This is a genomic window from Shinella oryzae (assembly GCF_023038235.1).
GTDB lineage: Bacteria > Pseudomonadota > Alphaproteobacteria > Rhizobiales > Rhizobiaceae > Shinella > Shinella sumterensis.
This window is the reverse complement of the sequence record NZ_CP081987.1, coordinates 910,055-1,359,469: the sequence shown is the minus strand read 5'-3', so window position 1 is coordinate 1,359,469 and position 449,415 is coordinate 910,055. Positions and strand designations below refer to the sequence as shown.

Sequence of the window (449,415 nt, the reverse complement as noted above, 5' to 3'; positions counted from 1 at the left end):
CATGCGCACGCGCGACGATATCGTCCCGCTCCGCCGCGAAGTCCGGAAAGTCCAGATGGCAGTGGGTGTCGATCAGCATGACGACCTTACGCCTCGGGCGCCACATAGCGCGGGAAGACCGGTGCGGGCGCTTCCAGCGGCGTGCCGCTCACCAGACGGCCTGCGGTGCCCAGTGCGGCGAAATCCCGCTTGTCCGCGCCGGCGCCGACGAGATCCAGCAGCTTGCCGCCCGATTCCGGCATGAAGGGCTGAAGCAGGATCGCGATCTGCCGCACGACTTCCGCCGTCACGTAAAGCACGGTGCCCATGCGGACGGGATCGGTCTTCTTGAGCGCCCAGGGCGCTTCGCCCGCGAAATAACGGTCGGCCTCGGACACGACGGCGATGATCGCGGCGAGCGCCTTGTGGATCTGCTGCTTGCCCATTTCCTCGCGCGTGATCGCATGCAGCGCGTCGACGGAGGCCAGCATCGCACGGTCGGCATCCGTCAATTCACCGCATTCGGGTATCTTGCCGTCGCAGTTCTTGACGATCATCGACAGCGAACGGCTGGCCAGATTGCCGATGCCGTTGGCGAGATCCGAGTTGATGCGGGTCGCGATGCCCTCTTCGCTATAGCTTCCGTCCTGGCCAAAGGAGACTTCGCGCAGGAAGAAATAGCGGATCGGATCGAGGCCGAAATGGCTGACGAGGTTGACCGGATCCACGACGTTGCCCAGCGACTTCGACATCTTCTCACCCTTGTTGAGCAGGAAGCCATGCGCGAAGACGCGTTCCGGCAAGGGCAAGCCCGCCGACATCAGGAAGGCCGGCCAGTAGACGGCGTGGAAGCGGATGATATCCTTGCCGATGATGTGGATATTCGCCGGCCAGTACTTTGCGCGCGGTCCCTCGGGATCGGTCAGGTAGCCCGTCGCGGTGATGTAGTTGGTCAGCGCATCCACCCAGACATACATCACATGATCGGGATCGCCCGGAACCGGAATGCCCCAGTCGAAGGTCGTGCGCGAGACGGACAGGTCCTTGAGACCGGACTTGACGAAGGAGACGACCTCGTTGCGGCGCTCGGCCGGGCCGATGAAGTCAGGGTTGTCCTCATAGTGCTTGAGGAGCTTGTCCTGATAGGCCGAGAGCTTGAAGAAGTAGCTCTCCTCCTCAACCCATTCGACAGGTGTGCCTTGCGGGCCGTAGCGAACGCCGTCGTCGCGCTTCTCGGTCTCGCTCTCCTGGTAATAGGCTTCGTCGCGGACGGAATACCATCCGGCATAACCGCCCTTGTAGATGTCGCCATTGGCCTGCATCCGGCGCCAGATCTCGGCGCAGGCTTCGTAATGGCGCTGTTCGGTTGTGCGAATGAAATCATCGTTCGATGCATTAAGAAGAACGGCCATATCCTTGAATTCTTTCGAATTCCTGTCAGCCAATTCCCGCGGCGTGATGCCCTCCTTGCGCGCGGTCTGCTGCATCTTCTGGCCGTGCTCGTCCGTGCCCGTCAGAAAGAAGACATCGCGTCCGTCCAGCCGCTGGTAGCGCGCCATCGCATCCGTGGCGATCAACTCATAGGCATGGCCGATATGCGGCTTGCCGTTCGGATAGGAAATGGCGGTCGTGATGTAGAAGCGGGACGTGTCGGTCATGAAGGCTACGTTCTGTTTTCGGTTGTGCGTTGCCGCAAGGTATTAGACCATGCCGCCGCAGAGGGAAACAGCAAGTTTCCCATGAGTGCCTTCCCGAATTGTCACTGCGCTCCCCGCCCAAGACAATTCCGGCCAAGCGCTGGCAAGACCAAAAGAACATCACCGATCTTCGGCCTGGCCTTCAGAACGAGGAGGGTTTCAACACCACTCTCGGGTTCCTCGAACACCGTGAACCGACGATCGGCCCCGAAATTCATTTCCGACCGGCCATTTTCAAATGAACAGTCATCCAAGCCGCAGTCCAAAGAGATTTTCTGCATAAGACATGGATGATCGTCGTTTTGCCAAACTTCCAGGGACAGGCCGATATCGTGCTGCTTTTCATAAAGAATCCGACACGTCTGGCCGATCTTGCACGTTGCTGCGTTGGTGACCGGATCGTCGTCCTGCGGCAGAAAGGCTGCCTGCACGGAGAATGTCGTGCCGTCTCTGCTTTCTTCGGCGGCGGCGACGTCAATGGGAGCCAGTAAGAAAATCAGACCGTACAAAAGAATTGCCGGCATTAGACCCCCTGTCCGTTTCTGGCTCAGGCTTTCATTCGACTATGCCGGAACTGTGGCGTGAACATGCGACGCGCCTATAGCGCCGCCCGGATGTCGTCGAGCACGGTGATGATCGTCTGCTTGCGATCGAGGTTGTAGCCCTGCGCGATGGCGATGCGCTCGCCGAGTTGCGACGAGAGTTGCGCAAGGCGGTCGGCGCGGGCGATGTCGCCGGCGAGGGCTGCGGCGCGGGCGCTGTCCGTCACGAAATCCGCCGCGTGCTGGCAGAAGAAGGAGAAGACGGTGTCGCTGTCTTTCGCAGAGAGCACATCGGCGAGCTTGTGCACGTCGCGGCGTGGTGGTTCGGCCGCTCCGTCGACGATGGCGCGGAATGCTTCCACGATGTCGAAACCGCCGTAGTTCACCAATTTCAGCGCCTCCGAGACGCTGCCATGCGCGGCTTCGATCAGCGCCCCTGCCCGTTCGCCTGATGGTGCGACGCCGAGGCTGTCCAGGGCCGAGACGAGATCTGCATCAGACAATGGCGCAAGCGCCAACGGCATGCAGCGCGAGCGGATGGTCGGCAGCAGCTTGCCCGGCGCATGGGTCAGGACAAGGAAGAGCGCCCGCTTCGGCGGCTCCTCCAGGATCTTCAGGATGGCGTTGGCGGCGTTGCGGTTGAGATCATCCGCGGGATCGATGATGACGATGCGCCAGTTGCCCGTACCGGAGGTCTGCGCCAGGAATTTTCCGGCCTTGCGCACCTCGTCCACGGTAATCGCGGATTTCACCTTGCCGCTCTTCTCGTCCACCGGGCGGGTAAGGTGCAGCAGATTATGGGAGGAGCCGGCCGCCAGCTGACGGGTGATCGGCGAGGCGAGCGAGGGCGCGGCGAGGCTCTCCGGTGCAGCGGACGGATCGGGATGATGCAGCACGTGGTTGGCGAAGCGGAAGGCGAACGTCGCCTTGCCGATCCCCTCCGGCCCCTCCATCAGGATGGCGTGATGCCCCTTGCCCGAACGATAGGTGCGCGCAAGGAAATCCTCCGCCTCGACATGGCCGAAAAGCTTCGTCTGCTCGGCGGGATGTACCGCGCCATCCAGAATGCCCGGGCGCTCGTCGCTCACGAAACCTGCTCCGGATTCTGCCTGCGGGCGGCAGCGATGGGCAGCAACGGCTCGACGATGGCCAGGACGTCCGCCGCAATCGCCTCCTGCGTCCTTGTGGCATCGACGACCCGGCAGCGCAGCGGCTCGCGCTCGGCGATATCGAGAAAGGCTTCGCGCCGCTTCTCGTGCGTCTGCAGCTCTTCCTTTTCGAAACGGTCGGGCTGCTCGTTCGGCCCGGCGGCACGCTTGCGGGCACGCTCCAGCCCTACGGCAGCCGGCAGGTCGAAGATCACCGTACAATCCGGCACGACGCCATTGACCGCGACCCGCTCCAGCGCCTCGATGAAGGGCTGTTCGAGATTGCCGGTAATGCCCTGGTAGACGCGCGAGGAATCCATGAAGCGATCGCACAGCACGACGCTTCCCGCCGCAAGCGCCGGGCGGATGACCTGTTCGACATGATCGCTGCGTGCGGCGGCAAACAGGATCGCCTCCATGCGAATGCCGTACGGTTCCGCGGCGCCGGAAAGAAGGACGTGACGGACGGCCTCCGCCCCCTTCGAGCCGCCCGGTTCACGCGTCGTGAGCACCGTCATGCCGCGCGCGCGCAAGGCCTGGGCGAGAAGCTGGATCTGCGTCGACTTTCCGGCGCCCTCGCCGCCTTCGAACGTGACAAACAAACCGGGTGCGGCAGACAAATCCTGTTTCCGTTGCTGTGGCCGCAACGCGGCGTCTTCAGTCGAAATCCGGCATGGCCGAGATGAATCGGACCACTACTACCCCATGTTTCCGGCAGGCGAAACGCTTTTCGCCCCGCCCTGCCCGTTCATATCCAGAAGAAGAAGAGTTCGACCAACGCATCCAGCGCCCGCGAGCGCAGCGTGCCGACGTCCACTGTTCCCGCCGTCTTTACCGGGACCTCGCGCAGGAGCTGCTTCTCGTTGGATATGCGCAGCGTCCCGACGGCCTGTCCCTGCTGGACAGGCGCCCGCAGCGGCCAGGTGTAGACCACGCGGGCGACCAGGCGCTGCGAGTTGTCCTTCGGCAGGAAGACATCGACCTGCTCGCCGGCCACCAGCGGCACCTTGCCGCTTGCCCCGCCATAGACGCTCGCATCGGCAATCGTCTCACCTTCGCGGAAGAGCGTACGCCGCTCGAAGGACGACAGCGCCCATTCGATGATCCGGCGCGATTCCTCGATGCGGACCTTGTCGTTCTCCAGCCCGCTCATGGCGAGCAGCAGATGCTTGCCGTCGCGGTTGACCGAGGCGACGATGGAATAACCGCCCTCCTCGGAAAAGCCCGTGACGAAGCCGGTGACGCCGATATTGAGCGCCAGAAGCGGATTACGGTTGCGCTGCGCGATCTTGTTCCACGCGAATTCCGGCTCGACAAAATACCCCATCCGCTCGGGATAGGTCGTCTGGAGATGGCGGGCCAGAACCACCATCTCGCGCATCGTCACCTTGTTGTCGGGGTTTGGCAGGCCCGTGGCATTGGCAAAGACCGAGCGTTCCAGCCCGAGCGCCCTCGCCTCCTTCGTCATGCGTTCGGCGAAGGCGCTTTCCGAACCCGCCAGGCCCTCGGCCAGGATGATGCAGGCATCGTTGGCGAACTGCACGGCAATGCCGCGGATGAGGTCCTCGACCCGAATATTCGATTTCAGCGCGGCAAACATCGTGGAGGTGCGCGACGGCGCGCCGCCCGTGCGCCAGGCATATTCGCTGACGGGATACTGCGTCTCCAGCGTGGTTTCGCCGGCGGCCAGGGCCTTGAAGACCGTCGCCATGGTCATGAGCTTGGCGAGAGAGGCAGCGGGCACGGCCTCGTCTTCCGCCCGCGCGAAAAGCACCGTGCCCGTCTCGGCCTCGATGAGGTAGACCTGCTTGGCCTTCACGTCGAAACCGGCCTGCGGCGCCGTAGACTGGGCAGGCGCAAATCCCGGCAGCAAGACGAGGAAAGCGAGAAGAATGAGCAGACGATGATGCATGACGACTCCGGATGCCGTCACACTCCCATAGGCCCGCGCCAATCGCAAACGGCTTTGACGCCGTCGCGGGTCAGCCGGCGTTATCGGCGAGTGCGGACAGCGGCGTCAGTTTGCCGTCGATGGTGAGGATTGCGTCGAAGGCGCCCGAAGCGTCGCGCACGCGCTCGTCGGCATAGGCGGCCGCATAGCTCGGATCGGCGGAAAGCTGGGGCGTGAAATTCGGCCGCTCCATCGGCATCGGGCCGATATCGGGCAGCGAAACGAACTGCTCCATCACCTGGAACGGCGTGTTTTCCTGGGCCGCCGTGTTGGCGAGCGCCGTCATGGCACTGCCCGTCGGGGCAGAAAGTGTGCCGGAACCGTCGCTCGGCAGCGAACGACTGTCGGCAGACGCCACCATTACGCCCGTTGCGATCTGGCCGCCGGGATCGACGGCGGGAACGCGCGAGCCCTTGGTGACATAGGATGCCATGAGATAGGGCATGTCGTTGCCCTCGAGCGGCGCCTTGCCGACATATTGCACGCGGACCTTCGCCGTGCCGGTGCGCTTCATGTCGAGCAGGTCGGCCGTCTTGGAGGACACGTCGATCACGCGCCCCTCATGGAACGGGCCGCGATCGTTCACGCGCACGATGACGGACGTGCCGTTTTCCATGTTCGTGACGCGTGCGTAGCTGGGCAGCGGAAAGGTCGGATGGGCGGCCGACAGGTGGTACTTGTCGTAGACCTCGCCATTGGCCGTGCGGCGGCCATGGAACGCGGAACCGTACCAGGAGGCAAGCCCCGTCTTGTTGTAGCCGAGCTCTTCCTTGGGCTGGTACCACTTGCCGCGCACCTGGTAGGCCTTGCCGACCTGATAGCGGCCGCCGCCCTTGGGAACGGCCTGCCCCTCCTCCACGACGCGCGGGCTTGCCTTCACGCCATATTCGGATTCGGAGAAGAACTCCTTGCTGCGGGGTTTCTTCTTGGTCGGTGCCGACGTCGTCGCGCAGGCAGCAAGGCCAGCGCATACAAGCGGAATCGCGATGAACCTGAGGGCCGTGCCAAATCGGTTCACAGTGTTCTTGATGTCTTTATGTCCCACGCCGCTATTGTCCCCGACGGTGTGCCAGCCTAACCCTGCCCCTGCAAGTCGACCGTCAATGCCACTCAGTAAATAACAGTGCGTTAATCATGCCAGCAACGTGGCGAAATTGCGAGCGAACGCCAAACTCCGGTCCAGCTTCCGCGAATTATGGTTTATGCATGGTTAATATTGATGAAGGCGGCACGCGCGAACACGCTGCGAACCAGCACCGAAAGCGCCGGTAAAACCGCATCAAGGCGGTCGGGAAGAACAATGTTCTGAAGCCTTCGCCGGTGGTCGGAGTGGAGAGATTCGAACTCCCGACCCTCTGGTCCCAAACCAGATGCGCTACCAGACTGCGCTACACTCCGTCCGTCCCGGCGATGGGGAGATACACGCATCCGGTCTTTGCCGCAACAGCAAACGGTTGTTTTCGTGCGCTTGTGGATGAATTCCCCCGAGCTGCCGCGCCTTGGTGCTGCCGCGCCTCAGGGCTGCTTTGCCGTGCGCATGGATTCCACGAGTTCGTTCTGGATGCGGTTGCCCGTGCGGATGCCGAGGCGTTTGACCGTGCCGCCGTTGAGTTCCAGCACAAAGTCGATCGGGCCCTTGGAATCGATGATCGATTCGGAATGGGGCTCGGCGTTTTCCTTGATCGCGGTGATCTTGCCGTCCTTGGCGATGAACAGCATGTCGAGCGGAATATAGGTGTTCTTCATCCACATGAAGACCTGACGCGTCTCGCCGAAAGCAAAGAGCATACCGTGATCGGGCGCCATCTCGCGGCGGTGCATCAGCCCCTGCTCGCGCTGGCGCGGCGTTACGGCAAGCTCCACCGTGAAGGCGTGGCTGCGGCCGTCGCGCGTCACGATGGTCAGCGATTGGGTATCGAATGTCTCGGCGGCGGAAGCACCGAAAGACGTGAGGAAAAAGAACGCCGCGAAAAACCCGGCCAGACGTGCGAGGCCTGCCATTCGCGCGCCGACCGCCATCAATGCGGCCTGTTGCCCGCGACCGGGAGATCCGGATGGATTTCGGCCGCCATCAGGCCTTTTTCGCCATCGCCAAAGCGCACCAGCACGACCTGGCCCGGCCGCAGTTCCGTCAGGCCGAAGCGGCGCAGGGTCTCCATGTGAATGAAGATGTCCTCGGTGCCCTCGCCGCGCGTCAGGAAGCCGAAGCCCTTGGTCCGGTTGAACCATTTTACCAGCACGCGCTCGAGCCCGCTGGACGGCGTGACCTGCACGTGGGTGCGAACCGGCGGCATCTGCGAGGGATGGACGGCCGTGGACTGATCCATGGACAGGATGCGGAAAGCCTGGTGGCCACGCTCACGCTTCTGGACCAGCGCAACGACGCGCGTGCCTTCCAGAACCGTCTGATAGCCATCGCGGCGTAAACAGGTAACGTGCAGCAGGATGTCCTGCATGCCGTTGTCGGGCACGATGAAGCCGAACCCCTTGGCGACATCGAACCACTTGATGACCCCGGTGATCTCGATCAGATCAACGGCGTCATTGCTCTGGTCATCACGCGTCGTGATTTCCTTTGAAGACACCCTGTCTGCCATGATCTGCCAGCCCCTCGTTTACGCGTCACATGAGTTACGGTTAACTGATTCTTGAGAATAAGAATAACATTGTCCCGATGCGACTGCGCAAGCCCCCTTGAAACTTTTGCCGGCTGCATTGGTAGCCTTCAAGGCTTGCCTCAAGCTGACAAAACCATAACCTTCCGCTTGATTCCGGGTTCAGAGGATATTTTCATGCGTTATCTTCACACGATGGTTCGCGTCAAAGACATCGACCAGTCCCTTCACTTCTACTGCACGCTCTTCGGACTGGAGGAGGTTCGCCGGTACGAGAACGAGAAGGGCCGCTTCACGCTGATCTTTCTGGCCGCCCCTGGGGACGTCGAGGCGGCGCGCGCCAACGCCGCGCCCTGCCTCGAACTCACTTATAACTGGGATACCGAGGATTATGCCGGCGGGCGCAATTTCGGCCACCTCGCCTATGAGGTCGACGATATTTATGCCGTGTGCCAGAAGCTGATGGACAATGGCGTCGTCATCAATCGCCCGCCGCGCGACGGCCACATGGCGTTCGTGCGCTCGCCGGACGGCATTTCCATCGAGATCCTGCAGAAGGGCGAAAACCTTGCCCCGGCCGAACCCTGGGCCTCGATGCAGAACACCGGCAGCTGGTAATTCGCCCGCAACGCAAGCCCCGGGCAAACCCCGGGCTCTAGGGTGAACGCGACAAACCATCGTTTCGCCGTATTCGGCCAGGATTTCTTGCTTTCCCGGCCGTTCTTCAAGCGTAACGCGGCGATTCGGGCCTTTGTTCGGCCGGATTGCGCTCGTTTGCGCTCACGGCACCCAGCGCTCCGGCCTTTACACCATCGGCTCAAGCGCTAACATCGCGGCAATCGCAGCGTGGCCTCACGGCTTCATCGACTGCGGTTGCGACTGTTTGAAGAATTGGCCTTTCCGGCGGCAAGACCGGAGGCCCGAACGTCGAAAGCGGGGGAAAGCCTTTGCAGGACATGCAAGGAAAGTGGCCCGGCCTCAAGACGCTGCGGTATGGATTGCTGCTGGCCGTCTCGGTCGCCACACTCTCGGGCTGCGTTTCCGCAGTCTCTACAGATTTGCGCGCGGACAATGCAACCGCCCGGACCAAGGACGATGCCGTCGCCGCGAGCGGCGAGGAAACGACGACGCCCGTGTTCGCCGAAACGGCGTCTGCCGAGGCCTCCGCCGAAGCGGCTGCGACCGGCCAGCAGACGGAAAAGGCCGAGATGGCCGGCCTCGTCATGCAGCCCGCGTCGCTCGATGCCAACAAGGCCAGCATCTACTCCAACGGCGGCCAGGTGACGCCGACGGGCGCGGCCTATGCTGCCGAGAGGACCGGTACCAATCCGGCAACGACAAGCCTCTATTCCACAGGTGCTGCGCAGACGATCGGAGCGGATGGCCGCCTGCCGGTCGAGGACATGCCGCAGGTGGGCGCGTCCGTGCAGCCATCGGCTGATGGCGAGCAGGCGCTCATCCTGCCGGAGACGGGACCGATCCCGAAGACGGCGCGCACGGCGCTCGTCGCGGAAACGCAAAACGCCAATCCCGCGGAAATGGCGCTTGCCGCCCAGGACGGTGAGAACACCCTTGGCGCGACTGTCGGAAGCGTGCCGGAAACGCAGACCGGACAGCGCAAGCAGGTCACCCTCGCCTCGCTCTTCGCCAACAAGCGGGAAGCGGCGAAGGACGATTTCAACGGTGAGCGCTTCGCCACGCGAGAGCGGCGGGTGCTGAACCGCGACACCGCCGGCTCCACGCAGAAGGCATCGCTCGGAACCCTGCCCGGCGTTTCCACCGCCAATGCGATGTTCTCGACAAACCATTCGGAATCCGATGAGGTCGAGGACGACGCGCCGCAGTTCAAGGAAGTGGCCTCGCTTGCCGGCCTTGCGCGCCTCGCGCCGAACGGACTGTGGCTGCAGACCGAGAAGGTGAAGACGGGTTGCTTCAAGCCGGAGCTGCTGCAGGTTCTCAAGAACATCGAGCACCATTACGACAAACCCATCATCGTCACATCCGGCCTGCGCGACGTGAAGGTGAACCGGGCAAAACAATCGCTGCACACGCGTTGCGAGGCCGCAGATATCCAGATTGCCGGTGTGAGCAAATGGGAGCTCGCCGAATATCTACGCAGCATGCCCGGCCGCGGCGGCGTGGGCACCTATTGCCATACGGAATCGGTGCATATCGATATCGGACCGGAGCGCGACTGGAACTGGCGCTGCCGCCGCAAATAGCCGGACTTGAGCCGTAAATATCTGGGAAAATTCAATTTTCGAGACGCCGAGGCCGCCCTTGAGGCGGCCTTTCATTTTTTTGTCACAACGGCTTTTTCCCGCTTGCGGAACCGAAAACGCCCTTCTATAAGACGCCCACCGCACGCGCCCTTCGTCTATCGGTTAGGACGTCAGATTTTCATTCTGAAAAGAGGGGTTCGACTCCCCTAGGGCGTGCCACGGTCCCTCTCCCCCCAAGTCACCATCGTTATCGCACCATCATCCGAACCCGTTCGTTCGGCATTGAAAAAGTTGCGACTTACGGCATTTTTCGTCTTGCGCATCCGGCCGGTCCTGATTAGAAGACGCCCACCGCACGCGCCCTTCGTCTATCGGTTAGGACGTCAGATTTTCATTCTGAAAAGAGGGGTTCGACTCCCCTAGGGCGTGCCACGGTTCTCTTCCCTCAAATGCCTTTATTTGCCCACCACCTGTGCCAATGGGCACTCTGTTTTCGGGCAAGAAAAATAGAAAAATCCTGCATTTAGGGCTTGCACGAATCCGCTGCCCTGATTAGAAGACGCCCACCGCACGCGCCCTTCGTCTATCGGTTAGGACGTCAGATTTTCATTCTGAAAAGAGGGGTTCGACTCCCCTAGGGCGTGCCACGGTTCTCTCCCCTGTTCCGACAAAACATCCGCGCTCAGAATGCCTTTGCCGCATCGAGAATGCGAAACTGTATGCGCCTGTTGCCCTGCCAGCTGTCGGCCGAAAGCGTGCCGGCGAAATGCACCGCCTGACCGCGCTCCTTCATCAGGAAGAGGCCGAGATCGGTTTCGGCCGCGCGAAACGCCATGGCGTCGAGACGGCCACCGTCCGGCCCTTCCAGGCTGACGCGCAGGTGGTTGGCACCCACCGGCCGCACATCGCGCACACGGTGCGCCGGCAGGGCGAAGACCGGCTGCGGATGGCCGGAACCATAGGGGCCCGCCTGCTCCAGCTGGTCGGCAAGCGCAAGCGTCGCACCACTGGCGCTGAGCGCCCCGTCGATCTTCAACGTTTCCACCGCCACGAGGTCGCGCACGACACGCTCGGCGCGCTCCTCGAAGAAGCTGCGCAACCGACCGAGGTTGGCGCGTTCCACCGTGAGGCCGGCCGCCATGGCATGGCCGCCCCCCTTGACGAGAATGCCTTCGTCCACCGCGGCACGCACCATGCGGCCAAGATCGAACCCGCTGATCGAGCGGCCCGAGCCGGTGCCTTTGCCGGACGGGTCGAAGGCGATGGCAAAGGCCGGCCGCCGGAAGCGATCCTTGAGACGGGAGGCCAGCAGGCCGACGACGCCGGGATGCCAGCCCTCGCGGGCGGTGATGATCACGGACGCGTTCTCGCCTGTGCCGTATTCCGCCTGCGCCTCGGCTTCCGCCTCCGCCAGCATGGCCGCTTCCATCGCCTGCCGCTCGCGGTTGAGCTCGTCCAGTTGGAGGGCGATGCGCTCGGCCTCTCCGGGCTCTTCCATGGTGAGAAGCCGGCTGCCGAGCGCCGCGTCGCCGATACGCCCGCCGGCATTGATGCGCGGCCCGACGAGGAAGCCGAGATGATAGGGCGTCACGGGGCCGCCGATGCCTGCCTGCTTGAGCAACGCCGTCAATCCCGCATTGCCGAGATGACGGGCGGCGACGAGGCCTTTTACGACATAGGCGCGGTTCAGGCCCTTGAGCGGCACGACATCGCACACCGTCGACAGCGCGACGATATCGAGCATGGACAGGAGATCGATCGTGCCGGCGCGGGCATCGCCACGCGTGCGCAGGAGCCGTTGCAGGGCCACGAGCACGAGGAACACGACGCCGGCGGCCGACAGATGCCCCTGCCCCGACAGATCGTCCTCACGGTTCGGATTGACCACGGCCAGCGCGGGCGGCACCTCCACGCCGACCTGGTGGTGATCGATTACCACGACATCGACGCCGCGTTCGCGCGCTACGGCAAGCGATTCGTGGCTGGTGGAGCCGCAATCGACCGTGACGATCAGTTGCGCACCGCGCTCGATCAACTGGCCGATCGCCGCCGGATTGGGCCCATAGCCTTCGAAGATCCGGTCGGGAATGTAGATTTCGGCCTCGACGCCGAAATGTGCGAGGAAACGATAGAGCAGCGCGGATGACGATGCGCCGTCGACATCGTAATCGCCGAAGATCGCCACGCGCTCGCGGTTGGCGATAGCGCGCGCCAGCCGCTCGGTGGCCGCTTCGCAGTCCATCAGGCTGTAGGGTTCCGGCATCAGCCGGCGCAATGTCGGATCCAGAAATTCGAGCGCGTTTTCGAACGGTACGCCCCGCCCGGCAAGCACCCGGGAAATCAGGTCGGGCAGGCCGTGGGTCTGGCTCATCGCAAGCGCGCGGTTCTCTCCCGCCTGATCGAGCCGCGCCATCCAGCGCTGCCCGGTCGCGGAGCGCTCGACGCCGAGAAAGGCGCGGGGGACGGGATCGGCGTTTTCCAACATGCTCATCGCGACTCCGGTCGTTTTACCCCTGCATCCGAAGGCCGCCCCTTATCCTGCCCGCCGGCCGCCCTCCACGCGCGAGCGCGAAGAGGTCAAAACGAAGGGCCGATCCGCGCCGCGATACCGTCAGCGCGAATCATGCCGTCTTGGGGCGCTCGATGCGAATCACCTGCGGCTCGCCGACCAGGTATCCCTCGGCCTTGATGGACGCCACCGCCTTGCGGACGGAATCCTCCATCGTCGCATGGGTCACGAGGATGATGGTCTTCGGATCCGTCGATTCGGCCGTGGACTGGGCACGCTGTACGATGGATTCGAGCGAGATGCCGTTTTCGGCCATATGCTTGGCAATGCTGGCGAAGACGCCGGTGCGGTCCTCGACCGAGAGGCGGATGAAGTAGCCGCCGTGGTGTTTGCGGATTTGCGCGCGCTTGTAAGGCGCAAGTGCCGCAGCCGGACGGCCGAGCGCGGGAACGGTCTGCGCGCCGGGACGGCTCTTTGCGATGTCGGCGATATCGCCGAGCACCGCGGAGGCCGTGGCGTTGCCGCCGGCACCCGGACCGACCATCAGCAACTCGCCGAGGATGTCCGATTCGATCGCAACCGCGTTCGTCACGCCGTCCACCTGCGCGATCACGCTGTCGAGCGGCACCATGGTGGGATGCACGCGCTGCTCGACGCCCGTATCGGTCCTCTGCGCAACGCCCAGAAGCTTGATGCGATAGCCGAGATTGGCCGCCGCGCGGATGTCGTCGATGGAGATGTTGGTGATGCCCTCGAGATAGATATCGTCCGCCGCGATCTTCGTGCCGAAGGCGAGCGTCGTCAGGATCGACAGCTTGTGAGCGGTGTCGTTGCCCTCGATGTCGAAGGCCGGATCGGCCTCGGCATAGCCAAGGCGCTGGGCTTCCTTGAGGCATGCCTCGAAGGACAGCCCCTCCTTCTCCATCTTGGTGAGGATGTAGTTGCAGGTGCCGTTCATGATGCCGTAGACGCGCGAGATCGTGTTGCCCGTCAGCGATTCCCTGAGTGCCTTGATGACCGGAATGCCGCCTGCGACCGCTGCCTCATAGTTGAGAATGCAGCCGTTTTTCTCGGCGATGGCGGCAAGCTCGACGCCATGGGCGGCGAGCAACGCCTTGTTGGCGGTGACGACGTGCACACCGCGCGACAGCGCCGCCTTTACCGCTGCGAGTGCCGGATCGCCGGCCCCGCCCATCAGCTCGACGAAGACGTCGATCGTCGCATCGCGCGCCATGGCGGCCGGATCATCGAACCATTCGGCGGCGGACAGGTCGATGCCACGGTCGCGGCCCTTGGTGCGGGCCGTCACTGCAACGATCTCGATTGGCCGGCCGCACGTCGTGGTGAGCATGTCCCTGCGTTCGACGAGAATCTTCACGAGCGAGGCACCAACGGTCCCCAAGCCCGCAATGCCGATCTTCAGGGCATCAGCCATGGTCATGTCCTAACGTTTTGGAAGAGACCCTCCGCAGGCCGCGGAGGGTGGATTTCAGCGATGGGCGTTGAGCGAGATGACGTTGTGCATCGTCTCGTCGGCCGTCGACAGGAACTTCTTGATGTTGCGCGCCGCCTGGCGGATGCGGTGTTCGTTCTCGACGAGCGCGAGTCGCACATAATCGTCACCCATCTCGCCGAAGCCGACGCCCGGGGCGACCGCGACATCCGCCTTTTCGACGAGCAGCTTGGAGAATTCCAGCGAGCCGAGATGGCGGAACTTTTCCGGGATCTTCGCCCAGGCGAACATGGTGGCCGCCGGCGGCGGAACCTCGAAGCCGGCCTTGCCGAACGTGTCGACCATCACATCGCGACGACGCTTGTAGACGTTGCGCACTTCGGCGATGTCGGAGCCGTCGCCGTTCAGCGCATGCGTGGCCGCGACCTGGATCGGCGTGAAGGCGCCGTAATCGAGGTAGGACTTCACGCGCGTCAGCGCGGCGATCAGCCGCTCGTTGCCGACGGCAAAGCCCATGCGCCAGCCGGGCATGGAGAAGGTCTTGGACATGGAGGTGAACTCCACCGTCACGTCCATGGCACCGGGCACTTCCAGAACGGACGGCGGCGGCGCGTTGTCGTCGAAGTAGATTTCGGAATAGGCGAGGTCGGACAGCACGATGATGTCGTGTTTGCGCGCAAACGCGATGACATCCTTGTAGAAATCGAGCGTAGCCACATGCGCCGTCGGGTTCGACGGGTAGTTGATGATCAGCGCCAGCGGCTTCGGGATCGAGTGGCGCACGGCGCGCTCGAGCGGCGGGAAGAAGCTTTCGTCGGGCTCCACGGACATGGAGCGGATGACGCCGCCCGCCATCAGGAAACCGAAGGCGTGGATCGGATAGGTCGGGTTTGGGCAGAGAATCACGTCGCCGGGTGCGGTGATCGCCTGCGCCATATTGGCGAAGCCTTCCTTGGAGCCGAGCGTGGCGACGACCTGGGTCTCCGGGTTCAGCTTCACGCCGAAGCGGCGCGCGTAATAGGCGGCCTGCGCACGGCGAAGGCCCGGAATGCCCTTGGAGGACGAGTAGCGATGCGTGCGCGGGTCCTGGACGACTTCGCAGAGCTTGTCGACGATCGCCTTGGGGGTCGGCAGGTCGGGGTTGCCCATGCCAAGGTCGATGATGTCGGCGCCACCCGCTCGCGCGCTTGCCTTCAAACGGTTGACCTGTTCGAAAACATATGGCGGCAGACGCCGGACCTTGTGAAACTCTTCCATTTTCAACCCCGTTGGGCGCGGCGCCCTGTCCCGGCTTGGCCGGAGCAAACCCCGCGCGATTCGATCAACCGGCGCTACTGCACCGTCTGCGCGTCACAATCGGCGCGCAGACGGTGCAGTAGCATTTCAATTGCCGCATAATTTTGTCCTTGGATCGTGCCCGGTTCAAGGAATCATGCAGCGGCGAAAACGTTCGAAATGAACACGCTTCGCCCGCGCCGGCGGCCCCCAGGCCGCCTTTCGCTTTGCTGCCAAACGGAAAGAAACGCAAGCGTTAATTCGTGCCTTCGATCTCCGAAAGCGTTGCCTTGCCGTGGTTGTCGCGCAGCGCCTGCAATTCGGCGAGCTGGCGACGGTATTCCGCATCGGAAATCTGGCCGGCGCTGCGCCGTTTCGCGAGCGCCGCAAGGCTCTCGCCGTTGGCGGCCGCCTGCTCGTCGCTCATCTGCTGCGTCTCCGCGCTGACGATGGCGGTGATGTCCGGATAGACGTCCGCGCGGTTGGCACCGGCATTGACCGAGGGATCCCGCGGCGTCGAGCTGCAGGAACCGAAAGCCACCGGCAGGGCGGCCATGAGAAGGACGACGCTCAAGCGCCTGAATTCGAACGCCATATGGCTGTATGCTCCTGTCGAAACGACGGGTTCCGGATCGTGCCGCGAAAGGCTGTCTGGCCCTTGTAATCTGTTTCGCAGAGAATGTAAAAATGCAAACGAGACAATAAAATCGGGAGGAAAGCATGGCGCAGGACAGCAAAGCGGGTGAACGCGATGCCGCCGGCGAAAAGCCCGGTTTCCAGCCCTTCGATCCCGCAACGATCGAGCCCTATGTCGTGAAGGACCCCGAGGCGCTGACGGTCAATCTCGCCCGGATGGTCGAGCAGCTGGGAAAAGCCGCCTCCGCCTGGCTCGCCCCGCGCGAAAGCGGTGCGAAGGTCGATACCGTCTCCGAACCGATGGTCGACATGGTCAAGACCCTCTCGAAGGTTTCCGAATACTGGATGGCCGATCCGCGCCGCACGCTGGAGGCCCAGACCATGCTGCTGGGCAGCTATTTCAATATCTGGGCGCGCACGCTCGGCCGGATGGGCGGCGAGGATGCGGCCCCGGCAACTGATCCCCACGCCAAGGACAAGCGTTTTACGGACGAGGACTGGGTGAAGAACCCCTTCTTCGATTTCCTGCGGCAGGCCTATCTCGTGACGTCGGACTGGGCGGAGAAACTCGTGACCGATGCCCAGGGCCTGGACGAGCACACGCGCCACAAGGCGGCCTTCTATGTGAAGCAGATCGCAAGCGCCGTTTCGCCCTCCAACTTCGTTACCACCAATCCGGAGCTCTATCGCGAAACGGTCGCTGCGAACGGCGCGAACCTCGTGCGCGGCATGCAGATGCTGGCGGAGGACATCGCGGCCGGCCGCGGCGACCTGAAACTGCGCCAGACCGATACCAGCAAGTTCGCGATCGGCGAGAACATGGCGCTCACACCGGGCAAGGTCCTGGCACAAAGCGATGTCTGTCAGGTCATCCAATACGACGCATCGACGGAGGAGGTTCTGAAACGCCCTCTCCTCATCTGCCCGCCGTGGATCAACAAATTCTACATTCTCGACCTTAACCCCGCGAAATCCTTCATCAAATGGGCAGTCGACCAGGGCCATACGGTTTTCGTCATCTCGTGGGTGAACCCGGACGAGCGGCATGCCGGCAAGGATTGGGAAGCCTATGCCCGCGAGGGCATAGAATTCGCGCTCGACACGATCAAGCAGGCGACCGGCGAGGACGAGGTCAACGCGATCGGTTACTGCGTGGGCGGCACGCTGCTGGCGGCGACGCTGGCGCTGCATGCCAAGGAGGGCGACAAGCGCATCCGCAGCGCGACCTTGTTCACGACGCAGGTCGACTTCACCTATGCCGGCGACCTCAAGGTTTTCGCGGATGAGGAGCAGATCGACCTCATCGAGCGCGGCATGCAGGCCACGGGCTACCTCGACGGCTCCAAGATGGCGACGGCATTCAACATGCTGCGCGCCTCCGAACTGATCTGGCCCTATGTCGTGAACAACTATCTGAAGGGCCAGGATCCCATGCCCTTCGACCTCCTCTACTGGAATTCAGATTCCACGCGAATGCCTGCCGCCAACCATTCGTTTTATCTTCGTAATTGTTATCTCAACAATACGCTGAGCAAGGGCGAGATGGTGCTCGCAGGCAAGACGCTTTCCCTGAAGGATGTGAAAATCCCGATCTACAATCTCGCGACCAAGGAAGACCATATCGCGCCGGCCAAGTCGGTTTTCGTCGGCAGCCAGCTGTTTGGTGGCAAGGTCACCTATGTCATGGCCGGCTCCGGCCATATCGCCGGCGTCGTCAACCCGCCCGACAAGAACAAGTACCAGTACTGGACAGGCGGCCCGGCAAAGGGCGAATTCGAGGCGTGGATCGGCAAGGCGAAGGAAACCCCGGGGTCGTGGTGGCCGCACTGGCATGCCTGGATCAAGGCCGAGGACGACCGGATGGTTCCGGCCCGCAAGACCGGCGGCAGCATGAACTCCATCGAGGAAGCCCCCGGCTCCTATGTGCGCGTGCGCGCCTGATGAACTGATCCAGCGATGATCTTCGATCCGCCGCTTATCCCCGGCACCCTCGTGCAGCGCTACAAGCGCTTCCTGTTCGATGCGATCCTCGACGACGGGTCGGCGATTACCGGCTCCTGCCCGAACACCGGCTCGATGCGCGGCCTCACCGCACCGGGATCGCGCATCTGGATGTCGACGAGCGACAGTCCCACGCGAAAGCATCGTTACCGTTTGGAGCTTGTGGAGGCGGATGAAACCGTCGTGGGTATCAATACCGGCCTGCCGAACCGTCTGGCGGAAGAGGCTATCCGTGCCAGCCTCGTTTCCGATCTCGCGACCTATCCGCTGCTCGAACGCGAAAAGAAGTACGGCCGCAATTCGCGCGTCGATATCCTCCTGTCCGGCGATGCGCGGCCGTCCACCTATGTGGAGGTCAAGAATGTGCATTTTCGCCGCACCGCGGGCCTTGCCGAGTTCCCCGATACGGTGACGGCGCGGGGCGCAAAGCATCTCGAAGAGCTTGGCGACATGGTTGAAGCGGGCTTTCGCGCGATCATGCTCTATCTCGTTCAGCGCGAGGATTGCGACCTCTTCCGCATCTGCGCCGACCTCGATCCGTTCTATGCGGCCGGGTTCCGGCGGGCGCTCTCCCGCGGCGTGGAGGCCTATGCGGTCAAATGTGCCGTTACGTCGTCGCAAATCCGGCCTGTCGCATCGATCGCCATGGACGAACCCGGTGCCGCTGTTTTATGACGGTCGCTGGAGAATGAAGAAAGCTGGACCATGGTGACTTATATTGAAGCGTCGGCGGCGCCGTTGAAGAACACGGGCGTCATCCGCCTTTACGATGCGGAGGCCTTCGAGGGCATGCGCAAGGCCTGTCAACTGACGGCCCGCTGCCTGGATGAACTCTATCCGCTCGTGAAGCCCGGTGTCGCGACCGACGTGATCGACCGCTTCGTCTTCGAGTTCGGCATGGACAATGGCGCCCTGCCCGCCACGCTCAACTATCGCGGCTATACGAAATCGACCTGCACCTCGATCAACCATGTCGTCTGCCATGGCATCCCCAACGACAAGCCGCTGCGCGAGGGCGACGTCGTCAACATCGACGTCACCTACATTCTCGATGGCTGGCATGGCGATTCCAGCCGCATGTATCCCGTCGGCGAGATCAAGCGTGCCGCCGAGCGGCTGCTCGAAGTCACCCATGAATGCTTGATGCGCGGCATTGCCGCCGTCAGGCCCGGTGCGCGCACCGGCGCCATCGGCGAAGCCATCCAGGCCTATGCCGAGGCCGAGCGCTGCTCGGTGGTGCGAGATTTCTGCGGGCACGGCGTCGGCCGGCTGTTTCACGATGCGCCGAACATCCTCCATTACGGACGGGCGAACGAAGGTCCGGAACTTCGCGAGGGCATGATCTTCACCATCGAGCCGATGATCAACCTCGGCCGCCCGCATGTGAAGGTGCTTTCCGATGGTTGGACGGCCGTGACGCGTGATCGCTCGCTGTCGGCCCAGTACGAGCACACGGTCGGCGTCACCGCCGACGGATGTGAAATCTTCACGCTGTCGCCCGGCGGCCTCGACCGCCCCGGTTTGCCTACTTAAGGATCGCCATGAAGGGATCGCGCGGCCGTATCGACCAGCCCTCGTCCGCCGCCAAGGCGGACAACGCGCCGTCTGCCGGCGATCTTTTCCATGAAACCGACGAACGCGGATATTTTTCGGAGCGGCCGGCGCGGACCGCAGCTCCCATTGCCACGAGCGTACCCGAAGAGAAGCATTACCACGGGCACCGTGACCGCCTGCGTCTTCGTTTTCGTGAAAGCGGCGATACGGCGCTCGCCGACTATGAAATCCTCGAACTCCTCCTCTTTCGCCTCATTCCCCGCCGCGACACCAAGCCGGTCGCCAAAGCGCTGCTCAGCAAATTCGGCACGCTCGCCGGGGTCTTCGGTGCGACACCAGCCCTGCTCCAGGAAGTCAGCGGCATCGGAGAGACCGTCGCGCTCGATATCAAGCTGATCGCCGCCGTCGCCCAGCGCACGCTGAAGAGCGAGATCCGCGACAAGACGGTGCTCGCCTCCTGGTCCTCGGTCATCCAGTACTGTCATGCCGCCATGGCCCACGAGCCGCGCGAGCAGTTTCGCATCCTCTTTCTGGACAAGCGCAACACGCTGATCGCCGACGAGGTGCAGGGCCGCGGCACGGTGGATCACACGCCCGTCTATCCGCGCGAGGTGGTGCGCCGTGCGCTCGAGCTCTCCGCCACCGCCATCATCCTGGTCCACAATCATCCGTCGGGAGACCCTACCCCGTCGCGGGCAGACATCGACATGACGAAGACGATCGTGGAAACCGCCCGGCCGCTCGGCATCACGGTGCATGACCATATCATCATCGGCAAGGACGGACATGTCAGTCTCAAGGGTTTGAGACTTATGTGAATTCCGAAATCGGACGATCGATCTTTCATCCGATTGAAACGGTTTGCTGCCACATTCGGTTGACGAAATTGGACGGGCGAAGACAATTGCTGCGATGCAATATGATTCTTCCCGCACAGGACTGGGGCTATCTTACATGCAGGAATATGATCTCGTCGTCGTGGGCAGCGGCCCGGCCGGCCGCCGCGGCGCCATCCAGGCAGCCAAGCTCGGGCGCAAGGTTCTCGTCATCGAGCAGGGCAAACGCGTCGGCGGCGTGTCCGTCCACACCGGCACCATCCCCTCCAAGACCCTGCGCGAGACCGCGCTGAACCTCTCCGGCTGGCGCGAGCGCGGCTTTTACGGCCGGGCCTACCGCGTGAAGCAGGAGATCAGCGCGGACGACCTGCGCCGCCGTCTGCTCATCACGCTCGATCACGAGGTCGAGGTTCTGGAGCACCAGTTCGCCCGCAACCGCGTGCAGCACATTCGCGGCAAGGCGACGTTCCTGACACCAGATACGATGGAGATCGCCAAGGACGACGGCGAGACCATCCATGTCCAGGGCAAGAGCATCATGCTTGCCGTCGGCACGAAGCCCTATCGCCCGGAAAGCATCCCGTTCGACGGCGTGAGCGTGCTCGACAGCGACGAACTGCTCGACATCCAGGAACTGCCGCGCTCCATGGCCGTGATCGGCGCGGGCGTCATCGGCATCGAATACGCCACGATCTTTTCCGCGCTCGACACGCAGGTCACCGTCATCGACCCCAAGTCGACCATCCTCGATTTCATCGACAAGGAGATCATCGAGGAGTTCATCCACGACCTGCGCGACCGCAACATGAAGCTGATCCTCGGCCAGAAGGCCGACAAGGTGGAGAAGCTGCCCAACGGCAAGTGCGAGATCACGCTGGACAACGGCCGCCGTGTCACCTGCGACATGGTTCTCTATGCGGCGGGCCGCGTGGGCGCGACGGATAGTCTGAATCTCGCCGCCGCCGGCCTTACCGCCGATTCGCGCGGCCGCCTCAGCGTCAACCCGGAAACCTTCCAGACCGACGTGCCGCACATCTACGCCGCCGGCGACGTGGTCGGCTTTCCCGCACTTGCCTCGACGTCCATGGAACAGGGCCGCATCGCCGCGCGCGTTGCCGTCGGCGCCATTGCCAAGGAGCCGCCGAAATACTTCCCCTACGGCATCTATGCCGTGCCGGAAATCTCCACCTGCGGGCTGACCGAGGAAGAGGTGAAGGAACGCGGCATTCCCTATGAATGCGGCATGGCGCGCTTCCGCGAGACCTCGCGCGGGCATATCATGGGCCTGAATTCCGGCCTGTTAAAGATGATCTTCTCGCTGAAGACCCGCCGCCTGCTCGGCGTGCACATCGTCGGCGAAGGCGCGACCGAGTTGGTCCATATCGGCCAGGCCGTGCTGAACCTGAAGGGCACCGTGGAATATTTCGTCGAAAACACCTTCAACTACCCCACGCTCGCCGAAGCCTACAAGATCGCCGGTCTGGACGCCTGGAACCGCATGGGAGACCTCTCGCAGGCAGGCTGATGCATGCATGTCGAAAAGCCCGGCAAGCCACCTCGCAATTGCCCGGAGAGGCGACGAAGATTGGGTGTGGGCGAGGTTGTCAGCCCTCGTATTCGCGGCTATATCAACGCTTGCAAATTGTGTCTGAATGGCAACCGCACGGGCATCAAGGCGCGTGGAATCGTCTTCGGAAACGAACTCTTGTTCGACTTCGAAATGGTCTCCTTGCCCTGCCCGCGGTGAGCATTTCGGCGCAGTCTGTCGCTCCGGTCTCCCAATCAAACCGGATTATGCATTTCCTCATGCTCGCCGGCGGATCGTTGCGCCGCGATGCGCGAATTCTGGAGCCATGTCGATGACCGCCAAGATCTATCGTCCCGCCAAGACCGCGATGCAGTCGGGCAAGGCCAAGACCCATCTATGGGTTCTGGAGTTCGATGCGGAAAAGCCGCGGACGATCGATCCGATCATGGGCTATACCAGCTCGGGCGACATGTACCAGCAGGTCAAGCTGACCTTCGAGACCAGAGAAGCGGCGATCGCCTATGCCGAGCGCAACGGCATCGAATATCGCCTGATCGAGCCGAAGGAAGCGACCCGCAAGCGCGTCGCCTATCCCGACAATTTCCGCTTCAACCGCATGCAGCCCTGGACCCACTGAGGTCCCGACGGCCCCTTAGCTCAGCTGGATAGAGCATCTGCCTTCTAAGCAGAATGTCGCAGGTTCGAGCCCTGCAGGGGTCGCCATTCAGATCAACATAACTCAGCTTTACGGATTTCGTCCGCAAAGACGCCCCGCACGGCAGAGGCCGTGACGGGCTTCGCTTATGGCTGGATGACGCAGCGCCTAGCTGCACGAAGATACTCATCAATGGACAAATTGGAACTTCTCCGACGGCTGCGTATTTCCCGCACAGGGAGAACACACATGGATTACAGAACCTTCGACCCCAACACATCCGTGCCGGACGCGATCGTCGTCAAGCTTTACACGTCCGGCGACAAGATCAGGGGCTATGTCCGCAAGATCGCCGATCCCGCAGAAAACGACACGATTTTTCCCGGCGAGGAAATGGAGCCGGCCAAGGCATTCCAGCTGGCCGCATCCCACAGCGAGGGCGAAGCGCCGATCTATGTGGAGCTCGTGGAGGGCGTGGAATGGGATCCTTCTTGGGGTGAAATCCTGCGGTAGCGCGGAACCCGGTCAGGCCGACTCGTTCCATGTCTGGAACATTCGCGAGTCTGCGTCGTTCGGGCTGAATGAAAGACACCGAACGCAAAGCCAAGGCCGGAATGTACCGGTTTGTCGTCATCCTCTTCGGGATCGCCCTGCTTCTGGCCGGCTTCTACATCGTGTTCTGGACGCCAGGCGCCACGGAGCGACCACCGTTACCGAATGCGATCAATCAATCTGAATGAGGACGACATGGATAAAGATGAGACCCCTGTTGGCCTCGCGCCATCAGCGGATTCCCCGAGAGAGAAAAGGCGCAAGCTCCAGATCGGCCGGGGCGCCATCATGGTGATCTGCGGCGTCGGCATTGCAGCATTCGTGCTCTACACCTTCACGGTGCTCTACGGCATTTTCACCGCAGCAAACTGACTTCCATCTGCGGACATGGTGCCGGGATATTTCTTGCCTGACGCCACACCGCAGGCAGCCACCGCACGCGCCTCCCGTTGACGCGCCGGGCAAAGCTGCTACAAAGCCGCATCGCTTGGACGGGGCACGCTCCGATGCAAGGATGGGTGGCCGAGCGGTTTAAGGCACCGGTCTTGAAAACCGGCGTAGGTGAGAGCCTACCGTGGGTTCGAATCCCACCCCATCCGCCATTTGTCGAAGACATCGCTGTCGGCAAGCCCACGTTTCGCTGCTCGACGGGACGGTTTCTTGGCCACCCCTTGTTTTGGCCACAATGGCCTCTTATATCTCCGTTAACGGTATTGCTGATGAGCGCTGGAACGCTTCTGCCGCTCGTAATGCCGCCATCGCCTGGTGCTTTTGACCACGGATGTACTGGCACTGGCGAAACAGGCGATGATGAGGAAGGTCGGTGCGATTTCGCCCCGGCCTTTTTTATTGCCTGTATTTTGCCCAAGTAAAATATGTGAATGGCTTCGGATGCCTTGCCGCTTCCTGTGTTCGGCGGCCCGCGCGCCCACACTCCGCCATGATCTTCGCCATGAGATGCATCGCGACCGGGAACCAATGCGCCGGGCTCGCCATTATCGTGCCAGACAGAAGGAGTGCACAAATGAACAAGAAGCTTGGAACGGTTCTCGCCTTGACGCTCGCACAGGTCGTCGCCACCAGCGCCGGTGCAGCCGACATGGTTGGCCGTGACAACGCGCCAGTCTATGTCGACCGTGGCGCGCGTGACGGTGTGAAGATCGGCATGCTGACCTGCGATGTCGGCGGTGGTGTCGGTTACGTCATCGGCTCGGCCAAGAGCGTCGATTGTGTTTTCAAAGCCAGCAACGGCGAGGAGGACGTTTATTCCGGCGTGATCCGCAAGATGGGCGTCGACCTCGGCTTCACCACGCAGGGTCGCATCGTCTGGGCCGTCTTCGCGCCGACCGCCGGCTACCATCAGGGTTCGCTCGGTGGCCTGTATCAGGGTGCAACGGCCGAAGCGACCGTCGGCGTGGGTGTCGGCACCAATATCCTGGTCGGCGGCACGTCGGGTTCGATTCAGCTGCAGACGATCAGCGTCAGCGGTCAGCTTGGTCTGAACCTCGCCGCGACCGGCACGTCCGTCACCTTGCAGCCGCAGGGCTGATAAACCTTACGATTGAAACGGGCAATGCCGGTTGCCCGTTTCTTCCTTTGCACCATCTGCTAGGATGATGCCGAGAGGTTCTTCATGAAACGCTTTGCCCTTCCCCTCCTCTCTATCCTGGCTCTGGCCGGTTGCACGACCGGCGGCATGACGCTGGAACCGATTCCGGGGAGCATCACCTATCACGCACAGCCACGCACCAAGTTGACGAAAGCCCCCGTTGGCAGCACGTTCGAACATCAGTTTATCGACCGTCGCGGGCGCGAGGTGTACGAGACCTATCGCATCGAGCCGGACCGGTCGCTGTCGATCGTCCGACGTTATGTGCGCGTCGAGGTGTTCTGATGGACGGACAACGGGAGAATGCCATGCTGGAAAGCTCGGATATCGAACTCGAGGACGAGCGCCTGAAGCAGCTCGATATTCTCGCGGCAGAACGCAACCTGACGGCGCCCGAATTGATGGCGCATTACGAATCGGGCTCGTTCGGCTTCCATGAGGCTGTCCACACCACGTCGATCGTGCTCGACCTCGTCGACGAACAGTTGCTGCACCATCCCGCCATCGCCGGAAATCCGGAATGGTTCCGGATGGCGGCGCGAGCAAGCGAGGCATTGTTCAATCTCTACCAGTCGATGGGCGCCGCACAGCTTGCAAGCCGCAGCACGGACGAAGGCAAGCGGCCGGAAGAGCTCAACGCCAGCAACGACGACTGATCAAATTCCGCAAAAACGTTAAGCGGCCGGCGCTTCTGGCGACGACGCCGGCGCCCCCGTGTCCGTTCAATCATGTCACATCGCGCAGGGCCTGAACGACCCGCTCGCGCCCCAGGCGAATGACATTCTCCATGGCGCTTCGCGCGCCCTCCTCGTCCCGCTTGTGGATTTCCTCGACAATACGGATGTGATTGGCGGCGACATCGTTGATCTTGCTGCGATCCTCAGCGGGCGAGCTGAGCGTGAAGGCGCCGACGAGGCCGGCCTCGATGAGGCTGCCCAGCGTGCGCAGGAACGGATTGCCCGACGCTTCCAGAACGGACAGATGAAATTTCAGGTCCGCCATGGCCATCGAGCCGGCCGTGTGTTCCGGGTCGCCCATCGCGACGGCAAGCCGCATCATCTGGCTGATATCGGCCTCGGAGGCGTTGCGCGCCGCAAGGGCCGCCGCATGGGGCTCGAAACCGAGGCGCACCTCGGAGAGGTGAGTCAGGAACTCCTCGTTGATACCCACGGCGAAATGCCAGGTGAGGATATCGCCGTCGAAGAGGTTCCACTGGGTATTCGGCGTCACGCGGGTCCCAATTCGGGCGCGTGGAACGACAAGTCCCTTCGCCGCCAGCGTCTTCATCGCTTCACGCAAGACGGTTCGCGAAACCTTGAAGCGCGCCGCTAGGTCCACGTCGCCCGGCAGGGTGCTGCCAACGGGGTACTCGCCGGCGATAATCGCCCGCCCGAGTTCGTTGACGACCTGCGCATGGCTGGTGCGCGTATTCGCCCCCGATATGGCGGCTTCCAGCAAACCCTTTTGCAAATGTCCCCTCCTGCGCCCCGCACGCGTCGTCGGCTGCGAAACATCCCGCTGGTATAGAACGCGGCGGCGATTTCGCAAAGCCCGATCGCGCCCCGCCCGCGCCAACAAAAAACCCGGCGAGACGCCGGGTTTTCTGAAATGGATATGCGGTGCCGAGCCTTACTGACTCTTGGCAGCCTTCTGGGCGTCTTCCAGCTTCTTGCGGGCTTCCTCGGCCTTCTTCTGCATTTCCTCCTGCAGCAGGCGCTGACGCTCTTCGAGCTGGGACTGTTCGATCGGCTCGCCGTCGAATACGCCCGTGAAGCCTTCAAGCGAGATCTTGATCGGGTTCGGGGCGCGCTGGAAGTTGACCGAGGTCAGGACAAGCTCGCCGCCCTTCTTGAGGCTGGCCAGAACCTGATCCGTAAGCGGCACTTCGGCGACGCACTTGTCGGGCATGCAGATGGCGTAGTCGAGCTTCTGGGCCTTGCCGCCGTCGACCTGCATCTGAACGCCGACGGGGATCAGGCGTGCGCTCGGAACCGAGACCTGCATGATCTTGCGGTTGGCCTTGCCGGTAACGGTGATGAGGCCGATCGCCGTGATGAGCTGGCCGCTGTTGGCGGTCAGCAGGTTCTGCACGATGCAGACGTCATTGTCTTCCTGCTTGGTGCAGACCTTGAACCAGCCCTTCGGCGGAGCGGCCTGCTGCTGGGCCTGCGACGCGGACGGAGCGGCAGCCATCGCAACGGACGCGGCGAAGGCAGAAAAGACGGTCCGCTTGATGAGATTCGATGTGAAGATCATACGATTTCGGTCTCCTGAAAATCCGGTGCCGGAGCGACTGCGCTCCTCCCGCAAGCCCCTCTCGGGCATTCGGTCAGCCGTGCGCTCTCCTGTCGGCGAAATGAGGCATTTGCATGACCCGCTTCGGTGAACCCTGTTACATCGCGTCGCGCCGGATATCCAGTCTTTCCTTGCGAAAATCCCGTAAACCCGCCATTTCGCGCTGTCGCCATGCTGCTGCCGCGTGCGCAGGCAGTATAATAGGGAGAATCATCCTGACATCACGGGAGTCCTGCGTGCGCCTCATCCTCATTGCCCTTGCCGCCTGCACGATCGGCCTTTCCGCAACGCTCGTCGAGGCCGCGCCCGTGCATGCGATCGCAATGCATGGCGAACCTGCCCTGCCGGCGGATTACACGCACTTTCCTTACATCAATCCTGCCGTCAAGAAGGGCGGGCGCATTGCCTATGGCGTCGTCGGGACCTTCGACAATCTCAATCCTTTCATCCTGAAAAGCATGCGCACGACCGCGCGCGGCATGTGGGATCCGGAATTCGGCAACCTCGTCTATGAGCCGCTCATGCAGCGCTCCCGCGACGAGGCTTTCACCATGTATGGCCTGCTTGCCGAAACCGTCGTGATGGACGACGACCGGACCTTCATCCAGTTCAACCTCAACCCCAGGGCACGCTGGGCGGACGGCGAGAAGGTGACCGCCGAAGACGTCATCTTCAGCTTCGAACTGCTGCGCGACAAGGGCCGCACACCCTTCAACCGCAGGCTCGACGGTGTGGCGAAAATGGAGAAGGTCGGCGAAAACAGCGTGCGCTTCACCTTCAACGACAAGGCCGACCGCGAGACGCCGCTGCTGATCGCCGGCTATTCGCCGATCCTGCCGAAACATGCCATCGACGTCGAGACCTTCGACCGCACGTCGCTGTCGTTCCCGCTCGGCTCCGGGCCCTATAAAGTGAAGGCGATCCGGCCTGGCGAAAGGATCGTCTACGAGCGCAATCCGGATTATTGGGCCCGGGATCTTCCCTCGAAGGTCGGCTTCGACAATTACGACGAGATTTCCGTCGAGTACTTCCTGCAGGACAATTCGCTATTCGAGGCCTTCAAGAAGGGCGAAATCGACCTCTACCAGGAGGGAAGCCCGACGAAATGGGTGCGAAACTACGATTTTCCCGCCATCGCCTCCGGTGACATCGTAAAAGATGCGGTCAGCCCCAAAACGCCATCGGGCATGTTCGGCTTCGTCTTCAACACCCGCCGGCCCGTCTTCCAGAACAGGGAACTGCGCAAGGCCCTGACGCTGGTGTTCGATTTCGAATGGGTCAACCGCAGCCTTTTCGAGAATGCCTACAAGCGCACGCAGAGCTTCTGGCAGAACTCCGAGCTCAGCTCCATGGGCGTGCCGGCGGATGCCCGTGAACGGGCCGTGGCGGGCGCGGCGCTCGAGCGGATCGAACCGGATATCCTCGCCGGCACGCATCGCCTGCCCACCACGGATGGTTCGGGCCGGGACCGCAAGGTGCTGCGCCTGGCGATGGATTCGTTCATCAAGGCCGGCTACGCCATCAAGGGCGGCCAGATGGTCGACGCGAACGGCAAGCCGCTCGCCTTCGAAATCATGACGCAGAACGCCGATCAGGAAAAGCTCGCGCTCGCCTATCAGCGTTTTCTTGCGGCACTCGGGGTGAAGGTCGGCATCCGGACGGTGGATGATTCGCAGTACCAGAGCCGCAGCCAGACCTTCGACTACGACGTGATCATCAAGTCCTTCCCCTCCTCGCTTTCGCCCGGACGCGACCAGATCAGCTACTGGAGCTCGACGATGAGTGACTTTCCGGGAAGCTCGAACTTTGCCGGCGTTGCCGATCTGGATGTCGACCGTTTCATCGATGCGATGCTGAACGCGCGCTCCGCCGAGGATTTCCGTTCGGCCGTGCGCCTGCACGACAGGATGCTGCTTTCCGGCTACTATGTCGTGCCGCTCTACCATCTCGGCGAGCAGTGGGTGGCGCATTCCAAGCGTATCCAGCGCCCGGAAAAGACCCCGCTCTACGGCTTCCAGTTCCCCGCATGGTGGGACGCTCGCGCGCAATGAAGGGGTGATCCCAGAATTAGGGTTCCCTCACGGCAACCTGTTGAAAGAAGCGGCGCGTGAGCCTATCTCGGCGCATGACCGGATCGTTCCGGCGTCTCGAAAGGAAAACCGGATGGAAGCCATTACAATCGATGTCGTCTCGGATGTCGTCTGCCCGTGGTGCTATCTCGGCAAGAAGCGGCTCGACCAGGCAATCGAGAACGTCAGAGACGAACTCGGCGTTGCCGTGACCTTCCGCCCCTATCAGCTCAATCCCGACCTTCCGCCGGAAGGCACCGATCACAAGGCGCATCTTGCCGAGAAGCTCGGCGGCGCCGAGGCCGTCGAGCGGGCGCATGACACGCTGACGGAGCTTGGACGGCAGGACGGTATCGCCTTCGATTTCCCGGCGGTGAAGATCAGCCCCAACACGCTTGATGCGCACCGCCTTCTGCGCTGGGCGATGATCGAAGGGCCGCAGGTGCAGAACCGCGTGGCGATGGCCCTCTTCAAGGCCTATTTCGAGGAAGGCCGCGATGTCGGGGACCGCGCCGTGTTGCTCGATGTGGCCGAAGCCGCCGGCATGGACCGCGCGGTCGTGACGGCCTTGTTTTCCGCCGGTGCCGACGTCGATTCCGTCAAGGAGGAGATCGGCATGGCCCGCGACATGGGCGTCTCCGGCGTGCCCTGCTTCATCATCGACAACAAATACGCCGTAATGGGCGCGCAGTCCGTCGATGTGTTGACCAATGCCTTCCGCGAAATCGCGGCGATGAAGGCGCAGGAGCGTATCGGCAAGAACTGACGCGGCTTACGCCAGCGCGGCGACCACGGAGGGGCGGACTTTGATCCGCTCCCACCAGGCGACCAGGCTCGGGAATTCCGCCAGCATCGCCGCCCCTTCCGGCGCCTGTTGGAACAGGTCGAAGATCGGCGCAGCGTGGAAATCGGCAAGACAGGGCGTGTCGCCCGCCAGCCAGGGCAGGTCTCCGACGAGATCTGTTAGAGCGGTCAGGAAACGACGGGCTTTTTCCAGGCCGTCTACGATCCTTGCCTCGTCAGGGCGCTGGCCTTCGGGCGGCTCCACGCGCTGCACATAGACGTCCCAGACCATCGGGCGGTAGGCATAGTTGTCCAGCATGGCGATGATCTGGTTCATGCGCGCCCGTTCACGCGGTGCCTGCGGCTGAAGTGCGGGTCCGTCGAAGCTCTCGTCGATATAGCGGGTGATGGCGGTGGTCTCGTAGAGATCGAAACCGCCATGGGAAAAGGCGGGGATGCGGCCGAAGGGATGGCGGGCGATATAATCCGCCGGCAGGCCTTCCCGCGCGAAGACATCGACCGGCACGAGCTCATAGGAGACGCGCTTCTCGGCCAGCACGATGCGCACGATCCTGACATAGACGCTGTAGCCTGCGCCGTAGACGACGACGCTATTGTCGATATCGGACATCTGCCTTCCTCTCCCGTTTCATCCCGTTCGTCAGGCCGCACCCTGTTTTGCGAGGCCGGCCAGTTGCATCATGACCTGTGCGGCGCCCGTGAGGCGCCGTTCCGGCGTCGGATAATCGCGCGCCAGGAAGAGGCTCTGGTCCGGCCTGATCTTTGCGAGCGTGCCCTGCTTGGCGATATAGCCGACAAGTGCCGCCGGGTTGGGGAACTCCTTGTTGCGGAACTGGACGACGACGCCCTTGGGACCGGCATCCAGCTTTTCGACATTCGCCACACGGCACAGCGACTTGATGTAGACGATCTTCAAAAGGTGCTGGACCTCGATGGGCAGAGGACCGAAACGGTCGATCATTTCCGCACCGAAGGCATCGATATCGGCAAGCTCCGTGATCTCGCCGAGGCGACGATACAAGCCGAGGCGCAGATGCAGGTCCGGCACGTAATCGTCCGGGATCATGACGGGCGTGCCGACGGAGATCTGCGGTGACCAGCCGCTGTCGGCGACCTCTTCGTCGCCCTTGATCTCTGCGACCGCCTCTTCGAGCATCTGCTGGTACAGTTCGAAACCGACTTCCTTGATATGGCCGGACTGCTCCTCGCCGAGCAGGTTTCCGGCGCCACGGATATCGAGGTCGTGGCTGGCGAGCTGGAAGCCCGCCCCGAGCGTATCCAGCGATTGCAGCACCTTGAGGCGGCGTTCCGCCGTGCCCGTCAGCGTGCGGTTGACCGGCAGCGTGAGCAGAGCGAAAGCGCGCACCTTGGAGCGTCCGACGCGGCCGCGCAGCTGATAGAGCTGGGCAAGGCCGAACATGTCGGCGCGATGGATGATCATGGTGTTCGCCGTCGGCACGTCGAGGCCCGACTCGACGATGGTCGTCGAGAGCAGCACATCGTAGCGGCCTTCGTAGAAGGCGTTCATGATGTCTTCGAGCTCGGTGGCCGGCATCTGGCCGTGCGCAACGGCGACCTTCAGCTCCGGCACGTCCTGGCGGAGGAAATCATGGATTTCCGAAAGGTCGCTCAGGCGCGGGCAGACATAGAAGCTCTGGCCGCCGCGGTAATGCTCGCGCATCAGCGTCTCGCGGATCACGAGCGGGTCGAAGGGCGAGATGAAGGTGCGCACGGCCATGCGGTCGACCGGCGGCGTGGTGATGAGCGAAAGCTCGCGTACACCCGTCATGGCGAGCTGCAGGGTGCGCGGGATCGGCGTGGCGGAGAGCGTCAGCACATGCACGTCGCCCTTCAGCTCCTTCAGCCGTTCCTTGTGCTTCACGCCGAAATGCTGCTCCTCGTCGATGATCAGCAGGCCGAGATTGGCGAACTTGATCGACGAGCCGAGAAGCGCATGGGTGCCGACGACGATATCCGTCTTGCCCTCGGCCAGTTCCTTCTTCGTCAGCGCCAGTTCCTTGGAGCCGACCAGGCGGGAGGCTTGCTGGACGCGGATGGGCAGGCCGCGAAAGCGGTCGGAGAAGGTCTTGAAATGCTGGCGGGCGAGCAGCGTCGTCGGCACGACGACGGCGACCTGCACACCGTTCATGGCCGCGATGAAGGCCGCGCGCAGCGCCACCTCGGTCTTGCCGAAGCCGACGTCGCCGCAGACGAGGCGATCCATGGGACGGCCGGCGCCCAGATCGTCGCGAACGGCATCGATGGCGTTCGCCTGATCGTCGGTCTCGTCATAGGGGAAGCGTGCGGCGAACTCGTCATAGACACCTTCCGGCGTGCTCAGAACCGGCGCATGGCGCACGAGGCGCGCGGCGGCGATCTGGATGAGCCCGCCGGCCATGTCGAGCAGGCGCTTCTTGAGCTTGGCCTTGCGCGCCTGCCAGGCGACACCGCCAAGCTTGTCGAGCAGCGCATCGGTGCCCTCGCCGCCATAGCGCGACAGGAGATCGATGTTTTCGACGGGCAGGAAGAGTTTCGCGTCGTCGGCATAGACCAGTTCGAGACAGGCATGCGGCGCGCCGGCGGCCTCGATGGTGCGAAGACCCACGAACCGGCCGATGCCGTGCTCGGCATGCACGACGATCGAGCCTTCGTCGAGGCCGGCAACCTCGGTGAGGAAATCCGCGCCGCGCTTGCGCCGCTTGGCGCGCCGCACCATGCGGTCGCCCAGAATATCCTGCTCGCCGATAACGACGATGTCGCCCGCTTCGAAGCCGCTTTCGAGGCTCAGAACGGCCGACCCCGCCTCGCCCGGTTTCAGCTTGCGCAGATCGGAAAACTTTTCGACCGGAACGACATTGCCGAGGCCGTGTTCGGCAAGGACCTGCAACAGGCGGTCGAGCGAGCCTTCCGACCAGCCGGTGACCAGCACCTTGGCACCGGACGCGCGCCTGTCGGCGATGTGTTTGACAGCCTGGTCGAAGACGTTGACGCGACCGCCGTCGGCATCCTCGCTGCCGGCCGGCCTTGCCCAGCGCTGGCCGGGCCGGGCCTCGATGGTCACGACCTGACGCGCCTCGCCTTCATGCTCGTTGAAGGGCGACAGGCGAATGGCGGCGCGCTCGTTGAGTTCGCGGGCAAAGCGTTCGGCGTGGAGGTAGAGCTGGCCCGGCGGCACCGGCTTGTAGGGTGTCGCCTGCGCCACCTGCCCCTTGCCGGGCGTGGCGGAGGCAAGGCGCGCATCGTAGTAGTCGCGCACGAGGCGGGAACGCTCAACGGCAGCCTCACGTACGGTGTGGTCCGTGACGATACGGAAGCCGGCGAGATAGTCGAAGGTGGTTTCCAGCTCGCCGTAGAATAGCGGCAGCCAGTGCTCCATGCCGGCATAACGCCGGCCCTCGGAGACGGCCTGGTAGAGCGCATCATCGCGCGTGGCGGCACCGAAGGACGACAGATACTGCTTGCGGAAATGCGAAATCGTCTCCGGCGTCAGCGTCACTTCGCTCATGGGATTGAGGTCGAGCGAGCGGGCCTGCCCCGTCGTGCGCTGGCTCGCCGGATCGAAGGAGCGGATGCTTTCGAGCGTATCGCCGAAGAAATCGAGGCGCACAGGCTCCAGACTGCCGGGCACGAAAACGTCGAGGATGCCGCCGCGAACGGCGAATTCGCCCACCTCGCGCACGGTCGCGACACGGTCGAAACCGTTGCGCTCCAGCCGCGCGGCGATGTCGTCCATGCGGACCTGCTGACCGGGTTTGGCGGAGAAGGCGAGGCTTTCGATGATCGCGCGCGGCGCCGTCTTCTGCAACATGGCATTGACGGTGACGAGCACGATCGCCGCATGCGGCTTCTTCTGGTGGGCGATCAGCGCCGAAAGCGCCGAAAGGCGGCGGGCGGAGACATCCGCACTGGGCGAAACGCGGTCATAGGGCAGGCAGTCCCAGCCGGGCAACGTGAGAACCGGAATGTCCGGCGCCGCGAACCCCAGCATCTGCTCCAGATCGGAAATACGCTGGCCGTCCGATAGAACATAGGCGAGCGGTCCGGACTTGCGCGCCAGATCGGCCAGAATCAGCGGTTCGACGCCCGATGGCACCGCGCCGATGGTCAGCGGCCTGTCGGCGGCCGCGATGCGTTCGGGAGAAAAGCCGGGGATCATGCGCGGTCGTCTTTGAAGAGCGGGGAAAAATCGGGGCGGTAGGCGGCGATCCGCGGAAAGAGGCCGTCGCGGAAGGCGTCGGGCACGGGTCTTTCCCCCGTGACCCACTTGATGAGGTCGTTGTCCTCTTCGGCCATGATGCGCTCCAGCTCATCCAGCTCGGTCTCGGACAGCGTCGCGATCTCCGCGTCGGCGAAGGCGCCGAGCACCAGATCCATTTCGCGGATACCGCGATGCCAGCAGCGGAAGAGGATGCGCTTGCGGCGCGGGTCGATATCGGCACTCGAGCGCGTCGTTCCCGTCATGATCGTCCTCGCCTTTCTGACATCGCAAAGAATTTCGCGCTTCTATAGACCGGCAAAAGCCGCTTGTCAGCCTTGCCAAAGACACCATCTCCGGCGATTTTGGCGCCCCATGAGACCCGCCCTGCTCGATCCACTCTTCGCACCGCTCTCCACGCTTCCCGGCATCGGGCCGAAGCTGGGCGAACTCTTCGCGCGCCTGCTCGGGCAGGAAAGCATCGAGGACTGCCGGGTGGTCGACCTCGTCTTCCACTTCCCGCATTCCATCGTCGACCGGCGCAACCAGCCGGGCATCGCCAATGCGCAGCACGGCGTCATCGTCACGATCACCGGCCGCGTGGACCGCCACCAGCCGCCGCCACCGGGCAAATCCAACATGCCCTACCGCGTCTTCCTGCACGACGAGACCGGTGAATTGGCGCTCACCTTCTTCCGCGCCAAGGGGAACTGGCTGGAAAAATCGCTTCCCATCGATGAAACCGTCGTGGTCAGCGGCAAGGTCGACTGGTTCAACGGCCGCGCCTCCATGGTGCATCCGGACTATATGGCGCGGCTCAGCGAGGCCGACAGCGTGCCGTTGGTCGAGCCGGTGCACGGCCTCACCGCCGGTCTCACCTCCCGCGTGCTGCGCAAGGCGGTGGAGGCGGCGGTGGCGCGCGTGCCGCACCTGCCCGAATGGATCGATCCCGCGCTGGCGCAGCGACAGGATTTTCCCACGGCTTTCGATGCCATCCACCAGCTGCACGACCCGCGCGACGAAACCGACCTCGATCCGCAGGCGCCGGCCCGTCGCCGGCTTGCCTATGACGAATTCCTGGCCGGCCAGATTTCGCTCGCACTGGTGCGGCAGAAGTTGCGCAAGGTCGCGGGCCGGCCGGTCATCGCGACCGGCGCTCTCAGCCGCCCGGTCATCGACGCCCTGCCCTTCTCGCTGACCAACAGCCAGCAGGCGGCGATTGCTGAGGTGCTGAAGGACATGGCCGGCGAGCAGCGCATGCTGCGGCTCCTGCAGGGCGATGTCGGCGCCGGCAAGACGGCGGTGGCGCTGATGGCAATGCTAGCCGCCGTCGAATCCGGCGGCCAGGCCGTGCTGATGGCCCCGACCGAAATCCTGGCGCGGCAGCATTTTGCGACACTGTCCAAAATGGCGGCACCGGCGGGCCTCACCATAGACGTGCTGACGGGCCGCACCAAGGGCCGCGAGCGCGACGCCATCCTGGAGCGCATCGCCTCAGGCGAAACGCAGCTCGTTATCGGGACGCACGCCCTTTTCCAGGACAATGTCGCCTATAAGGACCTTGTCCTGGCCGTCGTGGACGAGCAGCATCGCTTCGGCGTGCACCAGCGCCTGCGCCTGACCGCCAAGGGCATCTCGCCGCATATGCTGGTCATGACGGCCACGCCGATCCCCAGAACCCTCGTCCTGGCGGCGTTCGGCGACATGGACGTGTCGAAGCTGACGGAAAAACCGGCCGGGCGAAAACCGATCCAGACCGTCGTCGTTGCGCAGGAGCGTGTCGGCGAAATCGTGGAGCGGCTTCGGGCCGCTCTTGCCGAAGGCAAGAAGGCCTACTGGATCTGCCCGCTCGTCGAGGAATCGGAAGAAAGCGACCTCATGTCCGTCGAGGAGCGGCATGCGACGCTCGCCAGCGTCTTCGGAGACGCGGCAGGCCTCGTGCATGGACGCATGAGCGGGCCGGAAAAAGACGCCGCCATGCTCGCCTTCAAGAGCGGCGAGACACGTCTACTGGTGGCGACGACCGTCGTGGAAGTCGGCGTCGACGTGCCCGATGCCTCCATCATGGTCATCGAGCACGCCGAACGCTTCGGCCTCGCCCAGCTCCATCAGTTGCGCGGGCGCGTGGGCCGCGGCGAGGAAGCCTCGAGCTGCATCCTGCTCTACAAGGGCCCGCTCAGCGAGAATGGCCGGGCGCGGCTTTCCATCCTGCGCGAAACGGAAGACGGTTTCCGCATCGCCGAGGAGGACCTGAAGCTGCGCGGCGAAGGCGAATTGCTGGGAACACGGCAGTCCGGCACGCCGGGCTTCATCGTCGCGAGCCTGGAAGCCCACGGCGACCTCCTGGAGATCGCCCGAAAGGACGCCGCCTATATCCTGGAGCGCGATCCGGAGCTGACAAGCGAGCGGGGCGAAGCGATCCGCACCCTGCTCTATCTCTACCGGCGCGACGAGGCGATCCGCTTCCTCAGGGCCGGCTGACCACAAAATCGTGATTTCGCCGATAAAGCGCGTAAGGGCATACTTCTCCCGCACAAGCGAAAAAGGAGAAATGCCATGAAGACAGTTCTCGCAGTCGCAGCAGTACTCGGGCTCTCTGCATCCGCCGCCTTTGCGGATTGCGCCGGGCATAACAAGACCACCGCCGCGGCGGATGTCGACACGACGATCACCACCGCCAGCGTCACCACGGAAAAGCAATCCCGGCTTCCGGTGGATGCCGATACGATCCGCGTCGAAGATCGTACGGACGCGACCACGGAATAGGCTTTTCGTAGGTCAGATCGTGTCCGGCTGGCGTCGTCCGGCCGGCGCGATCGTCACCTTGATGCCCACCGTTTATACCGCTGACCATCGCTGACGTCGGTTGGTGCCTGCCTCAGCCTTTCTTGCGATCCTTCGACTTCGTCTTGCTTTCCGGCTTCACGGCCGGAAGCAATGCGCCTTCCGGCGGCGTGACAAGGCCGACGGAGATGACGAGCTTCGCGGCGTCCTCCGCGCTCATGTCGAGCGGCACGATCTTCTCCCGTGGAATGTAAACCAGCCAGCCGGCCGTCGGGAACGGGGTCGGCGGCAGGAAGCAGGCCACCATGTCCTTGCCCATCGAGCGGAACTTGGTGGCGATCTCGCCGCGCGCATCCGTGGCCACGAAGACGATCGACCAGAGGCCTGCGCTCGGATATTCGATCATCGCCGCCTTGTTGAAGGAGGTGCCCTTATCCTTCAGGACCGTCTCGAAGATCTGCTTGAGGCTTTTGTGGACCGTGCGCACCAGCGGCGTGCGGTTGAACAGCCCGTCGCCGAACTCGACGATGGAGCGGCCGATGAGGTTCTTGCCGAGGAAGCCGATCAGCGTGATCAGCACCAGCGCGATCAGGAGACCGAAGCCGGGAATGGCGAACTGAAGGTAGCTCTCGGGATTGTAGCGCGCGGGAATATAGGGTTTGACCCAACTATCCGCCCAGTGAATGAATGTCCACGTCAGCCATATGGTGATGGCGATCGGCGCGCAGATGACCAGGCCGGTCAGGAAATTGTTGCGCAGCCGCGTGGGCAGCGACGGTCTCGGGAGGGGTTCGGTCATCGAATATCCAGCATGTGGCGAGCGCGGGAGGCCGCTCAGCCATAGAATGCCGAATGATAGGAAACCGTTCCGCCGCCGTAAACCTGTGAAAGCGCCGGACGCAGGAAATACTCGGGCGGCACGCCATAGAGCCGCGAGGCACGATGCGCCTCGAAGCCGACATCGGCGGGCCGCGCCGGCCTGACGGTCATTCCACCGTCACGGATTTGGCGAGGTTGCGCGGCTGGTCGACATCCGTGCCCATGAAGACGGCGGTGTGGTAGGCGAGCAGCTGGATGGGCAGCGAATAGATCATCGGTGCGATCACCTCGTCCACATCCGGCAGCACGATCGTCGCCATTGTCTCCAGCTTGGAGGCCGCGGCCCCCTTCGCATCGGTGATGAAGATGATGCGCCCGCCGCGGGCGGCCACTTCCTGCATGTTCGACACCGTCTTTTCGAAAAAGCGGTCATGCGGGGCGATGACGATGACGGGCATGTTTTCGTCGATCAGCGCGATCGGCCCATGCTTCAGCTCGCCCGCAGCATAACCTTCGGCATGGATATAGGAGATTTCCTTGAGCTTCAGCGCGCCTTCCATGGCGAGCGGATAACTGGTGCCGCGGCCGAGATAGAGCACGTCCTTGCACTTGGAGAGATCGCGCGCCAGCTGTTCGATGGACGGCTGGATGGTGTTGAGCACGCCGGCCATGACGCGCGGCATCTCGGCGAGGTGGCGCACGAGGGTCTTTTCGTCGGCCGCCGTCAGCGTTCCGCGCGCCTTGCCGGCACCGATGGCGAGTGCGGCGAGCACCGTCAGCTGGCAGGTGAAGGCCTTGGTCGAGGCGACGCCGATCTCCGGGCCGGCGAGGATCGGAAAAACGGCGTCCGATTCGCGGGCGATGCTCGATTCCCTCGTATTCACCACCGCGCCGATCTTCAGGCCATGCTCCTTGCAGTAACGCAGTGAGGCGAGCGTGTCGGCGGTCTCGCCGGACTGCGAGATGAAGAGCGCGGCGGATTCGGGGTTCAGCGGGATTTCACGATAGCGGAACTCCGAGGCGACGTCGATCTCGACCGGCAGGCGCGCGTAACGCTCGAACCAGTACTTGCCGACGAGGCCTGCCAGATACGCCGTGCCGCAGGCGGAAATGGCAAGGCTCGGCACCTTGGCGAAATCGATGCCGCCGGCCACCGGGCGAACCGCATGCTCCAGGAAATCGACGTAATGGCCGAGCGCGTGCGAGATGGCCTCCGGCTGCTCATGGATTTCCTTCTCCATGAAGTGGCGGTGGTTGCCCTTGTCGATGAGATAAGCGGCCGCCGAGGAAACCTGCTTCGGACGCTCGACGCGATTGCCGTCCATATCGAAGATGTGGGCGCCGTCCCGACCGAGGATCGCCCAGTCGCCATCGACGAGATAGCTGATCTCGTTGGTGAAGGGGGCAAGCGCGATGGCGTCGGACCCCAGGAACATCTCCCCATGGCCATGGCCGATCGCCAGCGGCGGGCCGCTTCGGGCCGCCATGATCGTGGACGGATCGTCCGCGAAGATCACGGCAAGGGCATAGGCGCCGGTCACCCGTCGCAGCATGGCATGCATGGCCTCACGGCGACCAAGGCCGTCGCGGCGATACTTCGCCAATAGCTGGGCGACCACTTCCGTATCCGTCTGCGTGGAGAAGGTCGCGCCGTCGGCGATCAGCTCGTCCTTGAGTTCCGAGAAGTTTTCGATGATGCCGTTATGGACGACCGCGACGCCGTCCACGAAATGCGGATGGGCATTGCCTTCGGTCGGCGCGCCATGCGTGGCCCAGCGCGTGTGCGCGATGCCGATCGTACCGGCCAGCGGCTCTTCGGCAAGGCGCTTCTCCAGGTTGAACAGCTTGCCCTCTGCGCGGCGACGGGCAAGCGCGCCATCGACGATGGTCGCAACGCCGGCGGAATCGTAACCTCGGTATTCAAGGCGCTTCAAGGCATCGACCAGCCGGCCCGCGACAGGCTGATTTCCGACGATACCGACAATTCCGCACATGGCCCCGCTCCGCGTTCTAGAGATGCTTCGATTGCGCTTGTCGTAGAGTTTTTTCGTCGCAGCGCAACAGACGCGCACTCACTTTCGATTGCAATCGTTAATGTGGGCGCGCCCACATGCGCATCAGCGGGCGTCCTTCTTCTTCGCGTCCTTGATCGCCTGGTTGCGCTCGCGGATCAGAACGGCCCTGCCTTCCTTGTTTTCCTGGCGCGCACGGCCGAAGGCGACGGCGTCGTCAGGCACGTCGGCGGTGATGACGCTGCCCGACGCGATATAGGCGCCGTTGCCGACCGTCACGGGCGCGACGAGCGACGTGTTGGAGCCGATGAAGGCACCCGAACCGATGCGCGTGATGTGCTTGTTGATGCCGTCATAGTTACAGGTGATCGTGCCGGCACCGACATTGGTGTGCGCCCCGATAAAGGCGTCACCGATATAGCTGAGGTGATTGACCTTGGCGCCCGCACCGACCTCGGCCTTCTTGATCTCGGTGAAATTGCCGACCTTGGAGCCGTCTCCCAGCTTCGCGCCGGGCCGTAGGCGTGCATAGGGGCCGATCTCGGCATCCGCGCCGACATGCGCGCCCTCGAGATGCGAGAAGGAGTGGATGACCGCGCCGCTCTCCACCGTTACGCCCGGGCCGAAGACGACGTTCGGTTCGATGGTGGCATCGCGGCCGATCTCGGTGTCATAGGAAAGGAAGACCGTTTCGGGCGCGACCATCGAGACGCCCTCGATCATCATGGCGTGGCGGCGGCGCTGCTGCCAAAGCCGCTCGATGACGGCAAGCTCGGCGCGCGTGTTGCAGCCAGTCAATTCTTCTTCGGGCGCCGCCACCGCGATGGCACGGCCACCGGACGCACGCGCGACTTCCACGATATCGGTCAGGTAGTACTCGCCCTTGGCGTTTTCATTGCCGATGCGGCCGATCAGGTCGAGCGCCTTGCGGCCGTTGATCGCCATCAGGCCGCCGTTGCAATAGGTGATGGCGCGTTCGGCTTCGCTGGCATCCTTGTGTTCGCGGATCGCCAGCAATTCGCCGTTTTCCACGATCAAGCGGCCATAGCCTGTCGGATCGGCGGTTTCGAAACCGATGACGACGACGTCGGCCCCGTCGGCCAGCCCTTCCCGGGCCGCAATCAGCGGCGCTTCGGTGATGAGCGGGGTATCGCCGAAGACGACGAGCAGGTCGTCATACCCGCGGGCGATCGCCTCGCGGGCGGCCAGCACGGCATGTGCCGTGCCGAGGCGCTCCGTCTGAATATGCACGGTGCTTTTAACCGCCGCGTTCTTCGCCGCGGCCTCGACCTTTTCCGCGTCGCGGCCCAGCACCAGCGCGATATCGGCAATCCCGGCCCGCGCGAGTGCGTCCACGACATGGGCGATCATCGGGCGGTTGGCGACCGGATGCAGCACCTTGGACTTCGAGGACTTCATCCTCGTGCTTTCGCCGGCGGCCAGGATGACGGCCAGGCAAGTGCGCTTCGTCCGGTCTGCGGTCATGGGAATCCCTCGTTCAGGCGTCTTCGATGGCGTTCCTTAGCAAAAAGCGGTGAGAAGACACAAAAGGATTTCGCACGATCAGCTGGTGCTGCGCAGGCGGCTTTCCGTCAGCAATCCGTTTTCATCCAGGATCGGATAGGCGACCGAAACGAGGTGCGCATTGACGCGCTTGAGGTCGCGCAGCATGTCGAGATGCAGCGAACTCGTCTGGAGGCTGTCGAGACGGCCGTCGCGCAGGCGCTCCAGATGGCGCTCGGAAGACTGCTTCTCCATGCGGCGCACATCGACCTTGACCTCGACGAGCTGGCGCGCCAGCGCGGAATCGCGCGTCACGAAGATGGTCTGGGCGATGCGCAGGTTCTCAATCGTCAGATTGAAGAGATTGGCCAGCTCCTTGTAGCCGTCCTCGGAGAACTTCAGGCCGTTGACCACCTTCTTGCGAACCTGGTCCTGCAAGCCCTTTTCGATGATATCGCCGACATGTTCGAGGTTGATCGCATAATCGATGATGACGATCGACCGCGCCGCGCATTCGCCGTCGACACCCTGACGACCGAGCCGGGAAAGGTATATCTTCACCTCCTGCTGAAGGCCGTCGACCTGCTGCTCCAGGTTGCCGATATCCTTGAGCGGCGCCAGATTATTATCGTTGAAGGCCCGCATGGTGCGGATCAGCATGGCCTCGATCAGGTCGCCGACACGCAGCACCTCGCGGGTCGCGCCCGACAGCGCGACGACCGGGCTGGAGAGCGCGGAATCCTCCAGATATTTCGGCCCGCTTTCCTCCGGCTTGTCATCGGGCACCAGCTTTTCCATCAGCCGCGAGAGCGGTCCGGACAGCGGCCAGAGCACCAGCGCCACCACGAGGTTGAAGGCAAGGTGCACATCGACCGGCAGCTTGGCGGCCGGCACGGGCAGCAGCGCAAGCAGATCCGCCACCTGACCGGCGAACGGCAGGACGACCAAGCAGCCCGCGCCGCGCACCAGCAGGTTCCCGAGCGTCACGCGCCGCGCGGAGGCGGCAGCCCGCAGCGTCGCGATGACCGGCGGCACGGCGCCGCCGAGATTGGCGCCCAGCACGAGGATCACCGTCAGGGCCGGCGACAGGATGCCCATTGCCGCCAGCGACAGGATGAGCACGACGACCGCAAGGCTGGAGGAGGAAATGATCGCGAGCACGGTGGAGAATGCAAGCGCCGCGGGCCATGCACCATCCAGCAGCGTCAGGAACGCCGCGAGCGCCGGCGACTGGCGCATCGGCTCCGTCGCCAGACTGAGAAGATGGAGCGACAGCAGCATGAGGCCGATACCGACCAGCGCCGATCCCAGGCCCTGCCGTGCCGTCGATCCCGTGGACTTGTAGAACACGACGCCGACGAGAATGATCAGCGGCGAGATCGACTCTATCCCGGTCGCGACCAGCCAGGCCGTGACGGCGGTGCCGACATTGGCGCCGAGCAGCACGATCTGGGCCATGCGCGCGCGGACCAGGTTCTTCTCGACAAAGGAGGCGATCATCAATGCCGTCGCCGTCGAGCTCTGCAGCGCGACGGTCGCCACGAAACCGGCGAAGAAGGAGCGGAAGGGCCCGCGCGTGCCGAGCGCCAGCCCAGAGCGCAGCTTGACGCCGAACGCCCGCGTCATGCCGTCCTTGACCAGTGCGAGGCCGAAGAGCAGCAGCGCGACGGCGCCAAAAAGGTTGATCATGACGATCGTGGATTCCACGTCTTCCGTCTCCTTGCAGCCCGAGGATTATGGGACTCGCCGGACTGATCACGCATCCGACCACGAATCTTTCGATTATGACAGCGCAATCCGGCTTGAATCCGCTAATAATTTCAGGAAATTTTATTTTGCCGGCGAAGAATATCGACAGTGTCGCGCCGATTTGCGCCATCGGTCGATTTTGCCCGGAATTGCAGAAGTCCGCGGACTTCATTTCCCGAGAACTTTCCGTTATGAGACGTTCTCCGGCCGCATGGCCGCCGAGATGAGGAAATATAGACGATGCTCGAAGCCCTGAGACGCGCCGCCCAGACTTGGGTGGCAAAAGCCCTGCTGATCGTTCTGGTCGGTTCCTTCGCGATATGGGGCGTTTCAAGCTCGATCGTCACAGGCGCGTCCAATGCCGTCGTCACCGTCGGCGACGTCAAGGTTTCGCCGACCGATTTCCGCCTCGCCTATGAGCGGCAGGTCGCCACGATGTCGCAGCGCTTCGGCATGCGGCTGAACGCCGAGCAGGCCCGCGCCTTCGGCGTCGAGAACCAGGTCTTCGCCGAGCTCGTTGCCGGCGCGGCCCTCGACCAGCTGTCGCGCGACATGAATCTCGGCCTGTCCGAAGGCCGCCTTGCGCAGCTGATCGCCGACGACCCGGCCTTCCGCGGCGTCAATGGCCAGTTCGACCGCACGGCCTTCTCCGCCATCCTGCGCAATGCGGGCCTGCGCGAAAACGACTATATCAACAACCGCAGCCAGGTCGCGATCCGCACGCAGGTCGTCGAGGCGGTCTCGGATGGCTACAAGGCGCCTGAAACGCTTCTCGAAGCGCTGCGCCAGTACCGCGGCGAGGCCCGCTCGATCGATTATCTCATCCTGACCAACGCCAATATCGATCCGGTCAAGGCGCCGGGCGACGACGTGCTGGCGCCATGGTTCGAAGAGAACAAGGCAAAATACCGCGCGCCTGAATACCGCAAATTCGTCTACGTCTCGCTCGAGCCGAAGGACATCGTGGACACGGCGGCCATTACCGATGAAGCGGTGAAGGCCGATTACGACAAGAACGTCGCCAAGTATCGCACCCCTGCGACGCGCACCATAGAACAGCTGAGCTTCGCCGACCGTGCAGCGGCCGACGCTGCCGCCGCCAAGCTGGCAGCCGGCACGACCTTCGACGCCCTCATCTCCGAAGAAGGCAAGACAGCCGCAGACGTGCTGCTCGGCGACTTCACGGAAGCGAACGTACCTGACCAGAAGCTTGCCGCGCCCGCCTTTGCGGTGACCGCCGATGGCGGCACGACGCCTGTCATCGACGGCACGTTCGGCCCGATCATCCTGCGCGTCACGAATATCCGCCCGGAAACCGTCAAGAGCTTCGACGAGGTCAAGGAAGACCTGCGCAACGAGCTTGCACTCAACGAGGCGGCCCAGGGCATCCTCGCCGTGCACGACCGCATCGAGGACAGCCGTGCCGATGGCATGACGCTGGCGGAAGCCGCTGCCAAGAACAACCTCAAGGCCGTAACGGTCGAGGCCGCCGATGCGCAGGGCAATGACGACAAGGGCGAAGAGATCACCGGCATTCCGGAAAAGGCGGCGCTGATCGGCGAGGTCTTCAAGACCGATGTCGGCATGGAGACGTCGCCGGTCAATATCGGCCGCGAAGGCTACGCCTGGTTCGAAGTGCTCGATATCGTGCCGGAGCGCGACCGCACGCTGGACGAGGTCCGCGACCGCGTCGTCGCCGACTGGACGGCAGAACAGCAGCGCCAGGCGCTTGGCAAGAAGGCCGAGGAACTGGCCGAGCGCGTGCGCAAGGGCGGCGATCTCGCCGCGATCGCGGCCGAACTCGGCATGGTCGTCGAGACGAAGGCGGGTCTGCATCGCGGCGCGCAGGATGCCGTCCTGAGCCCGCCGGCCGTTGCCGCTGCTTTCGGCGGCCCGGTCGGCCACGTCGCCAACACGCCCGGCGTCGACGGTGAAGGCCAGATCCTTCTGAAGGTGACCGAGGTCAATACCGACGCCACCACCGACGCGCTGTCCGATGACGCGCAGCAGATCGCGGCCGTTGCCCGGGTCAGCGGCGACGATATCCTCGACCAGATGGTCAGCGCGCTGCAGACCTCCTATGGCGTCTCTATCAATCGGACGCTCGCCGAACAGAGCATCACGCGCTGAGGGAGACGCAGCCGCATGTCCGACCTGAAACCCTATATCGCCAAGGTCGCCGCCGGCGCCTCCCTTGACCGGGAGGAAGCGCGCGGCGCGTTCGAGATCATCATGTCGGGCGCGGCCACGCCATCGCAGATCGGCGGTTTCCTCATGGCGCTGCGCGTGCGTGGCGAGACCGTGGACGAAATCTATGGCGCGGTCGGTTCGATGCGGGCGCGCATGCTGCCGGTGGACGTGCCGGCCGATGCGATCGACATCGTCGGCACGGGCGGCGATGGCGCCGGCACCTACAACATCTCGACGCTTGCGGCGATCATCGTGGCGGGCGCCGGCGTGCCTGTCGCCAAGCACGGCAACCGCGCGCTCAGCTCTAAGTCGGGCACGGCGGACGCCCTCTCCTGCCTCGGCGTAAAGCTCGATATCGGTCCGGCGGATATTGCGCGCTGCGTGCACGATGCCGGCCTCGGCTTCATGTTCGCCCAGCTGCATCATCCGGCGATGAAGCATGTCGGCCCCTCCCGCGTCGAACTGGGAACGCGCACGATCTTCAACTTGCTCGGCCCGCTTTCCAATCCCGGCGGCGTGAAGCGCCAGTTGCTCGGCGTCTTCTCTCCCCAGTGGCTGCTGCCGCTGGCCGAAGTCATGCGCGATCTCGGTTCGGAAAGCCTGTGGGTCGTGCACGGCGAAGGGCTGGATGAGATCACGACGACGGGCACCACCCAGGTCGCGGCCCTGGAAGGCGGCAAGATCCGTACGTTCGAACTGACGCCGGCCGATTTCGGGCTGCCGCAGGTGACGCTCGACGATCTGCGCGGCGGTGATGGCGCGCACAATGCCGCGGCCCTGCTCTCCGTGCTCGGCGGCGCGCACATGCCCTATCGTGACATATCGCTCGCCAATGCCGCGGCCTCGCTCGTCGTCGCCGGCAAGGCCGAGACCCTGGCGGATGGCATGACACTCGCCACCGAATCGCTCGAAAGTGGCCGCGCACGCGCCGCCCTGGAACGACTCGTCACGGTTTCCAACGAAGCCGCGACGGGTTAGGATTGCTCATGACCGATATCCTGAAGAAGATCGAAGCCTACAAGCTGGACGAAATTGCCGCCGCCAAGGCGCGTGTGGCACCGGCGGAGCTTCGCGCCCGCATCCACGACCAGGAACCGCCGCGCGGTTTCTTTGCCAGCCTGAAGGACAAGAAGGCACAAGGCCGGTTCGGCCTGATTGCGGAAATCAAGAAGGCCAGCCCTTCCAAGGGCCTCATCCGCCCGGATTTCGATCCGCCGGCGCTTGCCAGGGCCTATGAGGCCGGCGGTGCGGCCTGCCTTTCCGTGCTGACCGACGCGCCGAGTTTTCAGGGCGCGCCGGAATTTTTGACGGCCGCACGCAACGCCTGCGCACTGCCGGCACTGCGCAAGGACTTCATGTTCGACAGCTACCAGATGCTGGAAGCGCGCGCCTGGGGTGCCGACTGCATCCTGCTCATCATGGCCTCTCTCGACGACGACACGGCGAAGATGCTGGAAGACTCCGCCTTTTCGCTCGGCATGGATGTCCTGATCGAGGTGCATGACGAAGCGGAAATGGAGCGCGCGCTCAAGCTGAAATCCAAGCTTGTCGGCATCAACAACCGCAACCTGCGCACCTTCGCGGTCGATCTCGCCGTTTCTGAAAAGCTCGCCGGCATGGTGCCGGAGGACCGGCTGCTCGTGGGCGAGAGCGGCGTGTTTACCCATGCCGATTGCCAGCGCCTCGCCAAGGTCGGCATCTCCACCTTCCTCGTCGGCGAAAGCCTGATGCGCAAGGATGACGTGACGGCGGCGACGCGCGACCTGCTGACCGGCTCCGCCGACATGCTGGCGGCGGAATGATGGGCGACGACGCCCGCACGCTCACCCATATCGATGCCGCCGGCGAAGCCCATATGGTCGATGTCGGCGACAAGGCGGAAACGGTGCGGATAGCCGTGGCGGAAGGTTTCGTACGCATGCTGCCCGCCACGCTCGACCTCATTCTCAAGGGCGATGCGAAGAAGGGCGACGTCATCGGCACGGCGCGCCTCGCAGGCATCATGGCCGCCAAGCAGACGTCCAGCCTCATTCCGCTCTGCCACCCGCTGATGCTCAGCAAGGTTTCCGTGGAAATCCGCGAGGACCACGCCCTGCCCGGGCTGCGCATCGAGGCCATGGCCAAGCTCACCGGCCGCACCGGCGTGGAGATGGAGGCGCTGACCGCCGTCAGCGTCGCGTGCCTGACCATCTACGACATGGCAAAGGCGGTCGACCGCGAGATGGAAATCGGCGGCATTCGCCTCGTCGAAAAATCCGGCGGCCGTTCCGGCGACTACAAGCGCAGGGACGGCTGATGTCCCTTCTTCTCGTTGCCGACGCCCTCAACCGCCTGCTGTCCGCGGCCAAGCCGGTGAGGCGGACGGAAAGCGTCCCGCTCCACGACGCCGCTGGACGCGTGCTGGCCGACGATGTCGCCGCCCGCCTCACTCAGCCGCCTTTCGACAATTCGGCGATGGACGGTTATGCCGTCCGCCACGCCGACATCGCGGAGGTCGGATCGGTGCTCAGGGTCGCCGGCCTGTCCTCCGCCGGCCACGCTTTCGACGGCACGGCGGGCCCGGGGGAAGCGGTTCGTATCTTCACCGGTGCGCCGCTGCCGGCCTTCGCCGATACGGTCATCCTTCAGGAAGACACCGAGCTTCTGGAAGACGGCCGCATCCGCACGACGTTCCTCACGCCCAAGGGCCGCCATATCCGCCCGCGGGGGCAGGATTTCACCGACGGCGAGGTTGTGCTGAAGGCCGGCCAGGTGCTGGATGCCGGCCGGCTGACCGTTGCGGCGGCCATGAACCACCCGGACCTGCCCGTCTATTCGCGCCCGCGGGTCGCGATCCTTGCGACGGGCGACGAACTCGTGCCGCCGGGAGAGACGCCCGGTGCAAGCCAGATCATCGCCTCCAACAGCTTCGGCGTCGCGGCCATCGCGCGCGAAGCCGGCGCAGAGGTGATCGATCTGGGCATCGTGAGAGACGACAAGCAGACCATATTGGATGCCGTGCGCCGGGCGCTGGAAATGGACATCGACGTGTTGGTGACGCTCGGCGGCGCATCCGTCGGCGATTTCGATCTCGTTCAGCCCGTGCTCGGCGAGGCCGGCATGGCACTCGATTTCTGGCGCATCGCCATGCGTCCTGGCAAGCCGCTGATGGTCGGCCGCCTCGGCGATATCCAGGTGATCGGCCTGCCCGGCAATCCCGTCTCCAGCCTTGTCTGCTCCTATCTCTATCTGGAACCGCTGGTCCGCAAACTCGCGCGCCTGCCCGCGATGAACCGGGTGCGCCCGGCCGCCGCCGCCGTGCCGCTCAAGCAGAACGACCGCCGGCAGGATTACATTCGTGCGCGACTCGTGCGCGGCCCGGACGGCGGTCTCCTCGTCACGCCTTTCGACAAGCAGGATTCGTCGATGATGAAGATCTTCGCCGAATCCGAAGGGTTGCTGATCCGCCCGCCGCATGCACCGGCAGAGGAGCCCGGCGCGCTCTGCGACGTCCTCGTTCTCAGGGAACCGGCGGCCTGAATGGTATTATTGTGCGCGCAGGCCCTTGCGGAACACATGTGGAACGGATAGTGTCTGTTCTGGATTTGTTTCACGATTCTCGTTGGAGAGGCCATGCTGACGCGCAAACAACAGGAACTGCTCCTGTTCATTCACGAGCGTATGAAGGAATCCGGCATTCCTCCGTCCTTCGACGAGATGAAGGATGCCTTGGATCTCGCCTCGAAGTCGGGCATCCACCGCCTCATCACGGCGCTTGAAGAACGAGGCTTCATCCGCCGCCTGCCGAATCGGGCCCGCGCGCTCGAGGTGATCAAGCTTCCGGAGGCCTATTCGCCAAGCCTCCAGCCGCGCCGCGGATTTTCGCCGTCGGTCATCGAAGGCAGCCTCGGCAAGCAGCCCCCCGCCGTGACGCCATCCAAGCCCGTGGCGCCACAGCCGACCATGTCGTCGTCTGTTTCCGTTCCGGTCATGGGCCGTATCGCCGCCGGCGTTCCGATCTCCGCCATCCAGAACAACACGCACGAGATCACCGTCCCGGCCGAAATGATCGGCAACGGCGATCACTATGCGCTCGAGGTGAAGGGCGATTCGATGATCGAGGCCGGCATTCTCGATGGCGACACGGTCATCATCCGCAACGCCAGCACCGCCAATCCCGGTGAAATCATCGTTGCTCTCGTCGACGACGAAGAGGCGACGCTGAAGCGCTTCCGCCGCAAGGGCGCGTCCATCGCGCTTGAAGCCGCGAACCCGGCCTACGAGACCCGGATCTTCGGGCCCGACCGGGTCAAGATCCAGGGCAAGCTCGTGGGGCTTATCCGCCGGTATCATTGAGACGCATTGGACAAGCATTATAGCGCGTGGTGAGCGTCTTGTCAGTTCAGGACCGCAGCTCGGGTATGATGGAGCTTGGCGGCTAAGGTCTCCCCTCGCTTCGCCCGGTGCTCTGCCGTTAGCGATAGCGTGCGGTCAGGTGGCTTTTTCTACGATCGCTGCAAATCGGGAAGCTTGGCCGCTCGGCTGACTTCATGGCAATTGAAGAGGCGAGCGATCGACCTCCTTGGTCTCAGTCTCTGCCGGCGGCGTTGCGGCTGCCGTTTCGAAAGTGTCGCTGCGCCAGTCATAGGTGCGATGCCTTGACCAGGCGCGCGCCAAGGTTTCCACGGCCGGCATGTCGGTCGCGCCGGCGAGGCTTGCGGTGGGATCGTCGATCGGCGGCGTGATTTCCAAAGCGCCCGTTCGGCGCAGATGACGTGCGGTCACAAGCCTCGCACCCGAGCGGCAGCTGTCGAGCCGCAGGGCGAAGGGTACGACGACGAGATCAGCCGTGTCGCAGGCCGTGCCCAGAAAGGCCGTATCCTCAAGGGTGACGATCGTCCAGCTGCTCGGCGAAACGGCAGCGCAGAAGGCCTTCGCCTCGCAGACGAAGGTATGCGCCTGTCGCGCTGCCGCGATAGCCTCCGTCATCGCGTCCTTCGCCTTCGTCCTGTCCGCCTTGCGGCGCGGTCGTTTCCTGTCGGTCCCGGCAGCGGCTTTCTCCGTCGCCGTCTCCGCCAGCAGCAGGTCGGCGGTCTTTCGCAGTTCCGGCTTGGTCAGGTCGCCGAGCCGCATCGCGCGACGCCATTGGTCGTAGATGAAACCCGGCGGCTTGGCGCGGTTCGTGGCAACCGCATCGCCGCGCAGGATCGCAACCAGACGCCCGTCTTCGGAGATGAGCAGTTCCGGTTTCCCGCGCGTGGACGGCCAAAGGGCCACCAGCGCACCGGCGACAATGAAGACCGTCCCGGCATGCCGCAGCCGCGTGCGCAGGATACAGAGCAGCCCCCCGCCGACACCGATCAGCAGGAAGGCGGACATGGGAATTTTACCGGTGACGATATCCCCGCCCTTCCAGCTCGAAACCCACGACGCCAGCGCGATCATCCATTCGATGCCCTTGCCCATGATGGCAAAGGGAACGGCATCCAGCCCGAAGGGCATGAGCAGGACGGCGATGAGGCCAAAGGGCATGACGATCGCGCTGATCGCCGGCATGGCCAGCAGGTTGCCGGCAAGCCCGTAGGCCGGCACGCGGTGAAAGTGGCCGATGGAGTAGATCAGCGTCGACAGGCTTCCGATCGCCGACGACAGCAGAAGTCCGCCGAAGAAGCGCCCGGCCACGCCGCCGGTCAAGCGCAACGCGCCGCCTTTGCCCTCCTTGCGCACGGGCCGCTCGCGCCACGCCGCATAACCGGCGACGAGGCCGAGCGTTGCGGCGTAGGACATCTGGAAGCCGGGATTGGTGATGGCGGAAGGCGTGACGGCGAGGATGATGATGGCCGACAGCGCCACATTGCGCATACTGATGGCGGAGCGGCCGAAGAGCACGGCGATCAGCATCACGCAGATCATGATCCATGACCGGACGGCCGAGATCGCGCCGCCCGACACGAGAATGTAAAGCGTGACCATGAGGAGTGCACCGCCCGCCGCGATCTTGCGCGTGGGAAATCGTTCGGCAAAGCCCGGTATGAGCGCCATCAGCATGCGCGCGCCGACAAGGAACGTGCCGGCCGCGAGCACCATGTTGAGACCGGAAATGGCCAGGACATGGGCGAGCCCGGCCTGGCGGAGCGCCTCCACCGTCTCCTCGCTGATCGCCCGCTGTTCCGCCGTCACCAGAGCCGCGGCGATCGCGCCGGCATCGCCCCCGATGCGTCCTCGGATATGCTCGGTCAGGTTGTTTCGCCATATCGCGATCCGCTGCGATATGCGGTAGCTCCACCCGGTCGGAGCGGTCTCGATTGCGACCGGCGCACTGTAGAAATAACCGACCGCGCCCGTGCCGGCGAAATATGCGTCGAAGGCGAAGTCGTTGAGGCCGGCCAGGGCCGGGCCCGAGGGTGGCCCAAGACGCGCCCGGCCCGATATGCCGTGGCCGATGGCGATGGGGTCGTGACGGCTTCGCGCCAGAAGCGTAACAACCTGCGGCGCGCGTTTCAGAGCCGGCTCGCGCGTCTTCTCCAGCGCGATGCGATACCGGATCGCGTTGCCCGCACCGCTTTCGCGCGCCAGCACCCGCCCTTCGATCACGGTCGTCACGGGCGTGTCGAGAATGACGGTATCGAGCCGTGCACTTTCGAGCGCTGCGAGAAGCATGCCGATCGGAACGAGGAACGCGCCACCCGCCAGGATCGCGCCCAAATCCTCGCGATGTCGAAGCCGCCAGGCGGGCACCGCGGTGGCGATGGCCCCTAGCACCATGGCATAAATCGGTGGATCGGCCTCGGCGGCAAACCAGAGAGCCGCGCCTATTCCAAGGAAGACCGGAACGAACAGGAAGAAGTGCCCGTGGCCGCGCTCCTCGACCAGCGCCTCCGACAGGCTTTCTCGGACGGCGCGGCGCGGCCGGAGCCAGACCAAAGCCTGACTGTACCACGGCGCGGATGTCCCAGCCGGCGCAGGAGCATCGTCGAACGCAGCGGGCACCGCGCCATCGCCTGGCCGGACATCCCACTTATAGGCCTTCGCGGCCCGCTCCCGCTCTGCGATCTCCGTTCCGGCCATGCGCCCGGCCTCACTGTCCCCGCCGCATCATGCAATCGATCGGCGCAACATTCAATCGAAAGTAGATGAAGCCGATGGTAAGGCAGCCAGAAAGGATGCGCCCTCCGCAATTTTCCGACCACCCTCAATAGTTGCTTGCAACTTCGCTCAAAGGGTAGATATTGCGTTGCCGGAAAGCCTGTTACCGCAATGCACAATTTGCCTTTCGTATCGCTTGGCAGGACATCGCAAATGGGCTAGCAAAACGGGCATGTTCGTGGCGCCGGTACAACCGGATGCCGCCATTCGAAACAACGGAGGATCGTTATGACAGGAAAAGGCGCGGACGTATCGGTCGGTGGCAAGACAATCGAGCTGCCGACGCGATCCGGGACGATCGGCCCCGATGTGATCGACATCGGCACGCTCTACAAGAACACGGGTACCTTCACCTACGATCCCGGCTTCACCTCCACGGCCTCGTGCGAATCGAAGATCACCTATATCGACGGCGATGAGGGCGTGCTGCTGCACCGCGGCTACCCGATCGAGCAGCTGGCGGAACACGGCGACTTCCTGGAAGTCTGCTATCTCCTGCTGTACGGCGATCTGCCGACGAAGGCCCAGAAGGACGACTTCGACCATCGCGTCACGCACCACACGATGGTGCACGAGCAGATGAGCCGCTTCTTCACCGGCTTCCGCCGCGATGCCCACCCGATGGCCGTAATGTGCGGCTGCGTCGGCGCACTGTCGGCCTTCTACCACGACTCGACTGATATCACCGACCCGCACCAGCGCATGGTCGCCTCGTTGCGCATGATCGCCAAGATGCCGACGATTGCGGCGATGGCCTACAAGTACCATATCGGCCAGCCCTTCGTTTACCCGAAGAACGACCTCGACTACGCGTCGAATTTCCTGCGCATGTGTTTTGCGGTTCCCTGTGAGGAATATGTGGTCAATCCGGTGCTTTCGCGCGCCATGGATCGCATCTTCATCCTGCATGCCGACCACGAGCAGAACGCGTCGACCTCGACGGTTCGCCTCGCCGGCTCCTCGGGCGCCAACCCGTTCGCCTGCATCGCGGCCGGCATCGCCTGCCTGTGGGGCCCTGCCCATGGCGGCGCGAACGAAGCAGCCCTCAACATGCTGGCCGAGATCGGCTCGGTCGATCGCATTCCGGAATATGTCGCGCGCGCCAAGGACAAGAACGATCCGTTCCGCCTGATGGGCTTTGGCCACCGCGTCTACAAGAACTACGATCCGCGCGCGCGCATCATGCAGAAGACGACGCATGAGGTTCTCGGCGAACTCGGCATCAAGGACGATCCGATGCTGGAAGTCGCCATGGAGCTGGAGCGTATCGCCCTGACGGACGAGTACTTCATCGAAAAGAAGCTCTATCCGAACATCGACTTCTATTCGGGCATCACGCTGAAGGCGCTGGGTTTCCCCACCACGATGTTCACCGTTCTCTTCGCGCTTGCCCGCACCGTGGGCTGGATTGCCCAGTGGAACGAGATGATCGAGGATCCCGAACAGCGCATCGGCCGCCCGCGGCAGCTCTATATCGGTGAACCGAAGCGTGATTACACGCCGGTTTCCAAGCGCTGATCCAGCAAGGACGACATGAAAAAGCCCGGTCAGAACTGACCGGGCTTTTTTTCTGCAAGAAGGTCCAGAATGACGGCCGCACCGGTTTCTCCGGGCGGCCGGGCGGTCTGCATGCGCTCCAGAACGAGGTCGTAGCCCTCCAGCATCGCCCGGCGCTCGGTCGTGTCGGCAGCGAGCCGCTCGAAGCCGCGGGCGAGCGTGCCGGGACGCACTTGCTCATTGAGAAACTCGGGCACGACGCCGTAGTCGGCGATCATGTTCGGAATGGCCGCCGTCCAGATCTTGAGCCGGCCCACGAAGAAATTCGCCAGCCAGTCGAACCTATAGGTGGAAAGCACCGGCACACGCGCCAGCGCCAGTTCCAGGATGACGGTACCGGAGGCGGCGATGGCGGCGTCCGCCTCGACGAAGGCCTGCCATTTCTCCTCCGGAGTCACGGTGACGACAGGCCTGACCGGCCAATCGGCCGTCAGGCGGCGCACCAGCGCCTCCTGTCGCGGAACGGTGGGCAGGAGAAAACCGATACCGGGATTGCGCTCAGCCAGTATCCTGGCCGTTTCACCGAAAATGGGAAGAAGGCGGGTGATTTCGGTGCTGCGCGAACCGGGCAAAAGAAGGCACCGGCGTTCGCCCGGCGGCGTTTCGGGCCGCACAAGCCGTGCTGCGCGTATCCGGCCGATATCGGCATCGCTGACCAGGCGATGGCCCACATAGGTCGTAACGGGGCCGCCCAGCCGCTGCATGACGTCGGGTTCGAAGGGCAGCAGCGCCAGGACCCGGTCGACATAGCCGCGCATGCGTGGCGCGCGCTGTTCCTTCCACGCCCAAACGCTGGGGCAGACATAGTTGACGACGGGCAGATCGGGCCTTGCCTTGCGCACACGCTTTGCAACGCGGTGGGTGAAATCCGGGCTGTCGATGATCACGAACACATCCGGCTGTGCCGCGACGATGGCATCCGCTGTCTGGCGAATACGGCGCAGCAGCAGCGGGAGCCGCTTCAGCACCTGTGAAATCCCCATGATCGAGAGTTCGGAGAAATCGAACAGGGATTTCAGCCTCTGCCCCTCCAGCGCCGGGCCGCCGACGCCCATGATTTCGATATCGCCGGGATAGGCGGAGCGCAGGGCGGCAACGAGATCGCCGCCGAGCATGTCGCCCGAAACCTCACCCGCGACGATGGCTATTTTGAGGGGGCCCTTCGTCATGGCGTCTTTTCCCTTCTGTCCGGCACGATCCCCGTTACGAAGAGGCCGTGTGCATCCGCCTCGGCAATGATCGCGTCCCGTTCCAGCACCAGGGAGCGACCGGCTTCCACCGCAATACCGGCAAGGCCCGCGGCGCGGGCGCGCGACAGTGTCTCCACGCCGATGGCGGGAAGATCGGCGCGCATATCCTGTCCCGGCTTGCAGAGCTTGACCAGAACGCCCTTGCGGCGTTGCGAGATGCGTCCGGCGGCGCGCAATGCTGCGACGCGCTCCAGCATGCCATCCGTGCCCTCGGCGCCCTCGAGCGCCACCACCCGGCCGCCGACGGCGACAGCGCCCTGCCCCACATCCAGACGACCGAGCGCCTGCGCTGCGGCGGTGGCCGCGGCAATATCCGCCTCGGCATCACGATCCGGCACGACATGGCCAAGCGGCCCCTCGCAGCCGAGGAGATCAGGCACGATTTCATGCGCGCCGACGATGCGCACACCCTCGGCCTCGATCAGACGGATCACCATTCTCAGAACCGCGTCATCGCCACCTTTCAGCAGGGTACTCACCACCGAGGGAACAGCCAGCAGCATACGCAAGGGCGCATGGATATCGCGCCATTCCGGCCTGCGACGCACCCAGCCCGACAGCACCGCCCGTCCGATGCCGTGCCGGCGAAAGGCCGCGCCGATGCCGGCATAGTTTCCGATGGAAATGATCTCGTGATCGAAATCCGACCAGTCATCGCCGGACTCGTTGCGCAAGGCGAGAATGTACGGCACCTCACCACGCGCACGCGCCGCCTCGGCAACGTAGCGTGGAAGAAGACCGCCACCTGCGATGATGGCGAGCCGGTCACGGATATCGGGCCGGCTGTCCGTCATGGCGGTCAGCCCTTGCTGCCCCGATGCGGGGATGAGAGCGCGCGATCGCTCTCGGCGGCGATGAAGTCGAGGATCTGCATGACCGGCTCGCTGCCCGCGTAATCGTCGCGAATGGCGGCGGCATTGGCGCGGATCGAGCCCTCGCCCTCGAAAATCTGCTTGTAGGCGCGCCGGACCTCATGGATCGTCGCCTTCTCGATGCCGGCGCGCGACATGCCGACCACATTGAGGCCGCTCAGCAGGCCCGGATTGCCGTTGAGCATGCCGTAGGGAATGACGTCGTAGGACACGGCGGAAAGACCGCCGATGAACGCCTGCCGGCCGATGCGGGTGAACTGATGCACGGCCGAGCCGCCGCCCAGGATGACGCGGTCCTCGACGATCACGTGGCCGGCCAGCATGACATTGTTCGACATGACGATGTGGTCGCCAAGGATGCAGTCATGCGCGACGTGGGAATTGGCCAGGAACAGGTTGTTGTTGCCGATAACCGTCTTTCCGCCGCCGTCCGTGGTGCCCGTGTTGACGGTCACGCCTTCGCGAAACGTGCACTTCTCGCCGACGGTGAGCGTCGTTTCGGCGCCATCATGATGCAGGCTTTGCGGATCACCGCCGACGACGGAGTTCGGAAAGAAGCGGCAGCCGCAGCCGATGACCGTGCGTCCCGTGACAACCGCGTGCTGCAGCAGTTCCACATCATCGTGAAGAACGACCTTGGGCCCGACATAGCAGAAGGGACCGACGACAACGTTCTCTCCGACGACCGCCCCGTCCTCAACGACGGCGAGCGGATGGACCCTTGCACTGGCGGCAATCATTTTCAGGCATCTTCCTTTTTCACGATCATGGCGCCGATATCAGCTTCGGCGACGAGATGCCCATCAACTTTTGCATCGCAGTGAAACTTCCAGATATTGCCGCGCTGCTTCTGCTTCACGACATGGAATTCCACGCGGTCGCCCGGCACGACCGGCTTGCGGAAACGCGCATTGTCGATGGTCATGAAGTAGACGAGGTTCGAGCCGGATGCCGCCTTGCGCGCGCAGATGGCGCCGGCCGTCTGGGCCATGCCCTCGACCAGCAGCACGCCGGGCATGATGGGGTGATCGGGAAAATGCCCCATGAAATGGGGTTCGTTCACCGTGACGTTCTTGATGCCGATGGCGGAATTGTCGCCATCGATCTCGATGATCTTGTCCACCAGCAGGAACGGATAGCGATGGGGCAGCAGCGTCAGGATTTCACGCAGGTCGGCTACGCCCAGGGTGGCCTTCGTCGTCTCTTCAGTCATCCTTGCTGCCCTTCTTCTTGTCTCGCGCGCTGGAACGCAGCGCCATTTCCGCTACGTCACGAAGGAAATCACGCATCGGGCGTGCCGGAATGCCGCCGTATCGTTCACCCGGCGGGATGTCGCCGACAACGCCGCTCATGGCGGCGATCTGCACGCCATCGCCGATGGTGATGTGGCCGTTGATACCGGAGGCGCCGCCAATCATCACGCCGTCGCCGATGCGCGTGCTGCCGGCAATGCCGACGCCGCTGACGATGCCGCAATGGCGGCCGATGCGCACGTTATGGCCGACCTGCACCTGATTGTCGATCTTGGTGCCCTCGCCGATCACGGTATCGTCCATCGTGCCGCGGTCGATCGTCGTATTGGAGCCGATCTCCACATGGTCCTGGATGATCACGCGGCCGATCTGCACGATCTTGATCATGCCGGGCTTGAGACCGGGTGCATAACCGAAACCGTCCTGGCCGATGCGCGCGCCCGGATGGATGATGACCTCGTTTCCGACCAGGGCGCATTGCAGCGTCGCGCCCGCGGCTATGGTGCAATTGCGGCCGATGCGGACATCCGCACCGATGATGACGCCGGGGCCGATGCGGGTTCCCTCGCCGATCTCCGCGCCCTTGCCGACGACAGCCATGGGTTCGACCACAACGCCCGCTTCGAGGCGCGCGCCGGGATCGACGAAGGCCGCGGGAGAAATGCCGGTGGAATCGGACGTCGTCACGCCCGGACGCATGGCTGCGGGATGAAGCATGGCGCCCGCGATCGCAAAGGCGGTGTGGGGGCGCTTCGAGAGCAGGACGGCGATATGCGACGGGACGAGCGACGCCAGCGCGGCGTCGCACAGGATTGCCGTCGCCTCGCTCGTCTCAAGCTCAGCACGCATCTTTCGGGAAAGGATGTAGCAGAGGTCGCCCTCTTTCGCACGACTTACGGGCGAGACGTTACGTACGATGCGGTCGGCATGCGCCGCATCGGCAAGCTCCGCCCCAAGCGCTACCGCCAGGTCTCCCAGACGAATGCCTTCGTGGGGCGGAAAGAACCAGTTATGTTCCATCGCAAGACTCCAGAACGTCCAAATACTCGCGGTTCTGGACGCGCTGCATCAGAACTGGGTTGCGATACCGAACTTGAAGCGCTGGGTCTCGTCAAACTCTTCCTTCTTGATCGGAACAGCATAGTCGAAGCGCAGCGGGCCGAACGGCGACGCCCAGATGATCGAGGCACCGACGGACGCGCGCAGGCTCATATCCGTACCCCGAACCCGGTCGGAAGCGGCATAGGCGACCTTGTTGCCGTAAAGCGTACCGGCATCGATGAAGACGGCGCCACGGAAGCCGGAGTCGCGCGGGATGGCCGGCAGCGGGAACGACGCTTCAGCCGAAGCCGTGAAGAACGTCGTGCCACCGAGCGCATCGCCGGTCGATGTGGCGCGCGGGCCGATACCAGCCGACTCGAAGCCACGCAATTCGCCCGCCGAGAGGGTGAACTGATCATAGACACGAACCGTGTCACCCGTACCCCACATGTGACCGCCGCTGACGGACAGCGAGCCGATGACATCGGCATCTTCCAGCAGCGTGTGGAAGTAACGCGCCTTACCGGAGATCTTGTAATAATCGGAGTCGCCACCGAGGCCGGCGAATTCCTGCGTGATCTGCGCGAAGATACCTTCACGCGGCAGCGTGCGATCGTCGATCGTGTCGAAGGTCAGGCTGTGCGAGATCGACGAACGAACCCAGGGGCCATTGTTCACCGCATCCCAATACGGCGTCGACAGGCGGGGATCATTTGTCGCAAGCGACGACCTATAGTCGAGCTTCGTGTAGTTGTACCGGAACGTCGTCGACAGATCTTCGGTGATCGGCGCGGTGACACGCAGCGTGAAACCCTGCGAGTCGACGCGGTAGTAGTCTTCGCTCCGGTCTTCGTTCTTGAAGATGTCGAAGCCTGCCGCCAGACGATAACCGAGGAAATAGGGCTCGGTGAAGTTCAGGCTGTAGTTACGCGAGTCCTCACCGCCACCGGCGGCAACGCGGATATATTGACCGCGACCAAGGAAGTTCTTCTCTTCGATCGACGCTTCAAGCTTGAAGCCGCCGTCATTGCCCGTCTCGTAACCGGCGCCAATACCGAACGAGCCGGTCGACTGGTCCTGGACATCGACGACGAGAACGACGCGGTCGGCTTCGCTGCCCGGCGCGGTGGTGACCTCGACGGAAGAGAAGTAACCGAGTGCCTCAAGGCGACGCTTGGCGCGCGTAATGACTTCCTGGTTGAAGGCATCGCCTTCGCCGATATCGAACTCGCGACGGATGACATAGTCACGCGTGCGGGTGTTGCCGCGGATTTCGATGCGCTCGACATAGGCGCGCTCGCCCTGATCGACGAGATAGTCGACGGCGATCGTGCCATTGCCGAGGTCGCGGTTGCCGCGCGGCGTCACGCGGGCGAACGGATAACCGTTTGCCGCGACGCGCTGGGAAATCGCGGACATCGTGTCCTGCACATCCTTGGCACGGTAGGTCTTGCCGGCCTTCGTCTCGACGAGACCCTTCAGCTCCTCGGGATCGATACCCTCGACCGTCGATTCGACATTCACGTCGCCGAAGTTGTAGCGCTGGCCTTCGTCGACCGTGAAGGTGACGACATATTCGTTCGACGCCTCATCCAGAACGGCATCCGAAGAGATGACGCGGAAGTCGGCATAACCGTTGTTGAAGTAGAACTGGCGCAGCGCCTCTTCATCGGCGCGCAGCTTTTCCGGGCTGTAGACGTCCTTACGGGTCAGGAACGACAGGAAGTTCGACTTCTTGGTCAGGATGACGGAACGCAGGCGGCCGTTGCTGTAGGCCTGATTGCCGACGAAATTGATCTGCGAGATCTTCGTGCGGTCGCCTTCATCGACGACGAAGGCGAGGTTCACGCGACCATTGCCCAGCGGGTAGGTCTGCGTGGTCACCGTTGCATCGCTGCGGCCGATGGCGGCATAGGCGTCGCGAATGGCCTGCTTGTCGGCCTCGATCGTGGCTTCGCTGTAAGGACCCTGCGAGCGCGAGCGGAGAACCGCCTGCAGCTTGTCATCCTTGATCTTGCGGTTGCCGTTGATGACGACTTCGTTGAGCAACTGGCTTTCGTTCACCGTCACGACGAGCGTGCTGCCGGAAACGGCAACCTTGACGTCGGAGAAGTAGCCGGTCGCGTAAAGGCGACGAACGGACTCATCGATGTCGGCACTGGTGAAGTTCTCACCGGGCTTGATCGCCAGGTTGGCCTTGACCGTGTTCGCGCTGACGCGGTCGGCGCCATGCACCTGAATGTTGCGAATGACGGCCGCCTCTGCAACGGTTGCGGAGACAAGCGTGGCAACAGAGCCGCCCGTAACGACCATACTTGCCGACAAGGCTACGGCAGACACGGCGTTCAAAAAGTTCGAACCAGCTTTCATCTTCACAACTTACCTTCGTTTTACGTCCGGCAGGCATGCCCGATTCCGGACACGATGCCGTTTTAACCGCTTTTGCCATACAAGCAAGGCCACGCGTTAATTTCTGTTTACTTCGATTGCAACAGTGGCCTCAACGCCACTAATTGCTTTTCATCACGGTAAACAGAGCGTTAGCGCCCTCACCCGGACTGCGGCTCCCCTTAATAATATGGCCCCGACGATGCCGGCGGCCTTCAGCCAAGAAGCATGGATATGTCGTTCCAGGTCGCGAAAACCATCAGCATGAGCACCAGCGCCATGCCGATGCGAAATGCGACGTCCTGCGCCCCGGGCCCGACAGGCCTGCCCCGGACAGCCTCTACCGCATAGAACATCAGGTGGCCGCCATCAAGTACCGGAACCGGCATCAGATTCAAAAGTCCAATGGAAACAGAGAGAACCGCGGCGAGTTGCAGCAATGCGGCAACACCGAGCGTGGCCATCTGGCCGGATGCCTGCGCCACGCGGATCGGGCCGCCGAGCTGGTCCGCCTTCATGCGGCCGGTCACGAGGTTCGACAGATAGTCGAACGTACCCGTCACGATATGCCAGCTCTGGACAACACCCTGCCCCACGGCTTCAAGCGGTCCGTACTCCACGACGCGGAAATTGCCGGTCTCCTGATTGGTGACGATACCGATCAGGCCGAGTTCCACCTTGTTGCCGAACTGGTCGGTAATCTCCGTGCGCTTCGGCACCATCGGAAGATCGAGGTCCTCGCCGCCGCGGCGCACCGTCACGGTGATCGGCAGCTCGGGGCGTACGCTCACATAGCGGCGAACGTCGTCGAAGGTCGTGACGGCATGGCCATCGAGCGCCACCAGCAGGTCGCCGGGACGTACGCCCGCCTCCTGCGCGGCGCTGTCCGGCCGCACTTCCGCAACGATCGGATCCGCGATCTGGCGGCCGTAGATGGAAAACATCACCGCGAAGATCGCGATGGCGAGGATGAAATTGGCGATGGGGCCCGCGGCGACCGTCACGGCCCTTTTCCACAGGGCAGCACCGAGGAAGGTGCGCTTGCGCTCGCTTTCCGGCAGTGCCGCAACGGCGTCGTAGTCAGGCGTCGAGGCCGGATCGTCATCGCCGAGGAACTTGACATATCCGCCCAGCGGAATGGCGGAGAGTTTCCAACGCGTCCCGTGTTTGTCCGTGAAGCCCAGGAGTTCGGGGCCGAACCCCACGGAGAAGGCGGTCACGCCGATACCGGACCAGCGGCCCGCCAGATAATGGCCCATTTCGTGCACGAAGACGATGAGCGTCAGCACGATCAGGAAGGGAACGATATAGCCCGTCACGAAACCGAGCGAGCCTGCAAGCATTTCCATATATCCAGTCCCCAGTCTGTCGCGGTCACGGGCCGAAAAGGAACACGCCGGCGGGCGTGTTGACGGTGCCCTTCATGATCGCGTCGCCCAATGCAATGAGGAACGCGGCGAAGCAGGCAAAAACAAGGCCGTCGACGCGGTCCATGACCCCGCCATGCCCCGGAATGAGACGGCTGGAATCCTTCACGCCGAAACGGCGCTTGATGAAGGATTCGAAGAGGTCGCCGATCTGGCTGAAGATCGACAGGACCAGCGCGATCGCCGGCACCCACAAACCGTTCAGCGAGAAGAACGCCATGTGGACCAGCGTGCCGGCAACGACGGCCGAAACCGCACCGCCAATGGCGCCCGACCAGGTCTTGCCCGGCGAGATCGATGGCGCAAGCTTCGGGCCGCCGATGGCCCGGCCGATGAAATAGGCAAGGATATCGGTTGCCCAGACGACGGCGAAGATGAAGAGCATGGCGGCAAAACCATGCGCGGTGTCGCCGCGGATCGCCGCAAGCGAGATCACCGTCAGGCCCGAATAGACGATGCCGCCGGGCAGCCAGCGGCTGGACCTCGCGACCAGCGCATAAGCGATGCCGATGACGGTCGCGGCCAGAAGCGCCGGCAGGGCCAGCTCGTCGAAATCGAAAAGCACGAGCGCAGCCACAAGCGCGACGGCCAGCCAGCCAAAGGCGTTGCCGCGAAAATCCGAATCGGCAAGCCGGGTGATCGTCGACCACTCGTAGTAGATCAGGACGCCGATGCCGGCCGCGAGCACGCGAAAGGCAAAGCCACCGAACCAGGTCGCGGCAAGAACGGCGATCGCCAGCACGATGCCGGAAATGATGCGCAGGCGCAGTTCAGTCTGCATCAGGAACCCACTGCAAGCGTGGTGGCGGGCTGCAACCCGCCAAACCGCCTCTCCCGCATGGCATAGCGCGAGAGCGCGGCGACGAAGGTGTCGCGCGAAAAGTCCGGCCAGAACTCGGGTATGAACATCAGCTCCGCATAGGCGGCCTGCCAGAGCAGGAAATTGGACAGGCGTTCCTCACCGCTCGTGCGGATGACGAGATCGGGGTCCGGGATTCCCGCGGTATCGAGCGCCGCACCGATCCGTTCCGACGTGATGGCGGATGCCTCGAGGCGACCGGCCGCGACCTCGGCTGCGAGCTTCCTTGCCGCACGCGCGATCTCGTCGCGCGCGCCGTAGTTGAACGCGATGATGAGCGTTATGCCTGTGTTGGCGCGCGTGGTTTCCTCCGCTTCCAATAAAAGCGGGAGAATATCGCCGGACAGGTTCGTCTTGTCGCCGATGATGCGGATGCGCACGTTCTGCTTGTGGAGAACCGCAAGGTCACGCCGGATAAAGGCCTTCAGGAGGCCCATGAGGTCCGAGACCTCGCTTTCCGGACGGCTCCAGTTTTCCGACGAGAAGGCAAACAGGGTCAGATAGGAGACGCCGCACTCGGCGGCCGTCTTCACGGCCTCGCGCACGGCCTCGACACCCTTGCGGTGTCCCATGGCGCGCGGCAGGCCGCGTGCATTCGCCCAGCGGCCGTTGCCATCCATGATGATGGCGACGTGAGCCGGAACGGTACTGGGCGAAAGCTGGTTCATGGACAATCCGAAAAAGAAGAAAAGCAGGCGAGCCTTTGCTTTAAACCTGCATGATTTCCTTTTCCTTGTCCGCAAGCAAGCGATCGACGTCCAAAATCGTCTCGTCGGTCATCTTCTGCACCTTTTCAGACTGCGCACGGCTCATATCCTGGCCGATATCGCCATCCTTTTCGGCTTTCTTGAGGTCGTCCATGCCGTCGCGGCGCACGTGGCGGATCGCGACCTTGGCCTTCTCGGCGTAGTCATGCGCAACCTTGACGAGCGACTTGCGGCGCTCTTCGTTGAGTTCCGGCAGCGGAATACGCAGGTTCTGGCCGTCGATGATCGGATTGAGGCCGAGATTCGATTCGCGGATGCCGCGCTCGACCGCACCGACCATGCCCTTGTCCCAGACGGAAACGGACAGCATGCGCGGCTCGGGAACACTGATATTGGCGACCTGGTTCAGCGGAACGCGCGAACCGTAGGCTTCGACCTGGACCGGGTCGAGCACGTTGGCCGAGGCGCGGCCGGTGCGCAACGAGGCGATGTCGTTCTTGAACGCGTTGATCGCGCCATCCATGCGGCGCTTCAGTTCTTTGAGGTCGATACCTTCACTCATCGGAATACTCCCATTGTCGCAGAACGGCCGCACGCGATGAGCGCGCAACCGTTCCAGAATCAGTTGTCGGTTACGATGGTCCCGCGGCCGCCACCGGTCAATATTTCGGCAAATCCGCCCTTTTCGTGGATCGAGAACACGATGATCGGGATCGAATTCTCGCGCGCCAGCGCCACGGCAGCGACATCCATCACGGCCAGGCCCTTTTCCAGAACCTCGCTGTGCGTCAGGCTATCGAAGCGGGTCGCCGTCGGGTCCTTCTTCGGGTCGGCCGAGTAGATGCCGTCGACCTGGGTCCCCTTGAAGATCGCCTCAGCGCCCATTTCGGCGGCACGCAGTGCTGCGGCCGAGTCGGTCGTGAAGAACGGATTGCCCGTGCCGCCGGCGAAGATCACGACGCGGCCGAGCGAGAGGTGATAGAGCGTGGCGCGCTGCGAGAAGCTCTCGCAGATTTCCGGCATCGCGATGGCCGAGAGGACAACGGTATCGATGTCGAGCTTGCGCAGCGAGGTCGCGAGCGCCAGCGCATTGATGACGGTCGCCAGCATGCCCATGTGGTCGCCGGTGACGCGGTCGCCGCCCTTGGAGGCTACGGCGACGCCACGGAAGATATTGCCACCACCCACGACAACGCCGACTTCGACGCCCAGTGCACGCGCTTCGGCAATGTCGGAGGCGATGCGATCGGCAACGGCGACATCGATGCCGAAGCCCTGCGACCCCATCAGCGCCTCACCCGAGGCTTTCAGCAGAACACGTTTGTAGATTGGCGTGGCGGTCATCGTCGCTCCTGAATTCGTGTGCCTGCTCACCCGTTCGGCCGCCGGACGGGTACCGGGTCGGCTCCGCACGAGGCAGTCCTGGCCGCAGAGAAATTTCGGGGCAGGCATTTCGGCAAGCCGGATACACGAAGGGCGCCGCGTTGTCACGCGGCGCCCTCCTCTTTTCCAAACCGAGATTACTTTTCCCTTGAGGGAGAAGTGAAATCAGCCCTTTGCAGCGGCTGCGACTTCAGCGGCGAAGTCGGACTCTTCCTTTTCGACGCCTTCGCCGAGCAGGAGGCGGGCCATGCCGACGACTTCGATCGGCGCGCCGACGGTCTTTTCAGCTTCCTTGACGGCAGCGCCGACGGTCAGGTCGGGGTTCATGACGAAGGCCTGCGACAGCAGGGCGACTTCCTCGAAGAACTTGCGCATGCGGCCTTCGACCATCTTTTCGATGATGGCGTCCGGCTTGCCGGAAGCGCGCGACTGCTCGATGAAGACGTTGCGCTCGCGCTCGGCGACGGCTGCATCGACTTCCTCGGCGCGGATCGCCAGCGGCGCGGTCGCTGCGATGTGCATGGCAACCTGACGGCCGATAGCGTTCAGGGCTTCCTTGTCGCCGGTCGACTGGAGCGCGACGAGAACGCCGAGCTTGCCGAGACGGTCGGCGGCGGCGTTGTGGATATAGGTCGCGACAACACCGTCTTCGACCGACAGGGCGGCCGAACGGCGCAGGTTCATGTTCTCGCCGATGGTGGCGACGGCATCCTTGATTGTGTCGGTGACCGACTTGCCGGTTGCCGGGTAGGTCACGGCGCCAACGGCTTCGACGGTGCCATCGGTGGTGAGCGCAACGTCGGCGATGCCGCGAACCATGGCCTGGAAGGCATCGTTGCGGGCAACGAAGTCGGTTTCAGAGTTGACTTCGACGACAACGGCCTTGGTGCCGGAAGAAGCGACGCCGATGAGACCTTCGGCAGCCGTGCGGCCCGACTTCTTGTCGGCCTTGGCGATGCCCTTGGCGCGCAGCCAGTCGATTGCCGCTTCGATGTCGCCGTTGTTTTCAGCCAGCGCCTTCTTGCAGTCCATCATGCCTGCGCCGGACTTTTCGCGCAGTTCCTTCACCAGTGCAGCGGTGATTTCAGCCATTGTGAGCCTCTTGTCGGTTGTTGCGTGCCGCCGAAAAACCTCGGCGAACTCAAGGTTTTGGGAACGAATGTACCCGGAAATATGATAGGGTGATGAAGATCACCTCCGGCCCGTGCCTTGAATGCAACCGCTTGGATTGCCGGCAGCAGGGCCTTCAAACAAGCCGAGGCCAGGGATCGTCTCTCTGGCCTCGGTTGATCAGGAAGCTGGAGCGGATCGCTCCGGCCTTGCCTTACGCTTCGGCTTCGAGAGCCGGCTCGACCGGAACTTCGGCGGAGGCGCCGAGGTCACGGCCCGAGGCGCCCTGCTGGCGCGCGATGCCGTCGATGGCTGCGCGGGCGATCAGGTCGCAGTACAGAGCGATAGCGCGCGAGGCGTCGTCGTTACCGGGGATCGGGAAATCGATCGGATCCGGGTCGCAGTTGGAGTCGATGACGGCGACGACCGGGATGCCGAGACGCTTGGCTTCCTGGATCGCGATCGATTCCTTGTTGGTGTCGATGATGAACATCAGGTCCGGCGTGCCGCCCATGTCGCGGATACCGCCGAGAGCCTTTTCAAGCTTCTCGCGTTCGCGCTCGAGGTTCAGGCGTTCCTTCTTCGAGTAGCCCGAGCCTTCCGAGGCCAGGATCTCGTCGAGCTTGCGCAGGCGCTGGATCGAGTTGGAGATCGTCTTCCAGTTCGTCAGCATGCCGCCGAGCCAGCGGGCGTTGACGTAGTACTGGGCCGAGCGCTTGGCAGCGTCGGCAATGATGTCGGAAGCCTGACGCTTCGTGCCGACGAAGAGAACGCGGCCGCCGCCAGCGACGGTGTCGCTGACGACCTGAAGGGCGCGCGACAGCATCGGAACGGTCTGTGCCAGGTCGATGATGTGAACGTTGTTGCGGTCGCCGAAGATGTACGGCTTCATCTTCGGGTTCCAGCGGTGCGTCTGGTGGCCGAAGTGGATGCCGGCTTCGAGAAGCTGGCGCATAGAGAAATCGGGCAATGCCATGCCTAGTTATCCTTTTCCGGTTGAACCTCCGCGAGACGAACAGCCCTTCCTTCGGAAGCGCCACCGGGCGGAACAGTCCGGATTTCTCCCGGACGATCCCATGTCTCACGTGTGGAATGGCTGCCCCATAACCGCAGTTTCCCGGCAAATCAAGGGCAGCGGGGTAAAAAACACGCCGGGGAGCACTCTTTCATCCCGATCAGGCGGTACCGGCGACGGCCGGCACCGCCAAAGCGGCGGATCGCTTATTTGCAGTCCTGCTGCTTGAGCATCTCAAGCTTGGCGAGCTTTCCGCTCAGCACGAACTCGCCGTAGTCCATCGTCAGGTCGCGCGTGATGCCGTTTTCATAGAGCTTGAAGGACATGCGGTAGACCGGCACGGCGTCGCCGTCGCTGGTGTCGTTATAGTAGGCAACGGAGACCGGCCAGAACGCCTGCTTCGAGAAGGTGCCCGCCTTGTCCGCGTCGGGATCGCCCGCCTTGGGCTTCTCCTTCTTGCCGACGACGGCCGTCGTCATCAGCGTCTTGTCACCCGAATCGGAACCATCGAAGATCCGCGATTCGAAGAACCGTTCGCCCTTCTTGGCGTGATCGATCACCTCAAGCATGTGTTCGGTCGGAAAGCGGCTGGCGGCAAGTTCCACCTGCTTGGTATCCGGCGCGGTCAGGTCGACGCTGACTCCGGTCTTTTCCTCGCGTGCGGTGCCGCGCACTTCCTTGTCCAGCTTCTCATCGGTGAAGGAGCGGGTCAGGAAGCGGAAGCTGCCGGTCTTCAGGTCCTCGTAGGTCGTCGTCTGCTGGTCGGTTAGGCGCGTTTCCTCGCCCGTGTTGACCTGCGTGACGAAGCGGAAGCTCACCGTATAGCCGTCACAGGGGCTACCGTTGAATTCGTAGACCATGCGGCCATACATGCCCGCGATGCCGGAACGCTCGCTCGCATCCTTGAGCTGGAGGTCATAGACGGCGCGATGCGGCGCAAGCCCGCTCGCCGGGTTGGCGTAAGCGCCGGTTACGCCGCTGCCGGCGACACATGCCCCGGCTGCAAGCGCCGTGACAAAGGATGAACGAAACATCCGTTTCCTCCTGTTGAATCCAGCGGCGATGTTATATGAACTCTTCCGGCAAAAGCGAGGCAATATCCGTGCGATGACATATTCATTTGCAATGGTGCGATCTGCAATGCCCCTGACAGTCGAACCGCGCCGACCCTATCTGAGGGTGGTGAACACACTACGGAGACCGGAATGTCCGCTGAAATCGAAAACCGCGTCAAGGAACTGGGTTACGATATCCCGGTCGCCGCAGCCCCTGCAGCCAATTACGTGCCCTTCGTCATCAGCGGCAATGTCCTCCACATCTCCGGCCAGCTGCCGATGCGCGACGGCAAGATCGCGGTCACCGGCCATGTCGGCAAGGACGTCGACGTGGCGGGCGCACAGAAGGCCGCGGAACTCTGCGCGCTCGGCCTGCTCGCCCAGGCCAAGGCCGCACTCGGCGACCTCTCGCGCATCAAGCGCGTCATCAAGATCAACGGCTTCGTCGCCTCCACGCCCGATTTCGTCGAGCAGCACCTCGTCATCAACGGTGCTTCCAATTTCCTCGTCGGCGCGCTGGGCGATGCCGGCAAGCATGCGCGTGCGGCCGTCGGCATGGCCGCCCTGCCCCTTAACGCGGCGGTCGAGATCGATGCCATCATGGAAATCGCCTGATGTACAAATTCAACTGGCTGACCGAGCGCCCGATTGCGCATCGCGGCTACCACGATCTCAACCGTGCGGTATGGGAGAACACGCTCTCGGCCTTCTCCCGCGCGGCCGAGGCCGGCTTCTCTATCGAATGCGACCTGCAATATGCGGCCGATGCCATTCCGGTCGTCTTTCATGACGACGACCTGAGGCGCCTTTGCGGCATCGAGGGGGACGTACGCCAGCGCACGGCCGCCGAACTGGGTCTCCTGCCGATCGGCGGCACGGCGGACCGCATCCCGACGCTGAAACAGCTGCTCGATCTCGTGAAGGGCCGGGTGCCGTTGATCCTGGAGCTCAAGGGTCGCAACGGTGACGACGACGGTTTCGCGATGGCGGTTCTGGATGCCCTTGAGGGCTACGACGGGCCCGTGGCGCTGATGAGCTTCGATCACTGGCTCCTCAAGGACCTCAAGGCGATCGGTACCGACCATCCGGTCGGGCTGACGGCCGAGGGCGCGCGCCCGGAAAACTTCGCCGTGCATGAAGACGCCATGCAGTACGGGCTCGACTTCATTTCGTACTATTACGGCCACCTGCCCAACGCCTTCATCAGCCGCCAGCGCGACCTCGGCAAGCAGATCATCACCTGGACCGTTCGCGACGACGAGGCGCGCACGATCACGGCCCTCAATGCGGACCAGATGACCTTCGAGGGCTTCGATCCCCGCGAGCCCCTGACAGCATAGGATGACGGAAACCGTGCGCATCCGCGTCGAAACGACTTTCGCCGATATCGCGGCGGACGACTGGGGCCGCCTTTCCGGCGCCTCCCGGGCGGATGCGCAGACGCCCTACAATCCCTTCATCAGCCACGCCTTCCTGTCCTCGCTGGAAGAATCGTGTTGTGCAGTCGCCGAAACCGGATGGCTCGGCCAGCACCTGCTTCTGGAGGGCGACGACGGTGCCCTGCTTGGCGCCCTGCCCGCCTATCTGAAGAACCACAGCCAGGGCGAATATGTCTTCGATCATGGCTGGGCGGATGCCTTCGAGCGTGCCGGCGGGCGCTATTATCCCAAGCTGCAAGCCTCCGTCCCCTTCACGCCGGCCACGGGCCCGCGGCTGCTTTCCCGCGTCGGCCAACCGGTCGTCGCCACGCAGACGGCGCTTGCCGAGGGCCTCAAGGAGCTAGCGAAGCGGCATGACGTCTCATCGGCGCATGTCACCTTCGCGCCACAGGACGAAATGCCGGTCTTCGAGGCGGCCGGCTATCTCCACCGCACCGACCAGCAATTTCATTTCATCAATGAGGGCTACGGCTCGCACGACGATTTTCTGGAGACGCTGGCGTCTCGCAAGCGCAAGGCGCTGAAGAAGGAGCGCCGCGCCGCCCTCGAGCATGGCATCGAGATCGATTGGCTCACGGGCAAGGACCTGACCGAATCCATCTGGGACCAGTTCTTCGCCTTCTACATGGATACCGGCAGCCGCAAATGGGGCCGACCTTACCTCAACCGGGAATTCTACAGCCTGATCGGCGAACGCATGGCCGAGGACATCCTGCTGGTCATGGCCAGGCGCAACGGCCGTTATGTTGCCGGCGCGATCAATTTCATCGGCAGCGATACGCTTTTCGGCCGGCACTGGGGCTGCATCGAGGATCACCCGTTCCTGCATTTCGAGGTCTGCTACCATCAGGCGATCGACTTCGCGATCGCCAGGGGCCTCACGCGCGTCGAAGCCGGTGCACAGGGCGAGCACAAGCTGGCGCGCGGCTATCTGCCGGTCACGACCCATTCCGCGCACTACATCACCCATCCGGGGCTTCGCCGGGCCGTTGCCGACTATCTGGAGCGTGAACGACGCGACGTGGAGATGATGGGCGAGTATCTGGCCGAACACGGCCCCTTCCGCCGCGGCGGCGGCGACAACGAGATTGAGTGAGACCGGGAGACGGGCATGAGCTACGACACCAACAACATTTTCGCAAAGATCCTGCGCGGCGAAATCCCGTCGCACCGCGTCTATGAGGACGAGCAAATCGTCGCCTTCATGGACGTGATGCCGCAAGCGAACGGCCACACGCTCGTCATTCCCAAGGCGGCATCGCGCAATATCCTGGATGCCGATCCCGAAACGCTGTCGCGCCTCCTGCCCGTCGTGCAGAAGGTGGCGAAGGCGGCGAAGGAGGCTTTCCAGGCCGACGGCGTCACCGTCATGCAGTTCAACGAACCGGCTGCCGGCCAGACCGTCTACCACCTGCATTTCCACATCATCCCGCGTGTGGACGGTGCACCTCTCCGGCCACATTCCGGCGCGATGGAAGATCAGGGCGTGCTGGCGGCGAACGCCGAGAAGATTCGCAAGGCGCTGGCCGGCTGAGACTGTTCAGACGCCGGTAAGCGCAAGTCCCGCGGCCAGGAAGGCCATGGCCGCGGCAATGCCCAAGGGTTGGCGGAAACGTCCGCCGATGAAAAAGAACAGGGCTCCGAACAGGATCGACCCGAGCCGCAACCACAAGGGCGAGTTTTCCAGCACGCCGGTCGGGAAGAAGATGAGCTTGGCGATGACCGCGGCCACGAGCGCCGTGGCGACCGCCCTCACCCAGTTCAGCGTTTCCGAATTTTCGTCGATCCGCTTGCCGGCGATGACGCCGGCCCAGCGCCAGATGTCCGTTGCCAACCAGCCGGCAATGGCGATGTAGATATAGGGCCAGACACCGTCGAAGCTCATTGTCCGGCCTCCTTCTGCCGCAGCCGCTTCTCCGCCCACCATGCCAGCGTGCCGCCGATTATGCCGGCCAGCAGGATATCGTATTCCGGCGCGATGACGGCAAAGAGGTAGCCGAGAGCAAGGCCGATGCCGAGCGCCCAGTAGATCACGCGATGACGGGCCGAAATCCAGATCGAGGTCAGGAAGTAGACCGGCGTCAGGAAGAAGAGGCAGCCTGAGACGATGGGCGGAAAGTGCGAGACGGCGCCGTAGACCAGACCGACGAGAATGATGTTGGTGACCGTCAGCGTGATGCCGAACCCGGCAAAGAACGCCACGCGGCCGGAGCGCGGCACGTCACGCACCTTCTCCATGGCAAAGACCCAGGCGGTGATCGCGACGAAATGCGAGATGATGAGCAGCAGCCAGGTCGGCGTGCGGCGATCGCGGATTTCCGGAATGAGCGCCGCCACCATCGGCATCATGCGCACGGACGAAAGCGTCACGGCGATGAAGGCGGCGGCGACATGCGCGCCTGACAGCATGGAGCCGACGAGGATCACCTTGGCCGGCAGCGCCCAGACCATGCCTGTCATGAACATCACCTGATCTACCGGGATGTTCGCTTCGGCGGTGAAAGCGGCAAAGCCCACGAAAGACAGCATGAGAATGATGGCCGGCAGGCTGAAGAGCCCGCGCATGCCGATGAGGAACCAGTGCAATTGGGATGGATGGGCTGGCGCGGTAGTCATTCAGTTCTCTTGCGAGAGAGGACAGCGCCCCCTCATCCGGCCCTTCGGGCCACCTTCTCCCCGAGGGGAGAAGGAAAGTCAGGGAGGCGACCTCTCGTTTTCCCCTTCTCCCCTCGGGGAGAAGGTGCCGGCAGGCGGATGAGGGGGGGACGGCAAAAGGAAGCCGGGCAGTTTCCTGCCCGGCTCCGTATCATCAGTAAAGCCGTTATTTCTTGCGCGGCACCTTCGGAACGGCGCTGGAAGACTTGCGCGGCTCGTCCTTCGGCTCCGGTGCCTTGGCCTCGGCCGCCTTCTTCGACGACTTCGCCTTGGCAGGAGCTGCCTCGGCGGCAACCGTTTCCTTGGCCTTGCGCGGCTTCGCCTTCTTGGCGGCAGCCTCTTCCACTTCGGCCTTGGGCTTGATCGGCGCGGTCTCCGGCACGGCGTCGAGGATCAGGCCCTTCGAGCCGTCTTCCTTGGTGCCGACGGAGACGCGGACGACGCCGCCCTTCTTGAGCTTGCCGAAGAGGATCTCGTCGGCCAGCTTCTTCTTGATGTTTTCCTGGATGACGCGCGCCAGCGGGCGGGCCCCCATCTTCTCGTCGTAGCCCTTCTCGGCCAGCCAGGCGATGGCGTCCTGCTGGAGGTCGAAGGTGACGTTGCGCTCGGCCAGCTGGGTTTCCAGCTGCATGACGAACTTCTGCACGACCTGATGGATGACCGGCGTCGGCAGCGAGCCGAACGGGATGATCGCATCGAGACGATTGCGGAACTCTGGCGTGAACAGGCGGTTGATCGCCTCCATGTCCTCGCCTTCGCGCTTGGACGAACCGAAGCCGATGGCGGCCTTGGCCATGTCGGACGCGCCCGCATTGGTCGTCATGATCAGGATGACGTTGCGGAAGTCGATCTTCTTGCCGTTATGGTCGGTCAGCGAGCCGTGATCCATGACCTGCAACAGGATGTTGTAGAGGTCCGGATGCGCCTTCTCGATTTCATCGAGCAGCAGCACGCAATGCGGATGCTGGTCGACGCCATCGGTCAGCAGGCCGCCCTGGTCGAAGCCGACATAGCCGGGAGGTGCACCAAGCAGGCGCGAGACCGTGTGCCGCTCCATGTATTCCGACATGTCGAAGCGCAGCAGTTCGACGCCGAGCGAGCTGGCGAGCTGCTTGGCGACTTCCGTCTTGCCGACGCCCGTGGGGCCGGAGAACAGGTAGCTGCCGATCGGCTTGTTAGGCTCGCGCAGGCCCGCACGGGACAGCTTGATTGCCGAAGCCAGCGCCTCGATGGCGAGATCCTGGCCGTATACGACCGACCGCAGTTCCTTGTCCAGGTTGGCGAGCACCTGTTCGTCGTCCTTGGAAACCGTCTTCGGCGGAATGCGGGCCATGGTGGCGATCGTCGCTTCGATCTCCTTTTCGGTGATCAGCTTCCGACGCTTTCCGGCCGGCAGCAGCATCTGGGCCGCGCCGGTCTCGTCGATCACGTCGATCGCCTTGTCCGGCAGCTTGCGGTCGTTGATGTAGCGTGCCGACAGCTCGACGGCGGTCTTGATCGCCTCGTTCGAGTACCGCAGCTTGTGATACTCTTCGAAATAGGGCTTCAGGCCCTTCATGATCTCGATCGTGTCGTCGATGGTCGGCTCGTTCACGTCGATCTTCTGGAAGCGGCGCACGAGTGCCCGATCCTTCTCGAAGAACTGGCGGTATTCCTTGTAGGTCGTCGAGCCGATGCAGCGGATTGCGCCGGAAGACAGCGCCGGCTTCAGGAGGTTGGACGCGTCCATCGCGCCGCCGGAGGTGGCGCCGGCGCCGATGACGGTGTGGATCTCGTCGATGAACAGCACGGCGCCCGGATACTCCTCGAGTTCCTTGACGACCTGCTTCAGGCGTTCCTCGAAGTCACCGCGGTAGCGGGTGCCGGCGAGCAGCGTGCCCATGTCGAGCGAGAAGATCGTGGCATCCGCCAGCGCTTCCGGCACCTTGCCTTCGACGATGCGCTTGGCAAGGCCCTCGGCGATAGCCGTCTTGCCCACGCCCGGATCACCCACATAGAGCGGGTTGTTCTTAGAGCGACGGCACAGCACCTGGATGGTCCGGTTGACTTCGGCGTGACGGCCGATCAGCGGATCGATCTTGCCGCCCTTGGCCTTCTCGTTGAGATTGACGCAGTAGGCGGTGAGAGCATCCTGCTTTTTGGCAGGCTCTTCCTGTTCGTTGCCGCCGTTGCGCTGCTGCTTGGGCTCGCTTTCCGTCTCGTCCGCGCCGCGCACCGGCCGCTGCTCGGAAGCACCCGGCCGCTTGCCGATGCCGTGCGAGATGAAGTTGACGGCGTCGTAACGCGTCATCTCCTGCTCCTGCAGGAAGTAGGCGGCATGGCTTTCACGCTCGGCGAAGATCGCGACGAGCACGTTGGCGCCGGTCACTTCTTCACGGCCGGACGACTGGACATGGATGACCGCGCGCTGGATGACGCGCTGGAAGCCGGAGGTCGGCTTGGAGTCTTCCTCGTATCCGGTCACGAGGTTGGCGAGGTCGTGATCGACATAGTCGGTAACGGTCTTGCGCAGCGCGTCGAGGTTCACGTTGCACGCGCCCATGACGGCCGCCGCATCGGAATCGTCGATCAACGCCAGAAGCAGATGCTCCAGCGTTGCGTATTCGTGATGACGCTCGTTTGCAAAAGTCAGTGCCTGATGGAGCGCCTTTTCAAGGCTTGCAGAAAATGTTGGCACGTTGGTTCCTCATTTCTTTTCCATGACACATTGCAGCGGGTGCTGGTGCTGGCGGGAGAAATCCATCACCTGTGTCACTTTGGTTTCGGCAACCTCGTAGGTGAACACACCACATTCGCCCACGCCATGATTGTGCACATGGAGCATGATCCGCGTGGCCGCTTCCCGGTCCTTCTGGAAGAAACGTTCCAGAATGTGGATCACGAACTCCATGGGCGTGTAGTCGTCATTCAGAAGCAGGACGCGGTAAAGACTCGGCTTCTTGGTCTTCGGCTTCGTACGGGTAATGACGGACGTGCTGCGGCCGGGAGTATCGCCGCCGTCTTCGCCATCCTGCATTCGAACCCGTCTCACTTCCATTTCCTGTTCATTCCCTGACTGCGTAGTCCGTCTCGAGGTTGCCTCTCGACGTGTTATCTAATGTCTCGACACACGATTGTAAGACCCTCGCTTCGCACTGCAATCATAATCGCGGACCGTGCGAAGGAAATAGCGAAATTTGCCGCCGGCGCGTCAGCCTCGCGCAATCCCCGAAACGGAAACGACCGGCTGCGGTTGCCCGCGGCCGGTCGTTGAACGTCATGCGCGTATTACGGCGCGTCGGCCTCAGGCGGCGACTGCAGCCTTTGCCGCCGCGGTGGCCTTGGCAACCGGCGCTTCGTAAGGCTTGTAGGCGCCCTTGGCGAGATCGGCATAGAGTTCGCCGATCTTGGTGGCTTCGGCGACGAAGCTTTCATAGGAGGACTTCACGAAGGCGGACTGCAGCTCAACGGCGGTCTCGATGCTCTTGACGCCCGAAAGCTTCTCGAAATGGGCAAGGCCGTTTTCGAAGGACTTCTTGGAATAGTCTGCGGCTTCGGTGGCGATCGCCTGCCAGCCCTGCGCGACAGTCGTATAGCTCTTCACGAACGTATCCATGGCTTCCTTGTTCTTCTTGCTTGCCTCGTCAAAATTGAACATCGAAGTCTCCTTTGGTCCCTAGTGACTTGGCAGCAATATATATGCGATGCACAAAAAAGTCAATGTATATGCTGCAATGCAATATTCCGTAACCAAAGCAAGATGTTGGACGATACGTATGATTATTGGTGCTGACGAAAGGCAATTTGCCACAAAACAATAACAAAAGGCCAGGCGCCAAAGGCGGCCGGGCCTTGTTGCTGGAAATCCTTCAGATCAGAGATCGATGTCGAGGATCGCCATGGAGAAGTTGTAGGAGAGCTCGCCGTCTTCGTCGTCGCGGAAGATGACGCCGAGAAATTCGTCCGCGAGGTAGACTTCGGCGGATTCATCCTTGCGCGGGCGGGCCTTCACGACAATCTCCTTGTTGATATTGCGCTTGAAGTAGGCCTCGAGCTTTCTGATTTCTTCCGGCTTCACGATACGTCTCCGTCAACGATTTGATGTGCCGCGCTTCTCGCACCTGCTCCCGGGCGTGTAAACCCTTCAATGCCGGTGCGCGCCGACTTTTCCCGCGTTCAGGCTTTTGGCGCAGTGCCGCGGGCGAGGCCGTTTCGGCCCTGGCCGGCGCAGTCAGAGATCGTAGTCGAAGGCCGCAAGCAACTGGTCCATCGCACGCGACGGCTCGTTGCAACCCGCCTCGCCCACGACGCGCGCCGGCACACCCGCCACCGTCGATTTCGGCGGAACGGGCTTGAGCACGACGGAGCCCGCCGCGATGCGCGAGCAATGGCCGATATGGATATTACCGAGGATTTTCGCGCCGGCACCGATCATGACGCCGTCGCCGATCTTCGGATGGCGGTCGCCGCCTTCCTTGCCGGTGCCGCCGAGCGTGACATTGTGAAGGATCGAGACATTGTCACCTATGGACGCCGTCTCGCCCACGACCAGACCCGTCGCGTGGTCGAGGAAGATGCCCTTGCCGATGCGCGCAGCCGGATTGATATCCGTCTGGAAGACGCTGGAGGAGCGGCTTTGCAGGTAAAGCGCGAGGTCACGCCGGCCATTGTTGTAGAGCCAGTGGGCAACGCGGTGCGTCTGGATGGCGTGGAAGCCCTTGAAATAGAGCACGGCATCGAGGAACCGCAGGCATGCCGGATCCCGGTCATAGACGGCCTGGATATCGACGCGCAGGATGCCGCCCCATTCCGGCCAGTCTTCAAGCATCTCGTCGAAGATCTGGTGCAGCAGATTGGCCTGCAGGTCCGGATGGTCGAGACGCTCGCAGACCCGATGGATCACGCTTTCCTCAAGCGAGTGGTGGTTCAGCACCGTCGAATAGAGGAAGGCCGCCAGCAGCGGCTCGGCCTGGGCGGCAACACGCGCTTCCTCGCGCAGGCTGTCCCAGATCGGATCCATGGCCTTGAGCCGCTCGGCAGCCCGCAGTTCGTTCGTCGCGACCATCGCCGCACTCCTTGTCGTCATTCTCGTCCATATATAGAACAAACCAAGGGCAAGCGAAATGCCCCGGCCGTCATTGTCATGAACGCCGCCTCAACGTCCTTCGATCTCCGCATAGAAATCCAGCACAGCGCGCTTGAAAACCTTGTCTCCGACCGCGAGCATGTGATCGCGCCCGGGAATGTCGAGCGCGCGCGCATCCGGCATCAGCGCCGCCAGCGGCTGCGGCTCACCGGCAATGTCGTCCTTGGTGCCGACGCCAATCAAGGCCGGCATGTCGATGCGCGCCATGTCGGCTTCCGTCAGCAGATCGCGCGAGGTCATGATGCAGGCAGCAAGCGCCTGCCGATCGGACCCCGTTTGCTCGGCGAAAGTACGGAACATGCGCCCGCGTGCGTGGGTGACATCGTCGAGCGACGGCGCCAGCAGCGCATCCGCGATCGGGTCCCAGTCGCCCACACCGTCGACCATGCCGATGCCGAGCCCGCCGAAGACAACGGACCGCACCCGATGCGGATGGCCGAGCGCCATGAAGGCCGTGATGCGTGCACCCATCGAATAGCCGAAGACATGCGCTTCGGGGATCGCGAGATGATCGAGAAGGGCCGCAGCATCGCCGGCCATCAGCGGTGGGGTGTAAAGCGCGGGATCATGCGGCTTGGCACTGGCGCCGTGTCCGCGATTGTCGAGCGCGATGACGCGGTAGCCCGCATCCCCCAACGTCTTCAGCCAGCCGGGAAACACCCAGTTGACGTTGGCGCTGGAGGCGAAACCGTGGATCAGCAGAACGGGATCGCCGGAGGGATCGCCCTCATCGAAGAAAGCCAGTTCGAGGCCTTCGTGGGTGAAACGGGAAAAGGGCGGAGGATCAATGTTCATCGCGAGGCCGTCTTTCGTTTTCTCGCCCCGCTCTTACCGCCGTTTGCGCGCAGAGGAAACGCCCGGTGCGGAAATCTCGCACGCTCCCCAGGCGCGATCGGAGGAAAACCGCCTCAGGAAGACGATCATTGCCTCTCCGCGACGGTTTTGCATCTACACATTCCGTTGGAAGACGATTATGGTCCGGCCAACAAACAGACCTGCACGGAGCATGACATGGCTGGGCACAGCATTCCCCATTTCCAGAACGACGGCGGCCATAGCGCAATCGAGATCGGCGTGAAGGAATTCATGTGCGTCGGCGCATCGATCCCCTACGACCATCCGCACGTCTTCCTCGACATGGGCGACGACAACGAAAAGGTCTGTCCCTATTGCTCGACGCTCTACCGCTACAACGCGGCCCTGAAGGCCACGCAGACCAATCCGGTCGGCTGCACCTTCACCAACGTGGTGGCGGCGTGACGGCCGGAAGGCCGACACGATCATGTCCCCTGTAAAATCAGTCACGATCGTCGGCGCCGGCATTGCCGGCCTGACGGCAGCGCTTGCGCTCGCCCGCAAGGGTATCGCCGCGCACATCGTCGAACAGGCCTCGACGCTTGCGGAAGTCGGGGCCGGGCTGCAGCTTTCGCCCAATGCTTCCCGTGTCCTAGCCGAGCTCGGCCTTCTGCAGGACCTTGAAAGGCGCTGGAGCGAACCGGATCACATCCAGCTTTCCTCGGGAAACACGCTTGCGCCGCTCGCTTCGGTTCCGGTCGGCGCCGCCGCCCGCGCGCGGTGGGGGGCACCCTACGGCGTTCTCCATCGCGCCTCGCTGCAGGCCGTCCTTCTCGATGCGGTCAGCCGGGAGCCATCGTGCACGCTCGTCACGGGCCGCAGGGTCGAAACTGCCGAAGAGGCCGCAGCCGTTGCCAGCACCGATCTGGTGGTTGCGGCAGACGGCGTCTGGTCCAGGCTGCGCGGTTCCGTTCCGGGCGCCCTGCCCGCGCGATACTCCGGCAATGTCGCCTGGCGTTTTCTCGTGCCCTACGATTTTGCGCCGGTCCTGCTCAATCCCCGCACGGTCACGGCCTTTCTTGGACCGCAGGCCCATCTCGTCGCCTATCCGCTGGCCGAGACCCGTTCGTTCAACATCGTCGCCATCCACCAGCAGGCCGAGGCACCGCCGGAAGGTTGGTCACGGCGTGGAGACGCCGCCGCCAAAAAACGCCTCGCCAATGCTTTTTCCGGCTGGCATGCCGACATAAGAGAGTTGGTCGCAGGGGCAGACGATCCGCTGGTCTGGCCGCTCTTCGGCTGCCCGGATGGTGCCTGGACGGATGGGCGCAATATGGTACTGATCGGGGACGCCGCCCACGCCATGACACCTTTTGCGGCACAGGGCGCCGCCATGGCCATCGAGGATGCCGCGCTTCTGGCGAACCGGCTTTCAGGCGCAACGGACCTCGGCGCGGCATTGCGCCGCTTCGAGACCGAGCGCCGGGAACGGGTCGCGAAGGTCCGCAATCGCGGCGCTTTCAACCGCTTCGCCTATCACGCGCGCGGCCCCGTCGCACTTGCGCGCAATCTGGTGCTGTCGCTGCGGAAGCCGGAGACCCTGGCCGGCGATTTCGACTGGCTCTACGGCTACCGCACGCCGGACTGATCCGGCATGTTCCCCAACTTGCCGGAAAGCCCCGGCAAGCCGTGATCTCAAGCGCTTGCAGCCGTCAGACGGAGCGCGCCGCGGCCAGGCCGCGTTCGATATCGGCCTTGATATCCTTCACATCCTCGAGGCCGATCTGAAGGCGCAGCACCGGGCCCTCTTCCGGCGCCTTGGCGACACGCCGGTCGTTGAGGTTCACATGCACCGCGAGGCATTCGAAGCCACCCCAGGAATAGCCGAGCCCGAAAATACCGAGCGCATCTAGGAATGCGTGGGCCTTGGCCTTGTAACGATCGGGCGAACCACCGTTCAGCACGATCGAGAAGATGCCGCAGGAACCCTTGAAGTCCCGCTTCCAGAGGTCGTGTCCCGGGAAGCTCGGCAAGGCCGGGTGCAGGACCCGCGCGACATCGTCCACGCCCTCCAGCCAGCGCGCCAATTCCAGCGCGCTTTCCTGGTGACGCTCCAGCCGCACGCCCATGGTGCGCAGTCCGCGCAGCACTTGGTAGGAATCATCCGGCGAGGCGCAGGTGCCCAACGTGATCTGCGTATCGTGCAGTTGTCCCCAATGGGCGGCGTTGGCCGAGACCGTGCCGAACAAAATGTCGGAATGACCGGCCGGATACTTCGTGGCGGCATGGATGGACACGTCGACGCCGAAATCGAGCGGCTTGAAATAGAGCGGCGTCGCCCAGGTGTTGTCCATGGTGACGACCGCGCCATGCCTGTGCGCTACAGCGGCGATGGCCGGAATATCCTGCATTTCGAACGTGTTGGAGCCGGGTGCCTCGGTGTGCACGAGCCTGGTGTTGGGCCGGATCAGGCTCTCGATACCGGCGCCTATCAAGGGATCGTAATATTCCACGGTCACGCCCAGCCGCTTCAGCATGGTGTCGCAGAAATGGCGTGTCGGGTGATAGACGGAATCGACGATCAGCGCGTGGTCGCCCGCCGAAAGGTAGGCGAGGAACGGCACGGTCACGGCTGCCAGACCCGAAGGCACGAGAATCGTACCGGCCGAGCCTTCCAGTTCATCGATTGCGGCGCAGAGCGCATCCGTGGTCGGCGTGCCGCGCGTGCCGTAGGTGTATTTCTGCGCCCGGCTTTCCATGGTCGCAGCATTGGGAAAGAGAACCGTGGACGCATGCACGACGGGTGGATTGACGAAACCGTAATAGTCGGCGGGGTCGTTGCCTGCATGGGCAAGGCGGGTGTTCACGCCGGCGCCGGCGAGGATTTCGTCTCTGTTTTTCATGGATCAATCCGAACGATGCAATGTGTTACCTCCGGCGGACTTTTCGCCAGCATCAAGGTGAGGTCAACCCCGTGCGCAAGAAGAACGCGAAACCCCGAAAGCGCTACAAATTTCCAACAAGCGGTTTTTTTGTGCGGCTGACTGCACTTGCCCCCATTTTCCTGCCCAAATGCGCGCCAACTTTCCTTAAATTTGGAGAAGTGAATGGAAAATGGGCTGTGTCACTTGACCGTGCGAAATTTTGAGCATGAGATAAGCGACCTCGCGCCGGGAGGGTGGCGAGTTCCGCATAGGTGTCCTTTCGGACCGCGTGACCTGCGGATAAGACAAGACAACAGAAAAAGGTCGTAAAAAATGGCAAAAAAAATCGTGACGGCGCTCGTTGGTGCAGCCGTACTGGGGTTTGGCGCAACAGCATCTCAAGCCGACACACTGTCTGACGTAAAGGCAAAGGGCTTCGTCCAGTGCGGCGTCAACGGCTCGAACCTTGCCGGCTTCGGCGCACAGGATTCGCAGGGCAACTGGGCCGGCCTCGACGTGGATCTCTGCAAGGCCGTGGCCGCTGCCGTCTTCGGCGACGCCACCAAGGTCAAGTTCACGCCTCTTTCGGCCAAGGACCGTTTCCCCGCGCTGCAGTCGGGCGAAATCGATCTTCTGGCACGCAACACGACGTGGAGCATCAGCCGCGACACGCAGCTCGGCTTCGACTTCCGCGCCGTGAACTACTATGACGGCCAGGGCTTCATGGTGAAGAAGGAGCTCGGCGTTAAGTCCGCTCTGGAACTGTCGGGCGCGTCCGTCTGCGTCCAGTCGGGCACCACCACCGAACTGAACCTCGCCGACTACTTCCGCTCCAACAACATGGATTTCAAGCCGGTCGTTTTCGAAGCGCAGGATGAAGCCGACGCCGCCTACAATGCCGGCCGTTGCGACGCCTACACGACGGACGCCTCGGGCCTCTACTCGATCCGCCTGAAGATGGCCAACCCGGACGACCATATGGTTCTGCCGGAAATCATCTCCAAGGAGCCGCTCGGCCCGGCCGTTCGCCAGAACGATTCCAAGTGGCTCGATATCGTCAGCTGGGCACATTATGCGATGGTGGCTGCCGAAGAGTTCGGCATCACGCAGGCGAATGTCGAGGAAATGAAGACCTCCGCCAACCCTGACATCAAGCGCTTCCTCGGTGAAGAAGCCGATTCGACCATCGGTGCGGATCTTGGCGTGCCGAAGGACTGGGCCGTGCAGATCATCAAGGCCGTCGGCAACTATGGCGAATCCTTCGAACGCAATGTCGGCGAAGGTTCTCCGCTCAAGATCGCCCGTGGCCTGAACGCCCAGTGGACGAAGGGCGGCCTGCAATACGCCCCGCCGATCCGCTAAGTCGGACGACACCGCTTCGGGAGGGCAAGCCATTGCCCTCCCTTTTTAGAACAACGCCCGGAAAACAGGGCGACCACAATGTCAGGGGACTTGCATGGCTCTTGCGGACACCCGAACCGGGTCCAGCGAACCGCCGAAGGTTTCGCTTCTCTACAATCCTGCGCTGCGAAGCGTGCTCTATCAGGTCGTTACACTTGTCGTGATCGTCGGTGCGGTGTGGTACGCCTGGAACAATGTCGTCCAGAACCTCGCCCGCGCCAACATGTCGGCCGGTTTCGGCTTCCTGAACAGCCGCGCCGGTTTCGACATCGCGCAGACGCTGATCGCCTATTCGAGTGACTCGACCTATTTCCGTGCCCTGCAGGTCGGTCTGCTCAACACGCTGGTGGTCGCCGCCGCCGGTATCGTCACCGCGACGATCGTCGGCCTTCTCATCGGTGTGGGGCGCCTGTCGAACAACTGGCTGATTGCGCGGCTCTGCACGGTCTATGTGGAAATCTTCCGCAACATTCCGCCGCTTCTCGTCATCTTCTTCTGGTATCTCGGCGTTCTCGCCCTGTTGCCGTCGATCCGTACGATCTTCCAGCATCTCGAGGAAAACCCGGACGCGATCTTCTTCATCTCCAACCGCGGCATCTACATGCCCGCCCCGATCTTCGGTGAGGGATTCGGCATGGTGGTCGGGGCCTTTGTCCTTGGTATCGTCGCGGCAATCGCCTTCACGATCTGGGCCAATGCCCGCCAGCGGGCCACGGGCAAGCGTCCGCCGGTGCTGTGGGTCAATCTCGGCCTGATCGTGCTGTTCCCGATCCTCGTCTTCCTCATCATGGGAAGCCCGCTGTCGCTGGACTACGCCGTTCCGGGGTCGTTCAACATGCGCGGCGGCATGTCCATCGGGCCAGAATTCCTGGCGCTCTACCTCGCACTTTCCCTCTACACGGCGTCGTTCATCGCCGAAATCGTGCGGGCAGGCATCCGTGGCGTGTCGAAGGGCCAATCGGAGGCCGCTTTCGCACTCGGACTGCGGGGCGGACACACGACGCGCCTCGTCGTCCTGCCGCAGGCCTTGCGCATCATCATCCCGCCCCTCACCTCGCAATATCTCAACCTCATCAAGAACTCGTCGCTCGCCGTCGCGGTCGGTTACGCCGACCTCGTGGCTGTCGGCGGTACCATCCTCAACCAGTCGGGTAAGTCCATCGAGATCATCGCGATCTGGATGTTGGTCTACGTATCGATCAGCCTCGTCACGTCGCTGTTCATGAACTGGTTCAATGCCAAGATGGCCCTGGTGGAGCGCTGAGATGTCCCAAAGCATTACCTATGTCCGCGAGGGGTTCATCGAGGCGGAAAAGCCGCCGACCTCGGATTCCTCAGCGTTTGCCTGGATTCGCCACAACCTGTTCGCGTCCTGGAAGGACAGCCTTCTCACGGTGATCGCTCTTGCGGTGCTCGTCTACTACCTCCCGAAGGCCATCGACTGGCTGTTCCTATCGGCGGTCTGGACGGGCGCCGACAGAACGGCCTGCCTGACGACTGACCAGGGCGGCCAGCTTCCGGCCGGCTGGAGCGGCGCCTGCTGGGCCTATGTGAACGACCGCTTCGTGCAGTTCATGTTCGGCTCCTATCCGCGTAGCGAACTGTGGCGTCCGCTTCTCGTGGCCGGCATGTTCGTCGCGCTGCTCGTGCCCTTCCTCATTCCGAAGGTGCCGCGCAAGGGGCTGAACGCGATCCTGCTGCTCGTCGTGCTGCCCATCGTCGCCTATTTCCTGCTTCTGGGCGGCTCGTTCGGCCTGCGTTACGTCGAGACGTCGCTGTGGGGCGGGCTGATGGTGACGCTCATCATCTCCTTCGTCGGCATCGTCATGTCGCTGCCGATCGGCATTCTGCTCGCGCTCGGACGCCGGTCGTCCATGCCGATCCTGAAGACGGTCTGCATCGGCTTCATCGAGCTGATCCGCGGCGTGCCGTTGATCACCGTCCTGTTCATGGCCAGCGTGTTGCTTCCGCTGTTCCTGGAACCGGGCAACAACATCGACAAGTTCCTGCGTGCGCTCATCGGGGTTTCGATCTTCGCGTCCGCCTATATGGCGGAGGTTATTCGCGGCGGTCTTCAAGCCATTCCGAAAGGGCAATATGAAGCGGCCGATGCGCTTGGTCTAAACTACTTCCACAAGATGACCTTCATCGTGCTTCCGCAGGCCATCAAGCTCGTCATCCCGGGAATCGTGAACACCTTTATCGGCATGTTCAAGGATACCTCGCTCGTCACCATCATCTCGATGTACGATCTGCTCGGCATCGTGAAGGCGAGCTTCGGCGATTCGGGCTGGATTACCCCTGTCACGCCGCTCACGGGCCTGATCTTCGCCGGCTTCGTATTCTGGATCTTCTGCTTCGGCATGTCGCGCTACTCGGCTTTCGTTGAACGCCGGCTCGACAAGGGCCATAAGAGATAACTGAGAGGACATAATAATGGCCAACCAAGCCAATGCACAAAAGATGACTGTCTCGGCCACCGACGCCGCCGTCGAAATCATCAACATGAACAAGTGGTACGGCGACTTCCACGTGCTGCGCGACATCAATCTGAAGGTGATGAAGGGCGAGCGCATCGTCATCGCGGGACCGTCGGGTTCCGGCAAGTCGACGATGATCCGCTGCATCAACCGGCTGGAAGAGCACCAGAAGGGCCAGATCATCGTCGACGGCATCGAGCTGACGAACGACCTCAAGAAGATCGACGAAGTGCGTCGCGAAGTCGGCATGGTGTTCCAGCACTTCAACCTCTTCCCGCACCTGACCATCCTCGAGAACTGCACGCTTGCGCCGATCTGGGTGCGCAAGATGCCGAAGAAGGAGGCCGAGGAGATCGCGATGCACTACCTCAAGCGCGTCAAGATCCCCGAACAGGCCAACAAGTATCCCGGCCAGCTGTCGGGCGGCCAGCAGCAGCGCGTGGCGATCGCCCGCTCGCTCTGCATGAAGCCCAAGATCATGCTGTTCGACGAGCCGACCTCGGCGCTCGATCCGGAAATGGTCAAGGAAGTGCTCGACACCATGGTTTCGCTGGCTGAAGAAGGCATGACCATGCTGTGCGTGACGCACGAAATGGGTTTTGCCCGCCAGGTCGCCAACCGCGTGATCTTCATGGACCAGGGCCAGATCGTCGAGGAGAACGCACCCGCCGAGTTCTTCGACAATCCGCAGCACGAGCGCACCAAGCTGTTCCTCAGCCAGATCCTGCACTGAGCGGATCGGAATCCGGGTTTGGAAAAGGCGGGCGGAGTGCCCGCCTTTTTTCGTCCCGCTTGTTGGTCATGCCCTTCATTTCGTCCGAAGCCCCATCCGGAACTTGAGCGGACTTGCGCCGAAATGATTGCGGAAGGCGCGCGAGAAGGCCGAGAGACTGTCGAAGCCGCTGCGCAGCGCCACCTCCTGCATGGACAGCGGCGTATCGCGCACCAGACGCTGCGCCGCCGTCAGCCGCAAGCGCAGATAATATTTCCCGGGTGCCGCGCCGAGCCCGTCGACGAAGAGCGTCTCGAGCTTTCGCGTGGAGAAGCCGAGGCGGCGTGCCAGTGCTGCGATGGTCAGCGGCCGGTCGATCGTGCGCTCCATCAGGCGGATCGCGGCAGCAAGCTCCGGCCTGTGCTCGCCCAGGCGCCCCAATGAGACGAGCGGCTGCGCGTCCGTTGCGGCATGGGTCTCGTCGTAGACGAAGACGCTGGCCACATCGAGCGCCACCGCCGAGCCGAACTGCTCGCGCACCAGATGCAGCATCATGTCGAAGGTCGGCGAGGCACCGCCTGACGTCCATAGCGGGCCGTCCGTGACGAAGCGGTCGGCGCGTACGTTGAGCGCTGGAAAGGCTGCCGCGAAGTCCTCCAGCTCTTCCCAATGCGCCGTCGCGTCGCGCCCGTCCAGCAGGCCGGAGCGCGCCAGAAGCCAGCAGCCGGACTCGATGCCGGCCACGATCCCGAAACGCCGTGCCACCTTCTTGAGCCGCGCGACGAACGGTCGCCCGGCGTGGCGATCCTGGTTGAAGCCGGCGATCAGGAGCAAGGCATCGCCGCTCGTCACATCGGCGAACGCGCCATCGACACGAACCTCAACGCCGCAGGTCAGGAGCACCGGCTGCCCCTCCGGCGAGAGTATCGTCCAGCGGAAGACCGGTTCGGGCACCACGCGGTTGGCCGCGCGCATGGGATCGAGCACGGAGGCAAGCGACATGATCGATGATTCCGGCAGCAAAACAATCGTGACGTCGAGCGGGCCCGACCGCGGCATTTCTTTGGTCATGCGGAAATTGTCAAAAAACAGACGTATTATGTCAATCGGGAAAAGATAAATCCGGCATGATCCGTCTTACAGGTGATCCGGAGATGCAGCCGGGTCATGGCGACAGCCCCCTGTACCCCGAACCCTGATCCGCTTTTTATCGGAACGGGTTGGCGAGCCCGAGGGCGGACCAGCCCGTTTTTTTTGCGCTGTCCTCGGCACCGTTTCGCCCGTCAGGTTGCGACCGCCCGGAACCTACACCTGTCTTGCGCGTTGAAGCGACAACCAAGCAGGAAAGGTTCTATCATGCAGAAGCTCAAGTCCATCTTTGCCACGGGTGCGCTCTCCATCGCCGTCGCGCTGACGTCCTTCGTTCCGGCACAGGCCATTACGTTCCCGAACGTTCCGGTTCCGTCGGCGTCGTCCGTCGAGCAGGTGCAGTATCGCTATGAGCGTCGGGAACGCATGCATCGCCGCGACCGGGCGGAGCGGCGCTGGCACGGCCATCGCGGTTACCGTGACCGCCGTCCCGGCTATCGCCGCCACTCCGATGGCTGGTGGTACCCGCTGGCTGCCTTCGGCCTGGGTGCGGCCATCGGCGGTGCCGTGACCCGTGACCGCGACGTGAGCGGCTCGCATGTCAGCTGGTGCGCCAACCGTTACCGTTCGTACCGCGCCTACGACAACACGTTCCAGCCGAACAACGGTCCGCGCCGGAGCTGCGTCTCGCCCTATTCACGCTAAGCCGCTGACCTCTTCCCTACAAACAAAACGCCCGCGATGGATATCGCGGGCGTTTTGCATTGCTTAGGCATTGTGGAGGACCGAAACCCTCCGCCGGATACTTACTCGGCGTCGCCTTCAGCGGCCTTCTTCTTGGCCGGGGCTTTCTTCTTCGCAGCGGCTTCTTCGCCTTCCGCAGCGTCGGCCTTGGCAGCAGCCTTCTTCTTCGGCGCAGCCTTCTTGGCGTCCTTCTCGGAGCCTTCCTCGTCGTCAGCCATCAGCTCGTCCTTGGAGACGGTCTTGTCCGTCACCTTGATTTCGCCGAGCAGGTGATCGACGACCTTTTCTTCGAAGATCGGCGCGCGCAGCGAAGCGGCGGCACCCGGGGTCTTCTGGAAATATTCGAGGATCTGCTTTTCCTGGCCGGGGAACTGGCGCAGCTGCTGGTAGAGCGACTGCTGCATTTCCTCGTCGGAAACCTGGATGCCGGCCTTTTCGCCGATTTCCGAGAGAACGAGGCCGAGGCGGACGCGGCGTTCGGCCAGCTTGCGGTATTCTTCGCGTGCGGCTTCTTCCGTGGTGTCTTCGTCAGCGAAGGTCTTGCCGGACTGCTGGAGGTCCGTGTTGATCTGGCGCCAGATGTTTTCGAATTCGGCGTCGACCAGGCGCTCCGGCGTGTCGAACTTGTACAGCTCGTCGAGCTGGTCGAGGATCTGGCGCTTGACCTTCTGGCGCGTGACCGAGCCGTACTGGCTTTCGATCTGGCCGCGGACGATTTCGCGCAGCTTGTCGGCCGATTCGAGGCCGAGCTTCTTGGCGAGCTCGTCGTTGATCTCGATGTCGGCGGCGGCAGCGACGTCCTTGACCTTGATGTCGAAGGTGGCTTCCTTGCCGGCGAGGTTTGCGGCCGGGTAATCGGCCGGGAAGGTCACGGTGATGACCTTTTCGTCACCGGCCTTCAAGCCGACGAGCTGCTCTTCGAAGCCCGGAATGAAGCGGTTGGAACCGAGAACCAGTTCTGCGTCTTCGTCCTTGCCGCCATCGAAGGCTTCACCGTCAACCTTGCCGAGGTAATCAATGGTGACGCGGTCGCCATTGGCGGCCTTGCCCTTCTTGGTTTCGTAGGAGCGTGCGCTTTCGGCGATCTGCAGGATCTGGTCGTCGACTTCCTTGGCGTCGATTTCCACGACTTCGCGCGTGACGGCGATGCCAGAATTGTCCTTCAGCTCGATGGCCGGAATGACTTCATAGGCCAGCGTGAACTCGAAGTCGGCTTCACCGGCGAGAATCTTCTCGGCCTCGGCCTGGTCTTCGGTCATCGCGACTTCCGGCTGCGTGGCAGACTTTTCGCCGCGCTCGGAAAGAATTGCGGAGGGGCGGTCGCGAACGATCTCGTTGACCAGCTCGGCCATGACGGATTTGCCGTACATCTTCTTGAGATGTGCGAACGGCACCTTGCCCGGACGGAAGCCGTTGATGCGGACACGGCCCTTCACGTCCTCAAGACGCTCGTTCATCTGAGCTTCCATGTCCTTGGCCGGGATGACGACCTTGATTTCGCGCTTCAGCCCTTCAGCGAGCGTTTCGATAACCTGCATGTTCAAACCTTTATTTCGAGTTGGCGGTGTTCAAACCGGGCTGCCGGTTATGGCGAACACCCCGCCGGTCCATTTGCCGGCAGTGGCTTTACTGAATTCGGTGGCCTTTTGGCAAGCAAAATGGCGCGCTCTAACATTCCACACCCCGCGGAAACGTCCGGTTTCCGCGTTTGGTGGCTCTGGTGCGGGTAGAGAGACTTGAACTCCCACGCCTTGCGGCACCAGAACCTAAATCTGGCGTGTCTACCAATTTCACCATACCCGCGTCTCAGAAACCGCTGTCCACAGGCGGCCGGGCCGCTCCAGTGGCGCCTTCCGAGCGCGGCGTCTCTATATCATCCGTTTCCAAGGGATCAAAGGAAAAATGACAGGAAAACGACCGTTCTCCGGCGCTTCGGCTCAATAGAGCGGCTCGTCGTAGACCGGCTCCCCGCGCAGCAGCAGCCGCGCGATCTGCGGCGTGCCATCGCTCGACACCCGCGCCTCCACGTCCAGCTCCTGCGCATTGCGGGCATTTTCCAGCGCCCTGCCCTCGCCTTCCGGCACATAGTAGCGCTCGATACCGTATTGCACGAAGAGCTCATCGGGCATGCCGTCGGCGCCGTATGTGTTGAAAACGAAGGGCAACGTGCGCAGGATGACAGACCCCTCCTCCGGCGCCATCTCCGCAAAGCGCGCTTCCGTCGCCTTCCACAGCCCGTCGGCATCCGGTTTCAGGCGCACGGAAAGGCGGGTGCGCGTCCCGTCCGAGGGAATATCGCCCGTGACGATCGACGCCGGAATGGTGGAAATCTCGTAGATCAGTATGACGTAGTCGCCGCGCAGCAGGTCGCGCGGGTCGACCGGGTTGGTCTTCAGCCGGATATCCGCGCCGTTGCGCAGGATGGACGCCCGGCTTTCGACCATATAGCCGATCACGGCGGTCTGGAGCACGGCGACGACAAGTGCTGCAACGAGCGGCGACAGGCGGAAGGAACGCGTCCGGGTCATATCAGGCCTCCGCCTTGTCTTCGTTGGATGCAAGCCGGCGCTCCAATGCGATCACCGCCCAGGCGATGGCGGCGACGACAAGGCCGGAGACGAGGAAGAAACCCGAGGTGCCGATGATGGAGCCGATGGTTTCCGACGCGAGATAGAGCGTCTCCGCCGCGAAGGCCACGTATCCCAAATACCGGACCGCGCCGTTCTCCTTCCCCGAAAGCGCGATGCCGGTGATCGCCGCGCCGAGCGTGACGATGCCGACCGCCAGACGCTCGCCCACCGCATCGAACTCGACATGCAGGACCACGAGCCCGAGCATCAGCACGAGATAGGCATAGAAAGCGGGCGCTGAACCGGCGCTGCGGGCGGCGGCGTGCAACGGCGACTGCGGTAGCGCGGCGGCAAGATAGGCAACGGCGCCGAAGACGACGATGGCAATGGCCGTCGTTGCGGTGGAGTATTCGCTGTAGATAAAGGCGAGCCAGGCGACCAACAGCAGATAGCCGAGGTGGCGTGCACGCCCGGCGCCGGTGTAGCGCGCAAGCGCGATGACGACGACCGCCATCAGCGGCATCAGCCAGAGCAGCAGCATCTGATCGGCCGAGTAGGATTGTGTCCAGTCCGTACCCGAGACGACGAAGGCGAGAAAGCCGGCGACGACGGTGACGGCACCCGACCGGAACAGCACGGCCGCCGCCACCGTCCCGCCGAACCAGACGAGCGCCGCCTGAAGCGCGTCGCCCGAGAGATGGTACATCTGCCCCACAAGCGCGATGGCCCCGCCGAAGGACAGCGCTCCCAGAACGAGGAAAGCAGCCGCAAGACGCTCTGCGCCGCGTGCCAGAAGGGCACCGCCGCCGAAATAGGCCGCCCAGAGGACGCCGATAATGCCTGCAAGGCGCACGAGCCGCGGAATGGCTTCCCAATTGGCCGCGACAAGCAGGAGGACGGCTGCCGCAAACAGAAGTGCCGCGATGATCAGAAGCACGCGCCCCACGCTGAAGGAGTTGGGACGCGAATCGTACTCCTTGAGCAGCACGGTCGCTGTTTTCGTGTCGATCAGGCCCTGCGCCGTCCACGTTTTCAGGTCGCGTTCCAACCAACTCCTGTACATTGCCCCGCCGTCCCCTTCGACAATCCGCCTGCGGCCGTGATTCCGGCCCTGGCAACGGCGGCACTATAGGCTGCCCGAAAATGCCCGGTCACGGCAAAAGTGAAGGAAAACGCCAATGCGGCAGCAAAATCGCGGCGTTTCCGGCGGACATGCAATCAGGATTAACGAAACATAAAGAAAACCATGGGAGATTTGGCCGTAACGATCCGGTCCCGGCGGCATGCAGGCAGCGCATACCATCCATGACTATATTGCACTGCACAAAACCGAATGACCCGGCTATATTGCAAACATCGGATCGATGATGATCCAGCCGCAACGAGGCGCCGCTTTAAGGCGACAGGTTGCGGAAAGGCCAGATGATCGGGCCCGGCATGACGCCGAAAGATCAGGTTGCCGGAAACGGTGATCGATGGAATTCGGAGTGGCGCACTCCTCCTCCCAGCGCCCCTTCGATCGATTGGCAACACTCCTCCTCCCAGTTGCCAATCAATATCAATGACGCCCGCTGGATCTCCTCCCCCAGCGGGCGTTATTCTTTTTTGACCTCCCCGCGATTTCCAAGATCCATATCCCGTGGCCGTAGCGTCGCCCGCGCCTTTCTTCATGGCGCTACGCATCGCCCTCGCCATTCGGGCCGGCCCATTCCGGTTTTGCATGGCGAACGTTTACCAGTGTGGCGAGCCGGCCTTTTTTGGCCAGAATTTTGTCAAAATTTCCGCTTGACATGCAAGAAATGCATGGGTGCCGTGCCAATCGGGCGCTGTTCATTTTGCCGCTCGAGCGTATAGTCCGGCTCAACAGATCAGGGCGGCGCCAACGACGAGCGGCCGCTCAGTACGAAGCCCAAGAAAGGGGTATGAAAATGAACCTGGCACGCTCTTTCAACAACTGGCGCAAGTATCGTCAGACCGTCACCGAACTCGGCCGCATGTCGGACCGCGAGCTTCGTGACCTCGGCATCGGCCGCAGCGATATCCCTTATATCGCACGCAAGGCGACGATCTAAGCCGAACGGACCCACGGGTCGCAAAATGAACGCCCTTCGGTCTCCACCGAAGGGCGTTTTCGTTTGCCGGTCTTTTTGCGCCGCACAATGTCGCAGATTATAGACTGCGACATCTTGCAGATGGTGAGGTGACGCAGCTGAATCGCCGTATCTGCCTGATATAGCGCCCTTATCTGCCTTTTTTGCATGCAGCGGCGGCAGTTGCCTTATCCTTCATCGTCTTATTGCACAAATGCATAGCAGCTGCATTTTCTTTGCACTGCACATTAACGGGGATGTCGCGTATATGAGCGTCAACGCCGGGGGAAAGCCTCCGGGTAACCCTTCTAGGACACGACCATGAACCCGCTCCGCATCGCAAAGAACTGGATTTCCTACCGCCGCACCCTGAACGAACTCGGCAACCTGTCGAACCACACGCTCTCGGACATCGGCCTGACCCGTTACGACATCCGTGACATCGCTTCCCGTTCCTTCCGCTAATTCATAGCCGGTTTCCGCCGCTGCGGCCGGAAACGGCGACGCGCGAGGAACGCTTCAAACGGCACCATCTGGTGCCGTTTTTGATTCCGGGGGCATGTTGCGCCGCCTCCATGCTTTTCCTTGGAATTGCGGCGTGGCCCATGGTAACGAACCGGCCATGACCAAGACCTCTTCGCACACTCCCATCCATGTCATCGGTGGCGGCCTCGCCGGCTCGGAAGCCGCCTGGCAGATCGCCGAACGTGGCATTCCCGTCATCCTGCATGAAATGCGCGGCGTGCGCGGCACGGATGCGCACAAGACCGATGGCCTCGCCGAACTCGTCTGTTCGAACTCCTTCCGCTCGGACGACGCGACGAGCAATGCCGTCGGCGTGCTGCATGCGGAGATGCGGCTGGCCGGTTCGCTCATCATGCGCTCCGCGGATGCCAATCAGGTTCCGGCCGGCGGTGCGCTTGCGGTGGACCGCGACGGCTTTTCCGATGCCGTGACGGCCGCCATCGAGGGGCATCCGCTCATTACCGTCACGCGCGAGGAAGTGACGGGGCTTCCGCCCGAGGACTGGGACCAGGCCATCATCGCCACCGGTCCGCTGACCGCCCCATCGCTGGCGCAGGCCATCCAGGCGCGGACCGGCGCCGATTCGCTCGCCTTCTTCGACGCCATCGCGCCGATCGTGCACACGGCGAGCATCGATATGGATATCTGCTGGTATCAGTCGCGCTACGACAAGGTTGGCCCAGGCGGCACGGGCAAGGACTATATCAACTGCCCGGTGGACGAGGCGCAGTACAACGCCTTCATCGATGCGCTGATCGCCGGAGACACGACCGGCTTCAAGGAATGGGAAGGCACGCCCTATTTCGACGGCTGCCTGCCGATCGAGGTGATGGCGGAACGTGGCCGCGAGACGCTGCGCCACGGCCCGATGAAGCCGATGGGGCTGACCAATGCGCATAATCCCACGGTAAAGCCCTATGCGGTCGTGCAGCTGCGCCAGGACAATGCACTCGGCACGCTCTACAACATGGTCGGTTTCCAAACGAAGCTGAAATATGGCGCGCAAGCGGAAATCTTCCGGCTGATCCCGGGTCTCGAAAACGCCGAATTCGCGCGCCTCGGCGGGCTGCACCGCAATACCTATATCAACTCCCCCACCCTGCTCGACAGATCGCTGACGCTGAAGGGCCGTCCGGGGCTTCGCTTCGCCGGCCAAATCACCGGCTGCGAAGGTTACGTCGAAAGTGCCAGCATCGGCCTGCTGGCGGGACGCTTCGCGGCCGCCGAGCGCCAGGGCGCCACGCCTGTCCTGCCGCCGGAGACCACCGCCTTCGGCGCGCTGCTCAACCACATTACCGGCGGGCATATCGTGTCGGACGATGAGCCGGGCAAGCGCTCGTTCCAGCCGATGAACATCAATTTCGGCCTGTTCCCGCCGCTTGAGCCGGGCACCGTGACCAAGCCGGACGGGGTGAAGCGCTTCCGCGGCAAGGACAAGGCGCTCGCCAAGAAGCACGCAACGGCTGCGCGCGCGCTGGAAGATTGCGCACGCTGGCTGAAAGGCTGATCTTGCGCCTCAGATCGGCTGTTTCTGGGCGAGGTCGCCGGCAACGGCGGTCATGGGCCTGAAGCTGCCGAGCAGCCACAGCGAAACTTCCGCGGCCTGCTGCTCATTGCGGAATTCGAATGTGCCGCCCTCGAAGGCGGCATTGGCGAATGTCACGGAAAGCCGGCGGGGACCGGCACTTTCGACGCGCACCGTGCCCGGCTCGATGAGATGGCAGGTATAGTGCAGGCCGTGTGCGTTCATGCAACCGGCTTTGCCGTCATGCAGACGCAGAAACACGGTCTTGCCGTTTGCCGTGGTCACGACATCACGGATGGCCTCGTCGGGAAAGGCCCGGCCGAACTCCAGGATCGCCAGCCCCGAATCGTTCTCGGCTTTCTCACGCTCGTCCCGTTGAAACGCCTGGCGAAAAATCAGGCCCACCAGAAACAGGCACACGATCGTGATGGTCCAGAGCATGGCGTGAACTCCCCCGCGCCGATAACATTCGGCCTCCCTAACAAACGAGGCTTGCGCCAGTTTTGCGTGTCGCTCGTCAAACGGGGCCCGGGCCAAACGGTTCCGCCGGGCGGCTCAGAAAGGTCCGCGCCGCAGGGCCCGCCACATCCACCATTGCCGTCGCCATTGCGGCGGCTGCAGGACGCGTTCAAGCACGTCCGCACCGGCCTTTTCGGCAGCGTCGAGAATGTGCGGCACGAGCGCAACGGGCAAGAAGGCCGGACGGTTGCCCATCGAGACGCCATCCGCGGCACGCGCCTTGGCCAGATGATCCCGCCCCAGGCCCACAAAAGCCTCGATGGCGCGCCCGGCGGCGGCCTTGTCGTCTCCCCGCAGCAGTGCCTCCGGCGACAGGCCCGTCGCCGCGAGCAGGTCCGCAGGTAGATAGACCTGACCACGCCGGCGATGGATGGGCAGCATCAGAAGCACCCCGGCAACGGTCTGCGCGACGCCGGCATGCCCTGCCGCATCGGCCGACTTCGGCGCATTGACCGGATCGAGCACGAGGCTCGCAAGCTGGATAAGCGCCGAGGCCGTTTCGCCCGCATAGCCTTCGAACGCCGAACGGCTCTCCATCGGGTCGTTGTAGACGTCGAAGATGCGGGCCTCGATCATATCTGTCAGCACCGCGACCGGCAGATGATGATCCCGCATGCAAGCGAGAAGGCCCGCCGCCAGCGGATTGGCCAGCGCATCGCCATCCGCCTGCCCCTCCAGAAGATCCCGCCACCATTGCAGGCGGATTTCGCCCGGCAGTGCCTCGCGTACGACGTCTCGCACCCGGGCGAGCTCGGCATTGAAGGCATAGAGGGCGGCAAGCGCGCCACGCTTTTCCGCCGGCGTCAGAAGGCAGGCGAGATAGCGGTCGCGATCGGTGTCGCGAAGCACCGTCAGGCAATGCGCATAATGGGTATCGTTATCGCTCACGTCGAAAAACCGCCTCGTCCGTCACACGGCGATAAGCGCGGCGGCAACCGCACGGCTTTCCGCCAGCATGACGTTGAACGTGCGCACGGCCGCACCCGTGCTCATCGGATCGGAACTGATTCTGCGCTCCCGCAGGGCCGCCTTGATTTCCGGTGCAAGCGGGCGGATCTCCTTGCCGGTGCCGACAAGCAGGACCTCGATATCACCGGCCTCGTCGAGCACGCGCTGGAGGTCGTCCAGCGTCAGCGGGCTGCCATCCTGTTTGTCCCAGCCATGAATGCCCGAGGGCAGGCAAAGGATGGAGCCGCGGTGCGACATGTCGGCGAAACGGAAGCCGCCATTGCCGTATGCATCGATCGGCGCGCGTCCTGGGAAGTGCGCCTCCCGGATTTCAATTCCCTTAGCCATTGGCTCCCGTCGCTTCCGGGGCCGTCACCGCACCGCCCTTGCCGGGCCGATAGCGCTCCGGCCGCAGACGGAACAGGATGAGGATAGGCCCGGCAATGTAGATGGAGGATATGGTGCCGACCGCCACCCCGAAGAACAGCGTCAGCGCGAATGTACGAATCGCCTCGCCGCCGAAGAGGGCAAGCGCGGCAAGCGCGATCAGCGTCGTCGCGGAGGTCAGGACCGTGCGCGACAATGTGCGATTGATCGCGTCGTCGATCAGGATCGGCAGCGGCATCTGCTTGAAGTGCCGTAGATTCTCGCGGATGCGGTCGTAAACGACCATCGTATCGTTCAACGAGTAGCCGGCGACCGTCAGAAGCGCGGCAACAGCGCTGATGTTGAACTCGATATTGGCGATGGCGAGGAAGCCGAGCGTGAAGAATACGTCATGCGCCAGCGCGATGACGGCGCCGATGGCGAAATGCCATTCGAAGCGCACCCAGATATAGGCGATCAGCGCCAGAAGCCCGGCGACGAAGCCGAGGGAGGCCGTATCGATCAACTCTCCCGATATCGACGGGCCGACAACCTCGACGCGGCGGAAATCGTAGTCGTCCTCAAGTTCGCCCCGCGCGACGAGGACCGAGGTCTGCTCGGCGTTTTCGCCATCGCCTTGCGAGGTCAGCCTTACGATGGCGCGGCGCTCGTCCGCGCGTGTATCGACGGTCTGCACGGCGACGCCGGCATCGGCAAGGCGCGCGGATATGTCGAACGGATCGGCCTTGCCCGATTTCGCCTGGACCTCGACCGCCGCGCCGCCGGTGAAATCGATCCCGAGCCGCAGTTCGCCGAGCGCAAGCAGGCCGGCGATCACGAGCGACAGGGCGGCCGTCGCCAGGAAAACCGCATTGCGAACCGCCATGAAGCGCAGGTTCAGGCTATCGAAAAATCCGCTGCGCACGCCTTTGGGAAGGCGCGTGGCATGGCTGCGGCCGAGCCAGATGCGCACAAGGCGGTGTGTCAGCCCGAATGTGGTGAACAGCGTTGCCACCATGCCGACGCCGACCGCCAGCGCGAAGCCGCGCACAGGCGCCGCCGACAAGAGGAAGAGGACGGCGACAGCGATCAGCATCGTCACCGACGCATCCAGAACCGTCGTGCGGGCGCGACCGAAACCAACCGACACGGCCTGCGACAACGGGCGCCCGGCCTTCACCTCCTCGCGAATGCGTTCGAAGATCAGAACGCTCGCGTCGACGGCAAGGCCGACGGTCAGCACGATGCCGGCGATCATGGAGAGGGAGATCGGCATACCGATTAGCGCGAGCGCGGCGAATGTCAGCAGCACGTTGAAGAACAGCGCCAGCGATGCGATGACCCCCAGCACGCCGTAAAAGAACGTGATGAAGGCCACGACCGCCACGACGGCAACGACGAGCGCCAGGACGATGGAGCCGACAGACGTCGTGCCGAGTACCGGCTCGATCGACCGTTCCTCCAGAATGGTGAGCGCGGCGGGCAGCGGACCGCTGGCGACGATGCGGGCGAGGTTTGCCGCGCCTTCGGCATCGAAATCACCGGAAAGCCGGCCGACGCCATCGCTGATGGCGCCCTGGATCTGCGATGTCGAGATCACCTGTCCATCGAGCAGGATCGCGATCGTTCGGCCGGCATTGTCGCGCGTGAAAGCGGCGAGCTTGTCTGCGGCTTCCTTGCGCAGCACGAATTCGATGAAGGGTTCGCCATCCGCCGATGCCCGCGCCGATGCCACATCAGCGGCGGTAAAGAGGTCATCCTGGCGCACGAGATAACCCGTCGGCGGCTCGTCGGCGGAATAGAGCACTTCGGAACCGGCAGGTGCGCCGTTTTCGATGGCCGTATTGACCGGCACGCTGTCGTCGATCAGGCGTGCGGAAAGCTTGCCGACGGTCGCCAGCATATCCTTCACGCGCTGCGGGTCGGTCAGGCCGGGCATGGACACGACAATGCGGCCGCGGTCGCCGCGCCCGACGGTCAGCGCGGGAATATCCAGGCTCTCAACCCGCCGGCGCACGGCATCGACCGCGCCGAGCGATGCGGCCGCCACGGCTTCATCGACGGCGGCATCGGACAGCACGATGCTGAACTCGCCGTTTTCGCCGGTATTGAGCGTACCGAGCCCAAGGCCTTCGAGCGCCTGCCTTGCCTTATCGGCGTCACCAGTCGCCGATATCGTCACATCGACCTGATCGTCCGCGCCGTTGAGATTGCCGTAGGGAATCTGCGCTGCCCGCAAGGCGTTGCCGATCGTCTCGACGGCGCCACGCAGGCGCGCATCGACGATATCGTCACGGGAAACATCGAGAACGAGGCGGGATCCGCCGGTCAGGTCCAGGCCCGGTTTCAGCCGATGCGCGGAGATCCAGTCCGGAAGGCCGGCCGCCATGCGGGCCGGCATAAGGCTCGGCAACAGGACGAGAAGGCTGGCCAGGAACGCGGACCAGAGAAGGAATGTTTTCCAGCGGGCGGATTGCTGCATTGCGATCTCGACAAAAACGGCGCCAGCGCCGCTGAAAACCAGTCGGGCCGCAGGCCGAGGTTACCCTCGGCCGAACGGCAAGCCAAGTCATTCCTTGACGGGTTCGCCCTTGACGCGGACTTCGCTGACACCGCTGCGTACGACACGCACTTTGATGCCTTCTGCGATTTCGACTTCGAGCTCGCTGTCGTCTACGACCTTCGTCACCTTGCCGACGATGCCACCACCGGTGACGACCTGGTCGCCGCGGCGGATGTTCTTCAGAAGCTCTTCGCGACGCTTCATGGCTGCACGCTGCGGGCGGATGATGAGGAAATACATCACCACGAAGATCAGCAGGAACGGGAGGATAGACATCAGGATGTCTGCACCGCCTGCTGAACCGCCGGGTGCCGCCGTCTGGGCGAAGGCCTCGGTAATGAACATCAGCTACTCCTTGAAAACTTGGATTTATAAGGCCTGTAGACCCATTTCGGATGCCGGAATATAGGCAAGCACACATCCAATGCAACACACGAGACCGAGAAGCTCTCGTTTTTCAAGTGTTTTCCCCCTTTTCGCCCCCCTTCCCGCCATGCTACCCGCAAGGAGTATGAGGAGAGACACAGTGCAGGAAGATCACGTCAAGCTTCTGCTGGCCGAAATCGGCCGCATCAACGCAACGCTGGAGCGCCTTGCCGGCCCCGCGCCCGCCATCAACGACTGGAATGCGGCCGACGTCTTCGTCTGGTCGCCCGCGCGCCTGCAGGTGCAGCCGGTGAAGCGCCCCAACCGCATCGACATCGATCTTATCCGCGGCGTCGATCATGTTCGTGACATTCTCGTCGACAACACGGTGCGCTTCGCACGCGGCCTTCCGGCCAACAATGTGCTGCTGTGGGGCGCACGCGGCATGGGCAAGTCCTCGCTGGTCAAGTCCGTCCATGCGCTCGCGGCAAGGGAGACCGGCAGCGACCTGAAGCTCATCGAGGTGCACCGCGAAGACATCGCCAGCCTTCCCGCGCTGATGGACATCCTGAAGGGAGTGCCCTATCCGGTCATCATCTTCTGCGACGACCTGTCCTTCGACCACGACGACACGTCCTACAAGTCGCTGAAGGCGGCGCTGGACGGCGGCGTCGAGGGCCGGCCGGACAATGTCCTGCTTTACGCCACCTCCAACCGTCGCCACCTCCTGCCCCGCGACATGATGGAAAACGAGCAGTCCACGGCGATCAACCCGTCGGAAGCCGTCGAGGAGAAGGTCTCCCTTTCCGATCGCTTCGGGCTATGGCTCGGCTTCTACAAGTGCAGCCAGGCCGAATATCTCGAGATGATCGACGGCTATGCGAGCCACTACACGCTCGACATCCCGGTGGAACAGCTTCACGCAGAGGCACTGGAATGGGCAACCACGCGCGGCTCCCGCTCCGGGCGCGTGGCCTGGCAGTATGTCCAGGATCTTGCGGGGCGTCTCGGCAAGCCGCTCAACCGCTGAAACCACCTCAATGACGAAAGGGCGGTCCCGCAGGAACCGCCCTTCTCTTTATCAGTGATGTGTGCCCGCCTATTCCAGATAGGTCATCGGGTTGACCGGCGTCGCGTTCTTGCGCACCTCGAAGTGAACCTTGGGCCGGGTGGCGCTGCCGCTCATGCCCGAGGTCGCGACGGTCTGGCCGCGCTGGATCTTCTGGCCGCGCTGCACGTTGAGGTCGCCGGCATGGCCGTAGACGGTAACGGTGCCGTCGTCGTGGCGGACGAGAACCGCGTTTCCGAGTTCCTTCAGGCTGCTGCCGGCATAGATGACCACGCCATTCTCAGCCGCCTTGATGGGCGTGCCCTCGGGCACCGAAATATCGATACCGTCGTTGCGGCTGCCGTTGACGTTGGAGCCGTAGCCGGCAATGACCGCGCCGCGGACCGGCCAGCGATACTTGCCGATACCCGTCGATTCGGGCGCTTCGTCCGTCACGTCGGACTTCTGCGTCACCTCGGCGACCGAGACGGTCTTGACCGGCGCCTTATAGGACTCCGGCTTCTTCTCCGCCGTCTCGACCTTCTTTTCCTTGACCGGAACGGAGGCCGTCGTCGTCTTGTCCGTCGTCGTGTCCACGGCCGCGCCGCCAGCCGGGATCACCAGCTTCTGGCCGATGCGGATCGCGGCGGTATCGATGCCGTTCGCCTTCTTCAGGGCGTCGACCGACACGCCATTGCTGCGGGCGATCTTGGCAAGCGAATCGCCGGGCTTGACCTCGTAGCCGCCAGTGCCTTCGCCGGCATTGGCGAGGTTGGTGTTGGCCTGATCGGTTTCAGACTTCACCTTGTCGCGCTTCGACGTGCCGGGCAGGATCGCGACGTTCTGTTCCGTCTTGCGCTCGGGTGTCGGCAGCTTGTTGTCGACCTTCAGCGTGTGGTCCGTCGCAGCCTTGGCAGCGCTTGCCGTGGTGCTGAAGGTCGGGATGATGATCCGCTGGCCGGGCTCGGCATCGGTCGAACGCTTCAGTCCGTTTGCGGCGAGGATTTCCTTCTCCGGCACGCCATAACGGTTGGCGAGCGTCTTCACGCTTTCGCCCTGGCGCAGCATGACGACCGGGGCATTGTTCGTCGACCAGCCGGCCTTGGCCTTCTGCACGGTTCCGGTCGAGAGCGTATCCGTATTGTCGGCAACCGCTTTCGCCTGGCGCTGCTCACCGAAGGTCTCGCGCTCGGCCGGCCGGGCGCCGCCATCCGTCGGGTCGCTGAGCGAACCGCGCTGAACGGTCATCGGTGTCGTCGCCAGACGCGAACCCGAGCCGGTCGTCGTTGATGTGTTGATGGGATCGTAGGAAACGCCGCCCTGATCCGGGAAGGGCTGGCTGAGCGCCTGATCGCGGGTTCCCATCTGATTTGCCGACGAAAACTGCTGCTGCTCGTTTCCGACGGTTGCCCGCGGAACGATGCCATTGCTGCCGAACAGCGTGCGGCGCGGAACCGAACTGGTCGTCATGTTGTCCTGCCCGGAGCTGGAGAACAGACCGCCAAAACGGGAAACATCCGAACTGCACCCGGTCGCGACACTGGCCAGCAGGGCCGCAGCAATAAGGCGGGTCGCGGTCCTGCCAAAACTCGGCGATACACTCTTACGCATGAGACTACCCAATCGGTACGCTACTTGAAGTGAACCGATTAAAGCGCGTTAGAGTTACTGCCCGGTTAAGGCTGGCCTATTCGCCAAGGTTTTTTGATGAATTGATAACCATGCCGCAGGGTGGCAGGCACGGGCCGCATCAGAAGCCGGCCGCGTACATGCTGTCAGCGCGGGAAATACGCGCGCCGATATGGGCAACATTCTCGATGGCGCCCTGGCCCGGCTGCAGGATCGCGGAGATGGGCGTCGCGCGCCGCGCCGCGCCTTCGATGACCGCTTCGGGTTCGCTCATGTCGAGCGCACTTTCATTATAGGCGATGGCCCGCAGGGCGGACACGGCGACATCGCGCGTTCCCAGATAGCGGGCGCTGCGCTGGTCCTGCGCCGGCATGCTGTCAAAATATTCGATATAGGCGCGGTAATAGGCCTTGCGGTCGCCGGCATCGAGGAAATGGCCGTAGGCGCCGTATTCGCGGGCCTCCAGTGCGGCTGTATCCAGGTTGTTGCGCTCGGCATCCGTCAGGGCCGGCTGGCTGTGGACCGCCTCTTCCTTGGCGACGCTGAGGACGAGAAGCGCATCGACCGAAAGGCCGACATGGGATGAGGGATCGGTCGTGCCGCCCGCGAGATTCGCGGACGATGCGGTCTCGGTCGCATCCTCCGCGGCCTTTCCCGCCGCCTTGGTCGCGAGATAAGCGAGCCCCTCATGCGTCGAGCCGCTGGCTATCCTGTTTGAGACGTACATTTCCCTCTCCATCGGAATGGCCGGAAAGGTTGGAAAACCGGCATCCTGCGTGGAAACTGCTGCTTCGATACCGGCCTACGCGCCGAAGCTTGCGCGAAACTTGCGCGGGTTAACAAATGGTTAACGTTGCACTTTTCGGGACGGCCAGGAGGAAGACGCACAGAAACGCGCGCGACAATGCGAAAAAAACCGCCGAAACGACTCGGCCGATAATACTAGGCATGGAGGCAGGATAAAACGTTCGGGCGCTCAGAGCGCCTGCGCCATCATCGGAACGATGGGCAGATAGGGCACCGCAAAGAGATCCTCACGGTCGAAGCGGCTGCCGGTCTTGGTGAGCTTCAGCATGCGACATTCGGTTTCACTGACCATGGCGGGCGCGATGAGGACGCCGCCGGAGACGAGCTGTTCGGCAAAGAAGCGCGGCAGGGCGGGAAAGGCGGCGGTGACGAGGATGCGGTCGAAGGTGCCCTCGCCCGGCATGCCGTTGCTGCCATCGGCCTGGCGGACGATGACGTTGCGCGTGCCTGCCTTTTCGATGGCCTGCTGGGCGTTCGTGACCAGCGTCCGGTAGCGGTCGATGGTCAGCACGCGCTCGGTCAGGCGCCCCATCACAGCGGCGGTGAAGCCGCTGCCGGTGCCGACTTCCAGCACGCGCTGCCCTGCCTTGAGGTTCAGAATGTGCAGCAGGCGCACGGCGAGATCGATGCCTTCGGCGAAGGAGCCGCATTCGAGCGGCAGCAGGCGGCTCGAATAGGCATCGCCGGCAAACTGCGGGGGAACGAAGAGCGTGCGCGGCGTCTGCTCCACCGCCGTCAGGAGTTCGAGATTGTTGATGCCCTCGCCGCGCAGGCGCAGCGCCAGCGCAGCAAAACCTTCCTTCTCGATCACCCGTCCCGTGCTCAATCGGCATCCTCACTGATCAGGGCGCGCTTCACGCGGTCCAGTACCGTATAGTCCGTCAGGTCGAGCTTGAGCGGCGTGACGGAAATCTTGTGGTTCTTCACCGCATGGATATCGGTGCCCGCGCGGAAATCGCCCTTCCGCTCGCCGAAGCGCAGCCAGTAATAGGGAAAGCCGCGGCCATCGGCGCGCTCGTCGATGGTCAGCCCGAAATCGAGCTTGCCCTGGCTGGTGACTTCGACGCCCTGGAGTTCCTTCGGCGCGCAATTCGGGAAATTGAGGTTGAAGAACGTCCAGTCCGGCAACTCGACATCCATCAGCTGGCGAATGAGCTTGGGCGCAAAGGTCTCGGCAACCTCCCACGGCACGATACGGCCATTGGCATGGTTGTAGGCCTGGCTGAGCGCGATCGACTTGATGCCCTGAAGCGTACCCTCGATGGCGCCGGCGATGGTGCCGGAATAGGTGACGTCGTCAGCCATGTTCGCGCCGGCATTGACGCCCGACAGAACAAGATCCGGCTTTTCGTCGAGAACCTCGCGCACGCCCATGATGACGCAATCGGTCGGCGTGCCGCGCAGCGCAAAACGCTTCTCATCGATCTTCCGGAGCCGCAGCGGCTCGGAGAGCGTGAGAGAATGGGCAAGGCCGCTCTGGTCGGTCTCCGGCGCGACGACCCAGACGTCGTCCGTCAGCTCGCGCGCGATCCTTTCGAGAGCCGCCAGGCCCTCGGCGTGGATACCGTCGTCGTTCGTCAGGAGAATGCGCATGCCCCGTCCCGCCTCAGGCGGCCTTCTCAATCTTCGTCAGACCGCCCATATAGGGCAGCAGCGCCTCCGGCACAGTCACGGTGCCGTCCGCATTCAGGTAATTTTCCATGACGGCGATCAGCGCGCGGCCGACGGCCGTTCCCGAGCCGTTGAGCGTATGCACGAACTTCGTCGCCTTGTCGTCCTTGCCGCGGTAGCGCGCATTCATCCGCCGCCCCTGGAAATCGCCGCAGACCGAGCAGGACGAGATTTCGCGGAACGTGTCCTGGCCGGGCAGCCAGACTTCCAGATCGTAGGTTTTCCGGGCGCCAAAACCCATGTCGCCGGTGCAGAGCGTCATGACGCGGTAATGCAGGCCGAGGCGCTGGAGGATCGTTTCCGCGCAGGCCGTCATGCGCTCATGCTCATCCACGGCGCTTTCGGCATCCGTGATCGAGACGAGTTCGCACTTCATGAACTGGTGCTGGCGCAGCATGCCGCGCGTGTCACGCCCGGCCGAACCCGCCTCCGAGCGGAAGCACGGCGTCAGCGCCGTGAAGCGCAGGGGAAGCTTTTCCTGTTCAAGGATTTCCTCACGCACCAGGTTGGTCAGCGAGACCTCCGCCGTCGGGATCAGCCAGCGGCCATCGGTGGTGCGGAAAAGGTCTTCGGAGAACTTCGGCAGCTGGCCCGTGCCGAACATGGCGTCGTCGCGCACGAGGAGCGGCGCATGCACTTCCGTATAGCCGTGCTCTTGCGTGTGCACGTCGATCATGAACTGGCCGAGCGCGCGTTCCAGACGGGCAAGCTGCCCCTTCAGCACGGTGAAGCGCGAACCGGCGATCTTCGCCGCGGCCTCGAAATCCATGTAGCCGAGGGCTTCGCCGATCTCGTAATGCTCCAGCGCCTTGTGGTTCCAGGCGGGCCTGTTGCCCCAGCGGTGCTTCTCGACATTGCCCGCTTCGTCCGCCCCGACGGGCACGTCCTCGAAGGGAATGTTCGGCAGGCGCGCCAGGGCGTCGTTGAGTTCGGCCGTAACCTGCCGCTCTTCCTCCTCGGCGGCGGGAAGCCGGTCCTTGATAGCAGAGACTTCCGCCTTCAGCTTCTCGGCAAGGTCCGTGTTCTTGGCGGCCATGGCCGCACCGATTTCCTTGGAGGCGGCATTGCGGCGCGACTGCATGTCCTGCGCGGTCTGGATGACGCTGCGGCGCTTCTCGTCGAGGTCGATCAGCGCCTGCGCGAGCGGGCTTGCGCCGCGCTTGGCGAGAGCAGCGTCAAGGGCAGCCGGATTGTCGCGGATCCATTTTATATCAAGCATTGTCGTTCCAGGCTCTTCCGTGGATGAAGGCCCATCCACGCCCGGCAGCGACCCGCAGGCGAAGGCTTATTCAGCCTCGCCCTGCGTTGCAGCGACCTCGTTTTCCGCATCCTGCGCGTTCGAGGCGCTCGCCCGCTGCCGTTCGATGAGTCGGGCCGTATAGATGGAAATCTCGTAGAGAAGGATGGCCGGCAGTGCAAGGCCGATCTGGGACACCGGATCGGGCGGGGTCAGCACGGCCGCCACGACAAAGGCGATGACGATTGCGTATTTGCGCTTCTCCGCAAGCGTCTGCGACGTGATGAAGCCGGCGCGCACCAGAAGCGACGAGATGACGGGCAGCTGGAACACCAGACCGAAGGCGAAGATCAGCGACATGATGAGGCTGAGATATTCCGAAACCTTCGGCAGAAGCTGAATGGAAACCTGGCCCTCGCCGCCACCCTGCTCCATGGCGAGGAAGAACCACATGACCATGGGCGTGAAGAAGAAGTAGACGAGTGCCGCGCCGAGAAGAAACAGGATCGGGGACGCGATAAGGAACGGCAGGAAGGCGGCGCGCTCGTTCTTGTAGAGGCCGGGCGCCACGAACTTGTAGACCTGCTGGGCAATCACCGGAAAGGCGATGACAAGGGCGCTGAACATGGCGACCTTGATCTGCGTGAAGAAAAACTCCTGCGGCGCCGTGTAGATGAGTTCGACATTGCGATGCGTCAGGCCGGCCCATTCGACGGACCACTTGAACGGCAGCACCAGGATGTTGAAGAGCTGCTTGGCAAAGTAGAAGCACACCAGGAAGGCGATGAAGAACGCGCCGACAGCCCACATCAGGCGCTGGCGCAGTTCGATCAGGTGCTCGAGGAGCGGCTGGGGCTTGTCTTCGATATCGCCGCTCATGCCTCATCCTTCCGGGTCTTAGCAGTCTTGGCCTTTGCCGTGGATGTCTTGGCGGCGACCGTCTTCTTTGCACCAGAGGCTTTCGCGGCCGGCTTGGCCGCAACGGCCTTCGGCTCTGCCTTCACCTTGGCAGCCGGCTTGCGCGCAGCCGTCTCGGTGCTGGCCGTGGTGAGTTCGGCCTTCTTCGCCGCCGTCTTGCGCGTCGGCCCCTTCTTCAGGGGCTCGGCGGCGACCGGTTCAGCAGACGCGGGCTTGTTCGCTTCCGATGGCACGGCCGAAACGGCAGAAGCCGGCGTCGAGACGGATGAGGTCGACGCGTTGACGGATTTTTGAAGGTCGGACTTGATCTCGCCACCCACCTGGCGCAACGGATTGACCGCATCGCGGATGGTGTTCAGCGGGTTCAGCTTCTGGGCGTCGCCGATGGTCTTGCGGACATCGTCGAGATCGGCTTCGCGCAGCGCTTCGTCGAACTGCTGGCGGAAATCGCTCGCCATGCCGCGCATCTTTGTCACCATGCGGCCGAACGTCCTGAGCATCGGCGGCAGGTCCTTCGGGCCCACCACCAGGATCAGGACGATGGCGATGACGAGTATCTCGGTCCAGCCGACATCAAGCATTGGGTACTGTCCTCAGAAGCCGCGCACCACCGTCCGCAGCCGAATGCCGGTTACTTGACCTCGTCGGCCTTGTGGTCGACGGTCTTCGCCTGCTCGGCGTTGGCTTCCTCGTCCGTCATGCCCTTCTTGAAGTTCTTGATGCCCTTGGCGACATCGCCCATCAGTTCCGGAATTTTACCGCGGCCGAACAGCAGCAGCACCACCACCAGAACAATCAGCCAATGCCAGATGCTGAAAGAACCCATTCGCTTGACTCCCTTTTGAACCTTGATCCCGATGTAAGACGTTCAGCCGTCTTTTTCAAACACAAGTATGTCGCGCTGGTTAGCCGAAAGCGTGACATCGCGCAATCCGGCAGGCAGTTGATCGGCCCTCACCCGCGCTCGAACGGGACGGTCGGTTCCATCGACGGCAAGCTCCAAAAGCTCCACCACGCCGAGGAAACGCCGCGAAAGGATGCGTGCCGGCGTCTCGCCGCCGGTTTCCTGCACCCGAATGCCTGTCAAACGCACCGCTACATGAACTTTCTGGCCGTCGGTAAAATCTTTGCCATCGACATTGCCGAGCGGCGTTTCCACCACGCCGCCGCGAACGTGGCCCGGAAATTCGTTGATCTCTGAGAAGAACGCCGCGGCGAATATGTCTTTCGGCTTGAGATAGAGATCCTCGGCGGTACCGACCTGGACGAGCCTGCCGTCCTTCAGAAGCGCGATGCGGTCGCCCATGCGCATCGCTTCCTCGGCGTCGTGCGTGACGACGATCGCGCTGGCGCGGGATTTGCGCAGGATGGCGAGCGTATCGGCACGAATGGAATCCTTGAGCCGCGAGTCCAGGCCCGAGAACGGCTCGTCCATCAGGAGAACGCTCGGACGGGGTGCGAGGGCGCGCGCAAGCGCCACGCGCTGCTGCTCGCCGCCCGACAGCATATGCGGGAACTTTGCGGCGTAGTGCGACAGACCGACGCGGTCCAGCGCTACGTTCGCTTCCGCCTCCGCTTCGGCACGCGGCAGCGCCGTCAGGCCGAAGCGCACATTGTCGAGCACGGACATGTGCGGGAAGAGCGCGAAATCCTGGAACATCAGGCCGACGCCGCGTCGTTCCGGCGGCAGGAAGACATCCGGGCCCGCGATCTCGCGATCGTCGAGCAGGACGCGGCCGCGCGTCTGCGCCTCGATGCCGGCGGCGATGCGCAGCAAGGTGGTCTTGCCCGAGCCGGACGGCCCGAGCAGGCACAGGACCTCACCCGGTTCCGCCGTCAGCGAGAGGCCACGAATGGTGTCCTTGTTGTGATAGCTGTGATGAATGTCATCGAAGACGAGGCGCGACGCGAAGGTCACCGCCGAAGCCCGTCTCGCCTCGATGCCGTTGGAACCTGACGGGTCCGAAGCCATTGCCGAAGTCTTTCCCTGTCGCCGGCGCGGAGGTCGACGATGCAGTCTTGCATAAACCTTCGTCTATTCGTCCGCTTTTCCGCCCGGTGTCAAGAGTCCGAGTTCCTCAAGGTCGAGTTGTGTCAGCGGATCCTCGTCCTCCGCAAGCTCGTCCTCGCCAAGCGGCATGGGGATCTGGAAATTGGACGGAATACGGCCCGACAGCAGGCCCGTGCCCTTCAGTTCATCGAGGCCCGGCAGGTCGCGCAGCTCTTCCAGCCCGAAATGATCGAGAAAATCCCGCGTGGTGCCGAATGTCACGGGACGGCCCGGCGAGCGGCGGCGGCCGCGCAGGCGCACCCAGCCGGCCTCCATGAGCACGTCGAGTGTGCCCTTGGATGTCTGGACGCCGCGGATATCCTCGATCTCGGCGCGCGTCACCGGCTGGTGGTAGGCGATGATCGAAAGCACCTCGAGCGCGGCGCGCGAAACTTTGCGCACCTCCGTCTCGTCGGTGCGGATGACGAAGGACATATCGGGCGCCGTGCGGAACGCCCAGCTGTCCTCCATCTGCACGAGATTGACACCACGCCCCGCGTAGAACGCCTTCAGTTCGCGCATGACATGCAGGACGTCGACACCGCGGGGCAGCCGCTCGGCGATATAGGCGGAGGAAACGGGGCCCGCGGACGCGAACACCAGCGCCTCGGCGATGCGCGTGGCCTCATACAGCCGCCGTGGATCGACGACCGTCGCGTTCTCCGTGTCGGCATCCACGTCGTCAGCCACCCTCTTCGCCCTCGCTGCCTTCTCCGGCCTTCTGGCCCCGGCGCAGATAGATCGGCTGGAAGACGCCGTCCTGTCGCAGTTCCAGCCGCCCTTCCCTGACCAGTTCCAGCGTCGCGGCAAATGCGCTGGCAATCGCCGTGGTCCGCTCGGCGGGATCGCTCAGGTAGCGCAGCATGAAATGATCGAGCGCAGTCCAGTCATCGTCGAAATCGCCGACGAGGAGTTGCATGATCTCGCGCGCGTCGGCCAGCGACCAGACGCTGCGCTTTTCGATGGTGACCTGGGTGATCGCATGGCGCTGGCGCAGCGACGCGTAGGCGGTGAGCAGATCGTAGAGCGACGCCTCGAAGGCCGAGCGACGTTCCGTCGGGATATGCTCGGGCATGCCGCGCGCGAACACGTCTCGGCCGAGGCGGTTGCGGTTGACCAGCTTCGTCGCGGCATCGCGCATGGCCTCCAGCCGCTTGAGGCGGAAGGCAAGGCTCGCCGCCATCTCCTCGCCCGAAGGACCGTCATCCTTCGCCTGCCTGGGAATGAGGAGGCGCGACTTGAGATAGGCAAGCCACGCCGCCATGACGAGATAGTCGGCGGCAAGCTCGATGCGGATCTTGCGCGCCCGGTCGATGAAGACCAGATATTGCTCGGCCAGCGCCAGCACGGAGATACGCGTCAAATCGACCTTCTGCGTGCGGGCAAGATGCAGGAGCAGGTCGAGCGGCCCTTCGAAGCCGGCGAGATCCACGACGAGGCTTTCCTCGTGCAGGCCCCGCCCCGAGGCGTCGTCCTGCCACAGGTCATCCATCGGCGCATCCGCGCCGCGTCCTTTCCTCGGTGGCTTGCCGCCCGTTGCCTGCACGTCGCGCCTCTCGTGTTCGAACGCAGTTCCCGACGCACACCGCGATGCGGCAGATCAGGCCACCGCGATCATGGCGTTGAATTCCTCTCGCAGCGCCTGCTCGTCCGCACCGTCGGGCGCCTGGAAGCCTGCACGGACCGCCTTCGCCCGCCGCAGGCTCTCGCCGGAAAGGGGCGGAACGTTTTCGGTCACTGCCAGCATTTCGTCCATGATGCCATGGCAATGCAACACCATGTCGAGGCCCGCGGCGATGATTCCCCGTGTTCTTCCGGCAATATCGCCTCGCAGCGCATTCATCGAGACGTCATCGGACATCAGGAGCCCGTCGAAACCGATCCTCTCGCGGATGATTTCGCGCACGACCTTCGGCGACGTGGTGGCCGGATTGTCGGGGTCGATGGCCGTGAAGACGATATGCGCCGACATCGCCATCAACTCGTCGTTCATGCGCCGGAACGGCACGAAGTCGCATATGTCGAGTTCTTCCAGGCTCGCCTGCACGACGGGCAGGTCGTGGTGGGAATCGACCATCGTGCGGCCGTGGCCGGGCATGTGCTTCATGATCGGCAACATGCCTCCGGCCTTCAGGCCTTCCGCCGCGGCCTTGCCCATGGCGGACACGATTTCCGGTTCCTGGCCATAGGCGCGATTGCCGATGACATCGTGCACGCCGGGAACGGCGACGTCCAGCACCGGCAGGCAATCCACGTTGATGCCGAGGCGCAGCAGGTCGAAGGCGTGAAGGCGCGACATCAGCCAACTGGCGCGCAGGCCCTTTGCCTCGTCGGCACGATAGATCGCACCGAGCGCGGCAGCGTTCGGATATTGCTGGACATGCGGCGGCTTGATGCGCTGAACGCGCCCGCCTTCCTGGTCGATCAGCACGGGAATATCGGCATCGCCGCCGACGCAATCGCGCATTTCGGCAGTGAGATCGGCAACCTGCGCCGGCTCACCGATATTGCGGCCGAACAGGATGAACCCCCATGGCCGCTCATCGCGGAAGAAGGCTTTTTCGTCGGCGGTGAGGCTCAGGCCCTTGCAGCCCGAAATGAAGGATTTCGATTCGCTCATATCGGCAATCTTATTGGTTCGGGGAAGAAAGACGAGGCCCTGCTCTGCCGGCTATCCGCGATGCGCCTCGCGACGGAATCGAAAGGGCGCGGACAGGATCCGCGCCCTTCATGATGCTGACCGCTTGCCTCAGCGGGTCACGAGGCAGCTGCCGCCGGCGCCCTTGTAGCGATTGCAGAGGCTGTTGGCCTCCTCACGCGAGCCCGCCGGGATGCGGACACGGTAGAACGTGCCCTTGTTGGGGATCGCCACCTGCTTGATATCAACGCCGCGACCGCCGATGACGCTGCCGAATTTGGCAGACAGCGAATTGTAGGTCTTCTGCGCTTCTGCCTCTGATGGCAGCGAGGCGATCTGCACGACGTAGCTGCCGGGCGTCACGGCGGCGACCTGGGTGGTCTCGGCAGCCTGGCCCGTCGTTGCGGCAGCGGTCTGCTGGCCGCGGACATTGCCGTTTTCGGTGACGGTGCCGACGACGTTGACCGGCTGGTCCACCGGACGGCTTTCCGGCGTCGGCGTGTTGTTGCCGGTCGTCGTTGCGGTTTCCGCGCCGAAGGTCGTCGTCTTCACGGTGCGGACAGGCGCCGTGTCGTCGACCTGCGCATTCGCCACTTCGGCGAGCGCCGAACGCGGCTGCGTGTTGGTGGCGGCCTGTTCGGCACGCAGCGAGGCGTCGGGATCGACCTCGGCCTCGGCGGCGGCGGCTTCACCCGCCGTGCGGCCGGTGGTCGCCGTCGGCTTCGCGTCGAGCTGGGCGGTTTCCTGCGTGGCCGGCGTGTCCTCGCGGGCAACCAGCGTGCCGTCGGGCTTGACGATCATGGTGCGTACCTTGCGGGGCGACACGACCGGCTTGTTGGTGTCGGCGGTCGCCTTTTCCGGCTCGTCCACGCCCGGAAGCAGGCGGTTGTCATCGTCAGCGCCAGCCGTTTCCTGGCCGTCATCGGCATCGTCGAACGGCAGGGTCTCCGGGGTCAGCGTGCGCTGAACGACATCAATCGGCTCTTCCGACGAGGTGACGAGCTGCTCCTGCTGCGGCGTGCTGGCGCCGTCGCCTGCCACGCGATCGTAGACAGCCTTGTCCTGGTTGGGCACGGTCTTGCCGCCGCGCTCCTCGGGCACGACCTTGATCGGCTCCTTGTCGGCGAGGATGACGCGCGGCTCACCGGAACTTGCCGCTCCGCCGCCCGTGAACGACGACCATGCATAGACGCCACCGCCGCCAACAAGCAGCAGGGCGGCAACGGACGCCGCAATCAGCATGCCGCGGCGCGGGCGCGACTGTTCGTCATCATAGCCGTCGCCGGCATAAAGCGTGTTGGCCTGGCCGGGATCGACGGGGATGGCCATGCGCTCCGGCTGGTGCAGCGAGCGGCGGAAATCCTCTTCGAGCGCCCGTTCGAAATCATCGACATCGTTGATCTGCGCCGCCGGCTGGCCGACCGCGGCCGCTCCCGTAGCAGCGCCGCGCGACAGATCTTCCGCACGCGCCGGTGCAGCCGGCTCGGTGAAGAGCTGGGCCATCTCCGCATCTAGGTCGAAATCGAAATCGGGCTGGTAGGCCTGCGGCTTTTCCTTCTCGACAACGGGAAGCTGCGGCACGTCCAGTTCCGTGACCGGCGCCACGCCGACATCCGTGTCGGCAATCATGGTCGGGTCGAACGGCAGGGAACCGTCAGCGGTTTCCGCGATGACCGGCTGCGGCGCCGTGTAGGTCGACACGGGAACGGCGACAGCGGGCTCGCGGCGCACGGTGCGTTCCACTTCGACCGGGCGCACCACCTCTGCCGGGGCAACCTCCGCGCGGGCCACGGGCGTTGCGGCGACCGGCGCTTCGTCCAGCGAGAAATCGGACAGGTCCAGATCGATGTCCGAGAGGTCGAAATCCAAATTGTCGAAATCGACCTCCGGCTCGGCGGCCGGTATCGGGCTGGAAACCGGCTCGTGACGGGTCTCGGTGACAGCTGCCGGCGCGGTGAAGGCGGGCTCGGTAAATGTCGGCGTGGCGGACGTGACGGCCTTCTCGGCCACGGTCTCGCGGCGTCCCGTCGGGGTTGCACGCCCGAAGATGGCCGAAACGTTCGCAAAGGAATTGCGCTGCGCTGCGGCAGCGGCGGTCACCGTTGCAGCCGTCGCGGCAGCAGCTGTGGCGGCGGAAAAGGGCGAGCTCGCCTCCGGCACCGGATAAAGCTCGACTTCGGCCAGCAGCGAGTCGCGGTCGTAGCCCTGGCCCTTCTGGACGGACTGCACCTGATAATCCGGCTCCGCCTCATGGACGGGCTCCGCCTGCCAGGATTGCTGGGCTTCGGCGACAGCGCGTGCGTGGTCTTCGGCGGTCTCGACCGGCATGTCGGAAACGAAATGCGGTTCCTCACCGGCGTAGTAGGCGGTCTCGGCATGGAAGGGCTCGGCATGCTCGACACCCGAGTCAGCCGGTATCCAGGTGTCCGCAACGGGCTCGACGGCACTTTCGACCGCTGTCGCGGCGACCGGCAGCGGCTGGAGGAAGGCCGCCTCGGCACTCGCGTCGTACCCCTGATCGCCATCCGTGAAAGCATCGCCGAGCGACAGTTCCAGTTCACGCTCGAGATCCACGCCAAGATCGGAAATCGTGTCGCCTTCCACCGGCTGCAGGCCGAGGAATGTCGGCTCCGGCGCGGCATAGGTTTCGTGTTCCGCAACAGGCGAAATCTGCGGCGGCGCCTCGAAATGCGGCTCGAACCGGTCGGCGAACTGCAGGCCTGCATGGGCCTCCGCTTCGACCGAAACCGGCGGCACTTCCTGAACAGCGCCTTCGAGCTCATCGGCCAGCAGAAGGGCGGAGTCAGCGGGCTCATCGGCCTGGAAGACCGGAGCATCGACCGTTACCGGCGCCTCTTCGAACGATGGTTCCCAGTCGCCGGCCGCGTCGGCATGGACGTCGTGCGCGGAAAAATCCTCGACAGGGCTGGCGACGAACGCATCGACTTCCGGCTCGAAAACGGGCTCGGCATAAACAGGCGATTGATAGGCTTCTGCCGGCGCCTCGAAGGCGGGCTCGGCGAAAGAGGGTTCGGCGAAGGACGGCTCCTGATGGCGCGGGGCGCTCACGAAGGTGTCCCGCTCAGGGATCTCGTCGATGATCGCGGCGCGGTCCTCGACAACCGGTGCCGGCACGTCAAAGACGGGCTCGACATGGCGCTCGGCGACCGACTCCACCAGCGGCTGCGCCGAAACGCGGCTTGCGGGCGCATCGTATTGCTCGAAGGCGCGCATCAGCTCGTCCTCAAGCGCGAGAACCGCATTCTCGCGCCGGGACGCCGGCTGCGCGGTTTCCGAGAAGGATTGCGCCACGCCCTGCACCGGGCGCGGATCGAAGTTCACGAGACGGGTAAGCTCGCTCAGCGGATCATCATCCGCCAAGAGGCCCGCATCACCGGTTCCGCTTCGCGCGAAGTTCTTGTCAGCCATACTGCTTCCCACTCATAAGCCACAAAGACGCATTGCCAGCTTATTATGGGTAAATGGTGACGTTATCGCATTTCATCCGGTGCTGCGGTGCCTGTAATGGACAGGCCCGACTTGAGAACGGAAGCGACAGCGTGCACCAGCCCAAGTCTGGCGATGGTCAATTCTCTATTTTTATCGTTAACAAACCGTAATTCCGGTTGTTCTTTACCCTTGTTCCAGTGTCCGTGGAATGCGCTGGCAAGTTCATAGAGATAAAATGCAATGCGATGCGGCTCCTGCGCCGCTGCCGCACCTTCGATGACACGGGGATATTCTGCCAGTTTTGCCAGAAGCTGCAACTCGCTGGGATCCGCGATATTTCCGGCGATCGCGCCGGCAAGATCGAGCGCGCTTACATCGAGGTCCGGCAGGGCTTCGGCCGCCTGGCGGAACACCGACATGCAACGCGCATGGGCGTACTGCACATAGAAGACCGGATTGTCCTTGGACTGCTCCGTCACCTTCGCGAAATCGAAGTCGAGCGGCTCGCTGCTCTTGCGGTAGAGCATCATGAAGCGGACGGGATCGCGGCCGACCTCCTCGACGACATCGCGCAGGGTGACGAAATCGCCGGAGCGCTTGGACATCTTCACCGGCTCGCCATCGCGGAAGAGCTTGACGAGCTGGCACAGCAGGACGGTCAGCTTCGAGCTTCCATCGGAAACGGCCTTGGCGACCGCCTCCAGGCGCTTGACGTAACCGCCATGGTCGGCGCCGAGCACATAGATCATCTCGTCGAAGCCGCGATCGAACTTGTCCTTGAAGTAGGCGACGTCAGCGGCAAAGTAGGTATAGGAGCCGTCGGACTTGATCAGCGGGCGGTCGATATCGTCGCCCACCTCGGTCGAGCGGAACAGGGTCTGCTCGCGATCTTCCCAGTCTTCCGGAAGCTGGCCCTTCGGCGGCGGCAAGACCCCCTTGTAGACATAGCCCTTGAAGGTCAGGTCGTTGATCGCGGTGCGGATCGGCGCACCGTTTCCGGCATGCAGCGAACGCTCCGAGAAGAAGACGTCATGCACGACATTGAGGGCGGCAAGGTCCTCGCGGATCATCGCCATCATCATTTCGATGGCCTTTTCCTTGACGATCGGTAGCCACTGCGCCTCCGACATCGCCCGCAGCGACGTGCCGTGTTCGGCCACAAGCGCCTCCCCGACCGGAATCAGGTAGTCGCCGGGATAGAGGCCCGGCGGGATCTCGCCGATGGTCTCGCCGAGCGCCTGGCGATAGCGAAGGAAGGCCGACCGCGCCAGCACATCGATCTGCGACCCGGCATCGTTGATGTAGTATTCCTTGGTGACGTCGTAGCCGGCGAAGCCAAGAAGATTGGCAAGCGCATCGCCGACCACCGCACCGCGGCAATGGCCGACATGCATGGGCCCGGTCGGATTGGCCGACACATATTCCACATTGACCTTGCGGCCGGTGCCGACCGTGCTGCGGCCGTAATCGGTGCCAGCCGTGACGACGGCGGCCAGAAGCTTCTGCCAGTAAGCGACGGACAGGCGCACATTGATGAAGCCCGGCCCGGCCACGCCGACATCGGCGACTTCCGGATCGTTCTTCAGCTCGGCGACAATGAGATCGGCAAGCGCGCGGGGATTAAGGCCGAGCGGCTTGGCGAGAACCATCGCCGCATTCGTCGCAACATCGCCATGGCTCTGATCGCGCGGCGGCTCGACGGAGATACGGCCGAAATCGAGTTCGGCGCGCTTCTCACGGACGATTTGAAGTCCTTCGAGTACGTTTTTGATTCTGCTGTCGAAGTCTGTAAAAAGGTTCATCTCATCCATCCGCGCGCAGAGACCCGCATCGGGGGCTTTTCTGCGAAGAAATTCGGGGTGCCGGCTGACTATCGCAATTCAGGGGTATGGTCAAACAGCCGTCGATGGGTGTTGATCGCGTAATTGTCGGTCATGCCCGCCAGATAATCCGCGACGTGGCGAGCACGCGCCGATTCCGGCATGGTGGCGATGCGATCGACCCAGTAGTGCCCTTGCATGAGCTGCGGGTCATCCATGTAGGCGTGGTAGAGATCGGTCAGGATCGACGCGGCATTGGCGCGCACGCGCATGACTTCCGGGTGCCGGTAGATCCGCGAGAACAGGAGCTTCTTGATCTGCCGATCGGTCTGCCCCATACCCTCGGAAAAGGTCGCCATGCATCGGCGCGCCTTGCGCACATCGTCGGCGCTCTCGGGGCGAACGTCGAGCAGCGCGCGTTGCGCATAGCCGATCACGTCCTCCACCATCGCCGTGATCTGCCGGCGCATAATCTCATGGGTGAAGCGCGACGCCTCCAGACCGGGATAGCGGTCATGCACTTCCTTCATCAGCCCCGCGAGGAACGGCACGTCCTCCAGCATGTCGAAGGTCAGGAAGCCGGAGCGCAGACCGTCGTCGATGTCATGGGTGTTGTAGGCGATATCGTCGGCGATGGCGGCGACCTGCGCCTCCAGGCTCGCGAAACTGCCGATCTCCAGGTCATGCTGCGCGCAATATTCGAGAATGGGCCGCGGCACCTCCTTGCCATGGGTGCATTCCCCGTTGGGGCCGATCAGCGGACCGTTGTGCTTGACCAGGCCCTCCAGGCTTTCCCAAGTCAGGTTCAGCCCGTCGAACTCGGCATAACGCCGCTCGAGCTTGGTGACGATGCGCAGGGACTGGGCGTTGTGATCGAAGCCGCCGAACGGCTCCAGCACCTCCTGCAGCGCGTCCTCCCCGGTATGGCCGAAGGGGGTGTGGCCGAAATCGTGCACCAGCGCCACGCCTTCGGCGAGATCCTCGTCGAGCTTCAGCGCGCGCGCCAGGGCGCGGGCGATCTGCGCCACTTCGATCGTGTGCGTCAGCCGCGTACGGTAATGGTCCCCGTCGGCGGCGATGAACACCTGCGTCTTGTGCTTGAGGCGCCGGAAAGCCGTCGTGTGCACGATGCGGTCTCGGTCGCGCTGGAAATCCGATCGCGTGGGGCTTTCGCTTTCGGGAAACAGCCGTCCACGGCTTGTCCAGGGATCGGAAGCATAGATGGCGCGCTGTCCGGCGCCGAAACCCAGCGCATGTCTGTCGAGTGTCATTCGTCACCTGCATTCACGCCGCCCATTGACGCGGCCTCAATGCCTTCATACCTATAGTGTGCATAGCAGCAAGTCCGGCCGCAAGCTCCGTCTTAAAGATCAGCGTTTTCAATGATCTGGCGACGGTTCCGCCCGCAGCCGGGCCTCACGGCGCAGCCGCGCCGGCCAGTGCGAACAAGCGATTCTCTCCGGATCTTGACCCCGGCAGGAGGCAGACATGAACGACCAACCCGTAACCCTCTCCGATGCCGCCGCCCGGCGCATTGCGAGCATTCTCGGCTCCTCTCCCGAAAAGCAGGCGCTTCGCGTCTCCGTCGAAGGCGGCGGCTGTTCCGGCTTTTCCTACAAGTTCGATCTCGTCGAAGACCAGCAGGACGACGATCTCGTGCTGGAGAAGGACAATGCGCGCGTGCTGATCGATCAGCTTTCGCTCGTCTATATGGACGGCTCGGAGATCGACTTCGTCGACAACCTCCTCGGCCAGTCTTTCCAGATCAAGAACCCGAACGCCGTCGCCAATTGCGGCTGCGGCACCAGCTTCTCGATCTGACCTCACTTTGGAACCCGGCCGACCGAGGCTGGCCTGAAAAACACGCGAAACGGAAACCGCATGCCGATCAAGATTGCCACCTGGAACATCAACGGCGTGCGGGCCCGGATCGAAAACCTCGTCGCGTGGCTGAAAGAATCGAACCCCGACATCGTCGCGTTGCAGGAAATCAAGACGGTCGACGAGACCTTTCCCCGCCTTGAGATCGAAGCGCTCGGCTATCATGTGGAGACACACGGGCAGAAGGGTTTCAACGGCGTCGCGCTTCTGTCGAAGATCCGCCCCGACGAGGTGAACCGCGGCCTTCCCGGCGACGCGGCCGACGAACAGGCGCGCTTCATCGAAGGCGTCTTTTCCGTTGACGGCGGCGCGATCCGCGTCTGCTCGATCTACCTGCCGAACGGCAACCCCGCCGACGACCCGGTCAAATACCCTTACAAGCTTTCGTGGATGGAACGCCTCTTCGCCTTCGCGCAGGATCGCCTGGCGCTGGAGGAACCCCTGGTGCTTGCCGGCGACTACAATGTCATCCCCGAGCCGCACGACTGCTGGGACGTCAAGGTCTGGGAACGGGACGCGCTCTATCTGCCGCCGACCCGGCAGGCCTTCCGCCGTCTTGAAAATCTCGGCCTCACCGATGCTTTGCGCGCCTCATCGGATGCCGCACCGCTCTATACGTTCTGGGATTATCAGGGCGGGTGCTGGCCGAAGAACTACGGTATCCGCATCGACCATCTCATGCTGTCGGCCGAGGCATCGGACCGTCTGGTCTCGACGGGCGTCGAGAAGCATGTGCGCAATTGGGAAAAGCCCTCGGACCATGTGCCCGTCGTGGCCGTGCTCGACTACGCAGCGTGATGCGCGCCTGATCGCTTGCGGATCAGGCTATTCGTTGGGGTTGAAACGGATGCTCTGGGCGAGCGCGACGCCCTTTCGGCGGTCTTCCTCGGTGGCGACGGAGAAGGCTTCTTCCTGCGTCGCCTGAAGCCAGCCACAGTCCTTGGGCGGGCAATGGTCCAGCGCCGCCGTCATGAAGGCGAGTCCGCGCGCGGTATCCCCTTCCTGGAAGAGAATGTTACCGAACAGGCCCATGGCGCCGGCATGGCCCTTGTTGCGCGCGCGGTTCAGCCACTTCTTGGCCTGATGCACCGACACATTGCCACCCTCGCCGCGCAGCATCATGCGGCCAAGCTGGAACTGCGCTTCCGGGATGCCGAAGGTGGATGCGGCCTGGAAATAGAGCTGACGCGCCTGCGCCAGATCGATCCGGACAGGACTGTCCGGAATGCCGCGGCGATAATAGCTGGCAAGCGAAATCAGGGCGCTCGCGAAATAACCCGTGTCTTCAGAGCCCGGCTCGACGCCGGCGCGGGCGATCTCGCTATAGATCTTGAAGGCTTCCAGATCATTTTCCGGCACGCCGTCGCCGTCGGCATACATATTGGCGAGCGCCCAGCGCGAACCCGTATGCCCCTTTTCCGCGGCGTAGCGATAGGCCTCGACGGCATCGCCCTTGCGACCTTCCTTGTAGGAGAAGAAACCGAACTTGAAGAGATCGAAGGGCCCGCTTTCCTTGGTAATGCCCGCATCGGGATCGAATGCCAGAGCCGTCGACGCCATCCCGCAGGAGAGCGAAAGGCAAAGACCCATTACAAGTACTTTCATCGGCATCAACTCAGACCTGGGTATCACTTCAACTATTCCGCGGCCGGCCGGTCTTCGACGACGAAAGCGGGAGCGTACGGTTTTCGTACGCTTTTCCGACAATTCCGGCGGCAATGACATCGTTTGGCTCATCGTTTCCCTTGAGCGCGGTCGCCCGCATCTGCATGTCCCCATCGCTGCGCCCCGTTTGTGGCGGGAAATGGACATTTCGTCGCTTGCCAGAGGGTGTAGCAAACTCTGGAAAAAAATGTGTTGCGATTCTGTCACAGAATTTCCAGCAACGCTGTGATTTCCCCACCGCAAGCGCTCAACAGTAAGGAAACATTAACTATAACGCTTGTCGCAGATGATTTGAGCACCATTTAGGCGCGCCCGATGGACGCCGCGCGAAAGCGGCGGGATTGGCTGCGCGGGGGAAGGGAAAACAGAAGCCCGGAAACGAGAAAACCCGGCACTAGGCCGGGTTCTTGGTGCGGTCGAGAAGACTCGAACTTCCACGGGTTGCCCCACAGCGACCTCAACGCTGCGCGTCTACCAATTCCGCCACGACCGCATCGTGGTAGATGTCGTCTTGCGGCGACGGGGGTGCATGTAGCAAAAGGATTTGGGGTGCACAAGGCCGCGTGACAAGAAAAATGAGGGAAAGCGAAACAATTTCAACAGCCCCTTCGAGAAGCCCCGGAAACCCCTGAAATCCTTGCATGATCGCTCCTATATCTGGCACAAGGAACCCGAAAGGAAGGCCGTCATGCAGCGCCAGGACATCGAGACATCCCTTCTAGCGATTCCCGGCTCCCCGCCGGTGCGCTGGCGCGTCGCGCCGGGACTTGTCGCCTATGACGAGGCGGTCGAAACGATGGAGCGCGAGGCCGCGGCCATCGCCCGCGGCGAGGCCGACGAACTCGTCTGGCTGGTCGAGCATCCACCCCTCTACACCGCCGGCACGAGCGCGGTGCCGGATGACCTCGTGGCCCCCGATCGGTTTCCGGTGTTTTCGACGGGACGCGGCGGCGAGTACACTTATCACGGGCCGGGCCAGCGCGTCGTCTATGTCATGCTGGATCTCAAGCGCCGGCGACAGGATGTGCGCGCCTTCGTGGCGGCGCTCGAAGCCGTCGTCATCGATGCGCTCGATTCCATGAACGTCCGTGGCGAGCGGCGTGAGGATCGTGTCGGCGTCTGGGTGCGCCGACCCGAACGCCCGCCGCTGCCGGATGGCTCGCCGGCCGAGGACAAGATCGCCGCCATCGGCATTCGCCTGCGCCGCTGGGTGAGCTTTCATGGCTTCTCCCTCAATGTCGATCCGGATCTGGAGCATTTCAGCGGCATCGTCCCCTGCGGCATCCGCGGCTACGGCGTGACCAGCCTCGTCGATCTCGGCCTGCCGGTCATGATGAGCGACGTGGATGTCCGCATCCGCGACTCGTTCGAGCGCGTCTTCGGTGAAACCACTCCCGACATCGACTGTCAGGCCATAAGCGCGTCGCAGGCATAGACGATGGCGTAGCCGTGCAGGGAAAGAGCTGCGTAGAGGCCGAAGCCCGCGAGCAGCCGCTGCGGCGGCGTCATCGGTTCCAGCGCACGGCGGGGTTTCACGCCACCGGCACCGATCAGGCTCAACAGCGTGAAGACGGCAAGGCCGGCGATGAGAAGCATGAACGGCAGGCCGATACGCCAGCCGACGAAGACGATGGCGAGCGTCACGAGGAAGCTCGCCGAAAGCAGGCCGCTTCGACTGGGGAAGACCTGACGCAACACCTGCCCGCCATCGAAGCGATGCATGGGCAGCAGATTGAGCAGGTTGAACGCGCCGAGGATCAGCAGGAAGACCAGCACGGCCGCACTTGTCGCGTGCGAGCCTGCATCGTGCAGCGCGATCAGCGGCGGCACCAGGAAGGCGGACATGCCCGCGCCCATCAGCGCGCAGACCGCCACCTCGAATCGTGAATTGTAAGGCCGCCCGCCGACGGCGATGCCGCCGAGCAACGGAACGAAGATCATGCGCACGCGCTTGTGGCCGAAGGCCCGGTAGGCGGCCATGTGCCCGAATTCGTGCAGAACGATCACCACGGTCAGAAAAGACGACAGCAACAGCCCGCGGGCGTTGGGCCCGAAGAACGGCCAGAGCAGCAACGTGGACAGGACGGCGAGCGCCACCTGCGTCGCCGGCCGTTCCAGAACGCCCCTCACATCGCCCTGGCCTGTGGCCAGCCACTGGTCGAGCGCCTTCATTTCCCGGCGCAGCTGCACATAACGGAAAAGAAGAAAGGCGATGCCGCGATAACGATCCGTCTGTTCGACCGTCATCAGCGTGCCGCCCGGCACGGGACGCAGGAAACGCCGATCGATATAATCATGCCAGAAGGACGCATCGAGCGCGCTGTCTTCGATAACGCGCGTCTCGCAGGCGATGCCATCGCCGTCGCGCGCTTCGCGCACCGACACGGTGCGCGTGATCGGCTCGCCCCGCCGGTCGGGATAGCGAAAGGTCTGCCGGACACGATCTGCGGAAAGCGGTTCGCTCGACAGGATCGCGGGATGCCAGTCCGCTTCCCTCCCGAGCGGGCTGACCAGCCCGGCGAGACGCGACGGCGACGCCTTCACCACCCGGCTGAGCCGCAGGGTGCGGCGGCCGACCGGCGCGGCGATCAACAGCCAGATCAGGCCGAGATTGATTGCCAGCAGCAAGATCACCGAAACCGATGTCGACATGGCGTCCTCCCCGGCCTCATGACCGGAGATTTCAGGCTAGCGGCGATTTCCTAACAAATCTCAAGACTCAGGCGAATTCCATGATGACAGCATCCACGGCCAGGCTTTCGCCGGGCCGGGCACGGATCGGTCCGACGGTCAGGTCGCGCTCGGCGCGCAGCACGTTTTCCATCTTCATCGCCTCCACGACGGCCAGGGTCTCGCCCGCCTTGACCTCCTGCCCCTCCTGCACGGCGATCGACACCATGAGGCCCGGCATGGGGCAGAGCAGCATTTTCGAAGTATCCGGGGGCAGTTTGACCGGCATCAGCGCATCGAGTTCGGCAAGGCGCGGCGTGAAGACGCGGGTCAGCACGGAAAGACCCTGCCAGTCGATGCGCATGCCGTTTCGCAGCGGCCGCACCTGCGCCGTCACCGATTGGCCGTCGACCGCGCCGCGCCAGACGGCATCGCCCGGCCGCCAGTCGCTCTCGACCGCATCCGCCGTCGTAAGCGCGTGATAATCATCGCCGATCTTCACCACCCAGTCGGGTCGCAGACCTTGTGCCGGGCGCAGACGGTCAAGATGTTTCGCCCGGCGCGCGGCATCGGTCAGATGGGCCGACAGCGCGACACGGGCCAGCACCTGCGCCTCGTCGGCGCTCGGCGCCATCGGCATGAAGCCGTCGGGATACTCCTCGGCGATGAAGCCCGTCGAAAGCCGCCCCTCCCGCCAGCGCGGATGCCGCATCAGCGCGGCGAGGAAGGGAACATTATGCTCGATGCCATCGACGGTGAAACCGTCGAGCGCGTCGCTCATGGCGTCGATCGCCTCCAGGCGGCTCGGCGCCCAGGTGCAGAGCTTGGCGACCATCGGATCGTAGTACATCGAGATTTCGGCGCCCTCGTAGACGCCGGTATCGTTGCGCACGATCGTCGAACCGGTCTTCCCTTCCGCGGGCGGGCGATAGCGCGTGAGCCGGCCGATGGACGGCAGGAAGCTGCGGTACGGGTCCTCGGCATAGAGGCGGCTTTCAATGGCCCAACCGTCAAGGCGAATATCGTCCTGCGCCAGCGTCAGCTTCTCGCCGGCGGCGATGCGGATCATCTGCTCCACGAGGTCGATGCCCGTGACGAGTTCCGTCACCGGATGCTCGACCTGCAGGCGGGTGTTCATCTCGAGGAAATAGAAATTGCGGTCGCGGTCGACGATGAACTCCACCGTGCCCGCGCTCTGGTAATCGACGGCTTTGGCGAGCGCCACCGACTGCTCGCCCATGGCACGCCGCGTCGCCTCATCGAGAAACGGCGACGGCGCCTCCTCGACGACCTTCTGGTTTCGGCGCTGGATGGAGCATTCGCGCTCGCCGAGATAGAGCGTCGTGCCATGCGCATCCGCGAGTACCTGGATCTCGATATGGCGCGGGTCGACGATGTATTTCTCGATGAAGACGCGGTCGTCGCCGAAGGCGCTTTTCGCCTCCGAGCGGGCGCGGTCGAAGCCGTCGCGCGCCTCTTCCTCGTTCCAAGCGATGCGCATGCCCTTGCCGCCGCCGCCGGCGGACGCCTTGATCATCACGGGATAGCCGATCTCGCCGGCGATGCGCTCGGCATGGGCGGCATCCTCGATGACGCCGAGGAAGCCCGGCACCGTCGAGACCTTCGCGGCATTGGCGAATTTCTTTGATTCGATCTTGTCGCCCATGGCGCGGATCGCCTTTGACTTCGGGCCGATGAAGACGATGCCCTCCGCTTCCAGCGCCTCGCAGAAGCTGGCGCGCTCGGACAGGAAGCCGTAGCCGGGATGAACCGCCTCTGCGCCGGTCTCCTTGCAGGCGGCGATGATCTTGTCTGCGACCAGATAGCTTTCGGCCGCCGGCGCCGGGCCGATAGGAACGGCTTCGTCGGCCATTTCGACATGGAGCGCATCGCGATCCGCGTCGGAATAGACCGCCACGGTGGCGATGCCCATCCTGCGTGCCGTCCTTATCACGCGGCAGGCGATCTCGCCGCGGTTGGCAATCAGGATTTTCGTGAACATGCTTTCCTCCCGGCAGTCTTGTGCAGGATTTGTAGCCACAAAAGCGCCAGCCATTCAACGGCGGCGCGCGGGCACTTTAGTCGAAGGCGATGTCCGCCCTCACCTTCCGGCTCTTTTGTTCGCGCCAGATGATGAAAAGGCCGGAAGCGACGATGACCGCGATACCGAGCCATTTCGACGGCGTCGGGAAATCGCCGAAGATCGCGTAGCCGAGCACGGTGGCCGAGATGATCTCGAAATACTGGAAGGGCGCCAGCAGCGAGAGCGGCGCCATGCGGAAGGCGCGCACCACCAGCATATGCGCATAGCCCGACAGCGCCCCCAGGATGAGCAGCAGGATGAGCGTGAAAAGCGATGGCGGTAGCGACAGTTCGAAATCCGCAACGCCGGCATTGTTGCCGATCATCAGGGCCAGGCCCATGAACAGCGTTCCGCCGAAGCCGGCGATCGTCTGCATGGTGAGGGGAGAATCGGCATCGCCGATCGCCCGGTTCATGAAGAGATAGACGGAATACAGGAAGGCGCAGCCGACCGGCAGCAGCGCCGTCCAGCCGAACAGCACGAAACTGGGCTGGATGACGATGAGCGCGCCGCCAAAGCCGATGATGATGGCGAGCCAACGCCGCCAGCCGACCCTGTCACCGAGAAAGGCGGCCGACATGGCTGTCAGGATGAAGGGTTCGACGAAGTAGATCGCGAAGACATCCGCCAGCGGCATGTACTTGACGGCGGCGAAGAACAGCAGGCTTGCGGCACCGTGGATGGCCCCGCGCAGGAGGTTGAGCCATGGACGCTTCGGGCGCAGTGTCGCGGCGCCGGCCGCCGTGAAAATCAGCGGCACGGTGCAGACCAGCTGGAAGAAGAAGCGGTAGAACGTGACCTGCCCCGGCGACATGCCGGCGAAATTGGCCATGTATTTGGCGATGGCATCCATGCAGGGCAGAAGCAGCATGGCGACGGCCATGAGCGCCACGCCCTGCATGGTGTTTGCGCCGGACTGGCCGGCAGGGCCTGCGCCTGCATTCATGGTTTGTCTCCTCGTTACCTTCTCCTTAGACCTTTTCACTCAACTGGCAATGCCGGATTTCAGGCCCTGCAGAGGCGGCGCGAAGCGGCGCATTTGAGGTAGATACAAAGCCTTCTCTGCCTGTAAACTTGCCGGAAACACATTGGAGGCCGCGATGACCATTGCCGGCGAAAACAACACAATCCCTTTTCCTGCCATCCGCACCGACGGCGACACGCTGGGCGGCCGCATCTGGCGCGCGCGCGATGCCATCGGCCTTTCCCTGGAAGACCTCGCGGCCCGGCTCGGCCTGCCGCAGGACACGGTCGGCGGCTGGGAGAGCGATCGCGCCGAGCCGGACACCAAGGCGCTCTTCATGCTGGCAGGCGTCCTGTCGGTCTCGCCGTCCTGGCTGATCGCGGGCATCGGCGATGCACCGAGCGATCCCGCCGGCGACGAACACCTCCATCCGCTGCTTCGCCAGCTCCGCGAGGTGCACCAGATGCACGAGCGGACGGGCAAGGCGATCGCCGCGCTCGAAGCCGAGATCGCCAGGCTGATACAAAAAGATCAGGCCTGATTTCACCCCCAAGACTTGAGACGGCGGCCCGGCTCTGCAATGGTCTGGCCGCAAGAGAATCCGTATAGGGAGACGACTATGGACGTACGTGCCGCCGTTGCCGTTCAGGCAGGAAAACCGCTGGAAGTGATGACCGTGCAGCTCGAAGGCCCGCGCGCCGGCGAGGTGCTCATCGAGGTGAAGGCGACCGGCATCTGCCATACGGACGAGTTCACCCTGTCGGGTGCCGACCCGGAAGGCCTTTTCCCCGCCATTCTCGGCCATGAGGGCGCCGGTATCGTCGTCGATGTCGGCCCGGGCGTCACGTCGCTGAAGAAGGGCGACCATGTCATTCCGCTCTACACGCCGGAATGCCGCGAATGTTACTCCTGCCTGTCGCGCAAGACCAACCTCTGCACCGCCATCCGCGCCACGCAGGGCCAGGGCGTGATGCCCGACGGCACCTCGCGCTTCTCGATCGGCAAGGACAAGATTTTCCACTATATGGGCTGCTCGACCTTTGCGAACTACACGGTCCTGCCGGAGATCGCGCTCGCCAAGGTCAACCCGGACGCCCCGTTCGACAAGATCTGCTACATCGGCTGCGGCGTGACCACCGGCATCGGCGCCGTCATCAACACGGCCAAGGTGGAAGTGGGCTCGACGGCCATCGTCTTCGGCCTTGGCGGCATCGGCCTCAACGTGCTGCAGGGCCTGCGCCTTGCCGGCGCCGACATGATCATCGGCGTCGATATCAACAACGACCGCAAGGCCTGGGGTGAGAAGTTCGGCATGACGCATTTCGTCAATCCGAAAGAGGTGGGCGACGACATCGTGCCCTATCTCGTCAACATGACGAAGCGCAACGGCGACACGATCGGCGGCGCCGACTACACCTTCGACTGCACCGGCAACACGAAGGTCATGCGCCAGGCGCTGGAATCGGCCCATCGCGGCTGGGGCAAGTCGGTCATCATCGGCGTCGCCGGCGCGGGCCAGGAAATCTCGACGCGTCCGTTCCAGCTGGTCACCGGCCGCAACTGGATGGGCACGGCCTTCGGCGGCGCACGCGGCCGCACGGATGTTCCCAAGATCGTCGACTGGTACATGGAAGGTAAGATCCAGATCGATCCGATGATCACCCACACCATGCCGCTGGAAGACATCAACAAGGGCTTCGACCTCATGCATGAGGGCAAGTCCATCCGCAGCGTCGTCGTCTACTGATGACGGCAACCGCCTACAGCGTCGATGTGCGGAGAATGGAAGCGTTCTCCGCGCTGGAGCTTTATGCCTTGCTGAAGCTGCGGGTCGATGTCTTCGTGGTCGAGCAGGCCTGCGCTTATCCGGAGCTGGATGGGAAGGACGCAGACGCGCTGCATCTGCGCTTGCTGATCGACGGCGAGACTGCGGCCTATGCGCGATTGGTGAAGCCGGAGGACGATTTCCCGCGCATCGGCCGGGTCATCGTCGCGCCGGACCATCGCGGCAGCGGGCTCGGCAGCGTTCTGATGCGTGCGGCGATCGATGCCTGCGGGACGCATTTTCCTGGCCAGCCGATCGCGCTTTCGGCGCAGAGCCATCTCGAACCCTTCTACCGGTCCCTTGGCTTCGTGCCGACTTCGGCAGAATATGTCGAGGACAGCATTCCGCATGTCGATATGGTGCGGCCGGCCGAGGGCCATGAACGGGCGAGCTGAAAAGACGGATCGTATGAGCGAAAACCAGCCTACCATCTTTGTCGATGCGGATGCCTGCCCGGTAAAGCCGGAAGTGCTGAAGGTTGCCGAGCGGCATGGCCTGCCGGTGACCTTCGTCGCCAATTCGGGGCTGCGGCCGTCGCGTGACCCGATGATCCGCAACGTCATCGTCTCCGGGGCCTTCGACGCGGCCGACAACTGGATCGTCGACAACGTGCGCGAAGGCGATATCGTCATCACCGCCGACGTGCCGCTTGCCGGGCGCACCGTCGCGAAAGGCGCGCATGTGACCGGCCCGACCGGACGGCTGTTCGACCAGACGAATATCGGCATGGCGAGCGCGATGCGCGATCTCGGCGCGCATCTGCGCGAGACGGGTGAAAGCAAGGGCTACAATGCCGCCTTCTCGCCGCGCGACCGTTCCGCCTTCCTGGAAACCCTGGACCGGCTTTGCCGCCGGGCGAAGAATGCGAAGGTGGGATCATGACGAAGGTACCGGAGCACAGGATCTACGGCCGGCACGTGCCCTTCTATGCGGGTATCGGCGCCGCCATCGTCTGCGGCGTGCCGGCGATCTGGCTCAAGCCGGATTTCGCAGTCGAGATCGCCGCCGTCGTGTTCTTCTCCTGCTACCTGGTGATGACGGTCATTCGCCTGCCCTATCTGACCGCGGCCTATCTCGAGCATCATGCCACCGACGCCGACGAACCGGTCTGGATCATCTTCGCCGTCACCTTCGCCGCCGCCGCCATTTCGATCGGCTCGCTGTTCGTCGTGCTCAATCAGAAGGGTGCCACCGGCCTCGAGCTCACCCTCGCCTTCGCCTCGGTCGCGCTCGGCTGGTTTACCATCCACACCATGGCCGCATTGCATTACGCCCATGTCTATTGGCGGCCGTCCCAGGCGGAGACGGATCGCGGCCTCTCCTTTCCCGGCGATACGAAGCCGGGGGTGTTCGACTTCCTGTATTTTGCCGTCGTGATCGGCATGACGGCGCAGACATCCGACGTCGCGATCACCTCGACGGCGATGCGCAAGGTCAACCTGTTGCACGCCATCGCCTCCTTCTTCTTCAACACGGTGCTGGTCGCAGCCGCGGTGAACGCGGCCGTGTCGCTCGCCACCTGACATCCGGAGCTTCCATGAAAGTGCTATCCCAGAACACCGCCTTCGGCGGCATGCAGGGCGTGTTCGCCCACGATTCCGAGGCCTGCAAGACCGAGATGACCTTCGCCGTCTTCGTGCCGCCGCAGGCCATCAAGGAGCCGCGTCCGGTGCTGTGGTATCTCTCCGGCCTCACCTGCACCCATGCCAATGTCATGGAGAAGGGCGAATATCGCCGCATGGCGGCCGAGCTTGGCCTGATCGTCGTCTGCCCCGATACCAGCCCGCGCGGCAATGACGTGCCCGACGAAATCACCAACTGGCAAATGGGCAAGGGTGCCGGCTTCTATCTCGACGCCACGGAGGCGCCCTGGGCGGAAAACTACCAGATGTACAGCTATGTCACGGAAGAGCTGCCGAATTTCCTCAGCCAGCATTTCCGCATGGACATGGATCGCCAGGGCATTTTCGGCCACTCGATGGGCGGACACGGCGCCATGACCATCGCGCTCAAGCATCCAGACCGGTTCAAGAGCTGCTCCGCCTTCGCCCCCATCGTGGAGCCTTCGACGGCCGACTGGTCCGCACCCGCCTTCGAAAAGTATCTCGGCCCCGATAAGGCCGCCTGGCGCGAATACGATGCCTGCGCGCTGGTGGCCGATGGCGCACGCTTCCCCGAATTCCTCATCGATCAGGGCAAGGCGGATGGCTTTCTCGACAATGGCCTTCGCCCCTGGCTGTTCGAGGAGGCGATCAAGGATACGGACATCAAGCTCACGCTGCGCATGCACGAGCGCTACGACCACTCCTACTACTTCATCTCGACTTTCATGGACGACCATCTGAAGTGGCACGCCGAACGCCTCGGCTGACGCAACGGTTTCCATGGCGGGGGCGCATGGCTGACATGCCGTCCCCGCTCTTGCGATCGGCCTGCCAATGCGCGATATTCCCACCCGGTAGACGGCTACCGCCGGGCAATCCGGTCACGATCGCGGGGACGGCCTCGCTCCTTTCAAACGGAGTAGGCAAAATGCCCTGGATTCTCCTCACCCTTGCAGGTCTCTTCGAAATCGGCTGGGCCGTCGGGCTCAAATATACCGATGGTTTCACCAAGCTCGTGCCGACCGTTCTCACCGCCGGTTCCATGCTGGTCAGCATCGTGCTTCTCGGCCTTGCCGTGAAGACGCTGCCCATGGGCACGGCCTATGCGATCTGGACCGGCATCGGCACCGTCGGGACGGTCATTCTCGGCATCGTCCTGTTCGCCGAGCCGGCCACCGCCATGCGGATCGGCTGCATCGCCCTCATCGTCACCGGCATTCTCGGCCTGAAATTCGTCGCGTAGACGCCGTCAGCACGGCCGGGGGCGAAGCTCCCGGCACCGCTGTCGGACGTTCCCTTACAGCGGGATGTTGTCGTGCTTCTTCCAGGGATTTTCCAGATCCTTGTTGCGCAACAGGCGGAGCGCGCGGGCAATACGCTTGCGCGTCGAGTGCGGCATGATCACCTCGTCGATATAGCCGCGCTCGGCCGCCACGAAAGGTGAGAGAAACCGGTCCTCGTACATCTTCGTGTGCTCGGCGATCTTCTCGGGATCGGCGATATCCTTGCGGAAGATGATCTCCACCGCGCCCTTCGCTCCCATCACCGCGATCTGCGCCGTCGGCCAGGCATAATTGATGTCGCCGCGCAGGTGCTTCGAGGCCATAACGTCATAGGCGCCGCCATAGGCCTTGCGCGTGATGAGCGTCACCTTCGGCACCGTCGCCTCCGCAAAGGCGAAGAGCAGCTTGGCGCCGTGCTTGATGAGGCCGCCATATTCCTGCGCCGTGCCCGGCAGGAAGCCCGGAACATCCACGAAGGTCACGACGGGGATGTTGAAGCAGTCGCAGAAGCGCACGAAACGCGCGGCCTTGCGGCTGGCATCCGAATTGAGAACGCCCGCCAGCACCATCGGCTGGTTGGCGACGAAGCCGACCGTCGCGCCCTCGATGCGGCCGAAGCCGCAGACGATGTTGCGGGCAAAACTCTCCTGGATCTCGAAGAAGTCGCCCTCGTCGACGGTCTTGAGGATCAATTCCTTGATGTCATAGGGCTTGTTGGCATTGGCCGGCACAAGCGTGTCGAGCGAGGCGTCGATCTCCTCCACCGACTGGAAGCATTCGATCTCCGGCACGGGCGACGTGTTGGACTGGGGCAGGAAATCGACCAGGCGACGAACCTGCAGAAGCGCATCGACATCGTTGTCATAGGCGCCGTCGGCAATCGAGGATTTCGTGGTGTGCACGGAGGCGCCGCCCAGTTCCTCCGCCGTCACGGTCTCGTTCGTCACGGTCTTCACGACGTCAGGACCCGTCACGAACATGTAGGACGTGTCGCGCACCATGAAGATGAAATCGGTCATGGCAGGAGAATAGACGTCGCCGCCGGCGCACGGCCCCATGATGACGGAAATCTGCGGAATGACGCCGGACGCGAGCACGTTGCGCTGGAAGACCTCGGCATAACCGCCCAGCGCCGCCACACCCTCCTGGATACGCGCACCGCCGGCATCGTAAAGCCCGACGATCGGCGCCCGGTTCTTGAGCGCCATGTCCTGGACCTTCATGATCTTCTGGGCATGGGTCTCGGAAAGCGAACCGCCGAAGACCGTGAAATCCTTGGCGAAGACGAAGACGGTGCGGCCATTGACCGTGCCCCAGCCGGTGACGACGCCGTCGCCGGCGATCTTCGTCTTCTCCATGCCGAAATCGGTGGACCGGTGTTCGACAAACATGTCGAACTCCTCGAACGAGCCCTCGTCAAGGAAGACATCGATGCGCTCGCGCGCCGTCAGCTTGCCGCGCTTGTGCTGCGCATCGATGCGCGCCTGGCCGCCACCCATGCGGGCGCGCTCGCGCCGGACTTCGAGCTCGTGGAGAATTTCCTTCATGATCCCTCGGTTCCTCCCGTTCAGACAACGGCTTAGCATGGGGAAACGGGGGCTTGAAGAGGATTCGCCCTAGGTCGATGGTCTTAGGTCAGCGCGGAATGCCGGCGAGGACGGAGGCGGCGACATCCATCTCCTCGCGCCGCAATTCCCGGCGCCGGAAGGCTTCCTCGTCGGTGCCCCAATGCTCGATCTGCCAGTCCTCGTCCACATGGGCGAGAGACCAGGCCGTCTCGGCATCGATAACGCCTTCCGCGAGCGCCAGCGCCAGCAGCGCCGAGCCGGTCAGCGTCGTGACCGTGTGCAGGCAGGCCAGCGCGAGCGGATCGGTGTGGGCGGAAAGCGCTGCGGCAAAAGCATCGATCGCCGGTGCCGGCTGCTCCTGGTGCATCACCCCTTCGACGAGGATGAACCGGGCGCCCTTGGCATCGGCCGCCCAGCGCAGGATCGGATCCCAGCCGTCGCGCTGGCGGTTGACGAGGCCCTCGGGCGAATCGGCGCGGTAGCACAGCATGTCGGTGCCGGCGAACCGCACAATCTCGTCGGCCACCGCATCGAAATTGGCGGTGACGCCGTCGATGGCCGTGTTGACGAGGCGGGTGACCGGCATCTTCGCGGGATCGATCTCCTCGCCCTGCCCGTCCCACTCGTCGCGCAGGCGATCGGCAATCGCCTGGGACGGCACCGCCAGGATGTTCTTGCCCGGCGTGCGCACCGGCCGGCCGTCGAGGAGGATGCGGAATCCCTCCTCCGCCTGCTCGGTCGTCACGTCCTTATAGAACCGCTTCGGCAGTGGCCGCTTCATCTGGATTTGCGCGCGGCGCACCGGATCGGGATCGCTCATCGCGTCGGAAAGATCGCTTCGGATATCACGCATCGGAAATCTCCAGCCATTCGAGGAGGTCGGCCGGCGTGCGCAGGATGTGATCCGCGCCCGCATCGACCAGTTCGGGAACACTCGCATATCCCCAGGAAACGCCGATGGCCTTGGCGCCGGCCGCCTTGGCCATCTGCATGTCATAGACGGCGTCGCCGATCACGACGGTACGGTCCGCATCGATACCCGCCTCGCTGCAGCATTCCGTGACCATGGCCGGATGCGGCTTGGAAGGGCAGTCGTCGGCGGTGCGGGATACGAAGAACGTCTTGTCGAAGCCGTGCGAGGCGCGAATGAGATCGAGGCCGCGGCGGGACTTTCCGGTGACCGCACCGAGGATGAGCTCGTCTTCCCGCTCCAGCCGCGCCATCATCGGCGCGATGCCATCGAAAAGCGGCTCCTGGAAGCCCGGTTCGGCGCGCACGCCGGTAAAGATGGCCTTGTAATGCGCCGTCATTGCCAGCGCTTCGTCATCTACATGCGGCTTGCCCAGCATGCGGGCAATCGCGATGTCGAGGGTAAGCCCGATGATCGCCTTGGTCTCGGCCATATCGGGCCGGGCATAACCGAAATCGACGAAGGTGCGGGCCATGACCTCATGGATCAGCTTGACGCTGTCCACCAGCGTTCCGTCGCAATCGAAAAGAACGAGCCGCATCACTCTTCCTCATCCGCCGTATTCTGGTCGAAGCCGAAGAGGTTCCACGTCTGCACCATGTGCGGCGGCAGAGGCGCCGTCACACGCAGGCGCCCGCCATTGGGGTGGGGTATGTCGATGTGACGCGCATGCAGATGCAGCCGGTTCTGCACCCCGCCCGGGAAATTCCAGTTCACATCCGCATCGAAATACTTGGGATCGCCGAGGATGGGGTGGCCGATGTGCAGAGCGTGGACGCGCAGCTGGTGCGTGCGGCCGGTATAGGGCTCCATCTCCAGCCACGCGAAGTTCTGCCCCGCCTGCTCGACGACGCGGTAGAAGGAGACGGCGTGGTCTGCGCCATCCTCGCCATGCTTGGCGATGCGCATGCGATCGCCATCCGGCGTCTGCTCCTTGACGAGCCAGGTGGAAATCTTGTCCTCTCGCTTCTTCGGCACGCCCTTGACCAGCGACCAGTAGGTCTTCTTGGTGTCGCGCTCGCGAAAGGCGGCCGTGAGCTTCTGCGCGGCACCGCGCGTGCGGGCGATGACGAGAACGCCCGACGTGTCGCGGTCGAGGCGGTGCACGAGACGCGGCTTCTCGCCCTTCTGGCTCGTCCAGGCTTCCAGCATCTGGTCGATATGGCGCGTGACGCCCGAGCCGCCCTGTACGGCGATGCCGGCGGGCTTGTTGAGCACGAACACCTTGTCGTCCTCGTGCAGCAGCATGCGCGACAGGAGTTCGCCGTCCGGGGAATGCTTGAGGTCGCGCCCGGCAATCGGCCCGGACTTCACGGCCTTCGGATCGACATCCATGGGCGGAATGCGGATCATCTGTCCGGGCTGCACGCGCGTATCGCTTTTCGCGCGCCCGCCATCGATGCGCACCTGCCCGGAGCGCAGCAATTTCTGGAGCGGACCGAAGCCGAGCCCCGGATAGTGGACCTTGAACCATCGGTCGAGGCGCATGCCCGCCTCGTCGTTCTCCACCTGCTTGTGTTCGATGCCTGCCATGTCAGCCTTCTTTCGTTGCGCCGCTCATAGCGCAAGAACGAAGGAATTAGAAGGCGCGGAAGGTCAGTGTCGTCAGGGAACGCACGATGCCGGGAATGGACGCCACATGATCGTTGATGAACTTGCCGATATCCTCTTCGCTTTCGACATAGATCTTGAGCAGCAGATCGAACTCGCCGCTCGTCGAATAGAGCTCCGAGATGAGCTCGGTCGCGTAAAGCGCATCCGCCACTTCATAGGTCTTGCCCGGAGCGCATTGCAGTTGCACGAAAATCGGCTTCATTGGTCCTCCCCGCCATCGGCGGCATGCTTGAGCCGCGCGATCCCGGCGGCATTCCGCATTCCTTATGGCGGAATTGCCACCGCAAAGGCAAGACCACGGGAAGACGACGGCATCCGTTAAAATTCGATGAAAATACAACCATCACAATTCACCGCAGCGAAATTCTCGACTGATAGGGTCTGCCATCCGATCAACCGTTGAAATGCCATGACCCAGATCGTGACAGTCTCTCCGGCAACCGCCGCCTATGCCGCGCTCGGCGCGAAGACCACCACGCGGAGCCATACGCTCTTCGAGGAACGCATCCATCACTGGAGCGAAGATGCGAAGGTGCGCGGCGATGCGCGCGTGGTCGCCGTCCTCAACGTCATCCAGCCGCCTGCGCTTGCGCTCGCCCTCCTCACGGCGCCGCAACTACGCCCCCAGGTCACGGTCGCCGAAGCGCAGCGCCAATATGACGAGAACGGTCGGGAAATCCCGCCCGACGTCGACTAATCCCTCCCCGACAACAGCCGTCCCCAACACCTCGCCCCCGTTTCCGGGGGCTTTCTTTTTTGCGAGGAGCAAACAAGACATGTAAAAATTTGGGACCGCTTCCCACCGCTGTGTTTGATCTCGCTTAAAAACCGAACGTCTCTGCCCGCTTGCGTATAGCGAAAGACAATCATACACTACCTTAACGGGAAAGATGACTCGGGGGGAGATGTTATAAGGGGTAAGAAACAGAACTTAAAAGATGGGGGATGGACGTTCCAGTTCACAAAATTGGGCTGGCATTGGGAGCTTCGCGATCGGCATAATGATTTTATCGGTCGATCGATCGCCTCATTCATTACAGAGCGGGCGTGCCGTGAAAACGCTCTTGCTCACAGCAAAGCAAAAGCGCCAGTAATCACTGACGAGCAACACAGCGCGCCGTTCGACGAAAGCGAAGCTCGCGCAGACCTCAACGTGCTTCGAGAAAGGTTTGCCATGAAACAGCAAGCCTTCACAGCGGGTTTCGCGGAGGGAAGGGCATCGTCATTGGAGCCTCATGATGCCGGTCCCAGCGAAGCAGACACGTGGTACGTTTACATACTTGCGTCAGGTCCTGCTGATCGGCTGCTGTTGCAGGCGGACAGTACGCTGGCGCCGCATGTAAACAGGGCGAGAAACAGCTCTACCGGCAAGCACGCCAAGGTACTGGTGTGGTGCGAATGGCATGACAGTAAGGAAAGCGTCATGAACCGTCTTAAGGAGATGCGGAAATGGTCGCGCCAGAGGAAGATCGGTTTCATCGAGGCATCCAATCCCGGCTGGAACGACATCTCTGAAAGCCTGGCGAAGCGGTAGCCGGCCAGGTTGTCATTGCGGTGCGGGATTGCACGGGCTACATGCGAACGTCCCGTTACGGGAATCGCCTTTACGGCTACTCCCGTGATGCAGAAGGAACCGCTGATGCCCACAGCACCGCGCAAGGGAGCGATCGCCCTCGCCTACCGTGTTTTCGTCCTGCCGGGCGTCATTGCCTATCTTTTCGCCGTCAGCACCGTTGTGCTTGCTGCCGATCGCTTCTGGCTGGTGGACCTCGTCACCTTCGCCTGGCCCTACGTCGTCGCCGTCGGCGTGCTGCTGACCGTCGCGGCCTTCCTGACCCGCCGCATCAAGGCCATCACCATGGCGGCCATCGGCCTTACCGTCGCGCTCCTGCCGGCCGCCGACGTGCCGACGGCGCGCCCCTCGTCCGCGCAAGGCGGCATCAAGGTGATGACCGCGAATATCTTCGGTGACAACATCAAGGATCGTACCGCCTTCCTCGCCCTATTGAAACAGGAACGGCCTGACATCGTCGTGCTTGAGGAGACCAGTCCGGCTTGGGAACGGCTCCTCTCGTCATCCGACCTCTATCCCTATGAAAGCAGCACGGAGACGATGCTGCGGGACGCGCTCAAAGTCTATTCGACCCTGCCCATTCGCGCCGAAACGGAACTGAAGCGCGCAGTCACCGAGCCTCAGGCCTACAAGCAGCCGTTGCGGCTGGAGCTCGACCTCGCGGGAAAGCCGCTTTTCCTTTACGCCCTCCACCCCGAAACGCCACGGCGGCTCTGGCAGTGGCGCGATCGCAACGCTTATCTCTCGGCGGCCGCTGATGCCGTGAAAGGCGATCTCGAACGGGCGCCGGTGATCGTTGCCGGCGACTGGAATACGCCGACATGGTCGCCCTTCTTCCGCACCTTCCTCCAGCAATCGGGCCTCGCCTCGACGGCGGTCGGATGGCTGCAACCGGTCACGCGCTTCACCATGAAGCTCGAGGCGCTCGCCTATATCGGCTCCACAATCGACCATATTGCCGTTTCGCCTGACATCTTCCTGCGCGACCATCGTGTGGGCCCAGCCTTCGGCTCGAACCACCGTCCGGTCATCGTCGAACTGACCCTACCGCAAAGCTGAGACCTCGCCACGCCGGAAAAACACGCTATCTTGCATGTGTACCCGCAACGAGGAGACGACGATGACGACCAGGAAGGACAGCCCGAAAGCCTCGCTCGAACAGGAACGTGCCCGGCAGAAGGAAAAGAGCCCGAAGGCCGAGCAGGACGATTATCTGGAAGAAGCGCTGGAAGAGACCTTTCCGGCCAGCGACCCCATCGCGCCGGGCGATGTGAAGGATCACGCCAAGTGAGCGGAGCCGCAGCGTGACCGGCCGCTTTCTCTTCACCGGCCCTGATAACGCGCCGGTGACGCTGCTTCTGGCCCATGGCAGCGGCGCCCCGATGGACTCGCCGGCCATGAACGCCGCCGCAGAGGCGCTGGCGGCGCAAGGCCTGCGTGTCGCGCGGTTCGAATTCTCCTACATGGCGGCGCGGCGCACGGATGGCGGCCGCCGTCCGCCACCCAAGGCGGAGACGCTGAACCCGGAATTCCGTGCGGCCGTTTCCGCGCTCGGCGCAACGGGTCCGCTGGTCATCGGCGGCAAGTCGATGGGCGGGCGTGTCGCCAGCATGGTGGCGGACGACCTCCACGCCGCCGGAAGCGTCTCCGGCCTGCTCTGTCTCGGCTACCCGTTCCACCCGCCGGAGAAACCGACGCAACTGCGCACCGCCCACCTGATGACGCTGCAGACACCCGCGCTCATCTGCCAGGGCACGCGCGATCCCTTCGGCACGAAGGAAGAGGTGGCTACCTATGGCCTGCCCGAACGCATCCGCCTGCTCTGGCTCGAAGACGGCGATCACGACCTGAAGCCGCGCAAGTCCATTTCCGGCTTCTCCGCCGCCGACCATCTCGCGACGATGGCGAGCACGGTGAAGGCGTGGACGACAACGCTCTGACAGACCGTCAAGCAAAGCTGAGGGATCGATTCAACGGTTTGACGAATTGAATCCGCTTGTCCTTGCAAGATGTTGAAACACGATCCATTTTCGACAAAGGGAACATTAACCGGGCCGTGCCATCATGCCGCCGTATCACACGACGCCGGGCAAGCCATGACGCACAGCTTTCCTTACACGCACTACGACCTCGACATGCAGCGCTCCGGCACGGTCATCGAAATCACGCTGTCGTCCATCGCCAATGTGCGCCTGATGACCCACGGCAATTTCGATCTCTTCAAGAACGCGCGTCAGCACAAGTTCCTCGGCGGCGTGGCCAAGCAGTCGCCAATCCGGCTGAAGATCCCGCAGAGCGGCCACTGGCACGTCGTGGTGGATATGGAAGGACATCCGGGCAAAGCGCAATCCTCGATCAAGATCGTGCCGAAGGGTCCGGAGAAGCCGGCGCAGCGCTTCAACGCCGCGTAACGCTCCCTAGCTGCGCTCGCGGCGCAGCTTCGCCCACCATTCCAGCCGCTTGCGCAGCTCGCGCTCGAAACCGCGCTCCGGCGGATCATAGAAGGTTCTGCGGCCCATCTTCTCCGGGAAATAATCCTGGCCGGAAAACGCATCCGGCTGGTCATGATCGTAGAGGTAACCCTCGCTATAGCCCTCGCCCTTCATGAGCTTGGTCGGCGCGTTGAGGATGTGCTTGGGCGGCAGCAGCGAACCGTTCTCCTTCGCCGCGCGCGTGGCCGATTTGTACGCGGTATAGACGGCATTGGACTTCGGCGCGGTCGCAAGATAGACGCAGGCCTGCGCCAGCGCCAGTTCGCCCTCCGGCGAGCCCAGGAAGTCGTAGGCGTCCTTAGCGGCATTGCACACGACAAGCGCCTGCGGATCGGCAAGGCCGATATCCTCGACAGCCATGCGCACCATGCGTCTGCACAGGAACAGCGGATCCTCGCCCGCGTCCAGCATGCGGGTGAGATAATAGAGCGATGCATCGGGATCCGAGCCGCGCACGGCCTTGTGCAGCGCCGAGATGAGATTGTAGTGGCCGTCCTGTGACTTGTCATAGACGGGCGCGCGGCGCTGCACGATGCGAAAGAGGTCATCCTGTCCGAAGGTCTCGCCGGGGCGGGCTGCGCGCCAGACCTCCTCGGCCAACGTCAGCACGGCGCGGCCATCGCCGTCGGCCATGCGCAGGAGCGAGGCGCGCGCCTCATCGTCCAGCGGCAGCGGCTTCTCCTCCACCGTCTCCGCGCGTTTCAGCAGCTCCTCCAGGCTTTGCTCGTCATGGGGCTTGAAGGTCAGCACGCGTGCCCGCGACAGAAGCGCCGCATTCAGCTCGAAAGAGGGGTTTTCGGTCGTCGCGCCGACGAGCACGATGGTGCCGTCTTCCATGACCGGCAGGAAACTGTCCTGCTGGGCGCGGTTAAAGCGGTGGATCTCGTCGACGAAGAGCAATGTCTGGCGGCCGCCCATGCGGCGCGCCCGCGCCGCTTCGAAGACCTTCTTGAGATCCGCCACGCCGGAGAAGATCGCGGAGATCTGCTCGAAGGCGAGCCCCGTCTCGCCGGACAGCAGCCGCGCGACCGTCGTCTTGCCGGTGCCAGGTGGCCCCCAGAAGATCATCGAGCCGAGCGAGCCCGCCTCGATCATGCGCGAAAGCACACCGTCGGGTCCGGTCAGGTGTTCCTGGCCGGAGACTTCGCCCAGCGTGCGTGGACGCAGCCGGTCGGCCAGAGGCCGTTTTGCCGCCATATCCTCGGGTTCACGCGGAGCGAAGAGGTCGCTCATCGGAAGAACTGACGAATGCGCTGGCCGTCACGTTCGATCTCGACACGCCAGAAGGACGGGTTTTCGTTGACCATCGCTTCCAGCGTCTCCGTTGTCGTCACGGCTGCACCGTTCAGCTCAATCACGATATCGCGCGGCTGGAGGCCGATACGGGCGGCGGGCGAGCCGCGGTTGACCTGCGTGACGACGACGCCTGTCGTGGTCTGGTTCGTGGGCATGCGCAGCTCGTCGGCCACGCGCGGCGAGAGATTGGCCACCACCGCGCCCGAGAAGGGATTGCGGCCTTCGATCAGGCGTTCGTCGCGCGGGGTTGTTTCGGGTGCGCGGTCGAGGGCGAGCGTCAGTTCCTCCTGCTTGCCATTGGCGATGACGGTGATCTTCGCCGTGCCGCCGATACCGACCGTCGTCAGCCGGTAACCCAGGGCATCGGGATGCTCGACCGCAATGCCGTTGACGGCGGTGACGACCTGGCCGGGCTTCATGCCGGCCTTTTCCGCCGGGCTGCCCGCCTGCACGCGCGAAATCAGCGCGCCGCGCGCGCGGTCGAGGCCGAGCGCTTCGGCGACTTCCGATGTCACCGCATCGAAGGTCGCGCCGATGAACGGGCGGTCGAAGGTGGCATTGCCATGTTCGGCGCTTGCCACGAATGTCTTCACGAGATTGGCCGGAATGGCGAAGCCCACGCCGTTCGAGCCGCCGCCACGCGAAAAGATGGCGGTGTTGATGCCGATGAGTTCGCCGTTCATGTTGACGAGGCCGCCACCGGAATTGCCGGGATTGATGGCCGCATCCGTCTGGATGAAGAAGCCGAAGTCGCCGGAGCGCACCTGGTTGCGGGCAAGCGCCGACACGATGCCGCTCGTCACGGTCTGGCCGACGCCGAACGGGTTGCCGATGGCCAGCACCAGATCGCCCACCTGCACCGCGTCGCTATCGCCGAGCGGTAGGGTGGAGAATTTGACATCGCCCTTGATCTTCAGCACGGCGAGGTCGATCCGTTCGTCTTTCAGGACGACCGTGCTTTCGAACTCCCGGCCATCCGCCAGTGCGACCTTGATGTCGTTCGCGCCTTCGATAACGTGGTTGTTGGTCACCACGATGCCGTTGGCGCCGACGATGACGCCGGAGCCGAGTGAGGACTGCTTTTCACTGCGGTTGGGCATGCGCTGGCCGAAGAACTCCTCGAAGAAGGGGTCGCCCTCGAAGATGGAGCGGCGCTCGACCGACCGTTCGGCATAGACGTTGACGACCGCGTTCTCGACCTTCTTGACGAGCGGCGCGAAAGACAGCTGCATCTCCGTCCTCGACTGCGGGACGGTGCGCTCCTCTGCCGTGGCGGGCGTCACAAGCGCCAGCGCCACGAAAAGCGGGGCGGCAAACAGCATTCTGGCTTTCGACATGGGCGAGTCTCCTTCGTTTGCGCGTCACGTTCAGATAGGATTTCGCAGGAAAAAAGGCAAACCGCGCCTTTGATTTCGGTCACGGCCTCTCACAGGCTGCGCACGCAAATGTGGTTGCGGAAAAAATCACCGCCATTGAAACAACGCCATCCTCCTTTACGTAGAGATGAGGGAATACACCCCAACGGATCGAGCCCCATGCCAGTCTATCGCCCTCACCGCATCCCCGCCTCGGAGATCACGCCCGAGCGCTGTTTTCTCAACCGCCGCGCCTTCATCGCCACGGCAGCCGGCGGCATGCTGGCGGCAACCGCTGCGCCGGCACTCGCCTCGGCGCTGAAGGCGTCCGAGAGCCGCTACAAGGTCGACGAGAAGCTGACGCCCGAAAAGGACGTGACGACCTACAACAACTTCTATGAGTTCGGTCTCGGCAAGGGCGATCCGGCGGCGAATTCCGCAAATTTCAAGCCCACGCCCTGGACCGTGAAGGTCGATGGCCTCGTCGGCAAGCCCAGGGAGTTCGGGCTGGAGGAACTGCTGGCCATGCCGCTTGAGGATCGCGTCTACCGCATGCGCTGCGTCGAGGCCTGGTCGATGGTCATCCCCTGGGTGGGCTTTCCGCTCGCGGCGTTGCTCGACAAGGTGGAGCCGCTGGGCGACGCGAAATATGTCGCCTTCGAAACGGTGGTGCGGCCAGAGGAAATGCCGGGGCAGTCGGGCTATTTCCAGTCGCTGCCCTGGCCCTATGTGGAAGGCCTGCGGCTCGACGAGGCGCGCAATCCGCTGACGCTGCTGTCCGTCGGCGTCTACGGCAAGACGCTGCCCAACCAGAACGGCGCCCCCATCCGGCTCGTCGTTCCGTGGAAATATGGCTTCAAGGGCATCAAGTCGATCGTCAAGATCACGCTGACCGATAAGCAGCCGCCATCCACCTGGAATATTTCCGCACCGAACGAGTACGGCTTCTATGCCAACGTCAATCCCGAGGTGGATCATCCGCGCTGGAGCCAGGCGAGCGAAAACCGCATCGGCGAAGGCGGCTTCTTCGGCGCCAACCGCCGGCCGACGCTGCCGTTCAACGGCTATGCGGAAGAGGTGGCGGGCCTGTATTCCGGCATGGACCTGCGGGCGAACTTCTGATGCCCGCCCTTCCTGCACTGCCGCGCAAATACCACGCCGCCTCGATCTGGCTTCTCTACGCCGTCGGCCTTCTGCCTGCGGTGTGGGGTTTCTGGCTCGGTGCGACCGGCGGGCTCCCCGGCAACCCGGTGAAGGAGTTCGAGCACCTGCTCGGCCTCTGGGCGCTGCGCTTCCTGGTCGCGACACTTGCGATCACGCCGCTGCGTGACCTGTTCGGCATCAACTGGATCCGCTATCGCCGCGCCCTGGGCCTGCTGGCCTTCTGGTACGTGCTGATGCACTTCCTGACCTATATGGTGCTGGATCAGTATCTGAATTTCGCGGCGATCATCGACGATATCGTCCGGCGCCCGTTCATCACCATCGGCATGGCCGCATTCGTGATGCTCATTCCGCTGGCCTTGACGTCGAACAACTGGTCGATCCGCAGGCTCGGACCACGCTGGGTGAAGCTTCACAGGCTCGTCTATGTCATCGCCGCGGCCGGCGTCCTGCACTTTGCCATGTCGGTGAAGGTGGTTGGTCTGGAGCCCTGGACCTACATCACGCTCGTTGCGCTGCTCCTGCTATACCGGCTGCTGCGCCCGATCCTGCGCAACCGCAATCGCGGCAGACGGACTGGCGCTTCGCTCCCGGGACGCGAACGGTCAGCCTGACAAACCTTCCGTTTCTCAGTCGCGCACGACGAAGAGACGCGGGCCCGCTGCTGGCTGCGCGCCCTCGGCGGCGTTGCTGACGACCCGGTTGCGGCCGCTGCTCTTGGCCAGATAGAGCAGCCGGTCGGCACGGCTGATCGCATCGTGGATCGTATGGTCGCCCGCCGCCGTGACGGCGACACCGAAGCTTGCTGTGATCGCCCGGTCGATGCCGATGCCGCTCAAGTCCCGTTCCGCCAGCGCGATGCGGACGGTGTTGGCCAGCATATGCGCATCCGGCAGGCGGCAGTTCGGCAGGTAGGCGATGAACTCTTCTCCGCCGAAACGCGCGACGGCAAGGCCCGGCCAGGACACCGCCCGCAGGAGGCGCGCGACCTCGCGGATCGCCTCATCGCCAGGGGCATGCCCGAAGTGATCGTTGATCGCCTTGAACCAGTCGATATCGGCCACGATGATCGCAGCCTCGTTCTTTGCCGTCCGCCCGCCTTCGCCGATGAACTGCTCGAAACCGCGCCGGTTGAGCAGGCCGGTCAACGGGTCCTCCTCCGCATCCTTCCGGTGGCCGTCGAGGATACGCAGCGCGACGGAGGCGAGCGCCGTCAGCGCCAGAAGCAGCGCACCGACCGTGGAGGTGATCTGCATCACATAGGCATAGGGCGAGCCCACGAAATCGTCGATGGCAGGCGTCCCGGCCATATAAAAGAACACGAGCGTCCGGACGAGTGTTTCAAGAACCACGTAGACCGAGGCGGCAAACAGCGCCTTGTCCACGGGAGCACGCAACCGGAAGCGTATGGAGACCATGGCCGCGACCAGCAGAAGGCCGCAGGTGATGTCGCTCAGGAACAGTTCGTAGCGAAGGCTGCCGGCGCCAAGCACCGCCACGGCGATCGCGGCATAACCGAGCACGGCGATTGCACCGCGCAGCGTCAGGATCCGTGGTGCATTGAAATGGCAAATGAGCGCCTGGCTGTAGAGGAAGAAGGCGCAGACAAAAACCGCTTCCGCCACCAGGGCAACCACGGGCGCGGGCAAGACCGCAAGAAGCAGCGGCGCCAGGAAGCCAAGGGCGGCGCAGAGATAACCGCCACCCCAGAACAGCGCTGCGCGATTGCCGTAGCGGGCAACGACGAGGAACGCGACGCCAAACAGGCTGAGGACCACTGGCAGCAGAAAAGCGAAGTTGTCGTCCATCACCCGAACTCGATTGGATTTCATCTGCACCTTAACCAGCAGGACTGAAAACACTGCCTAGGGACATGGTTTACGAAATCCTACGAGCTCACAAAAATAGATGAAACGCAAAAAGCCGGACGCGCAAGCGTCCGGCTTTCGACCGTCCCGGAGGAACGATTCAGATCATGCGGCTTCGGCAGCTTCAGCTTCGGCAGCAACGCGGGCCTTGTCGGCTGCGCCCTTGGCATCGACGTCGCGCTCGACGAATTCGATGACGGCCAGCGGAGCGTTGTCGCCGTGGCGGTAGCCGGCCTTCATGATGCGCAGGTAGCCGCCGTTGCGGTTGGCGTAACGGGTGGCAATCGCGTCGAACAGCTTCGAAACGACGGCGACGTCACGGATCTGCGAGATCGCCTGACGGCGAGCGTGCAGGTCGCCGCGCTTGCCGAGGGTGACGAGCTTCTCGACGATCGGACGAATTTCCTTCGCCTTCGGCAGCGTGGTTACGATCTGCTCATGCTGGATGAGCGAAGCAGCCATGTTGGCGAACATCGCCTTGCGGTGGCTGGCGGTACGGTTGAGTTTGCGACCGGAATTCTGGTGGCGCATCTCGGTTCTCCTTCACATGCAGGCAGTTGCCTGCCGTTTGACGGGGCGCATGTCCGTCTCGCGTTCCGCGAAACCATGTCCATACGCGTTGATCTTGCTGAGGCCAGCCTTGCGCGCCCCCGAAGGGGCGCGTGCGGCCTCAGTACTGGTCTTCGTAGCGCTTGGCGAGATCTTCGATGTTCTCGGGCGGCCATGCCGGCACTTCCATGCCGAGGTGCAGGCCCATGGAAGCGAGAACTTCCTTGATCTCGTTGAGCGACTTGCGACCAAAATTCGGAGTGCGAAGCATCTCGGCTTCGGTCTTCTGAATGAGATCGCCGATATAGACGATGTTGTCGTTCTTCAGGCAGTTCGCCGAACGGACGGACAATTCCAGTTCGTCGACCTTCTTGAGAAGCGCCGGGTTGAACGCCAGTTCCGTGACCGATTCTTCCTCGGCTTCCTTCTGCGGCTCGTCGAAGTTGACGAAGACCGAGAGCTGGTCCTGAAGAATGCGAGCCGCGAACGCGATCGCATCCTCGCCCGTGACGGAACCGTCGGTTTCGATGGTCATCGTCAGCTTGTCGTAGTCGAGAACCTGGCCTTCGCGGGTGTTTTCCACCTTGTAGGACACTTTCTTGACCGGCGAGTAGAGGCTATCGACCGGTATGAGGCCGATCGGTGCGTCTTCGGAACGGTTGCGATCAGCCGGGACATAGCCCTTGCCGTTGTTGACCGTGAACTCCATGCGGATCTCCGCGCCCTCGTCGAGGGTGCAGATGACATGCTCGGGGTTCAGGATCTCGATGTCGCCGACCGTCTGGATGTCACCAGCCGTCACGACGCCCGGACCCTGCTTGCGCACGACCATACGCTTCGCGTCATCGCCATCCATCTTGATGGCGATTTCCTTGATGTTGAGCACGATGTCCGTCACATCTTCCCGGACGCCCGGGATGGAGGAGAACTCGTGCAGGACGCCGTCGATCTGCACGGCGGTAACAGCCGCACCGCGCAGCGACGACAGGAGCACGCGCCGCAGCGCGTTGCCGAGCGTCAGGCCGAAGCCACGCTCCAGCGGCTCGGCAACAAGGCTTGCCTTGGTGCGGCCGGAGGAGGTGAACTCCACCTTGTTCGGCTTGATCAGTTCCTGCCAGTTTTTCTGGATCATATGTTTTGCCTTCCGTTCGCCGCCACCATCCAATCGTGGCGACCGAGCCCTGAAGTTCCGGAAAAGCCGACCGGCTTTTCCGGCAGTTCGAATGCGATGATCAGACGCGACGCTTCTTGCGCGGGCGGCAACCGTTGTGCGGGATCGGGGTCACGTCGCGGATGGACGTGATCATGAAGCCGGCAGCCTGGAGGGCACGCAGAGCCGATTCACGACCCGAACCCGGACCGCAGACTTCGACTTCCAGCGACTTCATGCCGTGTTCCTGGGCCTTCTTGGCGCAGTCTTCGGCAGCGATCTGGGCAGCGAACGGGGTGGACTTGCGCGAGCCCTTGAAGCCCTTTGCGCCGGCCGACGACCAGGCAATGGCGTTGCCCTGTGCGTCCGTGATGGTGATCATCGTGTTGTTGAACGAAGAATTGACGTGAGCAACACCCGAGGTGATGTTCTTGCGTTCGCGACGGCGGACGCGTGCGGCTTCCTTGGCCATGGATAGTCCTTTCGTTGATCTCGACACCGCCGTAATGCCAGCGGCTCCACCGGGTCGGGGCAGCACCCCTTCCCTGAATAACAATTGCACGCGGCCTTCAGGCGATGCGTGCGGCGATATCGTCACTGCCGTAATACCAGCAGCTCCACCGACCAGGGCCCCGACTGAAGCAAGCCCCTGCTCGAAACTCAAAAGAGGCCGGCGCGAAGCGCCAGCCTCCCGTTCCCCGTTTCCGGGAAATTACTTCTTCTTGCCTGCGATGGCCTTGGCCGGGCCCTTGCGGGTGCGGGCATTGGTGTGCGTGCGCTGACCGCGAACCGGGAGGCTGCGGCGGTGGCGCAGGCCACGGTAGCAACCGAGGTCCATGAGACGCTTGATGTTCATCGAGGTTTCGCGACGCAGATCGCCTTCGACCTGGTAGTCGCGGTCGATCGCTTCACGGATCTGAAGGACTTCCGCGTCCGTCAGCTGGTGAACGCGACGATCAGCCGGGATACCGACCTTCTCGATGATTTCCTTCGCAAACTTCGGGCCGATCCCGTGAATGTAGGTCAGCGCGATGACTACGCGCTTTGCAGTCGGGATGTTGACGCCAGCGATACGTGCCACGCCTGTTCTCCTTGCTTCCAGTTGCCATCCGGCAAGTGGTCTTCTTCATTTGAAACGGCCTCGAAAGCCGCAACGCTCAATCGATGTTCGGTACGCACCAAAAGGACCGCACCCGGACTTCTCATCTGGAAATCCGCGCCGATCGCAATGGCATGTCGCGAGTTGGCGCTGTCTTAAGGGGAATCGGCCGAAAAAGTCAACTCCCCAGCCGTTCCTTTTTGCCTGATATCAGGCGCTCTCGAGGATTCCGTCGATCTCGGCGGTCACCTTGTCGACATTGGCCATGCCGTCGACGGTCTGAAGCTTGCCGGTCGAAGCATAATAGTTCGACAGCGGCGCGGTCTTCTCGCGGTATTCGGTCAGCCGGCGCTTGAACGATTCGGCATTGTCGTCGGAGCGGACGGTGCCACCGGCGGCGATCGTTTCGGCGACCCGGTTCTCCATGCGCTTGACCAGCGCATCCTCGTCGACCTTCAGCTCAATGACCGCGTCGAGCGCGATGCCCTTGTCGGCCAGGATCCGGTCAAGGGCTTCGGCCTGCGGAACCGTGCGCGGATAACCATCGAGGATGAACCCCTTGGCGCAATCCGGCTCGGCGACCCGCTCGGACACGATCTCGTTGACGATCGCGTCCGAAACCAGCTGGCCGGCATCCATGACGGCCTTGGCGCGCTTTCCGACATCCGTGCCGGCGGCAACGGCCGCGCGGAGCATGTCCCCCGTGGAAAGCTGCGGGATGCCGTACTTCTCGGTCAGCAGCTTGGCCTGCGTTCCCTTGCCGGCACCCGGCGGGCCCAGAAAAATCAGTCTCATCGTCCCCTCTTACCTCCACGCAGCTTCGACTTCTTGATCAGCCCTTCATACTGCTGGGCGATCAGATGACCCTGTATCTGTGCTACCGTATCCAAGGTCACGCTGACAACAATCAAAAGCGATGTACCACCAAGGTAGAAGGGCACACCTGTCTGAGCGATGAGAATTTCAGGAAGAATACAGACGAACATCAGGTAGGCAGCGCCGATCACCGTAATGCGGGTCAGCACGTAATCGATATATTCGGCGGTGCGCTCGCCGGGGCGAATGCCCGGGATGAAGCCGCCGTGCTTCTTCAGGTTATCGGCCGTGTCCTTCGGATTGAAGACGATGGCCGTGTAGAAGAAGGCGAAGAAGGCGATCATGGCGGCATAGAGCGCCATGTAGAGCGGACGGCCATGGCCGAGCGCGGCGATGATCGACGTCGCCCAGGACGGCAGCTCCGACGTGTTGGAGAAGCCCGCGAGCGTTGCCGGCAAGAGCAGCAGCGAGGACGCGAAGATGGCCGGGATAACGCCCGCGGTGTTCAGCTTCAGCGGCAGGTGCGACGTGTCGCCCTGGAACATGCGGTTGCCGACCTGTCGCTTCGGATACTGGATCAGCAGACGGCGCTGGGCGCGTTCGACGAAGACGATGAGCGCGATGACGCCAACGGCCATGACGACGACCGCGATGACGACACCGATCGACAGCGCGCCGGTGCGGCTGAGTTCGAGCGTACCGGCCAGTGCGCCGGGAAGTGCCGCCACGATGCCGGCGAAGATGATCAGCGAAATGCCGTTGCCGATGCCGCGCGAGGTGATCTGCTCACCCAGCCACATCAGGAACATGGTGCCACCGAGCAGCGAAATGACGGTGGAAATGCGGAAGAACCAGCCCGGATCGTTGACGAGCCCTGCCCCGCTTTCAAGGCCGACAGCGATGCCGTAGGCCTGCAGCGTGCCGAGCAGCACCGTACCGTAGCGGGTGTACTGGTTGATGATCTTGCGGCCCTGCTCGCCTTCCTTCTTCAGCTGTTCGAGCGAAGGAACGACCGATGTCATGAGCTGCACGATGATCGACGCGGAAATATACGGCATGATGCCGAGCGCGAAAATCGCCATGCGCTCGACGGCGCCGCCGGAGAACATGTTGAAGAGGCCGAGAATACCGCCCGACTGGCCGCGGAAGGCCTGCGCGAAGGCATCGGGATTGAGGCCCGGCAACGGAATATAGGTGCCGAGACGATAGACGAGCAGCGCGCCCAGCGTGAACCAGAGACGCTTCTTCAGGTCTTCCGCCTTGGCGAAAGTCGAGAAGTTCAGATTAGAGGCAAGTTGTTCCGCTGCCGAAGCCATGCATTTCTCCGCGTAGCCAATCCGGCGGCGGCGACGCCCGGCCAGGTCCGGAATGGCTTATCCGTTGGCATTCGCACCCTGCCCTGCCCGGGCAATGCGCCTATGCTGAAATTGGTCGTGCCCTTCTGCCGTTGCGGCAAATCGGGCGGATGGGAGCCTAAACCGGTTGAAACGCGAATTGTCAAGCAATCCCGGCCTCACCCTGGTTTTAATTCCGGATAACGATGCGGATTTGAGAATCCGTCTGCCGTTGTGAGGCTCACATATGGGAGCAAAATCGCCCGGTGTGAAGCACACCGGGCGATTATTTCGTGGAATTATTCGGCAGCTTCGGCTGCTGCCACCAGCAGCTTGATCGAGCCGCCGGCCTTTTCGATCTTCTCGATCGCCGGCTTGGAAGCACCAGCCACTTCGAAAGCGACCTTGGCCTTCAGTTCGCCGTCGGCGAGGATGCGAACGCCGTCCTTGATGCGGCGGATGATGCCGGCGGCCTTGAGGGCAGCAGCATCGACCGTTGCCTTGCCGTCGAGCTTGCCGGCGTCGATGGCCTTCTGAACGCGCTCCAGCGAAACGACGTTGAAGTCGGACGAGAAGATGTTCGTGAAGCCGCGCTTCGGCAGGCGACGATAGATGGGCATCTGACCGCCTTCGAAGCCGTTGATCGCAACGCCCGAACGTGCCTTCTGACCCTTGACACCGCGACCACCGGTCTTGCCCTTGCCGGAACCGATACCGCGGCCGAGCCGCTTGCGGTTCTTCGAAGAGCCTTCGTTGTCCTTGATTTCATTCAGTTTCATGATCTTGTCTCCCTCACTTCTCGTCGACGACGCGGACGAGGTGCTGGACGGCGCGGATCATGCCGCGGACAGACGGCGTGTCTTCCAGCGTACGGACCCGGTGCATCTTGTTCAGGCCCAGGCCGACCAGCGTCGCGCGCTGAATGGCCGGACGGCGGATGGGGCTGCCGATCTGCTCGACAGTCACCGTCTTCTTGGCGGTTTCTTTCTTAGCCATGGATCAGGGCTCCTTATTCTTCGGCAGCGACGCCGGCGGACTGGCGGCGAGCCTGCAGCGTGGCGTACTTGAGGCCGCGCTGTGCTGCGATGTCCTTCGGGTGCATCTGGCTCTTGAGAGCGTCGAACGTCGCACGGATCATGTTGTAGGGGTTCGACGAACCGGTCGACTTGGCGACGACGTCATGAACGCCGAGCGTTTCGAAGACGGCGCGCATCGGACCACCGGCGATGATACCGGTACCGGCCTTGGCCGAACGAAGCAGAACCTTGCCGGCGCCGTGGCGGCCGTGCACGTCGTGGTGCAGCGTGCGGCCCGAGCGCAGCGGAACGAAGATCAGGTCACGCTTGGCGGCTTCCGTGGCCTTCCGGATTGCTTCCGGAACTTCACGCGCCTTGCCGTGGCCGAAGCCGACGCGGCCCTTCTGGTCGCCGACGACGACGAGAGCCGCAAAACCGAAACGACGGCCGCCCTTGACGACCTTCGCGACGCGGTTGATCGCGACGAGCTTGTCGACAAACTCGCTGTCGCGCTCTTCGCGGTTCTGGCGGTCTTCGCGACCGCGCTTTTCCTGTGCCATTGTCCTTTTCCTTTTTCTTTTCCGGGTGCAATCGGCAGATTGACGAAAGTCGCCCCATTCTAAAGCAAATGGAAGCGACGGATACCCTGCTGAGACCGGCGGGGCGCCGAGGCGCCCGGCCGAATGATCAGAAGTTCAGACCACCTTCACGAGCGGCTTCGGCGAGAGCCTTGACGCGGCCGTGATAGAGGAAGGCGCCGCGATCGAAGACGACGTCCTTGACGCCGGCCTTGACAGCGCGCTCGGCAATGAGCTTGCCGACGGCAGCGGCAGCTGCCGTGTCAGCGCCCGTCTTCAGCGACGAACGCAGATCGGTGTCGAGCGTGGAGGCAGACGCAAGCGTCTTGCCGGCCACGTCGTCGATAACCTGTACGTAGATGTTCTTCGACGAGCGATGAACCGATAGGCGCGGACGGCCATTGGCCACCGCCTTGAGGGAACGGCGCACGCGGTTGGCGCGGCGCACGAGAGCTTCTTTGGTGCTAGCCATTTCGCGTGATCCTTACTTCTTCTTGCCTTCCTTGCGGACGATGCGCTCTTCCGCGTACTTGACGCCCTTGCCCTTGTAGGGCTCGGGGCCACGGTACTCGCGGATTTCCGCAGCGACCTGGCCGACCTGCTGCTTGTTGATGCCGGACACGATGATTTCGGTCGGCTTCGGAACAGCGATCGTGATGCCTTCCGGCGTCTGGTAGACGACGTCATGGCTGAAGCCGAGTGCCAGCTGCAGGTTCTTGCCCTGCAGCGACGCGCGGTAACCGACGCCGTTGATTTCGAGCTTGCGCTCGTAGCCGTCCTTGACGCCCTTGAAAATGTTCTCGACCATCGTGCGGGACATGCCCCACTTGGAACGAGCGTCCTTCGACTGGCTGGTCGGCTGGACGACAACGGCGTTGTCTTCGAGCTTCACCGAAACTTCGTCGTTTGCGACGAAGAACAGTTCGCCCTTCGGGCCCTTCGCGGTGACCTTCTGACCATCGACGGTCGCGGTAACACCAGCGGGAACCGGAACGGGCTTCTTACCGATACGAGACATTGTTTTATCCTGTCTGTTCGTTATGGAGATCCATGCCCGATCTTAGAAGATCGAGCAAAGAACCTCGCCACCAACGTTCTGTTCGCGTGCCTGGTGATCGGCCATCACGCCCTTCGGGGTCGAAAGGATGGTGATGCCGAGGCCGTTCGCGACCTGCGGAATGGACTTGACCGAGACATAGACCCGGCGGCCCGGCTTGGAGACGCGGTCGATCTTGCGGATCACGGACGCGCCTTCGTAGTACTTGAGTTCGATGCTCAGCTCGGACTTGCCGTTGCCGAATTCGACTTCGGAGTATCCGCGGATGTAGCCTTCAGCCTGAAGGACGTCCAGAACGCGTGCGCGCAGCTTGGAAGCCGGCGTGGAAACGCTGGACTTGCGGCGAGCAGCACCGTTGCGGATACGGGTGAGCATATCGCCCAGGGGATCAGTCATTGCCATGTACCCGTCTCCTTACCAGCTCGACTTGACGATGCCCGGCACCTTGCCGAGATTGCCCAGCTCGCGAAGCGCGATACGCGACATCTTGAGCTTACGATAGAATGCACGCGGGCGGCCGGTGACTTCGCAACGGTTGCGGATGCGGGTCTTGGAGCCATTGCGCGGCAGTTCGGCAAGCTTCAGGGTAGCCTTGAAGCGCTCTTCGATCGGAAGAGCCTGGTTCTGGATGATCGCCTTGAGGGCGGCGCGCTTTGCAGCCTGGTTTGCAACCAGTTTACGGCGGCGCTTGTTCTTCTCGACTGCGCTGGTTTTAGCCATAACAGTAATCCTTCTTTACGCTTGTCGTTACGGTCAGGCGCGGAACGGGAAGCTGAACTCTTTCAGAAGAGCGCGCGCTTCGTCGTCCGTCGGGGCCGTCGTGCAAACGATGATGTCCATGCCCCACATCTGATCAACCTTGTCGTAGTTGATCTCAGGGAACACAATGTGCTCCTTGATACCCATGGCGAAGTTGCCACGACCATCGAAGGACTTCGGGTTCAGACCACGGAAGTCGCGTACGCGGGGCAGCGCGATGTTCACGAGGCGATCCAGAAATTCGTACATGCGGGCGCCGCGAAGGGTAACCTTCGCACCGATCGGCATGCCTTCGCGCAGCTTGAAGCCGGCGATGGAGTTGCGGGCGCGCGTGATGACCGGCTTCTGGCCGGCGATCGCTGCGAGGTCAGCGGCGGCAACCGAAGGCTTCTTCGAGTCGCCCGTGGCTTCGCCAACGCCCATGTTGATCACGATCTTGTCGAGGCGCGGGATCTGCATCTCGTTGGCGTAGGAGAACTGCTCCATAAGCGCCTTGCGGATACGCTCGACATATTCCTTCTTGAGCCGCGGCTCATACTTGGTGTCAGCCATCGATCGACACTCCCGAACGCTTTGCAACACGAACCTTCTTGTCGCCTTCGACCTTGAAGCCAACGCGGGTCGGCTTGCCGTCCTTGGGGTCGGCGATGGCGATGTTCGACAGATGGATCGAAGCTTCCTTGGTGATGATGCCGGCTTCCTGGGTCTGGGTCTGGCGCTGGTGACGCTTCACCAGGTTGATACCCTTGACGACCGCGCGGTCTTCCTTCGGCAGCACCTGCACAACTTCACCGGTACGGCCCTTGTCCTTGCCGGTGAGTACGACGACCTTGTCGCCCTTGCGAATCTTTTGCATAGCCATCGCTCCTTAGAGTACTTCGGGAGCCAGCGAGATGATCTTCATGTGGTTCTTGGCGCGAAGCTCGCGCGGAACCGGTCCGAAGATACGGGTGCCGATAGGCTCTTTCTTGTTGTCGATCAGGACAGCGGCGTTGCTGTCGAAACGAATGACGCTGCCATCGGGGCGGCGGATGTCCTTGGCGGTGCGAACAACGACCGCCTTCATCACATCACCCTTCTTCACGCGGCCGCGCGGAATAGCTTCCTTGATCGAGACGACGATAACGTCGCCAACGGAAGCGTACTTGCGCTTGGAGCCGCCCAGCACCTTGATGCACATGACACGACGTGCGCCGGAATTATCCGCGACGTCGAGGTTAGTCTGCATCTGAATCATGTCAGGTCGCCTTCTTGTTTTACCAGACCGGTTGGGCCAATCCCGATCAAGGAAAGGCCCCCTGTTCCAGCATATGGAAATTCATGTCTTCGCGCGGGAAGATGTGTTGCCAGGGTGGTTTCCCTTCGGCGAACCGACGGACCTTCCGTGCGCTCAAAGCAAAAGACGCTCGTGATTCCGAGCGTCCTTGCGCTGCTTCATACAGGTTTTCGCGCCAGACGCAAGGGCCGGCGCGAAATCAGCTGTTTTTAAGCCTGGGCCGCGACGACGGTCCAGCGCTTGTCCTTCGAAATCGGGGCGCATTCCTGGATGGAAACGACGTCGCCGACCTTGTACTGGTTGGTTTCGTCATGCGCCTTGTACTTCTTCGACCGGCGAACGGTCTTCTGAAGCAGGGGATGGGCAAAACGGCGTTCGACGCGCACGACAACGGTCTTGTCGTTCTTGTCGCTGACAACAGTGCCCTGCAGAATGCGTTTCGGCATATTTTTTGGTCCTTAGGCCTTGGCTTCTGCCGCCTTCTGGCGGGCAATGGTCTTGACGCGTGCGATGTCCTTGCGGACTTCGTTGATGCGCGAGGTCTTCTCAAGCTGGCCGGTGGCCTTCTGGAAGCGCAGGTTGAACTGCTCCTTCTTCAGCTTGGCAAGCTCTTCGTTGAGCTGATCGGCGCTGAGCGCCTTGACGTCTGCGGCTTTCATGGCGCTCGCTCCTTACTCTGCAATGCGCTGTACGAAGCGCGTCTTGACCGAGAGCTTGGCCGAGCCGAGACGAAGCGCCTCGCGGGCGATCTCCTCGGAGACACCGTCGATCTCGAACATCATACGACCGGGCTTGACCTTGGCTGCCCAGTATTCGACCGAACCCTTACCCTTACCCATACGGACTTCCGTGGGCTTGGCGGTGACGGGAACGTCGGGGAACACGCGGATCCACACACGGCCGGCACGCTTCATGTAACGGGTGATCGCACGGCGGGCCGCTTCGATCTCGCGAGCGTTCACGCGGTTCGGTTCCTGAGCCTTCAGGCCGAACTCGCCGAAGGCGAGCTCGGAGCCGCCTTTGGCGACGCCCTTGATGCGGCCCTTGAACTGCTTGCGGTACTTGGTACGCTTTGGCTGCAACATTTTTTTACTTCTCCGATATTGGCTGCCAAACGCGACTGTTACGCGTTTTCACGACGACGGTCGCCGCGATCACCGCGTTCGCGGCTTGCGGGACCCTGGCTGTCACTTTCGCTCGCGCGACGCTCAGAGGCCATCGGATCGTGCTCAAGGATTTCGCCCTTGAAGATCCAGACCTTGATGCCGCAGATACCGAATGCGGTTTCGGCTTCAGCCGTACCGTAGTCGATGTCCGCACGCAGCGTGTGGAGCGGAACGCGGCCTTCGCGGTACCATTCGGTACGCGCGATTTCCGCACCGCCGAGACGACCGGCGCAGGTGATCTTGATGCCTTCGGCGCCAAGACGCATGGCCGACTGAACAGCGCGCTTCATCGCACGGCGGAAAGCCACGCGGCGTTCGAGCTGCTGGGCGATCGACTGTGCAACGAGGGTTGCGTCGACTTCCGGCTTGCGCACTTCAACGATGTTGAGGTGCGTTTCGGAGTTCGTCATCTCGGAAAGCTTCTTGCGGAGCTTTTCGATGTCTGCACCCTTCTTGCCGATGATCAGACCCGGGCGAGCCGAGTGGATCGTGACGCGGCACTTCTTGTGCGGACGCTCGATGACGACCTTGGCGATACCGGCCTGCTTCAGTTCATCCTGAACGAACTTGCGGATCTTCAGGTCTTCGTGAAGCAGCTGGCCGTATTCGGCGTTGTCGGCGAACCAGCGGCTGTCCCAGGTACGGTTGATGCCGAGGCGGAAGCCGATCGGATTAATCTTCTGGCCCATTATGCGGCCTCCCCTTTGGCTTCGACTTCACGGACGACGATCGTCAGATGCGAGAACGGCTTCTCGATCCGCGATGCGCGGCCGCGGCCACGAGCGTGGAAACGCTTCATGACGATCGACTTGCCGACATAGGCTTCGGCGACGACAAGGCTGTCGACGTCGAGATCGTGGTTGTTTTCTGCGTTTGCAATCGCGGATTCGAGCGTCTTCTTGACGGTCTCGGCGCTACGCTTGCGCGAGAATTCAAGTTCTGCAAGGGCGCGATCGACCTTCTTGCCGCGGATGAGCGCAGCAAGCAGGTTGAGCTTCTGGGGGCTGACGCGGATCGTGCGCGCAACGGCCTGCGCCTCATTATCCTTCAGCCGACGTTCGGCTTTAGCCTTACCCATCGTTACTTCCTCTTCGCCTTCTTGTCCGCGCCGTGACCGTAATAGGTCCGCGTCGGAGCGAATTCACCAAACTTGTGGCCGACCATGTCTTCATTGACGGCCACCGGGATGTGCTTGGAGCCGTTGTAGACACCGAAGGTCAATCCAACGAACTGCGGCAGAATCGTGGAGCGACGGCTCCAGATCTTGATAACTTCGCTGCGACCGCCTTCACGAACCTTCTCAGCCTTCTTGAGAAGATAGCCGTCAACAAACGGGCCTTTCCATACTGAACGAGCCATTTCTGACTAACCTCTCTTACTTCTTCTTCAAGTGGCGCGAGCGCATGATGAACTTGTCGGTCGACTTGTTCGAGCGGGTCCGCTTGCCCTTGGTGGGCTTGCCCCACGGGGAAACCGGGTGACGACCACCGGAGGTGCGGCCTTCACCACCACCATGCGGGTGGTCGACGGGGTTCATGACGACACCGCGGTTGTGCGGGGTCTTGCCACGCCAGCGCGTGCGGCCGGCCTTGCCGTCGTTGATGTTGCCGTGTTCCGGGTTGGACACCGCACCGATCGTTGCGAGGCAGGACGAGTGAACCAGGCGCTGTTCGCCGGAGTTCAGGCGAAGGATCGCCATGCCCTGGTCGCGGCCGACCAGCTGGACGAACGTACCGGCCGAACGCGCGATCTGACCGCCCTTGCCGGGCTTCATCTCGACGTTGTGGACGATCGAACCGACCGGCATGTACTGCAGCGGCATGGTGTTGCCGGGCTTGACGTCAACGGCCTTCTCGGACGCGATGACCTTGTCGCCGACTGCCAGGCGCTGCGGCGCCAGGATATAGGCCTGCTCGCCGTCGGCATAGTTCACCAGAGCGATGAACGCCGTACGGTTCGGGTCGTATTCCAGACGCTCGACCGTGCCTTCGACGTCGAACTTGCGACGCTTGAAGTCGACGAGGCGGTAGGTACGCTTGTGACCGCCGCCGATGAAGCGGGCGGTGATGCGACCTGCGTTGTTACGGCCACCGCTCTTGGAGAGACCCTCGGTCAGAGCCTTTACGGGCTTGCCCTTGTAAAGGCCCGACCGGTCGACGATGACCAGCTGGCGCTGGCTCGGAGTGGTCGGGTTGTAGCTTTTCAATGCCATTTTCTTGTTTCCTTTTTAGCCGACTGCTCGATTAGAGCCCGGTGGAGACGTCGATGGACTGACCGTCAGCAAGCGTGACGATCGCCTTCTTGACATCTCCCTGCCGGCCGGCGAAGCCGCGGAAACGCTTTACCTTGCCCTTGCGGACGAGCGTGTTCACAGCCGTGACCTTGACGCCGAAGAGAGCTTCCACGGCAGCCTTGATTTCAGGCTTGGAAGCGCGCTTGGCGACGTTGAAGACGATCTGGTTGTTCTCGGATACCAGCGTCGACTTTTCGGTGATCGAAGGAGATACGATCACATCGTAGTGGCGAAGATCCGTCATTTGAACCGCTCCTCGAGGGCTTCTACAGCAGCCTTGGAGAGCACGAGCTTGCCGCGGCGCAGGATATCGTAAACGTTGATGCCCTGGATCGGCAGTACATCCACGTTCGGGATGTTGCGTGCTGCGAGCTTGAAGTTGCCGTCAAGTTCAGCGCCGCCGATGAAGAGGACATTGGTGAGGCCGAGCGAAGCGAACGTTGCGGCCAGAGCCTTCGTCTTTGCTTCTGCGGCGACGAGGTCGTCGATGATGATGACGTCGTCAGCCTTGATCTTGGCCGAGAGAGCGTGACGCAGGCCGAGCGCGCGAACCTGCTTGGGCAGGTCGTGAGCGTGGCTGCGGGATACCGGGCCGTGAGCCTTGGCACCGCCGCGGAACTGCGGAGCGCGCGCCGAATGGTGACGAGCGCGGCCCGTACCCTTCTGCTTGTACATCTTGGCGCCGGTGCGCGAAACTTCGCCGCGGGTCAGCGACTGGTGCGTGCCCTGCTGCTTCTTCGCGAGCTGCCAGCGAACGACGCGCGCGATGATGTCTTCGCGCGGCTCGAGGCCGAAGATCGCGTCGGAAACGGAAACCTTGCCGGCGTCCTTCCCTGCGAGGGTCGTGACTTTGAGATCCATGATCAGGCTCCCTTACTTAGCTGCGGCGCGCACGGCGGCCGGACGCGGAGCGTCGGACGGGGTGCCGGACTTGACGGCGTCGCGAACAACGATCCAGGCACCCTTGGAGCCGGGGACCGCGCCCTTGACGAGGATGAGACCGCGCTCTTCGTCGGTGGAGACGACTTCGAGGTTCTGGGTGGTGACGCGCGTCTGGCCCATGTGACCAGCCATGCGCTTGCCCTTCCAGACCTTGCCCGGGTCCTGGTTGTTACCGGTCGAACCGTGCGAACGGTGCGAAACGGAAACGCCGTGCGTTGCACGAAGACCGCCGAAGTTGTGGCGCTTCATGGCGCCGGCAAAGCCCTTACCGATCGTTGTGCCGGTAACGTCGACCAGCTGGCCGGCGACGAAATGGCTGGCGGTCAGTTCCGCGCCGATTTCGATGAGGTTGTCTTCCGACACGCGGAACTCGACCAGCTTGGCCTTCGGCTCGACGCTTGCAGCGGCGAACTGACCGCGCAGCGCCTTTGCCGTGTTCTTCACCTTGGAAGAGCCGGCGCCGAGCTGAACGGCCGTGTAGCCGTTCTTGTCCTGCGTACGCTGAGCAACGACCTGGACGTTATCCAGTCGCAATACTGTTACGGGGATGTGCTCACCTGCGTCGTTATAGACGCGAGTCATCCCTACTTTCTGTGCAATCACACCTGAACGCATGGTTCAATCCTCTTAGAAGTCCTGGCGGGATCGTGACGTCCCGTCATGCCTCTTGGTTTAAGGATTCCACTCGGGCCTCAAGGCCGTCGGGTTTCCCGTTTTTAGAAGACGTCGGCTTTCGCCACGTACCTTCCTTGTTATTCGGCTTGCGCCAGGACTTAGAGCTTGATCTCTACGTCCACACCGGCCGCAAGGTCGAGCTTCATGAGAGCATCGACCGTCTGCGGCGTCGGATCTACGATGTCGAGCAGGCGCTTGTGGGTGCGCATCTCGAACTGTTCACGGCTCTTCTTGTCCACATGGGGCGAGCGGTTGACAGTGAACTTTTCAATACGGGTCGGGAGCGGAACGGGGCCGCGGACGCTTGCGCCGGTGCGCTTTGCCGTCGACACGATCTCGCGCGTGGAGGCATCAAGGATCCGGTGGTCAAACGCCTTGAGGCGGATGCGGATGTTCTGGCCGTTCATACGACTTTTCCTTAGTTCGTTATTCGCGCGATTCTCTTGGAGAATCCGCGTTTTTGATTCTGGCGGTTCCATAAAGGAACACGCACGAAAACACAATTGCCGAAAGGCCAGTCCGCTAAATTTTCAAAGACCGGAGGGGCAGGATGTCTCCTGCCCTTCCTATTTCAGCGGCCTTGGGGCCTTCAGTCTTACTCGACGATCGAAGCGACGATGCCGGCGCCGACGGTACGGCCGCCTTCGCGGATGGCGAAGCGCAGCTTTTCTTCCATCGCGATCGGAACGATCAGCTCGACGTCAACGGTGACGTTGTCGCCCGGCATGACCATTTCCGTGCCTTCCGGCAGCGACACGATGCCCGTCACGTCCGTCGTGCGGAAGTAGAACTGCGGACGGTAGTTCGTGAAGAACGGCGTATGACGGCCGCCTTCTTCCTTCGTCAGGATGTAGGCTTCGGCCTTGAACTTCTTGTGCGGCTTGACCGAACCCGGCTTGCACAGGATCTGGCCACGCTCAACGCCGTCACGGTTCACACCGCGCAGCAGCGCACCGATGTTGTCGCCGGCCTGGCCCTGGTCGAGCAGCTTGCGGAACATTTCAACGCCCGTGCAGGTCGTCTTCGTCGTCGGACGGATGCCGACGATTTCGATTTCCTCACCGACCTTGACGATGCCACGCTCGACGCGGCCGGTCACGACCGTACCACGGCCCGAGATCGAGAACACGTCTTCGATCGGCATCAGGAAGGGCTGGTCGATCGGACGCTCGGGCGTCGGGATGTAGTCGTCGACAGCGGCCATCAGGGCGCGGATCGCGTCTTCGCCGATTTCCTTGTTCGAATCTTCCAGAGCCGCCAGAGCCGAACCCTTGACGATCGGAATGTCGTCGCCCGGGAATTCGTAGGACGACAGAAGTTCGCGAACTTCCAGCTCGACGAGCTCGAGAAGCTCGGCGTCGTCGACCTGGTCGACCTTGTTGAGGAACACGACGATCGCGGGAACGCCGACCTGGCGGGCCAGCAGGATGTGCTCGCGCGTCTGCGGCATCGGGCCGTCGGCGGCCGAAACAACCAGGATCGCGCCGTCCATCTGGGCAGCACCGGTGATCATGTTCTTGACGTAGTCGGCGTGGCCGGGGCAGTCGACGTGCGCGTAGTGACGGTTCGCCGTCTCGTATTCGACGTGCGCCGTCGAGATGGTAATGCCGCGCGCCTTTTCTTCCGGAGCAGCGTCGATCTGGTCGTACGCCTTGAACTCGCCGAAGTACTTCGTGATCGCTGCCGTCGTCGACGTCTTGCCGTGGTCAACGTGCCCGATCGTGCCGATGTTTACGTGAGGCTTGTTGCGCTCAAACTTGCTCTTTGCCATTTCCGGCTCTCCGTTCGTGATCCCTGGACGGGAAATTCATACAAATTGGGTGGGGCGTACCCCGGTCACTTCTGACCGGAGTACTTTGCCTGGATTTCCTGTGCGACGTTCGAGGGAACCGGCGCATAGTGGTCGAAGACCATCGAGTACTGGGCGCGGCCCTGCGACATGGAGCGCAGGTTGTCCACGTACTTGAACATGTTGGCCAGCGGTACGTTGGCGGAGATCACGACGGCAACGCCGCGGCTCTCCTGGCCCTGGATCTGGCCACGACGGGAGTTCAGGTCGCCGATAACGTCGCCGACATAGTCTTCCGGCGTTACCACTTCGACCTTCATCATCGGCTCGAGCAGCTGGGCGCCAGCTTCACGGGATGCTTCACGGAAGCAGGCACGCGATGCGATTTCGAAGGCGAGGACCGAGGAGTCGACGTCGTGGAAGGCGCCGTCGATGAGCGTCGCCTTGACGCCGAGCATCGGGAAGCCTGCGAGCGGACCCGAGGACAGAACGCTTTCGATACCCTTCTGAACGCCCGGGATGTATTCCTTCGGAACAGCACCGCCGACGATCTTGGATTCGAAGAGGAAATCTTCGCCTTCCGGGTTCGGTTCGAAGACGAGCTTCACGCGGGCGAACTGGCCGGTACCACCGGTCTGCTTCTTGTGCGTGTAGTCCTTCTCGGTCTTGCGCGTGATCGTCTCACGGTAAGCAACCTGCGGAGCACCGACGTTGGCTTCGACCTTGAACTCGCGACGCATGCGGTCGACGATGATGTCGAGGTGAAGTTCACCCATGCCGGCGATGATCGTCTGGCCGGACTCTTCGTCGGTCTTGACGCGGAAGGACGGGTCTTCTGCGGCCAGGCGGTTGAGCGCGAGGCCCATCTTTTCCTGGTCGTTCTTCGTCTTCGGCTCGATGGCGATCTGGATAACCGGCTCCGGGAACTCCATGCGCTCGAGGATAACGGGCTTCAGGGGATCGCAAAGCGTATCGCCCGTCGTCGTATCCTTAAGGCCGGCGAGAGCAACGATGTCGCCTGCATAGGCTTCTTCGATGTCTTCACGGGAGTTGGAGTGCATCTGAAGCATACGACCGACGCGCTCGCGCTTGTCCTTGACCGTGTTCATGACCGACGTGCCCTTTTCGAGCTTGCCGGAATAGATGCGGGCGAAGGTCAGCGAACCGACGAAGGGGTCGTTCATGATCTTGAAGGCGAGCATGGAAAGCGGCTCGCTGTCATCGGCATGACGCTCGATTTCGGCTTCGGTCTTGACGTCGATGCCCTTGATGGCCGGGATGTCGACCGGCGACGGCAGGTAATCGACAACGGCGTCGAGAAGCGGCTGAACGCCCTTGTTCTTGAAAGCCGTACCGCAGAACATCGGGTGGAACTTCACGTCGATGGTGCCGCGGCGAACGAGTTCGCGGATCTTGTCGTTGTCCGGGTAGGTGCCTTCGAGGTAGGCTTCCATCGCGGCTTCGTCGATTTCGACGACGGTCTCGATGAGCTTCTCGCGGTACTCCTCGGCCTTTTCCTTCATGTCTTCAGGAATTTCGACGACGTCCCACTGGGCGCCGAGCGATTCATCGCGCCAGACGAGAGCGTTCATCTCGATCAGATCGATAACACCCTTGAATTCGCTTTCAGCGCCGATCGGAAGCTGCATGACGACGGCGGTCGCACCGAGACGCGACTTGATCATGGAAACCGAGCGGTAGAAGTCCGCGCCGGTCTTGTCCATCTTGTTGCAGAAGATCATGCGCGGAACGTTGTACTTCTCGGCCTGACGCCAGACGGTTTCCGTCTGCGGCTCAACGCCGGCATTGGCATCGAGAAGGGCAATCGCACCGTCGAGAACGCGCAGCGAGCGTTCGACTTCGATGGTGAAGTCAACGTGGCCGGGGGTGTCGATGATGTTGAAGCGGCGGGTCTTGCCGTCACGGCCCTTCCAGAAGGTCGTGGTGGCAGCGGACGTGATGGTGATGCCGCGTTCCTGCTCCTGCTCCATCCAGTCCATGGTGGCGGCGCCGTCATGGACTTCGCCGATCTTATGGGACTTGCCGGTGTAGTAGAGGATGCGTTCGGTCGTCGTCGTCTTGCCGGCGTCGATATGCGCCATGATACCGAAATTTCGGTAGTCTTCGATTTTATATTCGCGAGCCATTGGAGCTCCTTTCGAGACGTCTAGTTTCGGTTACCAGCGGTAGTGCGAGAAGGCACGGTTGGCGTCAGCCATCTTGTGCGTGTCTTCGCGCTTCTTGACGGCGCTGCCGCGGTTGTTCGAAGCGTCCATGAGTTCGCCGGAGAGGCGCTCGACCATGGTCGTTTCGTTACGCTTGCGGGCAGCAGCGATCAGCCAGCGGATGGCCAGAGCCTGACGACGCTCCGGACGAACATCGACCGGAACCTGGTAGGTCGCACCACCGACGCGGCGCGAACGCACTTCAACGTGCGGCGCAACGTTGTCGAGAGCCGAATGGAACACGCCCAGCGGGTCGGCCTTGGCCTTGCCCTGAACGACGTCGAAGGCGCCGTAAACGATCGTTTCGGCGACGGACTTCTTGCCGTCCAGCATGATGGCATTCATGAACTTGGTGACAACGAGATCGCCGAACTTCGGGTCCGGATTGATCTCGCGCTTTTCTGCTCTATGGCGACGGGACATACTTTTCGTCTTTCTTCAAAAGGTTCCGACCAGCGAAATGGCGCCGGTTACTGTATTATTTCGGACGCTTCGCGCCGTACTTGGAGCGGCGCTGCTTGCGGTTCTTGACGCCCTGGGTGTCGAGAACGCCGCGGATGATGTGGTAGCGCACACCCGGAAGGTCCTTTACGCGGCCGCCACGGATCATGACGACAGAGTGTTCCTGCAGGTTGTGGCCTTCGCCCGGGATGTAGCCGATGACTTCGAAGCCATTGGTCAGGCGGATCTTGGCGACCTTACGCAGAGCCGAGTTCGGCTTCTTCGGGGTCGTGGTATAAACGCGGGTGCAAACACCACGCTTCTGGGGGTTTTCCTGCAGGGCAGGAACCTTGTTGCGCTTTACCTGCGCCTGGCGCGGCTTGCGGATCAGCTGGTTTACGGTAGGCATAGACCCATCCCTTGTTCGTCTCATTTACCCTTGCGGGCGGATACATGGCCACACGCGTGTTCATGCGCAATAAAAGGCCGATCCACATGAGTGGATGACCCCAATAGGCAGAGGACGCGTTATAACCGCGTCATGCGTGCAGCATTCATGTTCTCAACGTGCGTCGAGCCCTGTTTGAGGCGAACTCCAGAACGAGTCGTTCCGAACCAGCCAGCCTCACATAGGCTCTGATGGCGTGCGGAATACTGACTTAAGGGCAAAAGGTCAAGGGGCGCGGCGAAAGAATCCCGGGCCGCGACGGCAGATATGCCTGAAATGCAGGGCTTTCGGCCTTGCCCCCTGCCCTGTACAGGCAGCGGGCCAGCCATCAATCCATCACGAATGAATATTAAGAAAGCATGAAAGCGGAATCAACCGGGAAGAGTCAGCACTCGCCGCCTGCATCCACTGATTCTCTCGACCGGCTGGCCGATGATTGCATTTTGCCATTGGGCCCGGCCGCCCTACCCTTTATAGAAAGTCCAGCACTTAATCCCGAAAGGAGCCCGCCATGGCGTCCAGCGCCGACAACGACAACAATACGCTCGACGAACCGATGGTCTTCATCATCATCGGCAAGGCCTATGAGCGGGAGGGCGACGATGGCCTCGACATCCACGTCATGCTGCGCGCGCCCGACGACGACAGCGCCGTGCGGGAGGCCCTCAACGCGCTTTCCGAGGAAGGCTTCATCGAGGCGGACCTCGACCAGATCGGCACCCTGACCGGCGAACCGGAAGAAGAGCCGCACGCCTCCGCCTACAAGGGCGCGCTGGAAGGCGAAGTGGCGATCATCCGCTTCGCCTGAGCGCCTGCCGCACTTTACCGTTCATAAGCCGCCCGGCCACCCGGGCGGCTTTTCTGTTTCTTCGAACCGCTTGTGCCCGGCAGAAACAAAAACGCCGGGCACGAGGCCCGGCGTCTTCATAGTCATAGGACCCAGCCTTACTCGGCTGCGGCACCTTCACCACCGGCGAGCTCCGTGAGCATCGGGGTGGCGACGCCGGCGCCCGTCGACTTGCGGCGCTCGTCGAGGATCATCTCGTCGCGAGCCGTCGCGATACGGCGGATCTGGGTCATGGTGCCACCCGTACCGGCCGGGATGAGGCGGCCGACGATGACGTTCTCCTTGAGGCCCTGCAGGCCGTCGGTCTTGCCGGCGATCGCAGCTTCCGTGAGAACCTTGGTGGTCTCCTGGAACGAAGCGGCCGAGATGAACGACGGGGTCTGCAGCGACGCCTTGGTGATGCCGAGAAGGACAGGTTCGCCGTATGCCGGCTTCTTGCCTTCCTCGATCAGCGCGTCGTTGACGTCTTCGAGCTCGATACGGTCGACATTGTCGCCGACGATGTAGGTCGAGTCGCCAGCATCCGTGATCTCGACCTTCTGCAGCATCTGGCGAACGATCACCTCGATGTGCTTGTCGTTGATCACGACGCCCTGCAGTCGGTAGACTTCCTGGATTTCGTTCACGAGGTAGGAAGCGAGTGCTTCCACGCCCTTGATCGCCAGGATGTCGTGCGGCGCCGGGTTGCCGTCGAGGATGTAGTCACCCTTTTCGATGAAGTCGCCGTCCTGAAGGTGGAAGGGCTTGCCCTTCGGAATCAGGTACTCGACCGGTTCGACACCGTCTTCCGCCGGCTCGATCATCACGCGACGCTTGTTCTTGTAGTCGCGGCCGAGACGAACCGTACCATCGATCTCCGCGATGATGGCGTGGTCCTTCGGACGACGGGCTTCGAACAGTTCGGCGACGCGCGGGAGACCACCGGTGATGTCCTTGGTCTTGGCGCTTTCCAGCGGCGAACGGGCAAGAACGTCACCCTGGGAGACCTTCTGGCCCGGCTCGACCGAGAGGATCGCGTCGACCGAGAGCATGAAGCGGGCTTCGCCACCGCGGGACAGCTTGGCAACCGCGCCATTCTTGTCCTTGATGACGATGGCCGGCTTCAGGTCCGAACCGCGCGGCGTCGAACGCCAGTCGATGACCGAACGCTTGGTGATGCCGGTGGACTCGTCCGTCGTTTCCAGAACCGAGATGCCGTCGACCACGTCTTCAAAGTGAACGGTACCCTCGACTTCCGTCATCATCGGACGGGTGTAGGGGTCCCACTCGGCGAGACGCTGGCCGCGCTTCACCTTGTCGCCATCGTCGACGAAGATCTTCGAACCGTAGGCGACGCGCTGCGAGGAACGCTCCACGCCACGCTCGTCCAGGATGGTGATCGCCATGTTGCGGCCCATCGCGACGAGTGCGCCTTCGGAGTTGCGCAGCATGTTGCGGTTCTTCATCTGCACCGTGCCTTCATACGATGCTTCCAGGAACGACTGGTCGACCACGGTCGCCGTGCCGCCCAGGTGGAAGGTACGCATGGTGAGCTGGGTGCCCGGCTCGCCGATCGACTGTGCCGCGATGACGCCAACGGCTTCGCCCATGTTGACGGGCGTGCCGCGTGCGAGGTCGCGACCGTAGCAGACGCCGCAGACGCCGGTCTGGATTTCGCAGGTCAGTGCCGAACGGATGCGGATCGACTGGATACCAGCCTTCTCGATCTCGACGACATCGGCCTCGAGGATCATCCTGCCGGCATCGACGATGCGCTCACCCGTGACCGGATGATCGATGTCGTCGAGTGCGGTACGGCCCAGAACGCGGGTGCCGATCGAAGCCACGACCTGGCCGGCATCGACGATCGCGGTCATGGTGAGGCCCTTGTCGGTGCCGCAATCCACGTGCGTGACGATGCAATCCTGCGCGACGTCGACGAGACGACGGGTCAGGTAACCGGAGTTCGCGGTCTTCAAGGCGGTGTCTGCAAGACCCTTGCGGGCGCCGTGCGTCGAGTTGAAGTACTCGTTCACGGTCAGGCCTTCCTTAAAGTTCGAGATGATCGGCGTTTCGATGATCTCGCCCGACGGTTTGGCCATGAGGCCACGCATGCCGCCCAGCTGGCGCATCTGGTTCGGAGAACCGCGGGCGCCCGAGTGGGACATCATGTAGATGGCGTTCATCGGCTTCTGACGACCGGTTTCCGGGTCGAACTCGACGGCCTTAATGCGGGCCATCATGTCTTCGGCAACCTTTTCGGTCGCCTTGCCCCAGGCATCAACGACCTTATTGTACTTCTCGCCCTGGGTGATCAGGCCGTCATTGTACTGCTGCTCGTATTCCTTGACCAAGGTTTCGGTGTCACCGACGATCTTCGCCTTGGTTTCCGGGATGATCATGTCGTCCTTACCGAACGAAATGCCGGCGCGGCAGGCATGGGCAAAGCCGAGCTGCATGATGCGGTCGCAGAAGATGACCGTGTCCTTCTGGCCGCAGTGACGGTAGACCGTGTCGATCATCTTGGAGATGTTCTTCTTGGTCATTTCCTGGTTGCAGATGTCGAACGGAATGTTGCCGTTCTTCGGCAGCAGTTCGCCGATGATCATGCGGCCGGGCGTCGTTTCATAGATCTTGGTGTACGGCTTGCCGTCGGCATCGACCGACTTGAAGCGTCCTTTGATCTTGGCGTGCAGCGTGACGACCTTGTTCTCCAGCGCATGGTGCAGTTCGCCCATGTCGGAGAAGGCCATGCCTTCGCCCGGCTCGTTCTGGTTCATGATCGCCAGATAGTAGAGGCCGAGAACCATGTCCTGCGAGGGAACGATGATCGGTGCGCCGTTCGCCGGATGCAGGATGTTGTTGGTCGACATCATGAGCACGCGCGCTTCCAGCTGGGCTTCCAGCGAGAGCGGAACGTGAACAGCCATCTGGTCACCGTCGAAGTCGGCATTGAAGGCCGTGCAGACGAGCGGGTGCAACTGGATCGCCTTGCCTTCAACCAGGATCGGTTCGAAGGCCTGGATGCCCAGGCGGTGCAGCGTCGGTGCGCGGTTCAGGAGAACCGGATGCTCGCGGATGACCTCGTCGAGGATATCCCAGACTTCCGGCTTTTCCTTCTCGACCAGCTTCTTGGCCTGCTTGACGGTCGAGGAGAAACCCTTCGCGTCGAGACGGGCGTAGATGAACGGCTTGAACAGTTCGAGCGCCATCTTCTTCGGCAGGCCGCACTGGTGCAGCTTGAGTTCCGGACCGGTCACGATGACCGAACGGCCGGAATAGTCGACGCGCTTGCCGAGCAGGTTCTGACGGAAGCGGCCCTGCTTGCCCTTGAGCATGTCGGACAGCGACTTTAGCGGACGCTTGTTGGCGCCGGTGATGACGCGGCCACGGCGGCCGTTGTCGAACAGGGCGTCAACCGATTCCTGAAGCATGCGCTTCTCGTTACGGATGATGATGCCCGGTGCGCGCAGCTCGATGAGGCGCTTCAAACGGTTGTTACGGTTGATGACGCGGCGATAGAGATCGTTGAGGTCCGACGTCGCGAAACGACCGCCGTCCAGCGGGACGAGCGGACGCAGGTCCGGCGGGATCACCGGAACAACCTTCATGATCATCCATTCCGGACGGTTGCCGGACTCCATGAAGTTCTCGACGATCTTCAGGCGCTTCATCAGCTTCTTCTGCTTCAGCTCCGACGTGGTGTCCGCCAGATCCGAGCGCAGGTCGCCTGCAATCTTCTCGAGGTTCATCGAGGCGAGCATCTCGTAGATGGCCTCGGCGCCGATCATCGCCGTGAACTGGTCTTCACCATATTCATCGACGGCGATCATGTACTCTTCTTCGGAAAGAAGCTGGTTTTCCTTGAGCGCGGTCAGGCCCGGCTCGGTCACGATGTAGTTCTCGAAATAGAGAACGCGCTCGACATCCTTCAGCGTCATGTCGAGGAGCGTCGCGATGCGCGACGGCAGCGACTTCAGGAACCAGATGTGGGCAACGGGCGCAGCGAGCTCGATATGGCCCATGCGCTCACGGCGAACGCGCGACAGCGTGACTTCCACGCCGCACTTTTCGCAGATGATGCCCTTGTACTTCATGCGCTTGTACTTGCCGCACAGGCACTCGTAGTCCTTGATCGGGCCAAAGATGCGCGCGCAGAACAGACCATCGCGTTCCGGCTTGAACGTGCGGTAGTTGATGGTTTCCGGCTTCTTGATCTCACCGTAAGACCAGGACAGGATCTTTTCCGGAGACGCGATCGAAATCCGGATGGAATCGAACGTCTGCGCAGGCACCTGCGGGTTGAAAAGGTTCATGACCTCTTGGTTCATGCCTATCTCCTTAGTGGGCCTTGGGCCCTCTGCTTAGCAAGCAATTGCGGCGATACCCGGGTGCCGCAACGCTGCCTTAAACGGATGAGCCGCCCCCTGCCGAACGGGCGGGAGGCGGAAACGGTGCGCGCCTCGTGGCGCGCACCCGATCAGATCACTCTGCCGCGTCGGGAAGCTGGCCGGCTTCCGCGTTCGGATCGACCTTGGAGTTCTCGAGTTCGACCGACAGACCGAGCGAGCGCATTTCCTTGACGAGAACGTTGAAGCTCTCGGGAATGCCCGCCTCGAACGTGTCGTCGCCGCGAACGATCGCTTCGTACACCTTGGTGCGGCCCGCGACGTCGTCCGACTTCACGGTCAGCATTTCCTGCAGCGTGTAGGCGGCGCCGTAAGCTTCGAGCGCCCAGACCTCCATTTCCCCGAAGCGCTGGCCGCCGAACTGCGCCTTGCCGCCCAGCGGCTGCTGGGTAACGAGCGAGTACGGACCGATCGAACGGGCGTGGATCTTGTCGTCCACGAGGTGGTTCAGCTTGATCATGTACATGTAGCCGACGGTGACCTTGCGGTCGAAGGCTTCACCCGTACGGCCGTCGTAGAGAACCGACTGACCGGAGGAGTTGAGGCCTGCACGCTCCAGCATGCTGGCGACGTCGGGTTCATGCGCACCGTCGAAGACCGGCGTTGCGATCGAGACACCCTTGCGGGACTGCTCGGCAAGCTTGACCAGGGCGTCGTCGTCGAAATGGGCGACTTCGTCCTTGGCTTCGCTCTCGTAGACTTCCGTCAGCTCGCGCTTCAGGTCCGAGATGTCCATCGTCTTGCGATACTCGTCGAGCAGGTCGCCGATCTTCTTGCCCATGCCGGCGCAAGCCCAGGCAAGGTGGGTTTCGAGGATCTGGCCGACGTTCATGCGCGAAGGCACGCCCAGCGGGTTCAAGCAGATGTCGACATGCGTGCCGTCTTCGAGGAACGGCATGTCCTCGATCGGCAGGATGCGCGAAACCACACCCTTGTTGCCGTGACGGCCGGCCATCTTGTCGCCCGGCTGGATCTTGCGCTTCACAGCGACGAAGACCTTGACCATCTTCATGACGCCCGGAGGCATTTCGTCGCCGCGCTGGACCTTCTCGACCTTGTCCATGAAGCGCTGTTCAAGGCGCGACTTGGATTCGTCGTACTGGCCACGAAGCGCTTCGATCTCGCCCTGGACCTTCTCGTCCTCGACGGCGAACATCCACCACTGCGAGCGGGGATATTCGGAGATGACGGCGTTCGACAGCTCGGTGCCCTTCTTGAAGGACTTCGGGCCGGCAACGGCGACGTGGCCGCGCAGCATGTCGATCAGACGGCCGTAGACGTTACGGTCGAGGATCGCCTGCTCGTCGTCACGGTCCTTGGCCAGACGCTCGATCTCTTCACGCTCGATCGCCATCGCGCGTTCGTCCTTCTCCACGCCGTGGCGGTTGAAGACGCGAACTTCGACGACGGTACCGAAGGTGCCGGGCGGCATGCGCATGGAGGTGTCGCGAACGTCGGAGGCCTTTTCACCGAAGATGGCGCGCAGGAGCTTTTCTTCCGGCGTCATCGGGCTTTCGCCCTTCGGGGTGATCTTGCCGACCAGGATGTCGCCTGGCTGAACCTCTGCACCGATATAGACGATACCGGCTTCGTCGAGGTTCTTCAGCGCTTCTTCCGAAACATTCGGAATGTCGCGCGTGATTTCTTCCGGGCCGAGCTTCGTATCGCGGGCCATGACTTCGAATTCCTCGATGTGGATCGAGGTGAACACGTCGTCGGAGACGATGCGTTCGGACATCAGGATCGAGTCTTCGTAGTTGTAGCCGTTCCACGGCATGAACGCGACGAGCGCGTTGCGGCCGAGTGCCAGGTCACCGAGGTCGGTCGACGGGCCGTCCGCGATGATGTCGCCCTTGTTGAGAACGTCGCCGACGGTGACCAGCGGGCGCTGGTTGACGCAGGTGTTCTGGTTGGAGCGCTGGAACTTCTGCAGACGATAGATATCGACGCCCGACTTCGACGGATCGAGGTCTTCGGTGGCGCGGATAACGATACGGGTCGCGTCGACCTGGTCGACGACACCGCCGCGGCGGGCCGCGATGGCAGCACCCGAGTCACGGGCCACGATCGGCTCCATGCCGGTGCCGACGAACGGCGCTTCCGCCCGCAGGAGCGGAACGGCCTGACGCTGCATGTTCGAACCCATGAGCGCGCGGTTGGCGTCGTCGTTCTCGAGGAACGGGATGAGCGCCGCCGCGACCGAAACGAGCTGCTTCGGCGAAACGTCCATTAGGTTGATCTGGTCGCGCGGGGCGAGCATGACTTCCCCGGCGTGACGGCAGACGACGAACTCTTCAGCGAAGGAGTTGTCGGCTTCCAGCACGGAGTTAGCCTGAGCAACGTGGTACTTGGCCTCTTCCATGGCGGAGAGGTAGACCACGTCCGTCGTCACCTTGCCGTCCACGATCTTGCGGTACGGGCTTTCGATGAAGCCGTACTTGTTGACGCGGGCGAAGGTGGCGAGCGAGTTGATCAGACCGATGTTCGGGCCTTCCGGCGTCTCGATCGGGCAGATACGGCCATAGTGGGTCGGGTGAACGTCGCGGACTTCGAAGCCGGCGCGCTCGCGGGTCAGACCACCCGGGCCAAGAGCCGAAAGACGGCGCTTGTGGGTGATTTCCGACAGCGGGTTCACCTGGTCCATGAACTGCGACAGCTGCGAGGAACCGAAGAACTCGCGAACGGCGGCAGCCGCCGGCTTCGCGTTGATCAGGTCCTGCGGCATGACCGTGTCGATCTCGATCGAGGACATGCGTTCCTTGATCGCACGCTCCATGCGCAGCAGGCCGAGACGGTACTGGTTCTCCATGAGTTCGCCGACCGAACGCACACGGCGGTTGCCGAGGTTATCGATGTCGTCGATCTCACCCTTGCCGTCGCGCAGTTCGACGAGCATCTTGACCACAGCCAGGATGTCTTCCTTGCGCAGCGTACGGACCGTGTCGGCCACGTCGAGGTCAAGGCGCATGTTCATCTTCACGCGGCCGACGGCGGAGAGATCGTAACGCTCCGCATCGAAGAACAGCGTGTTGAACATGGCTTCGGCCGAATCCATGGTCGGCGGCTCGCCCGGACGCATGACGCGGTAGATGTCGAACAGAGCGTCCTGACGGTTCTCGTTCTTGTCGGCTGCGAGCGTCGAGCGGATATAGGCACCGACATTGATATGGTCGATGTCGAGAACCGGGATCTCGTCGAAACCGGCCGACAGGATGACCGGCAGGGTCTTCTCGTCGATTTCGTCGCCGGCTTCGAGATAGATTTCACCCGTCTCGTAGTTGACGATGTCTTCGGCGAGGTAGTTGCCGTAGAGATCCTCGTCGGTCGCCTTGAGAGCCTTGAGGCCCTTTTCGGAGAGCTGGCGGAGCAGGCGCGGCGTGAGCTTCTTGCCGACTTCGACAACCACTTCGCCGGTATCGGCATCGATCATGTCCGCGACGGCCTTCTGGCCCTTCAGCACGTCGGGATTGAACGGAATGCGCCAGCCTTCGCCGTCGCGCTGGTAGAGCGACTTCGTGTAGAAGGTCGACAGGATATCTTCGCCGTCCATGCCCAGCGCCATGAGGAGCGAGGTGACGGGGATCTTGCGGCGGCGGTCGATGCGCGCATGCACGATGTCCTTGGCATCGAACTCAATGTCGAGCCAGGAACCGCGATACGGGATGACGCGGGCTGCGAAGAGCAGCTTGCCGGAAGAATGGCTCTTGCCCTTGTCGTGATCGAAGAACACGCCCGGCGAACGGTGCATCTGGGAGACGATGACGCGCTCGGTGCCGTTGACGATGAACGTGCCGTTGTCGGTCATGAGCGGCATGTCGCCCATGTAGACGTTCTGTTCCTTGATGTCCTTGATGGACTTCGCGCCGGTATCCTCGTCGATATCGAACACGATCAGGCGCAGCGTCACCTTGAGCGGCGCTGCATAGGTCAGATCACGCTGGCGGCATTCCTCGACGTCGAACTTCGGCTGTTCGAATTCGTAGGAGACGAATTCGAGCATGGAAGCGCCGGAGAAATCGGTGATCGGGAAGACCGACTTGAAAACCGACTGAAGGCCCTCGTCCGGACGACCGCCGGCGGGCTCTTCAACCATCAGAAACTGGTCGTAGGATGCCTTCTGAACCTCGATGAGGTTCGGCATTTCTGCGACTTCGGGGATTTTTCCAAAAAACTTGCGTACGCGCCTACGACCGTTAAACGAAAGGGTCTGAGCCATCGTCGCTCCTTCAAATTAAGCATCCGGGCCTGCAACGGACGGGGTTCGCTGGCCAGTCGATCCCGTCTATCATGGGTTGGTTCAAACTCGTCTCGCCTGCCGCGCACCGGGCCGGATTGCCCTGACTTGCGGGGAAAGACCATCCTCTTGAAGAACCCATTACCCAAAAGCCGTTTTTGCGGCTTTTGGGTAATCAGTCCGGAGGAATCATCAATGGGAGAGGGTCGAAACCCTCTCCCATCGCATTCCGGTATTACTTGACGTCGACCTTGGCGCCGGCGTCCTCAAGCTTCTTCTTGAGGTCAGCGGCTTCAGCCTTGGAGACGGCTTCCTTGACCGGCTTCGGAGCGCCTTCGACCAGGTCCTTGGCTTCCTTGAGGCCGAGGCCGGTGATGCCGCGGACTTCCTTGATGACGTTGATCTTGTTGGCGCCAGCGTCAACGAGGATAACGTCGAACTCGGTCTTTTCTTCTTCAGCAGCAGCCGGAGCAGCGCCACCGCCAGCAGCGGCAACAGCGACCGGAGCAGCTGCAGAAACGCCCCACTTCTCTTCGAGCAGCTTGGAAAGCTCAGCAGCTTCCAGAACAGTCAGAGCAGACAGGTCTTCAACGATCTTTGCGAGATCAGCCATTGTAGTAGTTCCTTATATTCGGTTCGAACTGGTTAGTTTGATTTACAGCGAAAAACCGCCTCAAGCGGCTTCGTCCTTCTTGGCGTAGGCTGCGAACACGCGGGCAAGCTGGCTTGCCGGTGCTGCAACGACCGTGGCGACGCGCGTTGCCGGGGCTGCAAGCAGGCCCAGGAGCTTTGCGCGGAGCTCGTCGAGCGAAGGCAGCGTCGCGAGCGACTTGACTGCTTCGGCGTCGAGTGTGGTCGCACCCATGGCGCCACCGAGAACAACGAGCTTGTCGTTGGTCTTGGCGAAATCCATGGCTACCTTGGGAGCAATCATCGGATCATTTGCGTAAGCAATGAGCGTCTGACCCTGGAAGAGATCAGACATCCCTTCCGACTCCGTACCCTGAAGGGCAATTTTGGCCAGGCGGTTCTTCGCGACCTTGACGGTGCCGCCGGCAGCACGCATCTTCGTACGAAGATCGTTCATCTGCGCGACGGTGATACCGGCGTAGCGGGCCACGACAACCGAACCGGAAGCCTTGAAGACTTCGTTCAGCTCCGTGACGAATTCGCGTTTTTCCGCTCTTTCCACTGTGCCTATCTCCAGTTGACAGGACCGTGAGTTCTCACGGGACCTGCCGGGTTTACCTTTGCCGCCAGAGGTCCACTTTGAAATGGACCCCGAGCGACGCTCGAGGATCCTGTCCCCCCGCGCTCGGCCCTTTCGGGCCGCGGCACAAGGTAAGGTAGGTTCGAACCGAATTCCGGCGTCATCCGACGCTGAGATGAAATCCAGGTCTCACCCCGTCTCATGCAGGCAAAGTGATTAAGGTTAAACCACCTGCAATCTCGGACAGGAGTTCCGGGGTTTGGCCCCGGAAATCCCCGGCCAGACAAGGCCGGGAATTCTGTTGGGTCCGGCCGGAGCCGGACCCTTGTCTATCAGGCGACGGTCGCCGGGTCGATCTTGACGCCCGGGCCCATGGTCGACGAGATGGCAACGCGCTTGACGTAGTTGCCCTTCGCGCCGGCCGGCTTCGCCTTGACGACGGCGTCGGCGAACGCCTTGATGTTTTCTTCCAGAGCCTTAGCGTCGAAGGAAGCCTTGCCGATGCCGGCGTGGATGATACCAGCCTTCTCGACGCGGAACTCGACAGCACCGCCCTTGGATGCCTTGACGGCGCCTGCAACGTCCATGGTGACGGTGCCGACCTTCGGGTTCGGCATCATGCCGCGGGGGCCGAGAACCTTACCGAGACGGCCGACAAGCGGCATCATGTCCGGGGTCGCGATGCAGCGATCGAAATCGATCTTGCCGCCCTGGACGATTTCGAGCAGGTCTTCGGCGCCGACGATGTCAGCACCGGCAGCCTTGGCTTCGTCAGCCTTGGCGCCACGGGCGAAGACGGCGACGCGAACGTCACGGCCCGTGCCGTTCGGCAGGTTGACCACGCCGCGGACCATCTGGTCTGCGTGACGCGGGTCGACGCCGAGGTTCATGGCGATTTCGACGGTTTCGTCGAACTTGGCGACGGCACGCTCCTTGACGAGAGCGATGGCATCCGAAAGGGCGACCAGCTTGGTGGGGTCGATGCCTTCACGGATCTTCTGGATACGCTTTGCAATCTTGGCCATGGTCTTAACCTACCACTTCCAGGCCCATGGCGCGGGCAGAGCCCTCGACCATTGCCATCGCGCCTTCGATGTCGGCGGCGTTGAGATCCTTCATCTTGGCTTCGGCGATCGACTTGATCTGAGCCTTGGTGAGCTTGCCGACCGTGGCGCCCTTGCCCGGGGTCTTCGAGCCGGACGTGATCTTGGCTTCCTTCTTGAGGAAGTAGGTCACCGGCGGCTGCTTCATCACGAACGTGAAGGACTTGTCCTGGTAATAGGTGATGACGACCGGGATCGGCATACCCTTTTCCATTTCCTGCGTCGCTGCGTTGAACGACTTGCAGAATTCCATGATGTTAATGCCACGCTGACCAAGCGCCGGGCCGATCGGCGGGGACGGGTTTGCCGATCCTGCCTTGACCTGAAGCTTGAGCTGGCCTGCAACTTTCTTAGCCATTTTCTCTGCCTTTCAGAATGCGGCCGGTTGCCCGGCCCTTGATGCCGATCCGGGGATCGGCGGCTGCGGTTGCGTGGTGCGGTTTTCAGCGCCCGGCTACAGGCCGCCTTCCCTTCCACGCGATTGGCGGAAACTTCCACCGCCGATCCTGCAAGCAGGACCGGATTTCAGATGGACGGCCCCGCGGTCGCAAAACCGGGAGCCACCGAAATCAGATTTTCTCGACCTGGGCGTATTCCAGCTCGACCGGGGTGGCGCGACCGAAGATCGACACCTCCACCTTGAGGCGCGAACGCTCCTCGTCGACATCCTGCACCGTGCCGTTGAACGACGCGAAGGGACCGTCGGAAACGCGGACCTGCTCGCCGATCTCGAACGAAACCGAGGGCTTCGGACGATCGACACCGTCCTGCACCTGCGACAGGATGCGCTCCGCCTCGCTGTCGGGAATCGGAACCGGCTTGTTGTCGGAACCGAGGAAACCCGTGACCTTCGGCGTGTTCTTGATGAGGTGATACGCCTCGTCCGTCAGGTTCGCCCGCACCAGCACGTAGCCGGGGAAGAACTTGCGTTCGGAATCGACCTTGCGGCCGCGACGCACCTCGACAACCTTTTCGGTCGGGACGAGGATCTTTTCAAAGAGATGGTCAAGACCCTTCTGGCGGGCCTTGTTCTCGATGTCCTCGGCGACCTTCTTCTCAAAGTTCGAATAGGCGTGGACGATGTACCAACGCGAAGCCATGTTCATCTCCAACCAATCAGACGCCAGCGTTCAGGACGAGCGCGATCAGCCAGGCCAGCAACTGGTCCGCAGCGAAGAAGAACACCGCGGCAAGGAAGACCATCACGAACACCATTGCGGTCGAGATCATCGTCTCGCGCCGCGAGGGCCAAGTCACTTTTGCCGTTTCGGAGCGTACCTGCTGCAGAAACGCAATCGGATTCGTTTTCGATGCCATTGAATATCCACGCCATTACGGCGCGTAAAGCTGAATTATCAGCCCCACGCACCGCGTGTCTGTTTTGCCCTACATAAAGCCCGATTCCCTTTTTCACAAGAGGTAACCGGACTTTTCACGAATTTAGACGGCTCTCGCCGCCGGTGCCATGTTCCGCCGTCGCTGCTGGTGGTCCGCGCCATCAGGCGAAAATGGCAGGGGCAGAGGGGCTCGAACCCCCGACCTGCGGTTTTGGAGACCGCCGCTCTACCAACTGAGCTATACCCCTTTACACCTGCCGCATCCGGGTGAAACACCGCTCGCCGGCAAGGCATGGCGTCTTTACGGCGCGCAGCCGGACTTGGCAAGGGCGAAGACGTGTTTTTTTCACAGCTTAGCAAGCCGACACCCCTTCCCCCGATGGATCACCAGTCCATGCGGAACCGCGCGCAGATGGCGCCGACCACGTCGGCATCCTGCCTTTGCACGGTCGCGGCGACGTTGAGACCGCGCATGACGTTCTGCTCGACGCGGAGCTCCGTCTTCACATGCGGCTGACCGGAGACGGCCGTCCCCGAAGCGATCAGGGACGTGCCCGTCATGACGGACTGAAGCTGCGCTTTCTGCGTCACGCGTACGGATCCCGTATGACCGTGCCGCATATCCGAATCGGCCCAGACGGAAGGGTTGATGAGAATGTCGACGGAGGGCGTGGCCATCCAGCGGTGCGAAACGCCCGCGCTTGCCGTCGCACGCCCCGTCGCAGGGTTATACCCGGCTGCCACGTTGCCCTCCGCACCCGATGCGCCCCTGCCCTGCATTTCCGCCCAGAGCCGCGCATTGTCGCGGGTGCGTCGGACGGTGCCCGTCGAGGAGGTCGTGACGGAGAAATCGACCCCGGCGCGCGCATCGCTGCCCGGCGGCGTCCTGGCGCCCATGCGGAGGCGATAGGCATTGCCGGAGATCTTGCTCGGCGACCAGATCAGGAGGGAGCCCTCCGCTCGGGCAACCCCAGCCGGAAGAATCACAAATGCCATCGAAAGGACGAGCGCTGCGCGCGCCGCACGAAAGAAAGGCGTCATGGGAAACGGGTCCGTCTCGTGTGAGCGTTGTTGCGCGCGGCAGGGCCTCATGCCCGCCACGCGCACGGGCGCCTTTTGCAAAACAGAGGACCGCGGTCCAAAGGCGCCGGGCCTTGGCGCATGCCAGGGCCGGTCGCACGAAGCGACGCCATGACCCTACACATCGACGTCGGATGCCTCCATCCCCAGAACTGGCGAGTTATCGGCAAGGTCTAAAATATCGGGCGAGAATAGCCTGAACGAAAAAGACCCCGCTGGCGACCAGCGGGGTCTTCTAGATCTATCGTGATCCGGAAGGATTACTCGACGATGGAGGCGACGATGCCGGCGCCGACGGTACGGCCGCCTTCGCGGATGGCGAAGCGCAGCTTTTCTTCCATCGCGATCGGAACGATCAGCTCGACGTCAACGGTGACGTTGTCGCCCGGCATGACCATTTCCGTGCCTTCCGGCAGCGAAACGATGCCCGTCACGTCCGTCGTGCGGAAGTAGAACTGCGGACGGTAGTTCGTGAAGAACGGCGTATGACGGCCGCCTTCTTCCTTCGTCAGGATGTAGGCTTCGGCCTTGAACTTCTTGTGCGGCTTGACCGAACCCGGCTTGCACAGGATCTGGCCACGCTCGACGCCGTCACGGTTCACACCGCGCAGCAGCGCACCGATGTTGTCGCCGGCCTGGCCCTGGTCGAGCAGCTTGCGGAACATTTCAACGCCCGTGCAGGTCGTCTTCGTCGTCGGACGGATGCCGACGATCTCGATTTCCTCACCGACCTTGACGATGCCACGCTCGACGCGGCCGGTCACGACCGTACCACGGCCCGAGATCGAGAACACGTCTTCGATCGGCATCAGGAAGGGCTGGTCGATCGGACGCTCGGGCGTCGGGATATAGTCGTCGACAGCGGCCATCAGGGCGCGGATCGCGTCTTCGCCGATTTCCTTGTTCGAATCTTCCAGAGCCGCCAGAGCCGAACCCTTGACGATCGGAATGTCGTCGCCCGGGAATTCGTAGGACGACAGAAGTTCGCGCACTTCCAGCTCGACGAGTTCGAGAAGCTCGGCGTCGTCAACCTGGTCGACCTTGTTGAGGAACACGACGATCGCGGGAACGCCGACCTGACGGGCCAGCAGGATGTGCTCGCGCGTCTGCGGCATCGGGCCGTCGGCTGCCGAAACAACCAGGATCGCGCCGTCCATCTGGGCAGCACCGGTGATCATGTTCTTGACGTAGTCGGCGTGGCCGGGGCAGTCGACGTGCGCGTAGTGACGGTTCGCCGTCTCGTATTCGACGTGCGCCGTCGAGATGGTAATGCCGCGCGCCTTTTCTTCCGGAGCAGCGTCGATCTGGTCGTACGCCTTGAACTCGCCGAAGTACTTCGTGATCGCTGCCGTCGTCGACGTCTTGCCGTGGTCAACGTGCCCGATCGTGCCGATGTTTACGTGAGGCTTGTTGCGCTCAAACTTGCTCTTTGCCATCTCTTATTTCCTACTGAACGAAAGTTGGGCTAACCGGCCCGTCCGGTTTGGCAGGCGTTTAAGGGTTTCACAACGAATGCGCAAGCCTTAAATGCACGGGAAAAGGGACCGGGAGGGGGCCGGGCTGTGCCGGATTTCCGAAATATCGTGATGAGGAATCGCTTTTTCAAGGCAGGGCTTTACAGCGGCTGCTTGATTCTTCGTTTCAACTCGACGATTGGAGCGGGTAGCGGGAATCGAACCCGCGTATTCAGCTTGGAAGGCTGCTGCTCTACCATTGAGCTATACCCGCGGGGGTCTTGATCCGTCTGACAGAATGGTGGAGGGAGTTGGATTTGAACCAACGTAGGCTGAGCCAACGGATTTACAGTCCGTCCCCTTTAACCACTCGGGCATCCCTCCATATTCTGTCGGGATCAAGCGACCGGTATCGATCTCGGCTGGCGCTTCGCAGCGGCGCCTTCGATCTGGCGGCGTATATGACGGGCACAGTTCATCCTGTCAACACGACGCCACGGAAAAAATTGCGAAAAATGCCAGCATCTCCGCTTCGTGCCGCAAGCCTGTGGACGGGCCTGTCGCCGCCGCCCGATTTTTCCCGCGCCCTTGCCGCAAAACCCCTGCACACTTTGCCGGGACATGCTTTATAAGGCCCCCATGAGCAAAGACGATACCGGCGGCAAGTCCGCAAAAGACACCCATTATGCCAAGCTGCGCCGGGCGCATCGCGACCAGCGGCGCGAGCGCGGCGAGATCCCGACACCGAAGGACGACCGCCGCCGCAAGCAGGCGGAAGGCTGGAAGGCGCCGGCCCTCGCGCCCGACCAGGTCTATCTCTACGGCCTGCACACGGTGCGCGCCGCCCTCGACAATCCCGAGCGGCAGATCATCAGGCTTTCGGTCAGCCAGAACGCGGCCCAGCGCCTGGAGCTGCCCGACATCTCGACCCTGCCCTACCCGGTCGAGACCGTCCTGCCGTCCGATCTCGACAAAGTGCTCGGTCCGGAAGCCATACATCAGGGCGTGATGCTGGAGACCCGCCCCCTGCCGGTGCGCCGGCTGGAGGCGCTGAAGGACAGCCCGCTGCTGCTCGTGCTCGACCAGGTGACCGATCCCCACAATGTCGGCGCCATCATGCGCTCGGCCGTTGCCTTCAACGCCGGCGCCGTCATCACCACGCAGCGCCATTCGCCTACCGAATCGGGCGTGCTCGCCAAAACCGCGTCCGGCGCGCTGGAGCTCATCCCCTATATCCAGATCACCAACCTCTCGGATGCGCTGGAAGAGCTGCACAGGCTCGGCTTCCTGACGATCGGCCTCGATTCGGAGGGACCGGCACCGCTCGAGGGCACGCTGTCGGGCCAGCGCGTCGCGCTCGTCATGGGTTCCGAGGGCAAGGGCCTGCGCCAGAAGACGCGCGCCACCTGCAAGGCGCTCGCCCGTCTCGACATGCCCGGCGCGATCAAGTCGCTCAATGTCTCGAACGCGGCGGCCATCGCCCTTTATGCCACGCACCGCCATCTGTTCGGCTGACGACACATCCCGGAATACAGAAAAGCCCGCCGGTTTTCACCGGCGGGCTTTTGCATGAAGGACGGCAGGATCAGCTTGCAGCCTTGAAGCCGCCGCGGGCGGAAATGCTGCGTTCGGCTTCCGAGATCGCCTCGATCTTCGAATCGGCACTGAGGTTCAGGCCTTCGGCACGAACGATTTCGATATCGGTCACACCAAGGAAACCGAAGACGGTGCGCAGGTAGCTTTCCTGGTGGTCCATGGCGGCGGCGGGGCCGGTGCTGTAATGGCCGCCACGGGTGGACACGATGATGACTTTCTTGCCGGTGGCGAGGCCTTCAGGGCCTTCGGCGGTGTAGCGGAACGTCTTGCCTGCAACGGCGATGCGGTCGATCCAGGCCTTCAGCTGGCTCGGCAGGGAGAAATTGTACATGGGCACGCCAAGCACGACCGTGTCGGCCGCAAGGAATTCATCGAGCACAACAGCACTTTCGGCAACATCGGCGGCAATCTGCGCGTCAACGTCGGCGGGATTGGCATTGGCAGCCATGAGATGCGCACCCGACAGGTGCGGCAGCGGGTTGGACACGAGGTCGCGATAGGTCACGGAGGCGGCGGGGTGTTCGGCCTTGATCTGCGCGACGACAGCGGCGGTCAGGCGAGGCGAAACGGAGTGCTCTCCGAGAATGCCGGAATCGATATGAAGGATGTTCATGGGTCAGCACCTTGGTTGAATTGGCTGCCAAACATATGTTCTGAAAACAATGCGATGATTAGACAGCAAAAATCCAATTGACTGTTTCCTCAAGGAAACAATAAATCCAGGATGATCCCGGAGACGCGTGCCATGCAGGACCTCAACGACCTCGCCCTCTACGCCGCCGTGGTGCGGCACAAGGGATTTACCGCCGCAGCCAATGCGCTGGGGGTCCCGAAATCGAAGATCAGCAAGCGCATCGCAGCACTTGAAGAGCAGCTGGGCGTGCGGCTGATCGAACGGTCCACGCGCAAGCTGAGCGTCACCGACATCGGAAAATCCTTCTACGACCGCTGCGAGGCGGTTCTGTCGGGCGTCGAGGCTGCGGAGGCGGTCGTGGCGGTCGCGAAGGCCGAGCCGGCGGGCACGGTGCGCATGTCCATGCCTCCGGGCTTCGCGCCGATGATCGCCGCGGTGCTTCCCGGCTTCATGAAGCGCTACCCGCTCGTGCGGCTGTCGATCATCACCACGGGGCGGCCGGTCGACCTGATCGAGGAGCGGATCGATATCGCGTTGCGCGTCCGCGATACCTATGACACCGACCAGTCGCTGGTCGTACGCCGCTTCGCCAGCACGCGGCGTCACCTGGCGGCAAGCCCCGCCTTTCTGGAACGCTACGGCCATATCGATTTCGATACGATCAGCCGCGTGCCTACCCTGTCCATGCAGGAGAACACGCCGCGCGCCATCTGGACCCTTCATAACGCCAGCGGGGATGTGCGCGACATCGCGCATTCACCGGTGCTGTCCTGTTCCGATTTTGCGGTGCTGGAACGGGCGACGCTGGAGGGAATCGGCCTCGGGCTGCTGCCGGACATAATTGCCGAACGCGGCTTCCGCGCTGGTGTCCTCACGCATGTCCTGCCGGACTGGTCGAGCGCGGAAGCGGCCGTCCATGCCGTCTTCACATCCCGGCACGGCATGCTCCCTGCGGTGCGTGCGCTCATCGACCACCTGGCGGAAAACCTGCCGCGATCGCTTGAGCGCTGCCAGGAAATTACCCCCGGTGAGCGCTCGCACGGCACATGGTCGATCTGAGCCGCCCGTTTTTGCTTTACAGCGGCGGAGAATATGCTAACTCCCTCCACGCAGTGCCCTTATAGCTCAGTTGGTAGAGCACCTGATTTGTAATCAGGGGGTCCCGGGTTCGAGTCCTGGTGGGGGCACCATTCTTCCCAAATCTTTGGATGCGCATGCGCGGGAGCCTGACGCCGGCTTACGTGGAACGCACCACGCCTGTTCGAATCAGGCGCTGAAGGCGCACGACCGGTGGCGCTTCGCTTATCGTTCGGTCGTGATCGTTTTCAGGTTGGTGACGACTTCCGCCTGTTCCTTGTCGCTCAGAACTTCCACATTCTCTTTCCAGAAGGCTGCGGCTTCGGCGGGTTCGTCGTCCCATTGGCGGGTCGAAACCAGGTTGTCGTCGAGCTTGGCCAGGCGCTTGCCGCCCAGTCTTTGGTATTCCTTCGCTATATCCGCTGCATGGGTCATGACGGCCTCCTTTGTTGAGGAAGGAAACGGCCTTGGCCTGCGGAGGTTCCTGACGCACGGCGATCGACAGCGAAGACGTGTTTATCGGCAGCCAGCCGTATCCATTCACTTCGGCCCCTGACGCCGCGAATACCGGCCTTTCGGCGCGATCTTGATTTTCGTTCTAAAATAGAACATATAGAGAACAAACGGAGATGCGATATGCAGAACGATACCCTTGATCGCGCGGTGGCCATCATCGAGGCATGCCGGTCGCTTCGGGAGCGACAGGTCCAGAACCGCATGGAACTCCAGCGCAAGGCCGCGGCCGCCGCAAAACCGCTCTATGTGCTCAAGCACAAGACGCAACTCGAACTGCCGCTGCAGTGAACACCCGCGTGCGGGGTACGTCGCCGGACGCGGGATGCCGACAGCGTGCATTGCCGAGGAAGGCCGACTGTCCTATAGGGCGTTCCACGGAGCGACGCGATCGGGCATCGCGACCTGCACTTGCCTGGAGGAACGGACGTGGCAGACAAGGAACCGGTTTCGAAGGTCACGGTCGAGAAGGACCGCAAGGGCCAATATTTCTTCGCCCTCACCTTTCGCGGCGTGACCTATCCCGTGACGGGTCCCTTCACCAATGCGTTGCAGGCGGCGGCCGCAGGGCAGTCTGCGCTCAAGAACCTGGAAGACCGCACGTCTGGCCGGAAGGTCTGACGCCCTGAGACCGCCCTGCCGCCGATCGGCAACCCACCCGGTCTGTCATATTTTTCAGATGCATATCGCGTAAAGGCGTGCAACAAAGACCGCCCGGCCTGTTGGTGCGGGCGACTTCCTGGAGGGCGCGCCGTTTTCGCCGATGACGGCAACGCCCTGTCGATAGCATGCTTGACGTCGGGCGAAGGGATTCGGCCGGCACGGTACCGAGAGGAGACGGACGGACACATGGCGCGCCAGTTCAACACCTTCTCCTTCGTTGCGTCGCAGGCAGCCGAAGCGCAGGAAGCGCGTGCGGAACTGATTGCCGCCTATGGCAATACCGATCCGGAAGAGGCCGACGTGATCGTCGCGCTCGGCGGTGACGGCTTCATGCTCCAGACGCTGCATACAACGATGAACACGGGCAAATGCGTCTACGGCATGAACCGCGGCTCCGTCGGCTTCCTGATGAACCGCTATGATGCAAAGGATCTCCCGGCCCGTGTCGAGCGGGCGGTGGAGAACGCGTTCCGTCCGCTGGAGATGGTTACGAGCGACGCCAGCGGCCTCGAGCGGCGGGCGCTGGCCATCAACGAAGTCTATCTGTTTCGCCAGTCCTACCAGGCGGCAAAGCTGCGCGTCAGCGTGGACGGCCGTGTGCGGCTGGAGGAGCTGATTTGCGACGGCCTGCTCCTGGCAACGCCCGCCGGCTCGACGGCCTACAATCTCTCCGCCCACGGGCCGATCCTGCCGCTGGAAGCGCCGCTGCTGGCGCTGACGCCGGTCAGCGCCTTCCGGCCGCGCCGCTGGCGCGGTGCACTGCTTCCCAACAAGGTGACGGTCGAGATCGAGGTACTGGAGGCCGAAAAGCGCCCGGTTAACGCAGTCGCCGACAATACCGAGGTCAAATCGGTAACATCGGTGCGCATCGCCGAATCGGTCGGGCTGGCGGCGCGAATCCTCTCCGATCCGGATCATTCCTGGTCCGACCGGATTCTCGCCGAACAGTTCGATTACTGATCGCACGACACTGCCGGGAAGGAGTTCGCCATGAATGCGCCGATCAAACGGTTCGCGCCAGCCGCCGCCATCGCCCTGCTCGCCCTTGCCTGCGCACCGGCCCAGGCCGCCGGCGACGCGCCGCCCGTTGCGGAAACCGTCACCTTCGTCGTCAGCACCGGCTTCTGGGAAGAGCCTGCGGAGGAGACGGGATCGGAGGCGCGGCGCGGTTACTACAAGCTGATCGCCGTGCGCCAGCCGGATGGAACGGCCGAAGTGCATCTCCAGCAGATCGAGGCCACCGCGGAAGGGCCGAAAATCGCCTCCTCCACCGCGCTGGAGGAGTTTTCCGCGATGAAGCCCTATGTGACGGATATCCGCCCGGAAAATTCGTCCGGCATCACTTCGCAGCCGGGTTTCTTCGCGACGGTCTACCTGAAGACCGATCCCAAGGCGACCGAACCCGAGAGCTGGACGGTGCTGATCGACGATCTCGGTGAGATCAAGGTGGAGCGCGCCACAAACTGAAACGGGCGCCGAAGCGCCCGTCTGCAATCCATCAACAGCCTATCAGGTATCAGTTCAGGTCATCGACCACGGCATCGCTGCCGCCGTTCACGCGGTGCGCGAGCGCGGCTTCCATGAACTCGTTGAGTTCGCCGTCGAGCACATCCGACGGTGCCGTGCTTTCGACGCCCGTCCTCAAGTCCTTCACCAGCTGGTAGGGCTGGAGGACGTAGGAGCGGATCTGGTGACCCCAGCCAATATCCGTCTTGGAAGCGGCCTCGGCATTGGCGGCGTCTTCGCGCTTCTTCAGCTCGGCTTCGTACAGGCGTGCACGCAGCATGTCCCACGCCTTGGCGCGGTTCTTGTGCTGCGAACGCTCCTGCTGGCAGGCCACCACGATGCCGGTCGGAATGTGCGTGATGCGCACGGCCGAGTCGGTCGTGTTGACGTGCTGGCCGCCGGCGCCGGACGAACGGTAGGTGTCGATCCGGCAGTCGCTTTCGTTGACCTCGATGTTAATCGAGTCGTCCACGACCGGATAGACCCAGATCGAGGAGAACGAGGTATGGCGGCGCGCATTGCTGTCATAGGGCGAGATGCGCACGAGGCGATGCACGCCCGATTCCGTCTTCAGCCAGCCATAGGCATTGTGGCCCTTGACGAGCAGCGTGGCGGACTTGATGCCGGCCTCTTCGCCGTCGTGGATTTCCAGAAGCTCCACCTTGTAGCCCGACCGTTCCGCCCAGCGCGTATACATGCGCAGGAGCATGTTCGCCCAGTCCTGGCTTTCCGTGCCACCGGCGCCCGAATGCACTTCGAGATAGGTGTCGTTGCTGTCGGCCTCACCCGAAAGCATGGCCTCGACCTGCTTGCGCGCGGCCTCGACCTTGACGGCTTTCAACGCCTCCTCGGCTTCGCTGACGATGGATGCATCGCCCTCTTCCTCGCCGAGTTCGATTAGCTCGATATTGTCACGAAGCTGCTGCTCGATGGCCTTCACGGCATTGATGCTTTCATCCAGCTGCTGGCGTTCGCGCATCAGCTTCTGGGCTTCCTGGGCATCGTTCCAGAGGTTGGGATCCTCTGCTTTATTGTTCAACCAGTCCAGTCGTCTTACCGCCTGATCCCAGTCAAAGATGCCTCCTCAGCAGGCTTATGGCCTGCTTGATTTCGTCGACGATATTCTCGATTTCCGCGCGCATGTCCGTTTCTTCAATGCTCGTGTTTCGGTGGCCCCGAAATAGAGAGGGCGGGCGCGGATGTAAACCCCCGCGCCCGCCCTCAAGGGATGCGATATGGATCAGAACAGGCCGCCGCTGCCGCCCGTCACCGCCTGGTTCGCCTGCGGCGAGCTCTTCAGGATTTCCTCCGGCGTCGCGTACTCATCGCCACCGATGACCGAGAAGACATCGGCCGGGCCCGTGCCGGGCTTGAAGGCTTCCATGATGGTATCAGGCTCGCCTTCATAGGCCTGCATGCCCGTCTTGCGGTTGACGGCGATGAACTGCATGCCCTCGGGAACGATGAACTTGGTGGGACGCGTGCCCTCAAGTGCCGCCTGCATGAACTCGTTGAAGATCGGCGACGACAGCGAGCCGCCAGTGGCGCCACGGCCCATCGGCGCCGGGCTGTCGAAACCGATATAGAGGCCGGCCACGAGATCCGGCGTATAGCCGACGAACCAGGCATCCTTCTCGTCGTTCGTGGTGCCGGTCTTGCCGGCGACCGGACGGTCGAGCTTGATCTTGCCGGCCGCGGTGCCGCGCGTGATGACGCCTTCCATCATCGAGGTGATCTGGTAGGCGGTCATGGGGTCGAGAACCTGCTCGCGATTGTCGACGAGTTCGGGTTCGGCCTGGTTTTCCCAGTCATTGGCATTGCAGTTCTCGCAGGTGCGCTCTTCATGCCGGAAGATCGTCTTGCCGTAACGGTCCTGAATACGGTCGATCAGCGACGGCTTGATCTGCTTGCCGCCATTCGCCAGCACCGCATAGGCCGAGACCATGCGCATGACGGTCGTCTCGCCGGAGCCGAGCGACATGGCCAGAACCGGCAGCATCTTGTCATAGATGCCGAAGCGCTCGGCATATTCGGCTACGAGGTTCATGCCCATGTCATTGGCAAGGCGCACGGTCATGAGGTTACGCGAGCGCTCGATGCCGAGACGCAGCGTCGACGGGCCGGCCGAGCCGCCGCCGTAGTTCTGGGGGCGCCACACCTGGCCGCCAGCAACCATTTCGAACGGTGCGTCCATAATCACCGACGCCGGCGTATAACCATTGTCGAGAGCGGCTGCGTAGACGAACGGCTTGAAGGACGAACCCGGCTGGCGCATTGCCTGCGTGGCGCGGTTGAATTCCGACTGGCCGTAGGAGAAGCCGCCGACCATGGCGAGCACGCGGCCCGTATGCGGGTCCATGGCAACGAGGCCGCCCTGAACCTTGGGCGGCTGGCGCAGGCGGTAGCTGCCGCTCTCCATTGGCTCGACATAGACGACATCGCCGACCTCAAGCACGCCCGCTGGCGATTTCGCCGTCTTGCGATCGCCCTTCGCAGAACGATACGCCCAGGTCATGCTCTTGGCGTCGATACGGCCGGTCACACGCTGCTCGACGACCTTGCCGGATGCGTCCTTGCTCGGCTGAAGCCCGATATCGGCGCCGCTATCATCCGCGGAAAGCACGACGGCGAGCTTCCATTCCGGCACATCGGAGAAACTATCGATCTTGGCGAGTTCCACACCCCAGTCGCCACCGATCTGGATGGTCTTGATCGGGCCGTGGAAACCGCGACGTTCGTCATAGCTGATCAGGCCATGCTGCAGCGCCTTGCGCGCGGCGACCTGGATACGCGGATCCAGCGACGTGCGGACCGAAAGGCCGCCTTCATACAGCGCGTTGTCGCCATAACGCTCGATGATCTGGCGACGCACTTCTTCGGAGAAGTAGTCGGAGGCAAAGAGATAGGTGCCGCGATGGCGCGGCGTCACGCCGAGCGGCTGCGTCTTGGCGTCTGCGCCGTCGCTCTGGGTGATATAGCCGTTCTCCACCATGCGGTCGATGACCCAGTTGCGGCGCTCGAGCGCGGCCTCGGTCCGGCGGAACGGATGGTAGTTCGACGGGCCCTTGGGCAGCGCGGCCAGATAGGCCGTCTCGGCGATCGTCAGCTCCGTGACCGACTTGTCGAAATAGGTGAGCGCCGCGCCGGCGATGCCGTAGGAATTCAGCCCGAAGAAGATCTCGTTGAGATAGAGTTCGAGAATGCGGTCCTTGGAATAGGCCTGCTCGATGCGGAAGGACAGGATCGCTTCCTTGACCTTGCGGTCTATCGTCTGGTCGGACGAGAGCAGGAAGTTCTTGGCGACCTGCTGGGTGATCGTCGACGCACCAACGGGGCGGCGGCCGGAGCCCATGTTCTGGAGGTTGACGACGATGGCGCGGAACAGGCCGGTCACGTCGACGCCGGGATGCTGGTAGAAATTCTTGTCTTCAGCCGACAGAAAGGCGGCCTTCACCCGGTCGGGAATGGCCTGGATGGGCAGGTAGAGGCGCCGTTCGCGGGCATATTCGGCCATCAGCGCGCCGTTGCCGGCATGGACACGCGTCGTCACCGGCGGCGCATAGCTGTTCAAGACCTCATAATCGGGAAGATCCTTGGTGACACTTCCGAGATAAAGGGCGACCGCGCCTGCCACGACGAGGAAGAAAACGGCGCCAATCCCGAAGAAATATCCAATCAGTCTGATCATGAGCCAGTTACCGATGCCTTATGTCTTTATAATTCGTCGCGCGGACCTGCCGACCGGTCTTCACCAGCGCGACGACATGCGTCACGCCGGCACTCTGAAGACGAGTCACGCCTCAATTTTCTCGAACCCGTCTAGCGATCGGAATGTGAGGAAAATAGGGCTTTACAGTATGCTTGCCCGCTTCGCCACCGCACATTGGCGACCGTTGTCACTTTTCCGGCACAGCGGCCAGACTAGCATATCGCGCATCGCCTTGCCGCTACTATCGCACGAAAGGCTTAACCGCCGTTGGAGGCAACGGTTGTGCGGTAATCCTTCACGGCCTCTGCAATGAGGCCGGCGACCTTCTTTTGCCATTCCGGATCGGTCAGAAGCTTCTCGTCGTCCTTGTTCGACATGAAGCCGAGTTCGAGCAGGATGGACGGCACGTCCGGCGCCGTCAGCACGCGAAAGCCGGCATGCCGGTGCGGATTGTTGATCAGCAGGACCTGGTCCTTGAACTTGCCGACCACGCTCTGCGCCAGATTGATGGAGAAGGCCTGGGTTTCGCGGCGCGTCAGGTCGAGCAGGATGTCTGCGACCTCGGCCGGTTCATCGACGAAGGCGATGCCGGCGATCTGGTCCGACAGGTTTTCACGCTCGGCCAGGCTTGCGGCAAGGCTGTCGGAGGCCTTGTCGGAGATCGTATAGACCGTCGCGCCGCGGATATCCTTCTGCCGCAGCGTATCGGCATGGATGGAGATGAGAAGGTTCGCGCCTTCACTGCGGGCAAGCTGCACGCGCTGCGAGAGCGAGAGGAATTCATCCTTGTCGCGCGTCAGGATGGCGCGCGTATCCGGCAGCGCGTTCAGCGCTTCGGCCAGCTGCTTGGCAAAGGCGAGCGTGACGTGCTTTTCCTCCATCTTGGTGACGCCGCCGCGCGCGCCGTTGTCGATGCCGCCATGGCCTGCGTCGACCGCAATGACGAAGGGACCGTCGGCCTTGCTGCCGGGCAGTTGGACCGGCAGGTCGTTGCCGGCCTGCGCGGACACTTCCTTCCAGCTCTGCTTTTCCATCTGCGCCTGGAAGACCGTCTCGGTGACGATGGCCGCGTCGATGACCAGGCGGTGGCTGGACGCCCCCTCCTCCTGCTGCACCTCGGCCAGCGCCACGCCGACCGGACGGGTCGCCGTCAGCACGATGCGGGAACGGCCGGCGGCCATCGCGCCGTAGCGGATGTCCGTGAAGATGCCGCGCGCCTCCAGTTCCTCCGCCTTGATGCCGAAATCCGTCTGCGGCAGGTCGATGAGGATACGGTAGGGATTGGCGACGTAGTGCACCTCGAAATCCGGCTTGCGGTCGAAATCGATGATCAGGCGGGTGCGCGCGTCATCACCGGCGATGCGGGCGGCGAAGGCGAGCAGCGGCGACGTGTCCGCAGACGCCGCGACAGCCGCTGCGGGCATGCAAAACAGCAGCGCGGCGAGAAACAGGCCCGGGACAAGCCGGGAAAATCTGTGGTTCAGGGAGCGTAGCATCACCACTGGCAGTCCGTTCAAACGCGTGAAAACCGCGCGATGCGGTGCAGGACGAGGCCTATAGATGCTATCATATGGTTAATCAAATCTTGCGATCCCGTGCACACGCTGCAAGCGCGCACACAGACCGGCAATTGGATCAAGATTATGACGCAAGGGCTTTTCCCTTGCCATTGTGACATATCCGCCATAAAAGCAAAATCAGGGAGAAAGAACAGACGGGATAGAATCGCTTAGAGCAGGCAGCCAATCCATCGGAACTTGGCGCCGAACCGGGCCTTCATCCGCCGTCGCAAACCTTTTTCCCGGCCGATTAGATCGCGTAAACCGGCGGTGGCCGGAACAGTCAAGGTGGTTATCCACCGCTCGCCCTTACCCAAGGGCATTTCATCGGACCGAACAGGTCTATGGCACTGGCATTCTCGTTGGACGTTGATGTTGTCACGGCGGATTCATTCAGAGGGTAACAGGCAACGGGACGCTCGCGTGCCGGCCTCCCTTCGTCCGCTTACCCCTCACCGGGGCCCGACGAGACCTTACTTATCCGGCGCATCCCTCTCCTCCCCCGGCTCGTTCCCCTCAGGGAAAAGCTCGCCGCCAGGATTGCGGCTGCGCCGAGGAGCACAATTTAAATGGCAGAGAAAATGCTTATCGACGCGTCTCACTCCGAGGAGACGCGGGTTGTCGTCGTGCGCGGGAACCGCATAGAAGAGTTCGACTTCGAATCCGAACACAAGAAACAGATCCGCGGCAATATCTACCTTGCCAAGGTGACGCGCGTGGAGCCCTCGCTCCAGGCCGCCTTCGTCGATTACGGCGGCAACCGCCACGGCTTCCTGGCCTTCGCCGAAATCCATCCCGACTACTACCAGATTCCGCTGGCCGACCGTCAGGCGCTGCTCAAGGCCGAGGCCGAGGATCATCGCCGCGATGACGATATCGAGCCGGTCGAGACCGCCCCGCACACATCCGGCAGCGGCGACAACGAATCGATCGCCGATACGATCGAGGCCGTGGAAGCCGAAGCTGTAGAAGCCGTCGAGGAAATCCAGGCCGAGCCTGCCGCCGAGCCGGAGGTCGTCGAAGCCTCCGCCGATCTCGCAGCGGAACCCGAAGCGCCCGCCGAAAAGCCGAAGAAGGCACGTCGCCCCCGCAAGGCCAAGGCGAAAGCCGAAGAAGCTCCGGCCTCCGAGGAAGCCGCTCCGTCCGAAGGCAGCGACGACGAGACGCCCGGCGGCGCCATGGCCATGGCGGTCGATACGGACGAGGTGTCCGAGCCCGCCGAGCGCAAGCGCGGCCGTCGTCATCGTGACGATGACGACGATGATGACGACCACAATGGCGAAGAGAAGGAAGTCATCGAATCCGTCGGCGCCGAAGACGCCATGGAAGAGGTTCCGGACCGCGTGAGCCGCAAGCCGCGCAAGCAGTACCGCATTCAGGAAGTCATCAAGCGCCGCCAGATCCTGCTCGTGCAGGTCGCCAAGGAAGAGCGTGGCAACAAGGGTGCTGCTCTCACCACTTACCTGTCGCTGGCAGGCCGCTACTCGGTCCTGATGCCGAACACGGCGCGCGGCGGCGGCATTTCCCGCAAGATCACCAACCTGCAGGACCGCAAGCGCCTGAAGGAAATCGCCCGCGACCTCGAGGTCCCGCAGGGCATGGGCGTCATCCTGCGCACGGCCGGTGCCAACCGCACCCGCGTCGAGGTCAAGCGCGACTTCGAATACCTGATGCGCCTGTGGGAAAACGTCCGCACGCTGACGCTCGCCTCCACGGCTCCCTGCCTCGTCTATGAGGAAGGCTCGCTGATCAAGCGCTCGATCCGCGACCTCTACAACAAGGACATCAGCGAGATCGTCGTTGCCGGCGAGGAAGGCTATCGCGAAGCGAAAGCCTTCATGAAGATGCTGATGCCGAGCCACGCGAAGGTCGTCCAGCCCTATCGCGATGTGCATCCGATCTTCTCGCGCTCGGGCATCGAAGCGCAGCTCGACCGCATGCTGCAGCCGCAGGTGACGCTGAAGTCCGGCGGCTACATCATCATCAACCAGACCGAGGCGCTCGTCTCGATCGACGTCAACTCGGGCCGCTCGACGCGCGAGCACTCCATCGAGGAGACCGCGCTCCAGACGAACCTGGAAGCGGCGGAAGAAGTGGCGCGCCAGCTGCGCCTGCGCGACCTTGCCGGCCTCGTCGTCATCGACTTCATCGACATGGAGGAGAAGCGCAACAACCGGGCCGTCGAGAAGCGTCTGAAGGACCATCTCAAGAACGACCGCGCGCGCATCCAGGTCGGCCGCATCTCGCATTTCGGCCTGCTCGAAATGTCGCGCCAGCGCATCCGCGCCTCGGTTCTCGAATCGACCATGCAGACGTGCCCGCACTGCAACGGCACGGGCCATATCCGCTCGCAATCGTCCGTGGCGCTGCATGTCCTGCGTGGCATCGAGGAATATCTCCTCAAGAACACCACGCACAACATCACGGTGCGCACGACGCCCGATATCGCGCTCTACCTGCTCAACCACAAGCGCGGCACGATCATCGACTATGAAGGCCGCTTCGGCGTGGCCATCCTCATCGATGCGGATGCCCATGTCGGCGCGCAGCATTTCGCGATCGACCGTGGCGAGCCCGTCGAGAACCCGGTCAAGATCGAGCAGATCCTGCATTTCGAACCGGAACCCGAAGACGATGACGTCGTGATCGAGGACGAGATCGACGAGGAAGAGGAAGAAGCGGCACGCCCGGCCGCAACCGCCGCGGCGAGCCAGTCCTCCGCATCCGATGAAAACGGCCGCAAGCGCAAGCGTCGCCGCCGTCGTCGCGGCCGTGGCCGTGAGAACGGCGACGGTGCCGATACCGCCTCCTTCGGCGGCGAACAGGCCGGCGACGAAGACGCACTGGATGACGACGACGCGGACGGTGACGCCGAAGGTCTTGAGGGCGCGGAAGCCACCAAGGCCGACCCGTCTTCCGAAGACGGTTCGGATCGCCGCAAGCGCCGCCGCCGCGGCAAGCGCGGTGGCCGTCGCAACCGTCCGGAAGACGGCAGCGTCGAGGCTTCGGCCGATGGTTCCGACGAGGATGGCGATGACAGCGAAGGCGAGGCCGAAAAGGTTGTAGCCGTCGAAGTCGACGTGACCGAAGTCGCCGCCCCCGTCGAGGAAACTCCGGCCGAGGTTGCAGCCGAGGACGCATCGGCCAAGCCCAAGCGGGCACGCCGCAGCCGCGCCAAGGCCAAGGAGGAGGCCGTGACCGACGAGGTTGCCCGCAGCGAGATCGAATCGCAGCCGGCCGCTGTCCCTGAAGAGGCGGAAGTACCTGCGGAGCCGGAAGTCGAAGAGGCCTCCGAAGACCTCGATGCGCCCGCCAAGCCGACCCGCGCCAACCGCGATATCACCAAGATCGCGTCGGAGCCCGTCGTGAAGTCGTCCACCGCCAAGGAGACACCTTCGGACAACGAGGCCGACAAGCCCAAGAAGGGTGGCTGGTGGCAGCGCCGCGGGTTCTTCTGAGAACCCCTGGACAATCTTGATTTCAGAAGGCCCGGTTTCGACCGGGCCTTTTTCGTTCTCGGGGGCTCGCGCCCGAATCGGGTGGTTGCCCGGCTAGTCGTTTGCGACACGGATGTCCTTGGACATAGCAAGGAGACATTCCATGACACGCCTTTCCGGCAAGGTCGCCATCATCACCGGGGCCAGTTCGGGCATCGGCCGCGCCGCCGCGTTGCTTTTCGCCCGTGAGGGCGCGAGCCTCGTTCTTTCTGCTCGCGGCCGTGAACGGCTCGAGGCCGTCGCGCAGGACATCCGCGCACACGGCGGCACGGCGATCGCCCTATCCGGCGATGTCGGCGAGGAGGCGCACCACGAGGCTCTCGTCGCAGCGGCGCAGGCAGAATTCGGCGGCCTCGATATCGCCTTCAACAATGCCGCCACCACCGGACCCGTCGGTGCGCTTCCCGCGCTTTCGCTCGCCGACTGGCAGGCCGTCGTCAACGTCAATCTCACCAGCGGTTTTCTTGCGGCGAAGCATCAGTTGCCGGCGATGGAGGTGCGCGGTGGCGGCTCCATCGTCTTCACCTCGACATTTGTCGGCTATACCGCGGGCTTTCCGGGGCTGGCGGCCTATGCCGCCTCGAAATCCGGCCTCGTCGGCCTCACCCAGGTTCTCGCTTCGGAATATGGCCAGAAAGGCATTCGCGTGAACGCGCTCCTGCCCGGCGCGACCGATACGCCGATGGGCCGCCACGTCGCCAATACGCCGGAGGCGTTGGAATTCGTCGCGGGGCTCAATGTCTTCAAACGCATCGCCGCGCCGGAGGAAATTGCCGAAGCCGCACTCTTCCTGTGCTCGGATGCGGCCAGCTTCATGACCGGCACGGCGATGCTGGTCGATGGCGGCGTATCGATCAACCGGGTCTGACAAAATGATTCAGGTGCTTGAGAAAATGAGTCCGCCTGTCGCGGCAAGTCCCTGAGACGGAATCGCTTTACGCCATCAGGCCAGCCAACGTGCGAGGCGGTCGACCGCCTCGTTCATCTCCTCGAAGGCGCCGGCATAGGAAAAGCGCATGGTGTGGTTGCCGTCGCGCGGGTCGAAGTCGATACCGGGCGTGGCGGCCACATCGGTTTCGGCCAGCATGCGGCGCGCGAAGGCCATGCTGTCATTGGTGAAACGGCTGACATCCACATAAGCATAGAACGCGCCGTCCATGGGCGACGCGATGGAGAAGCCGATCTCGGGCAGGCGCTTCACCAGGAAATCCCGGTTCACGCGGTAAGCGTCGCGATAGACATTCAGTTCGGCCTCGGCCCCAAGCGCCGCTTCCGCCGCAATCTGCGACAGTTCCGGCGCCGAGATGTAGAGGCTTTGCGCGATGCGCTCGACGGGGCGCACCAGCTTTTCCGGCAGCACCATCCAGCCGATGCGCCAGCCGGTCATGCAATAATATTTCGAGAACGAGTTGATGATGACCGCGTCCTCGCCGAACTGCAGCGCCGTCGCCTCTTCGCCGACGAAGGTCAGCCCGTGATAGATCTCGTCCGAGATGAAGGCGATGCCGTTGTCGCGGCAGTATGCGGACAGGGCGGCAAGATTGGCCCGGCCCGTCACGGTGCCCGTCGGGTTCGCCGGGCTCGCCAGGAGCACGCCATCAATACGTCCGTGCGCGGAAGCCGCGGCCTCCAACGCCTCCGGTGTCAGGGTGAAGCCGTTTTCCGCATTCACTTCGATTTCCACCGTCTCGATGCCGAGCGCGGCGAGGATGTTGCGATAGGCGGGATAGCCCGGGCGTGCGATCGCCACGCGATCGTCGGCGTCGAACAGCGCGAGGAAGGCGAGGTTGAAAACGGCGGAGGAGCCCGTCGTGATGGCGATGCGGGCGGGATCGACAGTCACGCCATGGTGACGCCGGTAGAAATCCGAAATGGCGGTCCGCAGCGACACAAGGCCGAGCGCGTCCGTGTAGCCGATACGGCCCACGTCCAGCGCACGGCGCGCGGCCTCGCGGGCGGCCTGCGGCGCGGGATGGACGGGCTGGCCGACCGCCATGGAAATGACGGGCCGGCCGGCGGCGCGCCGCCTGGTCGCTTCGGCAAGAACGTCCATGGCGTGGAAGGGTTCGACGGCGCCGCGCGCGGAGAGCTTCATGAGGTTGCCTTTCGCTTCCTGACTGCGGCTTTCCTGCCGCAAGATGCCGACATTCACAATCCCGCGAGGGCCGGAAATCCGCCGCTTTTTCCCTGTCGTTTGCGTCACCGCGCCCATAAGGTCGTTGAAAGTGGCCGCGCGCGCATTGACGCGCCGGTATGGCCAATGGCACTTCTGCTGCGCATCACGACGAGGACAGGACAGACATGACTTTCAAGACGAAGCTCGCGGCCACCGTAGCCCTTACACTGGCGGTCGCAGCACCCCTTCCGGCGCTTGCCCTCGACGACGCGCAGAAGAAGGAAATCGGCGAATTCATCAAGGAATACCTTGTCGAAAACCCCGAAGTCCTCCTCGAAGCACAGGAAGCCCTGCAGAAGAAGCAGGAAGAGCAGCAACAGGCCAAGGCCCAGTCCGCCATCACCGACAATACGAAGGCGATCTACAACTCGCCCTACGATATCGCGCTCGGCAATCCCAAGGGCGACGTCACGATCGTCGAGTTCTTCGACTACAATTGCGGCTACTGCAAGCGCGCCCTGTCCGACATGGAAGACATCCTCAAGGACGACAAGAACGTCCGCTTCGTCCTGAAGGAACTGCCGATCCTCGGCCCCGATTCGCTGGCTGCGCACAAAGTCAGCGCCGCCGTGCGCGATCTCGCGCCGGAAAAGTATGGCGAGTTCCACCGCACGCTACTGGGCGGCGAAGGCCGCGCGACGGAGGAAAGCGCCATTGCGCTCGCCGCCAGCCTGGGCATTTCCGAAGCCGACGTGCGCAAGACGATGACAGAGAAGCCGCATGACGACGCGGTGCGTCAGGCCTATTCGCTCGCCAACGATCTCGGCATTACCGGGACCCCCTCCTATGTCGTCGGCGAGGAAATGGTCTTCGGCGCCGTCGGGGCGGACGACCTGCGCGAAAAGATCGCCAATGTCCGCGCCTGCGGAAAGGCGAGTTGCTGACCGCCGCCATCTTCTCGCCATGCTGGCGGTGTTGGAGCCTAACCGCTTGTGGACACGTCCCTTCGACCGGGAAAGCCCGCGCCTTGGGGCTTTCCCTGCGCAAACCGCCGGTCTATAGGTAATCCTCCATCCAGCATGCGGAATTTCGAATGGCTTCAATAGTTTTCGTGCTCAACGGCCCCAACCTGAACGCACTCGGCAAACGCGAGCCCGGCATCTATGGTGGCCAGACGCTCGCCGATATCGAGGCGCTGTGCCGGGCCGAAGGCGAGAAGCTGGGCCTTGCCATCGATTTCCGCCAGTCCAACCATGAAGGCGACCTGGTCGACTGGATTCACGAGGCCGGCGATGTCGCCGCCGGCGTCGCGATCAATGCCGGCGCCTACACGCATACCTCGATCGCGCTTCACGACGCCATCCGCGCCGTGAAGACACCGGTGGTCGAACTGCACCTTTCCAACGTGCATGCCCGCGAGGACTTCCGCCACAAATCGATGATCGCACCCGCCGTAAAAGGCGTAATCTGCGGTTTCGGTGCGCAGAGCTACATCCTGGCGCTCCATGCGCTTTCATCCATCACGAAATAAGAAGAACCAGAGGCTCATTCCCATGGCTGACAAGAAAAACGGCATCGATCAGGCCCTGATCCGCGATCTCGCCAATATCCTCAACGAGACGGATCTGACCGAGATCGAAGTGGAGCAGGATGAACTGCGCATCCGCGTCTCGCGCGCCGGCACGCCGCAATATGTCCAGGCGCCGATGGCCGCTCCGGCGCCCGTTGCCGCTACCGCCGTCAGCGCAGCAGCCGTCGCGCCTGCCGCCGACGCGCGCAGCAACAAGAATGCGGTCACCGCGCCGATGGTCGGCACGGCCTATCTGTCGCCCGCCCCCGGCGCCCGCCCCTTCATCGAAGTCGGCGCGACGGTCAAGGAAGGCCAGACCATCCTCATCATCGAAGCGATGAAGACGATGAACCAGATTCCGGCGCCGCGTTCGGGCAAGGTCACCGAAATCCTCGTTCAGGATGCAAGCCCGGTCGAATATGGCGAACCGCTGATCGTTATCGAATAAGGCGGGTCCCATGATCTCCAAAGTCCTCATTGCCAACCGCGGCGAAATCGCCCTCCGGGTCCTTCGGGCCTGCAAGGAGCTCGGCATCGCCACGGTCGCCGTGCATTCCACGGCCGACGCCGACGCCATGCATGTGCGCCTCGCCGACGAGAGCGTGTGCATCGGCCCGCCCCCGTCGCGCGAAAGCTACCTCAACATCCACCAGATCGTCGCGGCCTGCGAGATCACCGGCGCAGACGCCGTGCATCCGGGCTACGGCTTCCTGTCGGAAAACGCCAAGTTCGCCGAAATCCTCGACGCGCACGGCATCACCTTCATCGGCCCGACGGCGGAACATATCCGCATCATGGGCGACAAGATCACCGCCAAGCAGACCGCGCAGGAACTCGGCATCCCCGTCGTTCCGGGTTCCGACGGCGAGGTGAAGCCGGAGAACGCGCTGGAAATAGCCCGCAAGATCGGCTTCCCGGTTCTCATCAAGGCGACCGCCGGCGGCGGTGGCCGCGGCATGAAGGTCGCCAAGACCGAGGCCGATCTGGAAGAGGCCGTCTCGACGGCGCGTTCGGAGGCGCTTGCCGCCTTCGGCAACGACGCCGTCTACATGGAAAAGTATCTCGGCAAGCCGCGCCATATCGAAATCCAGGTCGTCGGCGACGGCATGGGCAATGCGGTGCATCTGGGCGAACGCGACTGCTCGCTGCAGCGCCGTCACCAGAAGGTTTGGGAAGAGGCGAACTCGCCTGCCCTCAATGTCGAGCAGCGCATGAAGATCGGCCAGATCTGCGCCGACGCCATGAAGAAGCTGAAGTACCGCGGCGCCGGCACGGTCGAATTCCTCTACGAGAACGGCGAGTTCTATTTCATCGAAATGAACACGCGTCTCCAGGTGGAGCACCCGATCACCGAAGCGATCACCGGCATCGACCTCGTGCATGAGCAGATCCGTGTCGCGTCCGGCGCGGGCCTCTCCGTCACGCAGGAGGAGATCGTCTTCTCGGGCCATGCCATCGAATGCCGCATCAATGCCGAGGATCCGCGCACCTTCGTGCCCTCGCCCGGCACGATCACGCATTTCCATGCGCCGGGCGGTCTGGGCGTTCGCGTCGATTCCGGCGCCTATGCCGGCTACAAGATCCCGCCCTACTACGACAGCCTCATCGGCAAGCTGATCGTGCATGGACGCACGCGCGTCGAATGCATGATGCGCCTGCGCCGCGTGCTCGACGAGTTCGTCGTCGACGGCATCAAGACGACGCTGCCGCTGTTCCAGGACCTGGTCGCCAACCAAGACATCGCAAACGGCGACTACGACATCCACTGGCTGGAGAACTATCTGGCCAGCACGACCGACGCCTGAGAGGCGTTGGGCCATGGCAAGGCGTCGCGGCGGCAATCCGGAAATAACACCGGATCTTCTGCTGCGCGCCTACTCCATCGGACTCTTCCCGATGGCCGATTCCGCCGATGACCCGGAGCTCTTCTGGGTCGAGCCGGACATGCGGGGTGTCATCCCGCTCGACGGCTTCCACGTCTCGCGCAGCCTCGCCAAGGCAATCCGTCAAAAACCCTTCGAGATCCGATTCGACACGGCCTTCGACGCCGTTGTCGCGGCCTGCGCGCAGGCTGCGCCGGACCGGCCGTCCACCTGGATCAATGCGAAGATCAAGTCGCTCTACGGCACGCTGCACCGCATGGGCCACGCCCATTCGGTCGAGGCATGGGAAGGCGACCAGCTCGTCGGCGGCCTCTACGGCGTGTCGCTCGGCGCCGCCTTCTTCGGCGAGAGCATGTTCTCGCGCCGGACAAACGCCTCCAAGATCTGCCTCGTCCATCTGGTGGAGCGACTGAGGGCAAACGGCTTCCGCCTGCTCGACACGCAGTTCACCACCGATCATCTGAAGACGTTCGGGGCGATCGACGTGCCGAAGATCGACTACGAGGACATGCTGGCAAACGCACTCGCTTCGCCGCATCTGCCGTTTTGAAATGATGAATTGTGCTGTGAGACTTGGATCCTCGGGTCAAGCCCGATGATCGATAGCCGTAAACGCAGCCTTTACTGCGCCTTCGCCTCGGAATCGTCCGGCGGCGGGACGTCGGACTTCGCCTTGCATTCGGTGAGCCAGACGTCATAGACGGGGTGCTCGACGGCATTGAGGCCGGGGCTGTCGGCGAACATCCAGCCGGTGAAGATGCGGCGGATCTTGCGGTCGAGGGTGATTTCGTCGACTTCGACGAAAGAGGTGATCTTCTGCGCTTCGGTATCGTCGCGGCTGTAGCAGACCTTCGGGGTGACCTGGAGGGCGCCGAACTGGACGGTCTCGCCGATGTAGACATCGAAGCTGGTGATGCGGCCGGTGATCTTGTCGATGCCCGAGAAGACGGCGACCGGGTTCTCGATACGGGCGGCCTCGGCCGAGACAGGCACAAGGGCAAGCCCCACGGCCACTGTTGCCAGCATGGCCGAAAGGAACCGCCGTCCGGCGCCTGTCCGCGAAAACCCTGATGTCATGAAAGCCGTCTCCTGCGATCTGCGCCAGCGTTCGCCGGCCGCTTCGGGCTACCGGCGAAATGTGGCCAAATCGGTATCAGTTGCCCGGTGTCCAGGCGTCATAGTCGCCCGTGACGCGCGGACGCTCACCGGTCGCGGCAAGCGAGCCCGGCGGACGATAGGCTTCGGACGTGCCTGTCGGGTTGGCGCGATGCGGCTTCTGCCATTCGCGCGCCTTGTAATCCTCGTCAGCGGGCGAGACATCGGTGCGGTGATGCATCCAGCCGTGCCAGCCCGCCGGAATGGCGGAGGCGTCGGCATAGCCGTTATAGATGACCCAGCGACGGGTGCGACCTTCGGAATCCTTGCCGCCCTGATAGTAGACGTTGCCGAACTCGTCCTGCCCGACCTTCGTGCCGAAGCGCCAGGTGTGAAAGCGGGTGCCGATCGTCTGACCGTTCCACCAAGTGAAGATCTGCGTGAGAAGGCTCATGGCTGGCGTCCTTGGCAGGGCCATGCCGAACACGGCCCGAGACTGATATTTCCTCCGCTTATGGCGCGGCAGGGTGTGAATGTCCAGCGATTCCCGCGTCTTCGCCCACGGCTTTTCGCGTCTCCAAAGTCCGTGCTTTCGCCGCCCGCCGATGCTCGAAACACCGGAGAAAAAGGCGTTGGAACGCCGACGGCAATATTCAAGGGCGATCACGCGATTGCGATAAATTATTGAAATACTGTTCTTTTTTTCCGAACGCTGTGGTCACAGTTCTTGCACTAGTAACCATTTAATGAGGGCCCTAAATTCTACTCATCGAAGCGGCCAACACGGCGCTTCGGCAGACACACAGCAAATAAGGTGAATACCATGAAAAAGACCGCTCTCTTCGCCGCCGCCCTCGCTGTTCTCGCAGCCGGCTCGGCTTCTGCGGCATCCGTCAGCGGCATCGTTCATGACTACGATGCCCGCACCGGCGTCATCCGACTCCAGGACGGCAAGGCGATTGCCCTGCCCGTAAGCGTCCCGGTTCCGGCCAACCTGACGTCCGGCTCTGCCGTCAACATCCTGCTCAACGCAGACAACAACCAGCCGCGCGCCGTTCTGGCCCGCTGAATTTCTCACGTCCAAACACAAAGGTGATTAAAATGAACACTGTAGCTCTCTCCACCGCCGCCCTCGCCCTCCTCGTTGCCGGCTCGGCTTCCGCAGCATCGCTCAGCGGCACCGTGCAGGATTACGATGCCCGCACCGGCGTCATCCGCCTCCAGGACGGCAAGAGCGTCGCCCTGCCCGTGAGCGTTCCCGTCCCGGCAAACCTGACGTCCGGCGCTTCGGTCAACATCCTGCTCAACGCAGACAACAACCAGCCGCGCGCCGTTCTGGTCCGCTGAATTTATCAAAATCCAAACATAAAGGTGATTAAAATGAACACTGTAGCTCTCTCCACCGCCGCCCTCGCCCTCCTCGTTGCCGGCTCGGCTTCCGCAGCATCGCTGAGCGGCACCGTTCAGGATTACGATGCCCGCACCGGCATCATTCGCCTCCAGGACGGCAAGAGCGTCGCCCTGCCCGTGAGCGTCCCGGTTCCGGCAAACCTGACGTCCGGCGCCTCGGTCAACATCCTGCTCAACGCAGACAATAACGAGCCCCGCGCCGTTCTGGTCCGATAATATCGGCAAAGCCTGACATCATGCCGAAGCGGCCCGCCACCAGAAAGGACGGCGGGCCTTCATGTATCCGGCGCCTGGCGGTTCCCGCTAAGGCTTCGCTCTTTCCTTAGAAATCGAGCCGCTTTTCCAGAATCAGCATGGCAATCCCCGCCGCGAAGTCATCGACTGTTTCGCCGATGGTCTCGAACCCCAAGCGTTCAAAAAACGACACGGCCAGAGGGTTGTCCTTCTCGACGTGAAGCCGCATCGTCTCGGCATCGGGAAAGCAGGTTTCGAGTTCCGCGAACATGTCGCGGCCGATGCCCTGGCGCTGATGATCCGGCAGGACATAAAGCTGGTGAAGAACAGCCGTCTTCGGCCGGTCCTCCGCCGTGGCGGCGTAGCCCATGCCGGCGAAGGCCTTGCCATCATCGGCGACGACGAATTCGCCGTCCGTGCGCGCGAGCCGCTCCTTCAGCGCCGGCACGGAATGCCGGCGCGCATTGATCTCGCTCACCTTGTCGGCGCCGTAGAGCGCGTCATAGGTCGCGTGCCACGTCGCCGACAGCAGTTCGCTGACTTTTGCCAAGTCGCGTTCCGAAGCCGTGCGGACGAAGAACATGGTCGTTTCCTTGTTTTGAAGCCATTCCGGACGGAAAACCGCTTCATACTTTCCTGGAATTGCTTCAGTCCTCGATACCGAGCTTGGCCTTGACCAGGGCCTGAACGGCCTGCGGGTTGGCCTTGCCGCCTGTCGCCTTCATGACCTGGCCGACGAACCAGCCGGCAAGCGTCGGCTTGGCGAGAACCTTGGCGACCTGATCGGGGTTGGCGGCGATGATCTCGTCGACCGCCTTTTCGATGGCGCCTGTATCCGTCACCTGCTTCATGCCGCGCGCTTCGACGATCTCGGCGGGGCTGCCGCCCTCGTTCCAGACGATTTCGAAGAGGTCCTTGGCGATCTTGCCCGAGATCGTGCCATCCTTGATGAGATCGATGATGCCGCCGAGCTGATCGGGCGAAACGGGGGTCTCTTCAATGTCCTTGCCGGCCTTGTTCAAGGCGCCCAGGAGGTCGTTGATGACCCAGTTTGCGGCAATCTTGCCATCGCGACCGGCCGCCACGGCCTCGAAGTAATCGGCGATCGCCTTTTCGGAGACGAGAACCGAGGCGTCATAGACCGAAAGACCGAGATCCCTAACGAAGCGGATCTTCTTGTCGTCGGGCAATTCCGGCAGATCGGCCAGAAGCTTGCCGACGAATTCGTTGTCGAACTCCAGCGGCAGCAGGTCCGGATCGGGGAAGTAGCGGTAGTCGTGCGCGTCTTCCTTGGAGCGCATGGAGCGCGTCTCGCCCTTGCCGGGATCGAACAGGCGGGTCTCCTGGTCGATTGAGCCGCCATCCTCCAGAATGCCGATCTGGCGGCGGGCTTCGTATTCGATTGCCTGGCCGATGAAGCGGATGGAGTTGACGTTCTTGATTTCGCAGCGCGTGCCGAAGGGCTCGCCGGGCCGGCGCACGGAGACGTTGACGTCGGCGCGCATCGAGCCCTCGTCCATGTTGCCGTCACAGGTGCCGAGATAGCGCACGATGGAGCGCAGCTTGGTCATATAGGCCTTGGCCTCGTCCGACGAGCGCATGTCCGGCTTGGAGACGATCTCCATCAGGGCCACGCCCGAGCGGTTGAGATCGACATAGGACATGGTCGGATGCTGGTCGTGCATCGACTTGCCGGCGTCCTGCTCCAGATGCAGGCGTTCGATGCCGATCTCGATGTCCTCGAAATTGCCCTGGCGATCCGGGCCGAGCGAGATGACGATCTTGCCCTCGCCGACGATCGGATCCTTGAACTGCGAGATCTGGTAGCCCTGCGGCAGGTCGGGATAGAAGTAGTTCTTGCGGTCGAAGATCGAGCGGTGATTGATCTGCGCCTTGAGGCCGAGGCCGGTGCGCACGGCCTGCTTGACGCATTCCTCATTGATCACGGGCAGCATGCCGGGCATGGCCGCGTCGACGAGCGAGACATTGGCGTTCGGCGCCTTGCCGAATTCCGTGGAGGCGCCGGAGAAGAGCTTCGAATTCGAAAGAACCTGTGCGTGCACCTCCATGCCGATGATGACTTCCCAGTCGCCGGTGGCGCCGGGGATCAAGCGTTTCGGATCGGGAGTGCGGACGTCGACGAGGGTCATTTTAGGCTCTTGTTGTGGTGTCTTTGGTGTTGTCTCGGTAGAACATATGGGCAGGCGGCGCAAGGATTTCAGCGGATGCCGCAGGCCTTCATTAGCCAGCCGGCAAGGTTGTGCGGGTAAAAGCGCGCCATGGGCACGCCGGCAACACTTTTGATCATCTTCCTCCTCTTCAACGTCGTGACGTTCTGCGTCTACTGGTGGGACAAGGAAGCCGCGCGCGACGGCCATCGGCGTGTTTCCGAAACACGCCTGCTGCAACTCGCCTTCTTCGGCGGCAGCCTCGGCGCCTTCGCGGCGCAACGTTTGTTGCGGCACAAGACACGCAAGGAACCCTTTCGCACGCGGTTGATGGCGATCTTCGTCCTGCAGGCGGTGCTGGTCCCGATGGCCTTGATCTTTGGTCCTTTCCTGTAGCGAATGTAAAGGCTTGAACTGCTTGCCTAGACACACTCAGACTCTGCACCCTCAGAAAGCACAGGTAACTTCTGATTCCGGACACCGGGACCGAACCGCCCCCCCAAAACGCGAATGTAGGCCACAAATGGGACTCGACTATTCTGATGAAGCCGAAAGCGGTGACTATTGTGTCTACACCGACGGTTCGTACGACCCGATAGCAGAACGGGGTGGCTGGGGCTTCGTCGCATGCCATGCTGCCGGCCAGCTGGCCGCCAAACGCGGCGGCTTTGACGGTGGCGACAACAGCGCCGCAGAACTGACTGCCGTACTGGAAGCATTGCAATGGATCGCTGCGAACCTCCACGACCATTTCGTCACCCTGTTCTCGGATTCCATTTACGTCGTCCGGGGGTGTAACGAGTGGCGCTTCGCTTGGCGGTCAGGCGCTTGGCGCAAAAGGACCTCTGGCGGGCGTGGCCGGGCCCGGACTATCCCTTATGCCGAGATATGGCGGGAGATTGACCTTCACCTGCAAGCACTTCCCAAGGTGACTATCGAATGGTGCAAGGGACATGCAGGCAACGCCGGAAATCTACATGCGGATGCGTTGGCGTCAGTAGGCCGCCGCTCATGCCTTTGACGTCACAAACTCGCTCAGGACCATACTTCGCAATTTATCAAAACTTTATAGCTGGCCGTCTATTTCGTCATAATCTCATAGGGTTAAACCAATGCATGTTCTCAAGACATTCACATATCCCACTTTTATGGGGCTCTGCACGATTCTAGCCGCCTGCGCCGACGTTCTCCAGAACCAGACCATTTTCAATGGCGTTCTCATGGCGCTCCTTTTCGTCGCCGCCTTGGCAGCACTTCTCTCGGTGAAAGGCATCGCGGGTGCGGTTCTGGAGAGACCGGCAACAGAACAGTTGCTGAAGACGTTCGGCGTTGATCCATCGATCAAGACGTCGATGGCGCCCTTCGCCATTTCCTGCATTATCCTGGCGGGAATAATCTATGTCTTCTCCGCAGCATCCTCCAAAGCATCGGAAGAGGGCGGAGTTCTGGTCGTCGTGTTCCCGGATCTGAGACCTATCCAACTCTCCCTTGGGCGCATTGAGCAGAATGTCGGCATGCTGAAGCAGCAAACCGTCGCGATCAAACAGGACACCGGGCAACTCGTTGATACCGTGGTAAAATGGATTAGCCTGGACGTTTCTCTCGGCAGCAATCAGCGCATGACGAATGCAGGTGAAAAGCACTACTTCCCGCAAGGAATGTATGTGACCTTCACAAACGAAACCGGTCTTACCTTCGAAGATGTGACACTTTTGGTGACCGATGGAACCAGTGCCCTTATCTCCGAAAACGTGAAAATCTTCCCGCAGGACGGTTACAAGCACAACTCATACGATGATGGCAAAGCGTATGAGAAGATAAGTGTCTGCCTGTCTGCGAAGCGGCGCAACAGCGACGAATGGCTTCAGGAAAATCGCGTTTATCAGTCCAAGCAATTGCGATTGACTGATGAACCAATTTTCGAGCTAGTCGATGCATCTGGACAAAGGGTTCTAAAGCAGAAAACCACCTGCTCCATATGAACCAGGGATCGACTACACCTTTATCAGGGAGCGCCCTTCCGAATGCGCGAACGGCGTTCACGACGCCGTTTTCCCCGCAGGCGGGCGCTCCGAGCGGGCCGCTTGATCTTCAGAGCTAGGGCCTCAGGTCACAATTCCCAGTCTTCTGCATCACTGTTTTCACGACCGGACAATCCCTCTCCATCGCATGTGTTGACACACGGCACGATTCGTAACTATTGTTGTTACATGAAAAGAAACAGCCGTCTTTCTGCCGTGCTTCATGCACTCATGCATATGGCCGAACGCGAGGAGCCGATGACCTCGGATGATCTCGCGCGCTGCCTCGATACCAACGCCGTCGTTGTGCGCCGCACCATGGCCGGGCTTCGGGACGCCGGGATCGTGCAATCCGGCCGCGGCCATGGCGGCGGCTGGCACTTCGCCAGGCCGCTTGCCGAAATCTCGCTGCTCGACATCTACAATGCACTCGGCGAGCCGATCGTCTTCCAGATCGGCCCGGCGACGGAGATGCCGGGTTGCGTTGTCGAGCAATCCGTCAACCGGGTGATCGGCGACGCGCTGAAGGATGCGGAAGCCATCCTGATGGCGCGCTTTGCCGGCACGACGCTGGCCGATCTTGCCGCCGATTTCCGCGTGGCGGCGAAACGCTGCCGGACCGACACCGGCTAAAGGCAGCCACTTCCCTGGCATCCCTTCGAACGCCCGGTACATGCCGTGCGAAGGATGCCGCACGCTCACAGGAAAGGACGATCATGACCGAAGATGCCATCATCATCGGCGGGGGCTTTGCCGGCCTGTCCGCTGCCATGCAGCTCGCCCGCGCCCGTCGCCGCATCACCATTCTCGACACGGGGCTGCCGCGCAACCGGTTTGCGGCCCACTCGCACGGCTTCCTCGCCCAGGACGGCCGGCCGGGCGGCGACATCCTCGCCGATGCCCGCCGCCAGCTTGCGGCCTACGAGACCGTTACCTTCCGCGACGCGCCGGCCGAACGGCTGGAGGGCGAGAGAGACGCTTTCTCCGTCGTCACCGGCGATGGTGCACGCATCGACGCGCGGCGCGTGCTACTCGCCACCGGTTTCGAGGACCAGCTGCCGGATATTCCCGGCCTCTCCGAACGCTGGGGCAAGACGGTGCTGCATTGCCCCTACTGCCATGGCTACGAAGTGGGTGGAGGGGCGGTCGGCGTCCTGGCGCGCACATCCGACGCCGCGCGTTTTGCGGCCGTGGTCGCCGACTGGGGCGATGTCACGCTTTTCACCAATGCGGTGCCGGAGCCGGACGAGAAGGATCTGGCCGTGCTCGAGGCACGCAATGTGAAGCTGCGGCCCGGCCGCGTGACGGCCGTCACGGATGGGCCGGGCGGCATGCTCGCCGTCGAAACGGGCCCCGGCATTCCCACACTGGTCAAGGCGCTGTTCGTCAGTCCGGAAGCCCGCGTGCGCAGCGACATCCCGCGGAATCGCGGCCTCGAACGGAAGGAAACGCCCGTCGGCAGCATCCTCCAGACCGACGATACGGGGCAGACATCCCTGCCCGGCCTCTATGCCGCCGGTGACATCGCGCTTGGCGCGGGCAATATCGCGCTTGCCTCGGCCAACGGCGTGAAGACCGCCGTCTTCCTGCATCACTCGCTGATCTGGTCGTAACGTTGACGATGGAAGATGTCGGATTTATCTAAGGGACATCCGCAAATGGAGTCTTGATGTCCAACTCGTCTGAGTCCCGCTAGAGACCCTGTCCGCAGCTTTTGCGCACAGGGTCGGAAAAACGATGAACCCTGCCACCCGCCGGTGGCGGAACGTTTTTTCGCGTTCGTTCGAACGCCAGACGGATTCCCACGACAATGGACATTTCCCGCGCAGAACAGCGCATTCTCCACCTGCTCGCCCAGGGCGGTAGGATCGACATCGAAAAAGACGAGAACCGCAAGATCATCACCGTCGCCTGCATCACGCGCGACGGATGGCGGGCGAGTGGGCTCGACCTCGATCTTTTCCGCAAGCTGAAACGCCGGCGCTGCATCGCCTCTTCCGGCGGCAGGCCCTACCGCATCACGCAACGAGGGCTTGAGCTGGTGCGATCGCAACTCGACAACCAGTGACAGGACGGAGGCGTGACGAAGGCCGCGCCTCCTTCAGAACCCGCCCGGCCCGTAGCCGATCGGCAGATCGGCGACGAGCTGGCGGCGCAGCCCGATCGATTCGACATTACGATCGAGACGCGGCGAATAGTCGACGGAAAGCCAGTTCACCGAATAGCCATGCTTCTGGAAGAAGGCGACGGCGGCAATGTTGCGCGCGTGGGTCTGCAACCTGGACGCTTCGAACCCAGCGGCGACGATTTCCGCCTCCATAGCCGCCAGCAGCGCGGTCCCCAATCCCCGCTTCTGCTGGAGAGGATCGATCCAGAGGTCGCTGATCTCGTCGTCGAGCGCCTCGCGCGCCGCCCAGCCCGCGGGCGCGCCGTCGGTCTCGGCCACGCTGACATGCAGCCAGTGGCCGGACAGGAATTGCTCGAAGGCATTGCGGGCATGGTCGCGCCGGACCTGGAGATCGGCGACCCCGACCACAGCCTGCTCCCACGCCCTCGTCCCGATTTCGACGAGCGCTGCGACATCGCCTTCCCGGGCATTACGAACCATGACCATGCGCCAGACCTCTCCGGCACGATGAAAGCACGCTTGGCGTGAGTCGGCGAGAGACCCGCGCGGCTATCCAGAACGATGATACACCCGAAACGACACCGCCCGGCACATGGCCGGGCGATCCCTTACTTGTCGCGACGCTGGACGACGTCGTTCATCAGACCTGCTGAAGGCTACCTGCCGCTTACCACCACTTGGAAGGCGTGAAGCGGCCGGCGGCCTGCTCGATGACGTGGGCCGTCCGGAACAGGCTTTCCTCGTCGAAGGGCTTGCCGATGAGCTGGAGGCCGAGCGGCAGGCCTTTGTGGTCGAGGCCGGCGGGAACCGTGAGGCCCGGCAGGCCGGCCATGTTCACCGTCACCGTGAAGATGTCCTGAAGGTACATCTTGACCGGATCGGACGCGAGTTCCTCGTCGGCGATGCCGAAGGCCGACGACGGGGTCGCCGGCGTCAGGATGGCATCGACACCGGCATTGAAAACCAGTTCGAAGTCGCGCTTGATCAGCGTACGCACCTTCTGGGCCTGCAGGTAGTAGGCGTCGTAGTAACCAGCCGACAGCACGTAGGTGCCGATCATGATGCGGCGCTTCACTTCCGTGCCGAAGCCGGCGGCGCGCGTCTTCTCGTACATGTCGACGATGTCCTTGCCGTCGACGCGCAGGCCGTAGCGAACGCCGTCATAGCGCGCGAGGTTCGACGAGGCCTCGGCCGGCGCGACGATGTAATAGGCCGGCAGGGCATATTTCGTGTGCGGCAACGAGATGTCGACGATTTCGGCGCCAGCATCCTTCAGCCAGGCGATGCCCTGCTGCCAGAGCGCCTCGATCTCGTCCGGCATGCCATCGACGCGATATTCGCGCGGAATGCCGATGCGCATGCCCTTCAGCGACTGGCCGAGGGACGCTTCGTAGTCCGGCACCGGCCGGTCGACGGAGGTCGTGTCCTTGGCGTCGACGCTCGCCATCGACTTCAGCAGGATCGCGGCGTCGCGCACGTCGCGGGCGATCGGGCCGGCCTGGTCGAGCGACGAGGCGAAGGCGACGATGCCCCAGCGCGAGCAGCGGCCATAGGTGGGCTTGATGCCGACGGTGCCGGTGAAGGCCGCCGGCTGGCGGATGGAGCCGCCCGTATCCGTCGCGGTCGCACCGGCGCAGAGGAAGGCCGCAACGGCCGCGGCCGATCCGCCGGAAGAACCGCCCGGCACAAGATCGGCGTTGGAGCCATTTGCACGCCACGGGTTCTTCACGGCGCCGTAATAGGAGCTTTCGTTGGACGAGCCCATGGCGAACTCATCCATGTTGAGCTTGCCGAGCATGACGGCGCCATCGTTCCAGAGGTTCTGGGTGACGGTCGATTCGTATTGCGGCTTGAAGCCGTCGAGGATGTGGCTGCAGGCCTGCGTGTGCACGCCTTCGGTCGCAAACAGGTCCTTGATGCCAAGCGGGATGCCTTCGAGCGCACCGGCCTTGCCTTCGGCAATGCGGGCGTCGGAAGCCTTCGCCATCTCGCGCGCCTTTTCCGGCGTCACGGCGACATAGGCGTTGATCGCCGGATTGGCCGCCTCGATCGCGGAAAGATACGCGTCCGTCAGCTCGACCGCCTTGATCTCCCTGGCGGAGAGCTTTTCGCGGGCTTCGGCAATGGTCAGGCGGGTCAGGTCGGTCATGGGTGCGGTCACTTCAGGTCAGGCAGCACGAAGCTGCTTTTGATAGAATACGGAATAGGGTGAGTCCGGGTAGTCGAGCACGGGGCCGCAGCGGGTAAAACCCGCCTTCTCATAGATCGCCCATGCCGCCGGATGCTGGTCGCCCGTTTCGAGCACGAGCGTCTTCAGCTCCTCCCGTTCGGCGGTCTCCAGGATCTTGTCGAGCACAAGCCGGCCGACGCCCTGCCCCTGCCAGGCCGGCCGGGTGAACATGCGCTTCACTTCGCCCACCGTGTCGGAATGGCGCTTCAGCGCGCCGCAGCCGATCGCGGCGTCGCCGTCGCGTGCGATCCAGACCGTCACCGTGGGATCGGCCATCTCCTCCACGGTGAGGTTATAGCACGCCTCCGGCGGCGACAGCGCAAGCAGGACCGAGTTCAGCTCTGCGATCAGCGTGCGAACCTCATCCGTAAGCGGGCTTTCGACGTCGATTGTGACGGCCAAGGATTACTCCACAACCTTCGGAACCTGGAAGAAATTGCGGTCGGTTGCCGGGGCGTTGGCGACGATCGCGTCGGCCTTGTTGCCGTCGTTGACGATGTCCTGGCGCTTGCGCATCTCCATCGGGGTGACTGAGGTCATCGGCTCGACGCCCTCGACATTCACCTCGGACAGCTGTTCGACGAAGCCCAGGATACCATTGAGCTCGCCGGTCATGCGGTTTGCCTCTTCTTCGCTGACGGCGATGCGGGCAAGGCGCGCAACGCGCTTCACGGTGGCTAGATCTACGGACATGGACGGTCTCCGGTGGGAAATTTCCCCTTCGCTATAATGACCAAGCCCAAGGGGCGCAACGGGGGAATGGCCGCTTCCACGCCCCCTCGCCCGATTTCCCGCGGTTCAGCGCGTGACGACGCCACCGACCTGGGGCACCTCGATGCGGGTGGACGCACCCTCCATGGCCTGCACGAAAAGGTCCGCCGTCTGGTCGATGATGCCGAAGGAACCGTAATGGCAGGGAATGACGGTGCCGAAGGTGAAGAAACGCTGGCAGGCGAGTGCCGCTACGGCACCGCCCATGGTGAACCGGTCGCCGATCGGCACCAGGCCGATTTCCGGCTGGTGCAGCTCGTTGATCAGCGCCATGTCGGAAAAGATATCCGTATCGCCCATGTGGTAGAGCGTCGGCTCGTCCTCGAAATGCAGGACCAGGCCGTTGGCGCTGCCGAGCGAGTGGGAGGTGCCGTCCTCGGTGATCTGCGCCGACGAATGCAGCGCGTTGACGAAGGTTGTCGAGAAACCGTCGAAATGCACGGTGCCGCCGGTATTGCCCATATCGACATTCTCGACGCCCTTGGCGCCGAGCCAGGTTGCGAGATCGGCATTGGCGAGCACGGTCGCGCCGGTTTCCTTCGCGATCCCGATCGTGTCGCCGACATGATCGCCGTGGCCGTGGGTCAGCAGGATATGGGTGAGGCCGGAAACGGCGTCCTTGCGCGTCGCCTCGTCGAAGGCGGGATTGCCGGTGAAGAACGGGTCGATGAGGATCTTCGCCTTCGCCGTTTCGATGCGGAAAGCCGAGTGGCCGAGCCAGGTGATTTTCATGGGAAGTCTCCGGTTTGGATTCGTCACGCAATATAGTCGGCGCGAAGGCCGTTTCCATCCGCCGCCGGATCGTTATAAGCGTGGCGCTCATGATTGAAGAAGGAGTTCGCCATGAGCGACGACGATTACATCTATGACGAAGCGACCGGCGAATGGCGCCCGGCTTCCGAGATCGCAGCGGAAAAGGCTGCGCAGAGCGCCGTGCACGACGCCGCCGGCAATGTGCTGGCGGATGGCGATTCGGTCGTGCTCATCAAGGACCTGAAGGTCAAGGGTGCGGGCCAGACGCTGAAGCAGGGAACGGTGATCCGCTCGATCCGCCTGACGGACAACCCGGAGGAAATCGACTGCCGGCATGAAAGCATCCGCGGCCTGGTGCTGCGCACCGAATTCGTCCGCAAACGGTGAGAGGCAGGCCCATGGCGACACTGACGCTGGAAGAACTGTCGCAGGTCCTCGCCCCCGGCCAGCCTGTCGCGGGCCTCGATCTCGGCACCAAGACCATCGGCCTCTCGGTCTCCGATATCGGCCGACGGCTCGCGACACCCCGGCCTGTGCTGAAGCGCGTGAAATTCACGCAGGATGCCGAGTTGCTGCTTGCCTTTGCAGCGAAAGAGAAGATCGCGGCCTTCGTCATCGGCCTGCCCGTCAACATGGACGGCAGCGCCGGTCCACGCGTGCAGGCCACCCGCGCCTTCGTGCGCTCCATGTCGGAGAAAACGCATATTCCCTTCGTCTTCTGGGACGAACGGCTTTCGACGGTGGCGGCGGAACGCACGCTGATCGAAATGGATGTCTCGCGCAAGAAGCGGGCCGAGCGCATCGACTCGGCGGCTGCGTCCTTCATCCTTCAGGGCGCGCTGGACAGGCTTTCATCCCTGGCCAGGACGGCCGGCGCCGACTGACGGCGCGCCTGCCACCAGGCCGCGATCTTCTTGCGGCGGCGGAAGGCGATGATGCCGAGCACGAGGAAGCTGTCGAGGATGATGGCGCGCAGGACAAGCGGCGGAATGCTCTCCGGCGGAATGCCGAGAATGTGCCCGTAGATGCGGAACACCAGATCATGGGCATCGCGCGTCAGCATGAAGATACCGAAATTCATGTCGTAGTAGGACAGCCCGTACCAGCTGCCCAGCAGCGCAATCGGCCCCGCCCAGAGAATGAGGAACCACTTCATGCCGCTCTCCTCCGCGTTGCCAGAAGGTCCGCGGCGGCAAACAGCGTTTCGCTGATCGCCACGACCGCGACAAGAACGATGAGCGGAAGCACGATATCCACCGCCGCGAAGGAAAACAGGGTCGTCATGACCGATATCCGGGCCACCATGGCCATACTCGTCACTCGCTACATGGTTAACAGCAGGTTAATGCCAGCTTTGCCGGTTAACCCTGTCCGCGCAATGCAAACCTGCGATTAAGGTTAATTTCCACACGTGCGGCGGTCGCAACCGCACTTGCCACCACCACCGCGACAGGGCATGAGCGGATAATCGTCTCTCGGCCCTCCGGTTCCATGCTCCTCATCTTCGAAAGCATCCTGCCCATCTTCCTGCTCGTCGTGCTGGGCGTGCTGCTCAAACGCTGGCGCGCCATCGACCGCGACATGTGGAACGGGCTCGAGCAACTCGGCTTCTATGTGCTGTTTCCGTGCCTGCTCTTCACGACGCTCGCCAAGGCCGAATTCTCGGGGATCGCAGCCGGCAGCGTCGCGGTCAGCTCCATCGGCTCGGTGACGCTCATCGCGCTGCTGCTCGCCTTGTCCTGGCCGCTCTTCCGGGCCGCCGGGGTGTCGGGTTCGTCCTTCACCTCGGTCTTCCAGACCTCGACCCGCTGGAACGCCTTCATCGCGCTCGCCATCGGCGAAAAGCTCTACGGGCAACAAAGCCTCGCGCTTGTGGCGCTGGTGGCCACGCTGATCATCATTCCCCTCAATTTCTACAATATCGCCATGCTGATCTGGTTCGGCGGCGGCAGCCGGAGCCTGAAGACCTTCCTGTGGAAGGTGCTGACAAACCCGATGATCATCGGGTCGGCGCTGGGCGTTGCTGTCAATTTGCTGGAAATCCCACTCTATCGGCCGGTCATGCAGGCGGCGGAGCTGGTCGCCAGTTCGTCGCTGAGCCTGGGCCTCATCATGGTCGGTGCCGGTCTGAAACTGGCGGATGCCCTGAGACCACGTCCGCTGGCGCTGCTGCCGGTGTTCCTGAAACTGATCTTCATGCCCGTCGTGATGACGGCGGCGGCCTATGCGCTGGGCATTCGCGGCGAGCTCCTCATGACCATCACCATGGGGGCGAGCGTGCCGACTGCCATGAACGGCTACGTGCTGGCCAAGCAGATGGGTGGCGACGCGCCGCTCTATGCGGCGGTTGCGACGCTTCAGACGGTCGCGTCCTTCTTCACCATTCCCATCGTCCTGGCCGCGGCGGCCTATCTGGCCGGCGGATAGAGCAGGTCGACGATGTAGGCCGAATCGAAGCGCGAATCGAGCATGCCGTAGGTCGCCCGCCAGCCGGAGGCCAGACGCGTTTCGAGGAAGGCATCGGCGATGCGGCCGGCACCGGCACGGTAAAGTTCGGCGGCGGCCGCAGCCAGGGCCAGTTGCTCCACCAGCATGCGGGCAGCGCCCTCGTCCCGCTCGCACAGCGAGAGCGCGGCGCGCAGCACCTCCACCGTCTTCTTCCCGGCGGGGCCGAGATCGCGGGCAAAGCCCGCGAAGAGCAGTTCGAACAGGTCCCTGCCCCGGCTGATGACGCGCATCAGGTCAAGCGCCATGACATTGCCGGACCCCTCCCAGATCGCGTTGACCGGCGCCTCGCGATAGTGGCGGGCAATCGGGCGCTCCTCCACGTAGCCGCTGCCGCCGATACATTCCATCGCCTCGTAGATGAGCGCGGGCGCGATCTTGCAGCACCAGTATTTCGTGACCGGCGTCATGATGCGGGCATAGGCGGCGTCGCTTGCGCTGTCGCGCGCCTTGTCGAAGGCATCGGCGAGGCGGAAGGAGAGCGCGGTCGCACCGGCGACATCGAGCGCCATGTCGGCCAGTACCCGTGTCATGATCGGCTGCGCGACGAGCGGCTTGCCGAAGACCATGCGGCCGCGGGTGTGATGCACGGCTTCCGCAAGCGACGCCCGCATGATGCCGGCAGAGGCCAGCGCGCAATCGAGCCGCGTCAGCGTGACCATGTCGAGAATGGTGCCGATACCGGCATCGGGCTTGCCGAGCAGGAAGCCGAACGTGTCGGCGAACTCCACCTCCGACGAGGCATTGGAGCGGTTGCCGACCTTGTCCTTGAGGCGCTGGAAGCGCAGGCCGTTGCCCGAACCGTCCTCCAGCAGGCGCGGCACGAGGAAGCAGCCGACGCCCTCGCGGGTCTGCGCGAGCATGACGAAGCCGTCGCTCATCGGCGCGGACATGAACCATTTGTGGCCGTTCAGCCGGTAGATGCCCTCGCCGACCCGCTCGGCTGTCGAGGTATTGGCGCGCACATCCGTGCCGCCCTGCTTTTCCGTCATGCCCATGCCGATGGTGATGGCGCTCTTCTGCATGGCGGGCTTGTTGGCGCTGTCGTATTTGCGCGACAGGATCTTGCGGCCCCATTCGCGCTGGACCTGCGGCGAGGCCGAAAGTGCCGCGACGGAAGCGCTCGTCATGGTCAGCGGGCACAGATGCCCGCATTCGAGCTGCGCGGTCAGAAAGAAGCGGGCGGCGCGTGCCTTGTGCGCGATGCCCTTCTCGTCCGGGACGTTTTCCCAGAGCGAGGAGTGCAGGCCGTTCGACATTGACCGGCGCATCAGCGCATGCCAGGCGGGGTGATAGTCCACGACATCGAGGCGCTCGCCGCGCGGGCCATGCGTGCGCAGCTGCGGTACGCCCTCGTTTGCCATGCGCGCAAGCTCCTGCGCCTCCGGCGAAGTCACATAGCGGCCGATCGCGTCGAACTCGTCGCGAAGGCTCTTGGGCATGGCGTCCGTGGCGTCGACCAGCAGCGGATCGGAGCGGTAGGCATTGATGCCCGACCACAGCGGCGGCTGGTTGAGATCGGCAAGTTTCTGTTCGGTGTCGCGAGTCATGAGCGGGTTCTATCCCAAGTCGCGACGGGGCGAAACGGGGCCGTGATGCCGCAAACGCGCTTGAGCGAACAAAAGCGTGGGAATGCATAGCGCGCCGCCCGCCGCGCCTTGCCGCGCGCAAACCGACACTTTATAGACCGCGCGTATCCACGACAGTTGAGGCGGAGCCCCATGGACTTCTTTCCGCATCGCCACCTTCTCGGCATCAAGGGTCTGACGGAGCAGGACATCACCCTCCTGCTCGACCGTGCCGACGAGGCAGTGAAAATCTCCCGCCAGCGGGAGAAGAAGACGTCGGCGCTCCGCGGCCTGACGCAGATCAACCTCTTCTTCGAAGCGTCCACCCGCACGCAATCGTCCTTCGAACTGGCCGGCAAGCGGCTCGGGGCGGATGTGATGAACATGTCGGTCGGCAATTCCTCGGTGAAGAAGGGCGAAACCCTGATCGACACCGCGATGACGCTGAATGCGATGCATCCGGACGTGCTCGTGGTGCGCCACTCCTCCGCCGGGGCCGCCGCCCTTCTGGCGCAGAAAGTATCCTGCGCCGTCATCAATGCCGGCGACGGCCAGCACGAGCATCCCACCCAGGCCCTGCTCGACGCGCTGACCATCCGCCGCGCCCGGGGCAAGCTGTCGCGCATCATCGTCGCCATCTGCGGCGACGTGCTGCATTCGCGGGTCGCCCGCTCGAACATCCTCCTGCTCAACGCCATGGGCGCGCGCGTGCGCGTGGTGGCGCCGGCGACGCTGCTGCCCTCCGGCATCGCGGAAATGGGGGCCGAGGTCTATCACTCCATGGAGGAAGGCCTGAAGGATGCCGACGTCGTGATGATGCTTCGCCTGCAGCGCGAGCGCATGTCCGGCGCCTTCGTGCCCTCGGTGCGCGAATACTTCCACTATTACGGCCTCGACGCCGAAAAGCTGAAGGCGGCGAAGGAGGATGCGCTCGTCATGCATCCCGGCCCGATGAACCGCGGCGTGGAGATCGCCTCCGAAATCGCCGATGGTCCGCAGAGCGTGATCGAACAGCAGGTCGAGATGGGCGTTGCCGTGCGTATGGCCGTCATGCAGACGCTTCTCCTCTCGCAGAATCAGGATGTCCGCGCATGACCCGCACCACCGTCCTGAAAAACCTCCGCATCCTCGACCCGTCCCGCAACCTCGATGAAAACGGCTCCATCGTCATCGAGAACGGCCGGATCGCCGCCATCGGCAGCGGCGCGCACAACCAGGGCGCCCCTGAGGGCGCCGAGATCGTCGACGGTCGCGGCGTGATCGCCGCGCCCGGCCTGGTCGATGCCAGGGTGTTCGTCGGCGAGCCGGGCGCGGAACATCGCGAGACCATCGAATCCGCCTCGCGCGCCGCAGCGGCAGGCGGCGTGACCACCTTCATCACCATGCCGGACACCGACCCCGTCATCGACGACATCGCGCTGGTGGAGTTCGTGCTGAAGAACGCCCGCGACAAGGCGATCGTCAACATCCACCCGGCCGCCGCTCTCACCAAGGGCCTTGCCGGCGAGGAGATGACGGAATTCGGACTGCTCAAGGATGCCGGCGCTGTGGCTTTCACCAATGGCCGCAACCCCATGCACAATGCGCAGGTGTTGCGCCGTGCCATGACCTATGCGCGCGAATTCGGCAGCGTCATCGCGCTTGAAACGCGTGACAAGTATCTCGGCGCCGGCGGCGTCATGAACGAGGGGCTGCTTGCAAGCTGGCTCGGCCTGTCCGGCAGCCCGCGCGAAGCCGAGCTGATCCCGCTTGAGCGTGACCTGCGCATCGCCGGCCTCACCCGCGGCAAGTACCATGCCGCGCAGATCTCCGTGCCGGAATCCGCCGAGGCCTTGAAGACCGCCCGCCAGCGCGGGGCAAATGTCACCTGCGGCATTTCGATCAACCACCTGACGCTCAACGAGAACGATATCGGCGAGTACCGCACGTTCTTCAAGCTGTCGCCGCCGCTGCGCGGCGAGGATGATCGCAAGGCCATGGTCGACGCGCTTGCCAGGGGTGACATCGACATCATCGTTTCCTCGCACGATCCGCAGGATGTCGACACCAAGCGGCTGCCCTTCGCCGATGCGGCGGACGGCGCCATCGGGCTCGAAACCATGCTGGCGGCGGCGCTCCGGCTGCACCACAGCGGTGAAGTCCCGCTGATGCGGCTCATCGATGCGCTGTCGACGCGCCCGGCGAAGATCTTCGGTCTCGATGCGGGAACGCTCGCACCGGGTGCGAAGGCCGATATCGTGCTGATCGACCCGGACGAACCGTGGCTTGCCACCAAGGAGACCTTCGTCTCGCGCTCGAAGAACACGCCGTTCGAAGATGCCCGCTTTACGGGACGCGCCGTTAGCACCTATGTTGCCGGCGAACGGGTGCATTCGCTGGGCTGATGGGACGTCGGCCTATGGGGTGCGGATCCTCGGGTCAAGCCCGAGGATGACGGAGGAGATGACATGCCGTAGCGCCCATCGAAGGGTGTTACGCGCGGCAAGGTTTCTCCAGGTCACTCCGCATCCCTTTCTTCATCCTCGGGCTTGACCCGAGGATCCATGACCGCGAATGCAGAGAATGAAACGGGGGGAACAATCGTGTCCGACATCTTCAGCTGGCCGCTCGGCGCCTTGCCAACCCTTGCCGCCCTCGCCTTCGGCTATCTGCTCGGGTCGATACCCTTCGGCCTGGTCCTCACCCGCATGGCGGGTCTGGGCGACGTGCGCAAGATCGGTTCGGGCAATATCGGCGCGACGAACGTGCTGCGCACCGGCAACAAGAAGCTCGCCGCCGCGACATTGCTTCTTGACGCGCTGAAGGGCACGGCCGCGGCCGCCATCGCATCGTGCTGGGGCATCGAGGCCGGCATTGCCGCGGGCTTCGCCGCCTTTCTCGGCCACCTCTTTCCCGTCTGGCTGGGTTTCAAGGGCGGCAAGGGTGTCGCGACCTATGTCGGCGTCTTGCTCGGGCTCGTCCCCGTCATGCTCGCGGTCTTCGCGGCCGTGTGGATCGCCTGCGCTTACATCACCCGCTACTCGTCGCTCTCGGCCCTGGTTGCAACAGCCGTATCTCCGGTTGTATTGTGGTTTCTGGGATATGAGAAAGTGGCGCTGCTCTTCCTGGTGCTCACCCTCATCACCTGGTGGAAGCACAGTGCCAATATCAGCCGTCTTGTGAGCGGCACGGAAAGCAAGATCGGCAGCAAGGGATAGCCATGGACGACCGCAGCGCAAGGGCCACGGGAATTGCGCTGACGGAACGACAGAGGATCGCCTGGCTGCGGCTCATCCGAAGCGACAATGTCGGGCCGGTCACGTTCCGCGACCTGATCAACCACTTCGGCAGCGCCGAGACCGCGCTGGAAATGCTGCCGGAACTCTCGCGCCGCGGCGGGGCATCGCGCAGCATCCGCGTCGCCAGCCGGGCGGATGCGGAACGCGAAATGGACATGGCCGAACGCCATGGCGCAGGTTTCGTCGGCATCGGCGAGCCGGACTATCCGCCCCTTCTGCGCCAGATCGACGGCGCGCCGCCACTCTTGGCCGTCAAGGGCAACCGCAAGGTCATGACGGCGCCGGCCGTCGGCATCGTCGGCGCGCGCAACGCTTCCATTTCAGGCATGAAGTTCGCAGGCCTCCTGGCGCGGGATATCGGCCGGGCGGGTTATACGATCGTATCCGGTCTTGCCCGCGGCATCGACACCGCCGCCCATCGCGCCAGCATCGAGACCGGCACCATCGCCGCCATGGCCGGCGGCCTCGACAAGCCCTACCCGCCCGAGAATATCGGGCTTCTCGACGAACTCACCGCACGCGACGGCGTCGCGGTCAGCGAGATGCCCTTCGGGTGGGAGCCGCGCGCACGCGATTTCCCCCGCCGCAACCGTTTGATCGCCGGCATGTCACTTGGCCTCGTCGTGGTTGAGGCGGCGATGCGCTCCGGCTCGCTGATCACCGCGCGCAATGCCGGCGACTTCGGACGGCTGGTCTTCGCCGTGCCGGGCTCGCCGCTCGACCCACGCTGCGAGGGAACGAACGGCCTTTTGAAGGATGGTGCGACGATCACCACGACGGCACAAGATGTGCTGGACGGCCTGCGGCCCTTATGCGAACCCGATCTCTTCCAGCCGAACAGCGGAGCCGACGAACCCGATGAGGACATCGCCTCCGCCGAACGGCTGCCACCGAGCGAAAGCGATCGCGAGCGGCTGACGGAGGCCCTCAGTCCCGTCCCGACAGAGATCGACGAGATCATTCGCTACACCGGCATCGCCCCGTCGGCCGTCTATCTCATCCTGCTAGAACTTGACCTTGCGGGCCGTTTGGAACGCCATGTCGATGGGCGCGTCTCGATGACCACGGACTGAGAGCGGCCTCACGCCCGACAGGATGTCTCCGGCTTCGACATAGGCCATCTCGATCAGGTAGCGCAGCATGTCGGCGCCGTCGTTGTTCGCGATGCTGCGCAATTCACCGAGCATCTGGCGTATATAGGCTATGTTATCCTCCGCAGTGCGCGGCGGCATGCTTGGCGTGGCTTGTTTCGGGTTCATGGCACCCCCGTTGCATCCGTGACGAATCATCACTTCAGGTTGCAATTCCGTACCACCCAAACGATAATACGATTATTTATAATTGCAATAATTTATTAGTCCACTTTTGGTTGCATTGCGTTGTAACCGACTTATTTCAACCCTACCTCTTGACCGAAACGCTTTCCCTGTTCATGTCGAAACACACTTTGCGGCGCAGGACGCCTTCTTTTTTGCCGCGCGCTCAAGCTGCGGCACCTGGTATCAGAGAAATGACGATGAATGTTGTAGTTGTGGAATCGCCTTCCAAGGCCAAGACGATCAACAAGTATCTCGGGCCTGGCTACACCGTGCTCGCCTCGTTCGGCCATGTCCGCGACCTGCCGGCCAAGGACGGCTCCGTGCGCCCGGACGAAGACTTCGAGATGTCCTGGGAAGTCGACACCGCGTCTGCAAAACGCATCAAGGACATTGCCGACGCGATGAAGTCGTCCGATGGCCTCATCCTCGCGACCGACCCGGATCGCGAAGGTGAAGCGATTTCCTGGCACGTGCTCGATGTGCTCAACAAGAAGAAGGCGATCGGCGACAAGCCGGTGAAGCGCGTGGTTTTCAACGCCATCACCAAATCGGCCGTGCTCGACGCGATGAAACATCCGCGCGACATCGATATCGCGCTGGTCGACGCCTATCTGGCGCGCCGCGCCCTCGACTATCTCGTCGGCTTCAACCTGTCGCCGGTGCTCTGGCGCAAGCTGCCGGGTGCGCGTTCGGCCGGGCGCGTGCAGTCGGTCGCGCTTCGCCTCGTCTGCGACCGGGAAGCCGAGATCGAGCGCTTCATCTCGGAAGAGTATTGGAACCTCTCCGCCGTGCTGAAGACGCCGCGCGGCGACGAGTTCGAGGCACGTCTCGTTTCCGCCGAGGGCAAGCGCCTGACGCCAAAGGCCATCGGCAATGCCGAGGAGGCCAACCGCCTGAAAGCCCTGCTCGACGGCGCGTCCTATCGCGTGGAAAGCGTCGAGGCGAAGCCCACCAAGCGCAACCCCGCCCCGCCCTTCACCACATCGACTTTGCAGCAGGCCGCATCCTCCAAGCTCGGCTTCTCGGCGTCGCGCACCATGCAGGTGGCGCAGAAGCTCTATGAAGGCATCGATATCGGCGGCGAGACGGTCGGTCTCATCACCTATATGCGTACCGACGGCGTGCAGATGGCACCCGAGGCGATCGACGCCGCCCGCCGGGCCGTCGCAAACCAGTTCGGCGAGCGCTATGTGCCGGAAAAGCCACGCCTCTACTCCACCAAGGCAAAGAACGCCCAGGAAGCGCACGAGGCCATCCGCCCGACATCGTTCGACCGCACGCCTGATGAAGTGCGCCGCTTCCTCGATGCCGACCAGCTGAAGCTCTACGATCTCGTCTGGAAACGCGGCATCGCGAGCCAGATGGCCTCCGCCGAGATCGAGCGCACGACGGTCGAGATCGAAGCCGACAACGGCGGCCGCAAGGCCGGCGTGCGCGCCACCGGTTCGGTCATCCGCTTCGACGGCTTCATCGCCGCCTATACGGACCAGAAGGAGGACGGCGAGCAATCGGACGACGGCGACGACGACGGCCGCCTGCCGGAAATCAACGCGCAGGAGAAGCTCGACAAGCAGAAGGTGAATGCCACGCAGCACTTCACCGAACCGCCGCCGCGCTATTCCGAAGCCACGCTCATCAAGAAGATGGAAGAGCTCGGCATCGGCCGTCCCTCCACCTACGCCGCGACCCTCGCCACGCTGCGCGACCGCGAATACATCACCATCGACAAGCGCAAGCTGATCCCCGAGGCCAAGGGCCGTCTCGTGACGGCTTTCCTAGAAAGCTTCTTCACGCGCTATGTCGAATACGATTTCACGGCCGATCTCGAAGAGAAACTCGACAAGATCTCGGCCGGCGAACTCGACTGGAAGCAGGTCCTGCGTGATTTCTGGAAGGATTTCTTCGCGCAGATCGAGGATACCAAGGAGCTGCGCGTCACCAATGTCCTCGATGCGCTGAACGAGGAACTGGCGCCGCTCGTCTTCCCCAAGCGCGAGGACGGCAGCGATCCGCGTATCTGCCAGGTGTGCGGCACCGGCAAGCTGTCGCTGAAGCTCGGCAAGTTCGGCGCCTTCGTCGGCTGCTCGAACTATCCGGAGTGCAACTATACCCGCCAGCTTTCCGCCGATAGCGGTTCCGATGCGGATGCGTCCGTCTCCAACGAGCCGCAGAGCCTCGGCAAGGACCCGCATACCGGCGAGGAAATCACCCTGCGCTCCGGTCGCTTCGGGCCTTACGTGCAGCGCGGCGACGGCAAGGAAGCCAAGCGGTCCAGCCTGCCCAAGGGCTGGGCGCCTGCCACCATCGATCATGAAAAGGCCGTCGCCCTGCTCTCGTTGCCGCGCGATATCGGCCAGCATCCGGAAACGGGCAAGATGATCTCGGCCGGGCTTGGCCGCTATGGGCCGTTCCTGCTGCACGATGGCGGCTACGCCAACCTGGAGACCGTCGAGGACGTCTTCTCGATCGGCCTCAACCGCGCCGTCAGCGTCATCGCCGACAAGGCGTCGAAGGGTCCCGGCGGTCGTGGCCGTGGAACACCGGCTGCGCTGAAGACGCTCGGCGACCACCCGGACGGCGGCCCCATCACGGTGCGCGACGGCAAGTACGGCCCCTATGTCAACTGGGGCAAGGTGAATGCGACCCTGCCGAAGGACAAGTCCGCCGACAGCGTCACGCTGGAGGAAGCGCTCGTTCTGATCGCCGACAAGGCCGGCAAGACGCCTACCAAGGGCGGCAAGGCCAAGGCGACGAAGACCACGAAGGCGGCAAAGACCGGCGAGGCCAAGACGGCGAAGCCCAAAGCGAAGGCCGCCGCCAAGCCGAAGGCGGCCCCCAAGGCAAAGAAGGCCTGACCGAATGACCAGAGAACCACGCAGCCGGTCAGGACAATCCAGACGGCCCGGCCGCGCGGGTCGTGATGCGCCGGCGGCAGACGACACGCCGATCATCCACGGCGTCGTGCCGCCGCGCGACGTTCTCCTGCGCTTCATCGCCGATCATCCCGAGCAGGCCTCCAAGCGCGAAATCGCCAAGGCCTTCGGGCTGAAGGGCGAAGCGCGCGTGGAACTGAAGGCATTGCTGAAATCCTTCGAGGAGGATGGGCTGCTGGAGAAGCGCCGCAAGTCGCTGGTGCGCCCCGGCGCCCTGCCACCGGTCGCCGTGCTCGACATCACGACGCGCGACGTGGATGGCGAACTGATCGGCCGCCCTGCCGAATGGCTTGACGATGCGGGCGTGGCGCCCGCGGTGCTGATCCGCCAGTCGGGCGGGCCGCGCAAGGACAAGGCGCCGGTCGCCGGTCTTGGCGACCGGGTTCTTGCCAAGATCTTTCCGACCAAGGAACGCGGCGGGCCGGCCTATACCGGCCGCGTCATCAAGGTTCTCGACAAGAAGAAGAACTCCGGCATGGGCGTCTTCCGCTCCATGCCCGGCGGCAATGGGCGCATCCTGCCGATCGACCGTCGCGGCGAGGAGATGGACGTCGATGCCGAATTCACAGCCGGCGCCAAGGACGGCGACCTCGTGGAGATCGATGTCGTGCGCATCGGCCGCTTCGGCCTGCCGCGCGCGCAGATCAAGGGCGTGATCGGCTCCGTGGCCTCGGAAAAGGCGATCTCGATGATCGCCATCCATGCCCATGGTATTCCCTACATCTTCCCCGATGCGGTCATTCGCGAGGCGGAGGCGGCGGGCCCTGCATCCATGTCGCATCGCGAGGATTGGCGCAGCCTTCCCCTCATCACCATCGACCCGGCCGACGCGAAGGACCATGACGACGCCGTGCATGCCGAGCCGGACACGTCGCCCGACAATCCCGGCGGCGTGATCGTCACCGTCGCCATCGCCGATGTCAGCTACTACGTTCGCCCGAAATCCGCACTCGACCGCGAGGCGCTGAAGCGCGGCAACTCGGTCTATTTTCCCGACCGCGTTGTGCCGATGCTGCCGGAGCGCATTTCCAACGATCTCTGCTCGCTGAAGGAAGGCGTCGACCGCCCGGCGCTCGCCGTTCGCATGGTCTTCTCCAAGGAAGGCCGCAAGGCGGGCCACACCTTCCACCGCGTCATGATGAAGAGTGCTGCAAAGCTGTCCTACCAGCAGGCGCAGGCCGCCATCGACGGCGCGCCGGATGACAAGACCGGCCCGATCATGGAGACGATCCTGAAGCCGCTCTGGGAAGCCTACCGCATCATGACGGTCGGAAGGAACCGGCGGCAGCCGCTCGAACTCGACATGCCGGAACGCAAGATCCTGCTGAAACCTGACGGCACCGTCGACCGGGTCTTCGTGCCGCCGCGCCTGGATGCACACAAGCTCATCGAAGAGATGATGATCCAGGCAAACGTCTCGGCCGCCGAAACGCTGGAGAAGAAGAAGCAGATCCTCGTCTACCGCGTGCACGACGCGCCCTCGCTTGCCAAGCAGGAGACGCTGCGCGAATTTCTCCAGACGCTCGACATCTCGCTGGTGAAGGGCGGAAACATGCGCTCCAACCATTTCAACGGCGTGCTCGCCAAGGCGAAGGACACGCCCTTCGAGCAGATGGTCAACCAGATGGTGCTGCGCTCGCAGAGCCAGGCGATCTACAGCCCCGAGAATATCGGCCATTTCGGCCTGAACCTTATGAAATACGCCCACTTCACCTCGCCGATCCGCCGCTATGCGGACCTGATCGTGCATCGTGCGCTGGTGGGCTCGCTCGGCCTGGGCGAAGGCGGCATCACGCCCGACGAAGAGGCGGCACTCGATGATATCGCGGCCGAAATCTCGACCTTCGAGCGCCGCGCCATGGCCGCGGAGCGCGATACGGTCGACCGGCTCATCGCCCACCACCTTGCGGCGCGCCTCGGCGAGGAATTCGAGGGCCGCGTGTCCGGCGTCACGAAAGCGGGACTTTTTGTCACCCTGCCCGAATATGGCGCGGATGGTTTCGTACCGATATCCATGCTCGGCCAGGATTACTTCATCTATGACGAGGCCCACCAGGCACTGTCGGGCGAAAAGACCGGGCTCGGCTATCGCGTCGGCGACGAGGTGCGCGTCAAGCTTGCCGAAGCCGTGCCGCTTGCCGGTGCGCTGCGCTTCGACATGGTCAGCGAAGGCCGCAAGATGCCGACGGCGGTGCGTTCGTTCCACAAGTCGGGCCGGCGCAAGGGATCGGCTCCTCGCCGCCAGCCGGGCACCCGCCCGCCACGCGGCCGGCGCTAGGCCCAGACAGGACATGCCGGGCGCGGTTTACACAAGCGGCCTCCGGCAGGAAGGACAGGTGACATGCAAGCCAACGAGACCGGCGAGACGACTCAGCATTTCGGGGAGAGCGGACAGCCCGTTCCGAACGACCGGCCCGTGTGGCGTTCCATCCGTCGCGGCGTGCTCAACCGCTGCCCGGCCTGCGGCACCGGCCGCCTGTTCCGCGCCTTCGTCAAGCCTGCCGATCACTGCGCGGCCTGCGGCCAGGATTTCACCCCTCAGCGTTCCGACGACCTGCCGCCCTATATCGTGATCACCATCGTCGGCCATATCGTCCTCGGCGGCTACATGGCGACAGACCTGATCCTGCCCCTGAACACGTGGCAGCATCTCATGATCTGGGTGCCCATCACCATCATCATGGCGATTGCCCTGCTCCAGCCCGTCAAGGGCGGTACGATCGGCCTGCAATGGGCGCTCAAGATGCACGGCTTCGGTGACAAACCCGCCGATGACGCGGAAGCGCCGGCGCGCGGCGACAGCGTGGCATGACGGCCATCCGGCCCGTCGACGCCGCCTCGATCCTGCTTCTCGACCGGACGGGCGGAAACATTCGCGTCCTCGTGGGACGGCGCAGCAGCCGGCATGTCTTCATGCCGGATGTCTATGTCTTCCCCGGCGGCCGGCGCGATGCCAACGACCGGCTTTTGCCCATCGCCAGCCCGCTGCATGCCCTCGCCTGCGAGAGGCTGGCGATTCGCGCCGGCGCGCGCTGTTCCGATTCGCGGCTGCGGGCGCTGGCCGTCGCGGCCATCCGGGAACTCTACGAGGAGACGGGCATCAGCGTCGGCACGCCGCTCGCCGCTCCCACAGGCCATGCCCTGCCCTTCCTGCCCGATCTGTCACGGCTGCGCTTCCTTGCGCGCGCGATCACGCCTGCCGGCATGGTGCGCCGCTACGATACGCGCTTCTTCACGCTTTTTACCGATGAAGCCGGTGTCGATCCTGCGGCGGCGACGGCCAGTCACGAGCTGGAGGACCTGCGTTGGGTCAATATTTCTGATCAGACATGCGTTGAGATGCCCGACATAACCGTCTTGATCCTTGAAGAGCTTCAAAAAAGCCTTCAGGAAGACAAATCTCTGCCGTTTGGAAGAGCCGTGCCCTTGTATCACACGCGGCACGGACGCTTCCTTCGGGACCTGCTTTGAGGACAGACCGCATATGACGCAGCCGCAATCCGGCACATCCGGCCCGGTGGAACACATTCACTGGCGTTCTCTCATTGCAGCCGTCGCCGCGATCTCCGCCGTGGGACTTGCCATCGGGCTTGGGCTTCCGCTGCTGTCGATCATCATGGAGAAGCGCGGGATCTCGCCGACCCTTATCGGCATCAATTCCGCCATGGCAGGCGTCGCTGCGATGGTGGCCGCCCCCTTCACCACGCGGCTCGCGCACGGGCTGGGCACCTCGACGACGATGTTGCTCGCCATCGTGCTGGCGGCCATCAGCGGGCTGGGCTTCTACTATATCGAGAACTTCTGGCTGTGGTTTCCGCTGCGCCTCGTCTTCCACGGGGCGATCACCACCCTGTTCATCCTCTCCGAATTCTGGATCAACGCCGCAGCACCGCCGCGCCGCCGCGGGCTGGTCCTGGGCATCTATGCGACGGTGCTGTCGCTTGGCTTCGCAGCCGGCCCGCTGCTCTTCTCGCTGCTCGGCAGCCAGGGCGTTCTGCCGTTTGCGGTCGGCGCCATGATCATCCTCCTCGCCGCCGTGCCGATCTTCATCGCACGGCGCGAGAGCCCCATCATCACCGAGAAGCCGGAAGCGCACTTCATGCGCTATGTGCTGCTGGTACCGACGGCGACGGCGGCGGTCTTCGTGTTCGGCGCGGTCGAGGTGGGCGGACTGTCCCTCTTCCCGATCTACGCCACCCGCGCGGGCTTCAGCGAGCCGCAGGCGGCCCTTCTCCTCACCGTCATGGGCATCGGCAACATGGCGTTCCAGATCCCCCTCGGCATGGTTTCCGACCGCATGCGCGACCGCCGGGGCCTGCTGACGATCATGGCCGTCATCGGCCTGATCGGCGCGCTGTCTCTGCCCCTGGTCTCGCAGAACTGGATTCTGATGGCCGTCGTGCTGTTCGTCTGGGGTGGCTGCGTTGCCGGGCTCTATACGGTCGGGCTCAGCCATCTCGGCTCGCGACTCGTCGGCGCGGACCTTGCGGCGGCCAATGCGGCCTTCATCTTCTGTTATGCGGTCGGCACGGTGGTGGGCCCGCAGGCCATCGGCGGGGCCATGGACGTCTCCGGCAATGACGGTTTTGCCTGGGCGATCGTCGCCTTCTTCGGCCTTTACCTCATACTTTCTCTTGGTCGGATGGTTTTCCGGCCGAAACAGGGTTGACTTTTCGGGCGCTATTTGTAGTTTCCGCGCAGATTTAAAGCCGTGGAGCAGACTGGCTGTCCGCGGCTTCGTTTTTCATAAAGGCAGGACGACCATGGCCAAGGCTACCACCATCAAGATCAAGCTGCTGTCGACGGCCGACACCGGTTTCTTCTACGTAACCAAGAAGAACAGCCGTACGATGACGGACAAGATGTCCAAGACGAAGTACGACCCAATCGCCAAGAAGCACGTCGAATTCAAGGAAACCAAGATCAAGTAATCTTGGGACCCTGAGTGGTTCGCAAAGGCGCGGGGCGGAAACGCCCGGCGCCTTTTTCTTTTGCGGAAATTCCGGCATTCTTTACGTAAGCCGAATCGAAAACGCCGCCCTCCTTGCGGAGAGCGGCGCGGAATTGGGGGTCGGTCAGGCACGACGACGGCACGAGGATTCCGTAGTTGTCGTTACTGACCGACCGACCCCACGACCCAGGAGATGCGGCGGACCTAGCATCATGGGGTAACCGGTTGTACGGGATCATATCCCGTCCACGAGTTGAGCATCGCCCGGAAACGAAAAAAAATCAACGAATTCTTAACGCTCCACCACCCGTGCGTTGTCTCATAGTTAATCGCCGTCCGATTTTCTGTCACGAAAACGAGACAGTTTGCGACGCCGTTGCAACCAAGTGGTGAAGAGGACAAAAGCCGAACACATCAGAAGCCGCATGCACGGCCTGATTGCACAATCGACAAGATATTGATAAATTTCGGCAAAATGAAACCACGGCGCTATAGCCAGATTTCACTACAGCGGAAGACGCTTGCGCAATACGTTCCCGGGTCGTGAGCCGGCTTCTTAATTTTGGCAGCCGGTATAAAAAGTCTATCCGGCCGGCAGCGCCGAGATGGCTGTGGACAAAGGTCGCAGTGCCGTTCAGGCCGCCGCTGCCACGACCCGATTGCGGCCGGAACGCTTGGCTTCATAGAGCGCGTTGTCGGCACGTTTCAGCAGCGCATCCGGGGTGTCACCACCTGGCAGCATGGCGGCAATGCCGAGCGATGCCGTCACGGAAAGAGCAACATCCGTGCCCGGGATGCGGAACGGCTCGGACTCGACGATCGCGCGCAGGCGTTCTGCAACGCCGGCCGCCATGTCCGGTGTCGTGTCGGGCATGACCAGCACGAATTCCTCCCCGCCATAGCGGCAGGCGAGATCGGCGCCGCGCACGGCCGAACGGACGCGGCTTGCAAATTCCCTGAGCACGACATCCCCGGCGTCATGGCCATAGGTGTCATTGACGAGCTTGAAGCGATCGATGTCGGTAATGCACACGGAGAGCGCCCTGCCCCGTGCGGTGGCACGGTCGATCAGAAGCTTGAGGTGGTTGTCGAGATAACGACGGTTGTGCAAACCTGTCAGCCCGTCGGTGACGGCAAGCTCGATCGTCTGGCGCACGCTGGCGCGCAGGCGGTCGTTGCAACGCTTGCGGCGGATCTGCGTGAGGCTGCGGGCGATCAGCTCGTTGGGATCGATCGGCCGCATGATATAATCCGTCACGCCCAGATCGAGCGCGCGCACGATCAGGTCGTCATCGCCCTGCTCGGCGATCAGCAGGATCGGCAGGAAGCGCGTGCGCTCGAGCGACCGCAGCTGCGAGCAGAGGCGAAGAGGATCGTAATCCTCGAAATTGGCGTTGACGATGACGAGTTCGAAATTGCTCTCCGCGGCCTGGAACACCGCCGCCTGCGGATCGGACATGCAGGTGACCTCGGCAATCGGCTTCAAGGCGCGCGCGATGCGGTCCTGCGAACTGCCGCGCCCGTCGACGAGCAGGATGTCGCCGGGCTCGTCGCCCAGGCCGGTGTCCAGCCCGTCCTCCAGCGAGATGGCGCGGGCGGTGGCTGCGCGCAGACGCAGTTCGTCCGTCAGCATCTTGAGGCGAACGAGGCTCTTGACGCGCGACATGAGCTGCAGGTCGTTGACCGGCTTGGTCAGGAAATCGTCGGCGCCGGCCTTCAGGCCGCGCACGCGGTCGGACGGCTGGTCGAGCGCCGTGACCATGACGACGGGAATATGCGCGGTCCGCGGATTGGCCTTCAGCCGCTCGCAGACCTCGAAACCGTCGATGCCCGGCATCATGATGTCGAGAAGGATCAGATCGACCTGGGTACGCTCGCAGATCGACAGCGCGTCGTAACCGTTCTCGGCCGTCAGGACATCGAAATACTCCGCAAGAAGCCGCGCTTCGAGCAGCTTCACGTTTGCCGGGATGTCGTCGACGACGAGGATGCGTGCGGTCATTCTGCGGCCCCTCGCTCAGGCGTCGCCGAGATAGGTCTTGATGGTTTCGATGAACTTCGGCACGGAAATGGGCTTGGAGACATAGGCCTCGCAACCGCCCTGGCGAATGCGCTCCTCGTCACCCTTCATCGCGAATGCGGTGACGGCGATGACGGGAATGACGTGAAGCTCGTCATCCTCTTTCAGCCATTTGGTGACTTCAAGTCCAGACACTTCCGGAAGCTGGATGTCCATCAGGATCAGGTCCGGGCGGTGCTTGCGCGCCAGTTCGAGGGCTTCCATGCCGTTGCGGGTCTGAATGGTCGCATAACCGGACGCCTCGATAAGGTCCCGGAAGAGCTTCATATTCAGCTCGTTATCCTCGACAATCATGACCTGTTTGGGCATCGTGCGTCCCTGTTCCTCTGACCGGCCTTGCAAGCTTCCGACAGATAGATAAGTTGCGGCGGAGCCGAATTCAGCCAGCCGGACGACATTCACATTAGCGGCACTTGGTTGATTAAAAGGTAAATTTCCCGAGGAAAAACGATGAAGAGCCAGAAAGAGACAGCGGCGGTAGAGAGCTCCGAATCGACCGCCATCGCCATCCTCGGCTGGCTTGCCGGTGAGCCGGAACTGCTTTCCCGTTTCCTTTCGCTGACGGGCGTCCTGCCATCGGACGTGCGCCATGCGATGGACGATCCCGGCTTTCGCGCCGGCCTCGTCGATTTCCTGATGGCGCATGAGCCCACCCTTCTCGACTTCTGCGCGGCAACCGGCACGCAGCCGGAAACCGTCGTGGCGGCCCATGCCGTCTTGTCGGGACCGCACGGCGACATCGATTTTTGACCGGCGACGACACCCGCCGTGCCTGTGCACTGCGCGACGTCAGGCGACAGCCCGTCTTGAGACTCATGAACTTACGCGGTAATGTCGCGATGTTCAACTTTTGTTCCTGACATGCGCTCCGCTGCCACGCGATTTCCGGGTTTCTGCCGCGACTGCCTCTCCGGGCAGGCGGCCGACCTGCGCCGCTGTCGTGCCTGCGGCAGCCCGCGCCTTATTTACCACCCCGAACTCGACGACCTGACGCTGGCCCATATCGACTGCGACGCCTTCTATGCGGCGATCGAGAAACGTGACAATCCCGAACTGGCGGACAGGCCCGTCATCATCGGTGGCGGCAAGCGCGGCGTGGTGTCGACCGCCTGTTATGTCGCGCGCATCCATGGCGTGCGCTCGGCCATGCCGATGTTCAAGGCGCTGGAAGCCTGCCCCGACGCGGTGGTGATCCGGCCCGACATGGAGAAGTATGCGCGTGTCGGCCGGCAGATACGCACCATGATGCAGGAACTGACGCCGCTGGTGCAGCCGCTGTCGATCGACGAGGCCTTCCTGGAGCTGAAAGGCACCGAGCGGCTGCATCACGATACCCCGGCCCGCGTGCTCGCCCGCTTCGCGCAGCGGGTCGAGAAGGAGGTGGGCATCACCATCTCCATCGGCCTGTCCTATTGCAAGTTCCTCGCCAAGGTCGCCTCCGATCTCAACAAGCCGCGCGGCTTTTCCGTCATCGGCGAGGCGGAGGCGCTCGCCTTCCTCAAGGACAAGCCGGTTCGCGTCATCTGGGGTGTCGGAAAGGCCTTCGCGCAGACCCTGGAGAGCGACGGCATCCGCACCGTCGGCCAGCTCCAGACCATGGAGGAGACGGACCTGATGCGGCGCTACGGCATCATGGGCAAGCGCCTCTTCAACCTCTCCCGCGGGCAGGACGACCGCGAGGTCCACGCCAATGAAGCGGCCAAGAGCGTATCGGCGGAAACCACCTTCTTCGACGATATCTGGCGCTATGACGATCTTGTCGCCCATCTTCGCCAGTTGAGCGAAAAGGTCGCGAGCCGCCTGCGCAAGTCGCAGATCGCCGGCCATACGGTGGTGCTCAAGCTCAAGAGTGCCGATTTCAAGAGCCGGACGCGCAACCGCAAGCTCGAGGACCCCACCATGCTGGCCGACCGGATCTTCCGCACCGGCATGGAGCTTCTGCGCAAGGAAGCCGACGGCACGAAGTACCGGCTCATCGGCATCGGCGTCAGCGACCTCACGGATTCCGGCCGCGCCGACCCGCCCGACCTGGTCGATCCCGCCGCCAGCCGCCGCGCCGCGGCCGAAGCAGCGATGAACACGCTGCGCGACAAGTTCGGCAAGGCAAGCGTGGAGACCGGCTACACGTTCGGCCGCTCCGGCCCCGAGCGAACTCACGGAAAAGTGAGCCTGAAGGCCGTGGGGAAATTCGACGACCCGAGCGAATAAATCCCGGCAAACCGGCGTTTTCCTCTGTATCGGGATGGCACGGCAGGGGACATCGGAACGGTGCATCAAGTGTTCCTTAAACCGGATGCACTAGGATTATCCCCGGTTTGTATTGCGTACGGGTGGGTTACATGAAGTTTCGTCTTGCCGCTGGCATGAGCATTCTAGGACTGATGCTGAGTTGTACGAGCGCCCTTGGCGGCACGCTCGAAGGGCCGCTCCAGATCGTGGTGTCCAAGGATCTCCAGGAATTGAAGATCTACGATGGCGGCGTGGTCGTGGCGACCTCGCGCGTTTCCACCGGCAAGGCCGGCCACTCGACACCGACGGGCATCTTCTCCATTCTCGAAAAGAAGCGCACGCACTTCTCCAACATCTATGATAGCGCGCCGATGCCCTTCATGCAGCGGCTGACCTGGTCGGGAATCGCGCTGCACGCCTCCAACAGCGTGCCCTCCTACCCGGCTTCGCACGGCTGCGTGCGCCTGCCCAACGATTTCGCCAAGACGCTGTTTTCCGCCACCCGTCGTGGCGGGCATGTCCTGATCTCCGACCGGGACGTCGCGCCGCAACGCGTGGTTCATGCCGCGCTCTTCAAGCCTTCCATCGTCGTGCCGGATACGCCCCTGCTTTCCGATGCCGGCCTGCGGCCCGCGCTGATCGAGGCCGGCGACAAGAGCGTCGAGGTCGCGATGACCGAGCCCAAGCCGTCGGCGGTCGAGCCCGTCGTCGTCAAGACCGAGCAGGACCCGATCCGCATCCTGATCACCCGCCGCGGCGAGCGCGAAGCGCTGCTCGACCTGCAGGCGCTGCTCAACACGCTGGGTTACGACGCCGGCGTACCGGACGGCCGCCACGGCAAGCAGACGATCACGGCCATCCGCGCCTTCCAGCTGGCGGAGGGATTGAAGGAGGACGGCATGGCGACGCCTGCGCTCGTTGCCGCCGTCTATGCCAAAGCCGGCAAGGGTGCACCGCCGAACGGCCAGATCCTCGTGCGGCAGAAGTTCAAGCCGCTCGTTGAGGAAGCGATCACCATCCGCCAGCCGGAGGTGGCACTGGGCACGCATTTCCTGCTCGCGCGCGCCGTCGATGCCGACAAGGGCACGGCCGAATGGTACGGCGTTAGCATGGACAACCAGCTGCCGCGATCGGCCCTGAAGCGGCTCGGAATCACCACCGAGGCGGACGCGAGCGCGCCGGACGCAATCGCCCGCACGCTGGACCGGCTGGATATCCCCGAGGACATGCGCAACCGCATTTCCGGTCTGATGGGCGAAGGCGCGTCGCTGTCCATTTCCGACACGGGGCTTGGCCCAGAAACCGGCGACGGGACCGACTTCATCACCATCACGCGCAAGGTGCAGAAGGCCGACGCGTCCGTCACACAGGGCAGCAGGAAATCGAAAAAGAAAAAGTCATCGGTGACGGTCATCGACTGACGTTCGGCAGCGATGTTAACCAGGGCCACCCGGCATCCGGCGGGTGGCCTTTTGCTTTGCGTGTTTCACTCGCCAAGGCGGCGCAGCAGCTCGTCGTAATCCTCCTGCGCCGTCGCCAGCTGGGCCTTGTCGCCGGCCGCGCGCAGACGCTCGATCCGGGTCAGCATGAAGGCCTTGGCGTCCTCCTTCCGCCCTAATTCGTAGGCGAGCACGCCGCGCTGGAACAGCAGGTCCTGCACCGTATCGAGGTCGTTATCCGCCTCGGCGATGGCCAGCACACGTTCCAGATACGGCTCCGCCTCCTGCTTGCGGCCCATCGCGTGCAGGTTCTGCGCGAGATTGGTCAGCACGGTCGTGAGGTTGGGGTGGCTTTTGCCGTATATCTTCTCGCCGCGGGCGAGCACATCGAGATTGAGCGTGTAGGCCTGCTCGTAGAGCTTCGCCTCGTGCAGCTGGTAGGCCTGCTTCTGGCGCACACCGGCACGCTGGTCGTCGCTGTAGCCGTCGTAACGGTCGGCGATCAGTGCCGCCTTGCCATATTGCTCGGCGGACAGTGCGTGGCTGGCGCTGTTGCCGGGGATCTTCGCGTAACCACCGAGCAGTTCGGCATAGAGATAGCGGTCTTGAAGCTGGCGCTTTAGCGGTCGGCTGTCGCTGTCCGCCAGTGTCATGAGCTCCGCCAAGGCATCAATTCCATCTTCAAACGGAACGACAGAAGAGCGGCTCGTGACGAGACCGATCATCGACAGGATGTCGCGGCGTTCGTCGATCAAATCCTGCCGCTTGCCGACATAGGCACGCAAGACCTTCAGCTCTTCCACCGCGTCGGTGCCGCTGAACTGCACGTTCTCGTCGTCGACGCGGCTGCGCATCAGCGCGACGCGCTGGCGCAGTTGCGCATCATCGGCCGGTGCGGCCTGCTTTTCGATGGTGATCGTCTCGCGTTCTGCCATGGCAATAGACGGAAGGCTGAGGACGGCGAAGAGGCAGTACACAAGGGCAGCGCGCAATCGCATCCGTTTCCTCCGGTTCCCTGTTGATGGTTACAGGTCAGGAATTGGCAAACGACGCCCTGAAGATCAAGACCGCAAACCGTCTTTTTGGACGGTCCGGGCGGCAGCGCAACGCGACCGCCTAGACCAACTCGACATCAAGCACGCCCGGCGCCGAGCGCAGGGCGGCTGCGATTTCGGGGGAGATGCGGAAGCGCTCATTGAGTTCGACCTCGATTTCGCGCTGGCCGTTGTCCTTGATGACGATGAAGGACACGAGGCCGTCTCCCTTGGTGTTGAGATGGGCGGCGATGGACCGTAGCGGACCGGAATCGCGCACATAGACGCGCAGCGCCTTCTGCGTCTGCAACGCTTCCTCCTCCAGCGAGCGCAGCGTCTGGATGCGCAGGCCGATGCCTTCCGGCCGCTCCTCCGCCTGGACCGTCATGACCAGCGATTTGCCGGGCTCCAGCAGGTCGCGGTACTGGTTCAGCATTTCGGAAAACAGCACGGCCTCGAACTGGCCGGAGGAATCCGAGAAGGCGACGATGCCCATCTTGTTGCCGGTGCGCGTCTTGCGCTCCTGCTTGGAGGTGACGGTGCCGGCCAGGCGGCCGGCCGTCGCGCCGCGCTTTACCGCGACGGAGAAGTCGCCGTAGGTCTGTACGCGCATCTTCGACAGGATGGGTGCATAGGTATCGAGCGGGTGGGCCGAAAGATAGAAGCCGAGCACCTGGAACTCGCGGTGCAGCTTTTCCGAGGCAAGCCACGGCGTGTAGGCCGGCAGCGTGATGACCTCGGGTCCCGTCGCGGCCCCCATGCCGAAAATGTCGCCCTGCCCGCTCGTCTTGTTCTCCTGGGCGCGCTGGGCTGCGCCGAGCAGCCGGTCCAGGCCGGCGATCATCGCCGCCCGGTCATGGCCGAAGCAATCGAAGGCGCCGGCAATGATGAGGCTTTCGAAGACTCGGCGGTTGACGAATTTCGGATCGATGCGGGTGCAGAAATCCTCCAGGCTCTTGAACGGCGTCGTGCCGCGCACCTCGACGATGTGCTGCACCGCCGCCTCGCCGACACCCTTGATGGCGGCGAGCGCATAATAGATGCGGTTCTCGCCCGTTTCGAAATGCGCAAAGGACGTCTGGACCGACGGCGGAATGACCGCGATGCCGAGACGCCCGGCATCCTGCCGGAAGTCGTTCAGCTTGTCGGTGTTGGACATATCGTAGGTCATCGACGCGGCGAGGAACTCGACCGGGTAATGCGCCTTCAGATAGGCCGTTTGGTAGGAGACGATGGCGTAGGCCGCGGCGTGGGACTTGTTGAAGCCGTAATTGGCGAACTTGGCAAGCAGGTCGAAGATCAAGTCGGACTGCGGCTTGGACACGCCGTTCCTGACCGCGCCCTCGACGAAACGGGCGCGCTGCTTGTCCATCTCCTCCTTGATCTTCTTGCCCATGGCGCGGCGCAGCAGGTCGGCTTCGCCGAGCGAATAGCCCGAGAGCACCTGGGCGATCTGCATCACCTGCTCTTGGTAGACGATAACGCCCTGGGTCTCCTTGAGCAGGTGGTCGATCATCGGGTGGATCGACTCGATCTCCTCTTCGCCGTGCTTGCGCGCATTGTAGACCGGGATGTTTTCCATCGGCCCCGGACGATAGAGCGCGACGAGCGCGATGATGTCCTCGATGCAGTCGGGCCGCATGCCGATCAGCGCCTTGCGCATGCCGGCACTTTCCACCTGGAACACGCCGACCGTTTCGCCGCGCGAGAGCATTTCGTAGGTGAGCTGGTCGTCGAGCGGCAGGCTTTCGAGCTTGACCTCGATGCCGCGCTTGCGAATGAAGTCGACAGCGGTTTTCAGGACGGTGAGCGTCTTCAGGCCGAGGAAGTCGAACTTCACGAGGCCGGCCTGCTCCACCCACTTCATGTTGAACTGGGTGACGGGCATGTCGGAACGCGGATCTCGGTACATCGGGACGAGCTGCGACAGCGGCCGGTCGCCGATCACGATGCCGGCGGCGTGCGTGGAGGCGTGCCGGTAGAGGCCCTCGATCTTCTGGGCGATGTCGAGCAGGCGCGCGACGACCGGCTCCTTCTCCGCCTCTTCCTGCAGCTTGGGCTCCTCCTCGATCGCCTTGTAGAGCGGCGTCGGGTTGGCCGGGTTGTTCGGCACGAGCTTGCAGATCTTGTCGACCTGTCCATAGGGCATTTCCAGCACGCGGCCGACGTCGCGCAGCGCGGCGCGTGCCTGCAGCGATCCGAAGGTGATGATCTGTGCCACCTGCTCGCGGCCGTATTTCTGCTGCACGTAGCGGATCACCTCTTCGCGGCGGTCCTGGCAGAAGTCGATGTCGAAGTCGGGCATCGAGACGCGTTCCGGATTGAGGAAGCGTTCGAAGAGCAGCGAGAAACGCAGCGGATCGACGTCGGTGATGGTGAGCGCATAGGCAACAAGCGAGCCCGCGCCCGAACCACGGCCCGGCCCGACGGGAATATTGTGCTGCTTGGCCCATTTGATGAAGTCGGCAACGATGAGGAAGTAGCCGGGAAATTTCATGCGCTCGATAACGCTGAGTTCAAAATCCAGCCGCTCGCGGTAATCCTGCTCGGTGTAACCCGGCGACAGCCCCAGAAGGGCCATGCGGTTCTCAAGACCTTCCACCGATTGCCGGCGCAACTCCGCCGATTCGGCCCGTTCGGCCTCTTCCGGATCATCCGTGGCGCCGGTGAAGCGCGGCAGGATGGGGCTGCGCGTCTTGAGAACGAAGGAGCAGCGCTGCGCGATCTCAACCGTGTTCTCCAGGGCCTCCGGCAGATCGGCAAACAGCGCCGCCATATCCTTGCGGCTCTTGAGGTAGTGATCGGGCGACAGGCGGAAACGGTTATCATCCGACACCATGGCGTTGTGCGCGACCGCCATCAGCGCATCGTGCGCATCGTAATCGTCCGGCGCGGGGAAGAAGGGCTCGTTGGTCGCGACCAACGGCAAATCTTCGGCATAGGCGAGTTCGACCATGCGCCGCTCGTGCTGCCGGTCGTAACGGCCGTGGCGCTGCAATTCGATATAGAGGCGGTCGCCGAAGGCCGCCTTCAGCGCCTTGAGCCGCGCCTTGGCGACGGCCGGCTGGCCGGCGAGATACGCCATGTCGACGGGCCCGCCGAGCGCACCGGTCAGCGCGATCAGCCCCTCCGTGCCGTCTTCCAGCCAGCTCCTCGCGATGCGAACCGACTGGCCGCTCTCGCCGCCGAGATAGGCGCGGCTGACAAGCTCCACCAGGCGGATATAACCGGCATCGGTCGCCGCCAAAAGCACGATCGACGGCAGCTTGACGAGCTGCGCCTGCGAGCCGCGCCGCTCCCCCTCGCCTTCGTCTTCCATGTCGATCGACAGCTGGCAGCCGATCAGCGGCTGGATCCCGTCGCCGACCGCCTTCTGCGAAAACTCGAGCGCGGCGAACAGGTTGTTCGTGTCGGTGATGGCGATGGCCGGCTGCTGGTCGGACACCGCCTTGCCGATGATCTTCTTGATCGGCAAGGCGCCCTCGAGCAGCGAGAACGCCGAATGCACGCGCAGATGCACGAACTGCGGCGTTTCCGCGATCTTCTCGTTGCCTGCGCCCGGTGCCGCTTCCGCCATCTGCTTCGTCCTTTCAATCAGGCAGGAAGCTTAAGCGGATTCGCACCCGCCTCGTCCAGACGGTTCTTGCCCTTGCACCCGATATCCACGCGGCAAGGCGCATTCCATTGACGGATGCGGCGAAAATGTCAGATGCCGAAGAGAATGACGGAGAAGCTGGCGACGAACATTGCCATGGTGGTGAAGGCTGCGAGATCGCGAAGAAAGTCGGTCATTGGTGTCTCCCTTTCCTTTTATGTTTTTATTTTGTTCCACTATTGTTCTCGTGTCAACAGTTTTCCACAGCCCCTCTGGACCGCCGCCGCCAAGCGCAATACGGTCTGGCCGATCAACGGAGAATTGAGATGAAGTCGTTTGCCGCCGCCCTGCTGTTTTCAACGACCGTTCTGCCCGCCGGCGCGATCGCCGCCGACTTTCCGGCAGAGCGCATCATCGCCATGGCAAGTGGCGACTGGAACAAGGACGGAACCGCGGATCTCGCCGTCATCGCGACGCCGGAAAACGACGGCGACGACAACGGGCTCTATGTCTATCTGGCCAAACCGAACGAAAGCCGGCTGACAGTCGCCCTGTCGCTGCCCAACACCGTCTGGGGCAGCCTCACGCTGTTCGGCCAGGAGCCGGAGCTTGCCGCACTCGCCAACGGCTCCTTCACGCTGTCGACGAAGAACGAGACCATCGGCCGCGACCGTTGGCGCCAGTCGCTCACCATCGCCTATCGCAACTTCGATTTCATCGTGGCGGGCTACACCTTCAACTCCTACGACACGCTGAACCCCGACGGCGGGCAGGAATGCGACCTGAACGTTCTGACCGGCAAGGGAAAGAGCAGCGGCCGGCCGGTGGCCGGCCAGGCGCAGTTCGTTCTCCTGAAGGATTGGAAGGACGATATCGGCCGCTCGATCTGCGGCCTCGACAACTGATCCTGACGCGCGTCACCGCACGCCGGTTGCGGCCTCAGGCGAGTTCGCGCACGAGGCCGTCTTCGATCGTCACGCGGCGGTCCATCAGGCCGGCGAGCTCATGGTTGTGCGTGGCAATCATCGCGGCAAGACCGGACTGGCGGGCAAGCGCCTCCAGCGCCTCGAAGACGTAGCCGGCGGTTTCCGGGTCGAGATTGCCGGTGGGCTCGTCGGCCAGAAGCAGAAGCGGTGCGTTGGCCACGGCGCGGGCAATCGCCACGCGCTGCTGCTCGCCGCCGGAAAGCTCCGAGGGGCGATGGTCGGCACGGTGGCCGATGCGCATGTAATCGAGCAGCTGCGCTGCGCGCTCGCGCGCTTCCGCCTTGGTGAGGCCGGAAATGAGCTGCGGCATCATGATGTTTTCGAGTGCCGTAAATTCCGGCAGCAGGTGGTGGAACTGGTATACGAAGCCGATCTCGCCGCGGCGGATGGCCGTGCGCTCGTCATCGCCGAGCGTCGCGCAGGAATGGCCGTTGACGAGAACCTCGCCCGCATCGGGCTTTTCCAGCAGGCCCGCGATATGCAGCAGCGTCGATTTTCCGGTGCCGGATGGGGCGACGAGCGCGACCGTCTCGCCGCTCCGCAGCGTGAAATCGGCGCCGCGCAGGATCGACAGCGTGGTTTCGCCCTGGCCATAGTGCCGTTCGATGCCCTTCAGTTCCAAAGCGACGCGCGCATTCATGCGTTCTGTTCCTATTCGTACCGAAGGGCCTGGACGGGATCGAGCTTGGAGGCGCGCCAGGCGGGGAAGATCGTCGCGAGGAACGACAGCGCCAGCGCCATGACGACCACCGATACCGTCTCCCCGGCATTCATGTCGGCGGGCAGCTGGCTCAGGAAGTAGAGTTCCGGGTTGAACAGCGTCGTGCCCGATATCCAGGAGAAGAACTGGCGGATGGATTCGACGTTGAGGCAGACGACGACGCCGAGCAGCACGCCCGCGAACGTGCCGACCGTACCGATGGCCGCGCCCGTCATGAAGAAGATGCGCATGATGGCGCCCGACGTCGCCCCCATGGTGCGCAGGATCGCGATGTCGCTGCCCTTGTCCTTCACCAGCATGATCAGGCCGGAAATGATGTTGAGCGCCGCGACCAGCACGATCAGCGTCAGGATCATGAACATGACGTTGCGCTCGACCTCGAGTGCCGAGAAGAACGTCTTGTTGCGCTGGCGCCAGTCGGTGATGAATATCTGCCGCTCCGCGGCCGCCTCCAGCGGCTGGCGAAGTTCATCGACCGCATCCGGGTTCGACACGAACAGCTCGATCGACTGCACGATGCCTTCGGCATTGAAATAGAGCTGCGCTTCTTCGAGCGGCATGTAGATGATCGACGCATCGTATTCCGACATGCCGATCTCGAAGATCGCCGAAACCGTATAGGTCTTTACACGCGGGTTGACGCCGAGCGGCGTCACGTCGCCCTCCGGCGCGACGAGCGTGATCTGCCCGCCCGCGCTGAGCCCCAGCTGCTCGGCCATGCGCGCGCCGATCGCCACGCCGCCCGTGGCGAAGCCGACGAGATCGCCTTCCTTGATGTGATCGGAGACGGCCTTCATCTTGGCGAGATCTTCCGGACGCACGCCGCGCACCAGCGCGCCGGTGCCCGCGCCTGCCGTGCCTGAGGCCAGCGTCTGGCCCTCGACGAGCGGGATCGCCATGGTGACGCCGGCCACTTTCGAAAGCCTCTCGGCCAGCTGCCCGTAGTTGGTCAGCGGCGTATCGATCGGCTGAACGATCATATGGCCATTGATGCCGAGAATGCGGGAGATCAGCTCCGTGCGGAAACCGTTCATGACCGCCATGACGATGATGAGCGTCGCCACGCCCAGCATGATGCCGATGAAGGAAAAGCCGGCAATGACCGAGATGAAGGCTTCCTTGCGCCGGGAGCGCAGGTAGCGCCAGGCGACCATCCGCTCGAAAGCGGAAAACGGGCGGTTCTTCTTGAAGGCCTGTGCCTCGGATGCAGATGCACCGCTCGCTGCGTCAGCCATGATCTCTCCCGTTGCACCCGGCGCTCTAGCGCCGCATCAATTCCCTGAAGTCAGGCGGTTGATCGCCGCCTCGATGGTCAGCGTCTCGCGTTCGCCGGTCTTGCGATCCTTGATCTCGACCTCGCCGTTGGCGATGCCACGCGGGCCGGCAATGATCTGGACCGGTGAGCCGATCAGATCGGCGGTCGCGAATTTCGCACCCGCGCGCTCGTCCTTGTCGTCGTAGAGAACATCGACGCCGGCGTTCATGAGCGCGTTGTAGATCGTCTCGCAGGCGGTGTCGCAGGCGGCATCGCCCGACTTCATGTTGATGACGATGGCCTCGAAGGGCGCGACGGCCTTCGGCCAGATGATGCCGTTCTCGTCATGGAAGGCTTCGATGATCGCCGGCACGAGACGCGTCGGGCCGATGCCGTAGGAGCCCATATGCACGGCATGTTCCTTGCCGTCGGGGCCCTGGACCTTGGCGCCCATGGCTTCGGAATATTTCGTGCCGAAATAGAAGATGTGACCGACTTCGATGCCGCGCGCCGACAGGCGCTCGCCTTCCGGGATGGCATCGAAGGCTGCGGCGTCGTGCATCTCGGACGTGGCGGCATAGCGCGACGTCCACTTGTCGAAGATCGCCGTCAGGGCCGCAGCATCCTCGAAGTTGGTGTCTTCGGAGGGAATGTCGAGGTCCAGGAAGTCCTTGTGGCAGAACACTTCCGACTCGCCCGTATCGGCCAGGATGATGAATTCGTGGCTGAGGTCGCCGCCGATCGGGCCGGTATCGGCACGCATCGGAATGGCGCGCAGGCCCATGCGCGTGAAGGTGCGCAGATAGGCCGCGAACATGCGGTTATAGGCGTGGACCGCGCCTTCGCGGTTCAGGTCGAAGGAATAGGCGTCCTTCATCAGGAATTCGCGCGAGCGCATGGTGCCGAAACGCGGGCGGATCTCGTCGCGGAACTTCAGCTGGATATGGTAGAGGTTGAGCGGCAGATCCTTGTAGGACTTCACGAACGAGCGGAAGACGTCCGTGATCATCTCCTCGTTGGTCGGGCCGTAGAGCATCGGGCGCTCCTGGCGGTCCTTGATGCGCAGCATTTCCTTGCCATAGGCGTCGTAGCGGCCGCTTTCCTGCCAGAGTTCGGCGGACTGCAGCGTCGGCATCAGAAGCTCGACGGCGCCGGCACGGTTCTGCTCCTCGCGGATGATCGCGGTCACCTTGTCCAGCACGCGCTTGCCGAGCGGCAGCCAGGTGTAGATGCCCTGGGACTGCTGCTTGATCATACCCGCACGCAGCATGAGCCGGTGGGAGACGATTTCAGCCTCCTTGGGATTTTCCTTCAGGATGGGCAGGAAGAAGCGGGAAAGACGCATAAGAGAAGGGTTCCGAACTGACCGAACCGCCCTATGGGGGGAATCGGGCAAAATGACGTTGATTTTCACGCGTTCATAAACGCTTCGCGAAAGGAAGGAAACCCGGCAGGCCTCATGGGCGCGACGGCGCGAAGCACTGTCCACCGCTCTTGGCGGCCCGGAGGAATGTGGCGAAAAAAAGGGGCGAGCAATAACGGAAATTGCGCGCGGCTTGTCAATGGAAAAATTTTATTCCACTGTAGCAAAAATGCAAAAAAACCGGATGACAACGCCTAAGCTTTGGGCTAATTTCAGGTCACAAAACAGGCAGGAAGTGCAAATTCCAGCCAAATTCGCGGTCAAGTCTTGGGAGGATCAGATCTTTGGCGCGCGCAGACGCTGCCACCGCACAACGGATAGAGATCACGCGATACCTGTAAAACAAGGCTTTACGCCTTGTTTTTTTTTGACTTCAGGCCGACCCTTCCCGTTACGTCAGCAGTTTTCGGCGATGTCCACGGGACATAGGCGCGCACCTGCTTAAGCTGCGACACTCGGCCTCACGGGCGCATCTCCGGGCCTTCATCTCCATATCGTCGAAATTCCGCCTGCCCGCGCCATTTAAGGGACGCGTATAACGCCGAAGCGCGCGACGTGCCAAAGGAACGGATTTCCTGGATATCCGCCGAACAGGAATGGAATGCTCCGGCCCTTGGCGGGCCGTTAACATTTGCGGCAGGCGCTATTCGAAGTCGGGATAGAGCTGCGGAAGGGAATCGATGCCGTAGCCGAAGCGCACGGACAGGATATACCAGCCGCCATAGATCAGTGCCGAGACAATGGTGGTCATCAGGACCACACGACCGCCGCGAAAGCGCGCCGGCGCGCTTTCCACGGAGCCGGGCACCACCTCGTTCGCCTCGGCCTGCGTGCGCAGTCCGAACGGCAGGACGGCGAAAAGCGTCATCCACCAGGCGATGAAGTAAACGGCAAAGTAGGAAACGAATTGCATGGGCGGCCCTCGTGCGACAGCGCCCTTTTACGCCGGGCGAGTGCGAAGTTCAAATGGAAGAAGGGCGGCGCGCTGTCACACCTGTTCGAGCTCGACCAGGGTGCCGAGGAAATCCTTGGGATGCAGGAAAAGCACCGGCTTGCCATGCGCGCCGGTTCTGGGGTTCCCGTCGCCCAGCACGCGCGCGCCACCGGCGACCAGCCGGTCACGCGCGGCGAGAATATCGTCCACCTCGTAGCAGATGTGGTGCATGCCGCCCGACGGCGCCTTTTCGAGAAAGGCCGCGATCGGCGATGCCTCGCCCAGCGGCTCGAGCAGTTCGACCTTGGTATTCGGCAGTTCGACGAACACCACCGTCACGCCATGCTCCGGCAGGGCCTGCGCCTGCGATACTTTCGCGCCCAAAGTATCGCGATAGGTCGCCGTGGCCGCGGCGAGGTCCGGCACGGCGATGGCGATGTGATTGACCCTTCCGAGCATGGCATTCTCCTGTGGCCATCCATGTGCCCCCTCATCCGCCTGCCGGCACCTTCTCCCCGCGGGGAGAAGGTGGCCCGAAGGGCCGGATGAGAAGGCCTGAGCGCTTCCGATATCATTCCCCCGACATCGGCAATCAGACCTTGGTCAGGAACACCGTCACGACGGGCTTCTTGCCCCAGATCTCGTTTGCGGTGGAACGCACCGCGCGGCGCACTGCTTCGCGCACCATTTCGAGATCCTTGCGGCGGGCCCGGGGAATGCTTTCGACGGCGCCGAGGATGGCATCATAGAGCGTATCGCCCATATCCTCGCCCTCGTCATCAAACTGCGGCAGGCCGAAGGGCTCGACCTCGGGATCGCCCATGAAATCGTAGCGGCTGTCGAGCAGAACGCTGACGGCGACGTGGCCGACAAAGGCCAACTTGCGCCGCTCGCCGATCCCCATCTCCTCGAAATCGCCGATCAGGTTGCCATCCTTGAAGATGCGGCCGAACGGGGCATGATCCACGACTTCGGGCTCGCCGGGGGCAAGTTTCAGGACGTCGCCATTGCGCACGCGCGGGACCTTGCCGATGCCCGACTGTTCCGCAAGCTCGGCATGCGCCGTCAGGTGCGCGGCTTCGCCGTGCACGGGCACGACGATCTTCGGGCGCACCCAGCCATACATCTGCTGCAGCTCGTGGCGACGGGGGTGGCCCGACACATGCACCAGCGCCTCGGAATCGGTGATGATATGGATGCCCTGCTCGATCAGGCCGTTCTTGATATCGTTGATCGCCTTCTCATTGCCGGGAATGGCGCGCGAGGAGAAGATGATCGTATCGCCGGCGGTGAAGGCGACGTTGCGCATCTCGTCGCGGGCGATCTTGGCCAGCGCCGCGCGCGGCTCGCCCTGGCTGCCGGTCAGGATCACCACGACCTTGTCGCGGGGAATGTAGCCGAACTCGTCCTCGGCGATGAAAGGCTTGATGCCTTCCATCAGGCCGATGTCGCGCGCCACATCCGTCACGCGCTTCATGGAACTGCCGAGCAGCAGCACCTCGCGCCCGGCGGCCTCGGCTGCACGCGCAATCGAGCGGATACGTCCCACATTCGACGAGAAGGTGGTGATGCCGACCCGGCCCTCGGATGCCTCGATGATCTTGGTCAGGCTTTCCGACACCTCGCGCTCGGAGGGCGAAACGCCGTCGCGCAGCGCGTTCGTGCTGTCGCAGATCAGCGCCAGCACGCCCTCGTCGCCGAGCTTGCGGAAGCGCGTCTCGTCCGTCAGCGGACCAAGCGACGGTTCAAGGTCGATCTTCCAGTCGCCGGTATGGACGACCGTGCCGAGCGGCGTCTTGATCGCCAGCGACATGGGCTCGGGGATCGAGTGATTGACGCCGATCGCCTCGATTTCGAAGGGGCCGACATGGATGCGGTCGCCCTGCTTGAAGATCGTGACGGGAATTTCGACGCGGCTGCGCTCGTAGTCGCGCTTGGCCTCCAGCATGCCGGCCGTGAAGGGCGAGGCATAGACCGGCACGTTTAGGCCGGGCCACAGGTCGTTCAGCGCACCGTAATGGTCCTCATGCGCGTGAGTGATGATGATGCCCTTCAGCCGGTCGCGTTCCTTGGCCAGGAAGCGGATATCGGGCAGGACGAGATCGACGCCCGGCAAATCCGGTCCCGGGAAGGTGACGCCGCAATCGACCATGATCCACTGGCGGTTGGCCTTCGGGCCGTAGCCATAGAGCGCCAGGTTCATGCCGATTTCGCCGACGCCGCCAAGCGGCAGGAACACCAGTTCGTCTTCTTGTGCCATCGTGTTCAAAACATCCTATCCAAAAAATACGTCGCCGGCCGCGATCAGTCGCGTGCCGCCGTCATCCGTCTCCAGCTTGAGGAGACCTGTATCATCAATTCCCGCAAAGCGCCCGGAAATCGAACGGTCCGGGAGATTGACCGTTATGTTTTCGCCGATGCCGCCGGCGACCTCTTTCCAGCGTTCCATGATCACGGCGATGCCCTGCCCGCCATCCCACAAGGACAGCGTCTTTGCCATCGACTGGAAGAGATGGGCGAAAAGCTCGTCGGGGGAAGCGGATACGCCGAAATCGCGCAGCGTCGCCACGGGATAGAGGCCCGCCTGCGGGGCCACGGCCACATTGATGCCGATGCCGATGACCAGCGCATGCCGGCCGTCGGCAAGCGTTTCTCCTTCCACCAGGATGCCGCAGACCTTGCGGCGCTCGATGAGGATATCATTCGGCCACTTGATCAGTACATCAGGCGCATCGAGCGGCATCACGCGGCTGATCGCATCCTGTACCGCAACGGCGACGGCGAGCGGCAGGGAGCCGAGACGGTCCATCGGCGCCGCATCGATCAGCAGCAGCGAGGCATAGAGATTGCCGGGCTCGGAGAACCACGCGCGACCGCGCCGCCCGCGACCGCCCGTCTGGCGCACGGCGGTCACCCAGAGACCGGAAAGCGCGCCCTCTCGGGCGCGCTCCAGGCATTCCGTGTTGGTCGAACTCACATCCGTGAGCGCCTCATGCCGGAAGTCGTCAAGCGACATCAGGCGAGGATGACCGGACCGGCTCAAAAGAAGGTCCGTGCCGCCGCTTCGGCTGCGTTGCCGATCGGCCCGCCGATCAGGATATAGCCGAGAACGAAGAGGCCGGAGAGACCGAAGACCAGCTTCAGCTCGCCCGACGTGCGCGCGAATTCGCCGGTCGGCTCATCGAACCACATCACCTTGATGACGCGCAGGTAGTAGTAGGCGCCGACGACCGACGACAGCACGCCGATGATGGCCAGCGCATAGAGATGCGCCTCGATCGCCGCCATGAACACGAAGTACTTGGCGAAGAAGCCGGCCATGGGCGGAATGCCGGCAAGCGAGAACATGAGGACCGTCAGGACGGTCGCCATGAAGGGATTGGTCGAGGACAGGCCCGCGAGGTCGTTGATATCCTCGACATTGCCGCCTTCCTTGCGGCGCATGGCGAGGATGCAGGCGAAGGTGCCGAGCGTCATGACCATGTAGATGAGCATGTAGAGCGCAACGCCGCGCACACCGGCCATGGAGCCGGCGGCAAGGCCGACCAGCGCATAGCCCATATGGCCGATGGAGGAGTAGGCCATCAGGCGCTTGATGTTCCTCTGGCCGATGGCGGCAAACGAACCGAGCAGCATCGAGGCGATCGAGATGAAGACGATGACCTGCTGCCAGTCGGCGACGACCGGCTCGAAGGCATCGATGACGATGCGCACGAGCATGGCCATGGCGGCAACCTTCGGCGCGGCCGCGAAGAAGGCCGTGACCGGGGTCGGCGCGCCTTCATAGACATCCGGCGTCCACATGTGGAACGGCACGGCGGAGATCTTGAAGGCAAGGCCGGCAAGGATGAAGACCAGGCCGAAGACGAGACCGAGCGAGCGGCCCTCGGCGGTCAGCGCGGAGGCGATTTCCTGGAAGCCGATCTGGCCGGTGAAGCCGTAGACCAGCGACATGCCGTAGAGCAGCATGCCCGAAGACAGCGCGCCGAGCACGAAGTACTTCAGGCCGGCTTCCGTCGAGCGCAGGCTTTCGCGGTTGATAGCGGCGACGACATAAAGCGCGAGCGACTGGAGTTCCAGCGCCAGATACAGCGACAGCAGGCTGTTGGCGGAGATCATCAGCAGCATGCCGAGCGTCGACAGCACGATCAGCACCGGGAACTCGAAGCGGTCGAGCTGGTCGGAGCGTGCGTGACCGACCGTCATGACCATGGCCGTGATCGAGCCGATCAGCGCCAGCACCTTCATGAACCGTGCGAACGGGTCGGAGACGAAGGCGCCGCCATAGGCCTGGCCCTCGCCCGTGGCGAGCACCAGCCAGAGACCGGAGATGATGAGCAGCGCGACGGCAAGCCCCGTGACCGTCGTCCCGGAGCGTTCGCCCGAGAAGACACCGATCATCAGCAGGGCCAGGGCGCCAACGGCCAGAATGATCTCCGGCATCGAGAGCTGCAGGCTGGCGAGGATTGTATCAGCAGTCATGTCTAGGGTCCCGTCGTCAGTTCGCCAGAAGCGCAACAGATTGCTGCGCCGCTTGCAGAGCCGCGGAATATTGGTTGAGCAGGGCGTCGACCGAAGCCGCCGTCACATCGAAGACCGGTGACGGATAGACACCGAAGAAGATGGTCAGGATGCCCAGCGGATAGAGCAGGAGCTTTTCACGGCCCGAGAGATCGAGCAGCGACTTCAGGCTTTCCTTTTCGAGCGCACCGAAGATCACCCGGCGGTAGAGCCAGAGCGCATAGGCGGCCGAGAGGATGACGCCGGTGGTCGCGAAAAGCGCAACCCAGGTGTTGGCACGGAAGACGCCGAGCAGCGTCATGAACTCGCCGACGAAGCCCGACGTGCCGGGAAGGCCGACATTCGCCATGGTGAACAGCATGAAGGCGACCGCATATTTCGGCATGTTGTTGACGAGACCGCCATAGGCCGAAATCTCGCGGGTATGCAGCCGGTCATAGACCACGCCGACGCAGAGGAAGAGCGCGCCCGAGACGATACCATGCGACAGCATCTGGAAGATGGCGCCCTGCAGGCCCTGCGCGTTCGCCGCGAAGATGCCCATGGTGACGTAGCCCATATGGGCGACCGACGAATAAGCGATCAGCTTCTTGATGTCGTCCTGCATCATCGCCACCAGCGAGGTGTAGATGATGGCGATGACCGACAGCGTAAAGACGAAGGGTGCGAAATAGTCCGAGGCGAGCGGGAACATCGCGAGCGAGAAACGGATGAAACCGTAGCCGCCAAGCTTCAGGAGCACGCCCGCCAGGATGACCGAACCCGCCGTCGGCGCCTGAACGTGCGCGTCGGGAAGCCAGGTATGCACCGGCCACATCGGCATCTTCACCGCGAAGGATGCGAAGAAGGCGAGCCACAGCCAGGTCTGCATATGGGCCGGGAAGTTGTAGGCGAGCAGTTCCGTGATGTCGGTCGTGCCGGCCTGCCAGTACATCGCCATGATGGCGAGCAGCATCAGCACCGAGCCGAGCAGCGTGTAGAGGAAGAACTTGTAGGATGCGTAGACGCGATCCTTGCCGCCCCACACGCCGATGATGATGAACATCGGAATGAGGCCCGCTTCGAAGAACACGTAGAACAGCACGATGTCGAGCGAGACGAAGACGCCGACCATGAACACTTCCAGAAGCAGGAAGGCGATCATGTAGGCCTTCAGGCGCTTCTCGATGGTGTTCCAGCTCGCCAGCACGCAGAACGGCATCAGGAAGGTCGAGAGGATGACGAACAGCATGGAGATGCCGTCGACGCCCAGGTGGTAGGAGATGCCGGTGCCGAGCCATTCATGCTTTTCGGTCATCTGGAAACCGGGGTTCGAATAGTCGAAGCCGATCCAGATGAAGAGCGAGAGCACAAAGGTGAAGACCGTCGTCAGCAGCGCGACATTCAGGATGTTGCGCCGGCCGTACGGGCTGTCTTCACGCGTCAGCAGCAGAAGCGCCACGCCGACGAGCGGGAGAAAGGTGACCGCTGAAAGAATGGGCCAATCGGTCATCAGAGGGAACTCCCGAGCATCATCCAGGTGACGAGTGCTGCAATACCCAGCAGCATCGCGAATGCGTAGTGATAGAGGTAACCGGTCTGGAGACGCACGACACGGTCGGTGACGTCGATGACGCGGGCGGCGACACCGTTCGGGCCGAGACCGTCGATGACGGCGCCGTCACCCTTCTTCCAGAGGAACCGGCCCAGAGCCTTTGCCGAACGCACGAAGAGGAAATCGTACAGTTCGTCGAAGTACCACTTGTTGAGCAGGAACTGGTAGAGGCCGCGGTGCTGCTCCGCCAGGTATTTCGGGGTCTCCGGCGAGCGGATGTACATGTACCAGGCGGTGACGAAGCCGAGTGCCATGGCGGCGAACGGGCTCCACTTCACCCACAGCGGGACGTGGTGGTACTCGTTGACGAGGTCGTTGCCCGGCAGCGTGAACAGAGCGCCCTGCCAGAACTCGGCGTAGTGATGGCCGAAGAAGTACTCGACGAAGATCACACCGGCGAAGATCGCGCCCACGCCCAGAATGTAGAGCGGGATCAGCATCACGGCCGGCGATTCGTGCACGTGGTGCATGACGTCTGCGGACGCGCGCGGCTTGCCGAAGAAGGTCATGAAGGCCAGGCGCCAGGAATAGAAGCTCGTGAAGAGCGCGGCGATGACCAGGAGCACGAAGGCGAATCCGGCGATCGGGCTGTGCGACGCGAAGGTCGATTCGATGATCGCATCCTTCGAGAAGAAGCCGGCGAAGCCGATGACCGTGCCCGGGATGCCGACGCCGGTCAGCGCGAGCGTGCCGATCGTCATCATCCAGAAGGTGATGGGGATGTGCTTGCGCAGGCCACCCATGTAGCGCATGTCCTGCTCGCCATCGACGGCGTGGATGACGGAGCCCGCACCGAGGAACAGCAGGGCCTTGAAGAAGGCGTGCGTGAACAGGTGGAAGACGGCCGCGCCATAGGCGCCGATGCCGAGCGCCACGAACATGTAGCCGAGCTGCGAGCAGGTCGAATAGGCGATGACGCGCTTGATGTCGTTCTGCACGAGGCCGACCGTCGCGGCGAAGAAGGCCGTGATCGCGCCGACGAGCGTGACGACCATCAGGGCGTCATGCGACAGTTCGAAGACCGGCGACATGCGGGCGACGAGGAAGACGCCGGCGGTGACCATGGTCGCGGCATGGATGAGGGCCGAGACCGGGGTCGGGCCTTCCATGGCGTCCGGAAGCCAGGTGTGCAGCAGGAACTGCGCCGACTTGCCCATCGCGCCCATGAAGAGCAGCAGGCAGGTGGCCGTCAGCGCATGCGACTTGTCGAGCGACATGCCGAACAGGTTGATGACGGGTTCGGCCGCATCCGCAGCCCCTTCGGCCGGCAGATAGGTGGCGGCGGTCGCGAAGATCGTTTCGAAATTGATCGAGCCGAACAGCACGAAGACGCAGGAAATGCCGAGAATGAAGCCGAAGTCACCGACGCGGTTGACGATGAACGCCTTCATGGCGGCCGCACTGGCCGAAGGCTTCTTGTACCAGAAACCGATCAGCAGATAGGACGCCAGGCCCACGCCTTCCCAGCCGAAGAACATCTGCAGCAGGTTGTCGGCAGTCACCAGCATGAGCATGGCGAAGGTGAAGAGCGAGAGATAGGCGAAGAAGCGCGGCCGATGCGGGTCGTGGTGCATATAGCCGATCGAGTAGATGTGCACGAGCGTCGAGACCGTGTTGACCACGACGAACATGACGGCCGTCAGCGTATCGACGCGGAACGCCCATTCGACATCGAGGTTGCCGGACTGGATCCAGCGCAGCACGCTGACCTTGATCATCTCCGCCTCGCCCATGGCGACGTCGAAGAAGACGATCCACGACAGCACGGCGGCGATGATCATGAAGCCGGACGTGACGTATTCCGATGCCTTGGCGCCGATGGCGTTGCCGCCGATGCCGGCGATCAGGAAGCCGATCAGCGGAAGAAAGACGATTGCCTTGATGATGGTATCCATGACCCGATCAGCCCTTCATCACGTTGACGTCTTCGACGGCGATCGAACCGCGGTTACGATAGAAGACGACGAGAATTGCAAGACCGATGGCCGCTTCCGCAGCCGCGACGGTCAGAATGAACAGCGCGAAGACCTGGCCGACGATGTCGTTCAGGAACGCCGAGAACGCGATCATGTTGATGTTGACCGCAAGCAGGATCAGTTCGATCGACATCAGGATGACGATGACGTTCTTCCGGTTGAGGAAGATGCCGAAGACGCCGAGAACGAAGAGGATGGCGCTGACCGTGAGATAGTGGGAAATACCGATTTCCATGATGCTTTTCCTTGTCCGCGCGACCTCAGATACCCTGCCCGGGCTTCACCTTGACCACCTCGACGGCGGTTTCCGGCGTACGGGCAACCTGCTGCGAGATGTTCTGGCGCTTGATGTTTGGCTTGTGGCGCAGCGTCAGCACGATCGCGCCGATCATGGCGACGAGCAGCACGAGGCCGGCGATCTGGAAGAAGTAGACGTAGTGCGTATAGAGCACGTCGCCGAGTGCTGCCGTGTTGGTGCGCTCCGTCACCGGCGGGATCGGCATGGAGACGTTCGAGGCGATCTCCGGCGAAAGCGTCGAACCGCCGATGACGACGATGAGCTCGATGGCCAGGATGACGCCGATGAGCGCGCCGACCGGTGCATATTCAAGCACGCCCGCGCGCAAGGCGGCAAAGTCGATGTCCAGCATCATGACGACGAAGAGGAAGAGGACCGCCACGGCGCCGACATAGACGACCAGCAGGATCATCGCCAGGAACTCGGCGCCGGTCAAAAGGAACAGGCCCGCCGCGTTGAAGAAGGTGAGGATCAGGAACAGCACGGAATAAACCGGGTTCCTCGACGCGATCACCATGAAGGCGGACGCCACCGCCACGAAGGCGAACAGATAGAAGAATAGAGCCTGCAGACCCATTTTGGTGCCTTTTCGTCTTCCCCGGAGAAGGTCCCCCCTCCCCGTCGAAGCCTGACGACCCTCTCGTCAGGCACTTGAAATTCAGTACGCCCCGCCGATCAGCGGTAAGGCGAGTCCATCGCGATGTTGCGGGCGATTTCCCGCTCCCAGCGATCGCCGTTCTCGAGGAGCTTCTGCTTGTCGTAGTAGAGCTCTTCGCGCGTCTCGGTCGAGAACTCGAAGTTCGGACCTTCGACGATGGCGTCGACCGGGCAGGCTTCCTGGCAGAAGCCGCAATAGATGCACTTCACCATGTCGATGTCGTAGCGCACCGTGCGGCGGGTACCGTCGTTGCGGCGCGGACCGGCCTCGATGGTGATGGCCTGAGCAGGACAGATCGCTTCGCACAGCTTGCAGGCGATGCAGCGCTCTTCACCGTTCGGGTAACGGCGCAGCGCATGCTCGCCGCGGAAGCGCGGAGAGACCGGGCCCTTTTCGAAGGGATAGTTCACCGTTGCCTTCGGGCGGAAGAAGTAGCGCATCGACAGGAAGAACGCGCCGACGAATTCCTTGAGGAACAGCGAATTTACGGCTTGCGAAAGACTAGCCATTTCAAGCTCCAATGCTGCTGAGGCGGGAGACGGTCATCATGGCGACCAGCCCGTGAGCTTCAGCACGAATGCGGTAATGACGACCATGGCAAGCGAGATCGGAAGGAAGATCTTCCAGCCGAGACGCATGAGCTGGTCGTAGCGGTAGCGCGGCACGAAGGCCTTCACCATCGCGAACATGAAGAAGACGAGAAGCGCCTTCAGGACGAACCATACGATGCCGGGAACCCAGTTCAGGAACCAGACGTCGACCGGAGGCAGCCAGCCGCCGAGGAAGAGGATCGTGGTCAGCGCGCACATCAGGCAGATGGCGGCATATTCGCCGAGCATGAACATCATGTACGGGGTGGAGCCGTACTCGACCATGAAGCCGGCGACGAGTTCGGATTCCGCTTCCGGAAGGTCGAAAGGCGGGCGGTTCGTCTCGGCCAGCGCCGAGATGAAGAAGACCACGAACATCGGGAACAGCGCCAGCCAGTGCCAGTCGAGGAACGACGGCGGCAGGCCGAGGCGCGTGCCGAGACCGTCGCTCTGCGCGTTGACGATATCCGACAGGTTCAGCGAACCGACGCAGAGCAGCACGGTGACGATGACGAAGCCGATCGACACTTCATAGGACACCATCTGCGCGGCCGAACGCAGCGCGCCGAGGAACGGGTACTTCGAGTTCGAAGCCCAGCCGCCCATGATGATGCCGTACACTTCGAGCGACGAGATCGCGAAGATGTAGAGGATGCCGACATTGATGTTGGCGATCATCCAGCCGTCGTTGACCGGGATCACCGCCCAGGTCGCCAGCGCCAGCGTTACCGAAACGAGCGGGGCCAGCAGGAAGATGACCTTGTTGGCCGTTGCCGGGATGACCGGCTCCTTGAAGACGAACTTCAGAAGGTCGGCGAAGGACTGCAGCAGGCCGAAGGGACCGACGACGTTCGGGCCGCGGCGCAGCTGAACGGCCGCCCAGATCTTGCGGTCTGCCAGAAGGATGAAGGCGATCGACACCAAAAGCAGCACCAGCAGCAGAAGCGACTGGGCCACGATGATGAGGCCGGGCCAGACATAGGTCGAAATGAAAGCGTCCATAACGTCTTATTCCTTCGCGCTCATTCCGCCGCGGCTTTGAAATTGTTGCGGGCAAGCGCCGAGCATTCGGCCATGACCGCGGAGGCGCGCGCTATCGGGTTCGTCAAATAGAAGTCTTTGATCGGAGACGCAAACCCGGAATTCGCCATCGTCCCGCCTTTTTTCGCAAGGACCGAGAGATCGGCGGTTTCGCCCGGTGCGATCTCGTCGATCGCGGCGAAATGCGGGTGCGCGGCATAGAGTTTTGCACGCAGCTGGACGAGCGAATCGAACGGCAGCTTCTTGCCGAGAACATCGGAAAGCGCACGCAGGATCGCCCAGTCCTCGCGGGCGTCGCCCGGTGCGAAGCCGGCGCGGTTGCCCATCTGGACGCGGCCTTCGGTGTTGACCCAGGTGCCCGACTTCTCGGTATAGGTCGCGCCCGGCAGGATGACGTCGGCGACATGCGCCGCGTTGTCGCCGTGCGAGCCGATATAGACGGTGAAGGCGGACTTCTTCGCGAAGTCCATCTCGTCGGCGCCGAGCAGGAAGAGCACGTCCGTGCCGTCAAGCATCTCGGCGGCCGTCTTGCCGCCCTCGCCCGGCACGAAGCCGAGGTCGAGCGCACCGACGCGGGCAGCGGCGGTGTGCAGCACGGCAAGGCCGTTCCAGTCGGCCGTGACCGCACCGACCGTCTCGGCAAGCGCCGAGACAGCCGAGAGAACGGCGAGGCCATCGGCACGCGACAGCGCGCCCTGGCCGACGATGATCATCGGACGTTCGGCCTTCTTCAGCGTTTCGGCAAACGAGATCGAACCGTTGACGAGGCCGGACAGCGTGTCCGTGCCGGCGCCGAGATATTCGTAGCCGTAGCGCAGTTCGCCCTGCTCGCCGATCACGCCGATCGGGAAGTTGTCCATGCGCCAGCGCTTGCGGATGCGGGCGTTGAGCACGGCGGCTTCGAGGCGCGGGTTGGAGCCGACGATGAGCAGCGCGTCGGCCTGCTCGATGCCTTCGATGGTCGGGTTGAAAATGTAGCTTGCACGGCCGAGCGACGGGTCGAGCACCGAACCGTCCTGGCGGCAATCGATGTTCACGGAGCCGAGCGAGGTCATCAGCTCGCGCAGCGCGTAGATTTCCTCGACGGAGGCCAGATCGCCGGCGATGGCGCCGATGCGGTCGCCCGGCTTGCCGGCAACGGCGGCCTTGATGGCACCGAAGGCCTCGGCCCAGGAGGCGGGCTGCAAACGGCCGTCCTTGCGAACATACGGACGGTCGAGGCGCTGGGTCTTCAGGCCGTCCCAGATGAAGCGGGTCTTGTCGGAGATCCACTCCTCGTTGATCTCTTCATTGACGCGCGGCAGGATGCGCATGACTTCGCGACCGCGCGTATCGACGCGGATGGCCGAGCCGACGGCGTCCATGACGTCGATGGATTCGGTCTTGTTCAGCTCCCACGGACGGGCCGTGAAGGCGAAGGGCTTGGAGGTCAGCGCGCCGACCGGGCAGAGGTCGACCACGTTGCCCTGGAGCTCCGAGGTCATCGCCTGCTCGAGATAGGTGGTGATTTCGGCGTCTTCACCGCGGCCGATCAGGCCGAGCTCGGTGATGCCGGCGACCTCGGTCGTGAAACGAACGCAGCGCGTGCAGTGAATGCAGCGGTTCATGATCGTCTTGACGAGCGGGCCGATATACTTGTCCTCGACCGCACGCTTGTTTTCAGCATAGCGCGACGAGTCGATGCCGAAGGCCATCGCCTGGTCCTGCAGGTCGCATTCGCCGCCCTGGTCGCAGATCGGGCAATCCAGCGGGTGGTTGATGAGCAGGAACTCCATCACGCCTTCGCGCGCCTTCTTGACCATCGGTGTGGTCGTGAAGACTTCCGGCGGTTCGCCGTTGGGGCCGGGCCGCAGGTCGCGCACGCCCATGGCGCAGGAGGCCGCCGGCTTCGGCGGGCCGCCCTTCACCTCGACGAGGCACATGCGGCAGTTGCCGGCGACCGAAAGCCGCTCGTGGAAACAGAAGCGCGGAACTTCGGCGCCCGCCTCCTCGCACGCCTGAAGCAGCGTGAAGTGGTCAGGGACTTCGATTTCTTTTCCGTCGACGATCAGCTTTGCCATATCTCAATCCCGCTTTGACGCGAAACCGCGTCTCACCAGCGCCATTCTCTCTCCGGCCTTCGGCCCGGGACGTGACCCGGTCCTTCGCCTTCGTTCCTACTGCCGGTCCGGGCGGGTCTTTCCCCTGCCCTTCGCCAGCGTCTTTGCCTGCTCCACCCAGCCATCGCGGGCAATCCGCCCGCCAGCGCCGAGTTCGGCCTCGATCCTTGCGACATCCGCATCCCCGAGGGCTGCGATGTCGGTGTAGCGCGTGAAGCCCATGCCTTTCAGCACCTGCTCCAGCTTCGGCCCAATGCCCGAAATCATCTTCAGGTCATCGGCCTTGGCGGCCTTCTTCACCGGCGCCGTGCGCACCGGCTTTTCGCCCGCCGGCTTCGGCGTCGCGGTCTTGTCCCGCGCCACCTTCGCCTTTCGTTCGACGGCGGGCGTCTGCGCCTTCGCCACCGGTTCCTTCGGCACCACCCTCAGCACCGGCTTCGCCCTGACGGGTTCCGCCTTGGCCCTGGCGGCCAGATCCGCCGCCTCGTCCAACGCCGCCTTGGCCTGTCCCGCGGCACCCTGCATCAGCCCCAGCATCGCGCCGGCCATCTGGCCGGCAAGCCCGAAGCCGATCGCCGCCGTCGCGGCCATCGCCGCGACCGGATGCGCCATCAGCGGATGCAGCGGCACATCGGGCACATCCTTCAACCACTGCGCCATCCCGAAGGGGTCGTCGCCGGCCGCTTCAGCCGGCGGGACATTGGTGGCATTTCCATCCTGTCCGGCCGGCGTCTTCATCGTCTTACTCCGCTGCTTCCAGCACCGCGCCATGCGCCATCGCATTGGCGGTGTACTGGTCGATCCGCGCCTCGATCTCGGGGCGGAAATTGCGGATGAGGCCCTGGATCGGCCAGGCGGCCGCATCGCCAAGCGCGCAGATCGTGTGACCTTCGATCTGCTTGGTGACGTCGAACAGCATGTCGATCTCGCGCTTCTGCGCGTTGCCGCGCACCATGCGCTCCATTACGCGCATCATCCAGCCCGTGCCTTCGCGGCAGGGCGTGCACTGGCCGCAGCTCTCGTGCTTGAAGAAGGCCGAGATGCGCCAGATCGCCTTGATGATGTCGGTGGAGCGATCCATGATGATCATGCCGCCGGTGCCGAACGAGGACTTCACCTCGCGCAGGCCGTCGAAGTCGAGCGTGACGTTCATCATGTCCTCGGCCTTGACGACCGGGCAGGATGCGCCGCCGGGAATGACGGCAAGCAGGTTGTCCCAGCCGCCGCGAATGCCGCCGCCGTGCTTCTCGACCATCTCCTTGAAGGAAATGCCCATGCTTTCCTCGACGGTGCAGGGCGTGTTGACGTGGCCCGACATCATGAACAGCTTGGTGCCGACATTGTTCGGGCGGCCGAACGAGGAGAACCAGCCAGCGCCGCGGCGCAGGATCGTCGGGGTGACGGCGATCGACTCGACGTTGTTGACGGTCGTCGGGCAGCCATAGAGGCCCATATTGGCCGGGAACGGGGGCTTCAGGCGCGGCTGCCCCTTCTTGCCCTCGAGGCTTTCCAGCAGCGCGGTCTCTTCGCCGCAGATATAGGCGCCGGCGCCGTGATGGACGAAGACATCGATGTCATAGCCCAGCTTATTGTTCTTGCCGAGCAGGCCCGCGTCGTAGCACTCGTCGATGGCCGCCTGAAGCGCCTCGCGTTCGCGGATGAACTCGCCGCGCACATAGATATAGGCGGCATGGGCGCCCATGGCGAAGGACGCGACGACGCAGCCCTCGATCAGCGTATGCGGATCGTGGCGCAGGATATCGCGGTCCTTGCAGGTGCCGGGCTCAGATTCGTCGGCGTTCACGACGAGGTAGTGCGGACGGCCGTCCGATTCCTTGGGCATGAAGGACCACTTGAGACCGGTCGGGAAGCCGGCGCCGCCGCGGCCGCGCAGGCCGGACGCCTTGATCTCGTTGATGATCCAGTCGCGGCCCTTTTCGAGAAGCTGCTTGGTACCGTCCCACTGGCCGCGAGCCATGGCGCCTTTCAGCGACCTGTCCTTGGTGCCGTAGATATTGGTGAAGATGCGATCCTGATCTTTAAGCATGGTTCACCTCTTTACCGCGGCTTCTTGCCGAAAACGCGGATGTATTCCGCTTCGCCGCCCTTGGCGAGCGCCTTGGCCTGCTTGACCCAGTCGTCGCGCTCGATGCGGCCCTTGAAGTTCAGATAGCCGTCGACCCACTCGCGCTCGGCCTTCTTCCAGGATGCGACCTGCGCAAAGGTGAAGATGCCGAGTTCGTGCAGGGTGCCCTCGATCTTCGGGCCGACGCCGGAGATCAGCTTGAGGTCGTCGACCGTGGCCGGGCGCTCGATGCCGGCCGGACGGTTCTTGTCGTTCAGCGACGGCTTGGCGACAGCAGCCGCCGGCTGCTTTTCGTCGGCGTCGCCACCCTCGGCGCGCGTTTCGCCCTTCACCTTGGCGTTGGCGGCGGCTTCCGCCTTGGCCGTCAGCGGGGTCTTGACCGTCGGATCGGTTTCAGCGGCGTCCGTCTTCGGTTTGGCGGCATTCGATGGGGGGACGCTGACGCTCTCATCCGCCGTCTTGCGGCTGCGCGGCGCCGTCTTGCCGACGGCGGCGTCCGACGCGGTGAGGCTGGTGAGGCCGCCGGCCGGTGCTGAGAAGACACGCTCGATCTGCGGACCGGTCGCCACTTCAGCGCCCTTGCCCGCGTCGAAACGGTCGATGATGGTCTCCAGCCGCTCGGGCGTCAGGTCTTCGTAGCTGTCCTTGAAGATCATGATCATCGGCGCGTTGACGCAGGCGCCCTGACACTCGACCTCTTCCCAGGACAGCGTGCCGCTCTCGTTGCGGTGGAAGGGCTCCGGATGGATGCGCTTCTTGCAGACTTTGATCAGATCTTCCGCGCCGCGCAGCATGCAGGGCGTGGTGCCGCAGACCTGGATGTGGGCGCGCGTGCCGACCGGCAGAAGCTGGAACTGCGTGTAGAAGGTCGCGACTTCGAGCACGCGGATATAGGCCATGTCGAGCATGTCGGCGACCGATTCGATCGCCGCCTTGGTAACCCAGCCATCCTGCTCCTGCGCCCGCATGAGCAGCGGAATCACGGCCGACTGCTGGCGGCCCTGCGGATACTTGTTGATGGTCGCCCTGGCCCAGGCCGCATTCTCCTCGGTGAAGGCGAAGCTGGCGGGCTGAACATTATCATCGGCTAGTCGACGAACGGACATTCTGTAACGCCTTGTCTCAGTTAATCTGCCGGCACTGCGTTCTCGTCGTGTTGACGAACTCGCAGGCGTAGACAGACTTCTCTTTCTGCATGAATAGGACGTAACGGCTGCCGTTCGGCGCCGCCGCCTTGATCTCATAGCCCTGCCCCGCCAGCTGGCCGATCGTCGACGACGCATTGCCCTCGCCGCCCTCCTGCGCAAGCGCAGGCACGGCGGTCAGGACAACGGCGACGATGGCAAGGGCGGCTTTCGGCATCAGCGGTCAACCTCGCCGAACACGATATCCAGCGAGCCCAGGATCGCCGAGACGTCGGCGAGCTGGTGACCACGACAGATGAAATCCATCGCCTGCAGGTGGGCATAGCCCGGGGCGCGGATCTTGCAGCGATACGGCTTGTTGGTGCCGTCGGCGACGAGATAGACGCCGAATTCGCCCTTGGGCGCTTCGACGGCCGCATACACTTCGCCGGCCGGCACGTGATAGCCTTCGGTATAGAGCTTGAAGTGGTGAATGAGCGCTTCCATCGAACGCTTCATCTGGCCGCGCTTCGGCGGAACCATCTTGCCGTCTATGGAGGAGACCGGGCCGACCTTGGCGTCGCCGAGAAGGCGGTCGACGCATTGGCGCATGATCTTCGCCGATTCGCGCATCTCGATCATGCGGATGACGTAACGGTCGTAGCAGTCGCCGTTCTTGCCGATCGGAATGTCGAAGTCGAGGTCGGAATAGCACTCGTAGGGCTGCGAGCGGCGCAGGTCCCAGGCAGCGCCCGAGCCGCGCACCATCACACCCGAGAAGCCCCAGGCCCAGCAGTCTTCCAGCTTCACGACGCCGATATCGACGTTGCGCTGCTTGAAGATGCGGTTGCCGGTCAGAAGCGCGTCGATATCGTCGACGGTCTTCAGGAACGGATCGATCCACTTGCCGATATCTTCTACCAGCTCGTGCGGCAGATCCTGATGCACGCCGCCCGGACGGATATAGGCCGAGTGCATGCGCGCGCCGCAGGCACGCTCGTAGAACACCATGAGCTTTTCGCGCTCTTCGAAACCCCAGAGCGGCGGCGTCAGCGCGCCGACGTCCATGGCCTGGGTCGTGACGTTGAGCAGATGCGACAGGATGCGGCCGATCTCCGAATAGAGCACGCGGATCAGCTGTCCGCGGATCGGAACTTCCGTGCCCGTCAGCTTCTCGACGGCCAGCGCGAAGGCATGCTCCTGGTTCATCGGCGCCACGTAGTCGAGGCGGTCGAAATAGGGAACGGCCTGAAGATAGGTCTTCGTCTCGATCAGCTTCTCGGTGCCGCGGTGCAGCAGGCCGATATGCGGATCGACGCGCTCGACGATTTCGCCGTCCAGCTCGAGAACCAGACGAAGAACCCCGTGCGCCGCAGGATGCTGCGGGCCGAAGTTGATGTTGAAATTGCGAACGTTGTGCTCGTTCATGGGCGCGCTCCGCGCTGGGAGGGAGTAGCGAATAGCGAATAGCGAATAGTGTTCGTCGATCGATTCATAGCTTGTCCTGCAGACTTCTGATCAGAGCGCGCAACATTTTTCCGATATCTTCCGAGCGATCGATCAGTTCTTTGAACTTATGATCCTCTAAAAAGCCTACCCTGTTGGCTATGATCAAATGGGTCTCGAACTCCTTCAAGGATCCTTGAGAAAATCTCAGAAACTGAATGAAATGAGCTGTGGTTTCTCGTCCATGGCCTTCCGCTATATTGGCCGCAACGGAGCCGGCCGCTCTTCGCATCTGGGACGTCAACCCGTAAAGCTCACTCCTCGGAAAATCTCCAGTGGTCTTATAGGCTTCGACAGCGAGTTCTATCGCCACCTGCCAGACTCGGAGTTCCTTATAGGAGTTTACCGTCTGCTTCTCCTTCGTCTCGGCGATAACTATTCGCTATTCGCTACTCGCTATTCGCGGTTACATTGATCAGTTCGTCTTCGCCTTCTCATCGCCCGGCAGCACGTAGTCGGTGCCCTCCCACGGCGAGAGAAAATCGAAGTTGCGGAATTCCTGCTTCAGCTCGACCGGCTCGTACACGACGCGCTTGACCTCGTCGTCGTAGCGCACTTCCACGAAACCGGTCGTCGGGAAGTCCTTGCGCAGTGGGTGCCCCTCGAAACCGTAGTCGGTGAGGATGCGGCGCAGGTCCGGGTGGCCGGTGAACAGGATGCCGTACATGTCGTAGGCTTCGCGCTCGAACCAGTCGGCGCCCGGATAGACGGAACAGGCCGAGGGAACAGGAACGTCCTCGCCGGTCGCGACCTTGACGCGGATGCGCAGGTTCTGGCGCGGCGACAGGAGGTGGTAGACCACGTCGAAGCGCTCGGCGCGCGCCGGCCAGTCGACGCCGCAGATATCGATGAGATTGACGAAACCGCACTGCACGTCATCGCGCAGGAAGGTCAGAAGCTCGACGACGCGCGCGCCGTCGGTCTTCAGGGTGAGTTCGCCATAGGCGATGTCGGCGGACGACACCAGACCGCCGGCGACTTCGCCGATGTGGGAGGAGAGCTCCCGCAGAGCTTCGCTCATATCTAAAGTCCCCTGCCCTTAACGCTCGATCGTACCGGTCCGGCGGATCTTCTTCTGCAGCAGGAGCACGCCGTAGAGGAGCGCTTCCGCCGTGGGAGGACAGCCTGGTACATAGATGTCGACCGGCACCACGCGGTCACAGCCGCGCACCACCGAATAGGAATAATGATAGTAGCCGCCGCCGTTGGCGCAGGAGCCCATCGAGATGACGTAGCGCGGTTCCGGCATCTGGTCATAGACCTTGCGGAGCGCGGGCGCCATCTTGTTGGTCAGCGTGCCGGCGACGATCATCACGTCGGACTGGCGCGGGCTGGCGCGCGGCGCAAAACCGAAGCGCTCAACGTCGTAACGCGGCATGGAAAGCTGCATCATCTCGACGGCGCAGCAGGCCAGGCCGAAGGTCATCCACATCAGCGAGCCGGTACGGGCCCAGGTGATGAGTTCATCCGTGGAGGTGACGAGAAAACCCTTGTCGGCGAGCTCGTTATTGATCTCGCCGAAGAAGGCATCGTTGCTGCCAATGGGCTTGCCGGTCGAGGGATCGATGATCCCCTTCGGCTGCGGCGCGACGAGCGTGTTGGATGCTACTCCCATTCGAGTGCTCCCTTCTTCCATTCGTAGATAAAGCCGATGGTCAGGACACCGAGGAAAACCATCATCGACCAGAAGCCGAACCAGCCCAGGTCGCCGAAGGAAACGGCCCAGGGGAAGAGGAAGGCCACTTCGAGGTCGAAGATGATGAAGAGGATCGACACCAGATAGAAGCGGATGTCGAATTTCATGCGCGCATCGTCAAAAGCGTTGAAGCCGCACTCGTAGGCGGAAAGCTTTTCCGAATCAGGGGCCTTGTATGCGACGGCAAACGGCGCGACCAGCAGCGCAAGGCCGATCACAAGCGCGATACCGATGAAGATGGCGATCGGAATATAGGAACCGAGAAGTTCAGTCATTGGCGTCCATCCTGCCTGCGATCGGCGCCGGAGAGACGCCTGTTGGTTCAAGACCTGCAAGCCGATAAAGTATGTTGCAACGCCCTGTCGTTAGCGCAGCGAGCGCCCCCGCGCAAGGCTTTGTCCCGCTTTCGCCGCAATCAATCTTCGCTTTTGAGACAGGAGCGGCGAAAGCCCGCGGGAAGCCGTTTAAATCGTTACGATTTCATGACGGGCGGCATTCGGGGCGTTTCGCCGCAGGCGCGGGCCAAAACCGCGCCTGCACCTTTGTCGCCTTGGATTGAGCCCTCAATTCGGGTTGAGGTTGAGCATGGGAACCGCACCGCCCGGCAGCATGGTGCGCGGCAGCTGGCCATCCCATTTCTCCGCCTGCGTCAGCGCCACGAGGCCCGGATTGTCCTTCAGCGCATCGCCCCGCGCCTTGATCGCTTCGGCCTCCGCCTCGCCGCGCAGGCGGATCGCTTCCGATTCGGCCTGCGCCGCCAGCCTGACGGCATCGGCTTGCGCCTGGGCTTCGGCGCGCCGCGCATCGGCCTGGGCACGCGCCTGCGTTACCGTGATTTCCGCCTGCACCTTCTCGCGCTCGGCGTTCTGCCGCAGGCGCTGCACCTCGACCTCGGCCAGCATGCGCTGCTCGATACTCGCCTCGTAGGCATCCGAAAAATCGATGTTCTCGATCTGAACGCTATCGATGAGGACGGGGCCGGAGACGCCCTGCTGGATGGCGGAGGCGATTTCCGCGTTCAGCCGTCCGCGCTCCTGGATCGCCGTCACCGCGTTGAAGCGGCCGAACACCGTCTTCGTTTCCTCGAAGACCTTGCGCTCGATCAGGCGCGACAGGAGCCCGTCCTCCCCGCCATAGGTGGCGTAGACTTCCTGCACGCGGTCGGCGGGGATGCGATAGTTCACCGAAAGACGAATCTCGGCGGGCTGCTGGTCGCGGCTGTAGGCTTCCATCTTTTCATAGACCACCGCCTTGGACTGCACGGACACGCGCACGATCGAATCGATGAATGGCAGCTTGAAGCCGAGACCCGGCTCGGCCGTGCCGGAAATGGCGCCGTAGCGCAGGATCACACCGCGCTCCCCCTGATCGACGGTAAACCAGGAGCCGAACAGAACGCTGAGCGCAACGAGCGCAGCGCACCCGGCCAGAATCATCGTAACGTTTCGCATGCGAATCCTCTCTCATTTTTGACGCGTCGCTATATCCGAGACGCAGAGAGGCCTGCAAACATTCAGCGTGAAAAGCGGAAATCGTAGCTCGTTCTTCACATGAAGAAAAAGCAGGAAGAAACTGGAAGAGAAAGAAGAATGGCGCGAGTGACGGGGCTCGAACCCGCGACCTCCGGCGTGACAGGCCGGCACTCTAACCGACTGAGCTACACCCGCGCATCTTTTGGACCTTAAGTCCCGGATGATGGTCCGGCCTTTCGAGTGGCGCGAGTGACGGGGCTCGAACCCGCGACCTCCGGCGTGACAGGCCGGCACTCTAACCGACTGAGCTACACCCGCATTCCTCGAAAGCGACCGGATGACAAGGCATCCGTCCCGAGCGGCCTTGGCCGTTCGATGAGCGGCTAACTACGGGGTTCGCCTTTGGGTGTCAAGCAGGTTTCAAGACAAAAGAATGACGCCGCACGAAATGTTTCCACACCCTCCCGCATCATCACCGCACCCTTCAAAAAAATGCAGAAAACTTTGCAATTGCCTCTTGCGGTTCGATCCGGTTCCGCATAGATCACAGCCACCAACGCGGCGGGCGATTAGCTCAGTTGGTAGAGCGCCTCGTTTACACCGAGGATGTCGGGAGTTCGAGTCTCTCATCGCCCACCATTTTCCCTTCACGCCAGGCTCTGTTTTCACAGGGCCTTTTTGCTTTTCGGGCCATAGAGAGGATCCTACGCCTGTGCGGGGAAAAGCGTGTAGTTCGCCCATACGCTTTGGCCGATATCCTCGGCGGTCGCCCACTGCGCATCGGAGGGATTGAGCAAGGTCGGGAATCCGCTGTTCGCGTCGATTTCATCCGGGCTTCGAAAGCCTTGCTCGCATTCCTCGCAATGACCGTAGACATCGCCGGTATCCTTCTCGCGGAAGAGAAACAGCCGTCCGTTGCGGCATGCGGGGCAATTGCCAACATGGTAGGTCGTCATGGCGGCCATGGTGGATGGGGCGGGAAGGAATGTCCAGGCGGGAAACCCGAACGTGACGGACGACGATCCGCAGAGGCTCCGTCCGCAGATATCGTCGCCGAGTCCGCCCGGCGCTACTCCACGGGCCCGACAGCCGGCGCCGGTACGATGGCGCCATCGCCGGTTTCGGGAAATGGCGGGTCGACCTCGATGAGGAGAACGCTCACCACGAGGGCTGCAAGCGCGATAAGGAGAGCGGTGAAGGCAATGCCGGTTCTGTCCATGCCCATATCCTGCACTGCAATGTGCAAAAGGTGAGGCGACGCGCGCTCTATCCAGTTTGTGGGCGACGTCACCTCCGGGTTTCTCTTCGGAACCAAATCGGCGCCGGCGGGTTCATACTGCATTGCAATATGAAATCTGCCGGACTCCGCTCGTCTCGCAGGCCGCCTTCTGGATTGCCTTCCGAAGGCTCTCTGCCGAGCGTCGGGCCGGCCCAGACATGGTTCAAAAACTCATGAGTCGTCTTATCGTCGTTTCCAATCGCGTTCCCCTTCCCGCAAAGAACGGCGCGGCGTCCGCTGGCGGCCTCGCGGTCGCGCTTCAGTCGGCGCTGGCCGCGCGCGGCGGGCTCTGGCTGGGCTGGTCGGGAAAAATATGCAGCGACGAGCCTGTCGGGCCGCTGACGATGCTGAAGGACGGCAATATCGAATACGCGCTGACCGACCTCACCGACCTCGATGTCGAGGAGTATTATCAGGGGTTCGCCAACCGCGTGCTTTGGCCGATCTGCCATTACCGGCTCGATCTCGCCGAATATGGCCGCCGGGAGATGACGGGTTATTTTCGCGTCAACCAGTTCTTCGCGAGCCGCCTGCTGCCGCTGATCCAGAAGGACGACGTCATCTGGATCCACGACTATCATCTGATCCCGCTTGCGGAGGAACTTCGCCGGCAGGGCGTGAAGAACCGCATCGGCTTCTTCCTGCACATCCCCTGGCCCGCACCGGATGTTTTCCTGGCGATGCCGGTTCATGACGAGCTTTTGAAAAGCCTGACGGCCTATGACGTCATCGGTTTCCAGACCCGTCAGGACCGCGAGAACTTCGCGGCGTGCCTGGCGCGGCAGAACATTGGTGAACGCCTCGGCGAAGAGGAATTCAGCGCGGCGGGCCGCACCTTCATCGCACGCCCCTATCCGATCGGGATTGAGACCGACGAGTTCGCGAAGCTCGCGCGCCAGGCGGGAAACACCACCTTGCATAAGCGCATGCGCCAGAGCCTGGACGGAAAGGATCTCATCATCGGCGTCGACCGCCTCGACTATTCCAAGGGCATCACCCAGCGCATCGATGCCTTCGAGACGTTCCTGACGCGTCATCCCGATTACCAGCGCAAGGTCACCCTGCTGCAGATCACGCCGAAATCGCGCTCCGAGGTGCCGGAATACGAGGCGATGCAGAAAACGGTCGCGGAACAGGCGGGCCGCGTGAACGGCGCGCTCGGCACCGTCGACTGGGTGCCCATCCGCTATGTCAACCGCTCGCTGCGCCGCCCGGCGCTCGCCGGCCTGTACCGCATGGCCAAGGTGGCGCTCGTGACGCCGCTTCGCGACGGCATGAACCTTGTCGCCAAGGAGTTCGTCGCAGCGCAGGACGAGGACGATCCCGGCGTTCTGCTGCTGTCGCGCTTTGCGGGTGCGGCGCACGAACTGAAGGACGCCATGCTGGTCAATCCCTACGATGTCGAGGGAACCGCCGACGTCATCGCGCGCAGCCTCGCCATGCCGCGTGAAGAGCGCCAGGCGCGCTGGAAAAGCATGATGGCGACGGTGCGCGAAAACAACGTGTTCACATGGTGCGATACGTTCCTTGCAGACCTCGCCGGTAACGAGGCGCCCGAAGGCGTCGCGCAGCCCCGTCTGAAAAGGGTCAGTCGTTGAATGCGCCGTAACGACGCCGGCTCACGATCTCGAGCGAGCGGTCGGGCAGAATTCGATAGATCTCGATATATTCGTGCCCCGTCACCGCATCCCTCAGGCGATGGCTGAACGTGCTGCCGACCGGCGCCTTGGTGAGCTTCGTATGAGGCTGGCCACCATAGGTGATGCTGCCGGGCACCGGAGCGAGCCCCTGCGCGAGAGCCGTCGGCGTCGCTGTGAGAATGGCGATGAAGCAGGCGATCGAAAGCTTGGGTGATGGAAACATGAGATTACCCTTTCGTCGCTTCTAATCGGCGAAGCGCCCATAGGTTCCAGCCGGCTGGAACTTCATTCCGCGCCAGCCGTTTCATGCCTGCAATTGAGATGGAGTATATACGATGAAAAGAGCCGTCATCCTTATTGGTCTTCTCGCAGCCTTTCCCGCCGCCGCCCAGGAGGTCAACAAGCCGACGCCTGAAACGGGCAAGAAACCCTCGGAAATCCTCGCGATGATCGAGCAGCGGCCGGGTTTCGACCGCCTGGAGGAAATGTCGTGGGAAGATGAGGGCTACTACGAAATCGTCTACCACACGACCGACAAGGCCCGCGTCGAAGTGAATATCGATCCGATGGGCAAGGCCGTCGAACACCGCTGATCGGCGGTCGCCGGGAGAGGCACGATGCAGATGCGATTCAGTCCGACGGGCCTGGGGCTCATCCTCACCTTCGTGGTCATCATGGGCTCGGTGCTGAGCCTTGCGGTGATGAAAAGCCAGAGCGCGAACGCGGAGATCGTGACCGAAGCGCCTGCGGAGTCGGGCAGCCCGTAAAGGCTGCCCGCCTAGTGCGTCGTGGGGATATCGTCTTCCTCCAGGAAGGAATGGATACCGTCGCGGGCGATGGTGGCGAGGAACTCGTCGAAGGCTTCGCGATCGGTGGCGAAGGGCTCGTCCCACTCGAACAGATCCTCGTTCTGGGTCACGACCTCTAGCTTCCAGTCGTTCTGCGTGCCGGCCGGGCGGTAGATGTCGACGAGGACCGTGACGTCGTCCTCGGTGTATTCTCCGGAAAGCTCGGAATGTTCCAGCTTGGGCTTCTTGGTCATGGCGGCTCGTCCTGGAGGCGATGCCGGATTGTCCGTTCCGGCTCGCGTGATCGAAGAAAACTGCGAGGAACGGCCAGCGTGATCTCGCGGCAGCGACGTGACGTCAATCGGTCGCCCGACCCCGATCTAAAACTACCGGCAGTCGCGTTCCTGAAATCGTTGTGACAGAGCCGGCGGCGTGCGTCCACCCATTCCGTGGCATGCCGGCGGCTTCTCCTCAAGCGAGCTTGGGATGGGTGGGGGCGAATTCGGCAACGAGTTCGTGCTTCTCGCCGGGATATGTCAGCAGCACGCGGGTCACGTAGAGGCCGCCGCTCCAGGTGCGGCGTTCCACCACGAGGCAGGGCGTGCCGGGCGCGATGGCGAGAAGTCCGGCCACACGGCTGTCGGCCCCCATGGCACGGATGCGATGTTCTGCGGCACTCCAGGGCACGCGGCTGATCAGCCACGCGCCCGGGGCGATGTCGTCGAAGGTCTCGTCTGCGACCTCGGGCACGGCGTCGTGGTTGATCAGGCGTTCTTCCAGACAGAACGGCTGCGCGCCCGCGAAATGAAGCGCCGTGACCTCCGTCACCCAAGCCTGCGCCGGAAGCTCCATCAGGCGCCGATCGGCAGCCCCGGCGGGACGGTCGAGGCGCGCGCGCTGCTCGTAGCGATAGGGCAATCCCAGCTGCTCGACCTCCAGGCGGATATCGTGAATTTCCAGCACGGCCGACTGCGCATGGGGATGGGTGACGAAACTGCCGGATTTGCGCCGGCGCTCGATCAGGCCGCGCTTGACCAGTTCGGTGATCGCCTTGTTCACGGTCATGCGCGAGCAGCGGTACTGCTCGGTCAGCTCATGCTCGAAGGGGATGCGGTACCCAGGGGGCCATTCACCCGACAGGATCCTGCCCTCTACATCCTCCAGGATGCGACGGTGCAGCGAGGGCGCTTTGGCTCCCTCCTCCGGGCTCTCCTCGCCGCTGGACATGCGCACCTCCGTTGCCGGACGCAGAGTCGCCGGTCTCCAATGTCATAGAAAAGGCCTTTGCGCCTTTCAATATGTCCTCAGGCGGCGGCGAGCGCGCGCATGACGGACGCGAAGCGGCGGCCGATCGCCTCGCGTTCGCAGTGTCTCCCCGCTTCGACCCGCTTGTGACCGTTCACCCAGACGCAATCCACCGCGGCGGCGTTGGCGAAGATCCAGCCGTCGAGCAACGCGTCGCCTTCCAGATTGATGCCATGACGCGCCTTCAGGCTGACGAAATCCGCCGCGTGGCCGGTTGCGATGCCGGACGCTGCGCCGAGCGCCGAGGAACCGCCTGACAGTGCGCCGTCGAACAGCGCGCGGCCCGTCGAGCCGCCGGGCGTCGCCACCACGTTGCGGGCGCGGTGGAGCAGGCGCTGCGAATATTCGAGCTGGCGCAATTCATCCGGCAGGCCGATCAGCACGTTCGAATCGGAGCCCACGCCGAACCGGCCGCCGGCGGCGCTGAAATCAGGCGCCGGGAACGTTCCGTCGCCCAGATTGGCTTCGGTCACGGGGCACAGGCCGGCAATGGCGCCGGCGCGCGCCATGCGGGCAGTCTCCGCCTCGGTCATGTGCGTGGCGTGGATGAAGCACCAGCGGCCATCGACAGGCTGGTGGTCCAGCAGCCACTCCACCGGACGGCGTCCGGACCAGGCGATGCAGTCCTCGACCTCCTTGACCTGTTCGGCGATGTGGATGTGCACGGGTGCATGGTCCGCCATGGCGACGACGGCCGAAAGCTCTTCCGGCGTCACCGCGCGCAGGCTGTGGGGAGCGACGCCGGTGATGCCGCCCGGAAGCGCATCCGTCAGCGCACGGCAGCGCTCCAGCAGCACGGCGAACGAATCGCAGTCGTTGATGAAGCGGCGCTGCCCCTCACCCGGCGCGGTGCCGCCAAAACCGGCATGGGCGTAAAACACCGGCAGTAGGGTCATCGCGATGCCGGTCGCCGATGCCGCCGCGGCGATGCGGGACGCCATTTCGGCGATATCCGCATAGGGCCGGCCATCCCTGTCGTGATGCAGGTAATGAAATTCGCCGACGCGCGTGAAGCCGGCTTCCAGCATTTCCACATAGAGCTGGGCGGCAACGGCCTCCACATCGTCGGGCGTCATCGAGAGCGCGAACCGGTACATGACGTTGCGCCAGCTCCAGAACGAATCGCTGCCCGGCCCGCGGGTTTCGGCAAGGCCCGCCATGCCGCGCTGGAAGGCGTGGCTGTGCAGGTTCGGCATGCCGGCAACGATCGTGTCGTGGCGCTCGTCGCCGGCCTCGGGCACCGTATCCGTTTCCAGCGCGCCGATGCGACCCGACGCGATGTGCAGCCGCACGTTCTTCGCCCAGCCGCCCGTAAGCAGCGCCTGCCTTGCGTGAATGACGGACATGGTTCCCTCGTTCGCTGCCTCTCGCGCGCGACGTCAAATTGACCCTTGCACGCTGTGTTATTATGTATATACATTATAACCGTCACAGGGAAGAGGCAATCGCGATGACGACATCGGAAAAGGACACGCCCCGCGTCTGGCGCAATGCGCAGCTTGCCACGCTCGACGAACGCCTTCCCGGGCTCGGCATCGTCGAAAACGGCGCGATTGCCGTGGAGGACGGGCGCATTGCTTTCGCCGGCCCTCAATCGGAGCTTCCCGCCGCCTTCGCCGGCGCACAGAGCGTGGATTGCGAGGGTCGGTGGATCACGCCGGGTCTCATCGACTGCCACACCCACCTCGTGCATGCAGGCGATCGTGCCCATGAGTTCGAGCTTCGTCTCTCCGGCGCCTCCTATGAGGAGATCGCGCGGGCCGGCGGCGGCATCGTCTCCTCGGTCAAGGCGCTGCGCGCGGCAAGCGAGGACGCGCTGGTGCGCCAGACGTTGCCGCGGCTCGATGCGCTGATCGCCGAGGGCGTGACGACGGTCGAGATCAAGTCCGGCTACGGGCTCGACACGGAAAACGAACTGAAATCGCTGCGTGCCGCCCGCCGCGTTGCCGAGGCGCGTGATGTCACGGTGCGGACGACCTTTCTCGGGGCACATGCCCTCCCGCCCGAAATGAACGGCGACAAGGCGGCCTATATCGACAAGGTGGTGGGCGAAATGCTGCCGGCCATCGCTGCCGAGGGACTGGCGGACGCCGTCGACGGTTTCTGCGAGGGCATCGCCTTCTCGCCCGAGGACATGGAACGGGTGTTCGATGCGGCCAGGGCGCACGGCCTGCCGGTCAAGCTGCATGCCGACCAGCTTTCCAACCTGCACGGCGCGGCGCTCGCCGCCCGTTACGGCGCGCTTTCGGCCGATCACCTCGAATATACCGACGATGCCGGTGCTGCCGCCATGGCGAAGGCCGGCACCGTCGCCGTCATCCTTCCGGGCGCCTTCTACTTCATCCGCGAAACGAAGAAGCCGCCGGTCGATCTCTTCCGCAAGCACGGCGTGAAGATGGCCGTCGCCACCGACAGCAATCCCGGCACCTCGCCGCTGACCTCGCTTCTCCTCACCATGAACATGGCAGCGACCCTGTTCGGCATGACCGTCGAGGAATGCATTGCGGGCGTCACGCGCGAGGCCGCGCGTGCGCTCGGCCTGGTCGACGAGGTGGGGACGCTGGAAGCCGGAAAGTGGGCCGATTTCGTCCTCTGGGACATCGGCCGGCCGGCGGAACTGGTCTACCGCATGGGCTTCAACCCCATGTTTGCCCGGGTCCGCAGCGGACAATAATCGCTCTTTGCGCAGCACCGTGCTGCATCGGGGAATGCACCATGACCATCACGCTCCACCCGGGCTCCGTGCCCTTGAAAACCCTTGAGGCCCTGTACTGGACGGGCGAGGCGACGCGCCTCGACGCCTCCTTCAATGCCAGCATCGCAAGGGCCGCCGCGCGCATCGCCGAGATCGCCGCCGGTGATCAGCCCGTCTACGGCATCAATACGGGCTTCGGCAAACTTGCCTCGATCAAGATCGCACCGGCCGATGTCGCCACACTCCAGCGCAACCTCATTCTCTCGCATTGCTGCGGCGTCGGCAAACCGCTTGCCGAAAACATCGTGCGCCTCATCATGGCGCTGAAGCTGATCTCGCTTGGCCGCGGGGCCTCGGGCGTGCGCGTCGAGATCGTTCGCCTCATCGAGGCCATGCAGGAAAAGGGCGTGATCCCCGTCATTCCCGAACAGGGCTCCGTCGGCGCGTCGGGCGATCTCGCCCCCCTCGCCCATATGACGGCCGTGATGATCGGCGAAGGCGAGGCCTATTATGCCGGCGAGCGCCTGCCCGGCGGCACCGCGCTGGCAAAGGCCGGCCTGAAACCGGTCGTGCTGGCCGCCAAGGAAGGTCTTGCGCTGATCAACGGCACCCAGGTTTCCACCGCACTGGCGCTTGCCGGCCTGTTCCGCGCCCACCGCGCCGCCCAGGCCGCCCTCGTGACCGGCGCACTCTCCACGGATGCCGCCATGGGCTCGTCCGCGCCGTTCCATCCCGATATCCATGCCCTGCGCGGCCACCAGGGCCAGATCGATGCCGCCGCCGCCTTGCGTGCGCTGCTGGCCGGCTCCGTCATCCGCGAGAGCCACATCACCGGCGACGAGCGCGTGCAGGACCCCTATTGCATCCGCTGCCAGCCGCAGGTCGACGGCGCCTGCCTCGATCTCCTGCGTGTCGCCGCCCGCACGCTTGAAATCGAGGCCAATGCGGTCACCGACAATCCGCTTGTGCTCTCCGACGACAGCGTCGTCTCGGGCGGCAACTTCCATGCCGAGCCCGTCGCCTTCGCCGCCGACCAGATCGCGATCGCCGTCTGCGAGATCGGCGCGATTGCCCAGCGCCGCATCGCTCTCCTGGTCGATCCTGCCCTCTCCTTCGGCCTGCCGGCCTTCCTCGCAAAAAAGCCGGGCCTCAATTCGGGCCTGATGATCGCGGAAGTCACCTCCGCCGCGCTGATGAGCGAGAACAAGCAGATGGCGCATCCGGCGTCGGTCGATTCGACGCCGACCTCCGCCAACCAGGAAGACCACGTCTCCATGGCCTGCCACGGCGCGCGCCGCCTGCTGCGCATGACGGAAAACCTCGCCGCCATCATCGGCATCGAGGCGCTGACGGCTGCACAGGGCATCGAGTTCCGCGCGCCCCTCGTCACCAGCCCGGAACTGCAGAAGGTCGTGGCAGCGCTGCGCACCGTCGTTCCGACGCTGGAGGAAGACCGCTACATGGCCCCCGACCTCGCAAGCGCCGGCACCTTCGTCTCCTCCGGCGCGCTGGCCGCCTCCGTCTCCAAGGGCATCCTGCCGGTGCTGGAGGTCTGATATGGCGCTCTTCGAAACCCACCAGGGCACCTCGCCCGTCATCCTCGCCTTCCCCCATACCGGCACCGACGTCCCCGCCGACATACGGGAACGCCTCAACGACAATGGCCGCATCCTCGCCGATACCGACTGGCACATTCACAAACTCTATGACGGCCTGCTGCCCGACGTGACGACGGTGCGCGCCACCTTCCACCGCTACGTCATCGACGCCAATCGCGACCCCGCCGGCATCAGCCTCTATCCCGGCCAGAACACGACGGGCCTCATTCCGGAGACGGATTTCGACGGCAAGCCGATCTGGAAGGAAGGCCAGGCACCGACAGAGGCCGATATCGCCTTCCGGCTCGCCGGCTTCCACGCGCCCTATCACGCAGCGCTTGCAGCCGAGATCGCGCGCGTCAAGGCGATCCACGGCGTGGCTATCGTCTATGATTGCCACTCGATCCGCTCGCACATTCCCTTCCTGTTCGAAGGCCGGCTGCCGGATTTCAACGTCGGCACCGACATGGGACGGACTTGCGCAAGAGCCATCGAAACGGCGACCTACGAGGTCTGCGCGAAGGCCGATGGTTATACCAGCATCCTCAACGGCCGCTTCAAGGGCGGCTGGACGGTGCGCCACTACGGAAAACCGGACACCGGCGTGCACGCCATCCAGATGGAACTGGCGCAGATCAGCCACCTCTCGAGCGAGGCCCCGCCCTTCGCCTATGACGAGGACAAGGCCGCGCGGCAGCGCGTCCACCTGAAAGACATCCTCCACCGCATCGCGGCGCTTGCCGCCACCCTTCCACGCTGACCCGGGAGCCGCAGCCATGACCGACAATCCCCGCCACAACATCCGCACGGTCCGTGCCGCCACCGGCACCGAGCGCACCGCCAAGAGCTGGCTCACCGAAGCGCCGCTGCGCATGCTGATGAACAACCTCGATCCTGACGTCGCGGAAAACCCGCACGAGCTGGTCGTCTATGGCGGCATCGGCCGCGCCGCCCGCACCTGGGCGGATTTCGACAGGATCGTCGCCTCGCTGCGCGATCTCGAGGACAACGAGACGCTGCTCGTGCAGTCCGGCAAGCCGGTCGGCATCTTCCGCACGCACAAGGATGCGCCGCGCGTCCTGATCGCCAACTCGAACCTCGTGCCGCACTGGGCCACCTGGGACCATTTCAACGAGCTGGATCGGAAGGGCCTTGCGATGTACGGCCAGATGACGGCCGGCTCGTGGATCTATATCGGCAGCCAGGGCATCGTGCAGGGCACCTACGAGACCTTCGTGGAGGCAGGTCGCCAGCACTATGGCGGCAATCTCAAGGGCAGATGGGTGCTGACCGGCGGCCTCGGCGGCATGGGCGGCGCCCAGCCGCTCGCCGCCGTCATGGCCGGCGCGTCCTGCCTTGCCGTCGAGTGCAACCCGGATTCGATCGAATTCCGCCTGCGCACTCGATATATCGACGAGAAGGCCGAGACGCTCGATGAGGCGCTCGCCATGATCGACCGCTGGACGAAGGCCGGCGAGGCCAAGTCCGTCGGCCTGCTCGGCAATGCCGCCGAAATCCTGCCGGAAATGGTTCGCCGCGGCATCCGCCCCGACATGGTGACGGACCAGACCTCAGCCCACGACCCAATCAACGGCTACCTGCCGAAGGGCTGGACGATGGCCGAATGGAAGGCCAAGCGCGAAAGCGACCCGAAGGCCGTTGAAAAGGCCGCGCGGGCTTCCATGCGCGAGCATGTCGAAGCCATGATCGCCTTCCAGGACAGCGGCATCCCGACCTTCGACTACGGCAACAACATACGGCAGGTCGCCAAGGACGAGGGCCTGGAAAACGCCTTCGCCTTCCCGGGCTTCGTGCCCGCCTATATCCGCCCGCTGTTCTGCCGCGGCATCGGTCCGTTTCGCTGGGCCGCGCTATCCGGCGATCCCGAGGACATCTACAAGACCGACGCCAAGGTGAAGGAACTGCTGCCCGACAACGAGCACCTGCACAACTGGCTGGACATGGCCAGGGAACGCATCGCCTTCCAGGGCCTGCCGGCGCGTATCTGCTGGGTCGGCCTCGGCGACCGCCACCGCCTCGGCCTCGCCTTCAACGAGATGATCCGGAACGGCGAGCTCAAGGCACCCGTCGTGATCGGCCGCGACCACCTCGACTCGGGCTCCGTCGCTTCGCCGAACCGCGAGACGGAGGCGATGAAGGACGGCTCTGACGCCGTGTCCGACTGGCCGCTGCTCAATGCGCTGCTCAACACCGCCTCGGGCGCTACCTGGGTGTCGCTCCACCACGGCGGCGGCGTGGGCATGGGCTTCTCGCAGCATTCGGGCGTCGTGATCTGCTGCGACGGCACGGATGAGGCCGCCGAGCGTATCGGTCGCGTGCTGTGGAACGACCCGGCCACCGGCGTCATGCGCCATGCAGATGCGGGCTACGACATCGCGCTCGACTGCGCGAAGGAAAAGGGCCTGCGCCTGCCGGGCATTCTGGGCAACTGAGGATGCGGCTCCTTCGCAACGCAGACCATCGCCGCATGCCGTGGAAGAACGGCGGCGGCGAGACGGTCGAGGTGATCGTGCATCCACGCGGCGCCGGCCTCTCCGATTTCGGCTGGCGCGTCAGCATGGCGACGGTGGCGAGCGATGGGCCGTTCTCGCTTTTTCCCGGCATCGACCGCACGCTTGCGGTCCTTTCGGGCGACGGCATGGCGCTGTCCATCGAGGGTCTGGGCGACCGGCTGTTGACGCCGGCCTCGCAACCGCTGTCCTTCCCCGCCGATGCACCGACGATGGCCCGCCTGACGGGAGGCCCGATCACCGACCTCAACGTGATGACCCGGCGCGGCCATTTCAGCCACACGCTCTCGCGCCATGCGGTGAGCGGCAGTTTGAGGCTTCCCGCAGCATCAGGAACACGCCTGCTCGTGGCGCTCGATACGCTCGGCGTCGCCACATCGGTGGGCCTAACCGGCCTCCAGCCGCTGGATACCCTCCTGCTCGACACCGACGTGGAGGTCGAGGTGATCCCGGTCAGCGACGAGGCCGCGTTCTACGACATCCGCATCCTTCCCGCCGTGTCATCCGCATAAGCTGAAATGATAGCTGATATCATGGCTATCTATTTCGTTTATGCCGGAGCGCGCGCTACCGTCACGCCAGGTCACAACACAACAGGGGAACGACCATGAAAAGAACGCTGCTTGCGCTGGCTCTCGCCGGTGCCGCCTTGATCAACGGACAGGCTTTTGCCGAAACGCTGAAGATCGGGACCGAGGGCGCCTATCCGCCCTTCAACTTCCAGGATTCTACCGGAAAGCTCGGCGGTTTCGATGTCGAGATCGGCCTTGCGCTCTGCGAGAAGATGAAGGTCGAATGCGAGGTCGTGGCGCAGGACTGGGACGGCATCATCCCGGGCCTCATCGCCAAGAAATACGACATGATCATCGCGTCGATGTTCATCACCGAAGAGCGCAAGAAGCAGGTCGCCTTCAGCGATCCCTACTATCTCGCCGCCATGACCCATGCCGCGCCCAAGGGCGCCGGCATCACCGACTTCACAAATGAGGGCATGAAGGGCAAGACGATCGGCGCGCAGTCCGGCACGACCCAGGCCGACTATGCCGCGGCGGTCTATCCCGATGCGGATATCAAGCTCTATCCGACACAGGACGAGGTGAACCTCGACATGGCGAACGGCCGTCTCGACCTTCAGGTCGGCGACATGATCCCGCTGCTCGACTGGGTCACCAAGAACGAGGATGGCAAGGCCTGCTGCGAACTCATCGGCAAGCCGATCACCGATCCGAAGTTCGTCGGCGAAGGCGTCGGTATCGCCGTGCGCCAGGACGACAACGATCTTCGCGAGAAGCTCAATGCCGCGCTCAAGGCCATCCGCGAGGACGGCACCTACCAGAAGATCAACGACAAGTACTTCTCCATCGATATCTATACGATGAAGTGAGCATGGGGGCTTTGCGGCCCCTCACCCGGCCTGCCGGCCACCTTCTCCCCGCAAGCGGGGAGAAGGACATGTGTGGTACGGCTTTTCTACCTTTTACGCGCGATGCTTGAGATTAAGGGATGCTGCGGGATGAGGGCAGCCCGCACCCACGGGCAAGCCCCTTGCCTTCCCCCGCCCCGCCGTCATAGCTAGCGCATGCCGATCAATCGCCTCGAACGCTTCGCCCACAATCTCGACTGGAACCTGCTGCGCACCTTCGTCGTGGTGGTGGAGGAAGGCTCGATCACGCGGGCGGCAAACCGGCTTCTTCTACAGCAGCCTGCCGTCAGCATGGCCTTGAAGCGGCTGGAGCAGTCCGTCGGCCACCGGCTCATCGATCGCAGCCCCGGCCGTTTCGAGCTGACGGAGGCCGGCGAGCGGCTGCACGATCTCTGCCACGACATCTTCACCGCCATCGTGCGCCTGCCCGAGGCGATGGAGACGTCCGGCGAGGACATAGCCGGCCACATCACCATTCATTCCGTCAGCCACGCCATGAACCCGGCCTGGGACCGCGCCATCGCCGATTTCTTCCGGCTGCACCCGCGCGTCACGGTGGGCGTGACCGTGGAAACGACGACGGATGTCATCCGCTCGGTGGAACGCGGCGTCGCGACGCTGGGCCTGTCGGACGGGATCATTCCGCCCGAACTCGAAAAAGTGCCCTTCTGCACCGAACGCTACGCGCTCTTTTGCGGCCGCGGCCACCGGCTGTTCGGCGTGCCGGATGTCCGCCTGGAGGACCTGCGCGGCGAACCCTATGTGAGCTTCCTTGCCGACGTGCTCGGCGGGCCGCATATGGGACCGGTAACGGCGGTGCGCGCCATCGGCTCCTTCGGCCAGCAGGTGCGGGCGCTCGCCTTCAATGTCGAGGAAGTGCTACGCTTGGTGGTCGCCAATGCCGGCATCGGCATGCTGCCCTTGCACCTCACGGGGCCGGCCGTCACTGCCGGCGACCTCTGGCAGCTGCCGCCCTATGACGCGCTGCCCGTCGCCGAGACGTTTCGCATCACCAATCCCGGTTCGACGCTCAACCCGGCCGAACGCGCCTTCCTCGCCCATATGGCGGATGTGCCGGCGTGGCACTGGGGCGAGCCGCATCAATCCGGCTGATATCCACCTTCACATCTATAAATTTGAAGAATGCCGATGGCTTGCTTACGGCTTCCTGTGTTCGAACGCTGGAGGACAGCATGCAGACTTTCGACATCGCGATCATCGGCGGCGGCATTGCCGGCCTTTCGCTTGCCCATTTCGTCAGCCCGCATCACTCCGTCGTCGTGCTGGAGCAGGAGGAAGCGCTCGGTTACCACAGCACCGGTCGTTCGGCCGCGGAGTTCACGCTGCGCGACAACCCGCCCCTGGTCAACGCGCTCGCCCGGGCCAGCCACGCCTTCATGACGGCGCCGCCGGAGGGTTTCACTCCGGTTCCGCTCCTTAATGCGCGCGGCGCCATCCTGATCGGAACGCAAGGCAAGGAGGCCCTGGTCAAGGCGCGTTTCGAAGAGGCCAGAGCGCTCGGTGTTGCCGTCGAATGGCTCGACGACGCCGCCCTGCTTGCCCATGCGCCCATCCTCGACCCGGCCTATGTCGCCGCCGCCTATTTCGATCCTGATTACTGGGACATCGAGGTCGATGCGCTGCTGCAAGCCTATGCGCGACACGCGCGCCATAACGGTGCCCGGATCCTTGAGAAACGACAGCTGACAGCAGCCAGGCGAACGGGGGGAAGCTGGCTGATCGAGACGAACGAGGAAACAATCCGCGCCCGGGTTCTTGTCAATGCGGCGGGCGGCTGGGCCGATACGGTCGCCGGTCTCGCCGACGTGGCGCCGATGGGCATCGTGCCCCACCGGCGCACCGCCATCACGGTCGACCTGCCGGCAGGGACCGACGCAAATGCGCTGCCGGAGATCAACGAGATCGAGGACACGTTCTACCTCAAGCCGGAGGGCGGTCGCCTGCTCGCCTCGCCCGCCGACGCCACGCCCTGCGCGCCCGCCGATGTGCAGCCCGAAGAGCTCAATATCGCCTATGCTGCCCACTATGTCGAGGAAGCGACGACGCTCGACGTGCGGCGTGTCGTCAAGAGCTGGGCCGGCATGCGCAGCTTTGCGCCGGACCATCTGCCGGTCGTCGGTTATGCCAGGGATGAACCCGGTTTCTTCTGGCTTGCCGGCCAGGGCGGCTACGGCATCCTCACCTCTCCGGCACTCGGCAGCCTCGCCGCCGCGCTGCTGACGGATCAGCCCGTACCGGAACCGCTCGTCCGCGAGGGCATCGGGGCCGAGACGTTCAGCCCTCGCCGCTTCCCCTGAAACGAAACGGGCGCCTCAAGGGCGCCCGTTCTGATTTTAGGCTTCCGCAGCGGGCGTGCCGGGCGTGCCGGCCGTCCTCGTTGCGCTGCGATCCTTCCAGTAGCGGTTGAGGAACAGCAGGATCGGACCGCCGATATAGATCGACGAGGTCGTCGCGACGATGACGCCGAACAGCATCGGCCAGGCGAAGGGCTTGACCGTGTCGCCGCCCCAGATCGCCATCGGCAGCAGCGAGGCCGCAACGGCAACCGAGGTGAAGATGCATCGCATGACCACCTGGTTGATCGATAGATCGATCAGGTCCGAGAAGGGCATCGTCTTGTATTTTCGCATGTTCTCTCGCATGCGGTCGTACACGACCACCTTGTCGTTCACCGAGTAGCCGATCAGCGTCAGCACGGCGGCGATGGCCGTCAGGTTGAAGTCGATCTGCAGCAGCGCGAAGAAACCGATCATCTTGGTGATATCGAGGATCAGCGTCGCGATGGCGCCCACGGCAAAGTGCCACTCGAAGCGCCACCAGATGTAGATCAGGATGGCGACCATGCCGAGACCCACGGCCAGGAAGCCGGAGCGGGCAAGCTCGGTACTGACCGTCGGGCCCACCACTTCCGTCCGCTCGAAGCTGGCATCCGGAATGACTTCCGCCACACCGTCGCGGATCTTCTGCAAGGCCGCGGTCTGCACTTCCTCGCCGCCCGGCTGACGCTGGACGCGCACGAGGACCGACGTGCCCTGGCCGAATTCCTGCAACGCCACTTCGCCGAGGTTGAGGCCTTCCATCTTCGAGCGCAGCGGCCCCAGATCGATCGGCGTCTTGGACGTCGCCTCCACCTGAATACCGCCGACGAAGTCGATGCCGTAGTTCAGGCCCGGCGTGAAGAACAGGACGATCGAGCTCGTCGAGATGAAGGCCGACACGGCGATCGCGATATAGCGGCCGCGCATGAAGGAGAAGGTCGGCATGCTCCAGGTCTTACCGAAGATCGAATGGATCTCGATCTTCTTCATCTTGCGCCAGATGACCGCCTCGCGCATCAGGAAGCGCACGAAGGTGATCGAGGTGAACATCGAGATCGCAAGGCCGATGATCATGGTGATGGCGAAGCCGCGCACGGGGCCGGAGCCGAACATGAAGAGCAGGACCATGCCGACCATGGTCGTCATGTTGCCGTCGACGATGGTCGCATAGGCCTTGTTGAAGCCGACGTCGAGCGCCTTCATGGCACCCGCCCCGCCCGCCGTTTCCTCTCGGATACGCGCGTTGATGAGGATGTTGGCGTCAACGGCCATGCCGATGCCGAGAATGATACCGGCGATGCCGGGCAGCGTGAGCGTCGAACCGAGAAGGCCGAGCAGGCCGATCGTCAGGATCGTGTGCAGCACGAGACCGAGATTGGCGATGAGGCCCCAGGAACCGTAGAGCACCTGCATGAGCACGACGACGGCGGCAAGGCCGGCGAGACCGGTATAGAGGCCCATGCGGATCGAGTCCGAGCCGAGGTTCGGGCCGACGGTGCGTTCTTCGATGATGGTGAGCGGCGCGGGCAGCGCGCCCGAACGCAGCAGCGCGGAAAGCACGGTCGCTTCCTGCGGGTTGAAGTTACCGGATATCTGGCCCTGGCCGCCGATGATCGGCTCGCGGATGACGGGCGCGGTCAGCACCTTGCCGTCGAGGACGATGGCGAAAGGCTTGCCGACATTGGCCTGCGTGATTTCCGCGAACTGGCGTGCACCGGTGGAATCGAAGCTGAACGAAACGATCGGCTCGCTCGTGCGCTGGTCGAAGCCGGCCTTGGCATCGGCCAGACGGTCGCCGGAAATGGCGACCCGCTCTTCGACGGCGTATTTGTTGTTGTCGTTGGCGCCGGGCAGGATCATCACGCCGCGGGGAGCGACACCGTTCGGATCCACGGTCTGGTCGACCATGTGGAAGCTCATCTGCGCGGTCGAGCCGAGCAGCTGGCGAAGACGCGTCGGGTCCTGGAGACCGGGCAGCTGGACGAGAATGCGGTCGCCGCCGACACGCTGGATGAGCGGTTCGGCAACGCCGACCTGGTCCACGCGGCGGCGGATGATCTCGAGGCTCTGCTCGACCGCAGCCGACATGCGCTCGTTGATACCGGCTTCCGTCAGGGTGACGTTGATCACCTGGCCGCTGGTGGCGACATCGATATCGGAGGAACCGGTGCCGAAGCCGAGGGTCGATGTCGGGGTGGCGAGCTTGCGCACCTCCGGCAGGACCTTGTCGAGCGCGGCCTGGTCGGGCAGCGTCACCGTCAGCGTCGTGCCGTTCAGGCGCGCGGCGGAGGCGCGTTCGCCGGCCGTGCGCAGGATGGCGCGCGTATCGTTGAGCAGCGCATCCATGCGCGCCTTGCGCAGCGCTGCCGAATCCACCTCCAAAACGAGGTGCGAGCCGCCCTTCAGGTCGAGCCCGAGGGTGACGGGGTTGGCGGGCAGGTAGCGCCCGTATTTCGACTGCTGTTCAGGCGTCAGCACGTTCGGCACGGCCGCAAGCACCCCGAAGAGGATGAGAAGGGTCGAGACGATCAGTGCCCATTTGGACGTTTTCATGGGTTTGTTCCAGTTCGACTGCCGGAGTGGCGCGACTGCAAGCCGGCGCCGTCCGTGGGAGCGGTATTGTATCGAATGGCGCGGCGCTACAGGCGCCACGGGGCCTCAGGCAGCAAGGACCGGAGGCGCACGGCTGCGGAAGGCGCTGTGGCCGGCGCGTGCCGGTGCCACATCGTCGGCAGCGTGAAAAACCACATCAACAGCGGTTTCGAAGGGATAGAGCCACGCGCCGCCCACCGAGAGTAAAGCCTTGCCGCCGGCATCGCCCTCGGGCAGGCCGGCCTTGGCCTTGGCGGCCCGCCGCTCGGCATGGCCGCTCGTGCGGAACCACAGGTCGTCGGCGGAGGTGGAAAGTGGCGACGGCGCGACGCCGCCCTCGGCGGCGGTCCGTTGCGGATGCGCAGCCGCACGCGTGTCGTCAGGCAGGGAAAACTGCGAGAGGAACAGGGTGAAGAACAGCACGAGGAAGCCGACGGGTGCAAAACCCCGCTCCCAAGCCGTCCAGTCTTTCCCGTTCCTGATGGTCATGCCTGTCCGTGTTTCTCCACGCAGTGCGGACGCGAAGCAGGCTTCGCAGCGGCGCCGATGGTGCGCCAAGAACCATTTACGGCCCGCCAAGTCAAGTTCGCGGCCTTAACCCTTCCTTGACGATCAGACGTTTCAGCCCTCACAATTCATGGATCGTGACATCCGGGCAGGCTTCAAGCGCGAGATCGCGCAGATGCTGGTGATGGGTGAGATAGATCACCTGCCCGCCCATTGCCATGTCACCCATCACCTTGAGCGTGTTCAGCGCGCGGCGGTCGTCGAAGGTTTCCATGATGTCGTCGGCAATGAAGGGCACGATCTCGCGGCTGGCGGCAATCTCGTGGTAGCCGGCGACGCGCAGCGCCAGATAGAGCTGGAAGCGCGTACCCTTGGAGAGGTCCTTGGCGAGTTTCGAGCCACCGGCGGCGGCATTAACCACGAGGAATTCTCCGTCCTTTTCCAGCACTGTGGACAGCCCGGCATATTCACCGCCGGTTATATCGCGGAACGTGTCGGAGGCCCGCTGCATCATGGCACTACGGTGACGTTCGCGGTACAGCCGCAGCGCCTGCTCGGCCGCCATGATGCCGGCGCGGGTCGCCAGGTACCGGCGGGATTTCTCCGCAAGCTCGATCAGCGCGGTGCGGCGCCTTTCCTCCAGCGCCGCGGCCGCGTCGCTGCCGGCGACCTTCGCCAGCGCTTCCTCGGCCCGCACGCGCGCCAGATGATGTTCCTGCACCTCGCTATCGAGCGCATCGAGCTGCACGGCGAGATCGGCCTTTTCGGCCTGAAGCTGGTCGCCGTCCACCGCCGCCAGCAGCGCCTCCGCCTCATCGACGGTGTCGGTGTGCATCTGCTCCACCAGACTGCGGGCGGCGTCTGCGACATGGGAGAGCACATCGTCCCGCTGGCGGTAGGCCTCGAGAAGGCCGGCCGCCTCCGCAAGACTGTCGCAACCGAGGAAGGTGAAGATTTCCGAGAGGCGGGCAGCGAGCACGGCGCGCTGCTCCTCCAGCGCCCCCGCCTCTTCCGTGAGCCGCGCCAGCGTCTTGTCGATGGCCTCGCGCCGCTCACGCGTGCTGCGGGCGTCGGCAAGGCGGCGGGCAAGCACGGCGACGACGGAGAGGCAATCGTTCACGTCGAAGGGTTCGCCGAGACGTTCGGCGAGGCCGCGGGCGCGGTCGGCGTAATCCTGCTGATCGCGGCGCATGGCGGCGATGCGGTAATCCAGCTCGCCCTTGCGCTCGATATTCTGGGCAAGCGCCTGCAAGGCGGGCAGCAGGGCGGCCAGCCGTTCCGGGTCGTCACCGGCCGCATCGCCTGCAAGCCATGTGCCCGCCACGTCCGCATTCCAGTCCTGCTGCCATGTCTGGAGGTCGGCCGCCGCCTCCTCCGCCGCCAGCCGCCGCGCCTCGACGTCGGCCTGCGCCCGCTCAAGCGCATCGGCGGCGGCCAGCCGCGCGGCGTGCGACGCGCGAAGCGCCTCCAGCCGGTCCTCGGCCAGAACGAGAAGTTCATCGAAAGGCATCTCGGCCGCATCGACGCCGAGCATCGGGGCCAGCCGCTCGGAAAGGGCCTGCGCCTCCGCGCCGACGAGGTTTGCCTCCACCCTGCAACGGGCAAGGTCGTCGGCCGCCTCCAGCGCCGCCGCCCGGCGTTCCAGCCATGCCAGCACGTCGGCCGGCGACAGGCTTTCGGCGAGCCCAAGCCCGCCCGCAAGCGCGGCGATGTCGGCCTCGACATCCCGCTGCCCCTGCTCCAGCCGCCCCGCCTCCTCCATGAGAACGGCAAGGCGCGCGGATGCTTCCGCGCCGGTGCGCTCGTGCAGGCGGATTTCCGACAGGCGGTCGGCATTGCGCAGCCGCAGTTCCGCCGCGCGATCGTCATCGCGCATCGCCGTCTCGAAGACATCGGCCGTCGACGCGTCGAGGCGCGCACGATGGGCGTGCCAGGCCGCATCACGGGCGGCGCGCAGGCGCTCGGTCTGCTCGTCGCTGACGGCCCCGGTCACGGCCAGGAGCGCGTCGAGCTTTGCCCTGGCCGAGGCAACGTCCAGGCTGGCGCCGGCGATCTGCTCCTGCTGGCGGCGCAAGGCTTCGGCCGCGACCTCGCTGCGCTTGCGCAGGGCATCGACATCGCCGGTCGCGGGCACGGCAAGCCGCCGCAGGGCCTCCGGCGTGCCGTCCCAGGGCAGAAGATGCGCCATGGCGTTCTCCGCCTCCTGCCCGGCAACGGCAGCGAGGCGACGGGCCGCACGCAGCCGCCCGGACAGGTCGTTGGCGCGCGCGGCACGCAGCGCGGTGGCAAGCGTGGTCTGCAACGCCGCATCGGTGCCGGCTTCGCCTTCGAAGGTCCCGGCATCCCCGCCCAGGGCCTCCAGCGCCTTTTGCGCATCCGCATGTTCGCGCTTCGCCGTCCCGGCACGCTCGGCCAGCGTTGCCCGGCGCGACAGACGTTTCATGAGCCGGTCTGCGAGCCCGACGGGCAGCACGAGATCGTCCGGATCGGTATCCGGCGCCAGCATGAGCGCAGCGAGTGCATCCGCCATCGTCGCCTCGAGCCGGTCGCGATCGGCCTCGCGCGCGGCAAGGTCCATGCCGGCGGTGCGGAAACGGGCTTCCAGCGCGGACCCGGACAGGGCGAGAATATCGGCCTCGGCATGCAGGATCGCGTCATCCTCCGGCAGGGCATCGCGCTCGTCGCCGTTCCTGTGGCGCTCGCGGTCCAGATGCTCCGTGCGCGCCGTAATCTCCGCTTCCTCCCGCGCCAGCTCGCCCAGCAGGCCGCGCCAGCCCGGCGGCGGCGATTCCCCGAGGTCGAAGGCGGCCAGCTCGGCCCGCAGCGCGCGAAGGCGACGCAGCGCCGGCAGCGCGCCAAGACTGCGCTCCACCTCGACCAGCGCGCCACGCAGCCTGGTGCGGGCCGCCGTCGCCGCCTCCAGCCTGATGGCAGCGGCGTCGCGCTCGCGCAAAAGCAGGCCGTAGTCGCGGGCGGCGACGTCGAGCGCCTTGCGCTCGGCCGCCAGCGCCTCGATTTCGGCCTTGAGATTGGAAAGCCCGTGCTTGCGGCCGGACGGACGATAGAACTCGTCGGCCTCGGCCTTCAGCCCCGTGAGCGCAGAAGCCATGTCGGATAGGCCGGAACTGGCGGAAAACAGCATCGCGCCAAGCTCGCCCTCGCTTTTCAGGATGTCCTCGCCGCCCTTCTCGATGCTCTCGTCATCGAGCGAGAACATCGTGCGGTAGGCGTGGCGGTCCATGCCGCCGAGCACGGAGGCGAAGAGCCCATCCGGCAACGGCCGGTCGTCGGCGGTGACGAGCGACGCCTGGTTGCGCTTCAGCCGATAGGCTTCCTGCTGTGAGGCGCCGATCGACAGCAGGCCGCCGACGCGCATCAGCGAATAGGGGTGCAGGAAGCCGTAGGCGCTGGATTTCTCGATGCCGAAGAGCAGGTCGAGATAGGCGGAAAACAGCGTCGACTTGCCGGCCTCGTTGGGGCCGTGCACGAGATGGAAATCCGGCTTGCCCGGCCGTGTCGTGCCGAAATCGAGACTGCGGTCGGTGAACTTGCCGTAGCGAATGAGATCGAGGCGGTCGAGGCGCATTCTATGTCCTCCCGCCTTCGCCGCCGAGGCGGGCCAGCACGGCGTCGGCACCCGTCAGCGCCAGTTCGGACAGCAGCGCCTCCTCGGCCGCCTCATCCGCGGCAAGCAGGCCGCGCGCCTCCTTCGGCAGCTGGCGCAGCAGATCGCTCAGTGCCTCGCGCAGGTCCTCGCGATAGGCATGGCTTTCCACGACATTCTCATGCATCAGCCGCGAAAGCTCGCCCACCGGCCCGGCATCCCCGCCGGTCACGGCAGCCGGCACGGTCACGGAAAGCTCGACGGTCTCGATCCAGCATTCGCCGAGCGAGGCGGCGAGGTTCTGCGCTTCGGCAAGCAGCAGGTCCTCGTCGCGGCGCAGGCGCCAGGCGAGCGGCGTCGCCCCCGTCAGGAGCAAGCGCGCGACGAGATGCGCGCCACCGGCCGCCGCGCGCGCCGCGCCGAGTGCGGCCTCCACCCGGTCGAGCATGCCGCTCCAGTCGTCGATTGCGGAGAGATCGACGGCGATGCGCTCGAACACGGCGACCGCGACGGCACGCTCCTCGCAGGTGATCGTGCCGTCGTCATCGATATCGACGAGCGTGACGCCCTTCGGCCCGGCTTCGTTGATATCGCGGCCCTGCGGATTGCCCGGCATGACGATCCAGGGCTTTTGCGCATGCACCCGCCGCTGGTGGATATGGCCGAGCGCCCAATAGTCGAAACCATGCCCCGCAAGATCGGCGAGACCGACCGGCGCATAGGGATCGTGGCGGCTCGCACCGGCCAGGCTGGTATGCATCACCCCAATATTCACGGCGTCCGCCACCGGTGCGCGATAGGTCGGCAACAGCGAGGCCGGCGCGTGCGGATTGGCGAAGCTGACGCCGTGCACATGCACCTCGCGGCCGTTCGAGAGCGTGCCGGCCAGCACCGGCCGGCCGCGGCCGTCGAAGACATGCACATTCGGCGGAAAGGTCAGTTCGCGGGTGATCTGCGATTGCGCATCGTGGTTGCCGCGAATGACGAAGACGCGGATACCGGCCGCATCCAGCCTGCGCATCTGCTCCATCAGGAAGAGCGCCGTCGCCATGGAAGTCTGCGAGCCGTCATAGAGGTCGCCGGCGATCACCACGGCGTCCACCGCCTCCCCCAGCGCCAGATCGACGATGCGTTCGAGCGCCTTGCGCGTCGCCCCGCGTACGAGGTCGCCAAGCTCGGCATTGCGCAGCGCAAGCGATGTCAGCGGCGAATCGAGATGCAGATCGGCGGTGTGGATGAAGCGGAAAGACATGGCCGGACAATCGCCTCCGCGTTCCGCGGGGTCAATGCCCGCAAAGGCACCGTCGGCGTTATGCAGGGGAAATCATCACCTTACCGCCAGCCTTGGAAAACCCTCGAAAAGCGGTCCTTAACCTGATCGTCAGCATTTACAGTCATCGTTCAATATATATGATCAAATTATCCGAAAAACTTCGTGATCATTTGACATGGTCCCTCATAATACCTATATTTCCCCTCATGAGTAGCACGATAGAAATCTCCCAAGGCATGTTCAAACTCTACCATCAGGTCAGCCGCCTGGTGAACGAGTGCATGATGGACGAAGGTGTGTCGCTCGCCCGCAGCAAGTTCCTGCTCCTTCTGGAATGTCAGGGCCCCCAGCGGTCGACGGATATCGCCTGCGCGCTTGGTTTCGCACCCAGGACGGTGACGGAAGCGATCGATGGTCTCGAGCGTGACAAGCTCGTCATGCGCGAGCCCGATCCGAAGGACCGCCGTGCCAAGATCGTTTCGATTACGGATATGGGCCGCACGGTCATCTCCGCCGCCCAGCAGCCGCAGCACAAGACGATCGAAGCCATCTTCAGTGCACTGACCGAAGACCAGAAGCAGCATATGAAGGAAATCATCCGCTGTCTCAGCGAGAAGACCGAAGAGCTGCAACGGGAAAGAGACAAGCGTGCCGGCGATCTCGACGCCGCACCCCAGCGTTCCCTGCAGGACGCCGTCTAGTTTGAACATCATGAAAATCGAAAGGCCGGGATCGAAAGACCCCGGCCTTTTTCTTTTGGGCCCGGCCGCCCGGCGCCTCCCCTCCTGAGAGACGGCGCCGGGCCGTGCGCCTTACATGGTATTGATCGGCCCGATGCCGAAGAACAGCGTCTCGCCGGAGGAATCGTCCACGCCGTCATTGTCGGTGACGACGAAGCCGTTGCCGGCGGCGTCGATGGTGAAGCCCTCGACCTTGTCCACGACATAGCCGTTGTTGGCCTTGAGGTCGGGAATGAGGTCGCGGACCTCTTCCTTCTTCACGACCGGCAGGTCACCGCCGAGCTTGGCCGGCTTCAGGTCGGCAAGCGCCACGCGGAAGAGCTTCTTCAGCTTCGCGGCCTGGCCGATCTGATTGTCGCGCTCGATCACATAGGCGTAGTCGCCGCTGGCGGTGATTTCCGACAGGCCGACCCAGCCGGCTTCGGTCTTTTCGAGCGGGTAGCGCACCGCGCCCCATTCCTTGGACGACGGCTTGTAGGAGACAAGCTTGACGAAGCCCTTCTCGTCGTCGCCCCATTCCCGCTGCACGGCCATCCACAGCACCTTATCGTCGCCTTCGCCGACGCTGGTGATGCCCTCGAAGCCGAAACGCTTTTCATGGGCGCGCAGCTCGGCGGGAATGGCGATCTCCGCCTGGATCTCGCCCTTGGCGTTCACGTTGATGATGGCATGGCTGTAGAGCTTGTCGGCATCGCCCTCGTTGGCCAGCCAGAAACCGCCCTCGCCGTCGGGCGTGATACCTTCGATGTCGAGTTTCTGCGCCGCCGCGCCGTTGCGGGTTATGCGCAGCGCGTCGACCATCTTCGCCGGCTTCGCCGTGGCGTCGATCGTGAAGATGGTCGGCTGCGAGGCGTAGAAGGAATCGTTCACGGCATAGATGAAGCCCGGCTTTTCCGGCACGGGTGCAAGGCCCGAGAGCGCGCCGAAGCCGATCAGTTCGCCGTCCTTTTCCGTGGAGACGAGTTGCGGATAGGCCGCCTCGCCTTCCCCGCGCTCGTAGATCATGACATGCGAGCGCGCGCCGCCGTCCTCGACCAGATCGGCTTCGTTGGCCGTCACGAACACGTTGCGGGCGGGAATGGCGACGGCCCCTTCCGGTGCGATGCCGGAAGGCAGAAGCTGGAGAAGCGCGGGCTCGCCGCCGGTATCCTTGTAGACGCCGACGATGGAGGCGCGCTCGGCCAGCACGAAGAACAGGTTGTCCTCGCCGAACCTCGCCGCTTCCAAGCCCTCTGGCTCGATGCCCTTCTTGTTGCGCTTGTCGGGATAGTGGCCGATCTTCACGATCTCGCGCTCGAAGGCCGCGCCATTCTCGTAGAGAACCTTGCCCTGCTTGTCGAAGATGGTGAAGCCGCGCGCGCCGCCCTTCCAGTCACCCTCGTTGGCGACCAGCAGGCGGTTGTCGTCCAGCCACTTCACGGCGTCGGGCTCGCGCGCGACATCCTTCATCTCGCCGGTGAATTTCAGCGCGCCGTCCTTCTTGGTGTCGATGCCCTCGAGGTTGACGGTGCCGGCGGAGAAATGGCTCTTCACGGTGCCGGTCTTGCCGTCGACGACGACGATATGGTTGTTCTCCTGGAGCGTGACGGCCACCTCGTCCAGGCTGTTGAAGGACACAAATTCCGGTTCCGGGTCCTCGCCGCCGACCTCGGCAAGCCCGGTCAGGTCCACGCGCTTGAGCGAGCCGCAATCGACCACGCCGTCCTTGACGGAGAGGAGCACCAGGTCACCGGCCGGCATCTGCGGCAGCGCGCCGTCGTTCACGTCCTCGTCGCGCTCGTTTTCGATGGCGATCGCGGCGATCGTCTTGTCCTTGTTAAGCGCGATGGAGTCCGGCTGGCCACCGATATCGCACGTCGCCTCGACGGTCTTCGAAGCGAGATCCACCTGGGCCAGGACGCCCGAGGGATTGGTGTAGCTCTCACGCGTGTTGACGGCGACCAGCACCTTGGCGCCGGCTACGGTCACCGACGTTGGCTCGCCCTCGAGCCTGACGGAGCCGCCGGCCTTCGGCGCCTTCGCATCGGTGATGTCGACGAAGCCGATCGCCTTGTTCGGGCTGTCGGAATAGACCAGCGTGTTGCCGTCCTCGGTGGCGGCGATGATTTCGGCCGAAGTGGGCGTCGCCGTGTCGGCGCCGTCTGGCAGATTGTCGGCAACGGCAAAGGACGCGATGCGGTTGAAGACGGGCTCGGCGCTTGCGGCCGGAGCCACGGATGCGGCCAGCACGGCTGCCAGGGCGGCGGTGAGCGAACGGGTTTTCATGGGATCCTCCGGAATCCGGTTGAATGGAACCCGGCGGTTCTGCGGCCTTCCTGTTACAGAGACATGACAGCCCGCAAATAAAAAGGGGCCCGGACGAACCGGACCCCGGCCCTGAATGTCAGGTATTGCGGCGGAGTGGATAACCGCTCTGCCCGAACTGAGGATCAGCCGTTGACGGCGTCCTTCAGGCCCTTGCCGGCCGAGAACTTCGGCACGTTGCGAGCCGGGATCTCGATCTCGGCGCCCGTCGAAAGGTTGCGGCCCTTCGAAGCTTCACGACGCGATACGGAGAAATTGCCGAAACCGACGAGACGAACGTCGCCGCCGTTCTTGAGTTCGCCCTGGATGGTCTCGAATACGGCGTCGACAGCCGATGCTGCGTCCGTCTTCGACAGGCCCGACTTTTCAGCGACCGAAGATACGAGTTCATTCTTGTTCATGTTTCCACCCCTTTCATACGGTTTGAAACGACTCATACAAGTCGGGGGCAGAATACGCATCACCCCTCGCCCCGCAAGAAAATTTCGTCGCAATCGCCTGAGAATCCGGGCTTTACACACGCTTTTCAACGAAAAAGACCGGCCAGAGGGCCGGTCTTTTCCAGTTTCGGGTCCAAAAGCCGGGGTCTTTAGCCGGCGTAAGGCCTCAATGTGCGACCGTTCCGGCGCCGTCTTCGGACGATTCGACGGCCGGAACCTTGGCCGCTTCGGCCGTTCCGTCCCACTCGATCGGCTCGGGCTTGCGCAGCAGCGCATGCTCGATGACCTCGCCCATGCGCGAGACCGGAACGATTTCCATGTTGTTCTTCACATTGTCCGGGATATCCGCCAGATCCTTGGCGTTCTCTTCCGGGATCAGAACCTTCTTGATGCCGCCGCGAAGGGCCGCGAGCAGCTTTTCCTTGAGACCGCCGATCGGCAGGACCCGGCCACGCAGCGTCACTTCGCCCGTCATAGCGATATCCTTCGAGACCGGAATGCCGGTCATGATGGAAACGATGGCGGTCGCCATGGCGATACCGGCCGACGGACCGTCCTTCGGCGTCGCGCCTTCCGGCACGTGCACGTGGATGTCGGTCTTGTCGAAGCGCGGCGGCTCGATGCCGAAATCGACGGCGCGCGAGCGGACATAGGATGCCGCTGCCGAAATCGATTCCTTCATCACGTCCTTCAGGTTGCCCGTGACCGTCATGCGGCCCTTGCCACCCGGCAGGCTGACGCCTTCGATGGTGAGCAGTTCGCCGCCGACTTCCGTCCAGGCAAGACCCGTGACGACGCCGACCTGATCCTCACGCTCGGCTTCGCCGTGGCGGAAGCGCGGAACGCCCAGGAAGTCATGGATGTTGTCAGCCGTGACCTCGACCTTCTGCGCCTTGCCCTTGATGATCTCGGTCACCGCCTTGCGGGCGAGCTTCATCAGTTCACGCTCGAAGTTACGCACACCGGCTTCGCGGGTGTACTGCTGGATGACCGCCATCAGCGCGCCGTCGGTGACCGAAAACTCCTTCGGCTGCAGTGCGTGGTCGCGGATCGCCTTGGGCAGCAGGTGCCTTTTCGCGATTTCCAGCTTTTCCTCTTCCGTGTAGCCGGCGATGCGGATCACTTCCATGCGGTCCATCAGGGGTGCCGGAATGTTCAGCGTGTTCGCCGTCGTCACGAACATGACGTTGGACAGGTCGTATTCGACTTCCAGGTAGTGATCCATGAAGGTCGAGTTCTGTTCGGGATCCAGCACTTCGAGCAGGGCCGAAGACGGGTCGCCGCGGAAATCCATGCCCATCTTGTCGATCTCGTCGAGCAGGAAGAGCGGGTTGGACTTCTTGGCCTTCTTCATCGACTGGATGACCTTGCCGGGCATCGAGCCGATATAGGTGCGGCGGTGACCGCGGATCTCGGCCTCGTCGCGCACGCCGCCAAGCGCCATGCGGATATACTCACGGCCGGTCGCCTTGGCGATCGACTTGGCGAGCGAGGTCTTGCCGACGCCCGGAGGGCCGACGAGGCACAGGATCGGGCCCTTGATCTTGGTCGAGCGGGCCTGCACGGCGAGATACTCGACGATGCGCTCCTTGACCTTGTCGAGACCGAAATGGTCCTCGTCGAGGATCTTTTCCGCCGCGTTGAGGTCGGTCTTGATCTTCGACTTCTTGCCCCACGGAATGCCCGTCAGCCAGTCGAGATAGTTGCGCACGACGGTGGCTTCCGCCGACATCGGGCTCATCTGGCGCAGCTTCTTCAGCTCGGCATCCGCCTTCTCGCGGGCCTCCTTGGAAAGCTTGACCTTGGCGATCTTCTCTTCAAGTTCGGCCATCTCGTCGCGGCCGTCCTCGCCGTCGCCGAGCTCCTTCTGGATCGCCTTCATCTGTTCGTTGAGGTAGTACTCGCGCTGGGTCTTCTCCATCTGGCGTTTGACACGCGAGCGGATGCGCTTTTCGACCTGCAGGACGGAAATCTCGCCTTCCATGAAGCCGAGCGCCTTTTCAAGCCGCAGCTTGACGCTCGTCGTCTCGAGCATTTCCTGCTTCTCGACGATCTTGATGGACAGGTGCGAGGCGACCGTGTCGGCGAGCTTCGAGTAGTCCTCGATCTGGCTTGCGGCACCGACGACCTCGGGAGAGATCTTCTTGTTGAGCTTAACGTAGTTCTCGAACTCGGAGACGACCGAGCGCGACAGCGCCTCGATTTCGACCGGGTCTTCCTCCGGCTCCACCAGGACGTGGGCGGTGGCTTCGTAGAATTCCTCGCGATCGGTATAGCCGTCGATCTCGGCGCGCGCGCGGCCTTCGACAAGCACCTTCACGGTGCCGTCGGGCAGCTTCAGAAGCTGGAGAACGTTGGCCACGGTGCCGATGCGGTAGATGGCGTCGGTTTCCGGATCGTCGTCGGAGGCGTTGATCTGGGTGGCAAGCATGATCTGCTTGTCGGTGCCCATGACCTCTTCCAGCGCACGGATCGACTTCTCGCGACCGACGAACAACGGCACGATCATGTGCGGGAACACCACGATGTCGCGCAGGGGCAGGACCGGGAAGGCCGTGGATTCGTGCGGCGCAGACGTCTTTTTCGTCATGTCATTTCCTTTCAAACGTCCCGTTTCCGGGAACCGGACCGATCGGCACCTCAAGGCGCCGGGCCGGCGATCTTTTCCATCCACAAGTGGCGTGCGGTTAACGCTTTTTCAAGCCCGGCGACAGGGAGCCCCCTTCCAGTCGCCGACCAGACGAACGAACATCAGGAACACTAGTCCTCCGCGCTGTCGCGGACCTTGCGGTCTTCCCACCGACGGCGCCACCGAGGCATTGCCAGGCAGATTCGCGGTCTTCCATATTCGCCTGCCGCGCCGTGTTTCGCAACGGCCTCCCGCGATATCGCCTGCCTTGCATCATGCCCTTTCCGAGCGCAAGCGGCCAATCACGAAATGTAGCGCGCAGCCGTTTCGCGACACCCGGAAAACCGCCCGTCTTGACCTGTCGCAAGACGGGCCGGCGCTCGATGTGCCAGAGTATCGGCGAACAGAGCAGGAAAGGATCGCCCGTGAACGACACGTCTCTCGTCAGCAACGCATTCCAGACATTCATGAAGGACGCGCCCGCGCACAGCCAGGCCTGGCTAGAAGCCGTGGCGAAACTCGGCGCAGCGTCGGCGCTCGACGCCAAGACCCAGGCGCTCGCCTATATCGCCGTGCTCGCCGCCGTCCGGCTGGAAAGCGGGCTTGCCTTCCATGTGGCGGAAGCAAAGGCGGCCGGCGCAAGCCGCGAGGACGTCATAAGCGCCGTCCTGACGGGCCTGCCGGCGGTCGGCAACGGCGTCACCGCCGCCCTGCCCGCCGCCATCGCGGCCTACGATCGCTGAGGCCCACATGAAAAGACCCGCCCGTTGCCGGGCGGGTCCTCTGTCTGAAATGCTGCGAGGGATCAGGCCGAAACGTTGGCCTTCTCGTCGGCGCGCTCGGAGTAGATGTAGAGCGGCCGGGCGGTGCCCTTGGCGACTTCGTCGGAAATGACGACTTCGCGCACGCCTTCCAGTTCCGGCAGTTCGAACATCGTGTCGAGCAGGATCTTCTCCATGATCGAGCGCAGGCCGCGGGCACCCGTCTTGCGGACGATGGCCTTGCGGGCGATCTCGCGCAGCGCGTCCTCGTGGAAGGTCAGTTCGACGTCTTCCATCTCGAACAGGCGCTGGTACTGCTTGACGAGCGCGTTCTTCGGCTCCGACAGGATCTGGATCAGCGCATCCTCATCGAGATCCTCGAGCGTCGCCAGGACCGGCAGACGACCGATGAATTCCGGGATGAGGCCGAACTTGACCAGGTCTTCCGGCTCCAGTTCGCGCAGGACTTCGCCGACGCGGCGATCTTCCGGTGCGCGCACCATCGCGCCGAAGCCGATCGAGGTCTTCTCGCCGCGGGCGGAGATGATCTTGTCGAGGCCGGCAAAGGCGCCGCCGCAGATGAACAGGATGTTCGTCGTGTCGACCTGCAGGAATTCCTGCTGCGGATGCTTGCGGCCGCCCTGCGGGGGCACGGAGGCAACCGTGCCTTCCATGATCTTCAGAAGCGCCTGCTGCACGCCCTCGCCCGAGACGTCACGCGTGATCGACGGATTGTCGGACTTGCGCGAAATCTTGTCGACTTCGTCGATATAGACGATGCCGCGCTGCGCACGCTCGACATTGTAGTCGGCCGCCTGCAGGAGCTTGAGGATGATGTTTTCCACATCCTCGCCAACGTAACCGGCTTCGGTCAGCGTCGTGGCGTCGGCCATCGTGAACGGCACGTCGATGATGCGGGCGAGCGTCTGGGCAAGGTACGTCTTGCCGCAGCCCGTCGGGCCGACCAGCATGATGTTCGACTTGGCCAGTTCCACGTCCGAGCCCTTGGCGGCATGCGCCAGGCGCTTGTAGTGGTTGTGCACCGCCACCGACAGGATGCGCTTGGCCTGCTGCTGGCCGATGACATATTCGTCGAGGACCTTGATGATATCCTGGGGCGTGGGAACGCCGTCGCGGGATTTCACCATCGAGGTCTTGTTCTCCTCGCGGATGATGTCCATGCACAATTCCACGCATTCATCGCAGATGAACACGGTCGGTCCGGCAATAAGCTTGCGGACCTCGTGCTGGCTCTTGCCGCAGAAGGAGCAGTAGAGGGTATTCTTGGAGTCGCCGCCGTTGCTGCCGCTGACCTTGCTCATATCACTTTCCTTCCAGCACGCCGTCCACCCCTCGCAAGATGGCCGGACACTCAAACCGCCTTTTCCGGAACGCTCGGGAAAGCGCAGCCCGTCAAGGCTTAGGGGGTACTAACCGAACGGGGCGACACAGCCCTGGCCGGTGGCAACGAATCCCCCACCGAAATACCGAATGCTAGGCTCTCACAAATCACCATAGCATTAACAGTCAATATTAGCCGCTTTGCCGCCGGGATAAAGCCCTGTGCACCTTACAAATGTGTCACAATAGCTTCATCCGCGGCAAAACCATGACATTACGCGCCTTCGACACCCTCGATCGCCTCGCGGCTGGTGATGACGCGGTCGACCAGGCCCCAGTCCTTCGCCTCGTCGGCGCTCATGAAATGATCGCGGTCGAGCGTCTGTTCCACTTCCTCGTAGGTGCGGCCGCAATGCTTGACATAGACCTCGTTGAGCTTGCGCTTCATCTTGATGATGTCCCTGGCGTGGCGCTCGATGTCCGAGGCCTGGCCGGAGAAGCCGCCCGAAGGCTGGTGCACCATGATGCGCGCATTCGGGGTGGCGAAGCGCATGTCCTTGTGGCCGGCGGCCAGAAGCAGCGAGCCCATGGAGGCCGCCTGGCCGATGCACAGCGTCGACACGGCCGGCTTGATGAACTGCATCGTGTCGTAGATCGCCATGCCCGAGGTGACGACGCCACCCGGCGAATTGATGTAGAGCGCGATTTCCTTCTTCGGGTTTTCGGCCTCGAGGAAGAGAAGCTGCGCGCACACCAGCGTGGCGATGTGATCTTCCACCGGACCGGTCAGGAAGATGATGCGCTCCTTAAGGAGACGCGAATAGATGTCGTAGGAACGCTCGCCGCGGTTGGTCTGCTCGACGACCATCGGCACCAGAGCCATGGCGGTATCTACGGGATTTCTCATATCAATCCTTCATCTCAAGTGCCCTGAAACCCTCGCCCAAGCGTTGGGAATCAGCAAGTTTCGTATTCCCTACATAGAGTGTCAGGGTGGCTGACTTCAAGACGGCGCCATGTTTTGCGGCGCTGTATGCGAGAATGCGGTTAATCGGCGCAATGCGCGGCGGGGATTTCCACAACCGATCCGCCGACAGGGTGAAGGAAAGATGAATTCTTTCGCCCGCCTTGCTCCTCCCTGCGGTCGGCTGCACTATGTCGTCTCCAGCGGAGGCAATCCCCATGAAACGCGTCCTCGTCGCCCTTGCAACCCTGGCTCTTGCCGGCACGCCCGCGCCGGCGCAGCAGGCATCCGACACCGTCGCTCCCGAGCGCGCCACGGGCCGAGCGGCCGCCGGCATCGTCACCGCGACGAAGCACATGGTCGCAGCCGCCCATCCGCTCGCCGCCGCGGCGGGCGCGAAAATCCTCGATGAGGGCGGCAGCGCCATCGATGCCATGATCGCCGTCCAGACCGTGCTCGGCCTTGTCGAACCGCAATCTTCCGGCCTCGGCGGCGGCGCCTTCCTTGTTTATTACGATGCACAGGCGAAACGGATCACCACGCTCGATGGCCGCGAGACCGCGCCGATGGAGGCGACACCCACGCTTTTCCTCGACGAGAAGGGCGAGCCGCTGGCGTTTCTGGATGCCGTGGTCGGCGGCCGCTCGGTCGGCACGCCCGGCACCGTGATGCTGATGCAGGAGGCGCATAACCGCTGGGGCACCATGGCGTGGAAGGACCTCTTCGCGCCCGCGCAGAAACTGGCGAGCGACGGTTTTGCCGTCTCGCCGCGCCTCGCCGCCCTGGTCGCGGCCGAGGGCGACCGGCTGAAGACCTTCGAGCCGACGGCATCCTATTTCTTCGGTGCCGACGGCGCGCCGCTCAAGGCCGGCACCATCCTCAAGAACCCCGCCTATGCCGAAACACTGTCGGCCATCGCCAATGGCGGTGCCGCCGCATTCTACGAAGGCGCCATCGCCGAGGCGATCGTCGACACGGTGCGCATGGCCGGACAGAATGCCGGCGTCCTGTCGCTCGCCGACCTCGCCAACTACCGGGTCAAGGAGCGCAAGCCCGTCTGCGCCGCCTATCGGGCGCTCGATATCTGCGGCATGGGCCCGCCCTCCTCCGGTGCCGTTGCCATCGGCCAGATCCTCGGCATGCTGGAGAACTTCGACCTCAAGGCGCTCGGCAGGGACAATCCGCAAAGCTGGCGGCTGATCGGGGACGCCCAGCGCCTCGCCTTCGCCGACCGGGAGCGTTACCTCGCCGACACGGATTTCGTGCCGGCGCCCATCAAGGGCCTGACGGACAAGGCCTATCTCGGCGAACGCGCCAGGCTGCTGGACGGCGACAAGGCGCTCGGCGAGGATGCCGCGAGCGCCGGCAAGCCGGAATGGGACCATGCCTTCAATTTCGGCCGGGACGCGGCCATCGAACTGCCCTCCACCAGCCATTTCGTCATCGTCGACGACAAGGGCAATGTCGTTTCCATGACGACCACCATCGAGAACGGCTTCGGCTCCCGGCTGATGACCAACGGCTTCCTGCTCAACAACGAGCTCACGGATTTCTCCTTCAAAACCCATGACGACGGCCTGCCCATCGCCAACCGCGTCGAGCCCGGCAAACGGCCCCGCTCCTCCATGTCGCCGACCATCGTCCTAAAGGATGGCAAGCCGCTGCTTGCCATCGGCTCGCCCGGCGGCAGCCAGATCATCGGCTATGTCGCGCAGGCGCTGATCGCCTATATCGACTGGGGCATGGATGTCGGCGAAATCGTCGCGATGCCCCATCTCATCAACCGGTTCGGCACGTACGACATCGAAGCCGGCACCGATGCGGAAAAGCTCGCCGGACCGCTGAAGGACCTCGGCTACGAGGTGAAGATCGGCGAGATGAACTCCGGCCTGCACGCCATCGAACTCACCGCCGATGGCCTGAAAGGCGCAGCCGACCCGCGGCGCGAGGGCATCGCGGCGGGGAAATGATTTGATTTAGGTGACACGGTTGTTGAAGGCGTTTTGCCAAGCTTTCATGGGCTTGTGAAATCCGCTACGTCATCGTTCATGACGACGCCACATCTCTCCTTCCTCACCATCGATGCCGCCAGCCGACGCGTTTCGCTGGATGGCCGCGATCCCGCTTTCTATCGCGATCCGAACGCGGTCTATGCGGCGCTCCACGCGCAGTGCCCCACCTTTTGGTGGGAGGAGCAGAGGAAATGGTATTTCACGGGCTATGACCATGTGAACGGCCTGTTGCGCGACCGCCGTTTCGGCCGGCAGATCCTCCATGTCGCAAGCCGCGCGGAACTCGGGCTTCCTGAACCGCAGCCGCATGTCGCGCATTTCGATGCGGCAGAGGCCTGGTCACTGCTGGAGCTGGAACCACCGGAACACACCCGGCTGCGCACCCTCGTCAACCGCGCCTTCGTCTCGCGCATGATCGAGAAGCTGACACCGGAGATCACCGATCTCTGCCATCAGGCCATCGACCGCTTCGAGAAGGACGGCAAGGTCGAGCTGCTCTCCGCCTTCGCCGATATCCTACCGGTGACGATGATCGCCCGCATGATCGGCATTCCCGACGAGATGGGCCCGCAGCTCCTCAAGTGGTCCCACGCCTATGTGCGCATGTACATGTTCGGCCGCACCCATGCCGACGAGCTTGCCGCCGACAAGGCGGCGCAGGAGTTTTCGGATTACGTGCGCGGCGTCATCGCCGAGCGCCGGGCCGAACCGCGCGACGACCTGCTCTCGCACATGGTGCATACCGAGCATCGCGGCCAGCTTCTGACCGATGACGAACTCATCTCCACGACCATCGTGCTGCTGAATGCCGGCCACGAGGCGACGGTGCACCAGATCGGCAATGCGGTGCGCACCATCCTGGAAAACGGCGCCGACCCCGCCGTGCTCTTCGCCGACGGGAAGGCGACGGAGCGTACCGTGGAAGAGTGCCTGCGCATCTCCGCACCCGTGCATATCTTCGACCGTTTCGCGCTCGAGGACGTCGAACTCGACGGCATCCGCTTCCGCCGCGGCGACAAGGTGGCCATGATCCTCGCCGCCGCAAACCTCGACCCAAGAAAATTCTCCGATCCCCCGGCCTTCAAGCCGGATCGCGATGAGGGCGCCAACCTGTCCTTCGGCGCCGGAATCCATTTCTGCATCGGCGCGCCGCTGGCCCGGCTCGAGCTCAACATCGCGCTGCCGATCCTCTTCCAGCGCCTTCCCGGCCTGCGCATCGCAAGGCCGCCCGTGGTCAAGGACGTCTATCACTTCCACGGCCTGGAGGCGCTGGAGCTGGAATGGTGAGCTGTCAGGCCGCCGCGTAACGCGCGGCCGGCTTGTTGTGCGAGATGTTCGGTCCCAGCGCGAAGCGGGCGGCTTGCAGCTTTTCCCAGTCGGCCTTTTCCGGCAGGGAGGGGATCGTCACCAGCTCGCCTTGATCGAGGCCGGCAAGGGCCGCGTCGACGAGATCGGAAACGTCCATCACGCGGCTCTGGTCCAGCGCATCGATGGAGCCCCCTGCCCGGTCGAAGATTTCCGTGCGCGTCAGGCCGGGCAGAACGGCCTGGAGGCGAACGCCCGTGCCGTCGAGTTCCTTCGCCAGCGCCTGCGTGAAGGCCAGCACGAAGGCCTTGCTGCCGCTATAGGTGCCGTTGAAGAGTTCCGGAATGATGGCGACCGCCGAGGCGATATTGACGATGGTGCCCTTGCCGCGGGCGGAAAATGCCTGGGCGGCGGCAACGGCAAGGCGATTTGCGGCCGTCACGTTGAGCGCGATCATCGTGTCGAGATAATCGATATCGTCGGCAAGCAGCCCGCCCTTCGGGCCGATACCCGCATTGTTGACGAGCAATGCGATCGCCGCGTCCTCACGCAGGCGCTTTTCGACAAGGCGCAGGTCGGCGGCCACGGAGAGGTCGGCACGCAGGATATCGACGGCAACGCCGTACTGCGCCTTCAGCGTCTCCGCCAGCGCCGACAACCGCACCGCATCGCGGGCGACGAGAACGAGGTCGTGGCCGCGACGGGCCAGACGGTCGGCATATGTGGCGCCGATGCCGGCGGATGCACCCGTGACAAGGGCGGTTCCAGATGTGGATGAAGTAGTCATGGCAGGTCTCCGGTTTGAATTTAGTGGCATATGCCATTATATTGGAGAGCGCTGTTTCCACTTGCAAGTGGGCCGCCCGATTTTTATCGAGGACTGGACGAGGTGAGAGATGAACGAACCCGAAGGTGTCTGGCAGAACTGCACCAACAGCGCGATCCGCCGCGCGGCCCGCCAGCTTGGCCAGCTCTATGACGAAGCGATCGCGCCGAGCGGCCTCAAGGGCACGCAATTTTCGCTTATGTCGCAGATTGCGCTCGCCGGGCGGGACGGCGTCGCCCTCAAGCCGCTGGCGGAAGCGTTGGTGATGGACCTCTCCGCCCTCGGCCACACGCTGAAGCCGCTGACGCGGGATGGGCTGGTCGAGCTGATCGCCGACGAGAAGGACGGCCGCGTTCGGCGCGCCAGGCTGACGGAGTTGGGCATGGCCAAGCAGGAAGAAGCGCTCGCGATGTGGCGCGATGCGCAGGCGCGCTTCGACGCCGCCTTCGGCGCCGAGCGCTCGGCGGAGATGCGCGCTCTGCTCGGCTTCGTTGCCTCGCCCGGTTTTGCGAAGGCGTTCCGGGCGGGGAAGCCGGACACCTAGAGGCGGATGACGTAATCCTTGCGAGTCGTTTCAACGACTTCCCAGCTTCCCTTGAAGCCGGGTCTCAGGATCAGGCGGTCTCCGGCCTTGAGCTCGAACACCTCGCCCTCGTCGGACGTGACGATCGAATGGCCTTCGAGGATGTGGAAATATTCCCACTCGTCGTACTGGATACGCCACTTGCCCGGCGTCGATTGCCAGATGCCGGAATAGACGCCGCCGTCGGCTTCCTCGATGTTCCAGCTGGTGAAGACCGGATCGCCCGCGATCAGCCGGTCGGCGGCGGGGCGGCCGGTTTCCGGCTCCACGCCGGCGATGTCGAAGGGTTGTGCCTTGCTCATGCTGTCTTCCATAGGGAGGAATGTAAGGGCGGCCTGCACGGCCGCCCCGTGGCGTCAGGCCTTGGCGAGGGCCTGCTCGATGTCGGCGATGATGTCGGCGGCGTCCTCGATGCCGATGGACAGGCGCACCACATCCGGGCCCGCGCCGGCCGCAACCTGTTGCTCTTCGGAGAGCTGGCGATGGGTCGTCGAGGCCGGGTGGATCACCAGCGAGCGCGTGTCGCCAATATTGGCGAGGTGCGAGAGCATTTCCAGCCCCTCGACGAAACGCTTGCCCGCCTCGTAGCCGCCCTTCAGGCCGATTGTGAAGACGGCGCCCGCGCCCTTTGGCGCATAACGCTGCTGGAGCGCGTGGTTGGGGTGGTCATCAAGGCCGGCATAGTTGACCCAGGCGACCTTGTCGTGGCCCTTCAGCCACGTCGCGACGGACAGCGCGTTGTCGGAGTGGCGCTGCATGCGCAGCGGCAGCGTCTCGATGCCGGTCAGAAGCTGGAAGGCGTTGAACGGCGAGATGGCGGGGCCGAAATCGCGCAGGCCCAGCACCCGGCAGGCGATGGCGAAGGCGAAGTTGCCGAAGGTCGAATGCAGCACCATGCCGGCATATTCCGGGCGCGGCTCGGACAGCGCGGGATATTTGCCCGATGCGGACCAGTCGAACGTGCCGCCGTCGACGATGATGCCACCCATGGAGTTGCCGTGGCCGCCCATGAACTTGGTCAGCGAATGCACGACGATATCGGCACCGTGCTCCAGCGGGCGCAGCAGGTAGGGCGTCGCCATCGTGTTGTCTACGATGAGCGGCAGGCCGTGGCGGTGCGCGATATCGGCAATGCCGGCGATATCGACGAAGGTGCCGCCCGGATTGGCAAGGCTTTCGATGAAGATGCCCTTGGTCTTGTCGTCGATCTGGCTTTCGAACGTGGAAAGGTCGTCGGTGTCGGCCCAGCGCACGTGCCAGTCGAAATTCTTGAAGGCATGGCCGAACTGGTTGATGGAGCCGCCATAGAGCCGCCGCGCGGCGATGAAGTTGTCACCCGGGCGCATGATCGTATGGAACACCAGGAGCTGCGCGGCATGGCCGGAGGCCACCGCAAGCGCCGCCGTGCCACCCTCGAGCGCGGCGACGCGCTCCTCGAGCACGGCCTGCGTGGGGTTCATGATGCGGGTGTAGATGTTGCCGAAAGCCTGCAGGCCGAAGAGCGAGGCGGCGTGGTCGGTGTCGTTGAACACGAAGCTGGCCGTCTGGTAGATCGGCGTCACGCGCGCGCCGGTCGTGGGGTCCGGCTGGGCGCCCGCATGGATGGCGAGCGTGGAAAAGCCCGGCTTGTTTTTCGTCATGGATGACCTCCCTTTTTAAAGTTCCGGCACTATTTCAGAGAGATAGCGGCCGGTCAAAGGTAGTTTTCCTGCTCGCGCGGGGCTGCGGCAAAGCGCTCCATGCGCAAGGCGTCATCCGATGAGGCGCGGATATTCGATGGCCGGGCAGCGGTCCATCACGACCTTGATCCCGGCGGCTTCGGCCTTGGCCGCAGCCTCGTCGTGGCGCACGGAAAGCTGCCCCCAGATGACTTTCGGCAGGGGCGAGAGCGTCAGCACCTCGTCGACGACGGCGGGAAGCGCATTGGCGGCGCGGAAGACATCGACCATGTCGATCGGCTCTTCGATATCGGCCAGACGGCCGACGACGCGCTGGCCGAGGATTTCCTTCCCCGCCTGCCCCGGATTGACCGGGATCACCCGATACCCCTTGCGCAGCAGGAACGCCATGACGCGCTGGCTGGGGCGCTCCGGGTTCGGCGAGGCGCCGACGAGGGCAATCACCTTCGTCGCGCGCAGGATGTCGGCAAGATAATAGTCCGGATAGGAATCATGATTCATGGCGCGTTCCCGTTTTCGGGGAGAATTGAGGTAACGCTATGTGAAGTCAATGTTTGCCCGGTGTCACGATGCCTTGCGCATGAGCAGCGGATATTCCGTCACCGGGCAGCGGTCCATCACGACGCGAAGACCTGCGGCCTCGGCCCGCGCGGCGACCGCATCGTCGCGCACGGTGAACTGCCCCCACAGGACCTTCGGGCGTCGCGGCAGCGCCAGCACCTCGTCCACGACGGCCCCCAACTGGTTGGCGGCGCGGAAGACGTCGACCATATCGATCGGTTCAGGGATATCGGCGAGGCTGGCATGGACAGTCTGGCCGAGAATGGTCTTGCCCGCATGTCCGGGATTGACCGGAATGACATGGTAGCCCTTGCCGAGCAGGAAGCCCATGACCCCATGGCTCGGGCGCGCATCGTTCGGGGACGCGCCGACGACGGCGATCGTGTGCACGCTGGAAAGGATATCGCGGATATAGCTGTCGGGATAATGGTCGTGGTTCATCGCTGCCTCCTCCGGCTGTCGCGAACGTCTCTCCCATGCCTTGCTGTTCGCCATTCTAGCGCGAAACCTTAAAGAAGAAGAGCGCCCCGGCGCGGCCTTTGCGGCGCGATCTGTGCCAATCCGGCGCAGGCATCACGGATTCTGCCGGTTTCATCACAAAAGTTGCGGCGGGTCCCGATTGCAAATGTCAGGATTTGGGCGGATGAAGAGATGCCTTCCCGTCCGTCCCGCCTGCCCCGCCGAGGTTCCAGATTGCCGTTCGACGTTCTTCTCCTCGTGCTTCTCGGCGCGGCCCTGCACGCGACATGGAATGCGCTGGTCAAATCCGGTACCGACAAGTCGCTCGACGCGGCGATGGTGGCGCTCGGCGCCGGCGCCGTCGGCCTGTTCTTCCTGCCCTTCGTGCCGCTGCCGAAACCGGAGGCCTGGCCGTTCATCCTCGTCTCGGCTGTCCTGCAATTCGCCTATTTCCAGCTGGTGGCCGCGGCCTACCGGGCCGGCGATATCGGCCTTGTCTATCCGCTGATGCGCGGCGTGGCGCCCCTCATCGTCGCCATGACGAGCGGCCTCGTGTTGGGCGAACACCTGACCACGACGGCCATGGCGGGCGTGCTGGTCATTTCGGCCGGCGTGCTGACGCTCGCGCTCGAAGCGCGCCGTGGCGGGCGCCACGCCATCCTGCTCGCGCTGGCCAATGCCGTCGTCATCGCCACCTACACCTTCGCGGACGGCGCGGGCGCGCGCGTTTCGGGCAACGCGATTTCCTATACGCTCTGGATGGCGCTCTTGCCGCCGGTCCTGCTGTTTGCCTGGGCGATCGCGCGGCGCGGCACCGCTCCGGTCTGGAGCCATGTCCGCCGCAACTGGGCGCGCGGCCTTTTCGGCGGCGCCGGTTCCATCGCTTCCTACGGGCTGGCGCTGTGGGCGATGACCAGGGCGCCGGTCGCGACGGTCGCGGCGTTGCGCGAAACCGCCATCCTCTTCGCCCTCCTCATCTCCGTCTTCATCCTCAAGGAAAAGGCAAGCGCATGGCGCTACCTCGCCGGCGCGGTCATCGCCTGCGGCGTTCTGGTGCTCAAGCTGGCCTGAACTTATTTAAAGCCGAACTCAACCTTCATAATATCGAATAATTGCCGAGCTGCCCCTTCGTCCAATTGGATCGTCTGGCTAAGTTTGCCGACCTCTTGGCGACCTGCCCGCCCGTAGGTCGAAATTTGCATCAATTTCCGCCCGTCGTAATCTTGAACGAAGAGTTTTGCTTCAACTTCATCGTGAAGCTGAAACCTATCCATTTTATCTCTTTGAAAACGCTCAATTCTCGCCATTACTTCCACTCCGGCATGCGCTTGTCCAGAAACGCGCCGATGCCCTCCTTGGCGTCGTCTGCCAGCATGTTCTCGACCATGGTGGCGACGGCGATGGTGTAGGCTTCCGCGACCGGCAGGCCGGCCTGGGCGCGGATCGCGGCCTTGCCGACGCGCAGGGCCTGCGGCGACTTGGACGCGATGACGGCGGCGTATTTGTCGACGACCTGGCGCAGGTATTGCTGCGGGACGATGCGGTTGACGAGGCCGAAATCCTTGGCGGTGGACGCGTCGATGGTCTCGCCGGTCAAAAGCATCTCCATCGCCTGCTTGGGATGCGCCGCGCGGGTCACGGCGACCATCGGCGTCGAGCAGAACAGGCCGATATTGACGCCCGGGGTGCAGAAGGTGGCGGTGTCCGTGCAGATAGCGAGGTCGCAGCTCGCGACGAGCTGGCATCCGGCGGCCGTCGCAAGGCCGTCGATCTCGGCCACGACGGGCTGCGGCAGCGCGGCGATCTTCAGCATGATGTCGGCGGCCATGCGCATGGCCGTCTCGAAGAAGCCACGCCCGCCGTCGTCATCCGCGCGGTGCATGGTCATTTCCTTGAGGTCGTGGCCGGCGGAGAACACCTTGCCGGTCGAGGCCAGCACGACGACGCGGATGGCGTCATCTGCCGCGACGGCATCGAGCGCCTCGGCAAGCGCCCGCATGGTGGCGATGGAAAGCGCGTTGGCCGGCGGATTGTTCAGCGTGATACGCAACACCGGCGCCTGCCGCTCGATCCGCACCAGGCCGGCCGGCTCCTCTTTCCTGAACTCCACCACATCCGCCATGCTCGCCTCCTTGTCTTCTCGTCCTGAGGTCCTACGCCGCGCCGCCGCCTGTTTCAAGCGCGGCAAGATAGACTTTCAGCGGGCTTGCGAGAGAGGGCAAATCGGTCTGTAAACGCTAAAAAGGGAGACGCCTGCGATGGAACTGACGCCGATCATGGATCCGGAAGCGCTGAACCGCTTTCTCGAAACCGATTTTCCGCAGCTTCATACGGATGGCAAGGTGTTCGAGGTGACGGCGGTCGGCCCGGGAACGGCGACGCTGCGGCTCACGCCCAACGAGCGGCACCTGCGCCCGGGCGGCACGATTTCCGGCCCCACGCTCTTCGCGCTCGCCGATGTCGGCGCCTGGTGCGCGGTGCTCGCCCATATCGGGCCGGTGGCGCTTGCCGTCACCACCAATCTCAACATCAATTTCCTGCGGAAGCCCGCCCCCGGCCCTCTTTCCTGCACGTGCCGCCTCCTCAAGCTCGGCAAGCGGCTGGCGGTCGTGGACGCCGCGATTTTCGAAGCCGGCGGCGAGGAGCTCGTGGCCCATGCCACCGCGACCTACTCGATTCCACCGCGATAATTTGTGGTATCTTAATACCGCTGTTATAAACCTTTGTTTTTAAATAGTTATCTTTCGCATCCTCCGGACCACGTCGCTTGACGACCTACCCGCTCTCGCTTATAAGCCGCACCAGATCGCGGTCCCCACGGGCCGCGTTCGATTTTTGGCATCCGCAAGGCGCCAAACCAAGCAACAAGAAACGCCCCAGGCCGCAAGGCTTCGGGACCCTACAGAAAGAGCTACTCCCATGGGTACCTTCGTACAGAAGCCCGCCGAGGTAGAGAAGAAGTGGATCCTCATCGACGCCGAAGGCCTCGTTGTCGGTCGCCTCGCTACCCTCATCGCGAACCGCCTGCGCGGCAAGCACAAGGCCACCTTCACGCCCCACGTCGACGACGGTGACAACATCATCGTGATCAACGCCGACAAGGTCGTCTTCACCGGCAAGAAGTACTCCGACAAGAAGTACTACTGGCACACCGGTTACCCGGGTGGCATCAAGGAGCGTACGGCTCGCCAGATCATCGAAGGCCGCTTCCCGGAGCGCGTTCTCGAGAAGGCTGTCGAGCGCATGGTTCCGCGCGGCCCGCTCGGCCGTCGCCAGATGAAGAACCTGCGCGTTTACGCCGGCGCCAACCACCCGCACGAAGCCCAGCAGCCCGTCGTTCTCGACGTCGCCAAGCTGAACAGCAAGAACACAAGGAGCGCCTGATAATGGCCGACCTCTCCTCGCTCAAGGACCTCGGCGTCGCCGCTGCAGCTCCGGCCGCTTCCGCCCCGGTTCACGTCAAGAAGGTTGACGCCCAGGGCCGTTCCTACGCCACCGGCAAGCGCAAGGACGCTGTCGCCCGCGTGTGGGTCAAGCCGGGCTCCGGCAAGATCACCGTCAACGGCAAGTCGTTCGAAGCCTACTTCGCACGCCCGGTCCTGCAGATGATCCTGCAGCAGCCGATCGTCGCAGCTGCCCGTGACGGCCAGTTCGACATCGACGCGACCGTTGCCGGCGGCGGCCTTTCCGGCCAGGCCGGTGCCGTTCGTCACGGCATCTCCAAGGCACTGACCTACTTCGAACCGGCCCTGCGCTCGGTCCTGAAGAAGGGCGGCTTCCTGACCCGCGACTCGCGCGTCGTCGAACGCAAGAAGTACGGCAAGGCCAAGGCCCGTCGTTCGTTCCAGTTCTCCAAGCGTTAATCGCCCGGACGATTTTGGTTCAGGAAAGGCCGGGGCTCGCCCCGGCCTTTTTCGTTCTACGCTTCGGCTTTTCCGACACCTCTAGCGGATAATCCCGGCCTGCTGAAAAGGGCGACCGCCACCGCGACACCGATGAGCTGCAGCGTTGCGCCGACCCACTCGGCCGTCTGCGGCCACCGCGCTTCGTACACAAACCCGTAAACGAGACCGAACACGGTTTCCGCCACGATGAGCTGCGCGGCAAGCGCGAGCGGCAATCTGGCGGAAGCGATCCCCCAGCAGAATGTCGCGATCCACGATCCCGCAATGCCCATGACCGCAGCCCAGCCGAGAAAGTTCAGCATGTCGGGACCGGCAAGGGGCTGCGTCGAAAAAGAGGTCAGCGGCAGAAGTGCCATGCTGCCGATCGCCGCCCCTATCCCCTGTACGCCCGTCCAGTGCAGGCCATCCGGCGCGTCGGCGGCGCGCATGACGGCGGCATTGGCGAGGCCGTAGGCGATCCAGATCGCAAGCGCGGCCGAGGCCGCCACAACGCCGAGCAAAACGGCCTCCCGCCCCTCCGGCCCGGCTGCCTCGATGACCGAGATGTTGACGATCGCCACGCCGGCGGCGATCAGCGCGAGCGGCGGAGCAAGCGCGCTCCACGGGGCAGACCGGTCCCGCCAGTTGGCGATCAACGCCAGCAGCACCGGCATGGTACCAATGACGAGCGGCGGTATGGCGGCTCCCGCCAGCCTGACCGCATAGGCGGCGGCGACGAAATATCCGACATAGCCCGCGCCGCCGAGAGACAGGCCGGTCAGCCAGCGCCTGCATGTCAGGCCGCGCGGGCGGAAGCGCGGGTGCAGCATGAGCAGCACGGAAACCACGCCAAAAATTCCGTATCGTGCAACGGTCAAGTCCCAGGTGGAGGCGGGATCGACGGCGCGTGGCGCAATGAATGTGAGGCCCCACAACGCGCATGTTGTCAGGCCGGCCAGAATACCAATCAGCATGGGTCACTCCTGTGATGCGCGATCATGGAGGGTGGACAGGCTGATTTCCATGGAGAACCGAAAGCAGAACCGCTATATTGCATCGATGAGCAGCTCAAAAATCCCTAATCGCCTTCAGTATGAAAACTCACCCATCGACGCCGTCGATTCCCGCATCCTGGCAGCGCTTGATGCGGATTCACGGCTTTCCATGAGTGAACTCGCCCGCCTCGTCGGCATGTCCGCGCCCGCGGTGTCGGAGCGGGTGCGTCGGCTGGAGGCCGGCGGCGTCATCCGCGGCTTCACACTGGACGTCGATGCGCGCGCGCTCGGCTACCAGATCCGCGCCCTGGTGCGTATCAGGCCGCTGCCCGGCAAACTGCATGTGGTGGAGAAGCTGATCCAGGATACGCCGCAGTTCATCGAATGCGACAAGATCACGGGGGACGATCCCTTTCTCGCCCGCCTCGTCGTCCATTCGATAGAAGAAATGGACGATGTGCTCGAGGCGCTTTCCGACTATGCCGTCACCAGCACGGCCGTCATCAAGGGAACATCCGTCGCCCGGCGCCTGCCGCCGCTTTGAGGCGGATGCCTCGCCGTTGCGAGGATACATTCTTTCTTTTCAGCCACGGGGCTTGCCGCGGCGCCTGCATTTTGCTGAAACAGGCAACCTTTTCGAAGGGCGACAGCAATCGGGAGCCTGACAGTGGCCAACAAGACGATCGATCACGCCATCACTGCAAAATCGCTGAAGAGCGCGGCCTCCGACCCGACGCATGCCGGGATCCTCTCCTTCATGCGCCGGCGCTACACCAAGGTGCTGAAGGATGTCGATGCGGTCGTCTGGGGCATTCCCTTCGATGCCGCAACGTCCAACCGTCCCGGCGCGCGCTTCGGGCCGCAGGCGATCCGCCGCGCCTCCGCGATCATGGACAACGATCCGCAATATCCCTTCGAGCGCGACCTGTTCGAAGACATTGCCGTCATCGATTACGGCGATTGCCTGCTCGACTACGGCAACCACGCGAAGACGCCCGGCACCATCGAGCGTGAGGCCAAGAAGATCCTGAAATCCGGCGCCTATATGCTGACGCTTGGCGGCGACCATTTCATTACGCTGCCGCTCTTGCGCGCCCATGCCGAAAAGTACGGTCCCCTCTCCCTCGTGCAGTTCGACGCGCACCAGGATACCTGGGCCGACGAGAAGGGCCGCATCGACCACGGCTCCTTCGTCGGCACCGCCGTGCGCGAGGGGCTGATCGATGCCGAGACGTCGATCCAGATCGGCATCCGCACCCATGCGCCGGAGGATTGCGGCATCCGCATCCTCTATGGCTACGACGTGGAGGAGATGAGTGCTGCCGAGCTCGCCGATGCGATCATCCATCATGTCGGCGACCGCGCGACCTATCTCACTTTCGACATCGACTGCCTCGACCCGGCCTATGCGCCCGGCACCGGCACGCCGGTCTCCGGCGGCCCGTCCAGCGCGCGCATCCTGTCGGTGCTGCGCAAGCTCGGCGCGCTCAATATCGTCGGCTCCGATGTCGTGGAGGTGGCGCCCGCGTATGACCATGCCGATATCACCGCCATCGCCGGCTCCACCATCGCCATGTACATGCTGGGCCTCCATGCCGAGGCGCTGGCCGAACGACGCTGAAACACGGCGTTGAATACGACAGGGCAAGGGGCTATATCGGCGGCGAACGCGCAAACAGGATGGAACAGCAGATGAAACCGAAGATCTTCATCGATGGCGAACACGGCACGACGGGCCTGCAGATCCGTACCCGCATGGCCGGCCGCGCCGATGTCGAGCTCCTGTCCATCCCGGAAGCCGAGCGCCGCAATGCGCAGCTGCGCGAAGACCTGCTCAACAGCGCCGATATCGCCATCCTCTGCCTGCCGGATGATGCCGCCAAGGAAGCCGTGGCCATGGTGGCGGGCAACAATTCCGTGCGCATCATCGACACGTCTACCGCCCATCGTATCAACCCGGACTGGGCCTACGGCTTTGCCGAAATGGACCGCGACCAGCCGAAGAAGATCGCGGATGCGCGTTACGTCGCCAATCCCGGCTGCTATCCGACGGGCGCCATCGGACTCATCCGGCCGCTGCGCCTCGCCGGCATCCTGCCGGAGGATTACCCGGTCACCGTCAACGCCGTCTCTGGCTATACCGGCGGCGGCAAGCAGTTGATCGCGCAGATGGAAGATGAAGGCCATGCCGAGCATATCGCTTCGCCGCACTTCCTCTACGGCCTCACGCTGAAGCACAAGCATGTGCCGGAAATGCAGGTGCACGGGCTTCTCGGCCGCGCGCCGCTGTTCGCGCCCTCCGTCGGCAAGTTCCCGCAGGGCATGATCGTGCAGGTGCCGCTCCATCTCGCCGACCTCAAGGGCAACGCCTCGCTCGGCTCCATCCATGAGGCGCTGGCGGACCACTATGCCGGCCAGGATATCGTCGAGGTGGTCGATCTCAAGGAAACCGCCAGCCTGCCCCGCGTCAACGCGGTGGAGCTGGCCGATACCGACCGCATGAAGCTCTATGTCTTCGGCACGGCGGGCGCGCCGCATGTCAACCTCGTCGCGCTGCTGGACAATCTCGGCAAGGGTGCGTCGGGTGCCGCCGTGCAGAACATGGACCTGATGCTGGGCGCATGACGACGCCAGAGCCGGCCTTTCCCGACGAATGGCGGATCGAAAGCGCCAGTCTTCTTGCCGACACCGTCGCCGGGAGCGTCTACGAGGTCACGCTTGCCGGTGGCGAAAGTGCCGTCGTCAAGGACCTGAAGCCGAAGGCGCTGGAGGACAACCTGCGCGGCGCGGATTTCATGGCATGGCGGGATGGCGTCGGCTGCGTAAGACTTCTCGCCCGTTCCGGCACGATGCTGCTGATGGAGCATGCCGGCAAGACGACGCTGAAAGATCACATGGCGTCACATGGCGACAGCGACGCAACGTGCATCGCCGCCAACGTCCTGCTCGATTATCACCGCCCCTCCGCCAGTCCGCCGCCCGCCAGCCTGCAACCGCTGTCACGCTACTTCGCAAGCCTCTTCGCCAAGGCGGAACGGGACCGCAAGGACGGCCTTGCCGGCCCCTATGCGGACGCGGCTGCCATGGCGGAGGCGCTGCTGGCCGACCAGCGGGATATCAAGCCGCTGCACGGAGACCTGCACCACGAAAACATCATGCATGGACAGCGCGGCTGGATCATCATCGATCCCGTCGGGCTGATCGGCGATGCCGCGCTCGACGTCGCCAACATGTTCTCCAATCCGCTGGATCGGTTCGACCTCACCCGCGACGAAGCGCGGATCGCCGGCATGGCGGATGTGTTCGCGGAGACGCTCGGGCGCGATGCGCGCACCATCCTCCGCTACGCCTTCGCCTATGGCTGCCTGTCGGCCGCCTGGCATGACGAGGACGGCAACGAAGCCGACCGCGACGACGAACTGGCCGTGGCCGCGGCGATCCGCACCGTTCTCAGGCAGGCCTGAGCGGATCAGGCCCGCGCATCGTCCCTGTCATATTCGCCGTAGAAGCCGCGCCAGTGCGCGACGGCGAAGCCGAGCACCACCAGCGCGCCGCCCTGGTGCGCCAGCGCCCAGCCGAGCGGCACCTGCCAGATCAGCGTCAGGATGCCGATGGTCGCCTGGAGACAGACGAGGCCGAACAGCACCAGCGCGCGGCGCGCATGGGTGGTCTCGGGCGCGGCACGCAGCGAGGAGATCAGGTGCACGAGCGCCAGCGCAAACAGCACATAGGCGCCGATGCGGTGCACGAACTGCACGGTCTTCGGGTTTTCGAAGAGATTGATCCACCAGGGCTGCTGCAGGAAGAGGCCGCCGGGCACGACGGCGCCGTCCATTAGCGGCCAGGTGTTGTAGGTGAAGCCGGCATGCAGGCCGGCGACGAGCGCGCCGAGATAGATCTGGAAGATCGCCATGCCGGCGATGATGCCGGCCATGCGGCGCGAGCCTTGCGTCGGGGCTTCATCGTCGCTGTGCGGCGCAAGGGCGCGCATCAGCCACACGGTCCCGGCGAAGATCAGACAGGCGATCGTGAGATGGGTGGCGAGCCGGTACTGGCTGACGGAGACCCGCTCGGCAAGGCCCGACGACACCATCCACCAGCCGATGAAGCCCTGGAAGCCGCCAAGCGCGAGAAGGCCGACGAGCGGCCAGCGCATCTTGCGCTCGATGCGGCCGGTCAGCCAGAAGAAGGCGAGCGGCACGGCAAAGACGAAGCCGATGGAGCGGGCGATCAGGCGGTGGGCCCATTCCCACCAGAAGATCGTCTTGAACTCGTCGACGGTCATGCCCTTGTTGACCTGCTCGTATTGCGGAATGCGCTTGTAGAGCTCGAATTCCTCCTGCCATTCCTGCGCGCCGATCGGCGGGATGACGCCATGGATGGGCTTCCATTCGGTGATGGAGAGGCCCGACCCGGTCAGGCGCGTCGCGCCGCCCACGAGCACCAGAACGAACAGCATGAACAGCACGAAACCCAGCCAGATTCGGACCTGCCGGCGATTGCGCTCGATGCGGCCCGCATCGTCCACGCTGCGATAGGCTGTTACGTTTGTGGCGCTCATTTCATCGGCTCCTTTGCCCGGAGCGGCGATCTGCCCGCCTCTCCGGTTTTTCCACGCAGTCGCGGGCACAAAATGGCGTGCACCCTTCGCCGCGAACTGCTCCGACGTTGATTTGCCCGACCGGGCCGTGCAAAACAAGGCCCGAAGCTTTGCGGCATGCCGTCGCGCCCTGCAGCCCCGCCGAACGAAGGTCCGAAATGCCCCCTCGCCTGAGAAAACTGATCGGCACGATCCTGATCATCATCCTCGTGCTCGTCTATGCGCTGGTCGCGACGACGGTCGCCGTTGCGACGCTGGGGGAATCGCCGTGGTATATCCACCTCCTCTATTTCACGCTCACCGGCCTTCTGTGGATCCTGCCGGCCATGCTGATCATCAAGTGGATGGAAAAGCCCGGCAAGCCGCGCGAGGAGTGACGGCAATGCGCATTGCAGTGATAGCGGACATCCACGGAAACGATCTCGCACTGGAAGCCGTGCTGGCGGATATCGATCGCCGCGGCATTCGCGAGATCGTCAATCTCGGCGATCACCTGAGCGGCGCGCTCAATGCAGGCCGCACCGCCGACATCCTGCTGTCGCGCGCCGATATCGCCTGCATCGCCGGCAACCACGACCGCTGGCTCCTCGAAAAACAGCCGGACGCCATGGGAAGCTGGGATCGCAGAGCGCATGCGCAGCTGGCCGCGAACCACCTTGACTGGTTGGCCCAGCTGCCGCCGACCCGTCTCGTCGCAGACACCGTCTTTCTCTGCCACGGCACGCCCGGGACCGATACCATCTACTGGCTCGATGAACCCTCCGGCGAAGGCGTGATGCAGCTTTCCCCGATCGAGCGGATCGAGGCGCTGGCCGGCGGTATCGCCCACCCGGTCCTTCTCTGCGGCCATACCCATATCGCGCGGGCCGTGCGCTTGCGCGACGGCCGTCTGGTCGTCAATCCCGGCAGCGTCGGCTCACCCGCCTATGATGACGACGAGCCAGTGCCCCACAAGGTCGAAGCGGGTACGCCGCATGCGCGTTATGCCGTGATCGAGCGGCACGGAGAGCGCTGGGACGCCACATTTCATCTCGTGGACTACGATCACATGGCCATGGCCCGTCTGGCGGAAAGTCGCGGCGAGCGTGCCTGGGCAAGTGCCCTTGCCACCGGCTGGCTGTGCTGACGATCCGGCGTCGACCGATCACACCGAACGTTCGGCTTTTCGGATTTTCGTTATGAAATTGCTAACCGCGCCGGCCAAATTCCCAGGGCATGCGCCGCGGGCGCACTGGATTTAAACCTTTTGCGCAAGCCTGGTGCCTATCGTGTTCAATGCGGCAAGACAGTCGCAGGTGCACAAGGGCGACACCATGGGAGCGATGCAACTCCATTACCAGGCAATGCCATCCGAGCCCGCGCCAGCCGATGCGACGACGGCTGGTGACGGTACGCTTGCCTTCGGTCCTCTCTCCATCCGCCTGCACGACCGCATGGAACCGCTGGAAGCCGCATGGCGCGCGCTGGAGGCAGAGAACAACCTGTCGCTCCACCAGAGCTATGACTGGTGCCGGGCCTGGACACGCACACAGGGCACAAAGCTGCTGATCGTCGAGGGCCTGTCCGGCGGCCGCACGCAGCTCATCCTGCCGCTCGAAATTGTGCGGCACGGGCCGGTGCGGGTCGCCCGCCTGCTCGCCACCGATTTCAGCAACCTCAACACCGGCCTCTATACACGCGCGTTCCGGGCGCTTGCCTCGCCGCCCCGGTTTCGCAAGGCGCTACGCCAGGCACGCGGCGACTTCGCCCGCCATTTCGACCTTCTCCTGCTCGACAAGGTGCCGCTCGAATGGCGCGGTGAAACCAATCCGTTTGGCGACCTGCCCGCCGTCCTGAACCAGAACGCCGCCTTCCAGCTCCCGCTGCTGGGCGATTTCGAGCGCACGCTCGCCCAGATCAATGCCAAGAACCGCCGCAAGAAGTTCCGCAACGCCGAACGCCGGCTGATGGAGCTTGGCGGTTACGAGCACATCATCGCGCCGGCCGGAAACGAGGCGCTTGCGCTTCTGGAAACCTTCTTCCGCCAGAAGTCCGTCCGCTTCCAGGCGCTCGGCCTGCCCGATGTCTTCCGCGACGAGCGTACCCGTGATTTCTTCCGCGCGCTCGTGACCACGTCAGCGTCGGACACCGAACATCCGCTTCAGCTTCACGCACTGCGCCTCACTGGCGCGCATGCGGGCCATATCGCCGCCATTGCCGGCCTGTCGCGCAAGGGCGATCATGTGATCTGCCAGTTCGGCTCGCTCGACGAAAGCGTCGCCGCGGGTGCCAGCCCCGGCGAATTCCTGTTCCATCTGGCCATTCGCAAGCTCTGCGGGGAAGGCGTGGCGCTTTTCGATTTCGGCATCGGCGACCAGCTCTACAAGCGCTCCTGGTGCACGATCGAGACGCCGCAATACGACCTGTTGTGGGCGACGACACCGGCCGGCAGCCTTGCGGCCACGCTTCATCGTCTGAAAGCGGGCGCCAAGCGCTTCATCAAGCGCAATCCGCAGATCTATGCCTTCCTGCAACGCCGGCGCTCGGGACGGCAGGCGTCCCGCGCCGGCACGGGCGCGGACTGAACCGTCAGGCCACGCGACGGCCCGGATTGCGGGGCGGTTCGCCGGTCTCGCCGGTCATCAGCAGGATGTCGCTGTACCCGGCCTCGTCGAAGGCGCCGATGAGTTTGACGACCTCGTCCTCGTCCGCACCGGGCAGCGAGAGGATGACATCCGTCTCCCGGTCGCGGGTCAGGCGGCGCACGCCCTCCACCTCGGCCGGGCCACATTCCACGATCACGGTATCATAGGCGTCCGACAGCGCGTCGATCACCATGGCCAGCCGGTCGATGCCGCGCATGGCGCGCCGGATATTGGCATTGCCGCGCGGGATGACATGGGCGGCGGAAAGACGGTCACCGTGGATGATGTCGCCGAAAGCGGCTTCACCGACCAAAAGGTCGGTGATCCCCGCCAGGTGAACCGACTCCGCCATCAGGCGGGTCGGGCAGGCCGAGCCGGTCAGGTCGATGATGAGTGTGCGGCGATGCTCCTGCGCGATCCGGCGCGCCAGCATGACGGCAGCGGTCGAGCCGCGATCTCCCGACGGCGAGACCGAAATGGCCACGGAGATGTTGTTCTCGATCATGTGCCGGGCGACGGCGTTGACCGAGAAATCGCCTTCTTCCTCTTCGAGGGCAACCGTTTCGGCGGTCTCGGGCGCGAGCGCCGGTTCCAGGTCCTCCTCGTCTTCCTCGACGGGACGGATGTCTGCGAGCAGCGACCGCGCCGGCGCATTCATGTCACGCACCGCCGCATGGTCGACGCGGGCTGTCTGCTCCCTGCGGGCAAGCGGCGGCGGCTCGACCACCACATCGGCTTCGGCAGCCTCGTCGTCCTCCTCTTCACGGCGGCGGGCGGGTGTTACCACCGCGCCGACCGGCTTCAGGGCGCGGCCGCTGAACAGTTCGGCAAGCAGGATGGCGATGGCGCTGAGCGCGAAGCCGGCAACACCGCCGACGATGGTGATCGGGATCACCTTGGGGAAAGCCACTTCCGTCGGCTCCACGGCGGCGGAAATCACGCGGGCATCGGCCGGTGTGGCGCCGTCGCCGGTGCGCGAGGTCGCCTCGCGGTAGCGGGCAAGGTAGGTTTCGAGCAGTTCGCGCTGGGCTGCGGCCTCGCGCTCCAGCGCCTTGAGGCCGACTTCGTCCTCGCCGGCGCGCGCCGTATCCGCCTTGACCGTGTTGAGCTGCTGGACGAGCTGCGTCTCGCGCAGCCGTGCCGTCTTCGCCTCGTTTTCGAGGCTCGACAGGATCTTCTGGGTTTCCGACTTGATCTGCGCGCGAATACCGACGAGCTGCGAGCGCAGGCCCTTAAGCCTCGGGTGCCCCTCCAGCAGCGATGTCGAGAGGTCGGAGATCTGCCCCTGGATCTGCGCCTCGCTCTCCTTGAGTCGCTGGATCATCTGGGAGCCGACGACTTCCGTCAGCGTATCCGGTGCGCCGCCATTCTGAAGCACCGCGCGTACGCTTTCGGCTCGCGCCTCGGCGGTCGCACGCTCGCCGCGAACGCGGGCAAGCTCGGTCGAGATATCGTTGAGCTGGCGCACGGCGAAAGTCGAGTTCTCGCCTGTTGGCAGCAGGTCGGATTGCGAACGGTATTCGGCGACCTTCTGCTCGGCCTCGCGCACCTTCTCACGCAGGTTGACGATTTCGGGCTCCAGCCAGCGTGACGCCTCGGAATTGGTATCGAGCTTGGCGCCGCTTTGCAGCGACAGGTAGACCTTTGCCATCTCGTTGGGAATGGCGGCCGCAAGGCGCGGATCGCGCGAGGAGAACTCGATGCCGATGACGCGCGACTTCTCCACCTGGTAGACGACGAGCTTGTCGTTGAACTCCTTCAGCACCCGCTCTTCCGGCGGCAGATCGAGCGGGTTCTTCTTCAGGCCGAGCAGCACGAGCAGATCGGAGATGGCCGAAGGCTTGGCGGTCGGGTCGAATTCTTCCAGCTCGTAGAGTTTCATGTTGCGCGCGACCTGCTTGATCAGGTCGGCGGATTTGAGCATCTGCACCTGGCTGGCGATGCCGAGTTCGTCGAAGGCCGGCTGCTCCCTGCCCTGCGAGCGGTCCTGGCCCGTCGTGAAGGCCGGCTCGCGGGTTTCGATGAGAAGGCGCGATTCACTCTTGTAGGTCGGCGTGATGGCGCTCGCGATGGCGAAGGCCAGGCCGGCGCCGGCAACCGTCGCCAGCAGCACGCGCATGCGGTGCCGCCAGATCGCGCCGAAAAGGCCGCCAAGGTCGATATCGACATCCTGCTGGCTCCCGTGAACGCCCGACATATCCCTACTCCAAACCGACGATTTCCGCGCACGGTAAACAAATATGGTAACCCAAGCGTTAACCATCTTTAGTTGCATATCTTGGAATAAATACTTTTGCGCGATTTAGGACATGATACCGCCCGCATATTTACCGGCCATTAACCCTAACGGATGGATAACGAAGGCCACACTCTGATTTGCGGGACTGAGCGAATGACGTTCGCAACGATCAACAAGGGCTTGCTGCTTGCGCTGGCGCTTATCGTGCCGGCCGTTGCCGGCTGCAGCGGATACCGCCCTGCCCCGAAGGCCTTCCATGAAGCGACCATCCAGCCCTACCGCCTCGACAGCGGCGATCGCCTGCGCGTGACCGTCTTCGAACAGGCCGGCCTGTCCAACACCTATACGATCGACCAGGCCGGTTATCTCGCCTTCCCGCTGATCGGCGCCGTGCCGGCACGCGGCCAGACCATCCAGGAGCTGGAAAGCATCATCGCCGCGAAGCTGCGGCAGGGATACCTGCGCGATCCTGATGTCTCCATCGAGGTCGACCGCTACCGCTCGATCTACATCATGGGCGAGGTCGGCCAGGCCGGGCAGTACAGCTACGTCGCGGGCATGACCATCCAGAACGCCATCGCCGTCGCCGGCGGGTTTTCGCCGCGCGCCAACCAGCGCGACGTGGACGTGACGCGCAAGATCAACGGCAAGATCGTCACGGGCCGCGTTTCCATCTCCGATCCCATCCTGGCCGGCGACACGATCTATGTTCGTGAACGGCTGTTCTGAGCATCATGGCGGACGATGGGGCTCTGCGCATCATTCACTGCTTCCGTTCCCCCATCGGCGGAATCTTTCGTCATGTGCGCGATCTCGCCGAATTCCACACGAAGGCCGGGCATGATGTCGGCATCATCTGCGACAGCCTCACGGGCGGTTCGTTCGAAGATGCGCTCTTCGACGAAATCCGCCCCTATCTCTCGCTCGGCCTCGTGCGCATGCCCATCAGCCGGTCCGTCGACCTTCGCGACATCGGCGCGTTCCGGAAAAGTTATCATGAAATAAAAGGTTTGCAGCCGGATGTCCTGCACGGGCACGGCGCCAAGGGTGGCGCCATTGCCCGGCTCATCGGCTCAGCCCTGCGGGTCAACAGGTATCGCGTAGCCCGCCTCTATTCGCCGCATGGCGGCAGCCTGCACTATACGAGCCGCACGGCGGCGGGACTGGCGATCCTCACCGCCGAACGGCTGCTGGAGCGGCGCGGCGACGCGCTCACCTTCGTCTGCGACTACGAGCGCGACGCCTATATCGCGCGCGTCGGCAAGCCGCGCGTACGCGCCGAGCGCATCTACAACGGTATTCACGACCGGGACTTCGAGATCGTCTACCCCCGCGAAGATGCCGTCGATTTCCTCTATATCGGCATGCTGCGCGACCTGAAGGGCCCGGATGTCTTCGTCGAGGCCTTCGCGCAGACCGAGCGCCGCGTCGGGCGGCCGCTTTCGGCGCTGATCATCGGCGACGGTCCGGACAGGGCGAAATACGAGCGGCGCATCGTGGAAAGCGGTCTCGGCCGCCGCATCGGCCTGCTGCCCGCCATGAAGGCGCAGGAAGCCTTTGCGCTTGCCCGCACCGTGGTCGTCCCCTCCCGCGCGGAAGCGCTGCCCTATATCGTGCTGGAAGCGATCGCCGCCGGCCGGCCGATCATTGCCAGCCGCGTCGGCGGCATTCCCGAAGTGCTGGGCCGCGACAGCCCCGCACTGACGGAGCCGGGCGACGCCGCCTCGCTTGCCACCGTGATGACGCAGGCGATGAACGATCCGGTCTGGCTGCGCAAGGCGATGCCCGAGCCCGTCGCCTTCAGGAAGACGTTCTCCGCGCGGACCATGTCGGAGGCCCTGCTTGCGCTTTACCGGGACATTCTGGCCACCCAGAGCGGCAAAATGCGGCCGTTCGGCGCGCCCCGCACCGGTCAACCGTAAACGTTTCTTAGGGGCTTCATGCTATCTGAGGCTGAAAGCCTGCTGAGGTACAGCCATGAACCAGATCCAGCCGCCCGACTCCTTCGACCCGGATAGCCTGCGCCGCAAGGTGTCGGAAATCCGTACGCTTTCGCAGGAGACGAAGTCAGGCGACGAGGAAACGGTCGAGCTCAATCCGCTCGCGCGCAAGATCGCACAGCAATTCCGCATCGACACCTTCTCCCCGTCCATGATCACGGGCCTGCTTCGGCTTTGCGAATTCGCGATGCTGCTGGTCATCGGCTACGCCATCCACGCCTTCTATGTCGGCATGGGACTGACGGGATTCTATGCGATGGTGCTGTTCGGCGGCGCTGCGGTCGGCGTGCTGACCCTCCAGCTTGCCGATAGCTATCAGGTCCCGTCGCTTCGCTCGCCGCTGCGCATGATGCCGCGCATCCTGGCCGCATGGGCCGCCGCCTTCGCCATCATGGCGCTGATGGTGTTCTTCTTCAAATCCGGGCAGCATTATTCGCGTATCTGGTTCGTGTCCTGGTTCGCCGTGGGCGCGGTCTATCTCGTCGTCGAGCGGCATATCATCGCCTATGCGATCCGCCGCTGGGCGCGCAACGGCACCATGGAGCGGCGTGCCGTCATCGTCGGCGGCGGCGAGCCGGCCAAGGAACTGATCCGCACGCTGGAACAGCAGCCGGAGAACGACATCCGCATCTGCGGCATCTTCGATGACCGCGACGAGCGCCGTTCGCCCTCCGTCATCGCGGGTTATCCCAAGCTCGGCAACGTCGCCGAACTCGTGGAATTCGCCCGTCTCGCGCGCATCGACATGCTGATCATCTCGCTGCCGCTCTCGGCGGAAGCGCGCATCCTGACGCTGCTCAAGAAGCTCTGGGTGCTGCCGGTCGATATTCGCCTTGCCGCGCATGCCAAGGGCCTGCGCTTTCGCCCACGCAGCTATTCGCAGGTCGGCAGCATGCCGATGCTCGACATCTTCGACAAGCCCATCGCCGATTGGGACAATGTCGCCAAGCGCATCTTCGACCTGTTCTTCAGCATTGTCGCGCTCGTCCTGCTCTGGCCGGTCATGCTGGGCGCGGCCATCGCCGTCAAGCTCTCCTCGCCGGGCCCGATCATCTTCAAGCAGAAGCGCCACGGATTCAACAACGAGATCATCGACGTCTACAAGTTCCGCTCGATGTACACGCATCTCTCCGACCCCTCGGCCCGCGCCGCCGTCACGAAGGGCGATCCGCGCGTCACCCCGATCGGCCGTTTTCTGCGCAAGTCCTCGATCGACGAACTGCCGCAGCTGTTCAACGTGCTGAAGGGCGAGCTTTCGCTGGTCGGCCCGCGCCCGCATGCCGTGCAGGCGCAGTCGCACGACCGCAAATATGTCGACGTGGTCGACGGCTACTTCGCCCGCCACCGCGTCAAGCCCGGCGTCACCGGCTGGGCGCAGATCAACGGCTGGCGCGGCGAGATCGACCATGACGACAAGATCCGCTTCCGCACGGAATTCGATCTTCACTATATCGAGAACTGGTCGCTCTGGCTGGACCTCAAGATCCTGTTCCTGACGCCGTTCCGGCTACTCAACACGGAAAACGCCTATTGAGCGACGCGGCCCTCCCCTATGCCCCGCCGTTCCGGCCGCAGCTTGCGGCCGTCGGCGTGTTCGGCTCGATGCTGGTCGCGGTCGGCGTCTTCCTGTCCGGCTTCGTCATGAGCGAGCCGGCGCCCTATGAGCTGTTCATGGCGGGGCTCATCGGCCTCTGGGCCATCGTGGGGCTGCGCATCTCGCGCGGCGTGGCGCCCCTGCTCGTCCTGCTCGTCACCTTCAATGTCGGCGGCATGCTGTCGCTGACCGTGATGGACGATCTGGCCGGCGGGCCGATGTATGTCGCCGTCTCGCTGTTCCTGGCGCTTTCCAGCGTCTTCTTCGCCGCCATCATAGAGGCGCGCCATTCGCGCTTGGAGCTCATCTTCAGGGCTTGGGTCGCCGGCGCGCTCATCACCTCCATCCTCGGCATCCTCGGCTATTTCCATGCCTTTCCCGGAGCGGAAGCCTTCACGCTCTACGACCGTGCCAAGGGCGCCTTCCAGGACCCGAACGTCTTCGGCCCCTATCTCGTCGCGCCGTCGCTCTACCTGATGTATGGCCTGCTTTCCGGCCGCATACTTGGCGCGCCGCTCAAGATCATCGGTGTGCTGATCCTGGCACTCGGCGTCTTCCTGTCGTTCTCGCGCGCCGCCTGGGCGCTCTACCTGTTCTCGGTGGTGGCGCTCGTCTTCATCATGCTGCTGAAGGAGCGCACCGGCGCTTTCCGGCTGAAGATCCTCATCCTCAGTATCTCGGCGGCCGGGCTCATGGTTATCGCGTTGCTCGTGGCGCTCCAGTTCGACAAGGTCGCGGACCTCTTTTCCAACCGCACCCAACTCGTACAGGATTACGACGGCGGGCATCTCGGCCGTTTCGACCGCCATCGCATCGGCTTCCTCATGTCCATGGAAAAGCCGCTCGGCATCGGCCCCATGGTGTTCAGCAAGATCTTTCCGGAAGACGAGCACAATATCTGGCTGAAGTCGCTGACGAGCTACGGCTGGCTCGGCTTCCTCTGCTATGTCTCCCTGATCGCCTGGACGCTCAGCGCCGGCTTCAAATACCTGCTGCGCAACCGGCCATGGCAGCCCTATCTGATGATCGCCCTCATCACCATCGTGGGCCACAGCGTGATCGGCTTCGTCATCGACACCGACCACTGGAGGCACTTCTACCTGCTGCTCGGCATCCTCTGGGGCTGTTTTGCGCTTGAGCGGCGCCATAACCTGCGCAGCGTCAAAGGCGCTGTGTCCTGATGAACGCAGCCCCGATCAGGAGCCCTCGGCCCCTGCGCCTCCTGCAAATCCTGGAACCCAGCGGCGGCGGCTCCGGCCGGCATTTCATCGACCTGTGCCGTGGCATGCAGACGCGCGGCCACAGCGTGCATGCCGTCTACTCCCCGGTCAGGGCGGAGGAGCGGTTCGTCGCCGAACTCACCGCGCTCGACCTCGCCGGCATCCATGTCGTACCGATGAAGCGCTCGCCGGGCCCGGCCGATTTCGGCGCCTGGCGTCAGTTGACCGGCGTCATGCGCCAGGCAGGCCCCTTCGACATTATTCACGGCCACAGCTCCAAGGCGGGCGCGCTCGCGCGTCTGCGCCTGCCGGGACGACATGTGCCGCGGGTCTACACGCCGCACGCCTTCCGCACCATGGATCCGGGCCTCGGCAAGACCGGTCGCCGGGTCTATGGCCTGATCGAGACGATGCTCGCGCGCCTGCTGACGGACCGGCTGATCTGCGTCTCGAAGGACGAGTACGCGCATGCCCGCGGCCTCGGCATACCGCGTGAGAAACTCACCATCGTCGTCAACGGCGTCGAGACACCGCCGGACGATACCCGCGCAGCCGTGCGCCGCGAACTCGGCATCCCCCCGGATGCGCTGCTCTACGGTTTCGTCGGCCGCCTCTGTCATCAGAAGGCGCCGGAGCGGCTCGTGGCTGCCTTTGATCTCCTTGCCGGTCACCTGTCGCGCGCGCATCTCCTGATGATCGGCACGGGCGAGGCGCAGGAGGCGACGCGCAGCCGGATCGAGGCCAGCAGGCATGCCGGGCGCATGCACCTCACGACGCGCTTCACCGGGCGCGACGCGATGGCGGCGATCGACGTGCTCGTCATGCCGAGCCGCTACGAGGCCATGTCCTATGTGATGCTGGAGGCCGCCGCCGCCGGCAAGCCGCTCGTCCTGACCGATGTCGGCGGCGCCTCGATGGTGTTGAAGGACAAGCACAACGGCCTTTTGATCGAAAACACCGACAATCCGGACCGTCTGGCGGACGCGATGCTGAACCTCGCCAGCCCGGAGAGCCTCGCCCGCTACACCGCAGCCGCCGTGGCCCGCAGCGCCGACTACGCCCTGGACCGCATGATCGACGAGACCGAAGCGATCTACCGCAGCCTCGTCGCCTGAGATTTGCCAACGAAAAAGGCCGCCTTTCCTCGCGGAAAGACGGCCTTGGGAAACGTGTTTTTCTCTATCGCCTGATAGCGCGCGCCACCGCAATGAGAATGCAGGCGCCGATGAAGCCCGCGATCAGATAACCGATCCAGCCGCCCAGCGAAACGCCGATAAGTCCGAGCAAAAGGTTCGCCACGGCCGCGCCGACGATGCCCAGGAGGATGTTCATGAGAACGCCCATGTCGCTCTTCATGAAGCGTTCCGCGAGCCAGCCCGCAATACCGCCGATGATGATGGCCGCAATCCAGCCGATACCTGCTTCTTCCATGTCCGTTGCCCTCTCGCTCGAATGACACCGGCGAAAGAGCCGGCGGCATGGTAACGCGAAGAACCGGCAAAAGTTCCGCTGAAACAGGATATGCGGGAGAAGGAGAATTGGTCGGAATGGCGGGATTCGAACCCACGACCCCTTGACCCCCAGTCAAGTGCGCTACCGGGCTGCGCTACATTCCGGACCGAGCAAACCCCTATAGTCTGGATGTTTTGGATGCAAGCCCAAAAATCGGCGTCCGGAACAAATGTGGATAAATGTCCCGTTGCCGGACGTCGCGGAGCGATACTCAGCTTGCGGCTTATCGTAAAAGGCACGCTCTCGGCTCCATGCCGCGCGATATGGGGGCACCGCATAGGCTTCATCGATCACGGTATCGGCTTTTCTTTCGTAAACCGTACCGGATTCAGCGCTTTCGACCTTTCCGGACATAAGACGAAAGTCGTAGAAGCATTCTGCCCGCCTTGATTTTTGCGGGCACTCCCCGCGTCACCGCGAGCCAAGCGTGACGCCTGCTTGCCCCGCCTTCGGCGGGGCTTTTTCCCCAAGTTGCGTCCGTCCGCCCACCGCCTCTTGACTCCCTAGGCAACCGGAACATAATAAGAACATTCATGGCCAAGGCGTCTGCTTTCAGACCCTTGGACGCTCTGATCCATTCCCGGGAGAATCACATGCAGCCGCTTTGCGAGCCTGTAACCGACGCGGCGACTCTTGATGCGGCAGGCGACCCCGTGGATACCGCCCTCGCCTGGCATGGCGGCGATGCGCGGGCGACCATCGAGACCCTGCTCGCCGACTGCGCACATCTGCAACGCCAGCTCGACCTGATGCGTGCTGCGATGGGGCGCGGCTTCACGCGAGGCTGGGAGCCTTCCGTGCGACGGGACTAGAGGCGAGCGCGGCCGATGAGCCGTGCGGAAGAACACGGCGGCGTTTACAGCAGCGCATACGAGTGCCTTAACGCACCTGGTCCAACAGGCGCTTGCACTCCAGCAGGTCGTAGAGCGCCTCCTGCAACAGGGCGCGGTCTTCCTTGCCGACGCTGGTCTTGCCGAGGGAGATTTCCGGCGTTTCGTCTCCGCCGCCGACAAAGGAGAAGAAGCGGCGGCTGGACGGCGCCTTGGCGCGGCCGACGATCTGGTCCTCGTCGCTGCCGGCCTTCGGCGGTGACGGCTCCTCGTGGCTGGCGGCCGCCAGTGCTTCGACCGTAGCCAAGTCCCCGCTGGCGATGGCCGCGACGAACTTGTTGCCGTTAAGCTTCAGGAGCTTCTGCACGCCCTTGATCGTATAGCCGTGATCGTAGAGCAGGTGGCGGATGCCCTTGAGCAGGTCGACATCCTCGGGGCGGTAGTAGCGCCGTCCGCCGCCGCGCTTCATCGGCTTGATCTGCGTGAACCGCGTCTCCCAGAAGCGCAGGACATGCTGCGGCAGGTCGAGATCGTCGGCGACCTCGCTGATGGTGCGGAAAGCGTCCGGACTCTTGTCCATACTGGCCTCGATGAAAGGTTACGGCGGCAGCATACACGATATGCAGCCGAATCGTATTCATTTCAGCGAGTTGCCGGGCGATATTCAAGTTTCAAATTGCCGGCGGCGGGGCTATCACCCCGAAAAGCGCTTAAGATGCGGGCGAAGCCGGCTTCTGTTTCGCCTTGCGCGCGAGATGGGCTTTCAGGACACGCTGCTTGAGCACGTTCGAGGCCTTGAAGGTCATGACGCGGCGCGGCGAGATCGGCACTTCCTCGCCGGTCTTAGGATTGCGGCCGATGCGCTCGTTCTTGTCGCGCACCTGAAAGGTGGCGAAGGAGGAGAGCTTGACGCTCTCGCCCCGCACGATGGCGTTGCAGATCTCATCGATCACGGTTTCGACGAGCTCTGCGGATTCAGTCCTCGAAAGGCCGACTTTCCGGAAAACCGATTCGGCCAAATCTGCGCGTGTCACCGTCTTGCCGCTCATCGTTCCTCACCGATTTCCTATTGAAAGCGTATGGTTAGTCGCGGAAGACTATTGTCCTTGCAAGCCCGGGTCAAGCCGCACCTGTGGTGGGCGCCATCCTACCAACGTAGCAGCACCGCGCCCCAGGTGAAACCGCCGCCCATGGCTTCCAGCAGAACCACGTCTCCCTGCTTGATGCGTCCGTCCTCTGCGGCTGCGGCCAGCGCGAGCGGGATGGAGGCCGCCGACGTGTTGCCGTGCAGGTCGACGGTGATCACGACCTTTTCCTCGGGAATGCCGAGTTTCTTGGCGGAACCATCGATGATGCGCTTGTTGGCCTGGTGCGGCACCAGCCAGTCGACGTCGTCGGCCGTGAAGCCGGTCGCGTCGAAGGCCGAGACGATCACGTCGGTGATCATGCCGACCGCATGCTTGAAGACCTCGCGGCCCTCCATGCGCAGGTGTCCCACCGTGCCGGTGGTCGAGGGGCCGCCGTCGACATAGAGCTTGTCGCGATGCGCGCCGTCGGAGCGCAACTGCGCCGTCAGCACGCCGCGGTCGGCGGTGGTGCCCGCCCCTTCCTGCGCCTCGAGCACGATGGCGCCCGCGCCGTCGCCGAACAGCACGCAGGTCGTGCGGTCGGTCCAGTCGAGGATGCGCGAGAAGGTTTCCGCGCCGATGACGAGGACGCGCCTGGCCAGGCCGCCGCGAATATAGGCGTCGGCCGTCGTCACGGCATAGACGAAGCCCGAACACACGGCCTGCACGTCGAAGGCGAAGCCATGGTGCATGCCCAGGCGGTTCTGGATGTTGACGGCGGTCGCCGGAAAGGTGTTGTCGGGCGTGGAGGTCGCCACGATGATCACGTCGATATCGGCGGCGGTGAGGCCGGCCTTATCGAGGGCCGCGCGCCCGGCCACTTCGCCGAGCGAGGCGGTCGTCTCGCCCTCACCGGCAATGTAGCGCTGGCGGATGCCGGTGCGCTGCACGATCCACTCGTCGGACGTGTCGACCGTCTTTTCCAGCTCGGCATTGGTGACCACCCGTTTGGGAAGCGCCGTTCCGAAACCACGGACAACTGAACGGATCATTTCGATACCTCATCGCTCACGCTCTGGGCGCCCTCGACGGGGCGGCCGGCGTGATATTTCTGCAAATCTCTTTCGATCTTGTCTTTCAGGCCGTTGCGGACCATGTCGTAGCCGACATCCACCGCGGCTGCGAAACCCTCGGCATCCGTGCCGCCATGGCTCTTGATGACGATGCCGTTCAGGCCGAGGAACACGCCGCCATTGACCTTGCGCGGATCCATCTTCTCCCGCACGCTGTCGAAGGCGCTCTTGGCGAGGATGTAGCCGAGCTTGGCAAGCCAGGTGCGCGACATGGCTGCGCGCAGATATTCCGCGATCTGGCGCGCGGTGCCTTCCGCCGCCTTCAGCGCGATATTGCCGGCAAAACCTTCCGTCACCACCACATCCACCGTGCCGCGACCGATATCGTCGCCTTCCACGAAGCCATAGTAGTCGATCGTGTCGAAATTGGCCTCGCGGATGAGCTGGCCGGCGGCCTTCACCTCTTCCTGGCCCTTGATCTCCTCGACGCCGACATTGAGCAGGCCGAGCGTCGGCTTGTCGATCTCGAAGAGCGCGCGCGCCATGGCGCCGCCCATCAGCGCGAAGTCGAAGAGCTGGTTGGCGTCCGCGCCGATCGTGGCGCCGATGTCGAGCACGATGCTCTCGCCCTTCAGCGTCGGCCAGATGCCGGCGATGGCGGGCCGTTCGATATTGGCCATCATGCGCAGGCAGAATTTCGACATCGCCATCAGCGCGCCGGTATTGCCGGCGGAAACGGCGACATCCGCCTCGCCCTTGGCCACCGCATCGATGGCCTGCCACATGGAGGCCTTGCCACGGCCGCGGCGCAGCGCCTGGCTCGGCTTCTCGTCCATGGCCACCGCGATGTCGCAGTGATGAAACGTGCTGGCGGCCTTCAGTTTCGGGTGTTGCGCCAGAAGAGGCTCGCATTCGGCGGCGTTGCCATAGAGCACGAAGCGGATTTCGGGATGGCGCTCGAGAGCCTTGGCTGCACCAGGGATGGCCACGGACGGGCCGAAATCGCCACCCATGACATCGACGGAAATTCTGACCACGCGTGTATTGCCTTAGTTTTGTTTCCAACGGCAGAAGAGCCGCCCCAGCGGAATTCGGCCAAAATACCGCTTTTCGCCGGGGGCACAACTGAATTATCGGACGCCCTTGAGGCGTTCAGTCTTTTTTCCAGTCCTTGAGAACAGCAAAAGGCGACGGTTTTCGGTCGTCCTTGTCGGTGCTCTCGATATGGCCTGCAAAGGCGATATCGGCCTTGCGCGGATAGGGATCGATGGCGAGCGCGACGTGCTCTGCGGCCACCACGCCGGCATCGATCGTGTCGCCGGTGAAGATTTCCGGCGCGTCCGGGCCTTCCGGATCGAGCAGCATTTCCCCGCCCTCGGCCGCGACCGGCATGCGCGCGAGCTTGGAGCCCTCCGGCACGAACACGACTTCGACAGGCTCGTCGATATGCGCTTCCACCGGGTCGAGCGTCACCACGCAGGCCTGCACGATGTCGGCGGTCACGCGGCCTTTCAGGCGGATGCCGTCGCGCTTCCAGCGCTTCACCTCGAAGGCCGCCGTCAGCGCCTTCACCTCCAGCACGGACCAGAGCCTGGCAAGGCCCGTCAGTTCCTCGGCATTCGCCGCGATCTTCACTTCCACCGGGTTGGCGGAGATATGCCCCACCTTGACCGGGTAGGAGAACGGCGTTTCGTCATTGTGCTTCATCGTCTTGCCTTTCGCCTCACACGGCCTGTGCGGGCGCGCGCGGTTCCAGAACCGTGAGCGCGCCGACCGCAATCGCATCCTCGCCAACGCCGGCCATCGCCGTTTCTGCGTCGAAGAGATAAGCGGCCAGGCCGTTCATGGAAGGGGCGCCCTCGCCGCCTTCCGGGTAGATGTTGCGCCGCAGCGCCGCCGCCAGCGCATCACGGTCGGCGGCATCGAACGCCGCCGCGTAAGACTCCAGCCGGCCGTAGAACATGCCGGCGAATTTCTTCATGCGCTTGGGCACGCCGGCATCGCCGACGCCGAGTTCGCGAATCGAATGATCGACGTCCTCGAAGAAGGCATCGACGATCTCCTGGGCGATTTCCTGACCCGATGTCGCGCTCGCGCGGGTGCGGCGGAAGTACAGGATCAATATCGCCGAGAGCATCTCGAAGCGGCCCATCACCGTGTCGGGAACATCAAGCGCTTCATAGAGATAGGGATGGCGCGCGGCCGTTGTAAGCGTCGCATATTGTTTTTCGACAATGCGCCGGTTGCCGTTTTTTTTGCCGAACAGGCCAAAAATCATCATAAAGCCTAGTTTTGCCTGATTCAAACCATGGTGCCGTCGCAAGTCATGTTGCATGACGGTCGAAGCTGGTTTACCGAAGCATGCATGAATTGCAATGGCTGCGCGGCCATCATCGTCCCGGGGATAGTGTTAAGAGAGATGCTGTGAATATGAAGCTGTTGCGTAGTGCCGCCGTTGCCGCCACCCTCTCCGCATCTGTTCTGGCAGGCTGCCAGGGCATGGGCATGGGCGAGGTAATGCACCAGGGCTACGTCATCGACCAGGAAACGCTTGCACTTGCCCCCGTCGGCTCGTCGCGCGAACAGGTCCTGCTGTCGCTCGGCTCGCCCTCCTCGACGGCGACCTTCGACAACGAAGTCTTCTACTACATATCCCAGAAGCGCACGCGCCCGATGGCTTTCATGAAGCCCAAAGTCGTGGAGCAGAGCGTTCTGGCCGTGTATTTCGACAAGGACGGCAATGTCGAGCGCCTCGCCCACTACACGCTGCAGGACGGCAAGGTCTTCGACATGATCAAGCGCGTCACGCCGACGGGCGGCGCCGAGACGACCTTCCTCGGCCAGCTGCTGCGCGGCGGTGCAAACCCCGGCGCGATGGTGAGAAGCATGCTGGGCGGCAACAACTAGGCGCGCACCGCGAAGACAAAAGGAAACCGCGGGGATCGCTCCCGCGGTTTTTCTTTGCGCGGATTTTGGGGTCAGGCCAGGACGGCCAGCAGCAGCAGCGCCACGATATTGGTGATCTTGATCGCCGGGTTGACCGCGGGGCCCGCCGTGTCCTTGTAGGGATCGCCGACGGTATCGCCGGTCACGGAGGCCTTGTGCGCTTCCGAGCCCTTCATGTGCCGGTTGCCGTCCTTGTCGACGAAACCGTCCTCGAAGCTCTTCTTCGCATTGTCCCAGGCGCCGCCGCCTGACGTCATCGAGATGGCGACGAACAGGCCGTTGACGATCACGCCGAGCAGCGAGGCACCGAGTGCGGCGAAGGCGTCAGCCTTAGTCGCCATCGGCATTGCGAGCACGCCGAAATAGACGACGAGCGGCGCCAGCACCGGCAGGAGCGACGGCACGATCATCTCGCGGATCGCCGCCTTGGTCAGCATGTCGACGGCGCGGCCATAGTCGGGCCGTTCCGTTCCCGCCATGATGCCCGGCTTTTCGCGGAATTGCCGGCGCACCTCCTCGACGATCGAGCCCGCCGCACGCCCCACCGCCGTCATCGCAATGCCGCCGAAGAGATAGGGGATGAGTCCGCCGAAGATCAGGCCTGCGACGACATAGGGGTTGGAGAGGTCGAAGGAGATCGTGCCGATATCCGCGAAATACGGATACTTGTCGCCATTGGCGGCGAAGTAGGCAAGGTCGTTCGAATAGGCCGCAAACAGCACCAGCGCGCCGAGACCAGCCGAACCGATCGCATAGCCCTTGGTCACGGCCTTCGTCGTGTTGCCGACGGCATCGAGCGCGTCGGTCGACTTGCGCACCTCCGGGTCGAGACCGGACATTTCCGCAATGCCGCCGGCATTGTCGGTGACCGGGCCGAAAGCGTCGAGCGCCACGATCATGCCGGCGATGCCCAGCATGCCGGTGACGGCGATGCCGGTGCCGAAGAGGCCGCCCAGCTGGTAGGTGGCGATGATGCCGCCGACGATGACGATGGCCGGCAGCGCCGTCGATTCCAGCGAGACCGCGAGGCCCTGGATGACGTTGGTGCCGTGGCCGGTCACCGATGCCTGGGCGATCGAGTTGACCGGGCGCTTGTTGGTGCCGGTATAGTATTCGGTGATGACGACGATCAGCGCCGTCACGATGAGGCCGAGAAGCCCGCAGATGAACAGGTTGGTGCCGGTGATCTCCTTGCCGGCCACCGTGCCGATCACGCCCCAGCCGACGGTCAGCGTCGTCGCGGCGGCAAGGCCGAGGATCGACAGCAGGCCGGTCACGACGAGGCCCTTGTAGAGGGCGCCCATGATCGAGCCGTTCGTGCCGAGCTTGACGAAGAACGAGCCGACGATCGAGGTGATGATGCACGCGCCGCAGATGGCGAGCGGATAGATCATCGCGGACGCCAGAACGGGCGTGCCGGCAAAGAAGATCGCCGCAAGCACCATGGTGGCGACGACCGTCACCGCATAGGTCTCGAAGAGGTCGGCCGCCATGCCGGCGCAGTCGCCGACATTGTCGCCCACATTGTCGGCGATGGTGGCGGGGTTGCGCGGGTCGTCTTCGGGAATGCCGGCTTCCACCTTGCCGACGAGGTCGCCGCCCACGTCGGCGCCCTTGGTGAAGATACCGCCGCCGAGACGGGCGAAGATGGAGATCAGCGAGGCGCCGAAGCCGAGCGCGACGAGCGAATCGATGACCTCGCGCGAGGCGGGCTCCTGCCCGAGGACGCCGGTGAGGACCCAGTAGTAGATCGACACGCCGAGAAGGGCGAGGCCGGCCACCAGCATGCCGGTGATCGCGCCCGACTTGAAGGCGATGTCGAGGCCGGAGGACAGGCTGACGGACGCGGCCTGCGCCGTGCGCACATTGGCGCGGACGGACACATGCATGCCGATGAAGCCGGCAACGCCCGACAGCACGGCGCCGATCAGGAATCCGATGGCAGCCGTTGCGGAAAGAAGCAGCCAGGTGCCGACGAAGACGACAACACCGACCAGGGCAATGGTCTTGTACTGCCGGGTGAGATAGGCCTGCGCCCCTTCCCGGATATAACCTGCAATTTCCTGCATGCGGGCATTCCCCTGGTCGGCGGCAAGCACCGACCGTGTCGCCCAGATGGCATAGACCACCGAGAGCAACCCGCATGCGATAACGCCAAGCAATATGGTCATTTCGCTCTTTCCTCCTTGGATGCCGCGGTCCTCTCCCGCAGCGCTATGCGTCCGCGCCCGGTTTGCCTCCTCACAAGCCGGGTGCCGGCGCGAGGCCAGAGTGCGTTTGCGAATCGGCCGCGTCAAGCCGCCGCATCTCGCCACACACGTCGAGGGAGCGGATTTTGCCGCCGCGGCCGATGCGGACCGTCAGGCCGCCTTGCGGCGGTTGCGCAAGAGGAGGATCAGGACGAGGAAGAGGCTGACGCCGGTGACGGGCCAGAACATCATGTTGATGGCCTGCCAGCCATAGGCGGTGAACACCTTGCCGGAGGAGAAGGAGGCGAGCGCCACCGTGCCGAACAGGATGATGTCGTGGAAGCCCTGCACCTTGTCGGCCTCGTGCGGCCGGTAGCTGGAGGCGACGATGGCCGTCGAGCCGATGAAGCCGAAGTTCCAGCCGACGCCGAGCAGGATGAGCGCCCCCCAGAAGTTCCACAGCTCGATGCCCATATGCGCGATGCCCGCGCAGGCCATGAGGATGACGAGGCCGGCAGCCACGACCGCCTCGCTGCCGAAGCGCTGGATCAGCATGCCGGTGACGAAGCTCGGCGCGAACATGGCCAGCACATGCCACTGGATGCCGAGCGTGGCGAGATCCGGCGAGAAGCCGCAGCCGATGACCATGGCAAGCGGTGCGCCGGTCATCATGAAGGTCATCAGCGCATAGGTGGAAATGCCGCAGATCATGCCCGTCAGGAAGCGCTGCGTGAGCACGATCTCGCCGAGCGGCCGGGCCGGCTCGCCGCTCGCCGCACCCGCCGCCTTGTGGTCGGGCAGGCGCAGGAAGAAGAACAGCAGGATGGCCGCGCCGCACAGCGGCACGAGCGCCACGAAGGCGCCCGCGAACATCACCGGCGCGAACAGGTCCCTGGTGAAGATCACCACCTGGGGGCCGAGCATCGCCGAGAGCACGCCGCCCGCCAGGATCCAGGAGATCGCGCGCGGCTTGTAGAAGGACGGCGAGGCATCGGCGGCGGCGAAACGGATCTTCTGGGCGAAACCGCTGGAAATGCCGACCAGCAGGAAGCCCAGGGCGAACAGCCAGAAATCGCTGCGGAACAGCGCGATGGCCGCGACCAGCCCGCCGCCGGCGCCCACCAGCGAACCGACCATGAAGCCATGCGCACGGCCGAGCAGGCGCGCGGCGATGGCGACCAGCACGGCGCCGAGCGCCACGCCGATGTTGAAGCCGGTAAGCGGCGCGGTCGCGAGCGACTTGTCCTGTCCCAGCAGATTGTAGCCGGCAAGGCCGCCGACCGAGAAGACGATCGGTCCGGCGGACGCAAGCAGCGCCTGCGCCAGCGTCAGCAGGAACACGTTGCGGCGCGCGGCCGAAAGCTCCCGTTCAAGACCTTCGACCGTATTCGCGCTCATGCCTGCCTACCGCTTTACTTGCGTTGTTCGACCCGGACCTGCTTGGCGATGCGGTCGAGGACGGCATTCACCAGCTTGGGTTCGTCTTCCTCGAAGAACGCCTTGGCGATCTCGACATATTCAGTGACGATGACCGCCACCGGCACATCCTTGCGCTCCTTGAGCTCGAACGTGCCGGCACGCAGGATGGCGCGCACGGTGGAATCGAGACGCGACAGCGCCCAGTCGTCCTGCAGGGCCGCGCCGATCATCGGATCGAGCTGGCGCTGGTCGCGCACGACGCCCGATACGATGGAACGGAACCAGCCGGCATCGGCCTTGAGGTAGGTGTCGCCGTCGATTTCCTGTCCGAGCCTGTGCGTCTCGTACTCGGCGACGATCTCAAGAACGCCGGCACCGCCGACATCCATCTGATAGAGCGCCTGCACGGCGGCAAGACGCGCGGCACCGCGCTGGTTGGCCGGCTTAACGGGGTGGGAATTGTTTTCGCTGGTCACTGTTCGCCGCCCAGTTTCTTCTTCAGCTCGATCATGGTGAGGGCCGCGCGTGCGGCAAAGCCGCCCTTGTCGCCTTCCGAACGGCGGGCGCGCGCCCAGGCCTGCTCGTCGTTTTCGACGGTCAGGATGCCGTTGCCGATCGGCAGGCTCTCGCTGACGGCGATGTCCATCAGCGCGCGGCAGGACTCGTTGGCGACGATATCGAAGTGATAGGTCTCGCCACGGATGACCATGCCGAGCGCGACGAAACCGTCATACCAGGTGCCGCCATTGTCCATGCCGTCGAGCGCCATGGCGACGGCGGCGGGAATTTCCAGCGCGCCCATGACGGTCACGACATCGAAGGTGGCGCCGGCGGCTTCCAGCGCGTGTTTCGCGCCGTCGAGCATCGCATCGGCCATGTCGTCATAGAAGCGCGCTTCGACGATCAGAAGATGAGGATTATCGGTGTTGGCCATGAATCACCTGAAAATGGAGCAGGCCCGGCATGGCGGGCAGAGGCGGCGGTCAAACCATGCCGAACGAAGCTTGGCAAGCAATTTCCGCCGCCTGCGGCGTTTTCGGCCCCGCGGACGGGCTTACGGGCCTGTCGCAGCCGGTTCAAGTCGGTCGTCAGGCGGCAAGCGACACGCGATTGCGGCCGTTGTGCTTGGAGGTGTAGAGCGCCTTGTCCGCATTGCTCAGCAGCGCGTCGAAGCTCAGACCAATGTCACTTCCGAAGGCGATGCCGGCGCTGACGGTGCAGTTGATCGAGCCCTTTCCGGTGGGGATGAGCCGGGCGGCGAAATCCGCCCGGATGCGTTCGGCGACGCGCGCCACGCGGTCCGGCACGGCGCGGTCCATCACCACGACGAATTCCTCGCCGCCGAGGCGGGCGATGCAGACGCCGGTTCCGCAGGCCTCCACAAGCACTTCGGCAAAGCACTTCAGCACCGCATCGCCGGCGGCATGGCCGTACTGATCGTTCGCGGCCTTGAAGTTGTCGAGGTCGAAGGCGATGGCCGCACGATGGGCGAAGACGGTCTCTTCGCCGTAGCGGTCGAAAAGCGCGCGGCGGTTGAGAAGGCCGGTCAGGGCATCGGTCATCGCCGTGCGCTGGTGTGCGCCGGCGATGCGCCACTGGTTCAGCGCCAGCGACATGGCACCGATCCCGGTTATGCCGAGGATCGCCGCGATCAGGTTGAGATTTTCGGCCCAGTTGTCCGGCGCATGGCCGATCGACCACTGGCGCTGCTCCAGAAGCACGCCGGCACAGAGCACGAAGGAGGTCGCCACCAGAACGTAGAGCGCGACGATACCGGTCAGCGGCAGCGGCGCTTCCGCACGGCCGAGCCAGTATTCCCACGCCGTCGCGACAAGCGTTGCCGCTATCACGAGGTTCAGCGCAATGAGCGCGACGCCGTCGAGGCCGAACGGGATCCACGGAATGCTGACGGCCGACGATGCCAGGAACACGGCGGCAATGCGCCAGCGCCCGCGCCGGCTGGTGCGGAAGCGGTAAGCCGCGCCGTAGATGAAGGCGAAACCGCCAAACTGGAGCACGAAGGCAAGGCAGGTGATGCCGATGCTGGCATTCTCGACATAGAGGCTATAGACGCCCACCGCCGCCACGATGATGCCGATGCCGATCGCCCATGACAACAGGAAACGCTCGACCCGGGCCGACAACCAGGACGCAAACAAGGTGGCGGAAAGGCAAAAGCCGGACAGCCCGATCGCAAGGAGCAGGGTGTTGTAGTCTGGCGTCATGCAGGGGCGGTCTCCAGCGGTCCAATGCGCCACCCTAAAGACGCAGAAGTATCCAGAGTCTTACGCCCCTTGTTAAATTTTGCCGGTGTCCCGTATCAATCCACACCGGCGCCGCCCGGCGTCACGCGCGAGTCACGGCTTGGCCGGAAACTCCGCCAAGCGCGCTGCATAGCGGGCCATGGTGTCGACCTCGAAATTGACGAAGTCCCCCGCCTTGCGTTCGCCCCAGGTCGTGACCTCCAGCGTGTGGCGGATGAGCAGCACGTCGAAGACCGCGCCGTCCACCGCGTTGACGGTCAGCGACGTGCCGTCGAGCGCGACCGATCCCTTCGGCGCGACGAAGCGCTCCAGCCCCTCGGGCGCGCGGATGCGGAAGCGGGTGGCATCGCCCTCGGCCTCGACGGACAGGATTTCGGCCTTGCCGTCGACATGGCCGGACACGATATGGCCGCCCAGTTCATCGCCGATCTTCAGCGAACGCTCGAGATTGATGCGGGTGCCGGTGGTCCAGCTGCCGATGGTGGTGAGGCGAAGGGCCTCTTCCCAGGCCTCCACCTCGAACCAGCGGGCATTCGACCCCTCTTCCGGCAGGGCGGTGACGGTGAGGCAAGTGCCGGAATGGGCGATGGACGCGCCCATGTCGATGGTCGCCGGATCGTAGGCGGTGCGCACGCGCAGGCGAACCCCCTCGTTCATCGGCTCGACCTTCTCCACCGTTCCAATATCCGTGACAATGCCGGTAAACATCAATCGTCTCTTTCGTATTCTTCCAGAAGGTCAGCGCCGTAACGGGCCGTATGGCGACGCGAGAAGCCCGCCGGCGCCCGCCCGGGCACACATGGGGATGCAACCCCGTCGCTGCCAAGGGGGGCAGCACCGCCAAACAGCAGGATGCGGTCGACAAGACCGGCATCGAGGAAGGACTGCGCCGTGCGCGCACCGCCCTCGACCAGCAGCGAGGATATCCCGCGCGTGGCCAGCGCCACAAGCAGGGTATCGAGCCTGCGCGGGTCGCATTCCACCACCTCGACGCCAAGGCTCTCCAGCGCGTCGCGCCGGGCGATGAAGGCCGGATCGGCCTCACCGTCGTTTTCGGCGACAAGCAGCACCGGCACGTCGCGCGTCGTGCGCGCCAGCTTCGACGTCACCGGCAGTTCCAGCCGCGGATCGAGCACGATGCGGACCGGCGAGCGGGCTTCCAGTCCCGGCAAGCGGCACGTCAGTTCGGGATCGTCGGCAAGGGCGGTGCCGATGCCGACAAGGATTGCGTCCGTTTCGGCGCGCAGCACATGCACCTGCCCGCGCGATACCGGCCCCGTGATCGCCACCTGCCCTGCCCCGAGCCGGCCGAGCATGCCGTCGCTCGAAACCGCAAGTTTCAGAGTCACATAGGGCCGCTTCTTCGTCTGCCGAGTGAGATAGGCGGCGAGTGCAGCGCGGCCGTCGGCCTCCAGCACGCCCGTCTCCACGGCGATGCCGGCCGCTTGCAGCATGGACAGTCCCCTGCCCGCCACGCGGATGTCGGGATCGGTGACGGATACGACGACGCGGGAGACGCCGGCGGCGATGAGCGCATCGGAACAGGGCGGCGTCTTGCCGTGATGGGAGCAGGGTTCGAGCGTGACATAGGCCGTTGCGCCACGCGCCGCCGCGCCGGCTTCGGCGAGCGCCTGCGTTTCGGCGTGCGGCCGTCCGCCGGGCGCGGTCACGGCGGAGCCGAGAACCACGCCATCCTTGACCATCAGGCAGGCGACGGAGGGATTGGTGGCGGTCAGGCCGAGATTGCGGCGGCTGAGGCGAAGTGCTGCCGCCATGAACCTGATGTCGTCGCGCGCGCCGCCGGACATCTAGCCATCGACGCCCGGATCACGGGCGATCTTAGCGGCGACCTCGGCGAGGATCTTCTCGAAGTCGTCGACATGGGAGAAGTCGCGATAGACGGAGGCGTAACGCACGAAGCCCACGTCATCGAGCGCCTTCAGCGCCTCCAGCACCTGGAGGCCGATTTCCTCCGAGGCGATTTCCGTCTCGCCGGAGCTTTCCAGCCGGCGCACGATGCCTGAGACGGCGCGCTCGATACGGTCGCGGTCGACGGGCCGCTTGCGCAGCGCGATCTCGAAGGATTTCAAAAGCTTGTCGCGGTCGAAGGGGGCCTTGCGGCCCGTCTTCTTGACCACCATGAGATCACGCAGCTGCACCCGCTCGAAGGTGGTGAACCGACCGCCGCAATCCGGGCAGATGCGCCGGCGGCGAATGGCGGCCCCGTCCTCTGCGGGACGGGAATCCTTCACCTGCGTATCTTCCGAACCGCAATAGGGGCAGCGCATGAATTCTCCTTGCTCTGCGCGGTTCCCGACGGAAACCGCGCAACCGTTGTCCTGGAAAGACCGGCTTACATGTAGGAATACATGGGGAAGCGTTCGGTCAGCTTGAGGACCTTGTCGCGCACGCCGGCTTCGACGGTCGCATTGCCTTCGTCCGAATTGGCGACCTTGAGGCCGTCGAGAACCTCGACGATCAGGTTGCCGATTTCCTTGAACTCGGCTTCCTTGAAGCCGCGGGTCGTGCCGGCCGGCGTGCCGAGACGCACACCCGAGGTGACGAAGGGCTTTTCGGGGTCGAACGGAATGCCGTTCTTGTTGCAGGTGACGTAAGCGCGGCCGAGTGCTGCTTCCGCACGCTTGCCGGTGGCGTTCTTCTTGCGCAGGTCGACCAGCATCAGGTGGTTGTCGGTGCCGCCGGAGACGATGTCGAGGCCGCCGGCCTTCAGCGTCTCGGCAAGCGCCTTGGCGTTCTTGACGATCTGTGCGGCGTATTCCTTGAACTCCGGCTGCAGCGCCTCACCGAAGGCCACGGCCTTGGCGGCGATGATGTGCATCAGCGGGCCGCCCTGGAGACCCGGGAAGACGGCCGAGTTGATCTTCTTGGCGATGTCCTCGTCGTTCGTCAGCACGACGCCGCCGCGCGGGCCGCGCAGCGACTTGTGCGTGGTCGTCGTGGCGACATGGCAATGCGGGAACGGCGACGGATGCTGGCCACCGGCGACGAGGCCGGCGATATGGGCCATGTCGACCATGAGATAGGCGCCGACTTCATCGGCGATCTCGCGGAAGCGCTTCCAGTCCCAGATGCGGGAATAGGCGGTGCCGCCGGCGATGATGAGCTTCGGCTTGTTCTTGCGGGCCTTCTCGGCGACGTCGTCCATGTCGAGCAGGTTGTCGCCTTCGCGCACGCCGTAGGACACGACGTTGAACCACTTGCCGGACATGTTGACCGGCGAACCGTGCGTCAGGTGTCCCCCCGAGTTCAGGTCGAGGCCCATGAAGGTATCGCCCGGCTGGAGCAGCGCGAGGAAGACGGCCTGGTTCATCTGCGAGCCGGAATTCGGCTGCACGTTGGCGAAGTTGACGCCGAACAGCTTCTTGGCGCGCTCGATGGCGAGTTCCTCGGCGATATCGACGAACTGGCAGCCGCCGTAGTAGCGCTTGCCCGGATAGCCCTCGGCATACTTGTTCGTCATGATCGAGCCCTGGGCTTCGAGCACGGCGCGCGACACGATGTTTTCGGAGGCGATCAGCTCGATTTCATGACGCTGGCGACCGAGTTCCTTCTGGATCGCGCCGAAAATATCCGGATCCGTGTCGGCAAGGTTACGCGTGAAGAAAACGTCGGTGGCAGAAGTCTGGCTCATCCTCGAGGCTCCTTAAGGGTGGTGGCACGGTGTTTATCGTCCTCGCATGGCAAGGGCAATATCCGCTCCACGGTTTGCGCCATTTCAACGCATCTTCTGCAATAAAAACGACAGAGCGCGAAGACCGGAAAAGCAAAAGCCCCGCGATCCCTTGGGATGCGGGGCTTTCGACGGTCTGGAGCCGATTGCCTTATTGCGGCAGCAGATTGCTCTCGACGGACTGGCCGCCTTCCTGGTTGTAGCCGGTCTGGAGCGCCAGTTCCGTGGCGCCGTCCATCTGGTAGATGTCGTCGCGGAACTGCACGACGCGGTCGCGGGCCGACCATGCGGAGATGTAGACGAAGTAGACCGGCACCTCGGTCGCCAGCCGGATCGGCGAGCTGACACGGGAGTTGATGACCTGCTCGATCTTCTCGCGCGACCAGCCGGGCGTGTCGCGCAGCAGCCAGGTCGTCAGGTCGCGTACGTTCTGCACGCGCACGCAGCCGGAGGATTCGAAGCGCATCAGCTTGTTGAACAGGCCCTGCTGGGGCGTGTCGTGCATGTATTCGTTGTTCGGGTTGTGGAAGTTGATCTTCGTCGAGGACATGGCGTTGATCTTGCCCGGGTCCTGGCGGAACATCAGGTTCGGCGCCTTCTCGGCGTTCCAGTCCACGGTTTCCGGCGCCACTTCCTGGCCCTTGCCGTCGATGAGGCGGATGTTGTTGCGCGCCAGATAGGTCGGGTCCTGACGCATCAGCGGCACGATGTCCTTTTCGATGATCGAGCGGGGCGCCGTCCAGTAGGGGTTGAGGATGACCTCATAGATCTTGGAATTGATGATGTGGGTCGGTCGGCTCATGCGGCCGACCACGGCAACGTGGCGTGAGGCCACGCGACCGCCTTCCACCGCCTCGATATAGGCGGCCGGGATGTTCACCATGACATAGCGCTGGCCGAGGTCGCCCGACATGGTCTGCAGGCGCACAAGGTTGGTGTTCAGCTGGCTGAGGCGGGTCGTGGCGGGCACGTTCATGGCCTTCAGCGTGTATTCGCCGAGAACGCCGTCCTGCGGCAGGCCGTGGCGGGCCTGGAAACGCTTGACCGCGCCATCGACGTAGGAATCGAAGGAGTCCGAGATGCCGGCGGCCCGCGGCAGGTCGCCCGAGATGATCAGGCGCTGGCGAAGCGCCTGCACGCCGGAATCGACGACGCCGATCTGCAGCTTCTGGGACGAATTGACCTGCGGCCAGCCGCCGTTCGAGACGATCTGCTGGTAATCGGAAATCGCCTGCTGGATGTTCGGGACCGAACCCGAGCCCAGGATGGGATTGTTGGACTGGACGGCCGCGGATGCACGCGAGGCCTGCGCATCGAACTGGTCGTCCCAGTTGCCGCGGCGCGGTGCATTCAGGACATCGTCAAGCGCCGTCTGGGCCAGAGCCGGGCCGGCAACGGCGGCGGCGCCGAAGGTTGCGGCGGAGCGCAGAAAAGCGCGGCGCGAGAACACATCAGTTTCGGTTTTGCGAGACATCTATCCTACCATCTCCTGAGACGCCGTTCAAAGCGGCGGGCGCGCGGGCACGTGAACCGCGGTTCATACCCGATGCAGCTATCACGAACAGGGTTAACAAACGCAAACCGGCCGTGCCGCCCGCGCATACCTTAAGCCCAGCGTCCGGGTGTCACAGCAATATGGCCGATTCGTGTCTCGAAGGGTCGTACAGCGCCTTGCACGAAAACGTGAAAAGCCGGACGCGCAGGGAACGCGGCCGGCTTTTGAGGAGGAGGTCGAGACGGCGGTCGCGCTTACAGGCGGTACAGGATCGAGTCGTTCCAGAAGCGGTCGAGACGCTGGAGCAGCTTGTTCATCTGGTTGAACTCACCCTCGCCGATGCCGCCGACCTTCTGGATCGAGCCGATATGGCGCTCGTAGAGCTTTGCGACGGTTTCGGCGATTTCCTGGCCGCTTTCCGTCAGGCTGATGCGGACCGAGCGACGGTCGATGCGCGAGCGCTGGTGGTTGATGAAGCCGAGATCGACCAGCTTCTTGACGTTGTAGGAAACGTTCGAGCCGAGATAGTAACCGCGCGAGCGCAGCTCGCCGGCGGTCAGTTCCGAGTTGCCGATGTTGAAGAGTAGCAGCGCCTGGACGGCGTTGACATCGGAGCGACCGGCACGGTCGAACTCGTCCTTGATCACATCGAGCAGACGGCGGTGCAGGCGCTCGACGAGGTGGAGGGATTCCAGATAGAGGTTGCGGATCGCATCTTCCTGCTGATCGACGACCGGGGCCTGCTGGGGCTTCATCTTCGTGTTCATTGTTACTGCCTCACTGTTTTGTTTGGCGGTGTGGTTTGTTTTCCCGCCTTGAGTGAGAACCTAACGAATGCATCTAAAATTCTACTTAAACCGCAGCCTTAACAGCGCCTTACCAGAGGCCGATGCTGTCTCACGGTGAATCAGTTCTTACCGTGCGGGCCTGACGGCGGCGCTGGAGGAAGAGCGCGGCGTGGAAAATCAGGAAGGTTGCGGCCACCGCAACATGCGCGAAGACCAGCAGCCGGTTGATGCCGAAGACGGAAGGAAAGACCTCGTGCATGGCGATCTCGGTGGCCGCCGCGATGAGCCAGATTACCGGCCCCCAGGAGACGAGAAGCCACAGGCCGACGGCGGCGACGGGAAACAGAACGGCGAGCGCGGTCGCGGCGGCCTTCCATGCCGGCGGCAGCAGGTCGAAGCGCCCTGCCCCGCCGAGCGAGAGGCCGGTCAGCATGGCCCAGTACTGAAGCGCGAACCAAAGAGACGTCACCGCCACGAGCCGCAGGAACAGCACGAACAGCGTTTCGGTCAGGCTTGGCCTCAGGCCCTTGGCAGAATCAGCGAGCATGCGGCCGACAGTAAGGGCAAGGTTTGTCCGCATAAAGAGCGCCCCGGCATTTTGCGCCGCGCATGGCCATATGCCGCAGCCCTCCCGATCGCTCGTGATTTGATTGACGGGGCCGGCGTGATAAGGAGCGGAAAACACATCCAGCAAGGAAGCGGTATCATGACCGGCAGCAGAAACATCGTCGACGAGATCACCGGGCACCGCCGCATGCGGCGCAACCGGAAGGCCGATTGGACGAGACGGCTGGTGCAGGAAAACCGCCTGACGGTCGATGATCTCATCTGGCCCGCCTTCGTCGTGCCCGGCACCAATGTCGTCGATCCCATCGCCGCCATGCCGGGCGTCAACCGGATGAGTATCGACAAACTGGTCGAGGCGGCGAAGGAAGCGGCCGATCTCGGCATTCCGGCGATCGCTACCTTCCCCAATATCGACATGGCGCTGCGCGACGAAACCGGTTCCCACTGTCTTGCCGCAAACAATCTCATCAACGAGGCGACCCGCGCCATCAAGCAGGCCGTGCCCAATATCGGCGTCATTACCGATGTCGCGCTCGATCCCTTCACCAGCCACGGTCATGACGGCGTGCTGCGCGGCGATGTCATCGTCAACGACGAGACGGTCGAACTGGTCGCCAGGGCGGCGGTCATCCAGGCCGATGCCGGTTCCGACATCATCGCGCCGTCGGAAATGATGGACGGGCGCATCGGCGTGATCCGCCGCGCGCTGGACGAGGCCGGGCATCAGAATGTCGGCATCATGGCTTATGCCACCAAATTCGCCTCCGCCTTCTACGGCCCGTACCGCGACGCCATCGGCACCGGCGGCCTGCTGAAGGGCGACAAGAAGACCTATTACATCGATCCGGCTAACGGCACCGAGGCGATCCGCGATGCCGCGCTCGATGTCGAGGAAGGTGCCGACACGCTCATGGTCAAGCCCGGCCTGCCCTATCTCGACATCTGTTGGCGCATGAAGGAAGCCTTCGGGCTTCCCGTCTTCGCCTATCAGGTCTCGGGCGAATACAGCCAGATCAAGGCCGCCGCGCTGAACGGCTGGATCGACGGCGAGCGCGTGATGCTCGAAACCCTGCTCGCCTTCAAGCGCGCCGGCTGCGACGGCATCCTCAGCTATTTCGCCATGGATGTCGCGCGGCATCTCGCGAAGCGGGGGTAGCGGCCGGGGCACCCCCCTCTGCCCTGCCGGGCATCTCCCCCACGGGGGGGGAGATTGAACCGTGGCACCGTGTTGCCCTTCTCCTGCGTGCTGGTGAAGCGACGATCCCGCTTCTTGCCGATCTCCCCCCTTGTGGGGGAGATGCCCGGCAGGGCAGAGGGGGGTCGCCCGCACCCGTTGTTTTCCGCGCAAAAATTCCCATATCTGGATCATGTTCCATTCGGGAGACAGGCAGATGAGCGCTGATTTCAACGAAACGCGGGTTCCGACGACGGACTGGCAGGCCTATCGCGGCGTGCTGTCGCGGCGTATCTTCGCTTTTCTGATCGACTACGCGATCATCGCGCTGCTTTGGGTTCCTGCTGCCGTGGTGGTCTTCTTCCTCGGCATCCTGACGCTCGGCCTCGGCTTCTTCCTCTATCCGGCGCTGTTCACCATCGTCGCGCTGTTCTATTTCGGCTTCACGATGGGCGGGCCGAGCCAAGCCAGTGCGGGCATGAACGCCATGGGCCTCATGCTGGCCCGGACGGATGGCCGTCCGATCGATTTCCTGACGGCTGTCGTGCATCTCGTCCTGTTCTGGATCGGCAATGTGGTGCTGACGCCCTTCATCGTGCTTGTCGGCCTCTTCACCGATCGCGGCCGCCTGCTGCACGACCTTCTTCTCGGCACGGTGGTGGTTCGCCGCGATCGTTATTGAGGGGACGAGAACACACGGACGAAATCCGCCAGTTGACCTTTTCCTGAACTAGGCCATGGTATTGGCATAGAAGTGTCACAGAGCGACGGGTACGCCTTACGGCCGATGAACACGCACGCAACATCCTCCCCGCAATTCTATCTCACCGCGCCGGCGGCTTGCCCCTATCTGCCGCAGGAGATGGAGCGGAAGGTGTTTACCCATCTGGTGGGTGAGCGCGCGCCGGAGTTGAACGATCTCCTCACCCAGGGTGGCTTCCGCCGCTCGCAGAACATCGCTTACCGCCCGGCCTGCGAAAGCTGCCGGGCGTGCATCTCCGTGCGCATCCTCGTCAACGAGTTCGAGCCGCGCCGCACCATGCGGCGTGTGCTGGCCGCCAATGCCGATCTCGTCTCGCGCGATTACCCCGCCGAACCCTCCAGCGAGCAGTATTCGCTGTTCCGCGGTTATCTCGATGCCCGCCACCAGAAGGGCGGCATGTCCGACATGTCGGTTCTCGACTATGCGATGATGGTGGAGGACACCCACGTCAACACGCGCATCATCGAATATCGTCTGCGCGAGGAAGGCGCGGGCCTCAAGGAGCGTCCGCAGGGCGAACTGCTGGCCGTCGCGCTCACCGACCGCATGGGCGACGGCCTTTCCATGGTCTATTCCTTCTACGATACCGAGCGGGCCGATCGCTCGCTCGGCACCTTCATGATCCTCGACCATATCAGGCGCGCCAAGGCGCTCGGCCTGCCGCATGTCTATCTCGGCTATTGGGTCAAGGGATCGCGCAAAATGGACTATAAAACAAAGTTTTTGCCGCAAGAGCACCTGATGCCGCGCGGATGGGAGCGCTATGATGGGAATAGTGCAGCTTCGTAGTCGATTCCCGGTCCCGCCTTGCCCCATACGAACGATCCCGCCCTTCACCGCAAGGGTCTTCTGATAACCGCCATCGGCGGTCTCGCCCTCTCTTTTGACATCCCGCTGATCCGTGCTGCCCATGGCGAGTTCTGGTCGATGGTCGTCGTCCGTAACGTGGCGGTGTTCGGGATGGCGCTCGTCCTGTGGGCCGGCCTGAATTTCGTGCTGCGCCGCAGGACCGTTCTGGTGCCCGGCCGCGTCGGCCTCCTGATCGCGTTGTTCTACGGCATCAACGGCATGACCTTCATGCTGGCGGTGTTCAACACCACCACTGCCAATGTGGTTTTCATCCTCGCCTTCACCTCGATGTTCGCGGCGATCCTTTCCTGGATTTTCCTCGGCGAGCGTCCGTCCAATGCGACGCTCCTCACCATGGCCGCCATGGGCGGTGGCGTTCTGCTGATCGTTCATGACGGGCTTTCCAGCGGAAACGTCTTCGGCGACGCGATGGCGGCCTGTTCCGCCTTCCTGCTTGCGGCATCGTTGACGCTCAGCCGCAAAAGCGGCGCGGAAATGGGCTTCGTTCCTTTGGTCGCCACCCTGCTGCCGGGCGTTCTCGCGGTGTTTTTGCTGCCGCCCGGCGGCCTTATCGTCGCGGAACCGTTCTATATCCTGCTCAACGGCCTCGTCGTGCTGCCCCTCGCCTTCTGGTGCCTCGCCACCGGCCCGCGCTACCTCTCGGCGCCGGAAGTCGGCATGTTCTATCTGGTGGAGACGGTGCTGGCACCCGTCTGGGTGTGGATCGCCTTCTCCGAAACGCCCACGACGCAGACGCTGATTGGCGGGGCCATTCTGATCCTCGCCCTGCTTGGCCACTCGCTATGGCAGATGCGCTCCAAATCCCGCGCCGCACGAGCAAGCGGCGTGGCAGTGGAGTTCCCCCTCACGCACTGATCCTTGAGACTGGCCGGGGCGCATGTTATAACCTGGTTATAACGGAGCCAAAGCCATGAACATCACCATCCGCAAGATCGGCAATTCGGAAGGCATCATCATCCCCAAGGACGTCCTCGACCGCATGGGCGTCAAGGCGGGGGACGAGATCGTGCTGCACGAAGAGAACGGTGAAATCAAACTCTCCGCGCAGAACGCAGACCTTGCGGAGCAGCTCAAGGCGGCGCGGATGGGCATGGAGAAATACCGCGTCGCCCTGCGTGAACTCGCCAAATGAGCACGATCAAATGGCTTTCCCGCCAAGCCGTCGAGATCATGCACCAGGAGCAATTGCTCGAGCATGGCGGACTGAGCGGCCTAAAGGACGAGAATGCCCTGGAAGCAGCGCTCGCACGGCCGCTCAACAAGTCCGCCTACGGCGATCCTGATATCTTCGAATTGGCCGCGGCGTACCTCTATGGCCTCGTCCGCAACTACCCGTTCTCCGATGGCAACAAGCGCACGGGGTTTCTCGCCGCCTTCACGTTCCTGCTGCTGAACGGATTCCTGATCGAGGCTTCGCAAGCCGATATCATCGCCTTCGTCCTCGCCGTCGCGGCAGGCGAGATCGATGAAGAGGGCGCGACGCGGTTTTTGCGCGACGTCAGCGTCCCCTATCCCGGATGATCAGCCGCTGAACCTGCCGCTGCGGGGGAAGCCCTTCGGCACGGTTCGGCCGGCAGTGGCGCGGTCGCCCAGCCATTCGGCCAGCTCGTCCTTGTTGCGCACGAAGTTGCGGCCGGCGCTGTCGTCCCAGGACAGGCCCTCCTCTATCGCAAAGCAGCGGATGTCGGAGACGCCGCCGTCCTTGTAGCGCTGCAGGCGCACACCCTTGCCGCGCGACATCTCGGGCAGTTGCGACAGCGGGAAGACCAGCATCTTGCGGTTTTCGCCGACGACGGCCACATGATCGCCGCGCACCGGCACGACGAGCTTGGCCTCGTCGGGCATGCCGACATTCATCACCTGCTTGCCCTTGCGGGTGTTGGCGACCATCTCGGTCTCGGAGACGATGAACCCGTTGCCGGCCTGCGAGGCGACGATGACCTTGCGCGCGGGATCGTGCACGAAGGCCGTCAGCACGTCCTGATCGTTTTCCATGTCGACCATGATGCGCAGCGGTTCGCCATGGCCACGCCCGCCCGGCAGCTTATCGGCGCCGAGCGTGAAGACCTTGCCGCCCGTCGTCATGATCAGAACCTTGTCCGTGGTCTGTGCGGGGAAGGCCACCTTCAGCGCGTCGCCTTCCTTGAACTGGAGGCCGGACGTATCGGCGATGTGCCCCTTCAAAGCGCGCACCCAGCCCTTCTCAGAGATGACGACCGTGACCGGCTCCTTCTCGATCATGGCCTGCTGGATGGCCTCGATATCGGCGTCGGGGGCGCTTGCGAACTGCGTGCGGCGGCGGCCGAGTTCGGTCGCCTTGGCGAATTTCTTGCGGACCTCGCCGATCTCCCAGGCGACGGTCTGCCACTGCTTCTCGTCGGAGGCGAGCAGCGCCTCGATCTCCGCCTTCTCCTTCGACAGCGTGTCGAACTCGGTGCGGATCTCAAACTCCTCAAGCTTGCGCAGCGAGCGCAGGCGCATATTGAGGATCGCTTCGGCCTGCACGTCCGTCAGCGAGAAGGTCTCCATGAGAGACGTCTTCGGCTCGTCCTCCTCGCGGATGATCCGGATCACCTCGTCGAGGTTGAGATAGGCGATCAGGTAACCGCCGAGGATTTCCAGCCGGCGGTCGATGGCGGCCAGGCGGAAGCGCGAACGGCGCTGGAGCACGTCGCGTCGATGATCGAGCCACTCGACGAGAACGTCCTTCAGGCCCATGACCTTCGGCACGCGCCCCATCGACAGCACGTTCATGTTGAGCGGGATGCGGCTTTCCAGCTCGGACAGCTTGAAAAGCGATTCCATCAGGATCGTCGGATCGACGGTGCGGCTCTTGGGCACCAGCACGATGCGCACGTCTTCCGCCGATTCGTCGCGGATGTCTTCCAGGAGCGGCAGCTTGCGGGCGATCAGCAGTTCGGCGATCTTCTCGATCAGGCGCGACTTCTGTACCTGATAGGGAATTTCGGTGATGACGATCTGGTAGCCGCCGCGGCCAAGATCCTCGGTCTCCCACTTGGAGCGCACGCGGAAACTGCCGCGGCCTGTCCTGTAGGCCTCGATGATGCTCTCGCGGCTGTCGATGATGACGCCGCCCGTCGGCAGGTCCGGGCCCTGCACGAATTCGACCAGCTTCTCGACATCGGCATCGCGGTTGCGGATCAGGTGAAGTGCTGCGTCGCACAGTTCGTGCACGTTGTGCGAGGGAATGGACGTCGCCATGCCGACCGCGATGCCGGACGAACCGTTCGCCAGGAGATTCGGGAAGGCGCCCGGCAGCACGACCGGCTCGTCGTCTTCCTCGTTGTAGGTCTTGCGGAAGTCGACCGCATCCTGATCGATGCCCTCGAGCAGCAGCATCGCGACCTCGGTCATGCGCGCTTCGGTGTATCGGTAAGCGGCCGCATTGTCGCCATCGATATTGCCGAAGTTGCCCTGCCCGTCGACGATCGGATAGCGCTGCGAGAAGTCCTGCGCGAGACGCACGAGGGCGTCGTAGACCGACTGGTCGCCGTGCGGGTGGAACTTACCGATGACGTCGCCGACGATACGCGCGCATTTCTTGAAGGAGGAATTGGACCTGAGGCCCATCTCGCTCATGGCATGGATGATACGGCGGTGAACCGGCTTGAGGCCGTCACGCACATCGGGCAGCGCACGCTGCGTGATGGTCGACAGCGCATAGGCTAGGTAGCGCTCTTCAAGCGCCGCCTTGAGGTCAATAGGCTGGATGTGGTCGTCTCCGCCATCAGGCGGCAAAGCGTTTTGTCCCATGGGTCTTGACTAACCTTCATACCGATTCGCGGCAAGGAATCCGGGCGATCCGCCTGTGGATAGCGCTTTGTAAAGGCTGTTGGTGAAATCGCCGCGGGACACAAGAAATACATGGAAAGTTGCAAACAGCCGAATATAGTCGCCCCGCCGCTCGTCTAGAGGGCGGTACGGCAAGGCAGCCGTTCAGAAAACCAGAAAGAGAGCCAATCAATGATGCGCACCTCCCACTTCCGCAGCCTTCTTGCAGGCGCCGCGCTCGCCACCCTGGCAAGCCCCGCTTTCGCGCTTGACGGTGCGGACCTGATGACCAAGCTGAACGCCACCTATGCCACCAGCGGCGTTTCTGTCGGTTACTCGAATGTTGCCGTCGACGGCTCCACCGTGACGCTGGAAGGCACTGAACTGAAGGCCACCGGCACCGACACCCCGATCAAGCTCGGCACCGTCACCATGGAAGGCGTCGAAGAAGACGGCGACGGCGGCTACACGATCGAAACCATCGGCTTCGAAGACGTCAACGTCACCGAAGCAGAATCCACCGTCTCGGCGAAGGACCTCGCCCTCAACGGCGTGGTCGTGCCCGGCAAGATCGTTCCCGGCACGCTGGAATCGCTGCTGATGTACGAATCCGCCACCGCCGGCCCGATCAGCGTCAGTGCCAAGGGCAAGGAAGTGTTCTCCCTGTCCGGCATGGAGACCAACATCACCCGCATGGACAATGATGCGGGCCTGGAATTCGACGCCAAGCTCTCCGACCTCAAGGCGGACCTGACGAGTGTCGAAGACCCCAAGGCGAAGGACACGCTCAACAAGCTCGGCATCCAGACGCTGGAAGGCGAAGTCTCGATGGCCGGCAACTGGGAACTGGCCAGCGGCAAGCTCGCCGTCGACGAATATGCCTTCGACTTCAAGGATATCGGCCGCCTGAACCTGCAGCTCGCCTTCTCGGGCTACACGCTCGACTTCATCAAGAACATGCAGGAAGCGCTCAAGGCCGCCGAAGCCAATCCGAACAAGGAAGAAGCCAACGCCGCCATGGGCATGGCCATGATGGGCCTCGTCCAGCAGCTGACCTTCAACAACGCCACCATCTCCTTCGAAGACGCCTCGATCACCAAGAAGCTGCTCGACTACGCCGGCAGCGAACAGGGTGTCACGGGCGACCAGATGGCACAGTCGCTGAAGGGCCTGGTTCCGATCATGATCGCGCAGCTCAACATGCCCGACCTGCAGAACCAGATCTCGGCTGCCGTCAACACCTACCTGGACGACCCGAAGAGCATCAAGATCAGCGCCGAGCCGAAGGAGCCGGTGCCGTTCCCGATGATCATGGGCGCCGCCATGGGTGCGCCGCAGACCATTCCGCAGGTCCTCGGCGTCACCGTCACGGCCAACGAATAAGGCCCGCCTTTCGGCGTTTCGCCTGACATGGAAGGCCCGGAGCATTGCTCCGGGCCTTTTGCGTTCCAGGCCTCGCATCAGGGCTGCGCCGGGACGTCGCGTCCCGACCAGTCCACCCGGCGCGTCGCATACATGGTCGCGGCAATGGCGATGAAGGAGATGATCGCACCGGCCAGCAAGGCATATTCATCCTCGCGCAGCACCAGATACATGATGCCGTAGGCGGCGAGCAGAACCGTGCCGAGGGCCACGCCGTTCCTGCGGCTTGCCGTCGCGCTGCCGAGATAGGCGGAAATGAGGAGCGTCGTGGCGATGGCGGCGATGGCGTAAGCGAGCGTGAAGCCCGTATGCTCGGCCAGCGCCAGCAGCAGCACGTAGAAGACGATGAGCGCGAGGCCCGTCAGCACATACTGGATCCAGTGCACCATGCGCCCGCCTTTCAGCTCCACGACGAAGACGGCGAGGAAGACGAGCGAGATGAAGCCGATGGAGTATTTCAGCGTGCGCGAGACGACCTGGTAGAACTGCACGGGCTCCACGAGGTTGATGCTCATCAGGCTCTCCGACAAGGGCAGCATGGAACCCGACACGGCCTTGTCTATGCCGCGCGCGAGATAGGGGATCGTCCACGTCGCGGTGAAGTCCTTGTCGGTGATGGTCTTCTTCTCCGGCAGGAATAGCCCTTCGAAGCCGGGATGCGGCCAGTTCGCCTTCGCCTGGAAGCTCGTCGTCTGCCCGGCGGGCGCCGCGGCGAAGCTGCGCGAGCCGTTCAGCGACAAGGCGATGTCGAAGGCAAACCCCTTTTCGATCAGCGCCCGGTCGATCGGGCGGTGGACGCCGGCATTCGATTGCGACCTGCCGTAATCCATCGTGCCGGCCACGCCCATCGCGGAAATCTGCCGCATGCCGGGATCGAACGGAAGAACCGGACCATTGTCGATCTTCACGCCGGCATCGGAGCGGATACCGGTGATGTCGTTGATGTTGAGCACGAGGATGGCGCGGGTGAAATCCGGCGTGCCGTCGAACCGGGCGAGATCCTGCAGGATGCCGGCGCCGAAGCGGCCCTTGAGCGTGAGGGCGCCGTTATAGACCGGCAGCGTGTAGATCGAGAGGCGGCGCTCTTCCGCCTTAAGGTCGGCCGTCACATCCAGCGTTTCGGGCATGACGAGCGCCCATTCCGTGACCCTTTCGACCAGGGTGCGGCCATCCACCTCCCGGCTGCGCATGACGTCGAACGGTACGGCGATATAGGGGCCGTTGACCGCCTGGTCCCCGCCCCAGCCGTGGGAAATGCGATTGGAAACCTCCCTCGCCCGGTCGGCACGCTCTTCGGTGAGGCCCCAGACGAGGAGCAGTGGCACGAGAAGCGCCACCGAAATGACGCCGATCATGATGAACTTGACGCCGGGCGAGCGCAGCAAGGTGCCGAGATTGCCGCGCGGCTCCGCATAAGGCAGCGGCCGGGGTGGTGTGGAAGCAGGATCGTCGGAATGCGGTTCGGTCATGGAAGTCCCTCCAGTCGTTGTTCGCCATTATAGGCGCGCTCACGCTAGGGGTGCATTTCGACCGATTGTTCGCGGAGTTGGGATCGAGTGACGGCGAATTCGCGGCATTGTCGCGCTGCGGTCACAGACAGCGGAAACCCGGCGCAGGTGCCGGGTTTCCAGTGGGTGTAGGCTTATTCGAGGACCTGGACCACGGTGCGGGTCTGCGGATCGACGATCACGCGGCGCTCGTTGACCACGGTGTAGCCGTAATCGGTGTAGCCATCGACCGGATAGATTTCGACGGTCTCGGGAATGACGCGGCCTTCGAGGACATCGCCCTCATAGGTCACGGACGGCACCTGCTGTTCCAGGACGTAGGTGCGCACGCCGCCGGGGACCACGACCGTCGATTCGGTCATGACCGGATCGGTCTCATGGATGATGACCGTATCCTGGGCATAGGCCGTTGCGGACAGCGAAAGAAAAGCAGCCGCGCCGGCGAGAATGAGCTTGCTGGTCATGTTCGTTCTCCTTTGTCGATGGCAGAAGAACGGTCATGAGGCCGAAGGGTTCCCTCGGGCGGGACGGCGATGCGTCCCGCCCTTGGACAATCAGTCCTTCTTCTGCGACGGCACGACGCGCAATGCCAGTTCGCGAAGCTGCGTCGGCGTTGCCGGCGACGGGGCGTTCATCAGGAGGTCCTGCGCCTGCTGGTTCATCGGGAACAGCGAGATTTCGCGCAGGTTCTTCGCACCGACGAGCAGCATGACGACACGGTCGATACCGAAGGCGCAGCCGCCGTGCGGGGGCGCGCCGTACTGGAACGCGCGGTAGAGGCCGCCGAAGCGCTCTTCCACGTCCTGCTGGCTCAGGCCCACCTTCTCGAAGGCCTTGACCATCAGTTCCGGCGACTGGTTACGGATCGAGCCCGAGGCGATCTCGAAGCCGTTGCAGACGGCGTCGTACTGGTAGGCCTTCAGCTCCAGCGGATCCTTGCTGTCGAAGGCTTCCAGGCCACCCTGCGGCATGGAGAACGGGTTGTGGGCGAAGTCGATCTTCTTTTCGTCCTCGTTGTATTCGTAGAACGGGAAGTCGACGATCCAGCACATTTCGAAGCGGTCGCGATCGACGAGGTTCAGTTCCTCGCCGGCGCGCGTGCGGGCTTCGCCGGCGAACTTGTAGAACTTGGCCGGATCGCCGGCGACGAAGAAGCAGGCATCGCCGTCATCGAGGCCGAGCTGCGTGCGGATGGCTTCCGTGCGCTCCTCGCCGATGTTCTTGGCGAGCGGGCCCGCACCTTCCAGCTTGTCGGCTTCCTTGCGCCAGAAAATGTATCCGAGGCCGGGCTGGCCGGTGGACTGCGCCCAGGCGTTCATGCGGTCGCAGAACGCGCGGCTGCCGCCGGTCTTGGCCGGGATCGCCCAGACCTGGACCTTCGGGTTGGACGCGATCATGTTGGCGAAGACCTTGAAGCCCGAGCCGGCGAAGTGATCGGTGACGGCTTCCATGACGATGGGGTTGCGCAGGTCGGGCTTGTCGGAGCCGTATTTGCGGATCGCTTCGTCATAGGGGATGCGCGGCCATTTCTTGGTGACAGGCTTGCCTTCGGCGAATTCCTCGAAGACGGCCGTCATCATCGGCTCCATCGTTTCCCAGACGTCTTCCTGGGTGACGAAGCTCATTTCGACGTCGAGCTGGTAGAACTCGCCCGGCAGGCGGTCGGCGCGCGGGTCTTCGTCGCGGAAGCACGGCGCGATCTGGAAATAGCGGTCGAAGCCGGCGACCATCAGGAGCTGCTTGTACTGCTGCGGGGCCTGCGGCAGGGCGAAGAACTTGCCCTCATGGATGCGCGACGGCACGAGGAAGTCGCGCGCGCCCTCCGGCGAGGAGGCCGTCAGGATCGGCGTGGTATATTCGGCAAAGCCCGCCTCGCCCATGCCCTTGCGCATGGCCGAGATGATCTGCGTGCGCTTGACGATGTTCTTGTGCAGCGTCTCGCGGCGCAGGTCGATGAAGCGGTACTTCAGGCGGACGTCTTCCGGGTATTCCGGTTCGCCGAAGACCGGCAGCGGCAGTTCCTTGGCGGCCGAGAGAACCTCGATATCCTGCGCGTAGAGTTCGATCTCGCCGGTCGGCATGCCCTTGTTGATGGTGTCTTCCGTGCGCGCCTTGACGAGGCCGTCGATGCGGATGACCCACTCGCCGCGGACCGTCTCGGCCGTCTTGAAGGCCGGGCTATCAGGGTCGGCGACGACCTGGGTGATGCCGTAATGGTCGCGCAGGTCGATGAAGAGCACGCCGCCATGATCTCGCACGCGGTGGACCCAGCCGGAGAGACGGACAGTCTGGCCGACGTCGGACTTGCGGAGGGCGGCGCAGGTGTGGCTGCGGTAACGGTGCATCGTGGTATCCTGAAATGCTGACGGGCCACGCGGGAACATCCCGGCGCGGCCACCCAAGAAAAATCGGGCGGACAAGCGCATGACCCGGCCCGTTTGTCAAGGCTTGGCGGGCCTTGCGACGGCCCGGCAGGGGTTGGAGGGCCTGCCTTGCCGCGGTACCGGACATCGGCGGACAACGCGGCGCGGCGCCCTTCCCGCTCACCCGTCACGCGGCGGCGAATCGAAAGCTGCCATGCCCAGCCGCGCCAGCCTGTCTCCCCAGCACCGCACGGCGGCGCGGAAGGCGGCGGCCGGCGGCGCGTCGAGATCGGTCACGCAGAGCGGCAGGAGAAGCGCCGGCTTGCCCGCGACCGGCCGAAGGGGCCCGAGGCAGATGCCGGCGCGGCGGCAGCGGCGCAGCCCGCACCAGTGGCGCGGGCAGGATGCTGAAAGCGCTGCCAGCCGGCAGAGCGTTTCGTGTTCGAGCGCATGGCTTTCGGGGGCCGGAAGGCTTTCGGTTTGCGATGCGGTCATGGAGACGGCTCCTGCGATAGTGCCCACGCGACGCGTCGCGTCCGTGGTTTGGCTCTCTTCTCAATGGCCCGGGCCAGCCGGGATCGGACGGGGCGCCGGAGCTGCCTCATCTGTAAGTGTGTTTAATGGCACCTTCCGGCACCCCGTTCGGTGTCTTTTGCCCGGCAACTGCGGTTTCTCTGCAAGAACCGGCGCCTTCTCCAGGGCGACCGCTCACCGGCAGGCGCCGGGGCGGTGCGAAAGGCCGGCAAGGCAACACCTTCACGACCAGTCGCCGGTTCCCTTGTGTGCCACACAGGCACGCCCCTGCTGCCAGGAGCCGGGAGGGAAACCATTTCTGCCGGGCCCCTCGCCTGCGACATGCGTCGATATCGACAGACAAGGGCACCGGTCCCGCCTCGCCGGCAACGCACTCCGGTGTATCCGCGGCGGGACACGCGCATTATCGGCCGGCTGCGAAGAGCGGGGACGTTTCGCGATAATATTTTTCGTCGCGGAAGGGCTTAGATATTGAAATCGCTGCGGTTCAGCATGAGCCACTGCAGCATCATGATGGTCTTTGCATCCACGATTCCGCCGGTCGCGACGAGGCCGACAGCCTCCTCGACGGGCATTTCGACGACCTCGATATCCTCGCCTTCATGATCGACGCCGCCGCCCTTGCCGTCGCGCCTGTTGGCATCGATACGGGCGGCAAAGCAGGAGACGCGCTCGGTGAGCGTGCCGGGGCTGGAATACATGTCGAAGACGTGGCGCAGGCCGCTTATGGCATAGCCGGTCTCCTCCATCGCCTCGCGCGCGATGGCGTCTTCCGGGCTGTCATCATCCAGGAGGCCGGCGGGCACTTCCAGCAGGAAGCCGTCCGGATGGCCGCCGAAGAAGGCGCCGGGGCGGAACTGGCGCACCAGCACGACCGAGCGGCGGTCGGGATCGACCAGCAGGATGGCGGCCGCGGCGCCATGATCGTGCACCTCGCGGTCGAGCCGCTCGACGCGGCCATCGGCGCGGGTCTGCTCGACGACGATGGTGCTGAGCCGGATGAAGCGCTTCCACACCGTCTGCTGGTCGACGATGCGGATGGCGGACGAAGCGGGGGCCGTCATGGAAAGTCCTTGCGATGTGTGTGCGGTCATGTCCTGCGCAGCCAGACACGGTTGTCGTGGAAGGCGGCACCGCCGTAGGGCGCGACGGGATCGGCGCCGGTCAGCACATTGATGCCCTCACCGTCCAGGTGGGCGGAATTCGGCCAGATGCCCTCGGCGATCAGCACGCCGGGCTTGACGGCATCCGTGACCTTCGCATGCAGGCGGATATCGCCGCGTGCGTTGCCGAGCTGCACGACATCGCCTTCCGCGATGGCGTTGGCGCGCGCATCCTCCGGGTGGATCATCACCTCCGGGCGGCCTTCGCGCTCGCGCGAGCTCTTCATTTCCGTGAAGGAGGAATTGAGGAAGGTGCGGGCCGGCGACGTGGCGAGGCGGAACGGGTGTTCGGCATCCGGCGTCTCGATGATCTCGACATGATCAGGGAATTCCGGCAGCGCCTCATGCGGCCCGAAGGCGCCCAGCGCCCTGGGCGGCCGGTTCGGGGCGGGCGTTCCCGTCCAGTCCGGCCGGAAACGGAACCTGCCGTCCGGGAAGCCGAAGCCTTTCACGAAATGCGCCGTCTCGAAATCCGGCTGGCAATCGATCCAATTCTCTTCCTTCAGCCCGTCGAAATCCATGTCGTAGGCGGGCAGCATGCGGGTGATGTGCTCCTGCTCGGTGAGGCCGAAGCCCGGCTTGTCCGCGACGCCCAGGCGCCGGGCCAATTCCTCGATGACGAAGAGATTGGTGCGAACCGTGGCCGGCGGCTCCACCAGCTTGGGGCCGAGCAGGATGTGCTGCTGGCCGCCGCCGCGATAGATATCGTCGTGCTCGACGAACATGGTGGCGGGCAGCACGATATCGGCAAGCTTCGCCGTATCCGTCATGAACTGCTCGTGCACCGCGACGAAGAGGTCGTCGCGCAGGAAGCCTTGCTTCACGAGGCGCTGTTCGGGCGCGACGTTCACGGGATTGGTGTTCTGGATCAGCATGGCCGTGACGGGGCCGCCGTGGCGCAGGGCGACCGCGTCGCCCGTCAGGATGCGGCCGATCTGCGACTGGTCGAGCGCGCGGATATCGGTATCGGCATAGGACAGGCCCATCAGGTCCGACTTGCGCAGGCGGAAGATGCCGGAATTGCTGTGGAAGGCCCCGCCGCCCTCATATTGCCAGGAGCCCAGGACGGTGGCGATGGAAAGCGCCGCATGCATGGCGACCGCGCCGTTGCGGCTGCGGGTGAAGCCGTAGCCGAGACGGAAGAAGCTGCGTTTGGTCTGCCCGACCAGCGCGGCGAAGGCCTCGATCTCGGCGACACCAAGGCCGGTGATGGCGGCGGCCCATTGCGGCGTGCGGGTGGCGAGATGCGCCTCCAGCCCGGCCGGATCGTCGGCATACTTGGCCATATAGGCGCGGTCGGCATAACCATCGCGGAAGGCGACATGCATGACGGCGCAGGCGAGCGCCGCATCCGTGCCGGGGCGCAGCTTGAGCGCCAGGTCGGCCTGCTTCATCGTGGGATTGTCGTAGATATCGATGACGACGATCCTGGCGCCGCGCTCCTTGCGCGCCCTGACCGCGTGGGTCATCACGTTGACCTGCGTGGCAACCGCGTTCGTGCCCCAGATCACCACGCAATCGGAGACTGCCATCTCTCGCGGATCGGGGCCGCGCAGCGCGCCGGCGCCCATCACGAAGCCGGTCCAGGCGGTGTTGGTGCAGATCGAATCGAAGAAGCCGGAATAGCGCTTGGCGTGGCGCAGGCGCTCGATGGAATCGCGCTGCACGAGGCCCATCGTGCCGGCGTAATAATAGGGCCAGACGGCCTCTGCGCCATGGGCCTGCTCGGCCTTGACGAAATTCTCGGCGATCGCGTCGAGCGCGGCATCCCAGGAGATATCGCCCCATTCGCCGCTGCCCTTTTCGCCCTTGCGGACGAGCGGCTTCATCAGCCTGTCGGGATGATAGAGGCGCTCGGCATAGCGGGCGACCTTGGCGCAGATGACGCCGGCCGTGTAGCTGTTGTCGGCGCTGCCCTTGATGCGGCCCATGCGTCCATCCGCGCCGATCTCGACATCGAGCGCGCAGGTGGAGGGACAGTCGTGCGGGCAGGCCGAATGGACGGTCCGCGGTTTTCCGAGATTTGGTGTCGCAACGTTCATGGCTTTTGTATATTGCAGGGCGCGAACGGCCAAAAGGCAAATCATTCTACCATCGCAACAATTCATCGTCGCATCAGAGCGCGTGATCGCGCGGGAACGCCATGAACTATCGCCACGTCTACCATGCCGGCAATTTCGCGGATGTGCTCAAGCACGCCGTGCTCGCGCGCCTCGTCACCTACATGCAGGGCAAGGACAAGGCGTTCCGCGTGCTCGACACCCATGCCGGCGTCGGGTTCTACGACCTCTCCGGCGTCGAGGCGCAGAAAACGGGCGAATGGCGCGACGGCATCGGCCGGCTGCTTGACGGCGACCTGCCGGCGGGTGTGGCCGATATCCTGGCGCCCTATCTCAAGGTCGTTCACGAACTGAATCCGCAAGGCGGGCTAACCTATTATCCCGGCTCGCCAAAACTGGCCCGCATGCTGTTTCGCCCGCAGGACCGGCTCTCGGCCATGGAGCTGCATCCCGACGATTACGAGACGCTGCACCGGCTGTTCGACGGCGACTTCCAGAGCCGCATCACCCATCTCGACGGCTGGCTTTCGCTCGGCGCGCATCTGCCGCCCAAGGAAAAGCGCGGCATCGTGCTGGTCGATCCGCCCTTCGAGATCGAGGGCGAATACGAGCGGCTGGTCGACGGGCTGGAAAAGGCCGTGCGGCGGTTTCCGGGCGGCGTCTACTGCCTTTGGTATCCGCTGAAGAAGGGCGCGCCCATCGCGCAATTCCACGCCGCGCTGAAGGCGACGGGCATTGCCAAGATGCTCTGCGCGGAGCTTTCGGTGAAGAGCGACCGCGAGACGACAGGCCTGACCGGCTCCGGCCTCATCGTCGTCAACCCGCCCTTCACGCTGAAGGCGGAACTCGACGTGCTGCTCCCCTTCCTCAAGGCGCGGCTGGCGCAGGACCGCTTCGCCTCGGCGCGGTCGTTCTGGCTCGCCGGCGAGAACAAGGCCTCTTGACCTTTGGCACGCGGCGACAACAATCGCGCGCCGAACCGGGAGACCGCCATGCCCTCTTTGCCTGCCGCCGCCGCATGACGGTCCGGCTGCCCTCCTCCAGACCGCTCTGCACCGTGGCGCTGCTGCTGTCAGGCATGGCGCTGCTTGCCGGCTGCGGCGAGGACAAGCCCGCCGAAAAGCCGAAGGTCGAGACGAGCCGCAAGGAAACAGCCGCACCGGCGCGCGTGCCGCTCGGCAAGGGTTTCGACTTCTATGTGCTGTCGCTGTCGTGGTCGCCGACCTGGTGCGCCGGCAATGACGCGGGCGGCCGCACGCAGCAATGCCGGCGCGGCGAAAACAACGGCTTCATCGTGCACGGGCTCTGGCCGCAGAACGAGCGCGGCTATCCCGAATATTGCGCGACGCGCGAATCGGACCGCGTGCCCGAAGGCCTCGGCCGCACCGTGCTCGACATCATTCCCTCCATGGGCCTGATCGGCCATCAATGGCGCAAGCACGGCAGCTGTTCGGGTCTTTCGCAGAAGGACTATTTCGCGGTGACGCGCGCGGCGTTCGAGCGGGTGCGCATTCCCGCAAGCCTCGACGCCGGCAAGGGACAGCGGCTTTCGCCCGACGGGGTGGAGGCGGCCTTCATCGCCGACAATCCCGGGCTGTCCGCCCAGGGCATCGCGGTGACCTGCGAGGCCGGGCGGCTGGAGGAGGTGCGCATCTGCATGACGGCGGACCTCGCGTTTCGCACCTGCCCGCAGGTCGACCGCGCCGCCTGCCGCGCCAAAAGCATCGAACAGCCGCCGGTTCGCTGACCCATTCTTTCTTCAACGACACAGGACCCGCCATGAAGATCTTCTATTCCTCCACCTCGCCCTATTCGACCAAGGTGCGCATGGCCGCGCAGTATGCCGGGCTTGCCGCCGAAGCGGTCGTGGCCGATACCGCCAAGGACCCGGCCGACCTGCTTGCCGCCAACCCGCTCGGAAAGATCCCGGCGCTCGTGACGGACGATGGGCTTGCCGTCTTCGACAGCCGCGCGATCATGAACTACATCGACCGCCAGTCGCGCGGCGCGCTCTATCCGCGCAATGCGGTCAAGCGCACGGAGGTGGACGTGCTGGAGGCGACGGCCGACGGGATCTGCGACTGCCTGCTCGCCATCGTCTACGAGCGCCGCTCCCGCCCGGAGGACATGGTGTACCAGCCCTGGATCGACCGGCAGTGGCAGAAGGTGGAACGCGCGCTCGACCATCTCGAGGCCAACATGCCGCGGCTCGGCAAGAAGCCGAATGCCGGCCATTTCGCGCTCGCCGCCATGCTGCGCTACATCGAGCTGCGCTTTGCCGGACAATGGCAGCGCGGCCGGCCGAAGCTGAAGCGCTACCTCACCCGCTTCGAGGCGGTGTTTCCCGATTACGCGACGTTCAAGGATTGAGCGCGGAGCCTCAAACACAAAAAGGCCGCGGATCGCTCCGCGGCCTTTTTCATTCCAGAGCCCTGAGGCTTAGAACTTCACGCCCATACCGACGCGAACGCTGTGGTCTTCGAAGCCGCTGCGGACGCCGGCACCGTTGAAGGTCTTCTTGCCGTAGTCGCTGTAGCGGTATTCGACGCGTGCGGTGATGTTGTCCGTCACCATGGTTTCGACACCGGCGCCGGCCGTCCAGCCGAGCAGGGTCGCATCATCCTTGGCGCCGGTGGCGTTGTTGGTCACCTTGACGCCCGAAGCGGCGACACCGGCCGTACCGTAGACGAGAACCGGGTTCAGGTCGACGCCGACGCGGCCGCGGATCGAGCCGTTGACGCCCTGCTTGGCGGTGAAGCCATTGGCGGTGTGGTCGACGCCCGAGTAGTTCAGGTCGGCTTCCGGACCGTAGACCAGCTGGCCGTTCTGCATGTTGTAGCCGCCGTAGACGCCGCCGCCGAGAGCATGGCCACGCTCGCTGCCCTGGTTGTTGAACTTGCCCTTCTGCCAAGTGGCGTTACCACCGACATAGGCGCCGGACCAGTTCTTTACGACCGGCTCGGAATATTCAGCAGCCGGAGCCTGCGGGATGTCGTCAACGGCATCCGCAGCGTGAGCGGCCTGGAAGGCGACCATGGAAACGGTCGAAGCGACGAGGGTGGCGATAAGTGTACGCATGTTATTCTCCTTTTACTAAACGACGCCCTCTTGGGGAGGCTGTCGGGCGCCGTCATCCAATTCAGTCCCGCCCGGTTGAGGTGAAATTGAATAAAGATTGAGGAAATGAAAGAGCCAAAATGTGAAATCATTGTGGCACACGCGGGGCGAAATCTGGATGTGACTTTTCCGCACCAGGTAATTCATTAACCATAATTTCAGTTGTGAAGAAAACAGTGAAAATATACTTCAAATTACTTCGAAGTCGCTTTTGCGGTTAATTTTTCCGCAACCAATTGTCCGGGGGAGTTTAAGCCTGCGCCCGGATGTCTATATCTTTGGCCGGTTAATCAAATGAATCGGCAGGACGGACATTTCTTGAAAAAACCCCTGAAGACGGCCCTGGTGACGGGCGGGGCCAAGCGCATCGGCAAAGCCATCGTCGACGATCTCGCCGCCAACGGCTTTGCGGTCGCCATTCACGCCAACACATCGCTCGATGACGCCGAGGCGCTCGCGGCCACAATCAGGGCACGGGGCCAGACGGCGTTCGCGGTGCAGTGCGACCTCGCGGACGGTGCGGCGACGGCCGGCCTGATCGCAGCGGCCCGCGCGGCCGTCGGTCCGCTCGACCTCCTCGTCAACAACGCCTCCCTCTTCAAGCCCGACACGGTGGCGGATTTCGACGACGCCCTGTGGGAGCGGCATTTCGCCGTGCATGTGAAGGCGCCCTCCATCCTGGCGCGCGACTTCGTGCGGCAATTGCCGGAGGGCGTGGCCGGCTCCATCGTCAACATCATCGACCAGCGCGTCTGGAACCCGACGCCGCGCTACTATTCCTACACGCTCTCCAAATCGGCCCTGTGGATGGCGACGCGCACTATGGCGCAGAGCTTTGCGCCCGATGTGCGGGTCAACGCCATCGGCCCCGGCCCTTCCCTGCCCAACGAGCGCCAGGACGACGCGGCGTTCCGGGCCCAGATCGACGGGCTGATCCTGCGCCGCGGGCCCGATCTCACGGAATTCGGCCGCACAGTTCGCTTTTTGTTCGACACGCCGTCCATTACCGGGCAAATGATAGCGCTCGACGGCGGGCAGCATCTCGCCTGGGAAACCCCCGACGTCGCGGAGAATGCGGAATGAACGGCCGGAAGGTGGAGGATGGCGGCATCCTCTATGACGAAAACGAGACGGACGAGGACGACGAGCTGCTGGAAGGCGCATCGCCGGCCGCAGACGCACCCGCCGTCGCGACCGGCGGCATGGACTGGAACGAAGGCGGCGACGTGCCGGAAGGCCTGACCGGCGCCGACCTGATCCAGCATTTCGTCAAGCGCCTGCCCAACAGCCCCGGGGTCTACCGCATGTTCAACGCAGCCGGCGACGTGCTCTATGTCGGCAAGGCGCGCAGCCTGAAGAAGCGCGTGAGCAACTATGCGCAGGGCCGCGTGCATTCGAATCGTCTCGCGCAGATGGTGCGTCAGACGGCCAATATGGAATTCGTGACGACGCGCACGGAGACCGAGGCGCTGCTGCTCGAGGCCAACCTCATCAAGCGGCTGCGCCCCCGCTTCAACGTGCTGCTGCGCGACGACAAGTCGTTTCCCTATATCCTCCTGACCGGCGACAGCCGGGCGCCGGCGATCTTCAAGCATCGCGGCGCGCGCTCGCGAAAGGGCGACTATTTCGGTCCCTTCGCCTCGGCGGGTGCGGTGGGCCGCACGATCAATTCCCTGCAACGCGCCTTCCTGCTGCGCACCTGCACCGACAGCGTCTTCGAAACCCGCACGCGGCCCTGCCTGCTTTATCAAATCAAGCGCTGTTCGGGCCCCTGCACGCACGAAATCCGCGATGCCGACTATGCCGAACTGGTGCAGGAGGCGAAGGACTTCCTTTCGGGCAAGAGCCAGAAGGTGAAGGCGCATATGGCGGACGCCATGAACGCCGCCGCCGAAGATCTCGATTTCGAGCGCGCCGCCGTGTTCCGCGACCGACTGGCGGCGCTGTCCCACGTCCAGAGCCACCAGGGCATCAACCCGGCCGGCGTGGAGGAAGCCGATATCTTCGCCATCCATCACGAGGGCGGGATTTCCTGCATCCAGGTCTTCTTCTTCCGCACGGGACAGAACTGGGGCAACCGCGCCTATTTCCCCAAGGCCGATCCGCAGCTTTCCGGTGCGGAAGTGCTCAACGCCTTCCTTGCGCAGTTCTACGACGACAAGCCCTGTCCGCGGCAGATCCTGCTGTCGGAGCCGGTGGAGGAAATGGAGCTCCTGTCGCAGGCGCTTTCCGAGCGATCGAGCTACAAGGTGACGATCTCCGTGCCGCAGCGCGGCGAGAAGAAGGACCTCGTCGACCATGTGATGGCCAATGCCCGCGAGGCGCATGGCCGCAAGCTGGCCGAGACTGCCTCGCAGGGCCGGCTGCTCGAAGGCTTTGCCGCGACCTTCAAGCTGCCTTATGTGCCGCGCCGCATCGAGATCTACGACAACTCGCACATCATGGGCACCAATGCCGTGGGCGGCATGGTGGTGGCCGGGCCGGAAGGCTTCGTGAAGGGGCAGTACCGCAAGTTCAACATCAAATCGACGGAGATCACGCCCGGCGACGACTTCGGCATGATGAAGGAAGTGATGACCCGCCGCTTCTCGCGCCTGATCAAGGAAGAGGGCCTGCCGGACCGCACCGCCGCCGACACGGGCGCGGATGCCGCCGACCTGCCCTTTCCCGCCTGGCCCGACGTCATCCTCATCGACGGCGGCCAGGGCCAGATGACGGCGGTGCGGGCGATCCTGGAAGAACTGGGGATCACCGACCAGGTGATCGCCATCGGCGTCGCCAAGGGCGCCGACCGCGAGGCCGGGCGCGAGCGCTTCTTCATGCGCGGCATTCCCGATTTCTCCCTGCCGCCGCGAGATCCGGTGCTCTACTTCGTGCAGCGCATGCGCGACGAGGCGCACCGCTTCGCCATCGGCTCGCACCGGGCGCGCCGCAAGAAGGAAATGGTCAAGAACCCGCTCGACGAGATCGGCGGCATCGGCCCGACGCGCAAGCGCGCGCTCTTGCAACATTTCGGCACGGCGAAAGCCGTTTCCCGCGCGGCGATGTCCGACCTGATGGCCGTCGCCGGCATTTCGGAAAGCGTGGCGCGCATCGTCTACAACCATTTCCACGACGATTCGGCGGGATAGCGGTCGGGAGGAGGACGAGTGGGCTGGTGTAAATCGATAGCCATCAAACTGGCGAACGCGGCAACTTGGTCATCTTTGGCCGCAATCGGCGAGTCGCCGATGATAAAATTGACAATTACGGTCCCATTTCTAGGCTATTTAATTCTGTATAACGACTACGTTTTATCGCTCTTAAACGTATCATTTGCTCACCTTCGTCAGCTTTCCGGCGTTGATCCCGCCTCGACGCAGGCGGTAACGATGGCGCGAATTAACCTATTGTATTTCGGCCTAACTGCCCTCGGGATTGCATCATTTATCTACACTTTATTTACCCCTCGAGATGTTGCACGCCACCGAACTGCAGTCGAATATCTCCAATTTGTCCTTCCAGCATCAACACCCGCGGCGTTGGAGCGATCAATCTTTCAAACAATCGACGAATTTGGTTCCGCGTCTCATTCCGTAGGGTTTGCGCTAACGGATAACTTGCAGTTTCCGCTCTCGCTACAACAAGATCTCTATAAATTAATGGAGCAAGCACACGGAAAAATGGATGCCGATGACGCCTTCGGGGAACTTATGAATGGTGCTGGATACATGAACTACACACCTATGCTAGAAACTTTATACATGAGAAATGCAGCGAGCAAACATGCCGTAGCACAGTTCAAGTTTCATGTGCCGGAGCTAGAGAAAGACATTTGGCAGCTTGAATTTGAGCGTAAAAACCACACTTGGCCAGTTGCGCGGCTGCTTTCCATGGCGTTTTATTCGATTGGCTTCGCGCTACTATTTTACCCGTCAGTCGAGTTGACGGTGAGGCTCTTACTCAAGCTATTTTATGCGTAATTAGCACCGGGCACTGCGGCTGTTCTTTCAAGTAAAGACAGGCTTATCCTCACGCTTCGCCACGGCCATCAATCACCGATATCATGAATCTAGAGGCGTGGCATTTTGGAAACAGCCGCGTCATTGTGCCCCGCTCCGTAAATTCGCCAAGAATTGCCGGAAACAAAGGTTGACGGCACTCTCACAAAGACCTCATCTAGCAGAAATCGAGAGACTGAGAATCCATGGCTTCCCGCGCATACAGCATACCCAACCTGCTCACCTACGCCCGCATCGTCGCGGTGCCGCTGATCGTTCTGTGCTTCTTCATCGAAGGGCGGCTCGAATCGTCGGATTTCGCGCGGTGGACGGCGCTCGTCCTCTTCGCGGTGGCGTCGATCACGGACTATCTGGACGGCTATCTCGCGCGTATCTGGAACCAGACCTCCAATATCGGCCGCATGCTCGACCCGATCGCCGACAAGCTGCTGGTCGCCTCGGTGCTGCTGCTGATGGCCGCCGACGGCACCATTGCTGGCTGGACGATCTGGGCGGCGATCATCATCCTGTGCCGCGAGATCCTCGTTTCGGGCCTGCGCGAATATCTCGCCGACCTCAAGGTCAGCGTGCCGGTGACGCGCATCGCCAAGTGGAAGACCGCCATCCAGATGTTCGCCATCGCCTTTCTCCTGGCCGGCCCGGCCGGCGAACAGGTGCTGCCCTTCACGACGGAGATCGGCATCACGCTGCTGTGGATCGCGGCGCTGATCACCATGTATACGGGCTACGACTATTTCCGCGTCGGCCTGAAGCACATCGTGGACGAGTGAGATGACGCGGCTCGTCTATTTCGCCTGGGTGCGCGAGCGGATCGGCAAGGGCGAGGAAGACATCGACCTTCCCGCCGACGTGACGACGGGGGCGGCACTCCTTAGCTATCTCAAGACGCTCGGCGACGGCTATGCCCATGCGCTGGAGCATGAAAGCGTCATCCGCATCGCCATCAACCAGGAGCATGTCGAGCACGACGAGCCCATCGCCGGCGCGCGCGAGATCGCGCTGTTTCCGCCGATGACGGGGGGCTGAACGGTGGCCGGCGCGGCCCCTGCCCCTGTCATCGTTCGCGTGCAGCGCGACGACTTCGATGCGGCGGACGAAACGGCGCGGCTGGTGGCCGGACGCGCCTCGGCAGGCGCCATCGTCAGCTTCACTGGGCTTTGCCGCGACGAAGGCGGCCGTCTCTCGGCGCTGGAACTGGAACACTATCCCGGCATGGCCGAGGCCGAGATCGAGCGCATCTGCCGCACGGCCGTCACGCGATTCTCGCTTCTGGGCATCGCCGCCGTCCACCGGATCGGTCGGATCGCGCCGGGCGAGAACATCGTGTTGGTGATTGCCGCGGCACCGCACCGGCACGCCGCCTTCGACGGCGCATCCTTCGTGATGGACTATCTCAAGACCGCCGCGCCCTTCTGGAAGAAGGAGCACTTCGCCGACGGGTCCGAAGGCGGCTGGGTGGCGGCGAAGGACAGCGACAACACGGCGCTGGAGAAGTGGTCGTAACGGCGGCCTAAGTCTGTGAATCAGCTGTTAACAACCTGTGGATAAAACCTTATCAACAGGAAAAAACACGAAAAAGCTGCAAGACTCACCCTCTTGATAAATTTCTACATGTATGACTAAATGCGAAAACAAGCACTACATATAGATGAGCTTCGTTAAAAATCGTTTAACAATAGTGATTCGTCAATATGTGGAGAGACTTATCCAAAGCTAATTGGAAAAGCGTTCCGATTGACGATAAAAGATGAGAAACGAATATTAGGAACAGGGTGAACCAAGTTGCAGCTTGATTCACCCTGCAGAACAGCCAAGGCGGACTCGCCGCCCCTTGTGTCCGAGTGCTTCCTAAGCTTCGGCATGCTGTTCTCTTGCGACCAAAAAGTCAAGCCGGCGAGAGAAAGGAGAACGCAGCGATGCCAGTAGGAACGACCGCTACGACGGGCCAGAAGTGCCCAGAAAGTGGTGTTTGGAAAGTTGTCGGAAATCCCACCACAACCGCCCCAATAGCCAAAAGCAATATCATGCCGCCCTATAACAACAGGGCTGTTACCTGGATGCTTATTCAACCCGCATAAACATCCAGCTACTTCGGCCAGCCCGAAACCTCGTTTCGGTCTGGCCACTAAAGTGTCGGCCGCTCGCGGCGGAAGATGACCAGGAGCAGCACCAGCGCGGCGATGACGACCACGTCGCGCCAGAGGAAGGGGCCATAGGCGCTCCACAGGGTCTCGGTCAGTCCGATGGTCGCCCCGCCCAGGGCCGACCGCAAGGGGTTTCCCGCCCCGCCGAGTGCGGCGATGAACAGCACCTTCACGCCGAAGACCAGCCCCGCGCCAAAATCCATGTTGCCGTAGTAGGAGACGGCCAGCATGCCCGTGAGGCTGGCGAACAGCGCGGCCAGCGCATAGGCCGACAGGTAGACGCTGGCCGAATCGATGCCGCAGAGTTCCGCCGCCCGCCTGTCCTGCGAGACTGCGCGCCAGCGGCGGCCCCAGCGGGAGCGGGCAAGGAAGGCCGCGCCGAGCGCGATCATGGCCAGCATGGCGAGCGTGTTGGCGAGTTGCAGCACGGTGAGCGCCACCGGGAATGCCGCATCGTTCCAGAAGACGACGGGCGTGGCGAGGAGCGGCGGCAGCCACAGGCTGCGCGCATCCGACGCCAGCCGCGCCGTTTCCATGAGGACAAGCACCACGCCGAGCGCGGCGACCACGACCGTATTGTCGGAGGAGAAGGCGAGCGGGCGCATCACATGGCGCCCCACCAGAACGGCGGCGCCGAGGCTGTAGACCAGCGCGCCGAGCGCGCCGAAGCCGAGCGCGGCGGGCAGGACGAGCCAGAGCTGGCTCCAGCCGTAGCCGGAAAACAGCACGAACAGCTGGGCGGCAAAGGCAAAGAGCGCGCCATAGGCGATGTCGGCGCGCCGGGTCACGGCAAAGGCGATGGAATAGCCGAAGGCGAGCACCGCATAGAGCGCGGCCACAGGCACGGCATTGGCGATCTGCTGAAGAAAATAGGCCATGGCGCTTTCCCGATCCGCCAAAATTATAACTGGCAAAATTGCTTTTACCAGTTAGAATATCGCATGACCTTTTCCTGGACCCCGCATCGTTTTTCCGGTGGCGCGCTGGCGCTGGATGTCGCCAACTCCGTGGTACTGCGTGACGACCCGGCGCGGCGGATCGACCGGTTCGCCGATCCCGCCGCCATGGACGCCTTCTGTGCGGGGGCGAGCACCTATGGGGCGGAGCGCGATCTGTTCGGCGCGCTGACGCCGGTGCACGACGACGCACGCAGCGGGCTTGTCGCTCTGCGCGAGGCGATCGACGCGCATTTCCGCGCCGAAATCGAGGGCACGGCAACGCCGGACCTGCTCGCACGCCTGCTGGAGGCGATCGCCGCGACGCTACGCCGGTCCGGCACGCGGGCGCAGGCGCTGGATACCGCCACGGCGCGCTCGGCGCTGATGCTGCTGGCGCAGCCGCAACCGGACAGGCTGAAGATCTGCCCCAACTGCCGCTGGCTGTTCATCGACCGGAGCCGCAACCGCTCGCGCGCCTGGTGCGACATGGCGGTGTGCGGCAATCGGGTGAAGGCAAACCGCCACTATCGCCGCCGGCGCGGAGACCCCGGACCATGAAACGCGCTTTGATATTGCTACTTCCCCTCGCCCTGCTTCTCTCCGCCTGCCAGCGCGAAGCCGGCCCCGACCCGCTGAAGCTGACGGGCAAGATGTTCGTCTTCAACTATCGGCTGGCCTATGCGACCTATCTCGTGACGCTGGAAAAGACGCAGCCCCTGCCCGAAGGATCGGTCGTCCGGGCCGCGTTCGAGAACCCGGCCGGCGGCACGCCGCTCGAGCTGGAGCGCAAACTCTTCGCCAGCCTGCCGCGCGTGGTGCTGGAAAGCCCCGACGTGACCTGCGTGAAGAAGAACCACCCCTACAAGGTATCGATCCGCGTACTGGGGCCGGACGGAGAGCAACTGCAATCGCTGGAAACGGAGGTGACCTCCAGCCTCGACCAGGACATCCTGCCCGCCAAACCCCTCGTCATCGGCCCCGCCTACGAGAAGAACCCCGCGGTCTTCAAGGACGGCAAGGCACCCGCGCATTTCGAGACGGCGACGTGTGCCGGATAGGCCGAAAGAGAATGCGGATGCGGATGCGGCCATGCCGCAATCCCGGCAAGAATAACGCAATCCGCACTTCAATCGGCGGGTTTCAAACGCGGTCCCTTCCGAACCGGGGCGGCATCGTATATTGACGCTCCCGGCGGCGTGCCCGCGCGACCGGCCAAAAGTTTCACGCCCTTACCGGTCGGAGTGCCGTCTTCATGTCACCAACCCCCGCTCTGAACTATGGTGCGATTGCCTGCGCCGACGCCAATATGCTGCCAGCCGCCTGCTGCGCTTTGCTGTCGATCCACACCAACCTGAAGGCCGTCAACGCGAAACTTCTACTGCTGGTGCTGGGTGCGGAGGAAAAGCAGCTCGAAGAGATCGCCGCCTTCGCAGAACGGCATTCGATCACCATCGACGTGCTGCCCGACCCGACGCCGAGGGCGGATGGCCCCGCCTTCGGTCGGTGGTCGCGCGCAACGCTCGCGCGGCTTTACATGGATCTCATCGTCCCTGATGCTATCGACCGACTTCTCTACATCGACGCCGATGCCGTCGCCGTGGCATCACTGGATGAGCTTTTCCAGGCCGACCTCGGCGGCAAGGCGCTCGGTGCGGTCGACGATTACGTCATGGCATTTCCCGAGAAGATCGAGCGCCGGCAACAAAGGATCGGCCTGAAGCGCGGCGGGCGATATTTCAATGCCGGGGTTCTGTTGTTCGACTGGAAAAGAAGTCTCGAGGACGGCCTGATCCGAAAGGCACGCGAGACGTTCGAACGGGAACCGGAGCGGTTTCCGTCGCACGATCAGGATGTGCTGAACATCGCCTATGATGGGAACTGGCATCGGCTCGACGCACGCTACAACGCGCAGACCGGTATCCTGCCCTTCATCAAACAGCCGGCCATCGTGCATTTTACAGGACGAAAGAAGCCGTGGCAGGCCGTGATGCCATGGACGCACCGGCGGATGAAGGCGTTCTATCGCCAGGCGCTTGAAGGCACCGCATGGGCGCCGTTCTGCAAGGCGTCTTCTCTTACCGATAATATGGCGAGCTTTGCCGGCCATTATTCCACCCTGCTGACGACATTGCCGAAGATCGCCAAGGTTCGCGCCCATTTTCGTTGATCGCGCGCGTTCCGGAAAACGCATGCGCAAACACACCACCACAAACGAAAACCGGGACCTTTCGATCCCGGTTTCGTAATCACTTCAATACCTTCCGGGCGGGGCCGGAGGAAATGATTCAGCCGACGATTTCGGTGTCGGAGAACCAGTACTTGATTTCCTGGGCGGCGGTTTCCGGGGCGTCGGAGCCGTGGACCGAGTTCTCGCCGATGGAGAGAGCGTGGGTCTTGCGGATGGTGCCTTCGTCGGCGTTGGCCGGGTTGGTGGCGCCCATGATTTCGCGGTTCTTCAGGATGGCGTTCTCGCCTTCCAGGACCTGGACGACCGTCGGGCCCGAGGTCATGCCTTCGACGAGCTCGCCGAAGAAGGGACGCTCCTTGTGCACGGCGTAAAAGCCTTCGGCTTCGCGCTTGCTCATCCAGACGCGCTTGGACGCCACGACGCGCAGGCCCGCGTCTTCGAGCATCTTGGTGATGGCGCCGGTGAGGTTGCGCTTCGTCGCGTCCGGCTTGATCATCGAAAAGGTGCGTTCAATCGCCATTTTTAGGTTTCCCTTGGTTTTCCGGTGAAAGTGGCGGTTCAATAGCTGCCAATGCCCGGCAAAACAAGGGGGTGGCGATGTTTGGCGCCTTCAGGATGAAAGTTTCATGCCGCCGTCACGCGCCGCCCCGCGCCGCCGTGCAGATCAAGGCAGCGCTCGAACCACAGGGCGACCGGATCGTCCGCCTCCAGCACCTTCGTGCCCGCCGTGGTGCGCAGCCATTGCAGCGCGCCGAAGACGATGTAGTCGGCGAAAAGCGGGCCATCGCCGCCGATGAACGGCTGCACGTTCAGCATATTGCGCAATGGCTGGAGCTTCTTCGCGAAGCCCTCGATCTCCTGCTTTCCGGCCGCGGCGATATCCTCCAGCGACGCGCCGAGGCGCCCTTCGCGGCTGCGGCGGAAATAATCGCGGTCGACGGGGCCGAGCAGGTCGTGAATATCGAGGATGGCGATGCGGGTGACGGCCATGTGCAGGGTCGACTGCGACCATGCCTCGATGAACCGCGCCATGGCCTTGCCGCCCTCGCCGCCGAACAGCGTGGGACGATCCGGGTAGGCCTCGTCGAGATAAAGGGCGATATCGAAACTGTCGCGCACCAGCCTGTCGCCATCGCGCAGCAGCGGCACCGTCGCGGTCGCGCCGTCCTCGATTGCGGGTATCTCGGTGAAGCCAACGGGAACCGTCCGGTAATCCAGCCCCTTGTGGGCAAGCGACATCACCGTCTTCCACACATGGGGCGAAAACTGGCGGGTCTTGTCGGTACCGGCAAGCGCATAGAGCAATCGGGTCATGGGAAGCCTCCGTTCAGCGCATTGAAACGCACGGCGGGCGCAGCTTCAAATCAGATAATTTCATGCGTCGCATTCATCCGCGAAATGCACGGCGCCTTATACTGGCCGATCCAAGGAGAACCAGATGCACGATCACTACCGGATGCTTTGCGCCTATAACAGCTGGGCGAATGCCAGACTCTATGACGAGGTCGCCAAGCTCGACGACGCCGATTTTCGCCGCGACCTCGGCGCGTTCTTCCGCTCGCTGCACGGAACGCTCAACCACCTGCTCGCCGCCGACCGGATCTGGCTGAAACGCTTCACGGGCCAAGGCGACGCACCGACCAGCCTCGCCGCCATCCTGTACGAGGATTTCGAAGGGCTTCATGCGGCACGGCAGAGGGAGGACGAGCGGCTCGGCGCCTTCATCGATTCGCTCAGCGAAGCGCAGATCGCGGCCGACGTGACCTACAGTCCGCTCAGCAATCCGGGCGAGATAACCCACCCGCTCGGCCTTGCGCTTACCCATGTCTTCAACCACCAGACCCACCATCGCGGACAGTGCCATGCCATGCTGACGGCGCTGGGCGGACCGAGCGTGCCGCTCGACCTCACCTATTTCGTCCGCAGCGAGGGACAGGCTTTTCTGCACATCTGAGGTGCGGAGACGGGTCGACTCCTGCAATAGTAGTGATACAGTTGAGGAATATGGAAGCGCTCGACACCGATTTCGGGGGCTGCCGCATGCGTGTCACCCAGGTGACAGCCATGCGGCGATCGGTGGCAGCATAGTCGCTTCCGTTGGGGCCACGCTCATGGCGCGTGCCTCGCCCGATGAGAGGAAAGCTTATGGCAAGAACGAACGAAGAGTGGGCCGCCCTGCTCGGCAGTACGCTTTGCAAGATGGCGCGTGTCTACGGCACCGACGCCCCGAACGCCTACCTGCCGGAAGAGTGCTACCCGGTCATTGAAAAGACCTTCGAGGTGGCGTTGAAGGATGCGCGGGCGGAGGGCTATGCCGCCGCACTGCGCGACCTGCAGCAGAAGCGCGCCGCGCGGGCCGCCAAGAAGCCACGCCTGACGGTGATTGGCCAGGTGATGCGGGCCCTGCCCATCGCGCGGCGCACCGCCTGACGGAACGGCCGGCGTCTACGGCGGGGTGTTTCACCGCGATACACCCGCTGGACCCGGCAATCGTCAGGAGACGGCCTATCGTTCGTGAGCGAACGTAAAATTAACCGCACAATCCGATAGTTACGCCGACAATTCCTGCGCGTGGGCAAACCTGCCCGCGCCGAACCCGACGGCGTTTCATGAACAGCAAGGCGTCCACCGCTTCCAAGGACACACAACAGGCCGTTCCGCCGATCGCGGCGCGCATCGCGCAGCTGATGGCGACCCTCGGCATCGCAGCGCTTCCGCGCAATTACGAGCTGTTGTTCGAAGCGCTGAACGGCAATGCCGGCGTGGCGCGGGAGATCGCGGCGCTGGGCAGGACGCCCGACCAGCTTTCGCTCGACGCCATCGCGCTACGGCATGCGTTGCCCAGCCACAATGCGCTGGCGGCCGGCAAGGCGGCCGAGGACGCCGTGCGCGTGCTCTGCGAGATCGCCAAAACAGCCGAGGAGAGCCAGCGTCAGCGCGCCGTCGCCGTACAGGAACTGGAGGAAATCGCCGCCCGCATGAAGCGTGACCCGGTGCTTGGCATTTCGGATTTCGCCAGCGATGCGACGCGGCTTCTTTCCCTCATGCAGGATATTCTCGGCACCGACCGGATGGCGTCCTCGCGCATCGGCGACCTGCAATCCCACCTCGACAGCCTGCGCTTAGGCCTCGTCACAAGCCGCGAGGCGCTGACCCACGACCCGGTGACGGGGCTTGCCAACCAGGCCGCATTGCTCGGCCATCTCAAGGGCATCTTCGAGGACAAGGCGGCGGCGGGCACGTGCGCGTTGCTGGTGTTCCGCGTCGAGCGGCTGCGGGAATTTGCCGACAGCCACGCCGCCGGGGCGGACGAGAAGACGGTGAAGCGGCTGGCCACCCTCTTCCGCCAGTCGGTGAAGAGGAACGACCTCGTCGCGCGCACCGGGCCGGACCTCTTCTGCCTGCTGCTCAGCGACGTGACGCGCGAGATCGCCGCCGGTATCGCCCGGCGGATGGCCGACAAGGTGGCGGACATGGCGTTTCCCTTCCTCGACCGCGAACTGCCGGCGGGCTTCCTGACGCTGACGGCCGGTCTCTCGATGACCGATTCGGCAAAGACGCCCGTGATGCTCTGCGAACAGGCCGACCAGGCGCTGGCCTATGCGTCGGAGACGGGGATGGCGCTGCGCATCTACTCCGCGGAGGTGGCCGAGCGGGCCGGCCGCACCTATCGCGGCGGCGCCGCCGCCTGAGACGGCGCCGCGCGCGCAAAACCGCTTCGCACTTTCGCGGGATTTGGTTATAGACCCGCCATGATCACGATTTCCGGCCTCACCGCCCGCATCGCCGGGCGTCTCCTCATCGACAACGCGTCGCTCTCGCTGCCTTCCGGCACGAAGGCGGGTCTCGTCGGGCGCAACGGCACCGGCAAGTCCACGCTGTTTCGCATCATCACCGGCGCGCTCTCGCCGGAGGCCGGGACGATCACGCTGCCGAAGAACGCGCGCATCGGCCAGGTGGCGCAGGAAGCCCCGGGCACGGACGATGCGCTGATCGAGATCGTGCTGGCCGCCGACAGGGAACGCGCCGCCCTTCTCAAGGAGGCGGAGACGGCCAGCGATCCGCACCGCATTGCGGAAATCCAGACGCGGCTCACCGATATCGGCGCGCATTCGGCCGAGGCGCGCGCGGCCAGCATTCTTGCCGGTCTCGGCTTCGACCACGAGGCGCAGCAGCGGCCCGCGAAAAGCTTTTCCGGCGGCTGGCGCATGCGCGTGGCGCTGGCGGCCGTGCTGTTTTCCGAGCCGGACCTGCTTTTGCTCGACGAGCCGACGAACTATCTCGACCTCGAAGGCACGCTGTGGCTGGAAGACTATGTGCGGCGCTATCCGCACAGCGTGATCATCATCAGCCACGACCGCGACCTGCTCAACACCGCCGTCAACGCCATCGTGCATCTCGACCAGCAGAAGCTGACCTTCTACCGCGGCTCCTACGACCAGTTCGAGCGCCAGAAGGCCGAGAACGACGAATTGCAGATGAAGGCGAAGGCCAAGAACGACGCCGCGCGCAAGCATCTTCAAAGCTTCATCGATCGCTTCCGCGCGAAGGCGACGAAGGCGCGGCAGGCGCAAAGCCGCATCAAGGCGCTGGAGCGCATGGGCACGGTGGCCGCCGTCATCGAGACCCATGTGCAGCCGATCACCTTCCCCGAGCCGGAAAAGCAGCCGGCCTCGCCGATCATCGCCATCGAGGGCGGCGCGGTGGGCTATGCGCCGGGCAAGCCGATCCTCAGGCAGATCAACCTGCGCATCGACAATGACGACCGCATCGCGCTGCTGGGCTCGAACGGCAACGGCAAGTCGACCTTCGCCAAGTTCATCTCGGGCCGGCTGGAGGCAGAATCGGGTGTGGTGAAGCGGGCGCCGGGGCTGAAGATCGGCTTCTTCGCGCAGCACCAGCTGGACGATCTCATTCCCGACCAGTCGCCCGTCGAGCATGTGCGCCGGCTGATGCCGGAGGCGCCGGAAGCCAAGGTGCGCGCCCGCGTCGCCCAGATGGGGCTTGCGACGGAGAAGATGTCCACGCCCGCCAAGGACCTGTCGGGTGGCGAAAAGGCGCGCCTCCTCATGGGCCTTGCCGCCTTCGACGCGCCGAACCTGCTCATTCTCGACGAGCCGACCAACCATCTCGACATCGACAGCCGCCGCGCACTGATCGAGGCGCTGAACGATTACGAGGGCGCCGTCATCCTCATCTCGCACGACCGGCACCTGATCGAGGCCACCGTCGACCGGCTGTGGCTGGTCAACAACGGCACCGTAAAGGCCTTCGAAGGCGACATGGAGGATTATCGCGGCCTCATCGTGCAATCCGGCAAGCGGGACGACAAGGACAAGCCGGCGGCGGGCGGCGACACCGCCAACAAGGCCGACCAGCGCAAGGCCAATGCCGACCGGCGCGCGCAATTTGCGCCGCTCAAGAAAAAGATCAACGAAATCGAATCCCTGACGGCGAAACTGAACAAGCAGATTCAACTGCTTGATGCGGAACTTGCGGACCCCGCGCTCTACGAGAAGAGCCCGGCCAAGGCCGCCGAGAAGGCCAAGCTGCGCGCCATGGCCGCCGACAGGCTCAACGAGGCCGAGGAGCAATGGCTGGAGCTGTCGGCCGAGTACGAAGAGGCGATGGCCGGCTGACCCGCCCGGCCGGCTCCGCCTGACGCCTGCAAAACCGGGGTGTTCGGCAGTCCGTCGTCTAAGACGAAAGTCGTAGCGGGCGGGATTTGTCCTGCCCCATCTTCGCTTGAAACGCGCATCCCGGCATGGTTAGCTTTCCCGGTCACATAGGGTGGGGTTGAGGAGCCCTGCCCGTCACTGGGAGGAAACCATGGATCGCCGTTCGTTCATCAAGAAAGCCGGTGTCGCAGGTGTGGGCGGCGCAGCCTCCGCCGTGCTCGCTGCGCCGGCCCTCGCGCAAAGCAACCCGAAGGTCAACTGGCGGCTCGCCTCGTCATTCCCGAAATCGCTCGATACGATCTATGGCGGCGCGGAGGTGCTGTCGAAATACGTGTCCGAAGCGACGGACGGCAATTTCCAGATCCAGGTCTTCGCGGCCGGCGAAATCGTCCCCGGCCTGCAGGCGGCAGACGCTGCATCTGCCGGCACGGTCGAGGCCTGCCACACCGTCTCCTATTACTACTGGGGCAAGGATCCGGTCTGGGCGCTGGGTGCGGCCGTGCCCTTCGCGCTCAACGCGCGCGGCATGAACGCCTGGCAATACCATGGCGGCGGCATCGACCTGTTCAACGAGTTCCTGGCCACGCAGGGCCTGGTCGGTTATCCCGGCGGCAATACCGGCGTGCAGATGGGTGGCTGGTTCCGCAAGGAGATCAAGACCGTCGCCGACCTCCAGGGCCTGAAGATGCGCATCGGCGGCTTCGCCGGCAAGGTCGTGGAAAAGCTCGGCGTCGTGCCGCAGCAGATCGCCGGCGGCGACATCTATCCGGCGCTGGAAAAGGGCACTATCGACGCCGCCGAATGGACCACGCCCTATGACGACGAGAAGCTCGGCTTCGTGAAGGTGGCGCCCTACTACTACTATCCCGGCTTCTGGGAGGGCGGCCCGACGGTGCATGCGCTGTTCAACAAGGCGGCCTTTGAAGGACTTCCCAAGAACTACCAGTCGCTGCTGCGCACCGCCTGCCAGGCGACCGACGCCGACATGCTGCAGAAATACGACTGGCTGAACCCGCCGGCGATCAAGCGCCTCGTCGCGGCCGGCGCCAAGCTCAGCCCGTTCAGCCAGGAGATCCTCTCGGCCTGCTTCGACGCCGCCAACGAGGTCTATGCGGAAATGGAAGCCGCAAACCCGACCTTCAAGAAGATCTGGGACTCCATCAAGGCCTTCCGCGGCGAATATTACCTCAACCTCCAGATCGCCGAATACAACTACGACACCTTCATGATGCTCCAGCAGCGCGCCAACAAGCTGTAAGGGAGGGTATCGGACGGCATGGAAAACCCCGGAGTGGCGACGCTCCGGGGTTTCTGTTTGTTTGAGTACCGTCGGACGTGGCGGCCTTTGCGTTGCCCCTCATCCGGCCTGCCGAACCTCTCCGTCAATTGAACGACCGCGGGCTTGACAGGTCGGTCGCGACTTTCTGTTCGGCCCCTGCTGGCCGACCTCGGCAGACATTTAACTAGAGCCGCCGCCCAGAGGTTCGCCAATCTCGACGGCGTGCCCGTCGGGATCGTAGAAGCGGAACACGCGCTGTCCCCATGCCTGCCGCTCGACGGCGTGGATCAGTTCGACATGCGGTGCGATGCGCTCGAATGCGGCATCGACGTCGTCGTGCTCGAAATAGAGCAGAAGGTTTCTTCGCCCATATTTTGGCTGCTCCGACGACGCCCGGCCCCACACCGTCCGTTCCAGCGCCGCGCCCTCATGGATCGCAAAGCCCGTCTCGAAAAGCACGAAGCTGCCGAAATCCTTCACCACTTGCAGGCCGAGGCGTGATTCGTAGAACGCCTTCGAACGGGCGATGTCCTTAACGAACGGGATGGGGTTTACGAAGCGCATCGATATACCTTTCGCGGCGGCGGGATAGGAAGAAGGACCGCCTGCAACGAGGTTACAGGCGGTCCATCGGCATCATCAATGCGAATTCGGCAAGGCCGTTCAGTTGAACGACGGCGGGCTTGAGAGGTCGGTGGCGGGTTTCTGTTCGGTGCCTTGCTGGCCACCTTCGGCCGGCTGCTGCGCACCGCCGCCGTCCAGCGGGTTGCCGGCGGGCAGTTGCAGGCCGCCGGGCAATCCGAGGCCGCCGCCATTGTCCGGCAGGCCGAGACCGCCGCCGCTGCCGCCGAAGCCGGGCACCTCGATCTTGATCGTGGCGGGATCGACGCCGCTGCCCTCGCCCTTGTAGTGCATGACCATGCCCGGGAACATGATGGTCAGCGCCACCATCAGGATCTGGATGCCGACGAAGGGCACCGCGCCCCAGTAGATCTGGCCGGTGGTGACGGGTTCCATCCGCTTGCCGGTGACCTTGTCGAGATAGGGTATCTTGGCGGCGACCGAGCGCAGGTAGAACAGCGCGAAGCCGAAGGGCGGATGCATGAAGCTCGTCTGCATGTTGATGCCGAGCAGCACGCCGAACCAGATGAGATCGATACCGAGCCTGTCTGCTGCGGGTGCGAGCAGCGGCACGATGATGAAGGCGAGCTCGAAGAAATCGAGGAAGAACGCCAGGAAGAAGACCAGAACGTTCACCGCGATCAGGAAGCCCGTCTCGCCGCCCGGCATCGAGACCAGCAGGTGTTCGACCCACAGGTGCCCGTTCACGCCGTAGAAGGTGAGCGAGAAGACGCGCGCACCGATGAGGATGAACAGCACGAAGGACGAGAGGCGCGTGGTGGCGGCCAGCGCCGAGCGCATGACATCCATATTGAGCCGGCCCTTTGCCGCCGCCATGATCAGCGCGCCGACCGCACCCATCGCGCCGCCTTCCGTGGGCGTGGCGATGCCGAGGAAGATCGTGCCGAGCACCAGGAAGATCAGCGCCAGCGGCGGGATCAGCACGATGATGACCTGCTGGGCGAGCCGCGACATCATGTTGATGTTCAGGCCCTTGTCGGCCAGCGCCACGATATAGATGAAGATGACGCCGACCGTGCCGCCGAGGATATCGGCATTCTCGCCATGTGTCGGGTATAGATAGACGTGCGCGGCATAGGCGATGCCCGCCGCCACGGCGAGCGCGACGATCAGCGATGTCACGCCCGGCCCGAGCGAGCGCGCCTCCAGCGGCAGGGCCGGCATGGAATCCCGCTTCAGGAACGTCATGATCAGGATGTAGAGCATGTAGAGCCCGGTCAGGACCAGGCCGGGAATCAGCGCGCCGGCATACATGTCGCCGACGGAGCGGCCGAGCTGGTCGGCGAGCACGATCAGCACGAGCGACGGCGGGATGATCTGCGCGAGCGTGCCCGAAGCGGCAATGACGCCCGAGGCGATCGACCGGTCATAGCCGTAGCGCAGCATGATGGGGAGCGAGATGAGGCCCATGGCGATGACCGAGGCGGCGACGACGCCGGTGGTGGCCGCAAGCAGCGCGCCGACGAAGATGACCGCATAGGCCAGGCCGCCGCGAATCGGCCCGAAGAGCTGGCCGATCGTGTCGAGCAGGTCCTCGGCCATGCCGGACCGTTCGAGCACGATGCCCATGAAGGTGAAGAAGGGGATGGCGAGCAATGTGTCGTTCGACATCACCCCCCATAGCCGTTCCGGCATCGCGTTGAGCAGCGGCCAGGAGAGGTTGATCGAATCGGAGAGCGGCGCGAGTTCCACGCCGATGACGAAGAAGAGCAGACCGTTTGCCGCCAGCGAGAAGGCCACGGGATAGCCGAGCAGGAGGAACACGATCAGCGACACGAACATGATCGGTGCGAGGTTGTCAGCGATGAACTCGATCATGCGCCCTTCTCCTCGGCAATGGCCGTATCGAGCGGCGCGTGCGTGGGCACATAGGGCGTGGGATCGTCCATGTCGCCGCGCATGATCGCGATCTTCTTGATGATTTCCGACACGCCCTGGGCGGCCAGAAGCAGGAAGCCCGCGAGCAGGATGGCCTTGGCGGGCCAGACGATGAGGCCACCAGCACTGGAGGAGCCCTCGCCCGAGCGATAGGACATCAGCACATAGGGCAGGAGGTAATAGATCATCAGCAGCACGAAAGGCATCAGGAACAGGCAATGGCCGAGCAGGTCGATCCAGTGCTGCACCCGGCGGGAGAACTTGCCGTAGACCACGTCGATGCGGATATGTTCGTTCTGCGCCAGCGTATAGGCGGCGGCCAGCATGAAGGCGCCACCGAACAGGTACCATTGCGCCTCGAGCCAGGCGTTCGACGATATGTTGAATGCCTTGCGCACGACGGCATTGCCGGCGCTGACGAGTACGGCAATCAGGATGAGCCAGCCGACCGCCTTGCCGACACTTTCCGTGACAGCATCGATCAGCCGGCTGAAAACCAGCAGTGTCTTCATGAAATAATCCTCCCCGCGTGGCATCTTCTTCTGTGTGCCCAGCCCGGCCAGAGTGCCAATTTCATCGACGCTTGCAAGTCAGAAACCGGAGTGGCACCACACTTATTAGACAAAAGACGAATGCCGCGCGGCGGGCCGCAGACGTGGTGCATAAGGAATAGGCAGTTATCGCCACGATGACGCCTTGCCGCGGCAACGGGTTCTGCTAAAACAGCGGCGCAATCATCATACAAATGAGGGTGGAGACATGGCACCGATCAATCTCGCAATCGTCGGCGTCGGCAAGATCGTGCGCGACCAGCATCTTCCGGCCGTCGCCAAGAATGGCGATTACACGCTGATCGCCGCCGCAAGCCGGCATGGCGTGGTCGACGGCATCGACAATTTCAAGTCGATCGACGAGATGCTTGCGGCCGTGCCCGCGATCGACGCCGTGTCGCTCTGCATGCCGCCGCAATACCGCTACGAGGCTGCCGAGAAGGCGCTTTCGGCCGACAAACACGTCTTCCTGGAAAAGCCGCCGGGTGCGACGCTTTCGGAAGTGGCCGACCTCGAGGCGCTGGCAGCCTCCAAGAGGCTTTCCCTCTTCGCCAGCTGGCATTCGCGCTATGCGCCGGCCGTGGAGGCCGCAAAGAGTTTCCTCGCCGGCACGACGATCCGCTCCATGCAGGTGATCTGGAAGGAAGACGTGCGCCACTGGCACCCGAACCAGGACTGGATCTGGCAGGCGGGCGGCCTGGGCGTGTTCGATCCCGGCATCAACGCGCTGTCGATCGTCACCCACATCCTGCCGCGACCGGTCTTCATCACCGAGGCCACGCTGGAATTCCCTGAGAACCGTGACGCGCCGATCGCCGCCGCCATCACCTTCACCGACGCGAAGGGCCTCGACCTCAAGGCCGCGTTCGACTGGCGCCAGACGGGCAAGCAGAGCTGGGACATCGTGGCCCAGACCGAGGCCGGCGAGATGGTGCTGTCGGAAGGCGGCGCAAAGCTTTCCATCGACGGCAAGCTCGTGCATGACGAGCCGGAACAGGAATATCCGATGCTCTACAAGCGGTTTGCGGAGATCATCAAGGCGGGGCGCTCGGATGTCGACCTGGCGCCGCTGCGCCACGTGGCGGATGCCTTCATGCTGGGGCGGCGCAAGTTCGTCGACGCTTTTCACGATTGAGAAAAGGCCCGCTTCGGCGGGCCTTTTTGTTCAAGCCTGTGCGGCAAGCGGGCGCGGCTGAGGGCGCTTGAGCAGCATCACCGACAGCGCGGCGAGGATGCACATCAGCCCCGCGATCTGCAGCGCCGGCATATAGGTGTTAAAGTCGCTTTTGAGGTAGCCGGCGCCGAAGGCGGCGGTGGCTGCACCAAGCTGGTGGCCGGCGAAGACCCAGCCGAACACCAGGCCGGCCTTCTCGCGGCCGAAATTCTCGGCCGCCAGCTTGACCGTCGGCGCCACGGTGGCGACCCAGTCGAGGCCGTAGAAAACGGCGAAGACCGACAGTTCCACGAAGCTGAAGCCCGAGATGGACAGATAGAGCAGCGACAGGCCGCGCAGGCCGTAGAACCAGAACAGCAGGACGCGGTTGTCGTAGCGATCCGACAGCCAGCCGGCGAAGACGGTGCCGAAGAAATCGAACACGCCGATAACCGCGAGCGTGCTTGCCGCCGTGACGGCCGCCATGCCGAAATCGCCGCAGATCGAGATCCAGTGCGTCTGGATCAGGCCGTTGGTCGAGAGGCCGCAGACGAAGAACGTGCCGAACAGCACCCAGAAAACCGGATTGCCAGAGACGCTCTTCAACGTGACGAGCGGTGCGAGCAGCGTGGCCCCAAGCTTGTGATCCTGCCGGGGCGGCGCGACGACCGCCGTTTCGCCATAGGCCGGAAGACCGACATCGGCCGGGTGATCGCGCATCAGGAGGAGGACGAGCACCATGGCCGTGGCGATGACGGCGACGGAGAGCGTGAGCGCCGTGCGCCAGCCATAGGCTTCCGTGAGGGCGGCGAGCAGCGGCAGGAAGACGAGCTGGCCCGTCGCGTTGCTCGCCGTCATCAGGCCGACGACGAGGCCGCGGCGCTTGGAGAACCAGCGGGTGGCGACGGTGGCGCCGAGCACCAGCGCCGTCATGCCGGTGCCCACACCGATGACGACGCCCCACAGCAGCAGCAATTGCCAGACCTCGGTCATGAAGAAGGACAGAACGATGCCGCCCATGATGAGCGACAGCGCCGCAGCCACGACCTGACGGATGCCGAAATGGTTCATGAAGGCGGCTGCGAAGGGGCCGAGCAGGCCGAAGAGCACGAGCCGAACGGCCATGGCGGAGGAGATATCGGCGATGTCCCAGCCGAACTCCTGGTGCAGCGGCTGGATCATCACGCCCGCCGAGCCCATGGCGCCGGCCGTCGCCAGCATGGTGAGGAAGGTGGTCGCGGCCACCACCCAGCCATAGTGCACATTCCTGGCCGCCATCCATCTGGCGACATTTGCCGAAACCATCGTCACGTCCCTTTCGTCAGCACCGGCGTCGCGGTGGAATTGCGGGTATATACCCTTTTAAAAGCAAAAAAGTCACAGCGCCGCGAGGAGATCCCGCAGCCGGCCGACGCCATCCGCGCCCAGGCGGGTTTCGATATCGGCCTGCACGCGATCCCAGAGCGGCGCCCCTTCAAGCAGGATCGCCTTGCCCGGCGCGCTGACCAGAAGCGTCGCCTCGCGCTGATCCTTGCCGGGACGGATCTCCACCAGCCCCATGCGCTCCAGCACCTTGGCATTGCGGCCGACGGTCGAGCGGTCGAGTTCGACCCGGGCGGCCAGATCCGTGAGCGACACCGGCGCCATGCGGTTGATGTTCCTGAGAAGGCTGAACTGGGCGATGTTCACGCCAAGCGGGGCCAGCGCCTCGTCATAGTAGGACGAGACCCTGCGTGACGCCTTGCGCAGCAAAATGCAGTGGCAGAGATCCTTGGTCATTTCTCGGGTATATACCCATGAACAGGTTTCCGCAAGATGGGAGGCCTGCCGGCATCGCGAGGAAGGCGGCAGCCGCAGCTGCCGCCCGGCCGTCCTTCAGGCCTTCAGCGCCGCGGCGTTGTCGGCGGCATAGGTGGCAAGCGAACGCGGCGCGTGGCCGGTCAGCGTCTCCACCGCATCGGTGACCGGTGCCGTCCAGCCCTCGCGGACCGGGTACAGGATGGCGGCAAGGAAATCGGCATAGTCGGCGGGCACGCCGGCGCCCGTGAGCATGCCGACGAAGGTTGCGTCGTCGACGGCCTGATAGGCGATCGGCCTGCCGACCACGTCCGACAGGATCTTCGCCGCCTCGGCATAGCTGTGCGCCTCCGGCCCGGTCAGAACGAAGGCCTGGCCGTCGAAGGCCGTCGAGGTCAGGGCCGCCGCCGCGCTTTCGGCGATGTCGCGCGCATCGACAAAGCTCGACCTGCCCTCGCCCGCCGCCACGGCGATCGTGCCATGGTCGACGCCGGCCTTCCAGTAGGTGTGGAAATTGTCGGAAAACCAGTTCGGCCGCAGGATGACATAGGGCGTGCCGGATTTTTCGAGCGCGATCTCCACCTGGCGATAGGGAATGTCGTCATCCGCATCGACGCCGATGGCGCTCTGGAACACCACCTTCACCTTGCGCGCCGCGGCCGCCGCGATGACGGGAAGCAGCAGCTCCGTGGCGTTCACATAGCCCGCCGGCAGCATGACATAGGCGCGGTCGACGCCGTCGAAAGCCGGGCCGAACGTCGCGGGATCGGCATAGTCGAAGGCGACGCCCTCCGCACCCGCCACGGCCTTGCCCGAGCGGGACGCCGCCTTCACGCTTTCGCCCTTCGCGACGAGCGCCTTGACCAGCGGCGTGCCGACATTGCCGGTGGCGCCGAGAACCAGAATTTTACCTGCCATTTCTCTCTCCTAAGTATCATTTGGAAACTTGCTTTCGAAATGATACGTAATGAAAAAAGAAGATCGGCGTAAGGAGGCACTTTGAACTCCGGTAGTTTCCTCCTGGATACCGACGCCCGGACGAGGTCACGAAACGATGGCGTATATCTATGATATCTATGAGGAAAACTGCCCGACGCGGCAGGTCCTCGACCGGCTCGCCGACAAATGGGCGCTGCTCATTCTCGACCGGGTGAAGCACGAGCCGATGCGCTTCAACCATCTCAAGCGCGACATCAAGGGCATCTCGCAGAAGGCGCTGTCGCAGACCCTGAAGAAGCTGGAGCGCGACGGGCTCATCTCGCGCACGGTCCATCCGACCGTCCCCGTCACCGTCGCATATGCGCTGACGCCGCTCGGCGCGACGCTGAAGGAAACGGTCGCCGCCATCGCCCACTGGGCGGAGCGGCACATGGATTCGGTGCTGAACGCCCAGAGGGCCTATGACGGCGCGGCGGCCGGACGCTGAGCGTCAGGCCTTCTTCGTCCAGCGCCCGTCGGTGTCCTGCTGCCAGTAGGTGAGCTGGTGCCCCTCGCCTTTCAGGCGCTTCCAGTGCTCGCGCGCGGTCTCGACCTCCGCCTGGTCGTAGCCGTCGAACATGAAGATCACGCGCTCATAGGCGTCGAGCGGCGGCGGAACCGCGCCGGCGACGATGAAACGCACATTCGCGGCGTTCGCATTGTCGGGCGTTGCCGTCACCAGCACCGGCTGGTCGGCGGCGAAGGCCTGCTCGTCGGTGCCGTGCGGCAGAAAGCTGTCCTCGCGGAACGTCCACAGATGGGTATCGATGGCGTCGCGCCGTTCGGCATCGCCCGCCTGCACGACGACGCGCCAGCCGCGCTCCAGGCTCTTGTCGAGGAGCGGCGGCAGCGCATCCTCGAGCTTCGATTCGGTCAGGTGATAGAAGAGGACCTCGCTCACCTCATCCCTCGTAATTCGCACGCACGAGCTCGTCGAGCAGCCGCACGCCGAAGCCCGAGGCCCAGGACTGGTTGATCTCGTCCGTCGGAGAGCCCATCGCCGTTCCCGCAATGTCGAGATGCGCCCAGGGCGTATCCTTGACGAAGCGCTGCAGGAACTGGGCGGCGGTGATCGATCCCGCATAACGGCCGCCGGTGTTCTTCATGTCGGCGAACTTGCTGTCGATCATCTTGTCGTATTCGCGCCCGAGCGGCATGCGCCACAGGCGCTCGTTGGTGGCGAGACCCGCCGCGGTGAGGCGCGTGGCGAGCGTATCGTCGTTCGAGAACAGGCCCGCGTGGTGGCTGCCGAGCGCGACCATGATGGCGCCGGTCAGCGTGGCAAGGTTGACCATGAACTGCGGCTTGAAGGTCTCGTTGCAGTACCAGAGCGCATCGCACAGCACGAGCCGGCCTTCGGCATCGGTGTTGATGACCTCGATGGTCTGGCCCGACATGGATTTCACGATGTCGCCGGGGCGCTGCGCATTGCCGTCGGGCATGTTTTCCACAAGGCCGATGATGCCGATGACATTGGCCTTCGCCTTGCGCGCGGCAAGCGTGTGCATGAGGCCGATGACGGCGGCAGCGCCGCCCATGTCGCCCTTCATGTCCTCCATGCCGGCGGCCGGCTTGATGGAGATGCCGCCGGTATCGAACACCACGCCCTTGCCGATGAAGGCGATCGGACGATCCTTCTCCTTGCCGCCCTTCCAGTGCATGACCGCAAGGCGCGGCGGGCGAACGGAGCCCTGCGCGACACCGAGAAGGGCTGCCATGCCGAGCTTCTTCATTTCGCGCTCGGTGAGGATGTCCACCTCGACGCCCAGCTTTTCCAGCGCCTTGGCGCGGGCCGCGAACTCGACGGGGCCGAGCACGTTGGCCGGCTCGTTGACGAGGTCGCGGGCGAGGATCACGCCCTCGGCGACGGCGTCGGAGACCTCGCTGGCCTTCTTTGCGGCGCTGGCGGCGGCGGTGACGAGCGTCACCTTCACCGGCTTGCCGGGCTTTGCGTCGTCTTCGTCGCCCTTCTTCGTCTTGTAGGTATCGAAGCTGTAGGCGCCGAGCTGCATGCCCAGCGCGAAATCGGCGGCGTTGCGCGCGCTGACCGTGACGCCGGGTGCATCGAGATAGACGGTGACCTTGTCGGCCCGGCCGATCTTGGCGGCGGCGGCACCGCCGGCCTTCAACCAGTCATGCGCAACGAGCCGGTCCGCCTCGCCGAGGCCGAGCACGCGGATGCGATCGACCGGGGCGCCGTGGGGGGCGAGAACGTCCAGGCTCTTCAGCGCCTTGCCGGTGAATTTCGCCACGTCGGCCGCGCGTCCCACGACATTGCCCGGGTCGACATCCGCCAGCCCTGCGGCCGGCTGGCCGGCGGCCTGCAGGAGGATTGCGACGCCGCCCGAAGCGCGTGCCGTCTTTGCGAAACCGATGTCGAACCTGGATGCCATGACTTACTCCGCATGTGACGCCGGAACCCGCCGGCGGGGCGGGCAAAGCCCGCGATGACATCGACTCCTTGTCGCTTTTGCAGCGCTTGGCAAGATGCGTTCGGTTGTTTAGAGAACGTTAACCACGCTTGTTCGCCATAAATTTTCCATCCGGGTGGAGACTCCTGGGGTATGGCGTCAGCCTCAAGAAAGCTTATATGCCCATTGCAGTTCCGCAGAGGGGCGCCAGGGGGCGCTGACCGGAGCCGCCTTTGGACCACGCGGACTGAACGATGAAACTGATCGAGCGCTATATCCTGCGGCGGGCGTCGCTCATGTTCGCGGCAACCCTTCTGCCGCTGATCGGCATCGTCTGGGTCACGCAGGCGCTGACCAGCGTCAATCTCGTCACCGACAGCGGTCAGTCTATCTTCGCCTTCCTGCGGCTCGCGACGCTCATCCTTCCCTCGGTCATCCCGATCATCCTGCCCTTCGCGCTGGTCATCGGCGTGGCGCAGACGCTGACGGTGATGAACAGCGATTCGGAACTGACCGTGCTGAACGCCGCCGGTAGTTCGCGCATGACCATCATTAAGCCGGTCATGATCCTCGCCATGGCCACGAGCGTCGCCTCCTTCGCCGTGGACAATTTCGTCGAGCCCTATTCGCGCATGGCCGTGCGCCAGATGATCGCCACCGCCAATGCGGACATGCTCTCCTCGGTCGTGCAGGAAAACACGTTCCGCAAGGTGACCGACGGCCTCTATGTGCAGGTGGCGGAACGCCGCAACGGCGGCGTGCTGCACGGTCTCTTCGTTGCCGACACGCGCGATCCGCGCTTCGAGATGATCTATTATGCCCGTGAAGGCGCGGTGGACGAGAACAGCGCGGCGCTGGTGATGAAGGACGGTGAAGTGCACCGCAAGCTTCCCGACGGAAGCGTCTCGATCATCAAGTTCGATTCCTACGCCTTCGACCTCGCCGACCTGACGCAGAGCGCGGGCACGGCGAACATCCGCCCGAAGGATCGCGACCTCGCCTACCTGCTCAATCCCGATCCCGCGGATACGCACTACAAGAACAACCCGCTGGCCTTCAGCGCCGAGCTGCACCGCCGTTTCACTGAATGGCTGTTTCCGGCCGTCTTCGGCCTGATCGCGCTGGTGGTGAGCGGCGACGCGCGCTCGCACCGCGAAGCACGGCTGCATCCGATGGTGACGGCGCTCCTGACGGCGCTCTTCGTGCGCTGGGCGAGTTTCTACGCCTCCAACAGCGCCGAAAAATCCGCCTATTTCATTCCCGTCATGTATATCATCCCGCTCCTGACGGCAGCGATCGCGATCCGTTATCTCGCACGCAACAAGAGCCTCGATCTTCCGAGTTCGGCGGGCGAGCGGCTGACGGAGGTCGTGGATAAGCTCCGGTCGCGCTTCGTGAAGAGCCGCGCCCTGCCCGGCGGAGGCAAGCAGCCATGATCCGCACGCTCGATCTCTATTTCTTCCGCCGGTACATCGTCACTACCCTCTGGTTTCTGCTGGGCATCTTTGCGCTCGTCTTCATCATCGACTTCAGCGAGATGTCCAATCGCGTCGGCGGCCTGCCCGGCTATACATTGGGGATGGGCCTCGTGGTCACCGCGCTGCGCATCCCGATGATCCTCATGCAGACGGTGCCTTTCGTCGCCCTCTTCGCCGGCATGGCCGCGCTGATCTCGCTCAACCGGCGCTATGAGCTGGTGGTGACCCGCGCCGCGGGCATTTCCGCATGGCAGTTTCTTCGCCCGTTCCTGCTCGGCGCCTTCCTGTTCGGCGTGGCCGCGATCCTGACGATCAACCCGCTCGCCGCCTGGGGCAGCAAGAAGGCGCAGGAGTTCGAGGCGTCGTGGGGTGCGACCAATGCCGCGCGCTCCGAGACCGCCGTTCCGTGGCTGCGCCAGATCTACGGCAACGACCAGGCGATCATCGGTGCAAAGGCGGTTCTGGACGGCGGAATGCGCCTGATGAACGTGTCCGTCATCCACTTCGATACCGACAATCGCATCACGCTTCGCCAGGACGCAGACCAGGCGACTTTGGAAGATGGTTACTGGCTTCTTAAGAATGTGCGCGAAACGCGCGCCGGCGAATTGCCCGTGCGTCTCGACGAGGTACAGCTTCGTACCAACCTGAAACAGGAATTCGTTCAGGAGAGCCTTGAAAAGCCTGAAACCATTGCCTTTTTCAATCTGGGACGGAAAATCGAAGCGGCAAAATCCTTCGGCTTTCCGACGCACGCGATGGAAACGCAGCTTCACACGATGCTGGCGCTGCCTCTTCTCCTGGTTGCGATGACGCTGATCGCCGCCTGTGTATCACTGAAATTTAGCCGGTTTAATCAATCGCGTGCGGTGATTCTGGGTGGAATCCTTTCGGGCTTCATGCTTTATGTCGTCACCGTGCTTGTGAAGGCATTCGGAAGCAGCGGTGTTGTTCCTCCGTTCGTTGCGGCTTGGCTCCCAGTGGTCGTCGCGATGTCCTTGGGAGCGACGATTCTTCTGCATCAGGAGGACGGCTAGTGGCGGCAGGCGCCCGCAAAACGAATCGGTGGTCGAAAGCCGCCCTGCTTGCAGGTGCGGCCGCGTGCGCCCTCATGTCCGCATCCGCAGTCCCCGCATATTCCCAGAACGCGCGCGTCGATGCGATGGCGCCGAATGTCCCTGAGGGCAGCAAGCTGCTTCTGGCGGCAAACGAGGTTGTCTATAACAGGGACAACGAGACCGTCACCGCTCGCGGCGCCGTTCAGATCAATTATGCCGGCTACAAGCTGGTCGCCCGCCAGGTGGTCTATGACCAGAAGACCGGCCGGGTGAAGGCCTACGGTAATATCGAGCTGATCGAACCGACGGGCAACCGCCTCTATGGCGACGAAATGGACCTGTCGGACGATTTCGCGAACGGCTTCGTCAATGCCGTCCGCGTCGAGACGACCGATCTGACGAAGCTTGCCGCAACGAGCGGCGAGCGCGTCAATGACGAGGAGATGATCCTCAACCACGCCGTCTATACCGCCTGTACGCCCTGCGCGACCAATCCGACCTATCGCGGCGTTTGGGAGGTCAAGGCGGAGCGTGTCGTGCAGAACGGCCGCACCAAGACGATTCGTCTCGAGCATGCGCGCTTCGAGATGTTCGGCAGGCCGGTCGCTTATATTCCCGTGCTGGAAGTGCCCGATCATACCGTAAAGCGGAAAACCGGCTTCCTCTTCCCGCAGTTCCGCTTCGATCAGAAGCTCGGCTTCGGCGTCACGACACCTTATTATATCGCGATCGCTCCGGACATGGATGCGACGCTATCGCCGACGGGCCTGACCAGCCAGGGCTTCCTGATGGAAGCGGAGTTCCGCAAGCGCTTTCACAACGGCATGGTGACGCTGCATGCCGCCGGCATCAACCAGTCGGATCCGGATCGCTTCAACGCCGGGACGAGCGACCAGCTCGAGACGACGCGCGGCATGGTCGGCACGACGGGCAGATTCCAGATCAATCCGCGCTGGGCGTTCGGCTGGAATGCCATGTTGCAGAGCGACAACAATTTCTCGCGCACGTACAGCATCCAGCGTTTCAGGAGCAGCACCTACGTCAACCAAGCCTATCTGACGGGCCTGAACCGCCGCAACAGCTTCGATTTGCGTGCGTTCTACTTCGACGTCCAGGACGCCGATGTCGACAATACAGCCGAGCGCAAGCAGGCTATCGCCCAGGTTCTCGATCACCAGTATATCGTCCCGGAGCCCGTTCTCGGCGGCGAGCTTTCCGTCACGACCAACTTCACCAATATCGATCGCGACCTGACCGACAGCAGGCTTGTTCCCGGTGGAATACGATTCGGGGGTCTGGAAGGCGGTTCGACACGGTTCACCAGCGAAGTGGAATGGAAGCGCCAGTTCATCGCGCCCGGCGGGCTGGTGCTGACGCCCCTGCTCGCCGCACGCGGCGATGTCCATCGCCTCGACGTCCGTTCGCCGGTCGGGTACGGTGGTGATTTCGAGACGGCCGGCAGCGCAACACGCTCGATGCTGACGGCGGGGCTGGAAGCCCGCTACCCGATTCTCGTCACGACCGACTCGTCGAGCCACATTTTCGAGCCGATCGCGCAGATCTATCTGCGTCCGGACGAGGATCTTGCCGGCCGCCTGCCGAACGAAGATGCGCAAAGCTTCGTCTTCGACGCCTCCAACCTGTTCGAGCGCGACAAATTCTCGGGCTTCGACCGGATCGAAGGCGGCAGCCGCGCCAATGTCGGCCTGCGCTATACCGGGACGTTCGACAACGGCATGCGGCTGCGCAGCATTGTCGGCCAGTCCTATCATCTCGGCGGCGTGAATTCCTTCGCGACACCCGATCTGGTCAATGCAGGCGCGAATTCCGGCCTTGAAACGGATAGCTCCGACTATGTCGGCATGGCGGGCGTCGATCTGCCGATCGGCATCACCTTCACCACCGGCGCGCGCCTCGACAAGGACGACCTGTCGCTGCGCCGCTCCGATGTGTCACTCGGCTTCACGAACGACCGCTTCAGCACGACGACAACCTATACGCGCATCGCTGCGCAGCCGCTCTACGGCGCGGACGAAACGGCAAGTGAGATCCAGAATACGGCGTCGTTCAAGTTCCGCGACTATTGGTCGGTTTTCGGCTCCGTCACCTATGATATCAGCAACAAGGTCGTCGCGCGCAACGGCGTCGGCTTCGCCTATGATGACCGCGACACGCTCTTCTCGATCGCCTATGAACAGACGCGCGACAAGAGCAATACCGCCGCGAACGACTGGTCGGTCATGGCCCGCCTGATGTTCCGCACGATCGGCGACATCCAGATCGGTTCCGACAGCGATTAAGGCCGCACTTGTCATTGTTTAGCCGCATGTACTATGCACATCCGGGAAAAGAACTTCCGGATGGCAGCACGCCTAAGGGGCATTGTGCGCTCAAACCATGCGGAACGGCTACGGGAAAGGGAACGGGATGAGACACTCTCTGGTACGCTCCGTGATGATGGGAGCGGCGCTGGCCGCGGCGGTTGCAGTCGTCGTGCCGGCCGGCACGGTGCAGGCGGCAAGCTCCGTTGTCGCAGTCGTCAACAACACGGCGATCACCACCGGTGACGTGGAAAAGCGTGTGAACTTCCTCAAGCTGCAACGTGCCAAGGGCAACCTTCGCAGCATGGCACGCGAACAGCTGATCGAGGACGCGCTCAAGCGCGAGGAGATCCTGCGCGTGCGCGCGTCCGTCAGCCAGTCGGAAGTCGATGCCGCCTATGCGCGCTTCGCCTCCTCCAACAAGATGACGACGGAGCAGCTCGGCAAGGTCCTGAGCCAGGCCGGCGTCGGCTCCGAGCATTTCAAGCAGTTCATCGCGCTGCAGATGAGCTGGCCGCGCGTGGTGAACGCGCGTTTCGCCGGCTCCGGTACGGGCAAATCACTCGTCGAGCGCATGCAGGAGAATGGCGGCAAGAAGCCCGTCACGACGGAATATTTCCTCAAGCAGGTGATCTTCGTCGTTCCGGAAAAGCGCCGCAACGCCATCCTCGGCAAGCGCAAGTCGGAAGCGGAAGCCTCGCGCTCGAAATTCCCGGGCTGCGACCAGGCCAAGGCCTTTGCCGCCACGATGCATGACGTCTCGATCCGCGATCTTGGCCGGGTGCTTGCGCCGCAGATGCCCGAGGACTGGAAGCCGCTGATCGAAAAGGCGACCGGCCAGACCACCGGCACGCGCGTGACCGAACGCGGCGTCGAATATCTCGCGATCTGCATGAAGCGCGAGGTCAATGACGACGTCGCCGCAGAAATGGTCTTCCGTGCCGAGGACCTCGCGAAAGCCAAGGGCAACGAAAACGACGAGAACAGCAAGAAGCTCCTCGCCGAGCTTCGCAAGAAGGCCACGATCACCGATCGCTGAGCAAAGCGCCGGATCTGCGATGCCCCGCCCCGGCGGGGCATTCGCTTTCCTAACCCGCTGCGGGGTATCATGACACCGACGACTGTTCCGCCGCTGGCGCTCACCATGGGCGACCCCGCGGGGATTGGACCGGATATCGCGCTTGCGCTCTGGTCCGACCGTAGATCGCTTTCGTTGCCACCCTTCCTTTTCATCGGCGATGCGCAGGTGTTGGCCGCACGCGCGGCCGCGCTCGGCCTCGACATCGCCGTTGCCAGTGCGGCGCCCGAAACGGCGAATGCGCTCTTCGACACGGCGCTACCGGTCCTGTCGGTCGAATGCGCCGTGGCGGCGGTGCCGGGCACGCCCGATTCCCGCAATGCCGCCGCCGTGACCGGGGCGATCGAGACGGCCGTCGCGCTGACGATGGCCGGCAGGACGTCGGCCGTCGTGACGAACCCGATCGCCAAGGCCGTGCTCTATGAGGCCGGCTTCGGCTTTCCCGGCCATACGGAGTTCCTTGCCGATCTGGCCGCCAAGGCGACAGGCGTGGACAGCCTGCTTCCCGTGATGCTCCTGGCCGGCCCTAAGCTGCGCAGCGTGCCGGTGACGATCCACATTCCGCTGAAGGATGTGCCGGGGGTGCTCACCGAGGCGCTGATCGTGGAAACCGCTGTTATCACCGAGCGGGATCTGCGCCAGCGTTTCGGCATCGCGCGGCCGCGGCTTGCGATTGCCGGGCTGAACCCGCATGCCGGCGAAGGCGGTGCGCTCGGGCTGGAAGACGACGCGGTGGTGCAGCCGGCTGTCGCCCGCCTCCAGGCGGCCGGCATTGATGCCGTCGGGCCGCTCCCGGCCGATACGATGTTCCATGACGCGGCACGCGCCACCTATGACGTGGCATTGTGCATGTATCACGATCAGGCGCTCATCCCGGCGAAGGCGCTTGGCTTCGACGATTCCGTCAATGCCACGCTCGGCCTGCCCTTCATCCGCACCTCGCCGGACCACGGCACGGCCTTCGCGCTTGCCGGAAAGGGTGTCGCAAAGCCCGACAGCCTGCTGGCGGCGCTGCGCCTCGCCCACACGCTCGCCGCGCATGAGCGCGCATCGAAGGAAACGCTCTGATGGCCGCCCTCGACGGATTGCCGCCGCTGCGCGATGTCATCCAGCGGCACGGCCTGGATGCCAAGAAGGCGCTCGGCCAGAATTTTCTCCTCGACCTCAACCTGACGCAAAAGATCGCCCGCACCGCCGGGCCCATCGAGAACCACACGGTGATCGAGGTCGGCCCGGGTCCCGGCGGCCTGACGCGCGCCATTCTGGCGCTCGGCGCCAAGCGCGTGATCGCCATCGAACGCGACGCGCGCTGCCTGCCGGCGCTGGCGGAGGTGTCGGCGCACTATCCGGGGCGCCTGACGGTGATCGAAGGCGACGCGCTGAAGACCGATTTCGAGGCACTGGCGCCCGGCGAGCCCGTCCGCATCATCGCCAACCTGCCCTACAATGTCGGCACGCAATTGCTCGTGAACTGGCTGCTGCCGAAGACCTGGCCGCCCTTCTGGGAATCCCTGACGCTGATGTTCCAGCGCGAGGTGGGCCTGCGCATCGTGGCCGAGGAGAACGACGATCACTACGGGCGTCTCGGCGTGCTCTGCGGCTGGCGCACACGGGCGCATATGGCCTTCGACGTGCCGCCGCAGGCCTTCACGCCACCGCCGAAGGTGACATCATCCGTGGTCCATCTGGAGCCAATCGCCGATCCCCTGCCCTGTGACGTCGCGTCCCTCGAACGCGTCACCCAGGCCGCCTTCGGCCAGCGCCGCAAGATGCTGCGCCAGAGCGTGAAGTCGCTTGGTGGGGAGGCCTTGCTGGCGCGGGCCGAGATCGATCCGCAGCGGCGCGCGGAGACGTTGAGCGTGGAAGAGTTCGTGCGGCTGGCGAACGCGCTGTGAGGCATTAGAGGGCCGCGGTCTCGGATACCCCCCTCTGGCCTGCCGGCCATCTCCCCCACAAGGGGGGGAGATCGGATGGGGTGGCGTTTCCTTCCAAACGTGGGTTTTGCTGATGAGGTGGTGTCCGCGCTTCTTGCCAATCTCAGGCCAGAGGGGATGCTACAGCCCGCTGCCCTACAGAACCGGTTTTTCCGTCACCAGTCCCGTCACGAACTCGAAGAGGCCGTGGCGGCGGTCGCGGCGGAGGCGTTCGGCCTTGACGATGCTCTGCACGGCATCGAAGGCGACGGAGAGGTCGTCGTTCAGGATGACATAGTCATATTCGCGCCAGTGCTCGATCTCCGCGCGGGAGTTGGCAAGGCGGGTCTGGATGACCTCCTCGGTATCCTCCGCGCGGCGGTGCAGGCGTGATTGCAGCTCGGTCATGGATGGCGGCAGGATGAAGATCGAGACGACGTCGGCCGGCATCTTCTCCTGAAGCTGCTGGGCGCCCTGCCAGTCGATGTCGAACAGCATGTCGCGGCCGGCGGACATGGCCTCCTCGACCGGTTCGCGCGGCGTGCCGTAGAAATTGCCGTGCACCTCCGCCCACTCCAGCAGGGCATCGCTGTCGCGCAGGCGCTCGAATTCCTTGTGGTTGATGAAGTGGTAGTGGCGGCCGGCGATCTCGCTTGCCCGGCGCTGGCGCGTCGTCACGCTGACCGAGAGGCTGAGGCCGGAATCGGCTTCGAGGAGATTGCGGGCGATGGTCGACTTGCCCGCGCCCGACGGCGAGGAGATGACGAGCATGAGCCCGCGGCGCTCGATGTGGATCTGCTTGGTCTGCTCGGCCATGGCCTACTCCAGATTCTGGACCTGTTCCCTGAACTGGTCGATGACGACCTTCAATTCTATACCCGCAGCCGTTACAGCAGCCGCGTTCGACTTGGAACAGATGGTATTCGATTCCCTGTTAAATTCCTGTGCGAGAAAATCGAGCTTGCGGCCGATGGGTCCGCCTTCGGCGATCAGCTCGCGCGCGGCGCGCACATGGGACTTCAGCCGGTCGATCTCCTCGCGCAGGTCCGCCTTGGTGGCCAGCAGCGCCACCTCCTGATGCAGCCGGTCGTGATCGAGCGCGGTCGCCCCCTGCATGAGCGTCGCGACCTGGGTGGCGAGCCGCTCGGCGATGGCCGCGACGCTGCGCGACGGATCGGCCTCGACAGCCGCCGTCAGGGCCTCGATGCGGGCGACCTGGCCGAGCAGCACGTCGGCAAGCGCCGTCCCCTCCTTGCGCCGCATGTCGGCGAGGCGGCGGATCGCCTCCGCCAATCCCGCGCGGATATCGCCATCGCGCGCCTGGGTTTCGGCTTCGCTTTCCTCGGCTTCGCGGAAATCGACGATGCCGCGCACAGACAGAAGCGTGTCGAGCTTCAGCGGCGCGGGATCGATGGTGCCGGCAAGCCGGTCGCGCAGGGCGAGCACGGCGGCAAGCGCACCCTCGTTCACGACGGCCTCGACCTGCGCCTCGCTGACACTCGTCGTCAGCCCGATCTGCAGGTTGCCGCGTGCAAAGGCTTCGCCGGCCAGGCGACGGACATCCGCCTCCAGCGCCTCCAGGCCGGGCGGCAGGCGCAGGCGCAGGTCCAGCCCCTTGCCGTTGACCGAGCGCAGCTCCCAGGCCCAGCGCGTGCGCCCGCTGGTGCCTTCGACGCGCGCAAAACCGGTCATCGACTGCAATGTCATGTCATCCTCCAGTGGTGCCCGCCGGAACGGGCGGCCCGGCACGCGCCGTCACGGCGGAGCCGGTTCCCAAAGTGAAGCAGTTTTAAGGGCTTGGAAACGGGCCGGCGTGCGGAAGGTGCAGCGATCCACATCAAAGGTGGGATGTGTGCGCAGGATGCGAGGGGAATACCCCCCTCTGGCCTGCCGGCCATCTCCCCCACAAGGGGGGAGATGGGATGGGGCGGCATTCCGCCCCAATATTGCCGTTGCGGATTGAGGAATGTCCGTGCTTCCTGCCAATCTCCCCCCTTGTGGGGGAGATGCCCGGCAGGGCAGAGGGGGGTGGCTGCCCCGCGCCCCTCAATTACTGCGCGGTCGCGCCTTCGGCTTCCTTCGCCGCGGCCGCCGCCTTTTCGGCTTCCAGCTTGCGCCAGCGGCGGACGTTCTGATTGTGCTCGTCCAGCGTTTCGGCAAAGACGTGTCCGCCCGTGCCGTCGGCGACGAAGTAGAGGTCGGGCGTGCGCGACGGGTTTGCCACCGCCTCCAGCGCCGCACGGCCGGGATTGGCAATCGGCGTCGGCGGCAGGCCGCGGATGATATAGGTGTTGTAGGGCGTCTGCTTTTCGAGGTCCGACTGATAGATCGGCCGGTCCGAAGGCTTACCGTCGCCGCCGAAGATGCCGTAGATGATCGTCGGGTCGGACTGGAGGCGCATACCCTTCTCGAGGCGGTTGATGAAGACGGAGGCGACGCGCGGGCGTTCGTCGGCCCGGCCGGTCTCCTTCTCCACGATGGAGGCAAGCGTCACGAAATCCTCGCGGGTCGTGACCGGCAGGCCTTCGTCGCGGCGCGCCCAGATCTGGTCCACCAGGTTCTTCTGCGCCGTCAGCATCTGCTGGAGAATATCGGCGCGCTTGGTGCCGCGCGAGAACTTGTAGGTGTCGGGCATCAGCGTGCCTTCCACCGGCAGGTCCTGCGGCAGGTCGCCCTCCAGCACCGGATCGTCGGCGAGGCGCTGGAACACCTGCTTGACCGTCAGCCCCTCGGGCACGGAGACGCTGTAGAGGATCGATTTGCCGGACTTCAGCAGTTCCACGATGTCACGCATCGAGGAGCCGGCCTTGATCTCGTATTCGCCGGCCTTCAGCGTCTCGCCGTCGAGATAGACGCGCGAAAGCACGCGGAACACGCGGCCATCGGTGATGATGTTGTTGCGCTCCAGATTGGCGGCGATTTCGTTGGTGCCGGCACCGTTGCGCACGATGAAGTTGGTGTTGGCGACCAGCGGGCCGGGCTCGTCATAGCTGCGGACGCCGTAATAGAACACGCCGACGCCGATGATCGTGGCGAAGACGACCAGGGTCATGACGAAATTCAGGAAGATGACGACCTGGCTGCGGGCCTTGCGCGAACGGCGGCGGCTCGGCGGTTGCGGCACCTGTTCAGGCCGGAGAGCCTCATTGGCGGACTTGGGGATGATGCGCGGCTGGCCGGATGTTTCCGTGCGGCCAAAGGGCGTTTCACCAGGTTCGTTCGTGTCGCTCACGGACTGTCCTCATGTTCGGGCATTGCTCGACGTCTTCCAGCAGAGCAATGCGGCAAAAGCAGGGATGAGCCCCGCGTCTTCTATCGATGCCCCGGGCCTCTCTTCGTCCGGCCCTTCGGGCCACCCTCCATGCAATGGAGAGGAAGAGAGGATGGGGCGTTTCGGTTCTCCCCTTCGGGAGAAGATGCCGGCAGGCCGATGAGGATGCCTTGCCGGCGGTAAAGGGTCAGGCGTAACGCTTCAGGACCAGCGAGGCATTCGTTCCGCCGAAGCCGAACGAGTTGGACACCGCCACGTTGATCTCGCGCTTGCGGGCCTTGTGCGGCACCAGGTCGATCGCGGTCTCGACGGCGGGATTATCGAGGTTGAGCGTCGGCGGCGCGATATTGTCACGGATCGCCAGCGCCGAGAAGATGGCCTCGACCGCGCCGGCGGCACCCAGCAGGTGGCCGATGGCCGACTTGGTCGACGACATCGAGATGCGCGACGCGGCATCGCCCACCAGGCGCTCGACTGCGCCGAGCTCGATCGTGTCGGCCATGGTCGAGGTGCCGTGCGAATTGATGTAGTCGATTTCGCTCGCCGGAATGCCGGCGCGCTTCAGCGCCATCTGCATGCAGCGGTAGGCGCCCTCGCCGTCTTCCGACGGTGCGGTGATGTGGTAAGCATCGCCGGACAGACCGTAGCCGACGACTTCGGCATAGATCTTGGCGCCGCGCGCCTTGGCGTGCTCCAGCTCTTCCAGGACGACGATGCCGGCGCCCTCGCCCATGACGAAGCCGTCGCGGTCGCGGTCATAGGGCCGCGATGCGGCCGTGGGATCGTCGTTGCGCTCGGTCGACAGCGCCTTGCAGGCGGCGAAGCCCGCGAGCGCGATGCGGCAGATCGGCGATTCGGCGCCGCCGGCGACCATGACGTCGGCGTCCCCCAGCGCGATCAGGCGGCTGGCATCGCCGATGGCGTGCGCGCCCGTCGAGCAGGCCGTGACGACGGAATGATTGGGGCCGCGCAGCTTGTGCTTGATCGAGACATGGCCGGAGGCCAGGTTGATCAGCCGGCCGGGAATGAAGAAAGGCGAAATGCGGCGCGGGCCCTTGTCGCGCAGCGTGTAGCCGCCTTCGACAATGCCTTCCAGGCCGCCGATGCCCGAACCGATGAGAACGCCCGTCGCGATCTGGTCGTCGTCGCTCTGCGGATGCCAGCCGGCATCGGCAAGCGCCATGTCGGCGGCGGCCACCGCGTAGACGATGAAGGGATCGACCTTGCGCTGCTCCTTGGGCTCCATCCACTGGTCGGCATTATAGGTGCCGTCGGAGCCGTCTCCGCGCGGAATGGAACAGGCGATTTTTGCGGGAAGGTCTTCCACCTCGAACGCGGTGACCCTTGCGGCACCGCTGCGGCCTTCGAGAAGCCGGCTCCAGGTTACTTCGGTACCACAGCCAAGCGGAGATACCATGCCGGTACCCGTGATAACGACACGCCTCATCGTCCGTGATCCACCCTATAGAATCTTATTTCTGTTGCCTCGATACGAGGGGGGAGCGGTCTCCCGGACGGAGACCGGGACGGACCACCCGAAGGCGGCCCGCCGGAAATCGCTTCGATCAGGCCTGGGCCTTCTCGATGAACTTGACAGCGTCGCCGACCGTCAGGATCGAGTCCGCGGCATCGTCCGGGATCTCGACGCCGAATTCTTCTTCGAACGCCATGACCAGCTCAACGGTGTCGAGGGAGTCCGCGCCAAGGTCATCGATGAAGCTTGCGCCTTCGCTGACCTTTTCGGCGTCAACGCCCAGATGATCAATGACAATTTTCTTTACGCGTTCTGCGATATCGCTCATGTCGGATTCCTCGACCTTTGTTTTTGATCGGCGCCTTGCGGCACCGGACACTCAACACGCCCGATGTGCCTCAAGAACACATCCGGCAATCCCTGCAACCGGCAAACGGCATCGGCGATACTCGTTCGCACCGCCTGATCGCTCAGGCTTTTGCCGGTCGACTGCTGACAGTCATGGCCCGATTAACACGGTTTAAGTCTGCCGCAAAGTCCGAAAATGGCCGGTGCTCCAGCGGTCAACATGCAATTTCAGCCGGTTGACCGGGTGCCCGCAGCCCAATCAGATCATGGCCATGCCGCCGTTCACATGCAGCGTCTGCCCCGTCATGTAGGCGGCTTCCGACGACGCGAGATAGGCCACGGCCGACGCGACTTCCACGCCAGTGCCCATGCGCTTCATGGGAATGGCGCCCATGATGGCGTCCTTCTGCTTGTCGTTCAGCTTGTCGGTCATGGCGCTTTCGATGAAGCCCGGCGCCACGCAGTTGACGGTGACGTTGCGCGTGGCGATCTCCTGCGCCAGCGACTTGGTGAAGCCGATCATGCCGGCCTTGGAGGCGCAATAGTTGGCCTGGCCCGGATTGCCGGTGACGCCGACGACCGACGTGATGTTGATGATGCGGCCATAGCGGCGGCGCATCATGGGATGGGTCAGCTCACGCGTCAGCCGGAAAACGGAGGTGAGGTTCACTTCCAGAACCGCATCCCAGTCCTCGTCGCTCATGCGCACGAACAGGCCGTCGCGGGTGATGCCGGCATTGTTGACGAGGATGTCGACGCCGCCGAGATCGGCTTCCGCCTTCTCGCCGAGCGCCTTGACCTCGGCGCGGTCGGACAGGTTGGCCGGGAAGATGTGGACGCGTTCGCCAAGATCGTTGGCAAGCGCTTCCAGCTTCTCGACACGGGTGCCGTGCAGGCCGACGATCGCGCCCTGGGCGTGCAGGATGCGGGCGATCTCTTCGCCGATGCCGCCGGACGCGCCGGTAACGAGAGCCTTGCGGCCGGAAAGGTCGAACATGGGTTGGGTTCCTCTTGCTAGAGCGAATAGCGAATGGCGAATGGCGAATAGGGGAAAAGCGGTAGCGCAGCTTCTATTCGCTATTCGCTATTCCCAATTCGCCCTTCAGACGAGTTCCGCCAGCGCATTGTCGATATCGGCGGGCGTGTTGATCGCGATGCCGGTGACGGATTTGTCGATGCGGCGGGCGAGACCGGTCAGCACCTTGCCGGAGCCCGCCTCGTACAGCGTCGTGACGCCGTTGGCGCCGAACCACTCGACCGTCTCGCGCCAGCGGACCTGGCCGGTGACCTGCTCCACCAGGAGGCGGACGATCTCCTGCGGATCACTGACGGGGGCAGCGCGTACGTTTGCGATGAGCGGCACGACCGGGGCCGTCGCCGCGACGGCGGCAAGCGCCTCGCGCATGGCATCGGCGGCGGGCGCCATCAGGGCGGAATGGAATGGTGCGGAGACCGAAAGCATCAGCGCGCGCTTGGCGCCCTTGTCCGTCGCGAGCCGGGCTGCGACCTCGACGGCCGGCTTGGAACCGGAGATGACGAGCTGGCCGCCGCCATTGTCATTGGCGATCTGGCACGAGCCACCCTTCGACGCTTCCTGGCAGATGGCTTCGACATCCGCCTGCTCCAAGCCGATGATCGCGGCCATGGCGCCCTCGCCGACCGGGACGGCCGACTGCATGGCATTGCCGCGGATGCGCAGGAGCCGCGCGGTATCGGCCAGCGAGAAGGTGCCGGCGGCGCAGAGCGCAGAATATTCGCCGAGCGAATGGCCGGCGACATAGGAGACCTTGTCCTTCAGCGAAAGGCCGCGCGCTTCCAGAACGCGCATGACGGCGATCGAGACGGCCATCAGCGCCGGCTGCGCGTTCGCCGTCAGCGTCAGCGTTTCCTCGGGGCCCTCGAACATGATGGCGGACAGCTTCTGGTCCAGGGCGTCATCGACTTCCTGGAAAACGGCGCGCGCTTCCGGGAAGGTGTCTGCGAGTTCCTTGCCCATGCCGACGGCCTGGCTGCCCTGGCCGGGGAAAGTGAATGCTACGCTCATTGGGGGTCTCCCGTCTTCTGTTTGTCTTTCCATTCACATTCCGGCCCGCCAAGTCAAGGCGTGGCGCGCCCCCGCCCCCTGCCCGGAGTGCCGTTTGGCGCGCCTTGCACAGGGAATTGCGGCTTAATATCTTGTACTTCTATCTTGCACTTCGCCGGCACCCGCCTACATTCGCGCGGTTCCCACAAAAGGATTTTCCCTCCCATGAAATACAATCCGCTCGGCAGGACCGGCATCGACGTGTCGGAAATCTGCCTCGGCACCATGACCTGGGGCTCCCAGAACAGCGAGCAGGAAGCCCATGACCAGCTCGACTACGCTCTCTCCCAGGGCGTGAACTTTATCGATACCGCCGAACTCTATCCGACCACGCCGCTCTCGGCAGAAACCTATGGCGACACCGAACGCTTCATCGGCAGCTGGCTGAAGGCCCGCGGCAACCGCGACAAGGTGGTGCTCGCCTCCAAGGTCGCGGGTCCCGGCCGCCCGCATATTCGCGGCGGCGCGCCGATGGATCGCGCCGGCATCCTGGCGGCCATCGACGCCAGCTTGTCACGCCTCCAGACCGATTATGTCGATCTCTACCAGCTGCACTGGCCCAATCGCGGGCATTACCACTTCCGCAATTCCTGGGGCTACGATCCCTTCCAGCAGGACCGCAACCAGGTGGCCGAGGAGCTTTCGGAAATCCTCGAAACCGTGGGCGAGCTCGTCAAGGACGGCAAGGTCCGCGCGATCGGGCTTTCCAACGATACGGCCTGGGGCACGATGCGCATGCTGGCGCTTGCCGAGCAAAAGGGCCTGCCGCGCGTCGCCTCCATCCAGAACGAATACAACCTGCTGTACCGGACCTACGATCTCGATCTCGCGGAGCTGTCGCATCACGAGGACATCGGTCTGCTCGCCTATTCGCCGCTCGCCGCCGGTCTCCTCACCGGCAAGTATCTCGACGGCGTAAAGCCCGAGGGCTCGCGCCTGACGAAGAACGGCGATCTCGGCGGGCGCTACCAGCCGCTGCAGGAGCCGGCGGTGCGCGCCTATGTGGAGCTTGCCCGCCAGCACGGGCTCGACCCGGCCCAGATGGCGCTCGCCTTCTGCCTGACGCGCCCCTTCATGGCATCGGTCATCATCGGCGCGACGTCCATGGAGCAGCTGAAGACGGATATCGGGGCCAAGGACGTGACCTTGTCCCAGGACGTCCTCGACGGCATCGCCCGCGTCCACCGGCTGCATCCCGCACCGATCTGACATCGGCATGCCCGTCGTATCAATATAATAAGAAACCCGCCGTTTCCGGCGGGTTTCTCGCTCCCTCGGCCCGGGCGCGGACTTGGGGTTTGTCCTTGTCCGGGCTTTGGAAAGGGTTACGGCGTGGTCGTCGTCGCGCCGCCGCCTTCTGCAGGCTGGCTGTTCAGCGGCTGCTGGGTGCCGCCCGTCGTCGCGCCGCCGGTCTGGCCGTCGGTGGCCGTGCCACCGGACGGTGCGGTTTCCGGCGTCGTGATGGACGAGGTGTTGGCGTTCGGGTCGACATTATCGGGCGTGCCGCTGCCGACGAAGTAGAAGGCGCCAACCGCGACCAGCACGGCGAGGATCACCGCAACGGCCCAGCCGCCCGATCCACCACTCCGCGTGTTGTTCACGACGACGGGATCGCGGTCCTGCACCGGGCGCTCGACGCGGCCGTCCGGGGAGCTGTGTTCCAGGGGACGATTGACAAGGTTCGGGTCTTGCATGTCGTTCACTCCATGTTGTTAGATCGCCAAGATAACGCCCCGGCCCGGGGATGGTTCCGCGATGCGTTGCAGAACGAAACAGGGGCTTTTGCCGGCAGGCCTTGCGTTTGGCTGAAAAATCCGTATAAGCGCGCTGTTCAAAACACCCGGTCAACCGGCTGGTGGCTGAACGGAGGGCCGGCATATCCTTTGTGACATGCCGTTTGGGGCCAAGGGCTCCAGCCTCCCGTGTCTCCGCTCTCGACCGTCTGGATTAACGCTTTTCTTGCTTCGGGCCTCGGCCCCTGAGAACTGTCGTTGAGGCTTGGCGCCGGTTTCGGGTGATATGCAAACGCAAGAAAGGCAAAGCCACATGGCTCTTTACGAACACGTCTTCCTGGCACGCCAGGATGTGTCCGCCCAGCAGGTCGACGCTCTCGTCGAACAGTACAAGGGCGTTATCGAATCGTTCGGCGGCAAGGTCGGCCGGGTCGAAAACTGGGGCCTCAAGTCCCTGACCTACCGCATCAAGAAGAACCGCAAGGCGCATTACGCGCTGATGGACATCGACGCCCCGGCCGCTGCGATCCACGAAGTCGAGCGCCAGATGCGCATCAACGAAGACATCCTTCGTTACATGACCATCGCCGTCGAAGCCCACGAAGAAGGCCCGTCGGCCATGATGCAGAAGCGTGACCGCGACGACCGTCCGCGCCGCGAAGGCGACGACCGCGGCCCGCGCCGCGACTTCGGCGACCGTCCGCGCCGCGATTTCGGCGACCGCCCGCCGCGTGGCGACCGTCCGGCCCGCGAAGACCGCGCGTAATCGAAGCAGAAGGAGATTATAGATATGGCTGATGTTTCTTCCGCTCCGGCACGCCGTCCGTTCCACCGCCGCCGCAAGACCTGCCCCTTCTCGGGCGCAAACGCTCCGAAGATCGACTACAAGGACGTCCGTCTCCTGTCGCGCTACATTTCCGAGCGCGGCAAGATCGTCCCGTCCCGCATCACGGCCGTTTCCCAGAAGAAGCAGCGCGAACTCGCCAAGGCGATCAAGCGCGCCCGCTTCCTCGGCCTGCTGCCCTACGTCGTAGCGTAAGCACGCTGACGCTGCGGCCTGACTCGACGTTAGGCCATAGCCTTTGACTCAAGGGGAAGACGGGCCGCCGCCTTCCCCGTTTCCCTTCCGCGTTGGGCGCGGATCGGAGCCGCCGGTCTTTTGAGACCACCAATCCCATGTTGGGGAGACAGTCCTGAAACCATCGGTCAGGAACCTCCTCTAACTGTCTGATGAGACAGGACAGCGAACGTGAAGACCTTGACGCCAACCTCGATTGCGATCGGCCTCGTTGCCGGTGTGACCGCCGCTCTGCTTTCGCTGAGCGCGAATGCGCAGTCGTCGCTCGCCATCGTGCTTTACGCCGCGTCCGCCCTTCCCATCCTGATCGCCGGGCTGGGCTGGGGCAATGCCAGCGCCTCCATCGCCGTTGTTGCCGGCGGTGTCACGGCGTCCGCGCTCGTCTCCTCGCATTTCGCCGCGCTGATCGTGCTCATCACGCTGATCCCGGCGGGCTGGCTTTCCAACCTCGCGAACCTCGCGCGCCCGGCTTCCGAGCTCGGCGGCCCCGACAATGCGCTCGCCTGGTACCCGCTTTCCAACATCCTCGCCCACCTCGCCGTGATGGTGACGCTCGGCATGATCGCGGTCGGCGCCATCGTCGGCTATGACAGCGAGATGGCGAGCAAGCTCGTCGACATGGTCATCGAGGCGCTGAAGGCGCAGGAGCCGCTCTACAACCCGGATGCCGCGGCCGTCGCGCAGCTGAAGTCGGTGTTTGCGATCGCGCTGCCGCTCGTGCAGGGCGCGCTGTGGGTGTTCCTGCTTTTTGCAGCCTATTACATCGCCTCCTTCATCGTGCGCGCCTCCGGCAAGGGGCTGCGCCCGCGCGAGGACATGCCCGCGACGCTGCGCATGCACCGCAACGCGATCTTCGCCTTCCTCGGCGGCCTCGTGCTCACCTTCGCAGGCGGCGTCCCGGCGATCATCGGCGCCCTGATCTGCGGCACGTTCGGCGCCGGCTTCGTGCTCGCCGGTTTCGCAAGCCTGCATTTCCGCACCCGCGGCAAGCCGTGGCGGCTGCTTGCGCTGTGGTTCACCTACATCTCGGTACTGCTCTTCACGATACCGGTCTTCTTCATCCTCATTCTCGGGCTGATGGACACGAGGCGCACCATCGCGCTGACGCCCACCGGCCCGGCTGAACAGAAAAACCCCGATACCTGAACTCAAGAAAGGAACTCTAAAATGGACGTCATTCTCCTCGAACGCATCGCCAAGCTTGGCCAGATGGGCGAAACCGTAAAGGTTCGCGACGGCTTCGCCCGCAACTTCCTGCTGCCGCAGGGCAAGGCGCTGCGCGCCAACGAAGCCAACAAGAAGCGCTTCGAAGCCGAGCGTGCGACGCTCGAAGCCCGTAACCTGGAGCGCAAGTCCGAAGCCCAGGCCGTTGCCGAAAAGCTCGACGGCAAGTCCTTCGTCATCGTCCGTGCCGCCGGCGAAACCGGCCAGCTCTACGGTTCGGTCGCTGCCCGCGACATCATCGAAGTGCTGGAAGCCGAAGGCTTCAACGTCGGCCGCAACCAGGTCGAGCTCAACACGCCGATCAAGGCCATCGGCCTGCATAAGGTCGTGCTGCACCTGCATGCCGAAGTCGCCATCTCCATCGAGCTCAACGTTGCCCGTTCGGCCGATGAAGCCGAGCGCCAGGCCAAGGGCGAAAGCCTGACCTCGGCCGACGCCATCTACGGCGTCGACGAAGACGCGCTGACGGCAGCCGACTTCTTCGACCCGGAAGCTGACGGCGTCGACGAAGACGACGCATAATATCCAGTCCTTACGGACGGTTACGGGACGGGTCGGCATTGCCGGCCCGTCTTCGTTTCGGCAGGTCAAAAAACACGGGTTGAAATCCCCGCTTTCCCAGCAATATCTTATAGCCGTTAGACTGGATTGGCGGTTGGGCCGCTCTTCAGGCCGGTTTCCGACCAGACCCGTTCCGCCATATTTTCAAGCGCGACGGAGTTTGCTGATGAAATTCATAGTACAGGCTCTTGTTTCCCGCCTCGTCGAGACTGGAAATCTGACGATCACCTACCCGGACGGATCCCGCCAGACCTTCGGCGATGGAACCGGCAATCCGGTGCACATGCGCATCAACAGCCGCAAGGCGCTCTGGGGCCTTGCGGTCGACCCCGCCTATTATCTCGGCCACCACTACGGCACCGGCGATATCGATATCGTCGAGGGCGACATGTACGGCCTGCTCAAGATCGTCTTCACCGGCAATCCCGACTTCCAGTATTACGACACACGCTGGAACCGGGCGCTGGAGCGGCTGCGCTACCTGCTGCGCTGGGCGCGCGAGAAGAACAGCGTCGTGCGGTCGCGCCGCAACGTGCAGCATCACTACGACCTGACCGGCGCGCTCTACGACCTCTTCCTCGACCAGGACCGGCAATATTCCTGCGCCTATTTCGAGCGGCCGGACCAGTCGCTGGACGAGGCGCAGCTTGCCAAGAAACGGCACATCGCCGCCAAGCTCAACATCATCAGGCCCGGCCAGAGCGTGCTCGATATCGGCAGCGGCTGGGGCGGCATGGCGCTCTACCTTGCCCGCCAGCTCGGCGCGAAGGTCACGGGTGTCACCCTCTCCGACGAGCAGCATGCGCTTTCGGTAAAGCGGGCGAGCGAGGCGGGGCTGGCCGACGAGGTGACGTTCCTGCTACAGGACTACCGCAATACGGAAGGCCCGTTCGACCGCATCGTCTCGGTGGGCATGTTCGAGCATGTCGGACGGCCGAACTACCTCACCTTCTTCAAGAAGAGCGCGGCCCTTCTGAAGCGTGACGGCGTGATGCTCCTACACACGATCGGCCGCACCGACCGGCCGACGGCCAACAACCCCTTCATCGAAAAATACATCTTCCCCGGCGGCTATATCCCTGCCCTGTCGGAAGTGATGCAGGCCGTGGAAAAAAGCGGGCTTGCGGTGACGGACGTGGAAATCCTGCGGCTGCATTATGCCGAGACGCTGCGCCACTGGCGCGAACGCTTCATGGCCCGGCGCGACGAGGCCAAGGCGCTCTACGACGAGAAGTTCTGCCGGATCTGGGAGTTCTATCTCGCAGCGTCCGAGAGCGCCTTCCGCTGGCAGAACCTCGTCGTCTTCCAGCTCCAGCTCGCGCATGACCAGGAAGCGATCCCGCTGACCCGCGACTATATCGGCCGCGGCGAGGATTGCCTGAAAGCGCATGAGGGCAATCCCAAGGGCGAGCAGCGCGGCCCGCGGCAGTTTCCGCAGGAAGCCGCGCTTTAAAAAATCTCCGGTGGACACGCGTTCACCGGGGACGCTCCACGCTCTGTTTTTTGCGCATTGTCTCCCGCCGAAGCCTTCGCGCTTCGGTGGGACGCGCGCGGGGATTCGCACTGCGAGTCAATCGAAAGCCAGGGCCCCCCGCAGGAATCCGGGCTTGCTGTGGCGGGCCTGCCTGTGGAAAAGTCTAAGACCGGGCTTAACCACCGGTGTGAGTCGGATGCGCTTGACCCCCGCCGGTACATGACCCAAACCATCGACCTTCGCAAAAGAGGACGGGGAGATTCGGGACGATGAATGATGCCGTGCGCAAGCTCAGCCAGGCCGGTCACGACAATGCGGAGCTTCACCATCGCGAGGCGCCGAACAACGTCGAGGCCGAACAGGCGCTGCTGGGCGCCATTCTCGTCAACAACGATGCCTATTACCGCGTCTCGGACTTCCTGAAGCCGATCCATTTCCACGAGCCGCTGCACCGCAAGATCTACGAGCTTGCCGGCGATACGATCCGCATGGGCAAGATCGCCACGACGATCACGCTCAAGACGCACCTGCCGACGGACGGACGCGTCGGCGACCTGACGATCCCGCAATATCTCGCCCGCCTGGCGGCCGAGGCCGTGACGATCATCAACGCGGAAGACTATGGCCGGGCGATCTACGACCTCGCGCTGCGCCGCTCGCTGATCAATATCGGCGAGGACATGGTCAACATCGCCTATGACGCGCCGCTCGACATGCCGCCGCAGACGCAGATCGAAGACGCCGAACGCCGCCTGTTCGAACTCGCCGAGACCGGCCGCTACGATGGCGGCTTCCAGTCGTTCAACGATGCCGTCGCGCAGGCCATCGACATGGCCGGGCAGGCGTTCGAACGCGACGGGTCGCTGTCGGGCATCTCCACCGGCATCCATTCGCTCGATGCCCGCATGGGCGGCCTGCAGCGTTCGGACCTTATCGTGCTTGCGGGACGTCCCGGCATGGGCAAGACCTCGCTTGCCACCAACATCGCCTACAACATCGCGGCGTCCTACGAGCCCGAAGTGCAGGCGGACGGCTCCTTCAAGGCGCGCAACGGCGGCGTCGTGGGCTTCTACTCGCTCGAAATGTCGTCCGAGCAGCTGGCGACCCGTATCATTTCCGAGCAGACGGAAGTGTCTTCCTCGAAGATCCGCCGCGGTGACATTTCCGAGGCCGATTTCGAAAAGCTCGTCGCCTGCAGCCAGATGATGCAGAAGGTGCCGCTCTATATCGACCAGACCGGTGGTATCTCCATCGCGCAGCTTTCGGCGCGCGCGCGACGCCTCAAGCGCCAGCGCGGCCTCGATTGCCTCGTGGTGGACTATATCCAGCTCATGACCGGCTCGGGCAAGTCGAGCGACAACCGCGTGCAGGAAATCACCCAGATCACCACGGGCCTCAAGGCGCTGGGCAAGGAACTGAACGTGCCGATCATCGCGCTTTCCCAGCTTTCCCGTCAGGTGGAAAGCCGCGAGGACAAGCGCCCGCAGCTTTCGGACCTTCGCGAATCGGGCTCCATCGAGCAGGACGCGGACGTGGTGCTCTTCGTGTTCCGCGAGGAATACTATGTGAAGAACCTCGAGCCGCGCGACGAGTTCGATCCGAAATACGAGGAATGGAAGATGAAGTTCGAGGCCGTGAAGGGTACGGCCGACGTCATCATCGCCAAGCAGCGTCACGGACCGACCGGCACCGTGAAGCTCGCCTTCCAGTCGGAATACACCCGCTTCACCGACCTCGCCGACCCGTCCTTTACCCAGTACGAGCACTGAGGACCGGTTCAAGCCATCGCTCTTTGCTAGAACGGCCGGGCCCTGCCCGGCCTTTTTTCGTTCGCCTACTGCTTCGAAAAGGCCGGCGCCTTGCAGATGCCGGCAACGATGGAGAGTGCCTTGCGGGCGCGTTCCTTTTCCCGTGCATCCGTCAAGGTCAGGTCCAGCCGGTCGGCACAGACCATGTCAGAAGCGGTTTCGCCCGAAAGCGATATGCGCGTGGCACAGTGCAGGTCCTTGCCGGTGAGAACGATTTGCACCGCCTTGTCCGAATCGACCGGCACCGGCTTGACGCCGGCGATCATGTCGTCGGCCGAGGCATAGGCGCGGACGGAGGTGACGCGGCGCAGGTCCACCATGCCGAATGTCACGGTCGCCCACTGGCCGGGAAACTGCAGCGCGGACATGAAGCGGGCGCGGCACGGGACGCCGCCCACCTCCAGCCGGGTGACAAGGCGCGGCGCGTCGGGGTTTTCGACGATGGAGTAATAGAGCGCGGCGCTGTCGTCCTCCTGCGGCTTGCCGTCGTCTCGGGCAAGCCCGAGCAGCGTCGCGTGAGCGTCGCGGATATCCGCTTCCGTCGGGGCGTCCTGCGCAACGGCCGGCAGGGCCAGGAGTACCGTCGCAGCGGCAATGAACGATGGTTTTACGCGCGCCATGGTCGCTCCTGTTCGCGCCGCACCATAGGGCCGGCACCGGGCCGCCGCAATGCGGGCTGCGACCGTATTGCCGCCACAGTCCACAGGCTGTATTTCCACACGATGAGCAAACATCCAGCTTCCGGCCGCCCCACGCTTCCTGTCGCAGGCGAGGATCATGCCCGCCTGACGATCGACCTTTCCGCGCTGGCCGACAACTGGCGCGCCATGGCCCGCCGCTCGGGCGCCGCGCGCACCGCCGCCGTGCTGAAGGCCGACGCCTACGGCATCGGGCTGGAGCCAGCCGCCAAAACGTTCCACCAGGCCGGCGCGCGCGATTTCTTCGTCGCCACACCGGCCGAAGGGGCGGCGGTCCGCACTGCGCTGCCCGATGCGCGCATCTATGTGCTTTCGGGCATGTGGGCGGGCGCCGAGCGGCTGTTCTTCGAATTCGACCTCGTGCCGGTCATCGTCTCCGAGGAGCAGCTGGTCGTGTTCATGTCGGCGATCGCCGACGGCGGGGACATTCCCTGCGTGCTGCATGTCGATACCGGCATGAGCCGTCTGGGACTGAGGGTGGAGGATGCGCTGGCGCTGGCCGAGGACATCGCGCGTCCCGCGAGCTTCTCGCCGATCATGCTCTTGAGCCACCTCGCCTGCGCCGACGAGCCGTCCCACGCGCTCAACCGACAGCAGCTCCAGCGCTTCCGCAGCGTCGTTTCCGCCTTCGGCGATATCGACGCGACGCTTGCCAATTCCGCCGGCATCTTCCTCGGCGAGGACTATCACTTCACCCTCACCCGCCCCGGCATCGCGCTATATGGCGGGGCCGCGGTCAATGGCGTGCCGAACCCTATGAAACCGGTCGTCACGGCGGAGGCGCGCATTCTCCAGGTGCGCGACGTGAAGGCCGGCGAAAGCGTCGGCTACGGCGCCGCCGTGGTCTGCGCCCGCGATACGCGCGTCGCCATTGCCGCCATCGGCTATGCGGACGGCTATATGCGCAGCCTTTCCAGCGCCGGCATACCGCTGCGCCGGACCGGCCTTGCCGGCCCGAGCGGCATGCTGCATGGCCGCACCGTGCCGGTCATCGGCCGCGTGACCATGGACCTCACGCATTTCGACGTGACGGACATGCCCGCGGGAAGCGTGCGGCCGGGCGACTTCATCGAACTCTTCGGCAGGACCATGCCGATCGAGGATGTGGCGCGCGCCGCCGGCACCGTCGACTACGAACTTCTCACCAGCCTGGGCAACCGCTACGAACGGCGTTACGAGGCCGTAAAGAAGTAGGTCGCCCTCCCACGACGGCGCACTCGGTGCTCACCCGCGAACTGGACTTGTTCCCGTTTTGTGCTATTGCCATGGGCAACTGATACCGGAGAAGAAGTCCTGATGGCGAAAGGCCGCACTCAATTCGTCTGCCAGAACTGCGGCACCGTGCATTCCCGCTGGGTGGGAAAATGCGAGGGCTGCGGCGAGTGGAACACCGTGGTCGAGGAAGACCCGATGGGCGGCATCGGCTCGGGGCCCGGCAAGGTGCCGAAGAAGGGCCGCCCCGTTGCGCTGACGGCGCTCTCCGGCGAGATCGAGGAAGCGCCGCGCATCCATACCGGCATCGCCGAACTCGACCGTGCCACGGGCGGCGGCTTCGTGCGCGGCTCGGCCGTGCTGATCGGCGGCGATCCCGGCATCGGCAAGTCGACGCTGCTGATGCAGGCCGCCGCCGCCCTCTCCCGCCATGGCCACCGCATCATCTATGTCTCGGGCGAAGAGGCCGTGGCGCAGGTCAGGCTGCGTGCGCAGCGCCTCCAAGCACACCAGACCGACGTGCTGCTCGCTGCCGAGACCAATGTCGAGGACATCCTGGCCACCATCGGCGAAGGCAAGCGCCCGGACCTCGTCATCATCGATTCGATCCAGACGCTGTGGAGCGACACGGCGGAGGCCGCGCCCGGCACGGTGACGCAGGTGCGCACCGGTGTGCAGGCCATGATCCGCTTCGCCAAGCAGACGGGCGCGGCCATGGTGCTGGTCGGCCATGTCACCAAGGAAGGACAGATCGCGGGACCGCGCGTCGTGGAACACATGGTCGATGCCGTGCTCTATTTCGAGGGCGACCGCGGGCACCATTACCGCATCCTGCGCACCGTGAAGAACCGCTTCGGCCCGACGGACGAGATCGGCGTGTTCGAAATGTCCGACAAGGGCCTGCGCGAGGTTTCCAATCCGTCCGAACTCTTCCTCGGCGAGCGCAACGAGAAGGCGCCGGGCGCGGTGGTCTTCGCGGGCATGGAGGGCACGCGGCCCGTGCTGGTGGAAGTGCAGGCGCTGGTGGCGCCCACATCGCTCGGCACGCCGCGCCGCGCCGTCGTCGGCTGGGATTCGGCGCGCCTTTCGATGATCCTCGCCGTGCTGGAGGCCCATTGCGGCGTGCGGCTCGGCCAACACGACGTTTACCTCAATGTGGCGGGCGGCTACCGCATCTCGGAGCCGGCGGCGGACCTTGCGGTGGCCTCGGCGCTGGTTTCCTCGCTTGCCGGTCTTGCCCTTCCCGCCGATTGCGTCTATTTCGGCGAAGTCAGCCTGTCGGGCGCCATTCGTCCGGTTGCGCACACCGCCCAGCGCCTCAAGGAGGCGGAAAAACTGGGGTTTTCGCAGGCCCTGCTGCCCGCGGGTTCAGCCGAACTGCCCAAGGGCACCGGCAGCCGCTGGAGCGAGATCGAAGGCCTGCCGGACCTGGTGGCGCGCATCGCCGGATCGAAGAGTGCCCTCAAGCGGGAAGACGAGGACGTCTGACGGCCTTCGGCAGCGGGTCAATGCCCTGTGGGAAACACGGGTTTGAAGCGTGCCGAACCGGGACGGCGAAGACGCCTTCCGCTAACGTGCGCTTCGCACGGGGCGGGCCTGGCGACATTTCGGGTTTGGAGTAGGACGAACATGCCCATCACAATTCTCGACGGTATCGTCATCGGCGTTGCGCTGTTCTCCGCCGTGCTGGCGATGGTGCGCGGCTTCTCGCGCGAGGTTCTTTCCGTCGCAAGCTGGGTCGGTGCCGCGGCTGCCGCCTATTTCCTCTATCCCGTCCTTCTGCCCTATGCGAAGGACTATACGACGAGCGACACGGTCGCCATGGTCGGCTCCGCCGCCGCCGTCTTCCTCGTCGCGCTCATCGTGATCTCCTTCATCACCATGCGCATCGCCGACTTCATCATCGACAGCCGCATCGGCGCGCTCGACCGCACCCTCGGCTTCCTGTTCGGGGCCGCACGCGGCATCCTGCTCGTCGTCGTCGCCATGCTGTTCTTCAACTGGCTGGTGGCGCCGCAGCAGCAGCCGTCCTGGGTCACCACCGCCAAATCCAAGCCGCTGCTCGACAATCTCGGTTCGCGTCTCATCGCGCTGCTGCCGGAAGATGCCGACGCGACGATCATCGACCGCCTGCGCGGCAAGCAGACCGACGGCGCCACGGAGGATCCGGACGGTGCGGCCGGCGGGACCAACCAGGCGCCTGCCGAAGAGACGCCCGCGACGAACGGATAAGACAGTCAGGGGAGCCGCCACTCGCGAAAATTGACGAAGGCAGGCTCCCCGTTTTTTTGTTAGGATGAAAGAACCGCCACTGATGCTCCCGGGCCTCGGTGGCAAATGCTTTAGGCCATACCCATATGGGGCATGGCCGGAGTGGTGAAGACCCCCGTGCAACCTCCCAGGTTCCGAGCAAAGGCTTGCAGCAATGAGCGATTTCCTCTTCCCCGGCCGCCACGACGACGATCTCGACGGCGATACGCTTCACGAGGAGTGCGGCGTTTTCGGCATTCTGGGCCATCCCGATGCCGCAACGCTGACCGCACTCGGCCTGCATGCGCTCCAGCATCGCGGCCAGGAGGCGGCGGGTATCGTCTCCTTCGACGGCACGCAGTTCCACACCGAAAAGCATATGGGCCTCGTCGGCGACCATTACACCAATCCGGTGACGCTGGCGAAGCTGCCCGGCAACATGGCGATCGGCCACACGCGCTACTCCACGACGGGGGAAGTGGCGCTGCGCAACGTGCAGCCGCTGTTTGCGGAACTGGAAGTCGGCGGCATCGCCGTCGCCCATAACGGCAACTTCACCAACGGCCTGACGCTGCGCCGCCAGCTCATTGCCGGTGGCGCCATCTGTCAGTCGACCTCGGACACCGAAGTCGTTCTCCACCTCATCGCCCGCTCGCGTTACACCAACACGACCGACCGTTTCATCGACGCGATCCGCCAGATGGAAGGCGGCTACTCGATGCTCGGCATCACCCGCACGAAGCTGATCGCCGCACGCGACCCCACGGGTATCCGCCCGCTGGTCATGGGCGAACTCGACGGCAAGCCGATCTTCGCCTCGGAAACCTGCGCGCTCGACATCATCGGCGCCAAGTTCATCCGTGACGTGGAGAACGGCGAGATCGTCATCTGCGAAATCCAGCCCGACGGCTCCATCACCATCGAGGCCAGGAAGTCCGGCAACGCGCAGCCGGAACGGCTCTGCCTGTTCGAATATGTCTATTTCGCCCGCCCCGATTCCGTCGTCGGCGGCCGCAGCGTCTATGTGGCGCGCAAGAACATGGGCATCAACCTCGCCAAGGAACACCCTGTCGAGGGCGACGTCGTCGTGCCCGTGCCCGACGGCGGCACGCCCGCGGCCCTGGGTTACGCCCAGGAGAGCGGCATCCCGTTCGAATACGGCATCATCCGCAACCACTATGTCGGGCGCACCTTCATCGAGCCGACGCAGCAGATCCGCGCCTTCGGCGTGAAGCTGAAGCACTCGGCCAACCGTGCGATGATCGAAGGCAAGCGCGTCATCCTGGTGGACGATTCGATCGTGCGCGGCACCACCTCGCTCAAGATCGTGCAGATGATCCGCGACGCCGGCGCCAAGGAAGTGCATGTGCGCGTCGCAAGCCCGATGATCTTCTATCCCGATTTCTACGGCATCGACACGCCGGACCGGGACAAGCTTTTGGCCAACCAGTATGCCGACGTCGACGCCATGGCGAAGTATATCGGTGCGGATTCGCTGGAGTTCATCTCCATCAACGGCCTCTACCGGGCCGTCGGCGGCGAGGATCGCAACCCGGCCCGTCCGCAGTTCACCGACCACTACTTCACCGGCGACTATCCGACGCGCCTCCTTGACAAGGAAGGCGAGACGATGGGACGGAAGGTCTCGGTTCTGGCAAGCAACGGATAATTGAAGACAGCATGAGCATCGACCTGAAAGACCGCATCGCGCTGGTCACCGGCGCGTCGCGCGGGATCGGCTATTTCACCGCCCTCGAACTGGCCAAGGCCGGCGCCCATGTGATCGCCTGCGCCCGCACCGTCGGGGGACTGGAGGAACTGGACGATGCCATCCAGGCCGCGGGCGGCTCGGCGACGCTGGTGCCCTTCGACCTCGCCGACATGGCGGCCATCGACAAGCTCGGCGGCTCGATCTTCGAGCGCTGGGGCAGGCTCGACATCCTGATCGCCAATGCCGGCGTGCTCGGCACCATCTCGCCGATCGACCATGTCGAGGCGAAGGTGTTCGAGAAGGTGATGACCATCAACGTCACGGCGACGTGGCGGCTGATCCGCTCGGTCGCGCCGCTGCTCCTGAAATCCGATGCCGGCCGCGCCGTGCTGCTCTCCTCGAGCGCCGCACACAAGTGCAAGCCTTTCTGGGGGCCCTACTCGGCGTCCAAGGCCGCCGTCGAGGCGCTGGCCCGCACCTGGGCCGGTGAGACACAGCGCACGGCGCTGCGCATCACCTCGTTCGATCCCGGCGGCACCCGCACGGCCATGCGCGCCCAGGCCATTCCCGGCGAAGACCCCTCGACGGTGCAGCACCCCTCCGAAGTGGCCAAGGCCATCCTGCCGCTCGTCGCGCGCGACTATGCCGAGACCGGCAAGCTGTTCGACATGCGCCAGGGGCGTCTTGTGGATTACCGTCTGCCGGAGTGATCTTCAGCGTTATCGCCTGGAGAACTCCCCTCTGCCCTACTCCACCACCGTCCTCACCTCGACCGAAATGCCCGGCGCCAGGTATTGCGACAGGTCCTGCCCGTCGTCGATGGCGATGCGGACGGGGATGCGCTGGGCGACCTTGGTGAAGTTGCCGGTGGCGTTGTCGGGCTTGATGACGCTGAATTCCGAACCGGCGGCCGGCGAGAAGCGTTCGACATGGCCCTTCAGCGTGGCGTGGCGGAAGGCATCGACCGTCACCTCGACCGCCTGCCCCGGCTTGATATAGGCGAGCTGGGTTTCCTTGAAATTGGCGATGACCCAGGTATCGCGCGGCACGACGGCCATGAGCTGCGTGCCGGCGGCGACGTACTGGCCGAGCTTGACGCCGACCTCGCCGACCGCGCCGTCACGCGGGGCGGTGATCACGGTGTTCGAAAGGTCGATGCGCGCGAGCTCCACCGCGGCCTCCGCGCCGGCGACGGCCGCACCCAGCGAATCGCGGCCGACGATGATGGTCTGCAGATCCTGCTTCGAGACTTCGAGGTTGGCCTGCGCCTGCGAGACGGCGGCCTCGGCCTGGTCGAGCGTCGTGCGGCTCTGCTCCAGATCGCTCTGGGTCGAAATGCCCTTGGCGGACAGCTCCTCAACCCGGTTCCAGTTTTCTTCCGCGCGGCGCTTGGCCGAGGTGGCGCCGCCGAGCGCGGCTTCGCTGGCGCCGATGCGGGCCTTGGCGGCGTTTTCCTGCTGCTCAGAATTGGCAAGCGCCGCCTTCTGGCTGGCAAGCGTCGCCTCGGCCTGGGCAAGCTTCTGGTGGTAGATGCGATCGTCCAGGCGGACGAGCACCTGGCCTTGCTTGACGCTCTCATAATCCTTGACCGCGACGTCCGTGACGTAGCCGGGAAGCTGCGGGCTGATCAGGGTGACATAGCCGCGCACATAGGCATTGTCCGTCGTCTGGACTTCGCTGGCAAAGGGCGGCAGGCGCCAGGCATAGGCGACGACGACGATGCCGACGATGCCAAGGACGACGGCCAGCGCCGTCGCGGTGTTGCGAATATACTGTTTCATAGGGTCAGGCCTTTGCGGCGGCTGCGCCCGAAACGGCGCCCGCCTCTTTAATACGGACATAGATTCGGTGAATGGCAAGCGCGATGGCGGAGGCGACGGCCAGAAGCGCGATGACGAAGAAGGCGTCGTTGTGCGCCAGCACGTTCGCCTCGCGGGTCACCTGCTGGCTGAGCAGCGCCACCCCCTCGGCCTTCAGCATGGCCTGATCGGTGATCGTGCGGCCATAGGCGGCGGAAAGCTGGGAGATGCGCGCGGCGACCAGCGGGTCGGTCAGGGTCATCGCCTGGGCGAGAATGTTGGAATGGAACTTCTCGCGCAGCGTGATGAAGGAGCCGAAGATCGCGGAGCCGGCAAGGCCGCCCAGGCTCTGCGTGGCGAGGAAGACCACGATGAAGCTCAGGATGTATTGCGGGCCCTTGCGCAGCGCCATGGTGAAACCCGCGGCGATGGCGGGCGGCAGGAAGAGGCCGCCGCCGGCGGCGATCATCGCCTGGCTGAGATACATGTCGTGCGGGCGCGTGAGGTTGGTGGCGTGGCTGTCGAGCCAGGCGCCGACGCCGATCAGCATGAGCGCCACCATGTGGATGGCGGGCTCGCGGCTGGGCTTGAGGATCGCCGCGCAGACGAGACCGCTCGCCAGCGTCGCCAGCGCGACACAGGAATAGAGGCCGGTCAGCTGGTCGTTCTGCAGGCCCATGATCTGGAAGAAGTTGCTGGCCACCGCCGTCTGCTCGGCCAGCATGAGCCGGAAAAGGATGAGCACGGCTGCGAAATGCATCACCTCCCGGCTGAAAAGCCAGCGCAGGTCGATGAGCGGCGTCGCACGGTTGAGTTCCAGGACGGCCGCGATGGTCAGCGCCGCGATCATCACGACGGCCAGCACGCCGATCCACTCCGCCTCCAGCCACCAGTAGGTGCGGCCGACGGCGAAGATGACGGCGGCCGAGCCGAAGCCGATGGCGATGAAAAGGTAGCTGACGATATCGAGCTTCTCGATCACCTTGGCGCGCGGCAGAGGCGTCAGCGGCAGGAGATAGATGGCCGCGAAGGCCAGCATGGCGAGCGCGAGTTCGAGATAGAGCAGCGCCCTTACCCCGCCGATGTCGATCAGGAACGGCGAGACGATGCGGGTCAGGGGCGCGGCGAGCGCGATATTGGTGAGCGCCAGCGAGATGCCGATGGTCAGCTTGCGCGCCGGGGAGAACGCCTCCAGCATGTAGAGGAAGCCGAGGGTGGAGAGCGGCGCGGCCGCCATGCCGGCGAAGAAGCGCAGCACGATGGCCGAATGCAGGTCGGTGATGAAGATGTGCATCACCGACACGACGAGGAAGACGGAAATGCCGAGTTCGGCGAAGTTGCGCAGGCCGTACTGGTTGCGGATCTTGACGAGGGCGATCGACAGCGAGGCGTTCGGCGCCATATAGGCCGCGACCAGCCAGACCGCCTCGGTGCTTGTCGCGCCGAGCGGGCCTTGCAGCTGCGGCAGATTGGCGGCGACGAAGTTCATGCCGAAGCCCTGCGTCATGGCCAGCAGCGTTGACGCGACCATGTACAGGGCGGCCCGGCCGGGCGGCATGGATGGCGGCGCCGGCGGTGCGGCCGCCGGCGTTGCCGGCTCGGCCGGCTCGTCCAACTCATCGCTTGAGGAAACGGTGCTCATGCCTCGACGCTGTCCCGGCAGCTCCTGGCGATGTTGTCCGACATGGCCGCGAAGACCTTCACGGTGGCCGTCATGTCCGCGGTGGAAATGTCGGCAAGCACGTCCGCCCGCAGCGAGCGGGCGAGATCGAGCACTTCACCGGCCATGCGCGCGCCGTGCGTCGTCATGACGATCTGCTTGGCACGGCGATCGCCCTCCACCGACTGGCGCTCGATGAAGCCCTGTTTCTCCATCCCGTCCAGCAGGCGCACCAGCGTCGGCGTCTCGATGTCGAGTTCGTCGGCCAGTTCGCGCTGGTTGAGCTGGGAGCCGCGCCCGAGGATCATCAGGGCGCGGGCGCGCGGCAGGGTCAGCCCCCTCTCCTTCACCCGCGCATCGAACAAGGCGCGCATCTTGCGCTGGACGCGGGAGAGGTCGTCGAGGAGGCGTTCACGCGGATCGGTCGTCATCATCTTGGTAGCCTAAATATTATTAGCTTACTATCTATTTGCTTGCTAGGTAATCCACGACATGACAAAAATCAAGCCCCGCCCAGCGAACTGGACGGGGCTTGCGGCAAGCTCACGTAAAAATGATTGCGGCGGTCAGTGGCCTTCGGTTTCGGGGAACTCGCTGGCGGCCGGGGTGACGGGCGCCGACCAGCCGCCATACTTGCGCTTCCAGGACCGGGCGCCGAAGGGCAGCGTCACGAGATAGGCAAGGACGGTCACCACCATGGTTTCCCAGGTGAAGCTCATCAGCGTCGCGACGTAGAGCACGACGAGCAGGATGCCGGGCAGAACGAGATCGCGGCGGATGCGGCTGCCCTCGGACTTGCCCGACCAGACCGGCAGGCGGCTCACCAGAAGGAAGCCGATCACCACGGTGTAGCCGGAGGCGAGGAAGGCGAAGAGCGGGCTCGGGGGAACGCCGAGGAAGCCGATATAGACAGGCAGGAGCACCAGCATGGCGCCGGCCGGGGCTGGCACGCCGACGAAATATTCGCTCTGCCATTGCGCCTTTGTCTCGCGCTCGGCCATGACGTTGAAGCGCGCAAGGCGCAGGCCCGCGGCGATGGCGTAGATCAGCGCCGCGATCCAGCCGAAGGAGCGGGCCTGATCGAGGATAAAGACATAGAGCACCAGCGCGGGCGCAACGCCGAAATTGACGATATCGGCCAGCGAATCCATCTGGCCGCCGAACTTCGAGGTGGCCTTCAAGAGCCGCGCCACGCGCCCATCGATGCCATCGAGGAAGGCGGCGAGCAGCACCATGCCCACGGCGAGTTCGTAGCGGTTTTCGAAGGCCAGCCGGATGCCGGTAAGGCCCGCGCAGATCGCGAGCACGGTGATGACGTTGGGAATGACGATGCGCAGCGGGATTTCGCGCAGGCGCGGTCCGCGCGCTTCGTCGTTCGGGCCGTTGGGCTCATAGGGCGGAAATGGCGTTTCCATCGCGTGTCGTTTCTCTTGGTTGGAGACGGCTGCGGTTCGAAAACGCCCCGCCGGCCGCCTCGTTCCTGATCCTACGCCCTGCGGCTGACGACGGGGCCCTTGGCAGAGCCGAATTCCGCCAGCACGGTTTCGCCCGCAATCGCCGTCTGTCCGACGCTGACGCGCGGCTGCGCGCCGGCCGGCAGGAACACGTCGAGGCGCGAGCCGAAGCGGATGAGGCCGAAGCGCTCGCCCGCGTCGAGATGATCGTTCATCGTGCTCCAGCACAGGATGCGGCGCGCGACGAGGCCGGCGATCTGCACCACGCCGATTTGACCATGCGCGCTTTCGATGACGAGGCCGTTGCGCTCGTTCTCCTGGCTCGCCTTGTCGAGATCGGCATTGAGGAATTTGCCGGCGCGGTAGGCCACGCGCGTGATGCGGCCGCGCATGGGCGCGCGGTTCACATGGCAATTGAAGACGTTCATGAACACCGAGATGCGCAGCATCGGCTGGTCGCCCAGCTCGAGCTCCACCGGCGGCGTCATCAGGGCGATGGCGGAGACGCGGCCGTCGGCCGGGCTGATGACGAGGTCGTCGTCCTGCGGCGTCAGGCGCTCGGGATCGCGGAAGAAGTAGGCGCACCAGGCGGTCAGCACGAAGCCGATCCACATCAGCGGCGTCCAGAGCAGCCCCAAGAGAAGCGAGACGACGAAGAAGCCGGCCACGAACTTCCAGCCCTCCCGATGGATCGGCACCAGGGTGCTGCGGACTGTATCGACCAAACTCATCTTCGACATCTCCTGACAATTTCACGCCATCGACCTAGCGTGAAATGGCGATGGGGGCAATGTTTAGGGGAAGGTGATAGGCGATAGGCAATAGGAATTAGGGGAAAAGCGATTGCGCTTCCTCCCCTATTGCCTACTGCCTAAACCCTACATCCTATTCCGCCGCCGGCGTGCCGCGCACGACGATCCCGAGATCGTCGCTTTCGCGCACCTGCTTGAGGCGTTCCTCGGCCTGGACGGCCTCGCGCTGGCGGTTCCACATGGAGGCGTAGAGGCCGTCGTCGCGCTGCATGAGTTCGCCATGGGTGCCGCGCTCGGCGATCGCGCCGTCCTTCAGCACGATGATCTCGTCGGCGGAGATGACCGTGGACAGGCGGTGGGCGATGACCAGCGTGGTGCGGTTTTTCGAGACGATGTCCAGCGCCGCCTGGATTTCCTGCTCCGTGCGCGTATCGAGCGCGGAGGTCGCCTCGTCGAGGATGAGGATGGGCGGGCTCTTCAGGATGGTGCGCGCGATGGCGACACGCTGCTTCTCACCGCCGGAAAGCTTCAGGCCCCGCTCGCCCACCATCGCCTTGAAGCCCTCGGGCAGCTGGTGGATGAAGGCGCCGATCTGCGCGGCCTCGGCGGCGGCCACCACCTCTTCCTGGGTCGCATCCGGCCGGCCATAGCGGATGTTGTAGGCGATCGTATCGTTGAACAGCACGGTATCCTGCGGCACCATGCCGATGACGTGGCGCAGGCTCTTCTGCGTGACGTCGCGCACATCCTGCCCGTCGATGGTGATGGCGCCCTCCTGCACATCGTAGAAGCGGTAGAGCAGCCGCGACAGCGTGGACTTGCCCGCACCCGACGGGCCGACGACGGCGACGGTCTTGCCGGCGGGCACGTCGAAGGAAACGCCCTTGAGGATTGGCCGCGCGGGATCGTAGGCGAAATGCACGTCGCGGAAGGAGATGGCGCCGGAGGAGACGACCAGATCGGCGGCACCAGGCTTGTCCTGCACCTCCTCCTCCACCTCCAGGAGATCGAACATCTGCTCGATATCGGTCAGGCCCTGGCGGATTTCGCGGTAGACGAAGCCGATGAAGTTGAGCGGAATGGCCAGCTGGATCAGCATGGCGTTGATGAAGACGAAATCGCCCACCGTCTGCTCGCCGCGCTGCACGGCCATGGCCGACATCGCCATCATGGCCGCCATGCCGACGCCGAAGATCAGCGCCTGGCCGAAGTTCAGCCAGCCGAGCGAGGTCCAGACCTGGGTCGCCGCCTTTTCGTAACGTTCCATGGACTGGTCGAAGCGGCGGGCCTCCATCTCCTCGTTGCCGAAATACTTCACCGTCTCGAAGTTCAGGAGCGAATCGATGGCCTTGGTGTTGGCCTCGGTGTCGCTGTCGTTCATCGAGCGGCGGATGGAGATGCGCCAATCGGAGGCGCGCACCGTGAACCAGATGTAGAGCCAGACCGTGACGGCGGTGACAAGCAGATATTGCAGCCCGTAGCCCCACCAGAAGATGGCGGCGGTCATGAGGAATTCGATGAAGGTCGGCACGCTGTTGAGGATCGTGAAGCGCACGATCGTCTCGATGCCCTTGGTGCCGCGCTCGATGACGCGTGACAGGCCGCCGGTGCGCCGTTCCAGATGGAAGCGCAGCGACAGGCGGTGCAGGTGAACGAAGGTGCGGTAGGCCAGCTGGCGGACCGCATATTGCCCGACGCTGGCAAACAGCGCATCGCGCAGCTGGTTGAGGCCGGCCTGAAGGATGCGCGCGCCGTTATAGGCAAGCACCAGCATGACGGCGCCGAGCATGAAGACCGGCAGCAGGCCCACGGCGTCCGGCTTGCCGTTCAGCGCATCCGTCGCCCATTTGAAGAAATAGGGCACGAGCAGCAGCACGACCTTCGAGGCGAGCAGGAAGACCGAGGCCCAGACCACCCGCATCTTCAGGTCCGGCCTGTCGGAGGGCCACATATAGGGCCAGAGATTGACCAGCGTCCGGAGCGGATTGCTGCTGTCGGCCGAAACCGTCTTTTTTGTCGTCGTCGCCACGCTGGCCTCCACCAAACCGCGGTCGGCGGTTCGATCTTACATGCTGGAATTTCCGCAATGAAAAGACGGCGCCCTTTCGGGCGCCGTCCGTGTGAGATAGGTCCTCGCCGGCTGCTTCGCAACCGCCGGCGGGAAATTGTCAGGCATCAATTGCCGCGCACATGCTTGCGGTGCATCTCCTCGGCCGCCGCGTCGGTCTCCACCGTCTTGTCCGGGACGCCGAAGACCTGGCCGGGGATGATGCGGTCCGGATCGGTGATCTGGTCCTCGTTGGCGAGATAGATCGTCGTGTAGCGCACGCCCTTGCCATAGATGCGGCGGGAGATCTGCCACAGCGTATCCCCGCGGCGGATGATGACGGACGTCTTGCTGGCCTGAAGCGGCGCCTGCTCGACCGTTTCCGGCTCCTCGGCCGCGGCCTCGCCGCCCGCCGGGGTTACCGCCGTGCCGCTGCCCGCGGTTTCCGCAGTGTCAGAGCCGGCCGTCGCCGGTGCTGCGCCTTCGGTCGTGGTTTCCACGGCGCCGGCGGCGGCGCTGAGCGAAGGCATGCCTTCCAGCGCCACGAGCGCCTGGCGATAGGCATCCGCGCCCGCGCCGGCAGGAACGGCGGCCAGGCGGTCGAGCGCGGTGGAGGCCCAGCCCTTCAGCTTCTCGATGGCCGCAGCCACGTCGCCGGTCGTATCGGCCGGGACGGTGAAGCCGACGATCTTTTGGAGGGCTGCCTCCAGCGCCGAACGGCCGGTCTGGATTTCCGCCGCCGTGGCATTGCGGCCATCGGCGAAGAGCGCCACGAACTTCTGGTGGATCGCCGCGGTCTGTTCGACCAGTGCCTCGATGGAGCCGTCGGCCACGGCCGCGACATTCTCGGCCATGGTCTGCGCCTTCTCGATTGCTGGTGCGAGCGCGTCCGCGACGGCCGTCTCGATGGACCCGAGCGCCGCACCTACGGCAGCGGCATCCGCCGGCAGTGCGCGCAGGTGGGCAAGCGCGTCTGCCGCAGCGGCCGAAGCCTTGGCGGCCATCGTGCGGGCGGCGTCGCCCTCCTCTTCGCCGGGCTTGAATTCGGCCAGCGACTTCAGGGCGATTTCCGTCGCCGAGCGGGCCGCGGCCAGTTGTTCGGCAGAGGGAACGGCGCCGTTTGCATAGAGCCCCTTCAAAAGCGCCAGCGCCTTGTCGGCATCGCCGCGCAGCTTGTCGAAGGTGCCGCCGCCGATCAGGCCGAGCGCGGCATCGGAGGCGCCCGTCGCATTGTCCTGCGCGACGACGGCGGCGACCTGCTCGCCTTCCGGACGATCGAACGGCACGGAGGCGCGGAACTCGACCTTTTCGCCATCGGCGCTCATGACATCGGCACGGATCGTGTGGCGACCAACCGAAAGATCGATCGTGCCGTCGGCCACGAAACGGCCCTGCTCGTCCGCCTTCGTTTCGCCGACGAGCGTGTCGTCGGCATAGAGGCGGACCAGCGCGCCGGGCTTGGCGGTGCCGGCGATGAACATGCGCCGGCCTTCCAGCTCCACGGCCGAAACGCGGGCTTGCGCTTCCTTGGCGACGGCCTCGGGCGCAGACGCCGTCGCGGCATCGCCGGATGTCGTTGCCCCGTCCTCGGCCGCGCTGGCGGTTTCGCCTGCGGCAGGCTGTTCGCCTGCGGCCGTACCGGCATCCGCAGACGCGGTCTCGGTTGCCGGCTCGGTTGCCGGCTTGTCGGCCGTTTCGCCGGCCGGCGTCGCGGTCGCGCCCTCGGCGGCCGTGCCGGCGGTCTCGGTCTTGGGAACCGTGATCAGGCGGCTCGCCTCGCCGGGACGGGAGACCATGGCAAGCAGATCGCCCGCGCCGTCCTTGGGCACGGAAACGGTCGCGACCTCCTCGGAGGTCTTCGACGCGCCCTTGTCGTCCTTCGTGTTGAGGGTGAGCTGATAGTCGCCGGCAGCGAGCGGCTGGTCGAAGACGGCGGCGAAATCGCCCGACGGGCCGATATCGGCCGTGGCGACGACCGTATCGCCGTTCTTGATCTCCAGCTTGCTGTTCGGCTGGCCGCGGCCGGCAATGACCGTGGAGCCATCGGGCTCGACGCGCAGCACGTCGAAGGACGGCGTGACCCAGCCCTCGCCTGGCGTGGCCGGCGTCGCATCCGCCTTGGCGGTTTCCTGCGTGGCCGTTTCCTGCGTGGCGGTCGCGTCCTGTGTCGGGGTGGCTTCAGCGCCCGCTGTACCGTCGGTCGCGGCGGCCTCGCCGGCGGCTTCGCTAGTGCCGCGCGCCTGCTTGCCGGCTGCCGTGGTGGTATCGCCGCCGCCTGTGGCCGGCGTCTCGCTGGCCGTCGAGACGGTGGTTTCGGCCGGCTTGTCCGTGTTCATGTTGGGCAGCACGAAGAAAACCATGAGCAGCGTTGCCGCCGCCAGCACGATCAGGGCCACCAGGCCGGTCTTGTTCTTCATCATCAAATCTCTCTCTGTCCCGGTTTCCCGGGGAGTTCCCTGCCCGAATTGCTATCGATTCCCGATGGCTCGCACAAGGTTTGCAGCCTTCAGGAGCCTCCCACGCGCGCATTTTCCGTCATTATCCTTGACGGGCCCGCGGTCGGGTGGCTGAATCCGCCCCATGAGCGAACATTCAATGCCGATTCGATCCGTCTGTGTTTACTGTGGTTCCCAGCCGGGACGCGATGCAGCCTATGTCAATGCCGGGCGCAGCCTGGGCAAGGCGATGGCGGAAAACCATCTGCGCCTCGTCTATGGCGGCGGCACCAAGGGAATGATGGGCGCCGTCGCCAGCGGCGTGCTCGCCCATGGCGGCCGCGTCACCGGTATCATACCGCAATTCCTCATCGATATGGAGGCCACACGGCATTCGCTCGGCCAGCTCAGCGAACTGATCGTCACGCCCGACATGCACGAGCGCAAGCACAAGATGTTCGAGCGCTCCGATGCCTTCGTCGCCCTGCCGGGTGGCATCGGCACGCTGGAGGAAATCGTGGAGATCATGACCTGGGGGCAGCTCGGCCGCCACCGCAAGCCGATGGTCTTCGCCAATATCGGCGGCTTCTGGGATCCGATGCTCAAGCTCATCCGCCACATGGCCGACGAAGGCTTCATCCACACCGCCCATCTCGTGCAGCCGCTCGTCATCGACGATCCCGAAGAGATCGTCTCGACCCTGCTCGACCATTGGGCGAGCCAGGTGGACCGCGAGGGCGAGGCGGAAATCATCGCGCGGCTCTGACGCGTCGTCATCCAGCAGAAAATCGCATCATGGCCGGGCACGTCCCGGCCATTGTCGTTCGCGACAGAGGCAGCTATTCGGCCGGCTTCACTTCGGCGGCGGCCAAGCGGCGGTTGCGCGCGCTGCGCAGCATGGAGCCCGAATAGATGAAAAGTGCCGCCCATATGAAGACGAAGGCGATGAGCTTCACCGTGCCGAACGGCTCACCGAAGGCGAAGACGGCGATGATGAAGATCATGGTCGGCGCGATATACTGCATGATGCCGATGGTGGAGAGGCGCAGCAGCTTGGCGCCGTTGGCATAGACCATCAGCGGAACCGCGGTGACGATGCCGCAGGACAGGAGCCACAGCACATCCGCCATGCCGGTATCGCCGAAATGGCCCTGCCCCGTGGACTCCAGCCAGATGACATAGCCGATGGCCGGCACGCTGAGGATCAGCACTTCGAGGAAGAAACCCTGGTTCGGCCCGATCGGCAGCGCCTTGCGGCAGAAGGCGTAGAAGGCCCAGGAAATACACAGGCTCAGCGACACCCAGGGCAGGCCGCCCGCATCGAAGGCGAGGATGGCGACGGCGACGGCGGCAAGCGCGATCGCCACGATCTGCGCCCGGTCGAGCTTCTCCTTCAGGAGGACGGCGCCGAGGAAGATCGAAAACAGCGGATTGACGTAATAGCCGAGCGCCGTCTCGATGGCGCGGCCGGCCCCGATGGCCCAGACATAGATGCCCCAGTTGATGGTGATGAGCACCGCCGTCAGCGTCGCCATGCCGAGCATGCGCGGCGAGCGCAAAGCCGCCTTGATATCGGCGGTGCGGCCCAGCCAGACGAGGACGAGGCCGGCGAGCGGCACGGACCAGATGATGCGGTGCGCGACCACCTCGGCTGCCGGGATATGCGCCACCGCCTTCATGAAGAACGGCAGGAAGCCCCACAAGACATAGGCTGTCAGGGCAAAGGCGAAACCGCGCGGCGAATCGCCGGTCTGCGGGCCGCTGGAGGAATTGGCGTCGGCCATGGGTGTCACTTCCCGTCGATTTATGGATTTTTCGACGGGAATACTCCAACCGCGATGAATGTACCAATTCATTCCGGTGAAGGGATGCATGAGCGGCATTGAACCTGCCGCCCGCGTTACTCCGCCGCGACCTTGCCCGCCTCGCCGCGGTTCTTCAGGAGCTTGTAGACGATACTGTCCATCAGCGCCTGGAAGGAGGCGTCGATGATGTTGTCGGAGACGCCCACCGTCCACCAGCGCGCGCCGGAGGCATCGGTGGATTCGATCAGGACGCGGGTGATGGCCTCGGTGCCGCCGTTGAGGATGCGCACCTTGTAGTCCGCCAGCTCCAGATCGGCGATTTCCGACTGGTATTTGCCGAGGTCCTTGCGCAGCGCGAGGTCGAGCGCGTTGACCGGGCCATGGCCCTCGGCGACGGACATCATGGTCTCGCCATCGACGATGACGCGCACCACGGCCTCCGACACGGTCTTCAGCTGGCCGTTGGCATCGTAGCGGCGCTCGACCATCACCCGGAAGCTTTCGACATGGAAGAAATCCGGCACCGAGCCCAGCGTCCGGTAGGCCAGGAGCGCGAAGCTCGCATCCGCGCCCTCATAGGCATAGCCGGTGGCCTCGCGTTCCTTGACGATCTGGATGAGGCGATCGAGCTTCGGATCGTCCTTGGCGACGGTGATGCCGCGCAGCTTCAGCGCATTGATGAAGTTCGCCTTGCCGCCCTGATCCGACACCATGACCTTGCGCAGGTTGCCCACGCTCTCCGGCGTGACATGCTCATAGGTGCGCGGGTCCTTGAGCAGCGCGGACGCGTGGATGCCGGCCTTCGTGGCGAAGGCGGAGGCGCCGACATAGGGCGCCTGATGGTCGGGCGAGCGGTTCAGCAGTTCGTCGAACGTATGCGACAGCTTGGTGAGACCTGTCAGCATGTCGGCGTCGATGCCGATGTCGAAGCGTTCGGCGTAGGTTTCCTTCAGCGCGAGCGTCGGGACGAGCGTCACGAGATTGGCGTTGCCGCAGCGTTCGCCGATGCCGTTCAGCGTGCCCTGGACCTGACGCACGCCCGCCTCGACGGCGGCGAGCGTGTTGGCAACGGCCTGTCCGGTGTCGTTATGGGCGTGGATGCCGAGGTTTGCACCCGGAACGCCGGCGGCGATGACGGCCTCGACGATGGCGCGCACCTCGGCCGGCTGCGTGCCGCCATTGGTGTCGCAAAGCACGACCCAGCGCGCGCCGGACGCAAAGGCCGCGGTGGCGCAGGCCAGCGCATAGCCGGGATTGGCCTTGTAGCCATCGAAGAAATGCTCGCAGTCGATCATCGCCTCGCGGCCGGAGGCGACGACCGCCTTCACCGATTCGGCAATGCTTTCGAGGTTCTCCTCGTTGGAACAGCCGAGCGCCACGCGCACATGGTAATCCCAGCTCTTGGCCACCAGACAGATCACGTCGCTTCGCGAATCGAGAAGCGCGGCGAGGCCGGGATCGTTCGAGGCCGAAATGCCGGCGCGCTTGGTCATGCCGAAGGCAACGAATTTTGCGCGTGTGGTGCGTTTCTGTGCGAAGAAAGCCGTATCCGTCGGGTTGGCCCCGGGATAGCCGCCCTCGACATAATCCAGGCCGAACGCATCCAGCATGCCGGCAATCGCGATCTTGTCCTCGACGGAAAAGTCGATGCCGGGCGTCTGCTGGCCATCGCGCAGCGTGGTGTCGAAAAGATAGATACGGTCTTTTTTCATCTGTTCCCTCCCTGGGAACCGTCTGTCTTACTGTTTGCCCGCGAACTTGTCCGTCGCGTAGATCAGGCGATCGAGGATGCCGGGCTCGGAATAGGCGTGGCCGGCGCCCTCGATCAGGTAGAATTCCGCTTCCGGCCAGGCCTTGTGCAGCGCCCAGGCATATCTGGCCGGGCACGGCATGTCGTAGCGCCCATGCACGATGACACCGGGAATGCCGGCGAGACGGCCGGCGTCGCGCAGGAGCTGCCCCTCCTCCATCCATCCGGCATTGACGAAGAAATGGTTCTCGATGCGCGCGAAGGCATGGGCGAACTCGTCCTCGCCGAACTTGTCGCTCGTCGACGGCTCGGGCAACAGGGTGATCGTCTCGCCTTCCCACAGGCTCCAGGCCCTGGCGGCGGCAAAACGCGTCGCCTTGTCGTCGCTGGTCAGGCGGCGATGGTAGGCGTGCATCATCTCGTGGCGCTCTTCCGGGGGGATGGGCGCGATGAAACGCTCCCACTTGTCGGGGAACATTTCCGAGACGCCGAACTGGTAGTACCAGTCGAGCTCGCCCTTGGTGAGCATGTAGATGCCGCGCAGGACGAGTTCGGACACGCGCTCGGGATGCTTTTGCGCATAGGCGAGCGCCAGCGTCGAGCCCCAGGAGCCGCCGAAGACCTGCCACTTTTCGGCGCCTGCCATTTCGCGCAGCCGCTCGATATCCTCGACAAGGTGCCAGGTCGTGTTGGCGTTCAGCTCCGCATGCGGCGTGGACCGGCCGCAGCCGCGCTGGTCGAACAGCGTCACGTCGTAGAGCGCGGGGTCGAACAGGCGGCGATGGCCCGGGGAAAAGCCGCCACCGGGACCGCCGTGCAGGAACACGGCCGGCTTGGCGCCCGGCGTTCCCGCACGCTCCCAATAGATGACATGGCCATCGCCGACATCGAGATGGCCGGAGGCATAGGGTTCGATCTCGGGATAGAGGCCGCGCAGGGTATCGCTCATAATTTCAGTCCGTGTTCTGGCCAGTTTTCGGTGTCGTGGTCGGGATGCTGGAAGGAAATGATGCCCTCCTGCTGGCTGTAGTAATCCGGGTCGTCGTGAACAGGGGCGGCAAAGATCTGCTCCACCCAGGGCAGCCGCGACCCGTAGTTGACCTGGATCTGCGGGGCGAGATCGCTGCGGTCGTCAAAGGCGCCGATGGCAATCTCCAGGCCGCCGGGGTGCTTGTAGGTCAGCGGCGTGCCGCATTGCGGGCAGAAGCCGCGGGCGATGTTGACGGAGGATTGGAAATAGGCCGGCTCGTTGCGCGGCCATTCCACCTCACCCTTGGCTGTGACGAGCGGACCGAAGAAGCCGCCGAACTGCTTCTGGCACATGCGGCAATGGCAGATCGACGGACGGCCGAGCTTGCCCTTGATGCGGAATCGCACCGCACCGCACTGGCAGCCGCCGGTTCTCACTTCCTGCTCTTCCTTGCTCATGACGATATCCTTCAACGGTTTGAGGAATGGATGACGACGGCGGTGATCGGCGCCGGCTCGGCGGCGATGAGATCAAGTCCTTTGTGCAGAAAACCGAAGTCCGACCGCGGATCGATCATCGCCGATCCTCCGGCGGCCACTCATCGGTATCGTGGTCGGGATGCTGGTAGGACACGAGATCGGCGAGGAAGGACGCGGCGTCCTGGTCGGCCATCGTGTCCTCGCCGGGCAGGTCCGGGATCGTGTCGACATAGGGCAGCTTCGCCTCGATGCCCCACTGGATACGCGGGGCGATCGCGGCGGGATCGTCGAAGGCGGCGATCGCCAGCGCCACACCATCCGGCGCCTCATAGGTCAACGGCGTGCCGCAATCGGCGCAGAAGCCGCGATAGCCGTGGTTGGACGAGCGGAAGCGTTTCGGCGCGCCCCGCGTCCAGGTGAGCACCGCGTCGCGCATGGAGACCAGCGGCAGGTAGAAATTGCCGCTCGCCTTCTGGCACATGCGGCAATGACAGACCGACGCATCGCCCAGCGCCCCCTCGACACGAAAGCGCACCGCCCCACACTGGCAGCCGCCGGTTTGAGCGGATGCGGTCACCGCTTCACCTCCCAGGTCGTCACGCGTTCGCCGGTTTGGGGGTCCTTGCCGTCCTTGAGCTGGATACCCTTGGCGGCGAGGTCGCCGCGGAGTTTGTCGGCTTCCGTGAAGTTCTTGGCCTTCAGCATTTCCAGGCGCAGCTGGATGAGGCTTTCGATGCTGTCCTCCAGCGCCTGGGAGACCTCGGCCTTCTTCGGCAGGACCCCGAGAAGCGCGGCGCTCGCGGCGAAGACCGGGAGCATCAGCGGGTCGCTGTTGGCGCATTGGGCAAGGGCGTGCAGCGCCTGCACCGCGCCGACCGTGTTGAGGTCGTCGAGAAGGGGTGCGAGCACGGTCTCGTCCACGCGGCCTTCCGCCGGATTGCCGCCGGCCGGCCATTTGGCGAGCAGGCGTTCGGCCTCCTCCAGCCGCTTGACGGAAAAGTCGATCGGCTCGCGATAATGGGTCATCAGCATGGCGAGCCGCAGCACCTCGCCCGGCCACGTGCGGCCGCCGAATTTTTCCTCGTGCAGCAGTTCGTAGATCGTGACGAAGTTGCCTTCCGACTTCGACATCTTGCGGCCTTCGACCTGCACGAAGCCGTTGTGCATCCAGACATTGGCCATGACCGTCGTGCCGTGGGCGCAGCGCGACTGGGCGATCTCGTTCTCGTGGTGGGGGAAGATCAGGTCGAGCCCGCCGCCATGGATGTCGAAGACCTCGCCGAGATAGGCGGCCGACATGGCGGAGCATTCGATGTGCCAGCCCGGACGGCCGCGGCCCCAGGGAGAATCCCAGCCGGGCTCCTCCGGCGAGGAGAGCTTCCAGAGCACGAAATCGCCGGGGTTCTTCTTGTGCGTATCGACCGCCACGCGGGCGCCGGCCTGCTGCTCGTCGAGATTGCGCCTGGAGAGCGCGCCGTAATCTTCCATCGAGCGCGTGTCGAACAGGACTTCGCCATTTTCCTCATAGGCATGGCCGCGTTCGATGAGACGTTGAATCAAGGTGATCATGTCCACCTTGCCATCCGCGCGCGGCGAGACGAACTCGGTGGCGCGGGGCTCATGCGTCGGGGGCATGGCGCCGAGGCGAACGATGTCCTCGTGGAACTGGTTGGCCGTCTTTTCCGTCACGCGGCGGATCGCCTCGTTGAGCGACAGCGTGCCCGTCTCGATGTCCGACCCGAAATCGCGCAGCGCCCGGGCGTTGATCTTGTCGTCGACGTCAGTGATGTTGCGCGCATAGGTGACATGGCTTTCGCCATAGACATGGCGCAGCAGGCGGAACAGCACGTCGAAGACGATGACCGGGCGTGCATTGCCGATATGGGCGAAATCGTAGACCGTCGGGCCGCAGACATACATGCGCACGTTTTGCGGATCGATGGGCGCAAGGGGCGCCTTGGTGCGCGTGAGCGTGTTGTACAGCGTCAGGACCGGCTTTTCGGCCATTCTCATCTCCCAAAATGCAGAAACCCGGCTGGCCGGGTCGTTGTCATCCAGGGATTTCGGGGGACGAAAACGGCCGAGCCAGCGCGTGCGCTAGCGAATAATGCTCCGGCGAAGGCAGAGTACCGTTTTCATGGTGTGCTTTATTGCGCCCCGCAGGCGTCCGGTCAAGCGGGTGCGAGGGCGACGACGCGAAAATCCTGCCGCTCCTGTTCCCCGGGTGACTGGCCGTCGGTCCGGGACATGCGAAAAGAGGCCTTCGCCGCACGAAAAGGATGAACCGGATGAAGACCGACAGGACGCAGATCGACCTTACCGCACGCCATAACCCGCTCGCCATTCGCGCCGTCCTGGCGGCCGCCATGCTGGCCCGGCCACGCCCGCGGCCCGCCCGCTGATTGTGTGCGCCAGTCACAATTGTTGATCAAAAACCCCGTGCTTTCAGCGGTTTGCCGCAGAGCGATCAAAATTCGGGCAGAATTCGGCCGGAAGGCTGCGTTAAATTCATAGCTCATCGAGAGCGGCGACCGGAGGGAACACACGGGGCTGCCTCACCAACAGATCTGAGGAGAATGAAATGTCGACCGCCAAAACCCAGCCCGCTCCGCAGGGCGCCACGAAGGAAAGCCTGCAGACGCGCTACAAGCCGCTCGGCCTGCGTGCCGTCGTTGCGGCCACGCAGTGCAAGCCGGAGGTCAAGAGCGCGGATGCCACCAGCAAGCGCGATATCCCCGCCGTGCTTCAGGCGCTGCACGACTGAGCGGACGCCGCTCAGAACAGCGACAGCTGATCGGATGAAGGGGGCGCGTCAGCGCCCTTGTCCTTTTTGGGCGCCGGCGCGGCGACGACCTCCTCGACCGGTTCGAGGATCTCAGGGCCCATATTGGCGACCTTGTTGACCTTGTCGGAGACCGGGATAGCCTCGAAGAAACCGTCCTCGATCGGCTTCATCAGGTCGAGCACGTCGCGCGGCTCCTGCGTCTTGCAATCGAGCCAGCGGGAAAAATCCTCCGGGCGGATGACGACGGGCATACGATCATGAATGCGGGCGATGTCGTTGTTGGCCGCCGTGGTCAGGATGGCGCCGGTATCGACCTCGGACCCGTCGGCCGAGGACCACGTTTCCATCAGCCCGGCAAAGGCGACGATCTCGCCCTTCTTCGGGCGGATGAAATAGGCTTGCGACTTGGCGCCCTTCTCCGGCGGCCGGCGCCATTCGAAAAAGCCCGTCGCCGGCACGAGGATGCGGCGGTGGCGCATGGCGGACCTGAAGGAGGCCTTGTCGATGGCCGTCTCCGCGCGGGCATTGATGAGCAGCGGAAATTCGCGCGGGTCCTTCACCCAGCCGGGCATGAAGCCCCAGCGCACCAGCATGGCCTTGCGCTCCGGCAGGTTGCTGCCCTTCTCCAGCCGCTCACTCGCCACCACGATGACGATCGGCTGGGTCGGCGCGATATTGTAGCGCTCCGTCAGGTCGTCGATCTCGGCGAGATCGAAGAATTCGCGCGCGAGATCGGTCTTGGCCAGCAATGCAAATCGTCCACACATGGCGTCGTCATCGCACTTTGCCTATAAGGGGTCAATGAAGCGCCAGCGAACCGGATCACGATGACGACGCCAAGGATATCCAAGCCCGCCTCCTCCGCCATTCTCGAGCGCAACGGCCGCTATCTGCTCGTGCTGCGCAGCAAGCCGCCGTCGAAGGCCATGTATGCCTTTCCCGGCGGCCGAGGCGAACCGGGCGAGACGGCCGCCGAAACGGCGCTGCGCGAACTGGCCGAGGAAACCGGCATCCGGGGGGAAAACCCCGAACTCTTCGCCACCTACGATCTGTCCGGTCCCGAGGGCGCGCCCGGCAGCCTCGCCTTCTTTCTCTCGGTGTTCAAGGTGAAGGCCGATCCGCAGGCCGTTGCCGTCGCCTCCGACGACGCGGCGAGCGTCGGCTGGTACACGGCCGCAGAGATCGCCACCATGCCCGCGCCCGACAGCGTGCGCGACTGTATCGCCCGGCTCGAGGCCGAGCGGCTGGGGATCAGCGCATGATTCGCCTTCTTCTCCTGCTCAGCCTTGCGCTGGCCACGCCCGCGCTCGCCCAGAAGGCGAAGGGCGATGCGTCGGCCGCAACGCCTGCGACCCCCACCGTGGAGGAAAAGCCCGCCCCCTATGACGAGCGGCTGGAGCGCCTGTCGGAAATCCTGGGCGCGGTGCATTACCTGCGCAACCTTTGCCTCGGCCAAGCCGAAGACAACTGGCGCGCCGACATGCAGCGCCTCATCGACATGGAGGCGGCGGGCGAGCCGAAGCGGCAGGAAAAGCTGACGGCGGCATTCAACCGTGGATACCGGTCCTTCGCCGCCATCTATACCGCTTGCACCGACTCGGCAGTTGTCGCAGAACAGAGATACCGTAACGAAGGTGCAACACTTGCCACAGAAATAACCGCACGCTTCGGAAATTAGGGATTAATTAACCCCTTTTTACCTGACCCAGTGCCGTTTTGGGAAAAGGCTGCTAAGGTCGTTAACAGAGCAGTAAGAACTGAATGCCGCGCATGGACCGATTGATGGAACCTACTCTCAACGATATCGACGAGATGATCGTGCACGAGAAGATGCAGGCCGCTCTGGAATACCAGAACGAGGCCTGGGCCGACGGAATGGCTGACGGCATCGAGCCCGAAATCATCGCCGACGCGGCCATCGCTCTTGCGCTTCGCGAGACGATCCGCACCCAGGGCGAACGCGGCGCGGAAGCGATGCTCGAGGCCCTGCGCGAGCGCATGCTTGCCGGCGAATTCTCCCCCGAGCGTATCCTGCAATAGGCTGGAATTTTGATCATGCGCATACCGACGGACGGTAAAACGCTGCTTCGCGGCAGCCTCATCGTATTGTCGGCGCTGTTTGCGACAACGGCGCTCACCCTGCCCGCACGCCCCGCCTTCGCGCTCAGCGAGTTGAAGAAGGAAGAGGTCGAGGTGCCGGAGAAGCCCGCCGAGGGCGAAAAGGCGGCACCGGTCGAGGAGGAGCAGGAGAACGCCGCTCCCGTCGAACTGCCGCAGCCCGACCCGCTGATCCGCAAGCGCGATTCGGTGACGGAGCCCGCGGACGAGCCCGCCGTCACCGACGACAAGCCCGCCGAAGAGGAACCGCAGGCACCCGTCGAAGTCCTCTACGACATCGAGAAGGCGCCCGAACCGGTGCGCCGCATGCGCCAGCTGATCGTCGAGGCCGCGGCCTCCGGCGATATCGAGCACCTGCGCCCCCTGCTCGGCAAGGGCGTGACCGAAACCCAGGTCTCCATGGTCGAGAGCCAGGAAGGGCCGGTCGAGACCCTCAAGGGCCAGTCCGGCGATTCCGACGGCATCGAGGTCCTCGCCATCCTGCTCGACCTGCTGGCGACGGGCTATGTCCATGTCGGCCAGGGCACGCCGGACGAGATGTATGTCTGGCCCTATTTCACCGCCAAGCCGCTGGCCGGCCTCACGCCGCCGGAAAAGGTGGAGCTGCTGCGCATCGTCACCGCCGGCGACTTCGCCGACATGCAGGAATTCGGCAGCTACAACTTCTACCGCGTCGGCATCGCGCCCGATGGCCAGTGGAAGTTCTTCGTGACCGGCGACTAGGACCGGCCGCCCCCACCTATAAAGCCGCCAGCCAACCGTGGTCAGGGTAGGCCTTCGCGATGCACGCTTTCAGCCAGCGGCGTCGATCCTCATCAAGCATGGGCGCGGCGCGCGCGAAATCGGCCTCATCCTTCTCCCGCCGGTATTTCGCCTTGAAGAGCAGTACGGCCTCCGGCGCGAGATAGGGAATTCCATCCTTGGTGACCTGCACCATGTCGGTGCGCGAGCGCCGGATCGAAGGATCGCGCTTGTATATCCAGGTCTCCAGCGTGCCCTCTTCCAGCATCATGTCCGCCCGCCAGCAGCCGGCCGCGACGTCCTCGCACCAGACCTGTGCAATATCGGCAGGCGGCGCTTCGTCCCCCAGCAAAGGCCGCACCTCCCCGTTTCCCACTGCGTGAAAGCGCAGGCCGGTCAACGCATGGCGAAACAGGGGAAGTTGCGCGCGCAATACCGTAAACTCGATGTCTTCATGCGGCCGCGTTTCGGCGCCGTGCCACAGGTCGAGCGCCCAACCACCGACGACGCACCACGGTCGCCTGACGCAGGAAACCCTGCGCGCCAATTCCTGCGGGTGCCAGGCACACCAGGCATCGTGCGGGATTGGGGATGCTTCGCTCATGACTTCGCTTTCGATCTGGAAGGCAGTCATAGCGGCTTTGCGTGGCGCGGCAAGAGGCGCGACCTTGCGAAAGGCGTCCGGCCGTTCTACCTCTGTCTCGATGGGTGCATCGACGCACCGCCTGCGCCGGGCGTTTGCCGGCGCGCGAGATATCTGGATCCTGCCATGCCTTCCGTCACGCTTTCCGGCCGCGCCTTTCTCCATATTTCCGGCAAGGACGCCGAGACCTTCCTGCAATCGCTGATTACCACCAACCTGCCGGAGCTGGCCGAGGGCGAGATACGCCCCGGCGCGCTGCTGACGCCGCAGGGCAAGATCCTGTTCGATTTCCTGATCCGCCGCGATGGCGAGGGCGCCTTCCTGATCGAGACGGGCGCGGACCAGCGCGACGCGCTCCTCAAGCGGCTGACCATGTACCGGCTGCGCGCCGCCGTCGACCTTTCGGCCGTGGACGGCGACAGCGTGACGGTCGCCTGGGACGATGCGCAAGCCGGGGCGCCGCAGGACGGCCGCTTCGCCAAGGCGGGCATCGCCCTGTCGCGCGTGCCCGGCGCGGCCGGCAGTGACGACCCGGCCCTCTACGATCTCCTGCGCATCGAAGCGGGCCTGCCGGAAGCCGGCAGCGACTATGCGCTGTCGGACGCCTTTCCGCATGACGTGCTGCTCGATCTCACCGGCGGGGTCTCCTTCCGGCAGGGTTGTTATGTCGGCCAGGAGGTCGTCTCGCGCATGCATCATCGCGGCACGGCGCGCCGCCGCCCGGTCATCGTCAAGGGCGAAGTGGCGCTGCCCGACACCGGCGCCGAACTTCTGGCCGGCGGAAAGCCGATCGGCACGCTCGGCAGCGTCGCCGGCACGCTCGGGCTTGCCATCGTGCGCATCGACCGCGCGGGCGAGGCCATCCAGTCCGGCACGCCGATCACGCTCGACGGCGCGCCCGTGACGGTGGAACTGCCGCACTGGACCGGGCTCGCCTTCCCGCAGGATGCCGCGGAGGCTCCCGCACCATGAGCAGAACGGTGCGTTCCAGGACCGAGCCGCGCGCCTGGCAGCGCATGCTGTCGGGCCGGCGCCTCGACCTGCTCAACCCCTCGCCGCTCGATGTCGAGCTGTCCGATATCGCCCACGGGCTTGCCCGCGTCGCGCGCTGGAACGGCCAGACCAACGGCGACCATGCCTTTTCCGTCGCGCAGCACTCGCTGATCGTGGAGACGATCTTCCGTCACCAGAACCGCTGCGGCGTGGACGAATGCCTGATGGCGCTGCTGCACGATGCGCCGGAATATGTGATCGGCGACATGATCTCGCCGTTCAAGGCGGTGGTCGGCGGTGGCTACAAGACGGTGGAGAAGCGGCTGGAGGCGGCCGTGCACCTGCGCTTCGGCCTGCCGCCCGTCACGCCCGCCGCCGTGAAGGCGAAGATCAAGAAGGCCGACCAGGTCGCCGCCTTCTTCGAGGCCACCGAGCTTGCCGGCTTCTCGCATGCCGAGGCCGTGAAATTCTTCGGCGCGCCGCGCGGCATCACGCTCGACATGATCGACATCACCCCCGTTCCCGCGCTGGAAGCGCAGCGGCTGTTTAGCGCGCGGTTCGAGGCGCTGGAGCGGGAACGCGGCCTCACCGCCGCGGCCGTGTGACGATGGGCACCATCATCGTTGCACCGCTCGGCAAGATCGCGGAACTCGCCGTGCGCCACCGCTGCCGCGAGATGCTGAGCCTGATCGCGCCGCAGCAGAACTTTCATCGGCCCGCCGTCATCGCCGGGGACCGCCACATGATCCTCGGCGTCAACGATATCGCCTTTGCCGGCACCGGCAGGCTCGTGGCGCCCGGTGAAGAGCATGTCGACGCCATCATCGGCTTCGCGCGCGCATGGGACCGGCAGGCGCCGCTTCTCGTGCATTGCCAGATGGGCGTCTCCCGCTCTCCGGCCGCCGCCCTCATCGCCGCGCTGGCGGTGGCGCCGGACCAGGACGATCACGACCTTGCGCAGCGCCTGCGCCGCGCCTCCGTCCAGGCAACGCCCAATGCGCGGCTGGTCGAGATCGGCGACCGGATGCTGGGCCGTGGCGGACGGCTGGTCGCCGCCGTCAAGGCGATCGGCCGCGGTGCGGACTATGTCGGCGACAGCCCCTTCTCCTTCTCCGCCATGCCGGAGCCTGTCGCGCCATGAGCGAGACCCGCGCCCGCCCGCCGGTCGAGATCGGCCTCAATGCGGCGGTGGTCGCGATCTCGGGCGGCCGGCCCTCAATTCTTGCCATCAGCGGCGACGGGCCCGACGGCCGCGACGCGCTGCCCTTCGGCCCCTTCGATCCGCGCCAGCACCGCACTTTCGAAACCAGCCTGAGGGCGAGCGTGGAGGCGCAGATCGCGCTGAAGCTCGGCTATATCGAGCAGCTTTATACCTTCGGCGACCGGGGGCGGCAGAAGCTGCCCGATGAGGCCGGCACGCATATGGTGTCCGTCGGTTATCTTGCGCTCACCCGCACCGATGCGGAGGCGACGGAACAGCTGGCCGAAGCCGGTGCGGCCTGGCGCGACTGGTACAGATATCTTCCCTGGGAGGACTGGCGGCAGGGCCGCCCTGCCGTCATCGACCAGATCATCCTGCCCGCGTTGCAAAACTGGGCGGCCGAGCCGCCGCCGGAGGAGCGCGCCGGCGGCGCGCCCTCGCCGCGCACCCGCATGCGCCTCGCCTTCGGCCTCGACGACTTTCCCTGGGACGAGGAGCGCGTGCTGGAACGTTACGAACTGCTCTACGAGGCGGGTCTGGCCGAGGAGGCCGTGACCGACGGTCGCGGCACATCCTGTCTCAGTGCCCCGGGCGTGGCCATGCGCCACGACCATCGCCGCATCCTCGCCACCGCCATGGCGCGCCTGCGCGGCAAGATCAAATACCGCCCTGTCATCTTCGAGTTGATGGCGCCGGAATTCACGCTCACCGAACTCCAGGCGAGCGTCGAGGCGATCTCCGGGCGGCACCTGCACAAGCAGAATTTCCGCCGGCTCGTGGAGGGCGCCGAACTCGTCGAGCCCACCGGCGGCTCCACATCGGCAACGGGCGGGCGGCCGGCCGCGCTCTTCCGCTTCCGCCGCCGCGTTCTGGAAGAACGCCCCGCACCGGGCCTCAAGGTCGGCATGCGCTAGGCGAGCGAACCGGGGAACCTATCGCTTTCCCTGACATTTGGCCCTTCAACATCAAAAGTGGAAGGGCTCATGGAACAACAGGTCAACGAAGCCGTCGTCGCAACGCGTGCCGCACTCACCCAGGCGAGTGCCATGGCCGTGCAATATTCCTTTTCCATCCTCGGCGCGGTCGTGCTGCTCCTGCTCGGCTGGTTCCTGTCGCGCATTCTCCACGGCTGGGCGCTGAATGGACTCAAGCATGTGCGCGGCATCGACACCACGCTGGCGCACTTCTTCGCCAATGCGCTGCGCTACGCCATCCTCATCCTCGTTTTCGTGACGGTGCTGGGCCAGTTCGGCGTGCAGACCGCCTCGATCATCGCGGCCCTTGGCGCCGCGGGCCTGGCCATCGGCCTGGCCTTGCAGGGCACGTTGCAGAACATCGCGGCCGGCATCATGCTTCTGGTGCTGCGGCCGTTCCGGGTCGGCGAATATATCCAGACCAAGGACGTTTCCGGCACGATCACCGAAGTCGGCCTGTTCGCCACCGAAATGAAGACCAGCGACGGGCTCTACCTGCTCGCACCGAACTCCACGCTCTGGAACACCCCCGTCACCAATTTCAGCCGCGAGCGCATCCGCAAGCATGACCTTGAGGTGACGGTGCCCGGCGACCGCAATATCGATGACGAGATGGCGCGCCTGCTGGCTATTGCACAGGAAGACCCGATGATCGAGAGCGTGCCCGCGCCGCAGGTCTTCGTCGATAGCCTGAGCGACAGTGCCGCGACGCTGAAACTTCGTTACTGGGTGTCCACGCCGCAATGGTTCAAGATCACCCGGGACATGAACCGCCGCGTGCGGATCGCCTTCGGCCAGAAGGTGGCCGGGCCGGAGCCGGATGCGGCACCAGCCGGCTGATACCAAAACATTTCCGGCGAATATCCATTCGCCGGAAATGGTCTCTTCGTGTTTTGATATCGTCGATGCCGAAGCGATCTGGCTTCGGCTCGAACGCTAGCGGATCACCGCGCAGGCCAGCCGGTCGCCCGCACCGCCGGCAGGATCGGTGCGGTTGTCATCCGAGCCGGCATGCACGATCAGCGCACGGCCGCGAATGCCGCGCTCCTTGTCGTCGAGACGAACCAGCGTGGAGTAGATTTGGGCGCGCATGACGCCGTCCTCCGCGACATACTGGTTCGGCAGGTCGCCCGCATGCGGACCGTTGGCGGACAGGAACCCATGTTCCTTTTCATCGGGATTGAAATGGCCGCCGGATGCCTTGTGGCCTTCGGCATGGTCATCGCAGTTGCCCGTTTCGTGAACGTGCAGCGCCACCCATTTGCGCGGCTCCAGGCCGGAAACTTCGACTTCGAACAGCACGCCGCCGCTTGCCGCCGTGAGATGGGCGCGGCCGGTCTCCTTGCCGGACTTGTCGACGAAATCCGCCTGGGCGGTGTTGCCGGCCTGCTGGGCGAGCGCGGGCGAAGCCAGCGCCACGGTGCTCGCCGCGGAGGCGAGTGCGAGAATTTTCAACATGATACGTCCTTCCGGTTGGTTGGTCCTGAAACCGGAACGCATCGTGCGTGAGGGTGTTCCGCCGTGCTCAGCCGACGACGACGTCGAGGCCGATGTCGAGCGTCGGCGCCGCCATCGTGATCTTGGACGTCGAGATATAGTCGACGCCGGTCTCGGCGATGGCGCGGATCGTCTTGAGATTGACGTTGCCGGAGGCCTCAAGCTTCACACGGCGCGGATCGGCGGCGTAGGTGGCGTCCGTCAGCCCAGCGCAATCGCGGTTGATCTCGACGGCGCGGTAGAGCAGTTCCGGACCCATATTGTCGAGCAGCACGACGTCGGGCTGGGCCTCCAGCGCTTCCTCCAGCTCCTCCAGCGTGGTCACCTCGACCTCCACCTTGACCAGATGGCCGGCAAAGGCGCGCGCGGCGCGGATGGCGGGAGCGACGCCGCCGGCAACGGCGATGTGGTTGTCCTTGATGAGGATGGCGTCGTCCAGGCCGTAGCGATGCGAGGACCCGCCGCCCATGCGGACCGCATATTTCTCCAGCGCCCGCAGGCCCGGAATGGTCTTGCGCGTGCAGCAGACCCTTGCCGGCGTATGCGCGATCTCCTGCGCGAAATGGCCGGTGTGGGTGGCGACACCGCACAGATGCATGAGGAAATTGAGCGCGACGCGCTCGGCCGAGAGCACGGCGCGCGCCGGGCCCGATACTTTCGCGATCACCGTGCCGGGTGCGAGCCGGTCGCCATCCTTCACGAAGGCCTCGAAGCGGATTTCGGGGTCCATCAGCCGGAATGCCGCGCGCGCCAGGTCGAGCCCCGCGACAATGCCTTCCTCCCGCGCATTGAGCTCCGCCGTCGCCGTCATGTCGGGCGCGATCGTCGCCTGGCTGGTGATATCGCCCGCCCGGCCGAGATCCTCGACAAGCGCCGCACGCACCTGCTCCTCAACCATCAGCGGGGAGAGAACGGGAAGACGGGGCGTGTTCATGGACTTGTCCTGTTCAGATCGTGGATGCGTGGTCGTTCACGCCGCCTTCGTTTCGGAGAGTTCGGCGACGACGCGGTCGGCTTCGGCGAGGGTGAGGAAGGTGCGGTGCTTCCAGGCTGCTTTCTGTTCGGGGAAATCGGAGCGGAAGTGGCCGCCGCGGCTTTCCTCGCGCAGATAGGCGCCGGCCGCGATCAACTTGGCGGTCGTGACGATGTTGTGGAAGCGCATGCGGGTGTTCTCGCGTTCCAGCGTGGCGATCTCGCGGATGGCGGTCATCAGGCCCTCGCGGCTGCGGATCACGCCGACATGGTCGCTCATGAGGCGGCGCAGGCGCTTGAGCGCGGCGCTGTCCTCGATGGTGACGAGGTCGTCGCTCTCGCCGGCATTCTCGCCCCAGTCGTTGAGCTTGGGCTCGGGCAGCATGCCCTTGATGTTCTCGGCGATGCGTGCGGCGAAGACGACGGCTTCGAGCAGCGAATTGGAGGCGAGGCGGTTGGCGCCGTGCACGCCGGTCGAGGTGACCTCGCCGGCCGCCCAGAGGCCGTCGATGGAGGTGCGGCCCTCGGCATCCGTCAGCACGCCGCCCATATGATAGTGCACGGCCGGCACGACGGGAATGGGCCGGGTGACGGGATCGATGCCGGCGGCGATGCAGGACGCGTAGACCGTCGGGAACATGTCCGGGAAATGCGCGCCGACCGCCTTCGTGCAATCGAGGAAGGCGCCGCGGCCGGCCTGGACCTCCGCGAAGACGCCGCGCGAGACGATGTCACGCGGGGCCAGTTCACCATCCTCGTGGATATCGAGCATGAAGCGGTGGCCGGCGGAATTGACGAGATGGGCGCCATCGCCACGCAGGGCCTCGGTGGCGAGCGGTGCCGGATCGCGGCCGATATTGATGGCGGTGGGGTGGAACTGCACGAATTCCGGATCCGCGATGATGGCGCTGGCGCGCGCGGCCATGCCCACACCCTGCCCGCAGGCTTCCCACGGGTTGGTGGTGACGGCGAAGAGATGGCCCACGCCGCCCGAGCACAGCACCACGGCGCGCGCGGGGAAATGCACGCGCCGCTTCGACTGGCCGGCATCCGGCCGTGCGACGACGCCGGAAATGAAGCGGCCCTCGCGCACCAGCTCCTCGACCACGTAGCCTTCCAGCACGCGGATCGACGGAGTGTTGCGCACGGCCGATATCAACGCCTCCATGATGGCCTTGCCGGCCATGTCGCCCTTGACGCGCACGATGCGGCGCTCGGAATGGGCGGCTTCGCGCGACAGCAGAAGCTTGCCTTCAAGGTCGCGATCGAAGGGAACGCCGTATTCGAGCAGATCGTGGATGCGGGCGGGGCCTTCGGAGACCATGAAGCGCGCCATCTTCTCATCGACGATGCCGGCGCCGGCTTCCAGCGTATCGGCCACGTGCTTGTCGAAGGTATCGCCGGGGCTCATGGCCGCAGCGATCCCCCCCTGCGCCCAGGCCGAGGAAGCGCCCTGCCCGATGGGTGCGGCCGCGAGGATCGTGACGGGCCGCGGCGCGAGTTTTAGCGCGCAGAACAGGCCGGCGAGGCCGCCACCGACGATGACGATATCGTCGATACCGTTCCAGGATTGCGGGCGAAAACTTTCGATGGGCATGCCTGTTTCCTCCTGCGAGCATCGAACTGATCTCCCCCCTTGTGGGGGAGATGTCACGAAGTAACAGAGGGGGTGGCGGCCGGCACCGGAGGAGGTTCACCCCCCTCTGCCCTGCCGGGCATCTCCCCCACAAGGGGGGAGATCGAAAGCCGCAACTCTCGCGTCCTGTCCCTTCGCGTCCTTCCGGTCGCGCTTCCTACTGCTTCAAATTCACCATCCGCTCGACGGCGAGGCGGGCGCGGTCGGCGATCGCCGGGTCCACCACGACCTCCTCCGTCATGGTCACCAGGCTGTCGAGGATCTTCGGCAGCGTGATGCGCTTCATGTGCGGACAGAGATTGCACGGCTTGACGAAATCGACGCCGGGCAGTTCGGCCTGGATGTTGGAGGCCATGGAGCATTCGGTGACGAGCAGGACGCGCGAGGGACGGTTGTCCTTCACATAGTTGATCATGCCCGCCGTGGAGCCCGCGAAATCGCAGACGGCGATGACATCAGGGTGGCATTCCGGATGCCCGATGATCTCGATGCCGGGGTGGGCTTCCTTGTAGGACAAGAGCTCCTGCGGGGTGAAGCGCTCGTGCACCTCGCAATGGCCCTTCCAGGTCAGTATCTTCTTGTTCGTCTGCTTGGCGACGTTCATCGCCAGATATTCGTCGGGAATGCAGAGGACGGTGTCGCTCTCCAGGCTTTCGATGACGGCGAGCACGTTGGACGAGGTGCAGCAGATATCCGTCTCCGCCTTCACATCCGCCGAGGTGTTCACATAGGTGACGACGGGCACGCCCGGATAGCGCTCCTTCAGGAGCCGCACATCCGCGCCGGTGATCGAATCCGACAGCGAGCAGCCGGCTTTGGCATCGGGGATGAGAACGGTCTTTTCCGGGTTGAGGAGCTTGGAGGTCTCCGCCATGAAATGCACGCCGCACTGGATGATGATCTCGGCATCGACCTTGGTCGCATCGCGGGCAAGCTGCAGCGAATCGCCGACGATATCGGCGACGCAGTGGAAGATCTCCGGCGTCTGGTAGTTGTGCGCCAGAATGACCGCGCCGCGCTCGCGCTTCAGCCGGTTGATGGCGGCGACATAGGGCGCATAGACCGGCCACTCGAAGGCCGGAATGAACTGCTTGACCTTCTCGTAGAGATGCTCGGTCTCGCGGGCGATTTCAGGCGTGAAGGTGAGGTCGGGTTTTTCAAGGACGCCGAAGCGCTCCGCTGCGGTGAGAGGACGCGGTGCATCGGTTGCCGGCGCATGCTGGGCCAGAACGGTCATTAAACCCTCCTCTTCCACCGCCCTTCGGCGGCGCCGCCATTTTGCTCAAAATGAGCATAATGGCGTTAAAACAAAACCGGCATGGCCGGTGGTTCTGATTTAAAAACTTTTGTGACGGTTTGCAAGGAGCGGCGCCCGAAATCCTCGTGGCGCCGCTTCCGTTTCGTTCAGGCGGCGGCCGGCCGCGCCACGGCTTTTTCCTCGATGGGCCAGTGCACGATGGCGGCGAAGATGCCGAGCACGACGCCGAGCCACCAGACCGGATCATAGGTGCCGAAATGGTCGTAGAGATAGCCGCCCATCCATACACCAAGGAATGAGCCGACCTGGTGCGACAGGAAGACGATGCCGCCCAGCAGGCCGAGATGCTTGGTGCCGAACATGATGGCGACGAGGCCATTGGTCGGCGGCACCGTGGAAAGCCACAGCAGGCCCATCACGATGGCAAAGATGATGACGGAGGCCGGCGACTTGGGCAGCAGGATGAAGGCCGAAACGGCGACCGAGCGGGCGATGTAGATATAGGCGAGGAAATAGGGCTTGGAGTAGCGCTGGCCGATGACGCCGGCGGCCAGCGAACCGATGATGTTGAAGAAGCCGATCAGCGCCAGGCCGATCACCGCATAGCGCGCATCGATGCCGATATCCCCGAGATAGGCCGGGAAATGCGCGGTGATGAAGGCGACCTGGTAGCCGCAGACGAAGAAACCGGAGACGAGCAGCAGATAGGAACGGTGGCCGAGCGCCTCGCGCAGGGCCTCGCCGATCGTCTGCTTGTATTCGCTCGCCGCGGTGATGCCGGACGAGGAGTTGCCGCGCAGCGGAATGGCGATCAGCGGCACGAGCAGCATCAGCATGCCGAGATAAACCAGACTGTCCGACCAGCCATAGGCGCTGATGAGACCCTGCGACAGGGGCGCAAAGAGGAACATGCCGGCGGAGCCTGCCGCCGTACAGATGCCGAAGGCCATGGAGCGCTGCTCGGGCGTGACATTGCGCGCAAAGGCCGACAGCAGGATACCGAACGAGCCGGACCCGACGCCGAGCCCCACCAGCACGCCGCCGCCGATATGCAGCCAGAGCGGCGAGGTGCCGAGCGACATGAGGAACAGGCCGAGCGCATAGACGAGGCCGGAGACAAGCAACACCCGCCAGGTGCCGAACTTGTCGGCGATGGCGCCGAAGAACGGCTGGCTGAGGCCCCAGGCAAGGTTCTGCAAAGCCATGGCGAGGCCGAAGGTCGTGCGGTCCCAGCCGGTATCCTGCAGCATCGGCAGCTGGAAGAAGCCCATGGCCGAGCGCGGGCCGAAGGTGAGTACGGCGATCAGCGAGCCGGCGACGATGATGCCCCAGGGCATCGGGCGGCTGGCGGAGGGTGTCGCAAGGGTGGTTGGGGCGGACATGGCGGTCTCCAGATCGGGTTGCCGAACCTAAGCTTCGCCATCGTTGAACAAAAGCGAATTTAATTGACCGGAAGATCAGCGGCGCTGATGGAACCCGGCCGGCTTTCCCGCCCTTTCGGATCGACTTGACGCGGGGCGATTTTAGGCGCATCTCCACCGCAGGCGTCACAGGACGCCAAACCAAACCGGATAAGACAAT

Annotated in this window: 454 protein-coding genes and 16 tRNA genes (1 of these 470 running past the window's edge); 195 read left to right on the top strand and 275 right to left on the bottom strand. The window is 63.7% G+C overall.

Features of this window, described 5'->3' with window-relative positions; all coding sequences use genetic code 11:
- The 10 genes from K6301_RS06815 to K6301_RS06770 form a co-directional block, all read right to left on the bottom strand.
- On the bottom strand, positions 1-79 hold the 5' end (the start) of the coding sequence (locus K6301_RS06815; protein WP_247220093.1) for a TatD family hydrolase. 701 nt of this gene lie to the left of the window's left edge; only the first 79 of its 780 coding nucleotides appear in the window; its start codon is at positions 77-79; its stop codon lies off the left edge, out of view.
- A gap of 7 nt (positions 80-86) precedes the next feature.
- On the bottom strand, positions 87-1,637 hold the full coding sequence (gene metG, locus K6301_RS06810) for a methionine--tRNA ligase (protein ID WP_247220091.1): 1,551 nt from the start codon (positions 1,635-1,637) through the stop codon (positions 87-89).
- Between the two features lie 101 nt (positions 1,638-1,738).
- Positions 1,739-2,200, bottom strand: a complete 462-nt coding sequence (locus tag K6301_RS06805) for a hypothetical protein (protein WP_247220090.1) — start codon at positions 2,198-2,200, stop codon at positions 1,739-1,741.
- 74 nt (positions 2,201-2,274) lie between these two features.
- Entirely contained in the window at positions 2,275-3,306 is a 1,032-nt protein-coding gene (locus K6301_RS06800) for a DNA polymerase III subunit delta' (RefSeq protein WP_247220088.1), read from the bottom strand.
- The gene (tmk, locus tag K6301_RS06795; RefSeq protein WP_247220086.1) at positions 3,303-3,986 is read right to left on the bottom strand and encodes a dTMP kinase; all 684 of its coding nucleotides are present in this window, start codon (positions 3,984-3,986) and stop codon (positions 3,303-3,305) included. Before tmk ends, K6301_RS06800 begins: the two co-directional genes overlap by 4 nt.
- Before the next feature lie 128 nt (positions 3,987-4,114).
- Positions 4,115-5,278: a D-alanyl-D-alanine carboxypeptidase family protein gene (locus K6301_RS06790; RefSeq protein ID WP_247220084.1), complete on the bottom strand. Its 1,164-nt coding sequence runs from the start codon at positions 5,276-5,278 to the stop codon at positions 4,115-4,117.
- A gap of 70 nt (positions 5,279-5,348) precedes the next feature.
- On the bottom strand, positions 5,349-6,347 hold the full coding sequence (locus K6301_RS25015; protein WP_160872310.1) for a septal ring lytic transglycosylase RlpA family protein: 999 nt from the start codon (positions 6,345-6,347) through the stop codon (positions 5,349-5,351).
- A gap of 291 nt (positions 6,348-6,638) precedes the next feature.
- Positions 6,639-6,715, bottom strand: a tRNA-Pro gene (locus K6301_RS06780).
- A gap of 117 nt (positions 6,716-6,832) precedes the next feature.
- Positions 6,833-7,318, bottom strand: coding sequence for a DUF192 domain-containing protein (locus tag K6301_RS06775; protein WP_247220082.1), 486 nt, complete (start codon positions 7,316-7,318; stop codon positions 6,833-6,835).
- 17 nt (positions 7,319-7,335) lie between these two features.
- Positions 7,336-7,914 carry a cold-shock protein gene (locus K6301_RS06770; RefSeq protein WP_134649184.1) on the bottom strand — a complete coding sequence of 193 codons (579 nt, stop codon included), beginning with the start codon at positions 7,912-7,914 and terminating at the stop codon, positions 7,336-7,338.
- A 195-nt stretch (positions 7,915-8,109) separates the two neighbouring features.
- Between K6301_RS06770 and K6301_RS06765 the strand changes: the two genes are divergently transcribed.
- The 5 genes from K6301_RS06765 to K6301_RS06745 all read left to right on the top strand — a co-directional run bounded on the left by K6301_RS06765 (position 8,110) and on the right by K6301_RS06745 (position 10,801).
- A complete protein-coding gene (locus tag K6301_RS06765) occupies positions 8,110-8,550 on the top strand; it encodes a VOC family protein (protein ID WP_247220079.1) in 441 nt (146 codons plus the stop codon).
- Positions 8,551-8,888: 338 nt separating this feature from the next.
- Entirely contained in the window at positions 8,889-10,154 is a 1,266-nt protein-coding gene (locus tag K6301_RS06760) for a YcbK family protein (RefSeq protein ID WP_247220077.1), read from the top strand.
- Positions 10,155-10,298: 144 nt separating this feature from the next.
- Positions 10,299-10,373: transfer RNA gene (locus tag K6301_RS06755), tRNA-Glu, on the top strand.
- A 138-nt stretch (positions 10,374-10,511) separates the two neighbouring features.
- A tRNA-Glu gene (locus K6301_RS06750) sits at positions 10,512-10,586 on the top strand.
- Between the two features lie 140 nt (positions 10,587-10,726).
- A tRNA-Glu gene (locus tag K6301_RS06745) sits at positions 10,727-10,801 on the top strand.
- Positions 10,802-10,836: 35 nt separating this feature from the next.
- On the opposite strand, the gene recJ is transcribed toward K6301_RS06745, so the two are convergent.
- The 4 genes from recJ to K6301_RS06725 form a co-directional block, all read right to left on the bottom strand.
- Positions 10,837-12,639 carry a single-stranded-DNA-specific exonuclease RecJ gene (gene recJ / locus K6301_RS06740; protein WP_425475387.1) on the bottom strand — a complete coding sequence of 601 codons (1,803 nt, stop codon included), beginning with the start codon at positions 12,637-12,639 and terminating at the stop codon, positions 10,837-10,839.
- A 136-nt stretch (positions 12,640-12,775) separates the two neighbouring features.
- The gene (locus K6301_RS06735) at positions 12,776-14,098 is read right to left on the bottom strand and encodes a homoserine dehydrogenase (protein ID WP_247220073.1); all 1,323 of its coding nucleotides are present in this window, start codon (positions 14,096-14,098) and stop codon (positions 12,776-12,778) included.
- A gap of 54 nt (positions 14,099-14,152) precedes the next feature.
- Positions 14,153-15,373, bottom strand: coding sequence for an LL-diaminopimelate aminotransferase (locus K6301_RS06730; RefSeq protein WP_160872285.1), 1,221 nt, complete (start codon positions 15,371-15,373; stop codon positions 14,153-14,155).
- Positions 15,374-15,647: 274 nt separating this feature from the next.
- Positions 15,648-15,986 (bottom strand): hypothetical protein, encoded by a 339-nt coding sequence (locus tag K6301_RS06725; protein WP_247220072.1) that lies wholly within the window; start codon positions 15,984-15,986, stop codon positions 15,648-15,650.
- Positions 15,987-16,111: 125 nt separating this feature from the next.
- Between K6301_RS06725 and K6301_RS06720 the strand changes: the two genes are divergently transcribed.
- The 14 genes from K6301_RS06720 (at position 16,112) to K6301_RS06655 (ending at position 25,418) form a co-directional block, all read left to right on the top strand.
- Positions 16,112-17,968 (top strand): PHA/PHB synthase family protein, encoded by a 1,857-nt coding sequence (locus K6301_RS06720; RefSeq protein ID WP_247220070.1) that lies wholly within the window; start codon positions 16,112-16,114, stop codon positions 17,966-17,968.
- Between the two features lie 15 nt (positions 17,969-17,983).
- Entirely contained in the window at positions 17,984-18,703 is a 720-nt protein-coding gene (gene sfsA, locus K6301_RS06715; RefSeq protein ID WP_247220068.1) for a DNA/RNA nuclease SfsA, read from the top strand.
- A 30-nt stretch (positions 18,704-18,733) separates the two neighbouring features.
- Positions 18,734-19,561 carry a type I methionyl aminopeptidase gene (gene map / locus K6301_RS06710; protein ID WP_247220065.1) on the top strand — a complete coding sequence of 276 codons (828 nt, stop codon included), beginning with the start codon at positions 18,734-18,736 and terminating at the stop codon, positions 19,559-19,561.
- Positions 19,562-19,569: 8 nt separating this feature from the next.
- On the top strand, positions 19,570-20,400 hold the full coding sequence (gene radC, locus K6301_RS06705) for a RadC family protein (protein WP_247220063.1): 831 nt from the start codon (positions 19,570-19,572) through the stop codon (positions 20,398-20,400).
- 136 nt (positions 20,401-20,536) lie between these two features.
- A complete protein-coding gene (sthA, locus tag K6301_RS06700) occupies positions 20,537-21,943 on the top strand; it encodes a Si-specific NAD(P)(+) transhydrogenase (RefSeq protein WP_160872288.1) in 1,407 nt (468 codons plus the stop codon).
- Between the two features lie 334 nt (positions 21,944-22,277).
- Complete coding sequence (locus tag K6301_RS06695) at positions 22,278-22,583, top strand: ETC complex I subunit (protein ID WP_247220062.1); 306 nt, start codon at positions 22,278-22,280, stop codon at positions 22,581-22,583.
- Between the two features lie 9 nt (positions 22,584-22,592).
- A tRNA-Arg gene (locus K6301_RS06690) sits at positions 22,593-22,669 on the top strand.
- A gap of 181 nt (positions 22,670-22,850) precedes the next feature.
- Positions 22,851-23,114 carry a hypothetical protein gene (locus K6301_RS06685; RefSeq protein ID WP_247220061.1) on the top strand — a complete coding sequence of 88 codons (264 nt, stop codon included), beginning with the start codon at positions 22,851-22,853 and terminating at the stop codon, positions 23,112-23,114.
- A 68-nt stretch (positions 23,115-23,182) separates the two neighbouring features.
- Positions 23,183-23,341 (top strand): hypothetical protein, encoded by a 159-nt coding sequence (locus K6301_RS06680; protein WP_247220060.1) that lies wholly within the window; start codon positions 23,183-23,185, stop codon positions 23,339-23,341.
- A 7-nt stretch (positions 23,342-23,348) separates the two neighbouring features.
- Positions 23,349-23,525: a hypothetical protein gene (locus K6301_RS06675; protein WP_247220059.1), complete on the top strand. Its 177-nt coding sequence runs from the start codon at positions 23,349-23,351 to the stop codon at positions 23,523-23,525.
- A gap of 140 nt (positions 23,526-23,665) precedes the next feature.
- Positions 23,666-23,755 (top strand) — tRNA-Ser (locus K6301_RS06670).
- Positions 23,756-24,177: 422 nt separating this feature from the next.
- Positions 24,178-24,702 (top strand): DUF992 domain-containing protein, encoded by a 525-nt coding sequence (locus K6301_RS06665; protein WP_247220057.1) that lies wholly within the window; start codon positions 24,178-24,180, stop codon positions 24,700-24,702.
- Positions 24,703-24,786: 84 nt separating this feature from the next.
- Positions 24,787-25,047 carry a hypothetical protein gene (locus K6301_RS06660; protein ID WP_247220055.1) on the top strand — a complete coding sequence of 87 codons (261 nt, stop codon included), beginning with the start codon at positions 24,787-24,789 and terminating at the stop codon, positions 25,045-25,047.
- Between the two features lie 23 nt (positions 25,048-25,070).
- A complete protein-coding gene (locus tag K6301_RS06655) occupies positions 25,071-25,418 on the top strand; it encodes a hypothetical protein (RefSeq protein ID WP_247220053.1) in 348 nt (115 codons plus the stop codon).
- A 70-nt stretch (positions 25,419-25,488) separates the two neighbouring features.
- On the opposite strand, the gene K6301_RS06650 is transcribed toward K6301_RS06655, so the two are convergent.
- On the bottom strand, positions 25,489-26,232 hold the full coding sequence (locus tag K6301_RS06650) for a FadR/GntR family transcriptional regulator (protein ID WP_247220050.1): 744 nt from the start codon (positions 26,230-26,232) through the stop codon (positions 25,489-25,491).
- 159 nt (positions 26,233-26,391) lie between these two features.
- Positions 26,392-27,018: an invasion associated locus B family protein gene (locus K6301_RS06645; protein ID WP_247220048.1), complete on the bottom strand. Its 627-nt coding sequence runs from the start codon at positions 27,016-27,018 to the stop codon at positions 26,392-26,394.
- A 284-nt stretch (positions 27,019-27,302) separates the two neighbouring features.
- Here K6301_RS06645 and K6301_RS06640 point away from each other — a divergent pair, with 284 nt between their 5' ends.
- Positions 27,303-29,108, top strand: a complete 1,806-nt coding sequence (locus tag K6301_RS06640; RefSeq protein ID WP_247220523.1) for an extracellular solute-binding protein — start codon at positions 27,303-27,305, stop codon at positions 29,106-29,108.
- A gap of 112 nt (positions 29,109-29,220) precedes the next feature.
- On the top strand, positions 29,221-29,892 hold the full coding sequence (locus tag K6301_RS06635) for a DsbA family oxidoreductase (protein WP_247220046.1): 672 nt from the start codon (positions 29,221-29,223) through the stop codon (positions 29,890-29,892).
- Between the two features lie 6 nt (positions 29,893-29,898).
- On the opposite strand, the gene K6301_RS06630 is transcribed toward K6301_RS06635, so the two are convergent.
- From K6301_RS06630 to K6301_RS06620, 3 genes are read right to left on the bottom strand one after another with little or no spacing between them, the layout of a single operon-like run.
- Entirely contained in the window at positions 29,899-30,540 is a 642-nt protein-coding gene (locus K6301_RS06630; protein ID WP_247220044.1) for a glutathione S-transferase family protein, read from the bottom strand.
- Positions 30,541-30,570: 30 nt separating this feature from the next.
- On the bottom strand, positions 30,571-34,086 hold the full coding sequence (gene mfd, locus K6301_RS06625; RefSeq protein ID WP_247220042.1) for a transcription-repair coupling factor: 3,516 nt from the start codon (positions 34,084-34,086) through the stop codon (positions 30,571-30,573).
- Complete coding sequence (locus K6301_RS06620) at positions 34,083-34,391, bottom strand: FAD assembly factor SdhE (RefSeq protein WP_247220040.1); 309 nt, start codon at positions 34,389-34,391, stop codon at positions 34,083-34,085. The genes mfd and K6301_RS06620 overlap by 4 nt, the downstream gene beginning before the upstream one ends.
- 109 nt (positions 34,392-34,500) lie before the next feature.
- On the opposite strand from K6301_RS06620, the gene recG reads away from it, so the two are divergent.
- Both recG and K6301_RS06610 read left to right on the top strand, forming a co-directional pair.
- Positions 34,501-36,606, top strand: a complete 2,106-nt coding sequence (gene recG, locus K6301_RS06615; RefSeq protein ID WP_247220038.1) for an ATP-dependent DNA helicase RecG — start codon at positions 34,501-34,503, stop codon at positions 36,604-36,606.
- A gap of 75 nt (positions 36,607-36,681) precedes the next feature.
- Positions 36,682-36,891, top strand: a complete 210-nt coding sequence (locus K6301_RS06610; protein WP_247220036.1) for a hypothetical protein — start codon at positions 36,682-36,684, stop codon at positions 36,889-36,891.
- 112 nt (positions 36,892-37,003) lie between these two features.
- Here K6301_RS06610 and K6301_RS06605 read toward each other — a convergent pair whose 3' ends face one another.
- The 5 genes from K6301_RS06605 to K6301_RS06585 form a co-directional block, all read right to left on the bottom strand.
- Positions 37,004-37,708 (bottom strand): DUF502 domain-containing protein, encoded by a 705-nt coding sequence (locus K6301_RS06605; RefSeq protein ID WP_160872294.1) that lies wholly within the window; start codon positions 37,706-37,708, stop codon positions 37,004-37,006.
- Positions 37,709-37,743: 35 nt separating this feature from the next.
- Entirely contained in the window at positions 37,744-37,899 is a 156-nt protein-coding gene (locus tag K6301_RS06600) for a hypothetical protein (protein WP_247220034.1), read from the bottom strand.
- Positions 37,896-39,722 carry a glutamine--fructose-6-phosphate transaminase (isomerizing) gene (gene glmS / locus K6301_RS06595; RefSeq protein WP_247220033.1) on the bottom strand — a complete coding sequence of 609 codons (1,827 nt, stop codon included), beginning with the start codon at positions 39,720-39,722 and terminating at the stop codon, positions 37,896-37,898. Before glmS ends, K6301_RS06600 begins: the two co-directional genes overlap by 4 nt.
- A 123-nt stretch (positions 39,723-39,845) precedes the next feature.
- Positions 39,846-41,225 carry a bifunctional UDP-N-acetylglucosamine diphosphorylase/glucosamine-1-phosphate N-acetyltransferase GlmU gene (glmU, locus tag K6301_RS06590; protein WP_247220031.1) on the bottom strand — a complete coding sequence of 460 codons (1,380 nt, stop codon included), beginning with the start codon at positions 41,223-41,225 and terminating at the stop codon, positions 39,846-39,848.
- 78 nt (positions 41,226-41,303) lie between these two features.
- The gene (locus K6301_RS06585) at positions 41,304-42,950 is read right to left on the bottom strand and encodes a Na/Pi cotransporter family protein (RefSeq protein ID WP_247220029.1); all 1,647 of its coding nucleotides are present in this window, start codon (positions 42,948-42,950) and stop codon (positions 41,304-41,306) included.
- Positions 42,951-43,232: 282 nt separating this feature from the next.
- On the opposite strand from K6301_RS06585, the gene K6301_RS06580 reads away from it, so the two are divergent.
- The 6 genes from K6301_RS06580 (at position 43,233) to lexA (ending at position 49,517) form a co-directional block, all read left to right on the top strand.
- Positions 43,233-45,122: a peptidylprolyl isomerase gene (locus tag K6301_RS06580; protein WP_247220028.1), complete on the top strand. Its 1,890-nt coding sequence runs from the start codon at positions 43,233-43,235 to the stop codon at positions 45,120-45,122.
- Between the two features lie 15 nt (positions 45,123-45,137).
- Complete coding sequence (trpD, locus tag K6301_RS06575; protein WP_247220026.1) at positions 45,138-46,160, top strand: anthranilate phosphoribosyltransferase; 1,023 nt, start codon at positions 45,138-45,140, stop codon at positions 46,158-46,160.
- Between the two features lie 8 nt (positions 46,161-46,168).
- Positions 46,169-46,984 carry an indole-3-glycerol phosphate synthase TrpC gene (gene trpC / locus K6301_RS06570; RefSeq protein ID WP_247220024.1) on the top strand — a complete coding sequence of 272 codons (816 nt, stop codon included), beginning with the start codon at positions 46,169-46,171 and terminating at the stop codon, positions 46,982-46,984.
- Complete coding sequence (gene moaC, locus K6301_RS06565) at positions 46,984-47,478, top strand: cyclic pyranopterin monophosphate synthase MoaC (RefSeq protein ID WP_134649246.1); 495 nt, start codon at positions 46,984-46,986, stop codon at positions 47,476-47,478. Before trpC ends, moaC begins: the two co-directional genes overlap by 1 nt.
- Positions 47,478-48,701 carry a molybdopterin molybdotransferase MoeA gene (locus tag K6301_RS06560; RefSeq protein ID WP_247220022.1) on the top strand — a complete coding sequence of 408 codons (1,224 nt, stop codon included), beginning with the start codon at positions 47,478-47,480 and terminating at the stop codon, positions 48,699-48,701. Before moaC ends, K6301_RS06560 begins: the two co-directional genes overlap by 1 nt.
- Positions 48,702-48,794: 93 nt before the next feature.
- A complete protein-coding gene (gene lexA / locus K6301_RS06555) occupies positions 48,795-49,517 on the top strand; it encodes a transcriptional repressor LexA (RefSeq protein ID WP_160872302.1) in 723 nt (240 codons plus the stop codon).
- 192 nt (positions 49,518-49,709) lie between these two features.
- On the opposite strand, the gene K6301_RS06550 is transcribed toward lexA, so the two are convergent.
- On the bottom strand, positions 49,710-52,229 hold the full coding sequence (locus K6301_RS06550; protein ID WP_247220020.1) for a ComEC/Rec2 family competence protein: 2,520 nt from the start codon (positions 52,227-52,229) through the stop codon (positions 49,710-49,712).
- 306 nt (positions 52,230-52,535) lie between these two features.
- On the opposite strand from K6301_RS06550, the gene gltA reads away from it, so the two are divergent.
- A complete protein-coding gene (gene gltA / locus K6301_RS06545) occupies positions 52,536-53,825 on the top strand; it encodes a citrate synthase (protein ID WP_134649149.1) in 1,290 nt (429 codons plus the stop codon).
- A gap of 29 nt (positions 53,826-53,854) precedes the next feature.
- On the opposite strand, the gene lpxB is transcribed toward gltA, so the two are convergent.
- The 14 genes from lpxB to K6301_RS06475 form a co-directional block, all read right to left on the bottom strand.
- Positions 53,855-55,033, bottom strand: coding sequence for a lipid-A-disaccharide synthase (gene lpxB / locus K6301_RS06540; RefSeq protein WP_247220018.1), 1,179 nt, complete (start codon positions 55,031-55,033; stop codon positions 53,855-53,857).
- Positions 55,030-55,908: an LpxI family protein gene (locus tag K6301_RS06535; protein WP_247220016.1), complete on the bottom strand. Its 879-nt coding sequence runs from the start codon at positions 55,906-55,908 to the stop codon at positions 55,030-55,032. Before K6301_RS06535 ends, lpxB begins: the two co-directional genes overlap by 4 nt.
- 5 nt (positions 55,909-55,913) lie before the next feature.
- Entirely contained in the window at positions 55,914-56,732 is an 819-nt protein-coding gene (lpxA, locus tag K6301_RS06530) for an acyl-ACP--UDP-N-acetylglucosamine O-acyltransferase (protein WP_247220521.1), read from the bottom strand.
- The gene (gene fabZ / locus K6301_RS06525) at positions 56,729-57,199 is read right to left on the bottom strand and encodes a 3-hydroxyacyl-ACP dehydratase FabZ (protein ID WP_247220015.1); all 471 of its coding nucleotides are present in this window, start codon (positions 57,197-57,199) and stop codon (positions 56,729-56,731) included. The genes lpxA and fabZ overlap by 4 nt, the downstream gene beginning before the upstream one ends.
- Positions 57,192-58,259 (bottom strand): UDP-3-O-(3-hydroxymyristoyl)glucosamine N-acyltransferase, encoded by a 1,068-nt coding sequence (lpxD, locus tag K6301_RS06520; RefSeq protein WP_247220013.1) that lies wholly within the window; start codon positions 58,257-58,259, stop codon positions 57,192-57,194. The genes fabZ and lpxD overlap by 8 nt, the downstream gene beginning before the upstream one ends.
- A gap of 48 nt (positions 58,260-58,307) precedes the next feature.
- Entirely contained in the window at positions 58,308-60,650 is a 2,343-nt protein-coding gene (gene bamA, locus K6301_RS06515; protein ID WP_247220011.1) for an outer membrane protein assembly factor BamA, read from the bottom strand.
- A 233-nt stretch (positions 60,651-60,883) separates the two neighbouring features.
- Positions 60,884-62,017, bottom strand: a complete 1,134-nt coding sequence (rseP, locus tag K6301_RS06510) for an RIP metalloprotease RseP (protein WP_247220009.1) — start codon at positions 62,015-62,017, stop codon at positions 60,884-60,886.
- 25 nt (positions 62,018-62,042) lie between these two features.
- Positions 62,043-62,876: a phosphatidate cytidylyltransferase gene (locus K6301_RS06505; RefSeq protein WP_134649141.1), complete on the bottom strand. Its 834-nt coding sequence runs from the start codon at positions 62,874-62,876 to the stop codon at positions 62,043-62,045.
- The gene (locus K6301_RS06500; RefSeq protein WP_134649140.1) at positions 62,876-63,622 is read right to left on the bottom strand and encodes an isoprenyl transferase; all 747 of its coding nucleotides are present in this window, start codon (positions 63,620-63,622) and stop codon (positions 62,876-62,878) included. Before K6301_RS06500 ends, K6301_RS06505 begins: the two co-directional genes overlap by 1 nt.
- 40 nt (positions 63,623-63,662) lie before the next feature.
- Positions 63,663-64,223, bottom strand: a complete 561-nt coding sequence (gene frr, locus K6301_RS06495; protein ID WP_247220007.1) for a ribosome recycling factor — start codon at positions 64,221-64,223, stop codon at positions 63,663-63,665.
- 59 nt (positions 64,224-64,282) lie between these two features.
- A complete protein-coding gene (pyrH, locus tag K6301_RS06490; RefSeq protein WP_134649138.1) occupies positions 64,283-65,005 on the bottom strand; it encodes a UMP kinase in 723 nt (240 codons plus the stop codon).
- Between the two features lie 204 nt (positions 65,006-65,209).
- A complete protein-coding gene (tsf, locus tag K6301_RS06485; protein ID WP_247220005.1) occupies positions 65,210-66,136 on the bottom strand; it encodes a translation elongation factor Ts in 927 nt (308 codons plus the stop codon).
- A gap of 232 nt (positions 66,137-66,368) precedes the next feature.
- A complete protein-coding gene (rpsB, locus tag K6301_RS06480) occupies positions 66,369-67,130 on the bottom strand; it encodes a 30S ribosomal protein S2 (protein WP_134649136.1) in 762 nt (253 codons plus the stop codon).
- A gap of 245 nt (positions 67,131-67,375) precedes the next feature.
- Complete coding sequence (locus K6301_RS06475; RefSeq protein ID WP_247220003.1) at positions 67,376-68,203, bottom strand: cell envelope integrity EipB family protein; 828 nt, start codon at positions 68,201-68,203, stop codon at positions 67,376-67,378.
- Positions 68,204-68,374: 171 nt separating this feature from the next.
- Between K6301_RS06475 and K6301_RS06470 the strand changes: the two genes are divergently transcribed.
- Genes K6301_RS06470 through K6301_RS06455 form a run of 4 tightly spaced genes read left to right on the top strand, consistent with a single transcriptional unit; the run spans position 68,375 to position 71,197 of the window.
- The gene (locus K6301_RS06470) at positions 68,375-68,839 is read left to right on the top strand and encodes a RidA family protein (protein WP_134649134.1); all 465 of its coding nucleotides are present in this window, start codon (positions 68,375-68,377) and stop codon (positions 68,837-68,839) included.
- Complete coding sequence (locus tag K6301_RS06465; RefSeq protein ID WP_247220001.1) at positions 68,839-69,564, top strand: glycerophosphodiester phosphodiesterase; 726 nt, start codon at positions 68,839-68,841, stop codon at positions 69,562-69,564. Before K6301_RS06470 ends, K6301_RS06465 begins: the two co-directional genes overlap by 1 nt.
- Before the next feature lies 1 nt (position 69,565).
- On the top strand, positions 69,566-70,759 hold the full coding sequence (locus tag K6301_RS06460) for a GNAT family N-acetyltransferase (RefSeq protein ID WP_247219998.1): 1,194 nt from the start codon (positions 69,566-69,568) through the stop codon (positions 70,757-70,759).
- Positions 70,760-70,774: 15 nt separating this feature from the next.
- Complete coding sequence (locus K6301_RS06455) at positions 70,775-71,197, top strand: HIT family protein (protein WP_247219997.1); 423 nt, start codon at positions 70,775-70,777, stop codon at positions 71,195-71,197.
- Between the two features lie 6 nt (positions 71,198-71,203).
- On the opposite strand, the gene K6301_RS06450 is transcribed toward K6301_RS06455, so the two are convergent.
- From K6301_RS06450 to K6301_RS06415, 8 genes are all read right to left on the bottom strand, one after another.
- On the bottom strand, positions 71,204-71,548 hold the full coding sequence (locus K6301_RS06450) for an AzlD domain-containing protein (protein ID WP_247219996.1): 345 nt from the start codon (positions 71,546-71,548) through the stop codon (positions 71,204-71,206).
- A complete protein-coding gene (locus K6301_RS06445; protein WP_247219995.1) occupies positions 71,545-72,279 on the bottom strand; it encodes an AzlC family ABC transporter permease in 735 nt (244 codons plus the stop codon). Before K6301_RS06445 ends, K6301_RS06450 begins: the two co-directional genes overlap by 4 nt.
- A 205-nt stretch (positions 72,280-72,484) precedes the next feature.
- Positions 72,485-74,995 carry an ATP-dependent Clp protease ATP-binding subunit ClpA gene (gene clpA, locus K6301_RS06440; RefSeq protein WP_247219994.1) on the bottom strand — a complete coding sequence of 837 codons (2,511 nt, stop codon included), beginning with the start codon at positions 74,993-74,995 and terminating at the stop codon, positions 72,485-72,487.
- Between the two features lie 9 nt (positions 74,996-75,004).
- Positions 75,005-75,355, bottom strand: coding sequence for an ATP-dependent Clp protease adapter ClpS (gene clpS / locus K6301_RS06435; RefSeq protein ID WP_134649127.1), 351 nt, complete (start codon positions 75,353-75,355; stop codon positions 75,005-75,007).
- A gap of 246 nt (positions 75,356-75,601) precedes the next feature.
- Entirely contained in the window at positions 75,602-75,955 is a 354-nt protein-coding gene (locus K6301_RS06430; RefSeq protein WP_160871473.1) for a phasin family protein, read from the bottom strand.
- 216 nt (positions 75,956-76,171) lie between these two features.
- Positions 76,172-76,375, bottom strand: coding sequence for a DUF3126 family protein (locus K6301_RS06425; protein WP_134649125.1), 204 nt, complete (start codon positions 76,373-76,375; stop codon positions 76,172-76,174).
- Positions 76,376-76,528: 153 nt separating this feature from the next.
- A complete protein-coding gene (cysE, locus tag K6301_RS06420; protein WP_241595996.1) occupies positions 76,529-77,362 on the bottom strand; it encodes a serine O-acetyltransferase in 834 nt (277 codons plus the stop codon).
- 90 nt (positions 77,363-77,452) lie between these two features.
- Positions 77,453-78,238 (bottom strand): alpha/beta fold hydrolase, encoded by a 786-nt coding sequence (locus tag K6301_RS06415; protein ID WP_247219993.1) that lies wholly within the window; start codon positions 78,236-78,238, stop codon positions 77,453-77,455.
- A 216-nt stretch (positions 78,239-78,454) separates the two neighbouring features.
- Here K6301_RS06415 and K6301_RS06410 point away from each other — a divergent pair, with 216 nt between their 5' ends.
- Both K6301_RS06410 and K6301_RS06405 read left to right on the top strand, forming a co-directional pair.
- On the top strand, positions 78,455-78,703 hold the full coding sequence (locus tag K6301_RS06410) for a zinc-finger domain-containing protein (RefSeq protein WP_247219992.1): 249 nt from the start codon (positions 78,455-78,457) through the stop codon (positions 78,701-78,703).
- A 22-nt stretch (positions 78,704-78,725) separates the two neighbouring features.
- Positions 78,726-79,886 (top strand): FAD-dependent monooxygenase, encoded by a 1,161-nt coding sequence (locus K6301_RS06405; protein ID WP_247219991.1) that lies wholly within the window; start codon positions 78,726-78,728, stop codon positions 79,884-79,886.
- 64 nt (positions 79,887-79,950) lie between these two features.
- Here K6301_RS06405 and K6301_RS06400 read toward each other — a convergent pair whose 3' ends face one another.
- Positions 79,951-81,141: a cystathionine beta-lyase gene (locus tag K6301_RS06400; protein WP_247219989.1), complete on the bottom strand. Its 1,191-nt coding sequence runs from the start codon at positions 81,139-81,141 to the stop codon at positions 79,951-79,953.
- A gap of 354 nt (positions 81,142-81,495) precedes the next feature.
- Here K6301_RS06400 and K6301_RS06395 point away from each other — a divergent pair, with 354 nt between their 5' ends.
- From K6301_RS06395 to K6301_RS06380, 4 genes are all read left to right on the top strand, one after another.
- Complete coding sequence (locus tag K6301_RS06395) at positions 81,496-82,524, top strand: amino acid ABC transporter substrate-binding protein (RefSeq protein WP_134649119.1); 1,029 nt, start codon at positions 81,496-81,498, stop codon at positions 82,522-82,524.
- A gap of 94 nt (positions 82,525-82,618) precedes the next feature.
- Positions 82,619-83,827 (top strand): amino acid ABC transporter permease, encoded by a 1,209-nt coding sequence (locus tag K6301_RS06390; protein ID WP_247219987.1) that lies wholly within the window; start codon positions 82,619-82,621, stop codon positions 83,825-83,827.
- A 1-nt stretch (position 83,828) separates the two neighbouring features.
- Positions 83,829-84,983 carry an amino acid ABC transporter permease gene (locus K6301_RS06385; protein ID WP_247219985.1) on the top strand — a complete coding sequence of 385 codons (1,155 nt, stop codon included), beginning with the start codon at positions 83,829-83,831 and terminating at the stop codon, positions 84,981-84,983.
- A gap of 16 nt (positions 84,984-84,999) precedes the next feature.
- A complete protein-coding gene (locus K6301_RS06380; protein WP_247219983.1) occupies positions 85,000-85,776 on the top strand; it encodes an amino acid ABC transporter ATP-binding protein in 777 nt (258 codons plus the stop codon).
- A gap of 75 nt (positions 85,777-85,851) precedes the next feature.
- Here the strand turns inward: K6301_RS06380 and K6301_RS06375 are convergent, their stop codons facing one another.
- Positions 85,852-86,826, bottom strand: a complete 975-nt coding sequence (locus K6301_RS06375; protein ID WP_247219981.1) for a GlxA family transcriptional regulator — start codon at positions 86,824-86,826, stop codon at positions 85,852-85,854.
- A gap of 285 nt (positions 86,827-87,111) precedes the next feature.
- Here K6301_RS06375 and K6301_RS06370 point away from each other — a divergent pair, with 285 nt between their 5' ends.
- The gene (locus K6301_RS06370) at positions 87,112-87,549 is read left to right on the top strand and encodes a BA14K family protein (RefSeq protein WP_247219979.1); all 438 of its coding nucleotides are present in this window, start codon (positions 87,112-87,114) and stop codon (positions 87,547-87,549) included.
- A gap of 101 nt (positions 87,550-87,650) precedes the next feature.
- On the opposite strand, the gene tig is transcribed toward K6301_RS06370, so the two are convergent.
- From tig to K6301_RS06350, 4 genes are all read right to left on the bottom strand, one after another.
- A complete protein-coding gene (gene tig, locus K6301_RS06365; protein ID WP_247219977.1) occupies positions 87,651-89,126 on the bottom strand; it encodes a trigger factor in 1,476 nt (491 codons plus the stop codon).
- Between the two features lie 180 nt (positions 89,127-89,306).
- Positions 89,307-89,391, bottom strand: a tRNA-Leu gene (locus K6301_RS06360).
- A 134-nt stretch (positions 89,392-89,525) separates the two neighbouring features.
- Positions 89,526-90,116 (bottom strand): GDYXXLXY domain-containing protein, encoded by a 591-nt coding sequence (locus tag K6301_RS06355; RefSeq protein ID WP_247219974.1) that lies wholly within the window; start codon positions 90,114-90,116, stop codon positions 89,526-89,528.
- 1 nt (position 90,117) lies between these two features.
- Positions 90,118-91,221, bottom strand: a complete 1,104-nt coding sequence (locus tag K6301_RS06350) for a DUF2157 domain-containing protein (protein WP_247219972.1) — start codon at positions 91,219-91,221, stop codon at positions 90,118-90,120.
- An 865-nt stretch (positions 91,222-92,086) separates the two neighbouring features.
- On the opposite strand from K6301_RS06350, the gene K6301_RS06345 reads away from it, so the two are divergent.
- The 3 genes from K6301_RS06345 (at position 92,087) to trmFO (ending at position 94,280) form a co-directional block, all read left to right on the top strand.
- Positions 92,087-92,230 carry a DUF1127 domain-containing protein gene (locus tag K6301_RS06345; RefSeq protein ID WP_134649244.1) on the top strand — a complete coding sequence of 48 codons (144 nt, stop codon included), beginning with the start codon at positions 92,087-92,089 and terminating at the stop codon, positions 92,228-92,230.
- 339 nt (positions 92,231-92,569) lie between these two features.
- A complete protein-coding gene (locus tag K6301_RS06340) occupies positions 92,570-92,713 on the top strand; it encodes a DUF1127 domain-containing protein (RefSeq protein WP_134649109.1) in 144 nt (47 codons plus the stop codon).
- A 157-nt stretch (positions 92,714-92,870) separates the two neighbouring features.
- Entirely contained in the window at positions 92,871-94,280 is a 1,410-nt protein-coding gene (gene trmFO / locus K6301_RS06335) for a methylenetetrahydrofolate--tRNA-(uracil(54)-C(5))-methyltransferase (FADH(2)-oxidizing) TrmFO (protein WP_247219970.1), read from the top strand.
- 9 nt (positions 94,281-94,289) lie between these two features.
- On the opposite strand, the gene K6301_RS06330 is transcribed toward trmFO, so the two are convergent.
- The 5 genes from K6301_RS06330 to yajC all read right to left on the bottom strand — a co-directional run bounded on the left by K6301_RS06330 (position 94,290) and on the right by yajC (position 99,039).
- On the bottom strand, positions 94,290-94,739 hold the full coding sequence (locus K6301_RS06330) for a hypothetical protein (protein ID WP_247219968.1): 450 nt from the start codon (positions 94,737-94,739) through the stop codon (positions 94,290-94,292).
- A 114-nt stretch (positions 94,740-94,853) separates the two neighbouring features.
- Positions 94,854-95,705 (bottom strand): phytoene/squalene synthase family protein, encoded by an 852-nt coding sequence (locus K6301_RS06325; protein WP_247219966.1) that lies wholly within the window; start codon positions 95,703-95,705, stop codon positions 94,854-94,856.
- 21 nt (positions 95,706-95,726) lie between these two features.
- Complete coding sequence (locus K6301_RS06320; RefSeq protein ID WP_247219964.1) at positions 95,727-96,113, bottom strand: Mth938-like domain-containing protein; 387 nt, start codon at positions 96,111-96,113, stop codon at positions 95,727-95,729.
- Positions 96,106-98,613 (bottom strand): protein translocase subunit SecD, encoded by a 2,508-nt coding sequence (gene secD / locus K6301_RS06315; RefSeq protein WP_247219963.1) that lies wholly within the window; start codon positions 98,611-98,613, stop codon positions 96,106-96,108. Before secD (K6301_RS06315) ends, K6301_RS06320 begins: the two co-directional genes overlap by 8 nt.
- A gap of 87 nt (positions 98,614-98,700) precedes the next feature.
- Entirely contained in the window at positions 98,701-99,039 is a 339-nt protein-coding gene (yajC, locus tag K6301_RS06310; protein WP_134649104.1) for a preprotein translocase subunit YajC, read from the bottom strand.
- Positions 99,040-99,205: 166 nt separating this feature from the next.
- On the opposite strand from yajC, the gene K6301_RS06305 reads away from it, so the two are divergent.
- Positions 99,206-100,090 carry an ATP-binding protein gene (locus K6301_RS06305; RefSeq protein WP_425475376.1) on the top strand — a complete coding sequence of 295 codons (885 nt, stop codon included), beginning with the start codon at positions 99,206-99,208 and terminating at the stop codon, positions 100,088-100,090.
- Positions 100,091-100,159: 69 nt separating this feature from the next.
- On the opposite strand, the gene K6301_RS06300 is transcribed toward K6301_RS06305, so the two are convergent.
- From K6301_RS06300 to K6301_RS06230, 15 genes are all read right to left on the bottom strand, one after another.
- Positions 100,160-101,719: a peptidoglycan DD-metalloendopeptidase family protein gene (locus K6301_RS06300; protein WP_247219959.1), complete on the bottom strand. Its 1,560-nt coding sequence runs from the start codon at positions 101,717-101,719 to the stop codon at positions 100,160-100,162.
- A gap of 139 nt (positions 101,720-101,858) precedes the next feature.
- Positions 101,859-102,464 carry a hypothetical protein gene (locus K6301_RS06295; RefSeq protein WP_247219957.1) on the bottom strand — a complete coding sequence of 202 codons (606 nt, stop codon included), beginning with the start codon at positions 102,462-102,464 and terminating at the stop codon, positions 101,859-101,861.
- Between the two features lie 249 nt (positions 102,465-102,713).
- A complete protein-coding gene (locus tag K6301_RS06290; protein ID WP_134649100.1) occupies positions 102,714-103,370 on the bottom strand; it encodes a protein-L-isoaspartate(D-aspartate) O-methyltransferase in 657 nt (218 codons plus the stop codon).
- Complete coding sequence (gene surE / locus K6301_RS06285) at positions 103,367-104,137, bottom strand: 5'/3'-nucleotidase SurE (protein ID WP_247219955.1); 771 nt, start codon at positions 104,135-104,137, stop codon at positions 103,367-103,369. Before surE ends, K6301_RS06290 begins: the two co-directional genes overlap by 4 nt.
- A gap of 13 nt (positions 104,138-104,150) precedes the next feature.
- Positions 104,151-105,434: a serine--tRNA ligase gene (serS, locus tag K6301_RS06280; RefSeq protein ID WP_247219953.1), complete on the bottom strand. Its 1,284-nt coding sequence runs from the start codon at positions 105,432-105,434 to the stop codon at positions 104,151-104,153.
- 66 nt (positions 105,435-105,500) lie between these two features.
- A complete protein-coding gene (gene tatC, locus K6301_RS06275) occupies positions 105,501-106,331 on the bottom strand; it encodes a twin-arginine translocase subunit TatC (RefSeq protein ID WP_247219952.1) in 831 nt (276 codons plus the stop codon).
- The gene (gene tatB / locus K6301_RS06270) at positions 106,328-106,951 is read right to left on the bottom strand and encodes a Sec-independent protein translocase protein TatB (RefSeq protein ID WP_247219950.1); all 624 of its coding nucleotides are present in this window, start codon (positions 106,949-106,951) and stop codon (positions 106,328-106,330) included. The genes tatC and tatB overlap by 4 nt, the downstream gene beginning before the upstream one ends.
- Positions 106,952-107,001: 50 nt before the next feature.
- Positions 107,002-107,196 carry a twin-arginine translocase TatA/TatE family subunit gene (locus tag K6301_RS06265; protein WP_134649095.1) on the bottom strand — a complete coding sequence of 65 codons (195 nt, stop codon included), beginning with the start codon at positions 107,194-107,196 and terminating at the stop codon, positions 107,002-107,004.
- A 42-nt stretch (positions 107,197-107,238) separates the two neighbouring features.
- Positions 107,239-108,342, bottom strand: a complete 1,104-nt coding sequence (locus tag K6301_RS06260) for an ABC transporter ATP-binding protein (RefSeq protein WP_247219949.1) — start codon at positions 108,340-108,342, stop codon at positions 107,239-107,241.
- 63 nt (positions 108,343-108,405) lie between these two features.
- Positions 108,406-109,110, bottom strand: a complete 705-nt coding sequence (gene scpB / locus K6301_RS06255) for an SMC-Scp complex subunit ScpB (protein ID WP_247219947.1) — start codon at positions 109,108-109,110, stop codon at positions 108,406-108,408.
- A complete protein-coding gene (locus tag K6301_RS06250; RefSeq protein WP_247219945.1) occupies positions 109,103-109,912 on the bottom strand; it encodes a segregation and condensation protein A in 810 nt (269 codons plus the stop codon). The genes scpB and K6301_RS06250 overlap by 8 nt, the downstream gene beginning before the upstream one ends.
- A 108-nt stretch (positions 109,913-110,020) precedes the next feature.
- A complete protein-coding gene (nagZ, locus tag K6301_RS06245) occupies positions 110,021-111,040 on the bottom strand; it encodes a beta-N-acetylhexosaminidase (RefSeq protein WP_247219943.1) in 1,020 nt (339 codons plus the stop codon).
- Between the two features lie 129 nt (positions 111,041-111,169).
- Positions 111,170-114,487, bottom strand: a complete 3,318-nt coding sequence (locus K6301_RS06240) for an SPOR domain-containing protein (RefSeq protein WP_247219941.1) — start codon at positions 114,485-114,487, stop codon at positions 111,170-111,172.
- Between the two features lie 62 nt (positions 114,488-114,549).
- Positions 114,550-116,310, bottom strand: a complete 1,761-nt coding sequence (argS, locus tag K6301_RS06235; protein WP_247219939.1) for an arginine--tRNA ligase — start codon at positions 116,308-116,310, stop codon at positions 114,550-114,552.
- Positions 116,311-116,378: 68 nt separating this feature from the next.
- Positions 116,379-117,599 (bottom strand): deoxyguanosinetriphosphate triphosphohydrolase, encoded by a 1,221-nt coding sequence (locus tag K6301_RS06230; RefSeq protein WP_247219937.1) that lies wholly within the window; start codon positions 117,597-117,599, stop codon positions 116,379-116,381.
- 217 nt (positions 117,600-117,816) lie between these two features.
- Between K6301_RS06230 and erpA the strand changes: the two genes are divergently transcribed.
- Both erpA and xth read left to right on the top strand, forming a co-directional pair.
- Complete coding sequence (gene erpA, locus K6301_RS06225) at positions 117,817-118,149, top strand: iron-sulfur cluster insertion protein ErpA (RefSeq protein WP_134649087.1); 333 nt, start codon at positions 117,817-117,819, stop codon at positions 118,147-118,149.
- Positions 118,150-118,215: 66 nt separating this feature from the next.
- Entirely contained in the window at positions 118,216-119,007 is a 792-nt protein-coding gene (gene xth, locus K6301_RS06220) for an exodeoxyribonuclease III (RefSeq protein ID WP_247220519.1), read from the top strand.
- Positions 119,008-119,034: 27 nt separating this feature from the next.
- On the opposite strand, the gene exoR is transcribed toward xth, so the two are convergent.
- From exoR to K6301_RS06205, 3 genes are all read right to left on the bottom strand, one after another.
- Positions 119,035-119,820: an exopolysaccharide production regulator ExoR gene (exoR, locus tag K6301_RS06215; RefSeq protein WP_425475375.1), complete on the bottom strand. Its 786-nt coding sequence runs from the start codon at positions 119,818-119,820 to the stop codon at positions 119,035-119,037.
- A 462-nt stretch (positions 119,821-120,282) separates the two neighbouring features.
- A tRNA-Leu gene (locus tag K6301_RS06210) sits at positions 120,283-120,367 on the bottom strand.
- A complete protein-coding gene (locus tag K6301_RS06205) occupies positions 120,332-120,517 on the bottom strand; it encodes a hypothetical protein (protein ID WP_134649086.1) in 186 nt (61 codons plus the stop codon). Before K6301_RS06205 ends, K6301_RS06210 begins: the two co-directional genes overlap by 36 nt.
- 45 nt (positions 120,518-120,562) lie before the next feature.
- On the opposite strand from K6301_RS06205, the gene lipB reads away from it, so the two are divergent.
- Entirely contained in the window at positions 120,563-121,309 is a 747-nt protein-coding gene (gene lipB / locus K6301_RS06200; RefSeq protein ID WP_247219935.1) for a lipoyl(octanoyl) transferase LipB, read from the top strand.
- Here the strand turns inward: lipB and K6301_RS06195 are convergent.
- The 3 genes from K6301_RS06195 to K6301_RS06185 form a co-directional block, all read right to left on the bottom strand.
- Entirely contained in the window at positions 121,282-122,526 is a 1,245-nt protein-coding gene (locus tag K6301_RS06195) for a hypothetical protein (RefSeq protein ID WP_247219933.1), read from the bottom strand. The two genes, lipB and K6301_RS06195, sit on opposite strands and share 28 nt — an antisense overlap.
- A 67-nt stretch (positions 122,527-122,593) precedes the next feature.
- Positions 122,594-124,546 (bottom strand): acetyl-CoA carboxylase biotin carboxylase subunit, encoded by a 1,953-nt coding sequence (locus tag K6301_RS06190; protein ID WP_247219931.1) that lies wholly within the window; start codon positions 124,544-124,546, stop codon positions 122,594-122,596.
- A gap of 76 nt (positions 124,547-124,622) precedes the next feature.
- The gene (locus tag K6301_RS06185; RefSeq protein ID WP_247219929.1) at positions 124,623-125,573 is read right to left on the bottom strand and encodes a DMT family transporter; all 951 of its coding nucleotides are present in this window, start codon (positions 125,571-125,573) and stop codon (positions 124,623-124,625) included.
- 154 nt (positions 125,574-125,727) lie between these two features.
- On the opposite strand from K6301_RS06185, the gene K6301_RS06180 reads away from it, so the two are divergent.
- From K6301_RS06180 to sugE, 7 genes are all read left to right on the top strand, one after another.
- Positions 125,728-126,132, top strand: coding sequence for a helix-turn-helix domain-containing protein (locus K6301_RS06180; protein WP_247219927.1), 405 nt, complete (start codon positions 125,728-125,730; stop codon positions 126,130-126,132).
- A 78-nt stretch (positions 126,133-126,210) separates the two neighbouring features.
- Complete coding sequence (locus tag K6301_RS06175; protein ID WP_134649081.1) at positions 126,211-127,338, top strand: S-(hydroxymethyl)glutathione dehydrogenase/class III alcohol dehydrogenase; 1,128 nt, start codon at positions 126,211-126,213, stop codon at positions 127,336-127,338.
- The gene (locus tag K6301_RS06170; RefSeq protein WP_247219926.1) at positions 127,338-127,811 is read left to right on the top strand and encodes a GNAT family N-acetyltransferase; all 474 of its coding nucleotides are present in this window, start codon (positions 127,338-127,340) and stop codon (positions 127,809-127,811) included. The genes K6301_RS06175 and K6301_RS06170 overlap by 1 nt, the downstream gene beginning before the upstream one ends.
- Positions 127,812-127,824: 13 nt before the next feature.
- Entirely contained in the window at positions 127,825-128,298 is a 474-nt protein-coding gene (locus K6301_RS06165) for a YaiI/YqxD family protein (RefSeq protein ID WP_247219924.1), read from the top strand.
- Positions 128,295-128,939, top strand: a complete 645-nt coding sequence (locus K6301_RS06160) for a DUF1345 domain-containing protein (RefSeq protein ID WP_247219922.1) — start codon at positions 128,295-128,297, stop codon at positions 128,937-128,939. The genes K6301_RS06165 and K6301_RS06160 overlap by 4 nt, the downstream gene beginning before the upstream one ends.
- Before the next feature lie 14 nt (positions 128,940-128,953).
- The gene (gene fghA / locus K6301_RS06155; RefSeq protein ID WP_247219920.1) at positions 128,954-129,787 is read left to right on the top strand and encodes an S-formylglutathione hydrolase; all 834 of its coding nucleotides are present in this window, start codon (positions 128,954-128,956) and stop codon (positions 129,785-129,787) included.
- 161 nt (positions 129,788-129,948) lie between these two features.
- Positions 129,949-130,263 (top strand): quaternary ammonium compound efflux SMR transporter SugE, encoded by a 315-nt coding sequence (gene sugE, locus K6301_RS06150; RefSeq protein ID WP_134649076.1) that lies wholly within the window; start codon positions 129,949-129,951, stop codon positions 130,261-130,263.
- Positions 130,264-130,317: 54 nt separating this feature from the next.
- Here sugE and K6301_RS06145 read toward each other — a convergent pair whose 3' ends face one another.
- From K6301_RS06145 to K6301_RS06125, 5 genes are all read right to left on the bottom strand, one after another.
- Complete coding sequence (locus K6301_RS06145; RefSeq protein WP_247219919.1) at positions 130,318-131,850, bottom strand: acyl-CoA carboxylase subunit beta; 1,533 nt, start codon at positions 131,848-131,850, stop codon at positions 130,318-130,320.
- Between the two features lie 88 nt (positions 131,851-131,938).
- A complete protein-coding gene (locus K6301_RS06140) occupies positions 131,939-132,724 on the bottom strand; it encodes an ATP12 family chaperone protein (protein WP_247219918.1) in 786 nt (261 codons plus the stop codon).
- Positions 132,717-133,382, bottom strand: coding sequence for an HAD-IA family hydrolase (locus tag K6301_RS06135; RefSeq protein WP_247219917.1), 666 nt, complete (start codon positions 133,380-133,382; stop codon positions 132,717-132,719). The genes K6301_RS06140 and K6301_RS06135 overlap by 8 nt, the downstream gene beginning before the upstream one ends.
- A complete protein-coding gene (locus K6301_RS06130) occupies positions 133,382-134,374 on the bottom strand; it encodes an RluA family pseudouridine synthase (RefSeq protein ID WP_247219914.1) in 993 nt (330 codons plus the stop codon). The genes K6301_RS06135 and K6301_RS06130 overlap by 1 nt, the downstream gene beginning before the upstream one ends.
- A 46-nt stretch (positions 134,375-134,420) precedes the next feature.
- Positions 134,421-134,657, bottom strand: a complete 237-nt coding sequence (locus K6301_RS06125) for an Lrp/AsnC ligand binding domain-containing protein (RefSeq protein ID WP_134649071.1) — start codon at positions 134,655-134,657, stop codon at positions 134,421-134,423.
- Positions 134,658-134,864: 207 nt separating this feature from the next.
- Between K6301_RS06125 and K6301_RS06120 the strand changes: the two genes are divergently transcribed.
- The 6 genes from K6301_RS06120 (at position 134,865) to K6301_RS06095 (ending at position 138,439) form a co-directional block, all read left to right on the top strand.
- The gene (locus K6301_RS06120) at positions 134,865-135,152 is read left to right on the top strand and encodes a hypothetical protein (RefSeq protein ID WP_134649070.1); all 288 of its coding nucleotides are present in this window, start codon (positions 134,865-134,867) and stop codon (positions 135,150-135,152) included.
- 477 nt (positions 135,153-135,629) lie between these two features.
- On the top strand, positions 135,630-135,989 hold the full coding sequence (locus tag K6301_RS06115) for a GIY-YIG nuclease family protein (RefSeq protein WP_247219912.1): 360 nt from the start codon (positions 135,630-135,632) through the stop codon (positions 135,987-135,989).
- A 105-nt stretch (positions 135,990-136,094) separates the two neighbouring features.
- On the top strand, positions 136,095-137,087 hold the full coding sequence (locus tag K6301_RS06110) for an endonuclease/exonuclease/phosphatase family protein (protein WP_247219910.1): 993 nt from the start codon (positions 136,095-136,097) through the stop codon (positions 137,085-137,087).
- A gap of 61 nt (positions 137,088-137,148) precedes the next feature.
- Positions 137,149-137,319 carry a hypothetical protein gene (locus K6301_RS06105; RefSeq protein WP_167719042.1) on the top strand — a complete coding sequence of 57 codons (171 nt, stop codon included), beginning with the start codon at positions 137,149-137,151 and terminating at the stop codon, positions 137,317-137,319.
- 13 nt (positions 137,320-137,332) lie between these two features.
- Entirely contained in the window at positions 137,333-137,968 is a 636-nt protein-coding gene (locus K6301_RS06100) for an alpha/beta family hydrolase (protein WP_247219908.1), read from the top strand.
- A 156-nt stretch (positions 137,969-138,124) separates the two neighbouring features.
- Positions 138,125-138,439, top strand: a complete 315-nt coding sequence (locus tag K6301_RS06095; RefSeq protein WP_134649066.1) for a DUF1883 domain-containing protein — start codon at positions 138,125-138,127, stop codon at positions 138,437-138,439.
- 6 nt (positions 138,440-138,445) lie between these two features.
- Here the strand turns inward: K6301_RS06095 and K6301_RS06090 are convergent, their stop codons facing one another.
- Both K6301_RS06090 and K6301_RS06085 read right to left on the bottom strand, forming a co-directional pair.
- Positions 138,446-139,753 carry a replication-associated recombination protein A gene (locus K6301_RS06090; RefSeq protein WP_247219906.1) on the bottom strand — a complete coding sequence of 436 codons (1,308 nt, stop codon included), beginning with the start codon at positions 139,751-139,753 and terminating at the stop codon, positions 138,446-138,448.
- Complete coding sequence (locus tag K6301_RS06085; protein ID WP_247220514.1) at positions 139,750-141,138, bottom strand: DegQ family serine endoprotease; 1,389 nt, start codon at positions 141,136-141,138, stop codon at positions 139,750-139,752. Before K6301_RS06085 ends, K6301_RS06090 begins: the two co-directional genes overlap by 4 nt.
- A gap of 213 nt (positions 141,139-141,351) precedes the next feature.
- Between K6301_RS06085 and msrP the strand changes: the two genes are divergently transcribed.
- Together msrP and msrQ are read left to right on the top strand one after the other, a co-directional pair.
- On the top strand, positions 141,352-142,293 hold the full coding sequence (msrP, locus tag K6301_RS06080; protein WP_247219904.1) for a protein-methionine-sulfoxide reductase catalytic subunit MsrP: 942 nt from the start codon (positions 141,352-141,354) through the stop codon (positions 142,291-142,293).
- Positions 142,293-142,949, top strand: coding sequence for a protein-methionine-sulfoxide reductase heme-binding subunit MsrQ (msrQ, locus tag K6301_RS06075; protein WP_247219902.1), 657 nt, complete (start codon positions 142,293-142,295; stop codon positions 142,947-142,949). Before msrP ends, msrQ begins: the two co-directional genes overlap by 1 nt.
- A gap of 15 nt (positions 142,950-142,964) precedes the next feature.
- Here msrQ and K6301_RS06070 read toward each other — a convergent pair whose 3' ends face one another.
- The 32 genes from K6301_RS06070 to rpsL all read right to left on the bottom strand — a co-directional run bounded on the left by K6301_RS06070 (position 142,965) and on the right by rpsL (position 163,777).
- Positions 142,965-144,167: a GGDEF domain-containing protein gene (locus K6301_RS06070; RefSeq protein ID WP_247219901.1), complete on the bottom strand. Its 1,203-nt coding sequence runs from the start codon at positions 144,165-144,167 to the stop codon at positions 142,965-142,967.
- Positions 144,168-144,308: 141 nt separating this feature from the next.
- The gene (rplQ, locus tag K6301_RS06065; RefSeq protein WP_134649061.1) at positions 144,309-144,734 is read right to left on the bottom strand and encodes a 50S ribosomal protein L17; all 426 of its coding nucleotides are present in this window, start codon (positions 144,732-144,734) and stop codon (positions 144,309-144,311) included.
- Between the two features lie 139 nt (positions 144,735-144,873).
- Positions 144,874-145,884, bottom strand: coding sequence for a DNA-directed RNA polymerase subunit alpha (locus tag K6301_RS06060; RefSeq protein WP_134649060.1), 1,011 nt, complete (start codon positions 145,882-145,884; stop codon positions 144,874-144,876).
- 100 nt (positions 145,885-145,984) lie between these two features.
- Complete coding sequence (gene rpsK, locus K6301_RS06055; RefSeq protein ID WP_023513823.1) at positions 145,985-146,374, bottom strand: 30S ribosomal protein S11; 390 nt, start codon at positions 146,372-146,374, stop codon at positions 145,985-145,987.
- Positions 146,375-146,614: 240 nt separating this feature from the next.
- The gene (gene rpsM / locus K6301_RS06050) at positions 146,615-146,983 is read right to left on the bottom strand and encodes a 30S ribosomal protein S13 (RefSeq protein ID WP_134649059.1); all 369 of its coding nucleotides are present in this window, start codon (positions 146,981-146,983) and stop codon (positions 146,615-146,617) included.
- Positions 146,984-147,211: 228 nt separating this feature from the next.
- Entirely contained in the window at positions 147,212-147,796 is a 585-nt protein-coding gene (locus K6301_RS06045) for an adenylate kinase (RefSeq protein WP_247219899.1), read from the bottom strand.
- Positions 147,793-149,133, bottom strand: coding sequence for a preprotein translocase subunit SecY (gene secY, locus K6301_RS06040; RefSeq protein ID WP_134649057.1), 1,341 nt, complete (start codon positions 149,131-149,133; stop codon positions 147,793-147,795). The genes K6301_RS06045 and secY overlap by 4 nt, the downstream gene beginning before the upstream one ends.
- A 317-nt stretch (positions 149,134-149,450) precedes the next feature.
- Entirely contained in the window at positions 149,451-149,930 is a 480-nt protein-coding gene (rplO, locus tag K6301_RS06035; RefSeq protein ID WP_134649056.1) for a 50S ribosomal protein L15, read from the bottom strand.
- Positions 149,931-149,943: 13 nt separating this feature from the next.
- Positions 149,944-150,147, bottom strand: a complete 204-nt coding sequence (gene rpmD, locus K6301_RS06030; protein WP_247219897.1) for a 50S ribosomal protein L30 — start codon at positions 150,145-150,147, stop codon at positions 149,944-149,946.
- A gap of 13 nt (positions 150,148-150,160) precedes the next feature.
- Positions 150,161-150,727, bottom strand: coding sequence for a 30S ribosomal protein S5 (gene rpsE / locus K6301_RS06025; RefSeq protein WP_247219895.1), 567 nt, complete (start codon positions 150,725-150,727; stop codon positions 150,161-150,163).
- A 127-nt stretch (positions 150,728-150,854) separates the two neighbouring features.
- The gene (rplR, locus tag K6301_RS06020; protein ID WP_247219894.1) at positions 150,855-151,217 is read right to left on the bottom strand and encodes a 50S ribosomal protein L18; all 363 of its coding nucleotides are present in this window, start codon (positions 151,215-151,217) and stop codon (positions 150,855-150,857) included.
- 12 nt (positions 151,218-151,229) lie between these two features.
- Positions 151,230-151,763: a 50S ribosomal protein L6 gene (gene rplF / locus K6301_RS06015; protein WP_247219892.1), complete on the bottom strand. Its 534-nt coding sequence runs from the start codon at positions 151,761-151,763 to the stop codon at positions 151,230-151,232.
- A 42-nt stretch (positions 151,764-151,805) separates the two neighbouring features.
- A complete protein-coding gene (gene rpsH / locus K6301_RS06010) occupies positions 151,806-152,204 on the bottom strand; it encodes a 30S ribosomal protein S8 (RefSeq protein ID WP_134649052.1) in 399 nt (132 codons plus the stop codon).
- A gap of 12 nt (positions 152,205-152,216) precedes the next feature.
- A complete protein-coding gene (gene rpsN, locus K6301_RS06005) occupies positions 152,217-152,522 on the bottom strand; it encodes a 30S ribosomal protein S14 (RefSeq protein WP_134649051.1) in 306 nt (101 codons plus the stop codon).
- Between the two features lie 33 nt (positions 152,523-152,555).
- Positions 152,556-153,113: a 50S ribosomal protein L5 gene (rplE, locus tag K6301_RS06000; RefSeq protein ID WP_134649050.1), complete on the bottom strand. Its 558-nt coding sequence runs from the start codon at positions 153,111-153,113 to the stop codon at positions 152,556-152,558.
- Positions 153,106-153,417 (bottom strand): 50S ribosomal protein L24, encoded by a 312-nt coding sequence (rplX, locus tag K6301_RS05995; protein WP_117372294.1) that lies wholly within the window; start codon positions 153,415-153,417, stop codon positions 153,106-153,108. The genes rplE and rplX overlap by 8 nt, the downstream gene beginning before the upstream one ends.
- A 12-nt stretch (positions 153,418-153,429) precedes the next feature.
- Positions 153,430-153,798, bottom strand: coding sequence for a 50S ribosomal protein L14 (rplN, locus tag K6301_RS05990; protein ID WP_117372293.1), 369 nt, complete (start codon positions 153,796-153,798; stop codon positions 153,430-153,432).
- Between the two features lie 248 nt (positions 153,799-154,046).
- Positions 154,047-154,283: a 30S ribosomal protein S17 gene (gene rpsQ, locus K6301_RS05985; RefSeq protein WP_117372292.1), complete on the bottom strand. Its 237-nt coding sequence runs from the start codon at positions 154,281-154,283 to the stop codon at positions 154,047-154,049.
- A 12-nt stretch (positions 154,284-154,295) separates the two neighbouring features.
- The gene (gene rpmC, locus K6301_RS05980) at positions 154,296-154,496 is read right to left on the bottom strand and encodes a 50S ribosomal protein L29 (RefSeq protein ID WP_024270441.1); all 201 of its coding nucleotides are present in this window, start codon (positions 154,494-154,496) and stop codon (positions 154,296-154,298) included.
- A 12-nt stretch (positions 154,497-154,508) separates the two neighbouring features.
- A complete protein-coding gene (gene rplP, locus K6301_RS05975) occupies positions 154,509-154,922 on the bottom strand; it encodes a 50S ribosomal protein L16 (protein ID WP_024270440.1) in 414 nt (137 codons plus the stop codon).
- Positions 154,923-154,960: 38 nt separating this feature from the next.
- Positions 154,961-155,692: a 30S ribosomal protein S3 gene (rpsC, locus tag K6301_RS05970; RefSeq protein WP_064329856.1), complete on the bottom strand. Its 732-nt coding sequence runs from the start codon at positions 155,690-155,692 to the stop codon at positions 154,961-154,963.
- Entirely contained in the window at positions 155,692-156,081 is a 390-nt protein-coding gene (gene rplV, locus K6301_RS05965; protein ID WP_134649049.1) for a 50S ribosomal protein L22, read from the bottom strand. Before rplV ends, rpsC begins: the two co-directional genes overlap by 1 nt.
- Before the next feature lie 2 nt (positions 156,082-156,083).
- Positions 156,084-156,362, bottom strand: coding sequence for a 30S ribosomal protein S19 (gene rpsS / locus K6301_RS05960; RefSeq protein ID WP_023517272.1), 279 nt, complete (start codon positions 156,360-156,362; stop codon positions 156,084-156,086).
- 16 nt (positions 156,363-156,378) lie between these two features.
- Positions 156,379-157,215, bottom strand: coding sequence for a 50S ribosomal protein L2 (gene rplB / locus K6301_RS05955; RefSeq protein WP_134649048.1), 837 nt, complete (start codon positions 157,213-157,215; stop codon positions 156,379-156,381).
- Between the two features lie 31 nt (positions 157,216-157,246).
- Complete coding sequence (locus K6301_RS05950) at positions 157,247-157,540, bottom strand: 50S ribosomal protein L23 (RefSeq protein WP_117372286.1); 294 nt, start codon at positions 157,538-157,540, stop codon at positions 157,247-157,249.
- Positions 157,537-158,157: a 50S ribosomal protein L4 gene (gene rplD, locus K6301_RS05945; RefSeq protein WP_247219890.1), complete on the bottom strand. Its 621-nt coding sequence runs from the start codon at positions 158,155-158,157 to the stop codon at positions 157,537-157,539. Before rplD ends, K6301_RS05950 begins: the two co-directional genes overlap by 4 nt.
- A 12-nt stretch (positions 158,158-158,169) precedes the next feature.
- On the bottom strand, positions 158,170-158,853 hold the full coding sequence (gene rplC / locus K6301_RS05940; protein WP_024270438.1) for a 50S ribosomal protein L3: 684 nt from the start codon (positions 158,851-158,853) through the stop codon (positions 158,170-158,172).
- 158 nt (positions 158,854-159,011) lie between these two features.
- Entirely contained in the window at positions 159,012-159,320 is a 309-nt protein-coding gene (gene rpsJ / locus K6301_RS05935; RefSeq protein WP_003507767.1) for a 30S ribosomal protein S10, read from the bottom strand.
- Between the two features lie 188 nt (positions 159,321-159,508).
- Positions 159,509-160,684 carry an elongation factor Tu gene (gene tuf / locus K6301_RS05930; RefSeq protein ID WP_134711005.1) on the bottom strand — a complete coding sequence of 392 codons (1,176 nt, stop codon included), beginning with the start codon at positions 160,682-160,684 and terminating at the stop codon, positions 159,509-159,511.
- Positions 160,685-160,749: 65 nt separating this feature from the next.
- Positions 160,750-162,849, bottom strand: coding sequence for an elongation factor G (fusA, locus tag K6301_RS05925; protein WP_134652691.1), 2,100 nt, complete (start codon positions 162,847-162,849; stop codon positions 160,750-160,752).
- A 30-nt stretch (positions 162,850-162,879) separates the two neighbouring features.
- The gene (gene rpsG / locus K6301_RS05920; RefSeq protein ID WP_134652689.1) at positions 162,880-163,350 is read right to left on the bottom strand and encodes a 30S ribosomal protein S7; all 471 of its coding nucleotides are present in this window, start codon (positions 163,348-163,350) and stop codon (positions 162,880-162,882) included.
- 55 nt (positions 163,351-163,405) lie between these two features.
- Entirely contained in the window at positions 163,406-163,777 is a 372-nt protein-coding gene (gene rpsL / locus K6301_RS05915) for a 30S ribosomal protein S12 (RefSeq protein ID WP_003507760.1), read from the bottom strand.
- Between the two features lie 550 nt (positions 163,778-164,327).
- Between rpsL and K6301_RS05910 the strand changes: the two genes are divergently transcribed.
- Positions 164,328-164,624, top strand: a complete 297-nt coding sequence (locus K6301_RS05910; protein ID WP_134652687.1) for a transcriptional regulator — start codon at positions 164,328-164,330, stop codon at positions 164,622-164,624.
- Positions 164,625-164,761: 137 nt separating this feature from the next.
- Here the strand turns inward: K6301_RS05910 and rpoC are convergent, their stop codons facing one another.
- From rpoC to K6301_RS05845, 13 genes are all read right to left on the bottom strand, one after another.
- On the bottom strand, positions 164,762-168,973 hold the full coding sequence (rpoC, locus tag K6301_RS05905) for a DNA-directed RNA polymerase subunit beta' (protein ID WP_134652685.1): 4,212 nt from the start codon (positions 168,971-168,973) through the stop codon (positions 164,762-164,764).
- 154 nt (positions 168,974-169,127) lie between these two features.
- Positions 169,128-173,267 carry a DNA-directed RNA polymerase subunit beta gene (rpoB, locus tag K6301_RS05900; protein WP_247219889.1) on the bottom strand — a complete coding sequence of 1,380 codons (4,140 nt, stop codon included), beginning with the start codon at positions 173,265-173,267 and terminating at the stop codon, positions 169,128-169,130.
- Positions 173,268-173,520: 253 nt separating this feature from the next.
- Positions 173,521-173,898 carry a 50S ribosomal protein L7/L12 gene (gene rplL, locus K6301_RS05895; RefSeq protein WP_134652681.1) on the bottom strand — a complete coding sequence of 126 codons (378 nt, stop codon included), beginning with the start codon at positions 173,896-173,898 and terminating at the stop codon, positions 173,521-173,523.
- A gap of 60 nt (positions 173,899-173,958) precedes the next feature.
- On the bottom strand, positions 173,959-174,477 hold the full coding sequence (gene rplJ, locus K6301_RS05890; RefSeq protein ID WP_160859783.1) for a 50S ribosomal protein L10: 519 nt from the start codon (positions 174,475-174,477) through the stop codon (positions 173,959-173,961).
- 350 nt (positions 174,478-174,827) lie between these two features.
- Entirely contained in the window at positions 174,828-175,520 is a 693-nt protein-coding gene (gene rplA / locus K6301_RS05885) for a 50S ribosomal protein L1 (RefSeq protein ID WP_134652677.1), read from the bottom strand.
- Positions 175,521-175,524: 4 nt separating this feature from the next.
- Entirely contained in the window at positions 175,525-175,956 is a 432-nt protein-coding gene (gene rplK, locus K6301_RS05880; protein WP_023517311.1) for a 50S ribosomal protein L11, read from the bottom strand.
- Positions 175,957-176,167: 211 nt separating this feature from the next.
- Positions 176,168-176,698, bottom strand: coding sequence for a transcription termination/antitermination protein NusG (gene nusG, locus K6301_RS05875; protein WP_064329841.1), 531 nt, complete (start codon positions 176,696-176,698; stop codon positions 176,168-176,170).
- Between the two features lie 16 nt (positions 176,699-176,714).
- On the bottom strand, positions 176,715-176,915 hold the full coding sequence (gene secE, locus K6301_RS05870; protein WP_134652675.1) for a preprotein translocase subunit SecE: 201 nt from the start codon (positions 176,913-176,915) through the stop codon (positions 176,715-176,717).
- Between the two features lie 192 nt (positions 176,916-177,107).
- Positions 177,108-177,183: transfer RNA gene (locus tag K6301_RS05865), tRNA-Trp, on the bottom strand.
- Between the two features lie 136 nt (positions 177,184-177,319).
- The gene (locus K6301_RS05860; protein ID WP_247219888.1) at positions 177,320-177,976 is read right to left on the bottom strand and encodes a hypothetical protein; all 657 of its coding nucleotides are present in this window, start codon (positions 177,974-177,976) and stop codon (positions 177,320-177,322) included.
- Positions 177,977-178,275: 299 nt separating this feature from the next.
- On the bottom strand, positions 178,276-179,451 hold the full coding sequence (tuf, locus tag K6301_RS05855; RefSeq protein ID WP_134711005.1) for an elongation factor Tu: 1,176 nt from the start codon (positions 179,449-179,451) through the stop codon (positions 178,276-178,278).
- A 218-nt stretch (positions 179,452-179,669) separates the two neighbouring features.
- Positions 179,670-179,743 (bottom strand) — tRNA-Gly (locus tag K6301_RS05850).
- Positions 179,744-179,768: 25 nt separating this feature from the next.
- Positions 179,769-179,853, bottom strand: a tRNA-Tyr gene (locus K6301_RS05845).
- 255 nt (positions 179,854-180,108) lie between these two features.
- On the opposite strand from K6301_RS05845, the gene rlmB reads away from it, so the two are divergent.
- Complete coding sequence (gene rlmB, locus K6301_RS05840; protein ID WP_247219887.1) at positions 180,109-180,984, top strand: 23S rRNA (guanosine(2251)-2'-O)-methyltransferase RlmB; 876 nt, start codon at positions 180,109-180,111, stop codon at positions 180,982-180,984.
- 70 nt (positions 180,985-181,054) lie between these two features.
- Here the strand turns inward: rlmB and K6301_RS05835 are convergent, their stop codons facing one another.
- On the bottom strand, positions 181,055-181,678 hold the full coding sequence (locus tag K6301_RS05835; RefSeq protein WP_247219886.1) for an FMN-dependent NADH-azoreductase: 624 nt from the start codon (positions 181,676-181,678) through the stop codon (positions 181,055-181,057).
- Positions 181,679-181,810: 132 nt separating this feature from the next.
- On the opposite strand from K6301_RS05835, the gene K6301_RS05830 reads away from it, so the two are divergent.
- Together K6301_RS05830 and K6301_RS05825 are read left to right on the top strand one after the other, a co-directional pair.
- Positions 181,811-182,758 (top strand): LysR family transcriptional regulator, encoded by a 948-nt coding sequence (locus tag K6301_RS05830; RefSeq protein WP_247219885.1) that lies wholly within the window; start codon positions 181,811-181,813, stop codon positions 182,756-182,758.
- Positions 182,759-182,813: 55 nt separating this feature from the next.
- Positions 182,814-182,889 (top strand) — tRNA-Thr (locus K6301_RS05825).
- Positions 182,890-183,001: 112 nt separating this feature from the next.
- Here the strand turns inward: K6301_RS05825 and K6301_RS05820 are convergent.
- Entirely contained in the window at positions 183,002-183,211 is a 210-nt protein-coding gene (locus tag K6301_RS05820) for a hypothetical protein (protein ID WP_160871426.1), read from the bottom strand.
- Between the two features lie 201 nt (positions 183,212-183,412).
- Here K6301_RS05820 and K6301_RS05815 point away from each other — a divergent pair, with 201 nt between their 5' ends.
- From K6301_RS05815 to K6301_RS05800, 4 genes are all read left to right on the top strand, one after another.
- Positions 183,413-183,580, top strand: a complete 168-nt coding sequence (locus K6301_RS05815; RefSeq protein ID WP_160871425.1) for a hypothetical protein — start codon at positions 183,413-183,415, stop codon at positions 183,578-183,580.
- A gap of 138 nt (positions 183,581-183,718) precedes the next feature.
- Positions 183,719-183,910, top strand: a complete 192-nt coding sequence (locus K6301_RS05810) for a hypothetical protein (RefSeq protein ID WP_247219883.1) — start codon at positions 183,719-183,721, stop codon at positions 183,908-183,910.
- A gap of 228 nt (positions 183,911-184,138) precedes the next feature.
- Positions 184,139-184,912 carry an NAD kinase gene (locus tag K6301_RS05805; RefSeq protein WP_134650677.1) on the top strand — a complete coding sequence of 258 codons (774 nt, stop codon included), beginning with the start codon at positions 184,139-184,141 and terminating at the stop codon, positions 184,910-184,912.
- 30 nt (positions 184,913-184,942) lie between these two features.
- Positions 184,943-185,419 carry a hypothetical protein gene (locus K6301_RS05800; protein ID WP_247219881.1) on the top strand — a complete coding sequence of 159 codons (477 nt, stop codon included), beginning with the start codon at positions 184,943-184,945 and terminating at the stop codon, positions 185,417-185,419.
- 49 nt (positions 185,420-185,468) lie between these two features.
- Here the strand turns inward: K6301_RS05800 and prfB are convergent.
- The 3 genes from prfB to K6301_RS05785 all read right to left on the bottom strand — a co-directional run bounded on the left by prfB (position 185,469) and on the right by K6301_RS05785 (position 190,663).
- Positions 185,469-186,600 (bottom strand): peptide chain release factor 2 gene (gene prfB / locus K6301_RS05795; protein WP_247219879.1). Its coding sequence is split into 2 segments (ribosomal slippage): positions 185,469-186,530 and positions 186,532-186,600, totalling 1,131 coding nucleotides; the frame shifts between segments, so codons are not numbered across the junction.
- A gap of 98 nt (positions 186,601-186,698) precedes the next feature.
- Positions 186,699-189,146 carry a penicillin-binding protein 1A gene (locus K6301_RS05790; RefSeq protein WP_247219878.1) on the bottom strand — a complete coding sequence of 816 codons (2,448 nt, stop codon included), beginning with the start codon at positions 189,144-189,146 and terminating at the stop codon, positions 186,699-186,701.
- Between the two features lie 278 nt (positions 189,147-189,424).
- Complete coding sequence (locus K6301_RS05785; RefSeq protein WP_425475374.1) at positions 189,425-190,663, bottom strand: N-acetylmuramoyl-L-alanine amidase; 1,239 nt, start codon at positions 190,661-190,663, stop codon at positions 189,425-189,427.
- 632 nt (positions 190,664-191,295) lie between these two features.
- On the opposite strand from K6301_RS05785, the gene K6301_RS05780 reads away from it, so the two are divergent.
- Together K6301_RS05780 and K6301_RS05775 are read left to right on the top strand one after the other, a co-directional pair.
- Entirely contained in the window at positions 191,296-194,184 is a 2,889-nt protein-coding gene (locus K6301_RS05780) for an Rne/Rng family ribonuclease (RefSeq protein WP_247219874.1), read from the top strand.
- Positions 194,185-194,326: 142 nt separating this feature from the next.
- Positions 194,327-195,091, top strand: a complete 765-nt coding sequence (locus K6301_RS05775; protein WP_247219872.1) for an SDR family oxidoreductase — start codon at positions 194,327-194,329, stop codon at positions 195,089-195,091.
- Between the two features lie 75 nt (positions 195,092-195,166).
- Here K6301_RS05775 and K6301_RS05770 read toward each other — a convergent pair whose 3' ends face one another.
- Complete coding sequence (locus K6301_RS05770; RefSeq protein ID WP_247219870.1) at positions 195,167-196,318, bottom strand: pyridoxal phosphate-dependent aminotransferase; 1,152 nt, start codon at positions 196,316-196,318, stop codon at positions 195,167-195,169.
- A 206-nt stretch (positions 196,319-196,524) separates the two neighbouring features.
- Here K6301_RS05770 and K6301_RS05765 point away from each other — a divergent pair, with 206 nt between their 5' ends.
- From K6301_RS05765 to aat, 5 genes are all read left to right on the top strand, one after another.
- Positions 196,525-197,283 (top strand): DsbA family protein, encoded by a 759-nt coding sequence (locus K6301_RS05765; RefSeq protein ID WP_247219868.1) that lies wholly within the window; start codon positions 196,525-196,527, stop codon positions 197,281-197,283.
- A gap of 149 nt (positions 197,284-197,432) precedes the next feature.
- Positions 197,433-197,870, top strand: a complete 438-nt coding sequence (gene aroQ, locus K6301_RS05760; RefSeq protein WP_247219867.1) for a type II 3-dehydroquinate dehydratase — start codon at positions 197,433-197,435, stop codon at positions 197,868-197,870.
- A 22-nt stretch (positions 197,871-197,892) separates the two neighbouring features.
- Positions 197,893-198,357, top strand: a complete 465-nt coding sequence (gene accB / locus K6301_RS05755; RefSeq protein ID WP_247219865.1) for an acetyl-CoA carboxylase biotin carboxyl carrier protein — start codon at positions 197,893-197,895, stop codon at positions 198,355-198,357.
- A 10-nt stretch (positions 198,358-198,367) separates the two neighbouring features.
- A complete protein-coding gene (gene accC / locus K6301_RS05750) occupies positions 198,368-199,714 on the top strand; it encodes an acetyl-CoA carboxylase biotin carboxylase subunit (RefSeq protein WP_247219863.1) in 1,347 nt (448 codons plus the stop codon).
- A gap of 13 nt (positions 199,715-199,727) precedes the next feature.
- Positions 199,728-200,342, top strand: coding sequence for a leucyl/phenylalanyl-tRNA--protein transferase (aat, locus tag K6301_RS05745; protein ID WP_247219861.1), 615 nt, complete (start codon positions 199,728-199,730; stop codon positions 200,340-200,342).
- Between the two features lie 71 nt (positions 200,343-200,413).
- Here aat and K6301_RS05740 read toward each other — a convergent pair whose 3' ends face one another.
- Complete coding sequence (locus K6301_RS05740) at positions 200,414-200,818, bottom strand: DUF2155 domain-containing protein (protein ID WP_247220512.1); 405 nt, start codon at positions 200,816-200,818, stop codon at positions 200,414-200,416.
- Between the two features lie 127 nt (positions 200,819-200,945).
- Complete coding sequence (locus K6301_RS05735; protein ID WP_134650691.1) at positions 200,946-201,341, bottom strand: NADH:ubiquinone oxidoreductase subunit NDUFA12; 396 nt, start codon at positions 201,339-201,341, stop codon at positions 200,946-200,948.
- Positions 201,342-201,710: 369 nt separating this feature from the next.
- On the opposite strand from K6301_RS05735, the gene K6301_RS05730 reads away from it, so the two are divergent.
- From K6301_RS05730 to K6301_RS05720, 3 genes are read left to right on the top strand one after another with little or no spacing between them, the layout of a single operon-like run.
- A complete protein-coding gene (locus tag K6301_RS05730) occupies positions 201,711-201,956 on the top strand; it encodes a hypothetical protein (protein ID WP_247219859.1) in 246 nt (81 codons plus the stop codon).
- Between the two features lie 32 nt (positions 201,957-201,988).
- A complete protein-coding gene (locus K6301_RS05725; RefSeq protein ID WP_247219857.1) occupies positions 201,989-202,234 on the top strand; it encodes a hypothetical protein in 246 nt (81 codons plus the stop codon).
- Between the two features lie 33 nt (positions 202,235-202,267).
- Positions 202,268-202,513, top strand: coding sequence for a hypothetical protein (locus K6301_RS05720; protein WP_247219855.1), 246 nt, complete (start codon positions 202,268-202,270; stop codon positions 202,511-202,513).
- A gap of 106 nt (positions 202,514-202,619) precedes the next feature.
- Here K6301_RS05720 and K6301_RS05715 read toward each other — a convergent pair whose 3' ends face one another.
- Positions 202,620-203,114, bottom strand: a complete 495-nt coding sequence (locus K6301_RS05715) for a GNAT family N-acetyltransferase (RefSeq protein ID WP_247219853.1) — start codon at positions 203,112-203,114, stop codon at positions 202,620-202,622.
- A 64-nt stretch (positions 203,115-203,178) separates the two neighbouring features.
- Positions 203,179-204,681: an Asp-tRNA(Asn)/Glu-tRNA(Gln) amidotransferase subunit GatB gene (gene gatB, locus K6301_RS05710; RefSeq protein ID WP_247219851.1), complete on the bottom strand. Its 1,503-nt coding sequence runs from the start codon at positions 204,679-204,681 to the stop codon at positions 203,179-203,181.
- Between the two features lie 150 nt (positions 204,682-204,831).
- On the opposite strand from gatB, the gene K6301_RS05705 reads away from it, so the two are divergent.
- The 6 genes from K6301_RS05705 to K6301_RS05680 all read left to right on the top strand — a co-directional run bounded on the left by K6301_RS05705 (position 204,832) and on the right by K6301_RS05680 (position 208,788).
- Positions 204,832-205,095: a DUF1294 domain-containing protein gene (locus K6301_RS05705; RefSeq protein WP_247219849.1), complete on the top strand. Its 264-nt coding sequence runs from the start codon at positions 204,832-204,834 to the stop codon at positions 205,093-205,095.
- A gap of 127 nt (positions 205,096-205,222) precedes the next feature.
- Positions 205,223-205,720 carry a ribonuclease HI gene (locus tag K6301_RS05700; protein WP_247219847.1) on the top strand — a complete coding sequence of 166 codons (498 nt, stop codon included), beginning with the start codon at positions 205,223-205,225 and terminating at the stop codon, positions 205,718-205,720.
- A 91-nt stretch (positions 205,721-205,811) separates the two neighbouring features.
- Positions 205,812-206,681, top strand: a complete 870-nt coding sequence (locus K6301_RS05695) for a hypothetical protein (protein ID WP_247219845.1) — start codon at positions 205,812-205,814, stop codon at positions 206,679-206,681.
- A 228-nt stretch (positions 206,682-206,909) separates the two neighbouring features.
- Positions 206,910-207,353: an RrF2 family transcriptional regulator gene (locus tag K6301_RS05690; protein ID WP_247219843.1), complete on the top strand. Its 444-nt coding sequence runs from the start codon at positions 206,910-206,912 to the stop codon at positions 207,351-207,353.
- Positions 207,354-207,436: 83 nt separating this feature from the next.
- A complete protein-coding gene (locus tag K6301_RS05685) occupies positions 207,437-208,333 on the top strand; it encodes an NAD(P)/FAD-dependent oxidoreductase (RefSeq protein ID WP_247219841.1) in 897 nt (298 codons plus the stop codon).
- Positions 208,334-208,530: 197 nt separating this feature from the next.
- Positions 208,531-208,788, top strand: a complete 258-nt coding sequence (locus K6301_RS05680; RefSeq protein WP_247219839.1) for a YjhX family toxin — start codon at positions 208,531-208,533, stop codon at positions 208,786-208,788.
- A gap of 33 nt (positions 208,789-208,821) precedes the next feature.
- Here K6301_RS05680 and K6301_RS05675 read toward each other — a convergent pair whose 3' ends face one another.
- The 5 genes from K6301_RS05675 to K6301_RS05655 all read right to left on the bottom strand — a co-directional run bounded on the left by K6301_RS05675 (position 208,822) and on the right by K6301_RS05655 (position 212,581).
- Complete coding sequence (locus K6301_RS05675) at positions 208,822-209,334, bottom strand: GNAT family N-acetyltransferase (protein ID WP_247219837.1); 513 nt, start codon at positions 209,332-209,334, stop codon at positions 208,822-208,824.
- 181 nt (positions 209,335-209,515) lie between these two features.
- The gene (gene gatA / locus K6301_RS05670) at positions 209,516-210,997 is read right to left on the bottom strand and encodes an Asp-tRNA(Asn)/Glu-tRNA(Gln) amidotransferase subunit GatA (protein ID WP_247219835.1); all 1,482 of its coding nucleotides are present in this window, start codon (positions 210,995-210,997) and stop codon (positions 209,516-209,518) included.
- An 18-nt stretch (positions 210,998-211,015) separates the two neighbouring features.
- Positions 211,016-211,480, bottom strand: a complete 465-nt coding sequence (locus tag K6301_RS05665; protein ID WP_247219832.1) for a GNAT family N-acetyltransferase — start codon at positions 211,478-211,480, stop codon at positions 211,016-211,018.
- A gap of 3 nt (positions 211,481-211,483) precedes the next feature.
- Positions 211,484-211,771, bottom strand: a complete 288-nt coding sequence (gene gatC, locus K6301_RS05660) for an Asp-tRNA(Asn)/Glu-tRNA(Gln) amidotransferase subunit GatC (RefSeq protein ID WP_134650703.1) — start codon at positions 211,769-211,771, stop codon at positions 211,484-211,486.
- A gap of 105 nt (positions 211,772-211,876) precedes the next feature.
- Positions 211,877-212,581 (bottom strand): metal-dependent hydrolase, encoded by a 705-nt coding sequence (locus tag K6301_RS05655; RefSeq protein ID WP_247219830.1) that lies wholly within the window; start codon positions 212,579-212,581, stop codon positions 211,877-211,879.
- A gap of 111 nt (positions 212,582-212,692) precedes the next feature.
- On the opposite strand from K6301_RS05655, the gene K6301_RS05650 reads away from it, so the two are divergent.
- Together K6301_RS05650 and ruvX are read left to right on the top strand one after the other, a co-directional pair.
- A complete protein-coding gene (locus tag K6301_RS05650) occupies positions 212,693-212,989 on the top strand; it encodes an alkylphosphonate utilization protein (RefSeq protein ID WP_247219828.1) in 297 nt (98 codons plus the stop codon).
- Positions 212,990-213,000: 11 nt separating this feature from the next.
- Positions 213,001-213,486, top strand: a complete 486-nt coding sequence (ruvX, locus tag K6301_RS05645) for a Holliday junction resolvase RuvX (RefSeq protein WP_247219826.1) — start codon at positions 213,001-213,003, stop codon at positions 213,484-213,486.
- Here the strand turns inward: ruvX and K6301_RS05640 are convergent.
- Positions 213,432-213,758, bottom strand: coding sequence for a DUF6105 family protein (locus K6301_RS05640; protein WP_241596324.1), 327 nt, complete (start codon positions 213,756-213,758; stop codon positions 213,432-213,434). The genes ruvX and K6301_RS05640 overlap by 55 nt on opposite strands.
- Entirely contained in the window at positions 213,755-213,886 is a 132-nt protein-coding gene (locus K6301_RS25010) for a hypothetical protein (protein ID WP_281505879.1), read from the bottom strand. Before K6301_RS25010 ends, K6301_RS05640 begins: the two co-directional genes overlap by 4 nt.
- Positions 213,887-214,093: 207 nt before the next feature.
- On the opposite strand from K6301_RS25010, the gene K6301_RS05635 reads away from it, so the two are divergent.
- Positions 214,094-215,029, top strand: a complete 936-nt coding sequence (locus K6301_RS05635) for an AEC family transporter (protein WP_247219824.1) — start codon at positions 214,094-214,096, stop codon at positions 215,027-215,029.
- On the opposite strand, the gene K6301_RS05630 is transcribed toward K6301_RS05635, so the two are convergent.
- On the bottom strand, positions 215,011-216,657 hold the full coding sequence (locus K6301_RS05630) for an acyl-CoA dehydrogenase family protein (RefSeq protein WP_247219822.1): 1,647 nt from the start codon (positions 216,655-216,657) through the stop codon (positions 215,011-215,013). The genes K6301_RS05635 and K6301_RS05630 overlap by 19 nt on opposite strands.
- Positions 216,658-216,828: 171 nt before the next feature.
- Here K6301_RS05630 and K6301_RS05625 point away from each other — a divergent pair, with 171 nt between their 5' ends.
- The 4 genes from K6301_RS05625 to dprA all read left to right on the top strand — a co-directional run bounded on the left by K6301_RS05625 (position 216,829) and on the right by dprA (position 221,026).
- Positions 216,829-217,770, top strand: a complete 942-nt coding sequence (locus K6301_RS05625) for an aspartate carbamoyltransferase catalytic subunit (protein WP_134650710.1) — start codon at positions 216,829-216,831, stop codon at positions 217,768-217,770.
- Positions 217,767-219,059, top strand: coding sequence for a dihydroorotase (locus K6301_RS05620; protein WP_247219820.1), 1,293 nt, complete (start codon positions 217,767-217,769; stop codon positions 219,057-219,059). Before K6301_RS05625 ends, K6301_RS05620 begins: the two co-directional genes overlap by 4 nt.
- Positions 219,060-219,257: 198 nt before the next feature.
- Positions 219,258-219,872: a glycerol-3-phosphate 1-O-acyltransferase PlsY gene (gene plsY / locus K6301_RS05615; RefSeq protein ID WP_425475373.1), complete on the top strand. Its 615-nt coding sequence runs from the start codon at positions 219,258-219,260 to the stop codon at positions 219,870-219,872.
- A 2-nt stretch (positions 219,873-219,874) separates the two neighbouring features.
- The gene (dprA, locus tag K6301_RS05610; RefSeq protein ID WP_247219819.1) at positions 219,875-221,026 is read left to right on the top strand and encodes a DNA-processing protein DprA; all 1,152 of its coding nucleotides are present in this window, start codon (positions 219,875-219,877) and stop codon (positions 221,024-221,026) included.
- Here the strand turns inward: dprA and K6301_RS05605 are convergent.
- Positions 220,958-221,212 carry a hypothetical protein gene (locus K6301_RS05605; protein WP_247219817.1) on the bottom strand — a complete coding sequence of 85 codons (255 nt, stop codon included), beginning with the start codon at positions 221,210-221,212 and terminating at the stop codon, positions 220,958-220,960. The genes dprA and K6301_RS05605 overlap by 69 nt on opposite strands.
- Before the next feature lie 257 nt (positions 221,213-221,469).
- Here K6301_RS05605 and topA point away from each other — a divergent pair, with 257 nt between their 5' ends.
- From topA to rpmG, 6 genes are all read left to right on the top strand, one after another.
- On the top strand, positions 221,470-224,127 hold the full coding sequence (gene topA / locus K6301_RS05600) for a type I DNA topoisomerase (protein WP_247219815.1): 2,658 nt from the start codon (positions 221,470-221,472) through the stop codon (positions 224,125-224,127).
- Between the two features lie 4 nt (positions 224,128-224,131).
- A complete protein-coding gene (gene rnr / locus K6301_RS05595; protein ID WP_247219813.1) occupies positions 224,132-226,483 on the top strand; it encodes a ribonuclease R in 2,352 nt (783 codons plus the stop codon).
- Positions 226,484-226,546: 63 nt separating this feature from the next.
- Entirely contained in the window at positions 226,547-227,017 is a 471-nt protein-coding gene (locus K6301_RS05590) for a DUF983 domain-containing protein (protein WP_247219811.1), read from the top strand.
- A complete protein-coding gene (locus tag K6301_RS05585; protein WP_247219809.1) occupies positions 227,014-227,676 on the top strand; it encodes an NUDIX hydrolase in 663 nt (220 codons plus the stop codon). Before K6301_RS05590 ends, K6301_RS05585 begins: the two co-directional genes overlap by 4 nt.
- 13 nt (positions 227,677-227,689) lie before the next feature.
- Positions 227,690-228,874, top strand: coding sequence for an MFS transporter (locus tag K6301_RS05580; RefSeq protein ID WP_247219807.1), 1,185 nt, complete (start codon positions 227,690-227,692; stop codon positions 228,872-228,874).
- Between the two features lie 94 nt (positions 228,875-228,968).
- A complete protein-coding gene (gene rpmG / locus K6301_RS05575) occupies positions 228,969-229,136 on the top strand; it encodes a 50S ribosomal protein L33 (RefSeq protein ID WP_134650720.1) in 168 nt (55 codons plus the stop codon).
- A 654-nt stretch (positions 229,137-229,790) separates the two neighbouring features.
- Here rpmG and K6301_RS05570 read toward each other — a convergent pair.
- Both K6301_RS05570 and K6301_RS05565 read right to left on the bottom strand, forming a co-directional pair.
- Positions 229,791-231,158 carry a PleD family two-component system response regulator gene (locus K6301_RS05570; RefSeq protein WP_247219805.1) on the bottom strand — a complete coding sequence of 456 codons (1,368 nt, stop codon included), beginning with the start codon at positions 231,156-231,158 and terminating at the stop codon, positions 229,791-229,793.
- A gap of 15 nt (positions 231,159-231,173) precedes the next feature.
- A complete protein-coding gene (locus K6301_RS05565; RefSeq protein ID WP_003537642.1) occupies positions 231,174-231,545 on the bottom strand; it encodes a response regulator in 372 nt (123 codons plus the stop codon).
- Positions 231,546-231,686: 141 nt separating this feature from the next.
- On the opposite strand from K6301_RS05565, the gene K6301_RS05560 reads away from it, so the two are divergent.
- From K6301_RS05560 to K6301_RS05550, 3 genes are all read left to right on the top strand, one after another.
- On the top strand, positions 231,687-231,986 hold the full coding sequence (locus K6301_RS05560) for a DUF3572 domain-containing protein (RefSeq protein WP_247219803.1): 300 nt from the start codon (positions 231,687-231,689) through the stop codon (positions 231,984-231,986).
- A gap of 111 nt (positions 231,987-232,097) precedes the next feature.
- Complete coding sequence (locus K6301_RS05555; RefSeq protein WP_484594000.1) at positions 232,098-233,444, top strand: DNA polymerase IV; 1,347 nt, start codon at positions 232,098-232,100, stop codon at positions 233,442-233,444.
- A 131-nt stretch (positions 233,445-233,575) separates the two neighbouring features.
- A complete protein-coding gene (locus K6301_RS05550; protein WP_247219799.1) occupies positions 233,576-234,886 on the top strand; it encodes a L,D-transpeptidase family protein in 1,311 nt (436 codons plus the stop codon).
- Between the two features lie 65 nt (positions 234,887-234,951).
- Here K6301_RS05550 and K6301_RS05545 read toward each other — a convergent pair whose 3' ends face one another.
- Both K6301_RS05545 and dnaE read right to left on the bottom strand, forming a co-directional pair.
- A complete protein-coding gene (locus K6301_RS05545; protein ID WP_247219797.1) occupies positions 234,952-235,896 on the bottom strand; it encodes a tetratricopeptide repeat protein in 945 nt (314 codons plus the stop codon).
- Positions 235,897-236,020: 124 nt separating this feature from the next.
- Entirely contained in the window at positions 236,021-239,515 is a 3,495-nt protein-coding gene (dnaE, locus tag K6301_RS05540) for a DNA polymerase III subunit alpha (protein WP_247219795.1), read from the bottom strand.
- A gap of 144 nt (positions 239,516-239,659) precedes the next feature.
- Here dnaE and K6301_RS05535 point away from each other — a divergent pair, with 144 nt between their 5' ends.
- Together K6301_RS05535 and K6301_RS05530 are read left to right on the top strand one after the other, a co-directional pair.
- The gene (locus K6301_RS05535; protein WP_247219793.1) at positions 239,660-239,863 is read left to right on the top strand and encodes a hypothetical protein; all 204 of its coding nucleotides are present in this window, start codon (positions 239,660-239,662) and stop codon (positions 239,861-239,863) included.
- The gene (locus tag K6301_RS05530) at positions 239,860-240,438 is read left to right on the top strand and encodes an FG-GAP repeat protein (RefSeq protein ID WP_247219791.1); all 579 of its coding nucleotides are present in this window, start codon (positions 239,860-239,862) and stop codon (positions 240,436-240,438) included. The genes K6301_RS05535 and K6301_RS05530 overlap by 4 nt, the downstream gene beginning before the upstream one ends.
- 34 nt (positions 240,439-240,472) lie before the next feature.
- Here the strand turns inward: K6301_RS05530 and K6301_RS05525 are convergent, their stop codons facing one another.
- From K6301_RS05525 to K6301_RS05395, 27 genes are all read right to left on the bottom strand, one after another.
- Positions 240,473-241,159: an ABC transporter ATP-binding protein gene (locus K6301_RS05525; protein WP_241596381.1), complete on the bottom strand. Its 687-nt coding sequence runs from the start codon at positions 241,157-241,159 to the stop codon at positions 240,473-240,475.
- Between the two features lie 11 nt (positions 241,160-241,170).
- A complete protein-coding gene (locus tag K6301_RS05520) occupies positions 241,171-242,475 on the bottom strand; it encodes a lipoprotein-releasing ABC transporter permease subunit (RefSeq protein ID WP_247219790.1) in 1,305 nt (434 codons plus the stop codon).
- Positions 242,476-242,511: 36 nt separating this feature from the next.
- Positions 242,512-243,840: a proline--tRNA ligase gene (gene proS / locus K6301_RS05515; RefSeq protein ID WP_247219787.1), complete on the bottom strand. Its 1,329-nt coding sequence runs from the start codon at positions 243,838-243,840 to the stop codon at positions 242,512-242,514.
- 721 nt (positions 243,841-244,561) lie between these two features.
- On the bottom strand, positions 244,562-244,831 hold the full coding sequence (locus K6301_RS05510; protein ID WP_247219785.1) for a DUF1467 family protein: 270 nt from the start codon (positions 244,829-244,831) through the stop codon (positions 244,562-244,564).
- 75 nt (positions 244,832-244,906) lie between these two features.
- On the bottom strand, positions 244,907-245,311 hold the full coding sequence (mce, locus tag K6301_RS05505) for a methylmalonyl-CoA epimerase (RefSeq protein ID WP_247219782.1): 405 nt from the start codon (positions 245,309-245,311) through the stop codon (positions 244,907-244,909).
- Between the two features lie 133 nt (positions 245,312-245,444).
- Entirely contained in the window at positions 245,445-247,112 is a 1,668-nt protein-coding gene (locus K6301_RS05500) for a ribonuclease J (protein WP_134650735.1), read from the bottom strand.
- Between the two features lie 15 nt (positions 247,113-247,127).
- The gene (locus K6301_RS05495) at positions 247,128-247,868 is read right to left on the bottom strand and encodes a biotin--[acetyl-CoA-carboxylase] ligase (RefSeq protein ID WP_247219779.1); all 741 of its coding nucleotides are present in this window, start codon (positions 247,866-247,868) and stop codon (positions 247,128-247,130) included.
- 23 nt (positions 247,869-247,891) lie between these two features.
- Entirely contained in the window at positions 247,892-249,334 is a 1,443-nt protein-coding gene (nuoN, locus tag K6301_RS05490; protein WP_247219777.1) for an NADH-quinone oxidoreductase subunit NuoN, read from the bottom strand.
- 16 nt (positions 249,335-249,350) lie between these two features.
- On the bottom strand, positions 249,351-250,865 hold the full coding sequence (locus tag K6301_RS05485; RefSeq protein ID WP_247219775.1) for an NADH-quinone oxidoreductase subunit M: 1,515 nt from the start codon (positions 250,863-250,865) through the stop codon (positions 249,351-249,353).
- Positions 250,865-252,862, bottom strand: a complete 1,998-nt coding sequence (gene nuoL / locus K6301_RS05480) for an NADH-quinone oxidoreductase subunit L (protein ID WP_247219773.1) — start codon at positions 252,860-252,862, stop codon at positions 250,865-250,867. The genes K6301_RS05485 and nuoL overlap by 1 nt, the downstream gene beginning before the upstream one ends.
- Positions 252,863-252,869: 7 nt before the next feature.
- The gene (gene nuoK / locus K6301_RS05475; protein ID WP_241596402.1) at positions 252,870-253,178 is read right to left on the bottom strand and encodes an NADH-quinone oxidoreductase subunit NuoK; all 309 of its coding nucleotides are present in this window, start codon (positions 253,176-253,178) and stop codon (positions 252,870-252,872) included.
- Between the two features lie 25 nt (positions 253,179-253,203).
- A complete protein-coding gene (locus K6301_RS05470; RefSeq protein ID WP_160871388.1) occupies positions 253,204-253,818 on the bottom strand; it encodes an NADH-quinone oxidoreductase subunit J in 615 nt (204 codons plus the stop codon).
- Between the two features lie 98 nt (positions 253,819-253,916).
- Positions 253,917-254,408, bottom strand: coding sequence for an NADH-quinone oxidoreductase subunit NuoI (nuoI, locus tag K6301_RS05465; protein ID WP_023513863.1), 492 nt, complete (start codon positions 254,406-254,408; stop codon positions 253,917-253,919).
- Between the two features lie 36 nt (positions 254,409-254,444).
- Positions 254,445-255,491, bottom strand: coding sequence for an NADH-quinone oxidoreductase subunit NuoH (gene nuoH / locus K6301_RS05460; RefSeq protein ID WP_134652270.1), 1,047 nt, complete (start codon positions 255,489-255,491; stop codon positions 254,445-254,447).
- A gap of 20 nt (positions 255,492-255,511) precedes the next feature.
- Positions 255,512-257,590 (bottom strand): NADH-quinone oxidoreductase subunit NuoG, encoded by a 2,079-nt coding sequence (gene nuoG / locus K6301_RS05455; protein ID WP_247219771.1) that lies wholly within the window; start codon positions 257,588-257,590, stop codon positions 255,512-255,514.
- 96 nt (positions 257,591-257,686) lie between these two features.
- Entirely contained in the window at positions 257,687-258,367 is a 681-nt protein-coding gene (locus K6301_RS05450; protein WP_247219769.1) for an NADH:ubiquinone oxidoreductase, read from the bottom strand.
- A gap of 4 nt (positions 258,368-258,371) precedes the next feature.
- Positions 258,372-259,676 carry an NADH-quinone oxidoreductase subunit NuoF gene (gene nuoF, locus K6301_RS05445; RefSeq protein ID WP_134652276.1) on the bottom strand — a complete coding sequence of 435 codons (1,305 nt, stop codon included), beginning with the start codon at positions 259,674-259,676 and terminating at the stop codon, positions 258,372-258,374.
- Positions 259,677-259,687: 11 nt separating this feature from the next.
- Complete coding sequence (locus tag K6301_RS05440; protein WP_247219767.1) at positions 259,688-260,821, bottom strand: NADH-quinone oxidoreductase subunit E; 1,134 nt, start codon at positions 260,819-260,821, stop codon at positions 259,688-259,690.
- A gap of 16 nt (positions 260,822-260,837) precedes the next feature.
- The gene (locus K6301_RS05435) at positions 260,838-261,077 is read right to left on the bottom strand and encodes a hypothetical protein (RefSeq protein ID WP_247219765.1); all 240 of its coding nucleotides are present in this window, start codon (positions 261,075-261,077) and stop codon (positions 260,838-260,840) included.
- Positions 261,077-262,267, bottom strand: a complete 1,191-nt coding sequence (locus K6301_RS05430; protein WP_134652282.1) for an NADH-quinone oxidoreductase subunit D — start codon at positions 262,265-262,267, stop codon at positions 261,077-261,079. Before K6301_RS05430 ends, K6301_RS05435 begins: the two co-directional genes overlap by 1 nt.
- A 64-nt stretch (positions 262,268-262,331) precedes the next feature.
- Positions 262,332-262,718, bottom strand: a complete 387-nt coding sequence (locus tag K6301_RS05425; RefSeq protein ID WP_160871486.1) for a four helix bundle protein — start codon at positions 262,716-262,718, stop codon at positions 262,332-262,334.
- Between the two features lie 42 nt (positions 262,719-262,760).
- Positions 262,761-263,366, bottom strand: a complete 606-nt coding sequence (locus K6301_RS05420) for an NADH-quinone oxidoreductase subunit C (protein ID WP_134652283.1) — start codon at positions 263,364-263,366, stop codon at positions 262,761-262,763.
- An 18-nt stretch (positions 263,367-263,384) separates the two neighbouring features.
- Positions 263,385-263,960, bottom strand: a complete 576-nt coding sequence (locus K6301_RS05415) for a NuoB/complex I 20 kDa subunit family protein (RefSeq protein WP_134652285.1) — start codon at positions 263,958-263,960, stop codon at positions 263,385-263,387.
- Positions 263,951-264,316, bottom strand: coding sequence for an NADH-quinone oxidoreductase subunit A (locus K6301_RS05410; protein WP_134652287.1), 366 nt, complete (start codon positions 264,314-264,316; stop codon positions 263,951-263,953). The genes K6301_RS05415 and K6301_RS05410 overlap by 10 nt, the downstream gene beginning before the upstream one ends.
- Before the next feature lie 288 nt (positions 264,317-264,604).
- Positions 264,605-265,492 (bottom strand): prohibitin family protein, encoded by an 888-nt coding sequence (locus K6301_RS05405; RefSeq protein ID WP_247219760.1) that lies wholly within the window; start codon positions 265,490-265,492, stop codon positions 264,605-264,607.
- Positions 265,493-265,631: 139 nt separating this feature from the next.
- Positions 265,632-265,708, bottom strand: a tRNA-Asp gene (locus tag K6301_RS05400).
- A gap of 46 nt (positions 265,709-265,754) precedes the next feature.
- Positions 265,755-265,831, bottom strand: a tRNA-Asp gene (locus K6301_RS05395).
- A 245-nt stretch (positions 265,832-266,076) separates the two neighbouring features.
- Here K6301_RS05395 and K6301_RS05390 point away from each other — a divergent pair.
- Positions 266,077-266,152 (top strand) — tRNA-Val (locus K6301_RS05390).
- A 65-nt stretch (positions 266,153-266,217) separates the two neighbouring features.
- On the opposite strand, the gene K6301_RS05385 is transcribed toward K6301_RS05390, so the two are convergent.
- Positions 266,218-266,469 carry a hypothetical protein gene (locus K6301_RS05385; protein ID WP_247219758.1) on the bottom strand — a complete coding sequence of 84 codons (252 nt, stop codon included), beginning with the start codon at positions 266,467-266,469 and terminating at the stop codon, positions 266,218-266,220.
- A 113-nt stretch (positions 266,470-266,582) separates the two neighbouring features.
- Positions 266,583-266,732: a hypothetical protein gene (locus K6301_RS05380; RefSeq protein WP_167719441.1), complete on the bottom strand. Its 150-nt coding sequence runs from the start codon at positions 266,730-266,732 to the stop codon at positions 266,583-266,585.
- Positions 266,733-266,965: 233 nt separating this feature from the next.
- On the opposite strand from K6301_RS05380, the gene otsA reads away from it, so the two are divergent.
- Entirely contained in the window at positions 266,966-268,390 is a 1,425-nt protein-coding gene (gene otsA / locus K6301_RS05375; RefSeq protein ID WP_247219756.1) for an alpha,alpha-trehalose-phosphate synthase (UDP-forming), read from the top strand.
- Here otsA and K6301_RS05370 read toward each other — a convergent pair.
- A complete protein-coding gene (locus tag K6301_RS05370) occupies positions 268,380-268,655 on the bottom strand; it encodes a hypothetical protein (protein ID WP_247219754.1) in 276 nt (91 codons plus the stop codon). The genes otsA and K6301_RS05370 overlap by 11 nt on opposite strands.
- Before the next feature lie 112 nt (positions 268,656-268,767).
- Between K6301_RS05370 and K6301_RS05365 the strand changes: the two genes are divergently transcribed.
- Both K6301_RS05365 and K6301_RS05360 read left to right on the top strand, forming a co-directional pair.
- Positions 268,768-269,025, top strand: a complete 258-nt coding sequence (locus tag K6301_RS05365; protein WP_247219752.1) for a PepSY domain-containing protein — start codon at positions 268,768-268,770, stop codon at positions 269,023-269,025.
- A gap of 24 nt (positions 269,026-269,049) precedes the next feature.
- Positions 269,050-269,199: a hypothetical protein gene (locus tag K6301_RS05360; protein WP_247219750.1), complete on the top strand. Its 150-nt coding sequence runs from the start codon at positions 269,050-269,052 to the stop codon at positions 269,197-269,199.
- A gap of 11 nt (positions 269,200-269,210) precedes the next feature.
- On the opposite strand, the gene K6301_RS05355 is transcribed toward K6301_RS05360, so the two are convergent.
- The 3 genes from K6301_RS05355 to K6301_RS05345 form a co-directional block, all read right to left on the bottom strand.
- The gene (locus tag K6301_RS05355; RefSeq protein ID WP_134652299.1) at positions 269,211-269,474 is read right to left on the bottom strand and encodes a hypothetical protein; all 264 of its coding nucleotides are present in this window, start codon (positions 269,472-269,474) and stop codon (positions 269,211-269,213) included.
- A 217-nt stretch (positions 269,475-269,691) separates the two neighbouring features.
- On the bottom strand, positions 269,692-270,447 hold the full coding sequence (gene hutC, locus K6301_RS05350) for a histidine utilization transcriptional repressor HutC (RefSeq protein ID WP_247219748.1): 756 nt from the start codon (positions 270,445-270,447) through the stop codon (positions 269,692-269,694).
- Positions 270,448-270,524: 77 nt separating this feature from the next.
- Positions 270,525-271,871, bottom strand: coding sequence for a formimidoylglutamate deiminase (locus K6301_RS05345; protein WP_247219746.1), 1,347 nt, complete (start codon positions 271,869-271,871; stop codon positions 270,525-270,527).
- 104 nt (positions 271,872-271,975) lie between these two features.
- On the opposite strand from K6301_RS05345, the gene hutI reads away from it, so the two are divergent.
- From hutI to K6301_RS05305, 8 genes are all read left to right on the top strand, one after another.
- Positions 271,976-273,199 carry an imidazolonepropionase gene (hutI, locus tag K6301_RS05340; RefSeq protein ID WP_247219744.1) on the top strand — a complete coding sequence of 408 codons (1,224 nt, stop codon included), beginning with the start codon at positions 271,976-271,978 and terminating at the stop codon, positions 273,197-273,199.
- Between the two features lie 41 nt (positions 273,200-273,240).
- The gene (gene hutH, locus K6301_RS05335; protein WP_247219742.1) at positions 273,241-274,776 is read left to right on the top strand and encodes a histidine ammonia-lyase; all 1,536 of its coding nucleotides are present in this window, start codon (positions 273,241-273,243) and stop codon (positions 274,774-274,776) included.
- Position 274,777: 1 nt separating this feature from the next.
- Positions 274,778-275,578 carry an N-formylglutamate deformylase gene (hutG, locus tag K6301_RS05330; protein WP_247219740.1) on the top strand — a complete coding sequence of 267 codons (801 nt, stop codon included), beginning with the start codon at positions 274,778-274,780 and terminating at the stop codon, positions 275,576-275,578.
- A 16-nt stretch (positions 275,579-275,594) separates the two neighbouring features.
- On the top strand, positions 275,595-277,271 hold the full coding sequence (gene hutU / locus K6301_RS05325) for a urocanate hydratase (RefSeq protein WP_247219739.1): 1,677 nt from the start codon (positions 275,595-275,597) through the stop codon (positions 277,269-277,271).
- 2 nt (positions 277,272-277,273) lie between these two features.
- Entirely contained in the window at positions 277,274-277,861 is a 588-nt protein-coding gene (locus K6301_RS05320; protein WP_247219737.1) for a HutD/Ves family protein, read from the top strand.
- A gap of 95 nt (positions 277,862-277,956) precedes the next feature.
- Positions 277,957-278,733 carry an ABC transporter substrate-binding protein gene (locus K6301_RS05315; RefSeq protein WP_247219735.1) on the top strand — a complete coding sequence of 259 codons (777 nt, stop codon included), beginning with the start codon at positions 277,957-277,959 and terminating at the stop codon, positions 278,731-278,733.
- Between the two features lie 195 nt (positions 278,734-278,928).
- The gene (locus tag K6301_RS05310; RefSeq protein WP_247219733.1) at positions 278,929-279,885 is read left to right on the top strand and encodes a LysR family transcriptional regulator; all 957 of its coding nucleotides are present in this window, start codon (positions 278,929-278,931) and stop codon (positions 279,883-279,885) included.
- Between the two features lie 80 nt (positions 279,886-279,965).
- Positions 279,966-281,090, top strand: a complete 1,125-nt coding sequence (locus K6301_RS05305; protein ID WP_247219731.1) for an NAD(P)/FAD-dependent oxidoreductase — start codon at positions 279,966-279,968, stop codon at positions 281,088-281,090.
- Positions 281,091-281,126: 36 nt separating this feature from the next.
- Here K6301_RS05305 and secD (K6301_RS05300) read toward each other — a convergent pair whose 3' ends face one another.
- The 4 genes from secD (K6301_RS05300) to K6301_RS05285 all read right to left on the bottom strand — a co-directional run bounded on the left by secD (K6301_RS05300) (position 281,127) and on the right by K6301_RS05285 (position 289,066).
- Positions 281,127-283,664 carry a protein translocase subunit SecD gene (gene secD, locus K6301_RS05300; RefSeq protein WP_247219729.1) on the bottom strand — a complete coding sequence of 846 codons (2,538 nt, stop codon included), beginning with the start codon at positions 283,662-283,664 and terminating at the stop codon, positions 281,127-281,129.
- A gap of 105 nt (positions 283,665-283,769) precedes the next feature.
- The gene (locus K6301_RS05295; RefSeq protein ID WP_247219725.1) at positions 283,770-284,192 is read right to left on the bottom strand and encodes a hypothetical protein; all 423 of its coding nucleotides are present in this window, start codon (positions 284,190-284,192) and stop codon (positions 283,770-283,772) included.
- A gap of 139 nt (positions 284,193-284,331) precedes the next feature.
- The gene (locus tag K6301_RS05290; RefSeq protein WP_247219722.1) at positions 284,332-287,796 is read right to left on the bottom strand and encodes an ATP-binding protein; all 3,465 of its coding nucleotides are present in this window, start codon (positions 287,794-287,796) and stop codon (positions 284,332-284,334) included.
- Position 287,797: 1 nt separating this feature from the next.
- Positions 287,798-289,066 carry a metallophosphoesterase family protein gene (locus tag K6301_RS05285; RefSeq protein ID WP_247219719.1) on the bottom strand — a complete coding sequence of 423 codons (1,269 nt, stop codon included), beginning with the start codon at positions 289,064-289,066 and terminating at the stop codon, positions 287,798-287,800.
- Positions 289,067-289,293: 227 nt separating this feature from the next.
- On the opposite strand from K6301_RS05285, the gene K6301_RS05280 reads away from it, so the two are divergent.
- Positions 289,294-289,788, top strand: a complete 495-nt coding sequence (locus tag K6301_RS05280) for a MarR family winged helix-turn-helix transcriptional regulator (protein WP_134650955.1) — start codon at positions 289,294-289,296, stop codon at positions 289,786-289,788.
- Between the two features lie 111 nt (positions 289,789-289,899).
- Here the strand turns inward: K6301_RS05280 and K6301_RS05275 are convergent, their stop codons facing one another.
- From K6301_RS05275 to lon, 3 genes are all read right to left on the bottom strand, one after another.
- The gene (locus K6301_RS05275) at positions 289,900-292,092 is read right to left on the bottom strand and encodes an esterase-like activity of phytase family protein (RefSeq protein ID WP_247219717.1); all 2,193 of its coding nucleotides are present in this window, start codon (positions 292,090-292,092) and stop codon (positions 289,900-289,902) included.
- A gap of 164 nt (positions 292,093-292,256) precedes the next feature.
- Positions 292,257-292,532 (bottom strand): DNA-binding protein HupB, encoded by a 276-nt coding sequence (gene hupB / locus K6301_RS05270; protein WP_247219715.1) that lies wholly within the window; start codon positions 292,530-292,532, stop codon positions 292,257-292,259.
- A 205-nt stretch (positions 292,533-292,737) separates the two neighbouring features.
- Positions 292,738-295,161 (bottom strand): endopeptidase La, encoded by a 2,424-nt coding sequence (gene lon / locus K6301_RS05265; protein ID WP_247219712.1) that lies wholly within the window; start codon positions 295,159-295,161, stop codon positions 292,738-292,740.
- Between the two features lie 464 nt (positions 295,162-295,625).
- On the opposite strand from lon, the gene K6301_RS05260 reads away from it, so the two are divergent.
- A complete protein-coding gene (locus K6301_RS05260) occupies positions 295,626-295,943 on the top strand; it encodes a carboxymuconolactone decarboxylase family protein (RefSeq protein WP_425475372.1) in 318 nt (105 codons plus the stop codon).
- A gap of 62 nt (positions 295,944-296,005) precedes the next feature.
- On the opposite strand, the gene clpX is transcribed toward K6301_RS05260, so the two are convergent.
- The 3 genes from clpX to K6301_RS05245 all read right to left on the bottom strand — a co-directional run bounded on the left by clpX (position 296,006) and on the right by K6301_RS05245 (position 298,486).
- The gene (gene clpX, locus K6301_RS05255; RefSeq protein WP_134650951.1) at positions 296,006-297,283 is read right to left on the bottom strand and encodes an ATP-dependent Clp protease ATP-binding subunit ClpX; all 1,278 of its coding nucleotides are present in this window, start codon (positions 297,281-297,283) and stop codon (positions 296,006-296,008) included.
- A 293-nt stretch (positions 297,284-297,576) separates the two neighbouring features.
- Entirely contained in the window at positions 297,577-298,209 is a 633-nt protein-coding gene (locus K6301_RS05250) for an ATP-dependent Clp protease proteolytic subunit (protein WP_247219710.1), read from the bottom strand.
- A 1-nt stretch (position 298,210) separates the two neighbouring features.
- Positions 298,211-298,486 (bottom strand): hypothetical protein, encoded by a 276-nt coding sequence (locus tag K6301_RS05245; protein WP_134650949.1) that lies wholly within the window; start codon positions 298,484-298,486, stop codon positions 298,211-298,213.
- Here K6301_RS05245 and ggt point away from each other — a divergent pair.
- Positions 298,485-300,236, top strand: coding sequence for a gamma-glutamyltransferase (gene ggt, locus K6301_RS05240; protein WP_247219707.1), 1,752 nt, complete (start codon positions 298,485-298,487; stop codon positions 300,234-300,236). The genes K6301_RS05245 and ggt overlap by 2 nt on opposite strands.
- Positions 300,237-300,314: 78 nt before the next feature.
- On the top strand, positions 300,315-301,565 hold the full coding sequence (locus K6301_RS05235) for a cytochrome P450 (RefSeq protein ID WP_247219704.1): 1,251 nt from the start codon (positions 300,315-300,317) through the stop codon (positions 301,563-301,565).
- 4 nt (positions 301,566-301,569) lie between these two features.
- Here K6301_RS05235 and K6301_RS05230 read toward each other — a convergent pair whose 3' ends face one another.
- Positions 301,570-302,370 (bottom strand): SDR family NAD(P)-dependent oxidoreductase, encoded by an 801-nt coding sequence (locus K6301_RS05230; protein WP_247219702.1) that lies wholly within the window; start codon positions 302,368-302,370, stop codon positions 301,570-301,572.
- A 109-nt stretch (positions 302,371-302,479) separates the two neighbouring features.
- Between K6301_RS05230 and K6301_RS05225 the strand changes: the two genes are divergently transcribed.
- Entirely contained in the window at positions 302,480-302,953 is a 474-nt protein-coding gene (locus K6301_RS05225) for a MarR family winged helix-turn-helix transcriptional regulator (RefSeq protein WP_247219700.1), read from the top strand.
- On the opposite strand, the gene K6301_RS05220 is transcribed toward K6301_RS05225, so the two are convergent.
- The 4 genes from K6301_RS05220 to K6301_RS05205 form a co-directional block, all read right to left on the bottom strand.
- A complete protein-coding gene (locus K6301_RS05220) occupies positions 302,950-303,294 on the bottom strand; it encodes a cupin domain-containing protein (protein WP_134650945.1) in 345 nt (114 codons plus the stop codon). The genes K6301_RS05225 and K6301_RS05220 overlap by 4 nt on opposite strands.
- Before the next feature lie 54 nt (positions 303,295-303,348).
- Entirely contained in the window at positions 303,349-304,632 is a 1,284-nt protein-coding gene (locus tag K6301_RS05215; protein WP_247219698.1) for an O-acetylhomoserine aminocarboxypropyltransferase, read from the bottom strand.
- Positions 304,633-304,743: 111 nt separating this feature from the next.
- A complete protein-coding gene (locus K6301_RS05210; RefSeq protein WP_160871346.1) occupies positions 304,744-305,172 on the bottom strand; it encodes a CoA-binding protein in 429 nt (142 codons plus the stop codon).
- A gap of 63 nt (positions 305,173-305,235) precedes the next feature.
- Positions 305,236-305,673 (bottom strand): CoA-binding protein, encoded by a 438-nt coding sequence (locus tag K6301_RS05205; protein WP_247219696.1) that lies wholly within the window; start codon positions 305,671-305,673, stop codon positions 305,236-305,238.
- Positions 305,674-305,925: 252 nt separating this feature from the next.
- On the opposite strand from K6301_RS05205, the gene K6301_RS05200 reads away from it, so the two are divergent.
- The gene (locus K6301_RS05200; protein WP_247219693.1) at positions 305,926-306,762 is read left to right on the top strand and encodes an EamA family transporter; all 837 of its coding nucleotides are present in this window, start codon (positions 305,926-305,928) and stop codon (positions 306,760-306,762) included.
- A gap of 2 nt (positions 306,763-306,764) precedes the next feature.
- On the opposite strand, the gene K6301_RS05195 is transcribed toward K6301_RS05200, so the two are convergent.
- On the bottom strand, positions 306,765-306,998 hold the full coding sequence (locus K6301_RS05195) for a methionyl-tRNA formyltransferase (protein WP_247219690.1): 234 nt from the start codon (positions 306,996-306,998) through the stop codon (positions 306,765-306,767).
- The gene (locus K6301_RS05190) at positions 306,998-307,813 is read right to left on the bottom strand and encodes an enoyl-CoA hydratase (RefSeq protein WP_247219688.1); all 816 of its coding nucleotides are present in this window, start codon (positions 307,811-307,813) and stop codon (positions 306,998-307,000) included. The genes K6301_RS05195 and K6301_RS05190 overlap by 1 nt, the downstream gene beginning before the upstream one ends.
- Positions 307,814-307,949: 136 nt before the next feature.
- Here K6301_RS05190 and K6301_RS05185 point away from each other — a divergent pair, with 136 nt between their 5' ends.
- From K6301_RS05185 to rpsI, 3 genes are all read left to right on the top strand, one after another.
- Complete coding sequence (locus K6301_RS05185) at positions 307,950-308,381, top strand: PaaI family thioesterase (protein ID WP_247219685.1); 432 nt, start codon at positions 307,950-307,952, stop codon at positions 308,379-308,381.
- A 229-nt stretch (positions 308,382-308,610) separates the two neighbouring features.
- Positions 308,611-309,075: a 50S ribosomal protein L13 gene (rplM, locus tag K6301_RS05180; RefSeq protein WP_134650939.1), complete on the top strand. Its 465-nt coding sequence runs from the start codon at positions 308,611-308,613 to the stop codon at positions 309,073-309,075.
- A gap of 2 nt (positions 309,076-309,077) precedes the next feature.
- Positions 309,078-309,554, top strand: coding sequence for a 30S ribosomal protein S9 (gene rpsI, locus K6301_RS05175; protein ID WP_134650938.1), 477 nt, complete (start codon positions 309,078-309,080; stop codon positions 309,552-309,554).
- A gap of 56 nt (positions 309,555-309,610) precedes the next feature.
- On the opposite strand, the gene K6301_RS05170 is transcribed toward rpsI, so the two are convergent.
- Positions 309,611-310,549, bottom strand: coding sequence for a DMT family transporter (locus tag K6301_RS05170; RefSeq protein ID WP_247219683.1), 939 nt, complete (start codon positions 310,547-310,549; stop codon positions 309,611-309,613).
- Positions 310,550-310,634: 85 nt separating this feature from the next.
- Here K6301_RS05170 and K6301_RS05165 point away from each other — a divergent pair, with 85 nt between their 5' ends.
- The 4 genes from K6301_RS05165 (at position 310,635) to K6301_RS05150 (ending at position 314,034) form a co-directional block, all read left to right on the top strand.
- Positions 310,635-311,114 (top strand): Lrp/AsnC family transcriptional regulator, encoded by a 480-nt coding sequence (locus K6301_RS05165; protein ID WP_247220506.1) that lies wholly within the window; start codon positions 310,635-310,637, stop codon positions 311,112-311,114.
- 123 nt (positions 311,115-311,237) lie between these two features.
- The gene (speB, locus tag K6301_RS05160; protein ID WP_247219681.1) at positions 311,238-312,191 is read left to right on the top strand and encodes an agmatinase; all 954 of its coding nucleotides are present in this window, start codon (positions 311,238-311,240) and stop codon (positions 312,189-312,191) included.
- A 35-nt stretch (positions 312,192-312,226) separates the two neighbouring features.
- Positions 312,227-313,195, top strand: a complete 969-nt coding sequence (argC, locus tag K6301_RS05155) for an N-acetyl-gamma-glutamyl-phosphate reductase (RefSeq protein WP_281505883.1) — start codon at positions 312,227-312,229, stop codon at positions 313,193-313,195.
- Positions 313,192-314,034 carry an aminoglycoside phosphotransferase family protein gene (locus K6301_RS05150; RefSeq protein WP_247219679.1) on the top strand — a complete coding sequence of 281 codons (843 nt, stop codon included), beginning with the start codon at positions 313,192-313,194 and terminating at the stop codon, positions 314,032-314,034. Before argC ends, K6301_RS05150 begins: the two co-directional genes overlap by 4 nt.
- A 5-nt stretch (positions 314,035-314,039) precedes the next feature.
- Here the strand turns inward: K6301_RS05150 and K6301_RS05145 are convergent, their stop codons facing one another.
- Positions 314,040-315,131 (bottom strand): COX15/CtaA family protein, encoded by a 1,092-nt coding sequence (locus K6301_RS05145; RefSeq protein WP_247219678.1) that lies wholly within the window; start codon positions 315,129-315,131, stop codon positions 314,040-314,042.
- A gap of 197 nt (positions 315,132-315,328) precedes the next feature.
- Between K6301_RS05145 and K6301_RS05140 the strand changes: the two genes are divergently transcribed.
- From K6301_RS05140 to K6301_RS05130, 3 genes are all read left to right on the top strand, one after another.
- Positions 315,329-315,547 carry a DUF2842 domain-containing protein gene (locus K6301_RS05140; protein WP_134650931.1) on the top strand — a complete coding sequence of 73 codons (219 nt, stop codon included), beginning with the start codon at positions 315,329-315,331 and terminating at the stop codon, positions 315,545-315,547.
- Positions 315,548-315,552: 5 nt separating this feature from the next.
- The gene (locus K6301_RS05135; RefSeq protein WP_247219677.1) at positions 315,553-316,296 is read left to right on the top strand and encodes a metallophosphoesterase family protein; all 744 of its coding nucleotides are present in this window, start codon (positions 315,553-315,555) and stop codon (positions 316,294-316,296) included.
- A 133-nt stretch (positions 316,297-316,429) separates the two neighbouring features.
- Entirely contained in the window at positions 316,430-317,734 is a 1,305-nt protein-coding gene (locus tag K6301_RS05130; protein WP_247219676.1) for a GNAT family N-acetyltransferase, read from the top strand.
- A 4-nt stretch (positions 317,735-317,738) separates the two neighbouring features.
- Here the strand turns inward: K6301_RS05130 and K6301_RS05125 are convergent, their stop codons facing one another.
- Entirely contained in the window at positions 317,739-319,991 is a 2,253-nt protein-coding gene (locus K6301_RS05125; protein WP_247219674.1) for a GumC family protein, read from the bottom strand.
- Positions 319,992-320,186: 195 nt separating this feature from the next.
- On the opposite strand from K6301_RS05125, the gene K6301_RS05120 reads away from it, so the two are divergent.
- From K6301_RS05120 to K6301_RS05100, 5 genes are read left to right on the top strand one after another with little or no spacing between them, the layout of a single operon-like run.
- A complete protein-coding gene (locus K6301_RS05120; RefSeq protein WP_134650928.1) occupies positions 320,187-320,762 on the top strand; it encodes a polysaccharide biosynthesis/export family protein in 576 nt (191 codons plus the stop codon).
- Positions 320,763-320,767: 5 nt separating this feature from the next.
- Complete coding sequence (locus tag K6301_RS05115; RefSeq protein WP_247219672.1) at positions 320,768-321,955, top strand: glycosyltransferase family 4 protein; 1,188 nt, start codon at positions 320,768-320,770, stop codon at positions 321,953-321,955.
- 55 nt (positions 321,956-322,010) lie between these two features.
- Positions 322,011-323,567: an undecaprenyl-phosphate glucose phosphotransferase gene (locus K6301_RS05110; protein ID WP_247219671.1), complete on the top strand. Its 1,557-nt coding sequence runs from the start codon at positions 322,011-322,013 to the stop codon at positions 323,565-323,567.
- Complete coding sequence (locus K6301_RS05105) at positions 323,564-324,808, top strand: O-antigen ligase family protein (protein WP_247219669.1); 1,245 nt, start codon at positions 323,564-323,566, stop codon at positions 324,806-324,808. The genes K6301_RS05110 and K6301_RS05105 overlap by 4 nt, the downstream gene beginning before the upstream one ends.
- Entirely contained in the window at positions 324,808-325,962 is a 1,155-nt protein-coding gene (locus K6301_RS05100) for a glycosyltransferase family 4 protein (protein ID WP_247219668.1), read from the top strand. The genes K6301_RS05105 and K6301_RS05100 overlap by 1 nt, the downstream gene beginning before the upstream one ends.
- Positions 325,963-326,026: 64 nt before the next feature.
- Here K6301_RS05100 and K6301_RS05095 read toward each other — a convergent pair whose 3' ends face one another.
- Both K6301_RS05095 and K6301_RS05090 read right to left on the bottom strand, forming a co-directional pair.
- Positions 326,027-326,278 (bottom strand): GlsB/YeaQ/YmgE family stress response membrane protein, encoded by a 252-nt coding sequence (locus K6301_RS05095; RefSeq protein ID WP_247219666.1) that lies wholly within the window; start codon positions 326,276-326,278, stop codon positions 326,027-326,029.
- Positions 326,279-326,386: 108 nt separating this feature from the next.
- A tRNA-Pro gene (locus K6301_RS05090) sits at positions 326,387-326,463 on the bottom strand.
- Between the two features lie 489 nt (positions 326,464-326,952).
- Here K6301_RS05090 and K6301_RS05085 point away from each other — a divergent pair.
- A complete protein-coding gene (locus tag K6301_RS05085; protein WP_247219664.1) occupies positions 326,953-327,171 on the top strand; it encodes a dehydrogenase in 219 nt (72 codons plus the stop codon).
- A 67-nt stretch (positions 327,172-327,238) separates the two neighbouring features.
- Here K6301_RS05085 and K6301_RS05080 read toward each other — a convergent pair whose 3' ends face one another.
- From K6301_RS05080 to K6301_RS05055, 6 genes are all read right to left on the bottom strand, one after another.
- Positions 327,239-327,769, bottom strand: coding sequence for a MerR family transcriptional regulator (locus tag K6301_RS05080; protein WP_134649898.1), 531 nt, complete (start codon positions 327,767-327,769; stop codon positions 327,239-327,241).
- Positions 327,770-327,899: 130 nt separating this feature from the next.
- Complete coding sequence (locus tag K6301_RS05075) at positions 327,900-328,238, bottom strand: integration host factor subunit alpha (protein WP_064329714.1); 339 nt, start codon at positions 328,236-328,238, stop codon at positions 327,900-327,902.
- 98 nt (positions 328,239-328,336) lie between these two features.
- Positions 328,337-329,308 (bottom strand): beta-ketoacyl-ACP synthase III, encoded by a 972-nt coding sequence (locus K6301_RS05070; RefSeq protein WP_247219662.1) that lies wholly within the window; start codon positions 329,306-329,308, stop codon positions 328,337-328,339.
- Complete coding sequence (plsX, locus tag K6301_RS05065; RefSeq protein ID WP_247219660.1) at positions 329,305-330,366, bottom strand: phosphate acyltransferase PlsX; 1,062 nt, start codon at positions 330,364-330,366, stop codon at positions 329,305-329,307. Before plsX ends, K6301_RS05070 begins: the two co-directional genes overlap by 4 nt.
- Positions 330,367-330,481: 115 nt before the next feature.
- Positions 330,482-331,036 (bottom strand): YceD family protein, encoded by a 555-nt coding sequence (locus K6301_RS05060; protein ID WP_247219659.1) that lies wholly within the window; start codon positions 331,034-331,036, stop codon positions 330,482-330,484.
- A 16-nt stretch (positions 331,037-331,052) separates the two neighbouring features.
- Positions 331,053-331,664 (bottom strand): ubiquinol-cytochrome C chaperone family protein, encoded by a 612-nt coding sequence (locus K6301_RS05055; protein ID WP_247219658.1) that lies wholly within the window; start codon positions 331,662-331,664, stop codon positions 331,053-331,055.
- A 95-nt stretch (positions 331,665-331,759) separates the two neighbouring features.
- Between K6301_RS05055 and K6301_RS05050 the strand changes: the two genes are divergently transcribed.
- Positions 331,760-332,236, top strand: a complete 477-nt coding sequence (locus K6301_RS05050; RefSeq protein WP_247219657.1) for an outer membrane protein assembly factor BamE — start codon at positions 331,760-331,762, stop codon at positions 332,234-332,236.
- A 71-nt stretch (positions 332,237-332,307) separates the two neighbouring features.
- Here the strand turns inward: K6301_RS05050 and K6301_RS05045 are convergent, their stop codons facing one another.
- The 12 genes from K6301_RS05045 to K6301_RS04990 form a co-directional block, all read right to left on the bottom strand.
- Complete coding sequence (locus K6301_RS05045; protein WP_247219656.1) at positions 332,308-334,446, bottom strand: sodium-translocating pyrophosphatase; 2,139 nt, start codon at positions 334,444-334,446, stop codon at positions 332,308-332,310.
- A gap of 189 nt (positions 334,447-334,635) precedes the next feature.
- A complete protein-coding gene (locus tag K6301_RS05040) occupies positions 334,636-335,862 on the bottom strand; it encodes an MFS transporter (RefSeq protein WP_247219655.1) in 1,227 nt (408 codons plus the stop codon).
- A gap of 14 nt (positions 335,863-335,876) precedes the next feature.
- Positions 335,877-336,359, bottom strand: coding sequence for a transcription antitermination factor NusB (nusB, locus tag K6301_RS05035; RefSeq protein WP_247219654.1), 483 nt, complete (start codon positions 336,357-336,359; stop codon positions 335,877-335,879).
- Positions 336,356-336,817, bottom strand: coding sequence for a 6,7-dimethyl-8-ribityllumazine synthase (ribH, locus tag K6301_RS05030; RefSeq protein WP_134649890.1), 462 nt, complete (start codon positions 336,815-336,817; stop codon positions 336,356-336,358). The genes nusB and ribH overlap by 4 nt, the downstream gene beginning before the upstream one ends.
- A gap of 154 nt (positions 336,818-336,971) precedes the next feature.
- Positions 336,972-338,108 carry a GGDEF domain-containing protein gene (locus tag K6301_RS05025; RefSeq protein ID WP_247219653.1) on the bottom strand — a complete coding sequence of 379 codons (1,137 nt, stop codon included), beginning with the start codon at positions 338,106-338,108 and terminating at the stop codon, positions 336,972-336,974.
- 132 nt (positions 338,109-338,240) lie between these two features.
- Positions 338,241-338,855, bottom strand: a complete 615-nt coding sequence (locus K6301_RS05020; protein ID WP_134649888.1) for a riboflavin synthase — start codon at positions 338,853-338,855, stop codon at positions 338,241-338,243.
- Positions 338,855-339,955 carry a bifunctional diaminohydroxyphosphoribosylaminopyrimidine deaminase/5-amino-6-(5-phosphoribosylamino)uracil reductase RibD gene (gene ribD / locus K6301_RS05015; RefSeq protein ID WP_247219652.1) on the bottom strand — a complete coding sequence of 367 codons (1,101 nt, stop codon included), beginning with the start codon at positions 339,953-339,955 and terminating at the stop codon, positions 338,855-338,857. Before ribD ends, K6301_RS05020 begins: the two co-directional genes overlap by 1 nt.
- Positions 339,956-340,435, bottom strand: coding sequence for a transcriptional regulator NrdR (gene nrdR / locus K6301_RS05010; protein ID WP_134649886.1), 480 nt, complete (start codon positions 340,433-340,435; stop codon positions 339,956-339,958).
- 65 nt (positions 340,436-340,500) lie between these two features.
- Positions 340,501-341,799 (bottom strand): serine hydroxymethyltransferase, encoded by a 1,299-nt coding sequence (gene glyA / locus K6301_RS05005; protein WP_247219651.1) that lies wholly within the window; start codon positions 341,797-341,799, stop codon positions 340,501-340,503.
- A 190-nt stretch (positions 341,800-341,989) separates the two neighbouring features.
- Positions 341,990-343,312, bottom strand: a complete 1,323-nt coding sequence (locus tag K6301_RS05000; protein ID WP_134649884.1) for a L,D-transpeptidase family protein — start codon at positions 343,310-343,312, stop codon at positions 341,990-341,992.
- 275 nt (positions 343,313-343,587) lie between these two features.
- On the bottom strand, positions 343,588-344,100 hold the full coding sequence (gene ldtR, locus K6301_RS04995) for a transcriptional regulator LdtR (RefSeq protein WP_247219649.1): 513 nt from the start codon (positions 344,098-344,100) through the stop codon (positions 343,588-343,590).
- A gap of 130 nt (positions 344,101-344,230) precedes the next feature.
- A complete protein-coding gene (locus tag K6301_RS04990) occupies positions 344,231-344,701 on the bottom strand; it encodes a DUF6163 family protein (RefSeq protein WP_329959091.1) in 471 nt (156 codons plus the stop codon).
- A 126-nt stretch (positions 344,702-344,827) separates the two neighbouring features.
- Here K6301_RS04990 and hemB point away from each other — a divergent pair, with 126 nt between their 5' ends.
- The 6 genes from hemB to K6301_RS04960 all read left to right on the top strand — a co-directional run bounded on the left by hemB (position 344,828) and on the right by K6301_RS04960 (position 349,016).
- Positions 344,828-345,844, top strand: coding sequence for a porphobilinogen synthase (gene hemB, locus K6301_RS04985; protein WP_247219648.1), 1,017 nt, complete (start codon positions 344,828-344,830; stop codon positions 345,842-345,844).
- Between the two features lie 235 nt (positions 345,845-346,079).
- A complete protein-coding gene (locus K6301_RS04980) occupies positions 346,080-346,544 on the top strand; it encodes an RDD family protein (protein ID WP_247219646.1) in 465 nt (154 codons plus the stop codon).
- Positions 346,545-346,649: 105 nt separating this feature from the next.
- Positions 346,650-347,414 (top strand): arginyltransferase, encoded by a 765-nt coding sequence (locus K6301_RS04975; RefSeq protein ID WP_247219645.1) that lies wholly within the window; start codon positions 346,650-346,652, stop codon positions 347,412-347,414.
- A gap of 18 nt (positions 347,415-347,432) precedes the next feature.
- On the top strand, positions 347,433-348,350 hold the full coding sequence (locus tag K6301_RS04970) for a DMT family transporter (RefSeq protein WP_247219644.1): 918 nt from the start codon (positions 347,433-347,435) through the stop codon (positions 348,348-348,350).
- Positions 348,351-348,405: 55 nt separating this feature from the next.
- Positions 348,406-348,627, top strand: a complete 222-nt coding sequence (locus K6301_RS04965) for an AbrB/MazE/SpoVT family DNA-binding domain-containing protein (protein ID WP_247219642.1) — start codon at positions 348,406-348,408, stop codon at positions 348,625-348,627.
- Positions 348,624-349,016 carry a type II toxin-antitoxin system death-on-curing family toxin gene (locus K6301_RS04960; protein WP_247219641.1) on the top strand — a complete coding sequence of 131 codons (393 nt, stop codon included), beginning with the start codon at positions 348,624-348,626 and terminating at the stop codon, positions 349,014-349,016. Before K6301_RS04965 ends, K6301_RS04960 begins: the two co-directional genes overlap by 4 nt.
- On the opposite strand, the gene parC is transcribed toward K6301_RS04960, so the two are convergent.
- Positions 349,017-351,269, bottom strand: coding sequence for a DNA topoisomerase IV subunit A (gene parC / locus K6301_RS04955; RefSeq protein ID WP_247219640.1), 2,253 nt, complete (start codon positions 351,267-351,269; stop codon positions 349,017-349,019). It lies immediately after the preceding gene.
- Between the two features lie 210 nt (positions 351,270-351,479).
- Between parC and K6301_RS04950 the strand changes: the two genes are divergently transcribed.
- Positions 351,480-352,670, top strand: coding sequence for a hypothetical protein (locus K6301_RS04950; RefSeq protein ID WP_247219639.1), 1,191 nt, complete (start codon positions 351,480-351,482; stop codon positions 352,668-352,670).
- A 77-nt stretch (positions 352,671-352,747) separates the two neighbouring features.
- Here the strand turns inward: K6301_RS04950 and creD are convergent, their stop codons facing one another.
- The 6 genes from creD to K6301_RS04920 all read right to left on the bottom strand — a co-directional run bounded on the left by creD (position 352,748) and on the right by K6301_RS04920 (position 360,364).
- Positions 352,748-354,178, bottom strand: coding sequence for a cell envelope integrity protein CreD (gene creD, locus K6301_RS04945; protein WP_247219638.1), 1,431 nt, complete (start codon positions 354,176-354,178; stop codon positions 352,748-352,750).
- Between the two features lie 173 nt (positions 354,179-354,351).
- Positions 354,352-354,681, bottom strand: coding sequence for a DUF1236 domain-containing protein (locus K6301_RS04940; protein ID WP_247219637.1), 330 nt, complete (start codon positions 354,679-354,681; stop codon positions 354,352-354,354).
- A gap of 90 nt (positions 354,682-354,771) precedes the next feature.
- Positions 354,772-356,562, bottom strand: coding sequence for an aspartate--tRNA ligase (gene aspS, locus K6301_RS04935; RefSeq protein WP_247219636.1), 1,791 nt, complete (start codon positions 356,560-356,562; stop codon positions 354,772-354,774).
- Positions 356,563-356,760: 198 nt separating this feature from the next.
- Entirely contained in the window at positions 356,761-357,075 is a 315-nt protein-coding gene (locus tag K6301_RS04930; protein WP_247219635.1) for a hypothetical protein, read from the bottom strand.
- Between the two features lie 503 nt (positions 357,076-357,578).
- On the bottom strand, positions 357,579-358,178 hold the full coding sequence (locus tag K6301_RS04925) for an NUDIX domain-containing protein (protein ID WP_247219634.1): 600 nt from the start codon (positions 358,176-358,178) through the stop codon (positions 357,579-357,581).
- A 26-nt stretch (positions 358,179-358,204) separates the two neighbouring features.
- Positions 358,205-360,364 carry a molybdopterin-containing oxidoreductase family protein gene (locus K6301_RS04920; RefSeq protein ID WP_425475371.1) on the bottom strand — a complete coding sequence of 720 codons (2,160 nt, stop codon included), beginning with the start codon at positions 360,362-360,364 and terminating at the stop codon, positions 358,205-358,207.
- Between the two features lie 56 nt (positions 360,365-360,420).
- Here K6301_RS04920 and K6301_RS04915 point away from each other — a divergent pair, with 56 nt between their 5' ends.
- From K6301_RS04915 to K6301_RS04905, 3 genes are all read left to right on the top strand, one after another.
- Positions 360,421-361,281 (top strand): 23S rRNA (adenine(2030)-N(6))-methyltransferase RlmJ, encoded by an 861-nt coding sequence (locus K6301_RS04915; RefSeq protein ID WP_247219632.1) that lies wholly within the window; start codon positions 360,421-360,423, stop codon positions 361,279-361,281.
- A 74-nt stretch (positions 361,282-361,355) separates the two neighbouring features.
- A complete protein-coding gene (locus tag K6301_RS04910) occupies positions 361,356-362,084 on the top strand; it encodes a ribonuclease T2 family protein (RefSeq protein WP_425475386.1) in 729 nt (242 codons plus the stop codon).
- A 32-nt stretch (positions 362,085-362,116) separates the two neighbouring features.
- On the top strand, positions 362,117-362,707 hold the full coding sequence (locus tag K6301_RS04905) for a glutathione S-transferase family protein (protein ID WP_247219631.1): 591 nt from the start codon (positions 362,117-362,119) through the stop codon (positions 362,705-362,707).
- 69 nt (positions 362,708-362,776) lie between these two features.
- On the opposite strand, the gene K6301_RS04900 is transcribed toward K6301_RS04905, so the two are convergent.
- Positions 362,777-363,415 carry an outer membrane protein gene (locus tag K6301_RS04900; protein ID WP_247219630.1) on the bottom strand — a complete coding sequence of 213 codons (639 nt, stop codon included), beginning with the start codon at positions 363,413-363,415 and terminating at the stop codon, positions 362,777-362,779.
- Between the two features lie 357 nt (positions 363,416-363,772).
- Here K6301_RS04900 and K6301_RS04895 point away from each other — a divergent pair, with 357 nt between their 5' ends.
- The 6 genes from K6301_RS04895 to K6301_RS04870 all read left to right on the top strand — a co-directional run bounded on the left by K6301_RS04895 (position 363,773) and on the right by K6301_RS04870 (position 368,958).
- A complete protein-coding gene (locus tag K6301_RS04895) occupies positions 363,773-364,537 on the top strand; it encodes an SDR family oxidoreductase (RefSeq protein ID WP_247219628.1) in 765 nt (254 codons plus the stop codon).
- Positions 364,534-366,585: an excinuclease ABC subunit UvrC gene (gene uvrC / locus K6301_RS04890; RefSeq protein WP_247219627.1), complete on the top strand. Its 2,052-nt coding sequence runs from the start codon at positions 364,534-364,536 to the stop codon at positions 366,583-366,585. The genes K6301_RS04895 and uvrC overlap by 4 nt, the downstream gene beginning before the upstream one ends.
- 18 nt (positions 366,586-366,603) lie before the next feature.
- Positions 366,604-367,416, top strand: a complete 813-nt coding sequence (locus K6301_RS04885; protein ID WP_247219625.1) for a hypothetical protein — start codon at positions 366,604-366,606, stop codon at positions 367,414-367,416.
- Positions 367,417-367,640: 224 nt separating this feature from the next.
- Entirely contained in the window at positions 367,641-368,225 is a 585-nt protein-coding gene (pgsA, locus tag K6301_RS04880; protein WP_247219624.1) for a CDP-diacylglycerol--glycerol-3-phosphate 3-phosphatidyltransferase, read from the top strand.
- 1 nt (position 368,226) lies between these two features.
- Positions 368,227-368,481, top strand: a complete 255-nt coding sequence (gene moaD / locus K6301_RS04875) for a molybdopterin converting factor subunit 1 (protein ID WP_247219622.1) — start codon at positions 368,227-368,229, stop codon at positions 368,479-368,481.
- 3 nt (positions 368,482-368,484) lie between these two features.
- A complete protein-coding gene (locus K6301_RS04870; RefSeq protein ID WP_247219621.1) occupies positions 368,485-368,958 on the top strand; it encodes a molybdenum cofactor biosynthesis protein MoaE in 474 nt (157 codons plus the stop codon).
- A gap of 622 nt (positions 368,959-369,580) precedes the next feature.
- Here K6301_RS04870 and K6301_RS04865 read toward each other — a convergent pair.
- Positions 369,581-370,477: a branched-chain amino acid ABC transporter permease gene (locus tag K6301_RS04865; protein ID WP_247219620.1), complete on the bottom strand. Its 897-nt coding sequence runs from the start codon at positions 370,475-370,477 to the stop codon at positions 369,581-369,583.
- A 63-nt stretch (positions 370,478-370,540) separates the two neighbouring features.
- Between K6301_RS04865 and K6301_RS04860 the strand changes: the two genes are divergently transcribed.
- The 3 genes from K6301_RS04860 (at position 370,541) to K6301_RS04850 (ending at position 372,704) form a co-directional block, all read left to right on the top strand.
- Positions 370,541-371,095, top strand: coding sequence for a CGNR zinc finger domain-containing protein (locus K6301_RS04860; RefSeq protein ID WP_247219619.1), 555 nt, complete (start codon positions 370,541-370,543; stop codon positions 371,093-371,095).
- Positions 371,092-371,595, top strand: a complete 504-nt coding sequence (locus K6301_RS04855) for a hypothetical protein (RefSeq protein ID WP_247219618.1) — start codon at positions 371,092-371,094, stop codon at positions 371,593-371,595. Before K6301_RS04860 ends, K6301_RS04855 begins: the two co-directional genes overlap by 4 nt.
- Positions 371,596-371,789: 194 nt before the next feature.
- Positions 371,790-372,704, top strand: a complete 915-nt coding sequence (locus tag K6301_RS04850; protein ID WP_247219617.1) for a glycosyltransferase family 8 protein — start codon at positions 371,790-371,792, stop codon at positions 372,702-372,704.
- Positions 372,705-372,822: 118 nt separating this feature from the next.
- Here K6301_RS04850 and ndk read toward each other — a convergent pair whose 3' ends face one another.
- Positions 372,823-373,245 carry a nucleoside-diphosphate kinase gene (gene ndk / locus K6301_RS04845; protein ID WP_062274915.1) on the bottom strand — a complete coding sequence of 141 codons (423 nt, stop codon included), beginning with the start codon at positions 373,243-373,245 and terminating at the stop codon, positions 372,823-372,825.
- A 104-nt stretch (positions 373,246-373,349) separates the two neighbouring features.
- Positions 373,350-374,039 carry a glutathione S-transferase family protein gene (locus tag K6301_RS04840; RefSeq protein WP_247219616.1) on the bottom strand — a complete coding sequence of 230 codons (690 nt, stop codon included), beginning with the start codon at positions 374,037-374,039 and terminating at the stop codon, positions 373,350-373,352.
- A 124-nt stretch (positions 374,040-374,163) separates the two neighbouring features.
- Here K6301_RS04840 and K6301_RS04835 point away from each other — a divergent pair, with 124 nt between their 5' ends.
- The 5 genes from K6301_RS04835 to K6301_RS04815 all read left to right on the top strand — a co-directional run bounded on the left by K6301_RS04835 (position 374,164) and on the right by K6301_RS04815 (position 379,661).
- Entirely contained in the window at positions 374,164-374,679 is a 516-nt protein-coding gene (locus tag K6301_RS04835; protein WP_247219615.1) for a DinB family protein, read from the top strand.
- 191 nt (positions 374,680-374,870) lie between these two features.
- On the top strand, positions 374,871-375,155 hold the full coding sequence (locus K6301_RS04830) for a hypothetical protein (RefSeq protein ID WP_247219614.1): 285 nt from the start codon (positions 374,871-374,873) through the stop codon (positions 375,153-375,155).
- Positions 375,156-375,334: 179 nt separating this feature from the next.
- Entirely contained in the window at positions 375,335-376,417 is a 1,083-nt protein-coding gene (locus K6301_RS04825) for a GGDEF domain-containing protein (protein WP_247219613.1), read from the top strand.
- Positions 376,418-376,477: 60 nt separating this feature from the next.
- Positions 376,478-378,364, top strand: a complete 1,887-nt coding sequence (locus K6301_RS04820; protein WP_247219612.1) for an ABC-F family ATP-binding cassette domain-containing protein — start codon at positions 376,478-376,480, stop codon at positions 378,362-378,364.
- Positions 378,365-378,554: 190 nt separating this feature from the next.
- Entirely contained in the window at positions 378,555-379,661 is a 1,107-nt protein-coding gene (locus K6301_RS04815; protein ID WP_247219611.1) for a TRAP transporter substrate-binding protein, read from the top strand.
- 201 nt (positions 379,662-379,862) lie between these two features.
- Here K6301_RS04815 and K6301_RS04810 read toward each other — a convergent pair whose 3' ends face one another.
- The 3 genes from K6301_RS04810 to K6301_RS04800 form a co-directional block, all read right to left on the bottom strand.
- The gene (locus tag K6301_RS04810; protein ID WP_247219610.1) at positions 379,863-380,246 is read right to left on the bottom strand and encodes a VOC family protein; all 384 of its coding nucleotides are present in this window, start codon (positions 380,244-380,246) and stop codon (positions 379,863-379,865) included.
- A gap of 99 nt (positions 380,247-380,345) precedes the next feature.
- Complete coding sequence (locus K6301_RS04805; protein ID WP_247219609.1) at positions 380,346-382,142, bottom strand: TRAP transporter large permease; 1,797 nt, start codon at positions 382,140-382,142, stop codon at positions 380,346-380,348.
- Positions 382,139-382,714: a TRAP transporter small permease subunit gene (locus K6301_RS04800; RefSeq protein WP_247219608.1), complete on the bottom strand. Its 576-nt coding sequence runs from the start codon at positions 382,712-382,714 to the stop codon at positions 382,139-382,141. Before K6301_RS04800 ends, K6301_RS04805 begins: the two co-directional genes overlap by 4 nt.
- Positions 382,715-382,961: 247 nt before the next feature.
- Here K6301_RS04800 and K6301_RS04795 point away from each other — a divergent pair, with 247 nt between their 5' ends.
- Entirely contained in the window at positions 382,962-383,888 is a 927-nt protein-coding gene (locus K6301_RS04795) for a Gfo/Idh/MocA family protein (RefSeq protein WP_247219607.1), read from the top strand.
- 30 nt (positions 383,889-383,918) lie between these two features.
- Here K6301_RS04795 and K6301_RS04790 read toward each other — a convergent pair whose 3' ends face one another.
- The 3 genes from K6301_RS04790 to K6301_RS04780 all read right to left on the bottom strand — a co-directional run bounded on the left by K6301_RS04790 (position 383,919) and on the right by K6301_RS04780 (position 386,621).
- Complete coding sequence (locus K6301_RS04790) at positions 383,919-385,211, bottom strand: MFS transporter (RefSeq protein WP_247220502.1); 1,293 nt, start codon at positions 385,209-385,211, stop codon at positions 383,919-383,921.
- A gap of 72 nt (positions 385,212-385,283) precedes the next feature.
- Positions 385,284-385,685: a MarR family winged helix-turn-helix transcriptional regulator gene (locus K6301_RS04785; RefSeq protein ID WP_247219606.1), complete on the bottom strand. Its 402-nt coding sequence runs from the start codon at positions 385,683-385,685 to the stop codon at positions 385,284-385,286.
- A gap of 96 nt (positions 385,686-385,781) precedes the next feature.
- The gene (locus K6301_RS04780; protein ID WP_247219605.1) at positions 385,782-386,621 is read right to left on the bottom strand and encodes an SDR family oxidoreductase; all 840 of its coding nucleotides are present in this window, start codon (positions 386,619-386,621) and stop codon (positions 385,782-385,784) included.
- 136 nt (positions 386,622-386,757) lie between these two features.
- Here K6301_RS04780 and K6301_RS04775 point away from each other — a divergent pair, with 136 nt between their 5' ends.
- Positions 386,758-387,129, top strand: coding sequence for a winged helix-turn-helix transcriptional regulator (locus tag K6301_RS04775; protein WP_247219604.1), 372 nt, complete (start codon positions 386,758-386,760; stop codon positions 387,127-387,129).
- Positions 387,130-387,132: 3 nt separating this feature from the next.
- On the opposite strand, the gene K6301_RS04770 is transcribed toward K6301_RS04775, so the two are convergent.
- Positions 387,133-387,582, bottom strand: coding sequence for a DNA polymerase III subunit chi (locus tag K6301_RS04770; protein ID WP_247219603.1), 450 nt, complete (start codon positions 387,580-387,582; stop codon positions 387,133-387,135).
- 1 nt (position 387,583) lies between these two features.
- A complete protein-coding gene (locus K6301_RS04765) occupies positions 387,584-389,074 on the bottom strand; it encodes a leucyl aminopeptidase (RefSeq protein ID WP_247219602.1) in 1,491 nt (496 codons plus the stop codon).
- A gap of 272 nt (positions 389,075-389,346) precedes the next feature.
- Here K6301_RS04765 and lptF point away from each other — a divergent pair, with 272 nt between their 5' ends.
- The 6 genes from lptF to rsmA all read left to right on the top strand — a co-directional run bounded on the left by lptF (position 389,347) and on the right by rsmA (position 396,922).
- Positions 389,347-390,528: an LPS export ABC transporter permease LptF gene (gene lptF, locus K6301_RS04760; RefSeq protein ID WP_247219601.1), complete on the top strand. Its 1,182-nt coding sequence runs from the start codon at positions 389,347-389,349 to the stop codon at positions 390,526-390,528.
- A complete protein-coding gene (lptG, locus tag K6301_RS04755; protein ID WP_160872642.1) occupies positions 390,525-391,607 on the top strand; it encodes an LPS export ABC transporter permease LptG in 1,083 nt (360 codons plus the stop codon). Before lptF ends, lptG begins: the two co-directional genes overlap by 4 nt.
- On the top strand, positions 391,607-393,928 hold the full coding sequence (locus K6301_RS04750; RefSeq protein WP_343298940.1) for an LPS-assembly protein LptD: 2,322 nt from the start codon (positions 391,607-391,609) through the stop codon (positions 393,926-393,928). Before lptG ends, K6301_RS04750 begins: the two co-directional genes overlap by 1 nt.
- A 127-nt stretch (positions 393,929-394,055) precedes the next feature.
- Positions 394,056-394,988, top strand: coding sequence for a SurA N-terminal domain-containing protein (locus K6301_RS04745; protein ID WP_425475370.1), 933 nt, complete (start codon positions 394,056-394,058; stop codon positions 394,986-394,988).
- A 69-nt stretch (positions 394,989-395,057) separates the two neighbouring features.
- Positions 395,058-396,095 (top strand): 4-hydroxythreonine-4-phosphate dehydrogenase PdxA, encoded by a 1,038-nt coding sequence (gene pdxA, locus K6301_RS04740; protein ID WP_247219599.1) that lies wholly within the window; start codon positions 395,058-395,060, stop codon positions 396,093-396,095.
- Positions 396,095-396,922 carry a 16S rRNA (adenine(1518)-N(6)/adenine(1519)-N(6))-dimethyltransferase RsmA gene (rsmA, locus tag K6301_RS04735; protein ID WP_134649838.1) on the top strand — a complete coding sequence of 276 codons (828 nt, stop codon included), beginning with the start codon at positions 396,095-396,097 and terminating at the stop codon, positions 396,920-396,922. The genes pdxA and rsmA overlap by 1 nt, the downstream gene beginning before the upstream one ends.
- 174 nt (positions 396,923-397,096) lie before the next feature.
- On the opposite strand, the gene gmk is transcribed toward rsmA, so the two are convergent.
- From gmk to fabD, 7 genes are all read right to left on the bottom strand, one after another.
- Entirely contained in the window at positions 397,097-397,756 is a 660-nt protein-coding gene (gene gmk / locus K6301_RS04730) for a guanylate kinase (RefSeq protein ID WP_134649837.1), read from the bottom strand.
- 3 nt (positions 397,757-397,759) lie between these two features.
- Positions 397,760-398,647, bottom strand: coding sequence for a YicC/YloC family endoribonuclease (locus K6301_RS04725; RefSeq protein WP_247219598.1), 888 nt, complete (start codon positions 398,645-398,647; stop codon positions 397,760-397,762).
- 343 nt (positions 398,648-398,990) lie between these two features.
- Positions 398,991-400,172: an endolytic transglycosylase MltG gene (gene mltG / locus K6301_RS04720; RefSeq protein ID WP_247219596.1), complete on the bottom strand. Its 1,182-nt coding sequence runs from the start codon at positions 400,170-400,172 to the stop codon at positions 398,991-398,993.
- A 226-nt stretch (positions 400,173-400,398) separates the two neighbouring features.
- The gene (gene fabF / locus K6301_RS04715) at positions 400,399-401,658 is read right to left on the bottom strand and encodes a beta-ketoacyl-ACP synthase II (RefSeq protein WP_247219594.1); all 1,260 of its coding nucleotides are present in this window, start codon (positions 401,656-401,658) and stop codon (positions 400,399-400,401) included.
- Positions 401,659-401,776: 118 nt separating this feature from the next.
- The gene (locus K6301_RS04710; protein ID WP_003531676.1) at positions 401,777-402,013 is read right to left on the bottom strand and encodes an acyl carrier protein; all 237 of its coding nucleotides are present in this window, start codon (positions 402,011-402,013) and stop codon (positions 401,777-401,779) included.
- 279 nt (positions 402,014-402,292) lie between these two features.
- Positions 402,293-403,030, bottom strand: coding sequence for a 3-oxoacyl-[acyl-carrier-protein] reductase (fabG, locus tag K6301_RS04705; RefSeq protein WP_134649832.1), 738 nt, complete (start codon positions 403,028-403,030; stop codon positions 402,293-402,295).
- A gap of 105 nt (positions 403,031-403,135) precedes the next feature.
- Positions 403,136-404,077 (bottom strand): ACP S-malonyltransferase, encoded by a 942-nt coding sequence (fabD, locus tag K6301_RS04700; RefSeq protein WP_247219593.1) that lies wholly within the window; start codon positions 404,075-404,077, stop codon positions 403,136-403,138.
- 204 nt (positions 404,078-404,281) lie between these two features.
- Between fabD and K6301_RS04695 the strand changes: the two genes are divergently transcribed.
- Complete coding sequence (locus K6301_RS04695; protein WP_247219592.1) at positions 404,282-405,325, top strand: aldo/keto reductase; 1,044 nt, start codon at positions 404,282-404,284, stop codon at positions 405,323-405,325.
- A 116-nt stretch (positions 405,326-405,441) separates the two neighbouring features.
- On the opposite strand, the gene K6301_RS04690 is transcribed toward K6301_RS04695, so the two are convergent.
- Positions 405,442-405,810 carry a hypothetical protein gene (locus tag K6301_RS04690; RefSeq protein WP_247219591.1) on the bottom strand — a complete coding sequence of 123 codons (369 nt, stop codon included), beginning with the start codon at positions 405,808-405,810 and terminating at the stop codon, positions 405,442-405,444.
- 352 nt (positions 405,811-406,162) lie between these two features.
- Between K6301_RS04690 and rpsF the strand changes: the two genes are divergently transcribed.
- From rpsF to K6301_RS04660, 6 genes are all read left to right on the top strand, one after another.
- Complete coding sequence (gene rpsF / locus K6301_RS04685) at positions 406,163-406,615, top strand: 30S ribosomal protein S6 (RefSeq protein ID WP_117369405.1); 453 nt, start codon at positions 406,163-406,165, stop codon at positions 406,613-406,615.
- 24 nt (positions 406,616-406,639) lie between these two features.
- Positions 406,640-406,888 carry a 30S ribosomal protein S18 gene (gene rpsR / locus K6301_RS04680; protein ID WP_023515801.1) on the top strand — a complete coding sequence of 83 codons (249 nt, stop codon included), beginning with the start codon at positions 406,640-406,642 and terminating at the stop codon, positions 406,886-406,888.
- A 210-nt stretch (positions 406,889-407,098) separates the two neighbouring features.
- Complete coding sequence (locus K6301_RS04675) at positions 407,099-408,073, top strand: DUF2232 domain-containing protein (protein WP_247219590.1); 975 nt, start codon at positions 407,099-407,101, stop codon at positions 408,071-408,073.
- A gap of 21 nt (positions 408,074-408,094) precedes the next feature.
- The gene (rplI, locus tag K6301_RS04670; protein WP_247219589.1) at positions 408,095-408,673 is read left to right on the top strand and encodes a 50S ribosomal protein L9; all 579 of its coding nucleotides are present in this window, start codon (positions 408,095-408,097) and stop codon (positions 408,671-408,673) included.
- Between the two features lie 205 nt (positions 408,674-408,878).
- Positions 408,879-410,165, top strand: coding sequence for a cyclopropane fatty acid synthase (locus K6301_RS04665; RefSeq protein ID WP_247219587.1), 1,287 nt, complete (start codon positions 408,879-408,881; stop codon positions 410,163-410,165).
- Between the two features lie 290 nt (positions 410,166-410,455).
- Complete coding sequence (locus K6301_RS04660; RefSeq protein WP_134649825.1) at positions 410,456-411,955, top strand: replicative DNA helicase; 1,500 nt, start codon at positions 410,456-410,458, stop codon at positions 411,953-411,955.
- 65 nt (positions 411,956-412,020) lie between these two features.
- On the opposite strand, the gene K6301_RS04655 is transcribed toward K6301_RS04660, so the two are convergent.
- A complete protein-coding gene (locus K6301_RS04655; protein WP_247219586.1) occupies positions 412,021-412,614 on the bottom strand; it encodes a hypothetical protein in 594 nt (197 codons plus the stop codon).
- 102 nt (positions 412,615-412,716) lie between these two features.
- Between K6301_RS04655 and alr the strand changes: the two genes are divergently transcribed.
- The 5 genes from alr (at position 412,717) to K6301_RS04630 (ending at position 418,575) form a co-directional block, all read left to right on the top strand.
- Positions 412,717-413,886: an alanine racemase gene (alr, locus tag K6301_RS04650; RefSeq protein WP_247219584.1), complete on the top strand. Its 1,170-nt coding sequence runs from the start codon at positions 412,717-412,719 to the stop codon at positions 413,884-413,886.
- Between the two features lie 102 nt (positions 413,887-413,988).
- Positions 413,989-415,392: a DNA repair protein RadA gene (gene radA, locus K6301_RS04645; RefSeq protein ID WP_160872653.1), complete on the top strand. Its 1,404-nt coding sequence runs from the start codon at positions 413,989-413,991 to the stop codon at positions 415,390-415,392.
- 141 nt (positions 415,393-415,533) lie between these two features.
- Positions 415,534-416,136, top strand: coding sequence for a CvpA family protein (locus K6301_RS04640; RefSeq protein WP_247219582.1), 603 nt, complete (start codon positions 415,534-415,536; stop codon positions 416,134-416,136).
- Between the two features lie 193 nt (positions 416,137-416,329).
- On the top strand, positions 416,330-417,823 hold the full coding sequence (purF, locus tag K6301_RS04635) for an amidophosphoribosyltransferase (protein WP_134649820.1): 1,494 nt from the start codon (positions 416,330-416,332) through the stop codon (positions 417,821-417,823).
- An 11-nt stretch (positions 417,824-417,834) separates the two neighbouring features.
- The gene (locus K6301_RS04630; protein WP_247219581.1) at positions 417,835-418,575 is read left to right on the top strand and encodes an SDR family NAD(P)-dependent oxidoreductase; all 741 of its coding nucleotides are present in this window, start codon (positions 417,835-417,837) and stop codon (positions 418,573-418,575) included.
- Between the two features lie 36 nt (positions 418,576-418,611).
- Here K6301_RS04630 and K6301_RS04625 read toward each other — a convergent pair whose 3' ends face one another.
- From K6301_RS04625 to K6301_RS04595, 7 genes are all read right to left on the bottom strand, one after another.
- The gene (locus K6301_RS04625; RefSeq protein ID WP_247219580.1) at positions 418,612-419,646 is read right to left on the bottom strand and encodes an HlyD family secretion protein; all 1,035 of its coding nucleotides are present in this window, start codon (positions 419,644-419,646) and stop codon (positions 418,612-418,614) included.
- A 4-nt stretch (positions 419,647-419,650) separates the two neighbouring features.
- A complete protein-coding gene (locus K6301_RS04620) occupies positions 419,651-421,222 on the bottom strand; it encodes an MFS transporter (protein ID WP_247220497.1) in 1,572 nt (523 codons plus the stop codon).
- Positions 421,223-421,302: 80 nt separating this feature from the next.
- Positions 421,303-421,758, bottom strand: a complete 456-nt coding sequence (locus K6301_RS04615) for a MarR family winged helix-turn-helix transcriptional regulator (RefSeq protein WP_247219579.1) — start codon at positions 421,756-421,758, stop codon at positions 421,303-421,305.
- Positions 421,759-421,890: 132 nt separating this feature from the next.
- Positions 421,891-422,739, bottom strand: coding sequence for a CDP-diacylglycerol--serine O-phosphatidyltransferase (pssA, locus tag K6301_RS04610; RefSeq protein ID WP_247219578.1), 849 nt, complete (start codon positions 422,737-422,739; stop codon positions 421,891-421,893).
- A 71-nt stretch (positions 422,740-422,810) separates the two neighbouring features.
- The gene (locus K6301_RS04605) at positions 422,811-423,509 is read right to left on the bottom strand and encodes a phosphatidylserine decarboxylase (protein ID WP_247219577.1); all 699 of its coding nucleotides are present in this window, start codon (positions 423,507-423,509) and stop codon (positions 422,811-422,813) included.
- A 154-nt stretch (positions 423,510-423,663) separates the two neighbouring features.
- Positions 423,664-425,559, bottom strand: coding sequence for an ABCB family ABC transporter ATP-binding protein/permease (locus K6301_RS04600; RefSeq protein ID WP_247219576.1), 1,896 nt, complete (start codon positions 425,557-425,559; stop codon positions 423,664-423,666).
- A gap of 146 nt (positions 425,560-425,705) precedes the next feature.
- A complete protein-coding gene (locus K6301_RS04595) occupies positions 425,706-427,997 on the bottom strand; it encodes a LysM peptidoglycan-binding domain-containing protein (protein WP_247219575.1) in 2,292 nt (763 codons plus the stop codon).
- Between the two features lie 160 nt (positions 427,998-428,157).
- Between K6301_RS04595 and K6301_RS04590 the strand changes: the two genes are divergently transcribed.
- A complete protein-coding gene (locus K6301_RS04590; protein WP_247219574.1) occupies positions 428,158-428,778 on the top strand; it encodes an LOG family protein in 621 nt (206 codons plus the stop codon).
- A gap of 73 nt (positions 428,779-428,851) precedes the next feature.
- Here the strand turns inward: K6301_RS04590 and rarD are convergent, their stop codons facing one another.
- From rarD to cysS, 6 genes are all read right to left on the bottom strand, one after another.
- The gene (rarD, locus tag K6301_RS04585) at positions 428,852-429,796 is read right to left on the bottom strand and encodes an EamA family transporter RarD (protein WP_247219573.1); all 945 of its coding nucleotides are present in this window, start codon (positions 429,794-429,796) and stop codon (positions 428,852-428,854) included.
- A gap of 116 nt (positions 429,797-429,912) precedes the next feature.
- Entirely contained in the window at positions 429,913-431,529 is a 1,617-nt protein-coding gene (gene cimA, locus K6301_RS04580; protein WP_247219572.1) for a citramalate synthase, read from the bottom strand.
- Positions 431,530-431,556: 27 nt separating this feature from the next.
- Positions 431,557-432,516 carry a prolyl aminopeptidase gene (gene pip / locus K6301_RS04575; RefSeq protein ID WP_247219571.1) on the bottom strand — a complete coding sequence of 320 codons (960 nt, stop codon included), beginning with the start codon at positions 432,514-432,516 and terminating at the stop codon, positions 431,557-431,559.
- On the bottom strand, positions 432,513-432,995 hold the full coding sequence (locus K6301_RS04570) for a GFA family protein (RefSeq protein WP_247219570.1): 483 nt from the start codon (positions 432,993-432,995) through the stop codon (positions 432,513-432,515). The genes pip and K6301_RS04570 overlap by 4 nt, the downstream gene beginning before the upstream one ends.
- 115 nt (positions 432,996-433,110) lie before the next feature.
- The gene (locus tag K6301_RS04565; protein ID WP_247219569.1) at positions 433,111-433,593 is read right to left on the bottom strand and encodes a GFA family protein; all 483 of its coding nucleotides are present in this window, start codon (positions 433,591-433,593) and stop codon (positions 433,111-433,113) included.
- The gene (cysS, locus tag K6301_RS04560; RefSeq protein ID WP_247219568.1) at positions 433,590-435,023 is read right to left on the bottom strand and encodes a cysteine--tRNA ligase; all 1,434 of its coding nucleotides are present in this window, start codon (positions 435,021-435,023) and stop codon (positions 433,590-433,592) included. The genes K6301_RS04565 and cysS overlap by 4 nt, the downstream gene beginning before the upstream one ends.
- A gap of 574 nt (positions 435,024-435,597) precedes the next feature.
- Between cysS and K6301_RS04555 the strand changes: the two genes are divergently transcribed.
- Positions 435,598-435,780, top strand: a complete 183-nt coding sequence (locus K6301_RS04555) for a hypothetical protein (RefSeq protein WP_247219567.1) — start codon at positions 435,598-435,600, stop codon at positions 435,778-435,780.
- A gap of 11 nt (positions 435,781-435,791) precedes the next feature.
- Here K6301_RS04555 and K6301_RS04550 read toward each other — a convergent pair whose 3' ends face one another.
- Complete coding sequence (locus K6301_RS04550; protein ID WP_247219566.1) at positions 435,792-436,568, bottom strand: SOS response-associated peptidase; 777 nt, start codon at positions 436,566-436,568, stop codon at positions 435,792-435,794.
- 60 nt (positions 436,569-436,628) lie between these two features.
- Between K6301_RS04550 and K6301_RS04545 the strand changes: the two genes are divergently transcribed.
- The 4 genes from K6301_RS04545 to K6301_RS04530 all read left to right on the top strand — a co-directional run bounded on the left by K6301_RS04545 (position 436,629) and on the right by K6301_RS04530 (position 438,642).
- The gene (locus K6301_RS04545; RefSeq protein ID WP_247219565.1) at positions 436,629-437,063 is read left to right on the top strand and encodes an NUDIX domain-containing protein; all 435 of its coding nucleotides are present in this window, start codon (positions 436,629-436,631) and stop codon (positions 437,061-437,063) included.
- Entirely contained in the window at positions 437,060-437,479 is a 420-nt protein-coding gene (locus tag K6301_RS04540; protein WP_247219564.1) for a TIGR02301 family protein, read from the top strand. Before K6301_RS04545 ends, K6301_RS04540 begins: the two co-directional genes overlap by 4 nt.
- Before the next feature lie 92 nt (positions 437,480-437,571).
- Positions 437,572-437,841 carry a hypothetical protein gene (locus tag K6301_RS04535; RefSeq protein ID WP_134649802.1) on the top strand — a complete coding sequence of 90 codons (270 nt, stop codon included), beginning with the start codon at positions 437,572-437,574 and terminating at the stop codon, positions 437,839-437,841.
- 15 nt (positions 437,842-437,856) lie between these two features.
- A complete protein-coding gene (locus K6301_RS04530; protein ID WP_247219563.1) occupies positions 437,857-438,642 on the top strand; it encodes a dihydrolipoyllysine-residue succinyltransferase component of 2-oxoglutarate dehydrogenase complex in 786 nt (261 codons plus the stop codon).
- A 16-nt stretch (positions 438,643-438,658) separates the two neighbouring features.
- Here K6301_RS04530 and K6301_RS04525 read toward each other — a convergent pair whose 3' ends face one another.
- Positions 438,659-439,294: a nucleotidyltransferase domain-containing protein gene (locus K6301_RS04525; RefSeq protein ID WP_247219562.1), complete on the bottom strand. Its 636-nt coding sequence runs from the start codon at positions 439,292-439,294 to the stop codon at positions 438,659-438,661.
- Between the two features lie 135 nt (positions 439,295-439,429).
- Between K6301_RS04525 and ygfZ the strand changes: the two genes are divergently transcribed.
- The 5 genes from ygfZ (at position 439,430) to K6301_RS04500 (ending at position 443,311) form a co-directional block, all read left to right on the top strand.
- The gene (gene ygfZ / locus K6301_RS04520; RefSeq protein WP_247219561.1) at positions 439,430-440,275 is read left to right on the top strand and encodes a CAF17-like 4Fe-4S cluster assembly/insertion protein YgfZ; all 846 of its coding nucleotides are present in this window, start codon (positions 439,430-439,432) and stop codon (positions 440,273-440,275) included.
- Positions 440,272-440,901, top strand: coding sequence for an HD domain-containing protein (locus tag K6301_RS04515; protein WP_247219560.1), 630 nt, complete (start codon positions 440,272-440,274; stop codon positions 440,899-440,901). The genes ygfZ and K6301_RS04515 overlap by 4 nt, the downstream gene beginning before the upstream one ends.
- A 2-nt stretch (positions 440,902-440,903) precedes the next feature.
- The gene (locus tag K6301_RS04510) at positions 440,904-441,437 is read left to right on the top strand and encodes a tyrosine phosphatase family protein (RefSeq protein ID WP_247219559.1); all 534 of its coding nucleotides are present in this window, start codon (positions 440,904-440,906) and stop codon (positions 441,435-441,437) included.
- Positions 441,434-442,411: an NUDIX hydrolase gene (locus K6301_RS04505; protein WP_247219558.1), complete on the top strand. Its 978-nt coding sequence runs from the start codon at positions 441,434-441,436 to the stop codon at positions 442,409-442,411. The genes K6301_RS04510 and K6301_RS04505 overlap by 4 nt, the downstream gene beginning before the upstream one ends.
- A gap of 69 nt (positions 442,412-442,480) precedes the next feature.
- Complete coding sequence (locus K6301_RS04500) at positions 442,481-443,311, top strand: mechanosensitive ion channel family protein (RefSeq protein WP_247219557.1); 831 nt, start codon at positions 442,481-442,483, stop codon at positions 443,309-443,311.
- Positions 443,312-443,407: 96 nt separating this feature from the next.
- On the opposite strand, the gene K6301_RS04495 is transcribed toward K6301_RS04500, so the two are convergent.
- From K6301_RS04495 to K6301_RS04475, 5 genes are all read right to left on the bottom strand, one after another.
- Entirely contained in the window at positions 443,408-443,929 is a 522-nt protein-coding gene (locus K6301_RS04495) for a superoxide dismutase family protein (RefSeq protein WP_425475369.1), read from the bottom strand.
- Between the two features lie 67 nt (positions 443,930-443,996).
- Complete coding sequence (gene nadC / locus K6301_RS04490; RefSeq protein ID WP_247219556.1) at positions 443,997-444,902, bottom strand: carboxylating nicotinate-nucleotide diphosphorylase; 906 nt, start codon at positions 444,900-444,902, stop codon at positions 443,997-443,999.
- A gap of 36 nt (positions 444,903-444,938) precedes the next feature.
- Positions 444,939-446,537 (bottom strand): L-aspartate oxidase, encoded by a 1,599-nt coding sequence (locus K6301_RS04485; protein ID WP_247219555.1) that lies wholly within the window; start codon positions 446,535-446,537, stop codon positions 444,939-444,941.
- A 196-nt stretch (positions 446,538-446,733) separates the two neighbouring features.
- Positions 446,734-447,813 (bottom strand): quinolinate synthase NadA, encoded by a 1,080-nt coding sequence (nadA, locus tag K6301_RS04480; protein WP_247219554.1) that lies wholly within the window; start codon positions 447,811-447,813, stop codon positions 446,734-446,736.
- Positions 447,814-447,980: 167 nt separating this feature from the next.
- Positions 447,981-449,216, bottom strand: coding sequence for an MFS transporter (locus tag K6301_RS04475; RefSeq protein ID WP_247219553.1), 1,236 nt, complete (start codon positions 449,214-449,216; stop codon positions 447,981-447,983).
- Between the last annotated feature and the right edge of the window lie 199 nt (positions 449,217-449,415).

Excerpts from the sequence above, each read along its gene's own strand:
- metG (WP_247220091.1), bottom strand. The coding sequence starts at position 1,637 with ATGACCGACACGTCCCGCTTCTACATCACGACCGCCATTTCCTATCCG.
- K6301_RS06805 (WP_247220090.1), bottom strand. The coding sequence starts at position 2,200 with ATGCCGGCAATTCTTTTGTACGGTCTGATTTTCTTACTGGCTCCCATT.
- K6301_RS06790 (WP_247220084.1), bottom strand. The coding sequence starts at position 5,278 with ATGCATCATCGTCTGCTCATTCTTCTCGCTTTCCTCGTCTTGCTGCCG.
- K6301_RS06775 (WP_247220082.1), bottom strand. The coding sequence starts at position 7,318 with ATGGCAGGCCTCGCACGTCTGGCCGGGTTTTTCGCGGCGTTCTTTTTC.
- K6301_RS06770 (WP_134649184.1), bottom strand. The coding sequence starts at position 7,914 with ATGGCAGACAGGGTGTCTTCAAAGGAAATCACGACGCGTGATGACCAG.
- K6301_RS06765 (WP_247220079.1), top strand. The coding sequence starts at position 8,110 with ATGCGTTATCTTCACACGATGGTTCGCGTCAAAGACATCGACCAGTCC.
- K6301_RS06760 (WP_247220077.1), top strand. The coding sequence starts at position 8,889 with ATGCAAGGAAAGTGGCCCGGCCTCAAGACGCTGCGGTATGGATTGCTG.
- recJ (WP_425475387.1), bottom strand. The coding sequence starts at position 12,639 with ATGTTGGAAAACGCCGATCCCGTCCCCCGCGCCTTTCTCGGCGTCGAG.
- K6301_RS06735 (WP_247220073.1), bottom strand. The coding sequence starts at position 14,098 with ATGGCTGATGCCCTGAAGATCGGCATTGCGGGCTTGGGGACCGTTGGT.
- K6301_RS06730 (WP_160872285.1), bottom strand. The coding sequence starts at position 15,373 with ATGGAAGAGTTTCACAAGGTCCGGCGTCTGCCGCCATATGTTTTCGAA.
- K6301_RS06725 (WP_247220072.1), bottom strand. The coding sequence starts at position 15,986 with ATGGCGTTCGAATTCAGGCGCTTGAGCGTCGTCCTTCTCATGGCCGCC.
- K6301_RS06720 (WP_247220070.1), top strand. The coding sequence starts at position 16,112 with ATGGCGCAGGACAGCAAAGCGGGTGAACGCGATGCCGCCGGCGAAAAG.
- sfsA (WP_247220068.1), top strand. The coding sequence starts at position 17,984 with ATGATCTTCGATCCGCCGCTTATCCCCGGCACCCTCGTGCAGCGCTAC.
- map (WP_247220065.1), top strand. The coding sequence starts at position 18,734 with ATGGTGACTTATATTGAAGCGTCGGCGGCGCCGTTGAAGAACACGGGC.
- radC (WP_247220063.1), top strand. The coding sequence starts at position 19,570 with ATGAAGGGATCGCGCGGCCGTATCGACCAGCCCTCGTCCGCCGCCAAG.
- sthA (WP_160872288.1), top strand. The coding sequence starts at position 20,537 with ATGCAGGAATATGATCTCGTCGTCGTGGGCAGCGGCCCGGCCGGCCGC.
- K6301_RS06695 (WP_247220062.1), top strand. The coding sequence starts at position 22,278 with ATGACCGCCAAGATCTATCGTCCCGCCAAGACCGCGATGCAGTCGGGC.
- K6301_RS06685 (WP_247220061.1), top strand. The coding sequence starts at position 22,851 with ATGGATTACAGAACCTTCGACCCCAACACATCCGTGCCGGACGCGATC.
- K6301_RS06680 (WP_247220060.1), top strand. The coding sequence starts at position 23,183 with ATGAAAGACACCGAACGCAAAGCCAAGGCCGGAATGTACCGGTTTGTC.
- K6301_RS06675 (WP_247220059.1), top strand. The coding sequence starts at position 23,349 with ATGGATAAAGATGAGACCCCTGTTGGCCTCGCGCCATCAGCGGATTCC.
- K6301_RS06665 (WP_247220057.1), top strand. The coding sequence starts at position 24,178 with ATGAACAAGAAGCTTGGAACGGTTCTCGCCTTGACGCTCGCACAGGTC.
- K6301_RS06660 (WP_247220055.1), top strand. The coding sequence starts at position 24,787 with ATGAAACGCTTTGCCCTTCCCCTCCTCTCTATCCTGGCTCTGGCCGGT.
- K6301_RS06655 (WP_247220053.1), top strand. The coding sequence starts at position 25,071 with ATGCTGGAAAGCTCGGATATCGAACTCGAGGACGAGCGCCTGAAGCAG.
- K6301_RS06645 (WP_247220048.1), bottom strand. The coding sequence starts at position 27,018 with ATGATCTTCACATCGAATCTCATCAAGCGGACCGTCTTTTCTGCCTTC.
- K6301_RS06635 (WP_247220046.1), top strand. The coding sequence starts at position 29,221 with ATGGAAGCCATTACAATCGATGTCGTCTCGGATGTCGTCTGCCCGTGG.
- K6301_RS06630 (WP_247220044.1), bottom strand. The coding sequence starts at position 30,540 with ATGTCCGATATCGACAATAGCGTCGTCGTCTACGGCGCAGGCTACAGC.
- mfd (WP_247220042.1), bottom strand. The coding sequence starts at position 34,086 with ATGATCCCCGGCTTTTCTCCCGAACGCATCGCGGCCGCCGACAGGCCG.
- K6301_RS06620 (WP_247220040.1), bottom strand. The coding sequence starts at position 34,391 with ATGACGGGAACGACGCGCTCGAGTGCCGATATCGACCCGCGCCGCAAG.
- recG (WP_247220038.1), top strand. The coding sequence starts at position 34,501 with ATGAGACCCGCCCTGCTCGATCCACTCTTCGCACCGCTCTCCACGCTT.
- K6301_RS06610 (WP_247220036.1), top strand. The coding sequence starts at position 36,682 with ATGAAGACAGTTCTCGCAGTCGCAGCAGTACTCGGGCTCTCTGCATCC.
- K6301_RS06605 (WP_160872294.1), bottom strand. The coding sequence starts at position 37,708 with ATGACCGAACCCCTCCCGAGACCGTCGCTGCCCACGCGGCTGCGCAAC.
- K6301_RS06600 (WP_247220034.1), bottom strand. The coding sequence starts at position 37,899 with ATGACCGTCAGGCCGGCGCGGCCCGCCGATGTCGGCTTCGAGGCGCAT.
- glmS (WP_247220033.1), bottom strand. The coding sequence starts at position 39,722 with ATGTGCGGAATTGTCGGTATCGTCGGAAATCAGCCTGTCGCGGGCCGG.
- glmU (WP_247220031.1), bottom strand. The coding sequence starts at position 41,225 with ATGACCGCAGACCGGACGAAGCGCACTTGCCTGGCCGTCATCCTGGCC.
- K6301_RS06580 (WP_247220028.1), top strand. The coding sequence starts at position 43,233 with ATGCTCGAAGCCCTGAGACGCGCCGCCCAGACTTGGGTGGCAAAAGCC.
- trpD (WP_247220026.1), top strand. The coding sequence starts at position 45,138 with ATGTCCGACCTGAAACCCTATATCGCCAAGGTCGCCGCCGGCGCCTCC.
- trpC (WP_247220024.1), top strand. The coding sequence starts at position 46,169 with ATGACCGATATCCTGAAGAAGATCGAAGCCTACAAGCTGGACGAAATT.
- moaC (WP_134649246.1), top strand. The coding sequence starts at position 46,984 with ATGGGCGACGACGCCCGCACGCTCACCCATATCGATGCCGCCGGCGAA.
- K6301_RS06560 (WP_247220022.1), top strand. The coding sequence starts at position 47,478 with ATGTCCCTTCTTCTCGTTGCCGACGCCCTCAACCGCCTGCTGTCCGCG.
- lexA (WP_160872302.1), top strand. The coding sequence starts at position 48,795 with ATGCTGACGCGCAAACAACAGGAACTGCTCCTGTTCATTCACGAGCGT.
- K6301_RS06550 (WP_247220020.1), bottom strand. The coding sequence starts at position 52,229 with ATGGCCGGAACGGAGATCGCAGAGCGGGAGCGGGCCGCGAAGGCCTAT.
- gltA (WP_134649149.1), top strand. The coding sequence starts at position 52,536 with ATGACAGGAAAAGGCGCGGACGTATCGGTCGGTGGCAAGACAATCGAG.
- lpxB (WP_247220018.1), bottom strand. The coding sequence starts at position 55,033 with ATGACGAAGGGCCCCCTCAAAATAGCCATCGTCGCGGGTGAGGTTTCG.
- K6301_RS06535 (WP_247220016.1), bottom strand. The coding sequence starts at position 55,908 with ATGACGGACAGCCGGCCCGATATCCGTGACCGGCTCGCCATCATCGCA.
- fabZ (WP_247220015.1), bottom strand. The coding sequence starts at position 57,199 with ATGACTGAAGAGACGACGAAGGCCACCCTGGGCGTAGCCGACCTGCGT.
- lpxD (WP_247220013.1), bottom strand. The coding sequence starts at position 58,259 with ATGGAACATAACTGGTTCTTTCCGCCCCACGAAGGCATTCGTCTGGGA.
- bamA (WP_247220011.1), bottom strand. The coding sequence starts at position 60,650 with ATGAAAGCTGGTTCGAACTTTTTGAACGCCGTGTCTGCCGTAGCCTTG.
- rseP (WP_247220009.1), bottom strand. The coding sequence starts at position 62,017 with ATGGAAATGCTTGCAGGCTCGCTCGGTTTCGTGACGGGCTATATCGTT.
- K6301_RS06505 (WP_134649141.1), bottom strand. The coding sequence starts at position 62,876 with ATGCAGACTGAACTGCGCCTGCGCATCATTTCCGGCATCGTGCTGGCG.
- K6301_RS06500 (WP_134649140.1), bottom strand. The coding sequence starts at position 63,622 with ATGAACCAGCTTTCGCCCAGTACCGTTCCGGCTCACGTCGCCATCATC.
- frr (WP_247220007.1), bottom strand. The coding sequence starts at position 64,223 with ATGAGTGAAGGTATCGACCTCAAAGAACTGAAGCGCCGCATGGATGGC.
- pyrH (WP_134649138.1), bottom strand. The coding sequence starts at position 65,005 with ATGACCGCCACGCCAATCTACAAACGTGTTCTGCTGAAAGCCTCGGGT.
- tsf (WP_247220005.1), bottom strand. The coding sequence starts at position 66,136 with ATGGCTGAAATCACCGCTGCACTGGTGAAGGAACTGCGCGAAAAGTCC.
- rpsB (WP_134649136.1), bottom strand. The coding sequence starts at position 67,130 with ATGGCATTGCCCGATTTCTCTATGCGCCAGCTTCTCGAAGCCGGCATC.
- K6301_RS06475 (WP_247220003.1), bottom strand. The coding sequence starts at position 68,203 with ATGTTTCGTTCATCCTTTGTCACGGCGCTTGCAGCCGGGGCATGTGTC.
- K6301_RS06470 (WP_134649134.1), top strand. The coding sequence starts at position 68,375 with ATGTCCGCTGAAATCGAAAACCGCGTCAAGGAACTGGGTTACGATATC.
- K6301_RS06465 (WP_247220001.1), top strand. The coding sequence starts at position 68,839 with ATGTACAAATTCAACTGGCTGACCGAGCGCCCGATTGCGCATCGCGGC.
- K6301_RS06460 (WP_247219998.1), top strand. The coding sequence starts at position 69,566 with ATGACGGAAACCGTGCGCATCCGCGTCGAAACGACTTTCGCCGATATC.
- K6301_RS06455 (WP_247219997.1), top strand. The coding sequence starts at position 70,775 with ATGAGCTACGACACCAACAACATTTTCGCAAAGATCCTGCGCGGCGAA.
- K6301_RS06450 (WP_247219996.1), bottom strand. The coding sequence starts at position 71,548 with ATGAGCTTCGACGGTGTCTGGCCCTATATCTACATCGCCATTGCCGGC.
- K6301_RS06445 (WP_247219995.1), bottom strand. The coding sequence starts at position 72,279 with ATGACTACCGCGCCAGCCCATCCATCCCAATTGCACTGGTTCCTCATC.
- clpS (WP_134649127.1), bottom strand. The coding sequence starts at position 75,355 with ATGGAAGTGAGACGGGTTCGAATGCAGGATGGCGAAGACGGCGGCGAT.
- K6301_RS06430 (WP_160871473.1), bottom strand. The coding sequence starts at position 75,955 with ATGTTCAATTTTGACGAGGCAAGCAAGAAGAACAAGGAAGCCATGGAT.
- cysE (WP_241595996.1), bottom strand. The coding sequence starts at position 77,362 with ATGGTCGCGACGAACGAACTGCGGGCTGCCGAGCGGCTCAAGGCCATG.
- K6301_RS06415 (WP_247219993.1), bottom strand. The coding sequence starts at position 78,238 with ATGAACATTGATCCTCCGCCCTTTTCCCGTTTCACCCACGAAGGCCTC.
- K6301_RS06410 (WP_247219992.1), top strand. The coding sequence starts at position 78,455 with ATGGCTGGGCACAGCATTCCCCATTTCCAGAACGACGGCGGCCATAGC.
- K6301_RS06405 (WP_247219991.1), top strand. The coding sequence starts at position 78,726 with ATGTCCCCTGTAAAATCAGTCACGATCGTCGGCGCCGGCATTGCCGGC.
- K6301_RS06400 (WP_247219989.1), bottom strand. The coding sequence starts at position 81,141 with ATGAAAAACAGAGACGAAATCCTCGCCGGCGCCGGCGTGAACACCCGC.
- K6301_RS06395 (WP_134649119.1), top strand. The coding sequence starts at position 81,496 with ATGGCAAAAAAAATCGTGACGGCGCTCGTTGGTGCAGCCGTACTGGGG.
- K6301_RS06390 (WP_247219987.1), top strand. The coding sequence starts at position 82,619 with ATGGCTCTTGCGGACACCCGAACCGGGTCCAGCGAACCGCCGAAGGTT.
- K6301_RS06385 (WP_247219985.1), top strand. The coding sequence starts at position 83,829 with ATGTCCCAAAGCATTACCTATGTCCGCGAGGGGTTCATCGAGGCGGAA.
- K6301_RS06380 (WP_247219983.1), top strand. The coding sequence starts at position 85,000 with ATGGCCAACCAAGCCAATGCACAAAAGATGACTGTCTCGGCCACCGAC.
- K6301_RS06375 (WP_247219981.1), bottom strand. The coding sequence starts at position 86,826 with ATGACCAAAGAAATGCCGCGGTCGGGCCCGCTCGACGTCACGATTGTT.
- K6301_RS06370 (WP_247219979.1), top strand. The coding sequence starts at position 87,112 with ATGCAGAAGCTCAAGTCCATCTTTGCCACGGGTGCGCTCTCCATCGCC.
- tig (WP_247219977.1), bottom strand. The coding sequence starts at position 89,126 with ATGCAGGTTATCGAAACGCTCGCTGAAGGGCTGAAGCGCGAAATCAAG.
- K6301_RS06355 (WP_247219974.1), bottom strand. The coding sequence starts at position 90,116 with ATGACCCGGACGCGTTCCTTCCGCCTGTCGCCGCTCGTTGCAGCACTT.
- K6301_RS06350 (WP_247219972.1), bottom strand. The coding sequence starts at position 91,221 with ATGTACAGGAGTTGGTTGGAACGCGACCTGAAAACGTGGACGGCGCAG.
- K6301_RS06345 (WP_134649244.1), top strand. The coding sequence starts at position 92,087 with ATGAACCTGGCACGCTCTTTCAACAACTGGCGCAAGTATCGTCAGACC.
- K6301_RS06340 (WP_134649109.1), top strand. The coding sequence starts at position 92,570 with ATGAACCCGCTCCGCATCGCAAAGAACTGGATTTCCTACCGCCGCACC.
- trmFO (WP_247219970.1), top strand. The coding sequence starts at position 92,871 with ATGACCAAGACCTCTTCGCACACTCCCATCCATGTCATCGGTGGCGGC.
- K6301_RS06330 (WP_247219968.1), bottom strand. The coding sequence starts at position 94,739 with ATGCTCTGGACCATCACGATCGTGTGCCTGTTTCTGGTGGGCCTGATT.
- K6301_RS06320 (WP_247219964.1), bottom strand. The coding sequence starts at position 96,113 with ATGGCTAAGGGAATTGAAATCCGGGAGGCGCACTTCCCAGGACGCGCG.
- secD (WP_247219963.1), bottom strand. The coding sequence starts at position 98,613 with ATGCAGCAATCCGCCCGCTGGAAAACATTCCTTCTCTGGTCCGCGTTC.
- yajC (WP_134649104.1), bottom strand. The coding sequence starts at position 99,039 with ATGTTCATTACCGAGGCCTTCGCCCAGACGGCGGCACCCGGCGGTTCA.
- K6301_RS06305 (WP_425475376.1), top strand. The coding sequence starts at position 99,206 with ATGAGGAGAGACACAGTGCAGGAAGATCACGTCAAGCTTCTGCTGGCC.
- K6301_RS06300 (WP_247219959.1), bottom strand. The coding sequence starts at position 101,719 with ATGCGTAAGAGTGTATCGCCGAGTTTTGGCAGGACCGCGACCCGCCTT.
- K6301_RS06295 (WP_247219957.1), bottom strand. The coding sequence starts at position 102,464 with ATGTACGTCTCAAACAGGATAGCCAGCGGCTCGACGCATGAGGGGCTC.
- surE (WP_247219955.1), bottom strand. The coding sequence starts at position 104,137 with ATGCGCATTCTCCTGACGAACGACGACGGTATCCACGCCGAGGGCCTG.
- serS (WP_247219953.1), bottom strand. The coding sequence starts at position 105,434 with ATGCTTGATATAAAATGGATCCGCGACAATCCGGCTGCCCTTGACGCT.
- tatC (WP_247219952.1), bottom strand. The coding sequence starts at position 106,331 with ATGAGCGGCGATATCGAAGACAAGCCCCAGCCGCTCCTCGAGCACCTG.
- tatB (WP_247219950.1), bottom strand. The coding sequence starts at position 106,951 with ATGCTTGATGTCGGCTGGACCGAGATACTCGTCATCGCCATCGTCCTG.
- K6301_RS06265 (WP_134649095.1), bottom strand. The coding sequence starts at position 107,196 with ATGGGTTCTTTCAGCATCTGGCATTGGCTGATTGTTCTGGTGGTGGTG.
- K6301_RS06260 (WP_247219949.1), bottom strand. The coding sequence starts at position 108,342 with ATGGCTTCGGACCCGTCAGGTTCCAACGGCATCGAGGCGAGACGGGCT.
- K6301_RS06250 (WP_247219945.1), bottom strand. The coding sequence starts at position 109,912 with ATGGATGACCTGTGGCAGGACGACGCCTCGGGGCGGGGCCTGCACGAG.
- nagZ (WP_247219943.1), bottom strand. The coding sequence starts at position 111,040 with ATGAGCGAATCGAAATCCTTCATTTCGGGCTGCAAGGGCCTGAGCCTC.
- K6301_RS06240 (WP_247219941.1), bottom strand. The coding sequence starts at position 114,487 with ATGGCTGACAAGAACTTCGCGCGAAGCGGAACCGGTGATGCGGGCCTC.
- argS (WP_247219939.1), bottom strand. The coding sequence starts at position 116,310 with ATGAACCTTTTTACAGACTTCGACAGCAGAATCAAAAACGTACTCGAA.
- K6301_RS06230 (WP_247219937.1), bottom strand. The coding sequence starts at position 117,599 with ATGACACTCGACAGACATGCGCTGGGTTTCGGCGCCGGACAGCGCGCC.
- erpA (WP_134649087.1), top strand. The coding sequence starts at position 117,817 with ATGAACGACCAACCCGTAACCCTCTCCGATGCCGCCGCCCGGCGCATT.
- exoR (WP_425475375.1), bottom strand. The coding sequence starts at position 119,820 with ATGCCGATGAAAGTACTTGTAATGGGTCTTTGCCTTTCGCTCTCCTGC.
- K6301_RS06205 (WP_134649086.1), bottom strand. The coding sequence starts at position 120,517 with ATGCAAGGATTTCAGGGGTTTCCGGGGCTTCTCGAAGGGGCTGTTGAA.
- lipB (WP_247219935.1), top strand. The coding sequence starts at position 120,563 with ATGCAGCGCCAGGACATCGAGACATCCCTTCTAGCGATTCCCGGCTCC.
- K6301_RS06195 (WP_247219933.1), bottom strand. The coding sequence starts at position 122,526 with ATGTCGACATCGGTTTCGGTGATCTTGCTGCTGGCAATCAATCTCGGC.
- K6301_RS06190 (WP_247219931.1), bottom strand. The coding sequence starts at position 124,546 with ATGTTCACGAAAATCCTGATTGCCAACCGCGGCGAGATCGCCTGCCGC.
- K6301_RS06185 (WP_247219929.1), bottom strand. The coding sequence starts at position 125,573 with ATGAATGCAGGCGCAGGCCCTGCCGGCCAGTCCGGCGCAAACACCATG.
- K6301_RS06180 (WP_247219927.1), top strand. The coding sequence starts at position 125,728 with ATGACCATTGCCGGCGAAAACAACACAATCCCTTTTCCTGCCATCCGC.
- K6301_RS06175 (WP_134649081.1), top strand. The coding sequence starts at position 126,211 with ATGGACGTACGTGCCGCCGTTGCCGTTCAGGCAGGAAAACCGCTGGAA.
- K6301_RS06170 (WP_247219926.1), top strand. The coding sequence starts at position 127,338 with ATGACGGCAACCGCCTACAGCGTCGATGTGCGGAGAATGGAAGCGTTC.
- K6301_RS06165 (WP_247219924.1), top strand. The coding sequence starts at position 127,825 with ATGAGCGAAAACCAGCCTACCATCTTTGTCGATGCGGATGCCTGCCCG.
- K6301_RS06160 (WP_247219922.1), top strand. The coding sequence starts at position 128,295 with ATGACGAAGGTACCGGAGCACAGGATCTACGGCCGGCACGTGCCCTTC.
- fghA (WP_247219920.1), top strand. The coding sequence starts at position 128,954 with ATGAAAGTGCTATCCCAGAACACCGCCTTCGGCGGCATGCAGGGCGTG.
- sugE (WP_134649076.1), top strand. The coding sequence starts at position 129,949 with ATGCCCTGGATTCTCCTCACCCTTGCAGGTCTCTTCGAAATCGGCTGG.
- K6301_RS06145 (WP_247219919.1), bottom strand. The coding sequence starts at position 131,850 with ATGAAGGAAATTCTCCACGAGCTCGAAGTCCGGCGCGAGCGCGCCCGC.
- K6301_RS06140 (WP_247219918.1), bottom strand. The coding sequence starts at position 132,724 with ATGCGTGATATCCGAAGCGATCTTTCCGACGCGATGAGCGATCCCGAT.
- K6301_RS06135 (WP_247219917.1), bottom strand. The coding sequence starts at position 133,382 with ATGCGGCTCGTTCTTTTCGATTGCGACGGAACGCTGGTGGACAGCGTC.
- K6301_RS06130 (WP_247219914.1), bottom strand. The coding sequence starts at position 134,374 with ATGGCAGGCATCGAACACAAGCAGGTGGAGAACGACGAGGCGGGCATG.
- K6301_RS06125 (WP_134649071.1), bottom strand. The coding sequence starts at position 134,657 with ATGAAGCCGATTTTCGTGCAACTGCAATGCGCTCCGGGCAAGACCTAT.
- K6301_RS06120 (WP_134649070.1), top strand. The coding sequence starts at position 134,865 with ATGACCCAGATCGTGACAGTCTCTCCGGCAACCGCCGCCTATGCCGCG.
- K6301_RS06115 (WP_247219912.1), top strand. The coding sequence starts at position 135,630 with ATGAAACAGCAAGCCTTCACAGCGGGTTTCGCGGAGGGAAGGGCATCG.
- K6301_RS06110 (WP_247219910.1), top strand. The coding sequence starts at position 136,095 with ATGCCCACAGCACCGCGCAAGGGAGCGATCGCCCTCGCCTACCGTGTT.
- K6301_RS06105 (WP_167719042.1), top strand. The coding sequence starts at position 137,149 with ATGACGACCAGGAAGGACAGCCCGAAAGCCTCGCTCGAACAGGAACGT.
- K6301_RS06095 (WP_134649066.1), top strand. The coding sequence starts at position 138,125 with ATGACGCACAGCTTTCCTTACACGCACTACGACCTCGACATGCAGCGC.
- K6301_RS06090 (WP_247219906.1), bottom strand. The coding sequence starts at position 139,753 with ATGAGCGACCTCTTCGCTCCGCGTGAACCCGAGGATATGGCGGCAAAA.
- K6301_RS06085 (WP_247220514.1), bottom strand. The coding sequence starts at position 141,138 with ATGCTGTTTGCCGCCCCGCTTTTCGTGGCGCTGGCGCTTGTGACGCCC.
- msrP (WP_247219904.1), top strand. The coding sequence starts at position 141,352 with ATGCCAGTCTATCGCCCTCACCGCATCCCCGCCTCGGAGATCACGCCC.
- msrQ (WP_247219902.1), top strand. The coding sequence starts at position 142,293 with ATGCCCGCCCTTCCTGCACTGCCGCGCAAATACCACGCCGCCTCGATC.
- K6301_RS06070 (WP_247219901.1), bottom strand. The coding sequence starts at position 144,167 with ATGAAATCCAATCGAGTTCGGGTGATGGACGACAACTTCGCTTTTCTG.
- rplQ (WP_134649061.1), bottom strand. The coding sequence starts at position 144,734 with ATGCGCCACCAGAATTCCGGTCGCAAACTCAACCGTACCGCCAGCCAC.
- K6301_RS06060 (WP_134649060.1), bottom strand. The coding sequence starts at position 145,884 with ATGATCCAGAAAAACTGGCAGGAACTGATCAAGCCGAACAAGGTGGAG.
- rpsK (WP_023513823.1), bottom strand. The coding sequence starts at position 146,374 with ATGGCCAAGGAAGCCGCACGCGTCCGCCGTCGCGAACGCAAGAACATC.
- K6301_RS06045 (WP_247219899.1), bottom strand. The coding sequence starts at position 147,796 with ATGAGACTGATTTTTCTGGGCCCGCCGGGTGCCGGCAAGGGAACGCAG.
- secY (WP_134649057.1), bottom strand. The coding sequence starts at position 149,133 with ATGGCTTCGGCAGCGGAACAACTTGCCTCTAATCTGAACTTCTCGACT.
- rplO (WP_134649056.1), bottom strand. The coding sequence starts at position 149,930 with ATGAAACTGAATGAAATCAAGGACAACGAAGGCTCTTCGAAGAACCGC.
- rpmD (WP_247219897.1), bottom strand. The coding sequence starts at position 150,147 with ATGGCTAAGAAAGAAACCGCCAAGAAGACGGTGACTGTCGAGCAGATC.
- rpsE (WP_247219895.1), bottom strand. The coding sequence starts at position 150,727 with ATGGCACAGGAAAAGCGCGGTCGCGAAGACCGCCAGAACCGCGAAGAG.
- rplR (WP_247219894.1), bottom strand. The coding sequence starts at position 151,217 with ATGGCTAGCACCAAAGAAGCTCTCGTGCGCCGCGCCAACCGCGTGCGC.
- rplF (WP_247219892.1), bottom strand. The coding sequence starts at position 151,763 with ATGTCTCGTATCGGTAAGAAGCCCGTTCCGGTTCCCGCTGGTGTTACC.
- rpsH (WP_134649052.1), bottom strand. The coding sequence starts at position 152,204 with ATGGCAATGACTGATCCCCTGGGCGATATGCTCACCCGTATCCGCAAC.
- rpsN (WP_134649051.1), bottom strand. The coding sequence starts at position 152,522 with ATGGCTAAAACCAGCGCAGTCGAGAAGAACAAGCGCCGCCGTAAACTG.
- rplE (WP_134649050.1), bottom strand. The coding sequence starts at position 153,113 with ATGGCTGACACCAAGTATGAGCCGCGGCTCAAGAAGGAATATGTCGAG.
- rplX (WP_117372294.1), bottom strand. The coding sequence starts at position 153,417 with ATGCAAAAGATTCGCAAGGGCGACAAGGTCGTCGTACTCACCGGCAAG.
- rplN (WP_117372293.1), bottom strand. The coding sequence starts at position 153,798 with ATGATTCAGATGCAGACTAACCTCGACGTCGCGGATAATTCCGGCGCA.
- rpsQ (WP_117372292.1), bottom strand. The coding sequence starts at position 154,283 with ATGCCGAAACGCATTCTGCAGGGCACTGTTGTCAGCGACAAGAACGAC.
- rpmC (WP_024270441.1), bottom strand. The coding sequence starts at position 154,496 with ATGAAAGCCGCAGACGTCAAGGCGCTCAGCGCCGATCAGCTCAACGAA.
- rplP (WP_024270440.1), bottom strand. The coding sequence starts at position 154,922 with ATGTTGCAGCCAAAGCGTACCAAGTACCGCAAGCAGTTCAAGGGCCGC.
- rpsC (WP_064329856.1), bottom strand. The coding sequence starts at position 155,692 with ATGGGCCAGAAGATTAATCCGATCGGCTTCCGCCTCGGCATCAACCGT.
- rplV (WP_134649049.1), bottom strand. The coding sequence starts at position 156,081 with ATGGGTAAGGCTAAAGCCGAACGTCGGCTGAAGGATAATGAGGCGCAG.
- rpsS (WP_023517272.1), bottom strand. The coding sequence starts at position 156,362 with ATGGCTCGTTCAGTATGGAAAGGCCCGTTTGTTGACGGCTATCTTCTC.
- rplB (WP_134649048.1), bottom strand. The coding sequence starts at position 157,215 with ATGGCATTGAAAAGCTACAACCCGACCACTCCGAGCCAGCGCCAGCTG.
- K6301_RS05950 (WP_117372286.1), bottom strand. The coding sequence starts at position 157,540 with ATGACGGATCTTCGCCACTACGATGTGATCGTATCTCCTTCGATCACC.
- rplD (WP_247219890.1), bottom strand. The coding sequence starts at position 158,157 with ATGGATCTCAAAGTCACGACCCTCGCAGGGAAGGACGCCGGCAAGGTT.
- rplC (WP_024270438.1), bottom strand. The coding sequence starts at position 158,853 with ATGCGTTCAGGTGTGATTGCACAGAAAGTAGGGATGACTCGCGTCTAT.
- rpsJ (WP_003507767.1), bottom strand. The coding sequence starts at position 159,320 with ATGAACGGCCAGAACATCCGCATCCGCCTCAAGGCGTTTGACCACCGG.
- tuf (WP_134711005.1), bottom strand. The coding sequence starts at position 160,684 with ATGGCAAAGAGCAAGTTTGAGCGCAACAAGCCTCACGTAAACATCGGC.
- fusA (WP_134652691.1), bottom strand. The coding sequence starts at position 162,849 with ATGGCTCGCGAATATAAAATCGAAGACTACCGAAATTTCGGTATCATG.
- rpsG (WP_134652689.1), bottom strand. The coding sequence starts at position 163,350 with ATGTCCCGTCGCCATAGAGCAGAAAAGCGCGAGATCAATCCGGACCCG.
- rpsL (WP_003507760.1), bottom strand. The coding sequence starts at position 163,777 with ATGCCTACCGTAAACCAGCTGATCCGCAAGCCGCGCCAGGCGCAGGTA.
- K6301_RS05910 (WP_134652687.1), top strand. The coding sequence starts at position 164,328 with ATGGCGTCCAGCGCCGACAACGACAACAATACGCTCGACGAACCGATG.
- rpoC (WP_134652685.1), bottom strand. The coding sequence starts at position 168,973 with ATGAACCAAGAGGTCATGAACCTTTTCAACCCGCAGGTGCCTGCGCAG.
- rpoB (WP_247219889.1), bottom strand. The coding sequence starts at position 173,267 with ATGGCTCAGACCCTTTCGTTTAACGGTCGTAGGCGCGTACGCAAGTTT.
- rplL (WP_134652681.1), bottom strand. The coding sequence starts at position 173,898 with ATGGCTGATCTCGCAAAGATCGTTGAAGACCTGTCTGCTCTGACTGTT.
- rplA (WP_134652677.1), bottom strand. The coding sequence starts at position 175,520 with ATGGCCAAGATTGCAAAGCGTATCCAGAAGATCCGTGAAGGCATCGAC.
- rplK (WP_023517311.1), bottom strand. The coding sequence starts at position 175,956 with ATGGCTAAGAAAGTTGCAGGCCAGCTCAAGCTTCAGGTCAAGGCAGGA.
- nusG (WP_064329841.1), bottom strand. The coding sequence starts at position 176,698 with ATGGCTTCGCGTTGGTACATCGTCCACGCCTATTCGAACTTTGAGAAG.
- secE (WP_134652675.1), bottom strand. The coding sequence starts at position 176,915 with ATGGCATCGAAAACGAATCCGATTGCGTTTCTGCAGCAGGTACGCTCC.
- K6301_RS05860 (WP_247219888.1), bottom strand. The coding sequence starts at position 177,976 with ATGACGCCTTTCTTTCGTGCGGCGCGCGCAGCGCTCGTCCTTTCGATG.
- tuf (WP_134711005.1), bottom strand. The coding sequence starts at position 179,451 with ATGGCAAAGAGCAAGTTTGAGCGCAACAAGCCTCACGTAAACATCGGC.
- rlmB (WP_247219887.1), top strand. The coding sequence starts at position 180,109 with ATGAGCAAAGACGATACCGGCGGCAAGTCCGCAAAAGACACCCATTAT.
- K6301_RS05835 (WP_247219886.1), bottom strand. The coding sequence starts at position 181,678 with ATGAACATCCTTCATATCGATTCCGGCATTCTCGGAGAGCACTCCGTT.
- K6301_RS05830 (WP_247219885.1), top strand. The coding sequence starts at position 181,811 with ATGCAGGACCTCAACGACCTCGCCCTCTACGCCGCCGTGGTGCGGCAC.
- K6301_RS05820 (WP_160871426.1), bottom strand. The coding sequence starts at position 183,211 with ATGACCCATGCAGCGGATATAGCGAAGGAATACCAAAGACTGGGCGGC.
- K6301_RS05815 (WP_160871425.1), top strand. The coding sequence starts at position 183,413 with ATGCAGAACGATACCCTTGATCGCGCGGTGGCCATCATCGAGGCATGC.
- K6301_RS05805 (WP_134650677.1), top strand. The coding sequence starts at position 184,139 with ATGGCGCGCCAGTTCAACACCTTCTCCTTCGTTGCGTCGCAGGCAGCC.
- K6301_RS05800 (WP_247219881.1), top strand. The coding sequence starts at position 184,943 with ATGAATGCGCCGATCAAACGGTTCGCGCCAGCCGCCGCCATCGCCCTG.
- K6301_RS05790 (WP_247219878.1), bottom strand. The coding sequence starts at position 189,146 with ATGATCAGACTGATTGGATATTTCTTCGGGATTGGCGCCGTTTTCTTC.
- K6301_RS05785 (WP_425475374.1), bottom strand. The coding sequence starts at position 190,663 with ATGCTACGCTCCCTGAACCACAGATTTTCCCGGCTTGTCCCGGGCCTG.
- K6301_RS05780 (WP_247219874.1), top strand. The coding sequence starts at position 191,296 with ATGGCAGAGAAAATGCTTATCGACGCGTCTCACTCCGAGGAGACGCGG.
- K6301_RS05775 (WP_247219872.1), top strand. The coding sequence starts at position 194,327 with ATGACACGCCTTTCCGGCAAGGTCGCCATCATCACCGGGGCCAGTTCG.
- K6301_RS05770 (WP_247219870.1), bottom strand. The coding sequence starts at position 196,318 with ATGAAGCTCTCCGCGCGCGGCGCCGTCGAACCCTTCCACGCCATGGAC.
- K6301_RS05765 (WP_247219868.1), top strand. The coding sequence starts at position 196,525 with ATGACTTTCAAGACGAAGCTCGCGGCCACCGTAGCCCTTACACTGGCG.
- aroQ (WP_247219867.1), top strand. The coding sequence starts at position 197,433 with ATGGCTTCAATAGTTTTCGTGCTCAACGGCCCCAACCTGAACGCACTC.
- accB (WP_247219865.1), top strand. The coding sequence starts at position 197,893 with ATGGCTGACAAGAAAAACGGCATCGATCAGGCCCTGATCCGCGATCTC.
- accC (WP_247219863.1), top strand. The coding sequence starts at position 198,368 with ATGATCTCCAAAGTCCTCATTGCCAACCGCGGCGAAATCGCCCTCCGG.
- aat (WP_247219861.1), top strand. The coding sequence starts at position 199,728 with ATGGCAAGGCGTCGCGGCGGCAATCCGGAAATAACACCGGATCTTCTG.
- K6301_RS05740 (WP_247220512.1), bottom strand. The coding sequence starts at position 200,818 with ATGCTGGCAACAGTGGCCGTGGGGCTTGCCCTTGTGCCTGTCTCGGCC.
- K6301_RS05735 (WP_134650691.1), bottom strand. The coding sequence starts at position 201,341 with ATGAGCCTTCTCACGCAGATCTTCACTTGGTGGAACGGTCAGACGATC.
- K6301_RS05730 (WP_247219859.1), top strand. The coding sequence starts at position 201,711 with ATGAAAAAGACCGCTCTCTTCGCCGCCGCCCTCGCTGTTCTCGCAGCC.
- K6301_RS05725 (WP_247219857.1), top strand. The coding sequence starts at position 201,989 with ATGAACACTGTAGCTCTCTCCACCGCCGCCCTCGCCCTCCTCGTTGCC.
- K6301_RS05720 (WP_247219855.1), top strand. The coding sequence starts at position 202,268 with ATGAACACTGTAGCTCTCTCCACCGCCGCCCTCGCCCTCCTCGTTGCC.
- K6301_RS05715 (WP_247219853.1), bottom strand. The coding sequence starts at position 203,114 with ATGTTCTTCGTCCGCACGGCTTCGGAACGCGACTTGGCAAAAGTCAGC.
- gatB (WP_247219851.1), bottom strand. The coding sequence starts at position 204,681 with ATGACCCTCGTCGACGTCCGCACTCCCGATCCGAAACGCTTGATCCCC.
- K6301_RS05700 (WP_247219847.1), top strand. The coding sequence starts at position 205,223 with ATGGGACTCGACTATTCTGATGAAGCCGAAAGCGGTGACTATTGTGTC.
- K6301_RS05695 (WP_247219845.1), top strand. The coding sequence starts at position 205,812 with ATGCATGTTCTCAAGACATTCACATATCCCACTTTTATGGGGCTCTGC.
- K6301_RS05690 (WP_247219843.1), top strand. The coding sequence starts at position 206,910 with ATGAAAAGAAACAGCCGTCTTTCTGCCGTGCTTCATGCACTCATGCAT.
- K6301_RS05685 (WP_247219841.1), top strand. The coding sequence starts at position 207,437 with ATGACCGAAGATGCCATCATCATCGGCGGGGGCTTTGCCGGCCTGTCC.
- K6301_RS05680 (WP_247219839.1), top strand. The coding sequence starts at position 208,531 with ATGGACATTTCCCGCGCAGAACAGCGCATTCTCCACCTGCTCGCCCAG.
- K6301_RS05675 (WP_247219837.1), bottom strand. The coding sequence starts at position 209,334 with ATGGTCATGGTTCGTAATGCCCGGGAAGGCGATGTCGCAGCGCTCGTC.
- gatA (WP_247219835.1), bottom strand. The coding sequence starts at position 210,997 with ATGACCGACCTGACCCGCCTGACCATTGCCGAAGCCCGCGAAAAGCTC.
- gatC (WP_134650703.1), bottom strand. The coding sequence starts at position 211,771 with ATGTCCGTAGATCTAGCCACCGTGAAGCGCGTTGCGCGCCTTGCCCGC.
- K6301_RS05655 (WP_247219830.1), bottom strand. The coding sequence starts at position 212,581 with ATGAAAATCACCTGGCTCGGCCACTCGGCTTTCCGCATCGAAACGGCG.
- K6301_RS05650 (WP_247219828.1), top strand. The coding sequence starts at position 212,693 with ATGAGCGACGACGATTACATCTATGACGAAGCGACCGGCGAATGGCGC.
- ruvX (WP_247219826.1), top strand. The coding sequence starts at position 213,001 with ATGGCGACACTGACGCTGGAAGAACTGTCGCAGGTCCTCGCCCCCGGC.
- K6301_RS05640 (WP_241596324.1), bottom strand. The coding sequence starts at position 213,758 with ATGAAGTGGTTCCTCATTCTCTGGGCGGGGCCGATTGCGCTGCTGGGC.
- K6301_RS25010 (WP_281505879.1), bottom strand. The coding sequence starts at position 213,886 with ATGACGACCCTGTTTTCCTTCGCGGCGGTGGATATCGTGCTTCCGCTC.
- K6301_RS05635 (WP_247219824.1), top strand. The coding sequence starts at position 214,094 with ATGCTCCTCATCTTCGAAAGCATCCTGCCCATCTTCCTGCTCGTCGTG.
- K6301_RS05630 (WP_247219822.1), bottom strand. The coding sequence starts at position 216,657 with ATGACTCGCGACACCGAACAGAAACTTGCCGATCTCAACCAGCCGCCG.
- K6301_RS05625 (WP_134650710.1), top strand. The coding sequence starts at position 216,829 with ATGGACTTCTTTCCGCATCGCCACCTTCTCGGCATCAAGGGTCTGACG.
- K6301_RS05620 (WP_247219820.1), top strand. The coding sequence starts at position 217,767 with ATGACCCGCACCACCGTCCTGAAAAACCTCCGCATCCTCGACCCGTCC.
- dprA (WP_247219819.1), top strand. The coding sequence starts at position 219,875 with ATGGACGACCGCAGCGCAAGGGCCACGGGAATTGCGCTGACGGAACGA.
- K6301_RS05605 (WP_247219817.1), bottom strand. The coding sequence starts at position 221,212 with ATGAACCCGAAACAAGCCACGCCAAGCATGCCGCCGCGCACTGCGGAG.
- topA (WP_247219815.1), top strand. The coding sequence starts at position 221,470 with ATGAATGTTGTAGTTGTGGAATCGCCTTCCAAGGCCAAGACGATCAAC.
- rnr (WP_247219813.1), top strand. The coding sequence starts at position 224,132 with ATGACCAGAGAACCACGCAGCCGGTCAGGACAATCCAGACGGCCCGGC.
- K6301_RS05590 (WP_247219811.1), top strand. The coding sequence starts at position 226,547 with ATGCAAGCCAACGAGACCGGCGAGACGACTCAGCATTTCGGGGAGAGC.
- K6301_RS05585 (WP_247219809.1), top strand. The coding sequence starts at position 227,014 with ATGACGGCCATCCGGCCCGTCGACGCCGCCTCGATCCTGCTTCTCGAC.
- K6301_RS05580 (WP_247219807.1), top strand. The coding sequence starts at position 227,690 with ATGACGCAGCCGCAATCCGGCACATCCGGCCCGGTGGAACACATTCAC.
- rpmG (WP_134650720.1), top strand. The coding sequence starts at position 228,969 with ATGGCCAAGGCTACCACCATCAAGATCAAGCTGCTGTCGACGGCCGAC.
- K6301_RS05570 (WP_247219805.1), bottom strand. The coding sequence starts at position 231,158 with ATGACCGCACGCATCCTCGTCGTCGACGACATCCCGGCAAACGTGAAG.
- K6301_RS05565 (WP_003537642.1), bottom strand. The coding sequence starts at position 231,545 with ATGCCCAAACAGGTCATGATTGTCGAGGATAACGAGCTGAATATGAAG.
- K6301_RS05560 (WP_247219803.1), top strand. The coding sequence starts at position 231,687 with ATGAAGAGCCAGAAAGAGACAGCGGCGGTAGAGAGCTCCGAATCGACC.
- K6301_RS05555 (WP_484594000.1), top strand. The coding sequence starts at position 232,098 with ATGCGCTCCGCTGCCACGCGATTTCCGGGTTTCTGCCGCGACTGCCTC.
- K6301_RS05550 (WP_247219799.1), top strand. The coding sequence starts at position 233,576 with ATGAAGTTTCGTCTTGCCGCTGGCATGAGCATTCTAGGACTGATGCTG.
- dnaE (WP_247219795.1), bottom strand. The coding sequence starts at position 239,515 with ATGGCGGAAGCGGCACCGGGCGCAGGCAACGAGAAGATCGCGGAAACG.
- K6301_RS05535 (WP_247219793.1), top strand. The coding sequence starts at position 239,660 with ATGACGGAGAAGCTGGCGACGAACATTGCCATGGTGGTGAAGGCTGCG.
- K6301_RS05530 (WP_247219791.1), top strand. The coding sequence starts at position 239,860 with ATGAAGTCGTTTGCCGCCGCCCTGCTGTTTTCAACGACCGTTCTGCCC.
- K6301_RS05525 (WP_241596381.1), bottom strand. The coding sequence starts at position 241,159 with ATGAATGCGCGCGTCGCTTTGGAACTGAAGGGCATCGAACGGCACTAT.
- K6301_RS05520 (WP_247219790.1), bottom strand. The coding sequence starts at position 242,475 with ATGGCTGACGCAGCGAGCGGTGCATCTGCATCCGAGGCACAGGCCTTC.
- proS (WP_247219787.1), bottom strand. The coding sequence starts at position 243,840 with ATGCGTCTTTCCCGCTTCTTCCTGCCCATCCTGAAGGAAAATCCCAAG.
- K6301_RS05510 (WP_247219785.1), bottom strand. The coding sequence starts at position 244,831 with ATGCAATTCGTTTCCTACTTTGCCGTTTACTTCATCGCCTGGTGGATG.
- mce (WP_247219782.1), bottom strand. The coding sequence starts at position 245,311 with ATGCTCGGAAGGGTCAATCACATCGCCATCGCCGTGCCGGACCTCGCC.
- K6301_RS05500 (WP_134650735.1), bottom strand. The coding sequence starts at position 247,112 with ATGGCACAAGAAGACGAACTGGTGTTCCTGCCGCTTGGCGGCGTCGGC.
- K6301_RS05495 (WP_247219779.1), bottom strand. The coding sequence starts at position 247,868 with ATGTCGCTTGACGACTTCCGGCATGAGGCGCTCACGGATGTGAGTTCG.
- nuoN (WP_247219777.1), bottom strand. The coding sequence starts at position 249,334 with ATGACTGCTGATACAATCCTCGCCAGCCTGCAGCTCTCGATGCCGGAG.
- K6301_RS05485 (WP_247219775.1), bottom strand. The coding sequence starts at position 250,865 with ATGACCGATTGGCCCATTCTTTCAGCGGTCACCTTTCTCCCGCTCGTC.
- nuoL (WP_247219773.1), bottom strand. The coding sequence starts at position 252,862 with ATGGATACCATCATCAAGGCAATCGTCTTTCTTCCGCTGATCGGCTTC.
- nuoK (WP_241596402.1), bottom strand. The coding sequence starts at position 253,178 with ATGGAAATCGGTATTTCCCACTATCTCACGGTCAGCGCCATCCTCTTC.
- K6301_RS05470 (WP_160871388.1), bottom strand. The coding sequence starts at position 253,818 with ATGGGTCTGCAGGCTCTATTCTTCTATCTGTTCGCCTTCGTGGCGGTG.
- nuoI (WP_023513863.1), bottom strand. The coding sequence starts at position 254,408 with ATGGCTAGTCTTTCGCAAGCCGTAAATTCGCTGTTCCTCAAGGAATTC.
- nuoH (WP_134652270.1), bottom strand. The coding sequence starts at position 255,491 with ATGGACGCTTTCATTTCGACCTATGTCTGGCCCGGCCTCATCATCGTG.
- nuoG (WP_247219771.1), bottom strand. The coding sequence starts at position 257,590 with ATGGCAAAGCTGATCGTCGACGGAAAAGAAATCGAAGTCCCTGACCAC.
- K6301_RS05450 (WP_247219769.1), bottom strand. The coding sequence starts at position 258,367 with ATGAAGACGCCGGCCGGACAGGATGGAAATGCCACCAATGTCCCGCCG.
- nuoF (WP_134652276.1), bottom strand. The coding sequence starts at position 259,676 with ATGCTTAAAGATCAGGATCGCATCTTCACCAATATCTACGGCACCAAG.
- K6301_RS05440 (WP_247219767.1), bottom strand. The coding sequence starts at position 260,821 with ATGTCCGTTCGTCGACTAGCCGATGATAATGTTCAGCCCGCCAGCTTC.
- K6301_RS05435 (WP_247219765.1), bottom strand. The coding sequence starts at position 261,077 with ATGCCGAAAGCCGCCCTTGCCATCGTCGCCGTTGTCCTGACCGCCGTG.
- K6301_RS05430 (WP_134652282.1), bottom strand. The coding sequence starts at position 262,267 with ATGAACGAGCACAACGTTCGCAATTTCAACATCAACTTCGGCCCGCAG.
- K6301_RS05420 (WP_134652283.1), bottom strand. The coding sequence starts at position 263,366 with ATGAGCGAAGCTCTGCGGGAGCTCTCCTCCCACATCGGCGAAGTCGCC.
- K6301_RS05415 (WP_134652285.1), bottom strand. The coding sequence starts at position 263,960 with ATGGGAGTAGCATCCAACACGCTCGTCGCGCCGCAGCCGAAGGGGATC.
- K6301_RS05410 (WP_134652287.1), bottom strand. The coding sequence starts at position 264,316 with ATGACTGAACTTCTCGGTTCCTATATTCCGATCGCCATCTTCATCGGT.
- K6301_RS05405 (WP_247219760.1), bottom strand. The coding sequence starts at position 265,492 with ATGCGAAACGTTACGATGATTCTGGCCGGGTGCGCTGCGCTCGTTGCG.
- K6301_RS05385 (WP_247219758.1), bottom strand. The coding sequence starts at position 266,469 with ATGACGACCTACCATGTTGGCAATTGCCCCGCATGCCGCAACGGACGG.
- K6301_RS05380 (WP_167719441.1), bottom strand. The coding sequence starts at position 266,732 with ATGGACAGAACCGGCATTGCCTTCACCGCTCTCCTTATCGCGCTTGCA.
- otsA (WP_247219756.1), top strand. The coding sequence starts at position 266,966 with ATGAGTCGTCTTATCGTCGTTTCCAATCGCGTTCCCCTTCCCGCAAAG.
- K6301_RS05370 (WP_247219754.1), bottom strand. The coding sequence starts at position 268,655 with ATGTTTCCATCACCCAAGCTTTCGATCGCCTGCTTCATCGCCATTCTC.
- K6301_RS05365 (WP_247219752.1), top strand. The coding sequence starts at position 268,768 with ATGAAAAGAGCCGTCATCCTTATTGGTCTTCTCGCAGCCTTTCCCGCC.
- K6301_RS05360 (WP_247219750.1), top strand. The coding sequence starts at position 269,050 with ATGCAGATGCGATTCAGTCCGACGGGCCTGGGGCTCATCCTCACCTTC.
- K6301_RS05355 (WP_134652299.1), bottom strand. The coding sequence starts at position 269,474 with ATGACCAAGAAGCCCAAGCTGGAACATTCCGAGCTTTCCGGAGAATAC.
- hutC (WP_247219748.1), bottom strand. The coding sequence starts at position 270,447 with ATGTCCAGCGGCGAGGAGAGCCCGGAGGAGGGAGCCAAAGCGCCCTCG.
- K6301_RS05345 (WP_247219746.1), bottom strand. The coding sequence starts at position 271,871 with ATGTCCGTCATTCACGCAAGGCAGGCGCTGCTTACGGGCGGCTGGGCG.
- hutI (WP_247219744.1), top strand. The coding sequence starts at position 271,976 with ATGACGACATCGGAAAAGGACACGCCCCGCGTCTGGCGCAATGCGCAG.
- hutH (WP_247219742.1), top strand. The coding sequence starts at position 273,241 with ATGACCATCACGCTCCACCCGGGCTCCGTGCCCTTGAAAACCCTTGAG.
- hutG (WP_247219740.1), top strand. The coding sequence starts at position 274,778 with ATGGCGCTCTTCGAAACCCACCAGGGCACCTCGCCCGTCATCCTCGCC.
- hutU (WP_247219739.1), top strand. The coding sequence starts at position 275,595 with ATGACCGACAATCCCCGCCACAACATCCGCACGGTCCGTGCCGCCACC.
- K6301_RS05320 (WP_247219737.1), top strand. The coding sequence starts at position 277,274 with ATGCGGCTCCTTCGCAACGCAGACCATCGCCGCATGCCGTGGAAGAAC.
- K6301_RS05315 (WP_247219735.1), top strand. The coding sequence starts at position 277,957 with ATGAAAAGAACGCTGCTTGCGCTGGCTCTCGCCGGTGCCGCCTTGATC.
- K6301_RS05310 (WP_247219733.1), top strand. The coding sequence starts at position 278,929 with ATGCCGATCAATCGCCTCGAACGCTTCGCCCACAATCTCGACTGGAAC.
- K6301_RS05305 (WP_247219731.1), top strand. The coding sequence starts at position 279,966 with ATGCAGACTTTCGACATCGCGATCATCGGCGGCGGCATTGCCGGCCTT.
- secD (WP_247219729.1), bottom strand. The coding sequence starts at position 283,664 with ATGAAAACGTCCAAATGGGCACTGATCGTCTCGACCCTTCTCATCCTC.
- K6301_RS05295 (WP_247219725.1), bottom strand. The coding sequence starts at position 284,192 with ATGACCATCAGGAACGGGAAAGACTGGACGGCTTGGGAGCGGGGTTTT.
- K6301_RS05290 (WP_247219722.1), bottom strand. The coding sequence starts at position 287,796 with ATGCGCCTCGACCGCCTCGATCTCATTCGCTACGGCAAGTTCACCGAC.
- K6301_RS05285 (WP_247219719.1), bottom strand. The coding sequence starts at position 289,066 with ATGTCTTTCCGCTTCATCCACACCGCCGATCTGCATCTCGATTCGCCG.
- K6301_RS05280 (WP_134650955.1), top strand. The coding sequence starts at position 289,294 with ATGAGTAGCACGATAGAAATCTCCCAAGGCATGTTCAAACTCTACCAT.
- K6301_RS05275 (WP_247219717.1), bottom strand. The coding sequence starts at position 292,092 with ATGAAAACCCGTTCGCTCACCGCCGCCCTGGCAGCCGTGCTGGCCGCA.
- hupB (WP_247219715.1), bottom strand. The coding sequence starts at position 292,532 with ATGAACAAGAATGAACTCGTATCTTCGGTCGCTGAAAAGTCGGGCCTG.
- lon (WP_247219712.1), bottom strand. The coding sequence starts at position 295,161 with ATGACGAAAAAGACGTCTGCGCCGCACGAATCCACGGCCTTCCCGGTC.
- clpX (WP_134650951.1), bottom strand. The coding sequence starts at position 297,283 with ATGAGCAAGGTCAGCGGCAGCAACGGCGGCGACTCCAAGAATACCCTC.
- K6301_RS05250 (WP_247219710.1), bottom strand. The coding sequence starts at position 298,209 with ATGAGAAATCCCGTAGATACCGCCATGGCTCTGGTGCCGATGGTCGTC.
- ggt (WP_247219707.1), top strand. The coding sequence starts at position 298,485 with ATGAAACGCGTCCTCGTCGCCCTTGCAACCCTGGCTCTTGCCGGCACG.
- K6301_RS05245 (WP_134650949.1), bottom strand. The coding sequence starts at position 298,486 with ATGGGGATTGCCTCCGCTGGAGACGACATAGTGCAGCCGACCGCAGGG.
- K6301_RS05235 (WP_247219704.1), top strand. The coding sequence starts at position 300,315 with ATGACGACGCCACATCTCTCCTTCCTCACCATCGATGCCGCCAGCCGA.
- K6301_RS05230 (WP_247219702.1), bottom strand. The coding sequence starts at position 302,370 with ATGACTACTTCATCCACATCTGGAACCGCCCTTGTCACGGGTGCATCC.
- K6301_RS05225 (WP_247219700.1), top strand. The coding sequence starts at position 302,480 with ATGAACGAACCCGAAGGTGTCTGGCAGAACTGCACCAACAGCGCGATC.
- K6301_RS05220 (WP_134650945.1), bottom strand. The coding sequence starts at position 303,294 with ATGAGCAAGGCACAACCCTTCGACATCGCCGGCGTGGAGCCGGAAACC.
- K6301_RS05215 (WP_247219698.1), bottom strand. The coding sequence starts at position 304,632 with ATGACGAAAAACAAGCCGGGCTTTTCCACGCTCGCCATCCATGCGGGC.
- K6301_RS05210 (WP_160871346.1), bottom strand. The coding sequence starts at position 305,172 with ATGAATCATGATTCCTATCCGGACTATTATCTTGCCGACATCCTGCGC.
- K6301_RS05205 (WP_247219696.1), bottom strand. The coding sequence starts at position 305,673 with ATGAACCACGACCATTATCCCGACAGCTATATCCGCGATATCCTTTCC.
- K6301_RS05195 (WP_247219690.1), bottom strand. The coding sequence starts at position 306,998 with ATGGCGAGAATTGAGCGTTTTCAAAGAGATAAAATGGATAGGTTTCAG.
- K6301_RS05190 (WP_247219688.1), bottom strand. The coding sequence starts at position 307,813 with ATGGCGGATGTGGTGGAGTTCAGGAAAGAGGAGCCGGCCGGCCTGGTG.
- K6301_RS05185 (WP_247219685.1), top strand. The coding sequence starts at position 307,950 with ATGGAACTGACGCCGATCATGGATCCGGAAGCGCTGAACCGCTTTCTC.
- rplM (WP_134650939.1), top strand. The coding sequence starts at position 308,611 with ATGGGTACCTTCGTACAGAAGCCCGCCGAGGTAGAGAAGAAGTGGATC.
- rpsI (WP_134650938.1), top strand. The coding sequence starts at position 309,078 with ATGGCCGACCTCTCCTCGCTCAAGGACCTCGGCGTCGCCGCTGCAGCT.
- K6301_RS05170 (WP_247219683.1), bottom strand. The coding sequence starts at position 310,549 with ATGCTGATTGGTATTCTGGCCGGCCTGACAACATGCGCGTTGTGGGGC.
- K6301_RS05165 (WP_247220506.1), top strand. The coding sequence starts at position 310,635 with ATGAGCAGCTCAAAAATCCCTAATCGCCTTCAGTATGAAAACTCACCC.
- K6301_RS05150 (WP_247219679.1), top strand. The coding sequence starts at position 313,192 with ATGACGACGCCAGAGCCGGCCTTTCCCGACGAATGGCGGATCGAAAGC.
- K6301_RS05145 (WP_247219678.1), bottom strand. The coding sequence starts at position 315,131 with ATGAGCGCCACAAACGTAACAGCCTATCGCAGCGTGGACGATGCGGGC.
- K6301_RS05140 (WP_134650931.1), top strand. The coding sequence starts at position 315,329 with ATGCCCCCTCGCCTGAGAAAACTGATCGGCACGATCCTGATCATCATC.
- K6301_RS05135 (WP_247219677.1), top strand. The coding sequence starts at position 315,553 with ATGCGCATTGCAGTGATAGCGGACATCCACGGAAACGATCTCGCACTG.
- K6301_RS05125 (WP_247219674.1), bottom strand. The coding sequence starts at position 319,991 with ATGTCGGGCGTTCACGGGAGCCAGCAGGATGTCGATATCGACCTTGGC.
- K6301_RS05120 (WP_134650928.1), top strand. The coding sequence starts at position 320,187 with ATGACGTTCGCAACGATCAACAAGGGCTTGCTGCTTGCGCTGGCGCTT.
- K6301_RS05115 (WP_247219672.1), top strand. The coding sequence starts at position 320,768 with ATGGCGGACGATGGGGCTCTGCGCATCATTCACTGCTTCCGTTCCCCC.
- K6301_RS05110 (WP_247219671.1), top strand. The coding sequence starts at position 322,011 with ATGAACCAGATCCAGCCGCCCGACTCCTTCGACCCGGATAGCCTGCGC.
- K6301_RS05100 (WP_247219668.1), top strand. The coding sequence starts at position 324,808 with ATGAACGCAGCCCCGATCAGGAGCCCTCGGCCCCTGCGCCTCCTGCAA.
- K6301_RS05095 (WP_247219666.1), bottom strand. The coding sequence starts at position 326,278 with ATGGAAGAAGCAGGTATCGGCTGGATTGCGGCCATCATCATCGGCGGT.
- K6301_RS05085 (WP_247219664.1), top strand. The coding sequence starts at position 326,953 with ATGCAGCCGCTTTGCGAGCCTGTAACCGACGCGGCGACTCTTGATGCG.
- K6301_RS05080 (WP_134649898.1), bottom strand. The coding sequence starts at position 327,769 with ATGGACAAGAGTCCGGACGCTTTCCGCACCATCAGCGAGGTCGCCGAC.
- K6301_RS05075 (WP_064329714.1), bottom strand. The coding sequence starts at position 328,238 with ATGAGCGGCAAGACGGTGACACGCGCAGATTTGGCCGAATCGGTTTTC.
- K6301_RS05070 (WP_247219662.1), bottom strand. The coding sequence starts at position 329,308 with ATGATCCGTTCAGTTGTCCGTGGTTTCGGAACGGCGCTTCCCAAACGG.
- K6301_RS05060 (WP_247219659.1), bottom strand. The coding sequence starts at position 331,036 with ATGAAGCACAATGACGAAACGCCGTTCTCCTACCCGGTCAAGGTGGGG.
- K6301_RS05055 (WP_247219658.1), bottom strand. The coding sequence starts at position 331,664 with ATGCAACATGACTTGCGACGGCACCATGGTTTGAATCAGGCAAAACTA.
- K6301_RS05050 (WP_247219657.1), top strand. The coding sequence starts at position 331,760 with ATGAAGCTGTTGCGTAGTGCCGCCGTTGCCGCCACCCTCTCCGCATCT.
- K6301_RS05045 (WP_247219656.1), bottom strand. The coding sequence starts at position 334,446 with ATGACCATATTGCTTGGCGTTATCGCATGCGGGTTGCTCTCGGTGGTC.
- K6301_RS05040 (WP_247219655.1), bottom strand. The coding sequence starts at position 335,862 with ATGAGCGCGAATACGGTCGAAGGTCTTGAACGGGAGCTTTCGGCCGCG.
- ribH (WP_134649890.1), bottom strand. The coding sequence starts at position 336,817 with ATGGCCAACACCGATAATCCTCATCTTCTGATCGTCGAAGCGCGCTTC.
- K6301_RS05025 (WP_247219653.1), bottom strand. The coding sequence starts at position 338,108 with ATGACGCCAGACTACAACACCCTGCTCCTTGCGATCGGGCTGTCCGGC.
- K6301_RS05020 (WP_134649888.1), bottom strand. The coding sequence starts at position 338,855 with ATGTTTACCGGCATTGTCACGGATATTGGAACGGTGGAGAAGGTCGAG.
- ribD (WP_247219652.1), bottom strand. The coding sequence starts at position 339,955 with ATGTCCGGCGGCGCGCGCGACGACATCAGGTTCATGGCGGCAGCACTT.
- nrdR (WP_134649886.1), bottom strand. The coding sequence starts at position 340,435 with ATGCGCTGCCCCTATTGCGGTTCGGAAGATACGCAGGTGAAGGATTCC.
- glyA (WP_247219651.1), bottom strand. The coding sequence starts at position 341,799 with ATGAGCCAGACTTCTGCCACCGACGTTTTCTTCACGCGTAACCTTGCC.
- K6301_RS05000 (WP_134649884.1), bottom strand. The coding sequence starts at position 343,312 with ATGTCTCGCAAAACCGAAACTGATGTGTTCTCGCGCCGCGCTTTTCTG.
- ldtR (WP_247219649.1), bottom strand. The coding sequence starts at position 344,100 with ATGAACACGAAGATGAAGCCCCAGCAGGCCCCGGTCGTCGATCAGCAG.
- K6301_RS04990 (WP_329959091.1), bottom strand. The coding sequence starts at position 344,701 with ATGCGGACAAACCTTGCCCTTACTGTCGGCCGCATGCTCGCTGATTCT.
- hemB (WP_247219648.1), top strand. The coding sequence starts at position 344,828 with ATGACCGGCAGCAGAAACATCGTCGACGAGATCACCGGGCACCGCCGC.
- K6301_RS04980 (WP_247219646.1), top strand. The coding sequence starts at position 346,080 with ATGAGCGCTGATTTCAACGAAACGCGGGTTCCGACGACGGACTGGCAG.
- K6301_RS04975 (WP_247219645.1), top strand. The coding sequence starts at position 346,650 with ATGAACACGCACGCAACATCCTCCCCGCAATTCTATCTCACCGCGCCG.
- K6301_RS04965 (WP_247219642.1), top strand. The coding sequence starts at position 348,406 with ATGAACATCACCATCCGCAAGATCGGCAATTCGGAAGGCATCATCATC.
- K6301_RS04960 (WP_247219641.1), top strand. The coding sequence starts at position 348,624 with ATGAGCACGATCAAATGGCTTTCCCGCCAAGCCGTCGAGATCATGCAC.
- parC (WP_247219640.1), bottom strand. The coding sequence starts at position 351,269 with ATGGGACAAAACGCTTTGCCGCCTGATGGCGGAGACGACCACATCCAG.
- K6301_RS04950 (WP_247219639.1), top strand. The coding sequence starts at position 351,480 with ATGATGCGCACCTCCCACTTCCGCAGCCTTCTTGCAGGCGCCGCGCTC.
- creD (WP_247219638.1), bottom strand. The coding sequence starts at position 354,178 with ATGACCGAACCGCATTCCGACGATCCTGCTTCCACACCACCCCGGCCG.
- K6301_RS04940 (WP_247219637.1), bottom strand. The coding sequence starts at position 354,681 with ATGACCAGCAAGCTCATTCTCGCCGGCGCGGCTGCTTTTCTTTCGCTG.
- aspS (WP_247219636.1), bottom strand. The coding sequence starts at position 356,562 with ATGCACCGTTACCGCAGCCACACCTGCGCCGCCCTCCGCAAGTCCGAC.
- K6301_RS04930 (WP_247219635.1), bottom strand. The coding sequence starts at position 357,075 with ATGACCGCATCGCAAACCGAAAGCCTTCCGGCCCCCGAAAGCCATGCG.
- K6301_RS04925 (WP_247219634.1), bottom strand. The coding sequence starts at position 358,178 with ATGACGGCCCCCGCTTCGTCCGCCATCCGCATCGTCGACCAGCAGACG.
- K6301_RS04920 (WP_425475371.1), bottom strand. The coding sequence starts at position 360,364 with ATGATTTGCCTTTTGGCCGTTCGCGCCCTGCAATATACAAAAGCCATG.
- K6301_RS04915 (WP_247219632.1), top strand. The coding sequence starts at position 360,421 with ATGAACTATCGCCACGTCTACCATGCCGGCAATTTCGCGGATGTGCTC.
- K6301_RS04910 (WP_425475386.1), top strand. The coding sequence starts at position 361,356 with ATGACGGTCCGGCTGCCCTCCTCCAGACCGCTCTGCACCGTGGCGCTG.
- K6301_RS04905 (WP_247219631.1), top strand. The coding sequence starts at position 362,117 with ATGAAGATCTTCTATTCCTCCACCTCGCCCTATTCGACCAAGGTGCGC.
- K6301_RS04900 (WP_247219630.1), bottom strand. The coding sequence starts at position 363,415 with ATGCGTACACTTATCGCCACCCTCGTCGCTTCGACCGTTTCCATGGTC.
- uvrC (WP_247219627.1), top strand. The coding sequence starts at position 364,534 with ATGAACGGCCGGAAGGTGGAGGATGGCGGCATCCTCTATGACGAAAAC.
- pgsA (WP_247219624.1), top strand. The coding sequence starts at position 367,641 with ATGGCTTCCCGCGCATACAGCATACCCAACCTGCTCACCTACGCCCGC.
- moaD (WP_247219622.1), top strand. The coding sequence starts at position 368,227 with ATGACGCGGCTCGTCTATTTCGCCTGGGTGCGCGAGCGGATCGGCAAG.
- K6301_RS04865 (WP_247219620.1), bottom strand. The coding sequence starts at position 370,477 with ATGGCCTATTTTCTTCAGCAGATCGCCAATGCCGTGCCTGTGGCCGCG.
- K6301_RS04860 (WP_247219619.1), top strand. The coding sequence starts at position 370,541 with ATGACCTTTTCCTGGACCCCGCATCGTTTTTCCGGTGGCGCGCTGGCG.
- K6301_RS04855 (WP_247219618.1), top strand. The coding sequence starts at position 371,092 with ATGAAACGCGCTTTGATATTGCTACTTCCCCTCGCCCTGCTTCTCTCC.
- K6301_RS04850 (WP_247219617.1), top strand. The coding sequence starts at position 371,790 with ATGTCACCAACCCCCGCTCTGAACTATGGTGCGATTGCCTGCGCCGAC.
- ndk (WP_062274915.1), bottom strand. The coding sequence starts at position 373,245 with ATGGCGATTGAACGCACCTTTTCGATGATCAAGCCGGACGCGACGAAG.
- K6301_RS04840 (WP_247219616.1), bottom strand. The coding sequence starts at position 374,039 with ATGACCCGATTGCTCTATGCGCTTGCCGGTACCGACAAGACCCGCCAG.
- K6301_RS04835 (WP_247219615.1), top strand. The coding sequence starts at position 374,164 with ATGCACGATCACTACCGGATGCTTTGCGCCTATAACAGCTGGGCGAAT.
- K6301_RS04830 (WP_247219614.1), top strand. The coding sequence starts at position 374,871 with ATGGCAAGAACGAACGAAGAGTGGGCCGCCCTGCTCGGCAGTACGCTT.
- K6301_RS04825 (WP_247219613.1), top strand. The coding sequence starts at position 375,335 with ATGAACAGCAAGGCGTCCACCGCTTCCAAGGACACACAACAGGCCGTT.
- K6301_RS04820 (WP_247219612.1), top strand. The coding sequence starts at position 376,478 with ATGATCACGATTTCCGGCCTCACCGCCCGCATCGCCGGGCGTCTCCTC.
- K6301_RS04815 (WP_247219611.1), top strand. The coding sequence starts at position 378,555 with ATGGATCGCCGTTCGTTCATCAAGAAAGCCGGTGTCGCAGGTGTGGGC.
- K6301_RS04810 (WP_247219610.1), bottom strand. The coding sequence starts at position 380,246 with ATGCGCTTCGTAAACCCCATCCCGTTCGTTAAGGACATCGCCCGTTCG.
- K6301_RS04805 (WP_247219609.1), bottom strand. The coding sequence starts at position 382,142 with ATGATCGAGTTCATCGCTGACAACCTCGCACCGATCATGTTCGTGTCG.
- K6301_RS04800 (WP_247219608.1), bottom strand. The coding sequence starts at position 382,714 with ATGAAGACACTGCTGGTTTTCAGCCGGCTGATCGATGCTGTCACGGAA.
- K6301_RS04795 (WP_247219607.1), top strand. The coding sequence starts at position 382,962 with ATGGCACCGATCAATCTCGCAATCGTCGGCGTCGGCAAGATCGTGCGC.
- K6301_RS04790 (WP_247220502.1), bottom strand. The coding sequence starts at position 385,211 with ATGGTTTCGGCAAATGTCGCCAGATGGATGGCGGCCAGGAATGTGCAC.
- K6301_RS04785 (WP_247219606.1), bottom strand. The coding sequence starts at position 385,685 with ATGACCAAGGATCTCTGCCACTGCATTTTGCTGCGCAAGGCGTCACGC.
- K6301_RS04780 (WP_247219605.1), bottom strand. The coding sequence starts at position 386,621 with ATGGCAGGTAAAATTCTGGTTCTCGGCGCCACCGGCAATGTCGGCACG.
- K6301_RS04775 (WP_247219604.1), top strand. The coding sequence starts at position 386,758 with ATGGCGTATATCTATGATATCTATGAGGAAAACTGCCCGACGCGGCAG.
- K6301_RS04765 (WP_247219602.1), bottom strand. The coding sequence starts at position 389,074 with ATGGCATCCAGGTTCGACATCGGTTTCGCAAAGACGGCACGCGCTTCG.
- lptF (WP_247219601.1), top strand. The coding sequence starts at position 389,347 with ATGAAACTGATCGAGCGCTATATCCTGCGGCGGGCGTCGCTCATGTTC.
- lptG (WP_160872642.1), top strand. The coding sequence starts at position 390,525 with ATGATCCGCACGCTCGATCTCTATTTCTTCCGCCGGTACATCGTCACT.
- K6301_RS04745 (WP_425475370.1), top strand. The coding sequence starts at position 394,056 with ATGAGACACTCTCTGGTACGCTCCGTGATGATGGGAGCGGCGCTGGCC.
- pdxA (WP_247219599.1), top strand. The coding sequence starts at position 395,058 with ATGACACCGACGACTGTTCCGCCGCTGGCGCTCACCATGGGCGACCCC.
- rsmA (WP_134649838.1), top strand. The coding sequence starts at position 396,095 with ATGGCCGCCCTCGACGGATTGCCGCCGCTGCGCGATGTCATCCAGCGG.
- gmk (WP_134649837.1), bottom strand. The coding sequence starts at position 397,756 with ATGGCCGAGCAGACCAAGCAGATCCACATCGAGCGCCGCGGGCTCATG.
- K6301_RS04725 (WP_247219598.1), bottom strand. The coding sequence starts at position 398,647 with ATGACATTGCAGTCGATGACCGGTTTTGCGCGCGTCGAAGGCACCAGC.
- fabF (WP_247219594.1), bottom strand. The coding sequence starts at position 401,658 with ATGAGGCGTGTCGTTATCACGGGTACCGGCATGGTATCTCCGCTTGGC.
- K6301_RS04710 (WP_003531676.1), bottom strand. The coding sequence starts at position 402,013 with ATGAGCGATATCGCAGAACGCGTAAAGAAAATTGTCATTGATCATCTG.
- fabG (WP_134649832.1), bottom strand. The coding sequence starts at position 403,030 with ATGTTCGACCTTTCCGGCCGCAAGGCTCTCGTTACCGGCGCGTCCGGC.
- fabD (WP_247219593.1), bottom strand. The coding sequence starts at position 404,077 with ATGAGCGTAGCATTCACTTTCCCCGGCCAGGGCAGCCAGGCCGTCGGC.
- K6301_RS04695 (WP_247219592.1), top strand. The coding sequence starts at position 404,282 with ATGAAATACAATCCGCTCGGCAGGACCGGCATCGACGTGTCGGAAATC.
- K6301_RS04690 (WP_247219591.1), bottom strand. The coding sequence starts at position 405,810 with ATGCAAGACCCGAACCTTGTCAATCGTCCCCTGGAACACAGCTCCCCG.
- rpsF (WP_117369405.1), top strand. The coding sequence starts at position 406,163 with ATGGCTCTTTACGAACACGTCTTCCTGGCACGCCAGGATGTGTCCGCC.
- rpsR (WP_023515801.1), top strand. The coding sequence starts at position 406,640 with ATGGCTGATGTTTCTTCCGCTCCGGCACGCCGTCCGTTCCACCGCCGC.
- rplI (WP_247219589.1), top strand. The coding sequence starts at position 408,095 with ATGGACGTCATTCTCCTCGAACGCATCGCCAAGCTTGGCCAGATGGGC.
- K6301_RS04665 (WP_247219587.1), top strand. The coding sequence starts at position 408,879 with ATGAAATTCATAGTACAGGCTCTTGTTTCCCGCCTCGTCGAGACTGGA.
- K6301_RS04660 (WP_134649825.1), top strand. The coding sequence starts at position 410,456 with ATGAATGATGCCGTGCGCAAGCTCAGCCAGGCCGGTCACGACAATGCG.
- K6301_RS04655 (WP_247219586.1), bottom strand. The coding sequence starts at position 412,614 with ATGGCGCGCGTAAAACCATCGTTCATTGCCGCTGCGACGGTACTCCTG.
- alr (WP_247219584.1), top strand. The coding sequence starts at position 412,717 with ATGAGCAAACATCCAGCTTCCGGCCGCCCCACGCTTCCTGTCGCAGGC.
- radA (WP_160872653.1), top strand. The coding sequence starts at position 413,989 with ATGGCGAAAGGCCGCACTCAATTCGTCTGCCAGAACTGCGGCACCGTG.
- K6301_RS04640 (WP_247219582.1), top strand. The coding sequence starts at position 415,534 with ATGCCCATCACAATTCTCGACGGTATCGTCATCGGCGTTGCGCTGTTC.
- purF (WP_134649820.1), top strand. The coding sequence starts at position 416,330 with ATGAGCGATTTCCTCTTCCCCGGCCGCCACGACGACGATCTCGACGGC.
- K6301_RS04630 (WP_247219581.1), top strand. The coding sequence starts at position 417,835 with ATGAGCATCGACCTGAAAGACCGCATCGCGCTGGTCACCGGCGCGTCG.
- K6301_RS04625 (WP_247219580.1), bottom strand. The coding sequence starts at position 419,646 with ATGAAACAGTATATTCGCAACACCGCGACGGCGCTGGCCGTCGTCCTT.
- K6301_RS04620 (WP_247220497.1), bottom strand. The coding sequence starts at position 421,222 with ATGCCGCCCGGCCGGGCCGCCCTGTACATGGTCGCGTCAACGCTGCTG.
- K6301_RS04615 (WP_247219579.1), bottom strand. The coding sequence starts at position 421,758 with ATGATGACGACCGATCCGCGTGAACGCCTCCTCGACGACCTCTCCCGC.
- pssA (WP_247219578.1), bottom strand. The coding sequence starts at position 422,739 with ATGGAAACGCCATTTCCGCCCTATGAGCCCAACGGCCCGAACGACGAA.
- K6301_RS04605 (WP_247219577.1), bottom strand. The coding sequence starts at position 423,509 with ATGAGTTTGGTCGATACAGTCCGCAGCACCCTGGTGCCGATCCATCGG.
- K6301_RS04595 (WP_247219575.1), bottom strand. The coding sequence starts at position 427,997 with ATGATGAAGAACAAGACCGGCCTGGTGGCCCTGATCGTGCTGGCGGCG.
- K6301_RS04590 (WP_247219574.1), top strand. The coding sequence starts at position 428,158 with ATGAGCGAACATTCAATGCCGATTCGATCCGTCTGTGTTTACTGTGGT.
- rarD (WP_247219573.1), bottom strand. The coding sequence starts at position 429,796 with ATGGCCGACGCCAATTCCTCCAGCGGCCCGCAGACCGGCGATTCGCCG.
- cimA (WP_247219572.1), bottom strand. The coding sequence starts at position 431,529 with ATGAAAAAAGACCGTATCTATCTTTTCGACACCACGCTGCGCGATGGC.
- pip (WP_247219571.1), bottom strand. The coding sequence starts at position 432,516 with ATGAGCGATACCCTGCGCGGCCTCTATCCCGAGATCGAACCCTATGCC.
- K6301_RS04570 (WP_247219570.1), bottom strand. The coding sequence starts at position 432,995 with ATGAGCAAGGAAGAGCAGGAAGTGAGAACCGGCGGCTGCCAGTGCGGT.
- cysS (WP_247219568.1), bottom strand. The coding sequence starts at position 435,023 with ATGGCCGAAAAGCCGGTCCTGACGCTGTACAACACGCTCACGCGCACC.
- K6301_RS04555 (WP_247219567.1), top strand. The coding sequence starts at position 435,598 with ATGTCGACCGCCAAAACCCAGCCCGCTCCGCAGGGCGCCACGAAGGAA.
- K6301_RS04550 (WP_247219566.1), bottom strand. The coding sequence starts at position 436,568 with ATGTGTGGACGATTTGCATTGCTGGCCAAGACCGATCTCGCGCGCGAA.
- K6301_RS04545 (WP_247219565.1), top strand. The coding sequence starts at position 436,629 with ATGACGACGCCAAGGATATCCAAGCCCGCCTCCTCCGCCATTCTCGAG.
- K6301_RS04540 (WP_247219564.1), top strand. The coding sequence starts at position 437,060 with ATGATTCGCCTTCTTCTCCTGCTCAGCCTTGCGCTGGCCACGCCCGCG.
- K6301_RS04535 (WP_134649802.1), top strand. The coding sequence starts at position 437,572 with ATGGACCGATTGATGGAACCTACTCTCAACGATATCGACGAGATGATC.
- K6301_RS04530 (WP_247219563.1), top strand. The coding sequence starts at position 437,857 with ATGCGCATACCGACGGACGGTAAAACGCTGCTTCGCGGCAGCCTCATC.
- K6301_RS04525 (WP_247219562.1), bottom strand. The coding sequence starts at position 439,294 with ATGACTGCCTTCCAGATCGAAAGCGAAGTCATGAGCGAAGCATCCCCA.
- ygfZ (WP_247219561.1), top strand. The coding sequence starts at position 439,430 with ATGCCTTCCGTCACGCTTTCCGGCCGCGCCTTTCTCCATATTTCCGGC.
- K6301_RS04515 (WP_247219560.1), top strand. The coding sequence starts at position 440,272 with ATGAGCAGAACGGTGCGTTCCAGGACCGAGCCGCGCGCCTGGCAGCGC.
- K6301_RS04510 (WP_247219559.1), top strand. The coding sequence starts at position 440,904 with ATGGGCACCATCATCGTTGCACCGCTCGGCAAGATCGCGGAACTCGCC.
- K6301_RS04505 (WP_247219558.1), top strand. The coding sequence starts at position 441,434 with ATGAGCGAGACCCGCGCCCGCCCGCCGGTCGAGATCGGCCTCAATGCG.
- K6301_RS04500 (WP_247219557.1), top strand. The coding sequence starts at position 442,481 with ATGGAACAACAGGTCAACGAAGCCGTCGTCGCAACGCGTGCCGCACTC.
- K6301_RS04495 (WP_425475369.1), bottom strand. The coding sequence starts at position 443,929 with ATGTTGAAAATTCTCGCACTCGCCTCCGCGGCGAGCACCGTGGCGCTG.
- nadC (WP_247219556.1), bottom strand. The coding sequence starts at position 444,902 with ATGAACACGCCCCGTCTTCCCGTTCTCTCCCCGCTGATGGTTGAGGAG.
- K6301_RS04485 (WP_247219555.1), bottom strand. The coding sequence starts at position 446,537 with ATGCCCATCGAAAGTTTTCGCCCGCAATCCTGGAACGGTATCGACGAT.
- nadA (WP_247219554.1), bottom strand. The coding sequence starts at position 447,813 with ATGACCGTTCTGGCCCAGCATGCGCCGGCAACCGATGCACCGCGTCCT.
- K6301_RS04475 (WP_247219553.1), bottom strand. The coding sequence starts at position 449,216 with ATGTCCGCCCCAACCACCCTTGCGACACCCTCCGCCAGCCGCCCGATG.